The organism is Paenibacillus rhizovicinus (genome assembly GCF_010365285.1).
Lineage (GTDB): Bacteria > Bacillota > Bacilli > Paenibacillales > Paenibacillaceae > Paenibacillus_Z > Paenibacillus_Z rhizovicinus.
Genome location: NZ_CP048286.1, coordinates 6,644,110 through 7,049,254, shown reverse-complemented (window position 1 = coordinate 7,049,254; position 405,145 = coordinate 6,644,110). Strand labels below are relative to the sequence as shown.

The window sequence follows — 405,145 nt, the reverse complement described above, 5'->3', positions numbered from 1 at the left end:
GGAAAAGGGAAAGGTTAATACAATATTATGCCGAAAGAATTATACAGGGAAAATTATTCCTTCTTCAATCATTATCATTAGTGGGCGGATGGTGAGTCAATGCGGATTGCGAGATTAAAGGTGAAAAATTTTAGAGGGGTCAAAGAAGGCGAACTCTATCTAACGGAAAGATGTGTTTTGGTAGGCGATAACAATATTGGAAAGTCAACTATCTTAGAATCAATTGATCTTGTTCTTGGCCCTGAACGATTATCAAAATACCCTGTCTTAGACGAACATGATTTTTATGCGGGGGAATACTTAAATAAAGAAGGTACCGAAAGGGATATACATATTGAAGTTGTTGTAGTGGGCTTAAGCGACGAGCAGACAAGGCATTTTAGGAATCATATTGAATGGTGGAACACATCAACGAACAATTTAATCGAAGGTCCACCGGCTAGTTCAACAGATGAAAGACAGGTATTACCCGCGCTTAGAGTTGGTTTTTCAGGAGCGTACGATCAAGAAGAAGATGACTTCGTCGGCAAAACCTACTATCTGTCTCCACAAAAAGATGATGGTACTTTTGATGTTTTTGGCACAAAGGATAAAAGAATGTGTGGGTTTTTATATTTGAGAACACTTCGTACGGGTTCAAGGGCTTTAAGTCTTGAAAAAGGTTCACTGCTGGATATCATACTAAGACTAAAGGAATTAAATCTTCCAATGTGGGAGGATATATTAAACCAATTAAGGGAGTTACCGGTTGCTGAAAATCCCGAACTTGGAATATCAGAAATATTAACTTCAGTTCAGAAAACGGTTCGAACATATGTTCCATCCGACTGGGCCAATAATCCTCATTTCCGAGTTTCTGATTTGACTCGCTCCAATTTGCGTCGGATTTTAACTGTTTTTATGGGCACTGGGGCTAAGAGGGAAGACGGAAATGAATATGCAGCTCCATTTCAACATCAAGGTACCGGGACAATTAATACATTAGTACTTGCACTGTTATCTATGATTGCCGAACTAAAGCAAAATGTCATCTTTGCAATGGAAGAACCCGAAATAGCAATACCGCCATATACCCAGAAAAGAATAATTCATAGTATTAGTCGAAAATCTGCCCAAGCGATATTTACATCTCATTCTCCATACGTCCTTGAAGAATTCGACCCATCAGAAATTCTAGTTATTAACAGAGTGAATGGAAAGTTAAAAGGTGTTGCGGCGAAATATCCACCTACAATAAAACCTAAGAAATATAGGGAGGAATTTCGGAGAAGATTTTGTGAAGCTTTACTAGCTCGAAGAGTACTGATTACAGAAGGTCGAACCGAGTTTGACTCGTTTCCCGCAGCAGCTCGAAGACTTCAAGAGCTTGGTGAATATAAGACTTTTGAAGAACTAGGAATCGCTATATTAAATGCAGAAGCTGAATCACAAGTGGCTCCACTCGGCGAGTACTTACAGTCTCTTGATAAAATAACGTTTGCAGTTTTTGATAAACAAACTGAGGAAAGTAAGACTGCCATCGTGAAAGCAGTTAATTTCCCTTTCGAAGCAAATGAAAAAGGATTCGAGGATGTAATTATTAATGGTTCCTCTCCAGAAGCGATTTTAAGGTATGCTAAGGGACTTGTTGAAAACGGTGAGTGGCTAAGTCATATGAAAGCCAATGAACCCAATGACCAAATGGATCTAGGCCAGCTTAAAACTGTAATGAGAGAGTTTTTTGTTAAAAATAAAGCATCAGGTGTTACTGCCGACTTTTTAGGACAATGTGAAATAAGTGAGATGCCGAGCTTTGTGGTTGAAACCATTGTCAGTATTCAATCTATTGTTGATGGACGATCTGATTCAGTCGGGTCAGATAGAGAAGTTCCCCCAGAGGATTAAGTAAGGAGAAGTGTATGTTCGAACTCTCAGAAGATAAAAAGCGATTGTTACAAACCAATGGTCATTTGCTAGTATTAGGTGGTCCTGGATCTGGCAAAACGACGATAGCATTACTCAAAGCAATCAATTAATAATTAATAACGTCATCGAAAAGGGACAAAAGATTCTCTTCTTAAGTTTTGCGAGAGCAACTGTTTCGAGAGTTGAAGAACAAGTTAGATCTGTTATTTCAAGTAACATACAAAGCCAACTAGAGGTTAATACATATCATGGATTTTATATGGTCGTTGATAAGAAGTCATGGTTATTTAATTAACAAGCGGCGAATTATTAAATTGCTTACTCCTCATGAGGCTGCATCTAGACTAGCAAATTTTTCTGGAGATAGAGAAGGAGAAAAAAAAAGACTATTTGAGGAAGAAGGCATTCTACACTTTGACTTGTTTGCAAAGTATGGAACACAACTATTAACCGAAAGCCAGGCGTTATCGAAGGTAATCTCCAATGCTTATCCGGTTATAATACTTGATGAGTTCCAAGACACAAATTTGACGAATGGCAGTTTATCCAAGCAGTTGACAACTTAGTACACTAATTGCATTGGCGGATCCTGAACAACGAATTTATGAATTTAGAGGGGCGGATCCTTCTAGAATAAGTGATTTTATTTTTATTTATTCCCCTCAACAATTTGATTTTGGTTCAGAGAATAACCGAAGTAATGGAACCGATATTGTTCAGTTTGGAAATGATCTAATTAGCGGGAAGAATGTTGGAAAACAATACAATCAAGTTAAGGTCAACTTATACCCTTTTCGTCAAGGATTGAGTCCTCATTTAGATTTAAAAGTCGAGGTACTGAAGGCTCGGAAAAGACTAATAGCAAACCATACAAATGATTGGTCTCTTGCTATACTGGTCCCATCAAAAAGATTAATGCACGAAGTTTCCCTATGTCTAGATACACACCATATCTTCGCAAATAATAAATCACTACCCCGAGTTAGCCATGAATTGGCACTGGAAACTGCTGCGCCGTCACTTGCTGCTGTATTAGTTTCAAATCTATTGGATCTTGGATCAAATTCTAGGGTGGAGCATACACAACTCATTGCTGATTTATGTGAACATATGCGTGGAAGGAACGGAGATGCTTCTGCACCAAAACAAAGCTTGGATATATCAAATGCCCTTCAAGAATTTATTACGACAGGTAAGATACGTGGATCAAAGCGACAAATGATACTACAAGACTGCATCAACTTAGTAAATGCTTGTTGCAGCCTTGAATTTACAGGAGATCCCAGTCAAGATTGGAAAAATGTTTGTAGTCTTTTGGATGGTGCCTCCTCGGATCAACTTAAGCAGGTCGGAAAAGATATCAAATATTTAAAAATGCTGCACAGGGGATCGGAATTAAGATCAAGATTAGCTTCACTTTGGCGCTTATACGGAAATTATAGTGGTGCTGGAGAAAGTATAAAAGCAGCTTTATTGCAAGAATACTTTGCCAACTCCTCAAAAGTTTGGAGAGGAGTTCATGTAATGACAATACACAAATCGAAAGGAAAGGAATTTGACGAAGTAATCGTCTATGAAGGTCTATATCAGGGGAAAATTGTTCGAAACGAATCTACGAAAAAGGAGATAGATCAAGCACGCTTAAATTTAAGAGTAGCGGTGACAAGGGCTCGCCAAAATGTTCTTATTATTACACCCATTAACGATGTCTGCCCGTTACTTCGGTGAGCGAAAAAAAAGGAACCCATATAGGGTCCTTTTTTAGTTAATCATTAATCCAGATAGTTCACTGGCAAGTGTCTTTGACCCAGATAAACCTTTTAAATATCGAAGATGACCCGTAGTAGACCAGTCTACCTTCCTAAGTTTCTGAATCGATTGAGCAAAAGAAGAATAATCCTTGGTCTTTTGCTCATTTGAGAAAAAATGATTAAGGATCGAACCTGCAGCTATTGATAATGCATCAAGACATACGATGTGAGTGAGCCTGTGACCGCCATAATCAAGCCATTCATAGGAAAATGTATCCTTTATGGTGTTAAAGTAAAACAAAGATATATTGAGCTTCTCTTCTTTTGTTAGCAATGCGACGTCGTCCTTCTTAAATAAGAAATGGAGGGTTCGATAGAGATTTTGCAAAGTTATATGACGACCTTTTGCTCTTTTCCCGATAATGCTGCCAATATTGTAAAAAGGGCTATCTTTACGAACAAGCAGCTCGGTAGCAACCCAACTCAATTCATCAGAATCACGCCTCAGGTATTTACTAAGGGAAGATCCAATCCCTTTTGCTTTGGTGTTAATCGTATCGAACAGCCGAATTTCTTCATCTTCGTCCAGGGAATGAAACGCTAAAAAAGGAACCATGATATCAGCATTCGTTTCTTGGATATACCGCTTAATACCCCCAAGGCGATGTTGTCCGTCCATCAGAGATGCCTTTCCCTTACAAAACAACCGGCCAAAGTTAGGACGCTGCTTATCATAAGCAACGAACTCCCAATTCGAACAAGCATTTAATAATACCGGTGTAAAAAGAGCATCATCACCTTTAGACAAGTACAAAGCAAAATCGTGACATCGCTTAGGATCCACTGGCCGTTGATATCCTTTTCCGGATTCATTATCATACGGTTTTACAAAGGTAAGGTTCAATGCTATAGATGCAGGTACATTGCTTTGATAAATAACTTTACCACGCATTTTGCTTTGAATGACATTTTCTATAACAACTTGTTGGGGTATGGTTTGATCCATGTGTTAGTCACTCCATGATGAATTTTCATTGATCCCAATATAAAACTTATAAGTTCTTTTTACAATGGTATTTATAGTATAATGGTCTGTCTTCATACTGCTTACCTACTTACGCTTATTTAAGGTGGTGGTATGAGTGGCGGAACTCGCAGAGCTTATAGGAGCTCGAATCCGGCAAATTAGAAAGTCACGCGGCTTAACACAAGAACAACTTGGTGAACGCGCTCAGTTACAAAGTACATATATCGGTGGGGTCGAACGGGGAGACCGAAATATCTCTGTGGACACTCTCGATAAGTTGATCCGTGCCCTGGAAGTAAGCCCCTCAGAGTTTTTTTATTTCGGTGATAATCCTATTGAGAAAGATACGGATAAAACTAAACTGATCCACATTTTTATTTCAAAACTTATGAAGCAAAAAAGCCAGAATATACGCAAGATGATTAATATTTATAAAGAGATATTCGAATAAGTTTCAAAGAAGGGTCGCCGAAAGGCGGCCTTTTGTTTTGCGTCAAATCATGGGGTTTCATAAGAACCTTTGTCGAATCGCTTGATTATCTGAAAAGTCGCAATTATCGTTCAAAATATAGGGGTGATACGGGATGTACACACCGGTAAAAATGCCGAGGAACACAAAATACGGCAGTAACTACTGGAAGGCAACCAGTCGCAAGATTAAACGAAGAGTTGAGTTTTTTAGTGATTTGGAATACGACCATTGGATTTTAGTCGAATCCAACCCCAATATTGTTTCTTTTTGTGAGCAGCCACTAAGAATAAGGCATACCCATAAAGGTGAGATTGTAGAGTCTGTTTTTGATATGTGGGTTTTATACTCAGATGGAACGGAAAAATTCATTGAAGTGAAATATGAGTGGGATTTCGATTCAAGGAACCCTAAGTCAATTAAAACCATAAGACAAACAGGAGCACAAGAAGATTGGTGTCTCCTTAACAATAAACCATATGAAATCATGACGGATACAAAGATCCGATCTAATGCCTTACTTTTGTCCAACCTCAAACAAATTATTTCTTATACACGGAATCGATTGGTTCCTATAGAGCTCGACCAATTTCAAATTACCCGTTTAGTACGAAATCGCAGACTAACCATCGGAGAAATTCAGCGTGATTTACACAGTTTAAAACCTCAACGAATTTTAGAGTCAATTTGTAACCTGATCTACAGCGGACATTTAGATGCCAACATTGAAGAATGTTTAATTGGCCCATCTCTGGAGGTGTGGTTACATGGCGAGACGTAAGATCATTGAAAGTGAGAAATACGTACCTGAGGATCTGGATGTTAAAAACTGGCCAATCGTTTTGACTGATAATCTAAGTGACAAGGATAAGGCTACTTACTTAAAGAGAAAAAAAGCAGTTGAAATGTACTTAGGTAATCAACCAATTAAAGAAATCAGGTATGAAACAGGGATTGACTTTGAATCACTACGACGGCTGGTGTTACGTTGCATCGACAACCGAGACGAGAATGGCGTGATTTTAGGCTTTCGTGCGTTGATACCGAATAAAAAGATTAAAGGCTACACAAGAAAATCGAAAGAGAACAACTCTCACTCAGGGAGGTTCACCGAACTTCTTGATACATTTCCCCAACTTGCTGAATTAATTGAAAAACATCATTTCCAAACTAACAAGCAGCAGTTCTCGGACCCGAAAATGAAGGCAAAATATATCCACAAAAAGTTTTTGGATGAGTGTAGAGCAATTGGATTAACTGAAAATCAGTACCCATTTACTACCGAAACATTGGCCAAACGTTCATTAGAGCGTTATCTTCATAAACTAAATAATAGACATTTTTCAAAAGCAGCTAGTCGATACGGAGACGCGGCAGCTACCCTCGCAACAACTACGGGGATAGGTAGAGAACACAATCTATCGATTCTCCGTCCATTAGAAAGAGTGCAATTCGACGGCCATCGGATCGATGGTATGTTTTCAATTACATTCCGGACACCTGAAGGAGATGAAATAACAAGGGTTCTTGAGCGTCTTTGGTTGCTTGTCATTTTAGATGTTGCCAGTAGAGCGGTCATTGGATACCATCTGAGTACCAATCGGGAATTTTCAGGTAATGATGTAGTGCAATGCATTCGTAACGCGGTGGTACCGAGGGAGAAGAGGGCCCTTACGATTCCTGGCTTAAGCTACAATGAACGGGGCGGCTTTCCGAGTGATTGCATCCCTGAAATGCAATGGGCACTGTGGGATGAGATGTTGTACGACAATGGCAAAGCTAATTTATCAAATTTCGTATCCGATCGCCTAGAACAAATAATAGGTTGTTCAACAAATGCTGGACCTGTTGCAGTACCGGTTCGCAGGGGATACATCGAAAGATTTTTTGGTGTGTTAGAAGAATGCGGGTATCACCGTATGATAAATACGACCGGCAGCAATCCACAAGATCCAAGGAGAAGCGATGCCGAGAAAAAGGCTGTCAAATATTCGATTTCATTTGAGCATCTAGAAGAGCTGACAGATGTACTAATATCGGACTATAACGGAACTGTTAATGAGGGGATAAACAACTTTACACCTCTTGAAGTGTTAAAACAAAGAATCGAACGTGGACTTATTCCTCGGGTAATGCCTGAAGAGCAAAGGGCGGAGGTGGTTTTCCTGTCGATGAAAGTACCCCGCAAAGTCAACGGTAACTTAAAAGAGGGACGTCGTCCATTCATCCATTATGAAGGTGTAGATTATAGAAATGAGGTTCTCTCACGCAGTCCTGATCTCATTGATACAACCCTAACTATTCTTGTAAATGTAGATGACCTAAGGGTTCTCCAGGCATTTCTTCCGGATGGCAGTGAGTTTGGAGCACTTACGGCAACTGGAAAGTGGGGGATCGTTCCCCATTCGCTCAAAACGCGTAAAGAAATCAACAGACTTCGAAAGCGCAAACTATTATTTTTCACTTCCGAAGACAATCCTATAGATTGTTATCATCGCTATCTTGAATCGCACGCAGTAAATAATAGGGCAAGTCGTAACAAACTCGCAGAAGAGAGACGAAGAAGTCAAAAATCGAGCACTAAGGAAGAAGATTCAAAATCCTCCGCATCTCTTGATGAAGTTTTATCAGAAGATGATGCAACAAGAACACGACCTATCACGCGTATCAATAAGAACTTGAAGACCATCACCTTTTAAGGAGGCGTTCAAAATGGGTTTTTCTAGTTCTGATGCAGAAACATTAACCGTGGATGGCCGGCCATTTGTCCACCCAAAAACACATCCGATTGAAACTGGACGTTACTTGCTTCAAACCAATCAAATCGAGTCATTAAAAGAGACCATCGTTAGATGGGTAGACAACCGTGTTCCTGGAGGGATCGTTTATGGCCGGCCTCGCCTTGGAAAAACAAGAGCTATTAAATACTTAATGCATGTCTTACCTGCTGAATTTGATCAGAGGATTCCTGTCTATAGCTTAAAATGCAGGCAATACAAAGTGATTAACGAGAATGTGTTTTTTGAAGATATATTGAAGGACATCAATCATGCATATCCTTCTTCGGGGAAAGCCTCCCAGAAGCGCGAGAGGCTAACAAAATATTTAAAAGAAAATGTAGAGTCATCAGGACAGCACAGATTGGTTTTTTTCTTAGACGATGCACAAAGATTAGCGGATATCCAGTACGGCTGGTTAATGGATATCAATAACGAACTCGATAGTTTGGGTATCAGTCTCACGGTAATTTTAGTAGGGCAAAAGGAATTAATTCATCAAAGAAGCGCCTTTCAACAAGCAAAAAAATTCCAACTAATTGGTCGTTTTATGATTGATGATTATCGTTTTTCAGGAGTCAAGAATGTTGATGATGCTCAAACTTGCCTGGCTGGATATGATCAATATTCTGATTATCCTGAAGGGAGCGGATGGTCATTCACACGTTACTTCTTACCTGATGCCTTTGCTCGTGGATTTCGGTTGGAAGATTGCGCTGCAGATCTGTTCGATTGCTTTTGCTCAGCACGAACCGAGGCTGGGTTATTTCAAAAAGCGGAAATTCCAATGCAATACTTCACATTAACCGTGGATTATGTGCTTAGGCGTTATGGTAGAAATGGAGAAGATCTAAATCAAATCAATAGGCTACAATGGAACAATGCAATAAAAAACTCTGGTTATATTAAGGCCGAAGTAAATCAAGGTGTAGAGGAATGAAAGCTGCTAACATCATTCTGCTACCTGGACCGGCCAATCAGGAAACCAACTATACCTGGAATCCTTTATGGGTGAAGGAATACGAATCACCATGGGGAGTGTTTGAGAAATTTAAATACGCGAACAACATAACATCCAAAGAATTTCTCAGAACATTTGGAACCGATGAACTTCGATCTGTAAAGCATTTATCACTATTTTATGTCAATGCTAACGTCCATACCATGGGACGATTAAGTGAAGATATAATCTTAAAAATATTAAAGGTTCCTGTTAAAGCACATACCAGCGAGATCCTTGACTTTGTTCAAAAGAGGGTTCTCATAGAAGAGCTATTACGGAGTGATTTAGCTTATTGCCGCTATTGTATGCGAAGTGGTTACCATAGTATTTTCCATCAACTTAAGTTCATTCACAGTTGTCCGTTTCATCCGCATGCCAAATTATACAATTCATGTCCGACGTGTAAGAAGTCTTTTAAATATATGATTAATGATCCTTTTAGTGCTTTTCGTTGTCAGTGTGGAACTGAACTTTTTAATAAGCCAGACTATCATATTGTTTGGAGAAATCATAAGCCGAACATTGTTTTTCAGCCATTACAGAAATTATTACAACTAAGCGAGAACGATATAACCACGTTAAAAGAGATGGAATTTGTTCACTACAACGATGTAGAGGAACATCCAAGATTCCTTGAGGCTTATTTAAGTCGTTTAGATCCGACCTTATTAAAAACCGAAAAGATTGAGCATAAAGTAATTGTTTCTAATGAAAATTTACTTCAACAAGGCAACAGACAAGAAGAATATAGAAAGGCATACTATGACGGTGATCTGTGGACGACGGAAGGAATAGATAATAAAATTGCTAATGAAATATATAAGAGCACAGTTGCCACCTATAATGCGTTGTGTAACCGGATTCGAAAAACTATTTTGAAAAAATGCCTTAAAGAGTTGTTACGTGAGAATTACAAAATTATTTGCCCCTACGCTTATGCTTATTTGAATTGGAGAGTATGTATAGAGGGACTAAGATACCATTCGGACATTGCTACGAATTACTATCGTAAACGCAGATCGACTGAGAATACTGGTATCGATACGATATCTAACATTGACGTCTCAGTATTTACCAATCTCAGACTCGCATGGGATGGTAGCTTAAAATATAATGACGGAAATAGACGATATAAAAGTTTGACAGCGACAATATGGCTTATTAATCATTTTTTATACAGGCTACTGATGAACCACTTCTATAATTGGCTTGAGTTCGCTGATAAAAAAAGATATAAGAAAAAGGACACGTTTATTTTTACTTTAGAAATCAATTCAAATATGAAGGTATGCCGCTATTCGCATTTTCACAAAAAGGTGATCAAATAGAACTCCATATGTGGGAAGATGAGAACCCCAACAAAAATAAAGAATATCGGTGCCCATTCCATTCTGTTTAGAAGGAGACCATGGTTTATTATGGTCTCCTTTAACATTAGGAATGCACTTATTTTGCTGATCTGTAGAGTGACGGGGCGCTGGCTGATACGTAGATTTTTCACATTTTCATGTCCCTGAATAGGCTTTTCATACCGACCATAGTTGGATCGTCGTCGCCAGGCGAATCGTGAATTTGATTTGCGGGCTGCATGCCGCCGCGTAGATGTATGACAAGACCGGCCCATATAATTTATTCCACGCATATGCTTGACTTGGAGTTAACTCCATATGGGATAATATCGCGGTATGTATGGGCACCCATTTGAGAAAGGAATGATGATATGGAGTACGTGAAATTGGGGAATACCGGCTTGGACGTATCCAGGCTTTGTCTTGGCTGTATGAGCTTCGGCGATGTAAGCCGATGGACGCATCCATGGATTCTAGACGAGGAACACAGCCGTCCGATCATCAGGAGGGCCCTTGATCATGGCATCAATTTTTTCGATACGGCAAATGTGTATTCGACTGGTGCGAGTGAGGAAATCGTAGGCCGGGCTTTAAAGGACTACGCGAATCGGGATGAGGTTGTCATTGCAACAAAGGTTCATTTCCGCATGCAAGATGGACCTAACGGCGCAGGCCTATCTCGTAAGGCCATCTTAAGCGAAATTGATAAAAGCCTGAAGCGACTTGGAACCGACTATGTGGATCTGTACCAAATTCACCGCTGGGACTATGACACGCCCATCGAAGAAACGATGGAAGCTTTGCATGATGTCGTTAAGGCAGGGAAAGCAAGATACATAGGCGCTTCCGCGATGTTCGCTTGGCAGTTCCTCAAAGCTCTGCATGTTGCAGATCTACATGGCTGGACCCGGTTCATCTCGATGCAAAACCATTATAACCTTCAGTACCGCGAAGAAGAACGGGAGATGCTCCCGCTTTGCAAAGAAGAGAAGATCGGTGTGATTCCTTACAGCCCGCTGGCATCCGGAAGATTATTACGCGACCCAGTAGAAAGTACTGCCCGATCCGAAACCGATCAGGCGCAGAAATGGAAGTATGATGCGATGATGACGGCCGATCGGCCGATCGCGGAACGTGTTGCGTCCATCGCTGCTCTGCACGGTGTTCCTCGCGTTCAGGTCGCGCTCGCTTGGATGTTGCAGAAGGAGATCGTTACATCACCGATCATCGGCGTGACGGGGTTTGTCTCAGCTTGAAGAAGCGGTACCAGCACTATCCGTCAAGCTGACTACGGAAGAAATCGCATCACTTGAAGAACCTTATGTGCCACATCCTGTCGTGGGTGCTATAAAAGCACGTTCATGACCTTGAACGATGTATAGACATGGATAAGGAGGGAACGGCGGTATGGCGATGACGATTGCGGAAGTAAGTGAGAGATTTGGGTTATCCCAAGATACGCTTCGTTATTATGAACGCATCGGATTAATTCCGCCCGTTAACCGAAACAGAAGCGGCAACCGGGAGTATACCGAGGAGGATCTCAAATGGGTTGATTTCATTAAGTGTATGAGGCAGAGTGCAGGGCTTCCAGTCGAAGCATTGATCGAGTATGTGGCACTTTTTCAACAGGGAGACGATACGCTCGTCACCCGCAAAGAACTACTTATCGAGCAGCGTGACCGGCTTGCGGTCAAAGTCGAAGAAATGACAAACACCTTCATACGTCTCAATGATAAAATTGCTCGCTATGAACAAACGATTGTGTTGAAAGAAAAACATTACACAAGAATGATTAATTTTCTCTGGTAAGGTTCCGTTTACATGAACGGAACCTTTTTTATATGATCTTTAAGCAACCCCCTAAGTTAGAGATATCAATATTATAATTTCAACCGCAATTCCTCTCCAACAAATCCCCTAATTGTTCTGCTAATGCTTGATGCGAAATTGGTCTTTCATTCATAAACCACCATTCCACCACCCCTACATAAGCAGAAGCCACAAATCGGATAAGCATATCCTCGTTGAGCCCCTTGTTTTTCCCTTTGGTTACGTCTATTTCATCTTTAAACTCATCAATCAAAAAATCGAGGAACCGGCTGCGAAAGTAAGGGGCTCCTTTACTTGCCAACATCATCGAGAAGAAGGGGTAGTTCTCTTCGAAATATTTGGTCCAGATGAGTGATCCGTCTGCGAAATCCAGATCAGCTGCAGCCTTGCATCGTTCCCCGAGTTCGTTTATATGCGATTCAATCAGCTTGTCGAGCAGGTCATACTTATCCAGGTAGTGAAGGTAAATCGTGCCCCGACTGACGTTGGCGCGGTCAGTCAGGTCTTGAATCGTAATGTCGTCAAAGCTCTTTTCAGCCATCAGTTCTAGTACGGCATTTTTTAAGGCATCTTGGGTTTTTTTTATTCTTCGATCGACTTTAACCATAGTGGGACACCTCGTTTAATGGATCATAGTTAGACAATTTAGCTCCCTTTGTTCATAACTTAACAAACCGAATGGATCTAACCATTGTAGGTCTATTGTATTTGCTTATAATTTTAAACATAAGTTCATTAATGTATCAAGTATCATTTTTAGGTTTCTTGACTTGGAGTTAGCTCCAGAAGATACACTACACTAGATCTCCATTTGGAAGATCGACAAATCTTAGGGATATATAAACCTGAGTAAGCACCAGTCAGATCACGATCAAACATTCATAATCGAAAGGATTGTTTATTCCATGTGTGAACTTCATCAGAGCGTAACGGTTCGTGCATTAAGTGTTCCAGGTGCGAAAGCACCCTTTGAACGAACGACCATTGAACGGAGAGAATTGCGGCCAGACGACGTCTTGATCGATATTCAATATTGCGGCATCTGCCATTCGGATATTCATAACGCGCATAATGATTTTGGCCGCGGCGTTTTTCCGATGGTACCCGGTCATGAAATTGCAGGGGTTGTCGCTGCTGTAGGCCGTGAGGTAACGAAGTTCGCTGTAGGTGATCGGGTTGGCGTCGGTTGCTTTGTTGACTCCTGCGGTGAATGTGAATTCTGCCGCAGCGGCGAGGAGCAATTTTGCCGAAAAGGCGTCGTTGTTGTATTCAACTCCATGGATTACGACGGAGAACTGACCTACGGCGGATACAGCCAAAAAATCGTGGTCAAAGACAGGTTTGTTGTCCGGATTCCGGACGGTTTGGCAATGGACGTGGCGAGCCCGCTGCTGTGTGCCGGTATAACCACTTACTCTCCATTGAAGCATTGGAACGCCGGGCCTGGAAAGAAAGTTGCCGTGCTGGGAATGGGAGGCCTGGGCCACATGGCTGTTCAGTTCGCCCATAAGATGGGGGCGGAAGTTACGGTGCTGAGTCATAGTCCGAACAAAAAGGACGAAGCCTTTGGCTTCGGCGCCAGTCAATATTATGTAACCACGGATCCAGTAACGTTTACGGAACAGGCAGGTCAATATGACCTGATTTTAAACACCGTGTCTGCCAATATCAATGTGGATGCCTTGCTCTCCATTCTAAAGGTGGACGGGGCCCTCGTTCATCTCGGTCTGCCGAACAAGCCGGAGCAGTATAATGTCTTTTCCTTATTTGCCGGGCGTCGGATCATTACGGCATCCAACGTTGGGGGTATCCGAGAAACTCAAGAGATGCTGGACTTTTCGGCGGAGAACGGGATCGCTCCTATGATCGAAGTGATCCGGGCCGACCAGGTTGACGAAGCATACGAACGCGTCTTGAACAGTGATGTGCGGTATCGGTTTGTCATCGATATGGCTACGCTGTAACCAATCCAAAGGAGGAGAACGATGAAAGTTACGGAAGCAGCCCAACGCTATCATGATAAAATGTTTCCGGGTTACGAATCCAAGTTCTTGGAGACCGATCTGGAGTTTATTGAGCGCTTCGATAATTTTGCATTTGATGAAGTCGTCAATCAGGACGATTTGGACGACCGTACGCGCATGATGGCCATATTGTCCGTATTAATCGGCTGTCAAGGGATTGATGAGTTCAGTGCAATGCTCCCGGCAGCGCTCAATTTCGGCGTAACGCCCGTGGAAGCAAAGGAAATCGTTTATCAGTCCGTACCTTATCTCGGCATTGGACGGGTATTTCCTTATCTGCATGCCGTCAATGAAATTCTGGTTTCACAAGGGATTGAACTCCCTTTGCCGAGCCAAGCAACGACAACAACGGAAAATCGTTTGGAGGCAGGGATTCTGGCGCAGGTGGACATCTTTGGAGAAAGCATGAGGGACTTTTGGCAATCAGGACCGGAAGAAAGCAGGCACATCAATCGCTGGCTGGCGGATAACTGCTTTGGGGATTACTATACCCGGAAAGGCTTGGACTACAAGCAGAGAGAGATGATTACCTTTTGCTTTCTGCTCGCCCAAGGCGGTTGTGAACCGCAGCTGACCAGCCATGCCGCCGCCAATATGCGTCTCGGGAACGATAAGTTATTTCTCATTAAGGTGATCTCGCAATGCCTTCCCTTCATTGGTTATCCGCGCAGTTTGAATGCGCTGCGGTGCGTGAATGAAGCGGCAGCGAAATCGGAATAAGGAGGACGTTACCATGAATAATCTTACTTGGCTGATCACGGGCGTAAGCAGCGGCTTTGGGTATGAACTGACCAAGCAGCTGTTGGAGAAGGGCGACAACGTCATCGGCACGGTCCGCGATAAAAGCAAGGTCAAAGATCTCATCGAGAAGCATCCGGAGACGTTCACTTGCGAAGTTCTGGACGTGACCGATGTCCCGGCCATCCATCAGCTTGTTGACCAGTCCTTTGAGAAATTCGGCCGGATCGACGTCATTGTGAGCAACGCAGGCTATGGACTTTTTGGCGCCGCCGAGGAGCTTACGGATACCCAGGTGGATCACATCATTGCAACTAATCTTACGGGATCCATTCAGCTCATTCGTTCGGCGCTGCCGCATTTGCGGGGCCAAGGCGGCGGCCGCATTATTCAGCTTTCTTCCTATGGCGGACAAGTGGCATTCCCGGGCAACTCCATGTACCATGCGACGAAGTTCGGCATTGAGGGCTTCTGCGAATCGGTAGCACAAGAGGTCGCCCCGTTTAACATCGGAGTCACCATTGTTGAGCCGGGCGGAGCCCGTACCGAGTTCCGATATGGAAGCGCACGGGTAGCGAATCTGATGCCGGAATACGAAGGTAACCCGGCACATGGGTTTTTGAGCATGCTGGACGCTTCCAACGGTCTTGCTCCAGGTGATCCTGCGCGAATGGCTGCCCGCATCATTGAAAGTGTCGACAAAGAACCAGCGCCACTGCGAATGGTGCTTGGCTCTCAAGCCTTGGCAAATACGATTTCGACGTTAAAAGCACGGATTGCCGATTACGAGAAACAGACCGAATTGGCAGCTTCTACGGACTTTCCAGCAGGGGAATAGCGACGGAATTAACGGGCTTTACGCGCGGAGCATGAATCGGGTTCAAGTTCCTAAATCTATTTATATGGGAGAGGATATCGTATGGATTACGTTAAGCTGGGGAATACAGGCATGGATGTTTCGAGGATTTGTCTTGGCTGCATGAGCTTTGGAGAAGTACAGCCAGGGGGGCATCAATGGGTACTGAATGAGGAGAGCAGCCGCACAATTATAAAAAGAGCGCTTGACCTCGGGATCAACTTCTTCGATACCGCGAACATTTATGCCGGCGGCACCAGTGAAGAGATTGTCGGACGCGCTTTAAAGGAATATGCGAATCGCGATGAGATTGTCCTAGCGACGAAGGTCTGGGGGCGTATGCATCAGGGTCCCAATAGTGCGGGGTTATCCCGGAAGGCGATTATGAGCGAAATCGATAAAAGCCTAAAGAGACTTGGGACCGACTATGTGGATCTTTACATTATCCACCGTTGGGACTATATGACGCCCATCGAAGAAACGATGGAAGCCATGCACGATGTAGTGAAGTCAGGCAAGGCCCGCTATATCGGTGCTTCCGCCATGTATGCATGGCAATTTCAAAAGGCTTTGCACGTAGCCGAGAAGAATGGCTGGACGCGTTTTGTTTCCATGCAAAATCATCTGAATCTCATCTACCGCGAAGAAGAGAGAGAGATGATGCCGCTATGTAAGGACCAAAAAATCGCGGTAACGCCTTACAGCCCGCTTGCATCGGGTAGATTGATCCGCGATTGGTCGGAAACCACGCCTCGATTCGAAACCGATGTTGTTCAAAAAGCTAAGTACGATGCGACGGCTGATAAAGACCGGTTGATCGTTGAACGAGTGGCGGAAGTGGCTGACAAGCGAAGCGTTCCCCGCAGTCATATTGCCCTTGCCTGGGTGCTGCAGAAGGAGCAGGTAGCGGCTCCAATCGTAGGTGTAACGAAAATGAAGCAGCTTGAGGAGTCAGTGGGTGCTCTATCCGTAAAACTAACCTCGGAGGAAATTTCATTCCTGGAAGAGCCGTATGTTCCGCATCCAATAGTGGGAGCTCAGTAATAGGGGAAATCGTTTACGGACAGGCAAGATCCGCCAGGGCTTGAGCAAGATATCTCACCCGGATTGAAAGGGGGGCGCAATATGAATGAGGACAAGCAAAAGATCCTCGCGGTTTTTCAACAAATTGATGCTGCTATGATAAACAAAGATACGGAATCATTGGCTCGCATACTGGATGATGATTATGTACTCGTACACATGACAGGGTATCATCAACGTAAGGCAGAATGGCTTAACCAAATAGAAAATGAACAAATGAAATATTTTAAAACTATGCCTCAGACCACAACCATCACCATAGACGGCAATACCGCCGTTCTCCTGTGCGACACCAAAATTGATGCCAGAATTAATGGATTTAGAAGCACTTGGCCTATGAAGATAGAGATGCATTTTGAAAAACGGGGATATGATTGGATTCCAATACATTCGGTTGCCAGTAGTAACTAATTCTTTGAAGGAAAAGAACGTGGCATATCATGCATGTATTTTGGCGTGTAGCGCCAGTTACTGTGGGTTAGGATTTATGTAGGATAGTAATGTCAGGTTGTTCAACGCTGAACGGAGTAAGCACTTGATCCTCCTTCGGATAGAGGGACTCCAACGTTGAACGAGCACTTTAATAGAAATCACACTGGAGGTACTGCTATGCAGCACGTAATCTTAAATAATGGCGTGGAGATGCCGATTCTAGGCTTTGGCGTGTACCAAATTCCGGACGGTCAGCAATGTGAGCAAAGCGTCTATGACGCGCTTCTAACGGGCTATCGGTTGATCGATACTGCAGCTGCATACCGGAATGAGGAAGCGGTTGGCCGTGCCATAAAGCGGAGCGGAGTGGCGAGAGAGGAGCTTTTTGTAACAACCAAGCTTTGGATTCAAGACACCGGGTATGAACGGACAAAGAAAGCATTTGAAAACTCCCTGGCCAATCTGCAACTGGATTATCTGGATTTGTACTTGATTCATCAGCCGTTCGGCGATGTGTATGGTTCTTGGCGAGCAATGGAAGAGCTTTATCGAGAAGGAAAGATCAGAGCCATCGGCGTCAGCAATTTTCAGCTAGACCGCCTAACCGATCTGATTATTCATAATGAAGTGACACCGGCCGTCAACCAGGTTGAAACCCATCCGTTCTGCCAGCAAATTGAGGGTGCCCAATTCATGCTGGAGAACAAGGTACAGATTGAATCCTGGGGTCCATTTGCGGAAGGGCGCAATAATCTTTTCCAAAATGAAGTGCTGCTCTCCATCGCCGGGAAGTACAACAAATCCGTTGCTCAGGTTGTGCTCCGCTGGTTGATACAAAGAGGGTAGTGGCTATCCCCAAGTCCGTTCATAAAGAGCGGATTATCGAGAACTTCAACATCTTCGACTTTTCTTTAAGTCAAGAGGATATGATAAGATCCAAACGCTGGATTCGAACAAAAGCTTGTTCCTGTCCCATAACGACCGGAGATTGTGAAATCCCTAAGCAGCTATAAATTTTGATTCTTAACCAAAGAAACTGTCGGCGCTTCCGCCAGTTTCTTTTTCAAGTCAAGCTCGCCCAACATATAAAATCGCGGTTTGAAATCATAAGCGTCAGCATCAATTTGGCATGTCAGGCTAGAACCTTGGCGTGTATCGCTAGTCAAATAAGAGTCTCAAAGGGGTAAAATGATTGTCGTTGAGCTGAATAACACTTGGAGCGAGGATGGCTAAGCAACACGTAAACAAGATTACACAAGGAGGAAATAGAATGACTCATACAAATGAGCAGGAATCACAATCCCGACTATATGACAGAATCGTTGAACTCGAACACGTAAGAGCCTTAAGAGAGCTTGTAGACACGTTTTCAATACTGGCTGATCAGAAAGATACGCAAAAGCAGACCACGCTTTTCACCGCGGACGCAACCGTTGACTCTATTGTTGACGGTAATGTGGTCTCAAGCTTGCGGGGAACGGACGAAATCGGAACTGCATTTGAAAGCTTCTTGAAAAATTTCGATATCGTTTATCATTTCAATGGCCAGCACAACGTGTCGATCAGCGGAAATACAGCCAAAGGGACGCTTTATTGCCTGGTTGACCTTATTGCTACAGTGGACGGCAAGAAGATCAACAACAAGAGCGGCGTACACTATGAGGACGAGTATGTTTTTGAAGATGGACATTGGTTAATCGCAAAGCGAACCTCGACCTTTGCATGGCAAGACCGTCAGGAAATCAATACATGAGAAGTCGCCGGTGAATGAAGCTGTCTTTAGAGTTGACGGCTTCATTCATTTTTATCCTATCGCTTACGGAAAGGAGGAAACGAAGCATGACGACTCATTCACTTGACCGAATTAAAGTACCGAAAGGATTTTGGCTTGGTCTGCGTCACCTCGACATAACGCCCCAAGATGTGGTTCGTAAAGCTGATCTCCCGCTTACCATCGTGAACGACCAAGCGATCGTAAGTACTGCGCAATACTTTGCGCTTTGGCAGGCTTTCTCCGAACTGCTACCGGATCCTGCAGCAGGAATCGTTCAACTCTCAAGCAGCTTCGAGACATCCCAGCTGCCGCCGAGCGTAATGGCACCGTATCATGCGCGTGACTACCGGGATGCACTAAGTCGTATGGCTCGATACAAACAGTTGTGTTCGCCCGAGCGCATTCATATGGCCGAACAAGGTGAGTTCTGTACGGTCGAGCTGGTATGGCTCTATTCCGAGCATCCTGAACCACCCATGCTCATCGGCGTAACTTTAGCCTCGCTTATGGAACTGGGGCGCCGCGGAACAGGGAAGGCATTGATGGCACACGCGGTTGAACTGTCCCGCCCTGAAGGAAATGTTCAGGCATTGGAAGCATTCTTCGGCTGTCGTGTCCGGGTGGGATCGGAACGGACCAGATTGATCCTTAAGCGAACTGATCTTGATCGTCCATTTATCACGTACAACGAAGAACTGCTTGCCATACTCACGCCTGTGCTTGACCGGTCCCTTGAAGAAAAGCAGCGCACCATTTCTACAACAGAAACGGTGAAATGGATCATGAAGCAAAGTCTGGCCGCAGGACGTCCCGATATTGGGCTCATTGCCAGTGAGCTTGGGATGAGCGACCGTACCTTGCAGCGCCGGCTGACCGACGAGGGCACGACTTTAAACAATTGTTGTCAGATGCGCGGCGCGAAAAAGCATTGGAGTACCTCTCAGATCCGCTGCTTGATCTGAAGGAAGTGGCCTTCTTGCTGGGCTACGAAGACCAGAATTCATTTTTTCGGGCTTTCCGGCATTGGGAAGGCGATACGCCTCTAACTGGCGAGCCGAACAATTTGGGTTTACCGAGTCCAGCGAAGATGCTTCACGTGCACCGAAACTTCATTAAGGAATCGCATCGATCTATAACGTCTGCAAGGACGATAATCGAAGGAGGATTGGTTGTGAACAAGGTGCTGATTTTAGGCGCTAACGGGAGTATCGCTCGCCATGCCATTGAACGCTTTTTAAATGACACGGATGTAGAGTTGACTCTTTATTTGCGGAACGCAGGTCGACTTGAGAAGATGGACGGCAGCCGCGTCCGTGTTGTGGAAGGCGATGTACTGGATAAGGAAACACTGAAACATGCGATGGAAGGTCAGGATGTGGTATATGCCAATCTGGACGGTGACTTGGAAAGAATGGCGCGTACCATTGTGGAGACGATGAATGAAACGGGCGTCATGCGGCTTATTTTCATCAGTTCTATGGGCATTTACGGGGAAGTTCCAGGACAGATGTATAGTCCCATTCTGGATCCTTATCGAAAGTCAGCGGAGATCATAGAAGCTTCTGACCTTACTTACACGATCATAAGGCCGGGATGGTTTACAAACAAAAACGAAGTGGAATACAACACGCATAAAGGAGAACCTTCAAAGGGAGGGAAGTTTCCCGCAAAAGCGTTGCCGACTTCATCGTGAAATTGGCGACTACGCCTGGACTTGAAGTCCAGAGCAGCGTGGGGATCAGTAATTCAAAATAAGGAGTTAGAGATAAGGATGGAGAAGACGAAACCATACAACACACGGGCGATTATGTTTTCACTGCTCATGTGCAGCTTCATCGGCATGTTCAGCGAAACATCGCTCAATATCGCCCTTAGCAACTTGATGCATGTATTTCAGATATCGGCGGCAACCGCACAATGGCTGACGACCGTATACTTGCTGGTTCTTGGTATCTTAATGCCGATGAGCGGTTTACTGCTCCAACGTTTTACGACGAAACAGCTGTTCACCGCATCGCTGATCAGCTTGATCGTAGGGACATTTGCTGCTGCCATTTCCGTCAACTTTGAAATGCTGCTGGCGGCCCGCGTGCTGCAGGCATTCGGTATGGGGCTGCTTCTACCGCTTATGTTTCATACCATCCTTCTCATCTATCCCACGGAGAGAAGAGGAGCGGCAATGGGACTTGTCGGGCTGGTGATTATGTGCGCGCCAACCACGGGGCCTACGATCGCGGGAATTTTGATTCAATATTTGTCGTGGCATTATATTTTCTGGCTGTCTCTTCCGTTTCTGATCATCGGTTTGTTCGTGGGGCTTAAAAACCTGGAGAATATTACGGAGGTTTCGAAGCCGCGGTTTGATCTGGCTTCAATCATCATGTCGACCATCGGATTCGGGGGCATCGTCTACGGCTTCAGTAAGGCCGGGGAAGATACGGGAGGCTGGACGCATCCGGCTGTAATCGCATCCGTCGCCGTCGGTCTTGTTGCTCTGGTGTTATTCATCGTCAGGCAGATCCGGATGCGCGATCCCCTCTTGAACATGGGAGTATTCAAGCATCCCATGTACGTCATGAGCGTGGTGATGGTTGTATCGAGCATGCTGATGGCCATGTCTCTGGCGATTATTCTGCCACTATTTCTGCAGAATGGCAAAGGACTCACTACGTTAACCACGGGACTTATGCTGTTGCCCGGCAGCTTGCTGAATGGGATTCTATCGAATCGCATGGGCCAATTGTTCGATAAATTCGGTCCAAGACGGCTGGTGATCCCTGGATTAGTCATTGCCGCCGTTACTCTATGGTTCTTCACGAACATATCATTAGCTTCTACTGTGGCCTTTATTATCACACTGCACATGGTCATGATGATCGGCTTGGCGATGATTTGGGTTCCCGCACAAACAAATGGCCTCAATCAATTGCCGCCGCACTTGTATGCCCATGGCACCGCGGTCATGAATACCGTGCAGCAAGTTACGGGTGCCATTGCGACAGCTGTCTCCATCAGTATTCTTTCAAGCGGCACGGAGCGCTACCTACGACATTCAACTGCTCCTTCGCAGCCTGCTGAAATCGCAAACGCTATGGCCACGGGGTCTGAACACGTATTCTGGTTCACGTTGATCGTAGCGGTGGTTGGCCTTGTGGTTTCGCTCTTTATCCGGCGAGTCGTTATCAATCATGCGGTAGAAGCAAAGCCAACTCATTGATTTTATTCTTGAGGGGAGATAAAACATGGTAAACACAAGCGAACAAGTCTGGATGATTACGGGTGCCAATAAAGGCATTGGTGCGGCAATCGCGAAGGAAGCCTTGGCTCAGGGGTTCAAAGTCGTTGCCGCAGCCAGAAATACGGAGGGAATGGAAGCAGCCCTCGGCACCTCTCCGAATCTGATCATCACGAAGCTGGATATCACCAATGAAGAGCAAGTGCATGCTTCTGTTCAAGCGGCTCAAGAGAAATTCGGGTGTATCGACGTACTTGTCAACAACGCCGGATATGGTCAACTCGGTTACTTTGAGGAAATTACAGAAGAGCAACTCCGACAACAAATGGAAACCAATGTTTTCGGGACAATGAGACTGACCCGAACTGTGCTTCCGGTCATGCGCAAGCAAGGTTCGGGAACCGTCATGGTGTTCAGCTCCATGATGGGGCTGATGTCGATTCCGGGGGGGGCGGTATACAGTGCCTCCAAGTTCGCATTGGAAGGGTGGGCCGAGGGACTGAAGGCCGAGTTGCAGCATTTCGGCATTAAGGTCATGCTCGTGGAACCCGGCCCATTCCGCACGGACTTTACCAATAAACAGACGTCGGCCAAATTTTCCGAACTCCAAATCGACGACTATTCGGCCCAGAGAGATTCGATGCATGACTTCTACTTTGCAGGTGAACAATTCGGTGATCCAGATAAGCTCGCAAAGGCACTCATGAGGGTCGCAGATGATACGAATCCGCCTTTCCGCTGGCTAGCGGGCAAAGGCATGGTAGATGCTGTCATTCAGCATTATCAGCAGCGTCTGACCGAGTACGAATCCTGGCGCGAAGTGTCTGATAATACGAATTTTGATTGAGCTTTCATTCGCAAACATAAGGAGGAATCGGCATGCAAAAGGTCACTTTAAATAATGGGGTGGAGATGCCCGTTCTGGGCTTTGGCGTCTTTCAGATTCCGGACGCGGAGGAATGCGAGCAATGTGCTGTCGATGCCATTACTGCAGGCTATCGACTGATCGATACGGCGGCTTCTTATCAAAATGAAGTCGCGGTTGGCAATGCCGTTAAACGCAGCGGCGTACCCAGAGACGAGCTGTTCATTACGACGAAGCTTTGGATCCAAGATAGCGGTTATGAGCAAACGAAAAGGGCATTGGAAAAATCGCTTGCCAAACTGCAGCTCGATTATTTGGATTTGTATCTGATCCATCAACCCATAGGAGACGTTTATGGCTCTTGGCGGGCGATGGAAGAGATGTACCGCGAAGGCAAGATCAGAGCCATTGGCGTCAGCAACTTCACGGCCGATCGCCTCGTCGATCTGATCATTCATAATGACGTAACTCCTGCTGTAAACCAGGTAGAAGTTCATCCTTTTTACCAGCAGCATGAATACGCTAAATTCATGAGAGAGCATCATGTTCAAATGGAGTCCTGGGGACCATTAGTGCAAGGAAAGCACAATGTCTTTCAGAACGATGTATTGCAGTCCATCGCAGAAAGGCATCAAAAAACGGTTGCTCAAGTGATTTTGCGATGGATGACGCAAAGGGGAGTTGTGGCGATTCCGAAATCGGTTCGCAAAGAAAGAATCATTGAAAATATCAGTATTTTCGACTTTGAGTTAACGCAAGAGGAATTTGAGAAGATTGCAACGTTGGATACGAATCAAAGTCTGTATCCACAGGCTAATCGACCGGAAACCATTCAATGGCTTGCTGACCGTAAGCTAGATCTTTAAGGTTTCTAATTTTAACTCGCAATAATTGCGGCAAACATACCAGTCTAGGGTTGGGGAATCACGGATTCCCTGACCTGTTTTTTTCATGCTAATGTATATTCAATTCATGAGATGGAACAGTAATTCAAGTATGTTCACGTCGCATTTTTAAGCACGTTCATGTCGCTACTGGACAAGAACATTTATCCATTAACGACCACGTAGATCGCGGTTTTTTATTTTAAGAACATATGTTAGAGCACAGATTATTCCCGGTGTTTGGCGGAAAATTAAAGTAAAGAGGAGGAACCAAAAGTGGCAAAACATGAAGAAGTTAAAAACGGCGTCATTTTCCCGGTGGGGGAGAAAAATGAAGCCTTTGCGCAATACTTTGTGGGACAAAGCTATTTGAAAACGCTGGTTGCTGATCAGAACGTTAATGTAGGCGTCGGAAACGTGACCTTTGAACCGGGTTGCCGTAACAACTGGCATATCCATCGAAACGGTTTTCAGCTCCTTTTGGTAACAGGCGGCGAAGGCTGGTATCAGGAAGAGGGCAAGCCTGCTCAGTTTCTAAAGGCCGGCGATGTAGTTGTTACACATGATGGGGTAAAGCACTGGCACGGCGCCTCAAAAGACAGCTGGTTCGAGCATATTGCTATTACGGCGGGTAGGCCGGAATGGCTCGAGCCTGTATCAGACGAAGAATATAACAAACTTTAAGTGATAAATGCCAAGTAACGGCAGCCATTCAGGCTGCCATTACTATTGGCTGAGATTAATCCATAAACTCAATGCGATCGTATACGGCTCGTCTGCAACTTCCAGGCAATCGGCATAAACGTTTATGCAGTTTTAATGTATATCTTATTCATAAGATAGAACAGTAATTCAAGTAAGTTCATGTCGCAAAGAGGAATTCAAGTAAGTTCATGTCGCATATTCAAGTAAGTTCATGTCGCTACACATCGGCTGCCGTTGTTCATTAATAATTCATGGTTAAGACATATGTATAAAATACGGGTTTTGTGTAAAAGTAGTAAATGATTCATGGCGTTTCCTGGCATTTCCGGCGTTCAAATGATCACGTTTCCGGCGTTTCCGTGGCTGGCTGTTCATAAGTGATTCTCTTCAGCCGAATTTCCGGCGTTCAAATGATCACGATAAATATCTGTTTCCGGGCGTTTCCGGCGTTTCCGTGGCTGGCTGTTTCAATCATAAGTGATTCTCTTCAGCCGATCCGATTAAAATCGCTCACACACAACTAATTCCGATAATCCAATTTGTAGCATCATGATTTAGATCATCTAACTTAATGATCATTCATATTAATTTGATCATCTGTAATTGCTTATGATGATCACGATTTCGTTCACCGTTCACGCATTAATATCTTTAACATTATTTGGAAAAACAAACCATCGCAAAAAAAAGCCCAAGATTCATCCAGGGCTTTCCACAATGCTTCCTAATTTCACTTAAAGAATGGCTAATCCATTATTAATCACATTCGCTAACGAATCCACCTGACTGAGCGCATGTAACTCATCTTTCAATGCGATCGACATCTGCACCAAATCCGGAATCGGAATCGTCCCGGCGAGCTCCAGCAACTCTAATCGCAGCAGCCAATCATTTGGATAGGAACCGCACAGTACTCGATAGATGCCGTCAAGCTCCCGAATGCTTTCCTCTGTAATGTTATTCATGTTCTTCTCTCTAATTACTGCGACGTGCTGATAGAGACGCTCCAATTCGGATAAAGGTACAGGCGCCTCCATTAATAGTTCCAGTCCCAGTTCCATTATCGCTTCCGCTTCCGATTCCTGTACCGGGTCCGGTTCCTCTTCCGTTACCGACACCGACGCAGGATCAGCTTCCCCAGGGTACGCAGCAACGATCCGCGAGCCGACGGCCATATCGTAAGCGCCCCATTCTTTCTTGTACAGCTCTCTCCCATCCCATAACACCGTGCAATCCTCGAATGAAAGCAGAACAACCTGCTGCTCGTTGCGGATGATCCGCTTCAATCGTCCCGTCACGTGAATGCCGCTTTCGAAGCGAAGATCCGCGTGGTTTCCTGGAATCACGCCAAGCTGTGCCAGCGCTTGATCGTCGCATGCATCTAGTGCCAGTTTACCTTGAAGCAGGCCGATCGGCGATCCGAAGCCTTTCGCATGTACGTCTTTGCCGTGACCGCCCAAAGGCTGCTTTTCCACTGTCAACGCGGTTTCCCCGATCGTGTTCACGTAGACGGCTTCCCCTTGGTCATCTTTGATTAGCGCATGCACGATGCCTGTGACGCTAAGGCCAGAATTGTAGGTAAATGTCGCAATCATCTTTGAGCGCTGCGCTCGCTCCAAACTCTCCGTGCCGCCGATCCGGTAAGCCATCGTGTTCGCCAGTGCTTCAGCGCCGGCCTTCAATTCTTCGAAGCTGCCGCAAACGAACAACCGTGTCTGCATCTGGGTCACGACTTTCGGGTGCTCCGTGCAGGATTCAACGGAATAAGGGATTTTCGCTACCGCCTCGGTATAGCAGTGTTTGCTCTCGCCAACGGATGACAATAGACCGGCACCGTAGATCTTCGGATCCTGCAGGTCTCCAATTAAGCCATACTCGGCGGTCGTCCAAAATAATCGGGAAACCATCTCAGCTTCCGTCATGCCGCTGGTTGCCTTCTGCTTTTCCTCCACGGCCTGTTGGGCTGCCGCCTTCTCTTCCGCGGTGGACGCCGGATCCTCCATCACGATCGTCAATCGCCGCAGCGCGTCGAATGCGTCTTGTTTCTCTTTGACGGAGAACGCTCTAGTCCCGATCGCTCCGATTTGCCGTACATACGCGCGATATTCCGGATCGAATAAGATCGGTGCATGACCGGCAGCTTCATGGATAATATCCGGCGCCGGCGTATATTCCAAATTCGTTAGTTTACGGATTTCGGCTGCGATCGGCAAGACCCCATTGGCCAATAGTTCATAGAAGACGGGGCCAGGAATAAGTCCATTCACGATAACCGCGCCCCAGCCGATTTGCGCCAAGCAAGCGTTCATCTCCGACACGCGCGGAATTCGCTCCGTACCAATGCCGGACTGCGCCAGCCCGTTCCTATACGCATCGTGAGCTCTATCCTGTAAGGCATGTCGATTCTGGCGCATGACATACCGCCATACGGCATGATCAATCGGCGTGTATCGTTCATAATGCTGTTCCGAGACGTAGGGTTTCAAATGTGGCGGAAGCTTTCTCAAGTCGTCAACCCCTTCCGCATTCTGCTTATCAGGTCATGCGTAATGCCGGCAATACTAGGCCGGTGACCACGCCGAAACCGACACGATAGCCGTCGCCTTGGCACCAGCCGCTCAGGGTGAGACGGTCGCCGTCCGCAAGCCAAACCCGCTCCTCGCCGCCATTCAACCGTATCGGCTCTGTACCGCGCCAAGTTAATTCCAGCATGCAGCCTCGCGCTTCTTGCTTCTCCCCGCTAATCGTTCCGGATGCCAGCAAATCGCCAGGCCGCAAATTGCAGCCGCCTACCGTGTGATGCGCGACTTGCTGCGCAATCGTCCAATACAGATGTCGATAGTTGCTGGCCGAAATCCGTTCGGCTGACACCATCGCTTCGCTTTGCAAGGAAACTTCAAGATGAATATCGTACGAACTCGAGCCTGCTTTTCCGTCGTGCCTCAAATACGGCAACGGTTCCGGATCCTGCTTCAGCGCGGGAACGCGAAATGGCGCCAGCGCTTCAAGGGGCACGACCCATGGCGATATGGAGGTAGCGAAGCTTTTGCCAAGAAACGGACCTAGCGGCTGGTACTCCCAGGCTTGAATATCCCGCGCGCTCCAGTCGTTTACGAGAACAAGTCCGAATAGATGGTCTTCGGCTTCCGCGATCGGTATGGGCCGACCTTGCTCGTTGCCGGCTCCGATCAACCAGCCCATCTCCAATTCAAAATCAAGCTGGCGACTCGGTCCGAACACGGGGGCAGCGGCATCCGGCGGTTTCAATTGACCCTGTGGACGACGAACCTCCGTACCGCTGACCACTACGGAGCTGGCTCTGCCGTGATAACCGACCGGAAGATGACGCCAATTCGGCATGAGCGCATTATCCTTGCCGCGGAACAACGTGCCTACATTCGTTGCATGAGCCTCCGAGGCATAGAAATCCGTATAATCCCCAATCTCTGCAGGCAGCAGCAGTTCGACTTCGCTTTGCAAGCGCAGGACGCGCATTCTCAGGGAATCGTTATCCCGAAGCAAGGGTTCATCATTGTCCAGCAGCCGAGCTACGGTAGAACGAACCTCTTGCCAGACCGGACGGCCCATGGCCATAAACGCATTCAGCGACGGTTGCGCAAAGACGCCTTTACCGTGAACGGCCGTATGCCCGAAACAACCCGCTTCATCAAGCGCCGCTAGGTCCAACACATAGCGACCGATCGCAACGCCGATACGCGGGTCGCCGCCTTGCAGCGGACGAAATACGCCATAGGGCAAATTTTGAATCGGAAAATGCGAATCCGGCTCGACTTCGATAAATGAACGCGACATCGGTTCAGCTCCTCCTTTGTTCAAGTAATTGAAGTGCCCGAAGCTCCTCGCGCGGCTCGTCGAAGCTGCAGCTTCCATAAGAGCTACATGCAGAATGGCGATACGCCGAAATGTCGGCGGAACTGATAAAGAGGTTCTGCCAGCATAAGCCTTCGTCGCTGAAGTGGAAATGTTCCGCTTGCTCGTCTTCAACAATCTCCGTTATGCGATGGCGATCTAGCGACAGCGCGCTGGCCAGCAGGCCTGCGGCAAACACATTGAGGAACCCGTGCATCTTCGCGTTCACTTCCGGACGGAACATACGGATGGGATGATGGAGGCCTGCCGTGAATTTCAACGCGATACTCCTGTCCCTGCATGCTTCCAGAACAGTCGCGATCTGATATGGCGTCGGAAAAGCATCCGCTGCAAGCCCGCCGCTCCTTACCTTCACATCGATCCTCGCTTCATGAACGGCAACCGCGTTATGATCCGCGATAGCCTGAAGCGCTTCGAGCATGTTCGCCTCCCAGCCTGCATCAAGCGCATACGTCAGTTCGCAATAGGTTCGCAAGCCGAGCTTGGAAGCTCCGTTTCCGAGCTCCTCCAGAAGCTGTGCTTGGATAGGCACCGGCGGCAGCGGCAATTCGAGCATGTCAATCACGACTGCTTCCGGGTTGAGCTTCCTGAACGTCTCCACCCGCTCCATGCTCTTCATGAATTGCATTACACATTCCGCAGCCGTACGCGTCCGGCCTCCAATGACCGACAGCCTCAGCGGATGATGCACCGCGAATAAAGCCATGTAAGGAGCGAGCTCGACAAGCCGGCTGTCCGGAATAACGAACCGCCCCAGCATCCAGCTGTCCGGATCATGACTGTAGTCATGGTACTGTTGAATCGCCTTTTCCATTGGCAGCTGCGCTGGCGGGAATAAACCGGCGTAATCGATGAGTTTATCCATGAACGACCGCATGCTGGCAGTCATATTCGCCTCACCTCGAATCGATAATAATCCGCCTGCCCGCTTCGCCCCGTTTCACTCGTTGCGTCCGTCTGCCAGTCCGCGGATCGCAATGACCGCTTCCGGATTCTCCAGCGCAGATAGATCTCCCGGGTCGCTTCCCAAGTAGGCGGAACGAATGACTCTGCGCATGACCTTGGCGTTTCTCGTGCGCGGCAGAGCTTCCACGATATGAATCGACTTCGGTTTGAAAGCTTTCCCTAAACGCTCGGCAATCCAATTAAACAACGCCGCCGTTAACTCCATCGATTGCCGCCCTTCAGACAGCACTTGATTCACGACGACGAAGCAAACGGCCGCCTCCCCCTTCGTCTCATCGGGAACCCCGATGACCGCTGCTTCCGCCACTTGCGGATGTTCAACGAGCAGCGATTCCAGCTCAGCCGGTCCGAGCCGCTTGCCGGCCACGTTGAGCGTATCGTCGGAGCGGCCCGTAATGGTCCAATATCCGTCCTCATCCCGGTGAACCCAATCTCCGTGCACCCAGATATCCGGCCAGCGCGACCAATACGTATGTTCATACCGCTCAGGCTCCTGCCAGAATCCGCCTGCCATCCCGAGCCAAGGACGCTTCAGCACCAGTTCCCCGACTTCCCCGATAACCGGCTTTCCTTCTTGCGACCAGACATCCGCGCACATGCCGGGAATCGGCGAATTGAAACCGACCGGAGCAATTGGCTTGAGCAGCACGTTGCCCAGAATGCCGCCCGATATCTCCGTTCCGCCCGAATAATTGACGATCGGCACGCGGCCTTTGCCAACCTCATTGAACAGCCACAGCCATGGCTCGAGATTCCAAGGTTCGCCCGTCGAACCGATGACTCGCAGGGACGAGATATCGCAATCCCGATAGCACGCATCCCCATGCTTCATGATCCCGCGAATTAACGTCGGCGAGATACCCAGATGAGTGACCGCATGTCGTTGAACCAGACCGAACAATCGTTCCGGTCCCGGGAAATCCGGCACTCCTTCGTACAAAACCATCGTTCCGGCATTGAACAAAGTGCCGTAAACGAGGAACGGGCCCATCATCCAACCCATGTCCGTGATCCACAGCATGACGTTGCCGGGCCGAAAATCCATCGCGTAGCCGGCATCGAACGCCGCCTTGATCGGAAAGCCGCTATGCGTATGGACGATGCCTTTCGGCGCGCCTGTCGTTCCCGAGGTATACAGGATCATTAGCGGATCACCGCTATTCATCGGCACGGCATCGAAGGGCGCTGCTTTCGAGTGTTCCGAACCTTCTCCTTCCGTCAACGACGTCCATTCGACATCCCTCTCTTGCCGCCATGGAACCGGCGTGCCTAGCCGGCGAACGACGACTACTTTGCTCACGGAGGCAGACGCATCCGCCGCTTTATCGGCTTCCTCCTTCATCCGGACGATTTTGCCGCGCCGATAATAGCCGTCAGCGGTTAGGATCAGCTTGCAGCCCGCTCCCGCGATACGTTTCGCCGCCGCATCCGCGCCGTAACCGGAATACACGGGAATGCAAATCGCACCCAGCTTGGCAATGGCCAGCAGAGCCGCTACGGTCTCCGGAATCATCGGCATATAGAGAGCAACGCGGTCCCCTTGTTGGATGCCTAATCGGCGCAAGCCATGCGCGGCACCATTCACCTCTTCCGCCAATTCGCGATAGGTGAAGCTGCTCGTTGCCCCGTCCTCTCCCTCCCAGATGATCGCCTGTCGTGCCGATACGGCAGCGTCCTGCAGCCATTTGTCGACCGCATTGTCGGCCGCATTGAGCCGTCCCCCGACAAACCAGGAAGGCCAGCGGATTCCCGAGGTCATCGTTACGACCTGTTCGTATTTGCGTTCCCATGCGATGTCCATGTCTTGAACGACCGCGTCCCAGAACCAGGAGATATCCCCGATCGATTGCCGATAAAAGGCGTCATAATCGTCGAACCCGTGTTTATGCATGAAACGAAATAGACGCGTTTGCTCCATCTCCGTCTTATTCGGGTACCAAACCGGCTTATGACCCATCCCCATGTTCAGCATCTCCTATTGGTCCCGCGCGGAAGAGGCATCCGGCGATCGGATTTGAGTCACCCAACTGTAGGCGTAATTCGGATCCTCGGCTCCCTGGATGCCCTCGACGACATGCAGAGGACGGAACGTATCGATCATGACGGCCAGCTCGCTCGTTTCCTTCTTGCCGATGCTCTCTTCCGCTTTGCCGGGATGAGGCCCATGAGGAATGCCTGCCGGATGAATCGTTATCGAGCCTTCCTCGATCCCTTTGCGGCTGCCGAAATTGCCCTTCACGTAATACAGCACTTCGTCGCTGTCGACATTGCTGTGATAGTACGGGGCGGGAATGGCCAGCGGGTGATAATCGTACATGCGCGGACAGAACGAACAGATGACGAACTGATTGCCTTCGAACGTCTGATGAATCGGCGGCGGCATATGGATCCGTCCCGTAATCGGTTCGAAATCTTGAATATTCAAGATCCATGGATACAAAAATCCGTCCCACCCGACCACGTCCAGCGGATGATGGGATAAGACATGCGAATGGAGATAACCGTCTTTCTTGATGCGAACTTCGACCTCGCCCGGCTCCGCAAACGTTTCCAAAACTTCCGGAACGCGGATATCCCGCTCGCAGTACGGGCTGTTCTCCAGCAGCTGCCCGTGTTCATTGCGGTATCGCTTCGGCGCCGTAATCCAGCTGTTCGTTTCCACGACGAGGAACTTGTTCCGGACGTTCTTCACGCTCGTGACGGTTCCTTCAGCGCCCGCTTCCACGCCCGATTCCACTCCCGCTTCCGCGCCTGATTCCGTGTCCGTGTCCGGAATAATCCGATAAATCGTCCCGATCGGCAGCACGATATAATCGCCGGGCCGATAGCGCAAGGCACCGTACATCGTCTCGACTTTGCCGGTGCCTTCATGGACGAACAACAATTCATCGCCGTCCCCATTACGATAGTAATAATCCATCGCTTCGGAGACGTTGGCGACGCCGATGATTAAATCCTCGTTGCCGAGCACATATTGTCTCCCGGCTACTGCATCGCCTTGTCTCTGCAAGCTGTTCGTGCGAATATGCCTATGCCTCAGCGCGCCTTGCGGTTCATAGGCTGGCTTGCACGCGGACAGCAAGCGAGCTTTGGTGATTTCCGCCGGCGCATGTCGATGATAGAGAATCGATTGAATGCCCGAGAACCCTTTCGTCCCCATCACTTGTTCGCGGAACAAACCGCCGTCGGGCCGGCGAAATTGCGTATGTCTCTTTGGCGGTATCGTCCCCATTCGATGATAGAACGGCATTGGCGATCAGCCCTCCCTCCCTGCTTGCTCACCTCTTCTACAAATTGCCTCTGCGCGCTTGCTCACGCTCGATCGATTCGAACAACGCTTTGAAGTTGCCTTCCCCGAAACCGACTGCCCCTTTGCGCTGAATGATTTCCATGAACAAGGTCGGACGATCCACGATCGGTTTCGAGAAAATTTGCAGCAAGTAGCCTTCGTCGTCGCGGTCGACCAGAATATTTAGTTCCCGCAGCTTGGCGATATCTTCATCGATCGCGCCTACCCGCTCCGTCAGCATGTCGTAATAACTGTCCGGGGAGTTCAAGAACTCGATCCCGTTCTGCTGCAAGGCCGTTATCGTGGAGACGATGTCGTTCGTCAATATCGCGACATGCTGCACGCCCGCGCCATGATAGAAGTCCAGAAATTCTTGAATCTGCGATTTGCGCTTCCCGTTCGCCGGCTCATTGATCGGAAATTTAATGCGGCCGCCGCTGTACATCACCTTCGACATCAGCGCGGAATACTCCGTTGAAATGTCCTTGTCGTCGAAATGGATCATTTGCTTGAAGCCCATGACATTCTGGTAATACTGCACCCATTCTTCCATCTGTTCGACATTGCCGACGATATGATCGAAGCCGACCAAGCCGACCGGCTGATGCGGGATGTTCAGCTCGCAATGGACGTATTTCGGCAAAAACAATCCTTTATACTTGCTGCGGTCAATGAGCGTGTGCACGGTGTCCCCATAAGTGCCGATCACGGCCATCGTTACCGTTCCGTCGGCATCCGTAACTTCGTGCGGCGCCATGACCGGAATCCCTCCGCGCGATACCGCCTCATGATAGGCTTTCTCCACGTCGTCGATCCGCATCGCGATATCTTTCACGCCGTCGCCGTGCTTCTTGACGAACTCCGCGACGGGATGATCGGGCGATAACGAGCCGGTCACCGCGAACCGCGCTTGATTTTGCTCGAGCACGTAAGAGACCTTGCTGGATTCGCCGGTTTCCAGCCCTGCATAGGCCGTCACTTGAAAACCGAAGCCTTTGCTTAAGTAATGCGCCGCTTGCTTGGCATTGCCGACATACAGCTCAATATGGTCGATTCCCCGTACCGGAAAGAAATCCGATGCGCGCTGGTCGATCTTTCGTTGTTTCTTCATGCTGCCTCACCCTTTTTCGCTAATACTTGCCTTCGCCCGATACGGCACTTGCGGACATTTGTCGAAGCAGGCCATATTCATATTTATTCAGCTAGGCGCGGAAGTATCCTAATCACGGCTTGGACATAACAAAAAGAGCCGCCTCCCGGCAGCTCTTCGATTGGCGTGCTTAGCATTCCGCCGACGTCAGTGCATTCGTGAACATTCGCTTGTACTCGCCCGGCGACATCTTCGCTGCCGCTGCCGGCGCGTAATGAAACTGAAGCGCGCGCCGCCGCTGGTCGGAGCAGTTGAACGGCGTTCCATGATACAGCAAGCCGTGAAAGAACAATGCGCCGCCCGGCTTCAGCGGGATGGCGACGTCCTTATTCACCGGAACGTTGGCATCGCAGATCTGCCAGTCGCGCACCGCGTAATGCGGCGTGGCGCCATCCATATGGGATTGCGGGATAACGTGCATGCAGCCGTTGTCGAGACCCGCTTCGTCGAGCGCGATCCAGACGCCGACTACCGCTTGCTCGTAGGATAGATTCCCGTACGCCATATCCTGATGCCATGGCTTCTCCCCGCCGCCGAACGGAGGTTTAAGCAGCGCCTGATCTTGGACCAGCTTCGGCTGCTCGCCGAGCAGCCGTTCCACGATGGCGCCGATGACTGGATGGTAAGCGGCTGCATGCAGCACCGGATCCGCGTCGACATACTCGTACACTTTGCGAATCGCGAGCTCGCGCTCTTCGTCGGAATGCAGCTCGTGCCGCGGCTTCGTAAATTGGATCTTCGCCTTCGTATCCGGATCCATCATGATGCGCATGATGGCCGCAATCGACGCATGGACTTCGTCCGGAGTAAGCAATTGTTCGATCGCGATGAACCCTTGTTCCCGATATTGCTTGACATGTTCGTCCGTGAAAGCCCCGGCGGACGGCAGCGGTGCATGGATCCTATCGAATTGGTACATGCGGCTGTTGATGTCTTCCGCATGCTGCAAAGGATTGCTCGTCATACGTTCACTCCCGTTCCGAGATTCATGCCATGAATGTCAGTCATTCGCGCTCGGAGATTGCGTCCGTGCCCTTGCATTCGCCAACGCTTCCATTCCCGCCTGCAGCGTCTCGACAATTCGATCGACGTCGTAGATGCTTCCGCGCCACGTACCGCCGCTTGCCGCCTGGAGTGCAGCCCACAGCTTGGTGTCATCGGGCAGCGCCGGATCGGCGGCCAAGTCGGGATGGAGCGGGCGGGCGGCCAGGATCGACGCGCCCGCCTCCGGACTGAAAAGCGCGTCGCCTTGACCGACGAAATGCAGGCTGCCGTCCAGCGTATTGCGATCGATCCGAACGTCGATCCAATCGCCATTGCGCAACTTGCCGATCGGGCCTCCAGCCAGCGCCTCCGGGCCGATATGACCGATGCAGGCGCCGGTGGACACGCCGGAGAACCGGGCATCCGTGAGCAGCGTCACATGTTTGCCGAACGGCAAATGCTTAAGCGCGGAAGTCAGCTGATAGGTTTCCTCCATCCCCGTTCCAGACGGACCTCTGCCCATCAGCACGAGAATATCGCCTTCTTGAATGCGGCCGTCCTTGATCGCCTTGACCGCCGCCTTCTCGGACGTGAACACTTTGGCTTGTCCGATATGACGGTAGACGCCGTCTTCGCCGACGACGTCGGGATCGATGGCCGTCGCTTTAATGACCGAGCCTTCCGGAGCCAGATTCCCCGTCGGAAAAGCAACCGTAGACGTCAGCCCTCTGACGGCTGCCCGTTCCGGGCTCATAATGACCTCGTCCGGATCGATGCCATCGACGGTCAGCAGTCGTTTGCGGATTTCCAGCCGCCGTTCGGAGGTCTCCCACCAATCCAGCTGCTCGCCCAGCGACACGCCGGCGACGGTTTTCACTTGCAAGTTGAGCAAACCGAGCTTGCGGAGATGCAGCATGACCTCCGGTACGCCGCCGGCCATGAACACGCGAATCGTAGGATGATAGTCCGGCCCGTTCGGCAGCACGCTGACAAGCCGCGGAACCGCCTTATTCACGCGGGTCCAATCGGCCACATCGGGGATGCGGCAGCCGGCCGCATGGGCGATCGCGGGAATATGCAGCAGCAAATTCGTCGAGCCGCCGAAAGCCGCATGGACGACCATCGCGTTCTCGACGGCCGCGTCCGTCAAGATATCCCGCATCGCCACGCCGTTCGCGTGCATCCATTGAACCGCCCTCGCCGATTGCTTCGCGATGTCGAGCCAGATCGGCTGGCCGGAAGGCGCCAATGCCGAATGCGGCAGCGCCATGCCGAGCGCCTCGGCCACGACCTGGGCCGAGGCGGCCGTTCCGAGAAACTGGCAGCCGCCGCCCGGCGTCGCGCATACGCGGCAGCCGAGATCGGCCGCTTCGTCGACCGTGATTTGACCTTGCGAGAACCGCGCGCCGATGGTCTGGATCTTGCCGGCATCTTCGCCGACGGTTGGCGGCAGCGTGACCCCGCCCGGTACGATGATCGCCGGCAAGTCGTGCATGGCGGCGAGGGCGATCATCATCGCAGGCAAGCCTTTGTCACAGGTGCCGACCCCGATGACGCCGCTTCTCGTCGGAAGCGAACGAATCAGCCGGCGGAACACGATCGCCGCGTCGTTGCGATAAGGAAGCGAATCGAACATGCCGGTCGTCCCTTGCGAGCGGCCGTCGCAAGGATCGCTGACATAAGCGGCGAACGGTACGCCGCCGAGCCCGCTTACCGCAAGCGCCGCCTCCTTCACGAGCAGGCCGACTTCCCAGTGGCCGGTATGATAGCCTAGGGCAATCGGCGATCCGTCCTCGCCTCGGACTCCGCCCTGCGTGCTAAGGATGAGAATCTGCTTGCCGAGCAGCCGTTCCGGCTTCCAGCCCATGCCGACGTTCTGGCTCAGGCCGAACAAATCCCCGCTCGGGAGGTTCAGCAGCATGTCGGCCGTGAGCGGCAGCTTGCCTTCCGGACCCGCCGCATGGGTATAGATGTCATAATGTTCCGGGTCTTCCGGCCCCATGATGAAACGTATGGCCTCATTCATTGTCTCGACTCTCCCTCGCAGCTTGCATCTCGCAATTTAAATCGCATCTAGTAACTCGCTTCCCTGAGCCCGAATCTCTCATTGTGCTTACTTCCAACATACGATCGTTTCGCCGGTCAAGGCATCCGAAGCGGGGCCGCACAGGAACATTACGATGCCCGACATATCTTCGGGCTGCGCGATGCGCTGCAGACGGGAACGTCCTTCTTCGCTGCCGACGGTCCGCGTCGCGAGAAACCGCCCGGTATACGTCGGAGCCGGGGAAATGCAGTTCACGTTCACGTCGAACGGCCGCAGCTGTTCGGCCAGACTTCGGGTATACGAAGATACGCCCGTTTTGGCCGCCGCATAGATCAAACCGCCCGTCACCGGCACATGACCCGCGACCGAGCCCACGTTCACGATTTTGCCGGAACGGCGCTCTCTCATATGCAGTCCGGCGAATTTGCACGCATACATCGTCGACAAGAGATTTCGTTCGACGACGGAACGAATATCTTCGACGGAGATATCAAGCGCATCGTTCGGATCCGGGCGGGGCGTGTTCGCGCCGATATCGCCGCCGGCATTATTCACGAGAATGTCCAGACTTCCCAGCTCGTTGATTGCGCTTTCGATCAGCCGCTGCACTTGAACCGGATCAGCCAGATCCGCCGCGATGAACGCCGATTTGACGCCAAGCGCTCTCATTTGTTCGGCGACCGCCTCTCCGGAATCCGCCTCGTTGAATTCTGCCGCCGAGCTGTTCCGAATGTCGTGAATGATCACGTTAGCGCCGGCGCGTGCCAAGTCGAGCGCATATTGTTTCCCAAGTCCTCTGCTGGAGCCCGTCACCAACGCATTTTTCCCTTTCAATCCTGCTTCGCTCAAAGCAATCCCTCCTGTTTTCGAATCCATCCGATTTCATTGATCCGCATGGCGGTCACGGCTTGTCCAAACGGACGGCGCGCCCGCGGCATGCTCCTCATCGATATCTATGCCTCGTCCAGGTCGTTCATTCGCATAGGGGTGTTGGTCCTCATGCCGCTTATGTCGTCGCTCAGGTGAAAAACATGTATCTAAAACCCATCTTCCATGAAAGCGCTTTAGGTGTCAATAAGTGTTTGAATTCCCTGTCAAGGAATGTTTTTCTCATCTTTTTAATGAAGTTCTAATAGAAGGGCATTTGCCCAGTGCTGCCGTAACTTTCCACGCCCGTCGGTAAATGTTGGCAGTTTTATCTGTGGTAAAGTAATCCTATGCATCCAATATGTCTATCCGGCAGATTTACTATTGTGCTTCTATCTGCTTCGCACATCGGACGGACTCCTTGGTAATCAACCTACTCTCATACTGGACAAGGAGGAAATACAAGACTATGAAAATGAACAAGAACAAATTAAGCAAATCGCTGCTTTCCGTTGGCTTGGCTCTATCGATGTTCGCGGGAATCGCGGCTACCGCCCAAGCTTCGCCCGTTGCTACGGCAACCGTGAACAAAGGGGTAAACTTCCGTACGGCACAAAGCACGAGCGCGCCGATTATCGGATCGATTAAAGCGGGTACGGTGCTCGGCGTCGAAGCCGCGAACGATTACTGGGTTTTGGTGGATTACAACGGCAGAACGGGTTACGTCTCCCGCTCCTACGTGACGGTTCATGCAGGCGGCACGTCTTCATCGAAACCGCCGGCAAGCACGGGCAGCGTCTCGGGAAGCAAGATCGTCTCGACCGCAAAATCATTCCAAGGCAGAGTGAAATACGTCTTCGGCGCCCGCGACCAAAGCCGTCTCATCTTCGATTGCTCGTCTTTCACTCAATACATATTCCAGCTTAACGGCAAGTCCATCCCTTGGGGCTCGAAAGCGCAAGGAAGTTCGGGATCCGCAATCTCCAAGAGCTCGCTTCAAGCAGGCGACTTGGTCTTCTTCAGCGTGAATACGCCAGGCCAGATCAATCATGTCGGCATTTATATGGGCAATGGCCAATTCATTCACAACTTGCCTAACGAAGGGGTCATCATCTCCGACTTCAACAGCTCGTATTGGACAAGCCATTACATTAAAGCCCGCCGGGTATAACGCGTAACAACGAACAGATCGCATTCCGTATAGCAGAACTTAATCGAATCGAAAATAGCCGGACATCCTCATCAGATGGTCGAAAGACCCGCAGCAGGACACTTGAAGCCAAGTGTCCCGCTGCGGGTCTTTGGTTATGCGGCAATGGAAGGGACAGAACGCCCCGCTTATTGCGACAGCAGCTGCTGCGCAACGATATAACCGGAGCCGCCGTTCACTCCATGACCCGGCCAGGTTGCGGCGCCGAGCATATACACGTTCGGAATGGCCGAACGATGGCCTGGCTGCCCCGGAAGCGGGCGGAACAAGTAGCTTTGCGCCAGATCATGAGCGCCGCCATACGGATCTCCCGGACCGGCGTTCGGATTGAAGCGCGCGATCGTGTCCGGCGTGACGACGTATTTTCCGATGACCGCGCTTGGGATGTTCGGAATATGCTTGCCCGCTACCTCCAGCACGCGTTCCGTAAACCGTTCGGTGAGCGCAGGCGTCCACGTGCCGTCGCCCACATCGATCCGGCCGGCAGCGTCCCCTCTCGGACGAACGGGCACTTCAAGCACTTGAATGCGCATGATCGCTTTGCCCGCCGGCGCGCGCGAGGCATCGAGGTTCGTCGGGCAGTCGACGGTAAACGTCGGCTTGGCCGGAAGCAGATCGGCCGTCCCCTGGGCAATCGCCAACGTAAACCCGTCAAGTCCATCCGTCAAATGCGGCTGACCGACGCGATTAAACCGCGCATCCGGCCAGCGCGGCGGTTCGGCGAGCGCCAGATGAATCTGCACGCATCCGCGGCCGTAGCGGAACTGCTTCGCTTGGGTACGCAGCGCCGGCGGAACATCGCTGTCCGCGAGCAGCGTTAGATATAACTGGTCCGGCGTGGTCGAGGCCACGACCGCCTGCTTGGCCGCGTAAACGACGCCGTCTGCCGTACGAACGCCGACCGCGCGATCGTTCTTCACGATAATTCGCTCGACCAGCGAATTCGTGCGAATCTCGCCGCCTTGATCCTTCACGAGCCGCGCCAGGGCCAGCGCCAATTGTTCGCTGCCGCCCGACGGGATCGGCATGCCGCCGGCCATGAGCGCCATCGCGGTGAGCGGAACCCAGATCCCGCTGCCGACTTCGTCCGGCGTGCGGCCAAGATGCGTGACCCAGGAGGCCAGCATGCTGCGCATGACGGGCGACTTGAACTCGTTTACCGCATGGCGCGCCGTCGTGAAGAGCGATCTTGCGAAGGACGAATAACCGGGGCCGTTCCCGTCGTGCAGCAAGCGCTGCAGGACCGGAGCCGCCTCCGGACCGGAGAGATCCATGCTGAACAAGCCGAACACGTCGTTGACATGCGGATTCAGCTGCTCGAACAAGGCTGCCAAGGCAGTGCCGTCTCCGGGAGCCAGCCGTTCCGCCTCCGCGGCGAAATCCTCGAACGACCGCGGCACTACCGCCGTCGCCCCGTCCTCCATCGATACGCCGGTCGGCAGATCCGTATTCAGATAGGTGAGCCCGCGTGCCTCTAATGCGTCTTTGAGCTCCATGTAAGCCGGACCCGTTGTGAAGAGCGGATGAGCGGCTGCATATACGTCATGTTTGAAGCCCGGCAGCGTCAGTTCTTCGGTGCGGACGAAGCCGCCCGGACGATCGTTCTTCTCGAGCACGAGCACGCTTCGGCCGGCGCGGGTTAAGTAGGCTCCCGTAATCAAGGCATTATGCCCGCTGCCGATGATGATCATATCGAACGATTCCATCGTATCGCTCCTTTGAATATGAAGTCTACGTAGAATCGTATTCGAAGTGTCCATGCCTGATTCCAACAATTGTATCTTTGTCAGGCTTCCGTTCGCTCGTTCGGAAGGCGGCGTTTCCGCTGCCCGGCGCGCATGCTGACCATGCGAAATGCGAAAGAACCTCCTGTTCACAGGAGGTTCTTCGCCATGCTTATCTAGCGTTAGAGATTTCTAGCGCATTCCATCCGAACTGAAAACAATCGCAGTCTCGTATTCGCCTGTTAATAGGTGTCGATCAAGCTCCGCACCGTCAATTCGTCCTGCAGTTCCTCCAGACGAACAGGCCGGCTTAAGTCGGCTTTCTCCAGTACGATCTGCCGTTCTTCCCCTGCGGACAGCATGAAGTAATTGTCTTCGAATACGCCGTCCAGCGTCCGGAAGCCGAGCTCGACGGAATGAGCGAACGCGGCGGCGGACAGCTTCACGACGAAACGATCCGCTTGCTCTTCGAGTCGGATGCCCAGCTCGGGTTGAACGAGGTTCAGATATTTCGCCGGCACGAAGAACACGCAGCCCTGCGAGCTTGTCTCGCCGTCCGCGCCAACGAGCTTGAACGACAGATAGGCGTTACGCTTGCGTTCTATCGTATCCAGGGTCGCGGAGAAGTCGAGCTCCGCAACGGCTTGCGTGCTGAGCGGCGCTGCTTCGAACGAAGTTTCGCCCTGTTCGATCGTCTCTCCGCTCAATGTCCGCAATGCCCACCGAACCGTGCCGGAAGCCGGCTCCAGCCGCTCGTTCGTCACGTGCAGCGAAGCTTGCGTGCCTTCCTCGCATGCCGATAGCAGCAGCGGCGAGAAGAAGCGTTTCGCCATGTAATGCAGCGCCTTCCACCGGCCGAAATAGTCCAAACTCGCCCAGGACAGCGTCGGCCAGCAGTCGTTGAGCTGCCAGTAGAGCGCACCCATGCAGCGGCCGCGGTTGCGCCGCCAATGCTCGACCCCGTAAAGCATCGCTTCGCCTTGCATGAGCTGCGAAGCATAAGCAAGCGAATCGAGGTCCTTCGGATAGCGGAACGTTTCGGACAAGTAGGTGAGAATCTTCTGATTGCCGGCCGGATTCTTCTGATGGCATTCCATCACATAAGAGAACAGATTGCGGTCTTCAGGTTCGGTGAACGCTTCGATCGTCTTGTAATGCGGCATGGATTCGAAACCGAATTCCGACATGTACCGGAAATACGTTTGCCGGTAAGCCGTAAATGGCTGATTGCCATGCCAGACGTCCCAATAATGGCCGTCGCCGTGATTTTCGCCGTTCGTTTCGTAGAAGTCGCCGCCCGACGAAGGAGAGCCCGGCCAGTAGAAGGTGTCCGGAGCCAGCCTTCCGATCGCGTCAGGCAGCATCCGCTCGAAGAACAGCGTGTACGCGTTCCGGTTCTCCTCCGTATTCGCGATCCGTCCGTCCTCGAAGAACATCTCGATCTCGTTATTGCCGCACAGCAGGCCGAGCGAAGCGTGATGGCGAATGCGCTTCACGTTGTCTTCGACTTCGCGCATGGAATTGTCCATGAACGCCTCGTTCAGCGGATAGACGCCGCAGGCGAACATACAGTCCTGCCAAATGACGAGGCCGTATCGGTCGCACAGCTCGTAGAAATACGAATCGGGATAGAAGCCGCCGCCCCAGACGCGAATGGTATTGAAATTCGCCCGCACGCAGTCGCGGATCAGCCGCTCGGTCCGCTCGGCGGAAAGCCGCCCGACCAAATTATCTTCCGGGATATAGTCCGCGCCCATCGAGAAGATATCGACGCCGTTCACCCGGAAGGCGAACGCGTTCCCCCATTGGTCCGCCTCCGTATTGACCGTCAGCTCGCGAAGGCCGATCGTGAAGCTGCGCTCGTCGAGCTCCTGTTCTCCCCCGCCATTCAATACGACGGCGATCCGGTAGAGCGGCTGCTCGCCGAACCCGTTGGGCCACCACAGCTTCGGCTTGTCCACCGCAATCGTAAGCGCCGCAGTTCCGTTCGCAACGGCTGCGTGATGGACGGACGCGGTGCCGTCGGGAGCGGTCAACGTGACCTTCGCTGCTTGCCCGGAGTTCGCCGCCGATTCCCCCGCTTCCCCGGTTTCCAGCTCGATCGCCACCTGCACGCCGCCGTTCTGGTGAATCTGACGGATGCGGACGTCGCTCAGCGCCGCCTTCGCATCGCAGATCAGCGTCACGCTGCGCCAAATGCCGCAATCCGGCAGCTTCGGACCCCAGTCCCAGCCGGACATGTAGTGGGCTTTGCGCAGATGCGTATAGCCGGGCACGACCATCGGAATGCCGAACAATGGCTGCTCGGCCTGCTTTTCCGTCATATAGGCAACCGGCGAACGGAAGACCACGCGGATCGTATTGTCGCCCTCGCGCAAGACGTCGTCCACGGAGATTTCGTACGTGCGGAACATATTGTCGGACGTCAGCACGCGTACGCCGTTGACTTCGACTTCGGCCAGCGTATCGAGACCCTCGAATCGCAGGATCTTGTCCGGCTTCGCCGCATCCTCGCTGCATAGCGAGAACGAACGGGCGTATTCGTAATCATGGTCGAAGATCGGCAGAATCCGGTCCTCGTTATCGCGCCAATAGGGATCGGCGAATACGCCTTCTCCTGCCGCGGCCAAATCGCTGAGCAGGGAACCGGGCACGATTCCTTCGCGCCATGCCGTTTCGCCGATTTGACGGTAGTTCCAGCGGCCGTCCAATGATAGTTTGTTCATCTTGCCTCTCTCCTCGTCTTTGATGACTATCGATTTCCTCTATGCTAACCTTCCTGTTCATTGCTCCGCTTCGCTTATCCGCGCTCCGGACGGTTCAAGTAAAAGTACGCGCAGCTGCTCCAGTCGTCGGAGCGTTCGAAATTTTCCCATAGCTGTTGTTTCGCTTCATCGACGTAATCGAAGTAACGCTCTTCCGCTCCCGTGCATCGCAGCACGGTTCCCGCCTGGCGGAATTGCGCCCGCTGCTCGGGGCTTGTCGTTCCGATTTGCTGGGCCGTTACCCGAATGTCTTGATGGAAATATACCGGATCCGGCACATGATAGCGATAGAAGCAGAATTCCATCCGCTCGTGATCCGCGACCGTGCATCCCTGATAGCGATGGCTATACGTGCCCAGTTCCCAGCCTGTGCCGATATAGTCTTCGGTGCCGGTGCCGCAGAGCGTCGGATAATCACTGTCTCCATCGACGAACAGCTTGAATTCGCCTTCGCCCCACCACACGTTGAAATAGCGCTCCTGATCGGCTTTCACGCCGACATTCGTTCCGAGGAAGCGGCCGATCCCGGACACTTTCGGCAAAATCTCATAATCTTGGCGAAGTAAGGTCGCCGGCAAATGCGCGTAATGGGCATGGAAATAGAGAACGTCTTCGCCATGCGCATCGCCTACGGTGTAGTCGATATCATAGAAAAACATGTTCAGCTGCTTCTCGCCCGTATTCGTAACGGTCACTTTCATGCCGCTCCGATAAGGCATTGGAATGTAGCAATTGAAGCTACGTCCTTCCGGACTGCTGAAAAATTCGCATTCGAACGCGGCCGTATGCCCTCTACCCACGCCGAAAAAGTCGCCGAAAGGCACGCTGACAGCGGGCGAACCGCAGCCGTCCCAATAGAAGTCGAGCCGAAGCCCGCGCAGCATCTCGGGACTGCGGTCGTTCAAGGTCGACCAGATCCGTCTGATCGTACCGCTGCCGGAAGCTTGTTCCGCCAGCACTTTGCATTCGCCGGGAGCGAGCGGGAAGCAAGGAGCTCCTTTCCTGCCTGCGTTCGCATGTCCGCCTGCGCCTTTGGCGGCTTGGGGGTTTTCCGGGGAAGCCCAGCGCGTCTGAATGCCGGACGGAACGGTATATAGCGGAGAACCGCTCGTTTCATTTCTCATATCGGATCGACACCTTTCCTGATAAACGTCTGAACGTCTGGTAACCTAGCTTCAACAAGGTAATACCATCATTATCCGGGATGCGTTCGGCGTAAATCTATCGCAAAATTTATACCTTTATTGTCTTTCTATATCTAATTTCCGCGTACAGGGCCGATAAACAGCCAAAAAGGCCGGATCCCCATGCGAGGACCCAGCCTTTCATCATTCATATATGGTAGTCTCACGATAGCCGTCTATTCAGCCTTGCTCGCCACCGTACGGCTCAGCACGCGCCGCACCAGCTTCTCCAGCGCTCCCTTATGGATGAAAGGCGCCAGCTTGGATAGAATCTCTGCGCCAATATCGCCGGATGCCGCATGGTCCAGCAGTTTCTCCACGCTCACTTTGGACAAAAATGGGGCCAGTTCGACGATCAGGTCGACATCCACTTCGCCATCGACGGCGCGGTCGACGAGACGGTCCAGCGTTTCACGGCTAATGAACGGCGCCAGTTCTTGGACATATCGCCATTCGACCTTTCCTGACTCCGCTTGTTGAACGAACTGGTCGATATGCTCGGAGTCCAGGAACGGAGCGAGACTGACCAGCTGCCGCATATCGAACGTTCCGTTCGCGGCCTTACCCACCAAGCGTGCCAGCGTGCCTCGGCTAATAAATGGCGCCAAGCTCTGCAACACTTCTCCGCTCAGACGGCCGTCTTCGACGTAGCCGATCATTTCGTCAATCGTTTCGCTGCCCAGGAACGGCGCCAAGTCCAGAATCGCGCGCAAGCTCGGATACCCGCCGTCCGCTTCTTCGGCTTCCTCCTCGGACTGCTGCCGACCGTCACTGGTCTCGCTGAACTCCCAGTGCTCGCCGAATTTTTCGCGCTTGCCGAACTTCCCGTGCTTGCCGAACTTCCCGTGCTCGCCGAACTTCCCGTGCTCGCCGAACTTTCCATGCTCGCCGAACTTCCCGTGCTCGCCGAACTTCCCGTGCTCGCCGAACTTCCCGTGCTCGCCTAACTTGTCGTGCTCTTCTATAATCTCAACGGTCCTATCTTCCCCTGCATCTCCAAGTTTCCCAGTATCCCCAACATCTTCGGCATCCCCTGCTGCAACGTCCTCGTCGGCACTCGAAACATCCGGTACTACGTCACTGTTCTCATCATCTGCTGCGGCTTCCTCAGTTTCTGCATCCACGGGTCCCTGTTCTGCTGTCGGCATCTCATCCGTACCTGCGGCCGAAGAAGCTGTTTCTTCCAAGCTTGCCGCCGCTTCGATCGCCGTATCGGCAGCGGCTCCCCTCATGACGTCCGCTTCCGGCTCCATTACAGCCCCTACTGCGGCTGGTGCTTCTTGCACTTGCGCCGGCACGATCCGGCTTTCGCCGGCGAGCAGCTCGTCGATCGACGTGCCGAGCAGGCGGCCGATGGTCGGCAGCAAGCCTATATCTGGCAGCGACTCCCCGCGTTCCCACTTGGATACGGCTTGATGACTGACGTTTACCTGCATGGCGAATTCCGCCTGCGTCATGCTCATTTCTTTTCTCAACGTCGAAATGTAAGCGCCAATCTTACGAATATCCATCTAACAAACGCCTCCACTTGAAAGTTTTGTACAGTGCGCACTGTCTGGATACAGCATAGCAAACGGACCGATTCCAATCTATCAAACATCAGTTGAACGAGCCAATTCAACCGTCGGTTGAATGTTGGTCTATGCTGTCAAAGCCGACTAGTGATTCAAGCGAAGGCTGACCTGCCTCTCAGTAAGACAACCGCTCGCATCAGTCGTTCACGACGATCGTTTTAAGCAGACCGCCCGAACCTTCGACGACTTGTCCGAACACGTCCGGCACTTCCTCCATCGTAAAGCGATGCGTGACGATCGACATGGGATGAATCGCGCCTTCGACCATCAGCCGCTGAACCGCTTCGCCATCCTTCATCCCGGCATACAGCGATGCGACAATATGAAGATGCTTGTTGATCAGGCGGCTCGATTGAAACTCGAACCGCGCGCCTTCGCCGATGACCACGATGGTCCCGTCAACGTTCAGCGCCTCGAACGCCAACTCGTAAGAAGCCGCTTTGCCCGAGCATTCGATCACATAGTCGACGCCTTCGCCGCCGGTCAACCGTTTCAGTTGTTCCACGGCACCGTCTCCCGGCTTCAGAACGGCTTCGGCTCCCAGACGGACTGCGGCGTCCAGGCGCTCTTCGATCGGATCGATGGCGATCACCTTCGCTCCCCGCAGGACGGCAAGCGCGGTCGCGGCAAGTCCGATCGGACCGCAGCCCGTAACGGCTGCCCAGTGGCCTTCGCCCAATGCCGTGCGCGATAGCGCCGCATACGGCGTACCCCAATTGTCGAAAATCAGACTTCCCGCTTCATAGCCGATTTCGGGAGCGAGCAGCAAGCAATTCCGCTCCGGCACGGCGACCTTATCCGAGAAACCGAAGCCCATATGCGTAATCGGCCGGACGCATTTGACGTACGCGCCGTTCTTGCACGCTTTGCATTCGCCGCAGCCCTTCACATTATTAATGGCGACGCGGTCGCCCGGCTGGAGAAGACTAACGCCCGGGCCGACTTGTTCGACGATGCCGGCGACCTCATGACCCGCTACGTAATCGGAATGCTCGGTTACATGCCAGCACCACTTATCTGAACCGCAAATACCGCAGGCTTTCACGGCAACGAGTACTTCGCCTTCAAGGACAGAGGGTTCCTCTACGTGAACGATTCTTAAATCTTTCGGACCGAATGCTTGGATTTGTTTCATCTCGGAATCCTCCATCTTGCGAAAATCAGACTTTTATAAGGCCTGCTAAACTCTACTATAAGCATGTCGGGCTTGAATGAAAAGGCTTTCTTATTTCCTTCCGGAGCGGGCCGCGACAAGGCCAAGCCGAAGCTCGTTCGCATGCTTTTCCGATAATTGAATACATTTAAGTATTCGATAACCAGGAGGATCAGAAGAATGGCACATCCGGAGCGATCGTTCATGAAAGGGACGCTGGCCTTGTCCATCGCCGCTTTCATCAACCGCATTCTTGGCTTTATCAGCGGCATGTTTGTCGCTCGCGTGCTGGGCGCCGAAGGAATAGGACTTCTGATGATGGCGCATCCGCTCGTGCCGCTCGTCATTACGATCACCGAGCTCGGCCTGCCGGTAGCGATTTCGAAGCTGGTCGCGGAGGCCCGCGCGCATGGCGATCATTTGAAAGTAAGGCGTATCCTGCATGTCTCGCTTGCCGTCACCGGCATCTTAAGCATCACCTTAACGGCCGTATCGCTTCTTGGCTCCGAGTGGATCGCTTCCATCTTGCTCAGCGACAAGCGGGCTTATTACGCGATGCTTGCGATAACGCCGATCGCGCCGATCGTGGCCGTCTCCGCGGTGCTGCGCGGGTATTTCCGCGGCATGCAAAACATGAATACGATCGCCGCGTCCGACGTGCTGGAGCATACGGTGCAGATCGCTTGCGTACTCGCGTTAGTTCACCTGCTGATGCCTTACGGCGTGGCGTATGCGGCTGCGGGCGCGATGGCCGCTTCGGTCGTCAGCGAAGCGACCGGCCTCTTGTTCCTTGTCGCCAGCTATAAGCTCCGAGGCGAAGCCCGGATCGCTGGCGAGACATGGGCGAGTCACTTGAAGTCGGGCAAGGGCACGCTCTCCGAGCTGCTGAAGATCGGACTTCCGACGACCGGAACGGGCGTCATTCAATCGGTATACGGCGCCTTCCAGCCTTTGCTCATATCCTCCAGTCTGGCGCTTGCCGGCATAAGCACCGCGCTGGCTACGAAGCAGTTCGGCTTGCTGGCCGGCTATGCGTTTCCGCTGCTGTTCATGCCGAGCTTCATTACGCAGTCGCTGTCCACGGCGCTCGTCCCGGCTATCGGCGAGGCATCGGCGAACAAGAACGGCCTGCTGATGCACGAGCGGATGAATCAGGCGCTGCGGCTCGGATTGCTGGTCGGCGCGCCGGCGACCGTGATTCTATTCGTATGGGCGACGCCGCTTACGACGCTCATCTACGGTTCGCCGGAAGCGGGCATGCTGCTCAAGATCCTGGCGCCGATCTTCTTCCTCCATTATTTCGACGCCCCGCTCCATGCGATTCTGCTCGGACTCGGACGCGCGAACGCGACGCTGTGGAATTATGTCATCGCCACGGCGTTCAAAGCGATTTCGATCTTCGTGTTCGGCAGTCAATTCGGCATCGTCGGCGTTGCGTTCGGCATCGGGATCGGGATTATCATGCAAACGCTGCTGAACTTTTTCTCGATTTCCGGCTCGATCGGCATCTATGTCAATATCCAGCCGTATATCAAGGTTGGCGTCTGCATGTCCTTCATGGCCTTATGCGGGAAGCTGATCATGGATTTCTTATCCGCTTCCGAGGGATTGCCGATGCTATGGAGCGTCATCGGATCCATCGTCGGCGCGCTGCTGCTGTACTTCGCTGCGCTCCTATTGACGGATACATGGAATTGGAAGAGCACGCGCCGCACGATCGGAATCCGCTGGTAGATGAAATCGGCCGTCAGACGTCTCTGCCTTGATAGCGGAGAATAGAGTGGCGCTCGGGCGAATAGACCATGCGAACCGCGGCCATGATTTCATTCTTCCTGAGCTCAGCCTGATCGGAAGGCAGCTCGAGCACGATATCGTCGATATCGTAAGGTCCGATGCGCCAATGCCCGAGTACAGCGCCTTGAAATTCACCGTCAATAAGCAGATACTGCAGCACTTCATACCCTTTGTACCTGTTCGAGAGCTCGTCCGCATGGGCGCGCACCAGAAAATCCGACTTGTCGAGCATGAACGCGCATGATGGCAGCGCCTCGCATGCTTGCAATCGTTCGCTATCGTCCGCACATACGAATCCCGGTCCGAGATCGGCGGTCTCGGCCGCAATGATTTTGCCGGCTTTCAGTAAATCGTCGATCCCCCGTTGGATCGACTTGACGGGCAGCTGCGACCAGCTTCTCATGTTCGCCGCCGTCGCGAACGCCATGGCGCGGACAAAGGTATGGATTACCTCGGCAATCGCTTGATGGGTGCGGATCTCGTCGGCGCTGAGTTCGAACCACTCGGTCTCAAACAGAAACCAGCCCGTGTCCCAGTCCGTATCCGGCTGATGCTCACAGACGAGAAAGGCTTCCTGCAGCGTCTGCAGCGCCTTCGAAATTTCCGCTGCGGGATAGTCGTTCAATTCCAGCTTCAGCTGCTCTTTCGATAAGCCGCCCGAATGACGGAGCAGCCGGATGACCTCTTCGTGGATCGGCGCCATTCGCTTGGGCGGCTTACGAAAGGCCGTAGCGTACCGCGCCAAATCTTCTTGAAACACGTAGCCGATCCGCCCGCCGCAAAATCTTCCTTTGACGACGGCATTCTTCTCCCTCAGCTTGCCGGCGAACGCTTCGCCGGCAAATGACGCGCGATGCACTAATTTCGGCGGTTCGCCCGGCCTCGTGTTATGCACAGGAGATACAGGCTGCAGCAGACGAAACAATTCCAGAAACTCCTGTTCTTCGTTCAGCTGATCGCTCGAGTCGATTGAATGAATTGAAACTGGATCGAGCAGTCGCTGCATGCGCATTCGCTCGCGGATGACTTGCTGCTTGGTCAGTAGTAGCATACGTACGTTCCTCCTATAAGCTGAATTGGATTAGCGGGTATCGGCCAGTGAATTCGTCAGCAGTCGCCCCTGCGCTAGATTTGCTCCGGCGCCTCGAGACCGATTAAGCGCAGTCCGTTCCTCAAGACGGTTTGCACGCAGCGCACCAATGCAAGACGGGCTTCGCGCAGCGGAGCGGGCACATGGTCGAGCAGGATCGGACATTCGTGATAGAAGCGGTTGAACGCTTGCGCGACGTCGATCAGATAGCGGGTCACGATGGACGGCTCGAGCTTGTGCATCGCCAGCTCGACGCGCTCCCCGAACAGGGACAGCTCTTGAAGCAATGGATTCGACGCCTCATCGATAAGCAGGGCAGCGCGTTGCTGTGCCTGCTCGTTCGTCATGGACGCCGCGGCACCGGCTTTCGCCAGAATACTGGATGCGCGCGCATGCGCGTATTGCACGTAAGGACCTGTTTCGCCTTCGAAGTTCAGCATTTCGTCCCAGGAGAACGCAATATCTTTTATTCTGTTCGTGCTCAAATCATGGAAAATAACGGCGCCGACGCCGACCTGTCTAGCCGTCTCGTCGAGATGCTCCATCCCCTGATGGCGCTGCTCCATGATGGCTTTCGTCTTGGCGATGGATTGCTTCAGGACCTCATCCAACTTGACGACATTGCCTTTGCGCGTGGAGAGGCTCATCCCGTCGAGGCTGACGCGGCCGAAGGCGACATGGACCAAATCTCCCGCCCATTCATGGCCCATCAGCTCAACGACTTTGAACCACTGTTGAAAATGCAGATTTTGCGCGTAATCCGTCACGTAAATCGCTTTGTCAAAATCATACGTAGTCTTCCTGTACATGGCCGCCGCAATATCGCGCGTATGGTACAACGACGACCCGTCCTGCTTCAGGATGAGCGCCGGCGACATGCCGAAGCCATCCAAGCGGACCAGCCAAGCGCCGCTGTCTTCCTCGAGCAGCCCTTTCGCTTTCAGCTCCTCCACGACGGGTGCCGTTTTATCGTTATAGAAGCTTTCGCCGGTATAAGTATCGAACGTAATGCCAAGCAGTTCATAGATGCGGTTGAATGCAATCAAGCTGATGTCAACGAACCATTGCCATAGCGACAACGCTTCCGCATCGCCTTGTTCCATCTTCGCAAACCACGCACGGGCCTCATCGTTCAGCCCCGCATCTTTATCCGCCTCATCGTGAAACTTAACGTACAGACGCAGCAGTTCATCGATGCCGTCCTCTTCGATCGCCGCTTCGTCGCCCCACATGCGATATGCGACAATCAGCTTTCCGAACTGGGTTCCCCAATCGCCGAGATGGTTGATCCCGACGCAGGCGTACCCAAGAAAATCATGGATGCGGTATAACGCGTTGCCGATGACCGTCGATCTCAGGTGGGCAATGTGGAACGGCTTGGCGATATTGGGAGACGAGTAATCGATCACGACTGTCTTGCCGCTGCCGATGTTCTGCGCGCCGTAAAGCTCCCCCTGCTGCAAAATGCCCGCGACGACCGATTCCGCCACATGCGCCTTGTTCAAGTAGAAATTGAGGTAGCCGGCGCTCGCTTCGATACGCTCCACGCCCTCTAGTTGAAGGCGATTCTTCAAATCTTCGGCAATCGCTTGCGGCGCCTTGCGCAGCTGTCTGCTTAATTTGAAGCAAGGCAGCGACAAATCCCCTTGTTCCTTGTTGCTCGGATATTCGATCAGCGCAAGCAACTCCTCCACGGAAACCTCGTTCAGCAACGACGATACTTCCGCGGCGATGATGGTCTTGAATGTTCTCATAAGCTCCACTTCCTTTCTTGGATATGACGACGAATGGCCGGCAAACGCAAAAAGACTCCCGTCTCCTAAGAGACGAGAGCCTGAGGTTCCCGCGGTGCCACTCTAAGTGCCCGGCGATGCGCCTGACCACTCATACTGATAACGGTCAGCGACCGGATCTGCCTACGAATGCGCTGGTTCGGCAAACCATTTCCCGGGTCCGATTCCGCCATGCGCGCGTACCGGCTTCCACCAACCCGGCTCGCTAAGACTGCGCTGCATCGCGTACTGTCCCGTTCATTAACGTTTCCACTATTTTCTTGAGAGTTACTGTATCATACGCGAGTTGCCGGCGCAAGGTCTAATCGAACAGGATTTCATGTCCAGGGTTGTTCTTCATGTCGAAGAGCGCTTTGATTTGTTCCGCCGTATTGCGTTCCGTCGATAACGGAGGCAATTCGTCTTCCGCGAAGTAGCCGACAGCCGTCGTTTCCATGCCGGCCTCCGCTTGACCGCCGAGCACCTCGCATCGAATAAAGATTTTGTACACGTGGAACGGGGAAGGCGGATGCGCATGGAACTTCTTGTCGAGAATCCCGAGCAGTCGGAGCGGCATGACTTCCAATCCCGCTTCCTCCTTCACTTCCTTGACGACCACTTCCTTGGCCGAAAGCCCGATATCCGCCCATCCGCCCGGCAGCGCCCAAGCGCCATCCAGTCGTTCGCGAACGAGCAGAATCCGATCTTCATCGAAGATCACGCCGCGAACGTCCACCTTCGGCGTCTGATAACCGGTTTCGCCGGCAAACAGCGTTCTGATCTGGGATTCCTCGACCTCCGTATATTGCTGCATGATTTCGATGCTTAATGACCTTAATTGTTCGAATCGTTCGAGGTCGTAGATGTCTTTGGAATAGGCCAGTCCCGCTTGGCTGATCGCTTGAATCTGTTTCGCCCATTCGAGCCATTTCAGTTGCATCGGATTCATCCTTTCGAGTATGCTGACGGATTTTGGGTTCGGTTGAGAGATTAGTAGAGGCGCGAGTTTCCGGCCCTCCATTCATTCGGCGTTGAGTTCAGTCTAGCACAACTGCGCGGAATATAAATGGAGTAAAGTTCCTTGCGGATGGAAGGATGTGACTTCATCGCAAACGCAGATAAACAGGCCGCCGGATTGATAGGCTCCAGCAGCCTGTTCCTTTAATTAATGCTATTAAACGTCATCCTGATGCAGTCCCGTCTCTACTGCCCCTTCCCGAAGATTAACGTAACGGGCCGCGACGAACAGCAGATCGGAGAGCCGGTTCAAATACGTCAGCACGACCGGGCTGATGTCTTCCTCCTTCCACACCTCGACGGCCATCCGCTCCGCCCGGCGGACGATCGTCCTTGCCGCGTGAAGCGAAGCGCCGCATAGATGGCCGCCCGGCAATATGAAGTTAGATAACGGGGGCAGGCTCGCCTCCATCTCATCGATTTGCTCTTCCAAGAAACCGACGTCGGCTTCCGTGATCGGCCATGCGACCTTCAGTCTGGTCGGAGTCGCCAATTCCGCACCGACATGGAACAGCTTCGTCTGCACGACATGCATCGCCTGCCGAAACGCTGCCCATTCTTCGCCCTGCCCGAGCGAAGCAAGCGCCAAACCGATCATCGAATTGGCTTCATCGCACGTACCGTAAGCATTCACCCTTGATGAATTCTTCGAGACTCTCTTTCCGTGCACCAAGCTCGTTTGGCCTTTGTCTCCCGTTCGCGTATAGATTTTCATGGAAATCCTCCTCGTCCGCGCTACATGTTCCGTCGGTATTGTCCGCCGACCTCGTATAGAGCGCTCGTGATTTGTCCGAGCGACGCCGATTTCACGACTTCCATTAACGCTTCGAACAAATTGCCGTTCTGCCGGGCAACCTGCTTCAAGTGATCGAGCGCAGTCCGACTCTGATCCTGATGCTTCAGCCGGAACGCCGACAAATGGCGAATTTGCTCCTGCTTCTCCTCTTCCGTCGAACGGGCCAGCTCGATATCGTAACGATGCTCGCTCGGGTTCCGGTCGACGAACGTATTCACCCCGATGATCGGCAGCTCGCCGCTATGCTTCAAATGCTCGTAATGCAGCGATTCATCTTGGATTTTGCCCCGCTGGTATCCCGTTTCCATCGCTCCCAGCACTCCGCCGCGATCATGCAGGCGCTGAAATTCCAGCAGCACCGCTTCTTCCATGAGGTCGGTAAGCTCTTCGATGATAAAAGAGCCTTGGAGCGGGTTCTCGTTCTTGGCCATGCCCAGCTCGCGGCTGATAATCAGCTGAATGGCCATCGCCCGGCGCACGGAGCTTTCGGTCGGCGTCGTCACGGCCTCGTCGTAGGCATTCGTATGCAGGGAATTGCAGTTGTCGTAGATTGCCATCAGCGCCTGCAGCGTCGTGCGAATGTCGTTGAAATCCATCTCCTGCGCATGCAGCGAGCGGCCGGACGTCTGAATATGGTATTTGAGCTTCTGGCTGCGTTCATTGGCGCCGTACTTATGCTTCATGACCGTGGACCAGATGCGCCGGGCGACGCGACCCATGACGCTGTATTCCGGATCGAGTCCGTTACTGAAGAAGAACGATAGATTCGGCGCGAATTCGTCGATTCGCATCCCGCGGGACAGGTAATATTCGACGTAGGTGAACCCGTTCGCCAGCGTAAACGCCAATTGGGTAACGGGGTTGGCTCCGGCTTCCGCGATATGATAGCCGCTAATGCTGACCGAATAATAATGGCGCACCTGATGATCGATAAAATACTGCTGGACGTCTCCCATCATTTTCAACGCGAACTCCGTACTGAAGATGCACGTGTTCTGACCCTGGTCTTCTTTGAGAATATCCGCCTGCACCGTGCCGCGCACCGCTTGCAGCGTGGATGCCCGGATGCCTGCATATTCCGCTTCGTCCGGCTGTCGGCCATGCTCCGCCGCGAAGCGATCGACCTGCTGATCGATGGCCGTATTCATGAACATCGCCAAGATCGCCGGTGCTGGACCGTTGATCGTCATCGATACGCTGACGGAAGGATGACAGAGATCAAAGCCGGCGTACAGCTTCTTCATATCGTCGAGCGAGCACACGTTAACGCCGCTGTTCCCGATTTTGCCGAAAATGTCCGGACGATCGCTCGGATCCTGCCCGTACAGCGTCACGCTGTCGAAGGCGGTAGACAGCCTTTTGGCATCGTCGTTGCGGCACAGGTAGTGGAACCGGCGATTGGTCCGCTCCGGCGTGCCTTCTCCGGCGAATTGACGCTTGGGCTCTTCGTCGGTGCGCTTGAATGCGAATACGCCCGCCGTATACGGAAAGGAACCAGGCAAGTTCTCCTTCAGCAGCCAGCGGAGCAATTCGCCGTCTTCATCGAACTTCGGCAGACTTATCCGCGGAATACGGCTGCCCGACAGCGATTGAGAAACCAGTTCGGTTCCGGCTTCCATGCCGCGAACCTTCGTAAATAGCCAATCTTGGCCGTACGCATCGCGGATGCCCGGCCATGCATCCAATTGCTTCCGGCTATCCGGATGCTGGACGGCTTCGCATTCGGCGAGCATGGCATCCAGCTTCTCCGCGATTAGAGCTGCTTCAGCGTCAGTCAGATGCTGTCCGCTGTTGGCTGCGATCAGCCTTTTCGTCCCCTGCAGCTGCGCCATGTCGCGCGCGACCGTGACTTGCTCTTCAATGAATGCGCGATACCGGCGGACGGTTTGAGCGATTTCGCTCAGGTAACCGGTTCGATCGGGAGGAATGATCGCATTCATGCTCGCCGCATTCGCATCGGCTCTTGGATGCGCGCGCCCGCTTGCATTCGCACTCGCACTTGCAAGCGTACTTTCATTTGCGCTCGCGTTCATACTCGCAGTCGCCGGCGCGGCATTCTGCTGAAGCCGCCAGCTTCCGCCTGTTTTCCCTTCCACGATCCGCATCAGCTCGCGGAAGAGCACCGTCGTGCCGGGATCGTTAAACTGGCTGGCAATCGTGCCGAACACGGGCAGCCGTTCATCGGGAACATCGAACCATTGCCGGCTGCGCTTGAACTGCTTGCGCACATCCCGAAGCGCGTCCTCCGATCCGCGGCGCTCGAATTTATTGATCGCGATCATGTCCGCGTAATCGATCATATCGATCTTCTCCAGCTGGGAGGCGGCTCCGAACTCGCTCGTCATGACATACATCGCCACATCGCAGACATCGACGATGGCCGCCCCGCCTTGGCCGATGCCGCTCGTTTCAAGGATAACGAAGTCGTACCCCGCTTGCTTCACGATGGCGATGGCGTCCTTGGCGGCCTCGCTGATTTCGGACTTGGAGCCCCTTGTCGCCATGCTGCGCATGAACACTCTCGGATCCTGAATCGCATTCATTCGGATCCGATCGCCGAGCAGCGCGCCGCCCGACTTCAGCTTGGTCGGATCGACCGAGATGACGGCAATGGTCCGGTCCGGGAAGCCGCTCAAATACCGGCGCACCAATTCGTCAGTTAGCGAGCTTTTGCCTGCGCCGCCAGTGCCCGTAATGCCGAGTACCGGAACCGCGGGAACATCGGCGTGCAGCTGCTTCAGTACGGCGGATTCGACATCGTCCACGGCCGTCCCGCCCGCATTGTCTTCTGCGAGTGAGATCAGCCTAGCCGTGGCGCCCCAGCCGTGATCCTCCAGCGGTGCCCGCTTCGTAAGCGATGCCCAGTCTTGATCGGCTTGCCGCGGGGTCTTGAAATCGCACGCTTGAATCATATGATTGATCATGCCTTGCAGCCCCATCTCGCGGCCGTCATCCGGCGAGAAAATCCGGGCGATTCCATAGTCGTGCAGCGCTTTGATTTCAGCAGGTACGATGACGCCTCCACCGCCGGCAAAGATTCGGACATGGCCTGCCCCCGCTTGCTGCAGCACATCGTACATATAGGTCATATATTCGATATGTCCGCCTTGATAGGAGCTGATCGCAATGCCCTGCACGTCTTCCTGGATGGCCGCGCTCGTTACCTCCCGAACGGAGCGGTTATGACCGAGATGAATGACCTCGACGCCGGACGCTTGAAGAATCCGTCTCATAATGTTTATGGAAGCATCGTGGCCATCGAACAAGGCGGCAGCCGTCACAAAACGAACAGGGTTGTTCGGGCGAATCATTTGTTGTTCCAAGGTGCATTCCGCCCTTCCATCAAGATTGAAGCTGCTTCGACTTCACGGTATCTCCTTACTACAATATTCGCGTTCCCGCAGGAGATGCCGCGTGGGTGAAACGGTTTCAGCGTCTCGCGACGCAGAAATAGCCCGCAGGCAAATCTGCGGGCTGAGCGTAAATTGGTGGACAGAGATGACGCTATTGATGGAATAATAGGCGTCTTCGGCTTTTGGAGGACACAGGAGAGTTTATAGGATTGAAATGCAGTTCAAAATCAAGGCTTTGGTCGCCTATAACGGAACGTGAGTCCGCCCAGCTGCCAAAAACGGTAGATTTGCTTGAATAGAGGATTCCATGGCCGCGAAGAAGGTTCGACGGCGGCGGAGCCGAGTGCTTGTAGTCAACGCTACATGATTGCGAAATGTCATGCACAAAAACAAAAAAACGAGAAAGCCATTGCATCCTCGATCATAATTCATCTCACTTTGAACCTAAATGCCCGCTTTGACCAAACCTCTTATTCCAACATAGCGTTCGCGGGCTACCAATTCATTGCGGGATGTATGAAAAAAGCAATATTCTCGGTGAGGATTCTCTCTATGAAGTTCGCTGTAGCGACGCAATGCTTGGGTGGACTCATCAAAAGTATCGATGACAACAACTTCTTCTATAAAGCGTTGCCCCCTGTGAATAAGCCTTTGTCGCTTCAAGTACGACCCATTCTTCCGGAAAACGCTCCCGAACTTCTTCCCAACGCATCTCGCCACCACCTAATTACTTTTATTTGTATTGTAGGATAGCAGGTGTCCTATAGTCAGGTTTGTTCTTAACTCGTCTTCTATTCGCATCGAAATATGAGCCTAATCCGACAGTGCCCGCATGATGTTCGACTTCGCCTCTGCCGCGATCGCTTCATTCCCGTCATCGACCGCCTGCATCAAGATCAGTACAGGTATGTATACCGCGATCAGGCGCGCCAGCAGCTTCGTTTCCTCGTCCACCTCTCCGTACGTTTCAAAAAACGCTCCTCGAGCGTACGGAGGTAAAAAGCTGTAAGCAATGCTCAAATCGCAAGCCGGATGGCCAACACTTAGATCACCCCAATCAATGATACCGGAGACGGTCCCGTTCTCATTCACCAGTATATTCTTGAAATGAAGATCGCCGTGCAGCAGCGCATTCACCGCCTCGACACGGTCCGTTTTCAACCCACTTATATACGCTTGAATCGCATCGGACTCTTCCTCCGACAAGTGTGTAAACACTTTCGATAGGAAGCCCTCCAATTTCACCTTTCGCGATGCGATATCCGTCAAGCCTCGATGATCCTGATGAACTCCGTCCTTCAGCGCCGCCTGTACCGGAAACTCATGCAATTTCCGCAAAAATTTCGCTAGCGTCTCTGCCGATAAAGCCCGGCGCTCTTCCGTCAAGCCGATGGGGAAATCTCCTGGCACGTAGGTATACCCAAGAAATGGTGCCGGATATTCGTCGCTTGCTTCGCCATAAAACAACGGTTTCGGGTAGGGGACGGTCATATATGACTCCAGCTTCGGAAGCAGCTTTCCTTCCATACGAATCGAGCCAACTGCAATCGTTCTTCTTGGAAACCGGAACACGTACTCGTCGCCGATGAGATAAACCGTATTGTCCCAGCCCCAGCCCAATCGTTTCACTTGCTTCGATGTCAGCTGCGGGAATTGGCTGCTGATCAACACTCGCGCTAGCTCTTCGTTAACCTCCCACTCCGCATCCCATACATTCGTATCTCCCATGAATGATCTGCCACCTCCACTGGTTAACTAGACCCCTTATATTTCTCCCTATTTATCTCCTCTTTCAAATGGAAACATTCTTCTAGGTCTGGTTTAATCTTTTATTTTTCCTTATTACATCTGCTAATTCCCCGACTTCTTCAACAAGTTTAAGAAAATAATCATTTTTGATAGATGTAATCCTCTTGTCTTGTTTTGTGAACAAAGGTCGCTCCAATTTCATTCAATATGCGTCTTATTGGTTTGAAATCATAGCAAAAACATTTCGTTTGCCGTATAAGCGATGCTTTCATTTGATTTCCTCCAGCATTCTTATATTGAATCCATGCTTTCCGAAAGTAACGGCAAATTATCCGCTCGTGCCTTGTCCCGAGTACCAGTCCAGCACCCGTAAAGCGCGCAGCGTGTTCCACCTGCTCGGCTGCCCCACACCTTCGTTCACCTCGACCGCCATTGTGCCGGGGTGCTGATTCTCAAGCGGCCATCGGCCGTCGCCGTCGCGCTTCGACACGACCAGCTCGATCGCCTCGGCCACGCGCTCGTCCGGTGTGGTGCCGGCCCTTCGCAGATACTCAAGTCCTCGAAGCACGTCATAGTGCCACCAAGTCGGGAAGGAGAAGCTTGCCCAGGCGACGCCGCCCTTGCGGTCCCGCTCGATCGCCTCGCCTGTCGAACGCCGCCTGAAGAGTCTGCGTTCAAGGAGATACTCCTGCCCGCGAAGGCGGGCTTCCGTTACCGCCGCACTTTCCACGCCGGCCAGTTCATATTCGAGCAGGGCTTCCAGCACGCAGATCGTGGTGTTGAACGACGACCGCGTCGATCCTTTTTCTGCGTCGCAATTCCAGCCTCCATCCGGCAGCTGCTCGCCGAGCAGGCGGTCGACGATCCGCCGTACGTCCTGGCCGAAATAGGCCCCGCTCGCCGCGACTTGCCCGTTGATGCAGGGCTCGACCTCCCCGATGAAGAAGGGATTGCCCTTCCATTCCCAACCCCGCCATTCGCCGTCCATGTCCCATCCCCGCCATGTCACCTGATCACGGACCAATTCTACCGCTCGCCGTGACTCATCGCTTACGGGATCAAGACCCAGCTCACGGAGAAGAGACAAGACGTGCATCGTGGAATCCCACCCGTGATTCCACGCCTCGCCAGCCCACGACCCGTCCGCCCTCTGCAGGGCAAGCAACCGAGCGCCCACTCCCTCGGTGGCCACCTTTGCGCGTTCAACCTCGACCTCCTCCGCTGGCGCATCGATCAAGTCACGCATCACTTGCCACCGGATCGAAGGGTCTGAATCAAGCAGCCAGTTTATAACCGAACGATTAATAGCCATCTAACCGTCCTCCTTGTATTCGTATCTAACGACGAAAAACTTCCCGGCATAAAAACTTCCCCGCATATATGAATCGATTCAACGCTCCATGGCGGCAAGCAGGCGACAATATCGGTATCCGTCTGGCACAGTCCTGACTCATTACACATCCGTCGAGTAGACCGCAAAGCCGCTTCGCTTCTCCCAGCCCCTGCGGCTCCAGAACGCTTGTCCGATTTCATTATCGTCAAGAACGAACAGATGGCATTTGTCGATTCCGGCTTCCCGCAAGCCTTGCAAGCTCTTACTTATCAGCTGCTGCGCAATTCTCTGATTACGGTAAGCCGGATTCACGGCCGCATGATAGATAAAACCTCTCCGTCCGTCATGTCCGCACAGCACGGTGCCCACGATGAGACCATCGGCTTCGAACACGTAGCTCAATCCGGGATTCCGTTCCAAATACATGGCTATATTCGGTTTGGAGTCGGCAGCGCTTAATGCCAACCCTTCAATGGCGTTCCATAGCGCAAGCATCTGATCATAGTCGTTAATTGTCATTTCACGCAGCAAGATTACCCAATTCCCTTCTAATAAAGTTGTATTTACTGTCCTATTTACAGTATACATGTGGAACCAATTCCCGAAAATCATTCTTTTAGTTAACGGCGCTAAATAAATGCGCAGCACCATGGATTACCGGGCAATAAACGCGAAAAAGCCACTGACATGATTGTCAGTGGCTTCGGGCAATGACTTTGAACAGTGGCTTCAATTCAAGCAGCCGCAATGCCGCCAAAATTACCCGCTGCTATGCGCCTTGAATAACGCTGCGAATGAACGCGACTTCCTCGGCAGTCAACGGATTGCCTGCTCCCTGCGCATTGGATTCCACCTGCTTCGCGTTCTTGAAGCCGGGAATGACGCAAGCGTTCGGCGATTGCGCCAGCGCGAATTGAATCGCCACGCGCACCAAATCTTGCACTTCCATGCCGAACCGTTCCTTGATCGTTCCAAGGCGGCGGCGAATCTCAAGCAGACGCTCCTTCGTATACGCGTCATTGGAAGAGCGGTTATCCCCTTCGCCGAACTTCGGCGGATGCTCCGGATCGAATTTGTCGAGCAGCAAGCCTTGGGCGAGCGGTCCGAACAGCACCATGCCGATGTTCTGTTCATCGGCCCAGCGGAACAGATTCGTATCCGGCTTGTCGAAGGAATTGCCGAACGCATTGTAGTGGAACTGAAGCACGTCCGGACGCGTAATCGGACAAACGCGCATGAAATCGCCATAGCCGTAGCCGGATTGGCCGATGACGCGGACCTTGCCTTCCTTCTGCAGCTGACGCATCGTATCGGCTGCTTCCTCCAAATACAAATCGTTCGGTCCGAAATTCGTATTATGGAAGAAATGCAGGTCCAGGTAGTCCGTGCCCAAATTCATCAGCGATTGTTCGAGCTGATGACGGATATGTATGGGCTGCATCGCGTTAGGTGCCGTACCGCGGAACCAGCCGACTTTGGAAGCGATGACGACTTGATCGCGCGGAACTTCTTTCAGAAACCGGCCGAGCACGCGCTCCGAATGCCCATCGCCGTAGACGTCCGCCGTATCGAAATGATTGATGCCAAGCTCGAACGCGCGTTTCAAGCCGTCAAGCGATGCGCTGTCGTCATTGCCCGACCAGCCTACGGCCTCGCCGTCGCGCCATGATGGCCCGCCGATTGCCCAGCAGCCCAAACTTACTTCGCTAACCTTTAAACCGGAACGTCCAAGAACACGGTATTCCACTGCGTTCACTCCTTATTATGTATTCATAATATGTATACATCTGAAACTATACGCAAGTTGCGGCCAGGATGGAAGTATGTACTTTAATTTCAGCTACTACCCTTTAAGTTACTACCCCCTATCCCCAGTAAAATAAAGACGAACCAAGCCGCTAGCGAGACTTGGTTCGTCGTTAAATCAATGGGAGTTATGAGGAAATGCTTGACTGAATTAGTGCATGTCAACCGTAGCTTTAACCGCTGCCGATCCTTCTTCGCGTTTCGGCATCCGCAGCTTGCCGTAGAAGTAAGCGGAGATCAGACCGATTAACACGACGATAATACCGATGACGAAGACGGAAGTAATTGCGTCGCTTAGAATATGTTGCAGCGCAGCAAGCAGTTTGTCTGGGATCTTCGCTTTCACTTCCGGCTGGAGCAAAGCTTGCGGGTTCGCAAACTGCTTCAACTGGTCTTCCGGAATGTCTTTGAAGTCGTTCACGATACCGGAGATGCCGTCCGTCATTCTGCTCGACATGATGACGCCCATAATCGCGACGCCTACGGTACCGCCGATGGAACGCGTGAATTGCGTCGTCGACGTGGCGACGCCTCGAAGATCATGCCCCACCGCGCTTTGCGCGGCGATCGTAAGGACCGGCATGAGCGCACCCATTCCGAGACCGACAATAATCATATACAAGACAAGCTCGAAGCTGCTCGTGCCGGTACCCATCTGCGACATGAGCAGGTAACCGACCGTCATGATCGCCATCGACACCATGACGATCGAACGATAGCTGAACTTCGTTATGAGACGGCCGCCTACGATGCTGGAGGCGATCAGCGACAGCATGAGCGGCGTCAGGATGTAACCGGAATGCGAAGCCGATGTTCCGATGACCGCTTGCGAGAACAGCGGAATGTACGTAATCGCGCCGAACATCCCCATCCCCATCATGAAGCCTACGATGCTGGATACCGAAATCGCGCGGAAATGGAACAAGCGAAGCGGGATGATCGGTTCCTTCACCTTGGATTCAATCCAGAGGAAGACGAGAATGAGCAGCAAGCTGGCACCGAATAAGCCGAGAATTTGCGGGGAACCCCACGCGTAATGCTTCATGCCGCCTTCGGATGAACCGCTGCCGCCCATTTCGATGGCCAGCAGGAACGCGACGACTGCGCCGGTCAGCGTAGAAGCGCCGCCCCAGTCGATCGATTTTTTCTCGGTGCTTTTGGATTCTTTCAATGCGATGGAGAGAATAATTGCCGCGAAGATACCGAAAGGCAAATTGATGTAGAAAATCCACTGCCAAGCCATATGATCGACGATGAAGCCGCCGACTGCCGGGCCGATGACGCTGGATAAGCCGAATACGGCGCCGAAGATACCTTGCATCTTGCCGCGGCGGTCCGGCGGGAAAATATCGCCGATGATCGTCATGGCGATCGGCATCAGCGCGCCTGCGCCGATCCCTTGAATGGCGCGGAAGACGATCAATTGCGTCATGTCATGCGACAAGCCGCAAAGCGCCGAGCCGACGAGGAACAGCCCCATCCCGATCAAATATACGAGCCGTCTGCCGAACAAATCCGCCAGCTTGCCGAAGATCGGAACAGCCGTCGTCGAGGTCAGCATGTAGATCGTGAATACCCAGCTGTACAAGCTGAAACCGTTCAATTCCGCAATGACATGCGGCATTGCCGTCGAGACAATCGTTTGGTCGAGCGATCCGAGCAGCAAGCCCAGCATGAGCCCGGTCACGATCCAACGAATTTGTCTTGCACTGATATTTGTCATCGTTACACTTCCTTATTCTGTTCTTGTTTATCTTCTAGCAGGTGAAACAGCAGTTTGAACGCATCCAGGATAACATCCACTTGCGATTCCTCCAGCTGTCCAACGATGCTCGTAAACCATTCATGCCGCTGTTTCCATGTCGATTCGATCGTTTCTTTGCCGCTCTCCGTTAAGCTGAGCAGTACGACTCTGCGGTCTTCTTCAGGACGGGTTCTCTCGATCAAGCCCAAAGAAACAAGCTTATCCGTCAGACCGGTTGCGGCGCCGGAGGTGATGCCGAGAAGTTTAGCGACATCATTGACTTTGCAGGTTTCGACGCGATGCAGATACTTCAGGACGAAAATATGACCGTTCGCCAAGTTCAACGGATTCTCCAGCGTCTTCATGCGATTCTTCGCGCTCTGAAGCCACCGTTCCATGATGAGCTGTAGTTCCGATAACTTGGCTTCTTTGCCGTTCGTTTCTTCGATTATTTTTCCCCTCCGATCGGAGCGTGAACGAGTTCCGTTCAATACCTTCTTGATTAAATAACTTAGTCAGTAAGCTATTTAACCTCTAAGAGGTTATAACAATTTTTGGCTCGCGTCAATAGCGAATTGCCGTTCTATCCGCCGAGCTTAACGATCGACGAAGCAAAAAAGGACATAAGCCGCTGTCGTTAGTGTCCGACATGTGCTTATATCCTACATTTCTCGTTCATTTCATTAAATTAGTTAACCTAGTTAAATTCCGTCCAAACAAATTAAACGTTGATCTTAGCAGGCGCTTAATAGGTTTTGCCCAGAAGAACTAAGATTTGATTGGCGCCGGTCCGCTTGAGCACGTAATAACCGGCTTCGGATGCTTCAGCCGTTCCGGCCTCGGTGACCGCGCATAATCCGCCCGCTTGACAACTGCCATCGTCACGAAGGAGCAGTTTGCCCAGCATTCCCACGGCGACCCATTCCGGTCTCCGATTCCGCGGAACGTAGCTTCGCGCCGGGTCCCAAGCCGGGTTCAACGCCGGCTGCCGTTCCGTGCGCGCAGGCAGGATCATCGTTCCATCCGCATCGAAGAGCGCCGGCACCGCCGCGTCGGCATATACCGTTCTGCCCCACTCGTCGGTCAAATATTTCATGTCCCAGCCCAGTTCCCCGCTATTCGATAGAAAAGCCGGTTTCGCGCTTGTAATGCCTGCGATGAAGCGGTCTTCGGCGCGCGCGATTCGCACCTTATCCCCTTCCAAAGCGACGAAGTAGCCCGGTTCGATCGGGTTGCCATCCACAGTTTCAAACATTTCCGCATAATCGGCAGCAGGGCTGCTGACCGTTCCATCGATTTTCACGTCGCCGTTGCTTAATATTTTGGCGGCTAATCCCGGAGCGCTGCCACTGGAGCCATTGGCTAGGTACCAAGAGTAACTCAGCTCGTCAGCGGCTCCGTATCTGCCCATGATGTGCACGCCGTCGAATCCGTTCGTCGACGTTCCCGTTCCTTCAGCATGGGAAACGAAAGTATCCGCGATCGTGCTTACGCCTTCCGTATGGGAAGCGAAGCCGCTGGCCATCGTTAATGCGCCTTCGGCATGCGAGATTTGGCCGCCTGCCGTCGTTTGATTGCCCTCCGCATGGGAGAGATCGCCGATTGCGCTCGTCCGCTGTCCTTCTGCATGGGCGAACAAGCCGCTGGCCACGTTCAGGTTGCCTTCCGCGTGCGAGGCTCTGCCGCTGGCCGTGTTATTCTCGCCTTCCGCATGGGAGCTTTGACCGGAAGCGGTCGTGCCCATTCCTTCTGCGTGGGAATCCAGTCCGGCGGCCTGCGTCAATTCCCCTTCTGCATGGGCGTTAAGTCCTTGGGCCAGCGTGATCAGCCCTTCCGCATGGGACTGATCGCCGGCCGCTCTCGTTTCCCGCCCTTCCGCATGGGAATAGAGGCCGCTTGCGATGGATCCGCCTCCCTCCGCATGGGAAGCGGGTCCGGTCGCTTGCGTAATATACCCCTCCGAATGCGCTGCTTCGCCGAACGCAAGCGTGTCAAACCCTTCCGCATGGGAATTCTCGCCTTGAGCGCTCGTTACCTCACCCTCTGCATGTGAATATAGCCCGCTGGCAACGGAGCCGCCGCCTTCCGCATGGGAAGCAGCACCTGTCGCTTGCGTGATATACCCTTCCGCGTGCGCGGCAGTGGAGCTTGCTATCGTTTGTAGTCCTTCCGCGTGAGATGAAGTCCCGCTGGCAACGGTGTTCGTACCTTCCGCCGCCGAGCAAGCTCCGGTCGCTTGTGCATTGCATGCCAATTATATCCTCTCCTCTATCGCCGCTTATGCATGTATGAATAAGACGGCGATTTCACCTTGTCCGACTAATATATTCTATGAACACGAAGCGATTAACGCTTGTTCGTTCACACAAAGACATGGAGATTAATCGGAGGGCAGGCAAGAGTAAAAACAAGCATCAGCCAATGGCGTGCATCGGAATGTTGATCGTCGACATCGCCTGCTTCTTCTGCTGGTCGTTGACATGCGTATAAATCATCGTCGTCTCGATCGATGCATGGCCCATCAGCTCCTTGACGACCCGGATATCGACTCCGTTCTTGAGCAGCATCGTGGCAAACGTATGCCTGAGCTTGTGGCAGGAGAGCTTCATGTCCGCTAAGCTTGGATTTTGCTGCTTGAAGGCCATGAACGTCTGCCCGGCGATCTTCTGAATTTGCCGGATGGACAGTCGTTTGCCTTTCTGGGAGACGAAGAAGGCGTCTTCCTTCTCCCGATAGGGCTCTATGCGCTCCTGCTCGACCTCGGACAGCATGGCGGACAGCGTTTCGGGCACGGGGATCTCGTTCCATTTTCTCCCTTTGCCGAACACCTCGATCGTTCCCTTCGCCTTCTTGAAGTCGCTGCGATTCAATCGATGCACTTCGCCGACGCGCAGCCCGCAATAACTCATCAGCAAGAAAATCGCAATATTGCGGTTCCGGTAACGCCCTTCTATGTAAGCCAGACTATCCGCGAGCTCTTCTTCTTCGAGATAGACCGGTTTCTTGTTCTTCTCCGTCTTCGATTTCTTCACTTCCAACGCCGGATTGCGCGAGGCCATCTCGAAATCGATCAGCGACGCATAGAAGGTGCGAATGGCAGACAGCGTTCGGTTCCTCGTGCGGTCTCCCGTTGACTGCTGTTTGGAAACGAGAAAGGCGATCACCTGCATCTTTCCCGCTTTCTCGACGGCAAGCTCATCCAAGGAGTGCAAATAGGCGTAAACCTCGCGCATGTATTCTTTTTGCGTCGTTTCCGTATAGCCGGCTTGTTTCATCCAGATTCGAAAGGCATGCGTCTGTTCCCCGTACCATTCTTCCAGCTCATGCTGACTCGGCACCTCGAATACACCTCATTATTAGGTATTTTAAGCGAAACATTGACCAAGCTTATCCCTCAAAAGCAGCTTACAAATGAAAGTGCGCAAAACTCTGATTTTGCGCACTTATTATAGCACAAGATTTACCGCTTGTCTCCGTATCCGTCTGGTCGCCGCAGCGAGGCAAGAATGATTAAATTGCACAAAAAAAACCGCGATTTACGCGGCTTTTAATGAAGTGAAGAGCCCTAATTGGATTTGATTTAAAAGGTGTTATATACGTTTTCGCATTCTTGCCCTGTCGGTTCGTAGAAACAGTGCTTCTTCCATCTTCCCGCGAACGGCTGATCGTACCAGGTCGGCGGACAGGGTCCGGGATTATCGAACGAACCCGGACGGAAATACCAGAGCGAGTATTTGGCTGGCCAATCCCGCTCCCCGTTCACGGCCCGTTGCGCCAATCGGCGTTCTCTATCTCTTGCGCTTTGGTAATACAGGCCATGCTGCAATGCTTCGAATGCATGAGGCTGGTTGATCATTTGGGGAATGGTCCGGATGTCTTTGAAATCGGAGCAATTCGCTCTTATGCGGTTAATGCCGACATTGCCGACAAGGAACATGCCCTTCTCGCCCTCGGTCTCGGCTTCGGCTCGCAGCAGCCTTGCCAACATGCTAATATCTTGACTCCTGGCTTTAACAACTCCCATTAGCTCACCTCTCTAGGTCTCTAGACACATCATATTGCAGGTGAAGGGGATTTGTTACCCAGGTATCCAGGTTCGACTATAAGTTACGCAGCAAGTGGTCTTGTTTGAGCAATTTGACATGCTCCGTCAATAACGCGATGAATCCTCGCGAAGCTTTGCCTAGATATTTATCGCGGTGATACACGATGCCCACTTCCCTGCGCAGCGCGGGATTTTGAATCGGAATGCGGACCAACTCGTCGTAGTCATACATTTCGATCAACGTCTTCGATAACACCGTGCCGCCCGCTCCCGAACGAACGAGTCCGAATAACGATTCGATCGTTGTCGTTTCGATCATGGGATTCAGGTTAAAACCGGCCAGGGAACATGTCATGTCGACCATTTGCCGGCATTGATGGGTTTCCGGGAACATCACGATCGGTACGTTCAGAATTTCATCGAACTGGATCGCAGTACGGTCCGCATAAGGATGTTTGGCCGTTGCGACAAAATAAAAGTCTTCGCTGTAAAGGGGAATCGCATGAATCCTTGCATCCTCGATCGGCAGGATCGTTAAGGCGAGATCCAGTTCGTTTTGCAAAATGCGGGTTTCGATATTTTCGACGCCGAAGATTTTAATCCGGACTTTGGGATATTCGCGGTGAAAATCGAGCAGCAGCGAGGTGACAAGCTGGTTAAGCTCGCCCGGAAGGGCGCCGATCGCTAAGGTGCCTCGCTCGATTTGCTGAAGTTCTTGGATCTGCTCAATGGCGCTCGATAAATTGCCGACCGCCAATTTCGTTTGTTTATACAAAATCATCCCGGCCTCGGTAATCGCGATCTTTTTCCCGATCCGGTCGAATAACGGAACGCCAACCTCGTCTTCGAGCGCCTTGATCTGATGGCTTAAAGTAGGCTGCGTGATCCCGAGCTTGACGGAGGCTTTCGTAAAATGCAATTCTTCGCATGTCGCGATAAAATATTCCAATTGTCTGAATTCCATCTTGACCGGTCCTTTCCTAAGCGAAAACCCATTTGGTTAACATAACTATAATTACGTAAACTAATTATCAAATCGTCGCTTTCATTCGGATCACTTTGCCGTCTTGCTCGCATCCGATTTCCTCCATGCCGTTGTTACTGTAAAAGTATAACGCATGATGATTAGTAGGAGAAACACGAAGATGATATTCGTTTACGCCGTTGTTTGCAAAAAATTGAATCGCGTATCGGTGGAGTTCCATGCCTAATCCAATCCCTCGTTTGTCAGAGGTCAAAATAAAGATGAACATACTTCAAACTGAGCACCGATGGCAAGTCGAAGACGAAACTGCTGACCGGGACTATGATCAACGAACTGAACATGGTCGGGGATCGGCTTTATTTTAACTATAATCGGCATTTATACAAAATGATAACCGATTGCACGCATCGCGAGGAAGCCACTTCGCAGAAGTACGCCAAGTCCATGTACATCAACATCATCGGAAACCACGTGTTCTTCTATGATATGTCCAAAACGGTGAAGCTGGATGTCGACCAATAGTGTTACCCCCCATTTATCGATCCATTATGTATCAAAAACATCATTTCGGTCACATTACGTCATAGTCGCTGGCCGGACATCCCTGTATAATAGATCTGCAAATCCAATATCTTCCTGTGCAGGCAGAGGATCTGCACCACACTCCATTAAGGAAAGGAGGCCGCGCACGCAGAACGGTTCGTCAACTAAAATCGCATATAGGAGGAATCCAAATGACAAAAAAAGCGAAACCTGCGCTTCAGCTCCTCTTGGCCGCCGTAATGGCTTCCGTACTCTTCATCACCTGGGGCAACGATGCCAACGCCAAATCCTTATCCTTCGCGCCTTCCGACGACGCATGGATGTGGGGAACGACGTTCATGGGCAGCTCCACGACTAGCTTGACCATCAACAGCGCGCAGGGCAAGAAAGCCTACTTGAAATTCACGGCCAGCGGAGCGGGAACGATTCAAGACGCCATTCTGAAAGTCACCTGCGTAACCGGCGGAACGGCAACGGTTGGCGCTTATGCGGGAACCGGCAATAATACGTGGACGGAATCCAACCTCGCTTGGAACAACCAGCCTGCTCTCGGCTCGCTGCTGGACTCCAAGAATATCGCATTCGTCGCAGGCAATACGTATTCGTTCCATGTGAATTCGCTCGTTTCGACGAACGGCACCTATTCGCTCATCATCAGTTCGACCGCAGGCAGCGAGGTCGCCTTCTCGTCCAAAGAAGGAACGAACGCTCCGCAGCTGATCGTTTCCGACGGCACGACGCCGGTTACGTCTGAAGGGCCGAGCCTGTCCGGATACACGCTCTATAAAGACTACTCGTTCGGCACCTCCAGAAACGTAAACAGCCTCACCGCCCTCTCGAATTCATTTAACGCTTATGGCATCGCAGGAACGACGGTCATCAACAATGAATGGCAGCGCTATCAGCCGATCAATGCGACCAATCACGTACTGACCGCCAACACGCTGGATCTCACAGCCGTTGCCAATTTGGGCGGCATTTCGAACGGCGGCATCAGCAGCGGACAAATCACGACCAAAGAAACCTTCTACCCATCGAACGGCAAAACGCTGATTTTCCAGCTGCGCGCCAAAATCCCTAACGGCTCCGGCACGTGGCCGGCCTTCTGGATGTATTCGCCGGGCGGAACGGGCTCGACCGCATCCGAAATCGATATCTTCGAATTCTTCAATACGCCGACGCAGAACGAATACGATTGGACGGGTTACGATCATGGTTCCGGCGTTGGCGATAACTACTACAACATCATGACCAACCAATGGGTATGGCATCCCGGTACGAACTTCTCATCCGACTTCCATACGTATACGCTCGTCTGGAAAGAAGGCGAGATCCAGAAATGGGTCGACGGCACGATGGTCAAAGGGACGAACTTCACGTGGTACGGCCCTGCGCCGCAGGTGCTCATTAATCTGGCGATCGGCGGCAACACGAACAATAATCCGAATGCCGCCACGTTCCCGGCGAAATTCAGCCTCGATTATTTCCGGGTCTACCAGAAAAATTAACCCCATTAACAAACAGGCAGAAGCGCGAGCTTCTGCCTGTTTGTCGTTTATTTTGCGACTCATTCGCCCGCCCCAATATCTGCCTCGTCCGTCAAGTCTTGTTTTTATCGCCCCACCCTCTCTATACTAGATAAAATAATCCCACGCTTCCGATCGGAAAGGAATCTCCAGCATGACTAAAACATTACAACTTACGCTGCTCGTTCCCGGCATCCTGTTATTCGTGCTGTTGTTTGCCATGTTCCCCGCAGTTCTTCAAGCCGATCGTTTCGGAGGAGGGCTGCACTGGGACTGGATGAACGGATGGACGAGCATGCGCGATTATTTCGGGGGCATCTGGAACGGACATGCCTTCCGGTATCTGGCAGGCAAAACCGAGCTGTCGTTCTGGGCGCAAATTGGCCGCAGCTTCGGCATCACGTTCGGTTATATGGTCATCGGCGCCTTGATCGGCATGACCGTCGGCATTCTGCTCGGCGTCTATTTTGCGGTTTCGCGCACCGCATGGCTGAAACGTTTCGTGGAATTAACGAGCGTACTGCCCGACTTCGTCATCGTCATCCTACTGCAGTTCTTGATCGTGTTCATCGCATCCGAAACCGGACTCGTCGTCTTCCAAGTCGCCAGTTCATCGGCGGACGATCCCGCGATTGCTCTGCCCCTGCTGTCGACGATCCTTATTCCAGCCAACTATATGATCCGAAATGTCGCTTTGCACATGAATCACGCATTGACGGAGGATTATATCAGCTTTGCCAAAGCACGGGGACTGGGGAAAACGTACATCGTGTTCTTCCACGCGCTGCCTAATGTACTGCCCTTCGTCAAAGCGGATTTGCATAAGTTTATGGGCATTCTGTTCGGTAATTTATTTATCTTCGAATATCTATACAACTTAAACGGCGTATCCATGCTCGTCTTCTCCAACGCGTTCGCAAACGAAGGTTACCAATACAGCCTCGTCGTCAATGGGATATTAACGCTGTTTGTCATTTACGCCATCGTTTACGCCGCATTGCGGCTTGTCGTATTCGGTTGGGAGAAGGCGGTCGTCCGATGAATAAAACACTGCTTGCAGGGCTGCTCATCACCTTGGTCATGATAGGCGCTTCCCTATTCGGTACGTATTTCGCTCCGCATGACCTGAGCGACCAGGTGAAAGTCAGCTACGAGGTCGACGCGAACGGCACTGGTTCACTGACCGTCCCTCCGCTTCCGCCGTCTGCCGATTATCCGCTCGGGACGGATAAATACGGCTATGATCTGCTGGCGAAGATGCTGGCCGGGGCGCCTTATACGATATTCGGAGCGATCGCGGTCGCTTTCGGCCGCGTCGCCATTGGCGGGCTATGGGGGATGCTGCGCGGCTTTTTCGGCAGCGGCACCTCGTCCCGTGCCGATCGCCTGCCGATTTGGAACGTGCTGAACGGCTTGCCGATCTTCATCATCGTGTGGATGATCATGATCGGCATTACGATGAATCCGTCGGTATCGCCCTTCTCGATGTCGGTCATCCTCGCGGCCGTGCTGACGATCGTCGGCATTCCGTCCGTAGCCGCCACGATGAAAGAGAAAACGATGGCCGTCCGGGAGAAGCAATTCGTATTGTCGGCCAAATCGATCGGAGCCGGCCCGTGGACGATCGTTCGCACCCATGTATTCCCGCATATGAAGGAAAGCTTCGTGATCTTGTTCGTGCAGGAAGTCGTGCTTGCGCTAGGCTTATTCGGCCAATTGGCGATTTTCAATATTTTCGTCGGCGGTACGACGCAGTACTTCGATCCCGTCGAATATGTCAGCCGCACGAACGAATGGAGCGGACTGATCGGCCAGGCTCGAGATAACTTGTTCTACTATCAGTGGATGCTCTTCATCCCGCTGGCCGCCTATGTCGCGTTCATTCTTGGCTTTCATCTCATCTCCGTCGGGCTCGAGAAGCATTACCGGAAGACGTTCGCGAAGGTTTCTCGCATTTGAGACTTGTTTTTTGGCGGGTTTGAGAGGTGTGAATTTTTCACTGCCTGCATTATGTAAAAACCTGCCGGGCGATTTTGTCCGGCGGCTTACCGGAAGGCGTTCGCGTAGGTATCTCGCATTAAACCTTGTTTTTGATGCGTTTGAGCGGTGTGAATTTTTCACAGTATGTAATATGCACAGACTCCGCCGGGACGATTTCGTCCGGCGCTTTACCGGATTGCGAAGGTATCGGGCATTTAAATCTTGTTTTTTCGAGTTTGATGATTGTGAATTTTTCACAGTCTGTAATATGCAAATAACCCGCCGGACGAATTCGTCCGGCGGGTTATTTGTGCTGGCCGCAAGCTTCTGGAGCGGTGCCGCTCCAGCCTGTTTGATGATTCTTACTCGTACAAGACAGCCTTGATTTTCGCATCGTCGATGTTCGTTTTGTCGTACCAGTAGAAACCGGTGTCGATGCTCTTCGGCAGCTTATCGCCCTTGATCGCTTCCACGGCGGCTTTGACGGTTTCATACCCGATGCCGACCGGATTCTGCGTAATCGCGCCGGCCATCTTGCCGCTGCGGATCGCATCCATTTGCGTTTTGCCGGAGTCGAAGCCGATAATGACGACTTTGCCGTCCATCTTCGCTTCGGTGACGCCGTTGACAACGCCGGTTGCCGCGCCTTCGTTCGTGCCGAAGATGCCTTTGAGATTCGGATGGGATTGCAGAATCGCCTTCGTTAAATCCGTTGCTTTCAAGTTGTCGCCGCCATATTGAATATCGACGATTTTGATGTCCGGGTATTTCTCCTTGATCTCGTTGACGAAGCCGTCTCTGCGCTGGACGCCGGTCAAGCTCGTTTGGTCATGCGCGACGACGGCGATTTCGCCCTTCTGGCCGATAAGCTCAGCCATCTTGTCGGCTGCGAGCGCGGCCGCCTTCAGATTATCCGTGGACGCGGTCGTCAGCGGAATGTCGCTGTCGACGCCGGAATCGAACGCGATGACCGGAATGTTCCCGTCTTTCGCCTTCTGCAGCAGCGGCGCGGACGCTTTGCTGTCCAATGCCGCGAAGCCGATTGCGCTCGGTTTCTTATCCAGCGCGACTTGAAGCATCTCCAACTGCTTGTCTACTTGCTCTTCCGTCTCCGGACCTTCGAAGGTAATATCGACTTTGAATTCGGCGGCGGCTTGCTCGGCGCCTTGTTTGACAGCCTGCCAGAATTGATGCTGGAAGCCTTTCGAGATGATCGGTATATACGGCTTCTCGCCGTCTTTCGTACTCGCTGTTGCCGTATTCGCCTTGGCGTTCCCGTTGTTTCCGGCGTTGCTGGTATCGTTGCCGTTATTAGATCCGCAAGCGCTTAACGTCAGCACCCCGGCCAATAACAGCGCGGTCGTCGACCATTTTCTCATCTTCTTGTTCATCGTAACGCTCCCCTTCGAAATAGGTTATGTTGTACGCTATATTATCCTCGCAAGCGAAGATCATATCGTGAATCATACCCGCGCCGGCGGTTTAAGCCGTTTTCTTCCGACGCAGGATATCGACATAGACGGCCAGGAAAATAACGATGCCGACGACGACGGTTTGCCATTCCTGCGGCACCGACAAGATGCGCAGGCCGTTCGTCAACACGCTCATGATCAGCGCGCCGATAACCGTGCCGACGATAGTGCCTTTGCCGCCGCTTAAGGACGTGCCGCCGATGACGACGGCCGCGATCGCTTCCAATTCATAGCCTTGGCCAAGCGCCGGCTGGGCCGAATACAGCCGCGAAGCGATCAGAATGCCTGCAATGCCTGTGAAAGCGCCCGTCATCGTGTAGATGACGATTTTCCAGAAGCTGACGTTCACGCCGGACAAGCGGGTCGCTTCTTCGTTGCTGCCGATGGCGAAGTTGTACCGGCCGATGATCGTTCGCGTCAGGATCACGCTGCCGATTATCGCGGCGCCGAAGAAGATCAGGACGGCGTTCGGGATCGAAAAGCCGGGAATGAGTTTCTCCAAGACGGAGCCAAGCGCGATATTCGAGAACCCAGGCGCGTTGGTGAAATAAACCGGCTTCGTTCCGGAGATGACGAGGGCGAGTCCTTTGGCGATCATCATCACGGCGAGCGTCGCGATGAATGGCGGTATGCGCAGCCGCGAGACCGCCCAGCCGGAGACGAAGCCGCAGAGGGCGCCAGTCAAGATGCCGACGATCAGCCCGATCCAGATCGGCGTTCCCCAGAACGAGATGCTCACGCCGGTCATAACGGCACTCAGCGTCATGACGGTGCCGACCGAGAGATCGATGCCGCCCGTAATGATGACGAAGGTGGCGCCTAGAGCCAGAACGCCAGTCACCGCGGTCGAGAGCAGAATGCCGACGATATTCGAGAATTGGAAGAAGTTCTCCGACGCCAGCGAGAATACGAGCACCAGTACGATCAAACTGCCGAATGCAAGAAATTGCTGCAAAAATCCGGAATTGAAAGCCATATGCCGGCTTCCCGGCTGCCGGCCGAGCGCCAGCGTAGTCCTTTTCATTGCTATCCCCTCCGATTGACAAGAAGCGCTTCTTCTCTGTTCGTTGCGTATTGCATGATCCTCTCCTGCGTGAGGCCTTCGTCGTTGTCTAAATCAGCCGTGATTCGTCCTTCGCACATGACGAGGACACGATGGCTGAGCCTCAAGATCTCGGGAAGCTCCGAGCTGATCATAATGATGGCCTTGCCATCGCTTGCCAACTGATCCAGCAGTTTATAAATTTCGCTCTTCGCGCCGACATCGATTCCCCGCGTCGGCTCGTCGAAGATGAGAATGTCGCAATCCTTCGTCAGCCACTTGCCGATGATCACTTTCTGCTGATTGCCGCCGGACAGATGCCTCATCAGCTGATGTACGCTCGGCGTCTTGACCTTCAGGCTGTCGACGACCTGATCGGCCGCCTGCTCGATCCGGGCATTCTTCATCCAAGAGAATCGCGAGAAGCGCTTGAACGATGCCACGCCTACGTTCGACTTCACATCCATATCCACCAGACAGCCGTACCGTTTGCGGTCTTCCGACAAGTAGCCGATACCGTGCTGAACGGCGTGATGGGGATTCGTAATGGCTACCTTCTGCCCCTGGATATAGATCTCGCCCGAATCGATGGGGTCGGCACCGAACAGCGCCCTGGCTACCTCCGTCCGTCCGGCCCCGATCAGCCCGGCCATGCCGAGAATCTCGCCTTTGCGCAATTGGAAGCCGACATTCTTGATTGCTTTGCCCCGGTTCAATCCCTTTACTTCAAGCACGATCTGCTCGCTTTCCGTGCGCTGCCGCGCATTCGCCGCAGCATAGAGCTCCCGGCCAACCATCATCGCGATAATCTGCTCGACCGTGATCGCTTTCGTCTTGACCGTGTCGATATAGCTGCCATCCCGCATAACGGTGACGCGGTCGCATATCCGCTGCAGCTCGGCCATCCGGTGCGAGATGTATACGATTCCTACCCCGCGGGCGCGCAGCTTCTCGATCATCGCGAACAGTTCTTCGATCTCCGCCTCGCTCAGCGCCGCCGTCGGTTCATCCATGATCAGCACCTGCGATTCATACGAAATCGCCTTGACGATCTCGACCATCTGCTGCTTGGCTACGGTCAAATCGCTTACGAGCGTGCCCGGATCGATATCGAGATGCATCTGCCTCAGCAGCTGCTCCGTTCGATGGTTCATGGTCTTATCGTCGAGCAGCAGGCCGCCAAGCCGGCGCGGTTCCCGCCCGATGAAGATATTCTGGGCGACGGTTAAATCCGGAGCCAGATTCAGCTCTTGGTGAATCATGCTAATGCCGAGCTTCTGCGCGGCCCTCGTATCCGAAAAATCGACCGCGTGGCCCTTGAAGACGATGTCGCCTTCGTCCTTCTGGTAAACGCCCGTCAAGATCTTCATCATCGTTGACTTCCCGGCGCCGTTCTCGCCGACAAGCGCGTGCACTTCGCCGGACAGCAATTCGAATCGGCAGCCTTTAAGCGCATGCACGCCGGCAAAATGCTTCTCAATGCCGGTCATGACAACGAGTTGTTCGCTCATCATTCGCTCCCTCCCATCTCCCTGTTCCTGTTGTCGACTTTTACTTTACACGCTTGCTGAAAGGGCTTACATGGAATTTCTTACTGGAAGAGTCGAAAAAAATACGGAGATCAAACATGGATGCCGCTCGCTGAAATCTTAGGTGTGCCGCGGCATTCCAGGAATCAGCTGTCGTGAGCGATTATATATTTAACCGCATTAAACAAAGAGAGCTGGCATTTCGCCATGTACTGTACCCAGTACACTACATGGCTAGAAAACCAGCGAGACTGGGGCATGTACTGTACCCAGTACTCTACATGGCTAGAAAACCAGCGAGACTGGGGCATGGCAATTCAGGTTGTTGAGCTCCTATTTTCCAGAAAAAAACCGAATAAAAAAAAGTGCCGCAAAGTCCGCTGGACTTTCACGACACTTTCACGGGCATTTCGCCCGTTTTTCGCTTGCTCCTCTCTATTTATCGTAATACGGAAACAGCAGCTTCTGATTCTCTTCGTCATACATGTTCTGTTTCGTGATGACCAGCGAGCCGGTGTCGATGTCCTTCGGAACCGACCGGTGACGGATCGCGTCCACCGCTGTCTTGATGCTTAAGTAACCCATCTGGAAGGGCTTCTGGATGATAGTGGCCTGCATGACCCCCTCTTCCAGCAGCTTGATCTCGTTCTTCGAGCTGTCGAAGCCGATCAGCTTGATGCGATCTTGCAGGTTCATCTCCCGGATCGCTTGCCCAGCGCCGACGCTGGCAGGCTCGTTCAACCCGACGATGCCGCTCAGATCCGGCTGCTCGCGAATGAGCTTTTTCGTGATTTCGTAGGCATTCTCCTGCTGCCCTTCCGCGTCGAAAGTCTCGAGCAGCGTGATGCCCTTCTCGCCCTCCAGTATCGAACGCACGCCTTTCTCCCTATCCTTCAGGGAAGCGGCCGTCTGCACATGCTTGATAATGGCGACTTTTCCCGGAACGTGAAGCTGCCTGCGCATCTGCATGCCCGCCTCTTGGCCGGCCTTGATATTGTCCGTCGCGACGATGCTCTTCGCGATATCCGAATCGATGCCCGAATCGACGATGAAGAAGTCGATCCCGCGCTTTGCCGCCAGTTCGGAGACGGGCACGAGCCGGCTGGAGTCGTTCGCCGCGAGAATGATCGCATCCGGCTTCTTGTCCATCGCTTGCGCAACGAGCGCAATCTGCTCGTCCACGTCGGCCTCCGTCCTGGAGCCGGTCACCTCCACATGCGCGCCGAATTCGTTCGCCGCTACCTCGATGCCGGACTTCATCACTTGCCAGAATTCGATGGAATCGTCCGTCGACTTAATAATGACCTCGATATCGATCGGTTCCGCTTTCGAAAATCGCGTCAAACCATACCAAACCGTCAACGCGAGGAAGACGAGAGCGGCGATAACCCATAAGGGGCGTCTATAACTGCGCGCGATCATGTCTCACTCTCCTGGGGGGCAGCGGCCTTGTTCTTGGGGAAGCGAATGGTGACCGTCGTTCCTTCGCCCGGAAGGCTCTTGTAGCTCAATCCGTATTGCATGCCGAAATAAAGCTGAAGCCGCTCGTGCACGTTGCGGATGCCGACGCCTCGCCCTTCCGCCCGCTTGGCGGCAGGAAACAACAGCGTGCGGACAGTCTCTTCGTCCATCCCGCTGCCATTGTCCTCGACGATCAACGCGATGTCATGCTCGGTCTCCTCGGAAGTAATCGTAATCCACCCGGGCCCTCGTTTCTTCTTGATCCCGTGGTAAATCGCGTTCTCGACGATCGGCTGCAGAATGACTTTAATCGTCAAGAAGTGCTGCACTGAATCGCCGACCTCGATCAAGTAATCCAGCTTGTCGCTGTACCGCATCTTCTGTATCTTCAAATAGTTCGCGATATGCTCGATCTCGTTTCGGATTGGCACCAGTTCCTCGCCTTTGCTGATGGAAGCGCGGAACAGCTTGGCGAGCGCCGACGTCATCGCGATCACTTCCTGGTTCTTGTTGCTCTGCGCCATCCAGACGATGGAATCGAGCGTATTGTACAGAAAATGCGGGTTGATCTGCGCCTGAAGCGCGTTGATCTCGCTCTGCCGCTTCTGCTCTTGATCCGAGATGACCTGCGACATCAGTTCTTTGATCTTGCCTACCATGAGATTGAACGCCCTCGCCAACCGGCCGATCTCGATCGTTCTCGGCACCGGAACATGCAGGTCAAAATTCCCCTTCTCCACTTCCTTCATGTACTTCTCCAGCTGCCGGATCGGCCGGCTGACGCGCTGCGACAAGATGACGGCGATCAGGATGGCAATCACGATACAGATGAGTCCGAGTATGGCGAAACTCAATCGCATGTTATCCTGGTTGGCGACAAGCTCGTTCACGTAGGATACGCCGACGATTTTCCATCCGAAATCCGAATCCTGGACCGTGTACATCCGGCTGTCTCGGCCTTCGTCGCTGGTGAACGAACCGCTCTTCACGGCCAGCACCTTGTCGATCATTTCGGATTTCAGTTTGCTGTAGATCAGCTGCTGCTGCGGGTGATAGACGATCTTGCCGTTCCCGTCGACGATGAAGACGTAACCCCGCTGTCCAAGCTTGATATCTTTCAACATATCGTTCATGACGCTGAAGTTCAGATCGACCAGGAAGACGCCGAGTTGATCGCCATCCGGACCGACAAGCTCTCTGCTGAGCGAAACGACCCAAGGGTAATGGTCTTTGAAAATCGGCTGCACATGCGAAGAGGAAATGACATTCTCGCCGCCGGCCGCAAGCGCATCCCGGTACCATTTCATCGCCTTGATATCGGTATAGGGATTGAGCTCAAGACCCTTGCGGCCGAGCACGTAGCGGTCGTTATTGCCGAAGATGTTCACGGACGAGATGTCGGTGCGCGACACGAGCATGGAGCCGAGGAAGTCAGCGATGCCCTCCTTCATCGTCGCCTCTTCGCTCTCGCTTCCGTAAGAAGAAGAGAAATACGCCTGAACCGTGCGGTTGTTAGCGACAAGATCGGACATATAGGTCATGCCGTTCACGTAGGACTTGATGTTCTTGTTGACCTGTTTGACCAGCTCCGTCGTATAGGACTGCGTATTCGATTGAACGGATTCTCTGGATAAATAATATGAGGTTACGCTCATGATCATAATCGTCATTAGTATGATCAGGACGAATGCTAGCGCGATGTTCGATTGAAAGCTGCGAAATTTGAACAAGTATCTCACCGGTCATCACGCTTTCTTCGTCGTCAGTTTTTGTCGGTAGTCGGTCGGCGTGTCGCCCCAATGCTTCTTGAACGCGCCGCTGAAATAATGAGGATCGCTGTAGCCGACTTCGTAGGCGATTTCGTAGCTCTTCATCGCCGTCAGCCCGAGCAGTTCCTTTGCCCGTTCCATTCGCTCCTGCGTGACGAATTCGATGAAGGTTTTGCCCGTATGCTGCTTGAAGAGCACGCTGAAGTAGCTGGGGCTCATGGAGATGTGCTTGCATACTGAAATCAGCGACAACTCCGGATTTCTATAATGCTCCTTCACGTACGCGATCGCCTTGGTCACTTGAACGGCGCTTTGATTCTCGCGCATGCTGCGAATCACGGTGACTGCCTTGCGGCACAGCCGCCGCATCCATGCCTGCGTGTTGTCAAGCGATCCGAGCGCGGCCAGTTCCGATAGCGGGCTGTCCTCGGTCTCTGCCAGAGGCGTCACGCCATGATCGAGCTCATAGAACGTATGCATCAACGTCAGAACGATCCGCTGGAGATACATTTGGCAGACAGGCAGCGGAAGCAGCTGCTCGCGAATCGCGGCGAACAAACGGTCGACCCACTGGTCGATTTCTTCGAGCGTTCCCGTCTTAAGCCTCGTAGCCAGCTCGTTCTCCCAGGCGACGACTGCGAGCAGCCCCGGCTTCTCACGGCGTTCTAGGTCGGAGAGCCGGATTATCGTGTTGGAGCCGATGACGAAGCGGTATTCCAACGCCGACAATGCGGTCTGATGAGCGGAAGGAATATCGTCCCGCAGGCCGCACGGACAGCCGATGCCGATGGATAACTTGGCAGGCAGTATGGCCGTTACCGCTTGATGCACCTCTTCGGCGGTCAATAGCGCGCGCTCCTGCAGCTCAGCCGGATCGTCCCCGGATAACAGCGCAAGCACGCGGTTCTCCCGATCGCGGAAAACTTCCGTACCTTCTCGCGCGCCGATCAGCTCTTGCGCGACATTGAAGACGGCGAACCGGATGAGCTGCTCGTCCGTGACCGTTGCTGCATGGTCCCACTTGAATTCATCAACATCCATCGCGAGCTCGATCAGGCAGTCACCTTCCCATGCCAGTTGAAAATAGTCCCAGCCCTCGCTCTTCTCCTTGTCCGACATCTTCGCCGTCGTCATCCGCTCGAGGAACCGCTCTTTCAACACGGGCATATTCTCAGCAAGCTGGCGCTTCAGCTGCTCGTAATCCCTTTCCTTGTTCCGCTCCCCGTCCATCTCGGCACGCAGCTTCAGCAGCACGGCGCCGAGCTCGGAGGGTGTGATCGGTTTCAAAATATAGTCCACCGTTTGCAGCTTCACCGCCTGCTGCGCGTAATCGAAATCGTCGTACCCGGTCAGAATGATCACTTTGACGGCGGGATTCTTTACAGACAGCTCGCGTGTCAGCTCCAGTCCGTCCATGAAGGGCATGCCGATGTCCGTCAGCACGACGTCAACCTGCTCGCGTGCCATGAATGCCAGCGCGTCTTCACCGTCCTCGCAGTCGCCGACACATTCGAAGCCGAGCTCGGCCCAGTTCGTCTGGCACTTGATCGCTTCCCGCACCAGCACTTCATCGTCTACGATTACAAGTTTGTACATCGCGATCCCCCTTCGTTGTCAATATCGTTTCACGCAGTCGATTGCTGCAGGTTTACCGCTATTCGATCATGGAAAGTTGGGCGAATCCATCGTCTTCCATTTTAGCTGGTATGTAGGCGTTTTCACATGGGCAATTATCGTATTTTAGTCGAATAATTTCTTGTGATCACTGCCCGCTCCCAGATTAAGCGGGTTGCATGCCAAAAAATCCGCGATCGCCGCGGATTTCATGGGGATTGTATATCGGCTGAGGCGCTACCGCAACGTGTCTTGATCTCCAGGATGATTGATTTGCGCAAGATGAAAGCCTTTAGCGGCGGAGCCCTCATAGGAGGCAAAATATTCATGGCCGCTTTCAATCAAATTCCACACCATTGCGTTGTCCACGAATATTTTAACGTCTTCTTCTCTCGGCGCGCTTGAATTGTAAGCCATAATCCATTGCTGCTTGTAATCCTCAGAATGCGCTTTGTCTACGACTTTAATGAATAATGCCGTGGAGGAATACGCCTCTCCGTCGGTCGAGTTGCTCCTGCAGCCAGTTAGTAAAACAAGCAGCGCACACGCAATGATAGCTGCAGATATGGGCTGATATAGGAACCGCCGATTAATTGCCGATTTGGCAGCGAGGCTTCGATTCCGTGCTTCGGAGCTAGGGTTATGGCGTTGAACCTGAACCATCCATTCATCCCCTTTTCTATTTTGCGTTTAAGATCACGTTGAATCCATACGTATTAGACGATCGGTTATGGAATAAGTTGCTAAATACCCATTTTGCGGAAAATGGTGAATTTAGATTGGTTTTTTACTTTTTTTCCTAGATCTCAAATTAGGTTTACATAATAATTATTACGTTAACTAAATGTTCATCGCAGGGAATAAGATAACATAATTATAGTTATGTTAACCATTTTACTCGCACCAAGTTTGCCAATAATTAAGTCTAGGTATTCCAGGTTCGATTCGATAGGATAGAGTGATCGTGTTCTACTAGCTCTATGACGATCGGAAAGTGAGAACCTAGACATGAATCGAACCAAACCACTCCATCATACGACGGTTTATTTACTTATAGTCGGTATGATCGCGTCCTTATTCCAACAGCCTATGACTGCCGCGGCGGCGGCCCCTGCTGCATCAACGGCGACAACGACCAAGACAGCGACAGCCGCCGTGACGAAGGCCGGTCTTCCCTACGACGACATTCGATCCAACTATGCGACCGAAGCCATCGTGAATATGACGAAGCTGAATTTCATTACGGGGACAGGCGAGCGTCGGTTCGAGCCCGACAAAGCGATTACCCGCGCGGAATTCGTGACCTTGATCGACCGTTTGCTCGGCATGGAGCCGGTCTCCGGCGCGATTCCCGCCTTTGCCGACGTATTGCCTGCAGCCTGGTTCTATAACTGGGTAGAGACGGCTATTCAACTGAATCTCGTCCAAGGGACATCGCCTGCGTTATTCGAGCCGCAGCGTCCTGTCAGCCGCGAAGAAGCGGCCGTCATACTGGCCCGGGCATGGAAACAGCCATTAATCCCCTCGTCCAGCGTGCAGGACGGACTATATTCCGATCAGAAGCAAATTGACACCTGGGCTCTCCCGTCTGTCGAACGATTATCTCGGATCCGACTGATGACCGGCGATCAAGACGGTTTCCGTCCCTTGGATTCCATCACGAGACAAGAAGCCGCCGTTCTGATGAATCGGGCGTGGACGCATGCGGGTTGGAAGGATAAGCTGCTTGCTTCGCCGTCCGCCGCGATTCAGCTTGGCTGGCAGTATGGGCAGACGACCAAACAATTCGAGCAGCAAGTCTCGCAATCCGTCGTGAACACCGTTTCTCCCCGTTGGTTTTTCCTTGGAAGTTCAGGAGGGCTCGAAGACCAAACGGACCTTTCCCTGCTGACTTGGGCGCATAAGCAGAACAAGAAGGTATGGGCGATGGTCGGCAACCACGCCAGCCAGGAAACGACGCATGCGATGTTGTCCGACTCGAATCAACAGCGATCGTTCATCCAACAATTGGCGAACCGCGTCCGGAGCAGCGGCATCGACGGTTTGAATATCGATTTCGAGAACATGATGCCCGAGGACCGGAATGCATTCACAAGCTTTATTACGGCGCTCCATCAAGCATTGAATACCGTTCCGGCCGTATTGACCGTGAACGTCTCTCCTGATTTCGGGACGGATTGGACCGACGTGTTCGATTATGCGGCCTTGTCCGCTAACGCCGACTATATCGTGCTGATGGGCTATGACGAACATTGGGGCGGGGATCCGGTACCCGGCTCGGTCTCGTCTTTGCCTTGGCTGCGACTAGGCATTGATCAAATACTGAAGAAAGCGCCTGCCAGCAAAGTCATTCTTGCTATGCCGCTCTATACGCGGGATTGGACGCTTGGCGCGAACGGTGCATATACTTCCCAAGGAATCGACTTGCTTGGACAGAATCGTATCGTGCAAGCAAAGAAGTCCGTCACGAAATGGGATGATACGCTTGGACAGTATACCTCGGAGTATGTCGACCAGCTTCTTCTGCATCGCATATGGCTCGAAGACGGCCGCTCGCTGACTCGCAAGGCAAACCTGGCGAATGCTTATTCGCTTGCCGGTTGCGCGTACTGGTACATGGGCGGTGAAAGCAGCGACGTATGGTCCAGCCTGCGCAACGCGAATAAGTTCAATCATTATGATTTCAGTTGATTCCTCGTGCGACAATAGACTGCCGCGCTAAAGAATTTCAAATCAACATGTCATTCAGAGCAAAAATAAAGAGCAAAGGCGAAGTCGCCTTTGCTCTTTCCTGCTCCTGCACCTGCACCTGCTCCTGCTCCTGCTCCTGCTCTTGCACATACATAATCCCATCAAAGTCTGCGCATATTATTCACCATCTTGCCCGAATATCAGGCTCGGTCCAGCATTTCTACGGTCGTGCATCCACGCGTTTCTCCCCGTCGATTGGCATGATGTTCCAGCCTTGAGGATTGTCCGTATCGTAGATACGCCAGTTTTGCACGGTTTTGCCGGCTGCATCGCGCTTCCCGTACTCGAGCAGTCCGCCCATGAATTCATCTGCGAAATAGACGCTGGCTCCGAATTCAGGCTTCTTCCCCCACTCCTGCTGTTTGTCGGGATATGCGCTCCATCGGAGCACGGGGAGCCCCTCTTCGTTCATCTCGTAATAACTGGTTGCACCCAGCATTTCCACCGTGAATCGCAAAGCTTGCCCTTCCGGAAACGTATACGTCGTCGAATGCCACCCTTCCACATCCGATCCGATCGACGGGGGAGTCCCGTCAGTGACGCGCGTGAGATTGATCGCGATTCGCCGCGCTTCGGCCAGATCCCCGCTCAACAACGTATTGTACGCCTCCTGACCGGCCGGCGTACGAACAATGACGCGTTTCTCCTTCGCATCATTCACGATGTAGACGCCCAGAGCCTCGCTTACGAAGCGCAGCGGAACGTACGTAAAACCGTTCCTATTCACAGCCGGCACGTCCAACATCACTTGCTTCCCATTGACCAGCGCCGTCTTCTCGCCTACCCGGAGCTGCAGAAACCTGCTTTTATCTTTGGTGTGCGCCATCACGATATGCGTCTTGACGTCGTAAGCGAACACGAGCCATGAGGGATCGGTCAACGCACGCAATTTCACGAGCGTACGGCCGTCTAACGTTATGGCATCTTCTTGCTTGACGCTCCCGTTGACGTAGAGGGCGGCATAAGCGGATGAGCATGACAGCAAGACACATCCGGCAAGTGCAGCGCTTGCGAAATATTTCAACATCCTGTTCACAGAAATCACATCTCCTATGGTGTGATGGAGGGTTTGTTCCTGGCTAGCTATTTTTTCCGGCCAATATAGAGCAAATGCGAACCCGTCGCTCCCAAAATATACGGATCATCAGCCGATTCGTATATGAGCTCCATCAACTGCTCTTCTTCGCCGCGCGCGGCCCAATAATCCCAGTTTTCTTGCGTCAATCGGCCGCCGATCCCCGTAGAGGACACTAGGGATATCGTTTCGAATCCATGCTGTTCAAAGAAAGGCCGGATATCCGCGATATTGAAGAAATAAGCGCCCGTGAATCGGCCTTGATTGGCATGATTGAAAATTCCCGTCTGCTGAAAAGCTTGGATCTCCGATAAGTTGTCTAACGGCTTCCACTGCGATGGAGACATTAATGCCGTTAATATCTTCCGGATGCGCGGTCTGACCGCCACGAATACAGTTCCGCCGGTTCTCGTAACCCGATGCAATTCCCGTACGGCTTGAATCCGATCCGTCTCCGCCTGCAGATGATACAAGGGCCCTAACATGAGCGCGGCATCGAATTGCCCGTCCTTCAAGTCGGCCAGGTCCCTCGCATCCCGTACCAGAAAATCAGCGAATTGATTAACGAGGTTAAGTTCCTCGGCTTTCTCCTTGGCAACGTCCACCAGCCTCGGCGTCAAATCCGTCAGCGTAACCTGATAACCCTGTTTCGCCAATGCCATCGCGTATTTGCCGGGACCGGCCCCATTGTCGAGAATTTGACCGGATGAGGGAAGGTAAGATTGAATGAAATGCCAATTCACTTTGAACTCCAATGGCTCGCGGTCAAGCCGTCCCCACTCGTCGAACTTAGAGTAATAATCGATGATTTCGCTCACGGTAACTCGCCTCCAACGGGATTCGTTCATTATTATTTAATGTGATTAATCCATTTCAATCATTGGTGTACATACGTTCTTCCGGCAGACGTTCGGCTTACACTTTCGGCTTCACGCGATGCTTCGTTCGCTGCTCGTAGGCGTATGCGAGTCGGATGAGCGTCGGTTCGCTGAAGGCGGTGCCGGCAAACGTAATGCCGAACGGTCTCCCATTTCCCTGGAACCCTGCAGGCACGGCAATGGACGGATAGCCGGCCTTGGCACTTAAATCAGCGCCGATATAGGAGGGAAACAGGATAGCGTCCAATCGATATTCTCGCAAGGCGTGATCGATGCCTTCGTTTTGCGCAAGCTGCAGATCTTGGAATGACTCCTGGATGTAGTCACTGTTGCGGAGTGGATTGGACAGGCTGTCTCGGTATTCCAAACCGTCTTGGCCATATTTCAACGCCCGATCTTCGTGTTCCTTATTCCATCGGATCAACTCGGTCAACGAATGGATTGGCATATGTGCCGGGAGGCGATGCAAATAGCGGTCAATCGCATGTTTGAATTCCAGATTCATTTTGTTCCATTTCCAAGGTCCGTGGAAGGACGGAATTCGAATCTCCTCGACGATTTCCGCGCCTGCGGCTCTTACGTCGTTTACGGCCTGTTGGAACAGCGTCTCATCGTATTCGCCGCCGTTTCGCACCTGTTCCGGAACTTCGCAGAAGACGCCGATTCTCGCGCCTCGCAGCCCGTTCTCATCCAGATAAGCGCTGTAATCTCGTTTGACAGCCATGCTGCGATCTCGGCAAGTCGCTGGATCTTGCTCGTCTCTTCCGATTAATCCGTTCAACAGGAAGGCCGCATCCGCTACTGTTCTCGCCATCGGACCCGCTGTATCCTGCGAATAGGAGAACGGAATAATTCCGGTTCGGCTGACCAAACCTACGGTCGGTTTAATGCCGACGATCGACATTTGAATGGCTGGACTTAAGATCGATGCTGAAGTTTCCGTGCCTACCGCCGCAGCGGCAAAATTCATCGCTACCGCCGCTGCCGAACCGGTGCTGGATCCCCCTCGGAAGAATTCCCCGTACGGATGCGCGACTTGTCCGCCTCTAGAGCTATAGCCCGCCCACATCGAGGAGGACATGGCATTCGCCCATTCCGTCATATTGGTCTTGCCCAAGATGACAGCTCCGGCCTCCCTTAAGCGCCGAATGAGAAAAGCATCCTCGTCGCAACGATGCTGCTCCAGTGCAAGCGCCCCGGCGCTCGTGCTCAATTTATCGCCGGTTTCGATATTGTCTTTCACGAGAATCGGAATGCCGTGAAGCGGACCTCTCGCGCCAATCTGCTGCCGTTCCATGTCTAGTGCTTCTGCAATAAAGATCGCATCCGGATTGATCTCCAGGACAGCATGGATTCGGGGACCGGCTTGATCATAGGCCGCAATACGGGCCAGATAGCCGAATACCAGCTCCTTCGAGGTCAACCTCCCCTCTTCCATGGCATGCTGCAGCTCGGCGATGCTCGCTTCTTCGATGTCCAAATTATGCAAGGTAAATGTATTTGCCATCCGTCTATCAAACTCCTTAATAGATGTGCGTATGAAAGGTTGTCTACTAGTATACTCGATATCCATATTTTTGAAATCCCATATTTTGCAGGGCCGCAAAATGGAACATTTGACTACCTTTATGCAACTTATGGATTGTTCGATACGTTATAGTAGTGTTTATTATAAGAAATAAGAGATTCAAAGATTCGATGATGCAGTATCGTAGTCATTCGTATGAAATCTAAGGAGTGAATGAACAGCCATGCGTTCGAAAGTAAGATCATCCCTGCTGATTGCCAGTACGGCACTCTTGTTATTCTCAGGACTATCGCGTGCTTCAGCCGCGCCGGCGGCTTCGCCCGTTTCACCGCCGGTCAGCATTATGCTGGACGGTTATCCGCTTCCTTTTCCGGTTGCCCCATATGTGACGGCGGGAACGACGATGGTGCCGTTTCGCGCGATTGCCGAAGCGTTGAACATCGAGATCGCGTGGACGGATAAGACGCAAACATTAACTGCCACGAAATCGGAGGTTGGGGCGGCAGCGCCGACGACGGTCGTCCTGCATAAGAACGATAAGCAAGCCTTCGTCAACGGGCAGCAGGAGCAGCTTCGCGTCGCGCCGACGGTGAAGGACGGATCTCTCTTCATTCCTCTCAGTTTCTTCAGCACGGCGTTCGGCGCGGAGGTAAGCTGGGACGGCGTTTTCCAAACGGTCTCCATTACTTCGCCGATCGAGCCGATGTACTCGGAAGCCTTCTATGCCATTTCTTCTTACAGCAAGGTCGGTTTCGTTCCGAATTTCAACGCCGTTTCGTTCGGATGGACCCGGCTCGATGCGACCGGCAATCTCGTCTTGAACGGCAGAGATTACTACTGGCCCAAGCCGGCAGGCGACGTAACGCCGGAGTCCATCGTGCAAGACGCTGCGGATGCCGGCGACAGTCCGAGCCTGATGGCGGTCGCCACGGACGGCAACGGCGAAGAGACGAAGCTGCTGCAGGATCCGTCGCTTCAGACGACCGTTATCGAGCAGCTCGTATCGCTCGCGTCGCAGAATCACTTCAGCGGCATCACGCTCGATTTTGAAAACCTCGGCCTCAAGGGAGATGTGCCGGCGATTCGGCAATCGTTCACCGACTTCGTGCAGAAGCTGGATCAAAGCGCCGAGGCAGCCAACTTGAAGCTGACGCTCGCCCTTCATCCGCCTAACAGCTCGTACCGCGGCTACGATTACGAGGAACTCGCGAAGTATGCGGATGAAATCATTATTATGGCGTATGAATACACATATGCGGACGGACCCGAGCCGATGAACCGCGTGAACGAAGCGATTCAGCTTGCGCTTCAATCCGTTCCGAAATCGAAGCTCGTGCTCGGCATTTCGATGGGCAGCGAGAATGCGCAAACGGTCGGCAACAAGATCGGCCTTGCCAAACGATACGGCCTTAAAGGCGTGGCATTCTGGTACCTCGGCCTCATCAGCGATGCCTCCATGAGCGCGATTCAAGATTCGATCGTGAAACGTTAAGGCGCAATATCTTAGGGGTCACGCTTTTCGAATGATCGAAATAGATGAAAAGAAAGACTGCGCCTGAGCCTACGCTCCGGGCAGTCCTTCTTGCTGTTTGAGAAGCTGCATCTACGGTCGGTTTCAATTCCGGTGTCCGATCGCATAATCGGGGTTTTGCCGGAAACACTGCTCCGTTACGGCAAGCTGGCGCCGCGCTTCTTGCAGCGTAATTTCCAGCGGAGCACCGTTCGCGAGATGCTCGTACAGCATGCGATAATAGACGGCCGCGATGGACGGATAGATCAGACTTTCCTCTTCGGCCGGCAACGACCACGATTCTTCATGCCAGATCAGCCGCTCCGAACAATAGGCCGGCGATCCGTCCGCATGACTGATCGGCTCCGTGACCAGCTCCCGGTGCGGCGCTTCCTCCGGCTTATAATACCGCCAGTTCAGCTCGCTTCGCGTGCCGACGAGTCCGCCTCTCGTACCCTGCACCTGATATTCATAGCCGGCATAGGCGTCGCAGGAGCTGATCTCCAGATCGACGACCGGCCCGCTGCCGTGCGTCAGCAGGATTTTCACATAATCCTCCGCATCTCCGAATGAATTGGCCTTATCCATGCGGCAGAAGACGTCAGGCTGAATTCCTGGCCCGTACAGTTGGAGCGCCTGATCGAGCAAATGCGAGCCCGCATTCAGCAGGTTGCCGCCGTTCTTCTCCTGCAGCGTCTGCCAGTCCCATCGCCGCACGAACTGATTAAACCGAAAGCTCGCTTGCACGATGCGGCCGAGCACGCCCGAACGCACGACTTGCAGCAGCTGTTGATAGCCCGGAACATAGCGCGATTGGTGAAAGACCGCCATGCGTCGTCCCGTCCGTTCCGAAGCCGCAATCAGCAGGTCCACTTCCTCCGCTCGATGGGCAAGCGGTTTCTCGCATAATGCGTGCAGGCCGCTTTCCAAGATCTCAAGCGAGATCGGCACGTGCAGATGACTCGGCGATGCGTTGACGACCAGATCGAGACCTTCATGCTTGAGCAGCGAACGGTAGTCCGTATATGTCGCGCAGCCCCACTCTTGCTCCGCCCGGCGGAGCCGTTCTTCCATCGGGTCGCTGACCGCTGCCAGCTGGTACAGCTCGGGCAGACGGCTAACCACGTCGCCATGAATATCGCGGCCGCTGCGGCCGAGGCCGATGATGCCGACTTGAAGCGGCCTCATTGGATCCCCTTCTTCGCGTGCTCCGACATATAGCGGATAAACGCGGGGAACGCGACTTCAGGCCCGTCGATTTCCGGATGCCACCGCTTCTCCCATTCGAATGAATAATAGCCGTCGTAACCGTGTTCCCGCAGCAATGCCAGGCAATCTTCGATCGGAACATCGCCTTCCCCCGGTAAGCAAATTCGCCCGCTATCATGGGAACCGATGAAGTCCTTCACGTGAACATGCTGCATGTAGGAACCCAGCTTCGCGTAAGTTTCTGCGGGCAGCTGCCCATTATGCTTGAACGTGACTTGAATATCCCAGAGCACGCCGATTGCCGGGGATTGCGTGCGGCTCAGTACGGCCAGCAGGTCATCGTGATCGGCAAAATCGCCATGCGTCTCGATGAGCACGCGAACCGGCTTGCTCTCCGCATACGCGCCCAAGGTTTGGAGCCCGGCAGCGACGGCGGCGATCGTCGCTTCTTTATTCGACTTGTCGGGAATCGCATCGCCGAATACGCGAATATAAGGCACGCCGAGCCGTTCGGCCAAATCGATGGCGTCTTTGCCTTCTTGGATCGCATCCTCGTAACGATGAGGCGCATGGAAGGAACAAGAAGTGCTGAGGCAGCAAATCGTCAAGCCCTTGCCGCGCAACGCGTCTTTGGTCGCTTCGAGCCGTTCCGGCAGGAACGGTTCGCATTTCGTAAGCAGCAGTTCGTCTTGAATGCCGCGCACCTCGATGCCGTCATAACCGAGACGAACCGCCTCGTCCATAATCTGCGCCCATGTCCAATCCGGGCAGCCAAGCGTATTGATTGCGAGTTTCAAAGTATCATCTCCCGATTATCGCTTAATTTGTGTTCAACAGCTTGCCCAACCGCCCGCTCGCCAGCTTCGCGAGTCCCGCGGCTTGGCGGGCGAAGCGGATTTCCCCCTCTTCCGCCGTAGCCTCCGAGTAGGGACGAGCGCCGCCGACGCCGAGATGCTCGCGGACATGGCCCGCATTGGCTCCCATATTGACGCGCTCCCCATTCAAATAAAGCATCATGCTCGTCTCGATGCAGGCGGCATGGTCGCTGGCTCGAAGCGGATCGTCCGGCTCCATCAGCAGGTAATCCATTGTAAAGCATACTGGTTCAGCGCCTTCGTCCGTCTTGCAGGCGTAGCAGACTTCATCGAGGACGTTCTGCTGAATGGAAGGGTTATGGCCCGATACGAGCACGACAAGCTTGAAGCCGCGGTTCAAATAATTGCGGCATGCGTTCACGACCAGCGAAACGAATAAACTTGTCTCGATGCCATAAAACGAGCCCGGAAGCGCATAGCCGGCGGTCGCGTCCATCCCGTAGCCGATCCCGAAACCCGCATCCCAGTAAGCGTCCGCGGCAAAATGGATCGCCGGCATCACGACGCCGCCGGCCAGCTTGGCTGCTTCCATGCACAGCCGTTCGGCTTTGATGGCATCGACGCCTAGCGGATTATGGCGGCCGTGCCATTCCAGCGTGCCGAGCGGCAGGTACGCGACGGGGAACCTCTCCTGGATGGCAAGCAGTTCGCCCGGCCGCAGATAGAGCGCTCTCGTTTCTTCGGGTATGGGTTCAAATGGAACTTCTTGGGCGACTTTGTCCGCCTCGTAATATTTCTTCACCGCCGGGTCCTCCTCCTGCTCCTCCTGCTCCTCCTACACATGTTCCAAGTAACGGCTCTTAATCAAGGCGAGCGACTCGTCGACGGGCAGATCCCAGACCGCCCGGTTGAAAATCTCCACTTCGATCGGCCCCCTATATCCAGCCGCTTCGACGGCTTCGCGAATGCGGCGCAGCTCGATGACGCCATCCCCCATCATGCCGCGTCCCATGAGCAAATCCGGCGTCGGCACGATCCAGTCGGACACATGGTAGCCGACGATTCTTCCGGCTGCCCGTTCGATCTGGCCGTACAAGCCTGGATCCCACCATACGTGAAACGCATCGACGACGATGCCGACCTGATCCGGCCGGTATTGCTCCGCGATTTCGCTCGCTTGCGACAATAAATTGATGACGGAACGTTCGGCCGCATACATCGGATGAAGCGGCTCGATGCCAAGGCACACCCCGCACGACTCCGCGTAAGGCACGAGCTCGGCGATCGCTTCCTCGACCATCCGTCTGGCGCCGGCGATATCGCGATCCGGGGCAGGCCCGCAGACGAGGACGAGCACGCCGGTGCCGAGCTCCGCCGCTTCGTCGACGGCGCGCCGGTTGTCGTCCATCCGTTCCCTGCGCGCTTCGGCCGTCGCCGCCGGGAACATGCCGCCGCGGCATAAGCTGGATACGCGCAAGCCGGAATCGCGGATGAGGCGGCTTGCGGCGGCTAACCCCGTCTCGGCGATCTTGTGCCGCCATAGCGCAATCGACGGCACATCGGCCCGCACGCAGGCATCGACGGCCTGCGGCAGGGACAGCATATCCGTCGTGATTTGGTTTAAGCTTAATCGATTCCAATTCGTTAGCTGTTCCACCGTTTCGTTCCCCCTCTATTCGATTCCCGCCATGGCAAGCGTCTGCTTCATGCGGCGCACCGCCAATTCCGGCTTCGCGAGCAGCCCCGCGCGGTCCGCCAGCTCGAACAGCCCGGCGAGATGGACGATCGACCTCGCGCCTTCCGCGCCGCCGAGCATGCGGAAATGCGATTGATGGCCATTCAAGTAAGCCATGAAGACAATTCCCGTCTTGTAGGCATAAGTCGGCCGCTGGAAAATATGCCGCGACAACGGCAGCGTCGGCGCGAGCAACGCGCGATACCGGTCCGTATCCCCGTTATCCAGCGCATGGATTGCTGCTGCCGCAACCGGCGCGATCGCATCGAAAATGCCGAGAAGCGCATGGCTGTAGCCGTGCTCGTCGCCTTCGATCAATGCCGGATAGTTGAAATCGTCGCCGGTATACATCCGGACGCCGCTCGGCAATCTGCGGCGCATCCGCACTTCCTTGTCGGCGTCGAGCAGCGAAATCTTGATGCCGTCCACCTTATCCGGATACGCGTGTATGACACGGAGACAGACCTCCATCGCCGCATCGGCATCCCGTTCGCCCCAATAACCGGCTAATGCCGGATCGAACATGTCGCCCAGCCAATGCAGAATGACCGGCCGGGAAACCTGCCGCAGTATCGTGCCGTATACTCGCTCGTAGTCGGCCGGCGATTTCGCCGCGGCCGCAAGCGCGCGGCTTGCCATGAGAATGACTTGGCCGCCGCGGCTCTCGATATATTCGCATTGCTCCGCGTACGCTTCGATGACCTGCTCGATCATGACCTGCGGTCCCGGAACCAGCTGATCCGTGCCGGCTCCGCATGCGATCCGGCCTTTCACGGCCTCCGCTTCCGCGAGCGAATGCCCGATCAGCTCCTTCGCCCGGAGCCAATCAAGCCCCATCCCCCGCTGCGCGGTATCCATCGCTTCGGCAACCGCGAGGCCGAGCGACCAGAGGTGATGCCGGTACGCCATCGTAGCCTGCCAGTCGATTGCCGCTCCCAGCATGGGCTCTGCATCCGATCGCGGATCGCAGACGACATGTGCGGCGGAATAGGCGATCCGGCTGCGCAGCGGCAAGGCCGGCGCCGTGATCGGCTCGGTGTTCGCAAGCTTATAATCTAGCAGCGAGCCGTCTGCCTGAGGCAGTTTGATCGTAGTTGTCCCGTTCATCGTTCGTCGTTCGCCTCCTATACTTGAAGCGGCGGCACGTCGACCCAACGCCGTTCCGCCCAGGATTGGAGTCCAAGCTCCGCCATTTGCGTGCCTTTGGCGCCTTCGAGCAGGTCCCAAGGGAACGGGCTGCCGGTGACGAGATGTTTCAGGAAATGCTCCCATTGGACTTTGAACCCGTTATCGAACTGCCCGTTGTCCGGAACCTCCTGCCACTGCTCCGCGAATGCGAACGGGTTCGGAATATCGGGATTCCAGACCGGCTTCGGCGTGTTCACCCGATGCTGCGCTTTGCATTCTCGCAGCCCCGCGACGGCGCTGCCTTCCGTTCCGTCCACTTGAATCGTCAGCAGGTCGTCGCGGTTCACGCGCACCGCCCAGGACGAATTGGCCTGAACGACGATGCCGCCTTCGAGCAGGAACGTCGCGTACGCAGCATCGTCGGCCGTGCACGCATAACGCTCGCCCTGTTCATCGATCCGCTGCGGAATATGCGTCGTACCGAGGCAAGAGACGGCTTTCACCTCGCCGAATAAGTTGTCCAGCACGTAACGCCAATGCGCGAACATATCGACGATGATGCCGCCGCCCTCTTCCTTGCGATAATTCCAGGAAGGCCGCTGGGCAGTCTGCCAATCGCCCTCGAATACCCAATAGCCGAATTCCATCCGCACGGACAGCACCTTGCCGAAAAATCCCGCATCGAGCAGCCGCTTTAACTTGAGCAGCCCCGGCAGAAATAATTTGTCCTGGACGACGCCATGCTTCACGCCGGCTTCCTTTGCCAGCCGGGCAATCGCGAGCGACTGCTCGAGACTGTCCGCCGTCGGCTTCTCGCAATAGATGTGCTTGCCGGCGGCGATCGCTTTCTTGATGCTGTCCGCGCGGTGCAGCGTAGTTTGCGCATCGAAATAAACCGTGTCATTCGGATCCGCCAAGCAAGCATCCAAATCGGTGCTCCAGCGGGAAATGCCATGTTTCCGGGCAAGCGCTTCCAACTTATGCGCTTGCCGTCCGACCAGAATGGGATCAGGCATAATGACATCCCCATTGGGGAGCGCGACGCCGCCTTGATTGCGGATTGCGAGAATGGACCGGATAAGATGCTGGTTCGTGCCCATCCGTCCCGTTACGCCGTTCATAATAATGCCGATGTTGTGCGTTGTCATGGATCGTTACCTCCGATTGATCGTGATAGGCATGCCGACAGGACGCCGTCAGACGGCGCCCTTGCCGGCAGCTCCTTAGATTGCGAATCCGCTGCTTATCTAAATTTTTCGAATACAAACATGCAAATTCCTGCTAATTCGAAAAATTCTGCAAATTTGAGCGCTTCAGACATTGCTGATCTAACTGCTTCCTATTCAGCAAATTTAAATCTCACTTGACATACTCGAACGCGCCGATGTCGGTTTTGCCTTTGTCCGGACGCTTCACGCTTTGCTGATGCGGCGCGTACTCCTTGGCGAGCAAGTCGCCGTATGCGTTCGGCAGGCCGCCTCCGGCATCGATAAGCGGCGATCCCGCCTTCAATTGATAATTCTGCGCTTCCAGCGATAAGTTGATCAAACCCGGATCAGCGCCTGTAATCGTACCGATATTTTTGTCCGGATGACGGTCGGGCTCGTTGAAATCGTAGAAGTACCCTTCCGTGAACCAGTTGTTGCGCAGCTCGATCGAGGCGTCGTCGTCCGTGATCACGAGCGGTGCGGGATTCGCTCCGGCACGGTGGAAGACATTGTTGCGCGCGTCCACATGCTTGCCCGGCGCATAGAAGAGCACCGTACGCTCGACGCGGCCCGGATCCTTCAGGTTCGGCACGCCGTCTTGCCCGTAAACGCGGGCTTGACGGTAGGTGAGGATCGTATTGTTGAAGAAATTGAGCGTACCGTGACGATCCGGCACGGCCGCATCGTCGCCGCCGAAATTGATGATCTCGTCGTCACCCCACGTATCGAACAAGTGGTCATGCTCGACCAGCACGTTGGCATAGACGAACGAGTTGTTGTAGGTCGGATCCAATACGATCCGCGGCGTATCCTCGCCATCATCGAGCGCGATCTGCCTTCTTCCGCCCTCGATCCAATTGTACCTGACGACCGTGCCCGCGCCGCGGTCCTTCAGGCCGTAACCCTGCGAACCTGCCAGCAAATCGCCGTAGCGGTTGTTCTCGTATACCGTGCCGATGGCGGCAATGTAACTGTTATGCTCGAACATCCGGCCGACGTTTCCGTTGCCGTAAACGGAATTCCCTTGGATGAGCAGATCCTTCGACGTGTAATCGATGAGCGCTCCTTCCCATACATACATGGACGAGGAACCGAATATGCCGTTTCCGTTATCGTGAATGCGATTGTTGCGCAGCGTCACATGATCCCCGTTGTCGATCCAGATGCCCGTGGCGTTGAATGCATAACTGGCTTGCGCGCCGCTGGCGTTCGTGTACTTCTTCGAGGCGTGAGCGTCGTACACCTCGAAATTCTCGAACGTGACGTACTTCGCAGGCTGGCTGTCCTTGCCGATGCGCACAAGCGAGCGGTTCGCGTTCGGGATCGGGTTCGCTGCGCGCGCCGTCGCTCCGTTCCCATCGATCTTAGGCAGCTCGCCGTTCGGTCCCGGGACGCCATGAACGATGATCGGCTTCTCCTTCGTGCCTTCCGCGAAGATGCCGATCTTCTCCTTATACGGCTCGGGCCGATAGTACACATATACGACGTCGCCCGCTTTCAGCGTTTCCCAGGCAAAGTCGCCGATGTTCTCGTACGCCTTGCCCGGACCGATTTCGACCGTTGCCGGGGGCGCATCGTTCGGACCCGGCTGCGGCTTCGCTGGCGCCGGTGCCCAATCCGCGTAGCTGACGCTGCTCAGATCCAGCTCGAATTTCAATTTATCCTTGCCGCCCATGCCCGTCAGATCGATCGGCTCATTGAACACGATCCACGACGTGCCTGCGCTGCCGGCGACGGAGAAGGTCAGGCATCTCGAATTGTTCACGCCGCATTTTGGCGCGACCGTGCCGTTGATCGCGTAGGAATAATACAAGTCCTCCTCGTTCGAGAAGTTTTGAAACATGAACGGCCGTTTCGCTTCGTTCGTGAACAACTGAATGCCGCCGATGCTCATCTTATCCACGTAGACGGCGTCCTTCGTTTCCGGCCAGCCGTTTACAACCTCGCCGTCTTCGTTCATTGCCGCATCGGCGGGCACGAACGCGATGCTGCCAAGCTTGCCGTCCGCCGTCAGCGTCTTCAGCGCGGAGACGGGAATTTCGACGGTCTTGTAGCCGTCCTTCATGTCGGTTTCGAAGGCGAACGATTTTGTTGCGTCGTATGCGCCGCTTTCGGCATCGACGTTGAACAATGCTTTCAGCTTGAACGGCGCCGCAGCCCCGTTTGCCTTGGGAACGCTGCCAATCGTGAACGGCGAGATCAGCATCGCCGCTGCAATGAGCGCCATGAACGTTCGTCTGGGTGCAAGAATTCCCATACCTTCAAACCTCCCCATGCTTCATTTAATGGTTGCATGGTAACGTTACCGCACATAGGTCGATGCGAACTACGGTAGCCTTTTGCAAACTTTCATCTTTCTTCGACTAGTGTAAATAGTGACCGGAATCGCAAAAAAAGAGAAGGACCGCAATACGGCCTTCTCCGCGAATGCTGTGCTCGTCTAGGTGTTGCGCGCGTCTCCTCCGAGCGAATTAAAGAACATAAGCAATCTGTCTGCCGTTGTCGTCCGCGGACTGCATCACATTCTCCACAAGCCGCAGACTGAGAAGCCCTTCCCGGATCGGACAAACTTCCGGCCCTTCTCCGCGCACCGCCGCAATGAACGATCTGGTCTCTTCCGCATGCCCGTCGAGATGCGTCTCGTATCGCTGCCGAACCGGCGTCTCGCCGTCCGTAAACACAAATTCAGCGCTGTTCCCATGAGCGAAACGAGCGGTCACTTTGCTGCAAATGACGGTGAAGGTACAATCCCATTCCGTCGGAACGGCGCAATTGGAAGCGCAGATCGAAGCCATTGCTCCCGAGCGGAAACGAACCGAACCGACGCTCGTATCCTCGATCGTATAGCCTGGCGTTTCGAGATGGCCCAAATTGGCGGTAAATCCGCTGATGCGGTCGGGTATCCCAAAAAAATGCAACGCAAGGTCATAGATATGGATGGCCTGCTCAAACACCTGTCCGCCCGAACGGCTGCGGTCGCTCCACCAGGGAGAGTGCAGCGAGTTGCAATAGAACCTGCCTTCGAACAACGTCGGAACGCCGGCCCGCCCATCCTCGATCATCCGCTTGAGCTCCTGCACGGCGCCGCCGAAACGATAGTTATAGCCGACCAGAGAGACGACGCCCGCTCGCTCCACGGCTGCCGTCATGCGCTCGGCCGTCGTCGTATCGAAGGCAATCGGCTTCTCGATAAAGACGGCAACGCCTTTGCTTGCCGCCTTCTCGACCTGTCCGTTATGCGCGAATGGGGGAATGCAAATATAGACCGCATCCAGCGCTTCCTCGTCCAGCATGTCGTCGAAGGAATCATAAGCCCTCGCGCTTCCGCCGGTATATTCCATGCTGAACGCCACCGCTTTATCAATCGTAGAACCGCAAATGGCCGCCACTTCTACGTTAGGCAGCTCCAGCAAATTTTTCACATGCTTCTGACCCATGGAACCAAGACCCAGCATGCCCACTTTGGTGATTTTTGTCATATCGATTCCCCCGTCATTTGGTTCAAACCGGCAGCCCGCACCTTGTCCGTTTCCAGGCGCAGCACCGGTTTGAATAACTTATCAGGGAAATCCTAACATTGGCCATAGACACGGTCAACCGTCAAAAACCAGTGATTCCTTGTCGAAATCGATCATTCAGAGCAAGGTACTGTTCTTGCGCAATGAGAACTTAAGGGAAGAACCGTGTGCGGTCCTTCCCTCAGTTTAACGCCCAGCGGCTGCGAATCAGTTCTCGAAAGCGCCGATGTCGATCGTGCTATGCACCGCGCGGGCGACAGACGATTGATCTTTCACGTATTCCATGTTTACCGGATAGGCGCTTGCCGCAGCGGGCAGCGACGTTCCGGCATTGATGAGCGCCGAGCCTGTCGCCGGACGCAGATCGAGCGTCGTCAGGTTCGCGAATCCGGGAGCCGTGCCCGTAATGGTGCCGGAATGCGTCACCGTGCCGCCGGAGCCGCTGGCGATGTTCGTATAGCCGGTGCTGATCCAGTTATTGTACAGATTCGCAGTCCCCGTCTGATCGATGATCGAGAGCCCGGAAGCCGCCGCGCTCTTGTAGAACACATTGTTGCGTACGTCGGCCGACTCGCCGCTCGAGGACAGCCGCAGAATCGTCGCGGAATTGGAACGGTTCGAGATGAACGTGTTGTTGTAGAGATAGAGCGTGCCTTTGCGGTACAGCTTCTTCGTGCCGTTGTCGCCGCCGTAATGCACGAACTGCGGATTGCGCGCGTCGTCCGGCTTGATCAGCACGTTGCCGTAAACGAATGTCTTGTGATAGCTCGGATCGCCGCTGATCAGCGTCGTATCGTCGCCTTCGACGAGATCGAGCTGACGGTTGCCGCCTTCGATCCAGTTGAACCGAACGACCGTGCCTGCGGAGCGATCCTTGAGATTGTTGCCGCTGGAGCCGCTGCACAGCTCGCCTAAATGGTTGTACTGGAACGTTATGCCGATCGCGGCCGTGTATACGTTATGCTCGTAGACGCTGCCGCTATTGCCGTTGCCGTAGATGTAATTGCCTTCGACCAAAATATTGCGGGACGCGCCGTCATCGGAGCTGGCGACGAACAAGCCGTTGCCGCCGTCGGTAATGACGTTGTTGCGGAACGTCAGATTCTCCCCGTATTCCACGAAGACCGGCGAGGCATTCGTCAAATAACTGACGGTCGCGCCGGCGTTATTCGTGTACGTATAGGATGATCTGGCACCGCGAACCTCCAGGTTCTCGATCGTGATGTACTTCGGCAAATTGCCCGTTGACGGGTCGGAGGCGCTGCCGGCGAATCTGGCGCCGCCGATCTTGATCACGGATCGGTTGTCGTTCCAGAAATCGAGCGCCGCTCTCGTCGTTGCCCCATTGCCGTCAATGACCGGCCGCTGGCCGCTCGCGTTCGGCACGCCGGTAATGGTGATCGGCGCTGCCGCCGTCCCTTGGCGCGAAATGACGAACTTCTCCTTGTACGGCGTCGACCGCCAGTAGATCTTGACCTGATCGCCGGCATTCAGCGACTCCCACGGAACATCTCCGATATTGGCATATGTTTTGCCGGGTCCAACCTCGTACAACGAAGCCGCGTACGCCTTGTCCGTCTGCGGCGCGAACGTGAACAAACCCATGACTAGTGCCAAGGCAACGAGCGAATACCATACTTTTCTCATCTTCTTCTTCCTCCTTTTATGCTGCGCATTAGGGGACCTGAGAGAAGAACCGTAACGGCTCTTCCCTCAGGCGAACGACTGACGATCGCGAATCAATTCTCGAAAGCGCCGATATCGATCGTACTGTGAACGGCGCGGGCGATGGACGATTGATCCTTCACATACTCCATGTTTACCGGGTAGGAGCTTGCTCCCGTCGCGAGGGAGGTGCCTGCGTTAATTAGCGCCGAACCCGTCGCCGGACGCAAATCGAGCGTAGAGAAGTTCGTGAAGCCCGGAGCCGTGCCGGTAAGCGTGCCGGAATGCGTAACCGTGCCGCCGGACCCTGCCGCGATGTTCACATAACCGGTGTTGATCCAGTTATTGTACAGGTTCGCCGTTCCCGTCTGGTCGATGATGCGAAGCCCTGAAGTCGACACGCTCTTGTAGAACACGTTATTGCGAACGTCAGCCGTCTCGCTGCTCGTGGACAGCCGCAGCAGCGTCGCGTTGTCGGTCCGGTTCGAGATGAACGTGTTGTGATAGAGATAGAGCGTGCCTTTGCGATACAGCGAAGTCGTGCCGTTGTCGCCGCCGTAATGGACGAACTGCGGATTGCGCGTATCGTTCGGCTTAATCAGCACGTTGCCGTACACATACGTTTGGTGATAGCCAGCATCGCCGCTGATCGCCGTCGTATCGTCGCCTTCGACGAGATCCAGCTGACGGTTGCCGCCTTCAATCCAGTTGTACCGGATAACGGTGCCGGACGAGCGGTCCTTCAGATTGTTGCCGGAACAACCGCTGCACAGGTCGCCGAGGTGGTTGTACTGGAACGTGATGCCGATTGCTGCCGTGTAAATATTATGTTCGTAGGCGCTGCCACTGTTGCCATTGCCGTAGATGTAATTGCCTTCGACCAGAATATTACGGGACACGCCCGCGTCCGTGCTCGCAACGAACAAACCATTGCCGCCATCGGTAATGACATTGTTGCGGAACGTCAAGTTCTCACCGTACTCCACGAAAATCGGGGATGCACTCGTCAAATAGCTGACGGTCGTGCCGGCGTTATTCGTGTACGTGTAGGACGATCTGGCACCGCGAACCTCCAGGTTCTCGATCGTAATGTATTTCGGCAAATTGCCCGACGCCGGGTCGGAGGCGCTGCCGGCGAATCTCGCTCCGCCGATCTTGATCACGGAACGGTTATCGTTCCAGAAGTTGAGCGCAGCTCTCGTCGTTGCCCCGTTGCCGTCGATGACCGGCCTCTGGCCGCTTGCGTTCGGCACGCCGGTAATGGTAATCGGCGCGGCCGCCGTACCTTGGCGCGAAAGGATGAACTTCTCCTTGTACGGCGTCGACCGCCAGTAAATCTTGACCTGGTCGCCGGCGTTTAGGGATTCCCATGGAACATCCCCGATATTGGCATATGTTTTGCCGGGTCCAACCTCGTACAACGAAGCCGCATAAGCTTTGTCCGTCTGGGGTATGAAGGTGAACAATCCCATTACGAGCGCGAGCGCCATCAATGCATACACCGTTTTCCTGCTCATCTTTTTCCTCCTCGTATCCTTGTTTTTGGGCTGCTGTCGTAGCCTTGGCCGTTGCCGCCGTTTGGCGCAAACCGACCGGATGCATGGCGTAAAGTCGGCTCCCCTCCTTTCGTTCGGAATCGATCTTACTATAGAAAAAAACCGACGAACTGCCAATCGTCGGTTTTATACATTCCTCATTGTTTTGATGGTTTCGAGAAAACAGCTTAATTCGATGCAAAGTTAGCTTCGCCCATAATCCGGATCGGTTCGGCGACGGACTGCGTTTGCCGCGAACGAGTCTCCGGGACATGCGCGATCGCCTTGACCCAGATGTTGCCGGTCAGCGGATTGTCGACCAGCAGCCGGACAGCCGTCACCGTTTTGTCGGGATACGGGCTCTCGATCAGCCAACGGTAATACGTTTCTTCGCCGATCCGGACAGGCCATGACGTGAAGGCTGCTTCCAGCAAAATCGCATCGACTTCGTACTGCGCGGCCGTATGCAGCGTGCCTTTGGACAGCTTGCGATCCCAAAACCGGTCTTTGTTGGAAATGTTGAAGCCGTACGTGATCGGAACGCTGGCTTTCGAGCCGTCCGCATACTCGAGCACGTATTCGCCGATCCGATACTCCCGATTGTCCAGGTAAATGCCGTCGATGAACTGGTGATACTCCCGGATATGATCGGTCGAATGCAGCACTTCGATATACGACGTGCCCGCGCCGGAGCCGGCTTCCCGCAGCGCCTTGCGGTAGCGGTACCGGTACAGCGCTTCGAACGCCTGATTGGCCGCCTCTTCGTGCATCGTATCATCATAATGATCGCGCCAGAATAGATACGACGCGTACGCCATCGAGAACAATGCGCCGTTGCGCTGCAAATTCTCTTCTTTGATCGCGCTCCAATTGGAAATGATGCCGCCGAGCGCTCCCTGCGCAAGACGCGTGCTCCAATCGGCGAACGAAGGTCCATCGAAGTTCCCGTAGACGACAGGCATGCTTCGCTCGAAGAACGGCTGCTCGAAATGCCGCTCGATGCCCCAGTACCAATGCATCATGACAATGTCGCGCGGCACGAGATCAATCGCTTTGTACGTTGCGGGAATCGTCTCGCCCATGTAAACGCCGGTATCGTAATCGACCATGCGCCGTTCGGATCCGCCGTACGTCTTGCCGTCCGAGGTAACAGCGTTCAGCAGCTTCTCGCTCCAGATCATCGTTTGAGCGCCGCGTTCCTGCAAATAAGCATGGATTCGCTTGATGTCATCCGCATACAGCTGCTCCGCCGGCTTGCCTTTGCACTTGTCGCACAGCCCGATCGAGTACAGCTCGTCATGGCCGATATGGACCGTTCGCGGCTCGAATACGTCCAGCACTTCATCCAGCACATCGAAGAGCAGCGCATAAGAGCGCTCGTCGGACGGGCAGTACGTGTCCGGGTAAGGATCGTTATGACGCTCCCTGATTTCCGGGTGATTGATGAGCAAATAATCGCAGTGGCTGAGGCTCGGCACTTCCGGAATGACGTCGAGGAAGCGCTCTTTGCAGTAGCCGACGATGTCGCTTACCTGCGCTTGGGAGAGGAACCGGCCGCCGCCGTTCTCCGCATGGATCGAATTTTTGTACCACGAGAACGTTTTCTCCTGAATGACGATCGTTTTCCCGCTGTATTCGTACATTTCGTCGCAGTAGCGCACCCAGCCCTCGTTGATTTCCGGATGCCGCTTGTACGCCATCGCGCCGCCGACTTCGATGACGATCGTGTTGTATTTGAACTGGACGAGCATGTCGACGAACGCTTTGAAATACGGAATGCCTTCTTCCGTCGGCAGGTACACCTTAAGCCCTCTGACCGGACAAGTCGGGTAATTATAGACGATGCCCGTGCGAAGACCGCCGCGGTTCGCGTCGGCAAGCTTCGCCAGCGTGACGGCGCCATAGACGAGCCCCCGCTCCTGTTCGGCATAGATTGCCGCTTCGCTGCCGGCAATAGCGATGACATATCCTTCTTCATGCGCGTCGTCGTACGCAACGTTCAATTGCTCGGAGATGCTCGCGCGAACGTCTTCCGGCACGCCGAGACGGAACTTGATTCTCCTGCAAATGTCCGTTTGCGGCTGCAGGCTGGCCGTCCGCGACAGCAGTTCCTTGACGAGCGGGAGCTCGCAGTCGATGACGGTAGCGCCCGTGATCCAGTAAGTCGTTTGCCCGAAAGCAGCATGCGCGGTCAGCATATCGTTCATGTTACAGCCTCCTATTATCGGAAATCGGGAATAGATTAATCCAGAACAACTGCCACATGCGAAGCCTCGATGCCCGTTGCCGTATCTTTCACCGTAATCGTCCAGTTCCCCGTTCGGGCGTTGACCGGAATCGCGAACTCATGGGTACACTCGCCGCGTTCCGCATAGATGTTGTCGGAGTAGAGCCATTCGCGGCTGCCGTCGGGACCGGTCGCGTGAACGGTCAACACGCTGGCGAATCGATGCGGTTCGCCGGATGCGAGCGTGAAGCGCGCAATGGCCGTTCGGCCTCGCTTCCACTGGCTTGCTGCATCGATCTGCAGGCCGGTTGCCCGGCAAGGCAGCAGCGCGAACAGCTTCGTATCGCCTTCGGCCAAATCAAATGCCGCCTCGTCGGTATAGCCGACATACCGGCGCTCGCGAACGTCATACACATGCGCCTTCTTCGCGAACGCGAAGCGCATCCCATCGGCTGCACGCTGCCGCTTCTCGCCCGCGCCGACGGCTAATCCGTCATGCCCGAGCGCCTGGCTGCGATTCAGCTTCCGCAAGACGGCGACATAAGCTGCTTCGCCGCTCGCGTAATAGAAGCTTTCGCAGCCTGCCTCGAGAGGGCTGCCGTCGTCGCGCGTCAGCGATGCCGGCTTAGCGGCGCCTGTCAGCCCTATCAGTTGGCGGATCAGCTTGCGCAGCGCGTCACTCTCACCGTCCTGCAAGCGCAGCTTCGGATAATTGGACAGCGGAATGTTGAGATAAACGGCTTTGCCGTCTCCCTGCTCCCGCATATTCACGGCGACGACTTGACGCATGAAATCGTCGCGGTACGCCGGTTGTCCTTCCTTCGTCCGCGTGCCGAACTCGGCCATGCGTTCGTCCTCGAACGCTTCGTCCGGTCTAAAATACGAGAAATCGGCGTTAGCCACGAAGCTGTCGTTGATATAGAACGGCTCGGCCTCCGTCGACAGCCGCTCGATACCGAACAAGCTGTCCAGCATGCCGCTTTCAAGCGTTTGACCATGCTGATCCATCAGGCCGGTCTGGAAATCCCCCATAACGGTGCCGCCTTCGTTGACGAACTGCGTAATAGCGGCCGTCTCCCGTTCGCTCAGCGCGATGGAGTAGGGAAGCACGAGCAGCTTTATGCCTTTGGCCGTCAGCTCGCCTGCTTCGATTTGCTGGGTGGCGATGAAATCATATTGATAACCAAGGTCCTCCAGCATGTCGATCCAGCCTTGGCGGTTGCTCTCGAAGCGCGTCTTGTCGCCGATGATGGCCGTGCCGCGAACGGATGCCATCGAATAATGAAGCGCAATGCCGCAATGATCGCGTTTCGCGACATGCAGCAGCAGCTTGCCGATGCCTTCCTCGCGGATTTCCCGGAATGGCGCGCTCAAATCTTGGGCGCTGCGGCTAAGCGAATAATCGGGATTCAGCAGGCTGTACTCCCAGAACAGATTGCAGAGCGTCAAGCCATGGTAGACGGCATGCCAGACGCCGTATTGCGCGTTTACGCCGTCGACGCCGTAACCGAACCAGCCGCCGATAATCGTGCCCGGCTTGGCGAACGAGCGGTGAAACTCGTATTGATTGCCGACGCCGTACGCTTCGAAATACCCGACATATTGATGCAGACGGTAATAATCGTAGCCGGAATAGGCGGTTGACGCCTGGCAGCCGGACATTCGGATGACACCGCCTTCGTCGGCGCCTTGCACCAGAGAGGCGATTTTGCGATACGCGTCGACGAATGTATGCTCCATGAAACGCCGATGGTCGGTCCACGGGGCGAAACGCCGCGTCTTTCTCGCTTCCTCGCGCGTATAAGGGACGATGTCCTCCCAGCTTCCGAACGCCGTGCCCCATGCGTCGTTGAGCTGTCCGAGATTGGCGTATTCCTGCCGCAGCCAGACGCGCATCTCGCGCATGCAGTGACCGCAGAAACAGAGATCCATCTCGTCGGTGTAGCAGGTGAGCGAGCCTTCGTCGTTGGCGAAATAAGCGATCGGACCGAATTTCTTGAACGCGGACACGGTCTTCGTAATCTTGCTGCGCTGCTCTTCCCAGAACGCAGGATCGTTCAGGCAAGGCACGCGGACCAGATATTGCTTATCGCGGGTCCGGTAGTACTGCTCCTTCCGTTCCACGTACGGTGCCCGATGGTACCAGTACACGCCGAGTCCCGAGGCGCCTGACATGGTCAGCGTCTTTGCGCTGCCGGGATATAGCCCGGTGACGCCGATTTCGCGGTAACGCTCGGCTACGAGATCGAGGAAGTCGCCATGCCCCCGGTTTTGCGGCGCCGTGAACACTTCGAAGTCGTCCATTCGCCGCTGCGACGGCGTGACGACGATCTTGCCGGAGGACCAGCGCTGCAGGATGCGCCCGCCTCGCTTCACGTCGGCCTCTACCGTGATATGCATCGATTTGGAAGCGGTCGCTCGGTACTCGTGCGTTGCCGTCTCTCCGTTTTGCAGCCCGGTTTCCGTTTCCTCGAGCACCCGGCCGAAATCGTCTATGATTCGGACGACGAGCAGGCAAGGCTCGCCTTGCAGGCGGAAGGCCGCGCGAACCGTCTCGCCGACCGTCAGCGTTTCATGGCTGACGGAAGCGTGCGCGAACGACACTGTAGGCGGTTTCTCCAGCACGAACGTGGCGAAATCCAGCACCGTCTCCGCCGCGAGCGCTTCGACTTCGATTCGAAATACGCCTCCGTCCTGCAGCGACTCTGGCAGATCGAGCATGCCGTCGGAACCGCAATTGCCTTCGGTTACGATCCCGTCTAAGACGTCTTTGATCGTATACCGGATCCGGTCGGGCGCCGCGGAGCCTTCGCAGCGGATCGTCCAGCTGTTATCGCCGCGCTCCGCGACGACGAGCGCGCAATCCGGCTCGCGCTTAGCGGCCCAGACGACGCTGCGGTAAACCAGCTCGTAGAAATAGGCGAGGAAGGCGAATGGACAATCGGTCCGAGCGCCTTTCCATTCATCGATGACGGCGTCGAACGTCGACTCCTTCCCCGTGTAATCTTTATGCTGCGGCAGAATGTCGCGCGGATAATAGCCGAATGCGACGACGCGTCCCTGTCCGAACGGCTTGACGGCTGCGATCGGCGCGCCGTCGGCTGCTGCGATCAGCACTTCGCCGGCTGCCTCGTACGGATAATAAGCCAACTGATCGCTCGGCAGCAGCTCCAGCGGTATGCCGCGCGTGATGTAATGCGTCAAGGACGCTGACCAGCGGCCGGATTGAAGCAGATCGAACCGCACCTTCGGATAGCCTTCGCCGGCGTTGTTGTCGACGGCGAAGCCTTCCTCGAACAAGTTGACGAGCGGCGACAACGCTTCGAGCTCCGGCGATTTCGGCTTGTCTTCGCCGTTGAAGGGCCGGATCAGCACGAGCCCCGCGCCGGCTTCCACGCGCCGAAGAACCGCCTGCCGGGTCGCCGGCGTGAAATGCGCCCAGCCGTTCACCGCCGGAATGACGAGCACATCGTAGTGCGCCTCCGAGGTCAGCGCGCGTTCAAGGTTCTCGACCATCACGTGCTGGTCGTCGACCGAGGCGCGGATATCGTAATAATCGCCGATTCCCCACTTGTTCAAATCCCATGCCCGGTCGAACGTGACCGTTTCGAAATCGACGCCGGTACGGCGGATGAATTCGACGATTTCGCGTCCATGCTTGACGCTCGGAACGAAAAACAGCTTCAATCGTTCTCCCGCAGCCGGCATCAGCCGGCTTGGAGAAGAGCTGCCGAAGCCGGTATCGTACGCGATGTCGTATTGCTTTTCCACACGGATCCCTCCTTGGTTGAAAAGCTGTAATTCGGATGCGTATAACTGCGGAGCGAAGCGGGCAGTCGATCGTGGAGAAGCGCCAGCCGAATGCTGCATTAACGTATCGCGACGCAAACGCAAACCAATCCTCTCCGTTTCTGCGCTCGGAATAACGAACCGCGCGCAGCGGCGTTCCCCATCGCATCTTCCGCTCAACGATTAACCCCGGTAACGGTAGATTTGATCGACGGCATGCGGCGTTCCATACTGCTTGCTTAAGACGTCCGCCCGGTTGCGAACGCCGATTCGGTACACGTCGTCCACTTGGCTGATATAGTGCTTGAACGCGAGCTCGATGACCTTCTCGGGATGATGGCGATAAACCCTGCATTCGAGCTCGTGCTCCCTGACGAAGGCGTCCGTCCGCGCCATTTCTTCGGGCGTCGCGATTCCCCCATAAGGCTTATCCTCTTGAAAATAAAACGCCGCCCGCGCTTCTCCCCTCGTCTCTGCGGCCGTGCGGACGGCGGCTTCGCGGACGATGAAGTGGTCGATATGCTCCTTAAACGCGATCGGAAACACGTACGCCGTGTCCGGCTGCATCGCCCACTCGCGGCACCGCGCCAGCATCCGGTCGAAGATCTCGTCGTCCCGCTCATCGAAATGCTCGAACATCCCATGGGGAAACTCCATCTCGCTGCTCGCCATCGCTTTGCCGCGCGTGAAGCATTCCCGCTCTCCAAGCAGCTCGTAGCCGTAATTGCAAGGCCCAAGAAGCTCGTCGATGCAATCCAAGTCCTCGATCAGCCGCTTCCCCGTCGCCAGCTTGATCCGCTCCAAGCTCGCGTCGAAATTGCCGCTGCCGGTATGCGCCAGATAATTGCTGCGCGAGAACACGTTGATCACGCGGAATCGCTTCGTGTTCAGAAGCCCGCGTTCCTTCAGCTCCTGGATGTACCCGCCCAGGAAGAACAGCACATCGTCGTAATGCGGAGAGACGATGACGATATTGGATTCCGGAATGACGTCCTCGATCCGCAGCACGGTATCGGTCATCGATCTCCCTCCAATGTTTCGTAAATTTCGGTATGCGCATCTTGGAAATACGGCAGCTGACGCTTCGCCAGCTCTTCGTGCCTGTGATCCCCTTCGAAGAACGCTAGCGCTTGCTGCACCTCCGCGAGCGTCTCGAATTCGCATTCCCAGATCAGCGTGTTGAGCGGTTCCCTGCCGCTGAATGGCAGATACCGCTTTCCTTTCGGAAAGTCGTCGTGCCTGCGCTCCAGCTCCGCGAATTGATGCTCAAGTTCCAAGAACTCCGCTCTGTTAGCAGCTTGAAATCGCTGCACAAGCCGCAATTTAAACGCCATGATCGTTCCCTCCTCCTCTCATGTTTCGCTAGTCGACAGCATATAAGCGAACGCTTTGCCAAGCGCAATCCGGTGCTCTCTGGCAAATTTGGCAAGCCTGCTTGCACTCGCATCCGGATGAATCGAATGCGGGGATGTGACGGAGAGCGCGGCAAGCAGCGTCCCGAGCTCGACCGCGCTCTCGAGCGGCTCTGCGCCGAAATGCGATTCGTCGGCATGCTTCGCGAATGGCAGTCCGCAGCAGAGGCCGCTTAGGATGCCGCCCAGCATCGCGTCGCCCGCGCCTGCCGTGTTGACGGCGGCCACGCGCAGCGGCGGCGTATGGATCAGCTCGCCTTCGGCATAGCTGTAGCAGCCGGCGGCGCCGTCCGTCATCACGAATTTGATGCGCGGATTGCGGCGCGACAGAAACGCGGCGCAGCGCACCGCGATGTCTCTGCTTTCGCTGTCCTTGCTATCGCTGTCCTTGCTGCCGCTGCCGCTGGTGATGCCCTTGACGATGCTGCCGCTGCTGCCGCCCCCCGCTGAATCCCGCTCCTGATCCGGCGCGGCTATAGCGCGCGCTTCTTCCGCATTGACCGCAAGCAGGTCCGTCAGCTCCCAGCCGCCGGCTTCCCCGAAGGCGGCGACCTCGGAAGCGAGCACCGATGCCGCGGTGAAGCTCCCCCTCGCCCTGCCCCTCGCAAGCAGCGCCATTCGGGCCGGGAGCGGCACTTCCGGAGCGGCAAGCACGATCTCGTTCGCGCCGAAGCGGTCGGACTGCCCGGTGAAGGCATATCCGGCAAAAGCACGTTCGATATCCTCCGGCTGCACGAGGCTGCTGGCGCCGTTGGACGTCGTAATATTGCCGCCTGCCAAATCGGGGTATTGGAAGCAAACGCTGAAAAGCGTTCTAGCGCCCGTCACCTGGCCGACATGCTCGACGGACATTCCGGACCCGCGCAGCTGCCGAATAAGCGACTCGCCTTCCGAATCCGCGCCTACTTTGCCGATCGGAACCAGCTCGAATCCATGCCCGGTTTCGTTCGCGGCTCCCGCTTGCAGCAGTACGGCCGGGTAATGGCAGATGATATGGAGCTTGCAGTAATCCTGCGCTTCCGTCAGCTCGCCCAGCCGGCTTTCGTTCCTGCCGAGCGTCTGCTCGCCGGCGAGACGGAAGAGGATGCCCGAGCCGATGCCCCCGGTTCCGATCAATCGCGCATACCGGTAGGATGCCTCGCCATGGATTGGCCGAAGCGCGTTCATGCATTCACCCCGGTCCACGCCCAGTCCTGGTTTTCCGCGATGGGATGCCTGGCCGTTTCCAGCGTCGCCGTGATAAGCGCGTCGGGATGCGTTTGAAGCAATGTCAGCGGGTATTCCGAACTTTCTTCCGAGAAGAGCGCGACCCGCAAAGCGGTTTGCTTCCAAGCGCCGGTGTCGCTGTAGATGCGCACTTTCTTGGCCGACAAGCATTCTTTCATGCCCAGCGTGATCGACATCGGCGGCACGAATTGGTAAGCCCCGCCATAGGTGCGATGGGCTAACGCGATGATCGTGTCGAGGTTATTCTCCTGCACGCGAAGCTCCGAATTGCGCAGCTGCTCCACCGTAATGGCGCTATACGGATGTCTTCTCGCCTGATTGTAGGCCAGGTGGCCGTCTTGGCCCCAGCCTCCAAGCGTGAGATCGATCGGCGCCTCGGCGATGCGGGCTTTGATCGTTTCCATCGCGGCTGGCAGCGGGAAAAACCGCTGTTCCAACGGGACGGCCAGCTCCGGACGAATGCCGCCGTAGAAGTGCCGCTCCATGAACGTCCGGAAATTGTACGGATCGCCTTCCGCGAGCGGCTTTCCTTCCCAATCCAGACATTCGTCCATATGGAACACGGTCATGTTCCGCAGCGAGATTTCTTCTTCGTTCACGATCGCCGCGAACGGTTCATACCACGCCTTCGGCCCGCAAGGCACGATTGCGCGGTACGGCCGACCCTCTTCGTTCGCCCGGCGGATGTCGTCTGCGAATTCCCTGGCCATCGCCGTGCCCATTTCGGCCGAATCCGTAACGATCCGAAGCGGGATTTTCCGGTCCGGATGCGCTGTCAATTGTTCAACCGGAACTTTGCACCACGCGTAAAGCTCTTGATTCGCAATCGGACACATAGCGTCTGGTCTCCTTTTCTCTGCTTCTAAGCCTCATTCCAAGCCTAGAGCAACTGATAGCGGAAGGAAATCGCCAGTTCTTTGACTGCTTCAACTATTTATCATGCATGCAAAAATAAGTGAAACAGCGTTAAAATCGACCAGTCCGTTTGGCAGCCGCAGCAGCCCGTTTGCCCGCATTCACGTTTCGCAGCACGCCAGACACTGCGGATTGGCCGGTATCGCGCCTATGACAAAAAAGCCTCTGCATCTCGCAGAGGCTCCAATCTATCGGTTCGTTTTCTCCCTTAACGCTTATTCTACTTGCTTAACGCTTATTCTACTTGCTCCCGCCTATCCCCATCCCGGTTGGATCTGCTCTTCATCAAGCATGCGATTCACTTCGTCGATGATCGCTTGTCCGCCGTCATCCAAATACCATTTGACCGCCGCATCCCAATTCGCCATGCTTTCGCTGCCCACGATCATCCGGGTCACATGTGCGTTAAAATCCCGCTCTAGCTCAGCCTCGTTCGTTTCTTTCAGCGGCGAAACGATCGCATCGACGGGATTTTGATAAAACTTGACCGATTGCAGCGTATTCACCGCATCTTGCACGAATTGTTTCGCCAGCGGGTCGGTAAATGCGCCCGGCAGCTGCACGGCCTCGTCGTTCGGTGCCCAATAGCGCCCGACCAAGTAATTTTTCGGCCGCAAATCCTGTCCGTCGATCGTCTCGACCGCGACGCCGTCTTTCATCGCATACCCTTTGCCTTCGCCGCCGTATTGCCAGTCAAAATCGGGATTTTGCGGGTTACGGTCCTCCCATGGAATCCAAGCGCTCATATAATCGAGCATGCCCAGAATGCGGTCGATCTTCTCCGGATTATCCTTCAAATTCGCATTCAGCATGATCATCTGATAGAAGCCTTTGCCCGTGGATGTAAAGCCGCTTTGTCCGTCGTCCTGCTTGAACGGCGGTATGACGGCCAGCTTCGCCGCCGGCTGGAGCGTTCTCAGACTAGCAAACCGCTTCTCGCTGAAATCATACGGCTGCTCGAAATACATCCCGTACTTTCCGCTGAAGAAATCGTTGCGCACGTCGTTCGCCTTGGAGACGGCCCAATCCTTCGTCAGCGCTCCTGCCGCGTACAGCTTGGCCAGAAAATCAACCTGTTCTTTATTGCCGTTCGTAATCAGGCCGGGAACGAGCTGGCCTCGGTCGTTCTTCTCGTACCATGCGGTCGAGTCCCATTCGACGCCCATCGCCGCTCCGTACAGCATGCCCGTATCGACGGAGGACAGTCCGAGTCCGTACGTGTCGTTCTTGCCGTTCCGATCCGGATCGTCCTTCGCGAAAGCGACCAGCACATCAAGCAGTTCCTCGTAATTCGTCGGCATCTTAAGGCCGAGATTGTCCAGCCAGTCCTGCCGGATGACCGGCTGTTTGCCGTACTTCGTCGTGAACCATCTCGGAATCGCATAGATGCTGCCGTCCACGGTTACGGAATGCCATATGCGCTCGGGAATTCCGGAGAGCGCCGGGTAACGCTTGATTTCATCGTTCAACGGTAGGAACGCGCCCTGCTTCGCCCATTTCATGAAATTGGCATCCGGGCCTTCCAGACCGATCATATCCGGCAGCTCGCCGCCCGCCATCGTGACCGCCAGCTTCTCGGGATACTCCTGCATATAAGAGAAGCGCGGCTTGAAATCGATATTGAATTTCTTATCGATCGCCGATACGGCCGGACCTTGGGCAGATGGGATAACCGCATCCCACATGCCGTCCATATAAGTAACGGACATCGTTCCGCTCGCTTGGCCGGCAGGGGGTTCTGATGAAGCGTCGGATGCAACCCTTGTCGTCCCATTATTAGCGTCCGTCGTTGATTGGCCTTCGTTGCCGCTGCAAGCCGCAGCTGATCCTAACGCGATGATCATGAACAAGATCGCGACGAACCGCTTTCCCATTAGCATCCCCTCCGTTTGCGCAGATGACCTGGATTCCGCTTTCTATCTCATTCGACGACCGCACCCCCTATTTCCTGTATGCAAACGTCGTTTTAATAGCTTGCAGGACACAATAAGCCTTATTTACTGAATTTTCATAAAAATCTATCATCGATCTTGATAAATTATTTTTCCGATGCTACGATGGGTTCATCTCATTTATTCCATAGGAATCGGAGGAAAATAATGAGAAGCATTCAGCGATTCAAGATGATTTCGGGTTCCCTGTTTATCCAGTTGCTGCTGAGCTTTCTAGCCATCCTCGTCCCGCTCCTATCCTTCTTCTTCTTCTCCTTCACGCTGCTTAAGAAGCACGCCGCCGCCGAAGTCATCCGCTACAACACGCTCAATATGAATCGGACGATCGATAAATACGAGAATCATTTCAGCCAAATCCGCAGCATCGGTCTCGACCTGCTGCTAGACGAGAAGCTCGCGTCGCTCGACCGATCGGCGATCGATTATATCAATGCCCGCCTGTTGATGAAATCGATTAACGGCTACTTGAGTCATACGGACATCGCGGCCCAGAACATCTTCATTTCCTTCAAACAAAGCGATTTCGTTATCTCAAGCGACCGCGGCGCGGATGCGCAAGAAATGTTCGCGAGGTATTACCACAGCGACGATTACGGGCCGGACTTCTGGACCTCCCAATTCGATCAGCCCGGAAGCTTTCGGATTCTTCCGGCATCCGATTTCAGCGAGGTATCCGCCAATCAAGCCTCGTTCCTAGGCAGATACATACCAGTCGTGATACGGAACTCCTACTTGCCCGACTATCAAGTCATAATTATGCTGGATGCGGACAAAATGCTGGCAAGCTTCAACGATTCCGCGCACGATCAGTTTATGATGCTGGGTACGGGCGGCAGCAGCCTGTTCGCAGAGAACGTCAGCAAGCTTCAATCGCTGCCGGCTTTGCCGCAGGGCAAGCACTACGCGAAGAGCGGAAAGGACTTTTATTTCTACCGAACTGGCAACGTTACCGGCATTCAATACGTCAACATCGTTCCGGACAATATCGTGACGGACAGTCTCAGAAACATGAACAAAGTGCTGGTCACGCTTCTGCTGCTTTTTACGATACTGAGCTTTGGCGCGGCCTGGTTCTTCACGAAACGGTTCCATAATCCGATCAAAGGCATCATGAAATCGATTCAGGAGCTGAACACTCCCTCTTCCGTGCAAAGCAATATTCACGAATTCCAGTTTATTCATGACCAAGTCCGCCACCTCGTGCAGACCAATAATACGATCGACCAAGCCAACTCTCGCAAAAACTCGCTGCTGAGCTATTATGCATTCATGAATAAAATCAAAAATATCAAGGTGAGCGATCAGGAAATCTATGATTTTGCCATTGAAGTACCTTATCGTCTCCTGCTGTTCCGCCTCCAATTCACGCCTGCCTTTTACGCGGATATCGACGAGAACGAGGGCAGAGCCTCTTATTTCGTCAGGGAATATATCGATTCTCATCTGAAGGAGCATGTCCAGACGCAAACGGTCCAACTGGAGCGCGATCAGATCTTGTCGCTCGTATCCGGAGATGCCGTGCACGAGGATATTCCGGCGTTTATCGATCAACTGAAGGAAATCTTCGATCTCGATCAGCGCTATTGGTCCATTACGATCGGTGTCGGAGACTTATATCGCCATTCTTCCGATCTCACGACGGGTTACGAGCAAGTACTAGCTTTAATGGGGAACCGGAAGCTCGAGAATATGACCCAGATCATCACGCTCGCGGACCCGCCGCCCGAATGGCACACGCCGCTGACGAGAGCGCAGGAGCAGGAATTGGATATGAACTTAGCCGCGGGGAATCGCGAGTCCGTCCTGCGCATCGTATGTAAAGTATTCGGGACCATGGAGAAGAAAGCGGCAACCGCGGAGCAGTTCTATGCATTCGCGGACAGCTTGACGCAACTGGCCGCCAAAAGCCTTGACGCTCTTCAGCTCGATGCCGCGTCGCTGCAGCGTTATCTGTCGTCGGCAGGCCGCGTGCGGGGCTGCTCGAATATCGAGGAGCTGCGGCAATACGTCGTTGGACTGCTGACTTTCGCCGCGGACCGAATCCACGAGCGGAAAGCGTCGCGCGATAACATTATCGATTTCGTTACGAATTACATGGAAGAGCATTATCGCGACGATATTACGCTCGATATTTTGTCGGATAAGCTGAATATATCGGCCAGCTACTTATCGACATATTTTAAGACGAAGACGGGCATGAACTTCATCGATTACATCAACAATTATCGGATCGACCTTGCCAAGTCGCTGCTCAAGGGCGCCGACATGCGCATACAGGACGTGGCGTCCGAAGTCGGCTATCAGAATATCAATTCCTTCAACCGGATGTTCAAGAAGATCAGCGGTATTACGCCCAGCGAATTTCGCAAACAGCATTATATTCTGGAAGGCTAAGCGAAGAAGCCGCTTCGTTCACGGTCTCGCGAACAAGGCGGCTTCATCTGGTTCCTATCCGTCCTCCTATCTAACGATGTAAGTTTATCCTTTACAGGTGCATACGTTCATGATATCATCTAACACTGCAAGGCGAAGACTAACACCGTTAGTTGAAAACCGGGGTCTTCATTGGCATCACGCAAAATACCACCGTTATGGCGCTTGGCAATTTCTTTGGTATAGGTCGTGCTAGATGAGCAATAATAGGATGATTGCCCCGTCACCGGTCGACCTGCGAATCGTCGGTTATCATCGTTTTCATAAAGGAGAAGAAGCCATGTCCGAACAATCAACATCCCTAACGAATTTGAAGTCGTGCTTGAGAATATGAAAAAATACTTATGATATGCCAATCGCCAACTCGAAGAAATTCGCAAGTGTAATAGAACAGCGACAGTCCAGGACTTTATTATCGCGTCCTTGGCTGTCGCTGTTTCAATTAGTAGGGTCAGTCTAAAGCGTGAAATGAATACATCCAGTCTACGTTCCTTACTTCCGGTAAGCTATCGCCCGCCCCCGTATCGCTTCCATCACATCGATCGACTGCCGCGAGGAGCGCAAGTCGTCCCGCAGCGGCCATCCCTCCCGCAGCGCGTCGATGAAGCTCGCATTCTCGTCGTAGAAGCCGAAAGCTTCCAGCCAATCGCCTTCCGCTTGGTAGACCTCGCCTCTTCCCTTCTCCGCGTACTTCATCGAAGCGGTCTGACCGACGCCTTCCAGCAGCGGCAGCTGCATCTCGCAGGAGAAGCCTTCTCCGCGGACGGTGACCTTCTCCATCGCCACGCCGGAGTACGGATAACAAAGCAGCTGGACGCGAACGCCGTTCTCGAATAGGCCATCCGCGATAATATTCGCTACGCCCGGGCCTACATCTTCAAGCTCTTCATAGCGGAATTGCAGCTCGGCGTAATCGGAGCCGGCAATGAACCGGGCAGCGTCGATGGCATGGACCGCGGTCGTCGAGAAGTCGGCATCCGTCCGGTCGATGCGGATCATCTCGTACGCGATGTTGTAGATTCGTCTGCTCGGCGCCGCGTTCAAGCGGGCGATCAGCTTGCGGGTCAGCGGAGCGAACCGCCGGTTGAACGCAACGCGGTGCGGAATGCCAAGCTTGGCCGCCCGTTCTTGCAGCAGCTGCGTCTCTGCCGAGTCGATGCCCGGAGGCTTTTCCAGGAAGACGGGAATGCCCGCATCCATCGCTTGCAGCGCCAGCGAGGCGGTGTATTCGACCGACACGACGATCCATACCGCATCCAGCCGTTCGTTTTCCAGCATCTCTTGAAAGCTCGAATAGGCGCGCGAGAATCCGAAATCCGCGCGGAAAGCTTCGGCCGCTTCCGTATTCACGTCGCAGCAGGCAGCCAGCACGAGATCCGCATGCGTCTCCCGATATCGCTTCAAACAAGGGCCATGCGTAGCCCTGGAATGCCAGCCGCAGCCGGCGAGGCCGATCCTCATCAGACGCCGCACCTCCAATTCGTATCCGAGTGATCCTTCAATCGGATGGCCAGCGAACCATCGGGTTCGGTTGGCTGCGCGCAAGCCCATTGCACGGGCTTGCATACGCCGGGTTTGACCTCAAGCTGGAGCGCCAGCCTGATTTCTTTGCCGTGCCAATCCTGCGGCAGAATCATCGAGGCCAAGCTGACCTTGCCGGGAATCGGGCTGCCTTTATCCAATTTCCCGCGTAATTTCACGGTACCCTCCGGATCGGCCGCTTCCAGCCACAACGTTCCCGGGACGCCGGAAACGCCGTCATTCGCCAGCGCGACGACGAGCTCATCGGTTCCGAACCGTTTGCGCTGCCAAATCCACGAAGGACGCAGCCGATAACCGAGGCGGCGCCGAAGCGTTTCAATGCCGGCCGGATACCGTTCATGGTAGTCGGCGATAGCGGCAGCTTCGGTCCACAGCCCCCAGTAATTTCCGCCGATATCCAGCGCATGCAGCATGGAGTTAGCGATGACATCGATGTTCGCAGTATCGAAGGCGAGGCTGGATAGCTTGAAATGCCGGTAATAACCGTCTTCGATGACCGCGGCCGTCCAAGGCGAGCGGTTCGCGATCGCTTCGATTTGCTCCGGTTCGTCGAGGACGATGCTGTCCGTTCGCACCCAGCAAGCTTCGTTCATGGCATACTCGCGCACGATCCGGTTGCCGGTCTGACTAATATCCGGCTGCGTATTGACTGCAAGCGGCGTATGCTTCCATCGTTCAATCTGCTGCCGGGTCATGCGCATGAACGTATGCTCGGCTGTCGCATAGTCGGGAAACGGATTTTTCAAGTCGTTCGTATGCCCTTCTCCCCAGAAGCCGTACATCATCAAATCCACGAATTCGATGCGCGGATCGCCGTCGAACCTTGCCGCGAGCAGCTCGTTTAACTCCTGGAAAGCGGCTTGGAACGCCGGATGATCGTAACGCGGCTCCAGATAGTCGTAGTCATGGCCCGGGAAACGGCCGATGTTGACGAGCGGCACCTGTCCGATCAAGAAATCCGGCATGGCCAGCCGCTGCGGCTGCGGATTCGGGCTCGACAGCTGGATGCGGAAAGCGACGCGAAGCCCGTGCTTTTCGGCGGCTCGCAGCGTGGTTTCCCAGATCGGATGCAGATTCAGGCTTCCAGCCTCGGTTTGGACATGCCGCCAATCGCAGCGAATATAGAGCACGTCCACGTAAGGCAGCTTCGCCAATTGTTCCACATGCTCCTCGATCGTCTCAAGACCGTTTCTCGCGTTCAGCGACGGCCCATTCTCTTCCCATGCATAGGCGATGAGCCCCATACCCGGATTTCGAATCGGCTCGGAAGACGGCGTCGTCATGAAAATCGTGTACCATCCGTTGTCCTGTTCGATCTGAAACGGCCCTTGATATAAGCGGCCCAGCTCGATAACGTTCGTGCTTGCAGCTGTTTCTGTTTCCATCAGCGGCTCCACTCCTTCTTCGTAATCTGCAACTTTGCGCTTCGTCCCTATTGCCAACTTACCGAATGCAGCCTCGGAAAGATATCGCCGATTTTATAACTCGTTCATCTTTTTTTCGATTATCCTCATTCGCGAGCACAATAAAAAAAAGCGACGACTTGCGATGCTCCGAAAAACGGAACAGGCCGCCTAGTGCCGGCAGCCTGTGATCGTGATTCCATGTTGTTTTGGTTAAGAGAGGGTGGCGGTATCTGTCTCATTGAATAGATTATGGAGAAACAGATAGAGTTTCTTGGCTTGTTGAATGTCCAGATGAATGCTTTTATCGGCTACCAGGCGGTTATCCATGTCGGCATGCGCGATCGCTTCGACGATTTCGATTTCCGTAGACTCCGGGTGATACAAGAGAATAATTTCCTTCTTCTTCAGCTCTCTATCGGCTTGCATAGCCATTCCCCCTCGTTCAGATAAACTAGTATATTCCCGAACAGAGGTTAATAGAAGCTGCATGTACTTGGGCTTCCGATTCTGCTTCCGAATCCAATCGGAACTGCGGACTTCCGAAGCGTTCGCTGCGCCTTCGCCGCAGCCCGCTCCTCCCTAGGATTGGATGATCGCTTCCATAATCGCAACATATTGCGTATCGCCGAGCCCATAGTGCGGAAACCGCCGAAATAGGCATTTCATCAGCGCGTTGTGCGATAATTTCTCATTATCCTTGATGAAAGCCGTGATTTCGTTCTCGGGTTTCTTATATTCCAAGTACAGCTCGATCCCCTTGCGAAGAATCGGCAAGCTCGGCGTTGCCGGGCTCGCATGTTGTACCAATACCTGCCTATAGAGCAAGTCATAGTCATCCGAAGGCAGATCGGTTACCGCAATCTCGCCGGTTTGCTCGTTTACCTGGTGGAAGATGAGGCTTCCCTTATAGTTCGTCTGCTGCAGATAGGCGAGCACGGTCAGCATATTCATCTGACAGAACATATCGTCGCCGAACCAAAGCACGATGCAATCATGCTTGCCTTCAAACAGCGGTTTCATCGGTTGAATCGTCATTTGGTCATAATCCTGCATCGAAACGCCATGTCCCGCTGCCCGCAATCGGATGAAGGCATCGCTGAAAATAGCATCGCAAGTTTCGTTCGCGCACATCGCTTCATTGAACGGCGCATAGTCGTGCTGCGGAATCCGTAACGAATGCGCTGCGAATTGATCAGCCATTGCTTGACCGTTCAAGATATGCAGCATCGGCCGCCGTTCCCCTGCGTTTCCGAGGTTCAGTTGCAGCTCTTCGATTCGCGTTATCATTGTAGGTTGCATCGGTACCCTTCCTTTCGTCGCTTACACGGAATGTGATTCGTTCCTGTTCCTGCTCCTGCTCTATGCTTCGTTATCGTAGTTCTTGCGGACGACCAAATGGGAGGCAACGACCTTTCGTTCTTCGAGATAAGCCAATATTCCTTCCGGATACACGGGCTTCCCGCGCAATTGCTCCATCGTGCGCCATGTCAGTTGAATCCCTTCCGCTTCACTATGCGCGATCGCGTCTTGAATCCGCTCCTCGTTGACCGCTCCCCAATGCAGGATGGTGCAATCATGCCGCTGCTTGCCGTCATATTCGACGATACTTTCGTTCACGCAGGCGATGGCGCCGATCTCCGCTTGCAAGTCGAACTCCTCGATCAGCTCCCTGCGAATAGCCTCCGCGGCCGTCTCCCCGAACTCAACCGTGCCCCCTGGAAAGCGATAGAAGGCTTCATCCGCCGCGCACTGAACCAAGATCGACTGATCATGGCGATGGACGATGATGGCCTCGGCTCTTAATAGCGGTCGGTTCATGGCCAACTCCCTCCTAGTGCTGTACATCTGGTTACATGTTTCGAGACTTCTATCAGATGATCATTAAGTTCTTAGAATGCCGGACTTGTTGTCGAATAAATCCTCAAAAACAGGCCGTTGTACGAGGTTGATCGAAGCCAAATCGATTTCGTCCAACGCTGTAAATCGTAATTGCAGCGATTCCCGTTCCTTGTCTTCGAAGCGCAATGTAATGCCATCCTCGCCGATTTTCCCCGCTAATTCGGCCTCCGCATGAAACAGAAACATGACGAAGACCACTTCATTGCCATCCGGGTACGTATAATTCATTCTTGGCCCCGAGTAAACGGCATGCAAGCCGTAGCTCGCAATATCGAGTCCCGTCTCCTCTTTCACTTCCCTGATCATCGTTTCCTCAACCGCCTCGCCGGGTTCCATGCCGCCGCCCGGCAGCCCCCAATCGCCATAATCCGAACGCCGCTGCAATAAAATCCGGCCTTCCGGATCCTTAATGATTGCGCCGCCTGTAACGATGATTCGTCTAGTCAAATGATCATTCCTTCTCTTCAAGATGAAAGGTTTGTAGCCCCTAAGTAGTCCCTAGGTGAATGACTTCGCCATTCGGATGGTAAATCCTCTCATACAAAAAAGAGCAAAGGCATTTGTTCGGCCTTTGCTCTTCAAATTTAATTTTTAGGATGACGGTGAAAATGACCGGAGGTCGATAGAGAGTCGGAAAAGCGTAAGCGGTCGCCTTTGTAGTCTAATTTCTACCTATACTCACTTATACGATAAATAGAAATTAGAACTACAACAGCGATTGGAGACCTCTATCGACCGCAGGTCATTCTTCCACCGTCATTCCGAGCTCGCACTCTTCCAGTTTCAAAACCTTCGTCTTGTATTTCCACTTATAGCCGAGCCATACAGCCAGGAACAGAGGAATGCCAACATAGGAAGCGAACAAGAGCATCCAGTCGACTTTGCCGTCCGAGTAGGCGCTCACGCTTTGCCCGATAATGACGATCATGCACATCACGCCCGCCATAATCGGACCGAACGGGAACCATAACGAACGGTATGGAAGATCGGCCACGTCGTGCCCTTTCGCGACGTAGACTTTACGGAAACGGTAATGGCTGATCGCAATGCCCAGCCAAGCGATGAAGCCGGACATGCCCGATGCATTCAGCAGCCAGATGTACACTTGACCGTCGCCGAAGAAGGACGCAAGGAACGCGAGCATGCCGAGCGCCGCCGTCGCGAGCAGGGCATTGACCGGAATTCCGTTCTTGTTGAGCTTGGCGAACAGTTTAGGCGCTTTGCCTTCCTTCGCCAGCACCCACAGCATGCGCGTGGAAGCGTACATGCCGGAGTTGCCTGCGGACAGCACCGAACTTAAGATAACCGCGTTCATGACGGATGCGGCGACGCTTAAGCCGGCTTTTTCGAAAATGATCGTAAACGGACTTGCCGCGACGCTATCGCTCGCCAGCGTATCCGTCGTGAACGGAATGAGCATCCCGACGACGAAGATCGCCAAGATGTAGAACAACAGGATCCGCCAAAACACGCTGCGAATCGCGCGCGGCACGTTCTGCCGCGGATTCTCGGATTCTCCCGCCGCGATGCCGACGAGCTCCGTTCCTTGGAAGGAGAAGCCTGCCGCCATGCAGACGCCGAGAACAGCGAGCCAGCCGCCCGATATCGGTCCGTCGCCTGCGGTGAAATTGCTGAAGCCCACCGCGCCGCCTTTCCAAATGCCGACGATCATGAGCAAGCCGACGCCGATGAACACGATGACCGTGACGATTTTAAGCATGGCGAACCAATATTCCGACTCGCCGTACCCTTTGACGGATAATAAATTCAGACCGACCATGAGCGCGAGGAACAATGCGCTCCATAAGAACGACGGGCTGTCCGGCAGCCAGAACTTAATAATCAGCGTTGCCGCCGACAATTCGGCCGCGATCGTAATCGCCCAGTTATACCAGTAGTTCCATCCGAGCGCGAAGCCCAGAGACGGATCCACGAATTTTGTCGCGTACGTACTGAATGTACCGGAGACCGGCATGTAGGTGGCCATTTCGCCCAAGCTGGTCACCAGAAAATAAACCATGATGCCGATGAGGAAGTAGCCTAACAACGCCCCGCCCGGCCCGGCATCGTGAATCGCTCCGCCGCTGGCCAAGAATAATCCGGTTCCGATCGAGCCGCCTAGTGATATCATCGTCATGTGACGCGATTTCAATCCTCTGCGTAACTTGTTTTCTTTCACGTTCACGTTCCGTAACGACCCCTTTAAGTATAAATAAACGCAAAAAAACCGCCTTCGTCTTAAATAAGCAAGGCAGCTTCGACTCCCTCAATTATCCGATGTAAAGATAGCGCAACATCCTGTTGTTGGATCAACAGCATGACAGTTCCGTTCCTTTCGGAAACGACCCCAGCCTGAACGGTCAGTAACCCGTGCGGCTTCGGCGATGGTGCCTTTTCATCGGAATCAACAGTCTCTACTTGACTTCCTCCGACGTACTCTTCAGCATCGCGACCTCTACCCCATCTGGATCGATGAGGGTTTGTATGCAATTGCAATAACAGTTCCCTATAATAAAGAGTCGTATTCGAAAAATCAAATGGAATTTGATGCCACAGCTTACACGGCTTAAGCCGCGCAGCAAGAAGAGACAGCCGCTTCGGCTGTCTCTTCGGACTTCAATCGCTTGCTTGTTGTTCTGCGGGCCCGATCAGTTCGCCGCGGCGGCATCTTTGAAATGTCCGCGCGGTTTCTTGCCGCTCCAGCGTTCATCGACCTGTTCAAGCGAGGACTGGAACCTGGTATCGACGCTGATCCGGTACTGATTCGTCGTGTTCTCGAGCGAACAGTGCATCAGATACATCCCGAAAATAAGCACGTCGCCGGCCTTGAACTCCGTCGTCGCCCACTTGCCGCCGAACTTGTTCGTAATGACGAGCGGATCGTCCGTGTAATGGCCGATGCCGTCGCGATCCGAATCCTTGGAGCCGTACGATTGCTTCAACTCCTCGAAATGGTGGGAATCGAGGCAGATCGCAAGGCCGCCCTTCGCATAATCGACGTCTTCGAGCGGCGACCAAACCGTATAGAGATTCTTCGTGCCGCGTCCCATATAGACGATGTCGTAATGCGCGCCCGTGAAATCGCCTTTGCCCACGGCTCTGAGCCACTTGTAATGATACGTCAGCGACTGTTCCCCGATAAATTGATCGAAGAAGCGCATAATGCGTTCGCCGTTCAACACGTTCAGCAGCTCGGGCAAATCTTCGTTCGTGCCGCCCATGAAGATCGTTTTGCTGCCGTCCGCCATAACCCCTTCTTCCAGCAGCGTATCCCGGTCCAGCTTGCCCATCTTTTGCATTTTCTGCAGGATGGCATGCCTGGCGTTCAACACCTCATCGCGATCATGAAGACCGCGAATCAGCAGATAGCCGTCTTCCAGAATCCGATTCCGCAAGGCATCGAAATCATTCACAATATCGTTTGAATCCCTCAATTCCGTTAAATGCGGTCCTCCGAGTTCCAGCTCGCGATTGCCTACTTTCAATAACATTAGCGTTCTCTCCTTCTTCGCAGCATCTTCGTCATGGTCTCATTGTAACCGCTGCCGCGCTTAACTCCCATGGAATGAACCTGCTGAAACATGTATAATCGTACTAAAATACCTCTTCATCCTGGAGGAGATCAGCAGATGGCATTTATGAATATCCCGTATGAGCTTAACGATGAGATCGCGATTCCCGCGTTTCGCTTCAAGTCGATTTGGAAAGTGCAAGCCAACGACAGCTATCAAGTCACTTCTCCGCAAGGATTTAACTGGCCAGGCATCTTCGTCACCTATGAAGGAAAAGGAATAATTAATTATGCGGATACAAGCGCCGCGTTAGATGCCGGCACCTATATAATCGTCCCGCCAAATCTTCCCTGTGCCTATCAGTGCGTCGGCGGCGATTGGAAGTTCTACTTCATCTATTTCGATCCGCTGGACATGGCGCTTGGGCTCGAGATGACCGTCGGCATACCGGTTACCACGGCCAAAATGCCGGAAGCGACTCTCATCTGCGAACGGCTGATCGACAGTCTGATCGTCCATCCGACCGGCTACGGAATCACGGTCCAGCTGTACGCGCAAGAACTGCTGCTGCTGCTCGCCAGGGAACGAGCTGCCGCCCTTCAGAGCCGCCATCCCGAGCTGGACGATATTCTGTATCACATGCACAGGCAAATCGGCCAGCCGATTCCGATCGACGATTTCGTCCGCAGAAGCGGATTGTCGCGCACCGTCTTCTATGCCCGTTTTCGATCCAGGACAGGGATGTCGCCAAGCCGCTACATGCAGGAGCTCAAGCTGTCCTCCGCCAAGGCGGCACTGGAGACGACCAGCTCGTCCATTAAGGAAATCGCCGCCTCGCTGCAGTTTTACGATGAATTCCATTTCTCTAAACTGTTCAAACAGCGGTACGGCGCTGCCCCTCGCGATCACCGGCAGCGCTTGGCGCAGCAGCCGGACGCCGGCAGCTAGAACGCAAAAAAAGCATTCCGGCAACCGGAATGCTTTTTTCATGCGTTATTGCAAGTTTGCTTCCTTATAAGGAAGCGGCAAGCTGATGGACGAACGATTCCAAGCCGCGCTGATCCACGTCATCGAAGCGGTCGAGCTCGGGACTGTCGATGTCGAGCACGCCGAACAATTCGCCGTCTTTCAGAATCGGGATGACGATCTCCGACTGCGAGGCGGAATCGCATGCGATATGTCCGGGAAACGCGTGAACGTCCGGGACGCGCACAGTCGCTCTGTCGCTGGCGGACTTGCCGCATACGCCGCGGGATAACGGGATGCGCACGCACGCAGGCAAGCCTTGGAACGGACCGAGCACGAGCTCGCCGTCCTTATAGAGATAGAACCCGACCCAATTGATCCGGTCCAGAAATTGATTCAGCAGCGCCGAAGCGTTGGCAAGGTTAGCGATGGGATCCGATTCGCCGTCCAGCAGCGATTTCAATTGGCGGACGGCGAGATCGTAGTTCTCCTCGCGCGAGCCTTGATAGTGTTCAGTATGAAACATGAGCGAACAGCTCCTCTTCTAAGATGTATGGTTTCTCTAGCCTCATGTTGTGGCTTGGAATCTTCGCTCCGCCGTCAATCGACTAATTGGCTGAGCATATCATCCGTAACCTGCACGTCATCCGACCTGACGAGACTGACGCTGAAATGCCCGACCAGCTCGCTTGCACGGACCGGTTCGATGCTGTCGGTTAAGCCGCTCACGGCCGCCAGCCAGCCTACGACCTTCTCGGGCGTTGCGCCCGATGCCCGAAGCGCGGCCAATGACAAGGCGCCGTGCCTCTTGGCCAGACGTTTGCCGTCGGTGCCGTACAAGAGCGGCACATGGGCAAACCGCGGCGGATGCAAGTCAAGCGCTTCATAGAGCTGCAGCTGTCGCGGCGTGGAATCGAGCAAATCGGCGCCGCGCAGCACATCGGTTACGCCCATCGCGGCATCATCGACGACTACGGCGAGCTGATAACTCATCATGCCATCGGCCCGTTTCACTACGAAGTCTCCCCCTGCCCCGGGCAGAAAAGCTTGCGGACCCGCAACGGCGTCGTCGAATCGAACGGCTTGCGAATCGATGGCGAACCGAAGCGACGGCTGCTTGTTCCGGCTGCGCGCCGCCCGTTGTTCCGGCATGAGCGCGCGGCAAGTGCCGGGATAAGCCGGCCCTTCGCTGCCCAAGCCATGCGGCGCGCTGGCGACGGCGGTCAGCTCGGCTCGGCTGCAATAGCAATCGTAGAGCCGCCCTTTCCGTTCCAAGACGGCAAGCGCGGTTTCATAGCGGTCGATTCGCTCGCTCTGCGTATAGGGCGAGCGGTCGCCGCCGATATCCGGTCCCTCGTCCCAGTCCAGCCCGAGCCAGCGCAAGTCCGCAATGGCTTGCTCCGCCAGCTCCGGCCTGGAACGCGTCGTATCGACGTCTTCCATCCGCAGCAGGAACGTGCCGCCCGCGCTTCGCGTCTGAAGCCAGGCAAGGAGCGCGGTTCTCGCGTTTCCGATGTGCATCAGCCCCGACGGCGTCGGGGCGAATCGTCCTCTCATGAGGGCGTCAGCCCCTTCCTATGCAAAAATGAGCAGGAAGAAAGCTCCTGCTCAATCAATGTGAATATAGGATGGCGGAGCCGACGGGATTCGAACCCGCGGTCTCCTGCGTGACAGGCAGGCATGTTGGGCCACTACACCACGGCTCCGCGTATGAAGACAAGCAAAATCATACCATGCCGGATAACTATCACGCAAGACTAGGTAATGAAATAAATAACATATTTGTTTGCGGATCCAATTCCATGATCCGGAAAAGCGGGATTGATAACAATAATGTTATGTACCCGATAAGAAACATTCATTATATTTATGCTAAACGAAGCTGTAACATGGGAGACAGATAAACAGAGCTATCACCATAGGAGATGATTGAACATGCTGCAGTTATCGCGTCAGCGTACTGTGCTTTACCTTGCTTTTCTCGTTATTGTCTGGGGCGTCAACTGGCCGCTATCCAAATCCGCGCTGCAATTCGCGCCTCCGCTCCTGTTCGCGGGCTTGCGGACGATGATCGGCGGACTGATTCTCGTCGCGATCGCCCTGCCAACCTACAAACGGATCCAATTCCGGCAAAATTGGCCCATCTATCTCGTCTCGTCCGTGCTGAACATCATTCTTTACTATGGCTTGCAGACCATAGGACTTAAATATTTACCGGCTGGTTTATTCTCATCCATCGTCTTCCTGCAGCCCGTACTTCTCGGGATCTTCTCCTGGCTGTGGCTCGGGGAGCGCATGTACGGATTGAAGATCTTCGGCTTGCTGCTCGGCTTCCTGGGCGTCGCGGTCATCAGCGTCAGCGGCGGTTCGGGCGAATTCTCGCTGGCCGGCGTCCTGCTCGCGATCGGCAGCGCGGTCTGTTGGGCGCTTGGCACCGTCTTTATGAAGAAGAATGCCGCGCGGACGGACACCGTCTGGGTCGTTGCGCTTCAAATCACGATCGGCGGCATCGCGCTTCTGCTGTCGGGCACCGCTTCCGAGAGCTGGTCGGCGATCACGTGGAATTCATCGTTTATTGCGAATTTGCTGTTTATCTCCATCTTCGTCATAGCGCTGGGATGGCTCGTTTATTTCAAACTCGTCGGATCCGGCGAAGCGAGCATGGTCGGTTCTTTCACGTTCCTCATTCCGCTCATCGCCATCTTGTTCAGCGTCATGTTCATGGGCGAAAAGATTTCCTTCAAGCTCGTGGTTGGCCTGGTGCTCATCGTCGCCAGCATCGTGTTCGTGAACAAGAAACCGAAGTCGCTGCGCGGCAAGTCGGGCAGCCCCGCCGCTCCGCTCGGACGTACGGCCAGCCGCTGAAGAACTTTCCGTCGTCCAGGTGTCCTATATTACGATCGTTCCTTTATAATGGAGAAAACGTCATTCTCGCCGAAAGGAACCGTCATGTCCAATCTCGAACCCGATCTCGCGGCGCTGCACCCGCAGGAAACGCTGGACGCGCTGCGCGATTTCCGCTTTGCGCCTTATATTACGCTGGCCCACATTTTTCATGCTCCCCGGGACTGGGGGTTCTCCAATCGGACGCTGAAGCAGTACGCGCTCAATTACGTCATCGACGGCAAAGGCGAATTCGCCGTCGAAGGAGAGACGCATCAAGTCGCCAAAGGCGACGTCTTCTTCTACCGGCCGTACGAAACGCATGGCTTGCGGGCACTGCCCGGACGCCCTTTCCTGTCCATCACCATCGTATTTCATTTTGCCGATTTGCCTTTTCCGCTGGAGGATGTTTTCGCGGGCATGCATATGCTCGGTCGTTACAACGGCCGCTCGGTGGAGCATCAATTCGCCGAGCTTGTCGCCAAGTACCGGCTGCCCGGAGCCCCGAACCGTCTGGCCTGTCAGTCGCTGCTGCTCGCCATACTCGCCCGCGTGTCCCAACAACCCGCGGCAGGCGCAGAAGCCGACGCGGCAGGACCGAGCAGCAACGTGGCACGCTTGATGCTGGTCAAGAACCACATCGAGAATCGTCTCGAGGAGCCGCTCGACGTGCCTGAATTAGAACGGTTGACCGGATTGACGTGGAACTACCTGATCCCGGAATTCAAGAAGGCGTTCGGCACGACGCCGATGCAATTTCTGATCTGGGCGCGCATCTCGAAGGCGAAGGAACTCGCGCTTCAAACGCCTCTCTCCTTCGGCGAAATCGCCGAACGGGTCGGGTATCACGACGTCCATGCTTTTGGCAAAATGTTCAAAAAGAAAACCGGCATGAGCTTAACCGACTTCTGCTCCTCCATTTACGTGACCGATCATAGGAATCAATGGCCTGAACAACGATAGCGTTCCCTGGTATGCGATTGTCCAAATCGGTATTTTGGACACCCATTCCTTCATAGGGGCTACTTACTTTTACTGCTGGCGCTTCTATAATGAAAGCGAATCCACAGTGAAAGGAAGATCAGCCTTGACTAAGACCTTGAACACGATCATTTCGCATGAGACTGCCGGCATGAAGCTGGTTTGGGATACGGAACAGGATGCAGCGCGGCTGTCGGTTGCGGTTAATGCCGCAGCATCGGCGGAGAACAGCCCGGCGCGCACGGTTTGGACAGGCAGCCTGCTGCCCGCAATCGAGCTCTATGCCGACGGGAAACAGCAGTATGTCAAAGCTTCAGCTGCCGGATTGACGGCAGGCGCTTCCGGGGAATGGGCGATCCGACTTACCTTCGGGGAGTATGGAACCGGTACGCTCGTTTGCGAAACGCAAGCTTGGGGCATTCGCATGAAGCGGCTTCAGGCTGCATGGAACCGCGACGTTCACCTCGTATCGCTGCAGTTCGGTACCCGTCTGCTGACGGAAACGGAACGGCTCAGCACGCCGCGCGCCGACAGCCATTATTGGCCGGACTGGGCTGCCGAAGGCTTCTGCGTGCCGGCTGCAGGGTCTTCGCCGACGCATTCGTTCTGGCGCTCGTGGGATATGGGCGGCGCCCGCCTGCCGCTCGGAAGCTTCGGCGACGCCATGGGTACGCCGTATGCGGCTGCTTTTCCACGGCCGTTGTATGCAGCCGCGATGGGCGGCAAGCACGGCTGGCTCGCCTTCGGCCCGGGCGAAGTGCCTGACGCCCCGCTGACGCTGCACATTCAATCCGCGACGGCGTGCATCCATTATGCTTACCGCGAAGACCTATGGGGCGCGCCGGATCCGCGCAGCCGCCAGTGGAGCGATCCGCTGCGCCTCGCTTGGGGCGAAACGGGCTACGATGCGCTTGGCGCGCTGTTCGATACCTTCGGTCCGTTCGAACCGAAGTCTCCCCATCATTTGCGTTCTTTCCTATGTACGTGGGGCGATTTCAAGGAAAACCGTTTCGATCTGAAACAAATCGCGGAACGCGTGTCCGGAACGACGCCCGCGGACATGATCGTCATGGACGATTCATGGGAGACGTTCGTCGGCAGCGCCGAGCCCGATCTCGAGCTCTTCCCGAACTTCGACGAGGACATGGCGCGTTTCCGCGACAACGGCTACGAGCTCGCTTTCTGGCAGAGCGTCGGCTGGACGGATGATCCCGAAGCGCAAGGTCTGACGGCGGATGATCTATTATGCGGTCCTGACGGCCAGCCGCGCCGCTGGCGCTGGTCGGGCAGTCCGTTCGGCAGCAGCTTCCATTACCTGCTCGATCCAAGCTCGGCGCGGACGAGACAGCTCATTCAGGAGCGTACCGTCCGTCTCGTCAACCGTTACAAACCGGCTGCGCTTAAACTCGACTTCGGCTACGGCTTCCCGGGTCCGGACGCCGCGGTTCCTAGAGATCCCGCTTATCGCGGAGAACGGCTGGCATTCGAATTGCTGAAGCTGATCTACGATGCGGCGAAATCCGTCGATAACGCGATCACCATTATCTATTACGGCATCCATCCGCTCATGCGTTCCGTATCCGATCTCATCAATCTCGACGATCTGGGCGATGCGGGCGACAGCGCGGAGCATGAATTATCCGGCCATAACCAGCGCTGCCTCTGGGCTTCGCTCGCGGCTAGGCACGGGATGGCCGTCAATACGTCGACCGGTTATTATTGGGATACGCTCGGTTCCATTCTGCTCGATACCGCCGTCGTCGGGGTCAACGGACTTACGCTCGGCGAGTGCGATAACGATGGCAAACGGATGACCGCAAGCGACATCCAGCGCTGGACGGCACTTCAAAACTGGCATCGGCGCACTTGCGGCTGGAAGCCGCTCTTGCTGGATGCGGGCACGGGAAGCCTGAAAGGCGAACCGAAGCTCGGCTCATGGGGCCGTTTGGAATCCGATGCCGACGCGGCGGATGCCGGTCTTCTGACGGCATTGGCGCTGCGCAGCGAAAGCTCCTCGGCCGTAAGTTATCCTGTTGCAGGCACCGTGGCGTTCACGGGCAATTGGGCGCTTATCGCCCAGGATAACGCCGACTTGAGCGACTCGGCCTCGGTCGCTTGCATCCCGTTCGCGGCTGGCGAAATCGCGTTTAGCCGTCCGTTCAACCAGGTGCGCGAATTCACCGCGGAAGGCGGCAAGCTGGTGTGCGTACGCACCCTTCAAGCGAGCGAATTGCCTGAAGGCAAGCTGGTCGTGACGGCTGATCGCCTTGCATCGATCGTCGGCTATTTGTTGGACTAACATTTCTCATGCAGCAGCGCCGCGGCTCCTTGATCGCAAGGAGCCGCGGCTTTTTTTGTTGGCGCCCCCTTCTATTTTGCTATCCGGATGCCTGGCGTGGTAAAGTCAAAACATAACATCACTAAAGGAGAGATGAACATGCTCGTCGTCACGACAGAGAACATCGCCGGTCATCGCATCGAACGCGTCTTGGGCCATACCTTCGGCGTAACCGTAAGAAGCCGCGGTATCGGCGGCAATGTCACGGCTGCTTTCCGCAGCTTGGTTGGAGGCGAAATCAAGGAATATACCGAGATGATCGAGGATGCGCGCAAAGCAGCGATCGACCGGATGATCAAGAACGCCCATGCCATGGGGGCGAACGCGATCGTCATGATGCGGTTCGATTCGGGGGAAATCGGTCAGACGATGTCCGAAATCGTGGCCTACGGGACGGCGGTCGTCGTAGAGAAGGAGTAATCATGTCTTTCGTGATCGGCTTCTATTTCATCGCCGCGCCTCTCATCGTCATTGCTTGTATAATCGGAACCATCGTCTACCGGCGCGATCGCTTGAAGCAGCCGGTAGGCGAGCCTCCCTTCGATTATCAGAAAACGGAGGAGCAGTTCATCGATCCGACGACGGGCATCAAGCAGCAGGTCTGGTATAACCCTCGCACGGGCGAGCGCTATTATCAAAATATTTCCGATCCTAAGCAAGGGAAACGTTAGCCTCCGGGCTCGCCGCAACACGCGTTCTTCTCCGAAGTCCTCATTCACAATGATGTAAACAACAAACCGCCGGAGCAAGTCGACAACAGCGTGTGAACGCTTGTCGCAACTTTGCTGCCGGCGGTATTTGGTTAAGCGATTGCAAGCGTTTTCGGAAATTCTAGGGCTAACCTACAGGTTCTCGGCCATTCGTCTCATCGACGCGCCGTTACCGGCATGACCGTTGAAGTAAATCGGGAAAACGGGGTTTGCCTCGCCGATCGCTCCGAGCGCGGAAGCAGACGGCTGCTGCGTCGCATCGTTCATCGACGCAGCCAATTGATCCGCGATTCTCCGTAAAGATTCGCCGTTGCCTGCATAACCATTGAAATAGTGCGGGTAATTGTGATTATTGTCCTTCATGGTTTCACCCCCTTTGACATCCCTATTCGACAGCGAGGTCCTAGTTCCTTTTTCCCCCTACATATCCTGTATAATCCTTTTTTATTTATACTATTCCTAGTAGAAAGAGCCTAGACGTTGTCGTCTAGGCTCTTTCTGATCGTCACAATATGTTTCAAGATTCTCGTCTCGTCTTGTCTCGTCTTGTCTCGTCTTGTCTTAAGACGTTTGAATCGCCGCCTCCAGCGCGACATAGATCATATCGTTGAAGGTCGTTTGACGTTCTTCGGCCGTCGTGTCGGTTTCGCCGCTGAACAGATGGTCGCTTACCGTGAGGATGGACAATGCTTTGGCTTTGTAACGAGCGGCAAGCGTGTAGAGAGCGGAGCTTTCCATTTCCACTGCCAAGACGCCGTACTCGGCTAACTTCTTCACGGGTTCCATGCTTTCGCGATAGAACGTATCCGCCGTCAAGATATTGCCGACCTTAACCGAAAGCTGACGTTCCTGGCTCGCGCGATAGGCGCGCTGCAGCAAATCGAAATCCGCATGCGGCGCAAAGCTGAACCCGGGGAACAGCAGCTGATTGGCGCTCGAATCCGTCGTGGCCGACATGGCCATGACCACGTCGCGCACCTTCACGTCCTGCTGAATGCCGCCGCACGTTCCGACGCGAATCAACTGCTTCACGCCGTACTCGCGCAGCAGTTCATTGACGTAAATCGAAATCGACGGTACGCCCATCCCCGTCCCTTGAACGGAAATCCGTTGGCCTTTATACGTGCCCGTAAAGCCGAACATGCCTCGCACCTGGTTGTAGCAGCGCGCGTCCTCCAGGAAATTCTCCGCAATGTATTGCGCGCGCAGAGGGTCTCCGGGCAAAAGGATCGTTTCGGCGATATCGCCCGGGTTTGCGTTAATATGTATACTCATTCAGCGCCGTTGCGAGCGATGCACGCATCGCGTATCGCAACGGCATTCACCTCCGTTATATGTAGGAATCCATGCTTCAGCTCCGATCGACTGCCGATCGCCGCATACGGCTACATATTACATGATTGAACGTTGGAAGTAAACGAATCGGCGGCGTATCGTCTTCCTCTTCATCGCCGCCGTTCGCTGCGCGTCTGGTTAGCCTTGCGCTTTCGGCGTCGGCGGAAGGACGTTCCTTGACCGCTTCCGATCCGGCTTCAGCATACGCTGCAGCGTGCCCAGCACGATGTCGGCGACGATCGCAAGCAGCGCCGCGGGCACGGCTCCCGCGAAGATCCGCAGGGAATTGCCGTTATTGATGCCCGCATAGATTTCCCGTCCGAGCCCGCTTCCGCCTACGAGCGGAGCGATGGTAGCAACGCCGATCGCGATCACGGCGGAAATTCGCAAGCCGGTCATGATGTACGTCAGCGCGAGCGGAAAGCGAATCTGGAACAAAATTTGCATGGTACTCATGCCGACGCCCCGCCCTGCTTCCACATAGCTTGGATTGATCTGTTGCAGTCCGATGTAAGTATTCCGAACGATGGGATTAAGCGAATAGAGAAACAGTCCGACGACGACCGTGGTTGACCCGAGTCCCATGATCAGCAAGAGCAGTACCAGCATGGCCAAGCTTGGAACAACCTGCAACACGTTCATCACGGCCAGAATAATGCGAGCCAGCGCGCGATTGCGCGTACAGATCGCTCCCAGAGGAACGCCGACGAGAAAAGCCAACCCGACGCCGGTAAGCACCATTACGATATGCTGATAAAGATAGCCGAGCAGCATCCCCCAGTTCCGCTGCACATAATCGATAAAATCCCAAAACGTTAGATGTGGTTCCGTCATTCGTTGTTCCTCCTATGACTTAAGCAAGCCGACTCGCTTCAAGTAAGCGATGGCGACTTCGCGTTCGCTTTTTTTCTCGATATCGACCTCGTAGTTAAGACCGATCATCGTCTGCGCATCGATCGTTCCGATCAGCGCCGATACGGCTTTCACCGCTTCCGGATACTTCTTCGCGGCATCGTTTCGAATTACAGGCGAAGCGTCGTAAGGCGGGAAGAATTGCTTGTCATCCTTCAATGTTTTCAGGTTATACGCCTTTAGGCGCGAGTCGGTGGAATAAGCAAGCACGATATCGACTTGATTTTGGGCAACCGCGTTATACACGAGGCTTAATTCCATCGGATACGTCTTGCCGAACGTAATGCCGTAATACTTCGAGAATGCGGGATATCCGTCCGTGGGACGTTCAAGCCATGACGTATCGACGCCAAGACGCATCGTAGACGCATCTGCTTGGATGTCGGATATCGTCTCGTACCCTTTGGCCTTGGCAAGATCCTCCCGAACGGTAAAGGCATACGTGTTCTCGAACCCGAGCGGATCCATCCAATCGAAGTCGTAATATTTATTGAAACCGGCTTGCGCCTGCGCCAGCACCTGCTTGCGGTCCTTGGTCGGTTGAATCGGGAAATGATTATTGAAAATTTCGCCGGAATACAACGTGCCCATCTGCAAATCATTTCGTTTCATGGCCTGCAGAACGACCGGGCTCGAAGCAAGATCCGGAATGATATCCACTTTGACATCCGTTTGGTCTTCGATTAACGCTTTGTACATTTCGGCTAAAATTTTGGTTTCGGTAAAGGTTTGCGCGCCGATCGTGAATGTGGATCCTGTGCCGCATGCACTGAGGATCATCATCATCGCGCACAATCCGAGCAGCAATATCGTTTGGGTCCGTTTAATAATCATCCGTTTCCTCCATGTCAGATCGTCATTCGTTTTGCCCCGCCGAACCGCCCGGTCAACCATCTTTCAAGCAAGCCAAGCAGATAATCCACGATCAAAGCGAGCAGAATGGCCCCTAAGGCTCCCGTAACGATGAGTTCGGGTTTGTTGACCGCCATGCCCGATACGATCAGTTGACCCAAGCCTCCCGCTCCGATCAAGGTCGCGAGCGTCGCCCAGCTGATGATGTATACCATCGTCACCCTGACGCCCGACATGATATAGGGCAGCGAGAGGGGCAGCTGGACGAGCAAGACGCGCTGCATCGTTCCGTACCCCATTCCTCTCGCCGATTCGAGCACATTGCGGTCCACGGACTCGAAGCCATCATACGTATTTCGAAGAATCGGCATGATCGTGTACAGCAGCAAGGCGACGATCGCGGGCTTGGTACCGATCCCCATCAGCGGTATAAGAACGGCGAGAAGCGCCAAGCTCGGCACGGTTTGCAGCAAATTGGCCACGAAGAAGACGATGCCGTTGATCCATTTGATCTGGTTGTACACGAGCGCGATACCGAGCGGTACCGCGACGATCGTGCCTAGTACGATCGCGGTCAGCGATATGGCCAAATGCTGGCCCAGCGCGTGGAGAATGTCGGCGTAGCGATCCTGCAAGAACGTCCAATAATCAACTAGCATCCGTTAATCCTCCTCCGCGGGGGTAGGGTGTATCTCCGCCAAATGGCGCACGATGCTGCCCCTCGTAATCAGTCCGACAAGCCGGTCGTGGTCATCGATGACGGCTAAATTGGACAGCTGGTTTTGGCTCATCATCTCGACCGATTCGGACAGCAAGGAGCCGCTGCGCACGAAATAACTCACGGGCTGCATCACGTCGGCCACCGTAATATTTTCCTCCCCGTAATGCTCCAGCACTTTGAAAATCGATACGATCCCTTTCAGCTGCCGCTGACGGTCAATGATAAACAGCGTGTCGACCTTCCGTCGTTCCATAATGCGGATGGCTTCGGCCAGTCCCCTGTTCGGATAAGACGTTACGGGCTGGTTCACCATGACTTCGTTTACGGTAGGGCTGCCGTAGAGATGCTCCTCCTCTTCCTGATGCAGCCGCTTCTGGCCGATGAAGGACTCCACGAATTCATTGGCCGGGTGGCGCAATATCCGCTCCGGCGTGTCGGCTTGGACAACTTCGCCGCTCTTCATGAGGACGATCCGGTCCGCGATCTTGAGCGCTTCATCCATATCATGCGTGACGAAGATAATGGTCTTGTGCAGCTCTTGCTGCAGCCTTACGATCTCGTCCTGCAGCTGCTCGCGGCTGATCGGGTCGAGCGCGCTGAACGGTTCGTCCATGAGGATGATATCCGGATCCGCCGCGAACGCGCGAATGACGCCGATACGCTGCTGCTGGCCGCCGCTCAGTTCGGAAGGATAACGGTCCCGGTACGTTGCAGGGTCCAGTCCGACTAGCTTCAACAGCTCGTCGACCCGTTGATCGATTCGGCCGGCCGGCCATTTCTTCAACCGGGGGACGACCCCGACATTGCGCCCGATTGTCATATGAGGAAACAAGCCGATGCTTTGAATGACATAGCCGATGCCGCGCCGCAGCTCGACGGGATCCATCTCGCGCGTATCTTTGCCGTTAATCAATATCGAGCCGCTGGTCGGAGTGACGAGATGGTTGATCATTCTCATCGTCGTAGATTTTCCGCAGCCGCTCGGGCCGATCAGGACGGTTAATTCGCCCTGTTTAAATTCAAGATTGATATTCTTCAATGCTTGATATCCATCTGCGTAAACCTTATTCACGTTGTTCATGACAATCATGCAGCTACCAGTCCTTTTCGTCATACTATTTCCATAAATCCTAATTAAATCCAATCCAAACAAAAATGAATGCAATTATTTGGAAGGGGCAACAAGCGACCTATACAGTTAACCTTGTCGGCAATGGTTTAAAACATGGAAAATTATTGATCTTCGCACAAAAAAGATGGCGCAGCGTCTAACCTGTCCCATCTTTTCTGCGATTTTGGTCCGCTGCCGCTTACGTCTTCTCCGTTTTCTTTATCTCCTGCAACGGTTTCTATACCCGCCGGCTATGCCGCTTCAACAGGAAAGAGAGGAGACGAATAATCGTCCCCCCTCTTTCGAAGTCGCGCGTGCAGTTCACCCTGCTATTTCGAACGATAAGCCCGTTCATGGTAGCGCGTGATCGCTTTGAACAGCGTTCTGCCGTCATCGCCGGCCAGCAGCGGTTCATCATCGTCAAACGGCAAGTACATGGCCCGGTACGTCTCGGGAACCCAGACATAGGCGTGCACGTAGGCGGTGAGCCGAAAGCCGGTTTGCTGCCAGAATCGAATACGGCCGGCATTCTCCTCGCTCTCGTCGGCCTCGACTTCGATGACCATCCCGAGGCATCCCGGCATCGTTCGGACCGCCCACTCCCGCATGTCGCCGATGCAGCGGCGCCCGACGCCGCTTCTCTGGCGGGAACGCCGCACGGCAATATAATCGATCACCAGCAGCGCGGTGCGGGCATCATAGGCGGTCAGAGCCATTGCGATCGTTTCGCTGCCTTGATGCCAGGAATGCAGCGTGCAAATTCCGCGTTCGAACATCCGGCGAACGATCGGTTTGTTTTTCCGGCCGTGTTCGGGGAACGCTTCCTCATAAATCGGTTCCGCCGAAGCCCATGCCGCTTCGTCCCATCGATCGGTCGTCCGGTGATCGATCTTCAAGTCATTGTTCATCTTGCAATCCATCCTTGATGCAGCGTATTGTATCACCCGATTGAACGGACTTGCTGCTTATGATTCCATTAAACGACTGAAGCGCACGATGAAAGAAGTCGCATCCCGGCTCGTTTCGAACGTGATCGCTCCGTTGTTGCGTTCCACGATTTGCTTGCAGATCGCAAGACCCAGGCCGGTACCGTCGGTTTTGCCCGTGACGAACGGATCGAACAGTTTCTGTTGGATTTCGCGCGGGATTTCAGGTCCGTTATTCGTTATTTTCACGTAGGCATGCGTGTCTTCGGAATAGGTTTGCACCACGATGCGCCGGTCATCCTTCTTCTCGCGCAGCGCATCGATGGCATTATTCAGCAGATTGGAAAACACCTGAATGACTGAAGCCTCTTGAATCAGGATCTGGAGCCCATCCTGCCGATTCAGGTTCAATTCGATATTCTCGTTCAGCAGCAGCGGGTTCACGAGCAGCAGCGTCTTCTCGATCAGCAAATTCAACTGCGCGGACGTGTATTCTTCATCGGCGATCGGTTTGCGCGAGAAACTAAGGAATCCCTTGATTTGCTGCTCGATATTCTGGAACTCATGATCGATGATGTCCAAATATTTCTTGACTGCATCCTGCCCGGTCGCAGGCAATGCTTTACGTATGAGCGCGACGAAACCATTGATCGTTGTGAGCGGATTGCGGATCTCATGGGCCATGCTGGACGCCATCTTGCCGATTAAATTCAATTTATCGGCGTGCATATCCTCGATCATTTTATTCTGCTGTTCGATCTTGCCTCGCACATGATCCCAGAAATATTGATAGATCGTTAGGACGAAGGCGTCGAGTCTGGAAGCCACGCTCGCAATAATACGGACTAATTCGGAACGTTCGACGTCGAATTCGGAGATCGTCTCCAGGAATGCTTCACGGAAGAATAAGGAGCCTTGCAGGATATGGTTGATCGGAATATTGTTCTGAAACAACTCTTCGCACCATTGCTCGTATCCCTTATAACGGCGATGCTGTTCTATTGGAATATGGATATCGGCAATGATGTCGATGAAGAACAACCCTCTTAACCGCAGTGCATCCAAGTTATATTGCCGATGATAAGCCATATCCATTCGGTGGATCCAATTGGCGACAATGGTATCCTGATGCGTTTCGAAAAAACGTTCGATTTCGCTCATGATTTCCTCCGACAGATTGAGTAGATGTATCCTAATTCAACATTCCGTCTCTTATTTCCTGCTTCTTTGGTAATTCAAGCCAGATCCATCTCTTCCGGAAGCTCGAATCCGCCATGGTTTCTTGATAATATTCGCAACAAAAAAGCTGCTGAAGCAGCAGCTTGAAGGCATCTTTTCCCTTCACGATCGAGTTTATTGGCCGGCGCAATCAGGCGTGAAAAGACTTCCAGAACTCGCCTTCCGTATCGATGATTTTCCCGATTTGCGTGAAAGGAATCGTAAAGGTCGGAAACCCTGCGGCGTACGGCCCGATCTCGTACGGCTGGAAGTAGAGATGGAGCGCATTCTCGGTGACGAAGAACGGCTGATCCGGCTGAATGCCTTTATACGTATCCGGGAAGACGTACGAATATTGCGGATCCTCCTTGATCTGCTTGCCGACGATATCGCTCAGGACTTGAACGTAATCGCTGCCCGCCTTGAACAAATCTTTCAATTCGAACATGCGTCCGTTCGTTAAATGAATGATCGCATAGGTCTTCGTCGGCATGCCGTGCGCCGCGCCGAACGGGAAGTTATAACCGGTTAGCTCGAGCTGGAGCAGCTGCTGCTTGTAGAACGAGACTTCGAAATCGCCGCTGTACGTGTAATCGAGCTGCTGATTGGGCGGAATGGGCTTCACTTGCGACATGACCTTCAGTTTGTCGTTCGCTTCGCGCTGCGCCGCTTGGTCCGTCATGCCGTCGATTTGCGGGAAATAGACGAGATAATCCGGATTCGGCTTGTATTTCAGCTCCTTTACCAAATAAGGCGGCCGCAGCGGAATAAGGGTGTTCTGCTTCCAGACGATCCGTCCGTCGCGCGCCAAGTAGGACAGCCGCTGATCGATGAATGCCTTGATCAATCCGCCGGCCTCGACGGTCAGCGTGCCGCTCCCGTTGACGCGGGGATAACCCGAAGCCGGCTTGCCGCCGCGATCGATGAGATAGGTCTGTCTGCCGTCCGTCGCGGAAGCGAGACCGTTCTTAAAGTCGGATACGTCGTGAAACAGGAAATCCGTCAATCGTTTGCCGTTCCAGTCCGCGATGGCAAACCGCGAACCGATGAACGGCTGCTCGGGATCAATCGCGCGTCCGAGCGCGAAGCGATCCTGACCCAGATCCCGAATATCGTTATAGCCGGGCTGCACGACGTACGTGCCCCGTTTATTGATGACGCCGTATTTCGATTTGAAGTCTTCCGCCGTATTCACGATCGCCCGTCCGTTATGGAACGGAAACGCCGACGTGAATGCCGGCTGGAGGACGATATCCCCGCGCTCGTTGATATAGCCGTATTTCCCGGCCAGATCGTTCTGGAAAGCCAGCAGTCCGTCTCCAAGCGGCCCGACGTAGGCGTGCTCGAACGTAGCGCTGGTCCGGCCGTCTTTGCCGATCAGCGCATACGTGTTGTCTTTGATTTTCACGACAGCTTTGCCTTGGTGAAAATCGTTCGCTTCCGGAAATTGAGCCGGAATCGCTTCATTGCCTTGCGCATCCAAGTAACCGTATTTGCTCTCGCCGCCGTTATCACCGCCATCGGTCATTACATAATAGAGCGACCGGCCATCGTGCATGTCGGCAATGAACGGATACGCTCGCTTCGTGACGACATTGCCTTTCTCGTCGATCAGCTTGAAGCCCTCTGCGTCGATAACGGTCGCCCGTCCTTCGGAGAAGGTACCGATAGAATCATAGACGGGCTTCACGACGTAGGCAGCCGAAGCATCGATCAGCCCGTACTTCCCGCGTTCCGCTGCGACCGCAAGACCGTTCGGCTGGAAGTCCATCGCATCGCTGAAACGCGTCGGGATAGCCATCCTGCCGCTGCGGTCGATGTATCCCCATCGGGTGCCCGTCGTCGTCTTGAGCGATGCCGGGTATAAGTAGATGGCTCTCGCGTCCTCGATCGGCTCGGCCGTATTCGCCCCGTCGATCCTATGGATTGTATTGTTTATATGAGTCGTATGGAGCGTATCGATTTCATTGTTTGCATGGATCGTATGGATCGGTTCGAGCGCCGATCGAATACTCCGCTCCAGATCGAGCATCGCTTCGCGCGACGGGGGCTGCACGCAGTCGAGCGCTTGACGGATCGACGCCAATGCGGGCGGGAACATCCCGGCGCGAAACTGCGCTTCGGCCAGGCAATGCCAGTAGAACGGACTGTTCGGATATTGCCTCGTCAGCTGCTCGTAATAAAGAGCGACCTTCGGAAAATAATAGCCGTACACGTCCGGAGCGGGCAGGAAAGCACCGTTCGTCCAGCGCAGCACCTCCACTTGGTACGCCCCGCTGCCGGCTCCCGACCAGAGCGCGAGCTCCGCTTTGCCGTCGACGCCCTGCAGACCGGGCATATCCATCGCTTCCATCGCGGTGAAGCACATATCCGGGGAAGCTGCGTCCCGGATTCCGTTTCTCGTCAGCTCGTAGACGGACAGCTTCGACATCGCGGCATCGATCCGCCAGCCGACGATCAGATTAGGCGAGCCCGCGCGGGTGATCGGCATCGCGGACAGATGCGTAACGCCGCCGCCTACGCCTTTCAAGGTCTGCAATTCCGTCCATGCCCCATCGCGGAATGCCAATACGAGCAGATAGAGCTCTCCGTTCGAACGATAAACCGCCGCGACTTCCGGTATCCTGTCGCCGTTCATATCCGCCGCGCAGACCGCTGCGCATGCATAGGGTTGATCCATCATTGCCAGTTCCGCTCCGCTTGGCAAGTGGGCGGCAGCAATCTGTATGAGCTGAGGCTCGTAAGCAGCCATCGGCAGCCATCCTCCCTCGTATCCTGTATCTTCGCCTAATGGTATGCAAGCATAGAGCAGATATGCTATCAGAATGGGAAAATATACCGCGGAAATTAAGTGCGGCGGACTATTGACTAGGTTTATTTCAATAGGGCATAGTTAACAATGGTCAAAATATCCTCCACATCATGATGAGAAAGGAATCTGCAATGAACCACATCAAGATCATACACCTCAGACGCATGTTCGCCGTGCTGATGCTGATGCTCGCACTGGTCACGGTTTCCATAGCCGGACTGCCGCGGTTTGGACTGGACGCCGGAACGGCCGCGGCCGCCGGAAGCGACGCCTGCCAAGGCAAGAAGCTTATAATGGGCACCTCCCCGGATTACCCGCCTTACGAATCCACGGATGCCAAGAACGGCGGCGATATTATCGGTCTCGATGTCGATATCGCCAAATCGATCGCGAATAAGCTTGGCTGCAAGCTGGAAATTACCGGCATGGATTTCAACGGATTGATCGCCGCGCTCCAATCGGGCCGGGTCGATTTCGTCATGTCCGGCATGTCCGTCACGGAGGAACGCAAGCAAAGCGTCGATTTCTCGAATAACTATTACGCCGCGCGCAATACGATCGTGTCGAAGAAAGATTCCCCCTATACCACGATGGAGCAGCTGGAAGGCAAACGCGTCGGCGTGCAGCTTGGATCCACGCAGGAGACTGCCGTCGCCGGATTAAAAGGGGCCACGATTAAGAAGCTGAACCGCATTCCCGATCTCATCCAAGAAATCAAATCGAACCGGATCGACGCCGCAATCGTCGAGGACGCGGTAGCCCTGGACGCCGTTGCCTCGAATCCGGATTTATCCATAACGATGCTTCCGTCGGAGAACCAAGAACAGGGCTATGCCATTGCTTTCCCGAAGGGGTCGACGCTAACGCCGGCCTTTAACGACGCCCTGCAAGCGATGGATGCCAGCGGCGAGAAGAAACACATCGTCGACAAATGGTTCGGTACCAAAGAAGAACAAAAGGTAAACAACAAGTTGATTGATTTCAGCACGCTGGACGGTTATGTTCCGTTCATCCTGCGGGGCGTTTACGTGACGCTGTTGTTTACGCTCGTGTCCGCTTCCCTGGGATTCATCTGGGGAACCATCCTGTCCTTGTTCAAGCTGTCGTCGATCAAGCCGCTCAGATGGTTCTCCACCTTCTACACCTCGGTCTTTCGCGGCACGCCGCTGCTCCTGCAGCTCGTGCTGATCTATTACGCGACACCGCAAATTTTTCACTATGATATACCGGCGCTTATGGCCGCAGGTCTGGCATTCGGCTTGAACTCCGCGGCCTATCTGTCGGAGACCATTCGCGGCGGCATCATGGCGGTCGACCGCGGACAGCGGGAAGCCGCTATGGCGCTTGGCATTCCGTACCGGACGATGATGATCAGCATCATTTTCCCGCAAGCGGTCAAGACCATCCTCCCTGCGCTCGTCAACGAATGCGTCTCGCTGATCAAGGAATCGTCGCTCGTGTCGGTCATCGGGGTTTCGGAGCTGCTGCGCCGCGCAAGCTTCGTTCAGGCGGCGAATTACCGCGCGTTCGAGCCGCTCATCCTGGCCGGCGTGATCTATTACGTGCTCGTGCTTATCTTGACTTCACTGGCCCGTTTGCTTGAAAGGAGGCTGCGCCGCAGTGATTAACGTAGAGAACATAACGAAGACATTCGGCAAGAACGAGGTGCTCAAAGGCATTTCCACGACGGTCGCCCGCGGCGAGGTCGTTGCGGTCATCGGTCCGTCCGGATCAGGCAAATCAACGTTCTTGCGCTGCTTGAACCTGCTCGAAACGCCGACCGGCGGCCGGATTACGATCGACGGAACGGTCATTACCGATCCGAAGACGGACATCAACCGATTCCGCCAGCGCATCGGCATGGTGTTCCAGCATTTTCACCTGTTCCCGCACATGTCGGTCATCGAGAACATCATGTTCGCACCGATGAAGGTGAAAGGCCTGTCGCGCGAAGAAGCGCGCCAGAAAGCATTGACGCTGCTCGAGCGCGTCGGTCTATCGGACAAAGCGGACGAGTACCCGTCGCGGTTGTCCGGAGGTCAAAAACAGCGGATCGCGATCGCGCGCAGCCTCGCGATGGATCCGGAAATCATGCTTTTCGACGAGCCGACGTCGGCCCTCGATCCCGAGATGGTCAAAGAAGTGCTCGAAGTGCTTCGCGGACTCGCGGACTCCGGCATGACGATGCTCATCGTTACGCACGAGATGAAATTCGCCCGCGAAGCGGCGGATACGATCTATTTCCTCGACGATGGCAAACTCATCGAGAAAGCCGAGCCAGACCAGTTCTTCGCCGCGCCGAAGAGCGAGCGCGCGCAGCGGTTTTTGGAGCGAGTATTGTAGGTTTTTAATGGTTGGAAACATAATAAAACGCAGCCGTCATGACGACGGCTGCGTTTTATTTGTGTGCAATAGAATCGTTATTGAATTGGAGGAGCCGGAAGTTTATTGAGCTCGGGGTTTATGGTAGCCCTGTTCGCCATACGGCTGCAGCTTCTCCATCCACTTCTTCTCCAGCATCTTCATCTCCCACTTAATATCGGCGATGTCGTCCGCTTCCTTCTGATCCAATACCTCGTATGCGAAAGCATCCGGGCCATGCGTCTTCCATTCCTGCTGAAGTCCTGCGTTCGGGAACCTCCCCATATTGAGCTGCGCCTGAATCGATGTCCACTTGTTCTTCAGGTTGGGGTAGGCATCGACGTAAATTTTCCCGTTTGTCCGGTTCGTGATCTGAATAATGCCCATATACGTTTTCACTTGCTTGTAGGCTTCGAGCAGTTCTTTGCGCTTGTTCTTGTCCATGCCGATTGCCTCCTTTCGTTACCATTCATAGTTTCAAATCATAAATATTTGGCAATCAATCCGACGAGCTTACCCGGAAGCGCCTGCAAATCCGTAATATCGAGATAGCGTTCGTTGCCGTAAATATTGCTGATGACTTCCTTGTCTTGCCCGATTGCAGCCGCCAGAATCGTCACGCCTTTGCGTTCGTATTCCGATATCGTTTGCTTCATATCCTGCACCGCCAGCCTTCCGGTATAGTCCTCCATCGCTTTGGGCTGCCCGTCGCTCAAGCTGATCAACAGCTTCGTCTTCTGCGGGGAGGCCGCCAGCCGATCCGCCATGATCCGCAGCGCCATGCCGTCGCGGTTATTGCTGCGCGCGCGGATGTTCATCAGCCTGAACCGGTCGGCGTCGTCAACTCGCTGCAGGCCGGCATAGGCGTACACGGACATTTGCTCGAGCCGGGATACATCCGCCGTATCGCCATAGATCATAACGGGAATATCGCACATCCGGCAAAATTCATAGACGGCGATCACGGCGCGTTTCGCCGCCTCCAGCCTTCCGAACGCTGCCATCGAGGCGGACTCGTCTACGCGCAGCGCGACCGACAACGAAGGAGATTCCGTCGGCGGACGCTTCTTGGCAAAATGATTGTAGTCCCGGTAGACGACGCTGTCGGCCATAAACTTGCTGCCGTAAGCATGGTGACGCGCGAACTCGGCCGTCGGCTCCTGCTCCAGCAGCGGCAGCGTCTTGCGCGCGATCTCGTGCACGATCGGCATGAGCTCGCTGCTCAATCGCTCGTATTCGCGCTCGTTCTCCGCATCGAAGCCGGGCCGGTGAACGATCAGCTTCACGCGTCCGTGCAGTGAAGCGGCGACCGCCGCGCGCGCGTCCTGATTGAGTTTCGACCGATCAGCCTTATTCGGCTGATCAGGCTGCTTTGACTTGCGCTCGTCATCCGGCACCGGGTCAGGATTGGCTTGATGATAACGCGGCTCGCCGTCCTCTCCCGTATCGGAGCTTTCCATTTCCGTCGTTTCATCGGAAGTCCCGGTGCCGCCCTCTTCGCTGTCGGCGGACTTCCTCAACGCGATTCCGTCTTCGCCCCTGTCGGCAGCCGGCGGCTCGGCTGTCAATCGCTCCCCATGATTTGATTTCAATGGCTTCCTCATCCGGGCTGCTTCGCGCCGTCCGCTCTTCTCCGCGTTCCGCTTCGAGAACAGCCTCAATATCGGCTTCAGCTGCATCCAGCGCAGCGAATAACCCGCGCCGTTCCAGCGCTTCTTCCAAGAGCTTGATTTCATCGGGATCGGTCGTCAGTTTATAGATTACTTTATGATACAAGGACTCCTTCGCTCCGATGCCGCAAGCGACCGCATCCGTCCAGAAGAAGAAGGAGCGCATCCCGGCGACGCCTTTGATGGCATGGGCTCTGGCGGTTTGGTCAAGCAGCAGGATCGTATCCGCCAATACGTCCATCACCCGCGTGTTCAGATAGCCGGTCTTGGCGGTAACCCGCTCAATCATGACGGCTTTGCCCGGCAAATCCATCTTCTCCGTATGCTGCACGCGATCGCGCAAGGCTTCGTTCAGCGGTCTGACCCCCGCATAGCCGCGGTTGGTCGTAATGATCGCGACGAAATCCGGATGGCGATGGATGACCTCGGTCGGAAGATTGATGCTGCCGTCGGGCTCCAGCGCCGAATTGAGCGCCATTAAGACCGCGGCATCGCGAATCACGGTCGGTTCTTGGATTTCCAGCAGGTAGCCGTTGCGGAAGGCATTGACGATTTCGGACGGATAGAACCGGTATTCCACCGTGTCCCCTTCCGCTTGCTCCACGGCAAGCTTCATCAGCCGCTTTGCTTTCACCGCTGCTTCTTCGGAGGAGATATTCAGCAATGCGCTCAAGACATGGGTCGCGCTTTGAAATCCGTCGCTCTCGTACAAGGCTTGCAGAAGCTGCCCATCCTCGGGAGCCAGCTTCGCTAATCTCTCGGAGGCGATCACAGGCAAAATCGCGCCGATCACGTCGGTTTTATCCATATCGGCGAAGCACGTCACCTTCGTATACGGCAGCCCGAAGTCGGCCGACAGCGCTTTGGCGAGCTGGGTTTTGCCGGACCCGGCATCTCCTTCGAGCAAGATCGTGGCGATTTTCATCTCGCCGCGCTGCCAGTTACGCTTCACTTCCTTGCAGATGCGCCGTTCTTCGACGCTTGTTCTATGGGAAGCCGGCTTCTTCCAGACGAGGGACTGTTCCGCTTCCGTCAGCTTCCGATCCGGCGATAGTACATGGTTTTCTTCGTATTCCATCGGTTTTCTCCTTTCAAGGCGAGCATGTGAGCGATGAATTTTCGCTTTTATTCGATTTACTAATTTACTAAATTACTAAATCTAAAATCATTATATGCCTGCTTCCCGACTCCCGTCAACGATCTTGGTCCAGCGGATTCGCATCATCGACGAACATCCTCCAATAAGAGGTTATCGTTCCATTGGCTATACACACAAAAATAGCAGCAAACACGGACTGACTTCATCGTCCATGCTGCTGCTGATTGGTATACGAGTTGGATATTCTTGGTTGCTTGCTGCTTGCTGTGCTTGTTATTTACTTGTTGCTTCCTTGTTATTTGCTTGCTGCTTGTTCCACGCTTGTTAAGACGCTGGTCAGTTATCTTGCCCAGCGATTGTGGCTGACGATTCCAAGATCACTTTGTCGCCGATCTTAATTTGTCCCGTCGAAATGACGGATGCGTATGCGCCTAAGCAGGTATTGAATTCTTGATGAACCTTCTTCAATAGAGACGGCTCCTTATCCAGCGTATCCGGATCCATCGTAATCATTACGCAGCGTTCGCATAAGCTGTCTACCTGCAGCCTCACATCGCCGATCGTCAACCGACTTCCGATCCATTCGGGTTCCAGCGGCGCGTCGGCGTTCAATGTCACGACGAAATTGCCGCGAAATCTGCGTTGATCCACATCTTTGCCCCACTGGGCTTCCAATTGGCGCAGCGAGGCATCCGTTACGAGCAGAATGCTCGCCGCGTCGACCGACATCAGCCGCGGGTCTTCCGGATTCGGTTCCTTCAACCGCGACATGGCGATCGGAGTTTCGGTTAACTGCTGGATATCGCCGAGCAGCTGCCCGTCCCAGCCGAATTCCCGCCCATCCGGTGACGTTACGCGAATATCGCCATCCATGAATTTCGCTTGATAGGACATCATCGCCGGAATATTCCGTGCCGTGACGAAGCGGGACCAACCTTCCTTGGTCTCATCGTAAAAGGCGCCCCAGCGGTCGCCCAGCAAGCCGTACGGTTCGATTGCGCAGCTCGTCAACGACTCTCCGGCGAGCGATTTAATGGGATATCGATTGATGGCATTGATTTGTCCGATCTGAATTTTTTTCACGGTGTCTTGCAAGAATTCCTTCCTCCATTCGATTGCGCGTGGATGCGCGTGCATGCAGACTGACGATGCCAGTCTAATCCTTCCATCATTGCACCTCTTGAACGCGCGTATACATCGTAAGCGTATTACCGCGTACGCCCGCGAACGTCTTCGAGACAGACTGATACTTGGAGACGCGCATCGACTTGTCGTGATATCGTAGGTTGCCTGTCATATCGTAGACGATGAATCCGTCTGCTTCCGAGCATGTAAACAAACAGTTGTCGTCATAAAACATTTGCCCTTCCTGAATCTTGAAGGCTTGCAGAAGCTTGCCATCCCGCACATCGTAACTTCTGAAATGCCGTTCGAAGTATAACGCCGGTTCATCTTCCTTATCGAAAATGCCCTCATCCAATTGCCCGGCGATACCGATCGCATGCGCATCGATCCAACACATGGCGTCATTCCACTCGTATTTCCCCCACCAGAGCGTTCGTCGGCTCGGACCGTCTTCGGATTCATAAGGATTGCCGCCGAGCCAGCTTGCGAGATTCCAACTGACTACAGAACCCGCAGGATGCCACTCCCAGCCGTTGTCGGCGACCCAGCGCTGATCCGGCGACACGAGCAGCTGACCGTGAAAATAATCCAAATCATGCTCGGCGCGGACGAAAGTTTCCTCGTCCATCCGATTTTCAAGAATAAGCCGCTCCGTTAAGAGCTTCCCGTCCGATGGATCGGATAGTTCCAGCCGATTCCATTTCGTCCCATGAATGAACAGCGTCCGTCTCTGATCGACGAAGAATGCCGCCGGGAAAATAGACTGCTCGGAGTGGTAGTCGTCTCGTTCGATCGCCATGCTGACTCTCGGATTGCGCAAATCGATAACGACGCCATGCCGGCCGTACGTTTGCGTGACCGCAGCAAAGTCGTTCAGCGGCGAGAGAATAATGGAGACGTGACTCGAGATATCGAGTTCGTCTTCACGAATCGTATATACGACAGTCTGAGAGCGATCGGCAGTATGAATACGTACCAAACCGCCCCCGGAAGTAAGGACATAGTATACATTCGCTTCATTCACGGCCGGTTCGATGGCTAATGCCTCTTCTTCGAGTTTCCATTCCGTTCGCTCAAACCGGAAGATTGGAGCAGCCGTCATTCGATCTCCCACCTCTCTTGTTAAGCTGCTGCGAGCTCATTGAACCTCGCGCCGGGACTTGATAGGTGATTGTCCATTTGACTTTTGAGCCCGGCAAAGGTATATCTGTTTGAGTAGCTGCAATTACGAAGATTCCAAACCAAAGGAGCGAGCCATAATGCGTTTCGAGAATCGTTATGTCATGATTACTGGGGCTGCAGCCGGAATCGGCAAAGGGCTTGCGCTCGCTTATGCCGGGCAAGGCGCGACAACCATCCTCGTTGACCGGAATGCCGGCGCGCTGGAAGAGACTGCCGGTGTTGTGCGCGGACTAGGCCGTGAAGTCATAACCCGCACGCTGGACCTAAGCGATCCGTCCGCGATTGAAGCCTGTTTCGCCTGGCTGCAGCAAACCGTCGGCCAGCTTGACGTGCTGATCAATAACGCCGGACTCGGCGCCTGGAAATCCGTATACGACCTTACGGTCGACGAGTGGGATTATGTGATACATACGAATTTGCGCGGCACGTTTCTGTGCGCACGGGAAGTCGCCAAGCTCATGCGCTCCGGAGGCGGCGGCGCGATCGTGAATATCGCCTCTACTCGGGCCATCATGTCCGAGCCGAATTCCGAAGCCTATGCCGCTTCGAAGGGCGGCATTCTGGCGCTGACCCATGCGCTTGCGGTGTCGCTCGGACCGGACCGCGTTCAGGTCAATGCCATCAGTCCGGGTTGGATCGAAACCGGCGATTACGATGCCTTGAAGCCCGTCGATCATGCTCAGCATCCCGCTCAGCGCGTAGGCAAGCCTGACGATATCGCCAGAGCCTGCCTCTATTTGACCGATCCGGCCAATGATTTCGTAACGGGTACGAATCTCGTGATCGACGGCGGCATGACGCGCAAAATGATCTACGAAGAATAAGCTTTTCGCACGAACCGCGACCGATCCAACGGCTTCATGCTTTCCCGCCAAATCCTTGCGCAAACCGCCCGTATCCTTCCGCATCCAGCCGCTCAAGCGGAATGAAGCGCAGTGATGCGGAATTGACCCGGTAATACGGCATCGTCCCGGATGGAACGTCTTGAATGAACGGCCCCAAATACGAACCCGATAAACGGGCGCGAAGGATCGTTCGTACTTGGCCTCCGCTGAATTCGGCTTCCTTGCGGACGATGCCTTCTTCGATCGGTTTGCTGAAACTGGGCCACCCCGTGCCGGAATTGAATTGGTCGATCGTGCTGAACAGCGCGTCGCCATTTACGACATCGGCGTAAATCCCTTCGTGCGCGTTGTTCCAATACTCGTTCTCGAAGGCCGGTTCGTCCTCGTTCAGCTGCGTCACCTTGAACTGCAGCTCGGTCAATCGGCGCTGCAACGCAGCTTTATCTTTCTCGCCGCGCCAGCTTCGATTGGCGAATGCTTCTCTTCCCGAGCCTTCCACGTACAAATTGTAGTTTCTGCGGTGCGTCTTATAATAGTCCTGATGCTCGTCTTCCGCCGGATAGAACGTCCCTGCGTTCAGAATCTCCGTGACGATCGGACGCTTGAAGCGCCCGCTCTTCCGCAGCTCGAGCTTGGAAGCTTCCGCCTGCGCGCGCTGCTGTTCGTCATGCACGAAAATCGCCGTTCGGTAAGAATGGCCGCGGTCTTGAAACTGTCCGCCGTCGTCCGTCGGATCGATCTGCTGCCAATAGATGTCCAGGAGCCGTTCATACGGGAAGATCGCCGGCTGATAAGCGATTTGCACCGCCTCGTAATGGCCTGTCGTTTCGCTGCCGACTTCCGCATAGGTGGGATTCTCCGTGTGTCCGCCCGTATAGCCGGCAACGACCGATTCTATTCCCGGCCATTCATCGAACGGCTTGACCATGCACCAGAAACAGCCGCCTGCGAACGTTGCCAGCCGCGTCTCGTGATTCCCGATTTTCACCGATTGGCGCACCTCCGTTAATGTTTTTTTGTCATAGCGATCATATTTCATCATTGTAATGATTAAAATTTTCTGATACAAGTGAAATAAGAAGTTCCGGTATGTGTAACTGGCGAAACGTGGAGTACCACGAGGGAGCACATATCTCATATGCCGTTCGCCTGGGCAAAGCAGCTGATTCCAGATCAGGTGCTTTTTTTGTTTTCCACTACGATGAGAGGCGGTATGGGAAGATGAAATTGGCTTACGTGATGTTCGATCAAATGACGACGATGGATTTTGCAGGGTTCTATGAGGTTGTCGCCTGGATACGCGTTCTAGGAAAAGTAGAAGATCTAACTTGGGACTTTTGCTCCAATAAGGAGTTCATCACGGACGATCGCGGCATGACCGTTCAGATTCATCATGTCTATCCGGATTTATCCCAATACGACGTTGTCTTCATTCCCGGCGGCATGGCAACAAGAACATTGCGGCATGATCCAGCGTTCATCGCTTGGATCCAAACCGCGCGAGACGTAAACTATAAGGTTTCTGTCTGCACGGGTTCTCTCTTGTTCGGTGCGGCAGGTTTCTTGATTGGAAAGCGGGCAACAACGAATCCATCCGCCTACGAGCTCTTACGTCCGTATTGCGCGGAAGTAATCCAAGAGCGGATTGTGAGGGACGGCGATATTTTCATGTCCGGCGGCGCCGGAACTTCATTGGACATCGGATTATACTTCGTTGAATCGCTCACCGATCAACGCTTCGTCGAACGCGTTCAAGGAATCATCGATTATCCATTCTATCAAGCTGGTAACCTTAACAAGCAAGTATAGTTCCGCTCAACCGAACGATTCGAACCATATCGGCAAGACGCGCATAACCTCTTCGTTCTGCGCGTTTGCATGCCGATATTCGTATGCGAGCCCATTACAGGCTTTGCCGAAGCAGCCGAACCGCTTCTTCCATGCTCACGACCGACTCCGTCATCCCGTTCATATCCTTCAATCGCAGGCAGTTCGCCGCAGCTTCGCTCTCGCCGATCAGAATCACATACCGGATGCCTTTAGACGAAGCGCCCGCCAGCGATTTCTTTAACTTGCGCCCCGCCGTCTCCACTCGCGTGCGGATGCCATTGCTTCGCAGTTCGCCTGCGGCTCTAAGCGCTTGGGGAATGGTATCGCCGATCGGGATAACCATGACGATCCGGCGATCCGTCCGCTGCGGCCGATCACGGAGCAGTTCCATGATCGATTCCATGCCGAACGAAATGCCGACCGTCGGATAAGGAATCTCATCCTTCCCGATCAACTGCCCGATTACAGCATCGTACCGGCCTCCGCCGCTCAAGCTGGAAGCGAAGCCTCCCGTTGCATCGAACAATTCGTACACCGTGCCCGTGTAGAACGAAAGTCCGCGCGACAGAAACGGATCGAATTCGCATATCGAATCGAGCCCCAGCTTCTGGATCAGGTCCTGAAGCGCCGCCGCTTCGAGCGCTCCGGGCGACGCCGTCAAGCCGTATCGGCTTGCAACCTCCCCGAAAGTCGGATTTGCGCGATCGACGAGGGCGATGAGTTCATTCGCGGTGTCGGCGTCCGCGCCTTTGGACAGGAGCTCCTCCCTTACTCCCTCGATGCCGATTTTCGCTGCTTTATCGAGCGTCAGCATCACGGTGAGCATCATGCCCGGCTGAATCCCGATCGCTTCCAGCACTTCCCCAAGGAACCGGCGGTTGTTCCACTTGAGCCGAACCGGAATTTCCAAACGTTCGAATACTTCCGCAGCCAGCTGCATGAGCTCGGCTTCGGCTTGTGGACCTTGAATGCCGACGACATCCGCGTCGCATTGCATGAATTCGCGCAGCCGCCCGCGTTTCACGGGACCGTCCCGAAACACTTTGCCGATCTCGTAGCGCTTGAACGGAAGCTCGATTCCCGAATTGAGCGCCATCACTTTCGCGAACGGAATGGTCAGATCATACCGCAGACCGAGGCTTCGGCTGCCTTGATCGGTCAATTGGTACATTTCCTTCAGAATCTCTTCTCCTCCCGCGTACTTCGAAGTCAACAGATCGAGCTCGTTCAGAATCGTCGATTCCATGCCGTCGAAATCATACAGCTCGAAAACCTCCTGCAGCGTTTGCTGCACCTGCTTGCGAATGGCCTGCTCCCGGCCGAAATAATCATAGGTTCCTTTCACGTTTTGCATCCTCATCCGATCCTTTCTTCGTTTGAAAATAATAAAAAAAACGCGCAGGACCTCTTGGTCCTGCGCGTTCGTATGCCGCAGGGAGGCCAACGCGAAACGCGTTAGCCCGCCCTGTATATGAACAGGCGTGCTAACGCTGCTTGTGATGATGAAGCGGATTGCGCATAATCGTCTGCATGGCGAGATCTCCTTCAATTGCGGGATGGATTAGCGAAAGTATAGCGCATTGGCGTATGGCTTTGCAAGCCTCAGTTTGCCTTGATTACGCATGCACGCAAGACATTCAAGACTTCGCTCGGCGATGCCAGCTTCACGAATTCGCTCCCGATATACGTGTTAAACCAGAAGGCATGACACGCATGAAGCCCCGCCCGTCGAGCGCCTTCCAGCTCGTTTGACCCGCCGTCTCCCACGAATACGGATTCTTCCGGCAGGACTTCGAGCCGGCTGCAAGCCAGCGCGTATATCGCGGCATCCGGCTTGCTGCAATGGACCTCGAAGGAGAATACGCAGTCGTCGAAGTATGGAGCCAGCTCCGAATCTTGCCAAGCTCCCACTTCTTCGGACGTGCAATTGCTGATCAATCCGACTTTCAACCCCATGCCCTGCACGGTTTCAAGCAGCTCGATGATATCGGGACGGATTTGGCGAAAAGGAAGCCGTTTCTCCTCAAGCCGGGCTTGAAATAATTCTTCGATCGCCTCTTCATTGACGCTCGACCGGTTGGATACGACGATATCCCGGAGCACGTCCGGGAACGACGCGAATGCTCCGTTCATCCGCCGGTCCTGGCGCAGTGTCCATTCTCTTCTGAATTGTTCGTGCGTCAGCCCAAGCAGCTTCTCGTAATCATGCTTGCGATTCGACATTCTTCGCCCGTCCGCGAATTCGGTGATCAGCGTTTCGAATAAATCAAAGAAGATTGCTTTGATCGCCAGTTCAACCCCTCCGTTCTCTTCGTAAACCTTATTCGAATCGTGGATGCCGAACCCCTGCTAGGAATCCCAAGTTTTTCCTATATTCTGCGAAATGCCGCGAAATAACGAGCAAATCTAACGGCAATCGCACCGGCGATCTGCTCACTCGCGTGCTTGACGATACCCGTTATATCACGAATATGGTGAACGGTCAGCTCGGATTTACCTTGTTTCATGTCGTGACCGTCATTGTCGGGTCGATCATTCTGTTATCATTGCAGCCTCTGCTCGGTATGATCGTGCTGCTTATCTGGGCCGTGCAAGCTGTTTTCATGTCAAGGCTTGGCCGTCAAGTGAAACGGAAAGCGGCTGTATCGGCCCGCCATCGCTCCAATGTTTCGGAGAACGTTCGGGAGCTCGTCTCCGGCGCTGCCTTTATTAAAGCAGCCGGGCGGGAAAGCGACGCGCTCCGGGATATCCGGGCCTGCTTGCACGAAGAATGGACGCATACCCGTCACGGCATGATGACCGATTACCGCGTTCATTTGCTCCATGCCGCCTTGAATGCCGTCGCGCTCGTCGCGATGTATGCAGCGGGCGGGGCGTTCGTGCTTAACGGCTCGATTACGATCGGATCCTTGGTTGCCTTCATCGCCGTTTACAACTGGCTGAGGCCGTTCGGGGCCTCCTTGATCGATAAATCGATCGAAGCATTGAAATTAGCGCCTGCCGTCGAACGCCTGAACGGCATTGCTTTCCCGGTGCCTCCGGTGCGGAAGGGAATCGTTCCTTCGGGCCCGCTGACGCTAGAGGCGAACGAAGTATCGTTCTCCCATGGACAACGGAACGTACTGGATCAAGTCAGCTTCCGGGTCGATCCGGGGATGCTGCTCTCCATCGTCGGACACCGGGGGTCAGGCAAGTCGACGTTAGCCGACCTGCTGCTAGGTTTGCGATCACCGGCATCCGGCAGCATTCGAATCAACGGCATTCCGCTCTCCGCAATCGATTACGCTTGGCTGCGAAGCTCCGTGCTGTGCGTAACGCAGGACATTATGCTGCGAAGCGGCACGATTATGGACAATATCGCGTACGGATACGAACATGCGACACCGGATGCGATTCTGGAAGCAGTCGAGGCTGCCGACTTGGCCGATTGGATTGCCCGGCTTCCGGACGGCTTGCAGACGCGCGTCGGGGAGCAGGCGCTGCAAATTTCGGGCGGCGAACGGCAGCGGATCAGCATCGCCCGCGCCTTGCTCCGCAAGCCGAAGATCCTCATCTTGGATGAAGCTACCTCGGCGCTGGATCAGGGAACCGAACGCCGCATCCTGAATCATTTCGCCCGGCATCCAAGCGGCATGTCTATCATCTTCATCACGCATCGCCTAAGCCTTGCGCGGGCATCGGACGAGATTATCGTACTGGACGAAGGCCGATTGACCGACCGAGGAACGCACGAGGAATTATCCGAGCGGGCTGGAATCTATCGCACGCTGCGCGAACAAAGCGAACCGGCTGCCAACCTCTAGCTCGTTACCGTTCGCCGTTCTCATCTTGAGCCAGCATGCCCGACAAGACTCCCGCCCGTCGTATAATCTCGATCCGCTCGCTTCTTCCCTCGATGGCCGTAATCATAGCGATCGCGGTTTCGAAATTCATGATCACATAGCCCGTCTTCTCGAATCCGGCGGGCATTTCGCTGAATCGCTTCACCTCGGATAAATAATATACGGTATAACCCTCCGTGGATGCCCAGAACCAGCTGGCAAACGGGATACGGCGGCCGGTAAGCTCGATGCCCGCTTCTTCCATGACCTCGCGGTCCAAGGCTTCCTCCAGGGATTCATCTGCTTCAATTCGCCCGCCGATGGTCGTCAGGACCTGCTCGTCCTTGTCCCAAACCATCATCATATTGCCGTTATCGAGGACAGGCACGCAGTGTACCCCGCCTATGGGAAAGTCGGTCGGAAGCTCCGTAATGAAAGTCAGCATGACGATTCCTCCTATTTCAAGCTGGCCTCGCGAAGGCCGCGCTCATAGTATTTGATCGTTGCGGCGACGGTTTCATCCGTCTCTTCCTTCCATACGAAGCTCAATTCGAACGTGCCCGGCTCGAAGAACAACGGAAACCGCCGTTTAAACCAATCCTGCATCGGCAATTCGAGCGCCTTCGCTTTGTCGACCCAGATCAACTCTCCTTCAGGCGGGTGCGCCAACAATTCTCCCTCGAAGGAAGTCGCTAGATAATTAAACACCATATAGCGCAATCCTTGATCCGGCTCGCAAAACTCATCCAATCCTTTGTAGACGATATCCTTCACGATGAGTCCGGTCTCTTCTTGCACTTCCCTTATCGCGCCGTTTACGATGCTTTCGGGAAAATCCACCTTTCCGCCCGGAGCTATGTATCCCGGAAAGCCTTTCTTGTCCGGGCGGTTGATCAGCAGCACGTTGTTTCCGTCTTGAACCATGCACATGGTATACATTTTATGTTGGACTGGACTTGCGATTGGTATCAGCTCCCCGGAATATGGCAGCATCGTTTGGGACAAAGTCCCAGCTGCTAGATAAACCTACCATATCACAAAACAAAAAGCCGCGAAATACGCGGCTTCGGCGATAGATTCAGAGATATGGCGGTTCAATCCATGGATAATCATCATAACGTTCAATCGTGATACGGCGGCAGAAGCAGACTGAAGGCAAGCCCCTGCCAGCCGTTGTCGCCCTGATCAAGGCGCAGGCGATTGGTTCTGGCGATCTTCGCGAAGAGCTGAAGCGCAGCCCGGTCATCCATGCCGGTAATGTCGCTGCCGAGATGTTCTTCGAACAGGCTGGACAACATGGCGTGCGCCGTTTCGCGATGCCAGAAGGCCGCGTTCATCTCGCTATTGCCGAACAGTGAATAACGATGAAGATTGCACGATCCGACGGTGCCCCAATGACCGTCGACAAGCATGAGTTTGGAGTGGACCCAGACGTTATGCCGCTCCCCGTCATCTCCGATTCCGGCGAGGCCTGCTAACGTGAAATTGCCGAAGACAGCAAGCTTCGCCAATGCTTCCGGGATTTCGCCGTCTGCCGGAATTACGGCTGCGACTTCCACCCCGCGCAGCAAAGCCTGGTGCAAACCATCGACGATCGCTTGAACGGTGATCGCCTGGTTCTCGATGTAGATGGAGCTGCGAGCCGAATCGATCGCTGCGCAATACTGATCGAGGTTCGAGCGTTCTCCCGCAGCGATGTCAAATGCGTCACCGCCTGGCGAGGCCTGCCCGTTCGTGTAGCGATCGCGATGAATCGTCCTTTGAATCTGAACGATAGCGTCCCCCTGCCGCTTCGGAACGCGAATCGGGAACGGGAGATCGGACATGCTGCCCGTTCCGCTCCAGCTGCCATCCGCCTTATCCCGCTCGCTTGCCTCGTTCCAACGCTGAACGAAATTATGATGGACGTCGACGAGCGAAGGTCCGTTCAGCTCGACATAGGCATCATGGTTCTGGCCTTTGCCGCCATGGCCCGGCGCAACCATGGAATTAGGATTCAAATTGATGCCGCCAAGGAAAGCCGTTTCCGCATCGGTACCCGCATCGATAAGCCAGCTTTTCTGGTGCTGACAGTATCCCGGATGCGCCCTATCCCAACGGATAAGCATGGGAGAAGCATAATCGCGCAGCCGTTCGAAGTGTTCCGGTGCGCCCCAGAACGCATTGGTTTTCAAGGATTCCGTCTCTGGATCGGGCCGCCAATAGATTATCCGGACATCCAGCCCTCTTGCGGCCGCCCGATGCAGCACATCAAGCGGCGAGCCTCTGCCGTCCGGCATTTGGCATGCGGCCCACATGAACGTAATCGTCGTCCAGACGCTATGCGTTGCAGCCTCGATCGCTTCGCATATGCGTCGGAATGCAGGCTCGCCATCGACAAGCGGCCGGATGGCGTTGCCGGAACGAATGGGATATGACGCCCTATGCATATAGGGAATAGTCAACCCACTGAGATGCCTATCATCTTCCATAAAAAACGCTTCCTCCTTGCACGCCTTAGCGCAGCAGTTGCTCCACCCAGCGATAGCAGTCTTCCAATTCTTCGTCGCTGACCCAATCGGAGCGATGTTCGAACATGATCATCACGTCCGGATTCCCTGCCTTGAAGAGGGACAAGTAATCTTCGATCGGCGCCCATCCATCCTCCGGCTTCAATCGCGGCAGCACCGGATGGTTGTTCAACGTGATCTGGTCCGTCACCCTCACGTTCTTCAAGTGAATCGAATCCGTGAACCGGACAAATTTCGAAATGATTGCCTTCGCATCGAAATATGGGTCAAGGCAATCCTGCACGTGCAGCCGCCCCGTATCCAAACAAAGCCGAATGCGCGGATAACGGTCCAACAAACGCTCCAAGAAGTCGGTTTCATAGACATACCGATTCAGGGCGTCAAACTCCAATAGAGGCGTGAACCGATATTCTTCGCCCTTCGCGGACAACCAGACGAACAATTCCTCGCTTCTCGCCTTGAGTTCGTCGAACGAATAGCCGCTCTCGTATTCGTATTCGCTGCGATCCGCGAAGCGCCATTGCGACCAATCCACGCGATCATCCATGATTACGGGCTTCGGATAATGAAAGAGAACATAGTCGGGATTAACAGGGACCAGCTCTTCCAATTCCCGTTGTATCCGCTCGTATGCTTGCGAGCGAACGGCCGCGTCCTGAGCGAGAAACAGCGCATCTCGGACGACGGACCCTCCGGCCCGAAACGGGAAATGAATGCCGGTACGAAAGCCGTGCTTGCTTGACGCTTCTATTAATCGCTGCTTGTCGGACTCGTCCTCGAATAAACAGGCTTCGATGCCATAGAAGTCCGCTCTGAAATCCCGGCGGAACTTCGCTTCATCGAACGCGCCGTATTGCCCGATCAGAAATCGATTCAGGAGAACCGCTCCTCTCTTGTTCGCTTTACATCGAAGTGATAGAGCTGTCCTACTTCTTCAAAATAAATCCGCACCCGTTATGCACGGACTCGCCAGCCGTAAGACGGTCATAGATAACCCGCTGCAAGGACGTTTCCGGCTTTAAGTCCGGAAGATCGGCCAGCTTCGTGCCGAAGCCGAATACACGCTCAAGCGTCTGCGTTTCGTCCGATATGAGCGGCAGCAAGTGGTAGTCGCTTTGGAACTGCCGAATATTCGAATGGACCGGCAGCCATTCCCGAAATTCCGGAGAAAGCAGCCAAGAAGAACAAACGAACGCGTTGAACGGCTGATCCGGGAAGCAATCCGCGAAGAGACGCGCAGCGTCGGCATACGATTCGCGGCATGCGTCATGGGTCATGCGGCTGCCTTCGGGAATATGGACATTCAGCACGTTGTCCCCTTGCTGCAGCGCCAGCTCCCACGTATCGGCAGGCAATTGCACGGTTTCGCGGCTCGCGATGCCCATGTCCGAAATCGGATGCCCCGCATATTGCTGGCCGTCAAAAGTATAGGCCGATATCCATTCTCCGTCTTCGCTTCCCGCGGAATCGTCGGATGCGCCAGCCAATCGCCCGTCGGCTAGAAATGTCGTCCCCGCCTCCGCTAGTGCGACATGCTCGCCCGTCAAGCGATGCCGGAATACGCGTGCCGCGTACGGATTGGCCATCGGCTGAAATTGAAGCCGTCCGATCTTGTAAAGCCCGCCTGTCATATGGGAATGCAGCCAGCCCAATTCGCTCAATCCCCATTGACCGTGCCGCTTGCGGTGCGTTTCCATCCAGATGACGATATCTTGAACGGTATCGATCAGGACTTGAGCGGATATGCCGCGCTGTTCATATCGCGCCCATAGCTGCGGAATCGCGCCCGCATATACGACAGCTGCCAATATGGCCCCGTCATCGTAATTCAGCAGCTCCTTATTAACTTCGCCGGACGGGCGATCCTGATCGACGAACAACGCTTGAAGAGAGCCTCTAGCCGCTGCTGCCCGTTCCGTATCCGCTGCGATCCGCGCTGTTTCGATCAACAGCGCCTGCGTGACTTCCTGCGGAAAATGCACCGCTTCGCAAATCCGCTGCATGCTGCCTGCTTGCAAAAAATCGCCGGAGGACAATAAAGCCGTCGTCATCGTATCGTTCATTTGCACATCTCCCTCTTCGCATTTCGCAAGCTCTTCGGCTTGTTTGCGCGTATGACCAAACTATATCAAGGCTGCTAAGCCTGTACAAGACACGATTATGAAGATGACTGGAGATCGCTGGATCATTTTATGGGAACGCCTTCATTGGCAAATTGAAATCATCACAAAAACCGCTAAGTCGGTCATCTTTTTATATAGCCCTCCTCCGCAAGAGTGCGTATATTCTGAGTTGCCCGCACATGAAACTCGCCAGCGGAGCCGACTTGAGAGAAGGAGGTGATCCAGCGCAAGCCGGAAGTTCAGGAAGCAAGCGACATCGCAATGAACGACAACGAAGATGCAGGCTGCAAAACCGAATCCATGAGGAGGCATTTAATGAGCAAACGATCCTTTCGCAAACGTTTGATGTCCTTGTCGATCGCGCTCTCGCTGGCAGCTGCGGCGACGTCGATCGGAGTAGCAACGACAGAAGCAGCCGGAAGCGCTTCGGCGAATAAAACCTTGTCCGCCCCGACGATCAATGGAACCCTGAGTGAAGCGGTATGGACGCTTGGCAGCAGCGCAGCGTTAACTACGATCGGCACGCCGAACAACACGGTCACCTTCGGCACGCTTTGGGACGCCACTTATTTGTACGTCGGCATCAAAGCGCTCGACAGCAGTCTGTATAACGATTCCGCCACGATTTACGACGATGATTCGTTCGATATTTACATTGACGCCAATCATAACAAAGGCACGACGTACGACAGCTTCGACCGGCAGTTCCAAGTCGGCTACAACGACGGGACGCTGACGGAGAAGAACAACAATACGACCGGTGTTCTTCATGCGACGGCCGCCATTACCGGCGGTTACACCGCAGAGCTCGCGATTCCATGGAGCAGCCTCGGCGTCACGCCTGCAGCCGGAACGGTCATCGGCCTCGACATCGCGAACAACGACGACGACAACGGCGGCACGCGAGACAGCCAGCTTGTCTGGAGCGGCAACGGGAACAACTACATGAACACCTCGGCTTTCGGCGATTTGACGTTATCCGCCACGACCGTCGGCGGCACGACGCCGGGTACCGCTTCCGCGAACAAAACGCTGGCCGGCATCGCGACCGACGGTAATTTGAACGAGTCGGTCTGGAGCCTCGGCAGTACGGCAAGCAAGACGACGATCGGCACGCCGAACAACACGGTCACCTTCGGCGCGCTTTGGGACGCCACCTACCTCTATGTGGGCGTGAAAGCACTCGACAGTAACCTCTACAACGAGTCTCCGCTCATCTACGACGACGATTCCTTCGATATCTACATCGACGCCAACCATAACAAGGGCACCTCGTACGACAGCTCCGACCGGCAGTTCCAAGTCGGCTACAATGACGGAACGCTGGCGGAGAAAAACAACAATACGGCAGGCGTTCTGCACGCGACGGCGGCGATCTCCGGCGGTTACACCGCCGAACTGGCGATTCCGTGGAGCAGCCTCGGCATCACGCCGTCTGCCGGAACCGTCATCGGGTTCGATATCGCGAACAACGACGACGATAACGGCTCGACGCGCGACAGCCAGCTCGTATGGAACGGCACGGGCAATAATTACACGGATACGTCCGGTTTCGGCGATCTGACATTGTCCGCCACAACGGTCGGAACGCCAAGTACCGAAACCGTCGGCGGCGGCAGTATCGCGAGCCCGGCAGTAGGTCCGGCCCCTTCGGGATCCTTCTCCGGCTTCACGCTCGTGAAGAACTGGCATTTCGGCACGGGCGGCACGATCAAGAACACGAATGACCTGATCAGCGAATTCCAGTTCCACGACCAATTCGGCACGATCGCCAACGGTACCAATTACGGCGCCGTCATCGTTGCGCCGACGGCCGCGACGGCCCTGAGCAGCACGCCTACAGGAGCGCAGCCGGTCGAGGATCCGAGCAATCCGGTCCGGCAGTTTACGGCGGATTCGCTGAAGACCTTCCTCGTTCCGTTGAACGGAGCCACGTCCGTATCGCCGAGCCAGCACAACGTCGGCAACGGTTCCATTCAAGCGAAATGGAGTTTACCGAACGGCGGTTCGCTGCTGGGCCGCGACGTCCTCTGGGAAACGCGCGTCCGGTACGTCACGCCGCAAGCCTTCTGGTTCGCCCTCTGGAATGCGGGGATTCAATGGAATAACGGCGCCGAGATCGATCTGGTCGAGAGCTTCGGCTACGACAACGGCGGCGGCAATACGAACTTCGACGGCCGTTACTGGCACTCGAACAGCGTGAACAATCCCGATACCATTAATTACAGCAGCTGGTCCTCGGGCATGGCGGCCGGCGGCGTCTCTTCCTTCGATCCGACGGCCTACCATACTTGGCAGCTCCTCTACGGCAAAGATAACTCCTACAAAATGTACATGGACGGCCATCTCGTGCAGTCGGGATCCAACTATAACTGGACCGTCGGCAACGTAGCTGGCGGAACGCCGATCGACATGGATTTCCTCTTCGACTTCGGCTGGGGACATACGCAAGTCGCCAGCGTGAACAAGACGCTTCCGGCATCGGCGCTTGCGGGCAAGTATTATGAAATCAATTACAGCCGCGTTTATTTGAAATAACGCAAAAGGGAGGCCGGATTCATATCCGCCTCCCTTTATTCCCCTTATGCATGTCTAGTTGATCTTCAATTTATCTTCAATGGATGCAAGAAGCTGTTTAATCTGAACCAACTCGCTGCTAAACTGCGCTACATTATGCAAATTATCTGCTTCTATGCGATGCAAATGGTCTTGAATGTCTTCAATTTCTTGTTCCGCTTTATAATTAATGGCAAAATCGATAACCGACTCATGTTTATCCCTGGCGCTTTGCCGATTCTGGCTCATCATAATAATAGGTGCTTGAAAGGCGGCAAGAAAAGATAAACACAGATTCAACAGAATAAACGGTGGTTCGTCAAAGTGTACCGCTGTCAGGAAAGGAAGCGTATTCCATACCATCCAGACCGCTAGCAGCGCGCCAAACCAACCAATGAACATCCAGCTTCCGCCAAACTTGGCGATGCCGTCCGCAAGACGGCCGGAAAACGTGCTATTCTCCGAATATTCGATGTCAACGCGGCTTAAAATGCTTTTCTCGTAATCGTCGACTAATCGATCGATTCGCTCTGCATTTTGTTCGCTGAGCTCAATATCGAAACCTTGAATGACCGAAGCCTCTTCAAAGATCTGCGTATGTTGCTGCTGTTTATGATCCATCTCTCTATTTCCGTCCTAGCATTGATGTTGTGGGTCATCCATCGCATTATCATGATCGCCTGCGTTTGTTTTTATGCAAGCAAACGAATGAAAGCCGTCCTCGGGGGCGGTTTTCTTGCGTCCGTCTATAAACCGCTTTGCCCTCGAGCATCTTGGCCGCGGTCGCCGGCGGACTCGTCCATGCCATAGAGCGCGACCGGGTCGAGTCCTCCATGCTGCGGCTGAACATCGTATCCAATAATACGTGGTCCGTTCTGCTGTACGTGCTGAATGGACTCGTATTCATATTGCTCGGTCTTCAAATCCCTCATGTGACGAAAGTTGTCCTGCGCAATGAATCGCTGGACAACTTGCAAGTTCTTATATGCAATTGCGATCTATATCATCCTCGTCGTGCTCCGATTTGCTTGGACGTTCGTGTTCACGCGCAATCAGAAGCTGTTCGGCAGCAGCGACAACCAGCAAGAGCTGCCAAGCTTCCGAATGCTGCTGCTCGCTTGGCGGCGTGCGCGGTGCAGTGACGCTTGCCGGCGCCTTCTCCATTCCTTACGTCTTGCAGAACGGGAGCCCGTTCCCGGAACGTGATTTGATGATTTTTCTCGCGGCGATCGTCATCCTGCTCTCATTGGCCGTTGCCAGTGTACTGCTGCCGTTGCTGGCCAGGAAGAAGGCCGCACCGGGTACGTCCGGCGAACAAGCCCAGAAGCGGCATGTTCGCATCCAAGTGCTCGAAGCAGCCATCCAAGCGTTGAAGACCGAACAAAATCAAGAGAACGGGCATGCGGCAAGTTCCGTCATCGCGGACTACACGAGGAGTCGTTCTTTAACCTTGCGCATCATTCCGGCAGCAAGCGAACCTCAAGAAAGAACTGTATTGGGTAGCCATTCAAGGAGAACGGGATAAGGTTCAGTCCTTGTACGAGAGCGGAGAAATTTCGCGAGATTTCGCCAACGACTTGCGCAACACCATACGCGACCGCGAAACGACGATTTCCGAAATGCTAGCCTGATGCGCTATAAGCCTCCTATTCACGCAGCATGCGCAGCTTCGGCATACCTTCTGCCGATGGCAATTTAAGAATTGACCCCGTCATTTCGCGGCCGTTTCATTCATACATGTAACATGTAGCTCTGTACCCGTCCTCCCCTTCCTTGGATTGACCACTATTATTGAAGAAGGAGAATGCCCGCATGAATGAACGAATGGCGAAATTGGAACAACGGCTTCAGGAACAGCATCATAAGGACCTGTTTCTGCAAACGAAGCATACGATTGATGCGATTAACGATCTCGCGGAACATCACCGGCTGCTGTCAGCGCTTCATGCGATTAACGGCTACAGAGTCGTGGGCAGCGAAGAAGTGCTGTTCTATGACACGCTCTCGCAGGTGAAGGAGCAAATCGTGCTGATTCTGGAGAAAACAGTGAGCGATCTCGAGCATAAAGGCGATAAGCATTATGAGAAAAACTTCAATGACGGCGTAGAATAGCGTTACCGTAACAAGCAAGCACGAGCAATCCCCTCTGGACAGATGGGTGCGCGGCCTAACGAGACGCAGGCCGCGCACCTATTCATCAGAGGGGATTTTGATTTGAGACGATGCGGCTGGTGTGGATGTGCCTCGCTCCATGGCTCTTTGCTCTTACAGTGCTTCTCCTGCCGTCAGTCGCTCCTGCGCGTACGCGCGAAACCGCTTAGGCGAAAGCCCCGTCCGCATTTTGAACTGTTTCGAGAAATGCAGCGGATCCTGGTAACCGACGGCGCGGGCGATTTGCTTGATCGACATCGGTTCGAACAGAAGATGCTTCGCCCGGTCGATGCGGATAAAGGCCAGAAATTCAAGCGGGCTCATCCCCGTCGCTTTGCTGAACACCCTGCGGAAATAACGCTCGCTGTATCCCGTGAATTCCGCCATATCCCGGATCGAGACCGTTTCCGCATATCTGGCGGACATCCATTCGATCAGCGAATGAATACGGTGATCGATGACGTTCGGCGATAAATGCGACGCGCGGTTAAGCGCATCCTGCACGCTATCGGTCAAAGCGGAAAACTCCGAGAGCAGCAGCCTCAAGTAAGCGCCCGCTTTGAAAGCATAATTGGCCTGCTTCTCTCGGATCAATCCATAGACGATATGGAACAGCTCCGCCGTTCTGTCCATGTCCGCCGCTCGGAGAATAGGCTCCGTCGGCGAAAACCCGATATGGTCAAGCACCTCTCCGATTGCGGTGCCGCCAAAGCTTACGAACCGGAGCTGCATCGTCTCGCCTGCCCCGACAACCGCAAAACGGCCTGGATGAATGCAAAGGCAGTCGCCTTCGCACAGAGCGAACGAATCCGCTTGTCCGCGATAGTCTCCCTTTCCGCGCTCCACGAAATATAAGGTATGGTTCTTCTCCGCGATCAGTCTAATCGTATTGCCCCGGCGCATATCCCAGCACCCCGCGGACAATGCGACGAGCTCTCCGCCGCCCGGACTGACGTTGACGACATAATTGACGGTTCCTTCTGCTTCATCATACCGTTTGCGCAATGTGCACAACCTCCGATCGAAAGCCCGAATTATCCATGAATAGGTCCACTCACGCCATCGTGATACGTATGGATTCGACTTATAGTGAGAAGGTAAACGTACTCTTGTGTCCGTCGCAGGGTCTCCGGCCTTGGACAGCAACCCTGGAAAGGAGCGTGAAGCGCAGTTTCGCGAATCAAAGGATTGCGGCGTTTACACCATTTTCCATAACAGACAAGGAGGAATAGTCATGCACTCGCCTATTGCCAGGAAGACAGCCGCCCTTCTGCTCGCCGCGATGCTTTTCTTGACGTTGGCAGCACCGCTGATGAAAGTTTCGCACGCAGCCGTTCCGACAGGCTGGAGCAGCGCCGATATCGGCAGCCCCAGCTTAGCAGGAAGCTCTTCATTCTCCGGAGGCGTCTTCACCGTCAACGGATCAGGCGCCGATATTTGGAATATTTCCGATCAATTCCAGTTTGCCTACTATTCGTTGACAGGCGACGGCACGTTGATCGCGAAAGTGACTTCGCAGCAAAATACCGACAGCTGGGCAAAGGCCGGCGTCATGATCCGCGATTCGCTCGCCGCGGATGCCAAGCAAGCTGCCGTCTACGCAACCCCGTCCTATGGGCTGCACATGCAATACCGGGATACCGCCGGCGGAACGACCGTGGAAACGCCAAGCTCTTCTTCGGGAACGCTGCCGGTTTGGCTTAAGATCGTTCGTTCCGGGAGTTCCTTCTCCACCTACTATTCAGCGGACGGCGTCACCTGGAGCAGCGCGATAGCGACGGCTACCATCTCCATGGGGTCCACCGTATACGCGGGCTTAGCCGTTACCGCGCATACGAATGCCGCGATTTCGCAAGTTACGTTCACCGACGTCACGAATACAAGCAGCGGCGGCTCCGGAGGAAGCGGCGGCTCCAGCGCGATGCCGCGAACGATGGGCATCAACATCGAGAACCCGGGCGACTCCTCCAACCTGAAGATTTTCGCCAATGCGTATAAGACGACCCGCGTCGGAAGTGCGGCCGACCCGCTCGACGGCTCGTATCCGATCGATAGCAGTGGCAATCCGATCCAAGATTTCGGCTTGTTCCTCTGGGATGCCGGAGGCAATTACATTCACGATACGCAAGGCGTCTACACCGTTCAGTTTAACGGCTCCGCGACCGTTGCGACCGCGATGGGCGATGCGTCGATGACGACGCCGGTCACTTACGACGCCGGAACGAACACGAGCACCGGCAAGTTCACGGTGAATACGAACAGCTCGGTCGAGCTCAAATTCACGAATACGAAACGGACTTCCGCAAGCGCAGCCAACTCCGGCGTCACGAACGTGAAGATCATGCGCCCGATATCGCCGGGTTCTACGACCTCTTACCCGACTTCTACCACGTTTACCGACAATTTCAAGAACATCATCACGAACAATTTGCAGGCCAAGATCATCCGTTACATGGACTTTACGGCTACGAACGGCAAGACGGCCGAAGTCAACTGGTCCGACCGGCTGCTTCCGGCCAATGTCCAATCGCTGCCCGGCGGTACCGGCTTCGGCTGGCAAGGACGCGGCGGATCATGGGAATATGCCGTCCAGCTCGCCAACGAGACGAACACCGACATGTGGATCGATATTCCCGTCTCGGCAAGCAACGACTACATCACCAAGCTGGCGCAGCTGATCAAGTACGGTTCCGACGGCACGAATCCGTATACGAGCACGCAATCGAATCCCGTTTACGCGCCGCTCGCGTCCACGCATAACGTCTACATCGAATACGCGAACGAGCTGTGGAATTTCGCAGGCGCGTTCGGTCAATCGCAGTGGAACTTGAACAAAGCCGCATCCGAGATCGCCGCCGGCGGATCCAATTTGAATTACGACGGCGAGACCAATCAATGGGTCTTGGGCTGGCGCCGCCAAGCCAACCGCACGGTCGAAATCAGCAACGCCTTCCGCGCGGTCTTCGGCGATAGCGATATGCTGACAAGGATCCGTCCCGTGTTGGAATGGCAGCAGGACAACGGTCAGAACACGGCCGGAACGATGTTGAATTTCCTGGACAATTGGTATGGCAATCGGGACGGCAGCCATGTCGGTACGCCGCATCCGGTCAATTATTACATTTGGGGCGGCAGCGGATCGGCCTACTACAACCCGGATAATGCAAGCGACTCGCTCTCCCTGTCGAACATCTGGACCTCCCAGACGTACGGCACGACGAATTGGGTTGGTCCGCAAACGCATGATTCCGCTTATGCAGCCGCTTTCGGCTTGAAACGGACGGCCTACGAAGGCGGCCCTTCGATGGATAACACCGGGCATAGCGAGACGATCAAGGAAAGTGCCTGGAACAATGCGCAAATGGCTACGACAGTCGTCGATCACCAGAAGTTCTGGGAGCAATACGGCGGGGACGTGCTCATGTACTTCACGCTCACGGGGTCGGATCATGCAGGCTACTATCAGTGGGAGTTCGTCAAGGATATGAGCAATCCGGTCACTACCTCTCCTAAAATGCAAGGCATCGGCACGCTGAATGCAGGCTCGAAGGAAAACGTGACCGTCGGAGCGAGCATCGGCAGTACCGTCGACGGGAACAATTGGAGCGCGCTCAACCGCGGATACGGCACGCCGGGCAGCGGCACGTTCTACATGAACGGCACGGACACGAAATGGGCCAGCTACTCGTTCCATTCTACGGGATCCGGCACCTATTCGGCCAAAATCAATTATTCGACAGGCGGAGCGGCGCAGCTCAGCGTATTCATCGACGGCGTCAGTGCAGGCACGATTACTTCAAGCGGCGGCAGCGCGACCTATACGTCGTCCACGAGCTCGCTGTCTTCCGGACTGCATAGCATCCGCGTTTATGTCGTCTCGGGCACGGCAACGATCAACAGCGTTCAGCTCAGCTAAACCGGGTGGGTTGAATCAGAACATGTAGCGAAGGGGGCTTGTTACTCGAGCCCCTATTTGCTTGTTAACGATGCCATTTGATCCGTTCACCTCCAATTCCAGCTTAGCGCGAATCCGAAAACGACGACGATGGAAAATCGTCCGGTCTCGGTGAAAATCTGTCATCCGCTTTGTGAAGCGGCCAAGACTGCGTGCCGGATTCACACGTCGATCGGTTCAAATTCGCACATGGCCGCGGATGAACGGCTTTATAATGAAGCTTGGAAGCGTTGGGAATGTTTTCTATTCGCAGTTTTCCCTCTCATCGGATACATTTCGTATCCTCTCGCTCTGTTTGGCTAAACACGCCGTTAGGAGGTGCCGCTCATTCGCGTTTAACGTCCGCAATGCGATTCCATGCTTAGCCAATCCACAAGTGAGGTGTCATTAAAAATGAATAAGCGCATTCTTTCCCTGCTGCTCGCGGCAACAATGGCTGTCAGCGGGATCGTTACGTCCGCATCGAGAACGTATGCGGACCCGGCCGCGCCGGATGAGCCTGTCTCGGTTACGATCGACAAGACGGTCCAATACCAGCAAATCGAAGGCTTCGGCGGCTTTGGCGGCAGCAAGCCGGGCTGGGAAGCCGGGCCTTACTATGACAGCCAGTTTCTGAATACCATCGTGGACGATCTCGGCGTGACCATCGTCAGGGACGAGGTCCCCTCGAATTTCGAGCAGGAGCCTGGCAATTGGAACATTGACGGCTCGCTGGCGTCGACCTCCTGTACCTCCCAAACCTCGGCGCTCAACGTTCACATCGATTATTTGAAAGCGCTTAAAGAGAAGGCGGACGCGGCCGGACAGCCGCTTAAGATCATCGCAAGCGTCTGGAGCCCGCCCTACTGGATGAAATACGTCCATTGCATTTTCGGTCAGGATACGAACTGGAACAAGCTCATCATGAGCGAAATTCCGTCCGGAGAAGACCCGAACGATTACAAGGAAGAATACGCCAAATGGCTCATTCAATACATCAAGGTGATGAAAGAGCAAGCCGGCGTCGATATTTACGCGCTCAGCGTCGCCAACGAGCCCGCCTTCGGCGAACCGTACCAGTCGGCCGTCTATACGCCGGACGAGCTGGCGCGCGTTATCAAGTACGTCGGCCAGCGGTTCCAGGAAGAAGGATTGCCGACGAAGATTTTCGGGCCGGAGGACGTACAGACGACCGATCGGATCCTGTCGTACATGAATGCCATCGGCGCTGACCCGGCAACCCGGCAAGAAGCGGACATCTTCGCCGTCCATGGCTACGGCGCGGACGGCATCAGCGCGCCGAACGCGAATATTGCCAACTGGACGCAGGTCAGCCAGGCCGCGGAAACGTACGGCAAGCCGCTCTGGATGACGGAAACGTCGGGCTACTCGCCGGATTGGAGCGGCGCGATGGCGCTCGCGAAGTCGATCAATATCGCGTTGAAATACGGCAAAGTGAGCGCATGGGTATTCTGGTCCCTCGCCGATCATTCGCCCTCCGAATTTAGCCTGATCTCGGATGCCGGCCCTAATCCGACGTATTATGCGTCGAAGCAATATTACCGCTATATCCGACCTGGCGCTGTGCAGGTAGACAGCCGCACGAGCGATCCGGAGCTGCTCGTCAGCTCGTTCATTCACCGCCAGGAGAAAACGCTGACGACTGTCCTGGTCAATACGGGCGCTTCCGCCAAAACGATCGCGTTGAACGTGAACGGCGGCAATGCGCCGGCGCAATATACAATGATCCGTTCCTCCGAATCCGAGCAAGCCGGCATTATCGGTACCGTAAATGCTGCGGATACGGTCACGATTCCTGCGCAATCCGTCGTAACGCTCGTCGGTGCGACGCCCGAAGAAGATGCGCCGCAGCCCCCTGCAATCGTGACTCAGCCAGTGTCCGTTTCGGCGGGTACGGGCGGAACGGCTGAATTCAGCGTCGAAGCCATCGGCACGCCGGACCTCGCCTTCCAATGGCAGCTGAACGGTCAGGATCTGCCTGGCGAGACAGGCCGCAAGCTGTTCGTTAAGGACGTTTCACCGCAGACGACAGGCAATTATACGGTAAACATCATAAGCCCATACGGCTCGGCCACGAGTACGCCAGCCGCTCTGACGATGGCCGGCTTTACCGGTCTTCCGATCGTCAAGACGACGGCGGCGCCGGTCATCGACGGCTCCGCGGACCCTGTCTGGGATAACGCGGCTGCGATTCCGCTCAGCAAGAACGTGATCGGCGTCCCATCGTCCGCGGCGGAATTTTCCGGTACGGTTCAGGCGATGTGGGATGAACAGAATCTCTATTACTTGTACCAAATCACGGACAACACGACGGACAATCCGGGCGACACCGTTGAAGCCTTCCTGGATCTCGACAACTCCAAGAGCCAATCGTACGGCAGCGACGATTATCAATTCTCGTTCAAGCGGGACGGCTCCGCGTTGAATGAATACAAGCACAGCGCCACCGCCGGCGCCGTGTATCATACGACCGAGAAAGCCGGCGGCTATACGGTGGAAGCCAGCATCCCTTGGGCTTCGCTCGGCATGACGCCTTCAGCCGGGACGATCATCGGCGCCGATGCAGCCTCGGACGACGATCTGGGCGACGGCAATCGCTACAAGATCGCTTTCAACACGACGAACAACGATATTTGGCTGAATCCATCGTACATGGGCGTTGCCCAGTTGACGACGGGCGTCGTTACGCCAGCGGCACCGGATACGAAATTAACGATCGTTTCCTCCAGCGTTCACGCCAATGCCGGCGATGAAGTGAACGTGACGCTGGGAGCGCAAACTGCAGTCGATTTGTACGGATTCGACGTCACGCTGCATTTCGATACCGATGCATTCGAGCTTGCGGATGCCGCGCTTAACGGCGGGTTCGGTACGGACGGAGACGATGCCTACTTCGACTACCAGCCTGTGGAAGGCGGCATACGAATGATCGGCACGCTGCTCGGGGCAGACGCAGGCAAGTCGGGCGACTTGTCCTTGCTGGACGTGAAACTGAAGGCCAAGAAGGCCGGTCCTGTCAATCTGTCGGCAGGCGCTTCGTCAGAATGGTCGGACCGGTCCTCGCATGTGCATCCGTTCCTTCTGACGGAATCGGCGTTGACCTCCTTGACGCTGCAGTCGCTCTCTTCCGCCGCACTGATCGATGAAGGCCAGACGGTCGAGCTCGTGATCGGCGCATCCAATGCGCAGGATTTGTACGGCTTCGATACCTCGCTGCTCTACGATGCGGACAAATTCGAACTGGTCGACGCGCAGGTCAGCACCGAATTCGCCGGGGCGAATCAAGACGCTTACTTCGTCAGCAGTCCTTCGAGCGGCAAGGTGCGGCTGGTCGGGACGCTGCAAGGCGATATGCCCGGCCGCACGGCCGAACAGCTCCCGCTCGTTCATGTTCGACTGAAAGCGATCGCTTCCGGAAGCGTCAACCTTGCGCTTGCGGACGGCGCGACCTGGACGAACGGCGATGCCGCCCTGCTGCCGTTCCAATCGTCCGGCTCCGTCAAGCTGACGATCGCGAACGCCGACGTCGTCCAGCCTGCCGGCATCAGCATCAACGACTTGTCCGCCGTCGCGAAAGCGTTCGGCAAGCACCAAGGCGGCAGCGGCTACAACGAGAAGCTCGATCTGAATAAAGACGGCAAGATCGACATTATCGATATCGCTTATGTCGCCAATCACCTGCTGGGAAGCATCTAACGTATTCGTTTCGTAATGCAGACCCGCTTGCAGCGTTATGCTTCGTCGCGGCCAGCCCCGCTTATTGCGGCAAGGCTGGCCGCGCACGGACGCGCGGCCGATGTAACCATCGGCGGCATGGGTGCTCTTCTTACTCACAGATCGGGGGAAACAGGGATGAAATCGATCATATCAGCGGGCCTTCTGTTCGTCTTGCTCATCGGCGTGCTGCCGCTGCAAGCTTGGGCGGCGGGCGGCGGAACGACCGTGGCGCTGAAGCTTGCCCGGCAATCGGACGGCCAAGCCGTCTTCGAGGTCGACGCGCTGGACAGCGTCAATCTGCTGGGCGCGCAGGCCACCGTCCATTATGACCCCGCCAAGCTCAAACTGCATGGCACCGGAATCGAGGCGAAGCAGCCGTTTACGGCCGTCGGTAGAACCGATGCCGCCGGCGCGGTGGCCGTGCCGCTAATCAACAAATCGCCGACAACGGAACCTGTCGCAAGCCTCGCCTTGATGACCGTGACGTTCGATGTCGTTGCCGATGGCGACACGACGGTATGGCTCTCCGACATTAAGGCCGTCAACCAGTCCTATGTCGAGATTCAGTCTAACGTTGACACAACGCCGCTTGCCGTGCAGCTAGTGAAGAGTGGCACGGGAACTGGCACGGGAACGGGCACCGGAACGGGCACCGGAACGGGTACCGGAACGGGTACTGGAACAGGCACCGGAACGGGTACTGGAACGGGTACTGGAACGGGTACTGGAATTGGTACTGGAACGGGTACGGGTACAAACGCGACGCCTATCGTCGGCAAGGACGAACTTAAGTTCGAAGATGGCAACGTTGACTTTACGCTTACGCCTGAACAAGCGGCCAACGGCTTGCTGCTGTCGGTCGAAGCCGCAGCTGCATTGAAGGACGCACAATTCACGGTTCACGCCGGCAGCGCCTCCCTTGTCCTGGATGGCAGGCTCTTTACTAAGCTGCTGGCTTTGGCAGGCAGCCGCAGCCTGGACGGCGCGCATGTAGTGCTTACGTTCATGCCCGTCTCAGCCAAGGATGCTGCCGCCCTCGCACCGGAGTCCGGCAAAGGCTCGGATTACAAGCTGGCGAGCCAAGTCTACCAGCTGGATTTGAAGCTGGTGACCGGCGATGGCACGGAATTCCGTCTCGACCACTTCGACTGGCCGGTCCGGCTGACGCTTCCGCTCACTGGAGATTCGGCAAGCGAATTGGCTGGTCTCTACACTTACGATAAGAGTGCTGGCCAATGGGCCTATATCGGCGGCGTCCCGAGCGGCGATAGCGTCACCGCTCTGCTGCCTCATTTCAGCGCGTATGCGCTGCTTACGTACCGCAAAACGTTCGTGGACGTTAACGCGAATCAATGGTACGCCGGCGCCATCGAGCTGCTCGTCGCGCGCCATATCACGGACGGCGTCGACGACACGCATTTCTTGCCGGGCGGCAGCGTAACTCGGGCACAATTTACAGCCATGCTGGCACGGGCGCTGCAATTAAAGGCCGCCGGTTCCTCGCCGTTCGCCGATGTGAAAGTGGATGCCTGGTACGCGGATGCCGTAATTGCGGCACATGAAGCCGGCTTGATCGATGGCACGGATGCCCGCAGCTTCTCCCCGAACGCGCCGGTGACGCGGGAACAAATGGCCGTCATGCTGGCTCGGGTCGCACAGAAGCTGCATGTCATGCCTAATCCTTTGCCGAATCCCGGAAGTTTCGCGGATGAAGACAAGATCTCCAGCTGGGCGATAGCTGCCGTCGGTCAAGCGCATGCCGCCGGTCTAGTCAATGGCATGCAAGGCAACCGCTTCGAGCCCAAGCAAATATTGTCCCGCGCCCAAGCGGCGGCGGCGATAAGCAATCTGCTGCAATTGTCGGAGGCTGGCAACTAGAACGAATCAGACGATTTTGAACAAGAAATCGATCATGCGAGGTGTTCAGTGAATGACATGGCTACGTAAATCAAGAAGGCTGACAGCCATCCTGTTGTCCACCGTGCTTGCTCTGGCGGTGTGCATGCCTGCGGGTATCGCGTTCGCGGATGCACGGCCGACGGGAGCCGCGCTCGACTTCGAGAACGCGGAAACCGCTGCCAGCGGCTGGGGCAGCGACAATCAATACAAGCTGACGCCGGAAGACGGCGCGCTGAAAGTGGAAGGCAACAAGAACGACATCTGGGCGGCCTTCTCCTATCAGCTGCCCGGACCCGTCGATATTTCTCAGCATCCCTATACCAGCATTCGGATCCGAAGCGACGTCGACATGAACTTCAGCATGTACTTGTGGGACGGCGCGCAGCAATACAGCTATCCCAAAGTGACGCCGTTCGAAGTCGTGCACGCCGGGGAATTTACCGACATCACCTTCGACTTCACCGGCCAGCCGATCGATCTGACGAATATTACCTCCGTCGCGCTGATCGCCAATCCGTCCACGGGCTTCAAGGGCGTCTTCCGCATTGACGATCTTAAGCTCGGCGATCAAGCGACTGCCGGAGTCAATATGACGAACGTGCAGCCGCAAACGACGTGGATCAACGCGCCTGAGCAGCGTGTCCTGCTGCGGAACATCCGCAATTCGCTCGGCGGCAGCGGAGCGATTACGCTGACGGCAGCCAGCTCGAACACCTCGCTCATACCCGATCCGGCGATCGCGTATAGCGGCGGCGATACGGCGACGTTGACTTATACGCCGGCAGCCGATCAATACGGACAAGCGGTCATTACGATTACCGCTGCAGCCGGCGGCGTAAGCCGAAGCTTCAGCTTCGACATCACGGTCGAGCGCAACGCCCCGCCGACGTTCGCGAACGTCGCGGATTTGGACGTGCGCGCAGGCGAAGCGCAGGCGATCCAACTCGGCGATATCGATGACGGCAACCCCGGCGCCAGGCAGCAGTTGACGATAACGGCCGTCAGCTCCGAGCCAAGCATCGTTCCGGATCCTGTCGTGCATCACAACGGCGACGACCGTTGGGGATCCTTGACGATCACGCCGCCCGCGAACGCAACGGGCGAAGCGGATATCACGGTCACGATCCAGGATGACGGCGGCACGGTCTCCGGCGGAACCGATACGGCCACGAAGACGTTCCATGTCCGCGTGTTCGGCTCGCTCAATCACGTGCCCACGATCGGATCCGTTTCCGATGTCATCGTGGACGAGAACGGCACCGCGACGGTAACGATTGCGGGCCTTTCGGATGGCGACAGCGGCACGCAGCACCTTACGCTTAGCGCGGCAAGTTCGGATACGACGCTCGTGCCGACGCCGTCCATTCAATACGCGCAAGGCGATACGACCGCGCAACTGACGCTGCAAGCGGCAGGTGCCCCCGGCGAAGCGAACATTACGGTGACGGCTGCGGACGATGGCGGCGGCACCGGCAATAACGGTCATTTATCCGTCCAGACTACGTTCAAAGTGAAGGTTCGGGTAGCTCCGCTGCTGGGCATGACCGAAAACTTCGACGACGGCACGTATTCTTCCCATTGGGGCAATAACGGCAACGACGGCGTCCATGCGCTCAGCGTTCAGGACGGCGTGCTGCGCCTCGATATCAACAAAGCGAACTATCCGTGGGCCGGCTTATGGTACAGCTTGCCGAAGGAAATGGATCTCTCCTCCAACCCGTACATCAGCATCAAAATGAAAACGGATCAGCCTTCCAAAGACGTCATGCTCTTCCTCTGGGACGCCAACGGCAAATATACGACCGGCACGCCGGGCGCCATCACGAAGACCGTCACCGGCGATATGACGCAATACGAATATGATTTCAATGGACATTTCAACGCAGGCGACGGCAGCAAGCTGGACCCGACGCGCATCACCGCCATCATGTGGACGTTCGCGCCGGGCGAGTCCAATTGGCAGGGCACCTTCTACTTCGATGATTTCAAAGTCGGCAACGAAGCCGATAAGCCGCCGATCTCGGCTACGCTTAACGATTTGCCGGACAAGACGCTGCCGCGGGATGCCGGCGCTCAATCCATCGCCTTAACAGGACTCGGCAACGGCGCAGGCGACAACGAAGCGGTAACCGTCACGGCGGTCAGCGACAATCCTTCGCTCATTCCGAATCCTGTCGTTGCGCCGGTAGCGGGCGGCGCGTCCTCCCTGTCGTTCACGCCGGCCTCCGGCGCAACCGGCAGCGCGGTCATTACCGTGACGGCTTCCGCCAGCGGTTCGGCGTCTATCGTGAAGACCTTCAAGGTAACGGTATTGGATACGGGCGCCTTGTCGCCGGTTACCGTTACCCTCAATCGTGCCCGCACGTTCCAGACGATGGACGGCATGGGCGGATTCGTCTCGGCTGACGACCAACCGGCCAAGACCGAGCAATACGTGCAGATGGCCAATGATTTGGGCGTTACGATCGCGCGTTTCGGCGTCATCGATAACGATTTCGAGCCGGTCAACGACAACAGCGATCCGAACGTGACGAACTATGCCGCGTTCAATACGGATGCCGTGCCGTGGCGTACGATGAAAGCCTTCAAGGAGGAAACGAGCGTCGACAAGTTTATTTTGACGATGTGGTCCCCTGCCTGGTGGCTGAAGAAGAACAAATGGGTCAGCGCGCAGAATTGGGCGACGGACAATGTCATCGATCCGATTTATTACAAAGAGTACGCGGAAGAGCTCGTCGCGATCGTCAAGACGATCAAGGAGAAAGCCGGCATCGATTTGTACGGCATCAGCCTGCAGAACGAGCCGGAATTCAATGAGCCGTACGCATCCGCTCAAGTATCGCCGACGCAGTATCGCGACTTGATCAAAGTCGTCGGTCCCTTGTTCCGCGCGGAAGGATTGACGACCAAAATCTTCATGCCGGAAGCGCTCATTCAGCAAAACCATCTAGCGGATTACGTCAATGCGATCAACGCCGATCCGGAAGCCGCTAAGTACGTCGATATTTTCGCCGTGCACAACTACGATGCCGACGGCATTCACGTAGGCGGCCCCGGAGCCGACGGCTGGAAGCTGATCAAGTCCCTCTCCCTCCAATCGCCTGCGAAGACACGCTGGATGACCGAAACGTCCGGCATGCCCGGCACATGGGAGGGCGGCATGATTCTGGCGGCCAATATCTATCAAGCGCTCTATTATGGAGACGCCAGCGCCTGGGTGTTCTGGAGCATGGGCGACAATTTCAACACGAACGGGCAGCCGAACCCGCTTTATGCGGTTTCCAAACAGTTCTATAAACACATTCAACCGGGCATGACCCGTATCGGCGCGAATTCGCAGGCGGAAGATGTGCTGAGTCTGGCCTTCGAAGACCCGGCCGCTCACAAGCTTACGACAGTGCTGATCAACACGGGATCGGAAGCGCGGCTCGTCTCGCTGCAAGGCTCGGAGCTCCCGGATACCTATACGTACGACCTGTCCTCGCAAGGACGCTCGTTCGAGCGCCAAGCGGATGTAACGGACGGCCAGCTGCTGCTGCCGGCAAACAGCATCGCGACGCTGTACAGCGACGAAACGCTTGCCGCGCCATCCGACGATTCCGAGCCGCCGACCGTTCCGACCGGCGTGACGGCAACCGCCAACGACGACGGCACGGTCAGCCTGCAGTGGACGGCCTCAACGGACAATGTCGGCGTGATGGGCTATGATGTCTATGCCGGTGCCGAGAAGCTGAATGCGGCCGTGATTGCTTCGGCTTCTTACACGGCGACAGGCCTAGTACCCGCCTCCAACTATACGTTTACCGTTAAAGCAATCGACGGCGCGGGTAACGAATCGGCGGCCAGCTCGCCTGCCAGCGTGCGCACGAAGAACGGCGGCAACGGCATCGTCCGCGAATATTGGCTGAATGTACCGGGATCCTCGGTCTCGGACATCCCGCTGGATACGCCGCCGACCGGCAAAGACCTGCTCAGTTCCTTCCAAGCGTCGACGGACTGGAACGACAATTACGCCGCACGGGTACGCGGGTATGTCACGCCGTCGCAATCCGGCGATTATACCTTCTACATTGCTTCCGACGACAACAGCGAGCTGTGGCTCAGCACCAGCGACGATCCGGCGAATAAACAGAAGATCGCTTCCGTTAACAGCTACACGGCTCCAGGAGAATGGACCAAACTGCCTTCGCAGCAATCGGCGGCCGTGACCTTGACTGCAGGCACCAAATATTACATCGAAGCGCTGTACAAAGAAGGAGGCGGCGGCGACAATTTGTCCGTTGGCTGGACCGGCCCGGGGATTTCCGACATTACAGTCATACCCGGCGCCAATTTGTCTCCATATGTACCAGAGCCGGCAAACGGGGATACGGAGGCGCCTAGCGCACCATCCAACGTTCAAGCCGGTCAGCCGACCGCGAATGCGGTCACGCTGACCTGGACGGCTTCGACGGACAATGTGGGCGTAACTGGCTACGATGTTTACAATGGCGCAACCAAAGTCAACGCCCAGCCGGTGACATCGACCAGCTTCCAAGTAACGGCGCTTGCTCCTTCTACCGCTTACGTCTTTACAGTCATCGCCTTGGATGCTGCCGGCAATGCGTCTTCCGCCAGCAGCCCGGTCTCGGTCACGACGACGACCGATGGGAGCGGCAATGGCGCATTGCTCGCCTACTCGCCATTCGATATGCCGGCAGGCGCCTTGCAAGGAGCAGCGGACGGCTTCGGTTGGAGAGAGCCGTGGCAGGTGCAGAACGGGAATACCGACATTCCCGGTTATAACGCGGCGGCCGAACATCCGCTGAGCTATCCCCTGCTTGAGCAATCCGGACTGCATGCCGTGGGCGGATCGCATTATTTGACTGCCTACCGCGATCTCGATCGCGACGATACCTTCAAAGATTATGCGGTGGACGGTAAAATCGGCAAGCCGGGCACGACGCTGTATTACAGCGCGCTCGTCCGCTATGATATCTCCACGGATTTGAATCTATGGGTCGGCTTCGGGGATATTGTCACGAATTATCTTTCGGCCGGTTTCTACGGGGAGCCTTCGAAATCGAACGGCGCTCGTTACTGGTCCTTGAAGCTGGGGAATCAGATCGTACAGACGACCAAGCCGGTCGTACCCGGCGAAGCCACGCTGCTTGTGGCGAAGGTCGAGCTCGGCAGCACGAATCGGGTAAGCTTGTACGTCAACCCCGCCAGTCTTGCAGGCGCTGAGCCCGCGACCGACGACGCGCAGGCCGAATCGACCGGCAGCTTGACGTTCCGGGCGATGAACTTCTATACGGGCGATAATCCCGGAACCGGTTCCGTCGACGAGCTTCGCGTCGGCACAAGCTTTGCAAGCGTCACGCCGGCAGTCACGGATACGGAAGCGCCGGGCATGCCGACAGGGCTAACGGTCACAAGCCAAGACGCAACTTCCGTCGCGTTGGCATGGACGGCTCCTGCCGACAATGTCGGGGTAGTCGGATACGATGTTTACGATGGCACGGATAAACTGAACACGGATACGATAACGTCCGCGTCCTATACCGTTTCGAATTTGCAAACCGGCTCTGCGCACGCCTTCACGGTCAAAGCGATCGACGCGGCGGGTAACGCGTCGCAGCCAAGCGATCCGCTCACCGTTCAGGTCTCGGCTCCATCATCGGCCGAAACGTTCGCGTTAACCGCTTCTAAACCATTAGTCGCTATCGGAGAATCGTTCGAGGTGACCGTCACCGACAACGGCGCTTCGGACGTGAATGGCTTCCGACTGGGCATCGGCTACGATCCGAACCAATTCGAACTGACCGGCTTTCACGCTGCTCCGCAGTTCGCGGCGGACAATGAAATCGAATTGACGGCGAGCGGTTCCGCAGGCAGTCAATTGATTGCCGGCAGCTTGACGGCTCCGGACCAAGGCAAATCCGGGACGCTGCCGCTCCTGGTCCTTGCATTCAAAGCCATCGGCACGGCGCAGCCCGGCCAGATCGCGCTCAAGCAAGGAAGCAGCGTATCGATGCTCGACGCTTCGACGGGCATCGCCTCCGCCGATCTGACGGTTGGCGTCCGGTCCGCAAACGCGGATCTCGCCAATACCGGCGACGGCGTCAATATCGGCGATTTGATTGCGATCGCGTCCGCCTACAACAAGCCGGCTGCCTATAACGCGCGGCTGGATATGAACGGCGATGGCGTCATCGATGCCATCGATCTCGCCTTTGTCGCGAACGCGCTGTTCGGGATGGGTCGTCTGTAGTTTGTAAAAGGTTTTTACTGTTAATGGATTAGCAAAATCAAACAAAGGCAGCCTATCGGCTGCCTTTGTTTGATTACTAGATGATCGGATACGTCGCCCGCGATACTATCATGATCTTAGACATGCATGCTTTCTTGCTAGCGTCGGATTCTACTGGAAGATTGAAGTCGGAATCACATCGGGATACCGTTCAAGAATGATAGAAAGCATCATGAGGTGTCCAAATGGTTTCAAAGGTAATTGCCCGTCAAGGGGTTGTTTAAACAGGACATTACCGCCCGAAGATTTGAATTCATCCAAGGTTATGATTTCGGGACATAGACGAATAACATCTTCGCGAGTTAATAGCATCAATGCTTTCGTCTCCATGCTTGGAACTGGTTCGTCATCTGAAGATGCCAGGAAAATCGGCGTTACAGCTTGTACCGGGCTTTGATGTCCCACAATCAAAGGACGAGGCTTGATCGGAACGTTATGAAATTCCGCAATGGGTTCCAAGCGTATTTCGATATCAAATGTCGTATTGGGACAATAAAAAGACATGGTTGGAATGATCGGCGTTATTCGCATTCGAGATTCTTCGAGAACCTCGCGTTGCGCGCATTCCCATGCCGTTTCGGCTCCCTCTCTATGCCCGCCCAGCCTTACGATGGCAAGCGCGGATTGATCCTCAGTCGGTCCCATCATAAACGCCATTCTTCTATCTGATAGTACGAATGCTCCGGCCTTTTGAACAACCTCATCGCCCACGTTGTTGCCTCCCTTTAAAGCATTTCACCCTTATATTACCATGCAACGATGCCCAATGATGGAACAAACTCAACTCCCCTGCAGAACGCAAACGGCCTCCGCCCATTAAAGCTAGGACGAAGACCGCATACCGATCATTTTGAATTCCATTGTCTGCCGACGGCGTGCAGTTCAATCGGTCGGCCTTCCGGTATCCGTGCGCCCCAGCTACTCCTTCACCGAACCCAGCGTTATCCCATGAATGAAGAACCGCTGCAGGAACGGATAAATAAACAGGATCGGCAGCATCGTGAGCGAGATTTTCGCGGCGTCGAGCGTTTGGTTGGATACTTCGGAGAGCATGCCGCCTTTGCCGATATCTTCCGGCGCCGTGGGGTCGATCGTGACGACGATCTGCTGCAAATACGTTTGGAGCGGCAGCAAATGCGTGTTGTTGATGAACACGATCGCCTGGAAATACTCGTTCCACGTGTTAACGATCGTGAAGAGCGAGATGGTCGCCAGCACCGGCAGCGACAGCGGGAAATACACTTGCGTCAGCTTCAGCCACGGACCCGCTCCGTCAATGTTGGCGCAGTCGTCCAATTCCTTCGGCAGATTGCGCCAGAAGTTGAACACGAGCAGGATATTGCCGAAATTAAACAGGTACGGCAGGACCAGAATCCAGAAATTATCATACAGCCCAAGGTTCTTCGCATTCATATACCCTGGTATGATGCCTCCGTTGAAGCTGCTGACGATCAACAGCAACCATAGATAAATGTTGCGCATGCGAAAGTCCTTCGTCTCCCTGGAGAAAGGAAAGGCGGCCAAATACGTCACGACCGTACCCAGCAGCAGCGTCAAGCCAATCCGCTCCAGAGACACCCAGAGCGAAATGAAGAACTGTTTGTCGTCCAGCACATGGCTGTACGCCTTCAACGATAAGCCTTTGGGCAGCACCGTAATCGTTCCGGATCCGGCGACAGCGGGATTGCTGAACGACACGGCGACCGTATGCAAAATCGGAAACAGCGTAACGACCGATACGAGGATCAAAATAACGATGATGAGCCAGTCGAAAGCCCGCGATCCGAATGTTTTCGAATAAATCATAGGATGTCCTTCCCTTCCCCGCTAGAATATCCGGTAATTGGCGAAACGGTAAGCGAGCGTGTACGTGAGCGCGATCAGGATCAATCCCATCAGGCTATTGACCAAACTGACGGCCGTGCCGATTTCATACTGCGCGCCGACCAGGCCGTTGCGGAATACCCACGTTTCGATGACGTCCGCCGTATCGTAGACGATCACGTTGTACAAGTTGTAGATCTGATCGAAACCGGCATACAGGATGCCGTTCAGACTCAGCGTCGCGAGCAAGGCGATGATGACGGCAATGCCGGGAATGGAGACATGCCAAATTTTCTGAATCCGTCCGGCGCCGTCGATTTCCGCTGCTTCATATAAGGTCGGGCTGATGCTGGTGAGCGCGGCGAGGTAGATGATCGTCGAGAAGCCCATTTCCTTCCACATGTTGGAGAGAATAATGATCGGCCGGAACCAGATATTGCTGCCCAAGTACATGATCGGCTTGATGTGGAAGATCGATTCCATCATGTAGTTGATAATGCCGTGCGTGGAGAAGATATCCCGGAAGATACCGGCCAGAATGACCCAGGACAGAAAATGCGGGAGATACGTTATCGTTTGAACGGTCCGTTTGAACCATTTCGTTCGCAATTCGTTCAGCATCAACGCCAGGATGATCGGCAGTACCAGCAGCGTGACCAGCTTGCCGACCGAGATGAGCAGCGTATTGCGGAGCACGCGCCAGATCTCCGGATTTTGCACGAGAAAATGATAGTGCTCCAGCCCCGCCCAAGGCGAGCCGAGCACGCCCTTCGTCGGTACGAAATGCTTGAATGCCAGCACGACGCCGTAAATCGGAAGCACATTGAACAGGATGAATACGATGAACACCGGAATCAGCATGACGTGATAATGAAATTGATCGTTCTTGAACAGTTTGGTTATCATGACTTTCACGCTCCACCTGCCTGATTATGCCGGATGGCGCCAAGACTCGCTTGGCGCCATCCGGTTCGAACGTCTTCAATCAGTTGCCGCTTTCCTTCGCGGCTGCTTCGTTGACTTCCTTCGTAATCGTATCCCCGCCCTGCGCCTTCCATTCCTTGACGAACGTATCGAAGTAGTCGACCGGTTCTTTGTTCATGATGATCTTGGTGAACACCGTCAATTGTTTATCGATCAGCGATCCCATCTTGGCATCATAAGTCGGCGTCGTGCCGCTGAAGCCGTTCCACTGAATGTCCAGATCGGAGTGCGCGATGGCGGACAGCGCCGACATCCAGTTGATGTAATCCTTGTATTTGCCGGCGTCCTTGCGCGGGTTGTCGTGATTCGGCTGCAGCGAGTTTACGAAAATTTGCTTCTCTCCGACGTCAAGATCGTCGACGTTCGCTTTGCCTGCGAAAATATCCTCGAACTTCTTCACGCTGCGAAGCGTCGTATCGAGGTAGCCGATGCCAAAATTCGGAATGATCGTCGGCGCATCCACCTTGTCGGTTCCGAACTTGGTGTTGAGCTCGTTGCGCCGATCGATCGTTTCCTGGAATTTCGAATGGCTGATGCTCGTCGCGAGGTTCAGGATTTTCACGGCTGCTTCCGGACTCTTGAAGCCCTTCTTCACGACCAGGAATTGGTCGGTCGGGAAGTTCATGATGGCATGGATTTTATTGTCCGTCGACAGCGTGTACGCCTTCCAGTCGGCCTTCGGATCATTGTCGATGTTGAAGGTGAGCGGATAGCTGCCGTTCCACCAGGATCCGATTTGCATGCCGGCTTTGCCGGACGTGATGAATTCCGCTTCCTTGTTGCCGTCGCTGAGCGCGAATTCGGAATCGATCAGGCCTTCCTTGTACATGCCGGCAAGCACCTCGAGCGGCTTCTTGTTCGACTCCTGAATGCCGCCCCATACGAGCTGGCCGCTGCTGTCCTTGACCCAGCTTTTCGGATAGGCGCTGAACGCGTTGAAGATCGAGACGGCGTCCGTAAAGCCCGAGTCCATGAATTGATTCTGCATCGCAAGGCCGATCGTGTCCGGCTTGCCGTCGCCGTCGGGATCCTTCTCCTTGAACGCCCTCGCCACCGTGACCAAATCGTCGATCGTGCGGGGCGCCTGCAAGCTCAGCTTATCCAGCCAGTCCTGGCGGACCCATAAAATTTGAACGTTGGCATAGGTGTCCCCTTGGGAAGGCAGGCCGTACATTTTGCCATCGAACGTAGCATAGTCCAGCGCCTTGTTGTCGAACGACTTATAGTAATCCTTCACTTCGTCGGAAGCGTACTGGCTGTAGACATCGGATAGATCTTCCACCATGCCCGCGTCGACCAGCTTCTTCAGCATGCTCCGCGCAGATTGTTTATTGTCCGTCGACTTCAGCAGGAAAATATCAGGCAGGTCGTTGCTCGCAAACATCAGATTGTATTTCTGATTGTATTGGTCGCCGGACGGCGCGCTCCATTTGACGACCGGCTTGATGTTCAGCTTGTCGAGCCAGAAATCCGTATTCCAGTTCGACTCGTACGAGCTGTCCGGGATAAAGCTTTTCTCCGATTCCGGATTGCGGTCGTAGATGACGCTGATTTCGAGCGGTTCCGCGTATTTGCCGAACGGATCCGGTTTCTCGGCCGGCTTGTTCGCCGCATTGCCGGTCGTTGCCGTGTCGTTCCCGGCCGTTGCCTTGTCGTTGCCGTTCGTGGCCGCGGCGGCGTTGGCCGGTTTCTCCGCATTGCCGGACTTGGCTTCATTCCCGCCCGCATTGTTGTTCGAGTTGGAACAGGCGGCTAGAATGAGCAGCGACGCGGCTGCGGCGGCAAGTCCCACGCGAGACTTCTTCATATATACCCCTTCTCTCCCTATTGTTCGACGACACTCTGCTTTACGTTCGAGCCTCCGAGAGCCTATCGTTCCGCAAGCAGTGAGCGGATGCCCGATTCGATCGTCTACCAAAGTGTACTATGAATGCGTTCTCATTCATCAGCGAAGAATGTAGGCGGATACGGCGAAAACCGTTGCGAGTCGAAGCAGGCATCGGATGATTTTCGCAGCTATTCGCAACAGGATTCTACGGCCGCGCGTCAACGCTGCCGTGCAGGCTGCGGATTCGGTATTCGGACGGCAGCATGCCGGTATGTTCCCGGAACACCCGGCTGAAATACCGTTCGTCCTTGAAACCCGCCTGTTCCGCGATCCAATAAATCGGATGCTCTCTCACGGCAAGCAGCCGCTGCGCGGTGCTGATGCTGAGCGCCTTCACGTAGTCGTTGAAGGACATCATGAAGATGCTCTTGAAGATCTGGCTGAAATAACTTCGACTAAGCCCCACCATCCGGGCGACTTCGCCCTGGGACAATCCTTCTTTCAAATGCCGTCGGATGACCTCCAGCGATTTCAATGCGCTCGCATAGACATCCCTTGAATAATGGAGCGATTCATACCGCCGGAGCAGACAGTCACGGGACTGGCGCAGCTCCTCCGTCCACCGGTCCCATATGAAATCCGGACTGGTCACGAGCTGCTCCGGCATGCCGGCATCCCTCAACCCGTCACTCAGACGCCAGCCCAGCAAGGACGCTTCCGTCATGGCAGCCAGCTCTCCGACCGGCGGTTCGCATCGCTGCACGAACACCAGCCATTCCTCGAAGAGCTCGCTCTCGAAGATCCAGCCGCAGCTAAACCAGCATTTGGCGAGCTCGGCCACGGCGGCTGCCGGCTGCCGCTTGGCGAATTGCTGACGCTTCAATTCCGCCACCGAGACGATCGTCGAGGCGGTTGCCCGGGACCATCGATACGGAAACGAATACCGGCGATAGCTGCTCAGCAGCTCGGCGATGATCCGGCTGTCTTCATTCCAATGCTCCGTTATTTGCACGGCAGCCCATCCGGCGGCATCCGCTTCTTCGGCCAGGCTGACAGCCGCCTCGCCAGGATCAGGAACGAACCAGCTGTCCCCTTCGATCCGATTCAGGCTTAAGCCGTGCGCCGATCGCAGCCGTTCCGGAAACTGCCGGATCTCGCCTCCGATCGGTACTAGCAGCAAGCCTGGCGACAGCGATTTCGGCTGCTGCTGCCGCTGCGACATGCGCTCGCTGATGCGTGCCAAGGCGCTCTCTAGTTCCGCCGCATCCAGCCGGGTCTTCACGATATAATCAAGCGCTCCCAGGCGCAGCGCCTCCTGCACGAAGTCAAAGTCGCGGTGACACGTCAAAACGACGGTCGCCAGCGAGGGATAGAGCGTATTGACTTCTTTCAGCAGCTCCAGCCCCGATTTGAACGGCATCGTCAGATCGGTAATGAGCATATCCGCCTCGTTGTCGCGCAGGAAAGCAAGCGCCGCATCCCCGTTATCCGCCTCGCCGATGATCGTGATGCCGAATTTCTCCCAAGGAAGCGAATGGACGAAGCCTTGCCGTACGAAAAACTCATCTTCCACGAAAAGCGTTCTGATCATTCGAGTTCTCCTCCTATTTCGAGCGGCAGCCGAATGGTCATGGTCGTTCCGATGCCCAACTCGCTGACGACCTCCAGACGATACGGCTCCCCGTAATGGGTATGGATCATGTTCTGCACGTATGACAAGCCTATGCCGAGCCCGACCTTCTTCTCCACCCCGTCCGGCTGCTCGAACAGCTGTTTGACTTTCTCGGGCGGCATCCCTTCGCCATTGTCCCGGATATGAATGATCAAGTAGCGGTTAGCTTCGCGTTTGATCGATACCAGAACGAAGCCGTCTTTGTTGCGGAACCCGTGATAGAGCGAATTCTCCACGAGCGGCTGAAGCAGAAAACGCAGGAACGGCAGCTCCAGCACGTCGTCGTCGACATCGTAATCCACGCGGAACGAATACTGGTATCGCATTTGCTGCAAACGCACGTAATCGCCGAGCGCCTTCAGCTCCTGCCGGACGGTAACGATCTTGCCTTCTTTGCCCAGATTGTAATCCAGCACTTCGATAAAGTCGGACACGAGATCGAATATATCGCGCTGTCCGTTCATCTTGGCCAGCCATTGCACCGTGTTCAGCGTATTGTGAATGAAGTGCGGATTGATTTGGTACATCAGCTTCTCGACTTCCAGCTTCCGTTTGTTGCGTTCCCGCTCCCCGATTTCGCTCAGCAGCAGCATGATCTCGCCCTTCATATAGCCGAACGTGCCCAGCAAGTCGTCGAATTCCAGCACCCCCGTATACTTGACCGGCTCGTTGAAGCGCGTTGCCGCCGCATGCTGCAAATACCGGTTCAACCGGATGAGCGGGCGATAGATCGTCCGCCAAATCAGCCACGCCAAGCCTAGGCTCGCGACGATCGACAAGCAGCCGACCATCACGAATCGGACGATCCATTCATGCTGCTCACGGAAAAACTCTTTCTTCTTCACCGCCGTAATCAGCGTCCAGCCGTGCTGGCCTTGGGAGGTAAACAATACATAATCGCCTTGCTCGAAATACGTGCGTCCCCGGAGCTTGTCCGGCTTGAACGCGGCTTGCAGCGGAAACGCTTTCTCGTCTTCGCTGTAAATCGTCGAACCGTCCGTATTAAGCAAAATATGCTTGATCGGCAATCCGTAAGGCAGGCTGCTGAGCCTGTCCTGAAACACTTTGAAGTTGGTCTCGATATAGACCGCGATTGGCGGGTCGCCGGCGCCCCCGCTGACCGTACGGAGAACGGAGAGCACGCGGTTGTCGCTGTACGGATACAGCGTACGGTGCGGACCGAGGAATTCAAGTCCCGCGTATGGCGTGGAGATGTGGGGGAATTGCTGAATGTGGAGGTTAGGGCTGACGTTCATATTGGAGAATAGATAGGTGTCGCTGCCAGGAAGGTAGTACGTCATCAGTCCGAGATCGGGATTCGTATAATTGACGATCGTCGTGAATTTATAGACGTCCTTCTCGATCGCGCCGCGTTCCAGCGGGTCGGACTGGCTGATAAAAGCGTTGTAGTGGTTGCGAATATCCCCGAAGAGCGTGAGCTGCTGCGAGGCGTAGTCTAGATTGTTGAGCGTGTTATCGAGGCTCATCTTCTCTTGCTCCAACGTGCTCTGCACGCCTTTCTCCAGCTTGTTGGCGAGCAAATGATAGATGGTGTAGTAGGAGATGCCCCCGATTAAGGATACGGGGATGAACGACGCAAGCAGCAAAACGATGATGAGCCTTGTTTTGAGCGAGTGCGGCAGCAGTACGCCATTTGGGACGCGGACCATGAAAGCTCCCCCTTCGGTGTAGGAAGAATCGATCGTGTCTGTTGTGTAAGCGCTTGTAAAAATGAATGTTTCTTCATGATAAGCGATTATGGCCGGTTGGACAATCGTCCTTTATCCTTAAACTGGTTCGTCTTCAGTTATTATCCATCGGATTCGGCAATGAAGCCGTCTTCTTCATGGCATCTGCCTTGAACTGCTTTAGGCAAGCGTTGCAAATGCAGGCTTTATCGCGAAACTCGGCAGGCACGAGCTCCAGCAAGCCGCTAGGGAAGATTTCCTTGCCGCACCAGCATTCATGACTCGCTTCGCAGGCATTGCCTTTGCCGCAAATCGGGCATCTCTTCTGATCAATACCATGATTCATCCTTCGATTCCCCTTCTGATTACAATCTAGCGTCTATCGTTTCTCCGTCCGCTTCATCATGCGGAGTATAGCACGCATGCGAATAATCGACAACGTTCGTTGTCGTATCATCGTATAGGCAGAAGCGCTGCCTCTTCCGCCCTTCCGGCAGAATGACAGCCCCATAGGCCGGGCAGCAAATAAAATCATGCCTGCCAGGAGCAGCGACGGCTGATCCACAAGCAGCATGAGCGGCAGCAAGCTCTCGAACATTACTCCTTCCTCCTCCAGCTTTCGTGCATGAACACTGGCGTCTGTTCGTTCGTTTTGCATTTCCCCGCTCTGCTCCATTATCATGCTATAGTCGCTCGGTTCGATGCCATGGAAGTATAACTCGTCTTTGCGGGGACCCAGCAGTCTCCACAGTTTCCCGACCGATTGCCACAACTCGCGAGCCGATGCATTTCGATTCAAGAGCTGCCGGCAATGCTCCGCATGCTCGGGTTCATGATCCCTTTCGAATACTTGCAAAGCTCCGTTAATAATCGCATTCATTGACCGTCCTATATCGAATGTCGGGGCTTCATATAGCACGCTTTTCACGGAGCCGCGATGCTGAAGCGCGTATTTCATCGCAACGTACCCTCCGAACGAATGACCCAGCACGGACCATCGTTCAAACCCGAGCCGCGTCCGGATTTCTTCGCAATCCGCAATGATATCTGCAATGCCGAAGGTCTCTTCTTCCCGAAGCCGATCGGATCTGCAGACGCCTCGTTGGTCGATGGCGATTACGTGTAAAGCACCCGACAATGCGATGGCCTGGCGGCAGGTGAAATCGATGCAGCTTGCGCCCGGACCTCCGTGCAAATACAGCAGGACTTCTTCATTCGAACGACCGAATTCCTCGATATAAAGATTCGTGTGCCGCAATGCGATTAATTGTCCCAATGCAGACCCGCCTTCCGAAGACAAGCTCATATTCCGTTTCCTCCTTGTACGCAGTATAATGGTTTTGGGTATATTTGGATTTATATTATCATCGCGCCAAGAACCTGTCATCATCGAAAAACAGGATAAATCCTGCCTTTTTGCTTTCGTGACTTGGAAAATCGGACCTATTCCGCCTCCGGCCGCAAGCGACGGAACGCTTGTCGCCCGAGATCATGTTGTCACCTTTAGGCCCCTGCGTAATACGATGTATAGTCAGATGACTATTACTTAAGCGGAGGTTGACTCATGAATCGAGGATTTTTTCCAGGCGGCGGTTTTGGCGGAGGTTTCGGTCGTCGTCCATTTTTTCGCCCGTTTCCCCATCCGTTCTTCCCGGGCCGTTTCTTGTTTCCGACATTTTTCTTTTCCCCGTTTTTCGTTCCGTTCTTCAGGGAAGATCAAGCCGGTGACATGATTTTCGCGCAGCACCAAGTGAAACCGGGAGACACGATGGCGTCGATTTGCCATACGTATAACTTGCCTCATCCGATTCTGGAAGAAGCGAATCCGCAGATCAAGAACCCGAACCAGCTGATTGCCGGCGAAACGGTGATGATCCCCCGAATCTCCAACATGTACTGCCAGAAAACCTATTCGGAAACGCCTGCGCAACAGGCACAGCAAGCACAGCAAACCGGTCAACAATAACGCTAGCGACTCCAATATGAAAAACGGGACAGAGCATATCAACACGCTCCGTCCCGTTTCGATTTATACTCAACTTATTGCACCACTTGTATGATGAAGATTCTTCCTTCGACTGAGGCTGAGTATGGGTCTGTATAACAAGCCTGATATGTACCTATTATGGGCCGCATTGTTGGTTTCATGAATGAGGAGCTGATAGTGGTGCTTGCTTTGCAAGAACCGCGACATCAAGGAGAATGGTGGGAGCAACGTAATATGGGATGACTTCACCAGATATTATGTTTTTATCTATAAGTACTGTATCCTTCATCTAGATTAGAAACATAATCACACACTCTATCGTAATTTATTATATTTAAATTCGTTGATTCACTAATTATTCTATTTTTTCGATCTCTATCATTTGTCTCCATTTGATTTCTTCTGCTAATCACTAAACAATAGTGAATTCTTGTAATAGGAACATTTATGCCTTTCTCAGTAAATTTATGCTCATTAAAAAATGTTGTTTTATTTGATTCCATCCACTCTTTCCATTGATTAATCTGACCTAAGCCAGAATTAGCAGATGCTGATAATTTATAACCATCAGTTAAAACAAATGTTGATGCCGGTGATTCGTATTCAACAAGGATTAAGCTGTATCCATCAGAGTTTCTTCCACATAAAACATAATCTGCTCGCATGCTACTTCCTAACTTCATTTCTGGAAAGAGATACGTCTCTTTGTGACCAAAATTATACTCTTTAAATATTGAAGCCGGGATAAACCACTTTCTATTTTTCTTAATGTAATCTTGAATATCATGCTCATTTTTCGCAGAATTAATGACCTTCCTTAATGCAATTAATTCTAAATCTACAGTTGTATTATCTCTATGATAATGCCATACAACATTATTGGGAAATTTAGAATTGAAGTTATAAATAAACTTCCTCGTCTCATTATCAAACTTTTCAATTGGATCGGAAGCTTTAGAAAAATCAATTTGTCCCTGACTCCAGAATTCATTATATTCATTAATAGCTGCTGCGTATTTTCCTGTCGGTTTAGTATAATCACCTTCATATAAGTTCATATAATTCCTCCATATATTGAGTTTATCAAATATATTTATTTGCTTTGGTGAACTTGTCCCCTAAGGTTTTATTCACAAACTTCGAAAATGACGATATATGTAGGGAGTTCGCGAAACTTTCGACCTTTCCTGCTTGGTAGTTAGCCTGCCGCGCTTGAACCCCCTACATGTGAGGCATACATAAACGGACAGGCATCCGCGTAATCTGGAGCATGATGAAGCATAGTCGAGATTTTCAACGCATGAGCACCCATTATGATAATACCTGCAAGTTGAATTATGTACAGTTTGTGATTATAATCACAATGTACGATCATTCATTAACGAAACGAAGGGATTCCCGTGCCATTTTTACGCTTCAAAGGTTTTACGGCTTCATTCTTGAAGCAATTCACCCCGTCGCTCGTCGAGGAATTTTCCAATCTCGTCAAGATTCCGCAAGAAATCGTCAAGGTCGAGCTGTTGGACATCCAAATCATTACGAATACGCCAAGGTCGCTTGAAATCCTGATGTTCCAGCGTGCCCAGGAGCTGCACGACGCTATAGCGTCCAAGCTGCATCGGATGCTGGTGGAATTCGGGTACGAGAACGTCCATATTTTCTTCGTCATCCTCTCCCCGGCGCTTTATTATAAAGAAGGCCAGCCGCTGCTGCATGTACAATCGCAATCGCAGCCGGTTTAGCAGACGGGAAGTTTCATCTCCGTTCGCAGCAACGCAGAAAAGCCGCGTAAGCGGCTTTTCAGGCTGTCGAGAAAGTCTCGACAGCCTTCACTTTGCCCAATTAATTTAATACGACACCGCGTTAATATGTTATAATATAAGTAACATTTACGAACGGATGGTGCCGCGGTGCTACGATCGAACAAAGAAAAACAGCAGAATTACGAATTGGTTTCCATAGAAGATTTGGTACCTGCGGATCACATGCTTCGCAAGATCGATAAATACATTGACTTCACCTTTATCGACGAGAAGGTTCGCCATCTCTATTCGCAAGACAATGGGCGTCCAGCTATCGATCCCCTTGTTCTCTTCAAGATGATCTTCTTAGGCTATTTCTACGGCATTCGTTCCGAACGTCAACTGGAACGCGAGGTCCAAACGAACTTGGCTTATCGCTGGTTTCTAGGATTGGGACTCACCGATCGTGTTCCGGACCACACCACGATCAGCTGGAATCGTCGTACGCGTTTCAAAGGTACCTCGGTTTTCCAGGACATCTTCGATGAGATTGTGCTGCAAGCCATCTCGCATCGGATGGTTGGCGGTCGTATGCTCGTTTCCGATTCCACGCATGTAAAAGCCAATGCGAATAAACACAAATACACCAAAGAGCAGGTTCAGCAAAACACGCGTGATTATCTGGACGAGTTAAATTCCGCGGTCGAATCTGACCGAAAAGCGCAAGGAAAAAAGCTCTAAAACCACGAGAGGAGGTGAATGAAGACAAGGAAGTGAAGGTCAGTACAACCGACCCGGACAGCGGTTATATGTTTCGAGAAGGCAAGCCGGAAGGCTTCTTCTATCTGGACCACCGCACCGTCGATGCGAAACACAACCTCATTACCGATGTCTTCGTCACCGCAGGCAATGTGCATGATTCCGTGCCGTATCTCTCACGCTTGGACCGCCAACGTAACCGATTTGGTTTTGCCGTAGAAGCTGTCGCACTTGATTCTGGTTATATGACAACGCCGATTTGCAAGGGACTTGAAGACCGTAACATTTTCGGCGTCATTGCGCACCGAAGATTTCAACCAACACTGGGTCTGATTCCAAAGTGGAAGTTTACCTATGATGCAGAGCGAAACGTTTACGTATGCCCACAGCAGCAAGAGCTGCCCTACCGAACCACGGACCGTGAAGGTTACCGGCACTATGCTTCAAACCCGAAACAGTGCGCATCCTGCCCGATGCTGGAGAAGTGCACACGATCCCGCAACAAGCGAAAGATTGTGACCCGGCATATCTGGGAGGACAGCAAGGAGAAAGTACGTTTGAATCGCCTGAGCAAGTCGGGGAAAAAGTTGTACCGAAAACGAAAAGAAACAATTGAGCGAAGCTTCGCGGATGCTAAACAGCTCCACGGGTTTCGCTATTGCCGTTTGCGGGGGTTACATAACGTGATGGAACAAGCGTTGATGACCGCCGCCGTACAGAACATGAAGAAGATTGCCCTCCAACTAGAGAAGAGGGCTTCGGAGGGGTAATACGCCCTCCGAAGCCCTGAAATTGAAAGAGAGATAAAAAAGAAACCCGCCGTTTTAAAAAAACGTGGGTTTCTCTACACTCTGAAAAGCCGCGTAAGCGGCTTTTTGTCATTTCAAGATCCGTATATGCCTGCCGTTAGCTCTCCATCTTCGACACGATGGTGCGGCACAGTTTGTGAAAGTCGACTGTCGAGAACATATAGAACGCAATGATGACGTCCCATCCCCTGCCCGCCATAAGGTCCGCAGCACGCCGATTGTCGTCCTTCCCCTGGCCTTGCGACCATATGCGAAGCGAGCGAACGCCAGATTCCTTAACCGTCATTACCTGTTCAATATTTTTTAGGGGGATGATTTTATACCCGCCGAATAGGGCTTTGAAGTGCAGACGATTGTCTCGAAGCTCCAAGTAAGGTTTTTGAACCAAGACCGCGAGCCAGAACAAGCCCATGGGCAGCACGACCGCCGCGAATACAAGATCGATCAAGATCTGTCCGTCCAGCAAATGATTGAGCACGATTAAACCCATAACCGCGCTCAACGCAGCTCCGAACGATAGATAGAACGCTTTGTTTAGCTTCGCTTCATGGCGCATCGGCACGGAATATAAATCGCCTTCTTGCAGTATTTCCATCTGAATCTTGCACCTTCCTCTAGATCGATGCTTCCAATTTACCATGGGGTACCCCGCATACCATACAGGTAAGTTCCCCCAAGCATGCGATCGAAAACGCGTAGCGGAAGCCAATTTCGTGTTATGATGGTCATATCGACGACTACCACTATTAGGATGTGAAACCATGCGCAGCAGAGAAGAATTAATCCCGTTAATTAAACGGCGCGAAGAAGGACGAGCCAAGCAGGATCAAGTGCTATTAGGCGAGGTACGCAATGAATTGATCGCATTGCTTGCCGACTACCCGGACGATGCTGAGATCAATTACCAAACCGGTATCGCCCATGACAATTCGGGTCTTGGAAACGATGCGATTCCCTATTATGAACGTGCGCTTGAGCTGGGACTTTCCGGTCCTGATCTTGAAAGATGCCTGATGGGACTAGGGAGTACGTACCGCTACTGGGGAGATTACGAGCGAGCTGTCGAGACGTTACGCAGAGGAAACCGGGCATTTCCCGAGAATCGGGCTATTCAGGTGTTTCTCGCCATGGCGCTGTACAACAGCCGGCATTATAAAGACAGTGTCCAGCTGCTGATCGCAACGTTAATGGAAACGACCGTTGACGAGAAGCTGCACTATTTCAAACGCGGAATCTTGGCTTACAACGAAGATCTCGATGAAACAGCCGGAACCGAATGACTACGAATTTACCCGCTTCTCGTATAAATTCGCTCTCCACACGTCTACATCGACACGTCCGACGAACGTCAGCCCCTGCCTTTCATAAAATCGGTTGAGCGGCGGGTTGTCCGCCATGCAATCCAGCCGCAGCCAGGATTTCCCTTGGCTGCGGATGAAGCCGGCCGCCCAAGCCAGCATTTGCCCGCCGATGTCCAGCCCCTGATGCTTTCGCGATACGACCAGCCGGTGAACGTATCCGGCATCGCGATGGAATCGTTCGCCCCAGAACAATTCCTCCTCGCACTCCACGGAGAAGCAGCCGACCACTCGGCCTCCGAGCTCGGCGACGAATACATCGCGCGTGCGCAGGAATTGTTCGATGTACGCTTCGGTAAACGACGCTTCCTGCCATTGGTTATACCCCTTCGTTTCGCGGATCCATTCCGCAGCTTCCACGTACAAGCTTCGCAGCGCTTCCGCTTCACCCAGTCGCGCCTTTCGAATTTCAACCATCTTGCTGCTCTCCTCCCTAATAAAAAAAGCATTTGATCCCATTGCGATCAAATACTTTGCTCAGGCGAACGGCGTTCATGAACGATGCGCTCCCTCGCAGTGAGCTGCGTTTCGCCAGCTGTGCATGCCGGATATGATTACCAGTAGTTTATCGTTCGGCGCGATGGGCTGTCAATCTCATGATGACAAACAAGCCACGGCATTTGTGATGGCATAACCAATGCCTAACACCATCCCTCACTTTCATCGGCACAACCATCGTTTCGCGGGCGTGACGGGGCAAGCGATCCGTTCCGGAGACAGCCATGTTCATGAAATTGTTTTCAACAGAACCGACTTCTTGGATCATTTCCAAAAGTTGATCAAGATCCGCACGGGTCCGGCCATTCCCGTCGGCAATGGCAAGCATGTTCATTTCGTAAGCAGCCGAACGAGCATCAACGACGGACACAAGCATCAACTCAACTTTGCCACGTTGATCGACGCGCCGCTCGTTTAGCAGCTCATACGCCTTATGAAGGATGCGCGGTAACCATGAACGGTAGGAAGTCAGCGACGCGAAGAAAAGCCGCGAGCCTGCGGCTATTCTTCGCGTTCGCGTTCGTCTAGTCCGAGATCAATTCCAGCTCCACTACCGTATCGATGTCGTCCGGAAGCTCCGCGCTGCTGAAGCTGATAAACGCATCGAGCGGATATTCCCATGCATTCCATGGCGTTTCCACTTTGATTTCGGTGCCGTCCGCGAGCAGTCTGGCCCGTTTGATTTTCCCCTGCAAACCTCGGAAATTGATCGGCCCCATGCCTCGATCGTAGATGTGCGCATAAAGCAGGTTTCCGTTCTGCGTGTAGCGCCCCCACTCCGGCTTCTCCAGCTTCGACGGACCGCAGCCGTATATGCTCCGTGCGTTGTCATCCATCCATCTGCCGACGTCCGCTAGGATGTCGAGCGATTGGGGCGGAATTTGCCCCTTGGCATTCGGACCGACATTGAGCAGCAGATTGCCGCCTTTGCTGACGCATTCCACCAAACCGCGAATGACCGTCTTCGGCGATTTGTAATTCGTATCGCCCGAACAGTAGCCCCAATGATCGTTCAGCGTGATGCATGCTTCCCAAGGCAGCGGCTGCCCCGCCTCGTTCACGATGCCTTCCGCCGGCAGCAGCTGTTCCGGACTCATGAAGTCGCCGGCGAACGCTTCGGGCTGCGCGGATTTCTTGTCGCCGCCGAGCCGGTTGTCGATGACGATATCCGGCTGAATCGCGCGCATCATCGTCACCAATTCCGTCGCTCGCCACTTCTCGCCCGTCATATCGTCGTAGGAGAAATCGAACCACATGACGTCGATTTTGCCGTAACCCGTAAGCAGTTCCTTCACTTGACCGTGCATGTAAGTCAAATAGTTATCGAAGTCGATCGGTTTGTCTATGAACGCATCGTTGTCGCGCATGGGGTGGATTTTGTCGCCGTAATGCGGATAATCCTCGTGATGCCAGTCGATGATCGAGTAATAGAGGCCGATCCGAATGCCCTCTTCGCGGAAGGCGTCGATGTAGGCCCGGATCAAATCTCTGCCGGCAGGCGTGTTCGTTGCCTTGTAATCCGTCAGTTGACTGTCGAACAGACAGAACCCGTCATGATGCTTGGCTGTCATGACCGCGTATTTCATGCCCGCGGCCTTCGCAGCTCTGGCCCACTCTCTTGGATTGTATTTAATGGGGTTAAATTCTCGAAAAAACGGCTCATATTGTTCCGCCGTCAGCTTCTCTAGGCTTCGCACCCATTCGCCTCGCGCAGGGATTGCGTACAGCCCCCAGTGAATAAACATGCCGAAGCGGTCATTCATGAACCATTGCATATGATCCGTATGTTCGTTTGCCATCGTATCGCTCACGCCTCTCTTTCTTCGAATGAACGTATCGGTGCCGCCTCGTCTCGTCCAAAGCGAACGTCGTGCGCCGCGCCGTTGTCATCGATTAACAACGTCTGGACTTCCATCGGCTTCAGACAGCATCGGATTGGCTCGGCATATTGACCGTCGGACAAGCGAAGGCTGACATCCGCTTCCATCGGTGAGGCGAAAAGGTTCATGACGAACAGCATTCGGCTGCTGCCATCGCTCCGCAAGGCGGTCCACAAATTCGGATTGTCGCATCGCACGGCTGGCGCGTCGCCGCCAAGCTCATTCAACAGCTCGCGCAGCATGTCCATATGACCGTATTTCGTAAATTTCCATTGGATGCCGAGCCAGATGACGCAGCCTCCGTTCGGGTACCTCTTCTTCCAGCCGGCGATACCGCCGCTCTTCTTCTCCTCCGCGATGACTGAGGCGCCTTCAGGCAGCTTCGCGCTCACCCACAAGCCTTGATTGACGTACACCTGCGGAATGGAGCCGACGCGTACTTCCCGTTCGCTCGCTGTGAACGGTTCGGCTTCGGCGCCATCCAAGAAGTCCTTCAGGATCGTACAGGGGTTGAAATTCTCGTCCAGCTGCGGAATGACGGGTGCCAGCAGCAGTTTACCGCCTCGTTTAACGGCATTAACCAATCGCTGCTGCACATTAGCCGCCATGCATGCCGATGCCGCGACGAGAATCGGTTTGCCGGCGGCATTCACTGCGTTATCGCTGTACAGATCAAGCAGTTCCGGCGAATACGAAGCGCAGAGCGATGTCATGAGCAGCCCTTTAGACAGAAACGTCCACGCATCCGCATTGCCGAAAGGCCGGTGGCCGGCGGCGTAATAGCTGCTGCGGCTGTGCTCGCGGTCTAAACCGATATAGAAATCGACCGCCCGTTCCGCTTCTACGAGCCAGCTATGCTCCTGAAGCAGAGCGCCGAACCGCTTCTGCGCGTAATAATGCGGGCGGATCGCGTTGTCCGGCGCAATTGCCGCCTGATAATCGTAAACCTCTCCATCGCCTCCAATTCCCTCCGGATTGTAACCGCCCGCGAATACGTAATAATTGAAGCCTTTCATGCCAAAAGCAATATTCGTCCAATAGCAGCAGCTTAAGTCGTCGGCCGTAATCGGCGGCCAGTCCGACGGGCTCCCGCCAGGCAATTCGTAGATGGTCGACGGAAACCCGTAATGTCTCAGCATTTCATGGGACAACAGCGCGTTCACCGCGTATTTGGGGGTCGGATTGTTGGCATTCCAATCGAGATCGAGGTTGTAGTAATGATCCGAACCAAGAATGAAGCCGCTTCCGAGCCGTTCGACCGTCTCGGCATGGTAGCCGTTCGAGCCCGGATTCGCCGAATTATGAATGAAGTCGCCATCGATGCCGGACTCGCGCATCCAGCCGGTCAACAGGACGGCGTACTCGGCAATCGTGCCGAAATAGAAATCCTGGTAATCCTTCACGCGGCGCCTGTCGCCGATGCTCGTCATGGCGGCACTGCTTATCGGGCGCATATCCGCGAGGACGGAAACCGCCGTTCCATAGGCGGCATTAAGCCGCTCCACCGTCCTATATTTGTTTCGCAGAAAAGCAGTGTACCGCCCCTCTTCTCTGCCGAAGCCCATCGTCTCCGGATGGTAGTCCCAGCCGCCGAACCATTCGTGGATGCCCGTCAATTCATTATCGAATTGAACGAAAGCGACCGGCCCGCCTTTGCTTGTCGCGTATGCGGCGATGATCGGACAGACGATATTGAACCAGGCTTTCACTTTAGCCAGAAACACCGGATGCAAATACGATACCGAATCTCGCACCATAATATGGCCATCGATCGTACGGGCAAGAATGTCCGGGTAACCGTCGATCAGCCACGGGGGCAAGCCGCAATATTTCATCTCGGAATATTGATACGGACCAGGCCGGCAGATCACATAGAGGCCAAGCTCCCCGCATAAGGCCAAGAACCGTTCCAAATCGCGTTCCGGCTTGTCGCCGAAGCGAATGTCCCCTTCCGCGGGCTCGTGAAGAATCCACGGAATATACGTCGCCACGCAATTGCCGCCTGCTTCGCGGAACCGTTCCAGCCGTTCCCTCCAGTCCCGCGCCGGCACCCGGAAATAATGAAATTCGCCGGAGATGAGAAACTGCCGCTTCCCATTGATCGTGTAAGATATCCGATCCCAAGCGATCGGTTCCATGCTGCCGAGATGCTGCTCTTCTGCACCTTGCGTACGTCTGTTCATATCGCCTATTCGACTCCTTTGTTATGGGAACGATTCGTTCCGCGTTAGGCTCTCGCATCCCTTGTCTGTCTTGACATCGAATTTCCCGTGAACAAGACGGTCGGCAGCTCGCGTTCCGCCGGCCATTCCAGGCCAACCTTCGAGCCTCCCTTGCTTCGCTCTCCCGTTCTGCCAACGGAACAAGCGCCAATTGTTGGTCTTCCAACGATTCGGCGCCTGCTCGTCAGGTCATGTTATTGGAATTTCGCTTTCGTATCGTTGAACGCCTGCATATACCACGTCCAATATTTATCCGCTCCGGCGTCGTTCAATTTCTTGATCAGCGCTTGCTGGCGTTTCGTATAATCCGCGTCATCCTTGGCGTGAAGCACGATATCCGGAATGCCTTTCGTCATCATATCGTCCAGCTTCGTTTGGATGCGTTTGATATCGTCCGGCGGAGCAGGCATCGCGGCCGTGACGTCCTGCGGCACGACGTCGAGCGTCAATACTTTGCCTTCATCGGCGTATTTCTTGTAGGCGGCTGCCGGGTAAGTGACGCCATAGTGGTCATCGTAATCTTTATTCAACGAATTGACTTTCGTCGCGAACACTTCCGGCGTATCGAACAGATTGACGAGGCTGCCGTCGCTCAGCGTCGAGAAGTCGGTCATTCCCTGCTGATTCGCAAACATGCCGATGCCCGTTTTCTTATAAGCATCTCCGCCTGCCGCTGCAAGCTGCACGATTTCCGGCTTCATCTGCGGTTTGCCGTCGACCATGTCCCAATGGACGCCCTGAACGCCGCTCGCGATCAGACGGGATCCTTGCTCGGATGTCAAGAAGTTGATGAGATCCATGGCGCGCGCGGGATCCTTCGCTTTGGACGAGATCGCCCAAGCGCGGTCCGCCCAGCCCGCAACCGTCGAGCCGCCTACCCATGCAAAGCCCCAGTCGAGCGGAATCGTGACATAGCCGTGATCCGGACCTTCTTTGAGCAAATCGGCGTTGACGGCTTGGTATGGCCAGGTGGCGACGGAGTTAAGCAGCGTGCCTTGCGTCGCTTTCGTCACGATATCGTTGTATTTGGCGGTGAATGCATCGGGATCGAGAATGCCCTTCTTCTTCGATTTGTACAGGAAATCCGCCGTTTGCCAGAAGCCGCTGTTCGCGACGTCCGTGTAATTGTTGGCGACCGTTCCATTGCCGGTGATCATGCCCATATCGGTGAGGCCCCAAGTTCCCCAGTCGTTCCAGATGGCCGTGCCGTAAACTTTCTTGCCGTCTGCCGTCTTCGGATGCTTGGCGACCATGTCCCCAAGCACATTGACCATGTCGTCGACGGAATGGATTTCCGGATAGCCGAGCTCTTTGTAGTAATCCCAGCGTACATTAAAGCCGGTTTGTTGATCGAAGCCCCAGCCCGCCTTGCCCACTTGAACCGGAACGACATAGAGCTTGCCCGTACCGTTGCTCCAGAACTGCTTGCTGTAAGAGAGGCTTTTCGCGAAAGTCGGTTTCTGGATGTCCGGACCGTTCGAGGCGACCAAGTCGTCGAGCGGCATGATGCTTCCGCCATCGATCAACTGCGCCAAATATTTCGTCGGCACTTGGAACACGTCCGGCAAGTCGCCGCCCGCCATCTCCAGCTTGAACTTCTCTTCGTCGTACGTCTGCAGATCCATCGTGACGCCGGTTTGTTTCGTGATTTCGTTGTAGACGTCCGTATTTTCAAAATCCTTCTGCGTCGCATTGACCTCCACTTTAATCGTAATCTGGTCTTTCGCCGGCGCGGCAGGCTCGGCGTTATCCGTCGTTGCCCCGCTGTCGTTCGTCGTCGTGCCGCTGTTGTCCGTCGTCGCCGCGGCACCGTCATTCGTCGTCGTGCCCGCATTGTTCGTCGCTGCCGCATTACCGCCGTTGTTGCCCGAAGCCGGAGCATTGGCGTTCGTGCTCGACGCATTGTTAGACGAATTGTTGCTTCCGCAGCCCGTGAGCGCGACCAGCATGGCCGTCAATACAAGGAGCGTGCTTGCTTTGACCGTCTTGTTCTGATTCATACCATGACCTCCCGATAGTTATCCTTTCTATGATGACAGCCTCCGCGGAAGCCGTTGCATCCTTCCGAAACGATGCCAATGCTAGCCTTTAATGGCGCCAAGCATAATGCCTTTGACAAAATACCGCTGCAGAAACGGATAGACGAGCATGACCGGAAGCGTAACCACCATCGTAATCGTGATGCGAATCGATTCCGGCGAAATCTTCGTCGCAAGGCCGCGGTTCAAGTCCTGCAAATTGCTGCTGTTCACGATTTGCTGGGCATCTGTCAAATAGTTGTACAAGATCAGCTGCAGCGTCTGCAGATTGTCGCTGGAAACGAGGAAATAGTTATCCGTCCAGGTGTTCCACTGGCCGACGGATGCGAACACGGCGATCGTCGCCACGATCGGCATCGATAAGGGGAAGATGACCCGCGTGAAAATGGTCAAATGGCCCGCGCCGTCGATCATCGCGGATTCTTCGAGCGCTTGGGGCAGCTGCTCGATGAAGGTCTTGAGCAGGACGACGTAATACGCGACGACGGCTCCCGGCAGGACGTAGAGAAGAAAATTGTTCTTCAAGCCCAGCTCCTTCATCGTGAGGTACCACGGGATAAGCCCGGCATTGAAATACATCGTAATGACGAGGAACCGATAGATCGTCTTGCGCAAGTACAGCTCGTTCTTCGTCACGGCATAGGCGAACCAAGTACTGCAGGCAATCGTCAGGATCGTCCCGATCACCGTCCTCAGCACCGAGACGATGAAAGAGTGAAGCATGTTATCCAGCCGGAAGATATGCGTGTAATTGACGATCGTCAGTTGTTTGGGCAGGAGGATCAGCCCCTTGAGCGCCTGCTGCGGATCGCTGACCGAATAGATGAAAATGTAATAGAACGGGTAGATGCACACGAGGGTGAACACAATTTGGACGGCGTAGTTCATGATGTCGAACGATGAAGCGGATGAGTTCTTCACGAGTCGTAGCGCTCCCTTCCGTTAGTAGTTTAGAATACCGACTGGCCTCTCACCCGCTTCGAAACGGCATTGATCGAGAACAGCAGCACGATGCTGATGATCGATTTCGCGATACCGACGGCCGTACCGAACGAAACGTCGCCGGTCGCGATTCCCGTGCGGTAGACGAAGTAGTCCAGCGTTTCCAGCTTGTCGGCGACGAGCGAATTGTAGAAGACGAGATTCTGCTCGAAGCTGGTCGAGGACAAAATATTGGCGATGTTGAGCAGCGTCAGTACGAAGAAGGTCGGCAGAATACCGGGCACCGTGATGGCCATGATTCGCTGCAGCCTGCCCGCGCCGTCGACTTTGGCGGCATCGTACAGCTCGGGATCGATGCCGGCGATGGCCGCCAGGTAGATGATGCTGCCGAAGCCGAGTCCCTTCCAGACCGAGATGGCCGTTTGGAACCACCAGGTCGCCGGCTGATTGCCGAGCACGTTCGTCGCGTTCTCGATCCAATGGAGCTTGAACAAGATTTCATTGAGCAGGCCGCCGGAGGAGAAGATCACCGATGCCAGCGAGTACACGATAATCCAGCTGATGAAATTCGGAAGCGTCGTCAGCGTCTGAACGACTTTCTTGAACGCCTTGTTCTTCGACTCGTTCAGCAGAATCGCGAAGATAACGGCAAGCGGCGAAGCGAGGATGGAGAGAAAGCTCATCGCGAGCGTATTGGTCAGCACGCGGATCAGATCATCCTTATCGTCCAGCACCAAGCGGAAGAATTTCATGCCGACGAACGGCGTCTGCGATAACGGGATGCCCGGCTTGTAATCGTAGAAGGCATAGAGCCATCCGAATAACGGAATATAGTTAAACACGAACACCAGGATGACGAACGGAATTACCATCGCGAACAGCGTGACCCTGCTGGCATTCCACCTTTTCTTGCGAACCTTCACGGCCGGATTTGCTTGTGCATGCATCGTCAATCACTCCATCATCCAATCTGGTTTCTTTGCGTTGAGCTCAGTATACGAGATTGAAAATGACGGAAATATGAAGTAATCTACGATTTTTGGACGAAACGGTAAAAAGGTTAACCACGAGCGGCTCCGCCAGCCGCCGGCGCAGGCGTGGGAGTGCGGGGGCGCCAGCGTTCGCGGCGCGAGGGCGGGCGCGGGTTAGCGGGGACGCCAGCCGTTCGCGGCGCGAGCGCGGGTTAGCGGGGACGCCAGCCGTTCGCGGCGCCCCACTTGATGCCGGTAAGGCCGCGGAGCTTCTTGCTGCGCATTCGATTGTTCTTTCGATCGCTTAAGGTGATTGGTTTGCGTTTACCGGCGAAGTCCACGAGAATGCAGCATGCGTTCGCTTAAGATGGGAGTTTCCCGCTGCTCATGCGAAAGAACCTCAATACCAATGCGAGTGGTGATTGAGGTTCGGTTTTATTGGTATAAGTTAAGATTCACATGGGACTTAAAACCATCTATTGGTTTTGATACAGCTCATTGCTCGTGTTTCGCTGGTTTCCGGCAATGTACTGTACTGGGTACAGTACATGCTCGGGTTTTGCTGGTTTACAGGCAAGAGGAATCCGCTCAGCCTTTCCCCATCTTCGCCTTCGTTTCCTCGAAGGCCTGCTTAAACCAGCTGAAATAGCTGTCCGCGCCGGCATCTTTCAGCTGTTGAATCAGCTTCTGCTCGTTTGCTTCGAAGTCCGTTTCGTTCGGGGAGCCAAGCACGACGATCGGCATTCCTTTCACGAGCAACTCGTCCAATTTGGTCTGGATGCGGATGATGTCGTCCGGCTTGGGCGGCATGGCATTCAGAATATCCTGCGGGATTTGGTCGAGCGTCTTGACCTTCCCTTGTTCGACATACCGCTTATACGCTTCCGCCGGATAGGTCACGCCGTAATAATTGTCGTAATCCTCGTACAAGGAATTGGCCTTTGCTTCGTACATTTCAGGCGTTTCGAACAAGTTGACGATGCCGCCGTCGCTCATGAGGAAGTGGTCCGCGAAGCCTTGCTGATTGGCGAACATGCCGATGCCCGTGCGTTTCCAGCGATCGCCTCCCGCGGCCGCAAGCGCGACGGTTTCCGGTTTCATGACCGGTTTACCGTCGACGTATTCCCAATGCTCGCCTTGAATGCCGCTGGCGATCAACCGCGAGCCTTGCTCGGACACGAGGAAATTAATAAGGTCCATCGCTCTGGCGGGATCCTTGCAATTCCGGGTAATCGCCCAGGCGCGGTCGCTCCAGCCCCCGGTCGTCACGCCGCCGATATTCGTAAACCCCCAATCGAGCGGAATCGTTACATACCCTTCGTCCTTCCCTTGTTTCAGCAATTGGGCATTGATTTCGGCAAAAGGCCAAGTAGCCATCGACGACAGCAGCGTGCCTTGCGAAGCTTTCGCGACGACATCGTTGTATTTGGCGGTAAACGCATCCGGGTCGAGGATGCCTTTCTGCTGCGCCAGATAGAGAAAACGGGCCGTATCCCAGATCGCGCTTTGATTCGGGTCGGTATAGTCGTTCACCAGCTGTCCGGTAAAAGGATTGAACGGAAGATTGCCGGTTACAAGCCCCAAGCTGCGAACGCCCCACGTAGCCCAATCGTTCCAAATGCTGACGCCGTACGTTTTCTTGCCGTCCTCCGTCTCGGGATGGCGTTTGACCATTTCCGCGATCACGTTCACCATGTCGTCGATGCTCTGAATGGACGGATAACCGAGCTCCTTGTAGTAATCCCAGCGCACGTTCAAGCCGGTCTGCTGATCGAATCCGAACCCGCCCGCGCCGATTTGAACCGGGATCATGTAAAGCTTATTCGAATCGTCGCTCCAGTAACGGCGTATGTAATCCAGACTCGGGGCAAGTACCGGCTGCGCGACTTCCGGTCCGTTCGTCTTTATTAACGCGTCGAGCGGAATGATGTTGTTGCCTTCGATCAAGGCTTTGATATTCTTGTTCGGCACTTGAATGATATCCGGCAAATTGCCTCCGGCCAGCTCCACCTTGAACTTCTGCTCGTCATAGGCTTGGAGGTCCATCGTCACGCCCGTGACACGTTTGATCTCGTCGTAGACTTCCGTATTTTCGAAATCTTTCCCCGAACTGTTGATTTCGACTTTCAGCGTGATCGGCTTCATGGCTGCCTGATCGCCACCGACTCCGGCAGCTGCCGGCGCATCCGGCGAACTTATATCGGAATTCCCGCTGTCCGCGCATCCGGCTGCCGCTGCGGTAATTGCGACAGCCAGACTGACCATCGCGGCCCCGCGTAACGTCGCGCTTAGCTTCATGCTGCCCCGCCTCCTGTTTGGCTTCGAACCTTTCTATTGACGCTGCTCCAGACGGCTGCTCAGGCTGCTCCATCCTAAACCGCCATGTTTCCGGGTATCATCGGAATTCTCATCACGATGCTCGTTTCGACATCCTCGATACTCGAAACCTTGATGCCGTATTGCTCGCCGAAATGCACTTGAATGCGCTTGTTGACGTTATAGATTCCGATGCCTTTCGACGGTTGCCCCTCGCCGGCTGGTTGGAGCAGCTTCCGGTTGATTTCCTCGAGCTTCTCCGGCGTCATGCCGCCGCAGGTATCCCGTACGACAATCGCCAGGTGGCTGCCGGTTTCGGCAACCGACACTTGGACGACCCCTTTATGGCTGTCGCCGTGAATCAGCGCGTTCTCCACGGAAGGCTGGATCATGAACCGGAGCGTCCTGCAGTCCATCAGCCGTTCGGGCACGTCAATTTCGAATCGGATTTCGTCTCCGTAGCGGAAATTCATAATGTTCACGTAATGTTTGACGAACGCGATCTCTTCCCGGATCGACCACATCGGCGAAGGATCGTAATAGATCGGCCTCAGCATGTTGCCCAGACTCGTCATGCATTCCATGATGTTCGGCGCCTTGGCCACGGCCGCCATCCATTTCACCGTATTCAGCGTGTTGAACAGAAAATGCGGATTGATCTGGGACTGGAGCGCCTCCATCTCCAGCTGGCTCTTCTTCTTCTCGGTCTCCTCGTTCTGCTGCATCAGCTCCAAAATGCCTGTCGACATGTTGTTGAATTGCTCGATCAGCTGCCCGATCTCCTTGTTCGACGCCTGTTCCAGCGTTAGTCCGATTTTCCCGCGGCCGACGTGCTTCATCCCTTTGATCAGCTGATGCAGCGACTTCATGATCCGGTTCATCCATAAGGACGAGAAGATGACGATCAAGAGGAGCGATAGCAAGAACACGGCCGCGCTGAAGCGCTGAATCTCGACCACGTCCTTCGTAAAATGCGCCGTCGGCACTTCGTTCACGAACAGCCAGCCGGTATCCGCCATCCGGTAATAGACGACCTGCTCCGGGATGCCTTCCCTGCTGGCCGAGAAACTGCCGAAACTTTGCTTTGCGCCAATGTCGCCGTTATACCGATACGATCGGCCAATGCTGTCCGTTATCGTGCTGGAGATCACGCTGCCGCCGCCGTCCACGATCGTCAGCGATCCGCCCGGCGAGCTCTGTAAACTTCCATAACTGGAATTGAAATACCGTTCATTGACGTTGAACACGAGTACGGCGTTCATCTGGCTGCCGCCGATCCAGCGGATCCCTCGCAGCGAAGATATCAAATGATTGTTCGGCAAGCCGTCCGGGATGGAGGTCCGCATGAAATCGATCGTCGACGTCCCTCCCTGCCAGATTGGCTGCGGAAAGCTTCGTTTCACGCTCGCGTATAACGGCGTGCCGTAGAACGGATATTGCTTGCCGACCGTATTGGTGCTCTGGTTCTGCGACAGTGTTCCGCCGATCACGCTGCCGTTGTCGCTGAAGATGTAGATGGAATCCAAGTAATCGTAATTCGTCAAATATTGCAGGATCCGCTCCGTAATGTCCCGTTCCAGCGAGATGAATTCCAAGTTGGACGGATGGTCGTTCTGCAGGAAAGCCTGCACCTTCGATTCCAACAGAAACGTATTGGACAGCTTATCGACCTCGCGCAGAAGTGTAAGCGTATTCATTTCGATTTGGCGAAATTGCGACATCGTCGTCTCCTGCGTCCTGTTGCTGAAGATCTCCAGCGTCTTGGAATAACTGTAATACGAGCTGATCGACAGTACGAGCAGCGTGACGGCCGTGAATGAAATAATAAGCTGGGCCTTAAGCGAAAACCCGGCAAACCTCATCTTTCCTATGCGCGCCATCCTATTCCGTCACTCCCGTCCAGTCGTTGATCCATAGACGGCGGAAACCGTTCGGCCTGACGCCGGTATGCTTTTTGAATGCCCGGCTGAAATAGCTGTCGTCGGCGAAACCGACCCGTTGCGCGATTTCGTAGGATTTGAGATTCGTATTCAGCAGCAGCTCCTTGGCCTTCTCGAGCCGGATCCGATTCACGTATTCGGTGAACGAGAGCTGCAGCTCCTTCTTGAAGAGCATGCTCAAGTAGTTGGGGGACAGCTCCAGCAGTTCCGCGATCTGCTGCAGCGATATATCTTCGCTGAACCGTTCTTGAATGAACCGAACCGCGTGCGCGATGTCTTTGCCCAACTGCTTCTTAGCTCCTTTGGCGGAAGCAACGTCCAGCAGGAAGCTGCCGAACACGGCGGCGCATTCGTCAAGCGTTTCGCATGCTTGCAGCTCTTCCCCGCGGTTCGCCACGAGCGCCGCTACTTCCGTTTCGCTTAGGACGGACGAGATTGCGGGTCCATGGAGCAGGCGGACGAACAGCTTGCGAATATCCTGCTGCTGGCGGAGCCTGCCGTTCGCGAGAAACGTCTGCATGATGGAAGCCAGCTCGTTGCGGCCGATCTCTTCGTACAGCAGCCATTTCTCGCCGTACTGTTCGATTTTGCGGCTGACGATCTCTTCCACGCCGTTGGCTTCGATTTCATGCTGGAACAAGAGCCTTTCCGTGCCGAAGAAAAATTTCTGGCCGACCGCGCGTTCGCTCTCCCTGTAGAGGTCATGCAGCGCGGCATATCCCGTTCGCATCCCGCTGACGCCGAACGTAGCGGAGATGTTGAAGAACCGTTTCATGACCTTTTGCACCTGTTGGAGGATGCTCGTCAGTTCTTCGCGGATTTGCAGCTCGCTCGACATGTCGCGAAAGCTGAAAATGAACAAGTACCGCTTGTCTTCGTCGGAAACGACCTCCCCGCGCTGAGATTGGTCCAGCAGCTCGCTCAGCACGTTCAGGAATGTGACCCGGATCAGCTCGCCTTTGTTATCGTTGAATTTGGCGCGCACCTGTTCGAAGTGGTCGATTTCCATCATGCAGACGACGAGCCGTTCGGGATGAAGACGCAATTTCAATTGGTCGATGTGACGGGTGAATTCGTCTTTGGAGTAGAGGTTGTAGAACACGAAGTTTTTGATGACGTTCTCTTTCAGCAAATCGGGATTGCGGATCATCCCCTTGGAGGTGCCGATCGTCCGCTGCGCGCCGAGCTCGTCGCGAACACGCGTCAATACTTGATGGATCTCTTCCTCGGTCATCGTCAGTTTCAGGATATAGCTGGAGATGCCGAGCTGCATCGCCTGCCGCATCATATCGAAATCCTCCAGGCACGACAGGATCACGATCCGCGTCTGCGCGTCGGCTTCCCGGATTTTCTTAATCAGCTCCAGACCGTCCATGATCGGCATCCGCAGATCGGTAATAACGATATCCGGGCGTCTCCCGCTGTTGTAATGCGTCCATGCTTCTCTTCCGTTAGCCGCGTCTGCGCATACCGTCATGCCGTACGATTCCCAGGCAACGGAGTTCTTGAATCCCAATCGGACAAGCATTTCATCCTCCACGATCATGACGCTGAACATACGCGGACCCCCTAGCAATCTAGTAAGCAGCCATATGCATAACATACTCCATCGTTTTGGCGTTGGCAATCCGTGCCTATTCGTCCATCGGGCTTGTCCGCCATCGCGCATGCGGGCCGCGCAGCAAGAGGCATCCTCGCTCTGTTCAAGCCGTTCCGCAGCGGAATGGCGTCAAACAGACGAAGCATGCCTAGTCGCGGTATGCCGCTGCTGCTGCCAGGGGCTACAAGTACGATTTGACTCTGCGCACGATGTCGACGACGTATTTGATGATGACCGACGCACCGCCAATGAAATAGAGCGTGACCAGCGTATAATGCGAAGGGTCGATCGGGGTCATAGTGAGTATGAAGTTCAGTGGCACGACGTAGAAGACGATATCCTTCAGATAGCCGATGAACGTCGTATCGAAGGTTCCTGCCCAGAAGGAACGGGCAAAGGCAATCACGAAATCGAGAATCATGAAGACGAATACGCCCCACATGGTGTACACGACCCAATCTCCCAGCGTGAATCCATAATCCATTTATCATCACCACCTTCCTCCACCATATGTTCCATAAAGTGACATGATGAGCGAAAGCTGAAAATAAACGCGAAAAAGGATAAAAGCTGCGCTTGGCTGCTTCTATCCTTCGACATTCTCATGCAGTTATGCTGGCTATAAACGCTGGAACGCTGGCGCTAATCGGCTTGCGAAATACTGACCGCTTCCCTGCTGCTCGAATTGCTCGCTTGCGCCCGAGGCTTAAAGTTCGCGATCGCAACCCCGGCCAGAATCAGAACGCCGCCGCCGACTTGAGCGGCACGAACGGCATCGCCCAGGACGAAATGGCTGACGATGATCGCGACGAACGGCGGAATATTCATGAACATCGCGCTGACGGAAGGCCCGACGACTGCGATGCCCCGATTCCACCAGAAGCCCGTCACGCCTTGGCCGATGACGGCCACCCCGATCAGCAGCAGCCATTGCAGGAGATGATGACTGCCATGCGATTGTCCGGCGAGCGCCTCGAAGCCCACCGCCGGCGTCATCAGAATCGTCCCGATGACCGTCGCATAGATCGTAATTTCGTACGAGGACATCCCGATCGTCAGCTGGCGGATGAACAACAGGCTGACGGATAGACCCAATGTAGCGATCAGCAGGTTAATATCCCCGATCGAGATGCCGATCGACTTGCCGCCGTACAACACGATGCACACGACGCCGGCCAGCGCCGTAACGGACCCGGCGGACTTCAGCCACGTAATGGCTTCCTTCAGGAAGATGCGCGACAGCAGCATTGTCATAATCGGCGACAAGGCTACGATCAGCGCGGCATTGCCGGCGGTCGAATGCTTGAGGCCCGTGAAATAGAACAGCTGGTTGATCAGCGTTCCCGAGATGCCGGCCAGCAGCAGGAGCAGCCACTCGCGCTTCGTCGGACGCCGCATCGATTTGTTGATGAGCGCGACGGAAATCAAGAAGAGCGACATGACGACTAGCCGCGAGAAGGACAGCAGAATCGGCGAAAAATCCCGCAGCAGATAGGCGCTGGCAACATAATTGCCGCCCCACAATAACGATACGCCCCAGAGCTTGCTCATAACGGAACGGTCAGGCATGGTTAGTTAAACTCCTTATTGTCCATAGAAACGGTTATTTATGATGCAGCGTTGCTCCCGCGGAAGCTTGCGCGCGCTTATTCGAGCGCAGATAGGACATCACGGTACCCAGCACCATGAGCGCCGCCATAAACCAGAATACGGCATGCAGCCCGGTAATGAAACCGTTCAGCGAAGATTTGTCCTCCATGCCGACTTGCGTGCCGGAGAAGATGGCGAGCATCGCTTCATGCGGAATGCTGTGCGTGACGATCGGCATCGAGAAGGCGATGCTGAGCATCATGCCCATGTTCGTCGTCAGCGAGCGGATGCCGGAAGCTTCGCCGCGGTATTTTGGCCCAGCCGCATTCATGATACTGCTGGAATTCGGGGAATTGAACAGGCCTGAACCGATACTGATGATCGTCATATAGATGGCCAGATGCCAGAAAGGCGTCGATAAGCCCGTATCCAAGGCCAGCCCCGCCATGCCGAAAACACTGAGGAACAGACCCGCCGTCGCCGGCGTCGTCTCTCCGTAGCGGTCCCCCAGAATGCCGGCCAGCGGCGAAACGACCAGCATGCCGGCCGCAAGCGGAATCGTCATGATTCCGGCCACCAGCGCATCCTTCTCGAGCGCGCCCTGGAAGTAGAAGATCAGCATGAACATGACGCCCATCCGGGCAATCGCATTCAGCGTAGCCGATATAATCCCGAAGGAGAATATGCGATTGGAGAAAAGCGGCAGATGCAGCAAGGCATTCGGATGACGCTTCTCGCAGAGCAAGAAGACCGGAAATAGAATGACGAAGAATAATCCCGAAATCCAAACGACCGGAGAAGTCCAGCTTTGGATCGGTCCCCAAGTCAAGGCGATCAACAGGCCTGTAATGGACAAGACGTACGTGACAGCGCCCCAGCGATCCAAACCGCCTGCTTTCGGAGCCGCGATCTTGTCATCCTTCATGCCGAGCACTTTGAAGCCCCACAAGACGCCGACGATACCGAATGGCACGTTAAACCAGAATGTCCACTCCCAGCCGAACGCTTCCGTCAGCCAGCCGCCGAGCACCGGACCGATAATTTGACCGACTGCGATGACCATAATGTTGATGCCGAGCGCGCGTCCCAGCTCTTCTCGCGGAAATGCATCGGCCACGATTGCCGTACTGTTCGCCATGATCATCGCTCCGCCGATACCTTGCAAGATCCGGAAAATAATCAGGAGCGGCGCATTCTCCGCGAAGCCGGAAGCCAGGGAGACGATCGTGAAGAGCAGCATGCCTGCGATGTAGATGCGTTTGCGGCCGAAGCGGTCGGCCAGCGAGCCGGCCATGAGCACCATGACGGTTTGCGCGACCATGTAGGAGAGCATGACCCACATCGCCTGTAATAGCGTAGCGTCCAAGCCCTTCAGCAAATCGGGAAGCGCGATAATCAACGTACTGAAATTGAGCGCCGACAACAAAGAACCGAGGCTCGTAACGGATAATATCCACCATTTTCTCGAATCATTCATGCTTCATTCGTCCTCTCTTCATCCACTCGTCGATCCGGAATTGCTCCGTATAATTCTGATCCTTGCTAGTACTGATTCTTGTTATTGCTGTTCCTTGCTAGCGTTGATTGTGCTTCAATTGATGCGCCCGTTCCAGGCGCGCGCTGAAGCCTTGCCTCATCGCCTGCAGCTTATCCATCTTCTCGTCGATATGCGCGATGATCGACTTCAGCCTCTCGGCCGCTTCATCCAGCAGACGGTCGCGTTCTTCCAAGCGGGACTCGCCGCGATAGCTGGCTTTGATCAGCTCCAGCTCTTCTTCCGCCTGCAGAATATCGCGTATTTCCTGGAGCGAAGCGCCAAGCACCTGCTTCAGCCGCAAAATATGCGTAATGCGTTCCAGCATCGCTTCGTCGTAAACGCGGTGCCTGCCCTCTGTCCGCGCAACATCCGGAAGCAGTCCTATCTCCTCATAGTAATGGAGCGTCCTCGCGGTAATCCCGAGCCGCTCCGTCACTTCATCCATCGATAATTTGACCGAAGGCTCCATATGCTCCATATGCTCCCTTCCCTCCTTCCGAATGGATTCGTTCAACTTCTGTTATCATAGCAGAAAATCAAGGTTACGTTAACGTTAGTTTAGTAAAAACATCCAGTTCGCGCATGGTGCGGGGATCGTGCGCGAAGGGAAGGAAAACGCAAAAAAGCACGCTTCTTACAGCATCGGCAGCATCCGCTGCGCTGCTCTAGAAGCGTGCTTAACAAACTCGGAGAACGGCGTCATATTCTGGCCGGCATCAGCTGTTCGCCTTCGGCTTCGGGCTTGCGCGTCAAGAAGTAGACGCAAGTCAGAATCAACGCGCCGGCCGCGAAGAGGCTTAGAATGCCCATTTGATGCCACACCCGGTTAAAGTCCCCGCTGGATATCACATCCCGCAAGCCTTGAATGCTGTAGCTCATCGGCAGCCATGGATGCATCGCCTTCGCCCATCCGGGCAGCAATTCCAGCGGAAACGTGCCTGCGCTCGATGCCAGCTGGAAGATCATCACGACGAGCACAACGAACCGGCCCGGCTGATCCAGCCAGGTGACCAGCATTTGCACGATCAGCATGAACGTTAATCCCGTCACGACGGTAAACAGGTAGAACAGCGGAATATGCTGCACCTTCAGGCCGAGCAGAGCCAAGAGCACGGTACAGACGATAAGCGATTGAACGATGCTCATGATGACGAACACCAGCAGTTTGCCAACGAGCAGGCGCGGCCCTGTTGCCCCAGCAACCCGCGTACCGCGCGCCGCGTAAATCGTCGTGAAGACAAGCGCGCCCGCATACAGCGACATCGATATGAAATACGGCGCGATGCCGTTTCCGTACACGGTGACTTTCCTGTCGTCAATGGACGTGATCTTCACCGGATCCGCGAGCATTTGAACCGCTGCATCATCGGCTTTGACCGCGGCTGTCTTCGAAGCGGCTTCGTTCAATTGGTCGGCAAGCCGTCCGCTTCCATCCACCAGCTTCGGCGCGCCTGCATCCAATTCAGCCGCGCCGCTGTCCAGCTGCTGCGCGCCGTCGGCCGCTTTATCGACGCCAGCGGCCAGCTTGCCGATGCCGCTCGCGAGTCCGCCAATGCCGCCGTTCAGCTGGTCGGCCCCCTTGCTCAGCTTCCTTGCTCCGTCCGCAATTGCCGGGAGTTTGGCGTTGAACGCATGAAGGCCGGTATGCAGCTGCTGTTGTCCGGCATGCAGCTGATCGGCGCCTTCGGCTAGCTGCCGTGCGCTGCCGCTGAGCGTATCGGCGCCGCTTGCCAGCGTGCCATTCCCGCTTGCGAGCGTCTTGCTGCCCGCGAGCAGCTGCTTCTGCGCGGCGTTCAGCTGCTTGCTGCCTTCGGCGACCGCCTTGCTTGCCGCAAGCAGCTTTTGGAACCCGGCATCGGCCGCTAGCTCGGGATTGGCGGAGGCGAGCTGGTCGAGTCCGGAAGCAACCTCGCCCGCGCCGTCTGCTACGTCCGCGCTCGCAGCCGCAGAAGCGGTCAGCCCGGTTTCAAGCGATCGGCTGCCGTCCGCTGCCGTCTTCAGTCCCGCGGACAATTGGTCCGCGCCGTTCTTGAATGCCCGCAGTCCGTCCGACAATGTCTGGCTGCCGGTAATCGCCGATGCCGCGCCCTGCTCCAGCTTCGTACCGGCGTCTTGCAATTGTTTCGCGCCGCTTGCCAGATCGCCAGCGCCTTGTCCGAGTGCCGAAGCGCCTGTTTTCAACTGATTAGCGCCCGTCTGAAGCTGTCCGATACCGCTGCTGGCTTGGCTCGTCCCGCTCGCCAGCGTGTCCATGTTCACTTTCAGCTTGTGGATGCCGTCTCCCAGCGAGCGAGCGCCTTCATGAAGATCGCCGGCTCCTTTCCCTGCGTCGCTGAAGCCCGTGGCGATCGTTTCGAATTGGGCGAATATCGTTCTGGAATAGGCTTCGGTCAATGTCGTGGACAACCGGTTCCGCAGCTCCTTGATCGCATTCTCGCCGATTTGTCCGGCAATGAAATTATTGAAGCTGTTGGATTCGAACTCGATTTCCGCCTGCTTGGGATGATCGCTGTCCAGAGATGCCGCGTCCGCCGAGAACGAAGCCGGGATCGTAATCGTGCCGTAATAACGATTGCTCTTCATTCCGCTTGCCGCTTCCCCGGCATTGACGAACTGCCAGGAGAATTGTTCGTTCGACTTCAACTCGTCGACGAATTCCGTGCCGATCTGGCGCGGCTTGCCCTCGAACGCTGCTCCTTGATCCTCGTTCACGACGGCAATGGGCAGGTCGGCCAGCTGGCCGTAAGGATCCCACGTTCCGCGGATCAGAAAGCCGCTGTACAGAATCGGCACCAGCGCCACGGCTGCGAACGTAACGATAATCATCGGCGTGCGTATGAAATGGCGGAATTCGCCGGTAAACACTTGGAAACCTTTCATCATGGGCTGCGCCTCCTTTCCAGTCGTCTTGTTGGTTTCCCCTCGGACTGGAAAATTATGCACAACGCCGCGTCGAGGCGAGCTCGCTTTTTTTGAATTGGCCATGTAAACTAGTTGCAGATCATCCGAAGGCGGGATTGAAATGTGGAAAACGAATAAAATCAACAGGCTGGATAATCTCACTTTTCGTCATGAAATCAAAGTGTCCAAAGCTTACAAGAACGTATCCAAGCACAAAAGAATTCTTGCCCCGGTCGTCCAGTCCGCCATTACCCTGATGCCCTCTTCGGGATTTTCACTTCATTTCATAACTCTTTTTTCAAAAATATTCCATATGCAGCATGCGTTATCCTCCTTCCATAAGCGAATATTCTGATTAACCGGCATGGCGCCGAGAGAATTGGAAAAAGGCCTCCGATTCATATCGGCGGCCTTCTTTCCAGAGCCTTATCGGAATTTCTAACTTGAACCCTTAAACTGCAAGGCCCGGCGAAGATTAGAGTCCAAAATCCCTTGCGCAAGAGCCCTGTCATGGAACCCCCGCTGCAGCAGCTTCAAACCGCCGGCCGTGAGCGAGAGATATTGATGAAGCTGATAGAACGCCAGCCGCGCCGGATCGAGCGAGTCGTCCCTAAGCCGCTCGTAATGCTCGCCGAACCGAAGGTGAAGAAAGCTGTGCTCGTGCTCGACATCGTAGAAGCTCGCCCCTTCGATGTCGATCAGATAGAGATCGGCATCCCCCTTCACCAGCACATGGTCCGGACCAAGCTCGCCGTGAATGAAACCGTAGTCCTGCCGGGGCATGATTCGATGCTCCAGCTCGTGCAGCTTCCTCAGCAGGCGTTCTTCATGCTCCGCCACGGCATGTATGTGCTGCGCCGCGAAACGCAATTGCTTCTCCGCATTCGCAAGCTGCTGGCGATGACACGGCACAAGCTGGTCGTCGCGATGATCGGCTTTGCCGTACGACCGGCTCCGAATGCCATGCATCCGTTTCAAGACATCGGCAAATTGCTCCATCAGCCCTTCCGTCCGGACTGACGAGCCGGCTCCCGCGTTAGTTGCCAATTCCGTCCCCGAGCCGAACAAATACGCTTCCAGCTTAGGGCCTTTCATATATTCCACGAATGCATAATCGAACGGATAACGCTCCTGATCCCGGTTCAGCGCATGCAGCGCGGGCGTCGGTATTCCATTGCCCGTCAAGAACGCATGATTCATGGCGAACAAGTCCGCGCCGTACGAATTCCACGCCGGGCCTTCCGTATCCAAAATGTCTTCTTTGAAGAAATTCATATTCAAATCCCACACGTAGAGCAAACAATGAAAACCGTTGGCGAATGCCACGTCGTAGATGACTTTCTGCGCACCTCCGAACACCCGCGAGATCCCTGCCGGCCGATAGCCGCTTCCGAATGTCTCCATCGCAAAACTTGCCAAGTCCTCCGGATGTAGATGAACGTGAACCTGATCGTCCATAGTGAAGCATCCTCCCCATCGATCGTTTTGCCGGCCGGCACCTCCAAGCATAGCGAAATTCCGAAAATAAATATAGACTGTTTCGGGAGGCTCTGTTATGATGTTGAATAAGTTCTTTGCAAAATCAGGAAGTCACCTCCTCGGGCCGCAGGCTCGAGGTTTTTTTTGTCGTTGCGGTTGAACGAGCACCGAAGAGATCCGCGCTAGTTCCCGCTCGTAACGAAAAAAAAGAGAAGGCACAGGCCTCCTCTCAGTCGGGTTTAGCGGTCATACGGTCATACTTTAGACGAAGCAGGGCGATCGCGCCTGCCGCATCTTCGCAGGTTCGCAAGTAATAGGATACCCATCCGGAATCCGGATAGATATGATGCGGCCGCGCATTCCCCATGTTGACAAGATCGTCGCGCAGCGTTTTCGGAAACAGGACGTCAAGCAATTGCTCGCCGTGCAAATGTCCGATTTCCTGCTCCCGGTATAGATATTCGGTTCCGCCGAAACGATGCGGCTGCTGACTCACTTCCGGCCATGAAAGCACTTCTGTTTCAATTGCCTGTTTAATGGACAATGTCATCCTTCGGCCTCCTATTCCGCTCCGTGCGCCTATTTCAGCTTATCCGTTACTGAACGCATTTTCTGCTCCATGGTCCCCTTCTTATCTCTGCGGTCGTCGATGGTGATCGAGGTCGATACCCGCATCGCGCCGTTCTCGAACGGTACTTCGTGCATGCGCCGGATGACGGCCAGCAAGTCGTCCAGCTCGCCTTCAATGATCGTGCTCATCGGCGTCAGCTCATATCGAATGTCTTCCTGCGCGTCCTGCAGCACGTTAACGACCGACGCGACATAGGCGCCAACGCTTGTGGATTCCGTTCCGAGCGGAACGATCGTGACTTGAACGATTGCCATGCTTGTCCCTCCGATTATGATGGATTCAGTTACTTGCGCTTCCTGCGGTTGATCTCGACGAAATGGAGAACCAGCCAAACAATGGAACCTATGGCGTAAAGCGGCAGCACGATGACGATCATGGTTGCAAAATCGGCCAAATCCTCCCAGCCGCCATTGCCATGGTTCAATTCCACGATGAAAATGATGCAGCCAAGCAAGTAAATAGCGAACGGCCACCATCTTCTTCGCCATCCGGAAGCGAGCAGCAGCAAGAGAAGAATAACCCAAAGGATGATGAAACCCGGACTGCTTTGCATCGTCATCGTCCTCCTCGTTCGACTTGTATCCAGCTTACCACAGCATGCGTCTGTTAGAAGGTATATGCGCGATCAATCGCGAATAGGTGGTGCAATCCTTCTATTTCTGCCCGAGAGGAAGTGTTGAATTGGAGCTTGACCCGCACAATGGCGCGCGATCCCTACATGCTGCCGCAACCACCATCGCATCCTTGATTCAATCGGCGGCATCCCGCTATGCCCGGCCGTTCATAACGGCGCTCGACGGAGGAAGCGGCGCCGGGAAAACGACGCTGGCCCTCTTGGCCGCTGAACGGCTGGCCGATTTGCATCTCGCAACGGCAATCGTTCATATCGACGATTTTTTCGATGCTGCCGTATCGGACGAACAATGGGACCGCTGCACGGATGAGCAGAAATGCCTGCGGTGCATGGACTGGCAGCGCTTGAAACGCGAAGCGCTTTTGCCGCTGCTTGATGGAAGAGCCGCCAGCTATCGTCCCTTTTCATTCGATACGCAAGATCATCTGGCTCACGATGCCGTGACCGTTCAGCCCGCGGCCGCGATTCTGCTCGATGGTATATACGGCACCTTACCGGAACTGATGAATGTGATCGACCTCTCGATCCTCATTCAAGTCCCGCCCGAGATCAGACGCAGGCGTCACAATGAACGCGAGAACAGCGAGGATATCGAATGGCATCGGCGCTGGGATCCGGCCGAAGATTATTACTTCTCTCGACTTCGCCCGCCTTCGTCGTTCGACCATGTAATCCAGCTTGCATAGTCCGTGCTTAAGCCGCGCTCGTCGCGGCTCTTCGTCATGTCGGCAAACGCCGCAGGATGCGCGTCAACTTGTCGACGGCATACGCCAGATCTCCGCGATCTTCCGCCTCCAACTGTTCTAACCTTCCCCGAAGCCCTTGATGAAAGCTGCCCCAGCGCTCATTGACGAGCGACTTCCCTTTCTCCGTCAACTGCAGCCGGACAAGCCGCTTGTCGGTTTCTTCCGCGTGTTTGCTGACGTAATCCTTCTCTTCGAGCTTGGCGATAAGCGGCGTCAGCTGCTGCTTGGATACCCGAATGACGCGCGACAGCGGGGTCATCGCAATGCCGCCCGGATGCTGCATGAGCTCTTCAAGAATGTGCAATTGCAGATGCGTGATTTCCGCCGGCGCTTTCCATTCGTTGCTGTCTGCAGTCGGATTATCCATCGCCCGATAGAGCAGCGGAATGAGCTGCATGTAGCTTGCGGCGATTTGGCCGATCTCTCGTTCCATCCGGTTCCCGTCCTTCTGTCATTTGACAACTCGTTCATAATTATTTATCTTATAGGCATAATACAAATGTATAACCGATTTAATAGTAATTATTTGTTTACCATATCATGTTTAATGGCATGAAACAAGACAGGAGCTGGTCATGCGATGACAGTCGCCGCAACAGGCACCCATTCATTCAGCCGGAAAGGCATTAACTACGATGTCGGCACCCATACCCGCAGCCAAGCCTATTCCTCCCGCGAGCATTTCGATCCGGCTATCGTCAGACGCGAGCTTGAAATTATCCGGCACGACTTGCATTGCAATGCGGTTCGTATATCCGGCCAAGACATCGAACGGTTAACCGTAGCTGCACGTTTCGCGATCGAGCAAGGCCTCGAAGTGTGGTTCTCTCCCTCCTACGTGAATGCCGACGAGGCAGAAACCTTGGCCTACTTCGAAGCATGCGCTTCTGCGGCGGAGGAGCTCCGGAAGTTGTCGCCGAACGTAATCTTCATCGTCGGCTGCGAGCTGACGTTCTTCATGAAAGGTCTGGTGACCGGCGAAACCGCCTTCGATCGGATGCAGACGCTCATCAATCCATGGAAACTCATCAAGAACACATTACGCAAGGGCTCGTTCCACAAGCGGCTGAATGCGTTTCTGACCAAAGCCGTTGCCGTCGTCCGTTCTCGCTTCCATGGTAAATTGACATACGCTTCCGGCGTATGGGAGCAAGTGAACTGGGCGCCGTTCGACTTCGTTGGCATCGATTGCTATCGGGACCGAATGAACCAGGGCAGCTACCGCGAGAAGCTTCGCGCGTATTTCAAACACGGCAAGCCCGTCGTCGTGCTGGAGTTCGGCTGCTGCACGTATGCCGGGGCAAGCGAGAAAGGCGGCTACGGCTGGGCCATCGTCGATCGCGATCAATCTCCTCCGCGGATGAAGGGAGAGTATGTGCGGGATGAGAACGAGCAGACGCGCTATATGGAAGAGCTGCTGACGATTTTCAAGGAAGAGCAAGTTGAAGGTGCGTTCTGGTACACGTTCGTCATGCCGTTCTATCCCGGCAGCGAGAATCCGCAGTTCGACTTGGACATGGCGAGCTACAGCGTCGTCAAGAGCCTGGACGATGGCGTAGTTGCGACTAGCATCGCAAGTAAAACGATTGCTTATTCGGGCATGCCGTGGGAACCGAAGGCCTCGTTTCGGAGACTGGCGGAGCTTTATGCGGACAGATGAGACGAAAGCTGTCGCCATGACAGCTTCCCGTGCCATTTTGCCTTGCCGCACCGGTTAAAGCTGTCGCCACGACAGCTTTCCCCTCACTTATGTCTCCCCTTATGAAGCCGAACCATCCCCAGCTTCCCGCCGCTTCCCCCAGCTCTACTCTCCCCGCCACTTCCCCATCCTCTCACTCACTTCTTACCCACAATCAACCGCATCACATTCGATACGGTCTGATGCAAATTCTCTTCCCCTTGCTTCAGCGCCTCCTCCAGCGGCATCGGCCGCGAAGTAATGCTGAAAGCGGCCTGCAACCCTGCCTCGTACAAACACTCATAGCCCTGCTGCAAGCTGCCCGCGAATGCAAGCACCGGCACGCCCGCGGCCTGCGCGCGCTTCACGATGCCCGCAATGACTTTCCCGTTCGGCGTCTGGCCGTCAATTCGGCCTTCACCCGTCAGCACATAATCCGCGCCAGCCAAATGCGCATCGAAACCGACCGCATCCAGCACGAGCTCGATGCCGGGCTCCAGCTTGCCGCCGCATAGCATCAGCGCCGCGCCGATCCCGCCGGCCGCCCCGGCTCCGGGCACGTCATGCAGACGAAGTCCGCTCGCTTCTGCGATGCGGTCCGCGAAATGGGTCAGCGCCGCGTCGAGCGTAGCCGTCATCGAAGGCGTGGCGCCTTTCTGCGGTCCGAAGACATGCGATGCTCCGAGCGGACCGACCAGCGGATTCGTGACGTCGCAAGCAACGGAGATACGAATCTCTTGCAATCGCTGATCCAATTCCGATAGATCAAGCGTTTCGACCCGCGTTAGCTCGCCGCCGCCGTGACCAATTTCCCGGCCGTCGGCATCTCGCAATCGGGCGCCAAGCGCCTGCAGCATGCCTGCACCGCAATCGTTCGTCGCGCTGCCGCCGATCGTAATGATCAAGCGCTTCACGGTTTCATGATCCAACGCCTGCCGAATCAGCTCGCCCGTACCGTAGGTAGTCGTCAGAAGCGGATTTCTAGCTTCGGGTGGAACCAGCTGAAGCCCGCTGGCCTGCGCCATCTCGACGACCGCCGTTCTGCCATCGCCGGACAAGCCGTAATGCGCGCTTACCGTCTCGCCGAGCGGACCCGTCACTCGAGCTTCGATTAATTGGCCGCGCAACGCGCCGATCAAGATTTCGAGCGTTCCCTCGCCGCCATCGCCGACCGGCAGCTCGACGATTTCAGCCTCGCCGCGCTCCACGACTTCCGTAATCGCCTCACGCATGACGGCCGCCACCCGGTATGCGGTCATGCTTTCCTTGAATGAATCCGGCGCTGCTATTACCTTCATGTCATCGCGCTCCTCGCGTTTTTCTCCATCTTAACCCAACTCAACCGGAAGGCAAACCACCATTCGACGATAATCCCTTTACCCGCTGCCGTTAGCACAACGCCGCTTGCTCACCTATGCAATCAAAATAAAACAGGCTCAACCCCATTAGGGTCAAGCCTGCATGTGGCGTAACGCCGGATTACAGATAAGGCAGGAAATAACCGTACCCTTCAGCCTCCATATCGGCTTTGGGAATGAACCGCAGGGCGGCCGAGTTGATGCAATAACGCAGCCGCGTCGGACCAGGGCCGTCGTTGAACACATGCCCGAGATGCGAATCGGCATCTTTGCTGCGTACTTCCGTGCGGACCATACCGTGGGTAAGGTCGGATTTCTCCTTCACGTTCGCATTGACGATCGGCTTCGTGAAGCTCGGCCAGCCGCAGTTCGAATCGAATTTATCCGCGGAGCTGAACAGCGGTTCGCCCGATACGATGTCGACGTAGATTCCTTCCCCGTTGAAGTCCCAATATTCGTTGGCGAAAGGCGGCTCCGTACCGTTGTTCTGCGTCACTTCGAACTGCGCCGGAGTCAGCTTGCCGCGGCGGGCTTCACGGTCCTGCTGCGTATTCCAATGCGTCTCGATGAAAGCGTCGCGGCCCGATCCTTTGCGGTACATGCGGTAACGCAGCGGATTCTTGTGATGGTAATCCTGATGATAATCCTCCGCCGGGTAGAAGGCTGTCGCCGGTGCGATTTCCGTCGCGATCGGCTTGTTGAACCGGCCGCTCCGCTGCAGCTCGTCTCTGGATCGTTCGGCTGCCGCGCGCTGCTCCTCGCCGTGATAGAAGATCGCGCTGCGGTACGAATGGCCGCGGTCATGGAATTGCCCGCCCGCATCCGTCGGATCGATTTGCTGCCAATACGTTCTCAGCAGCTTCTCGTACGGATAGATAGCGGGATCGAACGTGATTTGCACGACTTCGGCATGGCCCGTAGTATCGGTACACACCTCTTTATAAGTAGGGTTCTCCGTATGTCCGCCCATATAGCCCGATACGACGCTGTGAATGCCAGGCTGCTCCTCGAAAGGCGTTACCATGCACCAGAAGCATCCGCCGGCGAAGGTCGCTTGCTCAAGTCCATTGCCCGATTGTTGTGATGAATCCTTCATTGTTTCGCTCATTGTCATCTCTTCCTTCCTTTCATTTATCCTCTACCGCTATCATATCAGAGATCGGATTCTCTTACCAAATGCCGCCATTCGACAAGACAAGCGTTTACAAATGAGAAATTTCTCACTTAATTCTCATAAAGCCGCATTTTGCTACGAATAGCCCGAAAATTATCCTCATACGCCAAAAACCCTCTGTTTCGGCTGTGTTATAGTGTTAAAAGACAAATGACACCTTGATGGGCTGGAGGGAAAGACATGTTGTTCTCCTATAAACGTTTACTCAAAAGCATCCTTAATGTGAGTCTTTGCGCGACAATCGGCGTAACGGCCATTGCGGCAGGCACGGCAACAAAAGCGAACGCGGCAACCGAGAAATCCAAAGAATTGATAAGTTATGGCGAGAAATACATAGGTACGCCTTATTTGTATGGTGCAGTTGCTTACATGACCAACGCATTCGACTGCTCGTCGTTCACCCAATACGTGTTCGACAATTTCGATATTACGCTGCCCCGTACCTCGCTTGACCAAGCATTGAAGGGAACCAAAGTCGCCAAAGGCTACCTCAGCATGGGCGATCTCATCTTCTTCAAGACGAACGGCTACAGCATCAGCCACGTTGCGATCTATGCAGGCAACAATAAGATTTTGCACAGCGCGAACGATGGCGTTGAAATCTCCGATCTGGACAGCACCTACTGGAAGAAAAATTACGTTACGGCCAGACGAGTACTTAACTAATTACCTTGATCCCGGTCATCAACGACCCGCCTTTATGACAACACATACGAATCCGGAATATTACCTATTCCCGCACAGAAAAAGAAGCCTTCAGCTCCACGATGATCGTGGCGTTGACAGGCTTCTTTGTTTGGTTCCAGAACGGCATTCGTCCGTCCTTCCCCGCTTGGCCGGTTAAACCCGGAACAGTCCGTGTCCGTCCAGCTGCACGATCGGCGCCTTGTCTTCGATCAGCCCGTCGTTCTTCGATTTCAATGCAACTTCGATCAGCCAGCGCGTAAATCCGGCAACGTTCATCGTTTCAAGCTCCTGCATGCTGAAGAATCCAGCCCGGTCCACTTCGATGCCGTCCGGTTCCGGCTCCCCGCCCACGTAGTCCATCGCAAACGCGATATAAACGTTGTGAATGTTGCGCGGCAGGTCGCGGAGCGCGACGATTCCCCGTACTTCCGCGTCCACGGCGGTTTCTTCCTTCACCTCGCGGCGAATGGAATCGTGAATCATTTCCAGCTGCTCGATGTAGCCGCCCGGATTCGTCCAGTAGCCTTTGCCCGGTTCCTGTGCTCTGCGCACCAGCAGCACTTTGTCGTCCCGCAGTACGAGCGCGCCTACGCCGATGCTGTAATTGCCCCAGTGCACGAAACTGCAGCCTTCCGCCGTGCATGCCATCCTCATCGTTCCGTCTACGTCGCGCAGCTCCAGCGGCGCTCCGCATGTCATACAAAAGTTGATTCCCATTCGCTTCACCCGATCTGTCCGATATGATGGTATTAAGCTATACAAGTTCTTCTAAATCATAGCGCTTCTCCCTCGTATAGTTCAACCATGAATATCGGACAAATTCGTCAAAAGATTCGCCTTCCGGTCATTGCTGCTTAACGGTCACGGTAAAAGATCTTACGTCGGCCGACCCGCTGTTGCTGATAACGGCCGTCAGCGTTACCTTCACGTCGCCTTGCCCGTGCGCCGGACGATGCACCGCGCCGCTGTTGGACAGCACCGACGCGTTGCCGGAATACCAGACGATCGTGCTGCCGTAGTATCCTTTCGTCGGAAGTCCGACAGACTGCGTAACGCTGGCGGACGAATCGCCTGATTTATAAGCGATTCCCAGATCCGTTTTGTCGGCGGCCACTTTCTCCGGGCTGTTAAATTCGCGCTTGACGGTCAAGTTGAAAATTTTCGTATCGCTGCTGGTACCGCTGATAATGATTGCCGTCATATAGACCGCTATGTCCGCATTGTTGGATGCCGGGCGGTGCAGCGTCTTCCCGTCGGAGGACAGCACTCCTGGGGAGCTGGACACCCACGTAATGGACGAACCGTTCACGCCTCTGGATGGCAGGCCGTCGAGCGGACGCGTCACGCGGCCGCTTGAATCCGAACCGCCGAAGTCGATTTGAAGCGCTGCTTTGTCGGCGGCCACGCGCTGCGGCGCCGGCAGTTGCTGCTTGACCGTCACCGTGAAGATCTTGAATTCGGTGGCGCCTCCCGATTGAATCAAGGCCGTGAGGACGACGTTGAGATCGCCATTGCCATTCGCAGGCCGGTTGACGGTCTTGCCATCGCTCGAAATGATGGACGGCGACATCGAGGTCCATGTTACCTTAGATCCGTTAGCGCCTTTCGCCGGCAGCGATTTGAATGGCTGCGTCACGCTGCCGCCGTTGTCGGAACCGCCGAATTCAATCGCCAGGGCATCTTTATCCTTGGCTACGCGCTGTGCATCGGTGAGCTGCGGATAAGTGCCTTTGACGATGACGCGGAACGTCTTGGTAGCTGTCGCATTGTTAAACTTAAGCACCGCAGTCAAGTCTACTGCGACATCGGCTTGCGGCTGCCGCTTGAGATTCAAGCCGTCATTGGAAAGGACAAGCGGATTGCTGGACGTCCATGTAATGCTCGATCCGTTCTTGCCGCGCAGCGGGAGGATCACCGGCAGCGTAACATTGTTCGCGTTGTCTTGGAGCAGGAACTGTATCGCTAACGCATTCTTGTCATCCGTAACTTTCTGAGTATTCTGTGAATTTGCGCTGGAGTCGGTCGCGCATTGTGCTTTGAATGAAGCGATCAAACTGGTCAAGAGCGCGCGCGATTTCTCGTTCTTCGTCTTCAGAAGGACTTGATTAAGCAAATAAGCCGTTTGATTGCACGATTGCTTCTGTTGGTCGTACTTGTCATCATTCGAACCCCTGTCATGGGCGAATACCGACGAGCCGCTGAATGCGAACAGCGTTAGAACGAGCATGACGACTGTCCATTTCTTCATGAACCTCTCTCCTATTCCAGATTGGATTGGACGAAGAAGCAGCCTGAGCCGTTCCGCTTCGCCGGGAGCACGTTCAATGGATTGATATTTAGCGTCATTAAACAATGGGCGTTGTGAAGTTCTGGCGTTCTCCTCACATACTTAAACGGAGTCGGTGCGTAATAGTTGCGATCAATTTCCTATCGGCTAAGAAAAAAATCCGCCTTGTGGGCGGATTTCATTAATGCGATTAACTAAACCGCGAAAACGTGATTCCCGATTTTTGTCGTCACTTTGCGAGACAAAATCCATTTGGATTTCGCCGTAACGGGGTTGTAGTAATAGAGCGCGTTATTCGTCGGATCCCAGCCGCGCACGGCATCTTTCGCCGCAAGGAAGGCGGAATTGTTAGGGAGCAGCCAATATTGACCGTCCGCAACCGCCGCGAACGCTAATGGCGCCATAATGACGTCGGTCACTGTTTTCGGAAATAACGGCGATTTCAGCCGGTTCATAACGACGGCGCCTACGGCTACCTGCCCCTTGTACACTTCGCCTCTCGCCTCGGAATAGATTATCCGCGCCAACTTCGACATCTCCGGCTTATTGACCGTGAGCTTCTTCAGTTTGGACCACGTTGCCGGTCCGGCGATACCGTCCACTTTCAGCCCGTTGGCCTTCTGAAAATTCATGACGGCGCTGCGGGTCGTCATGCCGTACGTCGTCGTGATCGCCCCTTTGAAATAATTGAGCGTTTGCAGCCTAAACTGCAGATCAGCCACGTCGCCGCTTTGGCTGCCGGTCTTCAGCACCGGCGGCGATGCCGCCATCGCCGTATTGCCGTAACTGAGCAAGGAGCTGCCCGCGACTAGCACGCCTGCGAGCAAAGTGATGAATCGTTTCTGTCTGTTCATGAAGCCTGAATCCCTCCAACCGTAAGTATGGAAGCTGATCATAGCATGGAATTCAGGCACGAATGCGGAAAAAGGGGGATTTTTAATGATCTTAAATTTCTTTCATTTTGCCGGGCGGCCCCCTGATTAAACCGTGCTTCTACGAAGAAGCGCATAGGCAACGAGCGACAGCACGACGGAGACGGGAAGCAGCAGCAGGCCGAGGTCGAACGCGGAACGACCGTCGAAGAAATCGAAGATCCCTCTCCACCACTCCCAATTAATGACGGCGTAAAAGAACAGCGTGCCGACGATGACCGAAATAATCGCCAGCGTATACATGCCGATTTTGCCGAATCTCCGGAAGAAGCTGGAGATGGCGAAGCCGAGCAAATACAAGAACATCATCAGCGAAGCGAAAAAGACGAATTGTTTGAAGGCGTTACCGTCCGTAATATACGGCAAATGGAAGAAGAAGAGCCGCACGCCCCAACCGTCGGAAGACGACTCGATATAGGAAAGCAGCGTCAGCAAGATGCCTGTCGCGGCGCTTACCGCCGCGATCATGATCATGGAACCGGTATAATAGTCGCGGCGCCGGACGCTGAAGCCAAGCGCGAACGGGAACGTGTGATGAACCGTAATGATGCCATAGACCATCATATAGACGAAGATCGAGGCCAACCCTCCGGTAACCATCTTATCGTCCTGAATCGAGCCGGCAATGATTAGATTAACGACAAAACTGCTCAAGACGATAAACCAAGGCACGTATAACCAAGACATGCGATCCCTCATATGCATTCTGACGATGCCTTTGACGGTCGAATTCATAATCATGACAAGTTCTCCTTCCGTTCGGTCGACTGGTTGGTCAGATAAACGATCAGCTGCTGGATCGTGACCGGGGTAAATTGAAGTCCGAGCGCTTCGGCCTGCTTCTGATCGGACGCCCCCAATCGTTCGTAAATCGTAATGGAACGACTGCCTCCCAGCGACTCTTGATGAATAACCTTCTTGCCTGCCGCGTACGAATCGATCTTCGCCGCCGGCCCCGAAACTGTATACGCTCTCCCGCGGAGCGAGTCGGCCTCGTCATCGAGCAGAATCCGCCCTTTGTTGATTACGATCACATGCTCCAGCAGCTTGCTCACCTCGTCGATCAGATGCGTCGACAGTATGACGGTCCGGGGAAACTCGGTATAATCCTCCATCAATCGTTCGTAGAAAATGCTCCGCGCGACAGCATCCAGACCCAGGTACGGTTCATCGAATATCGTAAGCTCAGCCCTGCTGGCCAGCCCGATGATGATACCGACGGAAGACAGCATGCCGCGGGAAAGCTTCTTCACCCGCCGTTTGAGCGGCAGATTGAAGTCGGCCGTCAGCCGTTTCGCGAAGTCGTCGTCCCAATTGGGAAACAGCATTGCGGCCGTGTCCAACACGTCCTTGACCCGGAAACTGTCGGGGTATTTCTGGCTCTCCTTGATAAAGCAGGTTTTCCTCAGCACTCGGTTGTTCTCGTACGGCTCTTCCCCGAATACGTGCAATTCTCCGCTGCTGGGAAACAGCTGCGCGGTAATCAGATGCATGATCGTCGTTTTACCCGCTCCGTTACGGCCAAGCAGGCCGTAGATCTTGTTCGGTTCGATCGCGAAGCTCACGTTATCGACGGCAGTGAAGCTTCCGTACGACTTCGTCAGCCTTCTTGCCTCTACGATAGTCTCCATCTTCAGTTCCCCCTCTCGCGAATCATGTCCGTCAGCTGATCCCTCGTAATGCCCAGCTTCTCCGCTTCACGAATCATCGCCACGACATATTGTTCGAAAAACTGTTCCTTCCGTTTCTCCACCAGCTTCACCTTCGCCCCGGACGATACGAACATCCCGATCCCTCGCTTCTTGTACAGAATCTCTTGGTCCACCAGCAAATTGACTCCTTTCGCCGCCGTCGCCGGATTAATGCCGTAGAACGCCGCGAACTGATTCGTGGAAGGCACCTGTGACTCTTCCGGCAGACCGCCTTCGAGAATATCGTCTTCGATGCGTTCGGCGATTTGCACGAAGATGGGCCGGCTGTCGTCCATTTGATTTCCCATCGCTACACCACCATGTTGGTTAGTTACTCATGTAACTAACTATATAAGTAAAGAAGCTAATTGTCAACAAGCGAACTCCACTTTCCGCATTCGCCTACGTTTGTGCCGTATTCGCCTATGTTCGCGCTATCGCAGTCGCGCGACATTCGCAAGGAAATCCAGCCGATCTTTATTACGATGGCCTTATGCACTCATGAACGCTGTCGGTTATAATGAACCTGTCACTTGTACACATCAGTTCTATTACCGAAGACGGAGGGATTACGAATGGATTTAAACATCATGACATTCAATTTGCGCATTCACGTGCTTGGAGACGGCGACAATGCCTGGCCGAACCGGGTAACGGGCGCGGCCGATGCCATACGGCAGTCGAATGCGGATATCGTCTGCACGCAGGAAGGATCGATTGCCATGCTGCAGGATTTGCAGCGGCTTCTTCCCGACTACCGCTGGCTCGGCGTTAGTCGCGGCGGCGCTGCGGATGATGAATACTGCGCGATATTCTATAAGCAAGCGTCGCTGGAACCAATCGAGAGCGGCCATTTCAGCTTATCCGAGAACCCTGAACAGCTAGGCTTGAAGAGCTGGGACGCCGGCTGTCCGCGCATGTGCACATGGGCCAAATTCGTCGGCAAGGATGACGCAGCCTGGTTCGTCTACAATACCCATCTCGATCATTTAAGCGAACAGGCCCGCGATAACGGCATCCAGTTGATTCTTGCCAGAATGAAAGACCATGCGCAGCGCAGTCCGCTTCCGTTCGTGCTTACCGGCGATTTCAACTGCGAACCATCCAGTAACGTCATCGCGCTTGTCGAGCAAGCCGGCTTCCAGTCCGCGTATTCCGTCATCGAAGAGCCGCACGGCCGTACTTATCACGCCTATGAAGGCGGCGAATCGGGCTATCCGATCGACTATATCTTCGTATCGCCGAACGCCCGCATTGCGAGCGCCTTCATCGACCGCAACATTTATAACGGACGCTATCCTTCCGATCATTATCCGGTTCTGGCGGTCGTCAGCCCGGCTTAGCCAGCGCCGCTTCATTTGATTTACTCGCGAACGAATGTTCTTTTCCAGGATTTACTTTGTCCGGAAGCTGCTCTAAAATGGACTACACGGAGGTGGCTATCGCGATGAATATCCTAAAGGTAAAGGACCGGCAGGAGCTGGACCGTAGAACCCCGACGATGCCTTGGTATATCGAGAAATTCATTAACTATAAGCTGCCCGACCTCTCGCCCTCTTCCCTGCTGGAGTACGTTCGGGATTACGATGCGTTCCTGTCCTGGCTGCTGGCCGAAGGGCTGGCCGAAGGTCCGACGATCCGCGACGTGAAACTTATCGAGCTGGAGACGCTCCATATGGACAGCATCGATGCGTTCAAAATGTTTCTTGCCACCCGGCCCGAGCAGAGCAACAGCCGCACGACCATATCGCGTAAGCTGTCGTCCCTGCGATCGCTCTTTCATTATTTGAGCCAAATCGCGGAGGATGAACAATTTTATCCGCTGCTGAAGCGCAACGTCATGGCGAAGGTGTCCATCAAACGGACGTCGAAGCCGAAGGATACGGCCGCCAAGCTGGAAGGCAAGCTGCTGCAGGAGCAGGAAATCGAGGAATTCATCCGCTACATCAACGAGGATTACGGCATGGAGATCGCCTCCAATAAGCAGGCTTCCTACTCCTATGCGAACAACCGGACGCGGGATACGTCGATCGTCAGCCTGATCCTGAACTCCGGGCTGCGCGTCTCCGAGCTCGTTAATATGAACGTGGACGATTTGGATCTGAAGAAGCAGCTGCTCTACGTCTACCGCAAAGGGAAGAACGACGACACGTTCAAGTCGCCCGTTTATTTCCGCCAGGAAGCGATGCGCGACCTGCAGCATTACTTGACGCAGCGCGATTCCCAGTACAAGGCGCCCAAGCGGGAGAAGGCGCTCTTCCTTGCCTTGGCGAACGGCAAGAACGAAGGCTCGCGGATGACGAAACGCGCCATTCAAGAGATGGTCATCAAATATGCGAAACGCTTCGGCAAACCGTATCTGTCGGTACATAAGCTCCGCCATTCGTTCGCGACCGATTATTATCTCCGCAACGATTTATACAAGACGCAGGAGCAGCTCGGCCATGCGTCGCCGGAAACGACGCAGATTTATGCGCATCTGACGGATAAAACGATGGCGGAAGCGATCGACCGTCCGAAGGAAGCGTAGCTACGACTGGCGAGAGACACATGTACGACTGGCGAGAGAGACAGGAAGACACGAAACAAGGGGCAGATCCGATAGCCGATGCGGCTTGGGATCTTCCCCTTGTCCTTTACCTTATACTTGTACCGCGAAACGGCCGGACCGCAAGTTCAGACACTCGCAGCCAGCGCATCGCTAAGCAAGCTGTTCTTGCCCTACGTTAAGCTCTCCGATCCAATGCGCTCCAGCGCCAGCAGCTGGCCAACGAATCGAATAAGCCTTATTCGGCCAAAATACGGCATTTCGTTTCTCTAACGAATCTCACGAACGCTATTGCTAGCGATACCTCGCTATTTTGCCTATTTTCTCGTGTTTTGTTTCGCATAAGGTCGTTGAGATTCGTTAGATTAATTTTAGATCCCAATTCAATCGAATAAGAACGCTACGATTCGTTAGCCTCCTTAGCAGCCCCTAGCTGCCTCTTTAGCTGCCTCCTGCCCCTATAAGCTCGCTGCTTGTCGAGGTTGGAAACCTACCTTACATGACTTATCCATCATTCTGCTGTTGCACGCGCTGCATAAGTGCTTGGATCGCATGTTCATCCATCCGTATATGCATGCAATTAACCGTATTCCGATGAAAATCCCAATACCCATCCAAGATCAACTTGTAGTGATCGGCCTGTTTCTTCAATAAGCCCCAACAACCAATGTCGCCTTCCGAACTGGAGACGATATAGAGCCATTCAGCGGACTCGTATAGTTGCGTATGACTAAATACATCGAAATTTGCCGTAGTCGCGTCGCTTTCTTGTCGCTGCAGCACTTGATCCGCTTCGCTTACCAATACAACATTTTCGATTTGGACGACGATCCAGGCAGCTTTTTCATCCTGAGCCAGAATTCGTTCAAAGCAAATGTTCACCATAGCGGAGTCATTGATCTCTTCCGGGTAGTCATCCCAGCCATTAAAGAAAGACAGCGGAGGCTGAAACAGCGTCCATATTCGCTCGCCAACGGACAGATGGAACGGATGCGTTACCATTACCGTCCGATAGGTTCCCGCTTCGGGTATAACCGAGGACCGCGCCCATATTCGCTCGTTGAGATCGGGAACTTCTTCCCCGAAGTCCGACCACTGGATTTGCCAATCCACGCCTTGTATTTCAACCCCGCTTACTTCTTTCAGTTCCCCGGCATCAAAATCATGAATGCTCTTGCAAGCCGGACATTTGAAAGCTAACAGCTGATTCTTCATAAGATGACCAAGCCACCTGACCTCAATGGAGTTCTCATGCCTGTATCGTTTTCTTTAAACAGTATCGCTTGTGGTCCTTCGGGCAATTGTCCAGTACGCCAAACACTTCGTAGCCATGTTTGAGATAAAAGTCTAAAGCCTGAAAATCGAATGTCTCCAAATGAATCAAGCAGATCCCATGCTTGCGGGCCGTCCGCTCGATATCTGCTAACAACTTTGACCCAAGTCCGCTTCGGCGATACTCTTCTTTGACCCACAACGCATCAATAAATAGGCATTTCCATGCATAATCGATGCAATTAATGCCCGCGATAATCGTTCCGTTCAAATGCGACATTCGTTTCGTTATAGGCAACGATTTGCTCTTCGATATAATGAACGTCATTCTCCGTACTGCAGACGATCGGATAAGAAATCATATTATTCCCCTTCGTAGGATGTCGTGTATGATGCAGCCGAAACAGCCGAGCCTGCCTCAGTTGGATATCGTACTATTTTATCGGCATATGACGCCGCCGACATTACGGCATCTCGATCCCGACCGAATAATTCGCTGCGTCCCATGCGACCTTCGCGCCAAGCGTTTCGGAAATGAATCGCAACGGCACAAGCAAGCTGTTCCTTGCGTACATTCCTTCAAGTCTACGTCCAATCGGCCTTGGCCCGTCTGCCCGAAGTTATTGGCGCCTGTCGAATAAATTTTTCCGTCGGGCATGCATGCATAAATCGTACCGCTGCCAAAGGCTATTGAAGCCGCCTGACCTAACGGCAGCTGCTGCACGCCGCTCCGAAGAAATTTCCCGTCTTCGAACGTCCATTGCCAAGCCGAGCCATTCGTATCGATAGCCGTTCCGGCCGTAAAGGAAACGACGCTGCCGATGTTGGGCACCTGTTGCGGCAGAAGCGTGGCGATCGCTTCGCTGCCATTGGTCCCATGAGTACGCCTCCCAACGTATGAATGCTTACATTCGTTCCAAAATTTGGGTGATTCAACAATTAGACGCATCATGGCCGAAAATGGTTGCTCGATCCGTTCCAATAGATTTAAAAGTAGCAGCTTTCCGATTCTTCTTCGTCCGCGGCGGATTGGGCGGCATGACAACCGTCTTCCCGCTGCTCGTCATACGAACGAACGCGAATAAGGCTGCCTGCCGGCAGCCCCCCTCCATTCGAGCATATGCGTTTATCGTTGGATCAGATTAACATTCATTCAGGCAAGATTTACAGAAACATGCCGCCCGACGCCTCGACTCGCTGCGCATTGACCCAGCCCATCTCGGACGAGCATAGCGACGCGATGACGCCGCCGATATCGTCGGCTTCCCCTGTTCTGCCCAGCGCGGTCTGGCCGCTTATGAACGCTTGCATCTCTTGGCTGCCTCGGAGCCTGCCGCCGCCGAAATCGGTCGCGATCGCCCCCGGAGCAATCGTGTTCACGCGAATGCCTCTGGCGCCCAGCTCCTTCGCCATATATTTCGTCAGCACTTCGACGGCGCCTTTCATCGCGGCATAAGCAGCGCTGCCGGCAATCGTGAAGCGCGTCAAGCCCGATGACACATTAATGATCGCGCCTTGATCCGCCAGAAGCGGCATCAGTTTCTGCGTCAAGAAGAACACGCCTTTCACGTGCACGTTCATCAGTTCGTCGAATTGGGCTTCGGTCGTGTCCGCGATGGATGCGTAGAGTCCAAAACCCGCATTGTTAATAAGAAAATCGATCTGTTCGCGCTGCCACGTATCTCTCAGCACCTGCAAAAGCTCGTCCTTGAAACCGTCGAACGAAGCCGTGAGTCCGGCATCCAGCTGAATCGCCGCCGCTTTCCTGCCCAGGGCCCGTACCTCTTGCACGAGCGTTTCGGCCTGTTCCTGCTGGCTATGGTAAGTGACGATGACATCGCTGCCTTTGTTGGCCAGAGCAAGGGCAGCATTCCTTCCCAAACCGCGGCTGCCTCCGGTGATTAGTGCTAGTTTCGGTTGTTGTGTCATGATAACGCTCCTTTGGGTTATGGTGTCACCTGACTCGATTCGCAGGTCGCCAAAATAATGTACCACTTCGAGATGACTCGAAGTCAAATCGGAATTTTACGGTCGTAATGGCTGATTTTCAGATCGATCAGATTCAGGTTTTTCTTCAAATCGTTGAACTGCCTGGCCACTTCCTTCCGATGATCGACCATCATGCTCCTTCGCATCTCGGACGTCTGCTCTCCTTCCATGAGGAGATCGATGTACCGCTTGATCTCTTTGATCGGCATGCCCGTATTCTTCAAACAGCAAATCAGGCGAATCAGCTCCAGGCTATTCGCCGAGAACTCCCGGTTGCCTGACTTGTTGCGCGTGATGAAGGGAAGCAGGCCTTCTTTATCGTAATAGCGGATCGTATGAACCGACATCTCACATAATTCCGCGACTTCGTTAATGGTATACATGATGTTCCTCCTAAAGAAATTCGTCCTATGGCCTGTTCGGCTTCGAGTAGACTCTAACTGACCGTCAGCAGATTCAGGTTCAGGTTTCCGGTTGCGAAATGACAGAAGTTCTCTCAATTGGTCGCCGTGCATCGTCATGCTAGTTTGCTTCCATGATCGCAAAATAGCCCTGGATCAAGTAGACCGGGCTATTCGCGCTGACTTGCAAGTATTCAGATTGTGGTTCGGCCATTCCGGCTTCAGTCCAGCGAACAATAAATCTCGGTTTCCAGCTGCGACTCGTCTTCCTTCCAGTGGCCGTAAACTTCGATGAGCGGCGAGCCGCACGCCCGTCCGGATGCGGCAACGGCTTTGCGAAGCTCGGCATTCGTGCGCCCCAGACCGCTGTATGGCCCGCGGTGAACGCAGTACGCATATTCGTTCAACGTCCATGTCTTCATCGTCAAATTCGGAACGGCACCGGCATCACTTTGCGGCGGAATCTCCAGCTCCACGCCGCCGAAGACCGAACCGTCTTGTTCGTAAATCACATAGTTAAGTCCGCGATTCGGGAGTGACTGCCCGCGCACTTCCGTCCACACATGGCCGAGCAGCTCCATGATCAAATCCCCGTAAGGCTGGCCGGGACGATGCTGTCTCGATACGCCATGCAGCGTAATACTGTAGGGCTTATCAACCGTTCGCCATTGCAGACTCATTGGATCGTCTCCTTCGTTTAACGATTCTTCAGCTTATTACGGACAGCTTCACCAGCATCAGCCAACGCCATTCTAACGGCAGGCTCACCGCTTCCCCTCTCTTTCCATTCGACCTGACCTTCGGCAATTCCTTTGCCGATTACGATTCGGATCGGAATGCCAATGAGATCGGCGTCCTTCAGCTTCACGCCAAGCCGCTCGCCCCGGTCGTCGAGCAGCGCTTCAATGCCGCCCTCGCGAAGCTGTTCGTACAGCTCGTTCGCCGCCTCCATCTGAGCTTCGTCCTGATGCGAAACCGGTATGATATGCACTTGAAAAGGCGCAAGCTCGGCTGGCCACAGCATGCCGTTCTCGTCATGGCGCTGCTCGATGACGGCAGACAGCAAACGCGTGACGCCGATGCCGTAACAGCCCATGATGAAAGGATGGCTTACGCCGGCGGCGTCCGTAAACCTGGCATTCAGCTTCTCGCTGTATTTCGTCCCGAGCTTGAACACATGGCCGATTTCGATGCCGCGAATCACTCGCAGCGATCCCGCTTCGCAATTCGGGCAAGCTTCGCCCTCCTCGGCATTGCGGTAATCGCCAGCCTTCTCCAGCGTGAAATCCCGGCCTGGCACAACATGCCGCACATGGAAGTCCGTTTCATTCGCACCGGCAACGCCGCTCCGCATCGCGGCGACTTCCAGGTCGACAAGCAGCGGAATTCGCAGGCTGACCGGACCGGCAAAACCGGTGGCTGCCCCCGTGATTTCAAGCACGGTCTCGCTGTCCGCCAGTTCGAGCTCTACGGCATTCAGCGCATTCTTCACTTTCGTCTCGTTCAGCGAACGATCGCCGCGGACAAGCACGGCGACAGGGCTGCCGTCCGCCATATAGATCAGCGTCTTGATGAGTTCATTACCGCCGATGCCTAGCCCAGCAACCAAATCTTCAATGCTGCGAAGATTCGGCGTATGGAATTTCTCCGCGTCCGGCACGGATTCAGCCGCATCGGCCTTGTCAGCGCTCGCCTTTAAGCTTGCATTCGTTCCGCGTCCGACGGCTTTCTCCATATTGGCCGCATAATCGCAATGGCTGCAAGTAACGACATCGTCTTCGCCGGAGGCGGCGATCGCCATGAATTCATGCGTGCCTCCCTCGCCTCCGATAGCCCCGGCATCGGCTTCTACCGCCCGAAACGCCAATCCGCAGCGAGCGAATATTCGATGATACGCATCGTACATGGCGCGATACGCGGCATCAAGGCTCTCCCAGTCGGCAGCGAAGGAGTACGCGTCTTTCATGACGAATTCCCGGCAGCGCAGCAGGCCGAAACGCGGCCGGCGCTCGTCGCGGAACTTCGTCTGGATTTGAAACAGCGTGACCGGAAGCTTCCGGTACGTCGAAATTTCTTGTCCGACAAGCTGGGTAATGACCTCTTCGTGCGTAGGTCCAAGCACGATTTCCCGGTCGCCGCGGTCGCGCAGGCGAACTAGCTCCGGTCCATACACATCGTATCTGCCCGACTCCCGCCACAGATCGGCAGGCTGCATCGCCGGCAGAAGCACTTCTTGCGCACCCGTCCGTTCCATTTCCTCGCGGACGATTCGCTCGACGTTACGCAGCACGCGCCGTCCGAGCGGCAGGAAGGAATAGACGCCTGCGGAGAGCTGGCGGATGAATCCTCCTTTCACGAGCAGCTGATGACTGACGGCTTCCGCGTCGGCCGGCATCTCCCGCATGGTTGGGATGAAAGCGGTTTGTTGTCGCATATCCTTCTCCTCCTTAGGTCTAAACCAAAAACACGCACCCGTCCCCGGTTAAGGGACGAGTGCGTGCTCGTGGTACCACCCCAAATTCAGCCGGATCGCGGACAAGGTCCGCCGATCGGCGCTCTGGTTGGGATAACGGGGATCTCCCGGCTGCAAATACTCGGAATTCCTTGCAGCGACTACAAGGCGGGGCGTATTAGCGGCTGCGGGAAGCTTCTCAGCGGGGCTTCCTCTCTGTACGCGGCGCGTGCTAAACGGCATGTCCTTGATCACGGTCATTCGATAATGATTGGTTCTAAAAATACCTCAAATGAAGCGTGAAAGTCAAGAGGCCGAAATACGAGAATTGAAATTATACTATTATTTAATGCGATTAATCATCTTGCTCGGTATCTCTCGCAGCTCTTGATTTAGACAGGTTCCAGCTCGGCCAGCCGCCGTCGCTTGCCGAGCGGAGACGAATGTCCGCAATCGCTGCGCCTAGCCCTTCGATGTCGTCCGGATGAACGGCTTGCAGCTTCAGCAGCGCAGGCAGCGCGTCCGCGGATAGCGTTCCTAGATATGCGGTATCCATCTCGCCGTTCTTGTTATACCGATCACAGTTACGGTCCGCGATGATCGCATCCAAATTCGCGAAATTCATCGCCAGATATGCCGTTATGCCAAGCGCGATATAGGTTTTCGCCAGCGAGAAATGCTCCCGCCAGATCCGAATCAACGACGCCGCCAGAATGAAGCACAAGAATATCATAAACCCGTGCACTAGCAATCTTGTCTGCGTGTAGCCATAAACTTCCTCGTATAACGATAACCGGCTGAAAGCGGAGACCAGCATCACCACCGTGCAGCCGACGAGCAGGCTGAGCGATAGTTTACGCGCCAGTTCCCCTGTCCGATCTCCTCGTTTGACGAGATGCAGGCCGCATAATAGCAGGATCAAATTGATGAGCGATACGACGATCAGCTGCGCGAACCCTTGCCTGGCGTATTCCGCATAAGCGACGTCGGTTGGCATGAACCCTTTCGCGGCGCCGAACAAATACGAGAATTGAATGACTGCGAATACGACGTAAACCAGATTGATGCTGATCAGCAAGGTACAAGCCGTCAGCGGATCGAATGCAAACGGCTCGCGCTTCGTTTCATAATTTTGCAAGGAAAGACCGTTCCATTCGCCGTTCTCCCCGGCCCCCCGACGATCTCCGCTGCGGTTGAACAGCAGCGCCCACAAGTAACAGAACGCGTAACAGGCGATGAACGCGCCGACGAAGATCCGGATAAAGCCGTCGAATATATCCCAATGAAACAACAAGCGAGGAATCCGCCAGAGCAGCGAATTGAAGATCCGGTCGGCGGAAGCGAGCAGCCCGATGACGAGTCCGAGCAGCGGCGCCGCCAGCAGCAAGCCGAACGATATCCGGCGCAGCTTTCCTGCCGCGGGATTCGCATCTTCGCTATTTTGCGGAAGCAGCCGGCCGGCCAGCAGGCCGAATGGGACGCCGAGATAAGCAAACGGCTTGATCAGACTAAAGTACAGCACATCGGTATAAAATCCGGCGCGAAACCAAGGCTTGGCGCTGCTCCGCGTCAACAGCACCGACTGCGCCGCCGCCAGCGCCGGAAGAAGAACGACATTCAAGCCGTGAAACAGCGCATTGGCGTAAATCGCGAACGTCAATGACAACAACACGATCGGCAGGGTCAACAGCCAGCCCGACCTGGTTTGGCCGCGCCATTGATCGAAGCCTCCGATTCTGCCCTTGACCGCATAAAAGAATAAGCCGTAACAGGCGATAATGAACAGCGGGACGTTCACGTTAAACCCGTTCCAAACGAATAAATACTGGCTGACGATTCCAAACAGCAGCGACAGCAAAGCGATATTCTCATACCTCCGCTGCCATGGCGCTGGATTTCTCATCGTCTCACTCCTCGTAGTACGCCACCGTGCGGCGAGAATAACTTGCTTCCATTTATTGTAGCCGATAAAATAAGAACAAAAAGTGAAAGTTATTTCCGCGTCATTTCATATTTTCATGACACGATATGAGGCGGCGCGCCGGGAGTGAGAGCAGTGAAAATACGTCGTCATTATTTGGCGCTTCGCACGCTGTATCCGGATGCCCAGGAACGCGATCCGATCGAAGCGACCACGCAGGAACTCGCGGAAGCGCTGGATTGCACGCATCGGAACATGGTGCTGCTCCTACAGCGCATGCAGCGGGAAGCATGGCTTAGCTGGGAGCCGAAGCGCGGCCGCGGCAATCGTTCTATCCTTCGCTTCTTGGCCGGCAAAGAAGAATTGCTGCTCGCGGAAGCGCAAGAAATCGCGGAGAAACAAGATTTGCAGCGCGCCATCACTTATCTTCGGGAAACGGAAGATGCCGGCGGCGTGCTTCGTGCCCGGTTTCAGTCATGGCTGTCCGGACGATTCGGCTTCCATTCCGAAGTTCGCGGAGAACAGCGGCTGGACGTGCTGCGTTTCCCCTTATCGCAGCATATTCGTTCCTTGGATCCTGCCAATATGCACTATGCCGGCGAATCCCATCTCGTTAATCAGCTGTTCGACGGCTTGGTGCGGATGACCCCGGGCGGAGACGATGTCCTGCCCCAGCTTGCTCATGCATGGGAAGTCGACGCGTCGAGGCGGACATGGACGTTCTTCCTGCGCAAAGGCGTTCGCTTCCATGATGGCCGCGCGTTCACGGCAGCCGACGTAATATTCACGTTCGAGCGGCTTCGATCGCTTGCGCCGAGGGGCCTGTTCCATTGGGTGTATAGCGATATTGCGGCCATTGAGATGCTGGACGAACGCACCGTTTCGTTCCGCTTGCTTGCGCCGAACGAATTGTTCCTCTCGTTTCTGACGACGAACCGGGCTGCGATCGTCCCCGCCATGAACGAGCAGGAAAGCGCCGGCTTCGGCAGCCATCCCGTGGGCACGGGACCTTTTCGGCTTGCGGGTAACGAACATGGCATCTATACGCTGGAGGCGAACGAAGGTTATTTTCAAGGCAGAGGGTTCCTGGATGTCGTGGAGGTGTGGACGGAACCGGACGAGAGCAGCACGAGCTTCGGGGCGGGAGGAGAACAGCCGGCGTTTCAAGTGATGCACAACGTGCGATTGACGGGCCCCGCCTCGGAGCAGCTGCAGCAGGTGCGGCAGTCCGGCACGACCTGCAAGTTTATTACCGTGAACGAGCTGCGGAACGGCCCCTTGCGTAATCCGGCGATCCGGACAGCGCTTCATGCGGCGTTGAATCGGGCGAAAATGATCGAACGCTTATCCGGCGACGTAATCGAGGCGACGAACAGCTTCTGGCCTGAGTATCAGGCTGCGTCTGCTGACGACCTAGCCTATGACGCCGCTACTGAGGCGCCGGAGCGTCTGGCAGCTTCCGGCTACGATGGCGAGCGCATCGTGCTGGCGACGATTCCGCAATACCGATCCGATGCCATGCTCGTGCGCGACGAGTGTCTGCAGGCAGGCATTCAGCTGGATATCGAACTGATTCCGGCGGAAATGTTCAAAGGCGAATCGCGGCTCTCGGCCGACCTCCTGCTGTTCGCGGTCATGCTGGACGAGCATCGCGAGCTGAGGCTCATCGAACTGTTCAAGAGCATGCTGCATCATTTGCGACCGGACATGCAGCTCGAATTGGAGCGGAGGATCGCCGGCCTCATGTCCTTGCAGAACGCGGAGCAGCGCACTCGGACGCTGATGGAAATCGAATCGGAGCTGCGCGCCTCGCACCGCCTCCTATTCCTGTACCGCAAGCATTTGAAAACCGCCTTTCACAAGTCCGTGCGCGGAATTTCGCTGGAATCGCTGGGCTGGGTCAGGTTCCGCGACTTGTGGTTCAAACCGGCGGAGTCGGCGAAGGGATAAACCTCCGGACTAGCAGCTTTGTAGCAGTTCAGTTCGTTTGCACGCTTCGCGCAGTCGTGCGTACCCGCTGTAACCGCTCATTCCAACAGCGCTATCGACAACAAAGGCGCCCTTAATCGGGGCGCCTTTGTCATCAATCTATGAGAGCCAATAGAGACACTATGGCCGCGAAATCAAGTACCTGCGGCCGGCCTCCGTCCGAAATTGGACGCGGCCCTCGTCCTGACCGCCAACCGGCAAGGGCTCGACCAAGTCCGCGGAAGCAGCATCATCCGCAATAAGCGACACGACGATAGGGCCATCGGCCGCAATCGCGCAGTCCGCTCCGCTTACCGACAACACTTCCGCCTCCGCCAATCGGCCCGCGGACCAGCGCAAGCTCACTTCGAAGCCGCCGCGGGCACGCAAGCCGGATACTTGACCGTCCGGCCAGGCATCGGGCAGCGCCGGCAGCAGGCGAAGCTCGCCTTGATGCGATTGCAGCAGCATCTCGGCAATGCCGGCGGTCGCCGCGAAGTTGCCGTCGATTTGGAACGGCGGATGCGCGTCGAACAGGTTGGGGTACACGCCGCCGGAATGGTAGTTATCCGGTTCGTCCTCGCGAACGAGACTAAGCAGGTTTCCGATCAAGCCCAAAGCACGGTTACCGTCTCCGAAACGCGCCCAGAGCGAGATTTTCCAACCCAGACTCCAGCCGGTTCCGCCGTCTCCGCGCCGCTCCAACGACTGCTTGGCCGCTTCGAACAAAGCCGGCGCCGATTCCGCCGATAGCTGCCTGCCCGGGAAGACGCCGAACAGATGAGACACATGGCGATGATGAACGTCTTCATCCTCGAAGTCCCCGCTGGCCCACTCCTGGAGCTGGCCGTACTTGCCGACCGCAAGCGGAAGCAGCCGTTCGCGCGCGCCCGCGATTTCCAATGCGAAAGCCTCGTCTTCGCCAAGCACGGACGCTGCTTCCAGGCAGTTCGTGAACAAATCCCAGATCAGCTCCAGATCCATCGCCGAAGCGCTCGTCACCCCGGCAAGCCCTTCCTCCGTGCGGAATTTATGCTCCGGCGACGTCGACGGCATCGTCACCAGCCTGCCTTCGCCGTTATCGACCAGCCAATCCAGACAGAATAGCGCCGCTTCCTTCATGACGGGATAAGCGCGGCCGCGCAGAAACGCCTCATCCCTGCCGAACGCGTAATGCTCCCAGAGATGCTGGCAAAGCCATACGCCGCCCATCGGCCAGTTCACCCAGATCGGGTCGCCTTGGCCATAATCGCCGACAGGATCAGACTGCGACCACAAATCGGTATTATGATGCGCCGTCCAGCCGCGCGTCCCGTAATTAACGGAAGCCGTTCGCTTGCCTCTCACGGCCAATTGCTCGATAAATCCAAGCAGCGGCGCATGACATTCCGCCAAATTGCAGTTCTCGGCAGGCCAATAGTTCATCTGCGTATTGATATTGATCGTATAATTGCTGCTCCACGGCGGACGCGTCTCTTGATTCCAAATGCCCTGCAAATTCGATGGCTGCGTGCCGGGACGCGAGCTGGCGATCATGAGATAGCGGCCATAATGGAACAGCAATTCGACCACCCCGGGATCCTGCGCGCCGAAAACCGTGATCCGATCATCCGTTGCCATGTCTGCCGGTGCGGCCGAAGCGCCGAGCTTCAGGCTCACGCGATCGAATAAGGCGCTGTAGTCGTCGACATGCCGGCTCAGCAGCGTATCGAAAGGCAGCGCGGCGGCCGCTTCCACGGACCCGGCCGCGATCGGACCCGGTTCCTTGCCTTCGCTTCGCGGCAGCCGGTCATAACCGTTGAAGCTCGTCGCCGCGCTCCAATAAAGCACCGCTTCCGTGGCGCCGATCACATGAAGCCCGTCGCCATCCACCCAAGAGAAGCCTGCCCCGCCGGTCAAAGCGACCTTCAGGCAGCCCTCGAACGAAATCGCTTCCGACGTATACGGATCTCCGTAAACCAGCGGCTCGTCAACTGCGTAATAGCTCGGCGACGCATGTTCGGGAGCGACGCCATGAATCACGTATCGGTTCTCTTCCGTACGCGTCCGGTAACGAAGCGGACTATCCAATCGGGCATGGAAGCTTAACTTCCCGGCTTCGCTCGCCTGCATGCGAAGCGCGACGACGCCGTCCGGATGAGAAGCGAACAATTCCCGCCGGTAGGTGACGGAGCCGATGGCATAAGTCACGGTCGTCACGGCGTTATCCAAATCAAGCGTACGCGAGTAGCCGGAATATACGTTGCCGTGTTCGAACGTCAACCGTATATGGCCAAGCGGCATATAGGCTTGCGTATACGGGCCCATCATTTCTTTGCACAGCTTGTCCGCTTCGGCGAAGCGCTTCTCTTCGATCAGCTTGCGAACTTCCGGAAGCACTTCTCTAGCGCGGGGATTGCTGCCGTCGCGAGGATGTCCCGACCACAGCGAATCTTCATTCAATTGAATCTGTTCACACTCCACGCCCCCGTAAACCATGGCGCCAAGCCGGCCGTTCCCGACCGGCAGCGCCTCCGTCCAGACGCGCGCGGGCCTTCCATACCGAAGCTCCACCAGACGTTCCTCCTCCATGAATTGCATGTTTGCCTAAAGCAAATGTATCCGCTCGGAAGAGGAGCGTCAAGGCTTTTAACCCGCATTTAACCCGCGATAACGGCATGATACGATTCAGGTACGCGAACGTAATCGAATACGCGCCGCCCGTCCGCATCCGTATGCCATTTGACTTCGACGAGTCCTCCGGCAAGCGGAACGGCCCCTTCGGCTTCCGTGACCTCTGCGGTCAGCACTCGGATGACGACTTCGCTCGATCCTTCTTCCGGAAGCTGGATGCCCAGCACATGGCGGGAGAGGAAATACGTCGGGCACGAAGACCAGGCGTGGCACAAGCTGTTCGACAGATCGAAGTACTCCGGCGTCTGCTTCAAGCCCTGCTGCAGGAACCAGCCCCAGCCTTGGCGCATCATGCGTTCCGCGGTTTCCGCGAGTCCGAGCTCGTACAACCCTTCGAAAATATAAAAGGAGAAGCTCGGCGACACGTATACGCCGTCCTCCGGACCATAGCCGTTCACGAACAAGGAGCGAAGCGATCGGGCGACATGACTCGTGACGCGCGCAAGCTGCGTTTCCGTCACGATGCCCGCCCGTGCCGCGAACAAGCTGGCATGCGCGGAGTGCGTGGACCGCTCCAGGTTATCGCCGTAGCAGCCTTTCTCTTCATCCCAGAACTTCGCGCGGATCGCCGGCGCAACGATCGCGATTCGCCGTTCCAGCTCAGCGCGATCCTCGTCTTTGCCGATTGCAGCCGCAAGCTTGGCGGCGCTCTGCAGGGCGATGAGATACGTGCAGCTGAATACGCAGTGAATGCCGGTAATCGCCATGTAGCCTTTCGTGATGGCGAGATCGCCATGGAAACCGCCGTAATGCGCTTTAATGCCGCGTTTCACGTCCCATTCCGCATCCAGCAGCATATCTTCCCGTTCGTCCGCCAGCTCATGGAACCAAGACATGTTGCTCATCATCGCATCCCAATACGTCTCGATAAGCCCGCTGTCCCCCGTCTGCGCGTAGTACGCATAGAAGCCCTCCAGCGCGTTCAACGCGAAATCCGAGATCGTATAATCGCCGGTGTTCGGGTACACCGCCCGGAATTTACGCGTCTCGTCCGGCGATTGCCCCATCAGCTCCAGACTGCGGCGCATCAAGGCATGATCGCCGAAGACGGCCAAATTGTTGTGATATTGAATGATCGTGTCGCGAATATATTGACCGCGTTCGCGCGTCACGCAGTCCGTATACGCATCCTCCATATTGACCGCTTCCGTCCGCACGCCCATCGCCCAAATTTGCTCCAGCAGCGGATCGGAACAACGGAAGCTCCCTTTCTCCTCGACCGGATAGCTTGCCGAACGGAGATCCAATTCCCGAACCGATACGTCCCGCTGCGGATTCCGGACGGTTAGCTGCACGTAACGGAACCCTCTCGGCTGCGTCAATCGCCAATCGAGTGCTTCCCGCTCCTCGTCGCCGTAAGCACGATCGCCGAGCCCGTACCAATGATAATGACGGAGATGCTTGCCATCCTCGTTCAAATGCTCGCCGTAAGTCAGATCGACAGCGGCGCCTCCCGCGCCTTCCAGCACGATCCGCGGCGACACGAGCCGCGTCATGCCGAGATCGAGCAGCAGCGAGAACCCCGCCGGATAGCGTTCCAGCGGGAACGAGACGTTCGTCAGGTCCGCCGCGTCCAGCTTCTCGACCGGTTCGCCGTAGGTATCCCAGCCGCTCGACATCGTCGGGCTTTGCCCTTGCTCTTCCCGGCCGACCTCGACCCAGCCGCCGACGGCCGCCAGCTCCTCTTCCGAACCGTAAGGCGCTTGAATACCGCTCAGCTCCTGCTCGAATACCGCCTCCGACACGACCGGAGATCTTCTGAACAAGGCCCCAGCCGCCGGGGTCCGGTCAGCCGAGACGATGAAGCCGGCGTTCTTCGGCAAAGCGACATAATGATGGTGCATATCCTGCAGCGCGCCCGTCTCGGCGAAATAATGATTCCATCCTTTGCGGAAATGCACGCGATGATTGAGCCGCATGCTCTTGTTCGGCGAATACAAGCCGGACGCGATCTGCTCGCCGTTCAGCCATGTTTTCTGATAAAACAAACCTACCGTCGCCCAAGCATCTTCCGGCGAATAGATCCACGTTGCAACCGCCATAAACGTACTCGACTGGTTCGGTTCGTGGATTTCGTTCACATGCGGCATCGGGACGCTGAACGAATAGATGTCTTCGTCCGGCGCAAGCGGCAGCACGTGCAGCACTTTCTCGATTGAAACCCGCTCCCCCGACATGAACGGAATCGCGCGGGGCTCCGGCTTGCCCCATGCGGCTTGGTTCGCCAACAGCGTCCCTGCCGGCCAACTCGCATCGTCGAATTCCGCACTCGCCCAGCCCGGCGCATCCAAGCGCTGGTCATAGCAGTCGCCCGCCTTCAGGAACAGGCTGGACTTCGCTGCATAGCGGTACGCCTTCGCCGCTTCGGCCTTCCATTCCGCACGGCCCGTCGTCACATCGACCGTCGCGCCGCCGGCCGTCCGAATCCCGCCCCATGCTTGGAATCCGCCTTGCGACTTCATCGTGATGAACGTTTTATGCCCGACATAGTTGACTTGCACGGCGATCGCGTTGCGGCCGGGGACAAGCCATTCCCTGAGATCATGCGTGTCGTAAACAGGATGCGCGGGATCGAACCGCACGCCGCCGTTCTGAACGAACCTTCCGTTCACGAACAGCTGATAGGTCGTGTCGGCAAATAGATGCAGCAGCGCTTCTTCCGGCTTGTCCGCCAGCTCGAACGTCAGTCTGAATCTTGCGTACGCATTGCGTTCCTGCCCGCTTTCGTCATACCAAATGGCCTTCGCCCCTTGCTTGTCCACGCTTTCCGTTCCCATGTTCACGATTTCGGCACGCTCCCTTGTTCGCCTCGTTATTCCTTCGGCTTTACTTCTGTTTGTAGTCCATTATACTGAATGTAACCGTTATCGAACGGGGCTGTTCCGGACAAAAGACCGGGCAATTCCGGACATCAACACCACTGAGAGGAGAAGCTCGATGCGAATGACGAAACGCATGCTGGAAGGCAAAATGCTCTATACGGACAAGCTGCCGATCTATGTCAGCCGCTCCGAGGAAGGCTTCTACATCGAGCAGCACACGCATGATTTCGTGGAAATCATTTATGTGGAGGAAGGCACCGGCTTCCACTATATCGAGGATGAACTGGTGCGCGTCCGCCGCGGGGACGTGTTCTATCTGCCCGTCGGCACGTCGCATATTTTCCGGCCGTCCGGCCAGCCGCCGGCGCCGAAGCTCGTCGTCTACAATTGCGCCGTCGACGCGGCCTATTTGGAGCAGCTGCGGACGCTCCACGGATTGGCGGCGCCGGTCTCGCAGTCCGAAGATTCAGCGGCGGCCGCGAAGCCATGGTTCGCCTTCGAGGATCAAGCCGAAGAAATCGGCGCGATCTTCCGCAGCATGCTGCAAGAGTACAAAGGCCAGCTGCCCGGCTGCAAAACGGCGCTCACCGCCTGGGTGCTGCTGCTTCATGTCAAATTATTCGAGCGCAGAGCCGTCCCGCCATCCGATTCTGCCGGCGCCCAAATGATAAGCGCGATAGCCTGGGTGGACCAGCATTGCACGGACAGCGGCGTAACGCTGGAGCAAGCCGCGGCTGCGGCGGGGATCGGCGAAAGGCATTTTCGCCGGCTGTTCAAGCGGACCACGGGGCGGACTTTCCTCGAATACGTGCAGCAGCAGCGGGTCAGCCGCAGCTGCGCGCTGCTGGAGACGACCGACAAGAGCGTCGCGGAAATCGCCGAGCTGGCCGGTTACAAGGATCAGAAGAGCTTCAATCGCGTGTTCAAGCAGCACTGCGGCTGCGCGCCGTCGGCCTACCGGCGCGTCCGGCGCTGAGCCTCTGCCCGTTCGCTCGCTGTATCGCTATCTCGCATATCGCGCTTTCGCTCTTACGCCCTATCGCTCTTCCACGCTCGCCCATGATCTCATAGACCCATGCCCATTTCTTTACATATCCTTATCTTCCATTTATGATCAAGATAAAGCAGAAGCGTTTATTCGAAGGAGATGAATGAGAGTGGAGATTCATATCCAAGAATTATGGCAGCAGGTCTTAGATCGCATGAGGACCAAGATAAGTAAACCAAGCTACGACACTTGGTTAAACGCTTCTAGAGCCGTTCTATTTGACGAATCGAGATTAATCGTGAGCGCCCCGACGAAGTTCGCTCAGGAATGGTTAGAGAACCGGTACGTGAATTTGATCCAATCTACCGTGCACGAATGTTTCGATCGTCATGTCGAGGTCACGATTACCATCGAGCAAGAAACGGCCAAGCAGGCAGCGGATACGGAAGCGAGAATTCCCCTTCCCGCCGAGTCGGATCAAGCGCCCGTGATGACGCTTAACCGCAAGTATACGTTCGAGACGTTCGTCGTTGGCGCAGGCAACCGTTTCGCGCACGCGGCTGCTCTCGCGGTTGCGGAATCGCCCGGCAAAGCCTACAACCCCCTCTTCTTGTATGGCGGCGTCGGACTCGGGAAGACGCATTTAATGCATGCGATCGGACACTATGTATTGGCGCATAAACCGAATGCCACGGTACTCTATTTGACATCGGAGAAATTCACGAACGAATTCATAAACGCCATTATGAATAACCGCGGACAAGCCTTCAGGGACAAATACCGGAACATCGACGTCCTGCTGATCGATGATATCCAGTTCATCGCAGGCAAGGAGCAAACGCAAGAAGAGTTCTTCCACACGTTCAATTCGCTCCAAGAGGAAGGCAAAGCGATCATTATTTCCAGCGACAGGAAGCCCAAAGAAATACCGACGCTCGAAGAGCGGCTGCGATCGCGCTTTGAATGGGGGCTGATTACCGATATCCAGCCACCGGAGCTCGAGACGCGAATCGCCATTCTTTGCAAGAAAGCGAAGGCCGAGCAGCTGGACATCCCGGACGAAGTCATGGCCTATATCGCCAACAATATCCATACCAATGTCCGCGAATTGGAAGGCGCGCTCATTCGCGTCATCGCCTATTCCTCGCTGATCAATCAAGATTACAGCGTTCAGTTGGCCGCGGAAGCGTTGATCCATATCATCCCCTCCGAATCCTCCCGCATGGTCTCCATCCAGAAGATTCAACAGGAGGTAGCGGAATATTACGGGTTGCGGACGGAAGAACTGAAGGAGCGCAAGCGAACCAAGCCGGTCGTTTTTCCAAGGCAGGTTGCCATGTATTTAGCGAGAGAACTTACCGACAGCTCCCTTCCGAAGATCGGCGAGGCTTTCGGCGGACGGGATCATACGACCATTATTCATGCGCATAATAAAATCGCGAAAACCGTTCTGCAAGATCCGGACTTCATTCAAATCGTGACGTTATTGACCGAGCGAATAAAAAATCAGTAAAACCCAAAAAAGCTGCCAAGCAGGACGGTTCGACACCGTTTCTGCCTGGCAGCTTTTCTATTCTTCGCGCCTAAATGCGCAATTAGAATACTTTCGTCGTCCACGATTCGCAGTTCCATGTTTCGGTCACGACATCGCGGTAAAATTCAGGTTCATGGGAGATCAGCAGGATGCTGCCCTTGTAGGCTTGCAGCGCGCGCTTCAGCTCTTCCTTCGCATCGACGTCCAAGTGGTTGGTCGGCTCGTCGAATACGAGCAGGTTCGTCTCGCGGTTGATCAGTTTGCACAGGCGAACCTTTGCCTTCTCGCCGCCGCTTAACACGGCGATCTTGCTCTCGATATGCTTCGTCGTCAGGCCGCATCTGGCCAGCGCCGCGCGTACTTCGAACTGGTTCATCGAAGGGAATTCATTCCAGACTTCATCGATGCAAGTGTTGTAGTTGGCGTCTTTGATTTCCTGCTCGAAATATCCGACCAGCTGATGCTCGCCGCGTTGAACCGTCCCGGAGATCGGCGTGATCTCGCCGAGGATGCTGCGGAGCAGGGTCGTCTTCCCGATGCCGTTCGCGCCGACGAGGGCGATCTTCTGCCCGCGCTCCATGCGCAAATCGAGCGGTCTGGACAGCGGCTCGTCGTAGCCGATCACAAGCTGGTTCGTTTCGAAAATCAGCTTGCCCGACGTCCGGCCTTCCTTGAAGCTGAACTGCGGTTTCGGCTTCTCCTTCGCCAGCTCGATGACGTCCATCTTGTCGAGCTTCTTCTGGCGGGACATCGCCATGTTCCGCGTTGCTACGCTCGCTTTGTTGCGGGCTACGAAGTCCTTCAAGTCCGCGATCTCCTGCTGCTGGCGCTTGAACGCCGACTCCAGCTGCTGTTTCTTCATCTCGTAGACTTGCTGGAAATGATCGTAGTCGCCGACATAGCGGTTCAGCTCTTGATTTTCCATATGGTAGATCATGTTGATGACGCTGTTCAGGAATGGAATATCATGGGAGATGAGGATGAACGCATTCTCGTATTCCTGCAGGTAGCGCTTCAACCACGTGATATGCTGCTCGTCCAGATAGTTGGTCGGCTCGTCGAGGAGCAGAATGTCCGGTTTCTCCAGCAGCAGCTTCGCCAGCAATACTTTCGTCCGCTGGCCGCCGCTCAAGTCCGTTACGTCCTTGTCGAGGCCGATATCCGTCAGGCCGAGGCCGCGCGCGGTCTCTTCGACCTTCGCATCGATCATGTAGAAATCCTGGTTCGTCAGCGTATCTTGAATCGTGCCGACGTCTTCCAGCATCTGCTCCAGCTCTTCCGGCGTCACTTCGCCCATGCGGCCGTACATGTCGTTCATTTCCTGTTCCATGTCGAGCAAATATTGAAACGCGCCCTTCAGCACGTCGCGAATCGTAAGTCCGCGCTGCAATACCGCATGCTGGTCCAAATACCCGACCCGCATCCGCTTCGACCATTCCACTTTGCCGTCGTCCGGCTGAAGCTTGCCCGTAATGATGTTCATGAAGGTGGACTTGCCTTCGCCGTTCGCGCCGATCAGTCCGATATGTTCGCCTTTCAGCAGCCGGAACGATACGTCGTTGAAGATCGCCCGGTCGCCGAATCCATGGCTGAGCCGTTCTACGTTTAATATACTCATGTATGACACCTTTTCTGTTAGACTTTTTCCTCGTTATATTATAGCGTTACGCCTTTGACAACTCAATGAGAAATCGTCAATTTCCGCAGTTCCGCCTTTCAATCAAAAAGGACGGCCCGTCAAGGACCGTCCGTGCCATCGGATGCGGTTTTTGAAATCAACCATCAATCGCCGACTCTAGGCCGGATCGGATCGCAGTTCGGGCTCGGCACCAGTCCGAGCGCGGCAAGCTTGCCCAGATAATAGCATTCTTCACGCAGCATATGATCGGGAATGAGCGGTGACAGGCTATCGAGCACTTCATTCGTCAACTCCCACGATTCCAATTCGGCTAGGAAGCTTCGGAATAAGTTCATCTCTACATTCACGTCCTTATGAAACCGCCGGAAAGCCGGAAAATCCTGCAGCTGCGTACGCATATACCCGGCCAGCTCGATGCTCTTCAAGTACAGATCATCGAAATGCGTTGTAAACGTCCGGCCGCGTTCCTGAAGCCGTTTCTCGACAGGATCAAGATCGCCCGTGATCGTTGCGGCGTGAAAGGCAGCGTCGGTCAGCCATAACAGATCGTGATGCAGCGCGCCGAAGCAGGGCACCGGGTTCCCCTCTTCGAGCTCGCCGAGGATGCGCCGGTATTCCTCCAGTTCGTTGACCATATGGTTGATGAACGACGGCGATAGTCCGAACGTAAAGCCCCCGAGCAGCATCCGTTCCAGCAAATGCAGCTTGAAATTCCGCAGTTCCTCCGTAAGCGGGCATGCCTCTTCCGTAATGCCGGCGGCATCGGCATCGGACTGCGCGTTTCTGGCACGGGCCAGCAATTCGTCGAAAGCCCGAATGAACCGCCTGGCAATATCGATGTCCTTCGCTTCCGAGGGGGCCAGCGCGTTCAAGATAAACCGGCAGTGATCCCCCAAGATCTGCAGCCAAAACCGATGCTCGAATAATGCGTCGTCCTTCCCGTCCACGCAGCATCGCCGCCTTTCCCGTTCGTTATCGCCCGTCTAGCCTATGCTGGGCGGAAGGCGTAAATAACGGTTGGCGACCGATTATGAGGTGACGCCTCGGTTACCGAACCTCGCCCATGTCGACGATCCTAGTATGCACGTGCAGTTTGACTTCCGCTTTCGAGAACGCATTGCCCCAATCGTTCTGAACCTTCTTCCATGCCTGGTACTGATACGCGCGCGCATAGAGTCCGAGACCGATCGGGTCTACTTTATTCTTCTGGAGCTTGGCGACCAAGGCATCCATCTCGGTCAAGAGCTGCTTGTCGATTTGATTTTGCAACTCCTTAATATTCTTCATGTCGAAAGCGAATAAGCGTTCCGTCAATCGGATCGGGAGGCCGATATCGAGATCGAAATGCATTTTGCCATCCTTGAACGCGGTTTTCACCTTGCGGTCGACATCGAGCACATAGAAACTAATCCCGTCCAATTTGAAGACTGATTTATTCCCCTTCGCCTCTTCCGGCAGAAAGACGGTGAGGGACAGGTCCGCTTTCTTGTCGTCCTGCACGATCTGAAGCAGTTCCGTTTCTAGCAAATTGATCGAGGTCACGTAAAGTCCTTCGTGATCTAGCAGCGCCGACCGGTCTACAACGACTTCCCGTTTGGTCTTGCGCAGCTGCGCCATATCCGGCGTTCTCCCGCGCTCGAACATCTGCCGATGGAATTCCCACAGCGACGTTTCCTCGATTAAATTCCGTTTGTGCGCCGTGTCCATCAGCTTCGCGATATGCAGCGACATCCTCCGTTTGTTCGGCGGCGCGAAATACATGACGTCGGCGACCGAGCCGTCGACGACGACGAGGCGGGCATTGATGCGGGTTTTGGAATCGCGGTAGAACAAATCAAGCAGGCGTGTCCATCCGGGCTGCTCGATGACTTTCTTGCCGATCAGTATATTCTGCAGCTTCCCTGTCGCAAACAGCGCCGACACGCGGCTTTCAAACCCGCCTCTGGCATCCCGAAGCGTGAGCGAATTGACCTGCGTCACCTCATTCTTGTCTTTCGCTTCCTTGCTGAAGACCGGGCTTGATGAATAGACGACGAGATTGTTGTCCTTATCCAAATCGACGCCAAGCATCAACACGAGCGTGATATCCTCCAGATTGATGCGGTCCCTGCAGCCGGGAAGCAAGAACAACGCGGACAGCGCGAACAGCAGCATGACGGCCCGCTTCATCATTGCCGGCTTCATGCCTGCCACCTCTTGAACTTCAACATGACGGACAGCACGCACCATAGACAGGCCGGGAACGCAAAGGCAATTGCAATGCCCAAGCTGCTGAACCATTTCAGCGCCTCCGCGTTCTCGTTCCAGCCCGGATTCAATATCATCGTTGTCAAGCACATGCCGACGAGGAAGGCGACGATGTACCATTGCAGTTTGCCGATGGAGAAGAGCTGCTTCGTGCAGTACACCGACATATACAGCGCAGGAATCCATGTTTTGGAGATGATCAGCAAATACCACGTCAGCATGATGATATCGAACCGTTCCATGAACCGGAATTCAATGATCTTGACCATGGAAATCACGGCGTCGTTATACTGGGTAATCTGATCCGGACTGTAGACGACGAAACAGACGATCGTAATAAATAAATAGATGAGCAGCGTGTAGGTGTTCGCAATAACTACGCCTAGAGACGCGTACTTCTTCTTGTCCAAGTTCGGGTAGATAAAGAACACGATTTCGAAGCCCTGGAATGATAGGATCGTCGTGGGGACCGTTCGAAAGACGGGCATCCAGCCCTCCTTGAGCACCGGAAGAAGATGCAGCCAATTCGCTTCCCTCAGCAGAATAGCCAGGATGATTAACATCCATAGCGAGCTGAAGACGACGATTTCGGAATAACGGCCGATGACGCGCACCCCTCCTTTGATGATCAAGTAGGCAGGCGGCATGAACAGCACCATAAGCATGTAGGTTTGGGTTTGCTGCATGATCCAGCTTTCGATCAGCAGCACCATCCGATCAAGAATCAGGTATGCGTAGAGCGTCCCGTACAAGCCGAAGACCACCATGGCCAGCCGGCCGATCCATTTGCCGAAGTAATGCGAGATGAGCTCGATTATCGTACCTTTCGGGTACTTCTTCATGATTTGAACGACGATCAAGCTGGCCAGCATCGAGCTCGCCCAGCCGAAGATCAGCGCGATCCAGCCGTCCGTGCCGCTGATTCTCGCCATATCCGAAGGCAGCGACAACGCCGCGACGCCAAGCTGCATGCTGTGTATGATCAACACGAATTGCGTTATCGTGATCCGGTTTTGCTTGCTGTCGGGTAGTAGACTAGCTGCGATGCTCATTTTCCTTCTCCTCCTTGACCTCCCGTGCCCATCCTGCGCTTCTGGAGCGAACGCACGCTTCGCGGACGCTTGATCATCAAACGCAGCGGCAGCCGCACGAACATGTCCTTCCAGTCGCTGACCCGCATAGGGGCCATCGGCGAGCTGAATGATTCGCCCAATGAACGCATGCTGATGATTCTCGCCAAGATGAACATGAAGCAAACGATCAGTCCGATGACGCCTAAGAGCGAAGCCATGACCATGACCGGAAATCGAACGAGCCGAATGGAAGCCGCCATATCGTAATTGGGAATAATGAACGACGCGACGGCCGTCGTCGCGACGACCACGACCATCAGATTGCTGACGATGCCCGCTTGGACGGCCGCTTGGCCGATGACGATGCCCCCGACGATGCCGACGGTTTGCGCGACGGGAGCCGGAAGCCGAACCCCCGCTTCCCGGAGCATTTCCAGCGTGATCTCCATGATCAACGCCTCGATGAAAGGGGGAAACGGCACCGAAGCGCGGAATTGTCCGATCGATAGAATCAAATCGAGCGGAATGATTTCGTAATTGAACGAAATGGACGCGATATAGAGCCCTGGCAGGAATAGAGCGATAAAACACGCGAAGAACCGGAGGATGCGAAGAAAACTCGCGACTGGCCAACGCGAGCTGTAATCGTCGATGCCATGGAAGAACGATATGAAATTGGCGGGCGCGATCAGCACGCTGGAGGAACGGTCGACGACAATGACGATCCTCCCTTGCAGAAGCTGGGATGAAGCCGTATCCGGTCTTTCCGTCGTAATGAACTGCGGGATCATGACCATCGTCTGGTCCTCGACCAATTCAGCCAGCTCGCCCGTATTGAGGATGCAGTCTACGTCCAGCGCAAGCAGCCGTTCCTCCATCGTAGAGATAAATTCGGGCTCGGTCAGATCTTCTAAGTAAAGGAGCGAAACGCGGCAAGGCGCCCTAGCGCCGATCAAATATTCTTTGATCTTGAGTTCTCGGGTCGGCAGATAGCGCCGGATCAGCGCGATATTGGCTTCGCCGGTCTCCACGAAAGCTTGGTGGGCGCCCTTCAGCGAAGCTTCGATCTGCGAATCGGTAATCGCCCGCTGCGGCCATCCCTGGGTGTCCATCTCGTAGCCGCGTTCCATGCCATCAAGAAGAAGGACGCTCCGTCCGTTCAAGACGGCCCTTTCCAGCTGCATCCACGTGCTGCATATCATCAGCTTGCCAACCGTTACCGGAAGATAGCTTGTAGGGCTTCCTTCCGGTTCAAGCAGCAGCAGTTCCCGCAGGATGTTGTTGTTGATCGAATTCTTGTCCGATAAACCGGAGAAATAAATGAGTGCCGCTTCCCTGCCTGTCTTCTGGTACCGAAACGTGCGCACGACGATATCCGGCGCATGGCTGAACACTTGCTTTAGCATCGCCAAGTTGCGTTTGAGGTCGGCCGCTAGCGGGCCATGATCATCCATTGTCGTGTTGTTTGCCGATTGACCAGATTTCATTCCAGCGCTGAACAACTTGTATAATTGATGGAAAATGGTCATTATTGCCTCTCCTTCCATAACTCCGTTCTTTCATTTTGCCATTTGGCACCAATCATTATGCGCGGCTCCCAGCGCCTGGCGCTTCAAGGTCATGGCGGCAGCGCAAACAAGCCGGCAGCGAATGGCTGCCGGCTTTACGCAGAGAAGCAGCCCGCAAAGGGCTGCTTCTCTTACTGAATATGATCCCCGGTTACAGTTTCTTTCCTTTGCCCGTAATGATTTTCAAGACGCCGTTCTCCGGCTTGATGGTATATTTCACGCTGTAGGTGCTTATGACGGTGTCGCCGCTCTTCTTGTCCTCATAGGCTTCGATCACAGCCGTGAGCTGCGCGGACTGCGAATCGGCCGATGTGACCGTTACTCGCGTTACGCTGACGGCCAGCGTATACAGATAGCCTTTGCGAAACGCTTCGTACGACGTCTTCGTCTGCCAGTCGCTGCCGAGCAAGCTGTACGCCGTGACGTAGTCTTTGCTCCCAAGCGCCTCATAGAAGCTGCGCACCGTATATTCCGCCCCGCTCGACATCGTTTCTTTCGTGAATTCGCCTTCGTCTAACGCATCGCCTGATCCGGCCGTGTCGGCAGCAAGCTTGGAATCGGGATGCTGGCTCCAATCCTCGATCATCGCTTTCGCTTGCCCGATCGGAATGCTGAAGCCGATGCTCCCTTGTTCCTCGCCGGCCGAATTAATGCCGATGACCTTCCCGCTGGACTTCAGCACGAGCGGCCCGCCGCTGTTGCCGTGCGTAATCGGAGCGGAGATCTGATAGAGGCCTTTATAACTTGTCTCCTCAATGTCGAAATCGCGGTTCAATCCGCTGATGATGCCTGTCGTTACCGTATTATCAAGGCCGAGCGGGCTGCCGAAGGCGATAACCTCATCGCCGATATCGATCTTCGCTCCCGCGTCGATCTCCAGCGGCTCCCTTCCAGACAGTCCATCGGCGCGTATAAGCGCGATATCCTTCTCCGGATTGACGCCGATCAATTTGCCCGTATAGAGGCTGCCGTCGGACGCCTTCACTTTAATGCCTTGCGCGTCGGCGACGACATGCGCATTCGTGACGATATCGCCTTTGCTGTTATAGATAAAGCCGGAACCGGTAGCCTTGCCTTCATATGTCGTCACTTCGACGGCAACGACCTTCTTCTGATCGCCCTGAATGACGGTCTTCAGATCCGGCTTGGCGGCTGAAGTCTTGACGACCGCGCCCGGCTTGCCGAGGGCGGAGGAAGCCTCTACGACCGGATCGTTCCACTTGTCGTTCAGCACGTATACCGACACCGCTCCCCCTGCGAGGATAAGGGACGATAAGATAATGGAAAGCCATGATTTCATTGCGCGTTCCTCCTCTATTCCAGCTGCCATTCCATGTTCGTTACCGAAACCGAATACATGGAACCGTCATAATAATAGCTGTTATCGAACGTTGCCTTGTCGCCGATCGCCAGATAATACGGCGTTACATAAACCGTATCATGATAGATCACGTTGCCGTAGGCGTCCTTCAAATCATAATAAACCGTCACGGAGCTGATCGGCCGCGTAGCCGCGTTCTTCACTTCTCCGTCGATTTGGAAATACCCGTAATCGTTGAGTCCGGCATGAAGGGATACCAGCTGGATCCCTTTCGTCCTGTTGTTCATGTCTTCCTTCGTGGAAGCTTCGACCGCCTGCTCGATACGCTTCTGCTCCGCTTCCTCGAACGCCTTCTGCTTCGCTTGGATCGTCTTCTGCAGACCGAGCAATTTCGCGTTCTGCGCATCCTGCTTGAGCGCGTCGGCAACGATCGCCAGCGCCTTCTCGAAATTCCGGCTGTTCAATGCCGACGAAGACGATTCGTACGACAGATCGACGATCTTCTGTTTCACGTTCTTGACGGTACTCGCCGCGGCTGGCCCGGAATACGGCTTTAACGTCTCCAACAGCGGCAGCAGCTCGTTCACGGTCTTCTTCGCGGCGATGCTGTCCTTCACCTGGCCAACGACGAAGGCCTCCTCCTTGGCTGCCGTCTGCGATACCAGCTTCTTATAGATCGCCCCGTCGCGGGACGCAATCGTCTTCTGGAGCGAATGAATGTCTTTGATCGCTTGATCGTATTGCTTCTTCTGCGCCTTGGCATCCGCCGCCTTCAGACTATCGTCCAGCTTCATGACGTCGGTGAGCACGGACTGGTCGGCCAGCAGCACGGCGTGCGTCGGACGCAGTTCGAGCGCCTGCTCGAATTGCGCCTTGGCTTCGGCGTATTTTCCATTCAGCGCCAACGCTTCTCCCGACCGCAGCAGCGCGTTCGCCTGCTTCGATTGATGCTGTTGGTACAGGTAATCGCCGGCTCCGCCGATCCCCGCCGCCAGCAAGCAGCTGATCGGGAGCAAATACGTCCAAGCTCGCGCGCGCTTACGCTGACGCGGTACTTCTCTATCATTCGCCGTCCGGGCAACGGTCACCGCGTCGTGACGGTAATGGCCGTCATCCATGACCGCGGCGACAGCCGTCTCTTCCGCACCTGCCTGCAATTCGGCTTCCGCGGCAGACGCACCCGGTTCATCATGAATCGGCGAGCCGCAATGGTTGCAAAACCTGCTCTTCGCGGCAATCGAGCCTCCGCATTGTGTACAAAACATTTCTCTTCCCCCATGGCTCTATTTAGTAAATATTGTGAAACAGCTTTCCTTAATTCGACATTTTACTTGAAATTCCTGTTTTTCCCTCTCCGATTTCATGAAAAATTTAGGGAATGAGACGCAAAAAAGCCCGCGGACTGCATCCGCGGACCTATTTGTCATATAGGATTTTGGGTTAGTTAGCAGGAATGGCCGAAGCGACCTAGCTGCCGCTCATCAACTCGCGAAGCAGCCGGAACGCGTCGTGCAGCTTGTCCTTCGGTATGGCGCGGTAACGATCGCCCAGGCTGATCTCGTAGTAGCAGCTTTGATCCGAGACGGCGTTGATATTGTGCGTCAATCCTACGCCGGTCTGCTCGCAGACCGAGATCATCAGCCGTTCGGCCGCTTCTTTGGACAAGTCCACATGCACGTGGAACATATTGGATACCGGAACGGCCGGCCTCGTCGTAACGGCCTGGCAGCCGTTATACAATGCGGCCAGTTCGACGGCGTCCCGATAATATTGCTCCATCTTCGGCAGGCGTTCCTTGAAATAGCGCGAAGCCGGGACGATGTACGGATATAGGCTGATCAAGTCGCCGCCGTGCCTGCGCTTCCACACCTTGGACGCCTCCGTAAAGTCGGTGTCTCCGGCCAGAATCGCGCCGGCGATGCCGCCGATGCCCTTATAGAACGAGATATAGACGCTGTCGAACAAGGCGCAGACTTCAGCGGCGCTCTTGCGGTAATACGGCAGCACTTCGAACAGCCTCGCGCCGTCCAGGTGAAGCTTGATCCCCCGTTTGCGGCAGTGGGCCGAGATGGCCTCCACTTCCTCGAAGGCCGGCAGCTGGCCGCCGATCTCGCGCTGAGGCAGTTCCAGCAGCAGGCAGGCGACGTCGTCCGGCAAACCTTCCACGTCCTTCAATGTGATCAGGCTGGTCTTATCCGCCAGCAGCACGGGCTCGAGGCGGTGCAGCTCCCTCAGGCCGTTCTGCTCATGAATCTCCAAGTGACAGAGCGGATGGTAGGCGACCTTCGTCTTCCCGCTCCGGTCGCTCCAGATCCGCAGGGCGATCTGCTGCGCCATCGTTCCGCTTGGGAAGAACACCGACGACGTCTTCCCGAGGTACTCCGCCATTTCCGTTTGAAATTGTTCGATTACTGCGCCCGAGCCGTATGTATCGCTGTCCGTGCCGCCGTCGATTCCCTGGAAAGCCTCAAGCAGGACGCCGACGTTCCGTTTGCCGTGTCCTCCCACGGGATAGAGCGATTCGTTAAACGCTTGCTGCAATGTCTTGGTGTCGTTCATAAGTAGGCTCCTTCATTCAGCTTGCCGCATTCGCTGCGTGCCAAGCTCTTTCGTTATCGTCTATGATTTTCCTAAGACTGTACCACTATACTTACTCCTCTGCCTAAAGGCAAACGCCCTCCTCGACAAAATCAGCACTGGTCCCAGTACAACCCGGACGCTTCCGACATATGATATCGTACGCAATTACTCTTCCCGCGGGGAGGTGATTTCAAATGACATTCGCTCCTACTGACTGGATGCTGTATTCGATGTGGATCGTTATGGGTGCCATGGGCTTGAATTTCTTGCTCGGCCTCTATCAATCGCTCAAAGCCAGTACGTTCTCCAGCGATTTGATCACGAACTATCTCAAGGATCTTGTGATGCTCGTACTCCCAATGTTCATGCTTGCCAACATGACCCTCCTCGACAATACCGGATGGATCATGGAAACTGCGTACTACGTCGCTGCTTTCGGGGTTGTCGTCAAATATCTGATGGATTTGAAAAACAAATTGTAATCGTATACAGGACAGCTGCCGCTACCATCGGCAGCTGTTTTCTTGTGCGCCGGCAGCGCCAGCCGTCTTGTCAGCGGCAGGCAAATATGATAAATAAGTAAAGACATCAAGCTGAGGAGAGGTTGTATTGGCACAACTCTATTATAAATACGGAACCATGAACAGCGGCAAATCGTTCGAAATCATCAAGGTCGCTCACAACTACGAAGAACAAGGCAAGCGGGTCCTTATTTATTCGCCGTCCTTCAGCGCCCGCGGGACATCGCAGCTGGTCGGCTCGCGCGTCGGCTTCGAGCGCGAAGCCATTCCCGTCGACGACGACACCGATTTGTACGCGAACGTCAAATCCCATCTGTCCACGTCGGGGCCGAAGCAGATTTACTGCGTGCTCATCGACGAGGCGCAGTTTCTGAAGAAACACCATATCTTGGCTTTGACGCGGGTCGTCGACGAACTGAACATCCCCGTCATGGCGTTCGGACTGAAGAACGATTTTCAAAACCAGCTCTTCGAGGGCAGCTACAATCTGCTCGTGCAAGCCGACAAAATCGAGGAAATCAAGACGATCTGCTGGTATTGCGACCGCAAAGCGACCATGGTCATCCGATTCCTGGGCGGCAAGCCGGTCAACGCCGGCGAGCAGATCCAAATCGGGGGCAACGAGGATTACAAGCCGGTTTGCAGGCGCTGCTATAATCAAGCTTTCCGTGCCGTCGATACCGCATTGGATTCGGATTCGGCGCCTAATAACGGAAGCTAAATAGATCCGAATCGTAAGCCAGCCGGGATTATCCGGTTGGCTTTTTTTTCGCCGCGTCAGCAGCTCTTCAGCCGACTATAATCTTCACGTAGAATTCTTTTGACTTCCTATTCAAGTCGCTTTACAGTGGAAGAAATATGAAATTCAGGAGGCTTTTATGTCGGCTCAACATGCAAAACAGCCCGTCACGGTTCCCTTCACGTCGATGCGGCAATTGATCGGTCCGCTGCTTGCCATCATCGTCGGTATTTTCATGGTTATTCTGGACAGCACGGCCGTAAACGTGGCGGTTCCGAAGCTCGTGGACGACTTCCACAGCAAGTTCGAAACGGTCCAATGGGCCATCTCGGGCTATGCGCTTGCACAGGCGGCTGTTATCCCCCTTGCCGGATGGATCACGGACCGCTTCGGTTCCAAGCAAATCTTCATCGTCTCGCTCGTCTTGTTCACGCTCGGCTCTATTCTGTGCGCGACGGCGCAATCCATCGACCAGCTCATCTTCTACCGGGTGCTGCAAGGACTCGGCGGCGGCATGGTCAGTCCGATCGCATTCGCGATGACGTATCGGTTCAGTCCGCCGGAGAAAGCAGGCTCCATCATGGGCTTGATGGGGATGCCGATTCTGCTGGCGCCAGCGCTCGGACCGATTATCGCCGGTTATTTGGTTGATAAAGTCAGTTGGGAATGGATCTTCTTCATCAACATTCCCGTCGGCATCCTCGGCGTCATTCTGTGCGCCTTGCTGCTTCCGAGCCTGCCGAAGAAAGCATCGACTTCGCTCGATATGCTGGGCATCATTCTCGGGCCGCTGGCGTTCTCCGGTCTGTCGTACGGTCTGAGCGAAGGCGGCACCAGCTGGACGTCGGACAAAACGATCATCGGTCTGGTCGTTGGCGTCGTGGCGCTCGCCGCCTTCATTATCGTGGAGCTCGCGCGCAAGAAAGAACCGCTGCTGGAATTGCGCGTCTTCCGCTCTTCCCTGTTCACGCGCGGCATTCTGATCCAATGGGTCTTGCAATTCGTCATGTTCGGCATCATCTTCTCCGTGCCCTACTTCATGCAGAAGCTAATGGGCATGTCCGCCTTCGAAGCGGGCATGTGGACGCTGCCTCAAGCGATCGCGGCAGGCGTATTCATGCCGATCGGCGGCAGGCTTTACGACCGGATCGGCGCTCGTCCGCTCGTGCTCATCGGCCTTACGATCGTCGGCGTCGGCGCCTTCTTGATCTCCCGCATCGATCCGTCGGACGACGCCATACAGTTCCTCGTTCCGCGCGCCATGCTCGGCATGGGCATGGGCTTGTCGTTCCTCGCGCTGAATACGCATTTGATCCAATCGGCGCCAAGCAATCTCGTCAGCCGCGTAACTTCGCTTACGAGCGCGGCGCAGCAAATTATGACGTCCTTCTCCGTCGCCGGTCTGACCACGATCATCGCCAACCGGACCGCTCACTACGTCAGCCGCGGAGATAAGCCGGTGCCCGATGCGATGTCGCATGGGTTCCACGATGCCTATCTCGTACTCGTCGGCCTCGCCGTATTCGGCCTGCTGTGCGCGACGACGCTTCGTCGTCCGAAGACCGAAGGTACGCAAACGCCCACTGCGCATGTGGTTGACATGGGGTAATGGGCATCTAGAAAGTGCATGACCGCCTACAACGCAAACGTTCCGAGCCTGAAGCTCGGAACGTTTTTGTGTTTTTGCAGCGCATCATAGGCTGGGCACGACTCAAGCAAGCCATCGAATTCGTATTCGCCTTTGACAAAGAATAAACATTCTCGAGCTTCTGCACGTTTAAAGGTTATGCCTCTCCATTGCAGACAAGGAGGATTCCTGTGCCGATACGGAGCAACCGAATAAGGATGACCATTGGTATCGTCTTAGTAATGACCGCATCCGCTATTATTTTCAGAGCCGCAGCTGCCCCAAGCACCCCTGTTGTTTCTAAAGTCTATAACGTAACGAGTTCTGCAGATTATGCCGTAAGCGGTACGGTCGGGGGACTCGTTAACTTCGCGGATTATATCGTAACGGGACACTACGTTTCGTTTCAAGAGAGTTGGAATATGGGGGAGCAATATTGGAGCGAAGTTTATCGATTTGTGATTGAGAAAGCTGACTTCGGTCATGTCGGCGGGACGATTTCCGTTGCAATACCGCATTACCGGCAAATCGACACGCGGATTGATGGCGAGACTTATTCTGTTCATCTGGATTTGCCGAATGATTCGCAGCCTGCGATCGGGGAACAATACGTACTATTCTTGAAACAAAATCAAAGGAAAGACAGCTATGGGCCGGCTGCAGTCCCATTCCAGGTTGAAATTAATCATGCCAAATTGGCCGAATTGAAGTACAACACCTATTCGAAAAGCAAAGAGTTGAAAACGAAAACAAACGATACCATTATCTTCTCCAGCGAATCCATTGATGTCGCGGCCATCGATGAAATCTCCGGATTAAGCGAGGCAGAGTTCAGACAACAGCTGTCAGCTGCCATCGCATCCAAAAGATAAATCCGAACCCAAAAATGACCGCTCCCCGGTATTCCACCGGGAAACGGTCACTTTGTTTGCACAGGAACAGCAATTCAAGCGCTATGACTTCGCGCTTAGATTTGCAGTTCCCGGCCTGCCGGATCCACATAACCATGGTTCTTCAGTCGCAGCGGACGAACGCGCTCCAGAAGCTTCACCAGCTGTTCCGCCGTTTCTACCGGATCGCCGGGCGCCCGCTCGCCGCCCATATCCGTTCTGATCCAGCCGGGATGGATGGCCAGCACTTGGAAGCCTTGCGGTTCAAGCTCTTTGCGGAGCTTCTCCGAGAAATACGTAAGGGCGGATTTCGACAGTCCGTACGGATAATCGCCTGCATATACAGTCGCGTACGCGCCTGCCTCGGAGGAGATGTTCATGATGGACGGCATGCTCGCTTTGCGAAGCAGCGGCATCAACGCTTGAACCATTTTGATCGGACCGAACAAATTCGTCTCGAACGACTCGGCTATATCGCCAAATTGCAGCGATTCAATCTTATCGTCGCGGCCGAGCAGGATCGCGGCGTTATTCACGAGCGCATCGACGGTCACGTCCCTCTGCTGCAATTCGTCCGCGAGCTGGCGGGCCGAAGCTTCGCTAGTCACATCAAGCTCGAACAACTCGATTTGCCCTTGCAGCGACGCCTCGAGTTTCGCGAAACGCGGCTCGGCCGCTGCTTTGTCGCGAACCCCTGCAATAATATGATGGCCGCGTTTTGCGGCGGCGATCGCAAGCTCGAACCCAAGTCCTCGGCTTGCTCCGGTGATGACAATATTCATGCGTTAATACCCCTCTCCCGAAAGTAGTCCAGTTCTATTATAACGCTTTCATTCGATCAGAAGCCACTTGGAAGGGATTTACAGATTCCCTTCCCGCTTCGATTGGACATACGATCCGGCGATCCGGCTAGTTCATGACGAGTTCGATATCGGCCATCCCTTTCGCGTACACGAAAGTAATCGGCTTCGGCAATTCCAGTCGCTGCAAATAAGTGATGCCGTTAACGGTCTTTGTTTTTTTCATGACCTGCGTCGTTGCCGTGACCGTATACGCCTGGCCTTCGATCATCCCTCCGAGTCCGAAATACCCTGCACCGATTACGGAAGTTACGGCCGTGGCTCTGCCATCGGAGGATACGGCAATGGTATTGCCGCTGGCATCCTTCAACACAACGCTCGCGCTGAGCGGATGCCCGGCATTGTCTTTGATCGTGCCGCGCAGTTGAATCGGATGGAGCGTCAAGGTGCCGAGATCGACGATCGCGCCGGAATATTCGAAAGCATGGGAGAACAGATCCGTATAATCGCCTAACGAAGGACGCGTCCAATGTGGCGTAATCACATCATAGGAATAATGCGTTCCCGCGACAAGACCGCGCAAGGCGAAACTGCCATCCGGCTGCACCGGAACATGAAATCGAACGGCTGGCCGGCCGCTATCCTTACTCTCCGACGTAACCATGATTGTCGCATTGTTAAACGGGGTTCCCGCTTCATTCACGAGCTTGCCCGCGGCCTGCGGGGCAGGCGCAGCCGTTAATCGAAGATCGTAGAGGACGGGTTCCCCGGTGCGATAAGTGAACGTATACGGAGCCGGAGCATCGAAGGAGCTGTACAGGTTCGCATTCAGATCGAACGATACCGTATAAGCAGCGCCGTCCGTCAGCGATTCGGCAACATACATGCCAGGCGCGTTCACTAATGGTACCGAATTGCCCGCATTCTCGAGTGCAAGAGGCTGCGAATAGCTGTCGATCGGATCGCCGTCCGGCGTTACGATTCGAAATACGGCGGCCGGATGGCCGAACGAAGTCAGCTGATCGCATAGGTTCCATCGCCGATAGCCGAACTGGCAAGGCCGAATGTCGGCATCTTCCGGCCAAGCGCCTTGTACCATGTAATCCTTGCCTTCCTCAAGCCCGTCGAAGCTGAAACGGCCGTCGGCCGTCGTCTTCGTTTCGGACATGAAATGATACACATTGACATCCAGGCGCATTAACCGTAGGGTCCGTGTACGGCCGTTATTATGGGCCACTTGTCCCTGCCAAGCATGTCCGGAACGAATGTCGATCTTATGCGCCGCCGCATCCCATAGCACGATATTGCCTGTCGCTTCCCCTATGAAACGAAGCGGCACGTAGACGGACGCGCCGTGCAGCACCGCAGGCGTATCCGTCGAAACCGGTTTGCCGTCGACGCTGGCATTCCGATCCCCAACGCGCAGCTCCAACGTCATCCAGTTATTCGCGCCTTTCACGGTCTGCGTCGCCGGATTCCATTGGACCGTCAACTGCAAGGCTTCGAAGATCGCCCGAAACGGTACCATCGTGACCCCCTTCTCGATGTAAGGCGCTGCCGGCATGGTGATTGGCACATCGTTCAAAGCAACCGATATCGCCGGCGTTTGGCTCTGCGCCCGCGCAGCCGGCGGAAGAATCGCGAGAACCAAGGTTAAACTTAGAAAAAGCATACCTAAATGACGCCGCATAGCCGCTCTTATCCCCTCCGGTAAATGGAATATTCCAGAAATCGATTATAGCCCACGCCTCTCCGTTATACCAGCCCGTTTCTTAAGCCTGCGACAGGCCGAATAAAAATAAAGAAAATGTGAAGGCGTATAAATACCTGCCTCCCATGGGCAGGCTAGTTTCTGTTGCCTTGAGCATCCAAAACATTCCAAGAGGAGGTGTACACTATGAACAATCCACAAAACCAAGTGTCCAAAGCCGACGTACAGTCCTCTGAGCTGAACAAGTTGCCTGTACCGGGTCAAGAAGACACCGAATTCTCCGCAGAAGATGCGGCTGAAGCATTCGAGCACAACAATGCTTCGCATAACGCAGCTCAAAACGAAGACGAGGAATAACCCATACGTCGTCTTATGCGGACGATCGAACGCCAACATGTCGTTCGCTCCAATTGCAGACAACGGAACAACGAAAGAAGCCTCCCGATTGCCGGGAGGCTTCTTCGTCGTTCCGCTTGCAGCTCACTTCAAATACGATCCGGCAAGCGCGCCGTTCTATTCCGATCTCGACGCTTCGGCCATCGCTTGCAGCTTCAGCACCGTGTTCCAATTACGCGTCGTCACGCCATCTCCCAGCTTGGCGAAGTTGCCTGCAAGCTTCGAATCGAGCACGCTCTGACCGTAGTGGCAGTAAACGGAGCTGCCGTCGACATGATACCGGTCCAACTCCGAGATGCCTGCTCGCAGCTTATCGAGCTGTTTCTCCGTCAGTGGCGAGTCGAGCACGGACAGATGGACGCTTTTCCCTTCCAGCCGCGCTTCCTCGGCATATGGACAGCCGGTAATAATGGCGTATAGTTCCGCTTCCGTGCGAATCAATACTTTCGCCACGATGCCCGAAACCCGCGTAATCGCTGCCTCGACCTCTTCCCGGACACGGCCTGCGCCGTGCTCGGACCGAAATACGACATTGCCGCTTTGAATATAGGTCTGCACGCGATCAAGACCGACGGCTTCCAGCTCCCGCTTCAAATCGGCCATCGTCAGCTTATTCTTCCCGCCAACGTTAATGCCCCGAATGAGCGCAATATAAGTCGTCATGGCAGCCACCCTTCTTGTACCTGAATTGTACCTGAATGACCCTAATATATCGCGCCTACGATTGGATTACAATGGAAGAGCCGGCTTGTTCCAAGATCCGTCCGTGCTCGTCTCCGTGCCCTACGCTCTATGCGAGAAGCTCCTTGCTTTGGTCTGCGGAAACCGTTTGACCAGCTCCGGAAGCGCGACGCCGATCAGCACCAGCGCAACCCCTCCCCACTGCAGCGCGCTGACGCGCTCATGCAGCACGATAGCTGATAACATGACGGCCACCGGCAGCTCTGAAGCGCCGAGAATCGAAGCCGCCCCTTCTCCGATATGGGGAATACCCGCCGCGAATAGCACAGGAGGTATAAAAGCGCCGAATAGGCCGAGCAGCAGCCCGAACACCAGCAAATGTCCCCAGATCAAGCCGTTGAACAGAAATGCCGGCGGGAACAGGATGAAGACGACGATCAATCCGCCCGTTATCATCCAGGCACTGCGGAACGCCGGCTCCGCGGAAGGTACGATCTTGCCGCTGGACAGCATGAACAACGAATAACTCAAGGCGGCGAGCAATCCAAGCACGACGCCAAGCGCATCGAAATGCGTCAAGCCTTGATCGACAATGCCTGCCGCGAACAGCGTTCCGATGAACAGCACGATAAGCGTGAGCAGCATCAGCTTGTTAGGACGTTGGCGCATCCTGATCGCATGGATGAACACGCCGATCCACGTGAATTGAAACAAAAGGATAATGGCGAGCGAATTCGGGATATAACGCAGCGATTGGTAATACAGCAGACCGGTCAGCGCTGTCGGCACGCCTGCGGACATCAGAAGCAGCCTCTGCTTCCAAGTGAGCCCTGTTCTCTTCGCCGTGCCGGCGGCTGGCGTACCTGCCGACGAAGCTGCGTTTCTCCGCTCATTCCGTCCGGCTTTAAACCGTATATAGACAGCGAGCAGCCACGACAGCACGAAGCCGACAAGCAGCTGCGAACCGACCACCTCGCCTAATTGATACCCTTCGTCATAAGCTTTCACGACGATGGTCGATAGAATACCGTAACTAACGGCGCCAAGAAAAACCGCCAATGCGTATTTCAAATCGAATTTCATTCCTCTGTTGTCTCCTCTCCAAGCTTCGCAGTCCTGTTTGCGCGCACAAAAAAAACTTCCTAACCGCAAATATGGAATAGATCCTCCGAGGATCGAACCATATTCGTAGTTAGGAAGTTACGGCTTCCTGTAGAAACCCCCGCCCTGCTGCGAGGTTATACGAATCAATCGGGTCTGCTTGCGTCCGTTCGTTGAAATGTTACATGACGAGTGAAATCCTGTCAACCGTTTCTTGCATCCATGCGTTAAACGAGTTTTTTGAAATCGCCTCTCATAATTGTTCGGACATGCCCTGCCCATAGTCCGTTGGCAGGACAATACTTACGCGCGACTTTCTCGATCGTCGTATAACCCCGGCCGATATAGTTGTCGTTAATAAGTTGTCCGAATTTCCGAATGCTGTCCCCTTTCGTTTTGAAGGTAAACGCCTTTCTATGGGCATCTCCGGTGATCGCATTGAGACCGAAGAGATTGTTCTTGGTTCGGGAGAGCGTGCTCTTGCCGTTGCCACTTTCCAATTTCATCACCGCGATGATGAAGAAAGCATTGATTCCGTATTTCTCTTCCACGCCAAGGATGACGTCCTCAAGCCCGAGTCCTTGCAGCTTGGTACCTTTGAGCAAAGCGGCGATATGGGCTCTTGTCATTCCTGAATCGGACATGATTTTCGAGGTCGGCTTAACGGGATTGCTGCTGTCGTCCGCTTCGGCGGCGGTTTCGGCGACTGCTTCGGCGGCAGCTGAGGCTTCGGCATCGTTGGTCAACAAGCGGTGCTGTACGGAAGCCGACGAACTGGATAAGATAGCGACTTCGCGCTTCTTGGCGGGATCCGGAACGGAAGCGTCCGTCTGCGCTGCCTGCGCATCGGTTTGCTCCGATAGCGGCACTGCATACCGGCCATGAACGTAACCGCCGCCGATCAATGCCAGCCAGCCGTTATCGGTCATATGCCTAACCTTCAAGATCGTGTCTTGCTTCACTTCTCGGAGAATGTCGGCGTCCGCATTCGGCAGTGCCCGAACATTGAGGTAAAAGGAAGTTACTTTATATGTAAGGGGAGTATTGGAGACTGGCGGGGCGCTTGCTTGCTCGGTTGCAAGCCGTGCGGATGGGGCCGTTGATGCTGACTGAACTGCCGATGCCGGCTGGGATGCGGATGCTATCGATACGGATGGCGTCTTTCGAACTGCTTGCGACGCGGACGGGGCTGCCGGTTTCGCAAGTGCCGCCGAAGGGGTAGATATAGGTAATGGTTTAGAGATCGTCGTAACGGGCCGAAACGTGAATTTCGGCGAAACCGGGGACACGGGCCCGGACGTATTCGCGTTGGCCAACGATTGAATCTTGCCTTGCCACTGCGGGAAGTTCCTTTCGGCTGAACGCTCGTGCCACGCGCTTGACGGCAGGTTGAACGATAAGAATAAGGACGCCAGAAGCGCCGCGCTAATCATGTAAGCCACTACATTCCACTGGAGACTCCGAGACATAGATACACCTCTTCCTTGGATTTTAAGGGCCTTTCCGATATAGGTTAGATTGTAAAGGCTGTCAACTGAAAAGCATGTCAAAGCTTCTGTAAGAATTGTATGATCTTTTGTCGACGGACATGCCATTGATGACGAAACAAAAAGAAGCCTGATTGCTCAGGCCCCTTAAATGAGAAAATTCCAATCTTTTTTTAAAACTTCCGTTAATTCGTCAAACCCGCGTCAGGATAGCGTTTGCGGCCCCTGAAACCGTCATCGTACCCATGGTAATGCGTCGCGCGCTCTTCCCCTTGCTTCCAACAGATTAGAATTTCCTCACCATTCAAAATCGAGGGGAAATCAATGAGTCCCGGATTGATCATTTTGAGCATGACGCCTTTGCGTTCGAAGTTGCCGACAGCCAGCTCCACTTCCATCCGCATGAACTCCAGCTGGCTTTCCAGCTCGAAGTACGGGTCCTCTCCATTGCCGCCGTTTACGGGCATAGAGCCGTTGCGGCGCTTCTCCTTCAATTGATGAAGCATTTCGAATTTCATTTCAAACTGCTGCGCCAGCAGTTGAAGCTTGATCAATTCTTCCTGCAGCTGAGGCAGCAGCAAATTCGCTTCTTCTAATGTAAACGTGACCGGTTTCATTGCGTTCATCCACTCCTTATAGCCCAGTTTACTAAATCTCGTCACAAAATGCCATTTCGATGCCCTCCGGAACGAGCTGGTTTGTGCAGATTACAAGAACGGGGTCACATATGGAAAAAGGCCGAAGCATCCCGTACTTGGGAGCTCCGGCCTAATTTGAATGTGAAGCAAATTTGCTCGCTTATTTCGCTTATAATGAGACATTTGCTTTATACGAATCGACTAACTCTCGGCAGCAAGCGGCGCATAGCCCGCCGCTTCGTAGATCATCTCCGACAACCGAACCACCTTCAACGCGAACTTGCCGGGAACGAGCACCTCGTGCCGGCCCAGAATCGCGTCGATGAAGCTCTTGTCTTGATTCGTCGTCGCTTGCGGCAGCTCCGGCGTAATGTGCTCCTGTCCCTTGCGACGCAGCGTAATCTTGCCGTTATCGAAGAAGATGCCGCCCGTTTCGCCGCAGAATACGAAGGTTTCATGCCAGCAAGGCGCATTGCCCACAAGGTTGAGGCCGGCAATGGCGCCTTCCGCGAAACGGATCGAGGTGAACGTATCGATCTCGACGGGCGTGCCGTGCATTTGCAGCTGCGGCTTCACTTCGACCGGCGTCAAGCCTGTCGTCCACAGCAGCACATCGATAATATGGCTGCCGGAATCCATCAAGAAACCGCCTCCGGACAGCGCAGGGTTCTGGCGCCAAGAGCCGACCGTGCCGACTTGCCATTCCTGGTAGAGCGAAGCCGTAACCGACGTGAGCTTGCCGATCTCGCCGCTCGCGATCGCATCGCGGATGTACAGGAATTCCGGCTGGAAATGCCGCTGGTAGGAGACTTGCATGATTTTGCCCGATTGTTCCGCGATTTGGATCAGCTGTTCCGCTTCGGCGGATGAACAAGTCATCGGCTTCTCGAGCATGACATGGAAACCTTTGCGAAGCGCATCGCTCGCTTGCTGGAAATGCAGCGTATGCGGCGAACAAATAATGACGGCGTCCACGACTCCGGAATCCAGCAGATCGTGGTAATCCGAGAAGGTTTGCACGCCGGAAAGTCCATGATTGGCAATGAAATTGTCCAAACTTGCCGCGCTTGTATCCGCCAGCGCCGTGATCGTCGCTTCAGGCAGCTCCTGAAGCTGGCGCGCATGCCAGCCGGCGATGCCGCCCGTACCGATAAATCCAATGCGAATTGCGTTCAACTGCTTCGCCTCCTGAAGAATAGGAATGATATGTAATATGTTCATCACTTAAGCTAGCATAGATTGCAAGCGCAACCAATCCAAAATCGCGCCAAGATTATTCCATTTCCGCCATGTTTGCCAAGCAGCATCGTAGGCAATGATAAACAGGAACCACGATACCTTAAGCTGCATCAGGAGGAAGATACCGACTATGAATCAAGCACGATTGTGGAAAGGAATCGCCGCGTCCGCCTTGCTGCTCGGACTCGCGGCCGCGAACCCGTTGCAAGCGCTGGCGAGCGATCATCATGGCGGGCAGGCGCCGCAAGTAACGGTGAAGCTCATCAATACGAAAGGCGAAGAAATCGGCTCCGCGATGCTTACCCAGAAGGATGACGCCGTTCTCGTTCGCGTGGAAGCATCCAAGCTGACGCCGGGCGAACACGGCCTGCATTTCCATGAAATGGGTAAATGCGAAGTGCCCGATTTCAAAACCGCCGGCAGTCATTTCAATCCTGCGGCAAGACTGCATGGCTTCAACAACCCGAAGGGCTTTCATAACGGTGACCTGCCTAACTTGAAAGCGGACGCCGGCGGCAACGCCAAGGCCGAATTCGAAACGAAAGTCGTGACGCTCGTGAAAGGTCAGCCGAATTCGCTTCTCAAAGAAGGCGGCGCAGCGCTCGTCATTCATGACAAAGCCGACGATTACGCAACGGATCCTTCCGGAAACTCCGGCGACCGGATTGCCTGCGGGGTCATTCAATAACGCAGCCTTACGCGCAACATCCCTTGAAGCCATGGCCGAGGAATCAACTGCCATGGCTTCTTCGTTTACATTCCGGGCGAAATCCGCTACATTGATAGAGTTGAATAGAGAGAGCGAGATAGAGATGGAAAGCTAGAGAATCCCACTACTGTCATAAGGAGACATGCCCGCACATGAACGACACGAAGACGTTGGAATTATCCCCTTTGGTCAAGGCTTTGGACCTGAAGCCGCATCCCGAAGGCGGCTGGTATAAAGAATTATGGAAAGCATCGTTCGAGATCCCGCAGGACGTGCTGGGCGGATCATACTCCGGCGCGCGATTCGCTGCGACGTCTATTTATTTCGTCCTTCATCCCCATGAATTCTCCGAATGGCATACCGTCTTGTCGGACGAGCTCTGGCTATGGCATTCCGGCAGCCCGCTTCTGCTCTCGCTCGGCGGCACGTCGGATCAGCCGCATATAACGGAAGAAATCGTCATCGGCCCCGATATCGCGAACGGCCAGCGGCCGCAAGCGCTCGTACCGGCCAACGTCTGGCAGAAGGCTGCACCGCTCGGCGACGAGCCCGTCCTTGTCTCCTGCGTCGTAGCGCCCGGTTTCCATTACGACGATTTCAAATTGATCGATCGCAAATAGCTATTCCCATCCGAGCAGCAAGCATTTGAGAGCTTAATTGGACAACATCGGATCGTTCATCCAAAACAAAGCCAATCGGGATATTCCTGGTTGGCTTTTTTCTCATTGTCAACCCCGTTTCATGAGGCTTTTCTCATTATTTTCTAACAAACCAGGTGTAACGCTTGGCAGGTAAGGGATTGCTTTTACATAGGTAATTTTAACTAGTTTTAGGCGTGCTATAGTAGTTTCAGAGACAAAGTCCATGGCAAACAACGACTAACGATCAGGAGGACTTCAGATGAAAACGAATACAGTAACTACTGCAGCTCCGAGAAAAGGCTTAACCAAGAAGTTGCTTTCTCTTACATTAGGTCTTACGATCGCTTGCACGGGCGGAGCGATGACGCTTGCGCCGCATACGACGCACGCCGCGACGTCTTCGACGTCGCTTGCGAATAAAATTACGGCTACCGGCGAAAAATACATAGGCGTACGCTATAAGTTCGGCGCGAAAGCCGGTATTACCAGCGCGTTCGATTGCTCGTCCTTTATCCAGTACATTTTCAAGAAGAACGGCATCAGCCTCCCGCGATCGTCGAAGCAGCAATCGAAGGTCGGCGTAAAAGTGTCCAAGAGCAATCTGAAGGCCGGCGATCTGGTCTTCTCGGATACGAACAGCGACGGCGTGATTAACCACGTCAGCTTGTATATCGGCAACGGCAAGCTGCTGCATACGTACCGCGTGGGCATCGGCGTGACGATCTCTACCTTTAAAGGCAGCGCTTGGGACCGCAAATTCGTAACGGCCCGCCGCGTGCTGTAATCGCTATCGCTTGTATCGCGCGCAGAAGCTCCATGCTTCTGCGCGTTTTTTGCATGGATGGGCAAGCGTATAAGCCCGACCGCAGCGCATCCCATACACTAATGGCAAGCGAACGAATTGCTCCAAGGAGGCCTGCACGATGAAATTGGATATCGGCTGCGGTTTGCATAAAAGACCCGATTATTATGGCATCGACCGTATTCCGCTGCCCGGCATCAACTTGGTCAGCGATTTGAACGAAGTGCTTCCATTTCCCGATCATTCCGTTACCTCCATCGCGGTTTGCCGCATGCTGCCTTATGTGAATCACTTGCCGTTCACGCTCGGCGAACTGTACCGGATCAGCAGGCATGGCGCCGTTCTCACCTTCCTATGCCCTTACGCGCATCATTTTCGCCACAGCGCCAACCCTTTCTTCAACCATTTCTTCGATGAATATACCCCTCGCTACATGACCGCGAATTTCATGCAGCCCGCAAACGGTCTGCACTGTCCGCCGATCGCTCCTTACGATTACGTGCCCGAACTCCCTTATGATTATCGCCTGCTTCAAATGGAACTCTTCTATAAACCCGCCTTCTCTCCCCCGCTATATGAACTGGACGAATTGGAGCTGTTGAAGGAGCTTCAGGCCAACGTCGTGGATGAAATCCTCTACCGGTTCGTCGTCGTCAAGGATCATCTCGACATTCGCGTTTGGGAAGAACTGTGCCAAGCGGAGTATGACGAGCCGCTTGCCGTGCAGCAGCTGAGAAACCGGAAATGGGACGACATCTCCTAAACCGACTTCATAACGCATCCGCTCCCCGCATAGGCTCCTATAGTGTATATAGCGACTTACGCGATTAGGGGTGAGGAAAATCGCTCTCTTAGTTCGTGCCGTCTTCAATACGAACGGCGCCATCTCCTTCACCGGGAACATGCTCGGGCTCAGCCGTTCGACAACTGAAGGCGTGCCCGGCACGCAGGACAGCATCGGTGCATTCATCACGACCAATACGGCCGTCAGGTTCGGAACATATCCCTTCGGAACGACAAACAGCTATTTGTCCAATAATTCGTCCGCGATTCTTACGATGCCTGCTGGCAGCAACGTCATCTATGCGGAGTTAATCTGGGGCGGTACCTATATCGTCCCTGGCGTCAATTTAACGGCCGCGATCAACAATCCGGTCACCTTCACGCTGCCGACCGGTTCAAGCTCCAGCATGAGTCCCGATCCCGTCACGAGCAACGTCTTCGATCTCGGCAACGGCTCGAACGCTTATATGCGCTCGGCCATCGTGACATCGCTCGTCGCCGCAGCCGGAGCAGGCACCTATACGGTCGGCGGCGTCGTCGGAACGAATACGGTGACCGATCCGACCACCAACCATGCCGGCTGGACGCTGTGCGTGATCTACAATAACGCGACGCTGCCATTCCGCAATATTTCGCTGCGCGTCGGAGGCGTACTCGTCACTGCGGATTCCCCGCCCGTATCCACGACAATCACGGGTTTCGCCACGCCGTTATCCGGCGCGCTCAGCGGCCGGGCGCAGTTCAGCGCGCAGGAAGGCGACGCGACGCGCACCGGCGATCAGGCGCTGTTCGGCCCGACTTCCGCTTCGCTCGTTGCGTTGTCGGGGCCGAACAATTTCGCCAACAACTTCTTCGCCTCCCAGATCAACAACGATGCGGGCAATCTGGACACGACGGGCACGTTCGGCACGCGCAACCAGGTGAACGGCGCGCCGGGGACGAATATCGTCGGCGGCCGGCAAGGCTGGGACATCACGAACGTCGACGTATCCGCACGGCTCGCGAACAACCAATCATCGGCCGTCCTGCAGCTGACGACTTCAGGCGATGCTTACGTCGTCAACGGCGTCGGCCTGCAAATCAACATCAATGCCCCGGCCGTCACGGTCTCGAAGAGCGCGAGCGCGACGGGGACCGTTATCGGCGACCAGATCACTTACAGCGTCACGATCACGAACAACGGCTCGGCGAACGCGACAAGCGTCGTCCTCGCCGACACCCTGCCCACGGGGGCGACGTTCGTGGCAGGCAGCGTAACCGTGGGCGGCGTCGCCAAACCGACCTATGACATTGCAGCAGGCGCCCCGGTAGGGACATTGGGATTCGGCGCTTCTATCACGATTACATACAAAGCCACCGTCACCTCCTTGCCGAGTCCGCCGCAAATTTCAAATACGGCGCGCGCTTCCTTCTCGTACCAGATCAATTCCGGCGGAGACACCGTCACGGCCACCATTCTGTCAAACACGGTCAATACGCCCGTCTATGCGCCGGTGCTGACGCTGACGAAGAGCGCCAATACGGCGAACGCTTCCGTCGGCTCCAACGTCACGTACACGGTTCAAGTGGCGAACACCGGCAGCATAAGCGCGAACGTGACGCTAACGGACAATATTCCGGCAGGGAGCACGTTCGTCGCGAACAGTTTCACCGTCAATGGCGTCGTGCAGCCCGGCGCCAATCCGGCAACCGGGGTCAATATCGGAGCCGTCGCGAACGGCACGACGAAGACGGTCACGTTCCAGGTGCTCGTCAATTCGCTGCCTTCGCCGCCGCAATTGACGGATACGGCAACCGCCGCTTACACGTACGTGCCGCCGGACGGAAGGACGCTGAGCGGTTCCGCATCGTCCAATACGCTCACGATTCCCGTGAAGACTCCGAACGTTAACGCGGTCAAGAGCTCGAATCGGACCGTCACGACCGTCGGCGATACCGTGACGTTCTCGACCGTCGTGTCCAATACAGGCATCGCCAGCGTAACGAACGTGACGTTTACGGACCCTATTCCGGCAGGCACCAGCTTCGTCGCCAACTCCGTTACTGTCGACGGCGCGGCGAAACCGGGCGCTTCTCCCGCCGCCGGCATCGCGATCGGAACGATTGCCGCAGGCGCTTCCGTAACGGTCGTGTTTCAGCTGCTCGTCAATTCGCTGCCGAGTCCAGCCGTAATCAACAACCAGGCGACCGTTTCGTACAACTCGGGTACCTTCAGCGGCCAGACGCTCTCCAATCTCGTTACGTTTCCCGTGGATCTGCCGATTATCGCCACGCAGAAATCAGCCAACAAAACGCAGGCGACCGTCGGCGACACGATCACGTATACGTTCGCCATCCAGAACACCGGCAATTACGCGGCATTACTGACGTTGACGGACCCGCTGACGCTTTCGACGACGTACGTGCCGAACACCCTCACCGTGAACGGCGTGCCGAATGGCAGCGCGACGCCGCAGACCGGCATCCCCGTAGGCGTCGTCATGGCGGGCGGGACGGCGACCGTCGTGTTCTCGGTGCTGATTCAATCGTTGCCGAACCCGCCGAACATCGTCAACCAAGGCACGGTGAGCTACGCGTACACGCTGCCGGACAACCGGACGTTTAACGGCAGCGTCGCGTCGAACCCGGTTTCCGTTTCGGCTTCCTCGCCGAACGTATCGCTCGCCAAGAGCGCGAGCGCGTCGGTCGCGACCGTCGGCGATGCAATCACCTACACGCTCAGCGTGACGAACAACGGCATCACGCCAGTCAATCAAGTCATCGTATCCGACCCGATTCCGTCCGGCTCGACCTTCATCGCAGGAAGCGTATTGATCGGCGGCGTTTCGGCGCCGTCCGCCAACCCGAGCACGGGCATTACCATCGGCACGATAGCGCCTTCGGCAACCGTCGTCGTGTCGTTTCAGGTTTCCGTCATCTCCATCCCGCCGGACGGAACGCTAAGCAACCGCGGCGCCGTCAGCTTCACGTCAGGCGTGTTCAGCGGCTCGTCGTTCTCCAGCACGGTCGTCATTCCCGTTTTCCAGCCGATCATATCCATCGTCAAGAGCGTGAATCAGCCCGCGGCGACGCTCGGCGACGCGATCGTCTACACGCTGCAGCTGCAGAACACCGGCAATATCGCCGCGCAGTTGACCGTACGGGACAATATTCCCGCCGGAAGTTCCTTCGTCGTCAACTCGGTCCAGCTGAACGGCACACCCGTACCGGGCTCGGACCCCGTCACCGGCATTTTCATCGCCTCGCTCCCGCCTTCGGGGGCGGCCACCGTCAGCTTCGTCGTGTCCGTCGTCTCGCTGCCGACGCCGCAGCAGCTCGTCGATCAAGGCAGCGCCGCGTTCACGTATACGCTGCCCGGCGGGCGAATCGTGAACGGAACCGCATCGTCCAACACGATTTCCGTACCCGTCTCGGCACCGAACGTATCCGTCGTCTTAAGTACGACTGCTGTCGATGCCGTAACCGGAGACACGATCCGCTACACCGGCGTCGTCACGAACAATGGCATCGCGACCGTCAATAATGTCACTTTCGTCGGCGCCATGATTACAGGCACCACCTTCGTCGCCGGCAGCGCAACGGTGAACGGGATTTCAGTTCCACAGGCGGATGCGACCGCCGGCATTCCGATCGGTTCCTTGGGGCCAAACGCCTCCGCGACCGTGACCTATGAGGTGAAGTTAACGATGCCTGTTTCCAATCAAATCAATAACCAATCGACCGTCAGTTTCACATCCGGCTCCTTCTCCGCCACATCGTCGTCCAACGTGACGACAACGCCGATCATCCAGCCGATCATCGGCATGGTCAAGACCGGCAATACGGCCAACGCTACCGTCGGCGATACCGTAACGTTCACGATCGCGGTCAGCAACACCGGCAATCTGGCGGCAAACGTCACCGTGACGGACACGGTTCCGCCGACAACGACGTTCGTCGCGAACAGCGTCATCGTGAATGGCACGCCGCAGCCTGGCGCAACGCCTACCGGCGGCATCAACGCGGGAACGGTCAATCCGGACAGCACGGTGTTCGTCATGTTCTCCGTCGTCATCGATTCCTTGCCTTCGCCGCAGTTCCTGGTCAACCAAGCGTCCTCGACCTACACCTTTACGCCGCCTGACGGTCGGACGCTCACCGGATCGGCGCAGTCGAACACGCTGTCCATCCCGGTCTCGTCTCCGAATGTCGGCGTCGTCAAAAGCTCGACCTCGACCGCGGTATCGATCGGCGATACGATTCCGTACTCGGTCAACGTGACCAATAGCGGGATTGCGCCGATAACGAACACGATTTTCCTCGACGGGCTCCCTAACGGCACTGCCTTCGTACCGAACAGCGTCACCGTCAACGGCATCGTCATCCCGAACGCCAATCCGGTATCCGGGGTAAACATCGGCACGATCAATCCCGGCGCCACCGTACCCGTGACATTCTCGCTCCTGGTCACTTCCGTGCCGTCGCCGGCAGTCATCGCGAACCAAGCATCCGTCACGTATACGTCCGGCGCGTTCTCCAGCTCCGCCTTCTCGAACGGCGTCTCGATCCCTGTCTACCAGCCGGTCATCGGCGTCGCGAAGTCGGCGAATACGACCAATGCTTCCGTCGGGCAAACGGTCGTCTATACGTTCGCAGTCTCGAACACCGGCAACTACGCAGCGTTGGCGACGCTGACGGATACCATCGCTCCGCAAGTCTCGTTCGTGCCGAACAGCGTCATCGTGAACGGTGCGCCGCAGCCTGGAACGGACCCCGTAACCGGCATACCCGTAGGCGTCGTTTTCCCTGGAGCGACGAGCACGGTCACGTTCTCGGTCGTCATCAATTCGCTCCCGCCCGGCCAGCAGCTCTCGAACCAGGCGACGGCAGCGTTCGCTTACACCCTCCCGGACGGCCGTACGCTGAACGGATCGGCCCTCTCGAATACGCTGTCGTTCCCGGTCTCCTCGCCGGACGTCACCGTTGCCAAGAGCACGGCGAGCACGGCGCTGACGATCGGCGACACGTTCACGTACGCCATTCTCGTATCCAACGCGGGCATCGCGACGGTCGACAACGTCATCTTCTCCGATCCGATTCCGACGGGGACGTCGTTCCTCAGCGGCAGCGTCACGATCAACGGCGTCACGCAGCCGACCGCCAATCCGGCCGCGGGCTTCTCGCTCGGCTCCATCCCGGCCGGAGGCTCGGTTACGGTCACGTTCAGCGTCACTGTCAATGCCGTCCCTGCCGGCGGCCTAGTCAGCAACCGTTCTTCGGTCAGCTTTACGTCGGGCGTGTTCTCGTCCGTCACGTTCTCAAACACGATTACGACGCCGGTGTATCAGCCGGTCATCTCGCTTGCCAAGAGCTCGGTAACGAACCCTGCAGTCGTCGGCGGCAACGTAAGTTACACGGTCGTTACGACGAACAGCGGCAATTATCCCGCGCTCGTGACCATGCTGGATAATACGCCCGACGGCACGACGTTCGTGCCGAACAGCGTCGTGGTCAACGGTCAGCCTCAGGCAGGCGCGGATCCTTCGGTCGGCTTCAGCATCGGGACGATCGCGGCGGGCGCCAGCGTGACGACGACGTTCGAATATTTGATCAACACGCTTCCCGCCGCGCAGCAATTGGTCAACCAAGCGACCGGCAACTATCTGTATACATTGCCGGATAACCGTTCCTTCTCGCAAAGCTCGCTCTCGAACACCTTGTCGATCGGCGTCAGCTCGCCGAACCTGTCGGTCGTGAAAAGCACGACGGCAACGGATGCCGTCATCGGCGACATCGTCACGTACTCGAACGTCATCACCAACGTCAGCCTTGCCAACGTGAACAGCATCGTGCTCAGCGACCTCGTGCCGGCGGGAACGTCCTTCGTGCCGGGCAGCGTCGTCGTTGGCGGCGTTTCGCGGCCGAACGACAATCCGGCCTCCGGCATTCCAGTCGGCGCGCTGACCCCGAGCGCTTCGACTACGGTTACCTTCAACATCGTCGTCAACACGCTGCCGGCCAGCGGGCTGATCAGCAACATGTCGAATGTCAGTTTCACGTCCGGCGCGTTCTCCGGAACGAGCATGTCCAATACCGTCACGACGCCGGTTTACAACCCGATCCTGGGCGTCGTGAAGAGCGCGAGCACGTCGAATGCCACGGTCGGCGATACGATCACGTATTCGCTTGACGTCACGAATACGGGGAATTTGGCTGCAACCGTGACCATCTTCGATACGCTGCCTACGGGTGCGGATTTCGTGCCGAACAGCGTCACGGTCGGCGGCGTGCCACAGCCCGGCGCCGATCCGACGACCGGCATTCCGATCGGCAGCGTGCCGCCAGGATCGACGGTAAACGTCATCATTACGCTGCAGGTGACGGTCGATGCCCTGCCTTCGCCGCAGCAGCTCGCCAACCAAGCTACGGCGAACTACTCGTTCTCGCCGCCGGACGGCAGAACGCTCACCGGCACCGTTCTCTCGAATACGGTCGTCATTCCGGTCTCCGCGCCGAACGTCTCGGTCGTCAAATCGACGAACGCGATCGATGCCGTCAGCGGCGATACGATCACGTACACGATCGTCGTCACGAACAACGGGATCGAGCCTGTCAATAACGTTCAAATGGTCGATCCGATTCCGGCCGGCGTCAGCTTCATCGCCGGCAGCGTCGTCGTCAACAACGTCTCCAGACCGCTCGACAGCCCGAACAGCGGTATTTCCGTCGGCACGATTGCGGCCGGAGGCGTTTCGACCATCACGTTCCAGGTACTCGTCCTATGATCGAAGAAGAGAGCCTGCCGACGACGATTCGCAATCAGTCGGTCGTGACTTTCAGCTCCGGCTCTGCAACCGGCTTCTCCTATTCCAACGTCGTAAACACCATCGTTAACGGTCCCAGCATCGCCATCGTCAAGTCGGCCATGTCTGCAGAAGCCGGACTGTCGCTTCCGGTTACCTATGTCCTTACGGTAAGCAACAGCGGAAACCGGGCGGCGAATGTCATTGTATACGACAGCCTCCCTTCCGGAACCGCGTTCGTCGCAAACAGCATTCTCGTCAACGGAGCGCCCGTTCCCGGCATCACGCCGGGAGCGGGCATTCCGCTAGGCGAGGTGAATCCAGGCAGCGTGTACGCGATCGTTTTTCAGGTGATCCTGACCTCGGTCCCGCCTTCCGGCGTTCTTGTCAACCAAGCGAGGGCGGACTATGAGTTCGTCACCTTGGATCACCGAGTCATTACCGGATCCTCGCTGTCCAATGCGTTATCCCTGCCTGTTGGCGTGCTGGCCGTCTCCGTGCACAAGAGCGTCTCGGCTGCCGTCACTTTCGTCGGGGACATGATCGCGTACAGTATCCTGGTATCGAACGAAAGCTCCGAATCCATTAGGCAAAGTTTGCTGCTCGACCCGCTCCCCCAAGGCGTCGGCTTCGTCCCTGGAAGCGTAACGGTCGGCGGCGTGCGCAATCCTTCTGCTTCGCCGGCCAACGGCATTCCCATTGGCACGATTGAGCCCGGAGCCTCCAAACAGATCGCGTTCAATGCGGTCGTGCTCGATGTTCCGGTGCACACGCGATTGACGAACCAAGCCGAGTTTCTCTTCAAATACGGGGAATATGATCAATTCGCGACTTCTAATCCCGTCACCGTCATCGTCTCCGGTCCTGCTTTGAAAGCCGTCATGAGCGTGACGCCCGTACTGGCCACGATCGGCGACATCTTGAGCTATACCGTCGTCGTCACCAATGCGGGAACGCTGGAGACGACGATCATCGCGCGGGATTTAATCCCGCCGAATACGGTTTTCGTGCAGGGCAGCGCCTTCTTGAATGGCCGCCCGATTCCGATCGCGGACCCGGAGAACGGCATAACGCTCGGATCACTGCCGCCTGGCTTGTCGTTTACGCTCGCGTTCCAAGTCACCGTCACCCGAGCGGTCATCCCGCCCGCGCAAACGAATATTCCCAACCTCGCGATCTTGGCACATACCTTTCAATTGCCGGGCGGCATGACCGTGACCGACACTTTGGCGACCAATACGGTCGACGTCCGGCTCGTCTATCCGATAATCGCCGCGCATCTGGAAGCGAAGCCGCCGCTCGCCGAAGCCGGCGGGACGTTCATCGCCGAGGTGCGGATCACGAATAGCGGCCAATATGCGGCTAACGTGACGCTGCAGGACTTTATCCCAAGCGAGACCGAGCTCGTGCCAGGCAGCGTAGTCGTGAACGGCAGACCCGTCCCCGGTTCTTCCGGCACCACGATCGCGGTCGGCTCGCTTGGACCGGACGAAGCGGCGACGATCGTTTACAGGCTCCTCGTTGACCGTCACCCGCTCCAGCATCGGATTCGGTTCCGCGTTCGGGCTGCTTACAACTATATGGTGAACACGAATGAAGCATCCTCTTCCGTCTTCTCGAACGAAGCCTCGGTTCGGATCGAAACCGATGACGAATAAGAGATTTACGACGACAAGGCGCCGCGTCCCTTCATAGGGAGCGCGGCGCCTTGTCGTTCATTATGCGCGATATACGTATGGATCCTCCGGCTTGGAAATGTCATTCCACGCCTTCACCTCGAGGACGGGCAGCGTCTGCTTGAACGGCTGGTAAAATTCCGAGCTCAGCTTGCCGGTTACATGCACCCATTGATCGTTTTGGAAGGTCGAGCCTTTCGGGAAATCGACCAGCATCCCGAATACGCCGGAATCCGCCACGCAGTGGATGAACCCGAACCGGAAGACGAAGTATTGATTGCCTTCCACCTGATCGCCTTTATAAATAAACCCGTCGAAGCTGACCTCGCGTCCGATGAACGCATCCGGAAAATTGTACAGCGACTCCAAGCCTTTCAAGAAATTGACGTCCGTAAGCTGGACATCCTTCATGGTCAGAAATTCGTTCAATTCCTTCTTCGACACTTTGGCATACCCTTGCTTGCCGTAGAAGACGCTCGTGTCCGGCTTCAGAAATTGGTGAAAGCCGGGATTGTCTGCGGACACGTTGAAATCCGGGAACGAGAAGCCCTTCGCTTTGACAAAGCTGGAATCCAGCGTCTGCACGGGCAGGAAGAATCCGGTCAGCAGCGGGAATACGAGAATCCCGTAGCCGAGGTATCTTTTCCAGCGGATCGGCTGATCGTGCGAATGGCCATGGTGATCGTGCGAGTGGCCGTGGTGATCGTGCGAGTGATCATGATGATCATGTGAATGACTGTGATGATCGTGTTCAGGATCATGATGATCATGCGCGTGGTCATGATGATCGTGCGCGTGTTTAACGCCTAGATGAGCGTGATCATGGCCACCTGCACCATTTTCCGCATCCGCCGCCAGTTTCGCCTTTCGTTTCCCCGCTTCCCTCTCCTTCGCGTAGAGCCGGATGAACTCGAACACGAACAGGATGGCGAGCAGCACGATGGCGCTCTGCGACAAATACGCATATTTGGTATTGATGTATTTGTTCAAGTTTCCGTTCATGTTCATCATGAGGAACAAGCAGGCGAATCCAGCTAATACATAAAGTCGCATCATCCGAGCAGCCTCCCTACGAGCAGCGATACGCCAAGCGTGCTTGCGACGATCAGCCCGATCAGCACGAGCACGAATTTGCCGCGGAATACGCCGAGCAGCATGAGTGTATTCTTGATATCGACCATGGGGCCGAAGACGAGGAACGCCGACAGCGCCCCGATCGAGAACGTGCTGCGGAACGAAGATGCGATGAAAGCATCCGCCTCCGAGCACAGCGACATCACGAACGCCAAGCCGATCATGACAAGCGAAGCGGTAACGGGATTGCCGCCAAGCTTCATCAGCGACGACGTCGGAATGAACGTCTGCATGGAAGCGGCGATGAACGCGCCGAGCACCAAATACTTGCCGACGGAGAAAAATTCATCGATCGCGTGCAGCATCACGTCATACAAGCGCCGGTACAACGGTTCCTTGCCGGTCGCCGCGTAGGCAGCCGTCTCTGAGGCCGCGGCCGTTTCCACGATAACCGCATCCTCGTGCAGCCGCATCGGCAGCTTCGGATACAAGAACGAAATGATGATGGCGGTGATGTAAGCAACGACGATGGCCGCGCCTCCGCGAACGAGCACCATATGCCAATCGTTGCCGAACGCGATATAGGTGGCGAACAGCACGACGGGATTGATGATCGGCCCCGTCAGCATGAACGCGATACCGGCATGAAGCGGCACGCCTTTGCGCAGCAGCCTTCTCGTGATCGGCACGATGCCGCATTCGCATGCAGGGAACAATAGGCCGACTCCGCAGCCGAGCAGCGATGCCGCAAACCGGTTACGGGGCATCACTCGGGCGATCCACCGCTCCGACAGAAACGTCTGAATAAGTCCGGAGACGATGACGCCGAGCAGGATGAAAGGAATCGCTTCCATGATCATGCTCAGAAAAATCGTATTCAATTGCAGAAATGTAACCACGTCAACCCTCCTAATGTAAAACTGCCCGCGCCGGTCCCCTATCTATCTATTTCCTCATTATCTATCATCCCGATGCCAAAATCCAATGACGGTTCTGCGTCGGTACGTTCGCAAATTTTGCACCGCGACAAGGCGTGCGGTATTCTGTTAGAATGGAGTGCAGCATCTTAGAGCGGAGGAACGAAAACGTGGACTACATCGTACTTGATATTGAATTTAACGGAAGAAAATTCGCCAGCGACCTGCCCATGGAAGTCATTGAAATCGGCGCGGTCCGGCTGGATGCGGAACTTCGGCAGACGGGTCAATTCACGGCCCTGGTGAAGCCGGTTTATTTTGCCAAGCTGAACGATTTCATTCAGAAAAAGACCGGCATTCCGCAAGAAGGCATCGACGCCGCCGACGGATTTCCCGCGGTCATCGGAGAGTTTCTGAAGTGGCTCGGCCCTAGCGAGCAATTTCTGATCATCACGTGGGGCGGAGAGGATATGAAACGAATCGTATTCGACACGCGGATGCATGGTCTGGACGATACGTACTGGCTTGGCGTTAACTACTACGACCTGCTGAAGGGTTATATCCGTTACAAAGGCGTCACAAACGACGTCAGCGTGGAAAATGCGCTCGCGGAACTCGGCATCGTCGCGGACGAAGATAATCAAGCGCATCGGGCCCTGGACGACGCCCGCATGACGGCGGACATCTTCCGCGCCGTGTTCGGCAGCTTGGATTTCGAGCGCATCCAGCAATACGTCGACGTGTATTCGAACGCCAAAGAGCGCAAGCTGGTGAAGAACGCGATTCGGATCATCGCCGCGCAGAAAGTAACCCCAACGTGGCCGCTGATCGTCGAGCATGTGCTCACGGGCAAAATCGCCACCGACGACGCGCGCAAAATGGCCGAGCTCGAAGCGGTGTTCGAAGCCGAGATGCTCAAGCCGCAGCGCAAATCGCGCCCTGCTTCTGCCAGTGCGGCGGCTCCGGCTGCCGCCGCAGAAGGCGTTACTGATCCATCGGCAACATAAACCAAAAGCCGGCGAACGAACGGATTACTTTCCGTTTATCGCCGGCTTTTCGGTTGAACAATAAAGTTAACGTTTTAAAAGGAAATCAATACATTTTTCTTGAGATACGATTAAACCTACCCACAATGGAGTAAGGAATATATTGCGGCTTGCCCCAATAATTAGAAATGACCCATAACGGATTTATTTTCAAATCGCTCTTACCTGCAATATTCATAACAAAGGGGCAAGGGGTAGATTCAAATAGTAACCATTCTCCAGTGAAACGTCTTCGTATTGCCTCCCCAAGCTCGAATGCTGCATTCATGATAAATTCCCAGTCTAGAGGCGCTGTGCCATCACATGACCTCTCTTGAATACTCATCTGTAGTTGCTCGATAAAATCATCACTCGAATAGATATGTTCTGGAATGGTAAACGTCCTACAATTTAAACTTTCAGCAAACGCTGCATAGAGCTCCTTGCTTGGAGATACATCTGGTTTACTCATAATATTAAGCCAATCAATACCACCATTAATTATATTATACGCAAATACCTCCAAAACCTTGTACAAAGATTCTTGATTGCTATAAACCACGCCAACCGGATCCAGCTCCATATCAAGTTGATAATGGCTCAATTTTTCTCTACTAACGGACGTCGTCAAGTTAAAACGAATGCAATCAGGATTTGCACCGATTTTTTCAAAAGTAATATACTGAGTAGCCTCTTTATAACTTCTAGAGAACACCCAACTAATCGAGTCAGGCTTTCCTGCATATTCAAAACCTAACCCACTTATTCTGGGGGCTATGATTTTATTTAAAGCTAATAAAGTAGACATGACTCTCCACCTTTCATAAAATGAAGCCGATTTCAGACGGTGTACAGTTAATAATAGTTTACAATAAAACCCAGATTACGCAAGGATTCAGACAACACAATCGCTAAAAGAAGACGACCTAATAGAGACATAAATCCGTTTAAAAACAAAAACCGCCTATTCGAAACGTTCTCGAATAGGCGGTTTTCGCTTACTATGAACTTTTACTTTAACTCAAACCATCACTTCACCCTAGGAATCAGAAAAGCATTCTGGATCTGATCAAACCCGATGCGCGGATAATACTCCATTGCGCCGGGCGCGGAGAGCAATAACAAGGCAACCTGGTCACCCAAGTGTTCCCGCAGACGTTGAACGAGTTCCTTGCCAATCCCGGATTTCTGATAGTCCATCCTTACCGCCAGATCAGACAGATAACAACAGTACGAGAAATCGGTAATGGCTCTCGCTATGCCGACTAATTGCTCTTCGTCCCACGCGGTAACCGTCACGTCGGCATGATCGATCATGCTTTGAATGCGCTCGAGGTCGTCGACTGGCCGTTTGATGCCCGAGCTTCTAAATACGTCCGACACGTCTTGCGCGCGAAGCGGTTCATTGATACGGTATTCGATTGCCATGTTTGCACCTCATATGAAAGTGGATTTCACTCATCATATACACAAACTGGCATTATGCACAGTACCAATTGCCGCAACTTTTAATGGACCACTTCGGTTCGATCAGAGCATGCCGGAAATCGTGCGTCCCAAATTGCTTGCTACTTGTTCCCAAATCGTATCCGTAACGAGCCCCAAATTAGTGCCCCGTTCCGGATGCACGAAGGGCGCCTCGATTCGAAAATAATGCTGATGGCCCCCGATCGTCCGAATCGGGATGATGTGCTTCGGCGCGTATTTGTCCCGATCCCAGAACGGGATGCCGAAGCGATTGCGGCTGATGCCGCCCCAGCTGCCGAGACGCGTAATGTAGTCCGCGCAATAGCCTTTCTCGTCAACCGCCACGATACAATGCACTTTGTCTGCATAAGCCTCGTGGATCGGCAGCCTCGGGGAACCGATTTGCACGACGCGCCAGTCCGGAATGACGCCTTCCTGTCCGAGCATTACCGCGGCCTGGTAAGCAGCCACGCCGCCGCCGCTATGGCCGATGAAAAGGACGGGCCGTCCAGCCGATAATTGCCGGATATGCTCGGATGCCGCTTTCGCACCCGATTGCACGGCCTTCCGCAGCCGGTATAGATCCTTGCGGACCTTTAACAGCTGATAATAGAGATTTTGCGTATGATCACCGTAAGGATACAGGACGCGTATACGCGAGCTCATGCCGGATTCCGCATATCGGCGCTGCAAATCCTTCATGCATTCCGTGAAAATCGTCCTTGACGAACCTACCCCCGCGAGCAAATAAATGTCCCATCCGAATGTAACCTCTGCTTGTGGCTGCACGCTGCATCACCGCCCTGTTGTCGCGCCGAACATCGCTTAATGGCGCCTCCTACCTAGTATGCGGCAATGAATTCGGTGACATTCACGGCTGCAAACGGTTTCTACATCGTATTCGAGACATTGCGCCTGCGTTTCTGAATTTCATGCATGCCGAGAATGACGGCTATCCATTCGTAGCCGCTAAAGTCCGGCAAGCGATTGTCCAGGCAATACGCGGATGCCTCGAAGAAGCCGCTGACTCGGCTGAACGAGGCTGCCAAGCCTCCGTCCTCGCCGACAATCTCGTACTCCTGCGAGAAAGCGCCAGCCGTAATTTCATAGACGCCTCGCTCGTAAGCCTCGTATTCGTATCTTTTCGAGAAGAACGACATACGCGCCCGGAGCAAACCGCATTCTTCACCTGACGGTCCCTTGACGACCCACTTGCCGGACAGAAGCGGGAATCCTCCGCTGAACAGCTTGCTCCCGCTCTCGTCGAACACGTCCAGCCCTGAACCGAACAAGCTGCGAAGGTCAACTTCGCCTGCTCGTTCATTGTTCTGGTTTACGATTTCCGTCACGCCGGCATTAAAGAAATTGTCGCGAAAATACAGCTTCACTTCCATCGCCTCCTTCTGGCAATCCATACGATGGAAACAGTGGAAAAGTTTCACTTGGCGCTAAGCGACTTCTTCTTCGCCAAATGCTCGCGCAGTTCCGCATCCAGCGCCGCATAATGGCTGTCCGTCGGTTTCAGCATGCTGATTTCGCCGAGCAGCAGAGCGATACGCGTCGTGACGAGCAGCAGTTCTTCTTCCAGCAGCTGCTTCTGCCGGCGCTTGCTTTCCTTCGACAGCGGAGCGGCTCCCGTTCCTTCCCCTGCGCGATATTTCTTGCCTTCGGCCGCGTCCGCTTCCTCCTGCTCCTTCCGTACGATGAAATCGCGGTACCCGCTCTCCCATCGCCGAATGGCGCCTTCGCCGATGATGAGCAGCTTGTCGCAGAGCTTCTCGATCAAATAGCGGTCATGCGAAACGATAATAAGCGTCCCGTCATAAGAGGCCAGCGTCTGCTCCAGTTGTTCCCGGCTTGCCAAATCGAGATGATTGGTCGGTTCGTCGAGAATGAGTACGTCCTGCTCCTGCAGAATAAGCTGGGCCAGTTTTATTCGCGTCCGCTCCCCTAGGCTCAGCTGCTCGATCGTCTTGCTCAGCATCGCTGCGTCGAAGCCCATATTTGCGAGCAGCGTCCGCGCTTGGCTGACATCCTCCCGCATCGCGAAGGTCTCCTGCAGCAGCTCGAGCGCCGAGCGGTTCCCTGCAAGATCGGATACATCCTGCGTCAAGTAAGCGACCCTGGCCGTAGGACTGATCCATAACTCGCCGTCATCCACAGGCTGCCGGCCTGTAATCATCTCGATCAACGTGGTTTTACCCGCGCCGTTCGGACCGATCAGTCCGATCTTCTCGCCCCGCTGCAGGTAGAAGGAGCTGTTCTGGAACAGTGTGCGCTCGCCGAAGCTTTTGCCAATGCGGGACGCTTCGATGATCCGGCGGCCGCGTTTGCCCGGATTTTCCCAGCCGAAGGCGACCTTCGCTTCTTCCTTCGGTTTCTTCACGCCTTCGAGATCGATCTTCTCCAGACGGTGGAGACGCGACTTGATCTGTTTGTCCATCGCTTTGGCTTTACTGCGGTAAAATTCCTTCACGCCCGCGCGCATCTCCGCCATTTTCCCTTTCTTGCCGGCTTCGCGATGCGCCTTCGCGGACCAGTTCTTGAGGCGGTTGATTTCCGCTTCGATCTTCCGCTCGTACTTCTGTTGCTCCTCGAACTTATGAAGCTGGCTGGCATAGCGGCGTTCTTTCTCCTCGCGGAAGTACGTGTAGTTGCCGGCATATTCAACGGACATGCCGTCTTGCAGCTCGATGATCCGGTCAACGGCCCCGTCCAGGAAGTAGCGGTCATGAGAGATAATGATCGTCGTGCCCTCGAAAGCGCGCAGCTCCTCGAGAAGCCAGTCGACGCCTTGGAAATCCAGATGGTTCGTCGGTTCGTCAAGCAGCAGAATATCCGGCTTCGATGCCCAAATATGCGCGATGGCCAGCTTCGTCTTCTCGCCGCCGCTCAGACCCGAGAAACGCGCTTCCTCCCAGTCCTTCACGTTACGCAGGCCGAGATGGCTCGAAACCTCCAGAAACCGGTGATTGCCTTGCTCTTCGTCAACAAGCCCCATCATGCCGCTGAAAGAATGCACGGTATAGGAGGTCGATTGCCGCAAATAGCCGATGCGCAGGTTTGCTGCATGATACGTCAGCTTGCCGCCGTCCGGCTGCAAAACGCCGAAAATCAGGTTGGCGAGCGTCGTTTTGCCCGCGCCGTTCATGCCGACGAGTCCGACCCGCTCGCCCGCCGCGATATCCGCGTCCACTTTCTTGAGAACCGTTTGATCGCCGAATTGCTTATTCAGATTCTGAATTGTAAGTAGGGTCATATCCATCACCACTCCGATTTGTTAGTTGAACAACTGACAAGGGCGATGATTATCGAACGTTGTGCAGAGCGTTGCCCGCGCACGGCAGGATCCTTGCCAGAAGGCATGATCGCAGCGGCGCACAACAACCAAAAAAAAAGCCGCAGGCTATGCCCGCGACTCGCAGTAAACGAAATTAGATCGACATGAATAGAACTGTCATCCCCTATCCTGCTGCGCGTTTCATTTCGGGCCCATACAACCTGAAGAATAAGCTGACACTTATCCTTCAGGCAGGGTCCGTAATGTACGGCAATCAAAGTCAGGCAGACGCCGAAGAAGCGTCGTTAGACAGCGGGAGTCATCCCATCTAGACACACGTAACCAATTCCGCTTCGCGCACAGGCAAAGCATCTCTGTTCGTCATTATTCGAAAATCATGATCGACAGGGAATTAAGTCCACATAGTGTCTAATGGATACCTCCGATACGGTTAAGTTGCGACCATTATAACATGATGTATCAGCCGTTTGACAATACCTTTGCTCAAAAAATTTTCGTCAGCCCGAATAAGCCGTAAAGTTAAAGCTTTCCGGTCCTACGCGGATCGTACCGAGGGCCGAGACCTGAATGAAGGCGGAATAAGCGGCGTTTGCAATGTTCGGCGCGTTGAAATCGGAACCGGAGAAAGCGATGACCTGGGGTCCGAGGATGCTGAGGTCCAAGTTTTGCGACACCGAGAAAACGTTCACGTCTCCGGCAGTCAGTCCACGAGTAACGAAGATGTTCACGGTTGTCGCTATCGGAAGCAGCGGAAGCTGAATGGCGGCTACGCCCGAGAATTCTACACGGGTTTGTCCCGCCGTTCCCGCCGATAAATTCAGCGTTTGCTGGGCGATCAGGTTCGGCGTGTTGATGATCAGAATCGGGATCGCGATCGAGTTGGCATAACTGGCATTCTGGGAAGTCTTCGAATCTAGCAATATAGCTGGCATAAAATCACCTCCTACTATGCAGGTTATGCCGCTTTCGTCCAACTGCTTGGATGTTCGTAATAGTATGCGAAAAGAATGCCAAAAAGTCCCTGCCCGCGATTGCGGACAGAGACCTCGGAGAAAAACGATTCATGGTTATTTATTAGAACGCCAATCCATTTTGCTGTTGTTCAGCAGATATTCAAAGTCGTTATCCAGCCGCTTCTGTTCCGCTTTGCGAGCATCCTCTTCCCGTTTCCGGAGATCCTCCCTGCGCTTCTCTTCCGCGGATTTCAGATCCTGCGCGGTCGCTTTCAGCTTATCCAGCACATCCGGCCGGAGCAGGTCCTTCAGCGTTGCGGGCTTCTCTTCTTTCGGCTGCGCGTTCGCTTGCGCCGCGGCCGTACGTTGTCGATCTTTCTTAGCCATACGATCACCTCGATTAGAATGCAATCATTATAGCAAGATCTGCGTCAGCATGCCAAGGGCTCTTGGCGTTAACCCGCGAAATCGGAGCGTTCCTCGAACTTCATCGTTTTCCAAACGGAGAACGATACGAGCCATGCAACGACGAACAGGCCGACGAGGACATAGCCGAGATCTCCCAGCTCGAGCGCGTTCACCCAATCGAATACGGGACTATTCCAATGAAGCCGCTCGGAGAGAATCTGAGTCAGCTCCACGACGCCGATCAATAGAGCCGAGATGACGGACACCGTCGTGACCGTGACGTTGTAATAGATTTTGCGGAGCGGCGTATTGAACGCCCAGCGGTAGGCTTTGGTCATGAACATGCCGTCGGCCGTATCGAGCAGGCTCATGCCGGCGGCGAACAGGAGCGGCAGCGAGAGAATGCCAAGCAGCGAGACCGCGGTTTTCGCGGCTCCGGCGGATAGAGCGAGCAAGCCAACCTCCGTCGCGGTATCGAAGCCGAGTCCGAACAGGAAGCCGAGCGGATACACATGCCAGCTGCGGCTGATCAAGCGGAACAACGGCTTGAACAGGCGCGCGAACAACCCTCTTGCTTCGAGCAGCTTCTCCAACTCTTCCCCGCTCTGCTTCCCTTGTCGCATGGTGCGGAAGATTCCGAACAGATTGACGAGAATGATCAAATTCAGAATGCCGATCAGAATGAGGAAGACGCCGGATACCGACGTGCCGATTAAGCTTCCGGTCTTCTGCAATTCGGGCAATTCCGTTTGTATCCATTTCACCGAACATGCGATGGCAAGGACCATCAAGAAGACGACGGACGAGTGGCCGAGCGAGAAGTAGAAACCGACGCCGAGCGGACTGCGCTTCTGCTGCACAAGCTTACGCACCGTATTGTCGATCGCGGCGATATGATCCACGTCGAAGGCGTGCCGCATGCCGAGCGTGTAAGCCAATACGCCCAGGCTCCAGAACGCGGTATCGTGCCGCGCTGCGGATACCAGTCCGATGAAGCCCAGAATATGCAGCAGAATGACGACAATGACATAACCGGACCATGATTTTCTGCTTCTCCACAGTTGTTGTAGCACTTTAGCTCCCCCCACTTTACATGTCACATTATCTAACATACGTTAGTTCATTATATAAGCAACCATTGGAAAAAGCTAGACGCGCAGGTACGATTGTCTTCGATTCTCGCAGCATGAACGAGCCGATTTCTGAGCGAGGAACCAAGAACCTCCATTCCGTTTGTATGCGGGATGGAGGTTCTTGGAAGGCCGCTAAGTTATAGTGATGCTCAAAGCTGCTGCGTCAGACAAAATAAACGTCGCTACGCGCGATCCAGGATACAGGATCTAGATCATTCCTGCACCCGCGTGGCGACAATCGCGCCCGTCAACAGCTGACGCCGCGTCCACTCGTTGTTTACGGCCGGATCGCCGTCAGTCTTAAGCTGATCATACAACCGCCGCCGCAGGCCGGTGACAAGCTCCTCGAGCTCTGCCTGACCGATTAAATTATCCAGCTCTGCCGGGTCGCGCTCCATGTTGTACAGCTCGTCGAGATCCGTCAGGTTCCAGACGTATTTCCACGCCGATGTGCGAATCATCCGCTGGGTAAACAAGCCGAACTGCTGGCCGTTATACGAGGCGACGACCGCATCGCGCCAGGTTACCGAGGCAACGTCCGCCTCTCCGGAGAGCAGCGGCAGCAGCGATTTGCCGTGAAACTGCGCCTTGTCCCCGGAATCAACGCCCGCCAGCTCCAACAAGGTCGGCCCCAAATCCAGCAGGTTGTACACGAGTTCAGAAGATGCCGTCCCTGCCCGTCTTCCTCCCGGCTGCCGGACGATGAACGGTACGTGCACGACATCGTCGTAGAGAATGTAATGCTTATCCATCATGCGATGGGAGCCGCACATATCGCCGTGATCGGCCGTGAAGACGACGACCGTATGCTCGGCCGCGCCGGATCGTTCAAGCGCCGACAGCACCTTGCCGATGGCCTCGTCCAACTGGCTTATAATCCCGTAATACCTGGCCACGATAGGCGCCCAATCCTCCCAGCCGTAGTCCTCGATCCCCCAGCTGAGCAGCTGCTGTCGTTGAATATACGGCTTGTTCCGGAACGTTTCGCCGAAGCCGTCCCATTCCGGCACGTTCGCGGCATCGTACATGTCCGCGAATCTGCCGGCAGGCCGGCACGGCAGATGCGGCTCCGCGAAATGCAGCGCGATATGCCAAGGTTCGCCGCCTTCATTCAGCTTCCCCATCGTCTCGATCGCCCGCTCGGCAAACCAGTGCGTCTCCGTGTCTTCCAGCGGAATCGGATTCGTCTCGCCCATGAAACCGTTCGTATAGACGACGTCCGGATACCGGCTCTTGCGGAAAGCGGCATAGTCGCTCTCGCTTACGTAGGAAATGAAGCCGAAAGCCGTTGGATCCTGCTCCGGATTGACGCCCCATTTTCCGAGAAAAGCCGACTTGTAGCCGTTCTCCGCCAGCGCCGCCGTCCACGTATATTGGCTCGGCTGCAGGCAGCCGACGGGCAGGAAGGCGTTGTAGTTCCACAACGCGCCGAATGTTTCCGGGCGCTTGCCGTGCAGCATCGATTGCCGCGCCGGACTGCAGACGGGAATATGAGAATAGGCTTGCGAGAACAAAGTGCTTTGTTCTGCAAGCCGGTCGAGATGAGGCGTATGGACGGGATATTTGCCGCTGCTGCCGATGCAATCGTAACGCAGCTGATCGGCGGTAATGAGCAAGATGTTCGGTTTCCTGTCATTCACGGGGAACAGTGCTCCTCTCTTCAGTCGTCTTCAGCCGGTGGATCGGTAATGGCTCGGCGAGCAGCCGACATGCCGAACGAACAAGCGATTGAAGAACGATTGATCCTCGTAGCCGACCATCGTCGCCACGACGATCACCTTCTCGTCCGTCTCCAGCAGCAGATGCTTCGCCCGCTCGATTCGCACTTCGTGCAGCACCTCGAAGACGCTGCGGTCGTACTCCTCGCGCATCAGACGATTCAGCTGCCGGATGCTGGAATTGAACAGCGTCGACAACGATTGCAGCGTGATTTTCTTCTCGTAATTCCGCTCCAGATAGCCGTAGATCCGTTTCGCCGTCAGCTCGCGGTCCAATTGTCGCGGCGAAGGATGCGAACGATTCTGCGGCATGAGCGTATAGTAGCGCGACAACAACACGAGCAGCTCAATCAGCTGCAGGCGGATGATCGTTTTATGTCCCGTGGAACAAGCGTTAATCTCGCGGATCATGCCTTCCAACAAGGCCAACACGTGGACGGCTTCCTGGCCCTTCAAATTCAAATGGTGATTGAACCGCATATCGTGGGTCAGAAAGGGATGCACGTAGAAATAATCCATGGAATCGGTGATTTCGAGCTCGGCCAGCAGCGCGTCCGGAATAAAAGAAGGCATGAACAGGCAGTTGACGATTTCCATCTGCCCGCCGGGCTCGACTTCATATGCATGCGTTTCCCCCGGATTGATGATGAACACGTCCCCCGTCTGGATCTCGTAACGCGAGCCGTGGAACAGATGCATGCCTTTGCCGCGGACGACGAACACCAGCTCCACGAATTCATGGCCATGCTCCAGAATGTTGCCTTGGCTCGTGCGGGTAATCCAGAACGGAAATTCCGATTTCATGTAATTGTTGCTGGACAAAATATTTTCTCTCATGCGCGACCACCTCTGCGATGTGTCTGACAAGCGCAAATAACGGCTCCGTATACCGGCGTTAATGGCCTTGCATGCCGGCGGTCGCGCGATCGAAGACGGCGCGGTCCGGATTGCGTTCCCACTGCTCCCATGTCAGCCCGGCGGCGTTCAAGATTTGTTCGATGCGCCTGCGGAAAGGAAGCCCTCTTCGGGTCAGCTGCTCCTGCATCGGATCCGGCTTGCCGTCCAGCTTCTTCGCCACGAACGCGTTCAGCTGGCTCTCCAGCGCATCCGCGATATCCGGTCTGGTCTCGGCCAGATTGACGGTTTCCTGCGGGTCCGCGGACAAATCGTACAGCTCGCGCGGCGGCCTGCGGAACGGGCCTGCGTCGTACGTAACGATCAGCTTGTAGCGATCGTTGCGGATCGCGCGGGCCGCCTGCCAGGCGCATTCGCTCAAGTACAACGATTCGCGCGTGCCGTCGGACGTCCCTTCGATCGCGCTCCACAAGCTTTTGCCGTCCAAACCGGCCGGATCGGCCAGCTTGTCGCCGGCGATGCCGGCCGGCGTTTCGCGGCGCACGGCATCCAGCAATGTCGGGAGGATATCCGCCTGTTGGACGAGTCCAGGCACTCTTCTGCCGGCGGGAATCCGTCCCGGCCAGCGCATAATGAGCGGCACATGGACCGTCGGTTCGTAGAGTCCGCAATGATCCCAGTAGATGTCATGCTCCGTCAAGCTTTCGCCATGATCGCCGAACAGGACGAGGAGCGTTTCTTCCTGTATACCAAGTTTCGCTAAGTGATCGTCGAGTTCCTTCAAGCGATCGTCCAAATATCGAATTTCCGCATCGTACAGCGCGTCGTAATAATCGGTATCCGTCACGCGGCCGACGAGATCGTAGTGATGATGCTTGAAGAACGGATAAGCGGTATGGTTGTAGGCCGGCTCCATGCTCGCATTCGCGGGGTCGAACGGATCTTTCGATGCATCGTAAAACTCCGGAACGTAGGAGGCCGGAGGCAAATACGGCGTATGCGCATCCCAATAATGCAGGAACAGGAAGAACGATTCGTCCTTATGCTGTTCGATCCACGGCAGCGCGAGCCCGTTGATCGTGCTGCCGTCGATCCAGCGGTTGCCGCCGACGGTGTTGATGTAATAGTTGAAGCCGCGGGCGAACCATTCCTTGAGCTGATACAGATTGTCGACGGCCCCTGTCGTGAAGCCGGCGCCGCGCAGCAGATTCGGCAGCCATTCCACCGACTTCGGCAAATGCGTCAAGTCGGAGCCGTGGGAGACGACGCCGGTCGTCAGGCCGATTTTGCCCGTGAAAACGCCCGTGTGCGCCACTTCCGTCGGAATGTCCGCCGCATAAGCGCGCTCGAACAGAACGCCGTCTCTCGCGATCCGGTCCATATGCGGACTGGTCCGTTTCCCGTAACCGTAGCCGCTCATCCTCGAAGCCCGGAGCGTGTCTAGCGAGATCAGGATGATTTTCATGTTAGATCGCGTCCTTTCCGGGCTGATGATGGAAGCGGTGCTTCTTCTGATCCAGATAGGCCAGCACCGTCTGCACGTTCTCGTCCAGCGGGGCGCTTGACGTGCACAGCGTGATATTCGGATTCAGCGGCTCCTCGTAAGGGTCCGAAACGCCCGTGAAATGCTGGATCTCGCCGGAGCGCGCCTTCGCGTAAAGCCCCTTCACGTCGCGCATTTCGCAGACGTGAAGCGGACAGCTGACATAGACTTCGACGAAATCGGGGATCTGTTCTTGTGCGTAAGCCCGCATCGCCCGGTATGGACTGATGGCCGAGACCAGCACGTCGACGCCGTTGCGCGACAGCAGATTGGCGATATAGGCGATCCGTCTCACGTTCTCGAAACGGTCTTCCATGCTGAAGCCAAGCCCTTTGCAGATGACGGTCCGGATCTCGTCGCCGTCGAGCAGCTCCGCGCGGCGGCCGCGCTCGAGCAGCTTCTGCAGAACGGCGGATGCCGTTGTCGTCTTGCCGGCGCCCGACAAGCCGGTGAACCAAAGTACCGCGCCATGACTGTTGTTCATTATATGCTCTCCTCCATCTCTCCTGAAGCATCCCTACGAAGGGACTGTAACGGGAGCGCCCCCAAGCTGCTGCGACCGGATGGCCGCCTCGATGACTTCCTGGGCCGCGAGCGCGTCCGCTCCTGATGCGGTAATTTCCTGCGGTTTAACGCCTTTCTTGAGCTCTTCGATAAAACAGCCGATCCGTTGATCGAACGTGTCGTCGAATCCTTTCATCCCGCCGAATATCGAATTGCGCACGACCGTCAGCTCATCGGAATGATGCGGGTAATAGGTCATGCTCTCGTAGACGTTATCGACGACGAGGCGACCTTCATGACCCGCGACTTCGCAATACTCGATCGGATGGCGCATCGACATGTCGTAGCTGCCGGTCAGATGACCGACGGCGCCCGAAGCGAACTCCATATTGACCGATACCGTCGACCACGACGTTCGGCCCGGCGCTTTGGTCATGAACGCCTGCACCCGCTTCACGTCGCCAGCGAAGTAACGCATGACATCGATCGAATGCGGATGCAGCGCGCGCATATGCAGCCATTCCGTATCCTCCTGCGGATTTCGGATCGTAAGCCGCATATTGAGGAAGAGCAGCGAGCCGAGCTTGCCGGCATCGACAAGCTCCTTGGCTTTGTAGGCTGCCGGCGTGAACCGGTGGTTAAGGTTGCAGGCAAGCACGAGATCACGTTCCCGGGCGAAAGCGACCATGCGCCGCGCTTCTTCGATATTGTTCGAGAGCGGCTTCTCGACGAAGACCGCCTTCCCCGCTTCCAGCGCGATCATGGCCGGTTCGTAGTGATGACTGCCCTTCTCGACGCCGGCCGTCGCCACGATGACGACGTCGACGCTTTCGCGTGCCAGCAGCTCGCGCAGGTCCGTATAAGACGGAACGCCGTGCAGGCGCCCCGCCGTTTCCGCCCGTTCCGGCATGAGATCGCATACCGCCGCAAGCTCGGTATCGGGAAGGCGTTTGTACGCCTCGCAGTGGATTTTGCCGATGTTGTTGACGCCTACGACCGCGACCTTAATCATTGCCGACCGTTTCTTTCTCTTGTTCCTGCGCTTGTTCCTCTGCCTGCTCTTCTGCCTGTTCCTTCACTTTGTCCTTCGCCTGCAGCGAGCGGGCACTGACGATGGAACCGATGTAGAGCGACTCGTACGCGTCTTCCGACGACGTGAAAGCACGGTTGTGGCCGTTCCAATTGACGTTCGTGTAAATCGGATTCGTCCGTTCCACCTGGTCTTCGCGTTTGGCGATGTAATCGAGCATCCGTCCGCGCAGCAATTCCACGACTGCGGGCTCCTGCTCGGCCAGGTTGACGTTCTCCCCGGGGTCGCGGATCAAATGGTACAATTCGACTTCCGGCTTGCCATGGAAGTCCGGCTCCAGAGCCACGATAAGCTTCCACTCCGGCGTGCGCCAGCCGTGCTTGCGCATCCACGTGCATTCGGTGATGTACAGCTCGGTCAGCTCTTCGGACGGATCGGATTGCCCGTTCATCATCGGCACCAAATTGCGGCCGTCGTACGTTTCGCCGGTATCCACATCCAGCAAGTTCAATACGGTCGGCATGATATCGGCGATGACGCTGACGCTCTCGACGCGTTTGCCTGCGGGTACGCGGCCCGGATATTTGAAGATAAGCGGCACCACGAGCGTGCAATCGTAGAGGCCGTGATGATCGAAGAAGCAGTCGTGCTCGTAGAGCGTTTCGCCGTGATCCGCCGTAATGACGATCAGCGTCTCCTCCTCGATGCCCATATGTTCGAGCTTCGTGAAGATCGACTGGATGCAAATATCCATATAGGCAACGGAGCCGTCGTACTGCGCTGTCACGTACTCTTGGTCGGTGACCTCTTCGCCGATCCACGATTTCAGGAAATCCCCGAAAGGCTTGAAATTGTAGACCGGTTCCATCGACGAATTGTTAGGGTCCTTCTCGTCCTTGCCGTAGAACATGCGCTCGAACGGCTGCGGCGGCAAGTAAGGCGAATGCGGATCCATGTGGCGAAGGAAGAGGAAGAACGGCTTCTCGTCGGCCGCGAGCCGATCAAGCTCCGGAATCGCGACGTTATTCAAGTTCTCGGCCTTCGGCGTTCTGCCCGTTTCCGCGTCGGGCACCCACGATTCGTAGTTCAGATACGTTTGGAACCCGCGCGCGGACGGATTGCCAGTGAAACCGATGCAGGTCGTGTTGTAGCCGTTCTCTTCCAGCACCTCGGCCAGCGTCTTCACGTGACCGCCCAGTGGACCTTCGTGGCGCAGCGCCACGACGTCGGTACCAAATACGTCCTTGCCCGTGAGCATGGATGCGTAAGCCGGCGTCGTCGGGATGCTCGGGCTGAAATGCTGCTCGAACAGTACGCCTTCGGAAGCGAGTTTATCGATATAAGGCGTCGTCAGCTTGCCGTAGCCGTAACCGCTCATATGGTCGCGGCGCAGGCTGTCGATGCCGAACAGGATCAAATTCGGTTTCTTGGCAGACATGGGAGTTCCTCCTTGGCGGCGGTTAGCGCGCTCCTAATTTTTTGAGGCAGGCGTTCAGGTATCCGTAGGATTCGGCCGCGACGGCCGTCACTTGTTCGATCGTATGTTCGGGCGTCGCGCCGATGACTTCGAGCACGACAGGGCCGTCGTAGCCGCCGTCCACCATTGCGGCGCAATAGCCGAACAGGTCGATGTCGCCGCGTCCGCAAGCTTGAAGCTGGATGGGACCCGGACCTTGCGCGCGGCCCTTGCAATCGCGGATATGGACATGCTTCACGCGGCTGAGGACGGCCGGAAGCGCTTCTTCGGCGTTCTCGCCGGAACGGTGGACATGGCTCGGATCCATGTCGATGCCGAATGCGGGCGAAGCGATCTGCTCCATCGCGGCAAGCGTCGTCGGCGTATTATAGATCGCGTTGCCGACATGCGCTTTCACGCAGAGCGTGACGCCGTAAGAAGCGGCGATATCGGACAAGCGGGTCAATTCCGAGATGGAATGCGCCAGATCCTCGTCGACGCCGGATTTGCCGCCCGGTCCGACGTTGACGACCGGGATGCCGATTGCCGCGGCTGCTTTGAATGCCGGAATGAGACGTTCGTCGCTAAGCGACGCGACTTCCATGGACAGGAATTTCAGTCCGTTCTCGCTCGCGATCGACTGCAATTCGTCCTTCTGCTCTTCCCAGCGGCTCAGATCGAGATGCTCGCACATGCCTTGAATGGCGGATATTTCAACGCCGTCATAGCCGCTGGCCGCGATAAGACGGGCCGCTTCGGCGAACGTGTAGTTCTTGAACAGTACCGAGTTGACGCCTAATGAAATCATGAATGAATAACCTCCTGGTATGTGGCGGATAGGAAAATGGATTTCGGTTCATTAACGATTATCTAGCGAATCAAGACCTCGAACCCGGCAAGGCGCCAGCGAAGAGCAGCGCCCTGCCAAGGTTTCCGGGACCAAACGTTATCTCATGAACAAAGGATCGCCGTGCAGCGGCGGCAGCGGATGCGGACGAACGAGTTCGCCGCCGTTCTCGTACGATTCGATAACCGCGAACGTGTATTCCAGCACGGCCAGCGCATCGCGGCCGTTCGCGCGCAATTGATCGAACGGCACGCGTGCGGATACGTCCTCGAGGAATGCGCGCAGACGGTTGTTGAACGTGCGGTTGAAGTCCGTAACGCCGTAGTCCGTCACTTCTGGAACCGGCTGCTGGCTGATCGCCGGAATGCCTTTCTCGGCTTTCCAGTACGACACTTTCTCCACGCAGTTCTCGATGCAGAACGTGCCTTTCGAGCCTGCCATCTCAAGGCTCCACCAGCCGCCTAGGCCGTAAACGGCATCTCCGCGCTGGCTCAGCAGGTAGCCGACGCCGCCGTTCGCGAACCGCATGTGAATGCTGTTGATTGAAGCCATGACGTCTCCCGCGTTGCGCCGGAAGCCCGGACGGTCGGAGAACGTCTGGATATGCGTGATGTCGCCGCAGAAGTGGCGAATGACGCTGAACGGATGCGTCAGGAACGCTTTCATATGGAAGTAAGGATGGCCTTTCACTTTCGGGCTGCCGGCCAAGCCGTAATTCGCCTCGCCGCCGTTGAAGCCCATCTTGGCCAAGCAATATACGAGCTCGCCGATTTCGCCGTTGTCGACGTATTGCTTCGCTTTCGCGGCCGGCTCCGTGAAGTAATGGTTCAGGTTGCAGCCCAGGTATACCTTCTGCTTCTCGGCGAACGCGACGAGCTCCCTCGCCTCGCGAATATCGTGGCAAAGCGGCTTCTCAACGAGCACGTGCTTGCCGTAGCCGACCGCTTCCATCGCCGGTTCGAAATGCCAGCTGCCGTTATCGATCCCGCCCGTCGTGATATCGATCACTTCGATGTCGGGCTCGTTCTCGATCATGTCTTTCAGGCTGTAATACGCTTTGACGCCGTACTTCTCGGCTGTCGCGTCGGCGCGTTCCTTCACGACGTCGCAGACCGCGACCAGATCCGCCAATTCTTCTTCCTGATAGCATGCCGCATGCAAATTCCCGATTCCGTTCAAGCCCACCAAACCGATTTTCACTGCCACGAATAATCACTCCCGTTATGAATTTTGGCCTTGCATAGGAAAGCAAGTAAGTAATTAAGTAATTAATGTAAGAAAGGGTATGTTAGGTTACACGTCATTCACGGCCGGATCGTTCAGCGAGACCCGCCGTCCTTCGCTGGAAGACACATACGTCGCCAGCACCATGCGCAGCGAGGTCCTTCCTTCTTCCGCGGTAGCGATCGGTCCCCGCTCGCCTCTCAGAAAAGCCGCAAGCGGCTCGGCGAGTCCGCGAATGCGATGGAAATGGCCGGCCGGCGAGGCGATATCGCTGTCCACCCAATCGTTCGCCGCCGCGTCGAATCTGCGCAGGCCTGCTCCCGTATCCGGTCTGGGCGCATTGCAGCTTGGCGCGTCGCCGTAATTTTGCACGATCGTGCCGAGTTCGCCGATGATTTCCGTCGTATTCTGAATCGCGTGGCAGGTAAACGAGCAGCTGACTTCGGCAATCGGGCCATCCGCATAGCGGTAGATGGCAATTCCGTTGTCGTTCGGAATGCGCGGATTGTAGAGCGAGGCGATTTCCGCCGTTACGCTCTCGGGCTCGCCGAGCAGCCAGTGAATGAAATCGGCCGGATGCGAGGTGTCGTCCGCCCAAATATCCCGGTTGCTGGCCGGATCGACATGCCAGCTGTTCGCGAAGTCCGCGTTCAGCCCTACGTTCAGACCGTGACGGCGGCGAACCATGAACACTTGGCCGAGCGTACCTTGCTGCAGCCATTCTTTCATTTGGATGTTTTGCGGATCGACCCGCATTTGCCACGCGAGCGTGAACGGCACGCCGTGCCGTTCGACGGCGGCGACGATGCTGTCCGCCTCGGCCATCGTCAGCGCGATCGGCTTCTGCAGGATGATCGCCTTGCCGGCTGCGGCGGCGAGCTGCACCAGCTCCGCGTGCCGCGACGTTTCCGAGGCGATGACGACCGCCTGGATATCATCCCGGGCAAGCAGCGCTTCCGCGGCCGCGCATGCTTCCAATCCGTAAGCGTTCGCTGCGTTCTCGAGCCTGGACGAATCGTGATCCCAGCCCGCAACGACGCGCACGCCTCTGTCTGTCTGTTTCCAATCCTCGCAGTAGGCATTTACATGCCCGTGGGCAAAGCCTAAGATCCCGACGCCGATGGTTTCGTTCATAGCCAGCCTCCAACTTGTTATTGGCCTTCGGAAGATGAAACCGATGTCATTGCTATTCTGATGCCGCGAAGCCCATTCATCTTTAGGAAAACGTTTTCTAAACTCATCATAGCCGTCCGGCAGATAGGTTTCATGGCTGATCTGGACAACGAATTATCCGATTTGGACCGTTTTGCCGCAATTGGGTCCGTCTTGCATGTCCAATCCCCGTCATGGGGCAATCTAGAAAGGCAGGCAGCCGCCAGCGCTGCAGGCGCATGTTCTAATGGCAAGGAGGGATCGACATGGCACGTCGCGACAATCAAGCGATTCCGGAGAAAATGAAAGGGATGCGGGCGAAGGACAGCCAAGCGGAGAACGACGTCGCAGGCTCCACGGACCGCAACCGCAACCAGAAAGGTCATGTGCCGAACAGCCCTTCAACCGGGTAGCAGGCAGGAGCTTCACGCTTCACGACGCAAAAAGGCCGTCAACAGCGCTCTGCTTGAGCGGTGTTGACGGCCTTTCGAACTTACATTGCCTTAAAGCTTGAAACTGCGCTGCTATGCCTGCCCGTTATCTGAAATCCGGCGGCGTGCGGCGCGCGGTATTGGTCAGAATCGCGGCCTCGATGACGGCTTTCCGAACGTAGTTGACGACCTTCTCGTTGAAAATACTCGGGATGATGTAGTGTTCGTTCAGCTCATCCGACGTGACGACGGAGGCAATCGCGCGAGCAGCGGCGAGCTTCATCGGCTCGTTGATGTGCCTGGCCCGGCAATCGAGCGCGCCGCGGAACAAGCCCGGGAAGACGAGGACATTGTTGATCTGGTTCGGATAATCGCTGCGGCCGGTCGCGAATACCGCTACATGCGGCAGCGCCTCCTCCGGGGAAATTTCCGGTTCCGGATTGGCCATGGCGAACACGATGGCTCCCGGCTTCATCCGCTTCACGTCCTCCTCGTTCAGCAAGCCGGCGCGCGATACGCCGATGAAGACATCCGCGCCCGCGATAAGCTCCTTGAGCGTGCCGGGTTGAGCCTCGACCTGCGGCTGATCCGCCAGCCACTGCCACATCGGATACGGATACGCTTGCCCGCGCACGATCGCGCCTTCCCGGTCGATCGGCACCAGATGCTTCACGCCTGCTCCAAGGAGCATTTTGCATATGGAAACGCCTGCCGCCCCGATGCCGTTCACGACGACGCGGATGTTCTCCATCCGTTTGCCGACGACCTTCAGCGCGTTGATGAGGCCGGCGATCGTGACGACCGCGGTGCCATGCTGATCGTCGTGGAAGACGGGGATGTCCAGTTCGGCGGCAAGCCGATTCTCGATCTCGAAGCAGCGCGGAGAGCCGATATCCTCCAGATTGATGCCGCCGAAGATGGGGCTGATCGTCTTGATCGTGCGGATAATCTCTTCCGTGTCCTTCGTATCGAGGCAGATGGGGAACGCATCGACGCCCGCGAGCTGCTTGAACAGCATTGCCTTCCCCTCCATGACCGGGGCAGCGGCATAGGGGCCGATATCGCCGAGTCCGAGCACGGCCGTGCCGTCCGTCACGACAGCGACCGTATTGCGTTTGATCGTGAGCGAATACGCCTTGCCGACGTCCTCCGCGATGGCACGGCAAACTTTGGCTACGCCGGGCGTGTACACTTTGGACAAGTCTTCGCGGTTCTTGATCGGCAGCGTCGGCTGAATGGTGATTTTGCCCCCGAGATGAACGAGGAACGTGCGGTCGGAAACGTTGATGACCTTGATGCCGTCAAGCGCCCGCAGCGCCTCGACGATCGACGTTTCCTTATTGTCCTGAAGATCGACGGTAATGTCGCGCGTCGACGTGTCGTGCCCCGGGCGAATGACGTCGATGGAGGTGATGTCTCCTCCCGCCCGGCTGATCGTCGCCGCGACGTCGCCGAAGCTCACCTTCTTGTGATCCAGCTCCAACCGGAAAATCATGCTCGTTTGCGCCATGTTACGCCCTCCCTTTACGCCGAATGGATGCTGCATCCGTTGTCTCTCAACCCGCTGCGTCTGCGCTGCATGTCCGGCTGCTTCGTTTCTTGTTCCGTAATCAGATAAATTCCAGCATTGCCAAAGCCAGGCTTTATCATGCGTAAACGCTGCAACAATCCCTTCAATGAAACTGGCTGCCGAGGCGGCAGGGACAGCCGGGACCCTCCTTCACTCGTAGGCGGAGGGTCTCGAACAGCCGCTGCGCGTACTCACCTTTTGCGTGACGTGAGCTTCGCCTGCGTGAACAACAGCAGATAATCGTGGCCGCCGGCTTTGGAATCCGTCCCCGACATGTTGAAACCGCCGAAGGGATGCACGCCGACGAGAGCGCCGGTGCATTTGCGATTGATATACAGATTACCGCAGTGAATCGTATCCAGCGCCTCGGCGATCCGGTCATTGTCCGTCGAGAAATACGAACCCGTCAGGCCGAATTCCGTGTCGTTGTACATGGCGATCGCCTCGCGCCAATCCTGCGCTTTGGCCAGCGCCAGCACCGGACCGAAGATCTCCTCCTGCATGAGGCGCGCCTTGACGTCGACGTCTCCGAACACGGTGGGCTGGATATAATAGCCGTTCCCCGGAGCTTTGGCGCCGCCGGTGAGCAGTTCGCCTTCCTCCCTGCCGATGTCGATATAGTCCAGGATGCGCGCGAAGGAAATATTGTCAATGACCGGACCGGCGGCGAAATTATGCTCCGGCAAGCCGATCTGCAGCTGCTCCGTCAGTTCGACGACGCGCTTCGCTACTTCGTCATAGACGGCCTCGACGATAATGGCGCGGGACCCCGCGGAGCATTTCTGTCCTTGGAAGCCGAAAGCCGACGCGACGATTGCCACTGCCGCCGCCTCGAGATCGGCCGTTTCGTCGACGACGATCCCGTCCTTGCCGCCCATTTCGGCGATGACGCGTTTGATCCATATTTGGCCCGGAGCGGTATCCGCGGCTAGCTTGTTGATGCGCAAGCCGACTTCCTTGGAACCGGTGAAACTGACGAAACGCGTCTTCGGATGCGAGGTTAAGTAGTCGCCGATCTCCGCGCCGCTTCCCGGCACATAGTTGATAACGCCCGGCGGCAGTCCGACCTCCTGCATCAACGCGACGAATTTATAAGCAATGACCGGCGTCGTGGATGCCGGCTTCAGCAATACGGTGTTGCCCGAGACGATCGCGGCAGCCGTCATGCCGACGCAGATCGCGAGCGGGAAATTCCAAGGCGGAATGACGACTCCGACGCCGAGCGGAATATAGGTCAGGCGATTGTCTTCGCCAGGAATCTTCGCAAGCGGCTGCGCCTCGTTCACGTTGCTGAGACGGATCATCTCGCGTCCGTAAAACTCCAGGAAATCGATGGCTTCGGCCGTGTCCACGTCCGCCTCGACGTAATTTTTGCCGGCTTCCAGCAGCATGAGCGCCGAGAATTCGTGTTTGCGCTCGCGCATCAGCGTCGCCGCTTTGAACAAGTATTCCGCCCGCTCGCGCGCAGGCACCTGCTTCCATGTCTCGAACGCCGCCAGCGCCGCCTGCATGGCTTGCTCCGCGAGCTCTTGATTCGCTTTGCTTACGAAGCCGATGACCTCGTCGAGGTTGCCGGGGTTAATGGAGGTGATTTTCGGTTCCGTCTCGATCATCTGAACGCCGATCTTCAGCGGGTACGTCCGGCCCAATTCAGACTTGATCTGGGCGATTGCGGTTTCCATCGCTTCTTGATTCGCTTGCATGCCGAAATCCGTGAACGGTTCGTTGGCATAAGGCTTCAGCTCATTGAATGGCGTTGTCGACATATCCATTCTCCTCTCCCGTCAGGGGGTTCGTTATGAGACAGGCGCTACGGTCTCCGCAGATTCTTAAGGACGAACCAGACATTGGCCGGCCGCTCCGCCAGTCGCCGCATGAAGTAACCGAACCAGTCGATCCCGTAAGGCACATAGATGCGGACGCGGTAGCCTTCCTGAACGAGCCGCTGCTGCAGCTCCTCGCAAATGCCGTAGAGCATTTGGAATTCGAATGCCCCGCGGTCGATATTCAGTTCCCGAACAAGCAGTTTCGTGTAATCGATGATCGCTTCATCGTGACTCGCGATGGCCGTATAATTCCCGTTCGCCAGATGCAGGCGTATGATGCGCTTCAGGTTGTCGTCCACGTCTTTCTTCTCCGGAAAAGCGACGCTGGCCGATTCTTTGTACGCCCCTTTCACGAGCCGCAGATTCGCTTTCCATTTATTCAAATCCTTCACGTCCTGCTCCGTGCGGAACAGATACGCTTGGATGACGATGCCTACATTATCATATTCGCGGCGAAGCTCCCGGTAGACATCGAGCGAAAGTTGACAGTGCGCATAATCCTCCATGTCGATGCGGACGAAATTGCCGAGCGCACGGGCACGGTTCAAAATCCGCTTCATATTATCGACGCAGAGCGCGCGGTCGATATCGAGTCCGAGCGACGTCATCTTCAGCGACAGGTTGGAAGTGACGCCGGCTTCCGCGATCGCTTCCAGCGTCAGGATGCACATGTCCGCCGCTTGCTCGGCTTCCTCCTCGTTGAAGACGAACTCGCCGAGATGGTCGAGCGTCGCCATTCGGCCATCCGCATTCAGCTTGCGGACGGCTTCAATCGACTGCTGAATCGTCTCGCCCGCCACGAACCGGGCCGCGCCGAAACGCAGGCCGTACTTCTTCGCCAGCCGATTGGCGGCGCGGCTCTTGCCGAGCGCTTGAAACACGCTTTTCAGTAACAGATCCATGCTGAATTCCTCCAGTGGATTGCACGATGATGTTCACGAATCTACTTTCATTCTATGCCTCGCGCTCCGCTTCCACGCCGCTGGAATTTGGCGATTTGAATACCGGTTCCCGCCTTGCCGAGCTCGCCCAGCCATAATAGAAACAGCCGCTGCGGCTCGCAATCAAAGGATGGCGGTACGTAACGGCTGTGTCGGTAGTTGTCGTTTATAGAATTCGTTTGCCGAGCAGGGAAGCAATCAGTCCGATGGCAAGGCGCGCGGTCCGCCTGCTCTCGTCCAGCATCGCGTTCACCTCGACCATGTCGATGGACAGGATCCGGCCGAATTCGGCCAGCAGCTCGCAGGCGAAATGCGCTTCCCGGTAGGTCAAGCCGCCGGGAACCTGCATGCCGACGCCAGGCGCTTCGAGCGGATCCAGACAATCCGCGGAGAAGCTGACATGGATGCCGTCCGTTCCTTCGCCGGCGATTTCAACCGCCTTGCGAATAACCGCTTCAATGCCCATCCGGTCGATTTCATGCATCGTGAATACGGTGATGCCCTCGGACAGAATAAGTTCCCGTTCCTCCGGCTCCACGTCGCGAACTCCGATGAGGACGACGTTTTCCTTGCGAATGGCGTCTCGCGCTACCTGAGCGTCGATGTTCGAAAGCCCTAGCTTCGCGAATCCGAGCGCGACGGACAGCGACATGCTGCCGATATTGCCGGTCAGGCTGCTCGACTCCGTCTGAAAGCCGGCATGCGCATCGAAACAGATCACGCCGACGCGCTTCTCCTTCGCGGCAAGTCCTGCGAGCACGCCGATCGTGACGCTGTGGTCGCCGCCCAATACGAGCGGCAGTTCTCCCCGCCCTGCGGCTTCGGCCACGACGTTCGAGATGCGCCGGCTCATCTCTACGACTTCCGGCAGATGCTTGACGTGACCTTCGTTTGCTGCCGATTGCGGCTGTTGAGCGAGTTGGGATTGGGACGACACGATAACTTTCGTTTCGCCCGACACTTCATAGACGGTCTTGCGAAGCTGCCGAAGCAGTCCGGCTTGAATCATCGATTCCGGACCCGCCTCGTTCCCCGGCCTGCCAGCGCCAAGGCCGAACGGCACTTGAACGAGATGCAGTTTCTGGGCTGCAGCCGATGTTTGCTTGAAGCCGGCACCGCTGCTGTGCGTGGTGTTCGTGCTGTTATTCCTATCCGTGCTGTTACTGTTCATGTCTGCCATATTGTCGCTCCGCCTTTCCAGTCGGTTATCTATTAGAAAAGCAGCTTGATCCGTGCAAAAGCCCAATCAAGCTGCTCTTTCGTTATCGTCAGCGGCGGCGCGAAACGGATCGTCGTCGCATGCGTTTCTTTGCACAAGATGCCGAGCTCCTTCAGCTTCTCGCAATACGGACGCGCCTCGCCGTCCAGCTCCAAGCCGATGAATAAGCCGCGTCCGCGGATGTCCTTGACGGCCGGGCTGCCGATCCCCCGCAGCAGTCCTATGAAATACGTACCCAACTCTTCGGAACGGTTAATCAGTCCTTCGTCTTCCAAGACATCAAGCGCCGCGATCGCCACCGCGCAGGCAAGCGGATTGCCGCCGAACGTCGAGCCATGCGAACCCGGTTCGAATACGCCGAGAATCGCTGCGTCCGCCGCCACCGCGGAGATCGGGAATACGCCGCCCCCGAGCGCTTTGCCCAGGATGTACATGTCGGGCGTGACGTCCTCCCAATCGCAGGCGAACCGCTTCCCCGTGCGGCCGAAGCCGGTTTGAATCTCATCGGCCACGAACAGCACCCGATGCTGTCTGCAGAGTTCAGCCGCCTCTTTCAAGAAGCCTGCCGGCGGCATGATAATGCCCGCTTCGCCTTGAATCGGCTCCACGAGGAATGCAGCCGTATTCGGCGTGATCGCCGCTCTTAGCGCCTCGATATCGCCGTACGGAATGACTCGGAAGCCTGGCGTGAACGGTCCGAAGCCCGCCTTGTATTCGTCCGAGGACGAGAAAGACGTGACCGTAATCGTCCTGCCGTGGAAATTCCCTTCGCAGACGATGATTTCCGCTTGATCCGCAGGCACTCGCTTCACGTTGTACGCCCAGCGCCGAACGGCTTTGAGCGCCGTTTCCACCGCTTCCGCGCCCGTGTTCATCGGCAAAATCATATTCTTGCCCGTCATCGTGCTCAGCTTCTCGTAGAAGATGCCCAATCGATCGTTATGAAACGCGCGCGAGGTCAGAGTCACTTTATCGGCCTGCTCTTTCAAGGCGGCAATAATGCGCGGATGCCGATGCCCATGATTCAGCGCCGAGTAGGCACTCAGCATATCCATGAACCGGTTTCCCTCCGGATCCTCGACCCAGACGCCTTCCGCCTTCGAAACGACGATCGGCAGCGGGTGATAATTGCGTGCTCCAAGCCGTTCGGTCTGTGCGATTATCCTGCTGGACGCGTTAGATGTGCTTGCCATGCGGACACGCTCCTCTTTCCAATCGCATCGTGATTACAGTTGCCATGCAGATCATGCGACGCTTCGAAACCGAAACAGGCTTAAGCCGACCGGCTTAAAGGATCCGTTCCCCGAACGCGGAACCGATCAGCTCCACGGCCGCCACGGCCGTCTTGTTATGCTGGTCCAGCATCGGATTCACTTCCACGATCTCCGCCGATACGAGCAGATTTCGTTCGAACAGGAGCTCCATCGCAAAATGGCTTTCCCGGTACGATAGGCCGCCGCTTACCGGCGTGCTGACGCCCGGCGCGTCCGACGGATCCATGCCGTCGAGATCGAGACTCAAGTGAACGCCGTCCGTGCCGTTCGACACGATGTCCAGCGCTTCCTCCATGACTTGCTTCATGCCGTTACGGTCGATATCGTGCATCGTGAAAACTTTAATCCCCTTCGCTTTCAGAAAAGCACGCTCGCCGGGGTCGATCGACCGCGCGCCGATAATGACGATGTTCTCGGGCAGCAGCTTGAGGCCAGACCCGCCGATCGAGGTCAAATCGTCATGTCCGTAGCCCAATAATGCCGCCAGCGACATGCCGTGAATGTTGCCCGAGTCCGTCGTCTCGTGCGTATTGACGTCCGTATGCGCATCAAACCAAATAACGCCCAGCCGCTTTACATGCCGCAGGACGCCTTTGATCGTGCCGATCGCAATGCTATGGTCGCCGCCCAATACGAGCGGGAATCTGCCCTTGCCCATTTCTTCCGAGACGGTATCGCACAGCGCTTGGTCCACCCTCGCGATCTCGTTCATATATTTCAGCTTCTCGTCCTGCGCGGCAGGCTGCAGCAGCCGGTTCACCTGCAGGTCGCCGGCATCCTCGATCGAATAGCCGAGCGCCTCCAGCCGATCATGCAAATTCGCGCCGCGAATCGCGTCAGGCCCCAGATCAACGCCCTTCCGGTTTGCACCATAATGCAGCGGTACGCCGATAATCGTGATGTTCGTATTCTTTACCGCATCCATAAGCTGCACCCTTTCCTAGACTTTCAGATAGTCTCATTGTAACATAGCGTTTTTTGTTGAAAAAATTAAATAATTCTATGGTAACGATTAAGAATCGTAATGTTACCGTCTTTTACCATGCGAAATGGAGCTGCTCAAGGGCCTAAAAACGAAAAACCTCCGGCTTAAAAGCAGCCGAAGGCAGATCTAGCTATTGGATATCGACAGCTATGCCTGAAGCGAAATCGGATGCGTCAGTCCCATTCTTTCCAAATCCGCTGTACGATTTGCGCGAAAGAATGAATGTTTTGTTCCGCAATCCGTTTCTTGAGCATGACCATGTTCGTTTCGATTTTGCCGGGAAACCTATGAATTTCCGCCAACGTTCCTTTTCGAAGTTCATCCTCGACTAACGCCGCGCCTAGAAGCGCAATTCCCGTGTTATACATCACCGTCCGCTTAATCGTCTCGTCGGAGACGCACGCGATGTATTTATCCGGCACGAAGCCGTATTCCGACAAGCATTCGTTGACGAGCCGCTGAATGTTGGAGCCGGACTTATACGTGATGAACGGGTACGTCTCGAGCAGTTCCGACAGCTCATGCTGTTCCAGCAGCTCGGTCGTCGTCACGAGGACGAGATCCTCCCTGCCGAGCGGCATCTTCTCCATCTGCGGCAGATCGCACGGACCGGCGATGATCGCCAAATCCGCTTCGTTCGACGAGACCTTCTTGATGGCGTCATTGCTGTCGCACGAGAACAGCTGCAGCTTCACGTTCGGATTCTCGGCGATGTAGGAGTGCAGAATGAGCGATAAGTATTGCGTGCAATAAAATTCAGGCGCCGCGACCGTCAGCAATCCGTGCGGGTTCTCGAGCTTGCGCAGCTCGGCCTCCATCTCATCCATAAGCGCGAAGGTCTGGTCCACGTAATGTTTGACGATCTTGCCTGCGGGGGTCAAGAACGTTCGTTTCCCGTTTCGTCCGAGGAGCGTGACGCCAAGCTCGCTCTCAAGGGATTGCAGCTGCAGCGTGATCGTCGGCTGCGTATAACCGAGCTGATCGGCGGCGCGCGTCAAATTCAGCGTGTCCGCGACGACCTGGAACGTCTTGTATTTCTTGAAATCCATGCCTGCCTCACGTCCTTGCCGACTTCATTGGAACCATTATAGATGGGAATGACGCACGGGGCAAGCGAAGGCAACTGCGTCTCCGTCAGCCTTTTTCAACATTCATCGGCTTTTGTCGGACTCCGCGCCTGCCTGCATCGGTCTTATTTCAGCCTTCCATTTCGGTTCTTGCATTGGACATCCGAATCATGGAGAAGTTCACGGACGAAGCCGGAATTGCTTCCCGCAGCCGCTGCAAGGAAGGCGTGATCCGCACCTCGATGCCTGCTTCCGCCATTCCGCCCAGGCAATCGCCGACGCGCTCCACTCGCAAGGGTACGACTTCCTGCTTCGCGATATAATAGCCTGCATCCTTCGCGTACACTTCGAAATTGCGAGTGTCGAATTCGTACCGGAAGACAGCCGCATCCCGGATGCGATCCAACCAGCCGCTCTCGACGGCGATGACGCGATGCGTTCCCGATAATCCGAAGAAGCGCTCGCGGTCCGCCTCGGACGTCGTCGGCGCCGGCCAAAAACAAACCCGAGGGCAGTCCCTCGGGAAATAGTAATGATAGGCATGCCATTCGTCGATCGCCCACACCATCGCAGGTTCATGAAGACGATAAGGCAATTGGCGCGGGGTGAATGCTTGAATATTCGGATCTTCGCTGAAATGATACAATCGCAATCGATTCGCTCCATTTCCGTACCGCTTCCGTCATGAAAGCTCGACTATTCAATGTCCATGGAGATGTCGTCTTCCGCTTCGTTGAACCGGATGAGCAGCTCCTTGTCGTCCAGAAACCACAAGTTGTCCGCTTCCATGTAAAACGTGATCCCTTCCACGACATCCTTCAAGCCCAAGTTACGAGGCGTATCCTTCATGATGCCGAGCGAGTAACCGGGTTGAACGCTGCCGCTGCCGCCAAGTCTAACAAAAATCCGCAAATGATCGCCATCCGACAATTCCAATTCTCTGATGTACCACTGTGCAGCCGACTGTTCAACTGAAAGTCTCATCGTTTCCATCTCCTCGTTTTGGATACGGTTACATGCTATATATACGCCGCATTCCAGGGAATTACCTCTTTATCATCGATAAAATCGCATGTTCGCCGCAGTTTACCCGCATTAGAAGCTTCGTCCGCGCTGTATTCGGTTGCGTCTGACGCGGATGACGGCAATCAGGCACAAATACGCCATGAGGCCGACCCACACGATAAAAATTTTCACTTTCGTGCTCGCTGACGGTTCTTTCGGTACGTCTTCCTTGAGCACGGCACGTTGTACCGAAGCATCAATGTCCCCGTATTGCCGCGCGATCGCGGCCATATTAGGAGAAATCGGCTTCAGCTTGCCGGCCGAATATTCACCGAGCGACGTCAGAACCTTGACTTCCCGATCCGGCGTAACCGTAATGACCGGCGTTTCGCCCTTCGGCACCACCGCATAGAGCGGCTCGTCCGTCGCGGAATTCTCCGGTTCCGTGCCTGCGAGCGGATAGGCAGGGTTCGCCGCCCTCACTTGCTGCAAGTCAAAATGTTGAAACCCGTAGTCGAGCAGTTTCGTCATATCCTTATAAAGCGCCGATTTGGTCGGTGACTTAAGCAGCACGCCGATCAACTCCAAGTCGCCGCGTTTGGCCGAGGTGACGAGCGTAAAGCCCGAATCTCCCGTATAGCCGTTCTTGATGCCCGTCGTGCCTTCGTAATTGCCCAGCATTTCGTTATGATTGACCAGCGTCGTTTTCCATGTCTGCCCGTTCCACGGCAATGTCTTCGTCCCGACAATCGTTCGGAACAACCGGTTCTGCATCGCATATCTCGCAATCTTGGCCATATCCATTGCGGTCGTGTACTGCTCGGGATCCGGCAAGCCGCTCGGATTGACGAAATGCGTATGCGTGGCGCCGGCTTTCTCGACGACGAAGCGATTCATCCGCTCGGCGAATTTCGCTTTGGAGCCATCGATGAATTCGGCAATCGCCGTGGCCGCATCGTTGCCCGAATTCATGAGCATGCCGTACAGCAGGTTGAACAAGGTCTGCTGCTCGCCTTCCTCCAAGTAGATGCGCGTTCCCTCCTCGTTGCGCGCTTCCTTGGACGTCGTTACGAGGCTCGATAAGTCTTGGTCGCTTTCCATGGCGATGATACCCGTTACGATTTTCGTAATGCTGGCCGGAAATTGCTGCTTCTCCTCGTTGTGCGCGAACAACACCGTTCCCGTCTTGGCATCGATAAGAATCGCGGAATCCGAGGATAAGATGGGCTTCCCTTGATCCTCCTCCGCTGCATAGACTGGAAAAGCAGCTCCGAAGCTAATGATACAAAGCAGCAGTACGACAATATGAATTCGTTTATACATCGTCATGGACGATTGCCGACCTCCTGCATCGCTATGTAAAGGAATGGTTTTCTATTAACGTACCACTAGAAACGGCCGGTCAGCAATTATTATTTTGTGGCAACGCGACGCAATCTATAACCTATACAGCCTAATAGAGAGGGTGCCTATGAACGAATATCGCGTAAAAGGTCTCTCCTGTCCAAGCTGCACCATGGAGCTTGAACATCAGCTGCGCAAATTGAAGCACGGCGAAGCATCTGTTCTGAACTACGGCTCCGGCAAAATGAAGCTGGATCCGCTCGTTTCGATACCTGAGGTTGAACGTATTTTGAAGAGAGAACGGGCGTATATCGATTATTCCGCTGTGCAAGGCGAGACGCCGGGGCAAGGTCAGGAGCCTGGGCACGGGCATGGGCATGAGCTTGGGCACGGGCATAGGCATGATGGGCATGGGTACGAACATGGGCATGGGCACGAGCTTGAGCATGGGCACGAACATGGGCATGACGGGCACGGGCACGGGCACGGGCACGGGCATGGGCATGGGCACGAGCATGGTCATGGACATGATCACGAGCATGGGCATGACGGGCATGGGCACGGGCATACCCATGGCGGCCCTCATGCACTGAAGGGACTGATAGCTGCTGCCGTCGTCTATGCTGCAGCTTTAATCGGCGACGGCAGCTGGTCCTCCTGGATCACCGTCGCTCTCTCGATCGTAGCGATTGTAATGAGCGGATATGCGACGTTCGTACGCGGACTGCGTAATTTGCTTCGCTTCCGCTTCAATATCGATACGCTGATGACCATCGCGCTCGTCGGCGCCGTCGGCATCGGGGATTGGCAAGAAGCCGCGTTCGTGGCTCTGCTGTTCGGATTGAATGAATGGCTCGAAGGACTCGGCATGGAGAAGGCCTGCAGATCCATGGAATCGCTGCTGCAGCTGGCGCCGAAGGAAGCGCTCCGCCTGACGGATGGCCGCGAGGAACTCGTTCCGATCTCCGCCCTTGTTCCGGGGGATCTAGTCCTAGTCCGTTCGGGCGCGCTTATCCCCTCTGACGGAATCGTACGTCATGGGCACAGCTCCGTGAACGAAGCCGCCATTACGGGAGAATCGCTCCCCGTCGACAAGGCAGCCGGCGACAACGTATTCGCAGGCACGCTGAACAACGAAGGCGTCCTTCGCGTGTCGATCACGCGCGCCTATAAGGATTCTTCACTTTCCAAAATCCTTCATCTCGTTGCAGAGGCCCAAGAAACCAAGACGCCCACCGAATTGTTCATCAATCGCTTCTCCCGGTACTATACGCCGCTTATCATAGCGGTCGCTGTCCTCGTTCTGCTTCTCCCTCCGCTTCTGTACGGCGGCGATTGGAGCAATTGGCTGTATCAGAGTCTGGCTGTCCTGATCGTCGGTTGTCCTTGCGCGCTCATCCTCTCATCGCCTATCGCCATTCTGTCCGGGATAACTAGAGCCGCTCGCTGCGGAATTCTGATCAAAGGCGGCGTTCATCTGGAACAGTTAGGCCGCATCAATCTGCTCGCCTTCGACAAAACCGGCACGCTGACGAAAGGCGAGCCTCGCGTCGAAGATTGCGTCGTCTTCGATGCCCGTCTTCACCAAATCGCCGGCGCGCTCGAGCATGGATCCTCCCATCCGCTGGCGAAAGCCGTCTTGAAGGCAGTCACTGCTTATGGGATCGCCCCAGCAGTCGCCGAAAATCTTCAAACCGTCTCGGGTCAAGGAGTGACCGGCGTCATTGAAGGGATAGCGTATCGGATCGGGAATGAAAACAGTTTGTCGGGCCCCGTCCTTACGAATGAGGTAACCCGTGCAATCGGAAGATTGAAGCAGGCAGGCATGACGCTCGTCATCGTATCGAACGATAGCCGCGTACTCGGGATTTACGGCATCGCGGATGAAATACGGGAAGAAAGCCGCAGCGTGATCGAATCGCTTCGACGTCTGGGGATCCGTAAGACCGTGATGCTGACCGGCGACCATGAAGCAACCGCGCGCAAGGTCGCGGAAGCCACGGGCATAACCGATTATATCGCCGGCTTGCTGCCCGAGGACAAAGTAGACCGGGTCAAGGCGCTCTCGTCCCGGCACAAGGTCGCAATGATCGGCGACGGCATCAACGATGCGCCGGCGTTGGCATCCGCGAGCCTTGGCATCGCGATGGGCAAAGGCACGGACAGCGCGATCGAGACGGCCGACATCGTGCTCATGCAGGATCATCTCGGCATGCTGCCCGAAGCCGTTAAAGTCGCCAAGCGCGTCAACCGTACGATCCGCTTCAACATCGGGCTTGCGCTTGCCTTGAAGCTCATTGCCTTATTGCTGACGATTCCGGGCTGGCTGACACTGTGGATCGCCATCCTGTCGGACATGGGAGCGACGATTCTAGTCTCGCTGATCAGCTTGACGATCTTGATGGACGCCAGAAAAAAAACCGCTCCGGTAAAGGAGCGGCCTGAGAATCGAGAGACCCGCGTGTAATAGAAACGGCGGGTTTCTCTTTTTTCATATTTCGGGGAGCATCAGAAAAACTACTGCACCCAGTACACCACATTGGCGCTTGTTACTCTTTGCCGAACTTCTCGCGGATACGCGTTGCCATCCATGCGTTGACTTGCCATAGGTCGGCGACCGCTTGCCCCGTGAACGGCAGCGTCGGCATATATCCCGGCGGGCCGAATTCCGGCGTGATCGTTGCAAAGGCATGGCCTTCCTGTTCCCTCGCTTGCAGCATTTGTCCCCACCAGCCCTCGAACTGCAGCAGCTCGTATGCAAATTCAGGCGCGGCCGGATGCGGCACCTGAGGCCCTTCGGCGAACCCGACGCGGGCATGAATATGAATGGCGCGCTCGAATGCGAGCTTCAGGTCTTCTTCCCTATCGTCCAGCATCGACTCGGTTACGCAGCACCAGTGGCTGAAATCCGCCGCAATCCTCAGGTCCGGCAGCTCCTTCAACAGCGCCGTCGTGCCCCAAGGCGTGAACATGGCCCGCGAGCGATGCGTTTCGTGGGCGACAGGAATTCCGATCGTCCGCTCTACGTCGAGCGCTCCGCGAAAGAAATCCACTTGCTCGGCGAAAGGCATGCTGTCCTTCGCGCTATGCGAAACGATCAGCTGCGGATTGAAGCTTGCAGCGTATTCCGCCTGCGAAGCGAAGGTTGCCGCGTGATCGCAGGAAGTAAAGATTTGCGCGATGTAGCTGAGGCTATGCTTGTCCAGCAATTCCTTGAATTCGTTCGCTTGCTCCTTCGACGGCGCCGGAGCCTCCACGCCGGCATAGCCCGCTTCAGCCGCTCTTGCCAGTTGATCCGCATAAGTTCCGGGCATGCCCCAGAGCGCGTTATAAATATTCAGTTTCATCGGTCGACTTCTCCTTCGTCTGCGTTCGAATATGTAGCTACACCGGCAACAACTGCCATAACCTCATTCAGTTTACCAACGCTGTCCGATCTCGCCAAGGAGCAAATCTTACGAAAAACTATGCTTATTTTCATATATAAGACCCAAGCTGCGTCTGAATTCCGTTCATGAGTCGCGTTTTACTCCAAGAATCAAAAAAATAGCGGAGCAGAAATTCCCTCTGCCCCGCTATTTTCCATGTAATCTATATCGGTTGAGCGGCGTGCTGTCACACCAGCGCATTCATCTAAACGCTTAAAGCTTAAAGCTTAAAGCTTAAAGCTTAAAGCTTAACGCTGAACATCCTGCGGATGCGACTCCGTAATAAGGGCCGTCACGCTCGCGTTAGAGCTGACCTGCTCCGGACTTTTGCAGCCCGGGATAACGGCTGTTACCGCAGGATGCTTCAAGCACCAAGCAAGCGCCCATGCTGCCATGTCCACGCCGGCCGGCACTTCTTCGGCCGCGATGCGCTGCACTTCCTGCAGCTTCTTCACCGTGCTTTCGCGGTCGTGGCGATGGCGTACGTCGGTTTCATCGAATACGGCGTCCGGCTTGTACTTGCCGCTCAGATAACCGCTCGCAAGCGGAACGCGGGCAAGCACGCCCAAGTCCTGACGAATGCAGGACGGGAATACGTCTGCTTCCGGAACGGTGTCCAATCTGTTGTAAACGACCTGGATGACGTCGGAGCCGACCTTCGTGGAGGCATCGACCTGATGCGAGTTGGCATTGCTGCCGATGGACGTGCCGAGATGTTTGATTTTGCCGGCCTTCACTTGCTCGTTCAATACGGACCACAATTCCTCGTTGTCGAACACGGCGTCGGGACCGGAATGGAACTGGTACAAATCGATATAGTCGGTTTTGAGCGCACGCAGCGATGCCTCGAGCTGCTCGACGACGCCCTCCGGCGAGAAATTGTCCGTACGCGAGAACCGTTCGTGAAAATGATGACCGAACTTCGTCGCGACGATCCAATTCTCGCGCTTGCGGCGGGATAGATAGTCGCCGATAAGCGATTCGGACAAATGATCGCCATAGCACTCCGCCGTATCGATCAGGTTGATGCCCAGCTCGGCTGCCCGATCCAAGATCGCATCGGCCTCGTCCTGCGTAAACTGCTGTCCCCATTCGCCGCCGAACTGCCAAGTGCCTACGCCGATAACGGAAACCTCAAGCCCCGTACGTCCAAGTCTGCGGTATTTCATCGTTTCTTCCCTCTCCTCTCGAAATGACGGCGCGTACAGTCCGGCTGCCGCGCGCAATATTATTCTTTACCCAATTGCCTCAATTGCATCGCTTGCGTAAACCAAAGCTTGTAGGTGAGCAAACTCAGGATAATGCTCGTGACAGCCGCCGATGACGTGAACGCGAAGACGATCAGAATCTGATACCGGACCGCTTGCAGCGGATCGGCGCCGGCGATGATCATCCCCGTCATCATACCGGGCAATTGGACGATACCGACCGTCTTCATCCCGTCGATCGTCGGAATCAAGCTCGCTTTCACCGATCGTTTGATGCTGAGCTGAATCGCCTGCCGCGCGCTTGCGCCGAGGGAGAGCAGCGTCTCGATCTCGCCGCGCGAAGACTCGATGTCCCGCCTCATCTGATTCAAGAATAACCCTGCGATAACCATCGCGTTGCCGATCGTCATCCCGCTGATGGAGATGATGTACTGCGGCGTGCTCTTGATGATGTGCAGGCCGAGCAGCAGCAGCATGATCATCGCTTCGGTCGAGGCAATGGCGATTCCGATCCGCAGCGCGATGCCGCGCAAGCCCTTCCCGCGCCTCGCCGCGTGCCACGATGCAATCGCGATCATGACGACGATAATCGGCACGAGCAGCAGGAGATGATGGGTTCGAAAAACCGCCTGCAGCACGAGCCCGACGGCCAGCAGCTGCACCGTCGCGCGAATCGTCCCGATGACGATATCGCGCTCCAGCCCGAGCTTCTGACGCATGGAAACGAACACGGTAATCGCAACGAAGAGCAGCGTGAACGCAACCGCCGTAAGGGACATCAGTCATCCGCCTCCATAGCTCGCTGTTTCAGGAAGGCCATCGCCGCTTCCGTCGGAGGATCGCGGAAGAATGATTCCGACTCGCAATCCGAGAAGGCCCCGTCCGCCAGAAACCATACCCGCGAACTGACGCGCCGCGCCTGTTCCAGGTCATGCGACACCCAGATCAGCGTCGTTTGCGCCGCATCCAGCAAACCAAGCAGCATTGTTTCCACCGCGGCTTTGCTGTGCTGATCCAGCGAAGCCGTGACTTCGTCGAGCAACAGCACCGACGGCCGGGCCAGCAGCGACCGGACGAGCGACAGCCGCTGCTTCTCTCCGCCGGACAGCGTCTCCGCTTCCTTCGACCAGCTCATCGCCGACAAGCCTGCAGCAGCCATCAGCTTCATAGCCGCGGCTTCGTCGAACTCGGAATTATGCAGGCGGCTGAACGTCCGCAAATTGCTATCGACGGTGCCCGGAAGCATAATCGACTGCTGCGCTACGTAAGCCGCCTTGCAGCGCCATGCCTGCGGGTGCCAATCGGCGGAAGCCTTGTCCTCCAACAGCAATTCTCCGCTGCTCGGCTCATCCAATAGCGCGAGCAAGCGCAGCAAGGTGCTCTTGCCTTGTCCCGACGGCGCGATCAACGCAATGGATGCGGGGGCATCGACGGAAGCGGAAATGTTCGAGAATAAGGTTCTGTCGCCGGGGAGCATCTTGGTCAATCCTTTAAACGCAAGAATACCCAAATGTGACCAGCCTCCTTATTTCTCTAGTGTTTCCGAAGCGAAAGGCATCATATCCGCTTCGATTCACGGCTAGCCGATCCTTACTTGACATAGACCCAAGTTTCGCCAGGCTGGAAAACATGGTAACGCTGGCCGCGATGCCGGTCGAATAGCTCGCCGACGAAGCCCACGATGCCCTCGCTGTTGTTCGGGTACAAGTCGAAATGCAGCGGAACGACGACGCCCATCCCCGTATCGACGGCCAAAGCAGCCGCTTCGCGCGCATTCATATTACCGTCGATGCCGCGGCGATGACGGAACAGATCCCGGCCATTGATCGGAAGCATGCCGACATCGATGCGGTAATTCTTCAGAATACCGATCAATTCTTCCGTAACCAGCGTATCGCCCGCATGATAGATGACGATGCCGTCCCACTCCATCATGTAGCCCAGGAAACGGTCGCGCCCCTCGGCATCCGAGATTCGGGTTTCATGCCAAGCCGGGATCGGATGAATCGTCAATCCTCCGGCGCATGCGTACGGCTCCCCATACTGAAGGCTGTCCACGCGTTCTTCGGGAATGCCGATTTTCTTCAAGATGGCCGCGCAAACGGCAGGACCGGCAAATCTGCAGGACGGCGAAGCTTCGGCGATGCTCAGCAGCGTCGCCGGATCCAGATGATCCGAATGCTCGTGCGTGACCAGGACCAGATTCAGATCGTTCAGCTCGCGCGCCTCGACCGGCGGGGAATAAGAACGCTTCCAAAAGCTGTCCGTCGACAGCGTATCGTCCGTCAAAAACGGGTCGACGGCGAGCTTGAAGCCGTTGCGGCCGATAATGACGCCGACTTGGCCGATGTATTGTATGGCAGCGTATTCGTATGACATGGTTAAATTCTCCTCTCTTGTACATTAAGCGTAACAGAAAAACCCGCGTCGATAAACCACGGGTTTTCGTATTCGGCGGCTATCCGCCCTTCGTCCTATGCGTCGTTCGTTTTCTCGTCCGCATCCTCATCCGACTCGACCAGACGCTGCAGGGCGGACAATTTATTCTCCCAATACCGTTCATAGTATTGCAGCCAATTGCGCAGCTCCTGCAGGGGCTGCGTCTCCAGCCGGTAGCGCGTTTCGCGCCCGACCTTGCGCTCCTTGACGAGCCCGGCCTCCGACAGGATGCGAAGATGTTTGGATACCGCGGTTCTCGTCATCGTGAAATGGCCGGAAATGGCGGTGACGGGCATCTCCTTGTCGACGAGCAGCCGCAGCACTTCGCGCCGCGTCGGGTCAGCGATCGCTTGAAAGACATCATGCTTGCCGGACGGCAGCGCGGCCATGTCAGGCCTCGACATACGAGCCGAGCTTGGCCACGATGCCGACCCAGCCCTTGTCCATCGTATCGCGAACCAGGCTGTGCGGCATGTTGAATTCCGTCATGCCGTCCACGCGCCAGCCGGAATGCGTCAGCGTGCAAGACGTCTGATTGTCGCCTTTGTCTTCGAGCTCGATCGTAATCGTCCATTCCGTGCCCCATTCGAATACGATGCGCCTCTGTACTTCGATTTCTTTGACGAGGCAAGGCTGCATGCCGAACGGCCCCGCATCGATCTTAAACGCATGGCCGACCACTGGCTCGAAATCATTCGGCATAAACCAGGCATTCAGCCCCTCCGCCGTCGCAATCGCGGTCCACACTTTCTGAATCGGCGCTTTGAACAGCTGCGTTCGTTGGATCGGCGGCAATGTATCTTGTGTTTCCATATCTATACCATCTCCTTGACCGACTCGATCATCGGGCTTCATGTTACTTAAACAAAAAAACGAACCCGTTTGGTTTCGCTTTTCAGTATAGGACACCGATCGGTTTCAAGTCAACCAACCGAACTAATTCGTTGGATCGTTCTTTTCTTTGTCTACGCCATGGTCTTCCCATCTCCGGGAATATGCTTTATTGGTCACCCAAATCGTCATCCACGTCACAATGATCCCGATGATGATCGCCGAGATCCACACCCCTGTAGGTACGCCCATTGTCAGTCTCTCCTTCGGCAGAACCTGTCATTCGGTACCGCCATGTTTTCAGAAAATCATAACAGACCTGTTATGCGGTTACAAATGACAACATTATGACGAAAAATAATGGTTAATGGCGCAAGGTATGCCAACACGCTGCCAATTCGCCCCTTTCCCTTGCCTGGACAAGCCTCGGCGTGCATAATGAGGGATGCTGAATGAAACCATTATACGCATCGCAGCAGAAAGGAACATCATCGTGCATTCATCGTCCGGGCCTGCCAAACCGCCCGTTTCTCCCGTCTTCCCGCTCTTGATCGGCATGCTGGCCATCTCGTTCGCGCCCATACTCGTTCGCGCATCCGATGCGCCGGTATCGGTACAAGGCTTGTATCGCATGCTATTCACCTTCCTGATGATGCTGCCCTTCGGCGGGAAACAGCTGCGCACGCTGCATAAGATTAACCGCAAAGACTGGCTCTTGCTGCTGGCCGCCGGCTTCTTTCTTGCGCTTCATTTCCTGCTCTGGATGGCATCCTTGACCTATACGTCCATCGCAAGCTCGACGATCCTGCTGGCGCTGGAACCCGTATTCGTGATGATCGGCGCTTTCTTCCTATTCAAAGACCGCCCCGGTAAATTAGCCGTCATCGGCATGCTCGTTGCCTTAATCGGCGCGATCAGCATCGGATCCGGCGATATCGGCCTATCCCAACGGGCATTCTTCGGAGACGCGCTTTCCTTTCTGGGAGCGCTCGCCGTTGCCGTCAATATGCTCATAGCCAAACAAATCATGCGCCGCGTTTCCTCGTATCTGTACAGCTTTATCGTGTTCGGCGTGACGGCGGCATGCTTCGCGGTTTACAACGTCGTTAGAGGCATCCCGATGACCGGCTATCCCGCCAAAGAATGGCTGGTATTCGTCCTGCTTGCCATCGTGCCGACCGTATTCGGCCATATGATTTTTAACTGGCTGCTGAAATACGTGAAGCCGACGACCATCTCGATGACGGTGCTTGCGGAACCGGTCGGCGCCAGCCTTCTCGGCATGCTGCTGTTCCGCGAGATGATTACCGGTTTCCAATTGATCGGCGGAGTGTTCATCATTGCCGGATTGATCCTGTACATGCGCGCGGAGAAGCTCGAGGCCGATTCCGCCCTTCACGTCGACCCTCTGCCTGCGGCCATCGCCGAATAAAGACATAGAAAAAAGCCTGATTGCTCAGGCTTTTTTCTATGTCTCCGCAGCATTGCGGCGGCGATAGGCCTATTCCAGTCCGTGCTCCTCGCGGATGCGGTACAGCCCTTGAATCATAGGCTCGGCCGGATCGCGGTTCAGCAGGAAGTGCGCAATGAGCACATGCAGGGGCAGCGCGCAAATATTGTTGCCGTCCGTAATAGACGTGAAGCCGGCTTCCAAGACAGGACCATGTTGTTCGTTAAGATCCAAATCGACATATACCTGCTCGTTCGGGAACTCTTCGCGAATCGTTTTGGCGCAATAAGGCACGATTATTTTATCAATCAGCGCCTTAGCGTCATCCTCGGACTGCGGCGGCTTCGGCAGCAGCTTGTCCGCGCCTTCGTTGCCGTCCATCAGGTCGAAGAAGAACGAAGAGATCCACAGCGCGGGATCGTCATTGCTTTGGAACGTTTGCAGCAATTCACGCATGAAGAAGCCCGTTGCGTATTTGCCGCCGTCCTTCGTTTCCACTTTGTACGTAAAAATCGGTCCGTAAACCTCGTGGTTCAACACCTGTCCGTCCACTTGCTCGTCCTCGAACTTGAACCGGAGCGCTTTCAAGCCGTTATCGTGCAGCGCTTGAACGACCTGGCGGAATTCCTCTTCCGAAACATTTCCTTGTTCCTGCGTATCGTTGGAATTGGATACGTTATTTTCTGTCGTCATGTCGAATCACCCACTATTCATCATATAATGTCCGTTTTATACTTGTCTACTTGTAATTTTAGCAGTTCATCTCAATTGCGCGGCTCGAACAGGTAGGCTGCCAACAGCACGGCCGTATTGGCAATGGCATCGCTATGCGTGCGCTCCATGCTGTGGGAGGCGTGTACGCCCGGTCCGATCAACGCCGCGCGGATGTTGCTTCCGCCGCGCTGCGCCGCGGAGGCGTCCGAACCGTAATGCGGATAAATATCGACGGCATGCGGGATGTTCTCGCGCTTCGCGAGCGCGATGAGCGCCGAGGTCATCTCGTAATCGTAAGGACCGGAAGAATCCTTGGCGCATATCGAAACGTCGTATTCCGTCGTGGAGAGATCGTCGCCGATCGCGCCCATGTCGACGGCGATCATTTCCGTAATGTCGGCCGGAATGTACGAGCTGCCGTGGCCGACTTCCTCGTACGTCGAAATGATGATTTTCACGGTGCGGTCCGGCGTTCTGCCTTCCCGCTTCACCCATTCCAGCAAGGCGAACAACGCCGCTACGCTCGCTTTGTCGTCGAGATGGCGGGATTTCACGAGGCCGTTCGGGAGAATCCGCGTCCGCGGGTCCCAGGATACGAAGTCCCCGACGCCGATGCCGAGCTTCAGCACGTCTTCCTTGGACTTTACCGGCTCGTCAATGCGAATCTCCATATTCGCTTCCTCGCGTTTAAAATCGCGGGCGTCGGAGTAAACATGGACCGATGGCTTCGAGGTCAGCACCGTGCCCTCGTAGGTCCTGCCGTCCCGGGCGTGGACGAGGCAGTATTCGTTCTCTACGGAATGCATGGCATAACCGCCTACCGGCGTAAACCGGAGCGTGCCGGAAGATTTGACCGACCTGACCATGGCGCCGAGCGTGTCGACGTGTGCGGTCAGCGCGATCACTTCCCGGCTATCTGGCCGCTGACCGGGAATCGTAATGATTCCGTTGCCTTTCGGCGTCAGTTCGAGGTCGCAGCCGAGCTTGGCGGCCTCCGCTTGAATCAGCTTCATGATGGCCGAGCAATAGCCGCTTGGACTTGGCGTCGCGAGCAGCCGTTGAAGGAATTCGATCATATAAGTGCGGTCAAGCTTGGGTTGCAGCGGTTGCGTCATCTTCATCATGCGCTCCTTTCATGGACCTTGTACTATCATAGCCCATTCCGGGCGAAAATCCTATTTTCACAGCCAAAGCAGCACGCCGCCAGCCGCTCCCGCCAGTAGGAGCACCGTGTCCCGAAGCTGCCAAACTTCCGTGACGAGTACGGTCGGATGCGACTGCGCGCCGACGCCGCGGCTCTCCAGCGCGTCCGCTACCTGATCGCCCAGCCGGAATAACGAGAGCATGAACGGCAGTGCCGTCTCTTGGATTTTCTTGATGGCGCCGCGCCAATTGTTGCCGACACGCTTGCCCCGCGCGACGGAGATGCGCGAGAACCGTTCCCACTCCGAGAGGAGAACGGGCACGAACCGAAGCAGCAGCGTAATGGTCAACAGCATCTTCGTTCCCCACTGCGGCACCCGGCCGAATCGGGAGAATAGCTGTTCCAGCGAGCGCCTCAGCCTGAGCGGCGTCACGGCGATCGGCAGACCGAAGCCGAGCAGCATGACGATGAGCGGTTTAAGCAGCGATTGCAGCGAAAGCAGTGCAGCGTGAACGTCCCAGATGCTGTCTGCGCGCGATTCGGTAAACCCGGCGAATATGGAGATCACGGCCGTGAACGTCGCGATCGTTCGGATAGCGCCGCGCCACCGCCGAAGCGGAATTCGTCCGAAATAAATCGCGCACGCCACGAGCACTGCGGCTAAGCCTACGCTCCGCCATCCGTTCAGTTGAAGGATGAACGTCGAAAGTACGATATAGGTCAGCCATACCGCTCTGGCGTCGAAGGACGCGATCGGCGACGGTTTGTCCGCCGACGCGCGAAGCGCGAAAGGCTGCCTGGCCGGCGCGATCGTTGGGGCGGCCGCGTTTGCCGCGATCGGCGCGATCGTCGGGCTGGATGGGAGAGTCGGGCTGGACAAGTTCGTTGAGTCGGGCGTGATCGTCGGACTCGTCGAGACGGCAAGCCCGGTTGCAGCAATGCCAGAGACGGCTCCGAGTGTTGATTCGGTTCGGGACTGCTGCGACTTCTCCGGCGTACCGGCAATCGCCTCCGCCAGTTTACTGGGATCCCATACGCTCGCTTCCATGATGCCGAGCTGCGTGCACAGATGCGCGACGGAGAACCATGCCGGAACCTCCATCCCCGCCTCCGTCAACCATTGCGGATTGGCCAGCAGCTCGCTCTTGCCGCATGACCGCATGCTCCCGTCCGCATGCAGAAGCAGCATGCGATCGGCGAGCTCGAACGCCCAGTCGCTCTCGTGCGAAATGAGCAGAATGCCCTGCCCTTCCGAGGCGCAGCGCCTCAAAGTCGCACCAAGCAGCGCATGTCCTTCGGCGTCGAGGCCTGCCGTCGGTTCGTCGAGCAGCAGCCAGTCGGCCGGCGGGGCAAACAAACAAGACAATGCCGTCCGCCGCCGCTCGCCGCCGCTCATCGCATACGGATCGCGCTCCAGCCATGAGCCGTCCCAGTTTACGGCTTGCAGAGCCGCCGAGATTCGATCGTTCCGATCCGCTTCCGTCATCGAAGAATAAGGTCTCAACGTATAGTCGAGTTCTTCCCTCACGGTCCGAAGGAACAGCTGCTCTTCCGGCGACTGACAGGAATACGCATAGGCAAGCAGGGCTGCTTCGTTTAGTTTCGACTCCCCGCGGGCCGATAACCGGCGGCGCTCCCATAACGATTCGCTGCCGTAATGAACGGCAAGCGATTCCGGCGCTCGCAGCCCCGCGATCGTCTCCATGAAACGCGTTTTGCCCGCGCCGTTCGCTCCCATAAGGACGGTGATTTCACCGGCATGCAGAATCAGCGAGGCCGATCCCGCGGATTCGCCGCGCATGCCCGTCGTTACCGTCTCGCCGATGACCCGTACGCCTTCGATGCGCAGCTTTTTCCCAGTGTTGTCCGTTTCCGTTTTCGTTTCCGTTTGCGTCAGGCCAATGCCGCTTCTTATATCGCGGTTCATGATTCGATCACCTGCCGAAGCGCCGATTCCCATTCCGCCGCCGTTTCGGGAAAAGGCGGCGGAAGCTTACCTTTCCGGCCAAGCTCAAGAGCAAGAAGCGACGTATATGGCAATCGCAAGCCGCATGCCAGGCATGGCGGAGGCACGTCCGGCTTAATCCCGCGCGGATAGTCCAAACCGTACAAGAACTGTCCGCCGGTACCGTCGAAACCGATCCGGCCTTCCGACATGGCGACCGTTCGCTCCGTTGCGCCGATTTCCTGAAGCCGCTGCGTCACCCAGACGACCGCCGCTCCTTCGCGGTTCAGCTTCGCCGCAATGCCGCGCACGCTGCGTCTCGACTGTTCGTCCAGCATCGAGGTCGCCTCGTCGAATACGATCAGCGCGAGCTTGGCCGCGGATGCCGCCGCGACGGCCGCCAGCTGGCGCTGTCCGCCCGACAGCCGTTCCCACGGCAGATCGCCGACGGCCTGCAGTCCGGTATCGCGGAGAATCGACTCCGTCTCCGGCACAATCATGTCCGGCGCAAGTCCGCGCCATTCCAGCGCGAAGCGAATCTCTTCGCGCGGCGTTTCGGCGAACAGCTGCGCATCGGGCTGCTGCATGACATACGGCGATGGCGTCTCCCCAGCGAAACCGCGGCTCCACGTTCCCTGAACGCCATCGATAAGAAGGCCTGCCAGCAGACGGGCCAGCGAGGACTTTCCGCTGCCGTTGACGCCGACAAGGTTAACCCATTCCCCTGGGCGCAATGCGAAATCCACCTCGTCCAGCCTCGGAGCCGCCTCATCGTCATCATGCCGACGAAGAGCGGACACGCCTTGCAGAACGAGTCTATTATGTAGGTGATCCACCACTCGAATTTCCCTCTTCCCAAAAGTTTACTCCCATGATAAGATGCTAATTGTTAACCACTCACAGATAACAAGGTTAACATTCGAGAGGAGAATTGACAATGGAAACCACGCCAATCAGCAATACCCAAACTTCGATCTCTGCCGCCGGAAGATCCCAATCCGCTTCCTGGATTCGCGGCGCCGTATTTACCGCCCTGTTCGCGGCCTTGTTCGTCGCCTTCAGCTTCGCCAAAATCCCGTTAGGGTTCTCTTCCGTCCCGATTACGCTGCAGACATTCGCCGTCATGCTTGCGGGCGGACTGCTCGGCTCCTTCTACGGGTTCCTGAGCATCATGATCGTCCTCCTGCTGACGGCAACCGGCCTTCCGCTGCTTGGCGGTTATGGCGGCATCTCGGTTATATTCGGCGCGACTGGCGGCTTCATATGGATGTTTCCGATTTCCGCCCTGCTCATCGGTTTCGCCAGCGACCGGCTGTTCGCCCGTACGAAGAAGCTGAACCGGACCGGCATCGCCTGGCTGTTCGTCAGCCTCGTGCTGTTCAGCGTCGTACTGGCCTACGTCGGCGGCGTTCCGTGGTATGCCTTTAAAGCAAAGCTATCCTTCAATGCCGCAATGGTAGGCGGCTGCTATCCGTTCCTGTTCGGCGACTTCGTCAAAGCTATCGCGGCAACCGCTTTGATCAGCACGCTCCGTCCGATGCTGGCAAGATTGCGTTAAGCCGTAATTAAGAAGGATTAATTAAGTACGAATAATAGAGTATTATCGCTACATAGCAGCGTGCATCATCGTACTTCCGTTTTATCGTTTTATCGTTTTATCGTTCTATCGTCCTTTCGTACTTCCGGCCTGCCTATAATCCGAGTTCTTGCCGCAGCAACTGGGTGAGTTCGGATAAGGTGGGCTTTTTGATTTTGACGATCAGCTGTTCTCCGCTCAGCTCCGCGTTTTCGATCTGCAGCGGCTTCGGGATGGAATCTCCGAGCGGAATGACGATATCGTCGAAATACTTGTTCGGCAGCTTTCGGCCCCTCAGCTTCGCTTCGTCGACTTCGGCGACCAAATTCGGATTGCGCCATTTGATACGATAGTAGACGACGACGCCGACCGGAACGCGATCCAAGACCAGCAAATTATAATGACCGGCAACGCGTCCGTCTTCGAATTGAAAACGGGCCCCGGTAATCGTCACATTCGGACCGTATTGCGGATTTGCCGCGATGAATGCCTTGCCGATATTGTTGACATCCGCTTCCGAAAGCTTCAGCGTCGTGCTCAGCTTCTTCGCCATGCTGACGGCCCGGTCCTCCAGCGGTACGGTACTGTAATTCAGATTCAAGGTTTCTGTTGGTTTCACGTACCGAATCGCTACTACGCCCAAGATGACGGCCACCAGAATTAATATCGCGAGCGTGATCAAACTTTTCTTCAAAATGCGCATTGCAGGCACCTCCATTCCTCCTATTATACGCCTCCTCTCTACTCGTCTTCTAGTCCGCTGCGAACACAACGCGTGCCAAGCCCTGCGCCTGAGCAAAAATCGAAACAGGCCGCATCCGATTGGACGCAGCCTGCTTGTCGTAAATCCTTACATGAGCACGGCTTTACGCCATGATCCCGTTTGCGTGATGTCCTCGGAAATAGCGGCTGCATAAGCCTCGCACGTGAAGCCGGGCACTTCGCTGCCGTCGCTCAGCTCCACTTTGCCGATGCCGAGCGGCGCAGGGATACCTGCGACGAATCCGCCGAAAGCCGCAAGCGGCATCTCCCACACCTCCAGCGTAATCGCCGCTCCGCCCTGCTCCTGCTTGATCATGCCCGGCTTTGCGGGTACGGTCGGCAGCTTCACGAGCCGGTACTTTGGCGCGCTCTCCGTCTCGCGAACGAAGACGGCGCCGCAGCCGAGCATTTGCTTCTCCAGCGGGAAGCCGCGCATATGAAGGCCGCAGACGGCGACGAGCGTCGTTGCCGCTTTGGCTGCTTGTTCCGGCGAGTTTGTCACCGCCTCTGTCGAATGCGTCGTCCCAGGTGGCGAAGCCTCTGCCGGTTTGGATAGTTGAAGTTCCTGCGTAATGGCTAACGAAGCTTCTGACTGCATCCCCGGTGTCGCTGCCGGTTGGTTGCCCGTCGCTGCCGCCACTTCGTCCTCGTCCTCGCTGTCTCGGCCAGATGCGCCCGCAACGCCTATTGTCCCAATACCGGAATCGCCCCGCGCGGCCGCAAAAGCCGCAGCCGCTGCGCAAATCAGCGACTCGTTCTCCGCCGCCGCGAAGAACGTGACGCCGAACGGCATATCTTCCGCCGCTTCTCCGGCCTGCACCGCTACGGCGCATAGATCCAGCAGATTGCAATGGTTCGTGTATTTGCCCATATCGCTGTTCGCGGCAATCGGGTCGCGGCGAACGTCTTCTCTCGTCCAAGTGCCGCCGCAGGTCGGCAGCATAAGCACGGCATCCTTCAGCAGCTTCCCGGCCTGAAGCTTATACTGCTGCAGCTTATGCATCGCCTGGAATACGGACGCCGCCGTATATGCCGGCGATTCGCCGGTCCGCAGCACCTGCTCCGTCACCGGAAACGCCGATCCCGGATGACCGTTCACGAATTCGCCAAGCTCCGCCCAGCGCTCGGCTACCCATGGGCCGCCGTATAGAATGGCCGCCGCCTCCGCGAACACATCCATCGCGATCGGGATGACCGGAATGCCGAGCGACGCGACTTGCGCGGCGGCAGCTTCCCAGGCAGCCCGATATTGCGCGGCATAGGGACCGTAGAAGGCTGGAGCCTCCTCCGGCAGGCATACCGCCGCAGGAAGGCGACTCGCAACCGGAACCGGAAGCGATCGCGACCACGGATCGGCAGCTTCCGCGCCGCGCGCGACCGCGTCCACGGCCAATGCGTCGGCGAGGTCGTGAGCGAACACGGTCACGCAGTCCAAACTCGCGCATGCCGGTACGACGCCTTTCGTCGGCCACGCGCCGAGGCTCGGTTTATAGCCGACGAGGCCGTTCAGCGCCGCCGGCACGCGGCCGGAGCCGGCGGTGTCGGTGCCGAGCGCGAAGACGGCTTGGCCGCGCGCCACCGCGACGGCGGAGCCGGAGCTCGAGCCGCCGCTGATGAGCTCGGGGCGCAGCGCGTTATGCGTTTCGCCGTACGGGCTGCGGGTGCCGACGAGGCCGGTGGCGAACTGGTCGAGGTTCGTTTTGCCAAGCGGGATTGCTCCGGCCGCGATTAGACGCTGCACCACGACGGCGCTCTCTTCCGGCGTATAAGCGAAATCCGGACAAGCCGCGGTCGTCGGCGCGCCGTCCCAATCGATGTTGTCCTTGATGGCGAAAGGGATGCCCCATAACGGGAATTGCTCCGGATCCATATCGGACAAGCGTTCCAGATAAGGGCGGATGCGCTCCGGCGAAGGCGGCGTGATCCAGATATTCATGCCTTCATCCCGCTTGGAACGCTGGAAAATCTCATGCACCACGGCAGCGGGCGTCAACAGCTCTCCCAGATATTGTTCCCGCAGCCATGCGGCGGTCAGCTTGCCAGGCCATTCAACGTTTGCTGCACTTGTTGCATTTGCCGCATTTACCGCGTTTGTCGGATTTATCTCGTTCGTCATGCAATCGACACCTCGCTCTCCGCTTCCTTCACAAGACTGACGATCAGTTGACCCGCGTGCACCTCGTCCCCCGGCTTGACGAAGACGGAAGCCACGTAACCGTCGCATGGCGCAGTTTGGGAAAATTCCATCTTCATGCTCTCCTCGATGATGAGCGTGTCGCCTTTCTTCACCGCTTGACCCGGCGTCGCGAGCACTTTCCATACGCTGCCTGGCATCGTGCAGCGAACGCCGACCGCGTTCTCCGGCAGTTCGTCTTCCTCGGACGCCTTCGCCGTATCGCTCTCGGATACGTATTCGGCCAGACCCAGCGCCTTCCAGCTCTCCCGCTCCGCTTGGAACGCGGCTTGCTGCTTCGATACGAAGGCATCCGCGCTCTCTTCGATCGAAGCAAGGAAAGTCAAATAATCGCCCAGCTTGAACGTCGTCTCCGTAATGTCCGCCTCGAACCGTCCGCGCATGAAGTCTTCCCTCAATCGAAGCAGTTCGTCGTCGCTGACGGGATAGAACTGGATTTGGTCGAAGAATCGCAGCAGCCACGGCTTGCCCGCGTGAAAGCTTGCTGTCTCGCGGTTCAAATGATTCCACATTTGGATCGTACGGCCGACGAATTGATAACCGCCGGGACCCTCCATGCCATAAATGCACATGTATGCGCCGCCGATGCCGACCGCATTTTCAGGCGTCCATGTCCGTGCCGGGTTATATTTCGTCGTTACCAATCTGTGACGCGGATCGATCGGGGTCGCTACCGGCGCTCCCAGATACACGTCGCCAAGGCCGAGCACCAGATAATTGGCGTCGTATACGATGCGTTGCACGTCATCGATGCCGTCCAGCCCGTTAATGCGGCGGATAAACTCAAGATTGCTCGGACACCAAGGGGCATCCGGACGGACATTCTGTTGATAGCGGTCTATGGCTAACTGCGTAGCCGGATCGTCCCAAGACAGCGGTAACCGCACGATGCGCGAAGGCACCGAGATTTCTTCCAGCGGCGGCAAATTGCGGTCCAGCTCCAGGATACGCTCGCAGGCTTCCTGCACGGTCGTCGCTTTGGGATCGATGTGAACCTGAAGCGAACGAATGCCCGGCGTCAGGTCTTGAACCGGAATCGCGCCGGTGCTTTCGATGGCTTCCATCAGGGCATGCACTTGGAAACGCAGCAGCAAATCCAGTTCCATCTCGCCGTACTCCACCAAAATATTCTCGTCGCCGCTGCAGCGGATCGTAATCGGGAAGCGGCGGTTGTCCGTCTCTTGGTGAAGCAGCGGGTACGCCGCTTTCACCTCTTCGGACTTCGGCTGCGGCAGCGCCGCAGGCGCCAGCTTGTTCCAAGCGGCTTCGCCCATGGCGTCCAGATTATCCTCCTGCCGTTGTCTCAGCTCATCCGCTTCTTCCAGCGTCAGCAGCTGGAAACGGACCGTGTCGCCGGGATGCAGCTGGCCCAGCTTCCAGAATTCCGCCGAGGCCGTCGTCACCGGGCAGACGAAGCCCCCAAGGCTAGGTCCGTCCGGTCCGAGCAGAATCGGCATGTCGCCCGTCAAGTCCAGCGTTCCGACCGCATACGCGTTGTCGTGGATGTTGGACGGATGCAGGCCTGCCTGGCCGCCGTCCTCGCGCGCCCAATGCGGCGCCGGTCCGATGAGCCGAACGCCGGTGCGAGAGCTGTTGAAGTGAACCTCGAACTCCGTATCCGCCAGCTCCTTCAGATACGAAGGCTTCAAATATTCTTCCGTGCAGTGCGGGCCCGGAATAACGCCGATCGTCCAGGCGCGGGTCATTTCCGGCCGGTCGGCTTCTCGGAGCTGCATCCGTGACAATTCGCCGGCGTCCAAGCCTCCGCTCAGGCCAGCTCCCTGGCCTACGCCGAGGCTGCCGCTTTGGCCGTCCCCTTCCCCGTCGCCGCGAACGACGCCAAGGACATCCCCGGCACGCAGCGCGCGGCCGCCGTGCCCGCCGAAGCCGCCGAGCGTGAAGGTCGCGGAGCTGCCAAGAATCTTCGGCATATCGAAGCCGCCGCCGACAAGCAGATAGCTGCGCATGCCGGTTTTCGCTTCGCCGAATCGGAGCACTTGTCCTTGGCGGACCGGAATCGGCCGATAAACCGGAACCGCTTCGCCGTCCAGCTCCGCTTCCATGTTCGCGCCGGTCAAGCAAATCATCATGTCGCTGCGGAACATATAGGCGCCGCCGCGAAGCGTCAGCTCCAAACCCGATGCATCGTCGGCATTGCCGAGCAGCTTGTTGCCGATGCGGAACGACAACGGATCCATCGGGCCGCATGGCGGCACGCCGACGTCCCAATAGCCCTTGCGGCCGGGCCAGTCCTGCACCGTCGACTGCACGCCGCCGTCGATGACCTCGATCGCCCGCTCCGCAGGCGCGAACCCGTTCAGCAGCTGCGTATATACGTTGCCAGTTAAGCATTCCTCTTCCCCGAGCAGCGCCTGTACATACTGCAAATTCGTCGTAATCCCGTACAACCGGGTCTCGCCCAGCGCCGCGGCCAGCTTGGCGATGGCATCCGCGCGACTCTCTCCGCGCACGATGATCTTGGCCAGCATCGGATCGTACAGCGTCGTAACGGTAATCCCGTCGCGCACCCACGTTTCCACGCGCGCGTCTGCCGCGAATTTCACTTGATCCAGCTTCCCTGCGCTCGGCCGGAATTGTTGGAGGCAATCCTCCGCGTAGATCCTCGCTTGTATGCTGTGACCCGACGGAAGACCGACCCGCGCCTCGATGCCGCGCAGTTCATCGGCCGCCTCCAGCACCATCCATTCGACGAGGTCGATGCCGAGCACCTCTTCCGTTACGCCATGCTCCACTTGCAGCCGGGTATTCACCTCGAGGAAATAGAACCGGCAGGTTTCCGGGTCGTACAAATATTCGATCGTGCCCGCGCTGCGATAGCCGACTTCGGATGCGAGCCGCTTCGCCGACGCGAACATCTCTTGGCGAACGCGATCCGGCAGGTTCGGCGCAGGGCTCTCTTCGATCACCTTCTGGTTGCGGCGCTGGATGGAGCAGTCGCGTTCCCCGAGCGTCGCCACTTCGCCGAACCGGTTGCCGAAGATTTGCACTTCGACGTGACGGGCTTTCGCGATATATTTCTCGAGGAAAATCCCCCCGTTCTTGAAGTTCGTCTCCGCCAAATGACGGACGCCGTCGAACGCTTCGCGCAAGTCCCGCGCTTCGCGGCATACGCGCATCCCGATGCCGCCGCCGCCCGCCGTGCTTTTAAGAATGACCGGGTAGCCGATGGATTCCGCTTCCGCCAGCGCCTCCTCGAGCTCGCTGATCAACGCCGTGCCCGGCAGCATCGGAACGCCAGCGCGCTCGGCGATTTCCCGCGCGGAATGCTTAAGGCCGAACATCTCCATCTGCTCGGGCGTCGGCCCGATGAAGACGATACCGTTCTCGCGGCAAGCGCGGGCGAATGCGGCATTCTCGCTGAGGAAGCCGTACCCCGGATGAATCGCCTGAGCGCCGGTTTCTATTGCCGTGCGCAGAATACGCTCGACGTCGAGATAGCTTTCCTTGGCCGGTCCTGAACCGATCAGAACCGCCTCGTCTGCGCCGTCCACGTGCAGACTGTCTTGATCCGCGCCGGTATAGACGGCGACGGATTGAATGCCGAGCTTGCGAAGCGTACGTTCGATACGAACGGCGATGGCGCCGCGATTGGCGATGAGAACTTTCGTGAACATGGCTTTCCCTCCCGGTTATCCGTTTTCTCTCTCTGGCTTGCTGTCGTTCATGCTAGGGATTCCAAATCAACACGCGAATCGGCGTCGGATTGTAAGCATTGCAAGGATTGTTAAGCTGCGGGCAGTTGCTGATCAGCACCGTCGTGCGGGCGATCGCCGCCATTTCGACGTAGCAGCCCGGTGCCGATACGCCGTCGGCGAATGTAAGTCCGCCGTCCGGCGTCACCGGCACGTTCATGAAGAAATTGACGTTCGGCGCCAAGTCGCGCTTCGTATAGCCGCCATCGTGCCGCGCCAGTTGCAGCATGAACGTATCGCGGCAGTTATGCATGCTCAGCTTGTCATGCGCGTAACGGACCGTATTGCTCTCCGCGGAGCAGGAGCCGCCGACCGTATCGTGCCTGCCGCATGTATCGGCCACGATCTTCACGAGCGGTTTGCCGGATTCCGCGCGAAGGACGGAGCCCGTCGTCAAGTAGATGTTCCCTTGGCCCGCGATCGTCGCGACCGCGCTGTAATGATCGTCCCTGTTATCGGCATCGAAGAACAGCGTATCCGCGGCTTGATTGCCTTCCAGGTCCACGATGCGCAGCACCTGCCCCGGCTCCAGCACCTTCATCCAGCCGTCTCCGGCCAGGATCGTCTCGTCCACGATCGCCAGTTCTTCGTTCAGTTCGCTTTCGGTTCGGATAAAAGCAGTCATAGCGGATTCCTCCTCGTCGTTTTTGGTTATCGCACCAAGCTATCCATTCCTTGCTGCACTCTTGGTCCTACTTGCCGGCCAGTAAATGATACGTTTCCGTATTCTCGAACGCCCGGCGGTTCTCGCCGCGGTAGCGATAACAATAATCCGTCTCCGGTTGGAAGGCTGGAGCGATCTCTACATCGAGCTTGACGGCCGCCGTTGGGTAGACCGTGCTAGGATTCAGTGGATTCGGCGTGTTCGACAGGACGATCAACACGTCCATGTCCGTGCGCAGCGTCACTTGGCTGCCTTCCTTGCAATGCTTGGTATCGTAAATCATGACGCCTTCTTCATTGCACGCCGTCTTGGCGAACAAATTCACGACCGGTCCGAGATCGCGGACGCCGAGGCCGCAGCGAACCAGCTCGACGGCGAAGTTCTCGTAGCCGCTGCGCAGCCAATCGTTGCGAACGGTCTGATAATTCGTCGCGCCGTATTTGGCGTCCGTCCCCTCGCGGGTCGTTACCCCGCATATCGTATCGTGCCAGCCGAGATCGTCTTCCACGATGCTCGCAAGCACGCGACCGTTGTCGCTCATCAGTACGTTCCCGCGCGTCAAGCGAGCGGTATACTGGGCTTTCAGCGTATCCGGCATGTTGTAGCGCTCCGTCAAATCATGGGCGTTGAACAGCATGACCGCCAGGTTCGCATCGTCCTGCAGCGCCGTGAACGTGAGCAGTCGGCCTTTGGCAAGTACGCCGGACCATTTTCCGCCGGGCGCGATTGTCGTGCTCCATAGCTTTGTCATTGAAACCCCTCCTCCGATGTTAACGAAAAATAAAAAAGCCCGGGAGTGTGATCTCCCAGGCTTTTATCCTTCCGTGTTATGCAGTCGGCTCCGTGCCAGGCACGATACGTTTCCGCACACTATCTCTCGGACCAGGCTTGACGAACGTTTGACGGCCGTCAACGGAACCCTAGATAGTTTTGTTGTCCTCAATGCTGACATGAGAACCGATATGCAATTGTTAAAACCTGCTATTGGTACTGATTATAGGCGGCGCCGCGCCGATATGTCAATAATCATGTCAGGTTTTATTACATTGCATATCGAAAATAGACGTTTACCGCTTCGGAAGCGACCGCACATAATGGTCGGACAGCTCCATCAGCTTCAAAATGTAATCATAATCCTTGCGATACGGCGACAGGTCGGTCACGGGCTCCAACGTCCGGATGTTGACGGCAGTACCGTCATCGAATCCTTTGCCGGGCACGAACAAGATATCGTTATTGAAGAACGAGCCTGTCGGCAGATAGTAGCGCGAACCGATGACGTTATGATCGATGTTCAGCAGATCGTGGCCGAACGTCGTGAAATTCGCCTGTTTCAGCGATATGCCCAGCAGATTGGTCACCGTCGGCATAATATCCAGCTGACCGCCGACTTGATCCACCACTTCGCCCTTCTGCTGTCCCGGAACATGAATGATGAGCGGGATGTTGAACCGGGTCACTTTCGGATCGTACTTGATGCCGAGCAGCCGGTTAACCTGTTCGGGATCGTTGTCGTCCGGCTGCAGGCCGAAATGATCGCCATAGAACACGAGGACGGTATCGTCCCACATGCCCTCGGCTTTGAGCCGCTCGACTAATTTGCCGATGGCATAATCCGTATAATTGACGGCGAGCAAGTAGTTGCCCAGCTGCGTCTTCTTCAAGTTGTCGGGCAGCGTCATCTTCGCCCGGTCAGCCGGCACTTCGAACGGGAAGTGGCTCGAAACCGTCACGAATTGGGCATAGAAAGGCTGATCGCTTTTGTCGATATCGCTAAGCTTATCGACGGCAACGCGGTACAATTCCTCGTCGGATGCGCCGAAACTGTTGAAATGATCGTTCTTGTAATACGGCTTGTCGTAATAATGATCGAAATTAAGCGCCGCATACAGCTTGTTCCGATCCCAGAAGGTCACGTCGTTGACGTGGAACGTATCGGCGATATAGCCGTTCTGCTGCAGCAGCCGCGGCAAGCTCGGAATGTTCCGGTTGCCGTACCCGGTCGACATCGCGATCTGCGCCGTCGGATAAATCGACGTATTCGACATGAACTCGGCATCCGATGTATTGCCTTGGCCGATTTGTTGGAAAATATGCGGGAAGTACAACCCTTCGTCAGCCAGCTTATTCAGCTCCGGCGTGATTTCCTTTCCGTTCAGCTTCAGATGAATCGGGAAATTCTGGAACGCTTCCATCTGCACGAAAATCACGTTCTTGCCTTTCGCGATCCCGAAGTCGGCCGGCGTTCCGCCCTGCTTGTCCTGATACGGATACGTGGCCTGCAAGTCTTCGGCCTGCTTGACGAAATCCGCCGTATTGCCTTCGGCGGCGATGCTGTTGTCTTTCGCGGCTTTGATCGCGGCAGCTACCTGATAGTTCAGGAAGCCTTCGTCTTCCGCCATCACGAGCTCGTTCTCGATCGGCATGCCGACGTGAATGAACCGCGCCGAAACGACGATCGCAAGGATGAATAAAGCACTCAGGACGACACGGTACATCGGAGTTGCGGAGGCAAGTTTTCTTCTCCCGCTGCCGCTCCGTCTCTTCATCACGCCTGCATAGATCCAAACCGCAAGCCCGATGACGATGTCCGGGAAGAACCAGTAATGGCTCCACTGGATCGTCGACTCGACGCTGTCTTTGACTTTGGTCACCTGATGCAGTTCGTAGAGCGCCGTGTACGTCGGAACCGAGCCGAAATGCTCGAAATAAACGGCCGACGAGAACAGCAGCAGCGAAACGATCAGATTCAGCCCGCCGTAGGCCCATGCCTTGAGCTTGGCCGGCGTCGCGAGTTCAAGCGCGCATAAGAGGACGAGCAGCGCCGAGGCGTCCGCGGTCAAGCGCGGCCATTTGATTTCGCCGAACAGAAAATAGCGCAGCAGCGCCAGTTTGATCAACAGAATGACGACGGCCGCATAGAACAGCGGCACGCGGAACGAACGTTCCTCGTTCAGATAAAGCAATGAATCCCTGGATCTTGACGATGAATGACGCATAATGGAGTACAAACCTTCTTTCCTTACATGCTGAACCGTTGCCTGTATCCGCATTTGCGGCACAGCTCTTCGACCACTTCACGTCGGGAGAAGCCGTCGTACAGCCGGTTCGCTCGCTCCCCTTCGACGATTTCCGAGAACGGGGTTTGATGGATGTTGCCGAGATTGATAACGCCTTCGCCGTCCAGGCAGCAGGGTATCACGGTACCGTCCACGAGTACGCCGGCTTGATTCCGAAGCCCGTGGCAGAAGCCGCGGCTCAAATCTTCTTCCTCTTTCAAATCCGGCCACTTGAATTCATGATCGTGATTCAGATAGATGCGATCGGCCAGCTTGATCCCTTTGCCCCGGGTAAACTGGTCCATGATGCGAAAATCGAGCTCGAACGTACGCTCCAGCTGATCCAAAATGTCCTGATTGCGCTGCCGCTCGACGTTCGTCGCATTGTCTTCCGTCAAATTCCACAGTCGCAGCGAGATCAGCACATTCGATTGCGCAACGGCTTCTTTGGCGAAAGCCAGCACTTTGCCGACGTAGCCTTCCTTGTCCACAGAGCCTTCATGGCCGTCGAAGCTGTGCAGCGAGAAATTAATTTGGCGCAGCGCCGGCTTGCCCATGATTTTCGGTCCCGCTTTATGAAGCAGCGTGCCGTTCGAGGTCAAATTCACCTTGAAGCCGCGTTCGTGGCTGAGGTCGAGCAGGACGTCGATTTTGGGATGCAGCAGCGGCTCGCCTTTGACGTGGAAATAAATATGGTCGGTATGCGGTCTGATTTCGTCCAGCGTCTTCGTGAAATCGTCGATGCCGATAAAGCCTTTCGAACGATTCGTCGGCGGGCAAAAGGAGCAGGCCAGGTTGCATACGCTCGTAATTTCGATATAAAATTTCTTGAATGTCTTCATGCCGTATGAGCCCCGTTTCCTCGGATCAACCTCTGTTGCGTTGCGATAACATACCCACCATTATATGATGCTTGCGTAAAGCCTGTCCACTTTCAGAGGCCCCGCTTCCATCCCTTCCCGCTAAACAAAGAAACAGGACCCCGGCAAGAGGCCCTGTGCATATTCTATTCCGGATTGTTTCCTTCGCGAATGAACGGACGCCTTAACGGCCGTTATGCTTTCTGCAGCAGGTCGTGCATCTCGTCCTCCGTGCGCTCGACCTTCAGCACATGCTCGACGGCAATGTCGGCCTTGTTCTCGTTGCGGAAGATTGCTCCTTCGAGGCGATAGCCGTTCGCCCTGGCCATGGAGTAAAACGCGCAAAGCTGGTTGGCAATCCGCACGGCCTGCTCTTTGGAAGCGGCCGCATATAACGTATTGCCGAAACTGAGTGGATTGTTGTTGCTTTGGATGTTGACATGGAAGGCATCGGCTTCGCCATCCACCTGCTTCACCAAAATTTGGTTGTTGTAACAGTTCAACAGATAATGGACTGTCATGTCATTCACCGCCTAATCACTTTGTTTCGGCCCGCTTATTAGCTTGCCGTACTCCTTATTAAACGGGCCAAGTCGTTATGAAACGCCGGCCTTATACCCGTTGCTATCTATTCTTCCGCTTCGGTGAAATGCTCGCCGCAGAACGATTCCAGCATCTGTTCTTCTTCGTCCTCGAGCTCGACGTCCGCGAACTTGTCGTTCAACCGTTCGAACAGCTCGTACTTGACGATCTTGCCGGTCTCCCCGTCTACGCGGTATATGACCCGAATATACAATCCGCCTGCGACATACAGCTCGTCGTCCTCGGCGACGTCAATGTCCAGCTTGAATTCATACCGTTCCCCCGTCAAAATGCCGAACGGATCCTTCACTTTCTCTACGGTGTACGCCTCGATCTCAATCACTATTCCTCATCCTTCCAGTTATCGTAGCCTCCATTATACCGTTTTTGCGGTCGACTTACGAACGGCTGGTTGGACGGCAATGCGCCGCTATTCCCTGAATTCCTCGCGTGTCGGCTTCACCTCCTGCGGTATGCGACTGTCCGTCATCGGAACCGCCGAAGCCCTGAACCACCGGCATAGCGGAAAACCGGCCCCAGCAGCGGGTTATCGATATCGACCGTAATGCGGTAACGGCCGGCTTCGTCATCGTACCATTCATGCACGCCTGCCCGCCCGGTCATTCGTTCCGGAAACCGAAACTGCAGCAAGCCTTCATAGAACCGCTGCTCTCCCGAACGGATGTAAATACCGCCAATCGGCGAAACGTCCAGCTCCAAATCGACGGCAAGATGCTGCTTCGTGCCCAAATAATCGACGATGCGCCGGCGCTCGGGGCTGTAGATCATCGTCGCGTCGAATTTGCGGACCCCGTTCGGAAACCGGAACCGGCGGCTCCAAGTGACGGTTTCGCGGCCGTAAGAATCCAAGTAGGCGTAATTGGATATCGAGAACGGAATGTTCTCTCCCGCCTGCGGGAACATGATATGGCGCGATGCGCCGAGCAGCAGCGGGGCAGCCGCCCACTTGGCATACCAGATCCGTTCCATGACGCCTTCGCCGATGGAAGCGATGCCGTCTTCGCTGTTGAAGCCGAACCGCGCTTGGATCCGCGGATGAAGACGTTGGAACGACTGGCCCATTACGCGTTCATAAATCGATTTCATCATAGTCTCGTTCCTCCCGTTCGTTCAGGTTTGCGCAGGCAGCGCGCGGCCCGCGGCAGATCATGGCTGGAATGCAGGACGGCGATGCATAAGGCGATCATGCCCGCTCCAAGCGCTGCCGGATTGTATGGCGTCGCGAGCAATGCGGGGTTGCCGACGGACGCCGACAACGCCATCAGGAGCAGCAGCAGCATTTGCAGCATCAACGCTCCGCGGCTGCGATGCAGAAGCATCGAGGCTGCTCCGATGCCGATCTCGATCACGCCGAGCAGTTTTACAAGCATGAGCGCCCAGCTATCCGGGATCCAGCCGACCGCCTGCATCAAGGCTAGCTCGCCGTCTTGCGGGAACAGCAGCTTCGGCAGCAAGCCTTGTCCGATCCACAGGCCTGCGAGCGCGGCACCGCAGGCATAGTGGATGACGGCTTGGCGGATCAGCATCCGCGGCGGAATCCCCTCCTCCAGCCAGATGCGAAGCGCGTCGAAGCTCCACGCGGTCGCCCAGCCGAACAATGGCCGGAACAGCCAGCGGTCGAATAAAGCTCCTGCCAGGCCGAATCGCGTCCGGTAGTCGTATTGCGTCACGAACCGGATGCCATTCACGGTTTGCTTGGTTTGTTCGGTTTGCTTAGTTTGTTCGGTTTGCCGGATCTGCCCGGTGTGGTCGGTTTGGTCAATTTGCTCACTCCGCCCGCTCCACTCCGACTGCTCAGCCCATTCGATTCGCCCGGCTGATCCGTTCGCATACGAACCCGTATACTTCCAATATCCCGCCCCTTTGCTGATCAGCGACCACGGCTGGCCGGAACCGAACGCCAGCGTCGACAAGCGTATATTTCGCTTCGCGGATATTTTCGATTGCGACTCTCCCGTTCCCGCAATATGCAAGCCGAAGCCGATTCGCGTGCGATATGTAAAGCGTTGGGGCTCATCATGGCTTCTCCGCGGAAGGTAGGCGATATCGGAAAATCGCAAATCCCACTGCCGGTGAAGCTCCGGACGCTGCGTATGCGCCCACAGCGTTTCCATGTCGGCGCGTATCGTCGTTTCCACGTAGATCGGTTTTCTTCCGTCCATCCCGCTCTTCAGCTCCTCTTCTCTTCGCTCTTAGAGCAAGTATAACGTCATGAAAGGCGAGTCCGGCAGGACTAACTTCCATAGGACGACAGCGAAGAGAGGTACTACGCGGCGTAGTACCTCTCTTCGAAATGTATTTGCATTTATCCGGCAATCCGGTAGTGATGCGTTTGTCGTTCTAGACAAATCGACATCAATGCGGCTTATCCATTCGTCGCGGCATCTCTAGCTCTCATCGTCCGGCGACAGCCCTTTGCGCTTCACTTTCTCCACCGCTTCGCGGCTGCTGCGCACGCCCAGCTTCTTGAGAATCTTGTTGACCTGATTCTTCAGCGTACTCTCCGCCTTGTACAGCTTACGCTCGATTTGGGATTGCGAGTAGCCCTCTTGGATGAGCTCGAACACTTCTCGTTCCGCCGTCGTCAGTTCTTTCAGCTGCTCTTCCCGCTTCAATCTCGTAAATTCCTTGAGCAGCGCATCCATGGGCGCCGAATGATGGTGCGCCGCCCGGATGGCGTGGGGAAGATGGAGATAGTTCGTCTTCTCGATATAGTTGACGGCGCCAGCCGTGAACGCCTGCGTCATGACGGACTCTTCGCTCATCGACGTAAGCATGATGATCTTGGCATCCGGAACCAGCTCGTGGATCTCCATCGCCGCGTAGATTCCCTCATGCTTGCGGTCGGTCAGCTGGATGTCCATCAGCACGACGTCGAAGGTCAACGTTCGGGCGAGCGCCGCCGCTTCGGGGCCGTTCGTCGCCGCTCCGACAACGAGAAGATCCGCTTCGCGATTCAGAAACGTGCTGATCGCCTTGATCCAATCGAGGTCGTCTTCCACGAGAAAAACGCGAATTGCGCTCATGAGGTCCATCTCATCCCTTCGTTCGTTTCTTGCGCGGAAACTTCAGTCTGGCGCGCGTCCCGCTGCCGGTATCGTTCCCGATTTCAAGCGTCCCGCCGCTCAGCGCCATCACGTTGTAGACGTAGGACAAGCCCAGTCCATAATTATCGACATCGCTCTTCGTGCTGAAGAAGGGCTCCATCACGCGTCCCAGCAGTTCTTTCGGAATGCCCGGTCCGTTGTCGGCTACGGCCAGCGTGACATATTTCTTATCGCCGTCTAGCATGAGCTGCACATGGCCACCGTTGTCCATCGCTTCGATCGCATTTAAGATCAGATTGCCGATCGCTTCTTGAACATGAATGGGATCGATCATCAACGCCGGTCGTTCCAGCGGGCTAAAGGCCGCGGTGATGCCGTTCTCTTCCAACAGCCCGGCATACCGGTCCAAGCATCGCTGCGCAATGACGTCCAATGCGCAAAGCTCTTCATGCAGAACGACTGCGCGCGTCCGATGATGAATGCGCGTCACCATGTCCAGCATATGCGCGGAGGATTGCGCGATAATGGCGAGATGCTGCTTCGTCTCCGCGTCGGCATCCGGCAAATGATGACGCAAATTCAGCGTGCTAAGCGAGATTTTGCCGATTTCATTCTTGATCGAATGGTTGATCATGGTCGTTCCCGAGCTGACGGCCTGCATCGATGCATCCAAGGGATCGCGCTCGATTCGCAGTTTCACGCCCAAGAAGCCGTAGATGAACACGCACAGCAATGCCATCGCGAGCGAGTAGATGATGAAGACGGAGATGTAATTGAAGAAGTCGAAATCCGGCTCGATCGCCCGCGCCACGTTAATAAACGCGAGCGCGGCAAGCACGGAAGGCACGACGATGAGCGTCGTAACCAGCCGGTTCCTCCTTCGGCCCGCATCGGACTCCTTCCAGAGCGCCCGCAGCAGCACATAACAAGAGAAGATATAATAAGGACCGACCCAGCAGAGCAGGAGTACGAAATCAAGCTTTAATATAGGCCGCAGCGGCGTAACCGCAAGCATGCACGCCGCGGGCAGCAGGAGCGCGAGCTTGAGCACTTGGGCTCTCGAACGATTGCGGGGCATATAGCCCGCGTAGACGAGGCTGAACACGAAGATGCCGAACGGCGTGCACGTTTGATTAACGTACACGACCGTATCGGCAAGATGCGTCCACCCCGCATCGCGGACCGCATTCTCCAACCCGCCGATCGCCGCGCAGGCCAGGAAGAACGCCGCCCAGCGGTTCGTTTCGCGACGAGGCTGGCTGAGCAGCAGCACGGCGCCGGCGGCGAGCAGCGCGAAGAAATAGAAGATCATCGCGTCTCCTGCAGCGTCGATCCTTCCAGCCGCAGCAGCTCCGCTTTCGCTATCATTCCGCCGCGAAAGCCTGTCAGTCCGCCATTCTTGCCGACGACCCGGTGACAAGGCACGACGATCAGCGCCGGATTCGCTCCGATGGCCGCTCCAACCGCGCGGACCGCCGATGTCTTGCCGATTCGCGCCGCGATATCCGAGTATGCGCATGTTTCGCCATGCGGAATACGGAGAAGCGCCTGCCATACCGATTGCTGGAAGTCCGTTCCCTTGAGGTCCAGCGGAACATCGAAGCCGCGGCTCTCGCCTCGCAAATAGGCGCCGAGCGCTTCGGCATACGGCATCATGCCCGCATCGTCGCGGCTGAGCGCGGCCTTCGGCAGCTTCTTCCTCGCCCAGGTTTCGAGTTCTTCGAACGGCGCGCCGGGCGACCCTACGTAACAGAGCCCCGCCTCCGTCGCCGCAAGATACAGCTGCCACGCGCCGCTTGCCATCAACGTCCAATTCAATTTATTCATCCTGTTCACCAACTTTCCGATTCGGATTCATAGGTTTATTCGTATGTTCTTCCCGAAAGCGGGATGGCGTTCGGCCTGTCGCGCGATGGAAGACGGTCGCGAAATGCGCCGCATTCGGCATGCCCACCTGCTCGCCGACTTCCGCTACCGCGAACCGCGTATCGCGAAGGAGCGCCTTCGCCGCGCCGAGCCGAACTTGAAGCAAATAATCGGCCGGCGATAGGCCCATCATCCGTTTGAACGTGCGCTGCAAGTGAAACTGGCTGACATGCTGTTGATCCGCCAACGCCGGAAGCGTAAGCCGCTCCCGATATTGCGCACGAATGGACTCGGCGATGGCATCGACCCATTCTTCGTCCGGCAGCCGCAGTCCGTCGGGCTTGCATCGTTTGCATGGCCGGAAGCCTGCCATTGCCGCCTCGGAAGCCGTTGCGAATACCCGCACATGCTCGCGCTTCGGCGCCCGGGACTTGCAGGATGGCCTGCAGAAGATCCCCGTCGTGCTGACGCTGTAATAGAATCTGCCATCTTGGCCGGCATCGCAGTTCACGATCGCGGACCACTTGTCTTCGGTCACCATTGCACTCGCCTCCAAGGCAAAGTATACCCGCTTTAAGTTCCGTATGTAAGCTCTTACGAATGAATTAGCAAGATTACGAAAGCCGGATTCGCCGGATTTGTGATACAACTAAACATGAAGAAGCAATCCTTCGATCGGCTAAGGAGGTTTTCCTTAACAATGACAGCTTTACTTACAATACCGCCTCAAGAGGCATTCGATTTCAATCACATCCTCGGTTATCTGGAGCGTTCGAGCAATGAATGCATGTACGGCGTTGAAGGCAGCGCCATAACGAAGCTCATTTCCGTCATGGACGAGCATGTTCTGATTCAAGTTTCGTCGCAGCCGGACGGTTCGCTTACGATTCGCTGTCCGATCAAGGAGGCGCCGCTTGATGACGCCTATGCCAATGCGATCGTCGCTTATGTGCGAGACTGGTTCGACATGGACCGGGACCTGCTGCCGTTTCTGGAACTTGCCGGCCGCGATGCGGTGCTGTCCGTGCCGGCCCGGCAATTCGGCGGACTTCGCATCGTCGGAATCGAGGACCTGTTCGAAGCACTCTGCTGGGGCATCATGGGGCAGCAGATCAACCTTGCGTTCGCGTATACGCTCAAACGCCGGTTCGTGGAGCGCTATGGCACATCCGTCTATTGGAACGGAAGCCGCTATTGGGCTTTCCCGTCTCCGCAAACCATTGCCTCGCTCGATCAGGCCGAGCTGCGAGAAATGCAGTTTACGGGCCGCAAAGCGGAATACGTCATCGGCACGTCTCGATTGATGGCAGAAGGCAGCCTGTCCAAGGCAGGCCTGCTTGCTCTGTCCGACTGGATGGCGATGGAGAAAGCGCTGACCCGCATCCGCGGCATTGGTCCTTGGACGGCCAATTACGTGCTCATGCGCTGTCTGCGCGTCCCCGCGGCTTTTCCGATCGAAGACGTCGGCTTGCACAACGCCCTCAAGCTCGTGCTCGGCCGGGATTCGAAGCCTTCCATCGACGAAATCAAAGCGCTGTCGGCACCATGGGGAGAGTGGAAAGCGTATGCGACATTCTATCTGTGGCGTCTGCTCTATTAGCGCTGCAAGGCGCTGCAAAACGCCGCAAAACGCTGCAAAGAAGTACAGTACAGGCGATGCTTAGAAGTTCCTCGTATAGAAAAAGCCGCCTAAGCGGCGGCTAAATATCGAACTCCGATTTCGGTTTCTTCGGTTGTCGTTTGATTTTATTCTGAACGGCTGGCAAATGCCTCATGCTGCGATGCATGGGGCCTTTGCAGATCGGGCAGGCTTGCTCGCTCTCGGCAAATTCCTCGCGCACCCACGCTTTGCACTCCGGATTTTTGCATTTCCAAATTTTCGTCGGGATAAGCTTCGGTTTCTCTTCTTCAGTTGTTGCCACGTGTAAGCATCCTTTCCATGCGTAAAGCCAATTCTAAGTTGTCAAAACTTTAATTTGACGATTTCGTTGTTGGTGTTATATTATCTAACATATAAAACAAATATAATTTACCATTTACGTTTTCTAGGGTTCCGTAGTGGCAGTTTACTTAACCATTAGCCTGGACCGAGAGAAAACGCACGGCAGCCGCTGTGTACACGGAGGGATAAAAGCCCGGGAGGATATCAGCAACCTTTGATATCTCCTGTGCTTTTTTTATTTTAGCCATCATCGAAAGGGTTGCTGCAAATGAGAGAACAAGCCAAACTCCAACAAACGCTTACGCTCGTTCAAGTCGTATTCCTTGGGCTTGCCTGGATGACGCCCATGATTTATTTCTCGATCTACGGCATCGCCTATGAATCCTCGTCAGGAATGCTCACGCAATCTTACTTGCTCGCCTTTATCGCCATTATGTTCACCGCATACAGCTACGGCCTGATGTCTGTCGCCCACCCGGCTTCCGGTTCGGCTTACACCTATGTCAAGAAATCTCTTCACCCCTATCTCGGCTTCCTCGTCGGCTGGGCGCTGCTGCTCGACTATTTATTTTCCCCCATCATTGCCTGTTTAACGTTCGGCGTTTACATGCATGCAGAGTTCCCGTCCGTCCCCGCTTATGCCTGGATGATCGGCATCAACCTGGCGATCACGCTCGTCAACGTGAAGGGCGCGGCATTCTCCGCCAACTTGAGCAAATGGTTCGTCCTGCTTCAAATGTGCTTCATCGCGCTGTTTTGTATCCTTCTGCTTCGAAATATTTCGTCGCTTCACGATCCCATGGCGCCGCTTACGCAAACGGACATCCCCTTCTCATCGATCTTGACCGGCGCTTCCGTCATTTGCTTCTCGTTTCTCGGTTTCGACTCCATCACCACCATGGCGGAGGAAACCAAGAACGCGCAAAAGAACATCCCTCGTGCTATCGGCTTTATTATTATAATCGCCAGCATCCTATATGTCACACCGTCGTATTTAACCCAGCTCGTATTCCCGAAAGCCATCTCGTTCCTGAACATCGATTCCGCGGGTTTGGAAATCGTCCGCATGGTCGGCGGAGCCGCGCTCGGCACGGCGTTCATCGTTGTTCTGCTGTTCGCCATCTTCACCCAAGGCATATCTTCGGTATCCAGCGTCTCCCGTCTGTTGTACGTCATGGGACGCGAATCGATCCTGCCGCCGAAATATTTCGCCTACTTGCACCCGAAATGGAAGACGCCTGTCGTCAACATTATGACGGTCGCGATCGTGTCCATGCTTGCGCTTGTCATTCACCTGGATACAGCCGTTAAATTCGTGAATTTCGGCGCGTTGACCGCCTTCTTCTTCGTTAATGTTTCCGTCATCCGTCATTATTACGCACAGGAACGCCGCCGTTCCGCGAAAGGAATGCTCCTCTATCTGGTACTGCCAGGCTGCGGGGCCGCTTTCATCGGCTGGCTCTTCCTGCAGCTTAGCGAGGATGCGCTTATTATGGGGCTTGCGTGGCTCCTTGCCGGCATTCTCTTCCATGGACGAAATGCGCCATTCGTGAAGCAGCTGTTAAAGCCGATTACCAAGAGCAAGCTCCTGTCCGGCAGGCAAACGAATTAACCCGGCAGTAAGTGAAGAAAGCAAGTAACGCAAAAAAGCACCCCTGAAGGTGCTTTTTGACTTTTCGCGATTGCATTCAGAAATCAGGCAAGGCTGCCTGTTTCGATCAAGCGGCGCAAATCAGGCTCGATGTCCGCAGGATCGGTCGGCGCGGGGTACTGTTTGAGGACGTTGCCTTGCTTGTCCACGAGAAACTTCGCGAAGTTCCAATCAATGTCGCCCGTATGGTACGGAGCAGGCACGGCATCCACGAGATACTTGTACAACGGATGCGCATCTTCGCCTTTAACGTCGATCTTCGCGAACATCGGGAACGTCACCGAGTAGTTCAATTCGCAAAATTGCGCGATTTCCTCGTTGCTGCCAGGCTCCTGTTCTTTGAATTGATTGCACGGGAAGCCAAGCACGACGACGCCTTGGTCTTGGAACGCGTCATAAATATGCTGCAATCCCTTGTAATGCGGCGTCAGCCCGCAGGCGCTTGCCGTATTGACGATCAGCATAATCTTGCCTTCGTACGGCGCCAATGTCTGTTCCTTGCCGTCGATCGTCGTTACCTTGAAATCATAAATACTCATGCATGGTCCCTCCCAATATCGGCTGCTAGCGGATTTCATTTAATTAAATTGCATAAAATCATTATAGACGAATTTCCGATTCGGGAGCAACTTCAATTTGCTAGTTCGGCTGGTCGCTCGTCACGGCTTCGCGTCCGATCGAGAATTGCAGCTGGTCGGCAAGCTGCTCCGCGTTCTCCCAGACGATCGGACGAACGCCGGGAGGCTGCGTCCCCGTTGCCGAAGAGCGGCATGTCCACGCGACCGGGATATCGTTGCCCAGCGCGTAACCCGCATACATCCACGTCTCCGCTTCGGGATCCGAAATGTCCGCTATCATCAGCCTGCACTTGAGCACTTGCTGCATCGTTTCCTGGACAGGCTTGTCGGCGACGCTGCGCGGTCCGCCCTGGCTTAACAGTTTCGGGGCGTAGCCGAGCTGCAGCAGCCTCGGGAAGACGTTCTCCGTCCATTGCTGCGCCATCTCCTCTTCGCCATGCGGAAGCAATACGAAGCACGGCTTGTACGCTTTGCCGGATGCGCTGGACTCTGCCTCCAGCCATCCTTTCTCGGTCAGCCGGAATGTCGAGCCGATTCGCTCGATCAAACCTTCTTCCTTCAGTTTCTCTACGATATAGACCAATTCTTGCAAATTCATGGAATACGTCAAATTCGCGCATTGCGAGAACTGACTGATAACGACCGGCTCGTCGGGTCCGCTGGCATGCCGATGAAGATAGCGGAGCAGCTTCAATCCCTTCTCTTCCGCCGTCAGCGGAATAAGCGGCGATTGCAGTATCGCGGCGCGCTCGTCGAACGAGACGATCACTTTCTCTTCGCAGTCGCTCTGCTCCCGGATATAAGCAGAAATAATCGGGAATTCCGCTCGTTTCTCCGTATAGGACAGCATGCGGAACGGTTCGTAGCTGTCGTCTTTCAATCCGTAAGAGCCGCTTGGCGAGCAGAGGCAGTTCATGTACCACTCGCTGCCGCCTTTATGTTTCACCTGTACGAGCGAATCGCAGAACAGGCATCGTTTCGTATTCAATACTTCCATGAGTTTCATCATCCTCCCCTTCATTATGAAGGATTCGCAGCGGCCGCCGATAATGGGGGCGTATCGGCCATTAAGCTTTTCTCATGTTTGATGTACCCTATACGACGCCGTTTGAAGCGGTCCAAATTTTGCCGTTCCAGATGATGGTATCCCCCGCCGCCAAGCCTTCCGCGACTTTGTCCTTCGGAAGCAGCAGCGTCCTTCCATTAACCACGGCCGTTACGCCTTCTGCGCCGATCTTCGTTACATGAGCGACGCGCTGAATGACGCAGCTGCTCTTGTCTGTAGACGGGCTTATATTTCCAATATCCGAATGCTCTCCCATGTCCGATTCCTCCTAGTCAACCGTCTTCTCCTGCTCCAATGCAGATGCCGAGGACATCTGCTCGAAATAAGCGATCACCAGTCGTTTAAACAACTGCGCCGCCTTCGACATGTACCGGCGTTTCGACCAAGCAAGCCCTACTGTCCGGTAGCATGCCGGATCCGAAATCCGCAGCCGCTGAGCCAGCAGATGCGAGACCGATTTCCAGTCGGATGCCGGTATGAACGTAATGCCAAGGCTCTGATTCACCAGTCCCACGATGGCGTCGGGCTCGTCCAGCTCGAATATGATTTTCGGCTCGAAGCCCGCGTCCCGGCAAAATCGATCCGTCAGTTCCCGAAACGGATAACCGGAATTCATCCCGATGAACGATTCCTCCGCAAGCTCGCTCAAGGCGACGCTGTCTCGCCCCGCAAGTGGATGTCCCGCCGGAAGCACGAGATAAATCTCTTCCGTCATCAGCGGCAGCCATTCGATTTCCGGCCCTTCGATCGACTTGGAGGAGATGCACAGGTCGACGTCTCCGTTCTCCAGCATCGTTGTCATGGAGGACGCGGTTTCCAGAAACTGCCGCAGATGCACATGCGGACTCTCCGCAACGAAAGCGGCCATTAGCGTGGGCAGGATATTCGTAATCGACACCGCAAGCCGCAGGCTGTTCTGCTCCTTGCCGCCAAGCTCCTCGATCTCCCGCTTCGCCTCGTCAAGCTCCATGAAGGCATGCTCCAGCCGCCTCAGAAAAATCTCCCCGTACGCGTTGAGTTTAATATGCCTGCCTTCCCGGTCGAAAGAGCGGAACGCCGACGTCGCTCTCCAGGCGGGCGATCGTTTTGCTGAGCGACGGCTGGGCGATCTGGAGCTCTTCGGCAGCCTTCGTCATATGCTGCAGGCGGGCGATGGTTTGAAAATATTTCAGTTGAAGAATTTCCATGCCTGCCTCCGCTTCTCCTACATAGATATGAAGGAATCAATCATAGATGGGCTGCCGGTTCATGACCGCTTACCATGGCGTGCTGAACCAAGGCCGGGTTCGTCCGGGCGAATGGGTCGCCGTCTACGGCGCCGGCGGCGTCGGCCTCTCGGCGATCCAAATCGCGGCGGCGGCAGGCGCCAACGTGATCGCGGTCGATATCGCGGAGGACAAGCTTGATTTCGCGAAGCAGATGGGCGCGGTCGCAACCGTGAACAGCAAACAGGAGAAAGCCTTCCAGGCCGTACGCGAAATCACCAAAGACGGCGCTAACGTCAGCGTGGACGCGCTCGGCATTCAAGATACGTGCACCAATGCCATCCTCAGCCTCGGCAAGCGCGGCCGCCATGTCCAGATCGGCCTGACGTCCCGTATGAAGATTACGAGCGACATGGCTAATTTCTGCTTCGTACTGTAATTCTTGTCTCAGCAGCTTCGTTTCTTCCTCCGTTAGCCATGACTTCCTTGACTGCTGTATCGTTCGAATTTGACGATTATTGATGTTCATGGATATTATACCCGTGCCATTATTACTTCGAGAAGGCAATAATACTGTGCCCTCGTCTTCCCAGGTTAATGGATATGGAAACAGCACGCCATCACTGTGATTCCTATATGCCGCCTTAGCAAAGGACGCAATCCTCTTCCCTTCCTTGCTGAAAACCACTAAATCCGCATGGCTTCCTGCATATCGGTCCGAAGACGCGAGAACGGCGAATCGTTCGCCATTCGGCGAAGATGACAACCCATAAATCGGTCTGGCAGCGTCGTAAAGCTTCTTCGATTGCCCGGTTCGCCAATTTAACCGGTAAACGCTTCTGTTGCCTACGGCCGCATAAGTCGTTTCGCGCTGGAAACGGTCCGAGAACATGAGAGCTAGCCCGTGAGAGCTAGCCCGTAATCGTTATCGAATGGACGAGCTGCATTGTTCCATGGGCTGATCGTTATCGCAGTCTTTGTTCCGTCATTTTGAGAGATCAAGGCGGGATGTCCCGAATCGGAGAACGTTAAAAAAATAAGGTTCACCCTCGGAATGGCTGCTCCACGCTTCGAAAGGATTCGCCCCCAGCTGAGGTCGCGTCGACTAACGAGAGCCGGAGCGACTCCCCCGGATCGAATCATGAAATTTCACCTCAAAATGTTTGTTATCCGACCAAACGACCTCTTCGCGTATGAAGCCTCTCCCTCCCCGCAGCTCTCGTGTTCGCAAGGATGTCCGTATGCTCTTCCGCACAGCGCGCCTGTTTAAATCCCGAGTCGCCTCGACCTTCAAACTTGCGCCGTCTTCAAGCACAGTGATAAACAACAACGGAGGTCTATCCTCTTCGCAGGGATTGCCTTGAATACTCGGCATTACTGCTCTTCCATCCGCATTTGCAACCGAGCTATCGCAACAAAAGAGCCCTATACAAAGAACGAAGCAAAGAACGAAGACATACGGCATACCATCTACTCCTTCTTTCGCATATTTTTTGGATAGATTATCTAAACACGAGCAGATTATGCGGTTTAGAAATCGCCTAACAAACGAAGAAGAATTAGGTATTTAATTACCAATGAAAGCGGTTTATAATAGAAGGAATTTACTGTAGGAGGCCCGTGATATTGAAAAAAATGATGGTTTCGCTCTCTGTTTTGCTGCTCGTGTTCGGCGGCGCAGCGGGGTGCACGGACAGCACGCACAACCAAGAAAAGGCAGTTACTGTCAAAGCGGGGAATGTCACGCCGCCGGCAAGCAAGGAGGAGAAGACTACGCCATCTCAGGTCCCGGCAGCCGACCCGGCTCCCGACCTGGCTCCTGACTCGACTGCCGATTCAGCTCCAGACCCGGCTCCCAGTACGGCTGAAGTTCCTCTGACCACGCCGGACCCGAAGCTGCCGAAGCGCGACCCGCAGTCGGCGCCGCTTGACGTATTTCAACAGTCGAAGCAGCTCGGAAGAGGCGTCAATCTCGGCAATGCGCTCGAGGCGCCGGTAGAAGGTCAATGGGGAGTCACACTAGAGGAAAGCTACTTTAAGACGATCAAGGATGCAGGCTTCGAGACGGTCCGGGTACCGATCAAGTGGTCGGGGCATGCGGATGCGAATGCTCCTTACGCCATTGAAGCCGCGTTCTTCGATCGCATCGATTGGGTGCTCGGCCAGGCGTTGAAGCAGGGGCTGAACGTCGTTCTCGACATGCACGGTTACGATGAATTCAATGCGAACGCAGATGAGCAAGAACCTCGTTTTCTGGCGTTATGGAAGCAAATCTCGGCCCGGTATAAGGAGCTTCCCGGCAATGTTTACTACGAGCTGGCCAACGAACCGAACGGTTCCCTGACCTGGTCGAAGTGGAATAAAATGCTAAACAAAGCTCTGGATACGGTCCGGAGCGAGGATCAGTGGCATACGGTCATTATCGATTCCGCCAATTGGAGCAATTATGCCGCGCTCGTGTCGCTCGATATTCCGGATAACGAACATAACGTCATCGTTTCGTTCCATTATTACGATCCTTTTCTCTTCACTCACCAGGGTGCAAATTGGGTAGGCCCGGAGAACGGAACCACCGGCGTCGTTTGGCCGGGTCCCCCGGCGCAGAAGGTGGAACCGGTCGATGCCGCCAAGCAGGTACAGTGGGCGAACGATTGGTTCGACGCTTACAATACGCAGCCGGCCGAGTCGAATCCGGCAGGGCCCCATGCGATTGCGGAAGCCTTCGATAAGGCGGAGAGTTGGGTCAAAGAAAATAAACGCCCGATCTGGCTCGGCGAGTTCGGCGCGTACAGTAATGCCGATATGGCTTCGCGGGCACGCTGGACGAGCTTCGTGCGCGAACAAGCAGAGAAGCACGGCTTCGGCTGGTCTTATTGGGAATTTTGCGCGGGCTTCGGCGTATATGACCCGTCAGCTAACGCGTATCGGAAGGAATTGCTGGATGCTTTGATTCCTGCTAAATAGGTTCGGAAATAGATAAGACAAACAACGCACCTGTCCTCGGCTGTGGAAGCGCGGATCGGTGCGTTGTTCTCCTTTTCACGCCTGATTATTCATTCAAATACGTCGTAACTCGATTCTGTATCAACCGGGCGACAGAGTCGGCAGATTTCTGCCCCGCGAAGAACGCTTTGACCTCTTCCGCAATGATTTGCTGAATCGTCGTCGACTCATAGCCTCTGTCTCTTAGGTTGGCTTCGGACAACATGTCCCGGAGAGCTTCGAGCTTCTCGTCGGTCACTTCGACTGCCGCGCCTTCACTCTTAGCGGCAGCGTCTTTATCAACACCCTTTTCCTTTATATCTGCGATCGCCTTCTCATTCACCGCTTTATTCATCGAGAAGCCCGACTGACGAGGATAGGATTGCGCTTCCTCGGACAGAAGAAATTTCATGAATTCCCATGCGTCCCGCTTGACCTTCGAATTGGCATTCATGGCGATTTGACTCGTCACGAGGAAAGAAATGCCTGATTCTTCGTCGGCAGCATGCGGCTTCTGATAAACCTTTCCATGCTTAAAGTATGAGGCAAGCCGTACAAGGTAATCGCTTGGGCTGGTCATGAATGAATACGATAAGAGGCTTTTTCTAAATTGGGCGGTATCGCCGCTTAACTCCTTCGCATCGTAACTTTGCTTCACTCCCGTCAGTAATTCGTTGAAGAAGGGGGAATCGAACGATGCCTTGCCGCTGGCCCCGTCGATCAATCGATCATAGTTGTCGGACACGAGGTCATTCATCATGTTCTCTGGCGGCAAAAAGTTCAAGGAGTAGGTCGTACCGTTCTTGGCCGTTAACTGTTTACTGAGCTCGTTGAACTGGTTCCACGTCCAGTTCCGATCGTCGAATTGAATGCCGGCTTGCTCAAGCCCGTCAGCATCGCCGAACAAAGCTTCCAAGTAAAATTCGACAGGCATCATGTAAAGGCCGCCATTCGTTTCGGAACCTTCCATAACGTTCATCTGGTATTGCCGTGGATCAAATCCGGCATCCCGCTTCATCCAATCATCCAGATTCTCGAGCGCTCCTTTATTCTCGAACTTATCAATCGGCAGTTCGCCGGGCCTTAGCGCGAATAAATCGGCTCCCTTGCCTGATAAAACCGCTGTCGTCGTCGATTTCACGTACTTCTCGGATTCGGAGGCGCTCAGCATGCTCTCTGAAGTGAATTCTTTAAATTGAACCGTGACATTCGGATGGAGCTTCTCGTATTTCTCTTTCGCCAGCTTATAGAAAGGGGTAACGCCAAGAATGGATACGACGATTGTTTTGGGTTTATCGTCTAGCGGTTCCAGCCCCTGCGGGAGCGGATCAGCCTTCGCATTCCCGTTTGGGCTTGATTGATCGCTCGAATTTGCAGGCTGCTCTGTTGCCTTCGATGATGCTGCCGGCTCGGAAGCTTTGTTATTGTTATTGTTATTGCCATTGCCATTGCCATTGTCATTGTTATTGCCGCCGTTGCACGCTGACAAAGCGACCATCACCATGCAGCTTATAAGTACCGTTACTACTCGTTTCATCCTCATTCCCGCTTTCCTAATTTGATTACGATCAAGGAGCCATAACCCGAACACGCTCTCCGTCCATCACCGCAGGCTCGCTGCTCGCCAGAATAATCGGCGCGTCCGGAAAAATCCCGTTCAATACGACGGTATCAGACTCATTCGATTCGCCGGTTTCGATAGGCGTCTTGCGAGCATGGCTCGTATTTCCGAGCGGACCTTTATGCTCTTCGACGACGTACACGTATGCGATATGGCCTTCTTTATGAATCGCGCTGCTTGGAACGACAATGCCGTCGATGACAGAGGATGCAAACCTAAGATCCAGTCGCGCTTGTTCGCCTCCACGAAGGGATTCGTCGCTCACCGTGATTACGATGTTCACTTGAGCTTCCTTGTTCTCGATCTTCGAAACGATCCCAACCAGCGTTTCCGAGCTGCCCGCAACTTCGACTTGGACGTCCAGTTGCTGTCCGCTCTGCAGATGTTCGCTAATTTGAGCGGGTACTTGCACGGAGAACCGATAACCTTCAGTCGACGAAACGATTTGAACATCGGGTTCGGCGCCGGCGGAAACCATTCCAGCCACAGATCCCACCTGCATCACAATGCCGTCGAACGGCGCTTTCAAGACGCGATTTTTGGCTAAATCAGCCTTCATGCTCTCCAGATTCCGCTGCTGCATCTCCTTCGTCAGACGCGCGCTCTCCAGATCCCGCTTCGCGCTGCGCAGCTGGCTGTCATCCCCGCTAGATGCGGCTTCTATATACCGGTCTTGCAGCCCTTGAATAGCCAATTGCTGCTGCTCCAGCTGCGTCTTGGCGTCCAGGTAACGGTTCTCGGCCTCAACGCTTTCATAAACGACGAGCGTCTGTCCCTTATGAACGACTGCTCCTTCTTTGACCTTGACGTCCTTGACGGTCCAACCCGCTTGGTTCGATAACGAGCCTTCCTTAACCGGCTCCAGCACGCCATTGCCGGCGTATCGCTGAACGAGTTCCTCCTGCCTGCCGACGGTTGTCCATACCTTCGTTAACGTCATCGTTTGCAGCGTGTTGCTGAACAAGGTAAGCAGAACGACGCCGCTAACAAATAAAACGGCAATCAGCCGGATCTTCCTCTTCCTTCCAGTGACTGCCTGCTCCACATCTTGCCTCTCCAGTTCTTCCGCCTCCTATCCTTTAATGCCGGACATTTGAACGCCTTCAATGAAATATTTTTCCGCATATAGAAATAACAGCACCATCGGAAGCATGTAGAAGACAGACGCCGCGAACTCTACGCCCCTCGCCTCTTGCTGAACGACGGAGAGATAGACGGACAGCGGTTGTTTGAAGTCGTCTTCCAGAAAAACGAGCGGCTGCTCGACCATATTCCAATAATCGACGAACAAGAGAACGACGAGCGCCGCGAAGCCTGGCTTAATAAGCGGAATGATGATTCGATGAAAGATGCGAAAATGTCCGGCTCCGTCCATATAAGCAGCTTCGACGTAAGCGTTCGGAATCGACAGCATGAACTGCCGCAGCATGAACACGCCGAATGCGCCGAAGACGCCGGGTAGTATGATGGCACTCGCACGATTCAGAAGACCGAGATAATCGGCAACGATATAGTTCGGTACAAGCGTCACTTGAAACGGCATCAGCATCGCAAGCAGGTAAACGAAGAACATCCGGTCTCGTCCCCGAAAGCGGAGCTTTGCAAACGCATAAGCCGCAAGAGCGCCGACGATGACCTGTCCTGCAATAATGAGCGCGACCATATAGACCGAATTCCAGAACATGTTCAAATAATTAGGCGTCGCGATCAACACCGCGTAGTACTGCTCCAAAGATACCCAGTCGGGTATAAGCTTCAAATTGACAAAAGCGTCCTTGCCGCCCGCTGCCGCGTTCGTCATCTGCCCGATCAAATCATAGTTCAAACCGATCTCCCGTTCCGTCATGAGCGAATTGGTGAAGGAAATGATGACCGGCAGCAGCATCAGCGCGGCAAGCAAGGCAAGAACGAACGTGATCGCGCCTTTCGTAATGGCCTTTCTCAATCTCAATGCACTCCCCTCAATCCAAGTCCTTCGTAAATCGCCGTTCCAACGCGAACATTCCGGATACCAGCACGAGCATGCAAACGACCATGACTGCAGCAGCAGACGTAAGCTTCTGCATATCCAGCGACAAGAACATGTTGTTCATGTAGTGCTGCAGCATATAGATGCTGTCATGAGGATAATCCCCCGCGATCAAATACGTTTCCCTGAATATCCGAAACGAGCTGATGAGACCCATCAGGACGACGAAAAACAAAGTCGGCGTCAGATAAACAAGCGTGATGCGGGTTAACTTATGCAATGATCCGGCGCCTTCAAGGTCCGCCGTCTCGTAATAATCCCTCGGAATATGCTGCAAGCCGGCCAAGAACAGGATGATGTCGTATCCAATGTTCTTCCATGCATAAACGACGGCGAGCACGCCTCTTGCCCACTCCGACTTCATCCAATCGGTCCGCGACACCCCTAGTCCATGCAGCCAGCTATTCACCGCTCCATTCCAGTCGAACAGCACTTGCCAGATGAGAACGACGGAAGCTACGGGCACGACAAGAGGCATGACGTAAGCGGTTCTGAGCCAATTGCGCAAGTAGATACTTTGATTCAATAACAAGGCTAACGATAAGGATAATGCGATCGTGATCGGAACGCCGCCCAACGTAAACAGAAACGTATTCTTAGCAGCTTTCCGGAAGGATTCGCTGTGCAGCAACGCCTTGTAATTGGCGAGTCCGACGAATGAGCCGTCATTCGGCCGATCCATGAAGGAGTACTTTACGCCCATCGCGAAAGGAATCAAGTAGAAGACCAAGAATCCAAGTACGCTGGGGGCAAGAAACCAGATGGCAACGACGCTGTGTCGCCGCATGATTTTACGAAACATGGCCTTTCTCTCTCCCTCCACCTATCAGCGAAGGCTGTTGACAACGCCGCTTGCGATTGCCGCCGATACCTGATCTTGAAACGACGGTGTCATCATCCTTGTTTCTTCGTCCTTATTGGAAATATAACCGAGCTCGAGCAGAACTGCCGGCTTCGCGTTCTCGCGGATCACATGATAATCGCCAAACCTCACGCCTCTATCCTTCGTATTCATCTCCGCTTTGAATAATTGATCATGTATCTCCTCGGCGATATGCTGATCCTGCGGTTTGTAATAATAAGTCGTCATTCCATGCACATCGCTGGTTTGATAAGCATCGAAGTGGATGCTAATGAATAAATCCGCGTTCTCCGTTTGCGCTGCGACTGTTCTGTCATTCAGCGAAACCGTCTTATCGGCATCGCGCGTCATCACCACTGTCGCACCCTCTTGGATCAATTTCTGTCTCACATGCCGCGCCGTACGAAGCGTAACGTCTTTCTCGTACGTTCCTTTGCCGCCGATGGAACCGACATCCTTGCCGCCATGACCGGGATCGAGAACGATCGTTTTGCCCCTCAAAGGCAGGTTCGTCTCTTTATTCCCCCTTGTAGTCTTTGACCCGCTGACACTTGACTTCGCACTCGTCGCCCCTTCGGTTTGGATTTGGTAGAGACCTGTTGACAATACGACTCCGACAATTGCAATAGCTGTATATTTAGTCGTTGTTTTCATAAATACAGCATAATGACAGCCGATTAAGAAGAGGTGGAGCCGAAATAAAGATGAAATAAAGAATGGTTGAATCGCAAAAAAAACGCATGTCGAGCAGGCGAAAATCACCTTCAAGACATGCGGGGGACAAAATTAGCACCCGATATTAACGTTGTTTATTCAAGCAGAAGAAGAAAGCGACGCCATCCTTCGTATTGACTGCGCCATACCTCGCTCCGTGCAGCTCCAATATATTTTTGGAGATAGCAAGTCCAAGCCCCGTGCCGCCATCGAATCGCTGCCGCGCCGTATCGCCCCGATAGAAGCGATCCCACACTTTATCAAGCTGATCCTCAGGAATCCGTGCTCCTTTATTCTCGACGCAGACGACGAATTGATTCGCCTCTTCGGTCATCGAAACGACGATTTCTTGCTGTTCCGGCGTGTAGCGGATCGCATTCGTCATGAAATTCGTGATGACTTGTTCGATCCGGTGTCGGTTGGCAGCGACAAGGGCAGGAACAAGCCGAACGTTCAACCTCAATTCCTTGGCTTCGATTTCGTGCGCGAGCTGTTCGCAGACGGACTCGATCAACTTATCCAGGCAGAAGGCGTCCATCTGCATCCTGTACGTTCCGGATTCGTATTTCGCAAGCTCCAGCATATCGACAATGAGGTGGTCCATCTTGTCTACTTCCTTCTCCATCGCTTCGAAGTAATGATCCTTCTTATGCGCGGCCACGCCGTCCTTGAGGATCGACAGGCAGCTCTTCATGACGCTCAGCGGCGTCTTGAGTTCATGGGATACGCCGGAGATGAACTCTTTCCTCGTCGTTTCCAGCTGCTTCTCCCTCGCGATATCCGCTTGCAGCTTGCCGATGTACGAATACAATGTAGCGGATAACAGGTTGATATTGCGCGACAGGTCTCCGATCTCGTCCTTGGACCGGACGGGAATCGTCTCCGAGAAATCAAGATTCGCGATTTTTTTCGTCGTCCGATTGATGAGCAGCAACGGCCTTGCGATCTTCATGGAGAAGTACAACGCCGCGATCAGAATGAGCACAATGACAAACGCGATGATGTAGACATAGTAGTCCTTCATCATCTGCACGGCTTCGTCTACGGGCTGCAGCGATGCCATGGCGAAGATATAATTGGTCGTACCATTGTCGAAATGCACCGGCTGGATGAACAACTTGTACTTCACGTTATTTTGCTCGTAATCCTGGATGACAAGCGCATCCTTAAGCTGGAGATCCTCGAATAACAGCTTCGCTTGAAAGGCATTGATTTGTTCCAGAAAGAGCTTGTTGGCATAAATAAAGTCCGACGAACCTCCTCCATTCGGAAGCTTGATGTCCGTGACAGCCCCGAATAGATTCACGATCGATGATTGGTGGGACGCGATTAAATCCCTCTCCTCCATAGATTCCGGCTTCTCGCCGCCTTTGAGAACTTTACGCTTGAACGGCTCGTTGGCATACAACAATTCCCCGGTCGGAACCTGCACCAGAATAGGAATGAGCTTGGAGTTACTCTCTACTCCAGTAATCGTCAATTGATCTCCGACTCTGATTAATACTTGCCCTGAAGCTGCTTCCTCCACGCTCATGAGCTGATAGAGAGGGACTTTAATGCGCGCCTTCTCTTCCGCCTCCGTCACAGCCTTGGGCATTCTGACTTCCAGGTAAAAGTCGTTTACATCCTTAAGATTGCCATCGTGATCCAAGCTTGTAATCGTTACGTTGTTATTCCTGTAGAAAGCTTGCTCAAGCGATTGGATCGCAAGCGAATTTCCGCCTGCATCCTTATAGGCCGTCTTGAACGCCTCCATCTTCGCTTGCAAGTCGCTCACTTTACGATTCGCATAATAGTCTTTGAAGAAATACGTTTGGCCGAAATAAACGACGGCCAGTATGAGGAGGCACAACGTCGTTGTCAAAAGGAACAATTTGAGCACGATGGAGCTTCTCATGAATGCGCCTCGAACTTGTAGCCCGTCCGTACGATCGTGACAATCATAGCGGCTTTCTCGCCCAGCTTCGTACGCAGATTGCGGATATGCGTATTCAACGTACGGTCGTCGCCCGCATACTCGTAGCCCCATATCTTGGTAATCAGCTGCTCGCGCGTGATGACGATTCCCCGATTCTCCATGAGGTAAGTGAGCATCTCGAATTCGGTATGCGTGAAATTCACGATATTTCCTTCAATCGCGACGGTCCGCGATGGATAATGAACCTTGATTCCGTTTACGGCCAAGGCGTCCTCCGGCTTAGCCAGCTTGCCATTCTTGCTGCGGCTTTCAAGCAGGCGCTTCGCCCTTGCGAGCAGGACAGGCGGGCTGTACGGTTTCGTCACGTAATCGTCCGCGCCCAGCTCGAACCCAAGCAGCGTATCGTCCTCATCGACGCGGGCAGTCAGCATAATGATCGGAACGTCGGATGATTTGCGGATACGGCGGCATACCGACCAGCCGTCCAACTCCGGCAGCATGATATCCAGCACGATCAAATCCGCATCATGTTTCTGAAACAGATCAAGCGCAGTCTTCCCGTCCGCTGCTTCCAGCACGTTATATCCTTCATTCAAGAAATAATCTTTGCTGATTTCGCGCAGAATGTCCTCGTCTTCGACGATCAGTATGGTTTTCATATGGGCTCCCGTTTAGCGTCATTATTAGACCAGTGTATCGGTTTCGAATCAAGACCACATGGAGATCATGTGAAGATGAAATAAAGATCGTTCAAAATCGAAAACGCCTGGAAGAAAAAACTCGTATGTGCCTACTATTCCCATTTCAAGAATATCTAGCTCCAAGTCATACTTGCTCCGGTTTTTTCCGTCTCAACTACTGAAGTACAAGACGTCAGCTAATGCCCGGCTGCTATGATGAATTACTTAAGATGTACAACAAAAGGGAACCCGCATTCGGATTCCCTCGGCATTGCATATCAAGTTTTTCACGCTATCCCCTGACTAATCGCGCTCATAGATCGATCCCGACCGGCTGGCGAAAAACTCCGCATACACCTTCTCGGCGTAAGCATCGGTCATGCCGGCGATGTAATCGGCCACCATCCGCTCCCACGGCCATTTGCTGCGCTGCCGTTCGTAGCTTTCCAGCCAGTCCGGCGGAATGATGAGCCTTCCCGTCTCCTGCGTACGGAAGCTCTCCCACAGCCGCGTAATCATGATTTCACTGCGCTTATGCAAACGTTGAACACGGAAGTCCTTGATCAACGTCACCCAAGCGAGCTTCTTCAAAATCTCCATCGTGCGCAGCAGCTCCAGATCCTGCACGCCGTCGCGGATGAACGTGACCCGCTTCCAGCCCGTCGCGGGATCGTCGATGATGCCGACGCCGCTGACGAATTTGCGCACCCAGCGCGCTTTCATTTCACGACGCGTCCGGGAAGGCTCCCTGCCGCACTCCACGTAGATGCTTTCCCATTGCTGCAAGTAATGATGCAAGGCCTGCTTCACCATTTGCTTCATGTCTACTTGTTCCCAGTGCATGACGGCATTGCCGGGATCGTCGATGATCTCCTGCATGACGTTGGCGACTAGCCGGTCGTCTTCGAACAAGCTGGGATTCATTTGGATTTTGCCGGCACGAATCCCATCCTCGATATCATGCGTGGAATACGCGATATCGTCGCAGAGATCCATCAGCTGCGCTTCCAGCGTCGCGCAGCCGTCAGGCATACCCCATGCTTGGCGCAGGGAACGGATGCCCTCCCATTCCATGCCATAGACGCCTTTCAAGCGGCCGGGATCGTCCAGGCAGTACGGATATTTATTGATCGCCAGCAGGACGGCGGCTGTCAGATCGAGACCGCTGTCGCTGCCCGCGCGCTTCTCCAGAAACATCAGAATGCGGAAATTTTGGGCATTTCCTTCGTATTTGAGCCCGCATTCCTTCATCAGGATTTCGTTCAGCACTTCTTCGCCCTTATGCCCGAATGGAGGATGACCCAGGTCATGGGCTAACGATGCCACTTCCACGACTTCGGGATCCATGACGAGCCCCGGATGCTCCCGTTTGGCCAAGAATGGATTCGTCTTATGCAGCTTACGCGCCACTTCGCGGGCGATCTGCGACACTTCGAGCGAATGCGTCAAACGCGTCCGGTAGTAATCCCCGGAACCCGCTCCGAACACCTGAGATTTCCCCTGCAGCCGCCGAAAAGCCGGCGATTGAATTAATCTGGCATAGTCCTTCTCAAACTCATCCCGATCTTCGCTGGAGTGGATGTTCTCGAAATCAAACAACCGCATTTTACGTACGTTCATGTTCATCCGCCTCCGTCTTCGCTAGTGTAGTTTATTTTATTTTATGTAGAATGTTCGGGAATAGCAAATAAAAAACCTCACAAGCTGACGAATCAGGACAGATCGCCTGACGTCAGTTTGTGAGGTTTAAGTTAAAACGGAACGAACTTGCAGGAGGATTAACCTTCCAGCAGCAGGGATTCCGGATCTTCCAGCAGTTCCTTAACGGTTACGAGGAAACGTACCGCTTCCGAACCATCGACGATCCGGTGATCGTACGACAATGCGATGTACATCATCGGACGGTTTTCCATCTCCGTCGCGTTGATCGCAACCGGACGAATTTGGATTTTGTGCATGCCGAGAATACCGACTTGCGGTGCATTCAGAATCGGTGTCGACAACAGGGAACCGAAGACGCCGCCGTTCGTGATCGTGAACGTGCCGCCCTGCAGATCGTTCAGCGACAGCGTGTTCGCGCGTGCTTTGCCGGCCAGTTCGCCGATTTGTTTCTCGATTTGAGCGAAGCCCAGACGATCCGCGTCGCGAACGACCGGAACGACCAAACCTTCCTTCGCCGAAACGGCGATGCCGATATCATAATATTGCTTCACGAGAATTTCGTCGCCTTGGATTTCCGCGTTGAGCAGCGGGAATGCTTTCAGCGCGCCGATAACGGCTTTCGTGAAGAAGGACATGAAGCCGAGGCCGACTTCGTGCTTTTCTTTGAACGCATCTTTGCGGCGTTTGCGAACGTCCAGGATCGCCGTCATGTCGACTTCGTTGAACGTTGTCAGCATAGCTGCCGTGTGCTGCGCTTCAACGAGGCGCTTCGCGATCGTGATCCGGCGGCGGGACATTTTGCGGCGTTCTGCCGGTTTGCCGGGATCGGCTGCCGGAGCGGAAGCTGCTGGCGCTTGTGCCACTGCAGGAGCAGCAACAACCGCCGGCTTCGTGCCATGCGCTTCGATATCCGATTGGCGAATGCGGCCGAGCGGATCAAGCGATTGAACTTGGTTCAAGTCGATGCCGCGCTCTCTTGCCAGCTTGCGGGCAGCCGGCGTTGCCGACGAAACCGAAGCATTCGATTCCGCTGCAGGCGCTGCAGTTACAGGAGGTGCCGCAGGCGTCGCCGGTTTCATTTCGGTCGGCTCGGCTGCCGGCGCCGCCGGAACAGCCGGAACCGCAGGTGCGGCCGGCGCCGCCGGAGCTGCCGCTCCCGCACCGCTGCCGATCATGCCGATCGTTTCGCCGACAGCGACGGTGTCGCCTTCAGCGCGCAGCAGAGACTCCACGGAGCCTGCTTGTTCTGCGCTGATTTCAATGTTGACTTTATCCGTTTCAAGCTCTGCCAATACATCGCCGACATTAACGCTGTCGCCGACTTTGACATGCCATTTGGAGATGGTGCCTTCTACGATGGATTCGCCCATTTCGGGTACTTTAATATCACTCATGGCTGTTTCTCTCCTTGCCGAATCTAATTTAGATGAATCAGGAAATTAATTGAGTTTGCCTTTATTGAGCGCGACGGAGATAATCCGCTGCTGCTCCATGTTGTGAATGTATTGGAAGCCGCTTGCCGGGCTGGACCGTTTCGGACGGCCGATGTAGCGCACGGAAGTTTCGTTCGTTACGCGAGCGCGGATCCGCGGTTCGATATAGTTCCAAGCGCCCATGTTTTGCGGCTCTTCTTGTACCCACAGCACTTCTTTCACGTTCGGGTAACGCGCGATGATCTGCTCGACGTCCGTTTTCGGGAAAGGATACAGCTGCTCGACGCGAACGATATGCACCCAATCCCATGATTCGGATGCTTGGCCGTCTTTGAGCTCAAGCGCCGCTTCCAGATCGATGGCCATTTTGCCCGTACAGAAGATCAAGCGCTCCACTTTGTCCGCTTTCTTGCCGAGACCCGGCTGTTCAAGCACCAGCTTGAAGGTGCCATCGGTGAATTCGGACGGATCCGACGCAACGTTCGGGTTCCGAATCAGACTCTTCGGCGCCATAACGATCAGCGGACGCGCTTCGTCCGTATTCAAGATCGCGGCTTGACGGCGCAGCAGGTGGAAATATTGCGATGCCGCCGTCATGTTGACGATCGTCAGGTTGTCTTCCGCGGCCAGCTGCAGGAACCGTTCCAGCCTTGCGCTGGAGTGCTCCGGCCCTTGGCCTTCATAGCTGTGCGGAAGCAGCATGATCAGACCGGATTTCTGCGACCATTTCACGCGGCCAGCCGTGATGAACTGGTCAATGATAACTTGCGCGCAGTTCGCGAAATCCCCGTATTGCGCTTCCCAAATAACGAGCGTTTCCGGCGAGAAGACGTTGTAGCCATAGTCAAAGCCGAGCACGGACGCTTCTGCCAGCGGGCTGTTGTAGACGCCGAACGAAGCTTTCGCTTGAGGCAGCGTATGCATCGGCGAGAACGTCTTGTTATTCTCGACGTCGTGGAGCACGATGTTCCGGAACGCGAACGTTGCGCGCTCGGAATCTTGGCCGCTGAGCCGGATCGGCGTGCCGTCGGACAGAATCGTCGCGAACGCAAGCGCCTCCGCTTGGCCCCAATCGACCTTGCCGCCAGGCTCCAGCGTATTCGCGCGGCGCATCAGAATCCGTTCCAGCTTCTCGTACACTTTGAAGCCGTCCGGCCACTTGAGCAGTTCCTCGTTGATCGCGGCCAGCTTCTTCATCGGAACCGAAGTGACGATGTCTTTCTTGCGGCGTTTGCTGCCGGCATCGTCCATTTTCGGTTGCTTATAGGCTTTATCATTTCCTTTGACTTCATCCAGCGCGGCTTGCAATTTCGACAGTCCTTCTTGACGAAGACCCTCGACTTGCTCCTCGCTGAGCAGCCCTTTCTCCTTCAGCTTCTCGCTGTAGATACGGGTTACTACCGGATGCTTGCGCAGCTTCTGGTACAGCAGCGGCTGCGTCGTTTCCGGATCGTCCGTTTCGTTATGGCCGTGACGGCGATAACCGACCATGTCGATCAGGAAGTCCTTGCGGAATTTCTGACGGTATTCGCAAGCGATGCGAACTGCGGCGATACAAGCTTCCGGATCGTCCGCGCTGACGTGCACGATCGGAATTTCGAAGCCTTTAGCCAAGTCGCTGGCATAGTACGTAGAGCGGGAGTCCCGGCTCTCCGTCGTGAATCCGATACGGTTGTTTACGATGATGTGGATCGTACCGCCGTTCTCGTAACCGGGCAGCTTCTTGAAGTTGAGCGTTTCCGCCACGATGCCCTCGCCGGCAAACGCCGCGTCGCCGTGAATCAGAATGGCCGCCGCGCTGCCCAGATCCGCTACCGGATAGCCAGGTTTCGAACGGTCGTCCTGCGCCGCGCGCGTGAAGCCCTCGACGATCGGATTGACGTATTCCAAGTGGCTCGGGTTGTTGGCCATCGTGATCCGCGTCTCGACGGTCTCGCCTTCCTTCACGGAACGATGCGCGCCCAAATGGTATTTCACGTCGCCGGTCCAGCCGATATTGATGCCCATCGCGCCTTCGGACGGGAACAGGTCCTTGTCCTTGTTCGGCGAGTGGTGGAACTCGGAGAAAATGGTCGTATACGATTTGCCAAGCACATGCGTCAGTACGTTCAGACGTCCACGATGCGCCATGCCCATCAGAATATGCCGTGCGCCGTCATGAGCCACTTCTCTCACGACTTCGTCCAGCATCGGTACTAATGTATCAGTTCCTTCAATCGAGAAACGTTTCTGACCGACAAACGAGCGGTGCAGGAAGGTTTCGAATTGTTCAACGTCGATCAGACGCTTGAGCAGCGCGATGCGCTCATTGGCGGTCATCGGCTTGCTTGCCATGCCGATTTCGGCTTGGCGGCGCAGCCAGGTGCGCTCGTCTATTTCATGGATATGGGCGAATTCGAAGCCGAACGACTTCGTGTATACGTCCTTCAAGTGCTTGATGGCTTGCTTGGCGTTCACGATCGATCCCGGCGCTTCTTCCCAGATGAGCGATGCGGGAATCGCTTCAAGATCCTCGTCGGTCAATTTAAACGTCGCTTGCTCGATCAATCTCGTGTCCGGCAGCGGCGTCAAACCGAGCGGATCGTTATCGGCGGCCAAATGGCCGAACGTGCGGATGTTGCGGACCAGCTTGCCGGCGTCGACGATTTTCTTCAAATAGTTCGGATCGAAAGTTTTAATGCTATTGGAACCGTCCGTCGTTGCCTTCGAAGGTGATGATACGTTTGCGCTGCTGCCCGCGGTTACGGACGGCGGCGGTCCCCACTTCTCGAATAATTCTCTAACGGCGGCATCTACTTCGTTCGGATCGCGCAGGAAGCGCTCGTACATTTCTTCAATGTACCCTAGGTTCGGACCGTAATAGAGCTCCCATGGCGACTTGCGGTCAATACTGTCTGCTGTCATTAACGGCTACCTCCATCAATAATTGTACAACGGGAATTCAACTCACTTCTGCTTATTCCTATAACCCGTCATATTGTTCATCCATCCATGATAACAGAACTAATTGGGAGGAACAAATAATGTGACGAATGTCCTCATAATCTTCATATTTAGGCGTCCCTTCATTCGACATTGCTGGGAGAAGTCGTAAAAAAAGGCTGCCAAGCGTCATTTCTGACGGCTTAGACAGCCTTGGGTATCCGATTCGACGAAATTATGCAGAAGCGAATTCGGTTTCTTCGTCGTCTTGGTCACGGTCTTCTTCCTTCATAACGCCGTTAATGAGCAGTGCGGTAATCAGGATGAAGGCGATCAGAGCGAGGAGCGGTATGGTGACGCGTCCGCCGAACCAGTCCAAATAATCTTCGCTGCAGGGTACGCCTACCGTGCACGGTATCGCCCGGGCCAATGCCGGGATCTGCTGTTCCAGGTAATGGTACAAGGAAATGCAGCCGCCTAGAACGGAGAGCGGCAGCACGTACCGGATGATTTTGCGGTCCTGATAGTAGCAGGCGATTCCGAGAAGAATGACGATCGGATACATGAAGATCCGCTGATACCAGCATAGATTGCATGGAATGAATTTCATGATTTCACTTAAGTACAAGCTGCTGCCTACCGCGACAATCGATACGACCCATGCGAAATACAAGGCGTACCTCTGGAAAAACGCGAGAAAAGGCGACTTTCTCATCATTCGGCCTTATCTGCCGCTAGTGCTTTATCAATCGCTTCCTTCAACTGTCCGTAGTTGGAGAAGTCGCCCTTATATTCCTTGCCGTTGATGAACAGCGTAGGCGTTGATTGCACGTTTGCTTTGCGCGCGGTCGAAGAGCCTTTGTCGACTTCCTTGATGTACGTCTTATCCTCGATATCCGTCTTCATCTTGTCGTAATCGACGTCGATCTTGTTGTCCTTCGCCAGCTGCAGCAGATAATCCGGCGTCGCCCAGTTCAGCTTCTCGTCCGGCTGGTTCTTGTAAAGCGCGTCGTAATACTTCCAGAACGCGTCGTTATTCTGATGGAACACGGAATGAGCGGCCAATGCGGCAGTCTCGGAGTCAGGTCCGATGATCAGGAAATCCATGAAATACATGGCTGCTTTGCCCGTATCGATATATTCCTTCTCCAGCTGCGGCTTCACCTGTTGACTGAAATATTGGCAGGCCGGGCATTTGAAATCGCCGAACTCGACGATTTTGACCGGAGCGTCGGTTTGGCCGAGAACCGGAAGGCTTGCATAATCGAAATCCGTCGGATCCGACTTCGGCGTGAAAATAATCGCGGCGATGATGCCGAGCACGACGACGATCGACGTCCCCCAAATCAATTTTCTCATCGTTTTGCGCTGCTTCTCCAGCCGTTCTTGCTCGGCCTTGCGCTGGCTTTTGTACGCCGTCTTCTTAACCGGTTGTGTCATTCGCTTCCCTTCCTTTTCTATCATTCTACTTGAATTGTATGAGCCTCCAACTTAGATGTCAATTCGACGGCCGTGTCAAGCTAGTGAGCGTTACGCCCTGCGGCAGAACGGCCTCGACCTGCGCAAGTATCGAAGCATCCTCCAGCTCGCGGCCGAAAATCGTCACGATTCCTTCGTCGTCGCGTTTGCGGATCAAACGACCTAGCCCTTGGCGAAGGCGGAGCAGCATGTAAGGCATGTCCACCTGTCCGAACGGATCGGCCGATTCGCGGCGTCTCGCGGTGAAGACGGGGTCATGCGGCGGGAAAGGCAGCGACCACATCATGACATGCGATAACGACGGTCCCGGAATGTCCAAGCCTTCCCATAAGGTAAGGGCGCAGAGCACGCTCTGCTCGTCATTTTGGAAATCCGCGATCAAATGGCTGATCTCCGCGGTGCCTTCAAATAAGAAACGATAAGCCGAGAATTCCGGTTTGCCCGCAATGTCGGCTTGGAACCGGTGCAGCTCTTCCTTGGACGGAAACAGAATGAGCGCGCGGCCTTCCGACAGCCGCAGCCGTTGAAGCGCCAGGTCCAGCTTAACCGCGCGATCGGTCTCGCTTGCATAGGCGGTACGCATACGGTCCTCGTAATCGTAAGGCGAAGCGACGGAGAAGCTCAGCGCGTCCTCAATGCCTAGACTGTCCGCAATATATTGGAACGATCCGCCTACGGAGAGCGTCGCGGAAGAGAACACGACCGGTATTTGTTTCGAGAATACGCGCTCCTTCAAGACTTCCTTGACGAGCTTCGGCATAATGACAAGCGTCGTTCCGTCCCGGTCTTCTTCCACCCACGATATGAGTCCTTCCGGCTCCTTGAACAGCCGAAGCGCCAGCTGCAGCATCTCCAGATGCTCTTCCACGATCGTAAGCTGATAGGCGTCGATCGTGTACATGCCGCTCTCGAAGACGAGTTCTTCTTCGATGCCGCCCAGCAATGCGCTGAAACGATTCAGTTCGTTCAATAGCTCGCGGGTAAGCGGAACCTCCCGGCGGTCCGAGGCTTCGACGGCAATGCTGCCCGACTCGAGGAGGCTGAACAGCTTCTCGCTTTGTTCGATCGCATCGTCAATGACGACAGCCAGCGATTCGCGGATTTCCCCCTGGAGCAAGCGCGTGATGATCGACTCGAACACGCTGTGCTTCAACTTGTAGGTCAACGCGCTCTGGGCGGCGGTTTCCAGCAGATGGCCTTCGTCGAAGACGACAGAGCTATGCTCCGGCAGCAGCGGCAGCTGTCCTTCGCGCTTGCGCGCTTCATACGTCCACACATGCTCCATATAGAAGTCATGCGAACAGATGATGATATCCGCCGCTTTACGGTAATGCTCGCGCGAGAGCGTCTGCCCGCAGCGATGTCGGCGGCTGCATACGAGGCAATCCTGGAACACGTCCCAAGATATCGCGCCCCACTGCTCGTCCGTCAGATGCGGATAATCCTTCCGGTTGCCATAGGGCTGAAACGCTTGCATCGCACCCGGGCTGTTCACGAAATCCGGCAGCGAGGCATATACGTCTCCGAACGCTTCCAGACTGTCCAGTCCGCCGCGCGCATCGTCCAGCTTGTTCAGGCAAATATACTGGTCCATCGATTTGCCGAGCCGGGCATCGATCGTCAAATCGAGGTATCGGGCCAGCTTGGCGATATCGCCCTCCGGCTTCACCAATTGCTCGATCAGCGATTCGTCCGCACAGGCAATAATCGCCGGTTTGCGCGTGTACCGCGCATAGTTAATGGCGTAAAGCAAATACACGAACGTCTTTCCCGTGCCGACGCCGGCTTCGGCGAAAATCGTCCGTTTCTCGTTATAGGCGCGTTCCAGCTGAAACGCCATATAAATCTGCTCGTCCCTCAGCTCGAAGCCCGCTTCGGGCAGCCTTTCATAAAACACATCCGCGATCCAGTCGCTTGCCTGCTGGATAAACGGCACTTTCGGGTCAAATTCAAAGGGATACGTATTCACTTCTCGAGAGCCTCCAATCAAGCCTTAATCATAGCACGACAGCACAAGAAAAGGCTAACCCGTTTTGCGGATTAGCCTCTGCATAACGTCGCTTTCGGCGTCAGCGCCCCTTAATCAAGAGACGACATCGAAGCCTTGATCTTCGATCGTCGATTTGATCTGAGCGATCGTGATGGCTTTCTCTTCGAAATCAACCGTCACCCGGTTGCTCAGCAGGTCGACTTTGGCGGATACGCCTTTCTTCTTGAGCGCGCCCTCGATGCTGTTGACGCAGTGCTGGCACGACATGCCTTTCACTTCGATTACGCTTGTCATGATCCGTCATCTCCTTCGATTCGAATGGATTTAAATAAGTACAATCGTCTAAACAATCAAACCAACCTACGCGATTTCTTGCTTTCCTTGCTTTCGGTACCGCTGCAGCCGAAGCGCGCTCAGCACGACCGATACGGAGCTCAGCGCCATGGCGGCGCCGGCCACCCAAGGCGCCAGCAGCCCGGCCGCGGCGATCGGAATGCCGACCGCGTTGTAAGCCAATGCCCAGAACAGGTTCTGCTTGATGTTGGACATCGTCCGGCGGCTGAGATCCATCGCATCGGCAAGTCCGTTCAAATCGCCGCGCATCAGCGTAATGTCCGCCGTTTCCATCGCGATATCGGTGCCGGTGCCCATCGCGATTCCGATATCCGCCGCCGCCAGCGCCGGCGCATCGTTGATCCCGTCGCCGACCATGGCCACCTTCTTGCCCTGCGCCTGCAGCAGCTTCACTTCATGCGCTTTGCCTTCCGGCAGCACTTCGGCCAGCGTATGCTCGATGCCGGCCTGCCTTGCAACCGCAAGCGCCGTTGCCTCATTATCGCCTGTTACCATCATAACCTCCAGGCCGAGCGCCTTCAATGCGGATACTGCCGAGCGGGACGTCGGCTTGATCGTATCCGCAACGCCGATGCTTGCGGCATAGACGCCGTCGACGGCTGCCAGCATGACGGTCTTGGCTTCCGCTTCAAGCGCCGCGAGCCGTTCAAGCTTCGCATCGCTTATCGGGATGCCGCGCCCCAACAGAAACCGACGGGTGCCGATGACGATCGCGCGGCCTTCAACGACTGCCTCGATGCCGTATCCCGGCACGGCGGCGAAATGCTCCACCTCCGCGGCAGGCACGCTGCCTCGCTCGCGCAGCCCGGCAACGATCGCTTCCGCGAGCGGATGCTCGGAGCTGCCCTCCGCCGCCATGATCCAGCTTTGGAGCGGAGCGGGCTCGAAGTCCGGCTCAAGCTCCAGATCGGTCAGGCGCGGCTTGCCTTCCGTCACCGTGCCCGTCTTATCCAGCACGATAACGTCGATGCCGTGAGCCCGCTCGAGATGCTCGCCGCCCTTGAACAGGATGCCGAGCTCGGCAGCGCGGCCGGAGCCGGCCATGATCGAGGTCGGCGTCGCCAAGCCGAGCGCGCACGGGCAGGCGATGACCAGCACCGCAATGGCCGTGCGGAGCGCATCCGGGAATTCTCCTGGACGGATGGCGAAGTACCACAGCAAGAAAGTCGCGACGGCCAGGCCGATAACGATCGGCACGAATATGCCCGAGATAACGTCCGCGATTCGCTGGATCGGCGCCTTCGATCCCTGCGCCTCTTCTACGACGCGAATAATCTGCGCCAGCACGGAGTTTCGGCCAACGTTGACAGCTCGAACCGTCAGCGCGCCCTTCCCGTTCATCGTCGCACCGATGACGCGGTCTTCCGCTTCCTTCCGGACCGGCACGCTCTCCCCGGTCAGCATGGACTCGTCGACGTAGGAGCTGCCCCCGACAACCGTGCCGTCCACGGGAATCTTCTCGCCCGGCTTCACGAGAACGAGATCTCCCGGCATTACTTCTTCAAGCGGGAGTCTGAGCTCCTGTCCATCGCGAACGACATTGGCATGCTTGGCTTGCAAGCCCATAAGCGCGCCTATTGCCTGCGAAGTACGGCCTTTCGCGAGCGACTCCAGCAGTTTGCCAAGCAGCAGGAAGCTGATGAGCAGCGCGCTCGTTTCATAATACAGTTCCAACCTATGCATGCCGTCCCCTGCGAATGCCACCGTCTCATAGAAGCTGTATAAATACGCGGCCGATGTTCCCATCGCGACCAGCACATCCATATTTGCGCTGCGGTTGCGAAGCGCTTTATACGCGCCGGCGTAGAACGGTCCGCCGATCCAGAACTGCACCGGCGTTGCCAGCGCGAGCTGGAACCACGGGTTCATCAGCCAGTCCGGCAGCGCAAGGAAGGACAAGAATTCGAAATGTCCCGCCATCGCGGCCAGAAGCGGCAGCGACAAGATCGCGGCGATATAGAAACGCATACGCAACCGTTTCAGCTCCGCTGACTTGCCGGGGAGCTCCGTTTCCTTATGAAGCTCCGCCTTAAAACCGAGCGAATCGACTCTATCCATCAACGCCGCAGGACCGGTCAGTTCGGCGTCGAACTCCACCCGCGCCGTCTCCATCGTTAAATTCACGGCTGCATTCGAGACGCCTTCGATCCGATTAAGCCCCTTCTCGATCCGGGCCGCACACGACGCGCAAGTCATGCCGCTTATCTGGAAAGTCGTCGTTTGCTTCGTCATGGCTAACCATCCCTTTCCCTGCCGTATACCTCCATGGGGTATCTTCCGTATGTCCACTATAACATACCCCATAGGGGTATTTCAATAGACAAAAAAAAGACCCTGCAACCCCGATTTCGCTGCCGGCCTTCTCGTTATTTGATCAGTTTGTTCATCGTGACCATCAATTCCTTTACGACCTCGTGGTCGCCCTGCTGAATGCGGTCGATGACGCAGCTGTTCATATGATGCTCCAATAACAGCTTCCCTACGCTGTTCAGCGCCGATTGCGCCGCCGCGATTTGGTTCAGAACGTCGTCGCAATACGTGTCCTTCTCGATCAACCCTTTTATCCCGCGAATCTGCCCTTCGATCCGGTTCAATCGCGATATCAAATTGCTCTTCGTCTCTTGGCTGTGCGAGCTCTTGCGCTCTGCCGCATGGCCTTCATGAACGTCCGTTCCGCTGTGGCAAGACTGATCCATTCCCGTCACCCTCCTTTTTTTCTCACTATATCATACCTGAGGGGGGTATACAATCGGCTCCATCAGCCTTGGTATAGGAATACAGCGGCCATGACGAATACGGCAAGCCCGAATACGTACGGATGGAGCAGAACAGTGCCAGCCTGGACGTTGTCCTGTGTTTCCGATGTCTCCGATTTAAGAAGCGAGACCGTTTCTTCCAGGATCAGTTGATGCAGTACTATATGTATGAATACGAAAATTACGTCGACGAACAGGACCATCATTCCCGCGTGACTGCCCAGCATTACCCCCAGCATCGCGCCCATCATGCCGCCCATGATGCCTGCCAGCATGCCGTCGAGAGCCGCCATCGTACTCACGGGCTTGCCTGCCAGATAACCGCATACGATCCCGAGCAGCACCGCTCCAGCCGTGGAAACCGCCAGATCTTGCGGGTACAGAATGCCGGCGATCGTGCCCGCCGCAAGACTTTGCATCATGCCGACCGTCATCGCGATCATCATCCCGGCCATGCAGCTGATCGCAGCGCGCCGCCGATAGGCGAAGAGGATCGAACGTCCGGACAAACCCGTAACCGCTGCCATGCTAACGAGGTAGAAAACGGTCATCGTTTGCGGCCCCTTTCAATCGTGTATCTAAGATCGTATTCGTAAAGCGCTGTCAATATTCGCAGATGAAGAATTTCTAATCGAATTCTCATAGAACGCACGAAAGCCTTGCAGGCCTTGTATTCAAAAGGTTGCAAGTAAATGTTGGCAAAAAATCCTGTGGTATAGTTGGATTAGGTTAAAAGTCCTGGGGACATGCGGCCATTTATCCATAAACATGAATACGATCATGCACGTACACCAAGGGGGAACTACAAATGATGAAGAACAAATTCGGTAAATTGATGATGAGCGTAACGGTCAGCTTCTCGCTGCTCCTGGGCGGCACCGCCGTGCTTCAAGCCACGCCGGCGCACGCGGCAATCTCTGCTTCGAAAGCTTCGGGCATTATCTCTTCCGCTAAACAATATATGGGCAGACCTTATAAATACGGCGCTTCCACTTCGACTACGCGTTATTTCGACTGCTCTTCGTTCACGAAACGCGTCTTCGCGATGCATGGCGTTACGCTGCCGCGCTCGTCCAAAGCGCAATCCAAAGTCGGTTCGTACGTCAGCAAAAGCAATCTGAAACCGGGCGATCTTGTTTTCTTCTATAAACCGGTTCACCATGTCGGCATTTATATCGGCGGCGGCAAAATCATTCACACGTACGGCAGCCCCGGCGTTACGATCAGCACCATCAACTCCGGCTGGTGGAAAACGCATTACGCATTCGCTCGCCGCGTTTAGTCGCCTGAGAGCGCTCTCGCTCCCGTTCGTATCCCTAACATTTCCAAGCCTCGTTCCGATTGGGACGAGGCTTTTGCATTGCCGGGAAAGAAAAAACCTGACGCGATCGGCGTCAGGTAAATCCGACAACTCAGCCTGCACGGCTTGAAAGACCTGCATAGTGAGAAGGTATACCGGGTAAATGGCCGGCCGAAGGGGCCGCTGGTAATGGAAACCGTTGGCGGACAGGAGATCCGTTATTAAGATGAGAAAGCTGGTTTGCGGTGATTATTTAGGATAATAGCGGATTCTGTGGCCGCTCGTTCGTTAATAACCCCATTTTCATACGTATAGCGGCTCCTGTGGCCGCCAAAATATTCTTTGGGAGTGCAAAGCTGCGCTCTGGTCATGCTTAGCATGCGCCGTGGCCGTGCTCCGGCCGCGACCGGACAGCTGCCTGCACAGCGGGCCGTTTTATTTACCAACCTGTTAAAGTCAATCAATCCTTGCGCCAACGGGCCAGCAAGGCAAGCCCCGGCACCCGGACGAAGTAACGCGGCCGCTTCACGCCTGCCAATTGCGAGCTGTAGATGCCCACATGGCCGGAGAACATATAGCTGACCAGGCAAACGGCGCCCATATAGCCCGCTCCGTGCAAGCCGAACAGCTCCAGTCCGAGGAAGAAGCAAGCCGCCGGCGCGTTGGCCGCGCCGCTGAATACGCCGATCAAGCCAAGTCCGGCCAGAAAAGGCAGATCGAGATGAAGAAGCGGCGCCAAGGCATTGCCGAGCGTTCCGCCGATAACGAACAGCGGCGTCACCTCGCCTCCCATGAATCCGCTGCCCAGCGTAACGACTGTAAAAATCGTTTTCCACAGGAAGGCTAGCGAAGACAACGGCTCTTGGAAAGCTTGAACGAGCAGCGGCAGGCTTAGGCCCAGATAATCCCTCGATCCGACGGCATAGACGAGGCCGACGACGATGAACCCGCCGATGAAGCTTCTCGCGCTGGCATGCGAAGCGACGAGGGCCATGCCTCGTTTCAAGTAGGAAATGCCGAGCGTGAACAGCAAACTCATGAAACCAAACAGAATGGCTGCTACCAGTACTTTCAACAGCACGGACAACGAGAAATGCGGGATGGCGCCCATCGAATAATGCAGATGATGGATGCCCCAAGCGCGTGTCGCGTAATCGCCCGTAAATGCCGCAATCAAGCAAGGAATGATCATGCGGGGCGAAATCCATCGCCCCATCGTGACCACCTCGAGCGCGAATACCGCCCCTGCCATCGGCGTCCCGAATACGGAGGCGAAACCGCCGCTGATGCCGCACATCAGCAGCATCCGCCGATCGCTCCCTCCCGCCTTTACGAGCCGGCCGACAACGTCTCCGAGACTACCGCCCATTTGAACGGCCGTACCTTCCCGCCCGGCGGACCCGCCGAACAGATGCGTTGCCCATGTGCCCAGCAGCACGAACGGCGCCATGATCGCGGGTACGCGCTCGTACCGTTCGGCCGGTTCATCGCCGGCACGGATTTGTTCCACGATCAGATTGTTCCCTTTGCCCGCATTGGCGCCGTAGTTCTTATAAATCAGACTTACCAGCGCGCCGCCGAGAGGCAGCAGCCACAGCAGCCATGGCTGGTTCGTTCTTACGTCCGTCAGCCGATCCAGCCCCGCCAGAAAAAGCGCCGAAGCGGTTCCCGTCAGTCCGCCCATAATCGCGCTGTACGCGATCCATTCCAATAATTTACGCATGTTACCCTCATTCCGCTTTCCGACCGCCCGTCTGCGCGCTCTTCGTTTTCTCTAATGATAGCGGCAGCCAAGGGGATCCGGCAACAATCTTCTGGCGAAGGGGTATAAAAGGCATGCAAAAACGCCCATCCTAAACGGAGGATGGAGGTGAATACAACCAATGGCTAAAGACGTGTTATGCGAAGTGAATTCGTGCAAATATTGGGCTGCGGGCAATCAATGCAACGCTTCCTCGATTTACGTAGTCAGCAATCGCGGTAAACAAGCGAACAATTCCGAAGAAACAGACTGCAAAACATTCGAATCGAAAATTTAATCGTTGCATCGGGCCGCCTTTTCCTAGAAGGCGGTCCGATGTCTGTCTATCGGTAGTATAACCAACGATGATAATAATTATCAGTGAGAATAAGAAGAAACTTATCCGGCCGATTTAAACGGTGCCCGATAAGTTTCTTTTTTCGTTCCCACGATCCAACTTCCCCTTCGCCGAACGCTATCCGATTTGCGCCGATTCGGCATTCTGCCCGCTCAGCCGAAGCTGCTGCGTTGCGAATTCGCGATACATCGGATGCGTTGCCAGCAGTTCTTCGTGCGTGCCTTTGCCCGTCATCCGGCCTTTCTCCACGAACACGATCTGATCCGCATCCACGACGGTCGACAACCGGTGCGCAATGACGAGCGTCGTCCTTCCCGCCATGAGGTTCGTGAGCGCCTCCTGCACGACCACTTCCGACTTGCTGTCCAAACTGGACGTCGCCTCGTCCAGCATCAGAATCTGCGGATCCCGCAGCAGCGCTCTCGCGATTGCGATCCGCTGGCGTTGGCCGCCGGACAACTTGATGCCGCGCTCGCCGACTTCCGTGTCGTACCCCTGCGGCAGCTCGCTGATAAAGTGATGCGCGTACGCCATTTCCGCCGCGTGCCGAAGCGCTTCTTGACCGACCTCATAATCGATGCCGTAACAAATATTCTCGCGAATGGTGCCTGCAATCAACGGACTTTCCTGCGATACATAGCCGATTTGCTTGCGCCAGGAACGCAGCGAGTAGTCTTCTATGTCGTCCGAACCCAGTTTGATGCTGCCGCCCGTCGGTTCATAATACCGTTCCAGCAGCGAGAACAGCGTCGTCTTGCCGCCCCCGCTCGGTCCAACGATCGCCGATACTTTGCCGGGCAGCACATCGAACGTTAAATCGTGCAGCACGGGCTCGCTGTCCTTGTAACCAAAGCTCAGCTGCTCGAAACGGATCGCTTGGTCAGCCTTCTCGACCGGCTTGCCCGCATCATGGTTTTCTTCGGACGCGTCGAGAATATCGATGATCCGTTCCGTGGCGCCGACCGTTTTCTTGAACTGCGTGAAGAACGTGGAAATTTGCGACATCGGCATGACGATTTGCATGAGGTACAAAATGAACGCCACAAGCTCGCCCGCCGTTAGGGCGCCTGACGATACCCGCATCCCGCCGTAGCCGACGATGACGACAAGCAGCATTATCATCACGAAGAACATGAGCGGCGCGATCAAGGCCTGGATTTTGGCCTCTTTGCGGCCGAAGCGGAACAACCCCGCGATTCCCTTTTCTCCCGCCTCATACTCGCGCGGCTCGGCATTCATCGATTTCACCAAGCGAATTTCGGACAGCACCTGCGTCAATGTCGCGGTGAAAGACGCCGTCTCCGTCTGCAGCCCTTTGGAGACGAGATACATTTGCCTGCCGAGCGGTACCATGAACAGCGCCGCAACCGGAATGACGGCCAGCATGACGGTCGTCATCTGCCAGTCCATATAGAACAGCACGACGATCGATCCGATGACGGAAATAATCCCGGTGAGAAACCCGGTGAAATTCTCGGCGATGAGCTGCTTCACGACGCCGGTGTCGTTCGTCATTCGGCTGATCGTCTCGCCTGTCCGGTTGTTGTCATAATAGGATACCGGCAGTCTCAGCAGCTTCCTCCAGAGCTGATCCCGCAGATTCGCCACGACCCGCTGACCGGCAACATTCAGCATGTACATCGACAAGCCGCTGACGACCGCCTGCAGAATGAACACGCCGCCGAACGTCGCGATTTGTTGAAAGGACAAGCTGCTGATATCGAAGCCGTCGACGAGTTTCTTCGTAAACAACGGAATGATGAGCGAAATGAGCGTTCCCGCCAAACTCATGGCGACCGCGGTCGCGATTAGGCTTTTGGACGGCTTCGTCCTTTTGAGCAGCTTCAGAAACAGCTTCCAGCTGCCTTTTTTTGGGCTGGATTGATTATCGTCTTGCTTTGTATCGCGTGAAGATTTCATACGATTCCATCCTTTCGTCTCCGTTAACGCATAGTTGGCTTGCTGTTGAAACCAAGATACCAACGGATCATGAACGGATTATGAACAGGACGGTACGATATGCTGGAAGAGCAGCTGTTTGGCGTACATGGCGTTTCGCTTGCCGTCCGGTTCCTTCCGGATAGCCGCGACGAGCTCGAGCGAAGGAACGACGAAGATAAACTGTCCTCCGTAGCCTTTGGCGAAATAACAATCCACGGTGCCGTTATGCGCCGCATCGGAGACCCACCAATGATAGCCGTATTCACCGAAGATCGGCGGATCGTAATGCTGCAGCCCTTTATGATGGGAAGTCGTCGATGCTTCGACCCACGATCGCGAGACGATGCGTTCGCCTTCCCATTCCCCGCCCTGCAAGTACAGCTGGCCGAATTTCGCCATATCCCAAACGGTCAGATGCAGGCCCGCTCCTCCTTCGTGGATACCGGACGCGCTGTTCCATCTCGGTTTACGGAAGTTCAGCTTGCCGAACAAATTCGCTTGCGCGAAATCAAACGTCGACATCCCCGTCGCCTGCGTCAAGATCGCCGACAACAGATGCGAGCCGCCGGTGTTGTAGGCGAACGCGCTTCCGGGATGATGAGCCATCGGCTGCGACAGGATGAACGCGACCCAGTCGTCGCAGCGCTTCATCTGCCAATACGGTTTATCGAAATCCGGCCAATCGAGGCCAGAAGTCATCGTTAGCAGATGGCGCAGCGTCATTTCGCCGTATCTCGCGTCCTCTGCGTCTGCAAGCGAAGGGAAATAGGTCGACACCGGCTCCTCCACGCTCGTAATATTGCCTCTATCGATGGCAATGCCGATTAGCGCCGATACGAAGCTCTTCGTGCACGAATAGACCGCGCCCAGCCGATCCGCGCCTTTCTCATGCCATTCCCACAGCCGTTCGCCGCCCTGCAAGACGAGGACGTCTTTGATTTTCCAAGCCTGCAGCTTGGCGAGAAGCTCGTCCGTGACGAATGCCGGCCGTTGTTCCAAGGCAGATGAATTCATAACCGGGACCTCCCTTTCGATAAAATATCACTTTATGTTCCATGCCGGACGTGTACAATAGAAAGAGCGGACTTGCAGCCACTGCGGAATTCCGCGGCTTTCCAATCCCATCCTTGAGGAGGCTCTCTCGATCATGGCATTTATCCAGTGCGATTTCTATTCCGATGTGCTTGGCCTTTCCAGCTCGATGTACGTTATCTTGCCTCAAAACGCGCAATCGCAAATCGGCATGACGTCGAAAGCGACGCAAACCAAGCATAAAACGCTGTATCTGCTGCATGGCTTGTCCGACGATCATACCATTTGGCTTCGCCGCACGTCCATTGAACGGTACGTCGCTTCGCTCGGCCTGGCGGTCGTCATGCCGGCGGTGAACCGCAGCTTCTATTCCAATATGGCGAGCGGCGGCGGCGATTATTGGACGTTCATCAGCGAGGAGCTTCCGGCGCTGGCGCGTTCCTTCTTCCCGCTGTCGGACCGGCGGGAAGATAATTTCGTCGCCGGATTGTCCATGGGCGGCTACGGCGCATTCAAGCTCGCGCTCAATAAACCGGAGCAATACGCGGCTGCCGCAAGCTTGTCCGGAGCGCTCGACATCTCCTCGTTCGAGAATCATGCGCCCGCCGATTTCAAACGCATCTTCGGATCGGCCGAAGCGGCGAACGCGCTGCCGAACGACCTGTTCTTGGCCGCGCAAACGTTGAAGGAATCCGGCCAGCCGATCCCAAGCTTGTACCAGTACTGCGGGACGGAAGACTTCCTGTACGACGCCAACGTCAAATTCCGCGGTCATGCGCAGGAGCTGGGCCTCCCTCTCACCTATGTCGAAGCGCCTGGCGACCACCAATGGTCATACTGGGATGAATACATCCAGCATGTGCTCGAATGGCTGCCGCTCGGCGAGTAATCGGCCGTGGAGGGCATACATATGCACCGTTCGCACGCCGCTTGCACGCGATTATCGCGCCGCTAGCCGACACCGACGCAAAGCCGCAGAAGCAGGCGCAAGCCATGCCTCTGCGGCTTTGTGCTGTTCAGTGCTAACCATGCAGCAGGATCGGCGTAATCGCCACGCCGGAAGGGAAACTCCCCGTCGGGAGAATGGCGATCGGCAGCTGGCTGGCCACCTCGATCACGGCGACATAGCCGAACGTCAGGATCGTGACATAGATTTTGAGTCCGTCGGCGGTAATGGCGATGCCGCTCGCGTTGCTTCCTTTCGGCAGCTCGATCTTCGTCAATATTTCGTTGCGCGTCATGTTGACGGCTACGATCTCGTCCGAACCCCGGCATACCAAATAAACGAGCGAGCCGTCCGGCGTAATGAGCAGCTGCTGCGGTTCGCTCCCGGCATCCAATTGCACGGTGGCGATCACGGTATGCGTAGCGGTTTGCAGGCAATAGGCGCGATCATGATGACTGTCGGATACGTAGGCGTAAGCGCCGTCGGGAGTAAGCGCCACCGACGAGGGATGAGACCCGCGCGGCAGTTTGACGGTCACGGATACCGTTAGCGTTTCAGCGTCGATGACGGCGATCGTGCCGCGATTGATCATGCAGCAATACACTTTCTTGCCGTCCGGCGATACGGCGAGCGCCGACGGATCGCTGCCGCGCGGAAGCGGAATGAGCTTGATCAGCGATCTGGAATCGGTATCGTAGACGGCGACGTAATCCTGAATGACCGTTGTCACGTAAACTCTCGCGCCGACGGGGGACACCGCCAGCGCAAGCGGCACGGCTTCCTGCGGGAACGACAATTCGCCGCTCGCTTCGTGCGTGAGCGTATCGATGATTTTGACCGTCTTATCGCCTTGGCAGACGACGTAGACCTCCCTGCCGTCAGGGGTGAAATCAAGCATCCGCGGGCTGCTTCCCGCCGGAAGCTTAACGGTCGCCACTCTGGCATTCGTATCGGTTTGAATGACGGTCAGCGTGTGGTGAGTGTGGTTGGCCACGTAAGCATGCAGCAGGTCGTCGGTATTCGCCGACTGCGGCGTCAATACTTGCTGATCGATCACGCTGCCCGACTCGTCAAGCTCCGCCATCGAAGCGGAAATTTCTCCGGCAGCCATTCCGCTGACCGTCACGCGAATGCCGAACACAGGCAGCAGCAGCACCTCGCGCATCACGGAATACATGCATTTCGAACGACCGGCGGGACCGAGAACCACGTTCCCGAGCGTTTCCGTCTGCACGGAACCGAACCCCTTCTCCAGACCGGCCGCCCCGTCGCCATGCTCGCCATTCCAAATCGTATACAGCTGGATGACGGCCCTCGCCCGCTGTCGGCCCCGATTCAAAATGCTGATGTTCAAACTCGCCGTACGCCGCTTTTCCCGATTATACAGAAGTCCTGTGTCCAATACCGGCAAAGGTAGGCCTCCTCTACTCTTCCATTCCTCTATTCTATGTACTGCTGGCGCAATTGGAGAGGGCAGCTTCCCATAACGAATTGGTAGATTGCTATTGCAGCGTACGGTTGGAGTTAGAATCGGCAAGCAGCAGCTCTAGCAACGGCAAAAGCAAAAGAGACACTCCCGTTAATCAGGAATGTCTCTCCGGTATGGCTTTACAATGGCATACATAATCATAATCAGCCTTGCGGCCCTTCGCCCAGCAGCGTCCGGATTTCTTCCAACCTGGCGATCATCGATTTCATCTCGATGGCGAGGAAATCCTCGTCGGCTTTGCGAAAAGCATCTCGGAGCCGCTCCAGCTGCCCGATCGCGTCAGGCAGTTCGCGAAACGCTTCCTCCGCATGCTGATAATAAGCATGCACATGTGTTGCAGGCGGTTTGCTCACAGTTTCAGTCCTCTCCTTGGGGGAATATCGGTATGCATAACACTCTAGCATTCCAAGGCAAAGACTGCAAAGCAAACGCGCCGGCATACATCCGGTTAATCAGCACATCACCTTCCTCATAAGAATAAGAAAGTGCGCTGCGGCTGCTCAATTTCAGCATGCATGACGTTAACACCTTTGTCGGCGTTATTCTTCAATGCGCCCGTGCAGCCGAAGCTCCGCAATGCGCCCAGCCTCAAGCAGCGCCTGCCTAAGTTCCCGCTGCCCGTCATGCTGCAAGCGCATGGCCATCGCGGCCAAAATATCTTCTATCGTCTTCCCGCGAACGGCGATTATAAACGGAAATCCATGCTTCTCCGCGTAAGCGGCGTTCAAACTGGCAAATCGGTCGTATTCTTCCGGCGTCAATGCGTCAAGGCCTGCCGGTCGCTGTTCCTCGATAGAATCCGTCGTCATCGCGGCGCGCGAAGCCAGATCGGGATGGGCCCTAAGAAGCGCGATCGCCTTCTCTTCCGGCGCTTCCATCACCGCCTGCATCATCGCCTCGTGCAGCTCGTTCACGGAATGGAACGGGCGCAGCTGCCAGACGCTTTCCGCCACCCATGGCGAACGCTCGAATACGGAACCGAGCTGCGCGACGAACATCTCGCGGCTTAACGTGTTCAGCTGCCACAATTGGATCGTCATAAAGAGGCCTCCCAGGCCGTACCTGCCGGCCGGTATCCTTTCTTGCTCGCGCATGGAAATCCCGACTGGTATTCATGCAGATTCATGGGGCTTCCCTCCTTTGATCTATCGCTGCACTCGCTCGCTGTTTGCGAACGCCCATCGTTCATCGTCTATCGTCTATTCGTTCATTGTCTAACGTTCATTTTGCCCTTGCATGCACGCGCGACCATAATCGCCTGGCTTTATCCAGTTGTTCTCGCGTATCGACATCGATGAAGGACCATTCCGCCGCATAACGGACAACCTTCCCCCGATAATCGGGCGATTGCAGCACGCTCCAAGCTCCGGCGTCGCCTTCCAGCCGGCATAGCTGCGGAAATACCGACTGGCTGAAAATAACCGGAGGCGCCGCGATACCGCCGTACCCGCTCGCGACGAAATCAACCGTCGGATCTTCTCGATAAACCGAGACTAGCCGCTGCAGCATACTCACGGAGATGAAAGGCTGGTCGGCCAGCGCAAGCAGCACGGCGTCCGGCTCTTCGGGCAGCAACGCCTGCACCCCATGCCGGATCGATCGCGACATCCCTTCCCGCGCATCTTTGCAGGGCGAAATCCGGAACTTCGGAAGCTTCGCGCCGCTGCCTGTTCTGTCGTACAACCACAATAACGGGTCCTGAGGCCGCACCACGACAACGGTCGACTGAAACCCGCACCGCCGCAGCTCCAGCAGCCCTCGGCTTCCGACCGTTACGCCAGGCGCCAGCTCAAGCGGAAGCTTCGCCTCGCCCATCCGCCGGCTGCAGCCGGCTGCCAAATAAACCGCTCCGATTTTCATACGTAACCAGCCTTTCTTCCGCCCCGATTTCCGCCGCATGGCGGACAGCGGTCAAGTGCGCGGCTATGCGGATAACGGTATCATCTTAGTTATCTATGTTATATTATATTACATAACGCCTCATTAGTGAACGCAAATGTTAGATATGAGTTAAATTAAATAACATAAATTCGTCGTTTTGACGCGACAAAAAATCCTTCTCGCCGCCCTGGTCCGGGAAGCAAGAAGGATTCGTCCGTTATTTCCAGCTTTACTGCATATAGTTCGGAGCCATCGACTGCGAGTTGCCGACGCTCGGCACCGAACCTTGAACCTGCGCCATCGCTTGATTGATTTTCTGCTGAATGAGCTGAATCTGGCGCTTCTGCGCATCCATTTGCATTTGAATTTGGTTTTCCGCCAGCTGCAGTTCCTTCTCTACGCCGTACAGCGCTTGAACGATGGACTGCAAGTGCTGCGACTTCTGGTCCAGCCCCGCGCTCTTGAGCGCTTCCTTGGCACGCTGCGCTTCCTGTTCCTGCTTCAGCTTTACCTGCTCCTGAAACTGTTCGTACGATAACTGCTGGCTGTTGGCCGATTGGCCTGACAGATCGTTATTCATGGACGTCCCTCCTCGGTATGCAACGGATTGCTCTGCTGTAGCATACCCCGTCCATGGATAATTATGTATGCCAGGGCCGCATCGCTACGATTTCACTTGTCCCAGCTGTGCCGCCAGTTTCTGAAGCTCTTCGTCGCTCAGCTTCCCGGCTCCGTATCGTACCTGTTGATAGTGCCGAATCAGCGATTCCGTAACGGCTGGGGAAACATGTTCGATGCGCTCCCCGTCCAGCTTGCGCTGAATCTCCTGCGGCGTTAAATGCGGCTGATGCGCGAAACCTTTCTTGACGGCATTACCGATCCAGCGGCGATAGAGATAGCGGACCCGGGATTCGTTGTCGTTCAAATCTTTCCATTTCAACCGTTCTTCCTTCGACCGGCCGAAGAGCCTGCGGAACGAACCTTCTTTCTTCCGGATACGCTCGATCTCGTCGACGTAGCCGCGTGCCGCGACGCCTTTGTCCCTTTTAAACATGGCGACGAACCGTTTGCGCAGCTCCTTCAGCCAACCGGGCAGACGATTGAGTCTACGCGCAAGGACGTATAAGAGTGCGATCGCGATTATCGCGGCGATGGTGTACATGGTATAGTCCAGCCAAGCCCAATTCTTCGGCGGACTTTCGGCCGGCGGCATGAAATTCTCGATCGGCTTGACTTCTTCCTTCGGTACGTCCCTTTGCGCGCCGTGGTACTTGAGCAAATCCATCAGCCAGGTGAGGACGGAGTGAAACGCATCGCTCAGCGCTTGCTGAAGCTGGATGGCCAAAGAGATCAGCACGGTCACGATCATCGCGAAGCCGACGAAGATTCGATTGTTTCGTCTGACGGAAGGTTCCACCATAGGTCTCTCCGCGCCGGACAGCGTCTCCCGGCCGACCATGTTGCGGTTGGTCAGGAACAGCGCGGCGAACAGCGTCAAGACGCCCGCGATCAAGAACACCGTCCGGTAATCGTCGAACTCGCCGTTAACGTTGTTCACGACCGCTACGACGAAGTAGAAGATGACGCCGATAATGAAATCCTGCGACATCAGCCTCATTCCAAGCGGCGCGCCCGGAAGCCTGGTGCCCCGGTAGACGGCGAATACGCCAAGCAGCATCAGGATGATGCTCCAACTCGATACGCCGAGCAGCACGATGCCGCATGCCCCGGAGACCAATGCGGCAAGCAGGATTTTCGGAAAAGGATGCTTGAACTTCAGCAGCGCGTTGATCCCGTAGCCCAGCCAATACAAGACTAGCAGCAGCAGTGCGTCCGCGGCCAACGACAGCGTACCCGGAGGCATCCAAATGTACTCGGCGAGCACGATCGGGAAGAAGAGCATCAGTTCCAGCACGCTTGCAATAAGCAGGCTGCCGATTAATCGGCGCAGTTTGAGGCTCATACCGCTTCCGCCTCCTTCTCCGCGATGGGAAGCCAATCGACTGCATGTCCGTCTCTTCGAAGCTGCCCCATCATCTCCTCGATGTCTTCGCTGATGAACGCGGAAATGACGACGACGTCGCTGCGCTCTCCCCATTCAGGCGAGAGCTGCTCCAGCATCGTGTGGAACGGCAGCGTGCGGGCAATGACCAGCTTCGACATCTGCCCGAACACATAATTCAAATGCTCGTGCCCGCCGCCCCGCTCCGTAACCATGACTTCGCCCGGTTTGTCCATATCGTGGCCGTTGCATACGAAAGCGGTTTCAAGCCCTTGTTCCGTAGCCAATTGCATAATGCCTGCCGCAAGCCGAATTCCTTGCTCGATGACGGACGTATCGGTGACGTTATGCCACATCCCGGCGTGATCCTCGACGTTCAACGCCACGATCAGCCGAAAATCCGCCGTATAATCGCGCCGGTGAACCTGCATGTTTCCCGTTCTCGCCGTCGCGTTCCAGTTGATCATCTTGAGCGGATCGCCGGGACGGTATTCCCTAACGCCGCTGATGGCGAACGGATCTTCCACGATCCATCTCCGCACCGCGATATCTCCCTGCCAGCTTCGTGAAGGCAATTGAATCAAGCTGCGGTCAGCAGGCAATGGATAGACGAGCAGTTCAACCTCCAGCGGAATGGACTTCCACGTGCTGAACAAGCCGAACAAATCGCCGAACGTCAGCGAGGCGCCCGTGATCCGATAACAGCCCCGCTGCGCGGCGTGTACGACATGTCTCCTCGTCAGCTGTTTATTGCCCATCAAGCTGAACAAACTGCGGTGATTTTGAAAAAGCTCTCCGTTGCTGACGGCGAAATTGGCGTCGCTCTCGAATTTCAGTCCCGCGTTAAGCAGCGATTCCACGCGCAGCCACGGAACCGGGAGCAGTTTGCCGTTCGAGAGTTTCTCCACCATCTCGATGGCATCGCCTTCGAAACAGGTTTGCACGTTGAACGATCGCGAATAGCTGACTTTGCGCATGCCGTAATAGCGAAATAAGAAACGCTGAAGAAAAATAACGATGACGGCGCTAATGATATACCAAAGTATGCCCATGGCTTACCTCCCTCCGCAGGCCGTTTAAGCCCGGCTGATAAGCGGCTCGTCTGCTGGCACGGAAATCGAGGACAAGATGCTGTGTATCACGTTCTCCGCCGCTTCGGGACGCATCCGCTGCACGCTTCGCAGCGAAATCCGGTGCGCCAGAACCGGTACCGCCATCGCTTTGACGTCGTCGGGCAGAACGTGGTCTCTGCCTTGAATCGCCGCCCTGGCTTGACAAGCGCGCAGCAAAGCCTGACTGCTTCGCGGACTCGCGCCCAACACCGCGTCGGGATGCTTGCGCGTCGCTTCCACGATCGCGAGCATGTAACCGAGCAGCTCCTCGGTCACCTGCACGCTCGTGTATTGCTGCTTCGCTTCCTCGATTTGCGATGTCGTCACGACCGGAACCAGCTGCTCCAGCGGACTGTCCGCCATGAAACGCTTCATGATCGCGATGCCTTCCGAGGTCGTCGGATATCCCATTTTCAACTTGAACAGGAACCGGTCTAGCTGCGCTTCCGGCAAGGAGAACGTCCCCTGCTGCTCCACCGGGTTCTGCGTCGCTATGACGAGAAACGGCCGACCCAGCTCATGCGTCGTGCCGTCGATGCTCACTTGGCGTTCTTCCATGCATTCCAGCAAACTGGACTGCGTGCGCGGCGTAGCGCGGTTGATTTCATCGGCGAGCACGATATTGGCGAATAACGGACCCGGCCTGAATTCGAATTCGCCCAGCTTCTGATTATAGAAATGAATGCCCGTCAAATCCGACGGAAGCAGGTCCGGCGTGAATTGAATTCGTTTGAATTCCCCGCTGATCGATTTCGCTACCGCCTTGGCAAGCAGCGTCTTCCCCGTGCCGGGCACGTCTTCCAGCAGGACATGGCCAGAGGCCAAAATCGCAATAATCAATTGATCCACAATTTCTTCTTTGCCGACGATGACTTTGCTTACGTTCGCGCGGATGGCGTTCGCCGTCTGCGCAATATTTCCCACATTCATCTTACAGAGCTCCTCTCATTTTCCAGCGAAATGTAAGTGCTTTCTCTTGTAGTATACCTGCAATCGCCCGGAGGAGCTATCCCTTTACTTCGTTTGATTATCCGGACCCAGCATGTCGATGCCTCGCATGTACGGCCGGAGCGCCGGCGGAATGTATATCGAGCCGTCTTGCCTTTGGTGGTTCTCGAGCAGCGGGATGAGAATGCGCGGAGTTGCGACCATCGTATTGTTCAGCGTATACGCGTGCCGAAGCCGGCCGTCCTCGTCCCGGTAACGAATATTCGATCGTCTAGCCTGAAAATCGAGCAGCAGCGACGCCGAATGCGTCTCGCCATAGCTCTCTCGGCTCGGCATCCATGTCTCGATGTCGTATTGCTTGTAATTCTTCTGCGACAGATCGCCGCTGCAGACAGCTACGACGCGGTAGGGAAGCTCGAGCAGCCGCAGCAGCTCCTCGCTGTTGGCCGTCATTCGCTCCAGGTGGTCCAGCGCTTCCGGGAGATCGGCCTTGCAGATGACGACCTGCTCCACCTTGGCGAATTGATGGACGCGGTAAAGCCCCTGCACGTCTCTGCCCGCCGATCCGACCTCGCTGCGGAAGCAGGCGCTTACCGCCCCAAGCCGCTTCGGCGCGCTCAAATCGACGATTTCGCCGCCGTAGTACGATACGAGCGGCACCTCCGACGTTCCGGCCAGCCATTTATCCTCACCTTGGATGCCATAGCTCTGATCGCGATTCCCCGGAAAATACCCCGTCGAAATCATCGTTCCTTCCTTGACCATGACCGGTACGTCCAGCAGCTCGTAGCCTTTGTTCAACAGCAGGTCGAGCGCCAGCTGCTGCACGGCGCGGTGAAGCTGCAAACCGCCGTTCTTCAGCACGTACTGCCTAGTGCCGCCAATTTTGACGCCTCTCGGAATATCGACGATGCCGAGCGACTCCCCAAGCTGCACATGGCTGCGCGGTTCGAATGCGAATTCCGGCGGCCGGCCTTCGCGGCGCACCTCCACATTGTCGCGATCGCTCGCGCCTTGAGGCGTATCGGGGGAAATAAGATTCGGCACCTGCAGCATCAGCACGTTGAATATCTGTTCGACTTCCCGGAACTGTTCCTCCGCCTGCTTAAGCATCGCCAGCTGCGCTGCCGCTTGCCGCTTCTCCTGCTCCGCTTCTTCCTGTTTGCCTTCCCGCATCAGCCCCTCGACCGCTTTCGAGCTGCGGTTGCGGCTTGCGCGCAGCTCTTCCGTCTCACGCTTCAACGCTCTTCTCCGGTCGTCCACCGACAACAGCTCGGCGATCGACAGCGCAATCCCCTTCCGATCTGCCGCCTCCTGTATGTCCGCTGCCCGTTCCCGTACTAAACCGATTTCCAACATGTTCAACACTCCTCGATTGTCATTTATTAGGTAACAAAAAAACGCGCTCCCGTCCCATCATAATGGGACGAAGAACGCGTTCGCGGTGCCACCCAAATTAGTCAATCGCAATTGACTCTCTCGGTTCCGCGGGTAACGGCACGGTGCCGGACTGCTTGGAGAACGCGGCATTCGTCATGCCTGGCTCTGTACGCAGCGCCTCCGAGTTGGATACTCATCATCGGCCTGTTTGCATATTGGAGTAAGTATAGCAGAGCTTCATCAGCGGCGCAAGCGGCATCGCCCCGGACGTTGAAGAATGAATTAGAGAACGGAAGAAATCAGTTCATTGTCCAATACTTCGCGCTCGAATGCTTCTAAGTACTTCGACATGCAGTTGCAATAGTAGTCTCTTCTGCAGATCGGGCAAGGCACGGTCAGAAGACGGTTTACGCCGATCAGCTTCCACTCTGGATTCTTCGTGAAAATAAGGCGAATTTGCGTATTATCAGACATCGTAACGACGAAATGATATAGACCTGCTGCCGGATTCACATCAGCCGCTGCAAAATCTTTAAATTTCATATTGAATTTCATAATCAATCTCCTGTTTTGTAGATTTGAAAATTCCTTGTAAGCTTATTAAATTTGCGACTGAATGTCAATTTATTTATACAGTTTACCCCGAACGGCCGCCTCTCAACCCTTGCGAAGCAACGGCTGCCGATTCCTTCCGCGGCGCTGCCGAGTTTCCCCCTGTAAATCGGATAGAAACTTGTAAGCGCATTACTATGACTTCCAATAGGATGACAAAGGGCAGCCCCCTTCCTATTAGAAGAGAACTGCCCTTGCAAGCGGCCTCTTAAGCGCCAGTTTGCATCGCAAGCGATTGCTGCATCTCGAATTGCGTCATGTAAAGCTTCTTATATAAGCCGCCCTGCTGCATCAGCTCGTCATGCGAGCCTTGCTCGGATATTTGCCCGTCCTTCACGACGAGAATGATATCCGCATCGCGAATGGTCGACAGCCGGTGCGCGATGATGAACGCGGTCCGACCCTCAAGCACCGTCTGCAGCGCCGCTTGGATATGCTGCTCCGTTTCCGTATCGACGCTGGACGTCGCCTCGTCGAGGATCAGAATCCGCGGATCGGACAGGAGTACGCGGCCGAATGCCAGCAATTGACGCTGGCCGACGGACAGCTTGGATCCGCGCTCTTCGACCTGCGTCATGTAGCCCTCCGCGAACTGCGACGCGAATTTATCGATGCGGACGCTCTCCGCGGCTCGGCGAAGCGCTTCGTCCGACGCATCTTCGTTTCCGTAGCGCAGATTGTCTTCGATCGTGCCGGAGAAGATAAACGAATCCTGGAGCACGATACCCATCTGCCTCCGAAGCGATTCTAGCGTGACCGACTTTACTTCCTCGCCGTCGATCAAGATGCGGCCTCCGGTCGTATCGTAGAAGCGCATCAGCAGATTGACGATCGTGCTCTTGCCCGCCCCTGTCGGGCCGACCAGCGCGACGCGCTGTCCCGGCTTGATGTGCACGTTCACGTTGCGCAGCACATCGGGTTTATCCTCTGCGTAGCGGAAGGATACATTGTCGAAGATGACTTCGCCTTTGATCTGTTTCATAACCAGCGCGCCTTCGCGGTCCTTCACTTCCGGCTCGGTATCCAGGATCTCGAAGATCCGTTCCGCCGAGGCCATGGCCGACAGCACTTGGCTGTACACCTTGGACAACGCGCTGAGCGGGCCCCAGAACCGCCATAGATAATTGATGAACGCCATGATGAAGCCGAGCGTCAGATCGCCGTCCATGACGGCATTCGCTCCGAACCACAGCACGATGCAAGTACCGATCATGCCGATCATCTCGACGGAAGGCCATACCATCGATTCCAGCGTGATGGCGCGCATGAACGCATTCTTGTTGCGCGTGTTCAACTGCTCGAACCGGCGGTTGTTCTCCTTCTGGCGGGAGAACGCTTGAATGACGCGAATGCCTTGAATCGTTTCGTTCAGGTTGCCGTTGATAGCGGACATCGTTTTGCGCGAATGCGACCAGGATCCTTCGATCTTCGGCTGCATCAAGCCCACGATGAGATAGAGCAAAGGCAATGTAATGAAAGATAGCAGCGCCAGCTTCCAGTCCATCCAGAGCAGAATCACAATAATACCGATCAGATGGGTGAATTCCATGACCATCGTGATGAGGCCGCCGTTAATCAGCTCGCCGATGGCATTCGTGTCGTTCGTGATCCGGGACATGATTTTCCCTGCCGGCCGGCCGTCGAAGAATCGGAATGATAATGATTGCAGGTGATTGAACAGCTGTTGACGCAAATCGAACAGAATGCGCTGTCCCGTAAAATTGATCATCTTCGTATGCAGATAGCCCAGCAGCCAGCCGATTGCCTTGGATCCGAGCAGCACTGCGCCGAGGATGTTGATGACCATGAAGTCTTTATCCATAATGCCGTCGTCGATGATGTATCTGACGAGCAGCGGCTCCGCTAAGCTTAACGCCATGTTAATCAATACGATGACGATCACGAAGCCGATTACTTTCCGATAGGGAAGCACATAGCGGAACAGCCGTTTAAGATACGTACGATTAAACGGCTTTTCTTCGATCTCTTCGCCGGAATCCCACTCCACTTGACTCAAGTCCAGCCCCCTCCTTTAACCCGTTCATCTCGTTTATGTTTTTGTTCTCTATGTTTATAATTAGTGCCATTAACCGATTACCGCGAAGCCGCGGCTTCTTGCATTTGAAACAGATTGCGGAAGAATCCATCCTGCGCGAACAGCTCCCGATGCGTGCCTTGCTGCACGATTCGGCCCCGATCCAGCACGATAATGCGATCCGCCCGTTTCACGGATGACAACCGCTGGGCGATAATGAACGTCGTGCGGCCCTTCATTACTTCCAGCAAAGCCTCGTGAATCGCGGACTCCGTTGCCGTGTCCACGCTCGCCGTCGCCTCGTCGAGGACGAGAATCGGCGGATCCATGAGAATCGCGCGCGCCAATGCGACGCGCTGCCGTTGACCGCCGGATAGTCCGACGCCGCGTTCGCCGATGATGGTGTCGTACCCGAACGGCATGCCTTCGATAAACGAATGGATTTGCGCTTTGCTTGCCGCCCACTCGATTTGCTCCTGCGTCGCTTCCGGTACGCCGTAGGCGATATTCTCGCGGATCGTTGCCGAGAACAGGAATGTTTCCTGCGGAACGATGCCGATCTTCCGGCGCAGTCCGTCCAGCTCGTAATCCTTGACGTCGGTGCCGTCGATCCGCAATGTCCCGCGGGTGACATCGTAGAACCGCGACATCAGCGCGATGAGACTGCTTTTGCCCGAACCCGTCGCTCCAAGCACCGCGATTACCTCGCCTTGTTTCACGTTCAGCGAAATGCCTTCGAGCACGCCTTCTTCGTTCGCCGGATCTTGATCCGCGAAATGGAACGCGACGTCGTCGAAGATCACGTTGCCTTCGATTCGTTTGACGTCTACGCTGCCTGCATCGTCTTGGGCGATATCGACGGGCGTATCCAAGACTTCGAATACCCGCGGCGCCGCTTTCATCGCCTGCTGCATGATGTTGATCTGCCAGCCGAGCATGTTGAGCGGCCAAATGATGCCCCACGTGTACCATTGGAACGCCATGAACGTTCCGAAGGACATCTTGTCGTTCGCCACGTACAGCGCGCCGAACCATACCATCGTCACGAACACGATGCCGCCGTAGAAGTTCATCAGCGGAAACGCGGCCGCTTCCAGCTTCGCGCGCTCCATGTTGGTCGTGAAGTTATCGTCGTTGCGATCCTCGAATTTGCGCTGTTCGACTTTCTCCCGCGCGAACGCCTTGACGACCCGAATGCCGGAAATGTTCTCCTGCAGCGTCGTCGTTAATTTTCCCATCTGCTCCCGAACCTGACCCCATGCAGGACCGACTTTCTTGTTGAACCGATACAGCGCGTACATCAGCAGCGGAATGGTCGCCATGCTGAGCAGCGTCACCTGCCATTGCATGAACAGCATGAACCCGATCGTGCCCACGAAGGTCAGGACGCCGGTAAACATCGCCATCGCGCCGAACCCGATGAAGTTCTTGACCGATTCAATATCGCCCGTCATTCTCGACATCAGTTGTCCGGTCTGCGCTTTGTCGTAGTAGCTGAAGGACAGCCGCTGCAAATGCGTATACATTTCCTCCCGGAGCTTGAAGACGACGTTCTGTCCGACCAATTCCTGCGAACGTCCTTGCACGAACATCGCCAAACTTTTGGCTACCTGGATGCCTGCCAGCGCCAAGGTGAAACCGAGAACCAATTTTACGTTTTTGTCTGTAATCCCCTTATCGAACACTTGTTTCAACAGCCACGGAGCTGCCAGGTCGACGATCGTCCCGAACACCAGCAGCAGCGCCGAGATGACGACCCATTTCATGCTCGGACGTAAATACTTCAGCAAGCGCAACAACATGTTCATAGCTTGCATGCCTCCTTTATCAACAAACGGCTCCAACGATAGACAACAAAAAAGGAGACCTCGAGCCGCACGGCTCAAAGTCTCCTCACACGCCTGAAACAGGGCAGCTGGTTACAGCTGTCTCATGCGTTTAAGAAGTCGGGCCGATGGACTGCATTCATCTTGAAATCGCGCACGTCATTCACGAAGAAAATCATATCCATCGCCCTCCTTTTCATTGTTATTGTTCGTTTGGAACATCCAAATCTTATCATCACTTCCAGTCAAGCGCAAGAGGCTCAACTGAAAAAAAATGTTTATTTCTGAAGGCTCGTTCGCAGTCATTTCTGCGAATACCTCGCCCATTCGACGCTTACAGATCGCGCATCGATTCGAAATCGGATGCCGTTATGCCCTGTTCGACCGCGAATTCGTAATCCTCGATATCGTAGACTTGGACCGGAACCTCGGCTTCCAGCAGTTTATCCTGAAACTCGAATTGGTCCGACAGCAGCGGCACGCTCAGCTTCATCGACGTCAGCAGCAGCTCCGTTTCGATCGGATCGAAATATTCTCCGTACTGGGCGTTATCGACCGCATGCACGACCGTGAACTGCACCATCTCGCTCAGCAGCAGCGGCGAGCTTTCGCGCCAAGGCATCTGCAGCGAGCGCTCGATTTTCTTGCGGTTGAACGGATCTTCGAAGAAAGCGATCAGTTCCTGGATCTTGCTTTTGACATGCTTATCGTCTTCCGGATCGTCCATTACGGGCTCCGGACCGTCCTTCATATCGTAAAGTTCCATGATCGTGGAATATGGCAAGACAAAATCGACCGGCCGGCTTGGCACGAGCAATTGACCATAAGTAGCAACCATCACGGCTTCAATAACGAATCGCCGTCGCATTCTATCTCCCCTTTCAAGCAGTGTTAGCTTATTATACAACATATTGTTCGCGCCACACAGAGCCAAATGCTTGATTCCGCACGGGATGCCTCGATTGAAACTCTTATCCGTGCAGCTTCAGCTCCACTAGAAGGATTGCGGTTATACATGCAGCGCGCTTGCACCCAGACATGCAGTGTTCCCTAGAACCCTGCATGCAGCGCGCTTGCACCCAGACATGCAGTGTTCCCTAGAACCCTGCATGCAGCGCGCCCTACCGCCGAGGATATGTTAAACTAATATGTATTATTGTTTCCTGAATTAAATGAGTATTGGAGTTGATATGAAGATGCAAATGTCAGACGAACAAGTCATTATTATCGGAGCCGGTCCATGCGGGCTTGCCGCGGCGATCGAATTACAGGCCGTCGGGCTTAACCCGCTTATCATCGAGAAACAGAACGTCGTTCATTCCATCTCGCAATATCCGACGTACATGAATTTCTTCAGCACGCCGCTGAATCTGGAAATCGCCGATATTCCGTTCACGACGGCAAACGAGAAGCCGTCGCGGCTGGAAGCGCTGAATTATTACCGCAATGTCGCGCTCCGGCGCAATGTCCGGATCAACGCGTATGAGACCGTTAAGGCCGTGGAGCCGCAAGGGGACGGCAGTTTCCTGCTGCATAGTTCCAACCGGAACGGTGAAACCAGACAGTACCGCGCCGATGCCGTCATCGTGGCGACAGGCTATTTTGACCACCCCAACCTGCTTGGCATCCCCGGCGAAGACATGGACAAAGTGACCCATTTCTTCCGCGAGGCGCACCCGTACACGGGCATGAAAGTCGCGATCATCGGCGGCAGCAACTCCGCGATCGACGCGGCATTGGAGCTGGAGCGCGTCGGTGCCAGCGTCACCGTCGTCTACCGCGGCGAGAACTATTCATCGAGCATTAAGCCGTGGGTTCGCCCGGGCTTCGAAGGGCTCGTCGGCAAAGGACGGATCGACATGCGTTTCGCATCGCGGATCGTCGCGATCGGCCCCGGCAGCGTTACGATCGAGCATGCGGGCGAACGCGAAGAGCTCGCGAACGATTTCGTCCTTGCGCTCACCGGCTTCCGCCCCGATCGCGCGTTCTTGAACTCGTTCGGCGTCACGATGGAGGACGAAGGATACCCGACCTTCGACGACGAGACGATGGAGAGCAACGTGCCGGGCGTTTATCTGGCTGGCGTCGTCGCTTCGCGTCACCAAGCGAACGAAATCTTCATCGAATCCGGCCGGTTCCATGGGCGTAAGATAGCCGCGCACTTGCTGGAAACCGGCAGGATCCGTAAGGCTCGCTAACAGAAAGGCTTTGATTCCCGCTCCTGCGACACATGGAGGGAATCAAAGCCTTTTTGCTTGCGATCGACGACTCAAAGGCTGACGATCGGCTGAATGCCATCCGAATCCGCGCCGGAAAACGTCATCAACGTCGCGATCTTCTGCAGCCGAACGTACTCGCTATTGGTGAGATCTGTCCGGAAATAGGCGAACATGTAAGCCGCCTCGATAAAAGTCAGATTCGGATAAACGGCGATGTTCTGGTTCGAAAACGGATTATCCAGCAGCACCTGCCACTCGCCTTCCCGCTCCGATTCGGGAATGTCCCGGAACACTTGCGCTTTCGTGCGGATGATGCCTTCATATTCGCGCCAAACATACGTCCACGAAGGACTGATCCGCCCGGGCTCCGGAACGGCCTTCATCGCGCGCTTCAGCAGCTCCGACGCCGCCCCGCTCTCCGCTTCCAAGTAGGACCGGAGATAGAGCCGAAACTCGTCCAGAAATCTGCGCATCGGCGTAAATCCAGCCGACCGCAGCGCTTCTCCGAAATGATCCGCGTCGCTGTCGCTTCCTGGCTTCAAATCTCTCAGCTGTGCGAAATAATCGTCAACGCTCGTATTGTTCATCCCTGCTCTGCCCTCCCGCTCATGACCGGTTTAGCTTTTGACGACGGAGATCGTGCCGTCCGGCTCCAGCAGCAGCGTCCGCCTGCTGTCATTGTTCAATTTGACGTTGAACAGCTTCAGCCGCTCTTCCTTAACCTCCAGGACATCCCATGCGGTATCGTCCTCGTAGCCGGCTGCCGCCAGCGCCGAAGCGGCCGAGCGCTCCGCCGTTTCATTATCGTCCCACCAAAGCGCGCCATAATATGCAAAATCATACACATTCTTAAGCATCCCGCAGGCGATTTCCCCGGATGCGCGGTGACGCAATACGTTCGGCATCTGCGCTGCTCCCTTCTGCCGGGATCCAATTCCCGTACGCGGCGAAAATCAAACAAGGCCCGGCACTTGCGACGCCGCGCCTTGTCTGAGCAACTAAACAACTTCAATTTCTCTTCACATGCTTCACGCTCTATAAATACGCGTTCTCGTGCTTTGCTTTCAACCGCTGCCAGCGGCGATCGACTTCGTCTTCGAAACTTTTGAGCGCGTCGGCATACTCCGGACGGGTCATATGCTTCGTTTTGCCCATGTTCTTGAGCCAGTCGGCCAGCGGAATCCGTTTGCCCTTGTCTTCCGGATTGAAGGTGATGGACGTAATGCCCTCCTCCACCTCGTAAAGCGGGAAGAAGCAGCTGTTCACGGCTTCGTCGATCAGCGTTTGGCCGATCTTCTCCTCGGACAGCCAGTTCAGCGGACAAGTAATGAGAATTTTGCCGTACACTAGACCGACGTTTTGCGCGTAATACTGTGCCTTTGCCGCTTTGCGCAGCAAATCCTGCGGAAGCGATTCCGAGCCGGTGAATACGTAAGGAATGTTCGTGGCCGCCATGATTTGCGCCGTATCCTTGTGGTGGAACAGCTTGCCGCCTTGATGCTTCCCAACGTTCGATGTCGAAGTGCGATGGCCGAGCGGCGTCGAGTACGAGAGCTGCGCGCCTGTATTCATATAGCCTTCGTTATCGTATTCCAGAATGATCATCTTATGGTTGCGAAGCGCGCTGCCGATTGCCGGCCCCATGCCGATATCCATGCCGCCGTCGCCCGTGATCATGACGAACGTGAAATCATCCTTCAAGCCGTACTGGTCCAGCTCGCCGCGGCGCTTGCGCTCCCAGAACATTTCGACGACGCCGGACAGCGTGGCCGCGCCGTTCTGGAACAGATTGTGAATGTACGTCGCTTTATGCGAGGAATACGGGAAGCCCGTCGTGACGACCATCGCGCAGCCTGTCTGGTACAGCGCCACGATATCGCCTTCGATGCCTTTGAAGAACAGCTCCAGCCCGGAGAAAATGCCGCAGCCCGGACAAGCGCCATGCCCCGGAGCGAGCCGCTTCGGCTTCTTCGTCAGCTGTCGGACCGGAGGTACCTTCACCTTCAGCTTGCCTGTCGCTTCGTCACGGTCAACCGTGATCAGTCCTGTCTTGAGATCCTCGTATTTCAACGGCTCCAGCACGCGCTTCGGCGCTTTGGAAGGATCGCCCGGCGTGTGGCCCCAATAATCGAACGGCACATCGACTTTGCCCGAATTCGCGGCTTCGATAGCCAGCTCGAACAGATGATGTCCGTCCTCGGCATAGAAGTCCTTGCCGCCAAGGCCGTAGATCCGGCTGATGACGAGCGTATCCTTGGCCCCGTGCGTGAAGAGCGCCGCTTTGATCTCGTTCGTCATGTTGCCGCCATGGGCGCCGTATGAGTCGGCGCGGTCGCCGATCGTCACGGCCTTTACTCCGCGCAGCGCTTCGGCGATTTGCTTCGCCGGGAACGGACGGATCATGTTCGGCGCGATGGAACCGGCCTTGATGCCTTTGGCGCGCAGCTGGTCGACGACGTCCTTAATAATCTCGGATGCCGAGTTCATCAAGAATACCGCCACTTCCGCGTCGTCCATGCGGTACTGATCCAGAATCGGATAATCTCGGCCCGTCAGCGCTTCGTACTCCTGACGGATCCGATCGAACACTTCGGCCGCATTGTACATCGCCATGGACTGCTGATAACAGTTGTTGATATAGTCCGGTTCGTTCATATACGGTCCGACCGTGATGGGATTGTTGCGATCAAGCACATGCAGGAACCCTTCCGGCGAATGCTCGCCGACGAAGGCATGTACGTCCGCGCGATGCGCGAATGTCTGTACGCGGCGCTTCTGGTGGGAGGTGAAATAGCCGTCGGAAGCGACAAGCACCGGCAGCCGGACCTGCGGATCCTCCGCGAGCTTCAGCGCCATGATGTTCATGTCGTACACGGCCTGCGGGTCGCGGCACATGAGGATCGGCCAGCCCGTGTTGAGGGCGAAATACAGATCGGAATGGTCGCCGTGAATGTCGAGCGGTCCGGAAACGGAACGGCAGACGAGGTTCATGACCATCGGAAAGCGAGTTCCCGACTGGACCGGCATCTGCTCCAGCATATAGAGATAGCCGTTGGAGCTCGTCGCGTTGAAAACGCGCCCGCCTGCGGCCGATGCGCCGTAGCAAATGCCCGCGGAGCCGTGTTCGCCATCGGCCGGAATGAGCTTGATGTCGTGCTGGCCGTTCGCTTTCATGAGATCGAGGAACTGCGCGACCTCCGTCGACGGCGATATCGGGAAATAACCCATGACGTGATAATTGATTTGATGCGCGGCATACGCAGCCATCTCGTTGCCTGACTCGTAGACCATCCGCTGCTCGACCGTACCCGTGCTCACTTCTTTGTTGATTTCAATGGCCATGTGGAAGCTCCTCTCTTTCGTTGTGACGAAGCGAAATGGCCCGTGCCGCACACATAGCGGCGGCCGATCCCGCTTCGAATCACTTGACGACGTTAATTCGCTGATGCCCAAGGTGAAACGGTTAGCGCCGGATTTGGCGGCGCAGCGCGTTTCATTCCGGAGGAATAAGCTGCTTTAGAATATGGAATATTCTAGTTGCTAACACTCCAAACAAATTTGTGCGGTACCCGGTGATCATCGCCGTACCCGTCCGTTTCGCGTTCCGAATTGAGCGCCTCGGTCGGACAAGCGACGACGCATTTCAAACAGCCTTTGCAATATTGATAATCGATGCCCTGCAGAAACATCTGCGGCCGGCCCTTCTTGTCCGGCTGTTCTTCCCAGACGAAGCAGAAATCCGGGCAGGCCGTGTCGCAGGCCGCGCAGTGAATGCATTTCTCTTCGTCGAAATGCGGCATCATGCCTTGCCTCGAGATGCTCAAGTCCTTCAGCACGCTGTTGCCCGGATTGACGATCATCCCGCCGATCGGCTGCGTCGCGTAACCGAGACTCGGCACGTCCCAGCGCGTCGGCTGCGGCATGGCGTTTCCTTCGGGAAGCGCGAACGTTTGGAACTGCACTTCATCGTAGCCGCGCTGGAACGTCCGCAAAGCCGGGTCGACCGCCTGCGGATATTTCTTCTCCAGCGATTTGCGTATAATACCTTTCATATGCTCAAAATCCAGGAAGTTGCAAAGCCGGAACAAGCCTCCGAGCATCGCCATGTTGACGCGGTTGTTTTCTTCGAGCGAAATCCCTGTTGCATCGACGACGGCGAGCGTTCCCGCGGACAGCTTGATCTTGTCTTTCAGCTGTTCCGGCGTTTTGGAGGAGTTGACCAAGACGACGCTGTCTTCATAGATACCGCTGATGACGTTAATCGTTTTGGACAGGTTTTCGTGGAACACGCCTACGATGTGAGGACGTTCAACCGGCGTCGTATCGCGGATATTCGTCTCCAAATCGCAGAAACGGATATGCGCCTTGACCGGCGATCCTTTTTTCTCCGAACCGTAAGA

At 55.1% G+C, this 405,145-nt stretch carries 337 protein-coding genes, 1 tRNA gene, 8 pseudogenes, 5 riboswitches and 1 other annotated feature (1 of these 352 cut by a window edge); of the genes and pseudogenes, 90 read left to right on the top strand and 256 right to left on the bottom strand.

Translation table 11 applies throughout. The features are described from left to right. The first annotated feature begins 99 nt into the window (after positions 1-99). The 3 genes from GZH47_RS31350 (at position 100) to GZH47_RS31345 (ending at position 3,633) form a co-directional block, all read left to right on the top strand. Entirely contained in the window at positions 100-1,884 is a 1,785-nt protein-coding gene (locus GZH47_RS31350; RefSeq protein ID WP_162644998.1) for an ATP-dependent nuclease, read from the top strand. A 269-nt stretch (positions 1,885-2,153) separates the two neighbouring features. Beyond that, positions 2,154-2,471 carry a UvrD-helicase domain-containing protein gene (locus GZH47_RS34305; RefSeq protein WP_225446301.1) on the top strand — a complete coding sequence of 106 codons (318 nt, stop codon included), beginning with the start codon at positions 2,154-2,156 and terminating at the stop codon, positions 2,469-2,471. A gap of 13 nt (positions 2,472-2,484) precedes the next feature. Further along, complete coding sequence (locus GZH47_RS31345; protein ID WP_225446300.1) at positions 2,485-3,633, top strand: 3'-5' exonuclease; 1,149 nt, start codon at positions 2,485-2,487, stop codon at positions 3,631-3,633. A gap of 33 nt (positions 3,634-3,666) precedes the next feature. Here the strand turns inward: GZH47_RS31345 and GZH47_RS31340 are convergent, their stop codons facing one another. Then, positions 3,667-4,662 (bottom strand): DGQHR domain-containing protein, encoded by a 996-nt coding sequence (locus GZH47_RS31340; RefSeq protein ID WP_162644997.1) that lies wholly within the window; start codon positions 4,660-4,662, stop codon positions 3,667-3,669. Between the two features lie 136 nt (positions 4,663-4,798). Between GZH47_RS31340 and GZH47_RS31335 the strand changes: the two genes are divergently transcribed. The 7 genes and pseudogenes from GZH47_RS31335 (at position 4,799) to GZH47_RS31305 (ending at position 12,093) form a co-directional block, all read left to right on the top strand. Then, positions 4,799-5,134, top strand: coding sequence for a helix-turn-helix domain-containing protein (locus GZH47_RS31335; RefSeq protein ID WP_162644996.1), 336 nt, complete (start codon positions 4,799-4,801; stop codon positions 5,132-5,134). 133 nt (positions 5,135-5,267) lie between these two features. Then, entirely contained in the window at positions 5,268-5,933 is a 666-nt protein-coding gene (locus GZH47_RS31330; protein WP_162644995.1) for a TnsA endonuclease N-terminal domain-containing protein, read from the top strand. After that, complete coding sequence (locus GZH47_RS31325) at positions 5,920-7,851, top strand: transposase family protein (RefSeq protein ID WP_162644994.1); 1,932 nt, start codon at positions 5,920-5,922, stop codon at positions 7,849-7,851. Before GZH47_RS31330 ends, GZH47_RS31325 begins: the two co-directional genes overlap by 14 nt. A gap of 13 nt (positions 7,852-7,864) precedes the next feature. After that, the gene (locus GZH47_RS31320) at positions 7,865-8,869 is read left to right on the top strand and encodes an ATP-binding protein (protein WP_162644993.1); all 1,005 of its coding nucleotides are present in this window, start codon (positions 7,865-7,867) and stop codon (positions 8,867-8,869) included. Next, positions 8,866-10,260 carry a hypothetical protein gene (locus GZH47_RS31315; RefSeq protein ID WP_162644992.1) on the top strand — a complete coding sequence of 465 codons (1,395 nt, stop codon included), beginning with the start codon at positions 8,866-8,868 and terminating at the stop codon, positions 10,258-10,260. The genes GZH47_RS31320 and GZH47_RS31315 overlap by 4 nt, the downstream gene beginning before the upstream one ends. Positions 10,261-10,652: 392 nt before the next feature. After that, positions 10,653-11,646: pseudogene (locus GZH47_RS31310) on the top strand (aldo/keto reductase). A gap of 42 nt (positions 11,647-11,688) precedes the next feature. Further along, positions 11,689-12,093, top strand: a complete 405-nt coding sequence (locus GZH47_RS31305; RefSeq protein WP_225446299.1) for a MerR family transcriptional regulator — start codon at positions 11,689-11,691, stop codon at positions 12,091-12,093. Positions 12,094-12,172: 79 nt separating this feature from the next. Here GZH47_RS31305 and GZH47_RS31300 read toward each other — a convergent pair whose 3' ends face one another. Further along, a complete protein-coding gene (locus GZH47_RS31300; protein WP_162644991.1) occupies positions 12,173-12,721 on the bottom strand; it encodes a TetR/AcrR family transcriptional regulator in 549 nt (182 codons plus the stop codon). A gap of 298 nt (positions 12,722-13,019) precedes the next feature. Here GZH47_RS31300 and GZH47_RS31295 point away from each other — a divergent pair, with 298 nt between their 5' ends. From GZH47_RS31295 to GZH47_RS31235, 13 genes and pseudogenes are all read left to right on the top strand, one after another. Next, positions 13,020-14,078 carry an NAD(P)-dependent alcohol dehydrogenase gene (locus GZH47_RS31295; RefSeq protein WP_162644990.1) on the top strand — a complete coding sequence of 353 codons (1,059 nt, stop codon included), beginning with the start codon at positions 13,020-13,022 and terminating at the stop codon, positions 14,076-14,078. Positions 14,079-14,099: 21 nt separating this feature from the next. Further along, entirely contained in the window at positions 14,100-14,858 is a 759-nt protein-coding gene (locus GZH47_RS31290) for a carboxymuconolactone decarboxylase family protein (protein ID WP_162644989.1), read from the top strand. A 13-nt stretch (positions 14,859-14,871) separates the two neighbouring features. After that, positions 14,872-15,714 carry an SDR family oxidoreductase gene (locus GZH47_RS31285; protein WP_162644988.1) on the top strand — a complete coding sequence of 281 codons (843 nt, stop codon included), beginning with the start codon at positions 14,872-14,874 and terminating at the stop codon, positions 15,712-15,714. Between the two features lie 81 nt (positions 15,715-15,795). Then, positions 15,796-16,776, top strand: coding sequence for an aldo/keto reductase (locus tag GZH47_RS31280; protein WP_162644987.1), 981 nt, complete (start codon positions 15,796-15,798; stop codon positions 16,774-16,776). Between the two features lie 81 nt (positions 16,777-16,857). Beyond that, complete coding sequence (locus GZH47_RS31275; RefSeq protein ID WP_162644986.1) at positions 16,858-17,226, top strand: nuclear transport factor 2 family protein; 369 nt, start codon at positions 16,858-16,860, stop codon at positions 17,224-17,226. Positions 17,227-17,424: 198 nt separating this feature from the next. Then, positions 17,425-18,267 (top strand): annotated as a pseudogene (locus GZH47_RS31270) (aldo/keto reductase). Positions 18,268-18,517: 250 nt separating this feature from the next. Further along, positions 18,518-19,000: a nuclear transport factor 2 family protein gene (locus tag GZH47_RS31265; protein ID WP_162644985.1), complete on the top strand. Its 483-nt coding sequence runs from the start codon at positions 18,518-18,520 to the stop codon at positions 18,998-19,000. A gap of 86 nt (positions 19,001-19,086) precedes the next feature. Further along, positions 19,087-20,137, top strand: a pseudogene (locus GZH47_RS31260) (AraC family transcriptional regulator ligand-binding domain-containing protein). A gap of 55 nt (positions 20,138-20,192) precedes the next feature. Beyond that, a complete protein-coding gene (locus GZH47_RS31255) occupies positions 20,193-20,714 on the top strand; it encodes an NAD(P)H-binding protein (protein ID WP_225446298.1) in 522 nt (173 codons plus the stop codon). A 78-nt stretch (positions 20,715-20,792) separates the two neighbouring features. Further along, on the top strand, positions 20,793-22,238 hold the full coding sequence (locus tag GZH47_RS31250; RefSeq protein WP_162644984.1) for an MDR family MFS transporter: 1,446 nt from the start codon (positions 20,793-20,795) through the stop codon (positions 22,236-22,238). Positions 22,239-22,263: 25 nt separating this feature from the next. After that, on the top strand, positions 22,264-23,103 hold the full coding sequence (locus GZH47_RS31245) for an SDR family oxidoreductase (RefSeq protein WP_162644983.1): 840 nt from the start codon (positions 22,264-22,266) through the stop codon (positions 23,101-23,103). Between the two features lie 32 nt (positions 23,104-23,135). Next, entirely contained in the window at positions 23,136-23,987 is an 852-nt protein-coding gene (locus GZH47_RS31240; protein WP_162644982.1) for an aldo/keto reductase, read from the top strand. A gap of 294 nt (positions 23,988-24,281) precedes the next feature. Beyond that, a complete protein-coding gene (locus GZH47_RS31235; protein ID WP_162644981.1) occupies positions 24,282-24,689 on the top strand; it encodes a cupin domain-containing protein in 408 nt (135 codons plus the stop codon). Between the two features lie 755 nt (positions 24,690-25,444). Here the strand turns inward: GZH47_RS31235 and GZH47_RS31230 are convergent. From GZH47_RS31230 to GZH47_RS31190, 9 genes are all read right to left on the bottom strand, one after another. Further along, on the bottom strand, positions 25,445-27,217 hold the full coding sequence (locus GZH47_RS31230; protein WP_162644980.1) for an aromatic amino acid hydroxylase: 1,773 nt from the start codon (positions 27,215-27,217) through the stop codon (positions 25,445-25,447). A gap of 28 nt (positions 27,218-27,245) precedes the next feature. Next, the gene (gene fahA, locus GZH47_RS31225) at positions 27,246-28,523 is read right to left on the bottom strand and encodes a fumarylacetoacetase (protein ID WP_162644979.1); all 1,278 of its coding nucleotides are present in this window, start codon (positions 28,521-28,523) and stop codon (positions 27,246-27,248) included. A 4-nt stretch (positions 28,524-28,527) separates the two neighbouring features. Continuing rightward, complete coding sequence (locus GZH47_RS31220; protein WP_162644978.1) at positions 28,528-29,490, bottom strand: hypothetical protein; 963 nt, start codon at positions 29,488-29,490, stop codon at positions 28,528-28,530. 51 nt (positions 29,491-29,541) lie between these two features. After that, on the bottom strand, positions 29,542-31,524 hold the full coding sequence (locus tag GZH47_RS31215) for an AMP-binding protein (protein ID WP_162645547.1): 1,983 nt from the start codon (positions 31,522-31,524) through the stop codon (positions 29,542-29,544). Positions 31,525-31,542: 18 nt separating this feature from the next. After that, a complete protein-coding gene (locus tag GZH47_RS31210; protein ID WP_162644977.1) occupies positions 31,543-32,817 on the bottom strand; it encodes a homogentisate 1,2-dioxygenase in 1,275 nt (424 codons plus the stop codon). A 37-nt stretch (positions 32,818-32,854) separates the two neighbouring features. Further along, complete coding sequence (gene hppD, locus GZH47_RS31205; protein WP_162644976.1) at positions 32,855-33,967, bottom strand: 4-hydroxyphenylpyruvate dioxygenase; 1,113 nt, start codon at positions 33,965-33,967, stop codon at positions 32,855-32,857. 169 nt (positions 33,968-34,136) lie between these two features. Next, positions 34,137-34,970: a phytanoyl-CoA dioxygenase family protein gene (locus GZH47_RS31200; protein WP_162644975.1), complete on the bottom strand. Its 834-nt coding sequence runs from the start codon at positions 34,968-34,970 to the stop codon at positions 34,137-34,139. Between the two features lie 36 nt (positions 34,971-35,006). Beyond that, positions 35,007-37,016, bottom strand: coding sequence for a YjhG/YagF family D-xylonate dehydratase (locus GZH47_RS31195; RefSeq protein WP_162644974.1), 2,010 nt, complete (start codon positions 37,014-37,016; stop codon positions 35,007-35,009). 87 nt (positions 37,017-37,103) lie between these two features. Further along, positions 37,104-37,886 carry an SDR family NAD(P)-dependent oxidoreductase gene (locus GZH47_RS31190; RefSeq protein WP_192043567.1) on the bottom strand — a complete coding sequence of 261 codons (783 nt, stop codon included), beginning with the start codon at positions 37,884-37,886 and terminating at the stop codon, positions 37,104-37,106. A 487-nt stretch (positions 37,887-38,373) separates the two neighbouring features. Here GZH47_RS31190 and GZH47_RS31185 point away from each other — a divergent pair, with 487 nt between their 5' ends. Next, positions 38,374-39,075, top strand: coding sequence for a C40 family peptidase (locus GZH47_RS31185; RefSeq protein ID WP_225446297.1), 702 nt, complete (start codon positions 38,374-38,376; stop codon positions 39,073-39,075). Positions 39,076-39,242: 167 nt separating this feature from the next. Here the strand turns inward: GZH47_RS31185 and GZH47_RS31180 are convergent, their stop codons facing one another. The 5 genes from GZH47_RS31180 to GZH47_RS31160 all read right to left on the bottom strand — a co-directional run bounded on the left by GZH47_RS31180 (position 39,243) and on the right by GZH47_RS31160 (position 47,496). Continuing rightward, positions 39,243-40,820 (bottom strand): phytoene desaturase family protein, encoded by a 1,578-nt coding sequence (locus GZH47_RS31180; protein WP_162644972.1) that lies wholly within the window; start codon positions 40,818-40,820, stop codon positions 39,243-39,245. Positions 40,821-41,080: 260 nt separating this feature from the next. Next, positions 41,081-43,564, bottom strand: a complete 2,484-nt coding sequence (locus tag GZH47_RS31175) for a beta-mannosidase (RefSeq protein ID WP_162644971.1) — start codon at positions 43,562-43,564, stop codon at positions 41,081-41,083. 74 nt (positions 43,565-43,638) lie between these two features. Further along, positions 43,639-44,727 (bottom strand): glycoside hydrolase family 172 protein, encoded by a 1,089-nt coding sequence (locus tag GZH47_RS31170; protein WP_162644970.1) that lies wholly within the window; start codon positions 44,725-44,727, stop codon positions 43,639-43,641. 236 nt (positions 44,728-44,963) lie between these two features. Continuing rightward, the gene (locus GZH47_RS31165; RefSeq protein WP_162644969.1) at positions 44,964-46,298 is read right to left on the bottom strand and encodes a helix-turn-helix domain-containing protein; all 1,335 of its coding nucleotides are present in this window, start codon (positions 46,296-46,298) and stop codon (positions 44,964-44,966) included. Positions 46,299-46,497: 199 nt separating this feature from the next. Continuing rightward, positions 46,498-47,496 (bottom strand): zinc-dependent alcohol dehydrogenase, encoded by a 999-nt coding sequence (locus tag GZH47_RS31160; RefSeq protein ID WP_162644968.1) that lies wholly within the window; start codon positions 47,494-47,496, stop codon positions 46,498-46,500. Positions 47,497-47,694: 198 nt separating this feature from the next. Here GZH47_RS31160 and spoVB point away from each other — a divergent pair, with 198 nt between their 5' ends. Further along, positions 47,695-49,248, top strand: a complete 1,554-nt coding sequence (gene spoVB, locus GZH47_RS31155) for a stage V sporulation protein B (RefSeq protein ID WP_162644967.1) — start codon at positions 47,695-47,697, stop codon at positions 49,246-49,248. Positions 49,249-49,261: 13 nt separating this feature from the next. On the opposite strand, the gene GZH47_RS31150 is transcribed toward spoVB, so the two are convergent. The 16 genes from GZH47_RS31150 to GZH47_RS34730 form a co-directional block, all read right to left on the bottom strand. After that, positions 49,262-50,359, bottom strand: coding sequence for a DNA glycosylase AlkZ-like family protein (locus GZH47_RS31150; RefSeq protein WP_162644966.1), 1,098 nt, complete (start codon positions 50,357-50,359; stop codon positions 49,262-49,264). 74 nt (positions 50,360-50,433) lie between these two features. Next, complete coding sequence (gene argS / locus GZH47_RS31145; protein WP_162644965.1) at positions 50,434-52,152, bottom strand: arginine--tRNA ligase; 1,719 nt, start codon at positions 52,150-52,152, stop codon at positions 50,434-50,436. A 65-nt stretch (positions 52,153-52,217) separates the two neighbouring features. Beyond that, positions 52,218-52,441, bottom strand: a binding site (T-box leader). Positions 52,442-52,492: 51 nt separating this feature from the next. Further along, positions 52,493-53,110, bottom strand: a complete 618-nt coding sequence (locus tag GZH47_RS31140; protein WP_162644964.1) for an NUDIX hydrolase — start codon at positions 53,108-53,110, stop codon at positions 52,493-52,495. A 234-nt stretch (positions 53,111-53,344) separates the two neighbouring features. Continuing rightward, the gene (locus tag GZH47_RS31135; protein WP_162644963.1) at positions 53,345-53,902 is read right to left on the bottom strand and encodes a cob(I)yrinic acid a,c-diamide adenosyltransferase; all 558 of its coding nucleotides are present in this window, start codon (positions 53,900-53,902) and stop codon (positions 53,345-53,347) included. 20 nt (positions 53,903-53,922) lie between these two features. Then, positions 53,923-57,294, bottom strand: coding sequence for a methylmalonyl-CoA mutase family protein (locus GZH47_RS31130; protein ID WP_162645545.1), 3,372 nt, complete (start codon positions 57,292-57,294; stop codon positions 53,923-53,925). Between the two features lie 855 nt (positions 57,295-58,149). Then, complete coding sequence (locus GZH47_RS31125) at positions 58,150-59,064, bottom strand: phosphotransferase (protein ID WP_162644962.1); 915 nt, start codon at positions 59,062-59,064, stop codon at positions 58,150-58,152. Between the two features lie 349 nt (positions 59,065-59,413). Beyond that, complete coding sequence (locus tag GZH47_RS31120) at positions 59,414-60,397, bottom strand: prenyltransferase/squalene oxidase repeat-containing protein (RefSeq protein WP_162644961.1); 984 nt, start codon at positions 60,395-60,397, stop codon at positions 59,414-59,416. A gap of 141 nt (positions 60,398-60,538) precedes the next feature. Further along, positions 60,539-60,949, bottom strand: coding sequence for a GNAT family N-acetyltransferase (locus GZH47_RS31115; protein ID WP_318653400.1), 411 nt, complete (start codon positions 60,947-60,949; stop codon positions 60,539-60,541). Positions 60,950-61,187: 238 nt separating this feature from the next. After that, positions 61,188-62,165, bottom strand: coding sequence for an aldo/keto reductase (locus GZH47_RS31110; RefSeq protein ID WP_162644960.1), 978 nt, complete (start codon positions 62,163-62,165; stop codon positions 61,188-61,190). A gap of 210 nt (positions 62,166-62,375) precedes the next feature. Continuing rightward, on the bottom strand, positions 62,376-63,947 hold the full coding sequence (locus GZH47_RS31105) for an MDR family MFS transporter (protein ID WP_162644959.1): 1,572 nt from the start codon (positions 63,945-63,947) through the stop codon (positions 62,376-62,378). A 2-nt stretch (positions 63,948-63,949) separates the two neighbouring features. After that, complete coding sequence (locus tag GZH47_RS31100) at positions 63,950-64,366, bottom strand: MarR family winged helix-turn-helix transcriptional regulator (RefSeq protein ID WP_162644958.1); 417 nt, start codon at positions 64,364-64,366, stop codon at positions 63,950-63,952. A gap of 347 nt (positions 64,367-64,713) precedes the next feature. Next, positions 64,714-66,222, bottom strand: coding sequence for a peptidase G2 autoproteolytic cleavage domain-containing protein (locus GZH47_RS31095; RefSeq protein ID WP_225446295.1), 1,509 nt, complete (start codon positions 66,220-66,222; stop codon positions 64,714-64,716). Positions 66,223-66,382: 160 nt separating this feature from the next. Further along, a complete protein-coding gene (locus tag GZH47_RS31090; protein ID WP_162644957.1) occupies positions 66,383-67,306 on the bottom strand; it encodes a tyrosine-type recombinase/integrase in 924 nt (307 codons plus the stop codon). Positions 67,307-67,548: 242 nt separating this feature from the next. Continuing rightward, positions 67,549-67,992: a cell wall hydrolase gene (locus GZH47_RS31085; RefSeq protein ID WP_162644956.1), complete on the bottom strand. Its 444-nt coding sequence runs from the start codon at positions 67,990-67,992 to the stop codon at positions 67,549-67,551. 76 nt (positions 67,993-68,068) lie between these two features. Then, positions 68,069-68,977, bottom strand: coding sequence for a LysR family transcriptional regulator (locus GZH47_RS31080; RefSeq protein WP_162644955.1), 909 nt, complete (start codon positions 68,975-68,977; stop codon positions 68,069-68,071). Between the two features lie 67 nt (positions 68,978-69,044). Then, a complete protein-coding gene (locus GZH47_RS34730; RefSeq protein WP_162644954.1) occupies positions 69,045-69,218 on the bottom strand; it encodes a hypothetical protein in 174 nt (57 codons plus the stop codon). Between the two features lie 56 nt (positions 69,219-69,274). Between GZH47_RS34730 and GZH47_RS31070 the strand changes: the two genes are divergently transcribed. The 4 genes from GZH47_RS31070 (at position 69,275) to GZH47_RS31055 (ending at position 73,026) form a co-directional block, all read left to right on the top strand. Next, a complete protein-coding gene (locus tag GZH47_RS31070; protein ID WP_162645543.1) occupies positions 69,275-69,520 on the top strand; it encodes a DUF5050 domain-containing protein in 246 nt (81 codons plus the stop codon). Positions 69,521-69,732: 212 nt separating this feature from the next. Next, positions 69,733-71,049 carry a CBM96 family carbohydrate-binding protein gene (locus GZH47_RS31065; protein WP_162644953.1) on the top strand — a complete coding sequence of 439 codons (1,317 nt, stop codon included), beginning with the start codon at positions 69,733-69,735 and terminating at the stop codon, positions 71,047-71,049. A 172-nt stretch (positions 71,050-71,221) separates the two neighbouring features. Continuing rightward, complete coding sequence (locus tag GZH47_RS31060) at positions 71,222-72,109, top strand: ABC transporter permease subunit (RefSeq protein ID WP_162644952.1); 888 nt, start codon at positions 71,222-71,224, stop codon at positions 72,107-72,109. After that, positions 72,106-73,026, top strand: coding sequence for an ABC transporter permease (locus GZH47_RS31055; RefSeq protein WP_162644951.1), 921 nt, complete (start codon positions 72,106-72,108; stop codon positions 73,024-73,026). Before GZH47_RS31060 ends, GZH47_RS31055 begins: the two co-directional genes overlap by 4 nt. A gap of 383 nt (positions 73,027-73,409) precedes the next feature. On the opposite strand, the gene GZH47_RS31050 is transcribed toward GZH47_RS31055, so the two are convergent. From GZH47_RS31050 to GZH47_RS31020, 7 genes are all read right to left on the bottom strand, one after another. Further along, entirely contained in the window at positions 73,410-74,438 is a 1,029-nt protein-coding gene (locus GZH47_RS31050) for an ABC transporter substrate-binding protein (RefSeq protein ID WP_404823732.1), read from the bottom strand. Positions 74,439-74,529: 91 nt separating this feature from the next. Then, the gene (locus GZH47_RS31045; protein WP_192043565.1) at positions 74,530-75,543 is read right to left on the bottom strand and encodes an ABC transporter permease; all 1,014 of its coding nucleotides are present in this window, start codon (positions 75,541-75,543) and stop codon (positions 74,530-74,532) included. A 2-nt stretch (positions 75,544-75,545) separates the two neighbouring features. Next, positions 75,546-77,072 carry a sugar ABC transporter ATP-binding protein gene (locus GZH47_RS31040; RefSeq protein WP_162645540.1) on the bottom strand — a complete coding sequence of 509 codons (1,527 nt, stop codon included), beginning with the start codon at positions 77,070-77,072 and terminating at the stop codon, positions 75,546-75,548. 453 nt (positions 77,073-77,525) lie between these two features. After that, on the bottom strand, positions 77,526-78,512 hold the full coding sequence (locus GZH47_RS31035) for a substrate-binding domain-containing protein (RefSeq protein WP_162644950.1): 987 nt from the start codon (positions 78,510-78,512) through the stop codon (positions 77,526-77,528). Continuing rightward, positions 78,509-80,206 (bottom strand): cache domain-containing sensor histidine kinase, encoded by a 1,698-nt coding sequence (locus GZH47_RS31030; RefSeq protein WP_225446293.1) that lies wholly within the window; start codon positions 80,204-80,206, stop codon positions 78,509-78,511. Before GZH47_RS31030 ends, GZH47_RS31035 begins: the two co-directional genes overlap by 4 nt. A 90-nt stretch (positions 80,207-80,296) precedes the next feature. Further along, positions 80,297-81,916, bottom strand: coding sequence for a response regulator (locus tag GZH47_RS31025; RefSeq protein WP_162644948.1), 1,620 nt, complete (start codon positions 81,914-81,916; stop codon positions 80,297-80,299). 255 nt (positions 81,917-82,171) lie between these two features. Next, complete coding sequence (locus GZH47_RS31020) at positions 82,172-82,351, bottom strand: hypothetical protein (protein ID WP_162644947.1); 180 nt, start codon at positions 82,349-82,351, stop codon at positions 82,172-82,174. A gap of 591 nt (positions 82,352-82,942) precedes the next feature. Between GZH47_RS31020 and GZH47_RS31015 the strand changes: the two genes are divergently transcribed. Next, positions 82,943-84,625 (top strand): glycosyl hydrolase family 18 protein, encoded by a 1,683-nt coding sequence (locus tag GZH47_RS31015; protein WP_162644946.1) that lies wholly within the window; start codon positions 82,943-82,945, stop codon positions 84,623-84,625. Between the two features lie 220 nt (positions 84,626-84,845). On the opposite strand, the gene GZH47_RS31010 is transcribed toward GZH47_RS31015, so the two are convergent. The 3 genes from GZH47_RS31010 to GZH47_RS31000 all read right to left on the bottom strand — a co-directional run bounded on the left by GZH47_RS31010 (position 84,846) and on the right by GZH47_RS31000 (position 88,145). Next, complete coding sequence (locus tag GZH47_RS31010) at positions 84,846-85,712, bottom strand: copper amine oxidase N-terminal domain-containing protein (RefSeq protein ID WP_162645539.1); 867 nt, start codon at positions 85,710-85,712, stop codon at positions 84,846-84,848. Positions 85,713-85,768: 56 nt separating this feature from the next. Continuing rightward, the gene (locus tag GZH47_RS31005) at positions 85,769-86,578 is read right to left on the bottom strand and encodes a class I SAM-dependent methyltransferase (protein ID WP_162644945.1); all 810 of its coding nucleotides are present in this window, start codon (positions 86,576-86,578) and stop codon (positions 85,769-85,771) included. A gap of 97 nt (positions 86,579-86,675) precedes the next feature. Beyond that, the gene (locus GZH47_RS31000; protein WP_162644944.1) at positions 86,676-88,145 is read right to left on the bottom strand and encodes an amidase family protein; all 1,470 of its coding nucleotides are present in this window, start codon (positions 88,143-88,145) and stop codon (positions 86,676-86,678) included. A 244-nt stretch (positions 88,146-88,389) separates the two neighbouring features. Between GZH47_RS31000 and GZH47_RS30995 the strand changes: the two genes are divergently transcribed. Then, positions 88,390-89,658 carry a stalk domain-containing protein gene (locus GZH47_RS30995; protein ID WP_162644943.1) on the top strand — a complete coding sequence of 423 codons (1,269 nt, stop codon included), beginning with the start codon at positions 88,390-88,392 and terminating at the stop codon, positions 89,656-89,658. Between the two features lie 123 nt (positions 89,659-89,781). On the opposite strand, the gene GZH47_RS30990 is transcribed toward GZH47_RS30995, so the two are convergent. The 17 genes from GZH47_RS30990 to GZH47_RS30910 form a co-directional block, all read right to left on the bottom strand. Continuing rightward, positions 89,782-90,864, bottom strand: a complete 1,083-nt coding sequence (locus GZH47_RS30990; RefSeq protein WP_162644942.1) for a Gfo/Idh/MocA family protein — start codon at positions 90,862-90,864, stop codon at positions 89,782-89,784. Continuing rightward, the gene (locus GZH47_RS30985) at positions 90,861-91,682 is read right to left on the bottom strand and encodes a sugar phosphate isomerase/epimerase family protein (RefSeq protein WP_162644941.1); all 822 of its coding nucleotides are present in this window, start codon (positions 91,680-91,682) and stop codon (positions 90,861-90,863) included. The genes GZH47_RS30990 and GZH47_RS30985 overlap by 4 nt, the downstream gene beginning before the upstream one ends. 22 nt (positions 91,683-91,704) lie before the next feature. Then, positions 91,705-92,502: a creatininase family protein gene (locus tag GZH47_RS30980; RefSeq protein WP_162644940.1), complete on the bottom strand. Its 798-nt coding sequence runs from the start codon at positions 92,500-92,502 to the stop codon at positions 91,705-91,707. 33 nt (positions 92,503-92,535) lie between these two features. Beyond that, positions 92,536-93,303, bottom strand: a complete 768-nt coding sequence (locus GZH47_RS30975; RefSeq protein ID WP_404823826.1) for a sugar phosphate isomerase/epimerase family protein — start codon at positions 93,301-93,303, stop codon at positions 92,536-92,538. Positions 93,304-93,372: 69 nt separating this feature from the next. Beyond that, complete coding sequence (locus GZH47_RS30970; RefSeq protein ID WP_162644938.1) at positions 93,373-94,542, bottom strand: dihydrodipicolinate synthase family protein; 1,170 nt, start codon at positions 94,540-94,542, stop codon at positions 93,373-93,375. 17 nt (positions 94,543-94,559) lie between these two features. Further along, positions 94,560-95,711 carry a Gfo/Idh/MocA family protein gene (locus GZH47_RS30965; RefSeq protein WP_162644937.1) on the bottom strand — a complete coding sequence of 384 codons (1,152 nt, stop codon included), beginning with the start codon at positions 95,709-95,711 and terminating at the stop codon, positions 94,560-94,562. 211 nt (positions 95,712-95,922) lie between these two features. Continuing rightward, positions 95,923-98,028 (bottom strand): right-handed parallel beta-helix repeat-containing protein, encoded by a 2,106-nt coding sequence (locus GZH47_RS30960; RefSeq protein WP_162644936.1) that lies wholly within the window; start codon positions 98,026-98,028, stop codon positions 95,923-95,925. 214 nt (positions 98,029-98,242) lie between these two features. Next, entirely contained in the window at positions 98,243-99,250 is a 1,008-nt protein-coding gene (locus tag GZH47_RS30955; RefSeq protein ID WP_162644935.1) for a Gfo/Idh/MocA family protein, read from the bottom strand. A 246-nt stretch (positions 99,251-99,496) separates the two neighbouring features. Then, positions 99,497-100,936: a choice-of-anchor Q domain-containing protein gene (locus GZH47_RS30950; protein WP_162644934.1), complete on the bottom strand. Its 1,440-nt coding sequence runs from the start codon at positions 100,934-100,936 to the stop codon at positions 99,497-99,499. A gap of 92 nt (positions 100,937-101,028) precedes the next feature. Beyond that, positions 101,029-102,471, bottom strand: coding sequence for a polysaccharide-degrading enzyme (locus tag GZH47_RS30945; RefSeq protein ID WP_162644933.1), 1,443 nt, complete (start codon positions 102,469-102,471; stop codon positions 101,029-101,031). A 206-nt stretch (positions 102,472-102,677) separates the two neighbouring features. Beyond that, a complete protein-coding gene (locus GZH47_RS30940) occupies positions 102,678-104,696 on the bottom strand; it encodes a family 20 glycosylhydrolase (protein ID WP_162644932.1) in 2,019 nt (672 codons plus the stop codon). Positions 104,697-104,731: 35 nt separating this feature from the next. Continuing rightward, complete coding sequence (locus GZH47_RS30935) at positions 104,732-108,487, bottom strand: beta-galactosidase (RefSeq protein WP_162644931.1); 3,756 nt, start codon at positions 108,485-108,487, stop codon at positions 104,732-104,734. 201 nt (positions 108,488-108,688) lie between these two features. Beyond that, positions 108,689-109,525: a hypothetical protein gene (locus GZH47_RS30930; RefSeq protein ID WP_162644930.1), complete on the bottom strand. Its 837-nt coding sequence runs from the start codon at positions 109,523-109,525 to the stop codon at positions 108,689-108,691. Further along, the gene (locus GZH47_RS30925) at positions 109,522-109,839 is read right to left on the bottom strand and encodes a hypothetical protein (RefSeq protein WP_162644929.1); all 318 of its coding nucleotides are present in this window, start codon (positions 109,837-109,839) and stop codon (positions 109,522-109,524) included. Before GZH47_RS30925 ends, GZH47_RS30930 begins: the two co-directional genes overlap by 4 nt. Before the next feature lie 18 nt (positions 109,840-109,857). Then, positions 109,858-111,084, bottom strand: a complete 1,227-nt coding sequence (locus GZH47_RS30920; RefSeq protein WP_162644928.1) for a carbohydrate kinase family protein — start codon at positions 111,082-111,084, stop codon at positions 109,858-109,860. Further along, on the bottom strand, positions 111,081-111,980 hold the full coding sequence (locus GZH47_RS30915; RefSeq protein ID WP_162644927.1) for a 6-phosphogluconolactonase: 900 nt from the start codon (positions 111,978-111,980) through the stop codon (positions 111,081-111,083). Before GZH47_RS30915 ends, GZH47_RS30920 begins: the two co-directional genes overlap by 4 nt. Before the next feature lie 333 nt (positions 111,981-112,313). Continuing rightward, complete coding sequence (locus GZH47_RS30910) at positions 112,314-113,933, bottom strand: extracellular solute-binding protein (protein ID WP_162644926.1); 1,620 nt, start codon at positions 113,931-113,933, stop codon at positions 112,314-112,316. A gap of 225 nt (positions 113,934-114,158) precedes the next feature. Here GZH47_RS30910 and GZH47_RS30905 point away from each other — a divergent pair, with 225 nt between their 5' ends. Then, on the top strand, positions 114,159-116,405 hold the full coding sequence (locus GZH47_RS30905) for a helix-turn-helix domain-containing protein (protein WP_162644925.1): 2,247 nt from the start codon (positions 114,159-114,161) through the stop codon (positions 116,403-116,405). Between the two features lie 531 nt (positions 116,406-116,936). Here the strand turns inward: GZH47_RS30905 and GZH47_RS30900 are convergent. The 8 genes from GZH47_RS30900 to GZH47_RS30865 form a co-directional block, all read right to left on the bottom strand. Further along, on the bottom strand, positions 116,937-117,905 hold the full coding sequence (locus GZH47_RS30900; protein WP_162644924.1) for a Gfo/Idh/MocA family protein: 969 nt from the start codon (positions 117,903-117,905) through the stop codon (positions 116,937-116,939). Then, positions 117,905-119,371: a hypothetical protein gene (locus tag GZH47_RS30895; RefSeq protein ID WP_162644923.1), complete on the bottom strand. Its 1,467-nt coding sequence runs from the start codon at positions 119,369-119,371 to the stop codon at positions 117,905-117,907. The genes GZH47_RS30900 and GZH47_RS30895 overlap by 1 nt, the downstream gene beginning before the upstream one ends. A 231-nt stretch (positions 119,372-119,602) precedes the next feature. Beyond that, positions 119,603-119,818 carry a hypothetical protein gene (locus GZH47_RS30890; RefSeq protein ID WP_162644922.1) on the bottom strand — a complete coding sequence of 72 codons (216 nt, stop codon included), beginning with the start codon at positions 119,816-119,818 and terminating at the stop codon, positions 119,603-119,605. A gap of 153 nt (positions 119,819-119,971) precedes the next feature. Continuing rightward, complete coding sequence (locus GZH47_RS30885; RefSeq protein ID WP_162644921.1) at positions 119,972-120,691, bottom strand: AraC family transcriptional regulator; 720 nt, start codon at positions 120,689-120,691, stop codon at positions 119,972-119,974. A gap of 60 nt (positions 120,692-120,751) precedes the next feature. Beyond that, the gene (locus tag GZH47_RS30880) at positions 120,752-121,210 is read right to left on the bottom strand and encodes an NUDIX domain-containing protein (protein WP_162644920.1); all 459 of its coding nucleotides are present in this window, start codon (positions 121,208-121,210) and stop codon (positions 120,752-120,754) included. A gap of 63 nt (positions 121,211-121,273) precedes the next feature. Beyond that, entirely contained in the window at positions 121,274-121,738 is a 465-nt protein-coding gene (locus GZH47_RS30875) for an NUDIX domain-containing protein (protein ID WP_162644919.1), read from the bottom strand. A gap of 295 nt (positions 121,739-122,033) precedes the next feature. Further along, positions 122,034-123,428 (bottom strand): amino acid permease, encoded by a 1,395-nt coding sequence (locus GZH47_RS30870; protein ID WP_225446292.1) that lies wholly within the window; start codon positions 123,426-123,428, stop codon positions 122,034-122,036. Between the two features lie 141 nt (positions 123,429-123,569). After that, positions 123,570-123,757: riboswitch (Lysine riboswitch) on the bottom strand. Positions 123,758-123,939: 182 nt separating this feature from the next. Next, positions 123,940-124,782: a phytanoyl-CoA dioxygenase family protein gene (locus GZH47_RS30865; protein ID WP_162644918.1), complete on the bottom strand. Its 843-nt coding sequence runs from the start codon at positions 124,780-124,782 to the stop codon at positions 123,940-123,942. Positions 124,783-124,920: 138 nt separating this feature from the next. Here GZH47_RS30865 and GZH47_RS30860 point away from each other — a divergent pair, with 138 nt between their 5' ends. Then, the gene (locus tag GZH47_RS30860) at positions 124,921-125,751 is read left to right on the top strand and encodes an AraC family transcriptional regulator (RefSeq protein WP_162644917.1); all 831 of its coding nucleotides are present in this window, start codon (positions 124,921-124,923) and stop codon (positions 125,749-125,751) included. 64 nt (positions 125,752-125,815) lie between these two features. Here the strand turns inward: GZH47_RS30860 and GZH47_RS30855 are convergent, their stop codons facing one another. From GZH47_RS30855 to GZH47_RS30845, 3 genes are all read right to left on the bottom strand, one after another. Beyond that, on the bottom strand, positions 125,816-126,295 hold the full coding sequence (locus GZH47_RS30855; RefSeq protein ID WP_162644916.1) for a GAF domain-containing protein: 480 nt from the start codon (positions 126,293-126,295) through the stop codon (positions 125,816-125,818). 74 nt (positions 126,296-126,369) lie between these two features. Next, a complete protein-coding gene (gene gluQRS, locus GZH47_RS30850; protein WP_162644915.1) occupies positions 126,370-127,326 on the bottom strand; it encodes a tRNA glutamyl-Q(34) synthetase GluQRS in 957 nt (318 codons plus the stop codon). A 72-nt stretch (positions 127,327-127,398) separates the two neighbouring features. Beyond that, a tRNA-Asp gene (locus GZH47_RS30845) sits at positions 127,399-127,475 on the bottom strand. Positions 127,476-127,704: 229 nt separating this feature from the next. On the opposite strand from GZH47_RS30845, the gene GZH47_RS30840 reads away from it, so the two are divergent. From GZH47_RS30840 to GZH47_RS30820, 5 genes are all read left to right on the top strand, one after another. Beyond that, on the top strand, positions 127,705-128,634 hold the full coding sequence (locus tag GZH47_RS30840; RefSeq protein ID WP_162644914.1) for a DMT family transporter: 930 nt from the start codon (positions 127,705-127,707) through the stop codon (positions 128,632-128,634). A 48-nt stretch (positions 128,635-128,682) separates the two neighbouring features. Continuing rightward, a complete protein-coding gene (locus GZH47_RS30835; protein WP_162644913.1) occupies positions 128,683-129,615 on the top strand; it encodes a helix-turn-helix domain-containing protein in 933 nt (310 codons plus the stop codon). 124 nt (positions 129,616-129,739) lie between these two features. Then, on the top strand, positions 129,740-131,932 hold the full coding sequence (locus GZH47_RS30830; RefSeq protein WP_162644912.1) for an alpha-amylase family protein: 2,193 nt from the start codon (positions 129,740-129,742) through the stop codon (positions 131,930-131,932). A 138-nt stretch (positions 131,933-132,070) separates the two neighbouring features. After that, positions 132,071-132,391, top strand: coding sequence for a heavy metal-binding domain-containing protein (locus GZH47_RS30825; RefSeq protein ID WP_162644911.1), 321 nt, complete (start codon positions 132,071-132,073; stop codon positions 132,389-132,391). Between the two features lie 2 nt (positions 132,392-132,393). After that, a complete protein-coding gene (locus GZH47_RS30820; RefSeq protein WP_162644910.1) occupies positions 132,394-132,642 on the top strand; it encodes a hypothetical protein in 249 nt (82 codons plus the stop codon). A 171-nt stretch (positions 132,643-132,813) separates the two neighbouring features. On the opposite strand, the gene GZH47_RS30815 is transcribed toward GZH47_RS30820, so the two are convergent. The 9 genes from GZH47_RS30815 to GZH47_RS30775 form a co-directional block, all read right to left on the bottom strand. Then, positions 132,814-133,044 (bottom strand): hypothetical protein, encoded by a 231-nt coding sequence (locus tag GZH47_RS30815; RefSeq protein WP_162644909.1) that lies wholly within the window; start codon positions 133,042-133,044, stop codon positions 132,814-132,816. A gap of 198 nt (positions 133,045-133,242) precedes the next feature. Next, the gene (deoD, locus tag GZH47_RS30810) at positions 133,243-133,956 is read right to left on the bottom strand and encodes a purine-nucleoside phosphorylase (RefSeq protein WP_162644908.1); all 714 of its coding nucleotides are present in this window, start codon (positions 133,954-133,956) and stop codon (positions 133,243-133,245) included. Positions 133,957-134,154: 198 nt separating this feature from the next. Next, a complete protein-coding gene (locus GZH47_RS30805) occupies positions 134,155-134,850 on the bottom strand; it encodes an ABC transporter permease (RefSeq protein ID WP_162644907.1) in 696 nt (231 codons plus the stop codon). Positions 134,851-134,862: 12 nt separating this feature from the next. Beyond that, positions 134,863-135,762 carry a glycine betaine ABC transporter substrate-binding protein gene (locus GZH47_RS30800; protein WP_162644906.1) on the bottom strand — a complete coding sequence of 300 codons (900 nt, stop codon included), beginning with the start codon at positions 135,760-135,762 and terminating at the stop codon, positions 134,863-134,865. Positions 135,763-135,776: 14 nt separating this feature from the next. After that, positions 135,777-136,439, bottom strand: coding sequence for an ABC transporter permease (locus tag GZH47_RS30795; protein ID WP_162644905.1), 663 nt, complete (start codon positions 136,437-136,439; stop codon positions 135,777-135,779). Between the two features lie 3 nt (positions 136,440-136,442). Further along, complete coding sequence (locus GZH47_RS30790) at positions 136,443-137,591, bottom strand: ABC transporter ATP-binding protein (protein WP_162644904.1); 1,149 nt, start codon at positions 137,589-137,591, stop codon at positions 136,443-136,445. Between the two features lie 350 nt (positions 137,592-137,941). After that, entirely contained in the window at positions 137,942-138,520 is a 579-nt protein-coding gene (locus GZH47_RS30785) for a GNAT family N-acetyltransferase (RefSeq protein ID WP_162644903.1), read from the bottom strand. 57 nt (positions 138,521-138,577) lie between these two features. Beyond that, positions 138,578-139,699 carry a sensor histidine kinase gene (locus tag GZH47_RS30780; protein ID WP_162644902.1) on the bottom strand — a complete coding sequence of 374 codons (1,122 nt, stop codon included), beginning with the start codon at positions 139,697-139,699 and terminating at the stop codon, positions 138,578-138,580. Between the two features lie 208 nt (positions 139,700-139,907). Then, the gene (locus GZH47_RS30775; protein ID WP_162644901.1) at positions 139,908-142,508 is read right to left on the bottom strand and encodes a WG repeat-containing protein; all 2,601 of its coding nucleotides are present in this window, start codon (positions 142,506-142,508) and stop codon (positions 139,908-139,910) included. A 191-nt stretch (positions 142,509-142,699) separates the two neighbouring features. On the opposite strand from GZH47_RS30775, the gene GZH47_RS30770 reads away from it, so the two are divergent. Further along, positions 142,700-144,196, top strand: a complete 1,497-nt coding sequence (locus tag GZH47_RS30770) for an ABC transporter permease subunit (RefSeq protein ID WP_225446291.1) — start codon at positions 142,700-142,702, stop codon at positions 144,194-144,196. Beyond that, positions 144,189-144,911, top strand: coding sequence for an amino acid ABC transporter ATP-binding protein (locus tag GZH47_RS30765; RefSeq protein WP_162644900.1), 723 nt, complete (start codon positions 144,189-144,191; stop codon positions 144,909-144,911). Before GZH47_RS30770 ends, GZH47_RS30765 begins: the two co-directional genes overlap by 8 nt. A 102-nt stretch (positions 144,912-145,013) precedes the next feature. Here GZH47_RS30765 and GZH47_RS30760 read toward each other — a convergent pair whose 3' ends face one another. From GZH47_RS30760 to GZH47_RS30740, 5 genes are all read right to left on the bottom strand, one after another. Beyond that, complete coding sequence (locus tag GZH47_RS30760) at positions 145,014-145,373, bottom strand: GIY-YIG nuclease family protein (protein ID WP_162644899.1); 360 nt, start codon at positions 145,371-145,373, stop codon at positions 145,014-145,016. Between the two features lie 38 nt (positions 145,374-145,411). Beyond that, the gene (locus GZH47_RS30755) at positions 145,412-146,449 is read right to left on the bottom strand and encodes a vWA domain-containing protein (RefSeq protein ID WP_162644898.1); all 1,038 of its coding nucleotides are present in this window, start codon (positions 146,447-146,449) and stop codon (positions 145,412-145,414) included. Then, a complete protein-coding gene (locus GZH47_RS30750) occupies positions 146,400-147,677 on the bottom strand; it encodes an AAA family ATPase (RefSeq protein WP_162644897.1) in 1,278 nt (425 codons plus the stop codon). Before GZH47_RS30750 ends, GZH47_RS30755 begins: the two co-directional genes overlap by 50 nt. 357 nt (positions 147,678-148,034) lie before the next feature. Further along, positions 148,035-148,793, bottom strand: a complete 759-nt coding sequence (locus GZH47_RS30745; RefSeq protein ID WP_225446290.1) for an MOSC domain-containing protein — start codon at positions 148,791-148,793, stop codon at positions 148,035-148,037. Positions 148,794-148,866: 73 nt separating this feature from the next. Beyond that, complete coding sequence (locus GZH47_RS30740) at positions 148,867-149,925, bottom strand: hypothetical protein (protein ID WP_162644895.1); 1,059 nt, start codon at positions 149,923-149,925, stop codon at positions 148,867-148,869. 157 nt (positions 149,926-150,082) lie between these two features. Here GZH47_RS30740 and GZH47_RS30735 point away from each other — a divergent pair, with 157 nt between their 5' ends. Continuing rightward, positions 150,083-150,829: an SDR family NAD(P)-dependent oxidoreductase gene (locus GZH47_RS30735; RefSeq protein WP_162644894.1), complete on the top strand. Its 747-nt coding sequence runs from the start codon at positions 150,083-150,085 to the stop codon at positions 150,827-150,829. A gap of 34 nt (positions 150,830-150,863) precedes the next feature. Here the strand turns inward: GZH47_RS30735 and msrA (GZH47_RS30730) are convergent, their stop codons facing one another. Continuing rightward, positions 150,864-151,838, bottom strand: a complete 975-nt coding sequence (gene msrA, locus GZH47_RS30730; protein WP_162644893.1) for a peptide-methionine (S)-S-oxide reductase MsrA — start codon at positions 151,836-151,838, stop codon at positions 150,864-150,866. A gap of 95 nt (positions 151,839-151,933) precedes the next feature. After that, positions 151,934-152,012: riboswitch (ZMP/ZTP riboswitch) on the top strand. A 59-nt stretch (positions 152,013-152,071) separates the two neighbouring features. On the opposite strand from msrA (GZH47_RS30730), the gene GZH47_RS30725 reads away from it, so the two are divergent. Next, on the top strand, positions 152,072-152,659 hold the full coding sequence (locus GZH47_RS30725) for a DJ-1/PfpI family protein (protein ID WP_162644892.1): 588 nt from the start codon (positions 152,072-152,074) through the stop codon (positions 152,657-152,659). 94 nt (positions 152,660-152,753) lie between these two features. Here GZH47_RS30725 and GZH47_RS30720 read toward each other — a convergent pair whose 3' ends face one another. Both GZH47_RS30720 and GZH47_RS30715 read right to left on the bottom strand, forming a co-directional pair. After that, positions 152,754-154,034, bottom strand: a complete 1,281-nt coding sequence (locus GZH47_RS30720; RefSeq protein WP_162644891.1) for a histidine--tRNA ligase — start codon at positions 154,032-154,034, stop codon at positions 152,754-152,756. Positions 154,035-154,282: 248 nt separating this feature from the next. Then, complete coding sequence (locus GZH47_RS30715) at positions 154,283-154,957, bottom strand: HAD family hydrolase (protein WP_225446607.1); 675 nt, start codon at positions 154,955-154,957, stop codon at positions 154,283-154,285. A gap of 116 nt (positions 154,958-155,073) precedes the next feature. Here GZH47_RS30715 and GZH47_RS30710 point away from each other — a divergent pair, with 116 nt between their 5' ends. After that, positions 155,074-156,483, top strand: coding sequence for an ABC transporter ATP-binding protein (locus GZH47_RS30710; RefSeq protein ID WP_225446606.1), 1,410 nt, complete (start codon positions 155,074-155,076; stop codon positions 156,481-156,483). A 4-nt stretch (positions 156,484-156,487) separates the two neighbouring features. On the opposite strand, the gene GZH47_RS30705 is transcribed toward GZH47_RS30710, so the two are convergent. The 4 genes from GZH47_RS30705 to GZH47_RS34550 form a co-directional block, all read right to left on the bottom strand. Then, positions 156,488-156,946 carry an NUDIX hydrolase gene (locus GZH47_RS30705; RefSeq protein ID WP_162644889.1) on the bottom strand — a complete coding sequence of 153 codons (459 nt, stop codon included), beginning with the start codon at positions 156,944-156,946 and terminating at the stop codon, positions 156,488-156,490. An 11-nt stretch (positions 156,947-156,957) separates the two neighbouring features. After that, positions 156,958-157,425, bottom strand: a complete 468-nt coding sequence (locus tag GZH47_RS30700; protein WP_263866888.1) for an 8-oxo-dGTP diphosphatase — start codon at positions 157,423-157,425, stop codon at positions 156,958-156,960. A gap of 197 nt (positions 157,426-157,622) precedes the next feature. Then, a complete protein-coding gene (locus tag GZH47_RS30695) occupies positions 157,623-158,972 on the bottom strand; it encodes a phospholipase D-like domain-containing protein (protein WP_162644888.1) in 1,350 nt (449 codons plus the stop codon). A 25-nt stretch (positions 158,973-158,997) separates the two neighbouring features. Further along, positions 158,998-159,558, bottom strand: coding sequence for a hypothetical protein (locus tag GZH47_RS34550; protein WP_318653399.1), 561 nt, complete (start codon positions 159,556-159,558; stop codon positions 158,998-159,000). A gap of 18 nt (positions 159,559-159,576) precedes the next feature. Between GZH47_RS34550 and GZH47_RS34545 the strand changes: the two genes are divergently transcribed. Then, positions 159,577-159,753: a hypothetical protein gene (locus GZH47_RS34545; RefSeq protein WP_318653398.1), complete on the top strand. Its 177-nt coding sequence runs from the start codon at positions 159,577-159,579 to the stop codon at positions 159,751-159,753. A gap of 184 nt (positions 159,754-159,937) precedes the next feature. Here GZH47_RS34545 and GZH47_RS30685 read toward each other — a convergent pair whose 3' ends face one another. After that, a complete protein-coding gene (locus GZH47_RS30685) occupies positions 159,938-161,074 on the bottom strand; it encodes an acyltransferase domain-containing protein (protein WP_162644887.1) in 1,137 nt (378 codons plus the stop codon). Between the two features lie 375 nt (positions 161,075-161,449). Between GZH47_RS30685 and GZH47_RS30680 the strand changes: the two genes are divergently transcribed. Next, complete coding sequence (locus GZH47_RS30680; RefSeq protein WP_162644886.1) at positions 161,450-163,672, top strand: sugar-binding protein; 2,223 nt, start codon at positions 161,450-161,452, stop codon at positions 163,670-163,672. A 54-nt stretch (positions 163,673-163,726) separates the two neighbouring features. Here GZH47_RS30680 and GZH47_RS30675 read toward each other — a convergent pair whose 3' ends face one another. Together GZH47_RS30675 and GZH47_RS30670 are read right to left on the bottom strand one after the other, a co-directional pair. Beyond that, positions 163,727-164,311 (bottom strand): DUF1003 domain-containing protein, encoded by a 585-nt coding sequence (locus GZH47_RS30675; RefSeq protein ID WP_162644885.1) that lies wholly within the window; start codon positions 164,309-164,311, stop codon positions 163,727-163,729. Positions 164,312-164,436: 125 nt separating this feature from the next. Then, the gene (locus tag GZH47_RS30670; RefSeq protein ID WP_162644884.1) at positions 164,437-164,622 is read right to left on the bottom strand and encodes a hypothetical protein; all 186 of its coding nucleotides are present in this window, start codon (positions 164,620-164,622) and stop codon (positions 164,437-164,439) included. A 194-nt stretch (positions 164,623-164,816) separates the two neighbouring features. Between GZH47_RS30670 and GZH47_RS30665 the strand changes: the two genes are divergently transcribed. Then, positions 164,817-165,215 (top strand): hypothetical protein, encoded by a 399-nt coding sequence (locus GZH47_RS30665; RefSeq protein WP_162644883.1) that lies wholly within the window; start codon positions 164,817-164,819, stop codon positions 165,213-165,215. Positions 165,216-165,502: 287 nt separating this feature from the next. After that, positions 165,503-165,802, top strand: coding sequence for a hypothetical protein (locus tag GZH47_RS30660; RefSeq protein WP_162644882.1), 300 nt, complete (start codon positions 165,503-165,505; stop codon positions 165,800-165,802). Between the two features lie 153 nt (positions 165,803-165,955). On the opposite strand, the gene GZH47_RS30655 is transcribed toward GZH47_RS30660, so the two are convergent. Continuing rightward, complete coding sequence (locus GZH47_RS30655; protein WP_162644881.1) at positions 165,956-166,846, bottom strand: AraC family transcriptional regulator; 891 nt, start codon at positions 166,844-166,846, stop codon at positions 165,956-165,958. A 229-nt stretch (positions 166,847-167,075) separates the two neighbouring features. On the opposite strand from GZH47_RS30655, the gene GZH47_RS30650 reads away from it, so the two are divergent. From GZH47_RS30650 to GZH47_RS30635, 4 genes are all read left to right on the top strand, one after another. Further along, positions 167,076-169,757 (top strand): DUF1349 domain-containing protein, encoded by a 2,682-nt coding sequence (locus GZH47_RS30650; protein WP_162644880.1) that lies wholly within the window; start codon positions 167,076-167,078, stop codon positions 169,755-169,757. A 432-nt stretch (positions 169,758-170,189) separates the two neighbouring features. Next, positions 170,190-173,492 carry a sugar-binding protein gene (locus tag GZH47_RS30645; RefSeq protein WP_162644879.1) on the top strand — a complete coding sequence of 1,101 codons (3,303 nt, stop codon included), beginning with the start codon at positions 170,190-170,192 and terminating at the stop codon, positions 173,490-173,492. A 156-nt stretch (positions 173,493-173,648) separates the two neighbouring features. Further along, positions 173,649-175,391: an S-layer homology domain-containing protein gene (locus GZH47_RS30640; protein ID WP_162644878.1), complete on the top strand. Its 1,743-nt coding sequence runs from the start codon at positions 173,649-173,651 to the stop codon at positions 175,389-175,391. 52 nt (positions 175,392-175,443) lie between these two features. Continuing rightward, positions 175,444-181,665, top strand: a complete 6,222-nt coding sequence (locus GZH47_RS30635; RefSeq protein ID WP_162644877.1) for a fibronectin type III domain-containing protein — start codon at positions 175,444-175,446, stop codon at positions 181,663-181,665. A gap of 150 nt (positions 181,666-181,815) precedes the next feature. Here the strand turns inward: GZH47_RS30635 and GZH47_RS30630 are convergent, their stop codons facing one another. The 8 genes from GZH47_RS30630 to GZH47_RS30595 form a co-directional block, all read right to left on the bottom strand. After that, positions 181,816-182,415 (bottom strand): NUDIX hydrolase, encoded by a 600-nt coding sequence (locus tag GZH47_RS30630; RefSeq protein ID WP_162644876.1) that lies wholly within the window; start codon positions 182,413-182,415, stop codon positions 181,816-181,818. A 207-nt stretch (positions 182,416-182,622) separates the two neighbouring features. Then, positions 182,623-183,510: a carbohydrate ABC transporter permease gene (locus GZH47_RS30625; protein WP_162644875.1), complete on the bottom strand. Its 888-nt coding sequence runs from the start codon at positions 183,508-183,510 to the stop codon at positions 182,623-182,625. Positions 183,511-183,531: 21 nt separating this feature from the next. After that, positions 183,532-184,434, bottom strand: a complete 903-nt coding sequence (locus GZH47_RS30620) for an ABC transporter permease (RefSeq protein ID WP_162644874.1) — start codon at positions 184,432-184,434, stop codon at positions 183,532-183,534. A 79-nt stretch (positions 184,435-184,513) separates the two neighbouring features. Next, positions 184,514-186,319, bottom strand: a complete 1,806-nt coding sequence (locus tag GZH47_RS30615; RefSeq protein ID WP_162644873.1) for a type 2 periplasmic-binding domain-containing protein — start codon at positions 186,317-186,319, stop codon at positions 184,514-184,516. 226 nt (positions 186,320-186,545) lie between these two features. After that, entirely contained in the window at positions 186,546-187,931 is a 1,386-nt protein-coding gene (locus GZH47_RS30610) for a response regulator transcription factor (protein WP_162644872.1), read from the bottom strand. Further along, a complete protein-coding gene (locus GZH47_RS30605; RefSeq protein WP_162644871.1) occupies positions 187,928-189,682 on the bottom strand; it encodes a sensor histidine kinase in 1,755 nt (584 codons plus the stop codon). Before GZH47_RS30605 ends, GZH47_RS30610 begins: the two co-directional genes overlap by 4 nt. 133 nt (positions 189,683-189,815) lie before the next feature. Next, entirely contained in the window at positions 189,816-190,046 is a 231-nt protein-coding gene (locus GZH47_RS30600; protein ID WP_162644870.1) for a cysteine-rich CWC family protein, read from the bottom strand. A gap of 33 nt (positions 190,047-190,079) precedes the next feature. Further along, positions 190,080-191,006 carry an alpha/beta fold hydrolase gene (locus GZH47_RS30595; RefSeq protein WP_162644869.1) on the bottom strand — a complete coding sequence of 309 codons (927 nt, stop codon included), beginning with the start codon at positions 191,004-191,006 and terminating at the stop codon, positions 190,080-190,082. 258 nt (positions 191,007-191,264) lie between these two features. Between GZH47_RS30595 and GZH47_RS30590 the strand changes: the two genes are divergently transcribed. Continuing rightward, positions 191,265-191,666 carry a LysM peptidoglycan-binding domain-containing protein gene (locus GZH47_RS30590; protein ID WP_162644868.1) on the top strand — a complete coding sequence of 134 codons (402 nt, stop codon included), beginning with the start codon at positions 191,265-191,267 and terminating at the stop codon, positions 191,664-191,666. Between the two features lie 284 nt (positions 191,667-191,950). Here GZH47_RS30590 and GZH47_RS30585 read toward each other — a convergent pair whose 3' ends face one another. Further along, positions 191,951-192,745, bottom strand: coding sequence for a Shedu anti-phage system protein SduA domain-containing protein (locus GZH47_RS30585; protein ID WP_162644867.1), 795 nt, complete (start codon positions 192,743-192,745; stop codon positions 191,951-191,953). 342 nt (positions 192,746-193,087) lie between these two features. Between GZH47_RS30585 and GZH47_RS30580 the strand changes: the two genes are divergently transcribed. After that, positions 193,088-193,429 (top strand): DUF1904 family protein, encoded by a 342-nt coding sequence (locus GZH47_RS30580; protein WP_162644866.1) that lies wholly within the window; start codon positions 193,088-193,090, stop codon positions 193,427-193,429. 168 nt (positions 193,430-193,597) lie between these two features. After that, positions 193,598-194,958 (top strand): IS1182 family transposase gene (locus tag GZH47_RS30575; protein WP_162644865.1). Its coding sequence is split into 2 segments (ribosomal slippage): positions 193,598-194,165 and positions 194,165-194,958, totalling 1,362 coding nucleotides; the frame shifts between segments, so codons are not numbered across the junction. A gap of 136 nt (positions 194,959-195,094) precedes the next feature. Here GZH47_RS30575 and GZH47_RS30570 read toward each other — a convergent pair. Further along, positions 195,095-195,592, bottom strand: a complete 498-nt coding sequence (locus GZH47_RS30570) for a hypothetical protein (RefSeq protein ID WP_162644864.1) — start codon at positions 195,590-195,592, stop codon at positions 195,095-195,097. 166 nt (positions 195,593-195,758) lie between these two features. On the opposite strand from GZH47_RS30570, the gene GZH47_RS30565 reads away from it, so the two are divergent. Next, the gene (locus GZH47_RS30565; protein WP_162644863.1) at positions 195,759-196,277 is read left to right on the top strand and encodes a tetratricopeptide repeat protein; all 519 of its coding nucleotides are present in this window, start codon (positions 195,759-195,761) and stop codon (positions 196,275-196,277) included. On the opposite strand, the gene GZH47_RS30560 is transcribed toward GZH47_RS30565, so the two are convergent. Beyond that, positions 196,278-196,772, bottom strand: coding sequence for a GNAT family N-acetyltransferase (locus tag GZH47_RS30560; RefSeq protein ID WP_162644862.1), 495 nt, complete (start codon positions 196,770-196,772; stop codon positions 196,278-196,280). Between the two features lie 247 nt (positions 196,773-197,019). On the opposite strand from GZH47_RS30560, the pseudogene GZH47_RS30555 reads away from it, so the two are divergent. Next, positions 197,020-197,271 (top strand): annotated as a pseudogene (locus GZH47_RS30555) (YmaF family protein); the annotation flags it as partial. 106 nt (positions 197,272-197,377) lie between these two features. Here the strand turns inward: GZH47_RS30555 and GZH47_RS30550 are convergent. From GZH47_RS30550 to GZH47_RS30470, 17 genes are all read right to left on the bottom strand, one after another. Beyond that, positions 197,378-198,652, bottom strand: coding sequence for an alpha-L-fucosidase (locus GZH47_RS30550; protein WP_162644860.1), 1,275 nt, complete (start codon positions 198,650-198,652; stop codon positions 197,378-197,380). An 8-nt stretch (positions 198,653-198,660) separates the two neighbouring features. After that, positions 198,661-200,916, bottom strand: a complete 2,256-nt coding sequence (locus tag GZH47_RS30545; protein WP_162644859.1) for a beta-galactosidase — start codon at positions 200,914-200,916, stop codon at positions 198,661-198,663. 233 nt (positions 200,917-201,149) lie between these two features. After that, the gene (locus GZH47_RS30540; protein ID WP_162644858.1) at positions 201,150-202,955 is read right to left on the bottom strand and encodes an extracellular solute-binding protein; all 1,806 of its coding nucleotides are present in this window, start codon (positions 202,953-202,955) and stop codon (positions 201,150-201,152) included. An 81-nt stretch (positions 202,956-203,036) separates the two neighbouring features. Further along, entirely contained in the window at positions 203,037-203,915 is an 879-nt protein-coding gene (locus GZH47_RS30535; RefSeq protein WP_225446289.1) for a carbohydrate ABC transporter permease, read from the bottom strand. Positions 203,916-203,944: 29 nt separating this feature from the next. After that, the gene (locus GZH47_RS30530) at positions 203,945-204,883 is read right to left on the bottom strand and encodes an ABC transporter permease (RefSeq protein WP_225446288.1); all 939 of its coding nucleotides are present in this window, start codon (positions 204,881-204,883) and stop codon (positions 203,945-203,947) included. 612 nt (positions 204,884-205,495) lie between these two features. Next, positions 205,496-207,205 carry an extracellular solute-binding protein gene (locus GZH47_RS30525; protein ID WP_162644857.1) on the bottom strand — a complete coding sequence of 570 codons (1,710 nt, stop codon included), beginning with the start codon at positions 207,203-207,205 and terminating at the stop codon, positions 205,496-205,498. Positions 207,206-207,279: 74 nt separating this feature from the next. Then, positions 207,280-209,103, bottom strand: coding sequence for a cache domain-containing sensor histidine kinase (locus GZH47_RS30520; protein ID WP_162644856.1), 1,824 nt, complete (start codon positions 209,101-209,103; stop codon positions 207,280-207,282). 1 nt (position 209,104) lies between these two features. Further along, complete coding sequence (locus GZH47_RS30515; RefSeq protein ID WP_162644855.1) at positions 209,105-210,721, bottom strand: helix-turn-helix domain-containing protein; 1,617 nt, start codon at positions 210,719-210,721, stop codon at positions 209,105-209,107. Between the two features lie 223 nt (positions 210,722-210,944). Then, positions 210,945-211,247: a hypothetical protein gene (locus GZH47_RS30510; protein WP_162644854.1), complete on the bottom strand. Its 303-nt coding sequence runs from the start codon at positions 211,245-211,247 to the stop codon at positions 210,945-210,947. 158 nt (positions 211,248-211,405) lie between these two features. Continuing rightward, positions 211,406-212,332, bottom strand: coding sequence for a DMT family transporter (locus tag GZH47_RS30505; protein WP_162644853.1), 927 nt, complete (start codon positions 212,330-212,332; stop codon positions 211,406-211,408). A 34-nt stretch (positions 212,333-212,366) separates the two neighbouring features. Further along, complete coding sequence (locus GZH47_RS30500) at positions 212,367-213,830, bottom strand: MFS transporter (RefSeq protein ID WP_162644852.1); 1,464 nt, start codon at positions 213,828-213,830, stop codon at positions 212,367-212,369. A gap of 97 nt (positions 213,831-213,927) precedes the next feature. Then, entirely contained in the window at positions 213,928-214,368 is a 441-nt protein-coding gene (locus GZH47_RS30495; RefSeq protein WP_162644851.1) for a MerR family transcriptional regulator, read from the bottom strand. Between the two features lie 221 nt (positions 214,369-214,589). Then, the gene (locus GZH47_RS30490) at positions 214,590-216,773 is read right to left on the bottom strand and encodes a YhgE/Pip domain-containing protein (RefSeq protein WP_225446287.1); all 2,184 of its coding nucleotides are present in this window, start codon (positions 216,771-216,773) and stop codon (positions 214,590-214,592) included. 456 nt (positions 216,774-217,229) lie between these two features. Beyond that, positions 217,230-218,249, bottom strand: coding sequence for a phosphotransferase family protein (locus GZH47_RS30485; RefSeq protein ID WP_225446286.1), 1,020 nt, complete (start codon positions 218,247-218,249; stop codon positions 217,230-217,232). A gap of 250 nt (positions 218,250-218,499) precedes the next feature. Next, complete coding sequence (locus GZH47_RS30480; RefSeq protein WP_162644850.1) at positions 218,500-218,820, bottom strand: luciferase domain-containing protein; 321 nt, start codon at positions 218,818-218,820, stop codon at positions 218,500-218,502. A gap of 29 nt (positions 218,821-218,849) precedes the next feature. Beyond that, on the bottom strand, positions 218,850-219,155 hold the full coding sequence (locus GZH47_RS30475; RefSeq protein WP_162644849.1) for an MTH1187 family thiamine-binding protein: 306 nt from the start codon (positions 219,153-219,155) through the stop codon (positions 218,850-218,852). A 29-nt stretch (positions 219,156-219,184) separates the two neighbouring features. Further along, on the bottom strand, positions 219,185-219,454 hold the full coding sequence (locus GZH47_RS30470; RefSeq protein ID WP_162644848.1) for a hypothetical protein: 270 nt from the start codon (positions 219,452-219,454) through the stop codon (positions 219,185-219,187). A gap of 128 nt (positions 219,455-219,582) precedes the next feature. On the opposite strand from GZH47_RS30470, the gene GZH47_RS30465 reads away from it, so the two are divergent. After that, on the top strand, positions 219,583-220,221 hold the full coding sequence (locus GZH47_RS30465) for a nucleoside/nucleotide kinase family protein (RefSeq protein WP_162644847.1): 639 nt from the start codon (positions 219,583-219,585) through the stop codon (positions 220,219-220,221). A gap of 34 nt (positions 220,222-220,255) precedes the next feature. On the opposite strand, the gene GZH47_RS30460 is transcribed toward GZH47_RS30465, so the two are convergent. Next, entirely contained in the window at positions 220,256-220,714 is a 459-nt protein-coding gene (locus GZH47_RS30460; RefSeq protein WP_162644846.1) for a MarR family winged helix-turn-helix transcriptional regulator, read from the bottom strand. Between the two features lie 147 nt (positions 220,715-220,861). Here GZH47_RS30460 and GZH47_RS30455 point away from each other — a divergent pair, with 147 nt between their 5' ends. After that, positions 220,862-221,941, top strand: a complete 1,080-nt coding sequence (locus GZH47_RS30455; RefSeq protein WP_162644845.1) for a glycoside hydrolase family 113 protein — start codon at positions 220,862-220,864, stop codon at positions 221,939-221,941. 176 nt (positions 221,942-222,117) lie between these two features. Here the strand turns inward: GZH47_RS30455 and GZH47_RS30450 are convergent, their stop codons facing one another. Continuing rightward, complete coding sequence (locus GZH47_RS30450) at positions 222,118-223,257, bottom strand: glycerate kinase (RefSeq protein WP_162644844.1); 1,140 nt, start codon at positions 223,255-223,257, stop codon at positions 222,118-222,120. Between the two features lie 181 nt (positions 223,258-223,438). Continuing rightward, complete coding sequence (gene msrA / locus GZH47_RS30445; protein WP_225446285.1) at positions 223,439-224,425, bottom strand: peptide-methionine (S)-S-oxide reductase MsrA; 987 nt, start codon at positions 224,423-224,425, stop codon at positions 223,439-223,441. A 246-nt stretch (positions 224,426-224,671) separates the two neighbouring features. Here msrA (GZH47_RS30445) and GZH47_RS30440 point away from each other — a divergent pair, with 246 nt between their 5' ends. Then, entirely contained in the window at positions 224,672-225,157 is a 486-nt protein-coding gene (locus GZH47_RS30440) for a C40 family peptidase (protein ID WP_162644843.1), read from the top strand. A 174-nt stretch (positions 225,158-225,331) separates the two neighbouring features. On the opposite strand, the gene GZH47_RS30435 is transcribed toward GZH47_RS30440, so the two are convergent. From GZH47_RS30435 to GZH47_RS30410, 6 genes are all read right to left on the bottom strand, one after another. Beyond that, positions 225,332-225,877: an NUDIX domain-containing protein gene (locus GZH47_RS30435; protein WP_318653397.1), complete on the bottom strand. Its 546-nt coding sequence runs from the start codon at positions 225,875-225,877 to the stop codon at positions 225,332-225,334. 145 nt (positions 225,878-226,022) lie between these two features. After that, entirely contained in the window at positions 226,023-227,426 is a 1,404-nt protein-coding gene (locus GZH47_RS30430; protein WP_162644841.1) for an immunoglobulin-like domain-containing protein, read from the bottom strand. 233 nt (positions 227,427-227,659) lie between these two features. Then, on the bottom strand, positions 227,660-228,319 hold the full coding sequence (locus tag GZH47_RS30425; RefSeq protein WP_162644840.1) for a cell wall hydrolase: 660 nt from the start codon (positions 228,317-228,319) through the stop codon (positions 227,660-227,662). Between the two features lie 126 nt (positions 228,320-228,445). Further along, positions 228,446-229,138 carry a hypothetical protein gene (locus GZH47_RS30420; RefSeq protein WP_162644839.1) on the bottom strand — a complete coding sequence of 231 codons (693 nt, stop codon included), beginning with the start codon at positions 229,136-229,138 and terminating at the stop codon, positions 228,446-228,448. After that, positions 229,135-230,028 (bottom strand): ABC transporter ATP-binding protein, encoded by an 894-nt coding sequence (locus tag GZH47_RS30415; RefSeq protein ID WP_162644838.1) that lies wholly within the window; start codon positions 230,026-230,028, stop codon positions 229,135-229,137. The genes GZH47_RS30420 and GZH47_RS30415 overlap by 4 nt, the downstream gene beginning before the upstream one ends. Positions 230,029-230,030: 2 nt before the next feature. After that, positions 230,031-230,396 carry a GntR family transcriptional regulator gene (locus tag GZH47_RS30410; protein ID WP_162644837.1) on the bottom strand — a complete coding sequence of 122 codons (366 nt, stop codon included), beginning with the start codon at positions 230,394-230,396 and terminating at the stop codon, positions 230,031-230,033. Positions 230,397-230,663: 267 nt separating this feature from the next. Here GZH47_RS30410 and GZH47_RS30405 point away from each other — a divergent pair, with 267 nt between their 5' ends. Next, positions 230,664-231,431 carry an endonuclease/exonuclease/phosphatase family protein gene (locus GZH47_RS30405; protein ID WP_162644836.1) on the top strand — a complete coding sequence of 256 codons (768 nt, stop codon included), beginning with the start codon at positions 230,664-230,666 and terminating at the stop codon, positions 231,429-231,431. Positions 231,432-231,535: 104 nt separating this feature from the next. Further along, positions 231,536-232,618 carry a tyrosine recombinase XerS gene (xerS, locus tag GZH47_RS30400; RefSeq protein ID WP_162644835.1) on the top strand — a complete coding sequence of 361 codons (1,083 nt, stop codon included), beginning with the start codon at positions 231,536-231,538 and terminating at the stop codon, positions 232,616-232,618. Between the two features lie 522 nt (positions 232,619-233,140). Here the strand turns inward: xerS and GZH47_RS30395 are convergent. From GZH47_RS30395 to GZH47_RS30360, 9 genes and pseudogenes are all read right to left on the bottom strand, one after another. After that, positions 233,141-233,851: a hypothetical protein gene (locus tag GZH47_RS30395; protein ID WP_162644834.1), complete on the bottom strand. Its 711-nt coding sequence runs from the start codon at positions 233,849-233,851 to the stop codon at positions 233,141-233,143. A gap of 34 nt (positions 233,852-233,885) precedes the next feature. After that, positions 233,886-234,188, bottom strand: coding sequence for a GNAT family N-acetyltransferase (locus GZH47_RS30390; protein WP_225446605.1), 303 nt, complete (start codon positions 234,186-234,188; stop codon positions 233,886-233,888). Between the two features lie 184 nt (positions 234,189-234,372). Continuing rightward, the gene (locus GZH47_RS34725; protein ID WP_162644832.1) at positions 234,373-234,483 is read right to left on the bottom strand and encodes a stalk domain-containing protein; all 111 of its coding nucleotides are present in this window, start codon (positions 234,481-234,483) and stop codon (positions 234,373-234,375) included. A gap of 47 nt (positions 234,484-234,530) precedes the next feature. Beyond that, positions 234,531-234,857 (bottom strand): annotated as a pseudogene (locus GZH47_RS34720) (hypothetical protein); the annotation flags it as partial. A 215-nt stretch (positions 234,858-235,072) separates the two neighbouring features. After that, positions 235,073-235,837 carry an SDR family NAD(P)-dependent oxidoreductase gene (locus GZH47_RS30380; protein ID WP_162644831.1) on the bottom strand — a complete coding sequence of 255 codons (765 nt, stop codon included), beginning with the start codon at positions 235,835-235,837 and terminating at the stop codon, positions 235,073-235,075. Between the two features lie 83 nt (positions 235,838-235,920). Beyond that, a complete protein-coding gene (locus GZH47_RS30375) occupies positions 235,921-236,280 on the bottom strand; it encodes a MerR family transcriptional regulator (protein ID WP_162644830.1) in 360 nt (119 codons plus the stop codon). A gap of 239 nt (positions 236,281-236,519) precedes the next feature. Continuing rightward, the gene (locus GZH47_RS30370; RefSeq protein ID WP_162644829.1) at positions 236,520-236,978 is read right to left on the bottom strand and encodes a GyrI-like domain-containing protein; all 459 of its coding nucleotides are present in this window, start codon (positions 236,976-236,978) and stop codon (positions 236,520-236,522) included. A gap of 17 nt (positions 236,979-236,995) precedes the next feature. After that, positions 236,996-238,732 carry a proline--tRNA ligase gene (locus GZH47_RS30365; RefSeq protein ID WP_162644828.1) on the bottom strand — a complete coding sequence of 579 codons (1,737 nt, stop codon included), beginning with the start codon at positions 238,730-238,732 and terminating at the stop codon, positions 236,996-236,998. A 373-nt stretch (positions 238,733-239,105) separates the two neighbouring features. Continuing rightward, a complete protein-coding gene (locus GZH47_RS30360) occupies positions 239,106-240,653 on the bottom strand; it encodes a DUF4153 domain-containing protein (protein WP_162644827.1) in 1,548 nt (515 codons plus the stop codon). 153 nt (positions 240,654-240,806) lie between these two features. Here GZH47_RS30360 and GZH47_RS30355 point away from each other — a divergent pair, with 153 nt between their 5' ends. Then, a complete protein-coding gene (locus tag GZH47_RS30355; protein WP_162644826.1) occupies positions 240,807-242,621 on the top strand; it encodes an ABC transporter substrate-binding protein in 1,815 nt (604 codons plus the stop codon). 159 nt (positions 242,622-242,780) lie between these two features. On the opposite strand, the gene GZH47_RS30350 is transcribed toward GZH47_RS30355, so the two are convergent. After that, positions 242,781-245,192, bottom strand: coding sequence for a glycoside hydrolase family 95 protein (locus GZH47_RS30350; protein ID WP_162644825.1), 2,412 nt, complete (start codon positions 245,190-245,192; stop codon positions 242,781-242,783). An 86-nt stretch (positions 245,193-245,278) separates the two neighbouring features. Then, positions 245,279-248,089: an alpha-L-rhamnosidase-related protein gene (locus GZH47_RS30345; protein ID WP_225446604.1), complete on the bottom strand. Its 2,811-nt coding sequence runs from the start codon at positions 248,087-248,089 to the stop codon at positions 245,279-245,281. 166 nt (positions 248,090-248,255) lie between these two features. Between GZH47_RS30345 and GZH47_RS30340 the strand changes: the two genes are divergently transcribed. Together GZH47_RS30340 and dnaA are read left to right on the top strand one after the other, a co-directional pair. Next, positions 248,256-249,110 carry an AraC family transcriptional regulator gene (locus GZH47_RS30340; RefSeq protein WP_162644823.1) on the top strand — a complete coding sequence of 285 codons (855 nt, stop codon included), beginning with the start codon at positions 248,256-248,258 and terminating at the stop codon, positions 249,108-249,110. Positions 249,111-249,291: 181 nt separating this feature from the next. After that, on the top strand, positions 249,292-250,635 hold the full coding sequence (dnaA, locus tag GZH47_RS30335) for a chromosomal replication initiator protein DnaA (RefSeq protein ID WP_162644822.1): 1,344 nt from the start codon (positions 249,292-249,294) through the stop codon (positions 250,633-250,635). A gap of 82 nt (positions 250,636-250,717) precedes the next feature. Here the strand turns inward: dnaA and GZH47_RS30330 are convergent, their stop codons facing one another. The 8 genes from GZH47_RS30330 to GZH47_RS30295 form a co-directional block, all read right to left on the bottom strand. Next, positions 250,718-252,274: an ABC-F family ATP-binding cassette domain-containing protein gene (locus GZH47_RS30330; RefSeq protein ID WP_162644821.1), complete on the bottom strand. Its 1,557-nt coding sequence runs from the start codon at positions 252,272-252,274 to the stop codon at positions 250,718-250,720. A gap of 164 nt (positions 252,275-252,438) precedes the next feature. Then, positions 252,439-253,242, bottom strand: coding sequence for a DUF2935 domain-containing protein (locus tag GZH47_RS30325; protein WP_162644820.1), 804 nt, complete (start codon positions 253,240-253,242; stop codon positions 252,439-252,441). Between the two features lie 100 nt (positions 253,243-253,342). Continuing rightward, a complete protein-coding gene (locus GZH47_RS30320) occupies positions 253,343-254,479 on the bottom strand; it encodes a Ger(x)C family spore germination protein (RefSeq protein WP_162644819.1) in 1,137 nt (378 codons plus the stop codon). Further along, positions 254,476-255,594, bottom strand: coding sequence for a GerAB/ArcD/ProY family transporter (locus GZH47_RS30315; RefSeq protein WP_162644818.1), 1,119 nt, complete (start codon positions 255,592-255,594; stop codon positions 254,476-254,478). The genes GZH47_RS30320 and GZH47_RS30315 overlap by 4 nt, the downstream gene beginning before the upstream one ends. Then, on the bottom strand, positions 255,591-257,144 hold the full coding sequence (locus GZH47_RS30310) for a spore germination protein (protein WP_162644817.1): 1,554 nt from the start codon (positions 257,142-257,144) through the stop codon (positions 255,591-255,593). The genes GZH47_RS30315 and GZH47_RS30310 overlap by 4 nt, the downstream gene beginning before the upstream one ends. A 190-nt stretch (positions 257,145-257,334) precedes the next feature. Next, positions 257,335-258,483 (bottom strand): trypsin-like peptidase domain-containing protein, encoded by a 1,149-nt coding sequence (locus tag GZH47_RS30305; RefSeq protein WP_162644816.1) that lies wholly within the window; start codon positions 258,481-258,483, stop codon positions 257,335-257,337. Positions 258,484-258,497: 14 nt separating this feature from the next. Next, the gene (locus tag GZH47_RS30300) at positions 258,498-259,769 is read right to left on the bottom strand and encodes an FxLYD domain-containing protein (RefSeq protein WP_162644815.1); all 1,272 of its coding nucleotides are present in this window, start codon (positions 259,767-259,769) and stop codon (positions 258,498-258,500) included. Positions 259,770-259,971: 202 nt separating this feature from the next. After that, the gene (locus tag GZH47_RS30295) at positions 259,972-261,063 is read right to left on the bottom strand and encodes a threonine aldolase family protein (protein ID WP_162644814.1); all 1,092 of its coding nucleotides are present in this window, start codon (positions 261,061-261,063) and stop codon (positions 259,972-259,974) included. A 215-nt stretch (positions 261,064-261,278) separates the two neighbouring features. Between GZH47_RS30295 and GZH47_RS30290 the strand changes: the two genes are divergently transcribed. The 4 genes from GZH47_RS30290 (at position 261,279) to GZH47_RS30275 (ending at position 264,843) form a co-directional block, all read left to right on the top strand. Continuing rightward, complete coding sequence (locus tag GZH47_RS30290; RefSeq protein ID WP_162644813.1) at positions 261,279-261,566, top strand: hypothetical protein; 288 nt, start codon at positions 261,279-261,281, stop codon at positions 261,564-261,566. A 127-nt stretch (positions 261,567-261,693) separates the two neighbouring features. Next, complete coding sequence (locus tag GZH47_RS30285) at positions 261,694-262,326, top strand: thymidine kinase (RefSeq protein WP_162644812.1); 633 nt, start codon at positions 261,694-261,696, stop codon at positions 262,324-262,326. Positions 262,327-262,483: 157 nt separating this feature from the next. Beyond that, positions 262,484-263,953: a DHA2 family efflux MFS transporter permease subunit gene (locus GZH47_RS30280; protein WP_162644811.1), complete on the top strand. Its 1,470-nt coding sequence runs from the start codon at positions 262,484-262,486 to the stop codon at positions 263,951-263,953. 236 nt (positions 263,954-264,189) lie between these two features. Continuing rightward, positions 264,190-264,843 carry a hypothetical protein gene (locus GZH47_RS30275; RefSeq protein ID WP_162644810.1) on the top strand — a complete coding sequence of 218 codons (654 nt, stop codon included), beginning with the start codon at positions 264,190-264,192 and terminating at the stop codon, positions 264,841-264,843. Positions 264,844-264,938: 95 nt separating this feature from the next. Here GZH47_RS30275 and GZH47_RS30270 read toward each other — a convergent pair whose 3' ends face one another. Further along, on the bottom strand, positions 264,939-265,643 hold the full coding sequence (locus GZH47_RS30270) for an SDR family NAD(P)-dependent oxidoreductase (RefSeq protein WP_162644809.1): 705 nt from the start codon (positions 265,641-265,643) through the stop codon (positions 264,939-264,941). 127 nt (positions 265,644-265,770) lie between these two features. After that, the gene (locus tag GZH47_RS30265; RefSeq protein ID WP_162644808.1) at positions 265,771-267,351 is read right to left on the bottom strand and encodes a copper amine oxidase N-terminal domain-containing protein; all 1,581 of its coding nucleotides are present in this window, start codon (positions 267,349-267,351) and stop codon (positions 265,771-265,773) included. 207 nt (positions 267,352-267,558) lie between these two features. Between GZH47_RS30265 and GZH47_RS33930 the strand changes: the two genes are divergently transcribed. Next, positions 267,559-267,729 carry a hypothetical protein gene (locus GZH47_RS33930; RefSeq protein ID WP_192043563.1) on the top strand — a complete coding sequence of 57 codons (171 nt, stop codon included), beginning with the start codon at positions 267,559-267,561 and terminating at the stop codon, positions 267,727-267,729. 156 nt (positions 267,730-267,885) lie between these two features. Here GZH47_RS33930 and GZH47_RS30260 read toward each other — a convergent pair whose 3' ends face one another. From GZH47_RS30260 to GZH47_RS30250, 3 genes are all read right to left on the bottom strand, one after another. Then, positions 267,886-268,431 carry a DUF1697 domain-containing protein gene (locus GZH47_RS30260; protein ID WP_162644807.1) on the bottom strand — a complete coding sequence of 182 codons (546 nt, stop codon included), beginning with the start codon at positions 268,429-268,431 and terminating at the stop codon, positions 267,886-267,888. Between the two features lie 120 nt (positions 268,432-268,551). Then, positions 268,552-269,532 (bottom strand): EamA family transporter, encoded by a 981-nt coding sequence (locus GZH47_RS30255; protein ID WP_225446284.1) that lies wholly within the window; start codon positions 269,530-269,532, stop codon positions 268,552-268,554. Positions 269,533-269,618: 86 nt separating this feature from the next. Further along, a riboswitch (purine riboswitch) is annotated at positions 269,619-269,715 on the bottom strand. 62 nt (positions 269,716-269,777) lie between these two features. Continuing rightward, the gene (locus GZH47_RS30250) at positions 269,778-270,479 is read right to left on the bottom strand and encodes a glucosaminidase domain-containing protein (RefSeq protein ID WP_162644806.1); all 702 of its coding nucleotides are present in this window, start codon (positions 270,477-270,479) and stop codon (positions 269,778-269,780) included. A gap of 134 nt (positions 270,480-270,613) precedes the next feature. Between GZH47_RS30250 and GZH47_RS30245 the strand changes: the two genes are divergently transcribed. After that, positions 270,614-270,772 (top strand): hypothetical protein, encoded by a 159-nt coding sequence (locus GZH47_RS30245; RefSeq protein WP_162644805.1) that lies wholly within the window; start codon positions 270,614-270,616, stop codon positions 270,770-270,772. Between the two features lie 450 nt (positions 270,773-271,222). On the opposite strand, the gene GZH47_RS30240 is transcribed toward GZH47_RS30245, so the two are convergent. Together GZH47_RS30240 and GZH47_RS30235 are read right to left on the bottom strand one after the other, a co-directional pair. Continuing rightward, positions 271,223-271,663 carry a DUF2203 domain-containing protein gene (locus tag GZH47_RS30240; RefSeq protein WP_225446283.1) on the bottom strand — a complete coding sequence of 147 codons (441 nt, stop codon included), beginning with the start codon at positions 271,661-271,663 and terminating at the stop codon, positions 271,223-271,225. Between the two features lie 213 nt (positions 271,664-271,876). Further along, entirely contained in the window at positions 271,877-272,851 is a 975-nt protein-coding gene (locus GZH47_RS30235; RefSeq protein WP_162644804.1) for a Gfo/Idh/MocA family protein, read from the bottom strand. A gap of 193 nt (positions 272,852-273,044) precedes the next feature. On the opposite strand from GZH47_RS30235, the gene GZH47_RS30230 reads away from it, so the two are divergent. The 6 genes from GZH47_RS30230 to GZH47_RS30205 all read left to right on the top strand — a co-directional run bounded on the left by GZH47_RS30230 (position 273,045) and on the right by GZH47_RS30205 (position 284,289). Then, entirely contained in the window at positions 273,045-273,602 is a 558-nt protein-coding gene (locus tag GZH47_RS30230; RefSeq protein ID WP_162644803.1) for a superoxide dismutase family protein, read from the top strand. Positions 273,603-273,775: 173 nt separating this feature from the next. Then, positions 273,776-274,243: a cupin domain-containing protein gene (locus GZH47_RS30225; RefSeq protein WP_162644802.1), complete on the top strand. Its 468-nt coding sequence runs from the start codon at positions 273,776-273,778 to the stop codon at positions 274,241-274,243. A 280-nt stretch (positions 274,244-274,523) separates the two neighbouring features. Further along, positions 274,524-275,048, top strand: coding sequence for a C40 family peptidase (locus GZH47_RS30220; protein ID WP_162644801.1), 525 nt, complete (start codon positions 274,524-274,526; stop codon positions 275,046-275,048). 139 nt (positions 275,049-275,187) lie between these two features. Further along, entirely contained in the window at positions 275,188-275,829 is a 642-nt protein-coding gene (locus GZH47_RS30215) for a class I SAM-dependent methyltransferase (protein ID WP_162644800.1), read from the top strand. 70 nt (positions 275,830-275,899) lie between these two features. Further along, positions 275,900-282,613 carry a DUF7507 domain-containing protein gene (locus tag GZH47_RS30210; protein WP_162644799.1) on the top strand — a complete coding sequence of 2,238 codons (6,714 nt, stop codon included), beginning with the start codon at positions 275,900-275,902 and terminating at the stop codon, positions 282,611-282,613. Next, on the top strand, positions 282,610-284,289 hold the full coding sequence (locus GZH47_RS30205) for a DUF11 domain-containing protein (RefSeq protein WP_162644798.1): 1,680 nt from the start codon (positions 282,610-282,612) through the stop codon (positions 284,287-284,289). The genes GZH47_RS30210 and GZH47_RS30205 overlap by 4 nt, the downstream gene beginning before the upstream one ends. A 60-nt stretch (positions 284,290-284,349) precedes the next feature. Here GZH47_RS30205 and GZH47_RS30200 read toward each other — a convergent pair whose 3' ends face one another. Both GZH47_RS30200 and GZH47_RS30195 read right to left on the bottom strand, forming a co-directional pair. Then, positions 284,350-285,363, bottom strand: a complete 1,014-nt coding sequence (locus tag GZH47_RS30200; protein WP_162644797.1) for a TIGR03943 family putative permease subunit — start codon at positions 285,361-285,363, stop codon at positions 284,350-284,352. Then, a complete protein-coding gene (locus GZH47_RS30195) occupies positions 285,360-286,280 on the bottom strand; it encodes a permease (RefSeq protein WP_162644796.1) in 921 nt (306 codons plus the stop codon). Before GZH47_RS30195 ends, GZH47_RS30200 begins: the two co-directional genes overlap by 4 nt. A gap of 188 nt (positions 286,281-286,468) precedes the next feature. On the opposite strand from GZH47_RS30195, the gene GZH47_RS30190 reads away from it, so the two are divergent. After that, on the top strand, positions 286,469-287,305 hold the full coding sequence (locus GZH47_RS30190; protein ID WP_162644795.1) for a 3'-5' exonuclease: 837 nt from the start codon (positions 286,469-286,471) through the stop codon (positions 287,303-287,305). A gap of 85 nt (positions 287,306-287,390) precedes the next feature. Here the strand turns inward: GZH47_RS30190 and GZH47_RS30185 are convergent, their stop codons facing one another. From GZH47_RS30185 to GZH47_RS30105, 17 genes are all read right to left on the bottom strand, one after another. Then, a complete protein-coding gene (locus tag GZH47_RS30185; protein WP_162644794.1) occupies positions 287,391-288,131 on the bottom strand; it encodes a hypothetical protein in 741 nt (246 codons plus the stop codon). A 221-nt stretch (positions 288,132-288,352) separates the two neighbouring features. Continuing rightward, entirely contained in the window at positions 288,353-288,751 is a 399-nt protein-coding gene (locus GZH47_RS30180; protein ID WP_162644793.1) for a GNAT family N-acetyltransferase, read from the bottom strand. Positions 288,752-288,853: 102 nt separating this feature from the next. Further along, on the bottom strand, positions 288,854-289,579 hold the full coding sequence (locus GZH47_RS30175) for an alpha/beta hydrolase family protein (protein WP_162644792.1): 726 nt from the start codon (positions 289,577-289,579) through the stop codon (positions 288,854-288,856). A 101-nt stretch (positions 289,580-289,680) separates the two neighbouring features. Then, a complete protein-coding gene (locus GZH47_RS30170) occupies positions 289,681-290,178 on the bottom strand; it encodes a hypothetical protein (RefSeq protein ID WP_162644791.1) in 498 nt (165 codons plus the stop codon). Positions 290,179-290,228: 50 nt separating this feature from the next. Further along, positions 290,229-292,049, bottom strand: a complete 1,821-nt coding sequence (abc-f, locus tag GZH47_RS30165; protein WP_162644790.1) for a ribosomal protection-like ABC-F family protein — start codon at positions 292,047-292,049, stop codon at positions 290,229-290,231. A 539-nt stretch (positions 292,050-292,588) separates the two neighbouring features. Beyond that, a complete protein-coding gene (locus GZH47_RS30160) occupies positions 292,589-293,023 on the bottom strand; it encodes a hypothetical protein (RefSeq protein WP_162644789.1) in 435 nt (144 codons plus the stop codon). A gap of 135 nt (positions 293,024-293,158) precedes the next feature. Continuing rightward, positions 293,159-293,431 carry a YqkE family protein gene (locus GZH47_RS30155; RefSeq protein WP_162644788.1) on the bottom strand — a complete coding sequence of 91 codons (273 nt, stop codon included), beginning with the start codon at positions 293,429-293,431 and terminating at the stop codon, positions 293,159-293,161. A gap of 68 nt (positions 293,432-293,499) precedes the next feature. Further along, positions 293,500-294,525, bottom strand: coding sequence for a HoxN/HupN/NixA family nickel/cobalt transporter (locus GZH47_RS30150; protein WP_225446282.1), 1,026 nt, complete (start codon positions 294,523-294,525; stop codon positions 293,500-293,502). Positions 294,526-294,797: 272 nt separating this feature from the next. Then, on the bottom strand, positions 294,798-296,225 hold the full coding sequence (locus GZH47_RS30145; RefSeq protein WP_162644786.1) for a sulfatase family protein: 1,428 nt from the start codon (positions 296,223-296,225) through the stop codon (positions 294,798-294,800). A gap of 30 nt (positions 296,226-296,255) precedes the next feature. Next, a complete protein-coding gene (locus GZH47_RS30140; RefSeq protein WP_162644785.1) occupies positions 296,256-297,140 on the bottom strand; it encodes an AraC family transcriptional regulator in 885 nt (294 codons plus the stop codon). Between the two features lie 58 nt (positions 297,141-297,198). After that, positions 297,199-298,623, bottom strand: a complete 1,425-nt coding sequence (locus tag GZH47_RS30135) for a sulfatase family protein (RefSeq protein ID WP_162644784.1) — start codon at positions 298,621-298,623, stop codon at positions 297,199-297,201. A gap of 1 nt (position 298,624) precedes the next feature. Next, a complete protein-coding gene (cysC, locus tag GZH47_RS30130; RefSeq protein WP_162644783.1) occupies positions 298,625-299,185 on the bottom strand; it encodes an adenylyl-sulfate kinase in 561 nt (186 codons plus the stop codon). A gap of 33 nt (positions 299,186-299,218) precedes the next feature. Beyond that, positions 299,219-300,217 carry a Gfo/Idh/MocA family protein gene (locus GZH47_RS30125; RefSeq protein WP_162644782.1) on the bottom strand — a complete coding sequence of 333 codons (999 nt, stop codon included), beginning with the start codon at positions 300,215-300,217 and terminating at the stop codon, positions 299,219-299,221. Then, positions 300,210-301,673 carry a sulfatase family protein gene (locus tag GZH47_RS30120; protein WP_162644781.1) on the bottom strand — a complete coding sequence of 488 codons (1,464 nt, stop codon included), beginning with the start codon at positions 301,671-301,673 and terminating at the stop codon, positions 300,210-300,212. Before GZH47_RS30120 ends, GZH47_RS30125 begins: the two co-directional genes overlap by 8 nt. A gap of 22 nt (positions 301,674-301,695) precedes the next feature. Continuing rightward, positions 301,696-302,499, bottom strand: a complete 804-nt coding sequence (locus GZH47_RS30115) for a sugar phosphate isomerase/epimerase family protein (RefSeq protein WP_162644780.1) — start codon at positions 302,497-302,499, stop codon at positions 301,696-301,698. 138 nt (positions 302,500-302,637) lie between these two features. Next, positions 302,638-303,744 carry a Gfo/Idh/MocA family protein gene (locus tag GZH47_RS30110; protein ID WP_162644779.1) on the bottom strand — a complete coding sequence of 369 codons (1,107 nt, stop codon included), beginning with the start codon at positions 303,742-303,744 and terminating at the stop codon, positions 302,638-302,640. A gap of 87 nt (positions 303,745-303,831) precedes the next feature. After that, positions 303,832-304,896 (bottom strand): Gfo/Idh/MocA family protein, encoded by a 1,065-nt coding sequence (locus GZH47_RS30105; RefSeq protein ID WP_162644778.1) that lies wholly within the window; start codon positions 304,894-304,896, stop codon positions 303,832-303,834. Positions 304,897-305,180: 284 nt separating this feature from the next. Between GZH47_RS30105 and GZH47_RS33925 the strand changes: the two genes are divergently transcribed. Then, positions 305,181-305,327 (top strand): hypothetical protein, encoded by a 147-nt coding sequence (locus GZH47_RS33925; RefSeq protein WP_192043562.1) that lies wholly within the window; start codon positions 305,181-305,183, stop codon positions 305,325-305,327. 124 nt (positions 305,328-305,451) lie between these two features. On the opposite strand, the gene GZH47_RS30100 is transcribed toward GZH47_RS33925, so the two are convergent. The 10 genes from GZH47_RS30100 to GZH47_RS30055 all read right to left on the bottom strand — a co-directional run bounded on the left by GZH47_RS30100 (position 305,452) and on the right by GZH47_RS30055 (position 316,561). Next, on the bottom strand, positions 305,452-306,855 hold the full coding sequence (locus tag GZH47_RS30100; protein WP_162644777.1) for an NAD-dependent malic enzyme: 1,404 nt from the start codon (positions 306,853-306,855) through the stop codon (positions 305,452-305,454). A 251-nt stretch (positions 306,856-307,106) separates the two neighbouring features. Beyond that, positions 307,107-308,681, bottom strand: coding sequence for an L-glutamate gamma-semialdehyde dehydrogenase (gene pruA, locus GZH47_RS30095; protein ID WP_162644776.1), 1,575 nt, complete (start codon positions 308,679-308,681; stop codon positions 307,107-307,109). 44 nt (positions 308,682-308,725) lie between these two features. Continuing rightward, positions 308,726-309,643, bottom strand: coding sequence for a proline dehydrogenase family protein (locus tag GZH47_RS30090; RefSeq protein WP_162644775.1), 918 nt, complete (start codon positions 309,641-309,643; stop codon positions 308,726-308,728). A 205-nt stretch (positions 309,644-309,848) separates the two neighbouring features. Next, on the bottom strand, positions 309,849-310,862 hold the full coding sequence (rocF, locus tag GZH47_RS30085; RefSeq protein WP_225446281.1) for an arginase: 1,014 nt from the start codon (positions 310,860-310,862) through the stop codon (positions 309,849-309,851). Positions 310,863-310,894: 32 nt separating this feature from the next. After that, entirely contained in the window at positions 310,895-312,094 is a 1,200-nt protein-coding gene (locus GZH47_RS30080) for an ornithine--oxo-acid transaminase (protein WP_162644774.1), read from the bottom strand. Between the two features lie 94 nt (positions 312,095-312,188). Continuing rightward, positions 312,189-313,100, bottom strand: a complete 912-nt coding sequence (gene rocF, locus GZH47_RS30075) for an arginase (RefSeq protein ID WP_162644773.1) — start codon at positions 313,098-313,100, stop codon at positions 312,189-312,191. A 233-nt stretch (positions 313,101-313,333) separates the two neighbouring features. Further along, complete coding sequence (locus tag GZH47_RS30070; RefSeq protein ID WP_162644772.1) at positions 313,334-314,209, bottom strand: LysR family transcriptional regulator; 876 nt, start codon at positions 314,207-314,209, stop codon at positions 313,334-313,336. 148 nt (positions 314,210-314,357) lie between these two features. Further along, positions 314,358-314,879 carry a DUF6886 family protein gene (locus GZH47_RS30065; protein ID WP_162644771.1) on the bottom strand — a complete coding sequence of 174 codons (522 nt, stop codon included), beginning with the start codon at positions 314,877-314,879 and terminating at the stop codon, positions 314,358-314,360. A 44-nt stretch (positions 314,880-314,923) separates the two neighbouring features. Then, positions 314,924-315,211: a HesB/YadR/YfhF family protein gene (locus GZH47_RS30060; protein ID WP_162644770.1), complete on the bottom strand. Its 288-nt coding sequence runs from the start codon at positions 315,209-315,211 to the stop codon at positions 314,924-314,926. 111 nt (positions 315,212-315,322) lie between these two features. Continuing rightward, positions 315,323-316,561, bottom strand: a complete 1,239-nt coding sequence (locus GZH47_RS30055; RefSeq protein ID WP_225446280.1) for a D-alanyl-D-alanine carboxypeptidase family protein — start codon at positions 316,559-316,561, stop codon at positions 315,323-315,325. 386 nt (positions 316,562-316,947) lie between these two features. On the opposite strand from GZH47_RS30055, the gene GZH47_RS34540 reads away from it, so the two are divergent. Together GZH47_RS34540 and GZH47_RS30050 are read left to right on the top strand one after the other, a co-directional pair. Next, the gene (locus GZH47_RS34540) at positions 316,948-317,169 is read left to right on the top strand and encodes a hypothetical protein (RefSeq protein ID WP_318653396.1); all 222 of its coding nucleotides are present in this window, start codon (positions 316,948-316,950) and stop codon (positions 317,167-317,169) included. A gap of 101 nt (positions 317,170-317,270) precedes the next feature. Beyond that, on the top strand, positions 317,271-319,043 hold the full coding sequence (locus tag GZH47_RS30050) for a heavy metal translocating P-type ATPase (protein WP_318653395.1): 1,773 nt from the start codon (positions 317,271-317,273) through the stop codon (positions 319,041-319,043). 82 nt (positions 319,044-319,125) lie between these two features. On the opposite strand, the gene GZH47_RS30045 is transcribed toward GZH47_RS30050, so the two are convergent. The 8 genes from GZH47_RS30045 to GZH47_RS30010 all read right to left on the bottom strand — a co-directional run bounded on the left by GZH47_RS30045 (position 319,126) and on the right by GZH47_RS30010 (position 324,734). Beyond that, positions 319,126-319,923 (bottom strand): sugar phosphate isomerase/epimerase family protein, encoded by a 798-nt coding sequence (locus GZH47_RS30045; protein ID WP_162644768.1) that lies wholly within the window; start codon positions 319,921-319,923, stop codon positions 319,126-319,128. 329 nt (positions 319,924-320,252) lie between these two features. Beyond that, positions 320,253-321,173 (bottom strand): aldo/keto reductase, encoded by a 921-nt coding sequence (locus GZH47_RS30040; RefSeq protein ID WP_162644767.1) that lies wholly within the window; start codon positions 321,171-321,173, stop codon positions 320,253-320,255. Between the two features lie 59 nt (positions 321,174-321,232). After that, complete coding sequence (locus GZH47_RS30035; protein WP_162644766.1) at positions 321,233-321,991, bottom strand: ABC transporter permease; 759 nt, start codon at positions 321,989-321,991, stop codon at positions 321,233-321,235. Beyond that, positions 321,991-322,722 (bottom strand): ABC transporter ATP-binding protein, encoded by a 732-nt coding sequence (locus GZH47_RS30030; RefSeq protein WP_225446279.1) that lies wholly within the window; start codon positions 322,720-322,722, stop codon positions 321,991-321,993. Before GZH47_RS30030 ends, GZH47_RS30035 begins: the two co-directional genes overlap by 1 nt. Before the next feature lie 80 nt (positions 322,723-322,802). After that, positions 322,803-323,591: an MBL fold metallo-hydrolase gene (locus tag GZH47_RS30025; RefSeq protein WP_162644765.1), complete on the bottom strand. Its 789-nt coding sequence runs from the start codon at positions 323,589-323,591 to the stop codon at positions 322,803-322,805. A gap of 95 nt (positions 323,592-323,686) precedes the next feature. Beyond that, the gene (locus GZH47_RS30020; RefSeq protein WP_162644764.1) at positions 323,687-324,040 is read right to left on the bottom strand and encodes an ArsR/SmtB family transcription factor; all 354 of its coding nucleotides are present in this window, start codon (positions 324,038-324,040) and stop codon (positions 323,687-323,689) included. A 1-nt stretch (position 324,041) separates the two neighbouring features. Continuing rightward, on the bottom strand, positions 324,042-324,464 hold the full coding sequence (locus tag GZH47_RS30015) for an SRPBCC family protein (protein ID WP_162644763.1): 423 nt from the start codon (positions 324,462-324,464) through the stop codon (positions 324,042-324,044). A 123-nt stretch (positions 324,465-324,587) separates the two neighbouring features. After that, positions 324,588-324,734, bottom strand: a complete 147-nt coding sequence (locus tag GZH47_RS30010) for a hypothetical protein (RefSeq protein WP_162637937.1) — start codon at positions 324,732-324,734, stop codon at positions 324,588-324,590. Positions 324,735-324,975: 241 nt separating this feature from the next. Between GZH47_RS30010 and GZH47_RS30005 the strand changes: the two genes are divergently transcribed. Beyond that, positions 324,976-325,914 carry a DMT family transporter gene (locus GZH47_RS30005; protein ID WP_225446278.1) on the top strand — a complete coding sequence of 313 codons (939 nt, stop codon included), beginning with the start codon at positions 324,976-324,978 and terminating at the stop codon, positions 325,912-325,914. A 69-nt stretch (positions 325,915-325,983) separates the two neighbouring features. Here the strand turns inward: GZH47_RS30005 and GZH47_RS30000 are convergent, their stop codons facing one another. The 4 genes from GZH47_RS30000 to GZH47_RS29985 all read right to left on the bottom strand — a co-directional run bounded on the left by GZH47_RS30000 (position 325,984) and on the right by GZH47_RS29985 (position 330,574). Continuing rightward, positions 325,984-326,625: a hypothetical protein gene (locus GZH47_RS30000; RefSeq protein WP_162644761.1), complete on the bottom strand. Its 642-nt coding sequence runs from the start codon at positions 326,623-326,625 to the stop codon at positions 325,984-325,986. A 71-nt stretch (positions 326,626-326,696) separates the two neighbouring features. Continuing rightward, a complete protein-coding gene (locus tag GZH47_RS29995) occupies positions 326,697-327,761 on the bottom strand; it encodes a M42 family metallopeptidase (RefSeq protein WP_162644760.1) in 1,065 nt (354 codons plus the stop codon). A 66-nt stretch (positions 327,762-327,827) separates the two neighbouring features. Then, positions 327,828-329,717 carry an ATP-binding cassette domain-containing protein gene (locus GZH47_RS29990; RefSeq protein ID WP_162644759.1) on the bottom strand — a complete coding sequence of 630 codons (1,890 nt, stop codon included), beginning with the start codon at positions 329,715-329,717 and terminating at the stop codon, positions 327,828-327,830. Then, positions 329,714-330,574 carry an ATP-binding cassette domain-containing protein gene (locus tag GZH47_RS29985; RefSeq protein ID WP_162644758.1) on the bottom strand — a complete coding sequence of 287 codons (861 nt, stop codon included), beginning with the start codon at positions 330,572-330,574 and terminating at the stop codon, positions 329,714-329,716. Before GZH47_RS29985 ends, GZH47_RS29990 begins: the two co-directional genes overlap by 4 nt. A gap of 98 nt (positions 330,575-330,672) precedes the next feature. Between GZH47_RS29985 and GZH47_RS29980 the strand changes: the two genes are divergently transcribed. After that, positions 330,673-331,293, top strand: a complete 621-nt coding sequence (locus GZH47_RS29980) for a biotin transporter BioY (RefSeq protein WP_162644757.1) — start codon at positions 330,673-330,675, stop codon at positions 331,291-331,293. Between the two features lie 133 nt (positions 331,294-331,426). On the opposite strand, the gene GZH47_RS29975 is transcribed toward GZH47_RS29980, so the two are convergent. From GZH47_RS29975 to GZH47_RS29905, 15 genes and pseudogenes are all read right to left on the bottom strand, one after another. Beyond that, positions 331,427-332,023 (bottom strand): hypothetical protein, encoded by a 597-nt coding sequence (locus GZH47_RS29975; protein WP_162644756.1) that lies wholly within the window; start codon positions 332,021-332,023, stop codon positions 331,427-331,429. 138 nt (positions 332,024-332,161) lie between these two features. After that, positions 332,162-334,189: an allophanate hydrolase gene (locus GZH47_RS29970; protein WP_162644755.1), complete on the bottom strand. Its 2,028-nt coding sequence runs from the start codon at positions 334,187-334,189 to the stop codon at positions 332,162-332,164. Continuing rightward, positions 334,186-337,902, bottom strand: a complete 3,717-nt coding sequence (uca, locus tag GZH47_RS29965) for an urea carboxylase (protein WP_162644754.1) — start codon at positions 337,900-337,902, stop codon at positions 334,186-334,188. Before uca ends, GZH47_RS29970 begins: the two co-directional genes overlap by 4 nt. A gap of 52 nt (positions 337,903-337,954) precedes the next feature. Next, positions 337,955-338,605: an urea amidolyase associated protein UAAP2 gene (locus tag GZH47_RS29960; RefSeq protein ID WP_162644753.1), complete on the bottom strand. Its 651-nt coding sequence runs from the start codon at positions 338,603-338,605 to the stop codon at positions 337,955-337,957. Positions 338,606-338,672: 67 nt separating this feature from the next. Then, positions 338,673-339,395, bottom strand: a complete 723-nt coding sequence (locus GZH47_RS29955; protein ID WP_162644752.1) for an urea amidolyase associated protein UAAP1 — start codon at positions 339,393-339,395, stop codon at positions 338,673-338,675. A gap of 50 nt (positions 339,396-339,445) precedes the next feature. Continuing rightward, positions 339,446-339,579: riboswitch (guanidine-I (ykkC/yxkD leader) on the bottom strand. Between the two features lie 132 nt (positions 339,580-339,711). Next, entirely contained in the window at positions 339,712-341,643 is a 1,932-nt protein-coding gene (locus GZH47_RS29950; RefSeq protein WP_162644751.1) for an LTA synthase family protein, read from the bottom strand. 23 nt (positions 341,644-341,666) lie between these two features. Next, positions 341,667-342,545 carry a radical SAM/SPASM domain-containing protein gene (locus GZH47_RS29945; RefSeq protein ID WP_162644750.1) on the bottom strand — a complete coding sequence of 293 codons (879 nt, stop codon included), beginning with the start codon at positions 342,543-342,545 and terminating at the stop codon, positions 341,667-341,669. 212 nt (positions 342,546-342,757) lie between these two features. Next, positions 342,758-343,084, bottom strand: a complete 327-nt coding sequence (locus GZH47_RS29940; RefSeq protein WP_162644749.1) for a hypothetical protein — start codon at positions 343,082-343,084, stop codon at positions 342,758-342,760. A gap of 107 nt (positions 343,085-343,191) precedes the next feature. Next, the gene (locus tag GZH47_RS29935; protein ID WP_162644748.1) at positions 343,192-343,488 is read right to left on the bottom strand and encodes a DUF6509 family protein; all 297 of its coding nucleotides are present in this window, start codon (positions 343,486-343,488) and stop codon (positions 343,192-343,194) included. An 87-nt stretch (positions 343,489-343,575) separates the two neighbouring features. Next, a pseudogene (locus tag GZH47_RS29930) lies at positions 343,576-344,252 on the bottom strand (DUF4166 domain-containing protein). Continuing rightward, positions 344,252-345,328: a DoxX-like family protein gene (locus GZH47_RS29925; protein ID WP_162644747.1), complete on the bottom strand. Its 1,077-nt coding sequence runs from the start codon at positions 345,326-345,328 to the stop codon at positions 344,252-344,254. Before GZH47_RS29925 ends, GZH47_RS29930 begins: the two are co-directional and overlap by 1 nt. A 225-nt stretch (positions 345,329-345,553) precedes the next feature. After that, positions 345,554-346,192 carry a response regulator transcription factor gene (locus tag GZH47_RS29920; RefSeq protein WP_162644746.1) on the bottom strand — a complete coding sequence of 213 codons (639 nt, stop codon included), beginning with the start codon at positions 346,190-346,192 and terminating at the stop codon, positions 345,554-345,556. 10 nt (positions 346,193-346,202) lie between these two features. Beyond that, positions 346,203-347,525: a sensor histidine kinase gene (locus GZH47_RS29915; protein WP_162644745.1), complete on the bottom strand. Its 1,323-nt coding sequence runs from the start codon at positions 347,523-347,525 to the stop codon at positions 346,203-346,205. After that, positions 347,522-348,040, bottom strand: a complete 519-nt coding sequence (locus GZH47_RS29910; protein ID WP_162644744.1) for a methylated-DNA--[protein]-cysteine S-methyltransferase — start codon at positions 348,038-348,040, stop codon at positions 347,522-347,524. The genes GZH47_RS29915 and GZH47_RS29910 overlap by 4 nt, the downstream gene beginning before the upstream one ends. Beyond that, complete coding sequence (locus tag GZH47_RS29905; protein WP_162644743.1) at positions 348,033-348,620, bottom strand: bifunctional transcriptional activator/DNA repair enzyme AdaA; 588 nt, start codon at positions 348,618-348,620, stop codon at positions 348,033-348,035. Before GZH47_RS29905 ends, GZH47_RS29910 begins: the two co-directional genes overlap by 8 nt. Before the next feature lie 159 nt (positions 348,621-348,779). Here GZH47_RS29905 and GZH47_RS29900 point away from each other — a divergent pair, with 159 nt between their 5' ends. Beyond that, positions 348,780-349,679, top strand: a complete 900-nt coding sequence (locus GZH47_RS29900) for a DNA-3-methyladenine glycosylase family protein (protein WP_162644742.1) — start codon at positions 348,780-348,782, stop codon at positions 349,677-349,679. Between the two features lie 100 nt (positions 349,680-349,779). Here the strand turns inward: GZH47_RS29900 and GZH47_RS29895 are convergent, their stop codons facing one another. Beyond that, entirely contained in the window at positions 349,780-350,001 is a 222-nt protein-coding gene (locus GZH47_RS29895; RefSeq protein WP_162644741.1) for a cold-inducible protein YdjO-related protein, read from the bottom strand. A 112-nt stretch (positions 350,002-350,113) separates the two neighbouring features. Beyond that, positions 350,114-350,223, top strand: a riboswitch (guanidine-I (ykkC/yxkD leader). 66 nt (positions 350,224-350,289) lie between these two features. Here GZH47_RS29895 and GZH47_RS29890 point away from each other — a divergent pair. After that, positions 350,290-351,633, top strand: a complete 1,344-nt coding sequence (locus GZH47_RS29890) for an APC family permease (protein WP_162644740.1) — start codon at positions 350,290-350,292, stop codon at positions 351,631-351,633. An 83-nt stretch (positions 351,634-351,716) separates the two neighbouring features. Here GZH47_RS29890 and GZH47_RS29885 read toward each other — a convergent pair whose 3' ends face one another. The 4 genes and pseudogenes from GZH47_RS29885 to GZH47_RS29870 form a co-directional block, all read right to left on the bottom strand. Continuing rightward, complete coding sequence (locus tag GZH47_RS29885; protein ID WP_162644739.1) at positions 351,717-352,211, bottom strand: glutathione peroxidase; 495 nt, start codon at positions 352,209-352,211, stop codon at positions 351,717-351,719. Positions 352,212-352,311: 100 nt separating this feature from the next. Beyond that, the gene (locus tag GZH47_RS29880; RefSeq protein WP_162644738.1) at positions 352,312-353,247 is read right to left on the bottom strand and encodes a MarR family transcriptional regulator; all 936 of its coding nucleotides are present in this window, start codon (positions 353,245-353,247) and stop codon (positions 352,312-352,314) included. A 97-nt stretch (positions 353,248-353,344) separates the two neighbouring features. Beyond that, positions 353,345-353,572, bottom strand: a complete 228-nt coding sequence (locus GZH47_RS29875) for a hypothetical protein (RefSeq protein WP_162644737.1) — start codon at positions 353,570-353,572, stop codon at positions 353,345-353,347. Between the two features lie 12 nt (positions 353,573-353,584). Continuing rightward, positions 353,585-354,503 (bottom strand): annotated as a pseudogene (locus GZH47_RS29870) (LysR family transcriptional regulator). A gap of 46 nt (positions 354,504-354,549) precedes the next feature. On the opposite strand from GZH47_RS29870, the pseudogene GZH47_RS29865 reads away from it, so the two are divergent. Together GZH47_RS29865 and GZH47_RS29860 are read left to right on the top strand one after the other, a co-directional pair. Continuing rightward, positions 354,550-354,945: pseudogene (locus tag GZH47_RS29865) on the top strand (zinc-binding dehydrogenase); the annotation flags it as partial. Between the two features lie 1,211 nt (positions 354,946-356,156). Beyond that, a complete protein-coding gene (locus GZH47_RS29860; RefSeq protein ID WP_225446603.1) occupies positions 356,157-357,485 on the top strand; it encodes a glycoside hydrolase family 5 protein in 1,329 nt (442 codons plus the stop codon). 85 nt (positions 357,486-357,570) lie between these two features. Here the strand turns inward: GZH47_RS29860 and GZH47_RS29855 are convergent, their stop codons facing one another. The 17 genes from GZH47_RS29855 to GZH47_RS29775 form a co-directional block, all read right to left on the bottom strand. Then, on the bottom strand, positions 357,571-359,040 hold the full coding sequence (locus GZH47_RS29855) for an ABC transporter substrate-binding protein (protein ID WP_162644735.1): 1,470 nt from the start codon (positions 359,038-359,040) through the stop codon (positions 357,571-357,573). Between the two features lie 31 nt (positions 359,041-359,071). Next, positions 359,072-360,169: an efflux RND transporter periplasmic adaptor subunit gene (locus tag GZH47_RS29850; protein ID WP_162644734.1), complete on the bottom strand. Its 1,098-nt coding sequence runs from the start codon at positions 360,167-360,169 to the stop codon at positions 359,072-359,074. A gap of 27 nt (positions 360,170-360,196) precedes the next feature. Beyond that, the gene (locus GZH47_RS29845; protein ID WP_162645522.1) at positions 360,197-361,009 is read right to left on the bottom strand and encodes a carbohydrate ABC transporter permease; all 813 of its coding nucleotides are present in this window, start codon (positions 361,007-361,009) and stop codon (positions 360,197-360,199) included. A 76-nt stretch (positions 361,010-361,085) separates the two neighbouring features. Next, positions 361,086-361,955 carry a carbohydrate ABC transporter permease gene (locus tag GZH47_RS29840; RefSeq protein WP_225446275.1) on the bottom strand — a complete coding sequence of 290 codons (870 nt, stop codon included), beginning with the start codon at positions 361,953-361,955 and terminating at the stop codon, positions 361,086-361,088. A 24-nt stretch (positions 361,956-361,979) separates the two neighbouring features. Further along, on the bottom strand, positions 361,980-362,516 hold the full coding sequence (locus GZH47_RS29835) for an N-acetylmuramoyl-L-alanine amidase family protein (RefSeq protein ID WP_225446274.1): 537 nt from the start codon (positions 362,514-362,516) through the stop codon (positions 361,980-361,982). Between the two features lie 298 nt (positions 362,517-362,814). Beyond that, entirely contained in the window at positions 362,815-364,626 is a 1,812-nt protein-coding gene (locus GZH47_RS29830; protein WP_162644732.1) for a sensor histidine kinase, read from the bottom strand. After that, positions 364,623-365,306 (bottom strand): response regulator transcription factor, encoded by a 684-nt coding sequence (locus GZH47_RS29825; protein ID WP_162644731.1) that lies wholly within the window; start codon positions 365,304-365,306, stop codon positions 364,623-364,625. Before GZH47_RS29825 ends, GZH47_RS29830 begins: the two co-directional genes overlap by 4 nt. A 324-nt stretch (positions 365,307-365,630) precedes the next feature. Beyond that, positions 365,631-366,947, bottom strand: a complete 1,317-nt coding sequence (locus GZH47_RS29820; protein ID WP_162644730.1) for a deoxyguanosinetriphosphate triphosphohydrolase family protein — start codon at positions 366,945-366,947, stop codon at positions 365,631-365,633. A gap of 158 nt (positions 366,948-367,105) precedes the next feature. Further along, positions 367,106-368,383: a 2-oxoglutarate dehydrogenase complex dihydrolipoyllysine-residue succinyltransferase gene (gene odhB / locus GZH47_RS29815; protein ID WP_162644729.1), complete on the bottom strand. Its 1,278-nt coding sequence runs from the start codon at positions 368,381-368,383 to the stop codon at positions 367,106-367,108. 45 nt (positions 368,384-368,428) lie between these two features. After that, the gene (locus GZH47_RS29810) at positions 368,429-371,326 is read right to left on the bottom strand and encodes a 2-oxoglutarate dehydrogenase E1 component (RefSeq protein WP_162644728.1); all 2,898 of its coding nucleotides are present in this window, start codon (positions 371,324-371,326) and stop codon (positions 368,429-368,431) included. Positions 371,327-371,579: 253 nt separating this feature from the next. Further along, positions 371,580-372,059 carry a disulfide oxidoreductase gene (locus GZH47_RS29805; protein ID WP_162645520.1) on the bottom strand — a complete coding sequence of 160 codons (480 nt, stop codon included), beginning with the start codon at positions 372,057-372,059 and terminating at the stop codon, positions 371,580-371,582. Next, entirely contained in the window at positions 372,059-372,784 is a 726-nt protein-coding gene (locus GZH47_RS29800) for a DsbA family protein (RefSeq protein ID WP_225446273.1), read from the bottom strand. Before GZH47_RS29800 ends, GZH47_RS29805 begins: the two co-directional genes overlap by 1 nt. Before the next feature lie 58 nt (positions 372,785-372,842). Then, positions 372,843-374,792 carry an ATP-dependent DNA helicase gene (locus GZH47_RS29795; protein WP_162644727.1) on the bottom strand — a complete coding sequence of 650 codons (1,950 nt, stop codon included), beginning with the start codon at positions 374,790-374,792 and terminating at the stop codon, positions 372,843-372,845. A gap of 114 nt (positions 374,793-374,906) precedes the next feature. Then, positions 374,907-375,107, bottom strand: coding sequence for a cation transporter (locus tag GZH47_RS29790; protein WP_162644726.1), 201 nt, complete (start codon positions 375,105-375,107; stop codon positions 374,907-374,909). Between the two features lie 66 nt (positions 375,108-375,173). Further along, positions 375,174-377,399, bottom strand: a complete 2,226-nt coding sequence (locus GZH47_RS29785) for a heavy metal translocating P-type ATPase (protein WP_225446272.1) — start codon at positions 377,397-377,399, stop codon at positions 375,174-375,176. A 134-nt stretch (positions 377,400-377,533) separates the two neighbouring features. After that, positions 377,534-377,863, bottom strand: a complete 330-nt coding sequence (locus GZH47_RS29780; protein ID WP_162644724.1) for a metal-sensitive transcriptional regulator — start codon at positions 377,861-377,863, stop codon at positions 377,534-377,536. A 62-nt stretch (positions 377,864-377,925) separates the two neighbouring features. After that, positions 377,926-378,474 carry a hypothetical protein gene (locus GZH47_RS29775; protein WP_162644723.1) on the bottom strand — a complete coding sequence of 183 codons (549 nt, stop codon included), beginning with the start codon at positions 378,472-378,474 and terminating at the stop codon, positions 377,926-377,928. Between the two features lie 260 nt (positions 378,475-378,734). Between GZH47_RS29775 and GZH47_RS29770 the strand changes: the two genes are divergently transcribed. Continuing rightward, complete coding sequence (locus GZH47_RS29770) at positions 378,735-379,205, top strand: C40 family peptidase (protein ID WP_162645518.1); 471 nt, start codon at positions 378,735-378,737, stop codon at positions 379,203-379,205. Between the two features lie 478 nt (positions 379,206-379,683). Here the strand turns inward: GZH47_RS29770 and GZH47_RS29765 are convergent, their stop codons facing one another. Next, positions 379,684-380,946 (bottom strand): chloride channel protein, encoded by a 1,263-nt coding sequence (locus GZH47_RS29765; protein WP_162644722.1) that lies wholly within the window; start codon positions 380,944-380,946, stop codon positions 379,684-379,686. 160 nt (positions 380,947-381,106) lie between these two features. On the opposite strand from GZH47_RS29765, the gene GZH47_RS29760 reads away from it, so the two are divergent. Continuing rightward, a complete protein-coding gene (locus GZH47_RS29760; protein WP_162644721.1) occupies positions 381,107-381,262 on the top strand; it encodes a DUF1540 domain-containing protein in 156 nt (51 codons plus the stop codon). Between the two features lie 177 nt (positions 381,263-381,439). Here the strand turns inward: GZH47_RS29760 and GZH47_RS29755 are convergent, their stop codons facing one another. Both GZH47_RS29755 and GZH47_RS29750 read right to left on the bottom strand, forming a co-directional pair. Next, a complete protein-coding gene (locus GZH47_RS29755; RefSeq protein ID WP_162644720.1) occupies positions 381,440-383,242 on the bottom strand; it encodes an ABC transporter ATP-binding protein in 1,803 nt (600 codons plus the stop codon). A gap of 78 nt (positions 383,243-383,320) precedes the next feature. Continuing rightward, complete coding sequence (locus tag GZH47_RS29750) at positions 383,321-384,277, bottom strand: serine hydrolase domain-containing protein (RefSeq protein ID WP_162644719.1); 957 nt, start codon at positions 384,275-384,277, stop codon at positions 383,321-383,323. Positions 384,278-384,410: 133 nt separating this feature from the next. On the opposite strand from GZH47_RS29750, the gene GZH47_RS29745 reads away from it, so the two are divergent. Next, positions 384,411-385,184 carry an alpha/beta hydrolase gene (locus tag GZH47_RS29745; RefSeq protein ID WP_162644718.1) on the top strand — a complete coding sequence of 258 codons (774 nt, stop codon included), beginning with the start codon at positions 384,411-384,413 and terminating at the stop codon, positions 385,182-385,184. Positions 385,185-385,317: 133 nt separating this feature from the next. On the opposite strand, the gene GZH47_RS29740 is transcribed toward GZH47_RS29745, so the two are convergent. From GZH47_RS29740 to GZH47_RS29680, 13 genes are all read right to left on the bottom strand, one after another. Then, positions 385,318-386,652, bottom strand: a complete 1,335-nt coding sequence (locus tag GZH47_RS29740) for a beta-propeller fold lactonase family protein (RefSeq protein WP_162644717.1) — start codon at positions 386,650-386,652, stop codon at positions 385,318-385,320. A gap of 221 nt (positions 386,653-386,873) precedes the next feature. Continuing rightward, on the bottom strand, positions 386,874-387,083 hold the full coding sequence (locus GZH47_RS29735) for a hypothetical protein (protein WP_162644716.1): 210 nt from the start codon (positions 387,081-387,083) through the stop codon (positions 386,874-386,876). A 186-nt stretch (positions 387,084-387,269) separates the two neighbouring features. After that, positions 387,270-387,770 carry a 2-oxo-4-hydroxy-4-carboxy-5-ureidoimidazoline decarboxylase gene (gene uraD, locus GZH47_RS29730; RefSeq protein WP_192043561.1) on the bottom strand — a complete coding sequence of 167 codons (501 nt, stop codon included), beginning with the start codon at positions 387,768-387,770 and terminating at the stop codon, positions 387,270-387,272. Between the two features lie 181 nt (positions 387,771-387,951). After that, on the bottom strand, positions 387,952-388,590 hold the full coding sequence (locus GZH47_RS29725) for a nucleotidyltransferase family protein (protein WP_162644715.1): 639 nt from the start codon (positions 388,588-388,590) through the stop codon (positions 387,952-387,954). Between the two features lie 250 nt (positions 388,591-388,840). Further along, on the bottom strand, positions 388,841-389,191 hold the full coding sequence (locus GZH47_RS29720; RefSeq protein WP_162644714.1) for a hypothetical protein: 351 nt from the start codon (positions 389,189-389,191) through the stop codon (positions 388,841-388,843). Positions 389,192-389,275: 84 nt separating this feature from the next. Then, positions 389,276-390,574 (bottom strand): DUF4129 domain-containing protein, encoded by a 1,299-nt coding sequence (locus GZH47_RS29715; protein WP_162644713.1) that lies wholly within the window; start codon positions 390,572-390,574, stop codon positions 389,276-389,278. After that, complete coding sequence (locus GZH47_RS29710; RefSeq protein WP_162644712.1) at positions 390,571-391,665, bottom strand: DUF58 domain-containing protein; 1,095 nt, start codon at positions 391,663-391,665, stop codon at positions 390,571-390,573. The genes GZH47_RS29715 and GZH47_RS29710 overlap by 4 nt, the downstream gene beginning before the upstream one ends. A gap of 24 nt (positions 391,666-391,689) precedes the next feature. Next, a complete protein-coding gene (locus GZH47_RS29705) occupies positions 391,690-392,655 on the bottom strand; it encodes an AAA family ATPase (protein ID WP_162644711.1) in 966 nt (321 codons plus the stop codon). An 84-nt stretch (positions 392,656-392,739) separates the two neighbouring features. Then, positions 392,740-394,032, bottom strand: coding sequence for a serine--tRNA ligase (gene serS, locus GZH47_RS29700; RefSeq protein ID WP_162644710.1), 1,293 nt, complete (start codon positions 394,030-394,032; stop codon positions 392,740-392,742). Between the two features lie 303 nt (positions 394,033-394,335). After that, positions 394,336-394,608 carry a hypothetical protein gene (locus tag GZH47_RS29695; protein WP_162644709.1) on the bottom strand — a complete coding sequence of 91 codons (273 nt, stop codon included), beginning with the start codon at positions 394,606-394,608 and terminating at the stop codon, positions 394,336-394,338. Positions 394,609-394,873: 265 nt separating this feature from the next. Then, the gene (locus GZH47_RS29690) at positions 394,874-396,673 is read right to left on the bottom strand and encodes an ABC transporter ATP-binding protein (RefSeq protein ID WP_225446602.1); all 1,800 of its coding nucleotides are present in this window, start codon (positions 396,671-396,673) and stop codon (positions 394,874-394,876) included. An 86-nt stretch (positions 396,674-396,759) separates the two neighbouring features. Next, positions 396,760-398,508 (bottom strand): ABC transporter ATP-binding protein, encoded by a 1,749-nt coding sequence (locus GZH47_RS29685; RefSeq protein ID WP_162644707.1) that lies wholly within the window; start codon positions 398,506-398,508, stop codon positions 396,760-396,762. A gap of 352 nt (positions 398,509-398,860) precedes the next feature. Beyond that, the gene (locus tag GZH47_RS29680; protein WP_162644706.1) at positions 398,861-399,394 is read right to left on the bottom strand and encodes an ADP-heptose synthase; all 534 of its coding nucleotides are present in this window, start codon (positions 399,392-399,394) and stop codon (positions 398,861-398,863) included. 334 nt (positions 399,395-399,728) lie between these two features. Between GZH47_RS29680 and GZH47_RS29675 the strand changes: the two genes are divergently transcribed. Next, positions 399,729-400,724 (top strand): YpdA family putative bacillithiol disulfide reductase, encoded by a 996-nt coding sequence (locus GZH47_RS29675; RefSeq protein WP_162645516.1) that lies wholly within the window; start codon positions 399,729-399,731, stop codon positions 400,722-400,724. Positions 400,725-400,795: 71 nt separating this feature from the next. Here the strand turns inward: GZH47_RS29675 and GZH47_RS29670 are convergent, their stop codons facing one another. The 4 genes from GZH47_RS29670 to GZH47_RS29655 form a co-directional block, all read right to left on the bottom strand. After that, positions 400,796-401,332: a hypothetical protein gene (locus GZH47_RS29670; RefSeq protein WP_162644705.1), complete on the bottom strand. Its 537-nt coding sequence runs from the start codon at positions 401,330-401,332 to the stop codon at positions 400,796-400,798. Between the two features lie 30 nt (positions 401,333-401,362). Then, positions 401,363-401,650 carry a hypothetical protein gene (locus tag GZH47_RS29665; protein ID WP_162644704.1) on the bottom strand — a complete coding sequence of 96 codons (288 nt, stop codon included), beginning with the start codon at positions 401,648-401,650 and terminating at the stop codon, positions 401,363-401,365. A gap of 130 nt (positions 401,651-401,780) precedes the next feature. Then, complete coding sequence (locus tag GZH47_RS29660; RefSeq protein ID WP_162644703.1) at positions 401,781-404,087, bottom strand: thiamine pyrophosphate-dependent enzyme; 2,307 nt, start codon at positions 404,085-404,087, stop codon at positions 401,781-401,783. A 191-nt stretch (positions 404,088-404,278) separates the two neighbouring features. Continuing rightward, positions 404,279-405,145 carry the 3' portion of a 2-oxoacid:acceptor oxidoreductase family protein gene (locus GZH47_RS29655; RefSeq protein ID WP_162644702.1) on the bottom strand. It continues 144 nt past the right edge of the window, so only the last 867 of its 1,011 coding nucleotides appear in the window; the start codon falls outside the window, past its right edge; its stop codon occupies positions 404,279-404,281.

Excerpts from the sequence above, each read along its gene's own strand:
- GZH47_RS30940 (WP_162644932.1), bottom strand. The coding sequence starts at position 104,696 with ATGAACGATATGCTGACCGCGCATGCTGCTTTCGGGCAAACGACTTAC.
- GZH47_RS30965 (WP_162644937.1), bottom strand. The coding sequence starts at position 95,711 with ATGACAACGCACAACATCGGCATTATTATGAACGGCGTAACGGGACGG.
- GZH47_RS30960 (WP_162644936.1), bottom strand. The coding sequence starts at position 98,028 with ATGGGAATTCTTGCACCCAGACGAACGTTCATGGCGCTCATTGCAGCG.
- GZH47_RS33925 (WP_192043562.1), top strand. The coding sequence starts at position 305,181 with ATGGCACGTCGCGACAATCAAGCGATTCCGGAGAAAATGAAAGGGATG.
- GZH47_RS31085 (WP_162644956.1), bottom strand. The coding sequence starts at position 67,992 with ATGGGAGTTGTTAAAGCCAGGAGTCAAGATATTAGCATGTTGGCAAGG.
- GZH47_RS30855 (WP_162644916.1), bottom strand. The coding sequence starts at position 126,295 with ATGTTTCATACTGAACACTATCAAGGCTCGCGCGAGGAGAACTACGAT.
- GZH47_RS31180 (WP_162644972.1), bottom strand. The coding sequence starts at position 40,820 with ATGGAATCGTTCGATATGATCATCATCGGCAGCGGGCATAATGCCTTG.
- GZH47_RS30605 (WP_162644871.1), bottom strand. The coding sequence starts at position 189,682 with ATGGTCCGCGTCCCAAATGGCGTACTGCTGCCGCACTCGCTCAAAACA.
- GZH47_RS29660 (WP_162644703.1), bottom strand. The coding sequence starts at position 404,087 with ATGGCCATTGAAATCAACAAAGAAGTGAGCACGGGTACGGTCGAGCAG.
- GZH47_RS30140 (WP_162644785.1), bottom strand. The coding sequence starts at position 297,140 with ATGAGAGAAAATATTTTGTCCAGCAACAATTACATGAAATCGGAATTT.
- GZH47_RS34725 (WP_162644832.1), bottom strand. The coding sequence starts at position 234,483 with ATGTACGCAAGGAACAGCTTGCTTGTGCCGTTGCGATTCATTTCCGAA.
- GZH47_RS30595 (WP_162644869.1), bottom strand. The coding sequence starts at position 191,006 with ATGAGCTTGTCTTCGGAAGGCGGGTCTGCATTGGGACAATTAATCGCA.
- GZH47_RS31080 (WP_162644955.1), bottom strand. The coding sequence starts at position 68,977 with ATGGAATTCAGACAATTGGAATATTTTATCGCGACATGCGAAGAATTG.
- GZH47_RS31200 (WP_162644975.1), bottom strand. The coding sequence starts at position 34,970 with ATGACGAGCAATCCTTTGCAGCATGCGGAAGACATCAACAGCCGCATG.
- GZH47_RS29825 (WP_162644731.1), bottom strand. The coding sequence starts at position 365,306 with ATGAAAACCATACTGATCGTCGAAGACGAGGACATTCTGCGCGAAATC.
- GZH47_RS30645 (WP_162644879.1), top strand. The coding sequence starts at position 170,190 with ATGAATAAGCGCATTCTTTCCCTGCTGCTCGCGGCAACAATGGCTGTC.
- GZH47_RS29785 (WP_225446272.1), bottom strand. The coding sequence starts at position 377,399 with ATGACGAAGCAAACGACGACTTTCCAGATAAGCGGCATGACTTGCGCG.
- GZH47_RS29900 (WP_162644742.1), top strand. The coding sequence starts at position 348,780 with ATGACAGCTTTACTTACAATACCGCCTCAAGAGGCATTCGATTTCAAT.
- GZH47_RS30680 (WP_162644886.1), top strand. The coding sequence starts at position 161,450 with ATGAGCAAACGATCCTTTCGCAAACGTTTGATGTCCTTGTCGATCGCG.
- GZH47_RS29755 (WP_162644720.1), bottom strand. The coding sequence starts at position 383,242 with ATGAAATCTTCACGCGATACAAAGCAAGACGATAATCAATCCAGCCCA.
- GZH47_RS30510 (WP_162644854.1), bottom strand. The coding sequence starts at position 211,247 with ATGGATTATGGATTCACGCTGGGAGATTGGGTCGTGTACACCATGTGG.
- GZH47_RS30770 (WP_225446291.1), top strand. The coding sequence starts at position 142,700 with ATGAACCACATCAAGATCATACACCTCAGACGCATGTTCGCCGTGCTG.
- GZH47_RS30945 (WP_162644933.1), bottom strand. The coding sequence starts at position 102,471 with ATGAGCAGGAAAACGGTGTATGCATTGATGGCGCTCGCGCTCGTAATG.
- GZH47_RS30240 (WP_225446283.1), bottom strand. The coding sequence starts at position 271,663 with ATGAACGCAATGAAACCGGTCACGTTTACATTAGAAGAAGCGAATTTG.
- GZH47_RS30295 (WP_162644814.1), bottom strand. The coding sequence starts at position 261,063 with ATGAACGACACCAAGACATTGCAGCAAGCGTTTAACGAATCGCTCTAT.
- GZH47_RS29940 (WP_162644749.1), bottom strand. The coding sequence starts at position 343,084 with ATGACAGTCCATTATCTGTTGAACTGTTACAACAACCAAATTTTGGTG.
- GZH47_RS31100 (WP_162644958.1), bottom strand. The coding sequence starts at position 64,366 with ATGGAACGGTGGCTTCAGAGCGCGAAGAATCGCATGAAGACGCTGGAG.
- GZH47_RS29990 (WP_162644759.1), bottom strand. The coding sequence starts at position 329,717 with ATGAACCGCGATATAAGAAGCGGCATTGGCCTGACGCAAACGGAAACG.
- GZH47_RS31160 (WP_162644968.1), bottom strand. The coding sequence starts at position 47,496 with ATGAAACAAATCCAAGCATTCGGTCCGAAAGATTTAAGAATCGTTCAC.
- GZH47_RS31265 (WP_162644985.1), top strand. The coding sequence starts at position 18,518 with ATGACTCATACAAATGAGCAGGAATCACAATCCCGACTATATGACAGA.
- xerS (WP_162644835.1), top strand. The coding sequence starts at position 231,536 with ATGAATATCCTAAAGGTAAAGGACCGGCAGGAGCTGGACCGTAGAACC.
- hppD (WP_162644976.1), bottom strand. The coding sequence starts at position 33,967 with ATGAAGAAACAACGAAAGATCGACCAGCGCGCATCGGATTTCTTTCCG.
- GZH47_RS30260 (WP_162644807.1), bottom strand. The coding sequence starts at position 268,431 with ATGACGACTTATATTGCGCTCATTCGGGGCATTAACGTTGGCGGGAAG.
- GZH47_RS29925 (WP_162644747.1), bottom strand. The coding sequence starts at position 345,328 with ATGGACGGAAGAAAACCGATCTACGTGGAAACGACGATACGCGCCGAC.
- GZH47_RS31150 (WP_162644966.1), bottom strand. The coding sequence starts at position 50,359 with ATGCTACTACTGACCAAGCAGCAAGTCATCCGCGAGCGAATGCGCATG.
- GZH47_RS29720 (WP_162644714.1), bottom strand. The coding sequence starts at position 389,191 with ATGAATAACGATCTGTCAGGCCAATCGGCCAACAGCCAGCAGTTATCG.
- GZH47_RS31105 (WP_162644959.1), bottom strand. The coding sequence starts at position 63,947 with ATGACAAATATCAGTGCAAGACAAATTCGTTGGATCGTGACCGGGCTC.
- GZH47_RS30155 (WP_162644788.1), bottom strand. The coding sequence starts at position 293,431 with ATGGCTAAGAAAGATCGACAACGTACGGCCGCGGCGCAAGCGAACGCG.
- GZH47_RS29890 (WP_162644740.1), top strand. The coding sequence starts at position 350,290 with ATGAGAGAACAAGCCAAACTCCAACAAACGCTTACGCTCGTTCAAGTC.
- GZH47_RS30905 (WP_162644925.1), top strand. The coding sequence starts at position 114,159 with ATGAGAAGCATTCAGCGATTCAAGATGATTTCGGGTTCCCTGTTTATC.
- GZH47_RS30405 (WP_162644836.1), top strand. The coding sequence starts at position 230,664 with ATGGATTTAAACATCATGACATTCAATTTGCGCATTCACGTGCTTGGA.
- GZH47_RS29770 (WP_162645518.1), top strand. The coding sequence starts at position 378,735 with ATGAAGAACAAATTCGGTAAATTGATGATGAGCGTAACGGTCAGCTTC.
- GZH47_RS30230 (WP_162644803.1), top strand. The coding sequence starts at position 273,045 with ATGAATCAAGCACGATTGTGGAAAGGAATCGCCGCGTCCGCCTTGCTG.
- GZH47_RS30505 (WP_162644853.1), bottom strand. The coding sequence starts at position 212,332 with ATGCCTGACCGTTCCGTTATGAGCAAGCTCTGGGGCGTATCGTTATTG.
- GZH47_RS30410 (WP_162644837.1), bottom strand. The coding sequence starts at position 230,396 with ATGGGAAATCAAATGGACGACAGCCGGCCCATCTTCGTGCAAATCGCC.
- GZH47_RS31325 (WP_162644994.1), top strand. The coding sequence starts at position 5,920 with ATGGCGAGACGTAAGATCATTGAAAGTGAGAAATACGTACCTGAGGAT.
- GZH47_RS30675 (WP_162644885.1), bottom strand. The coding sequence starts at position 164,311 with ATGGATCATAAACAGCAGCAACATACGCAGATCTTTGAAGAGGCTTCG.
- GZH47_RS30105 (WP_162644778.1), bottom strand. The coding sequence starts at position 304,896 with ATGAACGAAACCATCGGCGTCGGGATCTTAGGCTTTGCCCACGGGCAT.
- GZH47_RS31140 (WP_162644964.1), bottom strand. The coding sequence starts at position 53,110 with ATGCAACTGAAATGGCTCGAATGGGCGAAACAGATTCAAGCGATCAGC.
- GZH47_RS30040 (WP_162644767.1), bottom strand. The coding sequence starts at position 321,173 with ATGAAATACCGCAGACTTGGACGTACGGGGCTTGAGGTTTCCGTTATC.
- GZH47_RS30515 (WP_162644855.1), bottom strand. The coding sequence starts at position 210,721 with ATGTTCAGCGTCATGATCGTGGAGGATGAAATGCTTGTCCGATTGGGA.
- GZH47_RS30300 (WP_162644815.1), bottom strand. The coding sequence starts at position 259,769 with ATGTTTTGTACACAATGCGGAGGCTCGATTGCCGCGAAGAGCAGGTTT.
- GZH47_RS31035 (WP_162644950.1), bottom strand. The coding sequence starts at position 78,512 with ATGATCGCGCGCAGTTATAGACGCCCCTTATGGGTTATCGCCGCTCTC.
- GZH47_RS30760 (WP_162644899.1), bottom strand. The coding sequence starts at position 145,373 with ATGGACAAGAACAAGCGCAAAGAACTGCTCGAAGCCTACAAGCAAGTG.
- GZH47_RS30290 (WP_162644813.1), top strand. The coding sequence starts at position 261,279 with ATGACATTCGCTCCTACTGACTGGATGCTGTATTCGATGTGGATCGTT.
- GZH47_RS30090 (WP_162644775.1), bottom strand. The coding sequence starts at position 309,643 with ATGGATCTGTTACTGAAAAGCGTGTTTCAAGCGCTCGGCAAGAGCCGC.
- GZH47_RS30720 (WP_162644891.1), bottom strand. The coding sequence starts at position 154,034 with ATGCAAAACGTGAAAGGAACCTATGATTATTTCGGCCGGGAGCAGGCC.
- GZH47_RS30790 (WP_162644904.1), bottom strand. The coding sequence starts at position 137,591 with ATGATTGTCATGAACAACGTGAATAAGGTTTACGCAGATGGATATCAA.
- GZH47_RS29820 (WP_162644730.1), bottom strand. The coding sequence starts at position 366,947 with ATGAACGTACGTAAAATGCGGTTGTTTGATTTCGAGAACATCCACTCC.
- GZH47_RS31000 (WP_162644944.1), bottom strand. The coding sequence starts at position 88,145 with ATGGCAAATACATTTACCTTGCATAATTTGGACATCGAAGAAGCGAGC.
- GZH47_RS29705 (WP_162644711.1), bottom strand. The coding sequence starts at position 392,655 with ATGAATGTGGGAAATATTGCGCAGACGGCGAACGCCATCCGCGCGAAC.
- GZH47_RS30750 (WP_162644897.1), bottom strand. The coding sequence starts at position 147,677 with ATGGAATACGAAGAAAACCATGTACTATCGCCGGATCGGAAGCTGACG.
- GZH47_RS29980 (WP_162644757.1), top strand. The coding sequence starts at position 330,673 with ATGGAAACCACGCCAATCAGCAATACCCAAACTTCGATCTCTGCCGCC.
- GZH47_RS30250 (WP_162644806.1), bottom strand. The coding sequence starts at position 270,479 with ATGACCGATAACGGCTGGCTGGCATTGATCGGCGGCGGTTACGTTCAT.
- GZH47_RS30420 (WP_162644839.1), bottom strand. The coding sequence starts at position 229,138 with ATGATTATGAATTCGACCGTCAAAGGCATCGTCAGAATGCATATGAGG.
- GZH47_RS30870 (WP_225446292.1), bottom strand. The coding sequence starts at position 123,428 with ATGACGATGATATCACTAGGCGGCTCGATCGGAACCGGATTATTCTTG.
- GZH47_RS31020 (WP_162644947.1), bottom strand. The coding sequence starts at position 82,351 with ATGGCTTACAATTCAAGCGCGCCGAGAGAAGAAGACGTTAAAATATTC.
- GZH47_RS31295 (WP_162644990.1), top strand. The coding sequence starts at position 13,020 with ATGTGTGAACTTCATCAGAGCGTAACGGTTCGTGCATTAAGTGTTCCA.
- GZH47_RS30820 (WP_162644910.1), top strand. The coding sequence starts at position 132,394 with ATGTCTTTCGTGATCGGCTTCTATTTCATCGCCGCGCCTCTCATCGTC.
- GZH47_RS30080 (WP_162644774.1), bottom strand. The coding sequence starts at position 312,094 with ATGGCAAGCACATCTAACGCGTCCAGCAGGATAATCGCACAGACCGAA.
- GZH47_RS30425 (WP_162644840.1), bottom strand. The coding sequence starts at position 228,319 with ATGAACAGACAGAAACGATTCATCACTTTGCTCGCAGGCGTGCTAGTC.
- GZH47_RS30895 (WP_162644923.1), bottom strand. The coding sequence starts at position 119,371 with ATGGAAACAGAAACAGCTGCAAGCACGAACGTTATCGAGCTGGGCCGC.
- GZH47_RS29875 (WP_162644737.1), bottom strand. The coding sequence starts at position 353,572 with ATGGGAGAGCATTCGGATATTGGAAATATAAGCCCGTCTACAGACAAG.
- GZH47_RS31240 (WP_162644982.1), top strand. The coding sequence starts at position 23,136 with ATGCAAAAGGTCACTTTAAATAATGGGGTGGAGATGCCCGTTCTGGGC.
- GZH47_RS31320 (WP_162644993.1), top strand. The coding sequence starts at position 7,865 with ATGGGTTTTTCTAGTTCTGATGCAGAAACATTAACCGTGGATGGCCGG.
- rocF (WP_225446281.1), bottom strand. The coding sequence starts at position 310,862 with ATGGCAGACATGAACAGTAACAGCACGGATAGGAATAACAGCACGAAC.
- GZH47_RS30435 (WP_318653397.1), bottom strand. The coding sequence starts at position 225,877 with ATGACATGCGGAGCGCCGCTGGAGCTGCGCGACGTAGACGGAACGATG.
- GZH47_RS30740 (WP_162644895.1), bottom strand. The coding sequence starts at position 149,925 with ATGACGGCTGCTCCAATCTTCCGGTTTGAGCGAACGGAATGGAAACTC.
- GZH47_RS30950 (WP_162644934.1), bottom strand. The coding sequence starts at position 100,936 with ATGAGAAAAGTATGGTATTCGCTCGTTGCCTTGGCACTAGTCATGGGT.
- GZH47_RS31125 (WP_162644962.1), bottom strand. The coding sequence starts at position 59,064 with ATGGGAGATACGAATGTATGGGATGCGGAGTGGGAGGTTAACGAAGAG.
- GZH47_RS30795 (WP_162644905.1), bottom strand. The coding sequence starts at position 136,439 with ATGCTAGTTGATTATTGGACGTTCTTGCAGGATCGCTACGCCGACATT.
- GZH47_RS30525 (WP_162644857.1), bottom strand. The coding sequence starts at position 207,205 with ATGAAGCTAAGCGCGACGTTACGCGGGGCCGCGATGGTCAGTCTGGCT.
- GZH47_RS31250 (WP_162644984.1), top strand. The coding sequence starts at position 20,793 with ATGGAGAAGACGAAACCATACAACACACGGGCGATTATGTTTTCACTG.
- fahA (WP_162644979.1), bottom strand. The coding sequence starts at position 28,523 with ATGTCGCGTTCATTTATCGAAGTCGAGCCGGATTCGCATTTTCCGATT.
- GZH47_RS30265 (WP_162644808.1), bottom strand. The coding sequence starts at position 267,351 with ATGCGGCGTCATTTAGGTATGCTTTTTCTAAGTTTAACCTTGGTTCTC.
- GZH47_RS29955 (WP_162644752.1), bottom strand. The coding sequence starts at position 339,395 with ATGACAAAGCTATGGAGCACGACAATCGCGCCCGGCGGAAAATGGTCC.
- GZH47_RS30455 (WP_162644845.1), top strand. The coding sequence starts at position 220,862 with ATGACAGTCGCCGCAACAGGCACCCATTCATTCAGCCGGAAAGGCATT.
- GZH47_RS30815 (WP_162644909.1), bottom strand. The coding sequence starts at position 133,044 with ATGAAGGACAATAATCACAATTACCCGCACTATTTCAATGGTTATGCA.
- GZH47_RS30975 (WP_404823826.1), bottom strand. The coding sequence starts at position 93,303 with ATGCTGTCCCTGCCGCAGGCCGTCGATGCCTGCGTGCGGGCCGATGTG.
- GZH47_RS30050 (WP_318653395.1), top strand. The coding sequence starts at position 317,271 with ATGAGCGGATATGCGACGTTCGTACGCGGACTGCGTAATTTGCTTCGC.
- GZH47_RS30910 (WP_162644926.1), bottom strand. The coding sequence starts at position 113,933 with ATGGGAAAGCGGTTCGTCGCGATCTTGTTCATGATCATCGCGTTAGGA.
- GZH47_RS30450 (WP_162644844.1), bottom strand. The coding sequence starts at position 223,257 with ATGAAGGTAATAGCAGCGCCGGATTCATTCAAGGAAAGCATGACCGCA.
- GZH47_RS34305 (WP_225446301.1), top strand. The coding sequence starts at position 2,154 with ATGGATTTTATATGGTCGTTGATAAGAAGTCATGGTTATTTAATTAAC.
- GZH47_RS29765 (WP_162644722.1), bottom strand. The coding sequence starts at position 380,946 with ATGCGTAAATTATTGGAATGGATCGCGTACAGCGCGATTATGGGCGGA.
- GZH47_RS30885 (WP_162644921.1), bottom strand. The coding sequence starts at position 120,691 with ATGCAACCTACAATGATAACGCGAATCGAAGAGCTGCAACTGAACCTC.
- GZH47_RS30915 (WP_162644927.1), bottom strand. The coding sequence starts at position 111,980 with ATGTGTCCGATTGCGAATCAAGAGCTTTACGCGTGGTGCAAAGTTCCG.
- GZH47_RS30865 (WP_162644918.1), bottom strand. The coding sequence starts at position 124,782 with ATGTTATTGAAAGTAGGCAATCGCGAGCTGGAACTCGGAGGACCGCAT.
- GZH47_RS31170 (WP_162644970.1), bottom strand. The coding sequence starts at position 44,727 with ATGAGAAATGAAACGAGCGGTTCTCCGCTATATACCGTTCCGTCCGGC.
- GZH47_RS29810 (WP_162644728.1), bottom strand. The coding sequence starts at position 371,326 with ATGACAGCAGACAGTATTGACCGCAAGTCGCCATGGGAGCTCTATTAC.
- GZH47_RS29950 (WP_162644751.1), bottom strand. The coding sequence starts at position 341,643 with ATGCGTCATTCATCGTCAAGATCCAGGGATTCATTGCTTTATCTGAAC.
- GZH47_RS34545 (WP_318653398.1), top strand. The coding sequence starts at position 159,577 with ATGAAAGAGAACATAGTCGGGATTAACAGGGACCAGCTCTTCCAATTC.
- GZH47_RS30305 (WP_162644816.1), bottom strand. The coding sequence starts at position 258,483 with ATGAAATCATGGCTTTCCATTATCTTATCGTCCCTTATCCTCGCAGGG.
- GZH47_RS30480 (WP_162644850.1), bottom strand. The coding sequence starts at position 218,820 with ATGACATTGTCCATTAAACAGGCAATTGAAACAGAAGTGCTTTCATGG.
- GZH47_RS30070 (WP_162644772.1), bottom strand. The coding sequence starts at position 314,209 with ATGGATTTCAAGAAATACAAGACGTTCCAGGTCGTCGCGGACACGCTG.
- GZH47_RS29960 (WP_162644753.1), bottom strand. The coding sequence starts at position 338,605 with ATGACTGCTTTTATCCGAACCGAAAGCGAACTGAACGAAGAACTGGCG.
- GZH47_RS30725 (WP_162644892.1), top strand. The coding sequence starts at position 152,072 with ATGAAATTGGCTTACGTGATGTTCGATCAAATGACGACGATGGATTTT.
- GZH47_RS30530 (WP_225446288.1), bottom strand. The coding sequence starts at position 204,883 with ATGCATGCACAAGCAAATCCGGCCGTGAAGGTTCGCAAGAAAAGGTGG.
- GZH47_RS30600 (WP_162644870.1), bottom strand. The coding sequence starts at position 190,046 with ATGAATCATGGTATTGATCAGAAGAGATGCCCGATTTGCGGCAAAGGC.
- GZH47_RS31340 (WP_162644997.1), bottom strand. The coding sequence starts at position 4,662 with ATGGATCAAACCATACCCCAACAAGTTGTTATAGAAAATGTCATTCAA.
- GZH47_RS30475 (WP_162644849.1), bottom strand. The coding sequence starts at position 219,155 with ATGGCAATCGTTCAAGTCACGATCGTTCCGCTCGGAACGGAATCCACA.
- GZH47_RS30375 (WP_162644830.1), bottom strand. The coding sequence starts at position 236,280 with ATGTATACCATTAACGAAGTCGCGGAATTATGTGAGATGTCGGTTCAT.
- GZH47_RS29840 (WP_225446275.1), bottom strand. The coding sequence starts at position 361,955 with ATGTTTCGTAAAATCATGCGGCGACACAGCGTCGTTGCCATCTGGTTT.
- GZH47_RS30700 (WP_263866888.1), bottom strand. The coding sequence starts at position 157,425 with ATGGTTCAAGACGGAAACAACGTGCTGCTGATCAACCGCCCGGACAAG.
- GZH47_RS30955 (WP_162644935.1), bottom strand. The coding sequence starts at position 99,250 with ATGACAAAAATCACCAAAGTGGGCATGCTGGGTCTTGGTTCCATGGGT.
- GZH47_RS31185 (WP_225446297.1), top strand. The coding sequence starts at position 38,374 with ATGAAAATGAACAAGAACAAATTAAGCAAATCGCTGCTTTCCGTTGGC.
- GZH47_RS31055 (WP_162644951.1), top strand. The coding sequence starts at position 72,106 with ATGAATAAAACACTGCTTGCAGGGCTGCTCATCACCTTGGTCATGATA.
- argS (WP_162644965.1), bottom strand. The coding sequence starts at position 52,152 with ATGAGAACATTCAAGACCATCATCGCCGCGGAAGTATCGTCGTTGCTG.
- cysC (WP_162644783.1), bottom strand. The coding sequence starts at position 299,185 with ATGAACAACAGTCATGGCGCGGTACTTTGGTTCACCGGCTTGTCGGGC.
- gluQRS (WP_162644915.1), bottom strand. The coding sequence starts at position 127,326 with ATGAGAGGACGATTCGCCCCGACGCCGTCGGGGCTGATGCACATCGGA.
- GZH47_RS30125 (WP_162644782.1), bottom strand. The coding sequence starts at position 300,217 with ATGATTAAGGTCGCGGTCGTAGGCGTCAACAACATCGGCAAAATCCAC.
- GZH47_RS30270 (WP_162644809.1), bottom strand. The coding sequence starts at position 265,643 with ATGAATATTGTCATCACCGGAGCAAGCCGAGGACTTGGGTTCGAGCTT.
- GZH47_RS29915 (WP_162644745.1), bottom strand. The coding sequence starts at position 347,525 with ATGATCTTCTATTTCTTCGCGCTGCTCGCCGCCGGCGCCGTGCTGCTG.
- GZH47_RS30620 (WP_162644874.1), bottom strand. The coding sequence starts at position 184,434 with ATGATAACCAAACTGTTCAAGAACGATCAATTTCATTATCACGTCATG.
- GZH47_RS30800 (WP_162644906.1), bottom strand. The coding sequence starts at position 135,762 with ATGATTATTAAACGGACCCAAACGATATTGCTGCTCGGATTGTGCGCG.
- GZH47_RS30660 (WP_162644882.1), top strand. The coding sequence starts at position 165,503 with ATGAATGAACGAATGGCGAAATTGGAACAACGGCTTCAGGAACAGCAT.
- GZH47_RS30890 (WP_162644922.1), bottom strand. The coding sequence starts at position 119,818 with ATGCAAGCCGATAGAGAGCTGAAGAAGAAGGAAATTATTCTCTTGTAT.
- uraD (WP_192043561.1), bottom strand. The coding sequence starts at position 387,770 with ATGACGATCCAATTGTGGCAGCTGAACACGTTAAGCCGCGAGATGTTC.
- GZH47_RS30460 (WP_162644846.1), bottom strand. The coding sequence starts at position 220,714 with ATGGAACGAGAGATCGGCCAAATCGCCGCAAGCTACATGCAGCTCATT.
- GZH47_RS30970 (WP_162644938.1), bottom strand. The coding sequence starts at position 94,542 with ATGAACGGGACAACTACGATCAAACTGCCTCAGGCAGACGGCTCGCTG.
- spoVB (WP_162644967.1), top strand. The coding sequence starts at position 47,695 with ATGGCACATCCGGAGCGATCGTTCATGAAAGGGACGCTGGCCTTGTCC.
- GZH47_RS31330 (WP_162644995.1), top strand. The coding sequence starts at position 5,268 with ATGTACACACCGGTAAAAATGCCGAGGAACACAAAATACGGCAGTAAC.
- GZH47_RS30045 (WP_162644768.1), bottom strand. The coding sequence starts at position 319,923 with ATGAAACTGAATATTTATAACGCGCTCTGGGGCATGCCCGGAACTTAT.
- GZH47_RS30255 (WP_225446284.1), bottom strand. The coding sequence starts at position 269,532 with ATGAAATTCGATTTGAAATACGCATTGGCGGTTTTTCTTGGCGCCGTT.
- GZH47_RS31060 (WP_162644952.1), top strand. The coding sequence starts at position 71,222 with ATGACTAAAACATTACAACTTACGCTGCTCGTTCCCGGCATCCTGTTA.
- GZH47_RS30390 (WP_225446605.1), bottom strand. The coding sequence starts at position 234,188 with ATGTCGCATTTGAACGGAACGATTATCGCGGGCATTAATTGCATCGAT.
- GZH47_RS30180 (WP_162644793.1), bottom strand. The coding sequence starts at position 288,751 with ATGGCAATCGAATACCGTATCAATGAACCGCTTCGCGCGCAAGACGTG.
- GZH47_RS31275 (WP_162644986.1), top strand. The coding sequence starts at position 16,858 with ATGAATGAGGACAAGCAAAAGATCCTCGCGGTTTTTCAACAAATTGAT.
- odhB (WP_162644729.1), bottom strand. The coding sequence starts at position 368,383 with ATGAGTGATATTAAAGTACCCGAAATGGGCGAATCCATCGTAGAAGGC.
- GZH47_RS30225 (WP_162644802.1), top strand. The coding sequence starts at position 273,776 with ATGAACGACACGAAGACGTTGGAATTATCCCCTTTGGTCAAGGCTTTG.
- GZH47_RS30060 (WP_162644770.1), bottom strand. The coding sequence starts at position 315,211 with ATGAGACTTTCAGTTGAACAGTCGGCTGCACAGTGGTACATCAGAGAA.
- GZH47_RS30705 (WP_162644889.1), bottom strand. The coding sequence starts at position 156,946 with ATGCTGACTTTCATTACGGAGCTTCCGACCGACTTTCCCATAGGCGGG.
- GZH47_RS30220 (WP_162644801.1), top strand. The coding sequence starts at position 274,524 with ATGAAAACGAATACAGTAACTACTGCAGCTCCGAGAAAAGGCTTAACC.
- GZH47_RS30370 (WP_162644829.1), bottom strand. The coding sequence starts at position 236,978 with ATGAGTCTGCAATGGCGAACGGTTGATAAGCCCTACAGTATTACGCTG.
- GZH47_RS31220 (WP_162644978.1), bottom strand. The coding sequence starts at position 29,490 with ATGACTGCCAGCATGCGGTCGTTCATGGATAAACTCATCGATTACGCC.
- GZH47_RS30500 (WP_162644852.1), bottom strand. The coding sequence starts at position 213,830 with ATGAATGATTCGAGAAAATGGTGGATATTATCCGTTACGAGCCTCGGT.
- GZH47_RS30540 (WP_162644858.1), bottom strand. The coding sequence starts at position 202,955 with ATGAATCAGAACAAGACGGTCAAAGCAAGCACGCTCCTTGTATTGACG.
- GZH47_RS30550 (WP_162644860.1), bottom strand. The coding sequence starts at position 198,652 with ATGGCAAACGAACATACGGATCATATGCAATGGTTCATGAATGACCGC.
- GZH47_RS30115 (WP_162644780.1), bottom strand. The coding sequence starts at position 302,499 with ATGATTTCATTAGGCGTCAACTCGGTACTGTTCAAGAACTACACGTTC.
- GZH47_RS29670 (WP_162644705.1), bottom strand. The coding sequence starts at position 401,332 with ATGAACAATACGAGCGTTGACGATTATTTCGCACAGCTGAGAGATTTG.
- GZH47_RS30135 (WP_162644784.1), bottom strand. The coding sequence starts at position 298,623 with ATGAAAATCATCCTGATCTCGCTAGACACGCTCCGGGCTTCGAGGATG.
- GZH47_RS31030 (WP_225446293.1), bottom strand. The coding sequence starts at position 80,206 with ATGAGCGTAACCTCATATTATTTATCCAGAGAATCCGTTCAATCGAAT.
- GZH47_RS31195 (WP_162644974.1), bottom strand. The coding sequence starts at position 37,016 with ATGAATGAGGCCATACGTTTCATCATGGGGCCGGAAGACCCGGAACAT.
- GZH47_RS30055 (WP_225446280.1), bottom strand. The coding sequence starts at position 316,561 with ATGACGATGTATAAACGAATTCATATTGTCGTACTGCTGCTTTGTATC.
- GZH47_RS30565 (WP_162644863.1), top strand. The coding sequence starts at position 195,759 with ATGCGCAGCAGAGAAGAATTAATCCCGTTAATTAAACGGCGCGAAGAA.
- GZH47_RS29710 (WP_162644712.1), bottom strand. The coding sequence starts at position 391,665 with ATGGGCATACTTTGGTATATCATTAGCGCCGTCATCGTTATTTTTCTT.
- GZH47_RS31290 (WP_162644989.1), top strand. The coding sequence starts at position 14,100 with ATGAAAGTTACGGAAGCAGCCCAACGCTATCATGATAAAATGTTTCCG.
- GZH47_RS30415 (WP_162644838.1), bottom strand. The coding sequence starts at position 230,028 with ATGGAGACTATCGTAGAGGCAAGAAGGCTGACGAAGTCGTACGGAAGC.
- GZH47_RS31300 (WP_162644991.1), bottom strand. The coding sequence starts at position 12,721 with ATGGTTAAAGTCGATCGAAGAATAAAAAAAACCCAAGATGCCTTAAAA.
- GZH47_RS29830 (WP_162644732.1), bottom strand. The coding sequence starts at position 364,626 with ATGAGAAGCTCCATCGTGCTCAAATTGTTCCTTTTGACAACGACGTTG.
- GZH47_RS34550 (WP_318653399.1), bottom strand. The coding sequence starts at position 159,558 with ATGGATGATCGCGTGGATTGGTCGCAATGGCGCTTCGCGGATCGCAGC.
- GZH47_RS30545 (WP_162644859.1), bottom strand. The coding sequence starts at position 200,916 with ATGAACAGACGTACGCAAGGTGCAGAAGAGCAGCATCTCGGCAGCATG.
- GZH47_RS29675 (WP_162645516.1), top strand. The coding sequence starts at position 399,729 with ATGTCAGACGAACAAGTCATTATTATCGGAGCCGGTCCATGCGGGCTT.
- GZH47_RS30615 (WP_162644873.1), bottom strand. The coding sequence starts at position 186,319 with ATGAAGAAGTCTCGCGTGGGACTTGCCGCCGCAGCCGCGTCGCTGCTC.
- GZH47_RS30785 (WP_162644903.1), bottom strand. The coding sequence starts at position 138,520 with ATGAACAATGACTTGAAGATCGATCACCGGACGACCGATCGATGGGAC.
- deoD (WP_162644908.1), bottom strand. The coding sequence starts at position 133,956 with ATGAGTATACATATTAACGCAAACCCGGGCGATATCGCCGAAACGATC.
- GZH47_RS29695 (WP_162644709.1), bottom strand. The coding sequence starts at position 394,608 with ATGAAATTCAATATGAAATTTAAAGATTTTGCAGCGGCTGATGTGAAT.
- GZH47_RS30930 (WP_162644930.1), bottom strand. The coding sequence starts at position 109,525 with ATGACCGATACCGTGCTGCGGATCGAGGACGTCATTCCGGAATCCAAT.
- GZH47_RS29920 (WP_162644746.1), bottom strand. The coding sequence starts at position 346,192 with ATGAGCGCAATTCGCGTTTTTCTCGTGGAAGACGACCTCGATTGGATC.
- GZH47_RS31280 (WP_162644987.1), top strand. The coding sequence starts at position 15,796 with ATGGATTACGTTAAGCTGGGGAATACAGGCATGGATGTTTCGAGGATT.
- GZH47_RS29880 (WP_162644738.1), bottom strand. The coding sequence starts at position 353,247 with ATGGAAGTATTGAATACGAAACGATGCCTGTTCTGCGATTCGCTCGTA.
- rocF (WP_162644773.1), bottom strand. The coding sequence starts at position 313,100 with ATGGATGCGGTAAAGAATACGAACATCACGATTATCGGCGTACCGCTG.
- GZH47_RS30315 (WP_162644818.1), bottom strand. The coding sequence starts at position 255,594 with ATGAGCATCGCAGCTAGTCTACTACCCGACAGCAAGCAAAACCGGATC.
- GZH47_RS30200 (WP_162644797.1), bottom strand. The coding sequence starts at position 285,363 with ATGATGCGACTTTATGTATTAGCTGGATTCGCCTGCTTGTTCCTCATG.
- GZH47_RS29745 (WP_162644718.1), top strand. The coding sequence starts at position 384,411 with ATGGCATTTATCCAGTGCGATTTCTATTCCGATGTGCTTGGCCTTTCC.
- GZH47_RS30735 (WP_162644894.1), top strand. The coding sequence starts at position 150,083 with ATGCGTTTCGAGAATCGTTATGTCATGATTACTGGGGCTGCAGCCGGA.
- GZH47_RS29910 (WP_162644744.1), bottom strand. The coding sequence starts at position 348,040 with ATGAATAAATTGAATTGGACGTTGATGGCAAGCGGCGCGTGGCAGCTG.
- GZH47_RS29780 (WP_162644724.1), bottom strand. The coding sequence starts at position 377,863 with ATGGATCAGTCTTGCCACAGCGGAACGGACGTTCATGAAGGCCATGCG.
- GZH47_RS30015 (WP_162644763.1), bottom strand. The coding sequence starts at position 324,464 with ATGGAAACACAAGATACATTGCCGCCGATCCAACGAACGCAGCTGTTC.
- GZH47_RS31040 (WP_162645540.1), bottom strand. The coding sequence starts at position 77,072 with ATGAGCGAACAACTCGTTGTCATGACCGGCATTGAGAAGCATTTTGCC.
- GZH47_RS30440 (WP_162644843.1), top strand. The coding sequence starts at position 224,672 with ATGTTGTTCTCCTATAAACGTTTACTCAAAAGCATCCTTAATGTGAGT.
- GZH47_RS30430 (WP_162644841.1), bottom strand. The coding sequence starts at position 227,426 with ATGAAGAAATGGACAGTCGTCATGCTCGTTCTAACGCTGTTCGCATTC.
- GZH47_RS30860 (WP_162644917.1), top strand. The coding sequence starts at position 124,921 with ATGGCATTTATGAATATCCCGTATGAGCTTAACGATGAGATCGCGATT.
- GZH47_RS30880 (WP_162644920.1), bottom strand. The coding sequence starts at position 121,210 with ATGAACCGACCGCTATTAAGAGCCGAGGCCATCATCGTCCATCGCCAT.
- GZH47_RS30590 (WP_162644868.1), top strand. The coding sequence starts at position 191,265 with ATGAATCGAGGATTTTTTCCAGGCGGCGGTTTTGGCGGAGGTTTCGGT.
- GZH47_RS30900 (WP_162644924.1), bottom strand. The coding sequence starts at position 117,905 with ATGAGGATCGGCCTCGCCGGCTGCGGCTGGCATTCCAGGGCTACGCAT.
- GZH47_RS30120 (WP_162644781.1), bottom strand. The coding sequence starts at position 301,673 with ATGTCTGCCAAGAAACCGAATTTGATCCTGTTCGGCATCGACAGCCTG.
- serS (WP_162644710.1), bottom strand. The coding sequence starts at position 394,032 with ATGTTGGAAATCGGTTTAGTACGGGAACGGGCAGCGGACATACAGGAG.
- uca (WP_162644754.1), bottom strand. The coding sequence starts at position 337,902 with ATGTTCACGAAAGTTCTCATCGCCAATCGCGGCGCCATCGCCGTTCGT.
- GZH47_RS31315 (WP_162644992.1), top strand. The coding sequence starts at position 8,866 with ATGAAAGCTGCTAACATCATTCTGCTACCTGGACCGGCCAATCAGGAA.
- GZH47_RS30330 (WP_162644821.1), bottom strand. The coding sequence starts at position 252,274 with ATGAGTATATTAAACGTAGAACGGCTCAGCCATGGATTCGGCGACCGG.
- GZH47_RS30365 (WP_162644828.1), bottom strand. The coding sequence starts at position 238,732 with ATGCGACAACAAACCGCTTTCATCCCAACCATGCGGGAGATGCCGGCC.
- GZH47_RS30320 (WP_162644819.1), bottom strand. The coding sequence starts at position 254,479 with ATGAAGCCGGCAATGATGAAGCGGGCCGTCATGCTGCTGTTCGCGCTG.
- GZH47_RS29945 (WP_162644750.1), bottom strand. The coding sequence starts at position 342,545 with ATGAAGACATTCAAGAAATTTTATATCGAAATTACGAGCGTATGCAAC.
- GZH47_RS30275 (WP_162644810.1), top strand. The coding sequence starts at position 264,190 with ATGACCATTGGTATCGTCTTAGTAATGACCGCATCCGCTATTATTTTC.
- GZH47_RS30470 (WP_162644848.1), bottom strand. The coding sequence starts at position 219,454 with ATGCAAAGCAGTCCGGGTTTCATCATCCTTTGGGTTATTCTTCTCTTG.
- GZH47_RS31215 (WP_162645547.1), bottom strand. The coding sequence starts at position 31,524 with ATGGGTCATAAGCCGGTTTGGTACCCGAATAAGACGGAGATGGAGCAA.
- msrA (WP_225446285.1), bottom strand. The coding sequence starts at position 224,425 with ATGAGCGAAACAATGAAGGATTCATCACAACAATCGGGCAATGGACTT.
- GZH47_RS29995 (WP_162644760.1), bottom strand. The coding sequence starts at position 327,761 with ATGACGCAACCGCTGCAACCCAAGCTTGACCGCACTTATATGATCGAA.
- GZH47_RS30570 (WP_162644864.1), bottom strand. The coding sequence starts at position 195,592 with ATGGAAATACTGCAAGAAGGCGATTTATATTCCGTGCCGATGCGCCAT.
- GZH47_RS29685 (WP_162644707.1), bottom strand. The coding sequence starts at position 398,508 with ATGAACATGTTGTTGCGCTTGCTGAAGTATTTACGTCCGAGCATGAAA.
- GZH47_RS29805 (WP_162645520.1), bottom strand. The coding sequence starts at position 372,059 with ATGAGAAAGTCGCCTTTTCTCGCGTTTTTCCAGAGGTACGCCTTGTAT.
- GZH47_RS30000 (WP_162644761.1), bottom strand. The coding sequence starts at position 326,625 with ATGACGACAGAAAATAACGTATCCAATTCCAACGATACGCAGGAACAA.
- GZH47_RS34730 (WP_162644954.1), bottom strand. The coding sequence starts at position 69,218 with ATGGAACTCCACCGATACGCGATTCAATTTTTTGCAAACAACGGCGTA.
- GZH47_RS30610 (WP_162644872.1), bottom strand. The coding sequence starts at position 187,931 with ATGATCAGAACGCTTTTCGTGGAAGATGAGTTTTTCGTACGGCAAGGC.
- GZH47_RS34540 (WP_318653396.1), top strand. The coding sequence starts at position 316,948 with ATGGGCATGAGCTTGGGCACGGGCATAGGCATGATGGGCATGGGTACG.
- GZH47_RS30360 (WP_162644827.1), bottom strand. The coding sequence starts at position 240,653 with ATGAGAAATCCAGCGCCATGGCAGCGGAGGTATGAGAATATCGCTTTG.
- GZH47_RS29800 (WP_225446273.1), bottom strand. The coding sequence starts at position 372,784 with ATGACACAACCGGTTAAGAAGACGGCGTACAAAAGCCAGCGCAAGGCC.
- GZH47_RS31010 (WP_162645539.1), bottom strand. The coding sequence starts at position 85,712 with ATGTTGAAATATTTCGCAAGCGCTGCACTTGCCGGATGTGTCTTGCTG.
- GZH47_RS31120 (WP_162644961.1), bottom strand. The coding sequence starts at position 60,397 with ATGGCTATTAATCGTTCGGTTATAAACTGGCTGCTTGATTCAGACCCT.
- GZH47_RS29845 (WP_162645522.1), bottom strand. The coding sequence starts at position 361,009 with ATGCTGCTGCCGGTCATCATTTCCTTCACCAATTCGCTCATGACGGAA.
- GZH47_RS30010 (WP_162637937.1), bottom strand. The coding sequence starts at position 324,734 with ATGGGCGTACCTACAGGGGTGTGGATCTCGGCGATCATCATCGGGATC.
- GZH47_RS31285 (WP_162644988.1), top strand. The coding sequence starts at position 14,872 with ATGAATAATCTTACTTGGCTGATCACGGGCGTAAGCAGCGGCTTTGGG.
- GZH47_RS31130 (WP_162645545.1), bottom strand. The coding sequence starts at position 57,294 with ATGATTCGCCCGAACAACCCTGTTCGTTTTGTGACGGCTGCCGCCTTG.
- GZH47_RS31135 (WP_162644963.1), bottom strand. The coding sequence starts at position 53,902 with ATGAAAATCTATACGCGAACGGGAGACAAAGGCCAAACGAGCTTGGTG.
- GZH47_RS30495 (WP_162644851.1), bottom strand. The coding sequence starts at position 214,368 with ATGGAGCATATGGAGCCTTCGGTCAAATTATCGATGGATGAAGTGACG.
- GZH47_RS30840 (WP_162644914.1), top strand. The coding sequence starts at position 127,705 with ATGCTGCAGTTATCGCGTCAGCGTACTGTGCTTTACCTTGCTTTTCTC.
- GZH47_RS30780 (WP_162644902.1), bottom strand. The coding sequence starts at position 139,699 with ATGAGCGAAATCGAACGTTTTTTCGAAACGCATCAGGATACCATTGTC.
- GZH47_RS29715 (WP_162644713.1), bottom strand. The coding sequence starts at position 390,574 with ATGAGCCTCAAACTGCGCCGATTAATCGGCAGCCTGCTTATTGCAAGC.
- GZH47_RS29790 (WP_162644726.1), bottom strand. The coding sequence starts at position 375,107 with ATGACAAGCGTAATCGAAGTGAAAGGCATGTCGTGCCAGCACTGCGTC.
- GZH47_RS31245 (WP_162644983.1), top strand. The coding sequence starts at position 22,264 with ATGGTAAACACAAGCGAACAAGTCTGGATGATTACGGGTGCCAATAAA.
- GZH47_RS29680 (WP_162644706.1), bottom strand. The coding sequence starts at position 399,394 with ATGCGACGGCGATTCGTTATTGAAGCCGTGATGGTTGCTACTTATGGT.
- GZH47_RS31305 (WP_225446299.1), top strand. The coding sequence starts at position 11,689 with ATGGCGATGACGATTGCGGAAGTAAGTGAGAGATTTGGGTTATCCCAA.
- GZH47_RS29725 (WP_162644715.1), bottom strand. The coding sequence starts at position 388,590 with ATGAAAATCGGAGCGGTTTATTTGGCAGCCGGCTGCAGCCGGCGGATG.
- GZH47_RS31015 (WP_162644946.1), top strand. The coding sequence starts at position 82,943 with ATGAATCGAACCAAACCACTCCATCATACGACGGTTTATTTACTTATA.
- GZH47_RS30520 (WP_162644856.1), bottom strand. The coding sequence starts at position 209,103 with ATGGCGCGCATAGGAAAGATGAGGTTTGCCGGGTTTTCGCTTAAGGCC.
- GZH47_RS30560 (WP_162644862.1), bottom strand. The coding sequence starts at position 196,772 with ATGGTTGAAATTCGAAAGGCGCGACTGGGTGAAGCGGAAGCGCTGCGA.
- GZH47_RS30490 (WP_225446287.1), bottom strand. The coding sequence starts at position 216,773 with ATGATGAAAGGTTTCCAAGTGTTTACCGGCGAATTCCGCCATTTCATA.
- GZH47_RS31065 (WP_162644953.1), top strand. The coding sequence starts at position 69,733 with ATGACAAAAAAAGCGAAACCTGCGCTTCAGCTCCTCTTGGCCGCCGTA.
- GZH47_RS30205 (WP_162644798.1), top strand. The coding sequence starts at position 282,610 with ATGATCGAAGAAGAGAGCCTGCCGACGACGATTCGCAATCAGTCGGTC.
- GZH47_RS29855 (WP_162644735.1), bottom strand. The coding sequence starts at position 359,040 with ATGAAACGAGTAGTAACGGTACTTATAAGCTGCATGGTGATGGTCGCT.
- GZH47_RS30805 (WP_162644907.1), bottom strand. The coding sequence starts at position 134,850 with ATGACGGAACCACATCTAACGTTTTGGGATTTTATCGATTATGTGCAG.
- GZH47_RS30990 (WP_162644942.1), bottom strand. The coding sequence starts at position 90,864 with ATGAGGCCGCTTCAAGTCGGCATCATCGGCCTCGGCCGCAGCGGCCGC.
- GZH47_RS31350 (WP_162644998.1), top strand. The coding sequence starts at position 100 with ATGCGGATTGCGAGATTAAAGGTGAAAAATTTTAGAGGGGTCAAAGAA.
- GZH47_RS31210 (WP_162644977.1), bottom strand. The coding sequence starts at position 32,817 with ATGCCGTTCTATCATCGAATGGGGACGATACCGCCAAAGAGACATACG.
- GZH47_RS30380 (WP_162644831.1), bottom strand. The coding sequence starts at position 235,837 with ATGACACAACAACCGAAACTAGCACTAATCACCGGAGGCAGCCGCGGT.
- GZH47_RS30920 (WP_162644928.1), bottom strand. The coding sequence starts at position 111,084 with ATGAACGCGCTTCGGCCAATCCATGGCGAGGCATCCTACCGGTATGCG.
- GZH47_RS29750 (WP_162644719.1), bottom strand. The coding sequence starts at position 384,277 with ATGAATTCATCTGCCTTGGAACAACGGCCGGCATTCGTCACGGACGAG.
- GZH47_RS30025 (WP_162644765.1), bottom strand. The coding sequence starts at position 323,591 with ATGTCATACGAATACGCTGCCATACAATACATCGGCCAAGTCGGCGTC.
- GZH47_RS29970 (WP_162644755.1), bottom strand. The coding sequence starts at position 334,189 with ATGACGAACGAGATAAATCCGACAAACGCGGTAAATGCGGCAAATGCA.
- GZH47_RS31045 (WP_192043565.1), bottom strand. The coding sequence starts at position 75,543 with ATGAAAAGGACTACGCTGGCGCTCGGCCGGCAGCCGGGAAGCCGGCAT.
- GZH47_RS31165 (WP_162644969.1), bottom strand. The coding sequence starts at position 46,298 with ATGGATATTCGTAAGATTGGCGCTTACATTTCGACGTTGAGAAAAGAA.
- GZH47_RS30035 (WP_162644766.1), bottom strand. The coding sequence starts at position 321,991 with ATGTCCCTTACGGCGGTTGCGTTCACGCTGCTCTTCGTTGCGATTACC.
- GZH47_RS30650 (WP_162644880.1), top strand. The coding sequence starts at position 167,076 with ATGCACTCGCCTATTGCCAGGAAGACAGCCGCCCTTCTGCTCGCCGCG.
- GZH47_RS33930 (WP_192043563.1), top strand. The coding sequence starts at position 267,559 with ATGAACAATCCACAAAACCAAGTGTCCAAAGCCGACGTACAGTCCTCT.
- GZH47_RS29905 (WP_162644743.1), bottom strand. The coding sequence starts at position 348,620 with ATGGTGACCGAAGACAAGTGGTCCGCGATCGTGAACTGCGATGCCGGC.
- GZH47_RS30775 (WP_162644901.1), bottom strand. The coding sequence starts at position 142,508 with ATGGCTGCTTACGAGCCTCAGCTCATACAGATTGCTGCCGCCCACTTG.
- GZH47_RS29775 (WP_162644723.1), bottom strand. The coding sequence starts at position 378,474 with ATGACCGTTTTCTACCTCGTTAGCATGGCAGCGGTTACGGGTTTGTCC.
- GZH47_RS30310 (WP_162644817.1), bottom strand. The coding sequence starts at position 257,144 with ATGACCATTTTCCATCAATTATACAAGTTGTTCAGCGCTGGAATGAAA.
- GZH47_RS30395 (WP_162644834.1), bottom strand. The coding sequence starts at position 233,851 with ATGAAGAATCAGCTGTTAGCTTTCAAATGTCCGGCTTGCAAGAGCATT.
- GZH47_RS30185 (WP_162644794.1), bottom strand. The coding sequence starts at position 288,131 with ATGTCTACTTTATTAGCTTTAAATAAAATCATAGCCCCCAGAATAAGT.
- GZH47_RS30835 (WP_162644913.1), top strand. The coding sequence starts at position 128,683 with ATGGAGAAAACGTCATTCTCGCCGAAAGGAACCGTCATGTCCAATCTC.
- GZH47_RS31025 (WP_162644948.1), bottom strand. The coding sequence starts at position 81,916 with ATGTACAAACTTGTAATCGTAGACGATGAAGTGCTGGTGCGGGAAGCG.
- GZH47_RS30345 (WP_225446604.1), bottom strand. The coding sequence starts at position 248,089 with ATGGGAACGGAAAGCGTGGACAAGCAAGGGGCGAAGGCCATTTGGTAT.
- GZH47_RS30670 (WP_162644884.1), bottom strand. The coding sequence starts at position 164,622 with ATGAGGGATTTGAAGACCGAGCAATATGAATACGAGTCCATTCAGCAC.
- GZH47_RS30695 (WP_162644888.1), bottom strand. The coding sequence starts at position 158,972 with ATGGAAGATGATAGGCATCTCAGTGGGTTGACTATTCCCTATATGCAT.
- pruA (WP_162644776.1), bottom strand. The coding sequence starts at position 308,681 with ATGTCGACAACGCCATTCAATGAGCTGAAGCCTTATGCCAACGAACCG.
- GZH47_RS30585 (WP_162644867.1), bottom strand. The coding sequence starts at position 192,745 with ATGAACTTATATGAAGGTGATTATACTAAACCGACAGGAAAATACGCA.
- GZH47_RS31175 (WP_162644971.1), bottom strand. The coding sequence starts at position 43,564 with ATGAACAAACTATCATTGGACGGCCGCTGGAACTACCGTCAAATCGGC.
- GZH47_RS30280 (WP_162644811.1), top strand. The coding sequence starts at position 262,484 with ATGTCGGCTCAACATGCAAAACAGCCCGTCACGGTTCCCTTCACGTCG.
- GZH47_RS30340 (WP_162644823.1), top strand. The coding sequence starts at position 248,256 with ATGACGAAACGCATGCTGGAAGGCAAAATGCTCTATACGGACAAGCTG.
- GZH47_RS30100 (WP_162644777.1), bottom strand. The coding sequence starts at position 306,855 with ATGGCGCAAACGAGCATGATTTTCCGGTTGGAGCTGGATCACAAGAAG.
- GZH47_RS30995 (WP_162644943.1), top strand. The coding sequence starts at position 88,390 with ATGCGTTCGAAAGTAAGATCATCCCTGCTGATTGCCAGTACGGCACTC.
- GZH47_RS30160 (WP_162644789.1), bottom strand. The coding sequence starts at position 293,023 with ATGCCAGCTATATTGCTAGATTCGAAGACTTCCCAGAATGCCAGTTAT.
- GZH47_RS29860 (WP_225446603.1), top strand. The coding sequence starts at position 356,157 with ATGATGGTTTCGCTCTCTGTTTTGCTGCTCGTGTTCGGCGGCGCAGCG.
- GZH47_RS30215 (WP_162644800.1), top strand. The coding sequence starts at position 275,188 with ATGAAATTGGATATCGGCTGCGGTTTGCATAAAAGACCCGATTATTAT.
- GZH47_RS30635 (WP_162644877.1), top strand. The coding sequence starts at position 175,444 with ATGACATGGCTACGTAAATCAAGAAGGCTGACAGCCATCCTGTTGTCC.
- GZH47_RS30485 (WP_225446286.1), bottom strand. The coding sequence starts at position 218,249 with ATGGACGATCAGGTTCACGTTCATCTACATCCGGAGGACTTGGCAAGT.
- GZH47_RS30625 (WP_162644875.1), bottom strand. The coding sequence starts at position 183,510 with ATGATTTATTCGAAAACATTCGGATCGCGGGCTTTCGACTGGCTCATC.
- GZH47_RS30925 (WP_162644929.1), bottom strand. The coding sequence starts at position 109,839 with ATGGCGTTTAAATTGCGGCTTGTGCAGCGATTTCAAGCTGCTAACAGA.
- GZH47_RS30685 (WP_162644887.1), bottom strand. The coding sequence starts at position 161,074 with ATGAACGATACGATGACGACGGCTTTATTGTCCTCCGGCGATTTTTTG.
- GZH47_RS30020 (WP_162644764.1), bottom strand. The coding sequence starts at position 324,040 with ATGGCCGCGCTGCCGTCCGGCAAGCATGATGTCTTTCAAGCGATCGCT.
- GZH47_RS29885 (WP_162644739.1), bottom strand. The coding sequence starts at position 352,211 with ATGAGTATTTATGATTTCAAGGTAACGACGATCGACGGCAAGGAACAG.
- GZH47_RS29665 (WP_162644704.1), bottom strand. The coding sequence starts at position 401,650 with ATGCCGAACGTATTGCGTCACCGCGCATCCGGGGAAATCGCCTGCGGG.
- abc-f (WP_162644790.1), bottom strand. The coding sequence starts at position 292,049 with ATGACCCTACTTACAATTCAGAATCTGAATAAGCAATTCGGCGATCAA.
- GZH47_RS29760 (WP_162644721.1), top strand. The coding sequence starts at position 381,107 with ATGGCTAAAGACGTGTTATGCGAAGTGAATTCGTGCAAATATTGGGCT.
- GZH47_RS30825 (WP_162644911.1), top strand. The coding sequence starts at position 132,071 with ATGCTCGTCGTCACGACAGAGAACATCGCCGGTCATCGCATCGAACGC.
- GZH47_RS31050 (WP_404823732.1), bottom strand. The coding sequence starts at position 74,438 with ATGAACAAGAAGATGAGAAAATGGTCGACGACCGCGCTGTTATTGGCC.
- GZH47_RS30640 (WP_162644878.1), top strand. The coding sequence starts at position 173,649 with ATGAAATCGATCATATCAGCGGGCCTTCTGTTCGTCTTGCTCATCGGC.